This window comes from Constrictibacter sp. MBR-5, from assembly GCF_040549485.1.
Taxonomy (GTDB): domain Bacteria; phylum Pseudomonadota; class Alphaproteobacteria; order JAJUGE01; family JAJUGE01; genus Constrictibacter.
In genome coordinates this window covers 1-380,313 of the sequence record NZ_JBEPTK010000005.1, presented here as the reverse complement: position 1 = coordinate 380,313, position 380,313 = coordinate 1, and the positions used below count along the sequence as shown (strand labels likewise).

Genomic DNA, 380,313 nt, shown 5'->3' with positions numbered 1-380,313 from the left:
CCCGCCTGGCCATGTGGGGGGCTCTACCGCGCCCGCCCCACTCCCCCGGCGCCGCCGGGGCGGCCCCCACCTATCTCCGCGCGCGCTCGACCCACCCGGGGGGGGGCCGCCCCCCCCACCACCGGCCGCGCGCGGTCGGCGACTGGTGAGGCGTCCGGGGCCTGCTGCGACGCTGAACGACCATCCGCGCCTGCCGTGCAGGGCGCTGCCGTGAGCAGCGCCGCCGGCCAGGCAGCGGCACGATCCGGCCCGCGCGGGCTTCCGGTCCTGGGGGTCGCCCGGGACCTGCGGCGGGATCCGCTGAAATACTTCGTCGACCTGATGCTGACCTACGGCGACGTCGTCTGGTTCCGCATCGGCCCCGCCGAGGTGGTGATGCTGAACGACCCGGACGCGGTTCGGCACGTCCTGCAGGGCAACCATCGCAACTACCATAAGAGCCGCTTCTACGAGGCCTTCCGGCCGCTCCTCGGCCGCGGGATCTTCCTCGCCGAGGACGATGCGTGGCTGGCGCAGCGCCGGGTCGCGGTGCCCTCGTTCGGCGGCCCCCGCTTCGCCCCGATGGCGACGGCGGTAGCCAGTGCAGCGCGCGACCTGCTCGACCGGTGGACGGCCGCGCCGGACGGCGTAATCGAGGTGATGCCGGAGATGATGCGCGTGACGCTCGATGCCGTGACGCGCGCCTTCTTCCACCTCGACATCGTCGGCGAGCACGACGCGCTGCACGACGCATTCACGGTCATCCTTCGCCATACCGAGCGGCGCGTGTGGTCGCCGCTGCCCCTGCCCGAGCGCCTCGACGCGATCCTCCACCCGGAGTACCGCGCGGCGATGGCGACGCTGGACGGCGTCGTCGACCGCCTCATCGACGACCGGCGGCGGAATCCTCTGGAGAGCGACGACCTTCTCACCGCGCTGATCGCCGCGCACGACGGGCATCCGGACGGGCGCAGGCTGCTGCGCGACGAGGTCGTGTCGATGATCGCGGCCGGGCACGAGAGCACGGCCTGCGCCCTGGCCTGGTGCCTGTGCCTGCTGTCGCGCCACCCGGAGACCGCCGATCGCCTCCGAACGGAGGCCGATGCGCTCGGCGGCGTCGAACCCGGCTTCGGCGACATTGCCCGCCTGCCGTTCGCGCGCATGGTGTTCGACGAATCGATGCGCCTCTTCCCGCCGGTGTGGACGATCTCGCGGCGGGCGATCGCCGAAGACCGGATCGGCGACACCGTGATCCCCGCCGGGACGACCGTGATGCTCTGCCCCTATGCGGTGCACCGCAATCCGAAGCACTGGCGCAATCCGGAGGGCTTCGACCCCACGCGCTTCGCGCCCGGCGGCGAGGCCGAGCGCGCACGCTACGCGTGGTTCCCGTTCGCGGGCGGCCCCCGCGTCTGCCTCGGTCAGCGCTTCGCCGTCATGGAGGCGCAGATCATCCTGACGATGATCGCACAGCGCTTCGACCTGGAGTTGATGCCCGGCGAAAAGATGGCGCCGGAACCGATGATCACGCTCCGGCCGCGCACCGGCACGCGGATGCGGCTCGTCGCGCGCGCCCCGCAGGGCGGGTCATAGCAGGGGATGCCCTCTGTCCCGCGACAGCATCGGCGCGGAGGACGACCGCTCCTTCCGTGCGCTGCGCTTCTCCTGGTAGCGGCGGACGAGGTGCCGCGCCGGCCAGTAGGAGGTGACCCATCCCGCGGCGGCGAGCGGCACGCTCCCGACGAACATCGCGAACCAGACGGGCCATACCTCCGCGCCGAAGAGTTCCATGTCGCCGGCGCGCACCGCATCCGCGACGTCGGCGAGGCGCTTGACCACGGGCTCGTCGTCGAAGCCGTGCAGGCCGACGCCGCCCAGAAGCGCATCGCCGATCTCGAAACTGACGAGCCAGATGACCGGGATGGTCCACGGATTGGCGATGAAGGTCCCGATCAGGGAGACCACCACGCTGCCCCGCATCAGCGCCGCCAGGAGCGCCGCCAGCAGGAACTGCAGGCCGTAGAGCGGCGTGAGGCCGATCGCGACGCCACAGGCGAGGCCGGCCGCCACGCGATGCGGCGAGGCCTTCACGCGTGCGATGCGATGGCCGAGATAGCTTGCGCTCCGGCGCCAACCGCAGCTCGGCCAGACCCATCGGCGCGCACGCTGCAGAAAGCCGGGCCGCTGGCGGGGACTGAACAAGTAGCAGCGCTTCTGCCGTTGAAATGACGCCCGCACGAGCCGGCCGCCCGAGGCCGACTTAGGCCCCGCACCGCCGGCTGTCAACCGTGCGTCGTCGGCGCCCGACGCAAGCCCCTGCCATCGGCGGCCGGGTGCAAGTCGATCGCCGATACGTCAAACTGACGGCCATCACCTGCGAAGGACCGACACATGCTCTTTCTCGCCATCAGCACGCCCGCGCCCACGGAACCTTCCGCCGTTCGGGACCGGCGGCAGCGCTACTGGCAGTGGGTGGCCCCCCTCCGCGAGGACGGCACGGTGCGGTCGATTCACGCCCGTGTCGGCCGGGGGGCCGTGGCGCTGTTCGACGTCGACTCCCTGGAGAGGCTGCACGCGCTGCTGAACCAGTGGGCCGACATCGTGCCCGCGACCTTCGAGATCCTTCCCCTCATCGACGCCGACGCCATCCAGTCCTTCCTGGCGGCGGAACCCACCTGAAGCAAGCAACCGACACACGAAGAGGAGACGCGTACATGTCCGAAACCGAGGCGGTCATCGTCGACATCGCCGACGGCGTCGCCACCGTCACGCTGAATGAGCCGTCCGTCCGCAATGCGCTGACGCCGCGGCTGCGCCCCGCCTTCATCGACGCCATGCACCGGCTGGAGTTCGACGACGGCGTCCGCTGCGTCGTGCTGAAGGGCGCCGGGGATCATTTCATGTCGGGCGGCGACATCCGCTCGATGGTCGAGCGTCAGGAGATGGAGCCCAGGAAGCGCCGGCAACACGTCGTCGAGGGCGTGACCGGCATCCACATGGCGATCCTGGCGATGCGCCGCATGCCGAAGCCCGTGATCGCCAGCATCCAGGGTGCCGTCGCCGGATTCGGCGTCGGTGTCGTGGGTGCCTGCGATCTGGCAATCGCCGCGGACGACGCCTTCTTCACGCTCGCCTACTGCCACATCGGCGCGAGCCCGGACGGCGGCAGCTCCTACTTCGTCGCGCGCAACATGGGACTGAAGCAGCAGATGGAACTGGCGCTGCTCGGCGAGCGGTTCGGTGCCGAGCGCGCGAAGGAGCTCGGAATGATCAACTGGATCGTGCCCCGCGCGTCGCTCGAGGCCGAGACCGACAAGCTCGCCCGCCGGCTCGCGGCGGGTCCGACGCTCGCCTACGACAAGGCGAAGCGCCTCTTCAACGCCGCGCACGCGAACTCCATCGAGAGCCAGCTCCAGATGGAAGGCGAGCTGATCGCCGAATCGATGTGCACCGCGGATCACGCGGAAGGGGTGAAGGCGTTCATGGAGAAGCGTAAGCCGATCTTCAGCGGACGCTGACGATCCGGGGCGGCGCCTCGCGCGTCGCGCTCGCCGCCGGCACCGCCAGCGTCTCGACGCCGGCCGGCGGTGGCCGGTCGGCGGTCGCGACCGCCGGCGCGGGAAATGCGACGACGACGCATGTCCCCTCGCCCGGTGCACTCTCGATGTGCAGCGACGCTCCCTGCGCGGCGGCGAACGATTTCACCAGGGCGAGACCGAGGCCCGTTCCCGCATGGTTGCGCAGGAACGGGTCGTTGCCGCGCCAGAACGGGCGGGTGGCGAGTTCGACCACCTCGGGCGCCATGCCCGCGCCGTCGTCCCGCACGCTGAGCGCCAAGCCGCCCCCCTCCTGCTCGGCGACGACGATCGAAACGGTGCCGTCGGCCGGCGTGAACTTCAGGGCGTTCGACACCAGGTTCACCAGGATCTGGCGCAGAAGGCGCTGGTTGCCGAAGATCGCCACATCCCGTTCCGGCAATTCTGCGGCGAGGTGGATCGACGCCTGCGCCGCCTGGTCCGCCACGAGCCGCTGCACCGATTCGACCACGGCCTTCACGTCGATGCGCTCCTTCGGCTCGGCGGCGAATCGGCCGGCCTCGAAGGCCGACAGGTCCAGCAGGTCCTGCACGATGCTCAGGAGGTAGCGGCCGCTGTCGAGGATATCGGCGGCGTAGCCGCGATAGCGATCGTTTCCGATCGGCCCGAACATCTGCTGCTCGAGGATCTCCGAAAAGCCGATGATTGCGTTGAGCGGCGTGCGCAGTTCGTGGCTGACATTGGCGAGGAACTGGGACTTGAGCCGGTTCGATTCCTCCGCCTTGTCGCGCAGCGCCTCCAACTGGCGCTCGCGCTCCTTGATCTGCGCGATGTCGGTATACAGGAGTGCGGTGCCGCCGTGCGGGAGGTGCTTCTCGATGGCGAGCAGATGATCGCCGCGCGGCGTCTCCACTTCATAGGTCACGCTGTCGGCCGCAGACGCCGGCTCGCCGGTTTCGCCCCGGGCCGCGGTGCGGTCCTGTGCGGCGTCTCCGAAGGCGGTCACGATGTCCCGCCGGCGCAGCCCGAACCGGAGGGCGCTGCGGTCGACGCCGGCGATCTCGGCGGCGCGCCGGTTGGCGAGAAGCAGTCGGTCGTGCTCGTCGAACAGCAGGAAGCCGAGCGGCACGCTCTCGACCGCCTGCACCAAACGCGTCGATGCCACCAGTTCGGCTGACCGCGCCTGGTTGCGCTCCTCCGCCAGCATGACCGCGGCCACCGCGATACTGGCGAGTACCGGAAAGGTCGGATCGACCAGAACGCCGCTCCAGGCGAACGTGGCAGCCGAGATGGCAACGGCGGATCCGCCGGCGCCGAGCACGAGGAACATCCCCGCCGGTGCCGGCTGCCGGGTCAGAGCGGCGGCGACGCAGAGAAGAACGGCGAAACCCAATTCCGCCCAACGTGCCGCCGACGGCCGCATGGCGGGCCGCCCGGCGAACAGATTGTCGATGACCTGGGCCTGCAGCAGCACGCCCGGCACCACACCGACAGGCGTGGCCCAGCGATCGGCGATGCCGGCCGCGCTCACACCGACCACCGCCATTCCACCACGGACGTCTCCGGCGGACCAGGTGCCGTCCAGGATCGAAGTCGCGGAAATGCGGGGAATCGCCCGCACCGAATTCCAGGCGACCCAGAGCCCGCCCTCCCGGTCGAGCGGCACCAGGGAGTCGCCCATGGAAGCCCGCAGATCCCCCGCCAGCGGCGCATCTTCCAGCACATAGGACTTCCCACCGCCCGTGATCCGCACGGCCTCGAAAGCCAGGGCCGGCTCCAGCCGGCCGTCAACGGAGATGGCGATCGGCAGGCGGCGCACGATGCCGTCACGCTCCGCCGTGACATGCAGGTGGCCTATGCCCGCCGCCGCGGCCTCGAACGCGGGCAGATTGCGGGTCATCCCGCCATAGGCCGGCAGCACGAGCATCGAAGCGGGCGTCGCCAGCATGGCCGGTCTCGCCGAGAGCGGCGGCGCCGTCATGTTACCGCCATCGGCCGTGCCCCGGGCGGAAAAGCCCAGTACGACGGGTACTCTGCCCATGGCCTTCGCCAGCATTGTATCCCCCGGGCGCGGCCCGTCGTCGCCCGGTTGAGACCCGCGCTCCGCCTCCGGAAGAACCATGTCCAGCACGACGCAGCCGAATCCCGCGTCCGCCAGCCTGTCCACCAGGGTCGCGATGTCGGATCTCGGCCACGGCCACTGTCCCTGCGCCGCGATGCTCTGCTCGTCGATGTCGATGACGGTCACCGGGCCGGGCGCCGACGCCGAGTTGAACGACCGTTGAAGCACGTCGAAGGCCTGGAGGCGGAGCACGTGGAGCAGGCCCGGATCGCCATAGCGGAGGGCGACGAGCGCCACGGCCAGTATCCCGAAGATCAGGCTGCGGCGTGACGCGGACCCGATGCTGGGTCTCGCCAATCGGCGGCCCCCACGGCTACCGGTCTGCTCCTTCGAAGGCGGCATAGGTCCAGTCTGAGCCGAATGCTCTGGTGACGCCACAGTTTAGCGGACGGTCACTTCCACCCGCCGGTTCAAAGGTTCGTCAACGTCGTCGCCCGTCGGCTGCACCGGATCGGCTTCACCGAAGGACTCGATCGTCAGGATATCCGGCGGCAGGCCCCGGGCGACGAGCAGGGCCGCCACCGCGTCCGCGCGGCGCCGGGCGAGCCGTTCGTTCACCGACGCCGGGCCCTTGGTGTCGGTATGGCCGACGATGCTGAGATCCGGCCCCGGCCGCCCCAGCGCCGCGGCACGAACCGCGTCCAGGTCCGTCTCCGATACCGGCGTCAATCGGTCGGTGCCGGCGATGAAGTAGAGCAAAAACCGCGTCGGCGCCGGCGGCTCGACCCGCAGGGCCTTGCCGAACAGCTGCCGAACGCTCGCCTCGTCGATCACCACCGACCTGTCGGGCCGCTGGCCGGCCGCCGCGGCAGATGCCTCCAATGGCCTCGTGAGGTCCTGCGATCCCGCCGCGGTGGCGAAAGCGACCGCCCCCACCTTGCCCGCCGCATCGGGCAGCAGGACGACGAGGCTCTTGCCCAGCTGCCCCTCAGCCGCGGCGACGCTTTCGGTGAAACCGTCCCGGCAGACGGCGATGTCGGCCGGCTGATGCCCCTCCTCCTGCTCCTCCATCCAGCAGTCGAACATGGCCTGGGCTCGCGCCGCCTCCTTCGGGGCGAGGACGGCCGCCCCCTGCTCCAGCACATCGACCAGCCGGACCCGCGCCGCCGCCAGCGCGCCGACCTCTTCCGCCGGCAAAACCCGGGCCGACAGCGGCTCGGGAGCGACTGTCTCACCCCGGAGACTGGCAGCGGCACGGTCGCGATAACGCCGGGCATCCCCGCGATCGAAGCGCTCGGCCTCGGCGTCGGAGAGCGCCAGATACGCCTCGGCGAGATGGACGTTGAAGCTTTCTGGAGGCACTTGTGTGGCGGGAAGCGCGAGTTCCCGGGCGCAGGCGGGAATCAGCAGCAGCCCGGCGAGGAGGATCGCGCGCCCTGTGCCGCTCATCGCGCTCTCGCCGCAAAGCGTGTGCCGCGCACGCCGACGACACCGCCGGGGACGTGAAACTCGACGCTCTCGGGCGCGAGCCTGCCGATCTCGCCACTCGTGTAGACCGCGTCGCCGCGCAGGAGACGGCCGACGAACCCCAGGAGGCCCCTCTGCGGCTTGAACGCGAACGTCTCCACCACGAACTGCGTGTCCGCGCCCAGGGCGATCAGGGTGCCGTCGCGCAGGGTCACCCCGAGCGCGCCGTCGGCTCCCGTCCGCAGGCGGTCGCCCAATTCGATCCTCAGGCCGGCCAGCGGCGTCAGGGAAGCCCCCCGGCGATCGATGAAGGCCGTTCCGGAAACCGTCTTGACGACCCCGATCGTTGCGTCCGGTTCCCGGCTTCCGGCGGGTGCGGCGGCCCAGCAGCCGACGATGAGACAAGCTGCCAACGCTCTGCCGCCGAGACGACGTAGAGCCCGTTCCGAAACCCGCATCGGCTCCCCCCGACCTACGATTTTCTCGTAGAATGTCGGGACAATTCGGTCGGGGACCAGCCCCCGGTTTTGGGGGCTACTGCGACCTGAGCCGCGGATCGAGGGTGTCGCGCAGCGCGTCGCCGAACAGGTTGAATCCGAAGACCGCGAGCGTGATGGCGAGCCCTGGGAACACCGCGATCCACGGCGCACTCTCGGCATACTCGGACGCGCCGCCCTGCAGCATGAGGCCCCAGGCCGGCGTCGGCTCCTGCACGCCCAGGCCGAGATAGGAGAGCGACGCCTCCAGGAGGATCGCCTGGCCGACGAACGCGGTCACCATGATCAGGAAGGGCGCCATGACGTTCGGTGCCATGTGGCGGAGGATGATGCGCAGGTGCCGGAAGCCGCAGGCGCGTGCCGCGTCGACATAGGGCATCTCGCGCACCGAGAGCGCGCTCGATCGCACCACCCGCGCGCATCGCGGAATGAACGGAATGGTGATGGCCAGGATGACGTTGTGCGTTCCGGTGCCGAAGATGGCCACCACCGCCAGCGCCATGATGATCAGCGGGAAGGCCATGAACACGTCCATGACCCGCTGGAAGACGAGGTCGATCCAGCCGCCGAAATAGGCGCTGCCGACGCCGAGGACCATGCCGATCGAGCCGCCCACGAAAGCCGCCGCGAAGCCGACGAACAGCGCCGTGCGGGCGCCGTAGATGATCCGCGACAGCAGGTCCCGGCCGAATTGGTCGGTGCCGAGCAGGAACTCCCAGGACGGTGCCTGCTCCATCGCCATGAAGTTGTTGGCCACGGGATCGTAAGGGGCGACCGCGTCGGCGAAGATCGCCGCCAGGATCATGACGATCACGATGAGCGCGCCGGCAGTGCCGAGAGGCTTCTTGCGCGCGATGCGGAACAGCGCGGACAGGCTCGAAGGCTTCTGCGGGATGTCCGTGACCGCGGCGTCGACGCGGGCTTCCGAGGTGGTGACCATACCGGCGCTCCTAGCGGTAGCGGATGCGCGGGTCGAGCCATGCGTAGCACATGTCGACCAGGAAATTGATGAAGATGAAGATCGTCACCACGACCATCACGAGCGCCTGCGTCATCGCGTAGTCGTGCTGGGTGACCGACTGCACGAACAGGCGCCCCAAGCCGTTCAGGTTGAACACCTGCTCGGTGACGACCAGCCCGCCCATCAGGAACGCGAACTCGATGCCGACGATCGTGATGACCGGCAGCAGGGCATTCCGCAGCGCATGGCGATTGACGATCAGCTTCTCAACCAGGCCCTTCGCCCGCGCCGTGCGGACATAGTCCTCGCGCAGCACCTCGAGCATCGACGACCGCGTCATCCGCAGCGTCACGGCGGAATAGCGGTACCCGGTCGCCAGGGCTGGCCAGATCAGCATCGAAATATTGTGAAACGGGTCCTCCCAGATCGGGACGTAGCGGATGGGCGGCATCCACGGCGCGCCGAACCAGGCCTGGCTGATGATCAGGATGCCGAGGATCATCAGGATGCCGAGCCAGAAGGACGGCATGGCGATGCCGGCGATCGAGAACAGGCGGACGACGTAGTCGACCCAGGAGTCCTGCTTGACCGCGGCGAGGACGCCCAGCGGGATCGCGATGACGACCGAGATGAACGTTGCCATCAGCGCGACCTGGAGCGAGAGCGGGAAGCGGCTCGCGATCTCGACGTTGATCGGGCGCCCGGTCCACATCGACTTTCCGAAGTCGCCCTGCACGAACCCCCAGATCCAGCTGAGGAACTGCGTGATCGCGGGCTCGTCCAGGCCGAGTTCCAGGCGGCATTGCGCCAGGACGGAGGGATCGACGTTGCTGCCGGTGCCGGCGAGACGCAGCATGCAGACGTCGCCCGGGATGAGGCGCAGCAGGAAGAAGACGAGCACGGCCGCTCCGAGGAGCGTCGGTATCGTCATCAGGATACGCTTGACCGTGTACTGCCACATGGCTGCTCGACCGACTCCATCCAGGGTGACAGGGCCCCTCTCCCGGACCGGGAGAGGGGTGGCTGGTCACGTCACATCTGCGACTTGTCGATCCAGACGTTGTCGAGCTGCTGGTTGAGATAGTGGCTCGGGCTGATGGTCCAGCCCTTCACGTAGGAGCGGTGCGGGATGATCCGGTACCACCACAGCGTGATGAACATCCGGGCCTCCTCGTCGAGCACCCGCTTCTCGAAGGCGCGCATCAGCGAACGCTGCTTCTCCTCGTCGCCCGTCTTGTTCATCTCCTCGAACATCTTGTCGAGTTCGCGATCGACATAGCCGCCGTAGTTCGAGCCGGAGACATCCTCGGAGACGAACTTGGAGACGTCGAGCAGCGGGTTGACGTTGGACTGGCAGTTGAACTCGATCGCCAGATCCCACTCGTGCTTCGTCCGCAGCTGGTCGTAGAACGGCCCCGTCGGCAGCACTTCCTGTTCGGCCGTGATCCCGATCTGGCGGAGCTGGTCGATCACCCAGATGCCGACGATCTTGTAGGGCTGGTCGACCGCGCGGTTGACGATCTTGACCTGCAGCGGCGTCTGGACCCCTGCCTCCTTCAGCAGGCGCTTCGCCTCCTCCTGGGACTTCTTGTGGTCGGGCCAGTAGCCGGCGATCTGCTGCAGCTCTTCCTTGTTCGCCGCCAGTTCGTCGCCGGGAAACACGATGCCGCCGACCGTCTTCACGATCGCGATCTCGGACAGGTATTTCGAGCCGTTCCAGCGGTCGAGGGCCAGCGTGACGGCGCGCCGCACGCGCACGTCATCGAACGGCTTGCGGCGATGGTTCGGCGTCATCAGCAGGACGCAGTTCCAGTCGCTCTCCTGGACCGTGATCTTGTCTCCGAGGGCATCCTTGAGCTCGTCGCGGGTCTTCGGCGGGAAGCCGCGGAACTCGATCGCGGCACGGTCGCCGCGGATCGCCTGGGCACGGACGCTCTGCTGCGGCGCGAAGATCGCCTCGAAGCCGTCGAGATAGGGCTGTCCCTTATGGTGGTAGTTCTCGTTCCGCACGCCGGTCATCGTGGCGCCCGGCTGCCACTCGCCGAACTTGAACGGACCGGAGCCCAGGACGTTCTTCTCGAACCAGTGCGGATCCTGGTCGAGCTTCGCCTTCGGGTAGATGAAGTTGAACGGGTTCGCCACCGCCTTCATGAAGGCGCCGGACGGGTATTTCAGGTCGAACACGACGGTGCGGTCGTCCGGCGCCGACACCTTGTCGACCATGACGAAGTAGGCCTTGCGCGCGCTCTGCACGCCTTCCGGCGGATCGATGATCTTCTGGAAGCTCGCCGCCACGTCGTGCGCCGTCAGCGCGCTGCCGTCGTGGAACTTGACGCCCTCGCGGATCTTGAAGGTGTAGCGCTTGCCGTCGTTCTCGGCCTTCGGCATCTCCGTGCACAGGTCGCACACGATGTCGCTGGTCGACGACATGTTGTCCGGGTTGATACGCGTCAGCACGCTGTAGAACGGCCCGATCGGATGCATCAGCGCGAAGGTCGTCTCGCGGTGGCCGTCGAAGCTCGGCGGCTCGTCCGGAACGACGAAGCGCAGGATCCCGCCGCGCTGCGGCTCTTCCGCCGCCCTCGCCTGGCTCGCCATCATGCCTGCGGCCAGAACGGCCGTTAAGGCGATGCCGGTCGTAAATGCCCCTCTCATGCCCACTCCTCCCTTTGTTGTCTGGTTTTGTCGGGCCCTGCGCGCGGCCTCCCGTCTCCGCGCCGTCGTCCTGTTCGACCTCCTCTAGACCTCCGTACAGGCCACCCAGTGCCCCGGGCGCAGCTCGCGAAGAACCGGCACGTGCGCGCTGCATCCCGCGACCGCGCGGTCGCAGCGCGGATGGAAGACGCATCCCGACGGCGGGTTGATCGGACTGGGGATCTCGCCGCGGATCACCCGGTGGGCGCGCGCCATCTCGATCTCCGGGTCCGGGATCGGCACGGCCTCCAGCAGCGCCTGCGTGTAGGGGTGCAGCGGGTTGTCGAACAGTTCGTCCGTCTCGGCGATCTCGACCATCCGGCCGAGATACATCACCGCCACCCGATGGCAGATGTGGCGCACCACGCTGAGATCGTGGGCGATGAACAGGTAGGTCAGCTGGAACTTCTCGCGCAGATCCTCCAGCAGGTTGATCACCTGCGCCTGGATCGAGACGTCAAGCGCAGACACCGCCTCGTCGCAGATGATGAATTCCGGCTCCAGCGCCAGGGCCCGCGCGATGCCGACGCGCTGGCGCTGCCCGCCCGACATCTCGTGCGGGTAGCGGTCGGCGAAGCGCGGATTGAGCCCGCACACCGAGAGCAGCTCCAGCACCCGCTCGCGGCGCGCCTTGGCGTCCGGGATGATGCCGTGCACCTTCATCGGCTCGGCGAGGATCTCGCCGACCTTCATGCGCGGGTTCAGCGAGCTGTAGGGGTCCTGGAAAATCACCTGCATGCGGCGGCGCCAGGGGATCAGTTCTCCCTGGCTCAGCGTGCCCAGATCGGTGCCCTCGTAGAGGATCTGCCCGGAGGTGGGCCGCTCCAGCTGCAGGATGCAGCGGCCGGTCGTCGTCTTGCCGCAGCCGGATTCGCCGACGACGCCCAGCGTCTCGCCCTTGCGGATGGTGAAGCTGACGTCGTCGACGGCCTTCACGTGGGCGATGGCGCGCTTGACGAAGATGCCCTCGGTGATCGGGAAGTGCTTGCGGAGGTTGCGCACCTCGACCAGCGGCGCACCGAGCGCCCGCCGCACCTGCGGCGCCTCGGCGTTGGCGGTGCCGGCGGTGGCGATCTCGGCGGTGCTCATGACGCCGCCGCGAGCTTCGCGCCGCCCAGGTCTTCCCACCGCCAGCAGGCCGAGGCGTGGATCCCGTCGACCGTCTGAAGCGGCGGGTTCTCCTCGGCGCAGCGTGCGACGGCGAAGCGGCAGCGCGGCCGGAACGGACATCCGACGATGGCCTGCGACAGGTCCGGCGGCTGACCCTCGACCGGGTCGAGCCGGGCACGCCGCGGCTGGTCGAGCCGCGGCACCGAGCGCAGCAGCGCCAGCGTGTAGGGGTGGCGCGGATCGTGATAGATCTCGCGCGCCCGGCCCGTCTCGATGATGTGGCCGGCATACATCACGTTCACGCGGTCGGCGTAGCGCGCGACCACGCCGAGATTGTGGGTGATCACGATCAGTGCGACGCCCAGCTTGCGCGTCAGCTCCTTCATCAGTTCCAGGATCTGCGCCTGGATGGTCACGTCGAGCGCCGTCGTCGGCTCGTCCGCGATGATCAGCTTCGGCTCGCAGGCCAGCGCCATCGCGATCATGACGCGCTGCCGCATGCCGCCCGAGAGGTGATGCGGATACTGGCCGAGCCGGCGCTTGGGCTCGGAGATGCCGACCAGCCCGAGCAGCTCCATGGCCCGCTCGTCGGCCTTCTCGCGGGACATGCCGAAATGGGTTTCGAGCGGCTCGGTCAGCTGCCGGCCGATCGTCAGCACCGGGTTGAGCGACGTCATCGGCTCCTGGAAGACCATGCCGATGTCGCGACCGCGCACCTGCCGGATCTCCACGTCGGACAGCTTCAGCAGGTCGCGACCCATGAAGCGGATCGACCCGCCGACGATCCTGCCCGGCGGCCAGGGGATGAGGCGCAGGATCGACAGCGCACCGACCGACTTGCCGCAGCCGGACTCGCCGACAACCGCGACGGTCTCGCCCTCGTCGACCTTGTAGGAGATCCCGTCCACGGCACGCACCGTGCCGGCGGACGTGAAGAAGTGCGTCCTGAGATCCTCGATCTCGAGCAGACTGCCCACCGAGCCTCCTCAACCTGTCAGTCGCTCTCTTTTTCCGGAGCGTGGAACAACTAAAGCCGATCGGAGGAGGCAGGTAAACCGGATAAATCGTCGGGACGCGGAGCAGTCGCGATTACTGGAGATCGTCGTCCACGGCGATCACCGAGCATTGTCGTTCGTCCGCCTTGCCTGCGTTGCAGAAGTCGAGCGCCTGTCGGGCCGCATCCTCCGGCGAGCGGCGGCCGGTGGCCCAGCCGAAGCTGCCGGCCGACGCGCTGACGGCGAAGGCCTTCGACAGCTCGCCATGGACGAAGTCCGGCCAGCGCGCGGCGGCACGCTCGGAGAGACCCGCCGGCATCGGCAGGTCGGGGTAGACGGGCCCGACCGGCAGCGCGTCCCACGTCGGGAGGGCGTGGGTGCGCAGGAAATCGTCGAGCGGCCCGCGCCACGCGGCGACGCCCTTGCGGTGGATCACGTCGTGGCCGTCGCCGGGGATGTCGCGCAGGAACACGAACGTCGCGTCGCCGCCCGCTCCCGTGAAGGCGCCGTGGAACGACCGCGCCAGGTCCGGCTCGAAATAGGTGTCGCCGTCGGCATAGATCCAGAGCGACGGCACCCTGGACGCGGCGCCGAATGCGGCGAACGCCGCCGTCAGCTGCGGCTGCGCGCAGACCACGTTGGCACTGCGCGAGCCGCGCCCGCCGACGAAGTTCACGACGGCGCGCAGTCCCGGTACGGCGCGCGTCGAGAAGGCCAGGACGCCGAACCCGCCCGCCGACTGCCCGACGCCGAGGATGGTGGACGGGTCGACGAACGCCGCCCGGCTCAGGGCGGCGGCGGCCATCTCGAAGGAATCGGCCGTCGCCTGCCCGGCGCCCACGAAGTCCGCATCCTCGCACCCGCCATAGCCTTCCCGGAACCTGCCGCTGCTGCGGCCGAAGCCGGGCCGCATGACGACGGCCGCCGCCCAGCCGCGGCGCGCGAACTCCGTCGCCACCGCGTCGAACATCTGCGGACGCCAGCTCGCCTCCCGGCCCAGCCGCCGCGGCAGGCCGTGCGAGATGACCGCGAGCGGGAACGGCCCGTCACCCTTCGGGCGGATCCACAGGACCTCCAGGCGGCTCCCGTCGGGACCGGCGACCTCGTCCTCGGCGCGGACCAGATCGGCCGGCGGCACCGGCGGTGCCGCAGCCGCGGACAGGGCTGCGATCGACAGAGCGATCGCGCCCAGGGCGAGCTTCGCAAATCCGCGCATCGTCGTTCCGGCTCCGCTTCAGCCGCCCTTGGGCATGTCGTCGGTCGAGAGATCGTTGGCGATCTCGATCAGGTTCTCGTCCGGGTCGTAGACGTAGACCGACATCAGGCGGCCGCGAGCACCCGACCGCAGTCCCGGGCCGGTGATGACCGGGATGCCCAGCGTGCCGAGATGCGCCACGACCTGGGTGATCGGCGTCGCGGTGATGAAGCAGAGATCGCTCGACCCCGGCGTGGCGTGCCGGACGTTCGGATCGATCGGGTGGTCGACGGCGTGCAGGTTGATCTTTTGGCTGCCGAAATGCAGGGCAACCCTGCCTTCGCCGAAGCTGCGCCGCTCCATTCCCAGCACGGAAGCATAGAAGTCGCATGTCCGGTCGATGTCGCGGACCGTCAGGACGAGGTGGTCGAGATGCGTCGCGGTTATGGTCATGCTCTGGTCCCTCTCTGTCGCACGACGATGGAGGCGGGCGCGCGCCGTCCCGGCATCACGGCGGCGCCGGGCCTTCAGCGGCCAACAATGCACCCGCCCCGGCGTCGCGTCGACGCGCTGCGATGCCGCGTCTCCCATCTCCCTATGGCGTTCCCACGATCGGCCGCGCCCGGTAAGGTCGATGCATCGCGAGACGAGGGCATGAGATGGACGAAAAAGACCTCTGCTACACGCCGGCAGTCGAACTCGCCGGTCTGATCGCCGCCCGCGAGATCTCCCCCGTCGAACTCACCGCCGCGGTGCTCGCCCGGATCGAGGCGCTTCAGCCGCGCCTCAACGCCTTCATAACGGTCGCCGCCGACTCCGCCATGGCCGAGGCGCGCGCCGCCGAACAGGCGGTCATCGACGGCAAGCCGCTCGGCCCGCTGCACGGCGTCCCCTTCTCGGTGAAGGACCTGTGCAACACCGCCGGCGTCAGAACCACCTTCGGCAGCTTCGGTTACGAGGACAACGTCCCCGAAGCCGACATCGTGGCGGTCGCCCGCCTCAGGGCGGCCGGCGGCATCATGGTCGGCAAGACGACCACCCCCGAGTTCGGCCACAAGCCGCTGACCGAGGCGCCGCTGTTCGGCCGGACCGTCAATCCCTGGAATACCGAGCGCACCTGCGGCGGCTCGTCCGGCGGTGCCGGGGCGGCGGTCGCGGCCGGCATGGCGCCGCTGGCGGTCGGCACCGATGGCGGCGGCTCGATCCGCATTCCGGCCGCCTGCTGCGGACTGGTCGGCGTCAAGCAGACGCTTGGCGTCGTCCCGCACGACCAGACGCCGGACGTGTTCGGCCTGCTCGCCTATGTCGGGCCCATGGCCCGCACCGTGGCCGACGCCGCGCTGATGCTGGAGGTCATGGCCGGCCCGCACCGCAGCGACCCGCATTCGCTGGGCCGCGCCCTGTCGGGGCTGGCCGCGGCGGGCCAGCCGCGCGGCGACATGCGCGGCGTGCGCATCGGCTGGCGCCCCTTCCTCGGCAACGACCGGATCGACCGCGAGACGCTCGCTCTGTGCGAGACGGGCGTGAAGGCGCTCGCGGGCATCGGCGCCGAGGTGATCGGCCACGAGGCCGCCTTCACCAACACGCTGCCCGTCTGGGGGCCCCTCACCTTCTCGATCTGGGCCAGCCGCTTCGGCGCGCTGGAGAAGCGGCTCGGCAACCGCATGAGCAGCAGCCTCCGGACATGGATGGCCGAGGGCGGCAAGTACAGCGCGATCGACGTCCAGGATGCGATGGCGCTGCGCACCCGCGTCTTCCGCGAGGTCGAGGCGTGGTTCGAGGACGTCGACCTGCTGGTCACGCCGACCATCTCCCGCCCCGCCATCCGCGCCGACCACGACCCGTTCGAGCCCATCGAGATCGAGGGCACGCCCGCCGGCGGCCTGCGCGACGGCTGGTACCCGTATACGCACCCCTTCAACCTGACCGGCCATCCGGCGGTGACGGTGCCCTGCGGCTGGACCGCCGACGGCCTGCCCGTCGGCCTCCAGATCGTCGGCCCGTGGCTGTCCGACGCGCGCATCCTGCGGGCCGCGGCGCTGTTCGAGGAAGCGATGCCGTGGCAGGATCGCCGCCCACCGGTCTGACCGTAGAGCCGAACGAACATCCCTGAAGGAAACGCCATGCCGATCGTCAAGAACGTCACGAAAGCGAAGCTCAAGGCCGGCGAAGTCGCACTGGGGGTTGGCCTTCGCCAGGCGCGGACGGTCGACACGGCGAAGATCATGAAGGTCTGCGGCTACGACTGGCTGTTCATCGACATGGAGCACAACTCGATGTCGATGGAGACGGCGGCACAGCTCTGCGTGGCGGGCCTCGATGCCGGCGTGACCCCGATCGTTCGGGCGCCGAGCCACGAGCATTTCCACGCCAGCCGCCCGCTCGACGCCGGCGCCCAGGGCATCGTCGTCCCGCACGTCCAGAACGCCGAGGAGGCCCGGCGCGTCGTCAGCCAGTGCCTATATCCGCCGGTCGGCCACCGCTCGGTCGCGGGCGGCATGGCCCAACTGGAATACGAGGCTCTGCCGGTCGGCGAGACGACGAAGCTGATCAACGAGGAGACGCTAACCGTCGTCATGCTGGAGAGCCCGGAGGCGATCGCCAATGCCGACGCGATGGCCGCCGTCCCCGGCATCGACGTGCTGCTGATCGGCACCAACGACCTCTGCGCCGAGATGGGCATTCCCGGAAAGTTCGGCGACGAGCAGGTCGCGAAGGCCTATGATGCGGTGTTCTCCGCCTGCCGGAACAACGGCAAGATCCCCGGCATGGGCGGCATCTACGACCAGGAACTGTCGCAGAAGTACATCAAGCTCGGCATGCGCTTCATCCTCGCCGGCAACGACCTCGCCTTCCTGATGGCCGGTGCGAAAGCCCGCTCGGCCTTCCTCAAAGGGATTGCCGTTTAGCCATATGCGTCCGCCCTCGTCCCGCATCGATCCACCGCCGCTCCGCGTTCCGGGCGGCCAGCAGCCCCCCGCGGTGCGCCGCGGCGGCGGACCTTGGCCAGCCGGCAGCCCGTCGCCGCTCCTCTCGGTCGAGGATCTGCACGTCCGCTTCCGCACCCCGGAGGGGCATGTCGATGCAGTGCGCGGCGTGTCGTTCGACATCGCGAAGGGCGAGACCGTGGCGCTGGTCGGCGAGAGCGGTTCCGGCAAGTCGGTCACCGCCCTCTCGATCCTGCAGATCCTCCCCTACCCTGTCGCGTCGCATCCGCGCGGCAGCATCCGCTTCGACGGCACCGAACTGGTCGGCGCACCCGAGCGGACGCTGCGCACGGTGCGCGGCGACCGGGCGGCGATGATCTTCCAGGAGCCGATGACGTCGCTCAATCCGCTCCACACGATCGACCGGCAGGTCAGCGAGCCGCTGCTCCTGCACAAGGGCATGAGCGGTGCGGCAGCGCGCGAACGGACGCTCGAACTGCTCCACCTCGTCGGCATCCGCGACCCCGAGAAGCGCCTCAAGGCCTATCCGCACCAGCTGTCGGGCGGCCAGCGCCAGCGCGTGATGATCGCGACGGCCCTCGCCAACGAGCCCGACCTGCTGATCGCCGACGAGCCGACGACGGCGCTCGACGTGACGATCCAGGCGCAGATCCTCGAACTGCTGAAGGATCTGCAGAAGCGCTTCGGCATGGCGATGCTGCTGATCACCCACGACCTCGCCATCGTGCGCAAGATGGCGGACCGGGTCTGCGTCATGACCGCCGGCGAGATCGTCGAGCAGGGGCCGACGCGCCCGCTGTTCGAGGCGCCGACGCATCCCTACACCCGCAAGCTGCTGGCCGCCCAGCCGAAGGGCAAGCCGCTGCAGGCGCGGCCCGATGCGCCGGAGATCATGCGCGCCGAGGACGTGCGCGTCTGGTTCCCGATCAAGGCCGGCGTGCTGCGCCGGACGGTCGGCCACGTGAAGGCGGTCGACGGCATCTCGACCAGCATCCGCGCCGGCCACACGGTCGGCGTGGTGGGCGAGAGCGGCTCCGGCAAGACCACGCTCGGCCTGGCGCTGCTGCGCCTGGAGCGCAGCGAAGGCGGCGTCTTCTTCGCCGGCCGGCCGATCCAGGGCATGGACTGGAAGCGGCTGCGTCCGCTGCGCAAGGCGATGCAGATCGTCTTCCAGGATCCCTATGGCAGCCTCAGCCCGCGCATGACCGTCGGCCAGATCATCGAGGAAGGCCTGAAGGTCCACAGTCTTGGCGGCGATGCGTCGGAACGGCGCGACCTCATCGCGCAGACGCTGACCGAGGTCGGCCTGCAGCCGGCGATGGCCGACCGCTACCCGCACGAATTCTCCGGCGGCCAGCGCCAGCGCATCGCCATCGCCCGCGCGATGGTGCTGAAGCCGCGCTTCCTCGTCCTCGACGAGCCGACGTCGGCGCTGGACATGTCGGTCCAGGCCCAGATCGTGGATCTGCTGCGGGACCTGCAGGCGAAGCACGATCTGGCCTACATGTTCATCAGCCACGATCTGAAGGTCGTCCGCGCGCTGGCCGACGACCTCATCGTCATGAAGGACGGCAAGGTCGTCGAGCAGGGTCCGGCGGACGGCATCTTCGCCGATCCGAAGACCGACTACACGAAGGCCCTGCTCGCCGCCGCCTTCGACCTCCAGGTGGCGCGCCAGGGGGGCGCGGCGGGACAAGGGCCCGGCGCCCGCACCTGAACGCCGCGATCAGGCCTTGCCGCCGTCGCTCGGCGGTGTAGCGCCCTTGGGGCGGCCTGCGGTGCGGCCGCCGTCGATCGGCAGGATCACGCCGGTGATCCACCGCGACTCGTCGCTGCCCAGGAACAGGCAGCCATGGGCGATGTCCCAACCGGTCCCCTCGACGCCGAGCAGCGTCTGGTCGACCCGCGCCGCCCGCAATTCCTCGGTCATGCCGCGCGTCGCCACCATCGGGGTGTAAACCGCTCCGGGGGCGATGCAGTTGACCCGAATGCCGTCGCGGCCGTGATGCGCCGCCATCACCCGCGTCAGGTTCACGACGGCGCCCTTCGAGGTCGGATAGAGCAGGCTCGGATGGCCGCCCTGCAGGCCCGCGACCGAGGCGATGTTGACGATCGAGCCGCCGCCGCCGCGCACCATGACGGGAATCGCGTAGCGCGCCATCAGCACCATCGAGGCGACGTTGGTGTGCATCGCCTTCGCCCACTCGTCGATGTCCACCTCCAGCGCGTTCCCGCGCGGCCCCGTGACGCCGACATTGTTGATGAGGATGTCGCAGCGCCCGTAGGCCTCGACCGTCTTGTCGACGATCGCAGCGCAGGATGCCGGATCGCCCACGTCGCCCTGCACGACTAGGCACTCGCCGCCCTCGTCGCGCACCATGCCCGCGGTCACGTCGGCCCACTCGGGCACCGCGTCGACCAGCACCACCCGCGCGCCGTGCCGCGCCAGCACGATGGACGTCGCCCGCCCGTTGCCGATGCCTTCGGCCCGCGATCCCGCTCCGGTGACGATCGCCACCTTACCCGCCAGCCGGTCGTCCCGGCGCGCCGTGTCCATGCCCTCTCCTCCCTTCGCCGGCGCCTTCCGTGCGCCTGTCGGGGACGGAGCCTGATCGGCCGCGAGGGCAGCGTCAACACGGGGTCGGCGCGTGGTCGCCGAGGGAATTACGGTCATCGAACCGTCATGCGCCGCTGGACGCATCCGGATTCTTGCCTGACAATACGTCATCCGAACCGAATGGAAAGCGGACGACCCGCTGATGGCCAAGGTTCTGCGACTGTCCGACATCGCCCGCTCGAAGCGGCCGGTGTACTTCAACCAGCAGGAACTCCGGGAACTCCTCGACGTCTACAGCCGGCGCGTGATGACCGGCGAATGGCGCGACTATGCCATCGACCACGATGCGGGCATGGCGGTGTTCTCGATCTTCCGCAACACGCGCGACGTGCCGATCTTCCGGATCGCGAAGATGGCCGCACGCGGCGATGCGCCGCCCGAATACGTCGTCGTCAGCGGCTACCAGAAACTCAAATCGGCCAGCAATCTGCGAGACGCGCTGAGCGTGCTCGCCAAGCGGAAGACGCTCGAACTCGTGAGCTGAAACGACCGCCTCGGCCGCGCCGACTGCACCGGAGGACCGCCATGCCCCTCGCTCACGAAGCCGCCTTTCCGCTCGATGCCGCCTCGCCGGAGCAGCTCCGCCTCGACCCCGCCTCGATCGGCCGCATGGTGGCGCTGATCGAGAAGCACATCGCCGACGGCCGCTACCCCGGCGCGCAGATCGCCTTCGCCCGCGACGGCAAGCTCGCCCTGCACCGCAGCTTCGGCAGCGCGCGCGTCACACCGACGCCGGTCGACGCCACCGACGACACGCTCTGGCTGCTCTTCTCCAACACCAAGGTCGTCACCGCCTGCGCCGTATGGGCGCTGGTCGACCGCGGCGCCCTGCGCTTCGCCGACGCCGTCGCCGACCACGTCCCGGACTTCGCGCGCAACGGCAAGGCCGACATCACCGTCCATGATGTGCTGACCCACCAGGCCGGCTTCCCCAATGCCGGCATGCCGGAGGCGGCGTGGGACGACCACGAGCTGATGCGCCGCACCGTGTGCGACTACACGCTCGACTGGACGCCGGGCTCGCGCGTGCACTACCACGCATCGGCGGCACACTGGACGGCGGCCGTCCTGATCGAGGCGCTGACCGGCCGCGACTTCCGCGACTTCATCCGCACCGAGGTGATCGAGCCGCTCGGCCTCGGCGACGAGCTGTTCGTCGGCCTGCCCGATGCGAAGCATGCCCGCGCCGCCGACATCCACGAGCCGGCTGCCGAAGGCGCCCACACGATCCTCGCCGACCGCAACAGTGCGGCCGCGCGCCGCGCCGGCATTCCGGGCGGCGGCGGCTTCGCCACGGCGCGCGCCATGGCCGCCTTCTATCAGATGCTGCTCAACGGCGGCCGGCTGAACGGGGCGCGCATCGTCTCCCCGCGCATGGTCGACTGGGTGACGCGCAACCATACCGGCGACCGGCCGGACGAGAATTTCGACATGCCGATGCACCGCGGCCTCGGCCCGCACGTGCGCGGCACCACGCCGACGATCCGCGGCCTCGGCACCATCGGCGGCGCCCGCACCTATGGCCACGGCGGCGTCGGCTCGTCCTATTGCTGGGCCGACCCGGAGACCGGCGTCTCCTTCGCCTACCTCAGCAACAGCCGGATCCCGGAGCCCTGGCACTCGATCCGCATGGACCTGATCAGCAACCTCGCCCACGCCGCGATCGAGCGGTAGCGCCTCTCGCCATAAGGTATATTATCCCAGAATTGGATGCCCGCTCGGGCTCGCTGTTGGACATCGTCAATCGGAGCCGAAACGAGGGTGCGTGCGCGGCCCCTCCATGAATCGCTATAATTCCCTATCCGCGCACGCGGCTGCGGACGCCGAGGCGCCTGAGGCAGTGGGGCAAAGGAAGGGGGCGTTCGGGCCCCCTCCATAAAACGCCATAAAAACCTATCGGCGCGAACTGCGGCGTTCAGTAGGTGACGACGGAACGGATCGACTTGCCCTCGTGCATCAGGTCGAAGCCTTCGTTGATGCGGTCGAGCGGCAGCGTGTGCGTGATCAGCGAGTCGATGTCGATCTTGCCGTCCATGTACCAGTCGACGATCTGCGGCACGTCGGTGCGGCCGCGCATGCCGCCGAAGGCGGTGCCGCGCCAGGAGCGGCCGGTCACGAGCTGGAACGGCCGGGTGGAGATCTCCGCACCCGCCGGTGCGACGCCGATGATGATCGACTCGCCCCAGCCTTTGTGCGCGCATTCAAGGGCTTGGCGCATGGTCTTCACGTTGCCGATGCACTCGAACGTGTAGTCGGCACCGCCCTTGGTCAGCGCGACGAGATGCGGGACGACCTCGCTCTCCTTCATGTCGCGCGGGTTGACGAAGTGGGTCATGCCGAACTGCTCGGCGAGCGCCTTCTTCGACTCGTTCATGTCGACGCCGACGATCATGTCGGCCCCGACGAGGCGGGCGCCCTGGATGACGTTGAGGCCGATGCCGCCCAGGCCGAAGACGACGACCTTGGACCCCGGCTCGACGGCCGCGGTGCGGACCACGGCGCCGATGCCGGTGGTGACGCCGCAGCCGATGTAGCAGACCTTGTCGAACGGCGCGTCGGGCCGGATCTTCGCCAGCGCGATCTCCGGCAGGACCGTGAAGTTGGCGAAGGTCGAGCAGCCCATGTAGTGCAGGATCGGCTTGCCGCCGATCGAGAAGCGCGAGGTGCCGTCCGGCATGACGCCGCGGCCCTGGGTCTCGCGGATCGCCTGGCAGAGGTTCGTCTTCGGGTGCAGGCAGTACTCGCACTCGCGGCATTCCGGCGTGTAGAGCGGAATGACGTGGTCGCCCTTCTTCAGCGAGCGTACGCCGGGGCCGACGTCGACCACCACGCCGGCGCCTTCGTGGCCGAGGATCGCCGGGAACGCGCCCTCGGGATCGTCGCCGGACAGGGTGAAGGCGTCGGTGTGGCAGATGCCGGTCGCCTTGATCTCGACCAGCACCTCGCCCGCCTTGGGCCCCTCGAGCTGCACCGTCTCGATGCTCAGCGGCTTGCCCGCCTCGAATGCCACCGCCGCGCGCACGTCCATAGCCTGCTCCTGTAGGGCCGGAATTCGGAGCGGGGAGAGTAGCGGCGGCGGCCGGCCGGGTGTAGCCCGGAAATGCGGATGGCGTGCTCGGCCCGCGCCGCTGCCTGCTGGATCGTTTCCGCGGCCCGCGGTGTTCAACGGGCCCGCGCAGCCCGCGCACCCTCTCCCGGCGGACACGAATGACGCTGCACACGCCCGTACGCATCGGCCTCTGGATGATCGTGACTGCCGCCGCCTTCGGCGCCATGGTCGGCACGGTGCGCTACCTGTCGCAGGAGATGGACGTGTTCGTCATCTCCTTCTGGCGCAACGTCTTCGCGGCGCTCGCCCTCGTGCCGTGGATCATGGAGGCGGGCGCCGGGGCGTTGCGGACGCGACGGATCGGCCGCTTCACCGTGCGCTCGGCGATCTTCGTCGCCTCGACGATCTCGCTCTACATGGCGGTCGCGATGCTGCCGCTCGCCGAGGCGACCGCGCTGAGCTTCACCTCGCCGCTGTTCGCGACGATGCTCGCGGTCTGGCTGCTGAAGGAGCACGTGACGGCGGCACGCTGGGCGGCCGTGGCGGTCGGCTTCATCGGCGTGCTGGTGATCCTGCGGCCGGGAATCGCGGCCTTCGATCCGGTATCGCTGATCGTGCTCTTCTCCGCCGCCACCTTCGCCGGCGTGATCGTCACCGGCAAGCAGCTGGCCGACACCGAGAGCCCGGAGCTGATCGTCTTCTACCTCTCGGCGCTGGCCGTGCCGCTGTCGCTGCCGCCGGCGCTGTGGGCGTGGCAGTGGCCGACGATGACCCAGTGGGGCTGGCTCGTCCTGCTCGGCATCCTGGCGGCGATCAACATGTACGGCGTGTCCAGGGCGCTGCGGATCGGCGACGCCTCCCAGACGACGCCGTTCGACTTCATCCGCCTGCCCTGCTCCGCCCTGGTCGGCTATCTGGCCTTTTCCGAGAAGCCGGATGTGTGGACCTGGATCGGCGCCGCGGTGATCCTCGGCAGCTCGGTCTTCATCGCCCGCCGGGAGACGGTGGCCGAGGAAGAAGAAGAGGCTGAAGGCGCGCCTCAGAAGAACGTGCGGATGGCCGACACCACGTCGTAGTCGTCGTTCACGACGCACATGACCTGCCACTTGTCGAAGGTCGTGCAGGGATGCGAGATGCCGAGCGCCACCATGTCGCCGACGTGCAGCGGCGAGCTGGCCGGCACCGTCACATGCGCGTGCTGGTCGTTGAGGCCGGTCACGACGTGGCCCGGCGGCAAGGCCTGGGGCGCCTCGTGCAGACCCGGCCGGAACCAGCGTTCGGGTACCGGCATGTCGGCGTCGAAGGACACGTCCCGCTTGCCGGCGGTGAGGATCAGCTTCTCCGTCTCCGGTCGCGACTGGACCAGCGTCCAGACCTCCAGCGCCGGAACGGGCGTGCCGTTCGGCAGGCCGACGAGGCCGCGTTCGCGCAGCCGCTCGAAGGCGCGCACATAGGAGGCGGAATCGTGCGTCAGGTAGCAGCCGCTGCGCGTCAGCGGCATGATCTCCCGCCCGAGGTCGAGCCGACCGAACGTGTCCACCACCATGTCGTAGAAGGCCGAGCCCCCTGCCGACACGATCACCGGGCCGGGAGCGAACAGGCCTTCGGCGGCACAGGCTGCGGCGATGTCGCCGAGGAAGTCGAGGAAAGCCTGGACCTTCGAATTCACCTCCGCCGCGCCCGGTCCGTGCACCGGTCCGTCGACCAAGCCCTCGAAGCCTTCGACACCGCTGAGCGCCAGATGCGGCCCGGCAGCGCCGATGGCGCGCGCCACGGCCAGCGCGCCATCCAGCGTGCGCGCCCCGGTACGCCCGCCGGGCATGCCGCCCTCGAGCAGCAGCTTGATCGGACGACCGACGTTCCGGCTGCATGCCTCGGCCGCCAGCAGTTCGACCGCCTCGACCGAATCGGCCAGCGCCCAGAACTCGAAAGCCGGGTCGCGCTCGAGTTCGTCGAAGACGTAGCGGATCGCCTGACGGTCGATCAGCTGGTTGGCGAAGACGACGCGGCCGACGCCGTAGCGGCGGCAGACCTGAAGCTGCTGCGCCGTCGCGACCGTGATGCCCCAGGCGCCGTCGGCGAGCTGGCGCGCGAACAACTGCGGGCTCATCGTGGTCTTGCCGTGCGGCGCGATCCGCACGCCGCCGGCCCGCCGCAGGAAGTCCATCATCCAGGCGCCGTTGTGCGCCAGCGCGCTCTCCTTCAGCACCGCGACCGGCAGCGCCAGATCGCCGCGCAGCACGTTCCACCCCTTGGCACCGATGTCGCCCAAGCGGAACGGCGGCGCGCCACCGGGAATGCCTTTCAGGCGATCGTCGATCAGAAAGTCGTCGATCTCGTCCAGCCCGTGCATCGCAGCCCGCTCCTCGTCATGGTCCTCCCGGCGCGCGGAGTGTGCCATGGGACGCGCCATGCGTCGCGCGTAGTGCGAAAAGGCTAGTTGATGACCACGGTCGTCTGGGTGCATCGCAGGATGATGCCCTCGAGCGGCATGATCGGCGCCAGGATCGAATCGTAAGCATAGCGGGCGTCGACCGTCACCTGACTGCTGGGCCGGTTGTCGGGCTCCCAGGTGACATCGACCGAGACCCGCTCAGGCGTCGCCGCGCTCAAGCCCTGTTTCAGAAAGGCCGCTACCTGCTCCTCCGTAGCGGGAGGTATTGCCTCGCCCTGGACGCTGATCGCCGTACGCGAACTCGACTTCAGTGGTCGCCCGGACATCGCCGTGACGGTGGACTATGGCAGAAACTCCGTGCCACCGCCCGAGGGCTTGCAGGCGACGTTCACCTTCCTCGAGTAGCGGGTTCGACGACCATGCGCGGTCGGACATCATCATCCGCCGTCAGGCGAGATTCGCCCCATTGCGCAGCATGTCGCGAGCGATCTGCTGCTGCTGGATCTGCGACGCGCCTTCGAAGATGCGGAACAGCCTGACATCGCGATAGAGGCGGGCCACGGCGTTCTCTTCCATGTAGCCGGCGCCGCCGAAGATCTGCACCGCGCGGTCCGCGACGCGGCAGACCATCTCCGAGGCGAAATACTTCGCGCAGGCGATGTCGGCGTACGGGATCGGTGGCCCGCGATCGAAGGCGCGGGCGCAGTCGAGGACGAGCGCCTTCGCCGCCGCAGTCTCCGCCCGGCTGTCGGCCAGCATGTTCTGGATCGACTGGAACCCCGCGATCGGCTGGCCGAACTGCCGCCGTTCCGCAGCATATCCGAGCGCCTCGTCAATCAGGCGGATCGCTTGGCCGACGCAGGTGGCGGCGACGTGGGTGCGAGCGTGATTGATGCCACGCAAGGCCGCCTTCAAGCCGCTCCCTTCCTTACCGCCGAGCAGGGCATCGGCCGGGACCCGGCAGTCTTCGAAGAAGACCTCCGTCGCGTGGCTGCCCGTCTGCCCCATCATGCGGGGTACCGGTCCGACACGGATGCCGGGCGTATCGGCCGGAACGGCGAAAGCGGACACGCCCGCGGCCCCCGCTATCGAGAGGTCAGTACGCGCCATCAGCACGAAGACGTCGGCTTCAGGCGCGTTGGTGATGTAGCGCTTCGATCCGTTGACGACGTAGGTGTCGCCATCGCGTATCGCGGCCGTCTGCAGGTTGCCGGCGTCCGACCCCGCCTCGGGCTCTGTCAGCGCGAAAGCGCCGGTGATCGTTCCGGCCGCCATGCCGGGCAGCCAGCGTCGGCGCTGCTCCTCCGTGCCGAAGTCCAGGATCGCCTGGCTGCACAGGCCGATCGTGGTGGAGAAGCGGGAGCGGTAGACGGCCGACGCCTGAGTAAACGCGATCGTCAGCAGGACCTGCTGCTCCATGCCGAAGCCGAGGCCGCCATAGCTCTCGGGAATGGAGATCCCGAAAAGGCCGATCTCGCGAATCTCCTGCAGCACATCCTCGGGGATGCCGCCGAACTCCTCCAGCAGCGGCTCGTTCGGGATCAGGCGCTCTCGGGTGAAGCGGCCGATCCGCTCCAGGTAAGTCGCGAAGCCGTCACGGGCTACCGATCCATCCATTTTTGTTCCTTTTCCGACGACCGCACCGCCACTCGCACCGCATACGGCAAGCGGCCGACGCAGCGTATCGCCGCCGGAGGCGATGGTGCCACTCGATTCGCGGTCGAAACGTGGCGCGCCGACAGCCCATCCCGCAGAAAGATGGTGGCCCGACCCGCTCCGATGAAGGCGACGATCAGCGCAGAACGAACTGCACCGGCACCGTGATCTCCATCCGGTCGCGCCCGCCGGCCAGTGGCGGCGCCGGCAGCGGCTGGGCGCGGACGATCATCTCCTCGACGGCTTCGTCGAGAAGGTCATAGCCGGAACCCCGGTCGATGCTGTGCGACAGGACGCGCCCCCTGCCATCGACGACGAAGCGAAGGGTGGCGGTGCCCTCCTGCCGGCGAAGCCGTGCCCGCCGCGGATACTCCTTATGGCGTTCCAACCAGGCGCGCAGACGTGACGTGTAGTCGGTTGCGGTGCCGCCGAGGCCTACCGGGGCCGGCGTCCCGGCCTGACCGTGCTGCGAGCCGGCGGCACCGGGCGTCAGCGCCGGTGCAGCCACCGATGGAGCGGCAGCCGAAGCGACATTCTCCGACGGGGGGCCCTCGGCCGCCGCGGGCGGCACGGAGGCCCATGCGGGGGTCTGCGGGACCGGTTCGCGTCGCGGTTCGGGCTTCGGCCGCGGTGGCGGCTCGCGCTTCACCACTTCGCGCGGCGGCGGACGCTTGACCTGCGGCCGGGGCGGCGGCGTTGGCCGCGCCGTCGGGATCGGCGGTGTGGGCGGCGGTTCGGCCACCACGACGTCCGGCTCCACGGTGCTGGCGATTTCGACCGTTTCCGGCTCGGGTGCATCCTGGGGCGCTTCGGGCGGCACGATCTCGGGTGCGGCCTCGACCACGGGCGCGATGTCCGGCGGCGGCGCGTCGTCCGGCGGCGGCACTTCGGCCACCTGGATGTCGGGCGGAGGCTCCGTCGCGTCCGGAGGCGTCACCTCCGCCTGGTCGGGCGGCGGCGGCTCCGCCTGCTCCGGTGCCATCCGCTCGGCCGTCGCCGGCTCGATCTGCTCGGCCGTCTCGGCGGCCACCTGCTCGGCGCCGCCGTCGGGTCCGGAACCGGCCACGAGGCTGACGCCGACCGCCAGCATGCCGCGCGCCTCCTCCGGTGGCTTGGGATCGGGCAGCAAAAGCCACATCGCACCGGCGTGGATGATGCCGGACACCAAGACCGCACCGACCCCGAGACCGCGCGATATTCTCATTGCAGCCGTGCCGCGGTCAGCAGGGTCAGTTTCGCGATTCCGGCCGACCGCAGCGTCTCCATCACCGACACAACCTCGCCCGCGTCGGCACCGCCGTCAGCCTTCAGATGCAGTCGCAGACCGGGCGTCGCTTTCAGTTTCTCGACAATCGCGGCCGACAGGCCCGCCACATCGATCTCCTCGCCGTCGAGCGCCACCCGCCCATTCTCCGACACCAGCACCATCGCCGTCCGGTCGCCGGAATCGCTTTCGGCCGCGCTCTCCGGCGGATCGATGTCGAAGGGCTCCGGGGCAGCCAGATGACCGGTCAGCATGAAGAAGATCAGAAGCAGGAAGACGATGTTGATCAGCGGGACGATGTTCTCCTCGCCCTCCTGACGCTGCCGCTTGACCTTGAGGCCGCTCCGCATCGCCATTCCCTCAGCGCCGCATCAGGCCGAGGCCGGTGACGCCCGCGGCAGCCGCGGTGTCGAGCACCGTCACGACGCGCTGCAACGGCACGCCGGCCATCGGCTGCACCAGCACACGCAGGTCGGGACGCGCGGCGACGCGCTCGCGCAGCAGCGTATCCAATCCCTCGATGTCGATCGGCGCGCCCGCCAGATCGAGCCGGTCCTGACCGACGCGGACGAGGAGCGCCCCTTCCGACGATCCCGACCGCGTCGCCGCCGGCGGCGTATCGAGCGTAATCGCCCGCCAGTCGGTGAAGCTGGACGCCAGCATGAAGAAAACCAGCAGGATGAAGACGACATCGATCAGCGGCGTAAGGCTGATCATCCGCCGGCCTCCGCTCCGCCTACTCCGCAGGCTGGGCCTGGAGGACGCCGTACTGCCGGCCATGCTCCGCTTCTCCTACGACGATCGGGGCGGTGAACACCCGCGTGACGGCGTTCTCCATGTCGCTGCCGAGACGCTCGATCATGCGCTCGAGCCAGTGAAGCGCGACCACGGCCGGGATCGCGACGGCCAGACCGATGGCCGTGGTCAGCAATGCCTCCCAGATACCACCCGACAGGATCGAGGGATCCACCCTGCTGCCGGCGGTTTCCAGCTGCTGGAACGCCGAGATCATGCCGAGCACCGTGCCGAACAGGCCGAGCAGCGGGCTGAGGCTTGCGATCACTTCGAGGCCGCGCAGATGCGACCGCAGCCCCTCGAGATGTTCGTTGCCCACGCGCCACGCCTCCTCGCGCAGGAGTTCCGGATCGGCACGACCGCTGCCGCCGATCGCGACCTCCAGCACCCGCGCGATGGGGTTGCGCGACTTCGCCAACTCGGCGAGCGCCGCGTCGCGCCGGCCCATGCGGAAATGCCGCAGTGCCGGGTCGACGAAGCTGCGCTGACCGATGCGCACCGAGGCGAACTGCCAGAGCTTCAGGAGGACGATTGCGAGCCCCGCGACCGAGAACAGCCCCAGGACCATGCCGGCAGGGCCGCTGACCTGGGCCATGTCGAGAAGCATGGCCCAGGCGCTCTCCGGCGCCGGCGGCGCGCTTGCCAGAGCCGCAGCGGCATCCGTGAGCGGGGGCGACTGAGCGGCTCCGAGCGGAGCGTCCACGGGTGGGACTCCGGCTGCAAGGGGCGCCTGCCCGCCTTGCGCCCCAAGGGTCTGTGCCTGCTGGTCCATGAAAAGCCGATCTCTAGATGTGCCGGTGCACCGCAGCGTCGCGGCGCACCATATTGCGAGCGCGAACGAATCTCAACTCCCACGCCATCAGCGGACGAATTCCGCCTGTGCGCGGGACGAAATGGCCATGTCGGCGAGACATCCGTCACGATCGCCCGCCTCGTCGCGACAGGAGAGAACGTCGTTGAGGAGGATCCGTGCGATTCCGTCGCACGCCGTACCCTCGACATCGAAGAGCCGCACCGCCGTCTTTCCTGCCGCCAATGGCGCCGTTTCGACGGCCAGCCGACGTGCGATCACACCGTCCGCACCGAACATCACCAGATCGAGCCGAAGAGACGCGAGCGCAGCCTTCGTTTGATTGCGGACGACCAGCCACGCCCTGCACGCGTTCTTCACCGGCTCCAGCTTGTTCAGTTCGACGGAAAGCCCCGGCTCCCCGTTCTGCGCCGGTGCCTGAGCCTGCCCGGTCATCGGCATCGATACGAGCGTGACGGCCATCGCGGTCACCAATGCTGCCCAACGCATCGCCCAAACCCCCTGGCTCGTGCGCGGCCCCCGAGGGGCGCGCTTCAAGAATGACAATCGCTCTCAATTGCGAACAGCCTTAGTCGACGATGGCTGCCGCTCATGTCAATACAGCGTCTCATCGTGCGGCCGGAAGAGGGGACCGGAATTGATAACGTTACGGCGATCTCGCCATACCGGAACCGCGCCGGCGCCAGATCCGCCCAGGCCGGGCCGGCTATGCCCGGCCCGCGGCAGTCCACTCCGGTCGGACGCGATCTCCTAGACAGACAGCCCAGTGACTCACAGCCAGCCTTCACCCCCATTCGCGCTCTGGTGGCACCATCCGACGGCGGACAGGTCAGCTGCCGATCTCGCCGGTGCGGCGCTGAGCGTTCAACGACGCTACGCGTTCGACCTGGTGAAGCTGTCACCGGCCGGAACCTGGCAGACGATGGATCTCGGTGTCGTCGAGGCGTGGGCGGGTGCAGCGCGCGGCTACGGCCAGATCATCCATCATCCCCTGCAGACGACGGCCGATTGGGAAAGGCTGGCGGCGACCGCCGCTTCCGGCCCGCTGGTCGACGAGGGCCTTGCGGCAATCCCGCGGGTGCTCGCTGCCCTGGAGCCCCCGCGACCGGTACTGCAGACGATCATCTCGCCGGTTTCGATGGCGGCGCAGCTCGCCGGATGGCCGGAGCTGCGCAGACGGCTGACCGATGATCCAGATGTCGCGCACGCGCTCCTTCGGCGACTGACGGACCTCGTCAGGCAAACCATCTCCGCCGCAGAGGCCGCCGGTGCATCGGGCGTGTTCTACGCGATCCAGCAGATGCGCTGGGGCGCATTCACGGCAGCCGAGTATCGCGACCTGTATGCCGTCTATGACGGCCCCTGCATCGAGGCAGCGGCCCGAATGCCGCTCAATCTGGTGCATCTCCACGGGACCGGCATTCACCTGCCGCCCCATCCACTGCCGCAGAACTGCTGGCTGCATTGGGAGCTCGCGGCACACAATCCAGATCTGGAAGACGTATGCGCCGCTCTCGCGGCGCCGCTGGCCGTGGGCCTGTCCGGCGGCGCACTGGTGCGGCTGGCCGACACCAACCGCATCCGGGAATTCGTCGACGGTCTGCTCGCCCGGTCGAATGGCCGCCCCCTCATGCTGACGCCGGGCTGCACGCTGCCCCTCGGCCTGCCGCAGACGATCGTCGACAAGTGGCTGGCCGTCCTGGGCGACCGGATCGAACTCACCGCCGCAGCCTGCCCACGCACCTACGCGCCGGCCGGGCCACCGTGCCGCAGGACGCTCGACGGGATCATCACCGGGGCCTGGTCGGACATCGTCCGACCTCGGCCCGAGCAAGTATCACGGCAGAGGCTCACGCTGCAGCTGCGCCTGGAGCAGGATCTCCAACGTCGGCTGCCACTCGGCGTGGTCGAGCTGGCGAAGGGCCCGGCCGCCCTCGCCGCCCGTGTGGCCGCATTGCCGCGATCACCGCCCGGCGCAACCGCGTCGCGTCGATGGAAGCTGTTCATGCTGATCGAGCCGGAACGTCCGCTCTCCGATGCGGCAGGCATCGTGCGCGCGCTCCGCGACATCGCGGATGTCCGGGCACTGGTTCTCGAGCCCGGCGTGTGGTGCGCGCCGCCTACCGCGGCTCGAAGGGGCTTTGCGGCGCACATCCTGCGGCAGCTGCCGCGTGGCGAGCCCGATCTCGCGCTGCTGGGATGGGGCAGATACGGGAATGTCCCGACGTGGTTGGCGGACGCCGTTCCGGGAAGCATCGCCGTCGCCGCCGAACTGCGGGTGGAGCCGCCGGTGGCGTCATCGCCCGAATCGTCGCCGATTGACGAGGCCCAGGACGCCGGACTGGCAGAACTCCGAGCCCCGCGTCCGCCATGGACCTTCCCCGGATACCACCGGCAAATGGCCACCCGCGCGGATTTGTGGGACCCGAACTGGCTCGCAGGATTTGCGGCGGCGCTGCGCAAGGCATTAGAGGCTGGCTGCCAGAACCCGTAGCACGGGACTGCATTGCGACGCGGCGGTCGGCCGCTACTATCGGACCCTGTCAGGCCACGGGAGGGGACTATGGCGAGCGGCGAGCGGATCTTCGCGACGGAGTTCAAGGCCGCCCCCTACTGGTGGGAGGCCGCCGCGCCGACCGACGAGGGATCGGCCCCCCTGCCCGCCGAGACCGAGGTGGCCGTCATCGGCAGCGGCTATGGCGGCCTGTCGTCGGCGCTCGAACTGGCACGGCACGGTGTCGACGTCACGGTGCTGGAAGCCGGACTCTTCGGTCAGGGTGCCAGCACCCGCAACGGCGGCCATGTCAGCGGCGGCGTCAATCTCGGGAAAGGTGCTGGCAACACACAGGGCGGCGTGACAGCGGACGACATCTTCGCCGAGTCGGTCGATTCCCTGGCGCATATCGCCGGGATCATCGAGCGCGAGAACATCGACTGCCATTGGCGCGAGACGGGGCGCTTCGTCGGCGCGGCCACGCGGCGGCACTACGACACGTTCCGCGCCAAGGCGGACCTGTACAACCGGCACGGCCTGCAGGCGGCGCTGATCCCCCGCGAGCGACAGCGCGAGGTGATCGGCTCGGACCGCTTCTTCGGCGGAATCGCGATCGACCGGGCGGCACAACTGCATCCGGCACTCTACCATCGCGGCCTGCTCGACACGGCGCGACGCCACGGGGCGCGTCTGTGCGCCAACACCAATGTCGAGGCGATCGAGCGCCGGGGCGACTCCTTCCTCGTGAACACCTCGGCCGGCCCGCTCCGGGCGCGGCACGTGGTGGCGACGACGAACGGCTACACCGGCAAGGCGACGCCGTGGCTGCAGCGTCGGGTGGTACCGATCAACAGCTACATCATCGTCACGGAGGAACTGCCGGAAGACGTGGCGCACGCACTGAGCCCGCAGGGCCGTACGCTGTCCGACAGCAAGCGTCTGCTCAACTATTTCCGCCTCACGCCCGACCGGCGACGATTGCTGTTCGGCGGCCGCGGAAGCTTCTCGGGCGCCCCCGCGGAAGAGGTGGCGCAGATGCTCTACGGCATGATGCTGGACGTCTTTCCGCACCTGGACGGGGTCAGGATCACCCACGGCTGGACTGGGAACATCGCCTTCACTTTCGACGGCATGCCGCACTTCGGCACGCACGAGGGCGTGCATTACGCGATGGGCTGCAACGGCAGCGGCGTCGCCACCATGACATGGCTCGGCCACCAGACCGCGCTGAAAATCGTCGGTGGCAACCGGCCGAGCGCATTCGACGGACAACCCTTCCCTACCCGTCCGCTCTACACTGGCCGGCCCTGGTTCCTGCCCTATGTCGGGCGCTGGTACCAATTGCTCGACAAGATCGACCGCATGCGGACGTGACGCACGCGCCTAGGAATGGAACGCTGCGCTATCGTCCGGTGCCTGCTCCCGCTCGCTCATGCCGTAGTCTCGGATGACGGCGGCGACACGCAGCCGGTAGTCGCGGAAGACGCCTGCGCGCCCCTTCGCCTGCGTCGCTCGGTGGTCGGACCGATTGCGCCAGGCTCGCACCGCTTCCTCGTCGCGCCAGAACGATAGCGAGAGCAGTTTTCCGGGCTCGGTCAGGCTTTCGAATCGCTCCACCGAAATGAAGCCGTCCATCCGCTCCAGATCGGCCCGCAACGCTGCCGCGAGAGAGAGATAGGCTTCCCTCCGCCCCTCTGCCGGCCAGACTTCGAAGATGACTGCGATCATCGTCCGGCAGCCTCCGAAGGCAGCCTGCGGGCGGAATACGACAGGCGCGTGTTCATGGCTGCAACTCCATCATGGGGCGCCGCCAGACATACCGCGAGGCTTCGCCGCAATGCTTCGACCGACGTCGAAACATCGCGGCGAATTCGCTCACCGCGTTATGCCGCCATCTTGAAGCCGGTACCGTCCAGTGCGGCGAACAGGGCGGCTGTGTCGGCTTCCGACAAGGGCACGTTCGGCGGCCGCACGCCATTCCAGGCGGCATCGCCCGTGGCACGCGCCATGATGCGCTTGAGCGCCGGGATGAGCGTCTTGGACTGGATCGCCAGCCGCTGGCCCGTCAGCGCCTCCTGCCGTGCATCGACGTCCGCGGCCTGCGCGTTGCGATAGACGTCGACACAACCCGCGATCGTCACGTTTGCCGTCGCGGAGATGCATCCGGCACCGCCTGCTCGCAGCACCGGAAGCAGGAACTGCTCCGAGCCGGCGAAGACGCCGAAGCCAGGGAAGCGGCGGCACATCTCCAGCATGTTGTCGAGATTGCCGGAACTGTCCTTGATGCCGGCGATGGTGTCCGGATAGGCCTTCAGCAGGCGCTCGATCAGGTCGTGGCTGATCGGCACGTTCGACATCTGGGGAAAGTGATAGAAATAGACCTTCAGGCGGCTGTCGCCGACGCGCTGGATGACCTGGTCGTAGGCCGCGTAGAGGCCGTCGTCGCTGACGTTCTTGTAATAGAAGGGCGGCAGCATCACCACGCCGGCGGAACCGACCTCCAGCGCCTTGCGCGTGAGGGCGACGGTGTCGGGGATGGCGCAGTTGCCGGTGCCCGGCAACAGCGTGTTGCCCGGAATCCCACCATCAGCCAGCGCATCCAGCAGCGCCAGACGTTCGGAGACGCTGAACGAGTTCGCCTCACCGGTCGTGCCGAGGACCGCGAGCCCGTCGGCGCCCTGGTCGAGCAGCCAGCGGCAGTGGGCGACGAAGGCGGCTGTATCGGGTGCGAGGTCCGGCTTGACCGGCGTCAGCGCGGCGACATAGACGCCACGCGGCTTGCTGTCGGACATGAGGTCGTCTCCTTGGATGGGCCGGCGGGCAATCAAACGCTTCTTATGGCCGAAAATCGTGCTTAGCAACCGGTTCGCCGGCCTACCGGATGCTGGCGACGGGGCCGCGCCTCGCCGACCCGGTGGGTAGCGGCCGGGGAACGGATCCGTTGCGGCCGCGTACACTTGAACGATCCCACTCACGACCCGCGAGGGAATCGACATGACGCGAGCAGGACTTGCGCTGATCTGCCTGCTTACCCTCTGCGCCTGCCAGGGTTCCGGCGATGGCTTCTACGTCGGCGGCGCGGCAGGTGTCGACAAGGCGGAACGCGCTCGGTGAGGGTTGGGCGCGTGCCCGCCGCCTGCACGAGGCAGGCGGCGGAGCACTCGCGCTACCGGTGATGGTTGCGGCAACCCGGTCGCGCGCGCAGCCAGTCTTGCAGGTCACCCCGACAAGGGAAAGCGCCTGTGCACCCTTAAGCCGAAAGAACCGGGACTGGTCTCGTTGGACTGGTTACCTGCCGTCGACACGCAGCCGGTCCTGAAGGGACGGCTTCAGCGGTTGGTCAGTCGATGAGCGTCGCGTTCATCGTGATCTCGGCGTTCAGGACTTTGGAGACGGGGCACCCTGCCTTGGCTTTGCCTGCCGCATCCTGGAAGGCCGCATCCGTCGCGCCGGGAGACCTGACGCGCACGTCGAGGTGCGAGCGCGTGATGGCGAAGCCGCCGTCCTTCTGCTCCAGCGTAACCGTCGCCTGGGTTTCGATCTGCTCGGGAACCATCCCGGAATCCGCCAGGATCTTGGACAGCGCCATCGAAAAGCAGCCGGCATGCGCCGCGGCGATGAGTTCCTCGGGATTCGTGCCGGCTTCGCCTTCGAACCGCGTCTTGAACGAGTAGGCGAGATCCGCCAGCGCACCGCTGCCACTGGAAAACCGCCCGCCCCCGTCTTTCAGGCCGCCGCGCCAGACAGCCGATGCCTTGCTCTTCATGCCGGTTCCTCCACGCAGAGAGGTACCGCGACGCGCGGCACCTTTGCGGCAGAACGTCGCGCTTGTCATTGCGTTCCGTTAAGCAACCATTCAATGGTCCGCACCCATGGTCGACACTCCGTTCATCAGTGGCCACAGCGCCCTATGCTCTGCCTGAACGAGCCGCTCCTAGCCGCACAGATCACCGATCCACGGCTCCGTTCCCTCTATCTTCATTGGAACGACATACGCGGTGCGCGCGACATGCCGGCGCGGCAAGCGATCGATCCCGTGCGGATACCGACAGTCCTGTCGATCATCTTCCTCTGCGACTACGACGCGGACACCGAGAGACTCCGCTATCGTCTCGCCGGCGAAGAAATTCGCGGCGCCTACGCCCGCGAGATTACGGGCCGGTATCAAGACGAACTCTTCGAAGGTGCCGAACGCGAACGGCACATCCTCCGCACGCGTCGCGTCATGAGGGGGCCCGCCATCCTCCACGCGAGCGGCGAGGTCTACGGCTTCGCGGGGCGACGGGGCATGGGGGAGCGGATCGGCCTGCCGTTGTCGACGGACGGAAAGACTGCCGACGCCGTGATCGGAGCGACCGCATACCGTTGGACCGACGTCGCTCCGCCCGCGGTCATGCCGGAGCAGCGCATGTGCTTCTCGTACTGGAGGCTCGACGGAACCGCGCTACTGGACCCGTCGTGATCTTCTACGATCACCGAGGCGGTCTCAGCGTGGATGATGTCGCGTGCGCCCGGGTCGGATCCGCTTCGCGCATCATGTCACGGGCGAGCTCTTCGTACGTACCTACGAATGCGCTTGAATCGAAGAGCGACGAACGCCCCCGCTCCATGACCAATCGGCCTTCGACGATGACGGCTTCGATCTGATCGCGGTTGTAGAAACGCACGAGCTCCCACTCGAAATCCCAGGACGGCACCACTTCCGGAACGTTCATGCGCAGCACGAGCAGGTCCGCGGCGAGGCCGGGCCGGATTTCGCCGGTCACCTTGCCCAGGCCGGCAGCATCCGCGCTGCCACGGGTGCCGGCATCGACCCAGGACCAGCCCTCGCCGCACGAGAAATCGAGCACCGGCAGGCCGAAGGCAAGACGCTGGCAGTTCTCGGCGGCGTCAAGATTGCGGAAGGCGTCCATGCGGGTGTTGTCGGTGCCGAGGCCGACACGGGCGCCCTGCTGCAGATACTGCAATGCGGGCGCCACTGCGTTCCCTTTCCACTGACTGGCCACCGGATTGTAGCTGATGGCGGCTCCATTTTCGGCGACGAGCGCCACCTCGCGGGCGGAGACCAGCGCCGCATGATGAAGCAATGTACATTCGTTGAGGATGCCGAGTTCGCTCCACAGTTCGATCGGTCTCTTCCCGAATCGGGTAATGCAGTCGTGCACATCCGGGAAGTGCTCGTTCGAATGCATCTGCAACAGAATGCCCTCGTCACGGCAGTATCGACCGACCCGGCTAAGGTCCTCCAGCGACAGCCCTGAAAGATCGTCACCGTAGAAGCCGAAGCACAGTGAGGGGTAGATCATTGCCACCGCCTCGCACTGGCGCCGGTGTTCTTCGATCCAGCCGATCACGGCATCGGCACCGGGCGAGGTCGTGGATGCGGCGACACCGGATACGAGGCGTATGCCGGTGTCACGCGCCGCGTGATGCACCGCCTCGTTGCAGGCCGGATCGTTGCGATTGAAGTTCACCAGCGTGGTGAAGCCGCCGCGCAGCGCCTCCAGGAATATCCATTTGGCGGAGACATAGCTGCGCTCGGGCGTAAGGGCGTTCTCCAGCGGGATCCACAGTCGCCGCCAGATCTGCATCGGCTCGCCGCAGATCAGGGCCTTTCCGAAGGTCTGCCCCGCATGGGCATGCGCGTCGACGAAACCGGGGATGACGGCCATGTCGGGCAGGTCGATCACCGGCATGGCCCGAACCGACGGTTCCGCCCCGTCCAGTTCCGCGCGCGGCACTACCGCGGACACCTTCCCCTCGCGTACGACGATCACCGCGTCGTTCTGCGGCCCCTCCGGCGTGAGCACGAGCCGGGGCGCGAGGACATACTCGCGGGCGGAGATGTCGATCATCTTTTTCCCTTTAGGGCTTGCCGCTTCACGGGCCGCTGCACCAGCCATGACAGTGCGGAGTAGACGCCGGTCTGCGAACGGGGGCTGCGCGCATTTTCGCGGTTTCCCGAAGACCCCGGATGTCAATTAATTGCCGCGTCCAGGCGCAACCTGGGCCTCGCGCGGACGGCATGCTTCTTGCTGATCTGATGTCGAGTTCATCGAGGGCGGACGGAACCGTTGGACAGCGCGATCGCCTTCACGCCGGAGCCGGATGTTCGCGCCGAGCGGGCCTCGGGGCTGCTTCTGACGGAGAGCCGGAGCTTGGCCCTGCGCCAGCCTGACCTGCTGTCGGTGCTCTCCCCGTCGCAGCGCGAGGCGATCATCAGCCGTTCGCGCCGCCGCCACTATCCTGTCGGCACCCCGATCTTCGCCCAGGGCGAAAATCACGATGGCATATTCCTCATCGAGAGCGGCCGCGTCCAAGTCTATTACACCTCGCCGTCAGGCCGGGAGATCACCCTTGCCTATTGGAACGCGGGCAATTTCGTCGGTGGACCCGACATTTTCGGCGGTGGCGCGCATATGTGGTCGGGAACGGCGGTGATGCCGACCGGCGTCCTCGTGCTGCACGGCCCGACGCTGAAGCAGTTCGCCGTCGACATACCCGCCCTCGCGCTGAGCATCATCGAGGCGCTGTCCTTCAAGGGACGTTGCTATTCGACCCTTGCCCAGATTCTCGGCACCCGGTCCATCAGCGAGCGCATGCTGCAACTCGTGTTGCAGCTCACGGAGCTCTACGGCGTCGGAACCGCGGAGGGCACCCGCATCGACTATCCGCTATCGCACTCGGAGCTGGCGCAGATGGTAGGGGCGACCCGCCAATGGGTGACGACGACGCTCAACCGGCTCAAGGCGGCCGGCGTGCTCGTCCATGCCGCCGGCATCATCACCGTGCTCGATGCCGCGAAATTGAGGCGTGCGGTCTTCCGTGAATGACAAGACGGCGTACCCAGCCGGAGCCAAGCCATGATTCGGATCGCCCTCGCAGGTGACGTCGTTCCGATGCGCACGGGCGCTGCGACCGACCCCGACGCAACCGCCGCCATCGGCATCCTGAAATCCGCCGATCTGGCGATCGGCAATCTCGACATGGCCCTGACCAAGCATACCGCTCCGCTCGACAAGCATGTCGTGCGGCGCGCCGATCCCGCGGTCGCGGCGGACGTCGCGCAGATGGGTTTTCACGTTCTGTCGGTCGCCAACAACCACGCGGTCGATTTCGGTTGGCCGGGCCTCGACGAGACGATGCACGCGGTGTGCGCCGCCGGCATGGAGCCGGTGGGAGCCGGTGACGATGAGGAAACGGCTTGGCGCGGGTCGGTGCGAGACGTGGGAGGGCAGCGGATCGGCCTCCTCGCCTTCTCATGCCTGAACCCGCCGGGCGGCGCGGCGCGGGCATTCCGGCCGGGCATCGCACATCTGCCTGTCGCCGTGCATTACGCGATCGACCAGCTACACGCCATGGAGGAGCCTGGTGATCCGGCAGCCCTGCACATCGCGACGACGATCGGCCAGGCCGAAATGGCCGCACTGTGCGCCCGCGTGCGTCGGATCGCGAGCGCGTGCGACTTTCTCATCGCCAGCGTGCATTGGGGCTACGGCTCGGGCGGCGTGCTGGCCGATTACCAGCGTCCATTGGCCCACGCCTTGATCGAGAGCGGCGCCGGTATGATCCACGGCCATCACCCGCATGGCGTACACGGTTTTGAGATCCACCGTGGCGCGCCGATCTTCTACAGCATGGGGACCTTCCTGGCCCAGCAACTGCTCGAAGACGCCGGACCGCGGGCGCGCGCGATCCGTGCGGGGATGTCGCGGGCCGGTCTTCTTGCGGTGGTCGATATCGCTGACCGGCGCGTCCGCGCGGGCACGATCCACCACACCACGCTCGGCGCAAGCCATACGCCGCTGCTGACCGGGCAGGAACCGCTCATCCTGGATGCCCCCGGGGAACCGACCGAGGACTGACCGTGCCCGTCGCGTGCATGCGGGGCGCGCCGATCGGTCCCTGGAGTGACCGCTCAGCCCCAGTAACGGCCGGACGCGCCGATGGCGACGGTGACGAGGCCGAGGACGAGGTTGATGCCGACGATCATGCGGATCTGATCGATCTGCGCGGCGGCGGTCTTGAGATCGGATGCGGCGAGCGCCTTGCGCAGGCGGCCGAAGGGCGCGAACCAGAGGTGCAGGAACAGCGCGATCATCAGCAGGCCGACCGCCTGCATGATGTGGATGTGCGCGCCGGCCCCGCCGAAACCGCCGAGTTCGCCGAAGACGATCCAGTAGCCCGTGACGAGCAGCACGGCGATCGACGCCCAGACCCAGAGGAAGAAGCGGTCGAAGGTGCGGCGCCACAGCGCCAGCCGCTCGGCCGGCGCCAACGGCCCGACCGCCGGACGCATCGCCATGTAGGCGAAGAACATCCCGCCGACCCAGACAACGGCGGCGAGAGCGTGCAGCGCGGTGGCGATTGAGATCATGGACGGGCCTCGCATTCTCGGCTGGGATGTCGTGTCAGCGGAAGGATTTAGCACGATAGGGCCGGGAGATCGCCCTCAGGCGAACAGGCCATGCAGGTACCAGACGGGTATCGCAGCGGCCTCTGGTCGGTACAGGCCCCGGCGGAAGACCCAGAAGCGGCGTCCCCCCTCCACCTCAAGGCGATAATAGTCGCGCACCGCTTCTGCCTCCGTGACGGAATCGTCGCACCACCATTCGGCCGCGATCCGCTCCGGCCCGTCGGCATGGCGCACCCGGTGCGGGAGGCGGCGCCAATAGAACATCGCCGGCGGCGAATCGGGCAGCAGGGACATCGCCTCGATCGGCTCGGGCCGCGGCAGCAGACGCAGCGGCCGTGCGGGCAGCCTCCGGAAACGCGGCCATTCGGCCAAGCGCGCCGCTGGCCGCTCCACCGGAGGCGCGGCCACACGTGCCAGCGGCGGAAGGTTGGCGACGGCCCGCTCCGGCACGTGGCTCTCGCGCAGGACGGGACGCACCACGGACTGCGGTCCGAGCCGGTGCGTCAGTCGGTCGACCAGTTCCGCCATGGCTTCCGCGCCGGAATCCGTGGTTTCCGCAGTGAGACCGAGTTGACGCGCCGAGAGTGGCTCGACCCTGGAGGCGGACAGGACAGCCGCCTCGGCGCCGTGGCCGGGCACCGAGCCGAGATCCAGCCCTGCCAGCGGCTCGCGCAGCAGGCCGAGCAGGTGGCCGGGATCGCGCGACGGCCGTCCGGTGCCGAGCGTGGCGCGCACAACGCCGCCGTCCGCCCGGTAGAAGGCGAGCGTCAGGTCGCGCACACCGAGTCGCTCGCGCTCAAGCCGCTCGCACAGCGCCCGAACGAGGCGCCGGGCCACTGCCGCCGCGTCCTCGGGTCGGACCAGGGGTTCCGGAAAAGCCATGCGCAGGCGCCAGGGCGGCACCGGCAAGCGGGGCGATACCGGCTCGAAGGCAATGCCCAGGGCGAGGTCGAGCCGCCGTCCGACGTCCGCGCCGAACCGCCGGGCCAGCGGCGCGCGCGGCAGCGGCAGAAGGTCGCCGATCCGCCGCAGCCCGATCTGCGTCAACGCTTCGACCACAGGCTGCATGAGACGCAGAGCGGAAACCGGCAGCGGCTCCAGCGCCGTCCGCGCCGTTCCCGGTGCCACCACCGTCGCCTCCCCGTGCGCCATTCCCGCGCCGTAGCGCGCCACCGCCCAGGCCGCGCCCGGCGTGTCGGCGAGAGCGGCGCGCACGGTAAGGCCGAATTCCGCGATACGACCGGTAAGATCGCGACAAAGCCCGGCCTCTCCGCCGAACAGATGATCGCAGCCGCTGGTGTCGATCAGCAGGCCGTCGGCACCATCGAGCGCGACGATGGGACTGTAGCGCCCGCACCAGTCGGCGAGACGCTCCAGGTCGCGTGCGGTCCCCGCCGGATCGGCATCGACCGCCCGCAGTTCGGGCAGCAGGGCGCGCGCATCGCCGAGCGGCATGCCGGGCACCACGCCGCCGGCCGCTGCCACCGTGTCCGCCGCGGAGATCACGGGACGGCCGTTGACCGGCATCGTCAGCACGATCGGACGGACGTCGTCCTTTCCGGCGCCCTGCCGCAGCCGGTCGATCTCCAGCAGAGGCAGCCAGACGGACAGGATGCGGCGGGAGGGGCGTTTCTTGAGTGGCATGGCCGGATCAGACGGTTCAATGTTCCCTTTATGTTCTAATTCACGCCGGCTTCTCGAACAAGGTCCGCGGCTGCAACGACCCACGTACCGACCGTCCTGCCACAACCCGAATCACATCCCGGGCCTGCTTCTAAGGCTGCGGCGCCAGCAGGGCCGCGTGCGCGGCGTCCCAGACACCGGGGTTGCGCGCCACGAGCAGCCCCTGCCCGTCGACCGCCGGACGATAGGGCGATCCGTCCCAGCGGGTGACGCGGCCGCCGGCCTCGGCGACGATCAGGGCGCCCGGCGCATGGTCCCAGGGCAGCGAGCGCCAGAACAGGGCGAAGTGCCGGTCGCCGGTCAGGATGGAGGGATATTCGGCGCCGGCGCAGTAGAAGGCCGGCGTGACGGCGCCCAGCCCGCAGAGGCGCCGGTCGATCGCGCCGCCGACATCGGGCGGCATGTAGCGGGTGAGCACCGAGCCGCGCAGCGCGTCCGGTGCCGGAACGGCGCGGTCGGCGACGAGGCGCCGGCCGTCGATGGCGGTCCCCGCCCCCTTCTCGGCCACGCAGAGCCGGCCGGAGATCGGCTCGAGGATCCAGGCGGCCACCGTCTCGCCCGCCTGCAGCAGTGCCACCATGACGGCGAAGGGCTCCCGCCCGGCGGCGAAGTTGGCGGTGCCGTCGACCGGGTCGACGACCCAGACCGTGCCGTCGCCGACGGTCTTCAGCAGCGCCGGCTCGGCCGCGCAGGCCTCCTCGCCGACGACGCGGCTGCCCGCGCGCAGGCCGGGCAGCCGCGCGGTCAGCAGCCGCTCGGACTCGCGGTCGGCGACGGTGACGAGGTCGCCGGGCGCCTTCTCCTCGATATCGCCCTGCGCCAGCGTGCGGAAGCGCGGCAGGATCGCCTCGTCCGCCACCTCGCGCAGGATCGCGGCGACGTCTTCGATCAGGTGGGTTCCGGTCATGTCGGGCTCTCCCCGCGGCTCGCCGCGATGCGCCAGAGGGCGTCGATGTCGAGGTGGCGTTCCAGGTGGTCGGCGAGCGCGTCGAGCGCCGCCTCCACGGCGTGGTCGAAGGCAAGCCCGGTCTCGGCCCGCGGGCGCAGGCCGGCCAGGAAGGCGTGGCGGAAAGGATCGCTGCGGAACAGGCCGTGCAGATAGCAGCCGGCGACGCGGCCGTCGGCCGACACCGCGCCGTCGGCACGGCCGCCGAGGTCGAGGAACGGCGCGGCCGCCGCCGGCCCCTCGGTCAGGCCGATATGCATTTCATAGCCGTGGACGGCCGTGCCGGTGGCGCGGTGCCGGCCGGCCGCCTCGGTCAGGCGCTTGTCAGGGCGCATCACCGTCTCGACGTCCAGCAGGCCGAGACCGTCGACGCTGCCGGGCGGCCCTTCGATGCCGTCGGGATCGTGCAGGCGCCGGCCGAGCATCTGGTAGCCGCCGCAGATGCCGAGGATGCGACCGCCGCGGCGCAGATGGGCGGCGAGGTCGACGTCCCAGCCCTGCGCACGCAGGAAGGCGAGGTCGCCGGCGGTCGATTTCGTGCCGGGGATGACGACGAGGTCGACGTCGCCGGGCAGCGCATGGCCCGGCCGGATCATCGTCAGTGCCACGTCCGGCTCCAGGCGCAGCGGGTCGAAGTCGTCGTGGTTGGCGATGCGCGACAGCTGCAGCACGGCGATGCGGATCGGTGCCGCATCGGCCTCGGCCGAGCGGTCGAGCGCCACCGCGTCCTCGGCCGGCAGCTTCGCCGCGTCGGGCAGGAAGGGCACGACGCCGAGCGACGGCCAGCCGGTGCGGTCGGTGACGATCCGCAGGCCGTCGTCGAACAGCGACGGGTCCCCACGGAACTTGTTGATGACGTAGCCGCGGATCCGGTCGCGCTCCGCCTGCGGCAGGACCGCATGCGTGCCGACCAGGGCGGCGATGACGCCGCCGCGGTCGATGTCGGCGACCAGGACGACCGGCAGGTCGGCCGCCTCGGCGAAGCCCATGTTGGCGATGTCACCGGCGCGCAGGTTCACCTCGGCCGGGCTGCCGGCCCCCTCGATCAGCACGAGGTCGGCCTCGGCGGCGATGCGCGCATAGCTGTCGAGCACCGCGCCGAGCAGCGTGGGCTTGCGGCCGATATAGTCGCGCGCGCGCCAGGTGCCGACGCGGCGGCCCTGGACGATCACCTGGGCGCCCGTGTCCGTCTCCGGCTTCAGCAGGACCGGGTTCATGTGGACCGTTGGCCGCACCCCGCAGGCGCGCGCCTGGAGCGCCTGGGCGCGGCCGATCTCGCCGCCGTCGTCGGTCACCGCGGCGTTGTTCGACATGTTCTGCGGCTTGAACGGCCGCACGCGCTGCCCGCGCCGCGCGAAGACGCGGCACAGGCCGGCGGTGGTCAGGGACTTGCCGACATCCGAGCCTGTGCCCTGGAGCATCAGGGCGGGTGTACGGGACATCGCCGGCGTCAGCCCCGCTTCGGCGCGGCCTCGGTGAAGATCCGCAGCGATTCCTCCAGGCTGCGGCTGCGGTCGGCGGTCTCGCGCTTCTCGGCGGCGAGCGGCGTCGATGCCAGCAGCGCGTAGACGTCGCGCGCGCCCTCGTGGAAGTGCGGCGAGGCGCCGGCGGCGGCGAACGTCGCGGAGATCTCCTCCATCTCGCCCGTCCAGCGCGCCGCGTCGGTGGCGAGCCAGCCGACGGTGGCGCGGATGCGGTCATGGATCCCCTTCTGGCTGTAGTCGAGTTCCTCCAGCAGGTCGGCCGAGACGCCCATCCGCTCGGCCGCCATCAGCGTCGCCGTATAGAGCGCCAGGGCGCCCTTGTTGGCGGCCGAGTAGACCATCTTCATTGCCGACGCCCGGCCGATCTCCGGCCCCATCTGGCGGATCCAGATGCCGTTGCCGTCGAGTTCGGCCAGCGTCTCGGCGTGCGGGCCGGACACGTAGAGGCGCGTCGGCTGCGCCTTGACCTGGGACGAGCCGCTGCCGCCGCGGCCCGGCGGCGGACCGACGATGCCGCAGTCGCTGAACGCGGCGCCCGCCGCCTCGACGACCCCCTGGATCTCGCGCACGGTCATCGGCGACACGGCGTTGCAGTCGACGAAATGCGGCGTCCGCCCCGCCTGGCCCATCGCCGTAGCGGCGTCCCGCGCGAAACCAAGCGCCGAGGCGGGCGGCATGATCGACAGGACGAGGTCAGCCGCTTCCATCACGCCCGCGAGGTCGCCGGCATCCTCCAGCCCGGCCCCTTCGGCGAAGGCGCGGCTGCGCGCCGACCGGCCGGCGAGGCTGGTCACGACCCTGTGCCCGCCGGCGCGCAACGAGCGCCCGACCGCATGTCCCATGTCGCCCGGACTGACCACGGCGATCGTCGAATACTGCATGGAGGCCTCCGTCCTGTGTTGCCGCAATGCTCGCACGACCGTCCGCGCGATGACAGGCGGCGCGGCGCAGCCACGCACGCTTGAACAAGCATGAGTGTTCGGCTCATATCCGGCCCATGCGACTGCGGATAGACACGCAGCCGACTGTCAAGCATGGAGTTCCCAGAGTGGATCGTCGTTCGTTCATCAAGTCGGCCGGTATTTCGGCGGGTGCGGCCGTGGCCGCGGTGCCCCTCGCCGCGCCGGCCATCGCCCAGAGCACGCCCAGCATCAAGTGGCGCCTGACGTCCAGCTTCCCCAAGTCGCTCGACACCATCTACGGCGGCGCCGAAGTGATGGCGAAGTCGGTGCGCGAGATGACCGACGGCAAGTTCGACATCCAGGTCTTCGCCGGCGGCGAGATCGTGCCGGGCCTGCAGGCGCTGGACGCGGTGCAGAACGACACCGTCGAGGCCGCCCATACGGTCTGCTACTACTATGTCGGCAAGGATCCGACCTTCGCGATCCCGTCTTCCATTCCCTTCGGCCTGAACGCGCGCCAGCAGAACGCCTGGCTGTATCATGGCGGCGGCAACGAGCTCGTCGACGCGTTCCTGTCGAAGTACAACGCCGTCGGCCGGCCGGGCGGCAACACCGGCACGCAGATGGGCGGCTGGTTCCGCAAGGAGATCAACTCCCTCGCCGACCTGAACGGCCTGAAGATGCGCATCGCCGGCCTCGCCGGACGCGTTGTCGAGAAGCTGGGCGTGGTGCCGCAGCAGCTCGCCGGCGGCGACATTTATCCGGCCCTGGAGCGCGGCACGATCGACGCGACCGAATGGGTCGGCCCGTACGACGACGAGAAGCTCGGCTTCTACCAGGTGGCCAAGTTCTACTACTACCCGGCCTTCTGGGAGGGCGGACCGAGCGTCCACTTCCTGTTCAACAAGGCGAAGTACGAGGGCCTGCCGGCGGCCTATCGCACGGCGCTCGACACCGCCTGCCAGGCGGCGAACATGGACATGATCGCGCGCTACGACGTGAAGAACATGCAGGCGATCCGCCGCCTCGCCGGCAAGGGCGTGCAGCTGCGCCCGCTGCCGCGCGACGTGCTGGACGCGTCCTACGACGTCGCCTTCAAGCTCTATGCGGAACTGTCCAGCAGCAACCCCGCCTGGAAGACCATGTACGAGCCCTGGAAGCAGTTCCGCACCGAGACCTACCAGTGGTTCCGGGTGGCCGAGTACAATTACGACAGCTACGTCTACGCCCAGCAGGCCGCCGGCAAGTAACTTCGCCAAAGGCACGACGAAAGAAGCCCCGCTTCCGGAAGGAGGCGGGGCTTTTTGCTGTGCGGTCGGAGAAGCGCTACTTCGCCGGGCCGAAATCGGGGGGCGGAAGCGGCGTGCCGGCCGGTGCTGCCGGTGCCGCGGGCGCGCCGGGCGTGGCGAAGGGATTGGCCGCGCCGCCGCCGTAGGGATTGGCGCCATAGGGATTGGACCCGTAAGGGTTGCCGCCATAGGGGTTGGCCGTGTCGGGCGTCGGAATGTTCAGCTCGATCTTCGCGGGATCGACGACCCGCTCCTCCTTCAGCCAGTAGGTCACCGATTCCGGCCAGAAGATGACGATCGCCACCAGGCAGAGCTGCAGGCAGAGGAAGGGGATCGAGCCGAGATAGATGTCGGACGTCTTCACCGCTGCCGGGGCGACGCCGCGCAGGTAGAACAGCGCGAAGCCGAACGGCGGGTGCATGAACGACGTCTGCAGGTTGATGCAGAGCAGCACGCCGAACCAGACGAGATCGATGCCGAGCGCCTGGGCGACGGGAGCCAGCAGCGGCACGATGATGAAGGCGATCTCGAAGAAGTCGAGGAAGAAGGCCAGGAAGAAGACGAAGATGTTGACGAAGATCAGGAAGCCGATCGCACCGCCCGGCAGGCCGGTCAGCAGATGCTCGATCCAGCGCGCGCCGTCCATGCCCTGGAAGATCAGGCTGAACACGGTGGCACCGATCAGGATGAACACGACCATGGCGGTGATGCGCATGGTCGACGCCATCGCCTGACGCACCAGCGACCGGGAGAGCCGCCCGTGCGCGATCGCCAGCAGCATGGCGCCGACGGCGCCCATGGCGCCCGCCTCGGTCGGCGTCGCGAGGCCGAGGAAGATGGTGCCGAGCACCAGGAAGATCAGCACCAGCGACGGCAGCATGCCCTTCGCGACACGCAGCAGCAGGCGCAGGCTGCGGTCGGTGCGCGCCTCCGGCGGCAGCGGCGGCATCAGGTGCGGCTTCACCAGCGACACGACGAAGATGAAGATCAGGAAGATCGCGATCTGCATCAGCGACGGGCCGATGGCGCCCAGATACATGTCGCCAACCGAGCGGCCGAGCTGGTCGGCCAGGATGATCAGCACCAGCGAGGGCGGGATCAGCTGCGCCGTCGTGCCGGCGGCGGCGATCACGCCGGTCGCGAGGCGCATATTGTAGCCGTAGCGCATCATCACCGGCAGCGACACCATGGCCATCGCGATGACCGAGGCGGCCACCGTGCCGGTGATCGCCGCCATGACGGCGCCGACCAGGACGACCGCGTAGGCGATGCCGCCGGGCAGCGGCCCGAACAGCTGTCCCGCCCCCTCCAGCATGTCCTCGGCGAGGCCGCTGCGTTCCAGGATGGCGCCCATGAAGGTGAAGAAGGGGATCGCCAGCAGGAGTTCGTTCGACAGGATGCCGAAGAAGCGCAGCGGCAGCGCCTGCAGGAACACCGGGTCGAAATGGCCGGTCAGGATGCCGATCAGCCCGAAGCCGAGGCCGGCGGCCATCAGCGAGAATGCCACCGGAAAGCCCAGGACGAGGAATACGATCATGCCCATGAACATGAGCGGGGGCATCGGACCGTAAGCGAACATCGTGGAAGCGTCTCACCCTGAGGGGATCCCGGCGGCGCGCCGGACGGATCGGAGGGAGCGTCGGCCCGCGGCAGCGGGCCGCGGCTACTGCACCGGCTTCTCGTAGGAGGTATCGAGGTCGAGCCTGCCCTGGAGTGCCGCGAACCGCTTCACCAGTTCCGACAGGCCCTGGAGCAGCAGCAGGGTGAACCCCAGCGGCAGCAGCGACTTCACCGGCCACAGGATCAGGCCGCCGGCGTTCATCGACATCTCACCCTGGTTCCACGACTGCAGGAAGAAGGGCCAGGCGAGGTAGAGCATGAACAGGATGGCCGGCATGAAGAAGAAGAGCAGGCCGAAGATGTCGATCAGGAGCCGGCTGCGATGGCTGACGTTGCCGTAGAGCAGGTCGACCCGGACGTGCCCGTTCATCCGCAGCGTGTAGGCCGCACCCAGCAGCACCATGCCCGCGAACATCTGCCACTGGATCTCAAGCAGCGCGTTCGAGCTCCAGCTGAAGAGATAGCGGACGACGGCGTTGCCGGCGCTGATCAGCACCGCCAGCAGCACGAGATATTCCGCGACCACCGCGACGGCGGCATTGATCCGGTCCACGACCCGGCCGACGAGGAGCAGTCGCTCCATGGGCGATTCGTCCTCCGCGACGTGGACCCCGCAAAAGCCACGTTTCGCTCTGCGATTTCGAAAGCGCGATGCCTAGCAGTTTTTGCGACGCACGCAAGCCGAATGCGCAACGGGCGGCTATACGAGCCGTCCCCGCCGCCGATCACTGTTGCGCGGGGCGCAAAAGATCAATCTATTCGGACCGTCTTATTTGCATTCGGATCAATCGCGTGGTCGCTCGCGTCAGCACGGTGGCATTCCAGGGTATCGAGGTGGTGCCGGTCGACGTGCAGGTGCATGTCGGCGCGGGTCTTCCAAATTTCCTGATGGTGGGATTGCCGGACAAGGCGGTCGGCGAGAGCCGCGAACGCGTCCGCTCGGCCCTCGAGGCGCTGGGTCTGGCGCAGCCGCCGCAGCGGGTGACGGCCAACCTCGCCCCCGCCGACCTCCTGAAGGAGGGCAGCCATTTCGACCTGCCGGTGGCGCTGGCACTGCTGGTGGCGATGGAGGTGCTGTCGCCCGAGGATGTCGCCGACTACATCGTCCTCGGCGAACTCGGTCTGGACGGCAGCCTCGCACCGGTGGCGGGCGTCCTGCCCGCGGCAATGGGCGCGGTCGCCATGGGGCGCGGCATCGTCTGCCCGGCCGGCAACGGCGGCGAGGCCGCGTGGGCAGGCGACCTGGAGGTGCTGGCGGCGCCGAACCTCCTGTCGCTGATCAACCACTTCAAGGGCCGGCAGGTCCTATCGCCGCCCGCGCCGGCGCCGGTCGAGGACGTCGGCTGGCGCTACGACCTGCGCGACGTGAAAGGCCAGGAGAGCGGCAAGCGGGCACTGGAGGTCGCGGCGAGCGGCGGCCACAACTTGCTGTTCTGCGGACCGCCGGGCGCCGGCAAGTCGATGCTGGCGGCCCGCCTGCCCGGCATCCTGCCGCCGCTGGCCGCCGCGGAGGCGCTGGAGGTCAGTATGGTGCACAGCGTCGCCGGACTGCTGCGCGACGGCGTGCTGCTGCGCCGGCGGCCGTTCCGCGATCCGCACCATTCGGCATCCGTCCCGGCGCTGGTTGGCGGCGGGTTGCGGGCTAAGCCGGGCGAGGTCTCGCTCGCGCATCGCGGCGTGCTGTTCCTGGACGAACTGCCGGAGTTCCCGCGCGCCGTGCTGGAGGCACTCCGCCAGCCGCTCGAATCCGGCCACGCGACGGTGTCGCGCGCCAACGGCCACGTGACCTATCCGGCGCGGGTGCAGCTGGTCGCGGCGATGAACCCCTGCCGCTGCGGCCACCTCGACGATCCGGTGATGGGCTGCGGGCGCGCCCCGCGCTGCGCCGTCGACTATCAGGCGCGGCTGTCCGGGCCGCTGCTCGACCGCATCGACCTGCATGTGGACATGCCGCGGGTCGACCCGGCCGACCTCGCCCTCCCGCCACCGGCCGAAGGCACGGCCGAGGTCGCGGCGCGGGTCGCCCGGGTGCGGGAAATTCAGGCCGAGCGCTATGCCCGCCTCGCCCCCGACAGCGGCGTCCACGTCAACGCCGCAGCCGACGGCGAACTGCTGGAGGCCGCCGCGCCGCTCGATCCGGCCGGCCGGCGCCTGCTGACCGACGCTGCCGAGCGGCTGCGCCTGTCGGCGCGCGGCTGGCACCGTGTGCTGCGCGTCTCGCGCACGCTCGCCGACATGGAAGGGGCGGACAGTATCGCCCGCATCCACGTCGCCGAAGCGCTGAGCTACCGCCGGCACCCGCCGGCGCGGATACGGCCGTAACCGACTACGGTGCCGTCGCCAGGGACAGGCGGGCGCCGAAGGCGATCAGGAGGGTACCGAAGGTCCATTGCTGGATCGTCTGCGCCAGCCGGTGCCGGGCGAGCCAGCGGCCGAGGGCGGCACCGGCCAGGGCGAGCGTCGCGTCGAAGGCGGCACCGACGCCGACGAGCACGAGGCCCAGCAGCAGGAACTGAAACAGCACGCCCTGCCCCGGCTGGACGAACTGCGGCAGCAGGACGGAGCAGAACAGCAGGGCCTTCGGGTTCAGCAGGTTGGTCAGCAGGCCTCTGCGGAACGCGGCGACGTAGCCTGCCCCACCGTGCCGCCGCGACGGCGGCCGATCGTCCGGCACAAGCGACGGCGCGCGCAGGATGCCGACGCCGAGCCAGATCAGGTAGGCGGCACCGGCGAAGCGGACGATCTCGAACGCCGTAGGCGCCGTGCGCAGCAGGGTCGCGAGGCCCAGCCCGGCCAGCGCCACGTGCGCCGCCCGCGCCACGGCCAGCCCGGCGGCGGCGGCGAGCGCCTGGGCCCGGCCCTGCGCCGCGCCGGTCCTGAGCAGCAGCACCATGTCGGGCCCCGGCACGAGATAGGCGACCGCGAGCGCCCCGACGAACATCCAGATCCCGGCCATCGCCCCTTCCCCGCGTCCACGTCGAACAGAAGCGGACGCTACGGCGTGGCGCGATGGCGTGTCCTTGCGTATTGCCCCGTGCGCCGGGGCAGGGTTAGCGTGATGTGCCAAGAACGGCGAGGAATGAGGCGTCTCATGCCACGGACCCGGTTCGACGCCATCGACCGCCGCATCCTGGCGGCGTTGCAGCGCGATGCGCGGCTGACCAACGTACAGCTGGCGGACGAGGTCGGCCTGTCGCCCTCGCCCTGCCTGCGCCGGGTGCGGCTGCTGGAGGAGGCGGGCGCCATCCGCGGCTACCACGCCGCCCTCGACCGCCAGACGGTCGGACTCGGGCTGACCGTGTTCGTCGGCGTGAAGGTCGAGCGGCACCGGGACGCCGATGCCGACGCCCTGCGGCAGGCCGTCGTCGCGGTGCCCGAGGTCGTCTCGTGCCACCTGGTGTCCGGCGACGTCGACTTCCTGCTGCAGATCGTCGTGCCGGACCTCGCCGGCTACGAGCGTCTGCTCCTCGACACGCTGCTGCGGCTGCCGGGGGTCGCCGACATCCGCAGCAGCTTCGCCATACAGACCGTCAAGGCGGACGGGCCCCTGCCCCTCGACCACCTGCCCAACTAGGCCTGAACCGGCAGGGCGCCATCGGTCCCGCAGATCCGGGCAGCGCGGGCATCGCGATTCCGCGCGCGATGCTTCATGCTGCGCGGAGATTCCCGGAGGAGAGCCGACGAATGGCGGAACACGGACAGTCGGCGCGGCTGGCGATCCTGATCGACGCGGACAACACCAGCGCCACCTATGCGCACGCGATCTTCGAGGAGGTGGCGAAGCTCGGCGAAGCGAACGTCAGGCGGATCTACGGCGACTTCTCCAGCGACCGGCTGCGGTCGTGGCGCGGGGTGATGCATCCGCTCGCGATCCTGCCGCAGCAGCAGTTCAACTACACGGTGGGCAAGAACGCCGCGGACATCGCGCTGGTCATCGACGCGATGGACCTGATGCACCGCAGCCGCCTGGACGGCTTCTGCCTGGTCAGTTCGGACAGCGACTTCACCCGCCTCGCCCAGCGCCTGCGCGAGGACGGCGCCCTGGTCTACGGCTTCGGTGCGCGCAAGACGCCCGAGGCGTTCCGCAACGCCTGCTCGCGCTTCATCTATATCGAGAACCTGCTGGAGCCGACCGGAGACGCGGCGGTCGCCGAAGCGGCCGCCGCGCCGAAGACGAAAGCCAAGTCCGACAAGAAGACGAAGGCGGCGGACGCGGCCAAAGCCGAGAAGCGGCCCGACAAGCAGCCCGATCCGGTCGCCGTGGCGCCCGAGAAGGAGCCGCCGTCGAAGGCGGTGCCGCTGATCCGCAAGGCCATGGAGCAGGCCTGGGACGACGAGGAGTGGATCAACCTCGGCACGGTCGGCCAGCGCCTCAACCACCTCGCACCCGACTTCGACCCGCGCACCTACGGCTGTTCGACGCTGCTCCAGGTCGTCGAACAGGCCGGCAAGTTCGTGGTCGAGCGCCCGCCCGGCGGCGGGGTGCGCATCAAACGGCGGTGATCCGCACCGGAGGCTCCGGGGGCCGCCGCGCTAACGGTGCGCCTGGAGGAAGCCGAGCAGCGCCGCGTTGAACGGTTCGACCGCCTCGATGTTCGAGAGGTGCCGCGCGTCGGGGATGATCACCATCTGCGACCCGGCGATCCGCTCCTTGATGGTGACGTGCATCGCCACCGGCGTGCCGGGATCGTCCTCGCCGACAATGATCAGCGTCGGCACGCGGATGGCCGAAATCTTCTCCGTCAGCGCCAGTTTCGAGATGGCGTGGCAGCAGCCGACGAAGCCCTTCACGGCCGTGCCGCGGATCATCTCGCGCACCGGCGCCAGGGCGGCATCGTTGGCCGCGGCGAAGGACGGCGAGAACCAGCGGTCGATCGTGCCGGCGACCGCTTGCTCCATGCCGTTCTGCTCCGCCCCCTTGATGCGGTCGCCCCACATCGCCGCCGCCTCGGGCGGATAGCCGCTCGACGTGTCGCACAGGGTCAGCGTCTTCAGCAGGTCCGGGCGCGCGAGGGCCAGGGTCTGGCCGATCATGCCGCCCATCGACAGGCCGACGAAATGCGTCTGGTGGATGCCGAGCGCCTCGAGCATCGCCGCCGCGTCGGCCGCCAGGGTGTCGAGGGTATAGGGCGGCTCGGCGACGCTGCTGCCGCCGTGGCCGCGGGTGTCGTAGCGCAGCACGCGGAAGCCCCTGTCGACCAGCGGCTTCACCTGCGGATCCCACATCTCCAGCGTCGTCATGAGCGAATGGCTCATCGTGACGACCGGGCCGTTGGCCGGCCCCTCCATGACGTAGTGGACGTCGATGCCGTTCGCCTTGACCGTCGCCATGCTGGCCTCCCCTCGTTATCGTCGGGCAGCCTAAGCAAGCGGGGGCCCGGCGACAATGACCGGTCGCCGCCTCGCGGCAGGCGCAGGATGGAGAACGGCATGAAGGTCGTCGTGGCGGGCGGCGGGATCGGCGGGCTGACGACGGCCCTCTCTCTGCACACTGCCGGCATCGAGGTCACGCTGTTCGAGGCGGTGCCGGAGATCCGGCCGCTCGGCGTCGGCATCAACCTGCTGCCGCATGCGGTGCGCGAACTGACGGAACTGGGCCTCGCCGACCGGCTCGCCGCGACGGCGATCGAGACGAAGGAGCTGATCTACGCCAACCGGCACGGCCAGGAGATCTGGCGCGAGCCGCGCGGCCGGGCCGCCGGCTATCGCTGGCCGCAATATTCGATCCACCGCGGCCGGCTGCAGATGATTCTCTACGAGGCGGCGTGCGAGCGGCTCGGGCGGGCGCGCATCCGCGCCGACCGGCGGCTGGCGGAGTTCGGACAGGACGGGCAGCGCGTGTCGGCGCGCTTCGTCGACCGGAGCGGACGGGGCGAGACCGTCGAGGCGGACCTGCTGGTCGCCGCCGACGGCATCCACTCGGCCGTACGCGCCGCCTTCCACCCCGACGAGGGGCCGCCGAAGTGGAACCGCCGCATCCTCTGGCGCGCGGTCAGCGAGGCCGCCCCCTTCCTCTCCGGCCGCTCGATGGTCATGGCCGGCCATCAGAGCCAGAAGTTCGTCTGCTATCCGATCTGCCGCGAGACGGCGGCGCGCAGCCGCTCGCTGGTCAACTGGATCGCCGAACTGACCGTGCCGGAGCGGCGCTTCGCCAGCCGCGAGGACTGGAACCGGCCCGGCGACCCGGCGGACTTCCTGCCGCAGTTCGAGAGCTGGGACTTCGGCTGGCTGCGCGCGCCCGACCTGATCCGCTCGGCGGCGGCGGTGTGGGAGTTCCCGATGGTCGACCGCGACCCGCTGGAGCGCTGGACGCACGGCCGCGTCACCCTGCTGGGCGATGCGGCGCACCCGATGTATCCGATCGGCTCGAACGGCGCCTCCCAGGCGATCCTCGACGCGCGCGTGCTGGCCTGGCACCTGGCGACGGTGGGCGACCCCGATGCCGCACTGGCCGCCTACGAGGCCGACCGGCGGCCGGCGACGTCGCGCATCGTCCTCGCCAACCGCGGCAACGGCCCGGAACAGTCGATGCAGCTGGTCGAAGAGCGCGCGCCGGACGGCTTCACCGACATCCACGACGTGGTGAGCCGGGCGGAACTGGAGGCGATCGCCGCCGGCTACAAGCGGGTCGCCGGCTTCGATGTCGAGCAGCTGAACGCCAGGGCCTCCTTCAACGTCGGAGGCCACGACCACATCTAGCGGCGGCCGGCCCAAGGACACCAAGCGCTGGCCCAACTGCTCGCTTCGTCCGCCCCCGCCTTTGCCCTATAGTCCGCCGCCATGTCAGATCTGTTCGAGAACGCCGCCCCCGCCGGGGGCTATACCGCCAGCGACATCGAGGTCCTGGAGGGACTGGAGCCCGTCCGGCGCCGGCCGGGCATGTATATCGGCAGCACCGACGAGGCGGGGCTGCACCACCTCGTCGCCGAGATCCTGGACAATGCGATGGACGAGGCCGTCGCCGGCCACGCCAACCTGATCGAACTCGAGATCGGCGGCGACATGTCGGTGACGGTGCGCGACAACGGCCGCGGCATCCCGATCGACGAGCACCCGAAGTTCAAGGGCAAGTCGGCGCTGGAGATCATCCTCACCACGCTGCACTCGGGCGGCAAGTTCAGCGGCAAGGTCTACGAGACCTCGGGCGGCCTGCACGGCGTCGGCATCTCGGTGGTGAACGCGCTGTCGGAGAGCCTCGTCGTCGAGGTGGCGCGCGACCGCGAGGTCTGGCGCCAGAGCTTCCGCCGCGGCGCGCCCGAAGGGCCGCTCGCCAAGGTCGGCGTGTCGCAGAACCGGCGCGGCACGATGGTCCGCTTCCGCCCCGACCCGGAGATCTTCGGCGAGAATCCGCGCTTCCAGCCGGCGCGCCTGTTCCGCATGGCGCGCTCGAAGGCCTATCTCTATCGCGGCGTGAAGATCCGCTGGCGCTGCGATCCGTCGCTGCTGAAGCCGGGTGCCGAGACGCCGGCCGAGGCCGACCTGCACTTTCCCGGTGGGCTCGCGGACTTCCTGGCTGCGGCGGTCGCGGAACGCGAGACCGTGGTGGCCGAGCCCTTCGTCGGCGAGGCCACCTTCCCCGCCGGCGCCGGCCGCGTCGAATGGGCGATCACCTGGGCGCTCGACGGCGAGGGCTTCTCCGGCTCCTACTGCAACACCATCCCGACGCCGCTCGGCGGCAGCCACGAGGCGGGATTTCGCGCCGGCCTGCTGCGCGCGCTGAAGGCCTATGGCGAGTTGATCGGCAGCCGGCGCGCGCCGCAGGTGACGGGCGACGACCTGCTCGGCGGCGCCTGCCAGATGCTGTCGGTGTTCATCCGCGAGCCGCGCTTCCAGGGCCAGACCAAGGAGAAGCTGGATTCGCCGGAGACGGTGCGCCTGGTCGACACGGCGGTGAAGGATCATTTCGACCACTGGCTGGCCGCCGCCCCCGAGCGGGCCCGCGCCCTCCTCGACTTCGCCATCGAGCGGGCGGAGGAACGGCAGCGCAAGCGCCAGGAGAAGGACCTCGACCGCAAGAGTGCGACGCGCAAGCTGCGCCTGCCGGGCAAGCTGACCGACTGCACGCGCTCGGCGGCGGCCGGCACCGAGATCTTCCTGGTCGAGGGCGACAGCGCCGGCGGATCGGCCAAGCAGGCGCGCGAGCGTGCCACCCAGGCGGTCCTGCCGCTGCGCGGCAAGATCCTGAACGTCGCCAGCGCCTCGTCCGACAAGCTGCGCCAGAACCAGGAGCTGAACGACCTGATCCAGGCGCTCGGCTGCGGCAGCGGCAGCCGTTTCGACCTGGAGAAGCTGCGCTACGAGCGCATCGTCATCATGACCGACGCCGACGTCGACGGCGCGCACATCGCCTCGCTGCTGATGACCTTCTTCTTCCTGGAGACGCCGCAGCTGATCGAGAAGGGCCACCTGTTCCTGGCGATGCCGCCGCTCTACCGGCTCTCCTCCGGCGGCACGACGCACTATGCCCGCGACGACGCCCACAAGGAGGAGCTGCTGGCCAGCGCCTTCAAGGGCAGGAAGAAGGTCGACATCAGCCGCTTCAAGGGCCTGGGCGAGATGCCGTCGGCGCAGCTGCGCGAGACGACGATGAACCCGAAGACCCGCACCCTGCTGCGCGTCGCCTTCGACGCCTCCGGCGAGGCCCTCACCCTGGAGCCGGCCGCCGCACCGTCGGCGGGGCGCTCCGACGCCAAGGACCTGGTCGAACGTCTGATGGGCCGCAAGCCGGAACATCGCCTGGCTTTCATCCAGGAGAACGCGCGGTTCGCGGAGGCGCTGGACGTGTAAGCGTTGATCGAGGTCAATGCGTAACCGCGGCATGCGGCGGACGTTGGCATCGGAAGGAGATGCTCATGTCACAAGTCAGCACGCGTGAAGCCGTCGGCGTCTTTCACGATCGACCCTCCCTGCAGACGGCCATCGACGAACTCCTCAGTTCCGGATTCGACAGGGCGGACCTGAGCTTCCTCGCGAACCGGGAGACGGTGGAACGGCGCCTCGGGCACCACTACCGGTCGACCGCTGAACTGGAGGACGACGCGGCCGTACCGACCGTGGCCTATGTCTCGACCGAATCGGTCGGCGATGCGGAGGGCGCGATCGCCGGCGCGCTGATCTATGTCGGCGCCGTGGCGACCGCCGGCGCGATCGTCGCCTCGGGTGGAACCTTCGCCGCCGCCATCGCGGCAGCCGCTGCCGCCGGCGGCGCCGGTGCGGCCCTGGGGGCCCTGCTCGACCAGTTCCTCGACCGCCGGCTTGCCGAACGCTTCGAGGACCAGCTCGCGCAGGGCGGCATACTGCTCTGGGTGCGCACGCCCAATACCGGCCGCGAGGAGTTGGCGACGGCCGTCCTGAAGAAGAACGGCGCGACGGACGTCCATGTGCACGATCTCGCCGCCACCGAGGCCGCCGACGACATGCGCCGCCGGCTGTCCGCGTTGGTCGACGAGGCCGGCCGCGACTCCTTCCCGGCGAGCGATCCGCCGGCGTTCACGCCGACGCGGGCCGGCGGGCCGCGCTGAAGCCGGCGACCGCTATAGGACCTGCACCGCCGCCATCAGCGGCACCGACTCGTCGCTGAGGAGCAGATCCTTCGCCGTCTCCTGCCAGCTGTCGTCGCGGATGGTCATCGGGTCGCGGGCGACGAGGCGGTGTTCGGCGACCATCTTGGCCAGGATCAGGCGGCGGGCGTCGCCGCCGGCGGCGGCCGAACGGGCGCCTTCCCAGGTGAGCAGCGCCGCCGTCGTCGCGTTGTAGAGGGCGGTCGCGGCGAGCCGGGCGAGTTTCTCGTGGCGCGGCCTGGCGGCGACCTCTTCGGCATAGTCCACGGCGCGGTCGACGAAGCCGGCGATGCGGGCGCGGAATTCGCCGGGCACGCCGTCTGCCTCGTCCAGCTTGCGGTGCAGGGCCGTCTGAAGGTTGAGGTCGGCATGGTCCTTGGCGACCGCACGGCCGATCACGTCGAGGGCATTGATATTGCTGGTGCCCTCCCACAGCACGCCGATATGGGCGTCGCGGACGAGGCGCGGATTGACCCACTCCTCAATGTAGCCGGTGCCGCCGCGCATCTCCATGGCGCCGGTCGCCACCAGGATGTTGTCGCGCGCGGTGCGGAACTTCAGCAGCGGCGTCAGGATGCGCAGCAGCTTGGCCGCCCCCGGGTCGCCCGTCTGCGCCGCATCCATCGTGGCGGCGGTGAACAGGTACATGGACAGCGCCTGCTCGGTCGGCGTCATCAGCTTGGCGAGCTGGCGGCGGACCATCGGCATGTCGATCAGGCGGCGGCCGAAGGCGGTGCGGTTGCGCGCGACGGCCAGCGCCTCGTTCAGGCAGCGGCGCATCATGGCGGCGGCGCGCACGCCGTGCGACAGGCGCGACAGGTTCACCTGGTCCAGCATCTGCTTCAGGCCGTTCCCGGCCTCGCCGACGAGGAAGGCCTCGGCGCCGTCGAAGACGATCTCGCCCGACGCCATCGAGCGGGTGCCCAGCTTGTCCTTCAGGCGGACGATCCGGTAGGCGTTGCGGCGGCCGTCGTCGAGGGTTCGCGGCATGGCGAAGAGCGCGAGGCCCCTGGTGCCGCCCGGCGCCCCCTCGGGCCGCGCCAGCAGCAGCGCCACGTCGGCATCGGCGTGGCTGCAGAACCACTTTTCGCCCCAGAGCCGCCAGCGATCGCCGTCCGGACGGGCGGTCAGCTCGATGTTGCCGACGTCGGAGCCGCCGGTCTTCTCCGTCATGAACTGCGTGCCGGTCAGCATGCGGTCGGTGTCGGGATCCGTCATCGGCTCGAAGAAGCGCCGGCGCAGCGCCGCATCGCCGTAGCGGCCGAGCAGGTAGGCCGACGTGTCGGTGACCGAGATCGGGCACATCAGTCCGAACTCGGCCTGCACGAAGAGATATTGCAGCGTGTACTTGACGGCCGGCGGCGCCGTCTCCGGCCAGCCGAGGATGCCGGGCCGGTGGCTCATCGCATGGAGGCCGAAGTCGCCGAAGGCGATGCGCTCCATCTCGCGATAGGCGGGATGGTATTCGATCCGATCCTCGTCGCGGCCGAAGCGGTCGCGCGGGTGCAGGACCGGCGGGTGCTTGTCCGCGGCGTCCGCCAGTTCGTCGAGGCGTCCCCCGGCCAGTTCGCCCATTCGGTCGAAATGCGGGGCGAAATGCGCCAGCGGCGCCGCGTCGAGATAGAGCGGCAGCAGGGTGCGCAGGCCGTGGTCGACCCGATAGAAATTCTGGCCGCGACAGTCGGGGGCGACGAGGTTCGAGGCGACGAGGCTGGCGGCCGCGACCTCCCCCGCCTTCTGCACGTGCGGCACCCGCTCGGCTGCGTCCGCATCGGGCGCAGCACCTGGGCCGCTCTGCTGCGCCATGGCGGCGGTCGGCCGGGCTGCGCTCATCGCTTCGTTCTCCGGTGGTTGGCGGGAGGGTCCCAGGGTCGCCTGCAATCTGGCGGAAGGCTGCCGCATGGGCAAGGCGCCGCCCCTTCGGGTATGGTCGGGCCGGCCGTGCTTTCGGTATTGCGTATGAGAATAGTTCTCATTATTGTCGCCCTTGCCTCACGGCAGAACCGAAGGATGAAGCCATGCAGATGATCCACGAGCACACCGCGGAGCCGCGTCGCCTGGAGGCGCACGCATCCCCGGCGCAGGTGATCGAGAGCAACCAGCTGCTGTCCAGCGGCCCGGAGATCCTGATCCGGCACAAGGGCGAGTTCTACCGCCTGCGCCGCACCCGCAACGACAAGCTCATCCTGACGAAATGACAGGCATCGCCGGCGGAACGGCGGCCGGCGACCAGGAAGTGAGCCTCCGGCCGCCGCCGTGCGCCCCCGGCTATGTGCCCAAGGCGGCACGGAGCCTCCAGTTGTAACCGGAGAGGCAGGTTCGGATCACAGCAGCGTAAACATTCGTTAACGCTGCGGTCCTTAGAGACGAGCGCCGGCGCGTCGAGGCCGATCGCGAGCGGCTTCTGGACGAACTGAAGATGCTGGCGGACCGCGATCCCCTGACGGGTTGCGTCAACCGGCGCGGCTTCGAAAAGCTGGCGGTCCGCGAAGTGGCGCGCTCCGACCGATTCGGGCAGCCGCTCGCGGTACGTTTTCTGGACATCGACCGCTTCAGGCAGGTCAACGACAGCTATGGCCATGCGGCAGGCGATCTGGTGCTGGCTATGATCGGCGCGTGCGCCCGCAACGTCCTGCGCGAGACGGATGTTGTCGCGCATTTCGGCGGCGAGGGGTTCGTCGTGCTGCTGACGGATGCCGACGAGTCGACGGCCATGGCCGCGGCCGAACGCCTGCGCCTCGCCATCGCCGCCGCAGCGGTTTCCACGATCAAGGGGGACTGCGGGTAACGGCCAGCATCGGCGCCGCCCAAGTCGATCCAGCGGCGCTCGACGTCGGTGCGGCCCTCCGCCTCGCCGACGAGCGGCTCTACGCCGCCAAGCGCGCGGGTCGCAACCGGTCGATGCGAAGCGCCTGAGGTTCGGCGGCCACGGCGCGCGGGCAGCCGCACGCCCGGGCAGAGCGAGATGCGTGAATCCGATTGATCGGCGACCCGGTTTGCCGTTAGCTCCCGCACATAGGCATCCTCCGGAGGAGTGAAGGCGGGCCACGACCCGCCCGTCGCGCGCAGATACAGCCGCCAAGAGCCCGTTCCGGGCCGGCGCGTGCGACCGCCTTTCGTATTTCATTGGGAGCGAAACGCAGATGACGCAGCAAAGCGGCGCGTCCTCGGCTGTCCTCGAGGTGCTCGGCGCCTCGGAGGTCGGGCCGGCCGACGCCGGCAGGGTGAAGGGCTTCGTACTGGCGATCGTGCTGGTGCTCGGCGGCAGCGGCGTGCTGCTGACGGTCAACCAGACGTTCAACCTGCAGCTCTTCGGGATCCTGATCCTCGACACGTCCTTCTATTACATCCTGCTGGCACTGTTCCTGTCTCTGACGTTCATCCTCTATCCGGCGCGCAAGGCCGATGCCACGCACGTGCCGTGGTACGACTGGCTGCTGTTCGCCGCGACGGCCGGGACCGCACTATGGCTCGCCTGGCATGGCGGCCGGATCGTCGCCGAGGGCTGGGACATCAACGCCCCCGACGACGCGACGATCCTGGCGGGCGCCGTCTGCCTGCTCGCCCTGGAGGCGCTGCGCCGGGCTGGCGGCATCGTCCTGTTCGGGCTCTGCGCCCTGTTCATGACATATCCGCTGTTCGCCGACGTCATGCCCGGCTTCCTCTGGGGCCCGGCGATGTCGGTGGAGGAGACGGTCCGCTCGCACGTCATGGGCGTCGAGAGCATCATCGGCGTGCCGATGCGCACGGTCGCCAACCTGCTGGTCGGCTTCCTGCTGTTCGGCTCGGCCCTCGTCGTTACCGGCGGCGGCGAGTTCTTCATGTCGCTCGCCATGGCGCTGATGGGCCGATCGCGCGGCGGCCCGGCGAAAGTCGCCGTGCTGTCGAGCGGCTTCTTCGGCTCGCTCTCCGGCAGCGTCATCTCTAACGTCGTCACGACCGGCCAGATCACCATCCCGACGATGAAGCGGATCGGCTATCCGGCGAGCTATGCAGGCGCGGTGGAGGCGTGCGCTTCGACCGGCGGCGCGCTGATGCCGCCGGTGATGGGCGCGGTCGCCTTCATCATGGCCGAGTTCCTGAACGTGCCCTACAGCACGATCATGCTCGCCGCTCTGGTCCCCGCCCTGCTCTACTATCTGGCGCTCATCCTTCAGGCCGATCACTACGCCGCGGTGCACGGCCTGAAGGGTCAGCCGGCGAGCGAGATCCCGCGCATCGGCCCGGTCGTGAAGGAGGGCTGGTACTATCTCTTCTCGATCGCGCTGCTGACCTACCTGCTGCTCGAACTGCGCGCCGAGGCGGTGGCACCCTACATCGCCACCGTGGCACTGGTCCTGACGGCATCGCTGCGGCGGAAGAACCGGTTCAACATCGCGGCGGCACGGGAACTGCTGCTCGACACGACGCGCAACGTCGTGAACATCGTCGCCATCCTGGCGGGCGTCGGCTTCATCGTCGGCTCGCTGTCCTATACCGGCGTGGGCGGCGCCTTCTCCCGCGAACTGCTGCAGTTCGCCGGCGGCAACGTGCACCTGCTGCTGATCTTCGGCGCCATTACCAGCTTCGTGCTCGGCATGGGGATGACCTCCAGCGCCTGCTACATCTTCCTGGCCATCGTGCTGGGTCCGGCACTGATCGACGGCGGCCTGAACGCCATCGCCAGCCACCTGTTCATCCTCTACTGGGGCCTGATCAGCTTCATCACGCCGCCGGTGGCGCTGGCCGCCATCGCCGCGGCGAGCATCGCGAAGTCGAACCCATTCACGACGGGCATGCAGTCGATGCGGCTGGGCCTGATCAATTTCTTCCTGCCCTTCCTGTTCGTGCTGAACCCGACGCTGATCCTGATCGGCGAGCCCGGCGCCATCGTCCACGACGTGACCACCGCCGTCATCGCGGTCTGGCTGCTGGCGTCGTCGACCGAGGGCTGGCTCTACGGCGTCGGCCGGATCGGCATCGTGTCGCGGGCGGCACTCTTCGTCGGTGCCTTCGGCCTCCTCGATCCGGGCTGGGAGACCGACGCGGTCGGCGCCGTGCTGCTGGCCGGCGTCTATGCCTGGGCGCTGCTGGCGCGCCGACGGCGGGACGGGCGCCTGGGCACCGCGTGACCTGACGGCCCTGTCGCGCGGAGGCCGCCAGGCTCCGCGCGACGGTGGTCCTACCGCTTCAGCCAGAGGTCTTCGAACCGCCAGCCGTTGTAGATGCTGTTGATCTGGACCGTGTAGTTCTGCACCTGCGGGTGCCAGCAACCGATGCCGACGGGGTGGTAGAGCGTCGGGCGGGCGACCTCCTCCTGGAGCTTGCGGTCGATCTGCCAGACGATCTCACGCCGCTTCTGCTGGTCCGGCTCCATCGACTGCCTGTCGAACAGCGTCTCGAGTTCCTTGTTGCAGTAGCCGTTGTAGTTGCGGATCGAGTTGCAGGCATAGTTCTCGTAGAAATGCTGGTCCGGATCGTCGACCGCCGAGCCGGTCATGTTCATCGCGACCGTGAATCGCTTGGCGGTGATCGTGCTGTAGTAGACGGCAGAATCGATGATCTCGAGTTCGGCCTGAATGTTGATCTTCGACAACTGGTCGATGAAGATCACCGCGGGGTCGCGATAGCTCGCGATGTTGCGGGTTATGACCTTGATCTTCAGCGGGCTGTTCTCGGTGTAGCCGAGCTTCTCCATGATCGCCCGGGCGTCGTCGCGATTCTTCTCGACGTCGCCGCCATAGCCGGGAATCTGCTTCAGGATCTCGTCGGGCAGGCCCCACTGGCCGGACGGCGGCGGCAGCATGGCACCGCCGATGCCGCCCTGCCCTTCGTTGATGATCTCGTTGAAGGCGTCGCGGTCGAGCGTAAGCGCCAGGGCGCGCCGCAGGTCGGGATTGTCGAAGGGCGGCGCTTCCTGGTTAACCAGGATGTTGGACGCGTTGTTGTTCAGGCGCTGGGTGCATTGCGCGTTCGGCGCCTGCGCCTTCAGGTCCTTCAGCGTCGGCACCGTCACGTCCGTCGGAAACGTGATGTCGTGCTCGCCCGCGATGAACGCGAGGTGGCGTGTCGAACGGCTGGAGATGATCTGGTAGGCGATGCCGTCGAGGTAGGGCAGGCCCTTCTTGAAGTAGTCGGGATTCTTCTCCAGCACGAGCCGTTCGTTCTGCCGGTACGTGACCAGTTTGAACGGGCCGGTGCCGATGGGCTTGGTGCGCATGTCGGCGGGCGGGACGTGGCATGCGTAGACCGGCGACTGGCCCGAGGCGAGCAGCGCCAGGAACGCCGGCTGCGGGCGGCCCAGTTCGAAGGTGACCGTGAAGTCGTCCTCGACCTTCACCTCCTTCAGATTGTGGTACCAGATCTCGCGCGGGTTGCGGCGAAGCTTGCGGGCCTCCGACTTGCCCTGGAGCATGTCCCACGTGCACTTGACGTCCGCGGCGGTGAACGGCGCGCCGTCGTGCCATTTCACCCCCTGCCGCAGCTTGAAGGTGACGGCGGTGTTGTCGTCGTTCCAGGACCAGCTCTCGGCGAGGTCGGGGCGGATCGTCTCCAGGCTGTTCTGCGGCTCGTGCTGGTCGTAGACGACCAGGTTCGACATCACCGGCATCATCGGGAAGATCGTCGCGACCGTCGATTCCTCGTGGATCGAGAGCGACGGCGGATTGCCGAAGAGCTGCGCCCTCAGCGTGCCTCCCGCCTGCTGTGCCAGTGCGGGCGCCCCAGCCATGCAGACCGCGGCGGCGACGGCCCCCATCAGGCACGCCATCCCATTAAGAGTGCGCATCATCCATCCCTCCCGGATTGTTCTGTTGCTTGTTCCGGCAGGGTCCGCACTATGTCCGTACAAGTCAACCCGGCGGGAGGCCCGGCGGCGGCGGCGGCTCCCGCCGACTGCTTGCCGCGCGAACGGCAACGCGTTACATGCGCAGGCAGGAAAATGGATCATTCCAGCCAGAAAGCGCACGCGCATGGACGCTCCCGCACCGCTTCCCGACCGCCTGATCGCCGGCCTGCGCGCGGTCGTGGGCGAGCGTGGCATCGTCACGGACGCGGCCGAGATGGCGCCGCACCTGGTCGAGATGCGCGGCCTCTACAAGGGCGCCTCCCCGCTGCTGGTGCGGCCCGGATCGACCGAAGAGGTGGCGAAGGTCGTGAAGCTCTGCGCCGAGGCCGGGGTGCCGATCGTGCCGCAGGGCGGCAACACCAGCCTGTGCGGCGGCTCCATCCCGTTCGAGCAGGGCCGCGAGATCATCCTCAGCCTGTCGCGCATGAACAAGGTGCGCGAGGTCGACACGCTCGACTACACGATCACGGTCGAGGCGGGCTGCATCCTGCAGAACATCCAGCAGGCCGCGGCCGATGCCGACCGCCTGTTCCCGCTCAGCCTGGGGGCGGAGGGCAGCTGCCAGATCGGCGGCAACATCGCGACGAACGCCGGCGGCATCAACACGCTGCGCTACGGCAACATGCGCGACCTCGTTCTGGGCGTCGAAGTGGTGCTGTCGGACGGTCGGATCTGGGACGGGCTGCGCCGGCTGCGCAAGGACAATACCGGCTATGACCTGAAGCAGCTGTTCATCGGCGGCGAAGGCACGCTGGGCATCGTGACGGCCGCCGTGCTGAAGCTGTTCCCGCGCCCGAAGGAGGAGGTGACCGCGATGTGCGCCGTCTCCTCCCTGCCCGGCGTCGTCGACCTGCTGTCGCGCGTGCGGTCCGGCACGGGCGACCAAGTCAGCGCCTTCGAGTACATGGCGCGCTTCTGCATCGATCTCGCGGCCAAGCACATCCCGGGCGTGCGGGACCCGTTCGAGCAGCGCTACGAGCACTACGCGCTGATGCGCGCCGGCGCCGGCCGCGCCGACAGCGGCCTGCGCGAGATCATGGAAGAGGTGCTGGCGACCGCGATGGAGGAAGGGCTGGTGCTCGACGCGGTGCTGGCCGAGAGCGAGCAGCAGGTGAAGGACCTGTGGCGGATCCGCGAGGCGGTGGTCGAAGGCCAGATCCCCGAGGGCGGCAGCATCAAGCACGACGTGTCCGTGCCCGTGTCGCGCATCGCCGCCTTCATCGAGGAAGCGGGCAAGGCAGTCGAGAAGACCATCCCCGGCGCCCGCCCCTGCCCCTTCGGCCACATCGGCGACGGCAACATCCACTACAACGTCACCCAGCCGGTGGGCGCGGACAAGCAGGCCTATCTGGCACGCTGGTACGAGTTGAACGAGGCGGTGCACGACATCGTCGTCGCGATGGGCGGCAGCATCAGCGCCGAACACGGCATCGGCCGCCTGAAGAGGGGCGAACTGGCGCACTACAAGAGCCCGGTGGCGCTCGACCTGATGCGGCGGATCAAGGACGCGTTCGACCCCAACGACATCATGAACCCAGGCAAGGTGGTGCCGGACGCGGAGCATTGATGCCCCCGCGGAGCCGCCTACGGCAGGGGCATGGGCGACCGGGCCGCGGCGGTAACCTGCGATGAGCGACGTCGCCAGCCGGACCACGGAGCGGCTCCACCTGCGCCCGATCCGGCCGGACGACCTGTCGGACCTGACCGCGCTGTTCGCGCTGCCGGAGACGGTGGCGCACCGGCCGCAGCCCGCCGTGGATCCGCCGGACGTCAGTCGCGCGCGGCTCGATCGGGCGCTCGATCATTGGCGGGAGCACCGGTTCGGCACCTGGACGATCGCCGCGGACGGACGAACGATCGGTTTCGGCGGCCTCACCCGCAGGACCGGATACGAAGGCCTGAACATCTCCTACCACCTGTTCCCGCACAGCTGGCGGCGAGACTATGCGACAGCGTTCGTGAACGAAGCGGTCGCCGTCGCCTTCGGGCCGCTGGAGGCGACGCGCGTCGTGGGCCTGGTGCGGCCCGCTAACCCGGCATCGCGGCGGGTGCTGGAACGGGCTGGATTCGTCGCCGAGGGCGAAGTCGACTACGGCGGCGCGCCGATCACCCTGCTCGCCCGCTACCGGCCGGCACCCGCGCCTTCGCCTTTTGCTGCCGGCGCCGAAGCGGCGCGAGGCTGATGCCGATGCGGCCCGAAACGCCGACCGCCACGGCCGATCCGGCATCCTCCACGGCACTCAGCGCCATCCAGGATCGCGACCGCTACAGGGCCCTCGGCCGGACGGTCAGCTACCTGATGACGAAGCCGGCGTTCGCGCGGCTGTCGTTCGGTCACTGGTCGCGGATCCTGACCGGCCAGGTCAATCGAGGTCATTATTTCTTTGTCGTCCGCGGCGGCACGATCGTCGGCTTCCTGGGCTGGGCGGTGACCACCGAGGACAAGGCAGACCGCTGGCTGGCCGGGACGCATCCGCTGAAGGCGGAGGATTCCAATGCCGGCGACTGCATCCTGATCAATGCGTGGGCGGCGAACGACGGGGCGGTGCATCGCTTCGTCATAGAGAACCTGCGCCGCGTGGGACAGGGCAAGCGGCTGCTCTACGGAAAGCGCGTCTATGCGGACGGGCGGGTGCGCAACCTGAAGGTCCCCGTGAGCCGCTTCGTGCCGAACCATATCCGCACCACGTCCCCGGCGGCGGTGAGTCCGACAAACGATCCGCCGGCGCCCGGGGGCGGACTGAACCGGCGCTAGAGGTAGATGATCCCGTTCAGGAGCGTATCGACGGACATCCCGTTCTCCGACAGCGGCAGCATGACGCACTCGTACATCACTGGTCGCTTGTCGATGATCCGCTCGTCCCGGACGTGGAGCGGCGCCGCGGTCGTCGCAACCTGGGCGAAATGCACCGCGGCACGGTCGCGGAAATCCTCCGATGTCAGATCCGACAGCAGAAGACCCGTGAGCTCGCGGCCCGATCGGCGTGCCAGCTCGGTTCCATGAAGCCTGATGCGGAAGTCACCGCTGTCGGCGAGTACGTCTATGAGTGACAGATTTCCCAGAATGAACTGAAGCTGGAGAGGGTCCACCTCCCGACGGGAGGGGCAGATGCGCGCACCGCGCAACCCATCCCAATAGTTGTACAGGCGCCGCAACCTGTCGTCCGCAATACACTGCGGTAGCTCGGCAGACGTGCCGCTCGTGACCCCCTCCCCCAATACCCCGCCCCCGGGGAACGCAAATCTGTCAATGATTAACGACAGATATTGCACCAGCATGATCCACCGCCCAAGGGCCGAGGGGTGTGATCCAGCGCACACATGCGTGATCACGTTGACGAAGCGCGGCTGCCACGGCACTTGATGGGGAAACGCTCGCCAGGAGAAGAACGGCATGTCCGACTATCGCGCGCCCATCGACGAGATGCGCTTCGTGCTGCGCGAGATCGCGGGACTGGATTCCGTGGCCGCGCTGCCCGGCTGCGAGGAAGCGACGCCGGAGCTCGTGGACGCGGCCCTTGCGGAGGCCGGCAAGCTGGCCGGCGAGGTGCTCGGTCCGCTCAACCATTCGGGCGACCAGGACGGCGCGCGCCTGGAGAACGGCGTCGTCCGCACCCCGAGCGGGTTCAAGGAAGCGTATGACGCCTATGTCGCGGGCGGCTGGAACGGCGTTCCGTTCGAGCCCGGCTTCGGCGGCCAGGGCCTGCCTTGGCTGGTCTCGACGGCGCTGAACGAGATGTGGTCGTCGGCCAATCTGTCCTTCTCGCTCTGCCCGCTGCTCACCCAGGGGGCCGTCGACCTGCTGACGGCGCACGGTTCCGACGCGCAGAAGGCGACCTATCTGCCGAAGATGATCTCCGGCGAATGGACCGGCACCATGAACTTGACCGAGCCGCAGGCGGGTTCGGACGTCGGCGCGCTGCGCACGCGCGCCGTCCGGGAGGGCGACCACTACCGGATCACCGGCCAGAAGATCTACATCACCTACGGCGAGCACGATCTGACGGACAACATTGTCCACATGGTGCTGGCGCGCACGCCGGACGCACCGCCCGGCGTGAAGGGCATCTCGCTCTTCATCGTGCCGAAATACCTGCCGAAGCCCGACGGCTCGCCCGGCGAGCGCAACGACCTGCGTGTCGCGTCGATCGAACACAAGCTCGGGATTCATGCGAGCCCAACCTGCGTCATGGCCTATGGCGACGGTGGCGGGGCAATCGGCTATCTGGTCGGCGAAGAGTGCCGCGGCATCGAGTACATGTTCACGATGATGAACAATGCGCGGCTGGGCGTGGGCCTGCAGGGCGTCGCGATCGCCGAGCGGGCGCTGCAGCAGGCGCGCGCCTACGCGCACGAGCGGACCCAGGGGCGCGACCCCTCGGGCAAGGGCGGCGACGCCCCCGCCGCGATCATCCGCCATCCCGACGTTCGCCGCATGCTGATGACGATGCGCGCGCAGACGGAAGCGGTGCGGGCCCTCGCCTACTACGCCGCCGCCGGGCTGGACGGTGCGCGCCGCGACCCCGACGCGGATCGCCGCCGCGCCATCCAGGCACGGGTCGACCTTCTCATCCCGGTGGTCAAGGCTTGGTCGACCGATGTCGGCGTCGAGGTCGCCTCGATCGGCGTGCAGATCCACGGCGGCATGGGCTTCATCGAGGAGACGGGTGCGGCACAGCATTATCGCGACGCACGGATCGCGCCGATCTACGAAGGCACCAACGGCATCCAGGCGCTCGACCTGTTCGGCCGCAAGCTGATGCGCGACCGGGGCGAGGCGATGCGCAGCCTCATCGCGGAGATGCGGAGCCTCGATGCCGACCTCGCCGCCGGACGCGGTGACGACATCGAGGTGATACGGCTGGCCCTCGACACCGCGATCGGCACGCTCGAACGCGCGACGGAAGCCCTGATCGAGATCGCGCGCGACGACATGGCCGCCGCCGCAGCCGGGGCGTCCTACTATCTCCGCCTGACCGGGACCGTCGTCGGCGGCTGGCTGCTCGCGAAGGGCGCACTGGCGGCGCTGCGCCAGATGGAAGCGGGCGAAGGCGATCCGGGATTCCTGGAGGCGAAGCTGGTGACCGCACGATTCTATGCGGAACACATCGTGCCGACGGGGACCGCGCTGCTGGCCCCAATCGAACGCGGCGGCCGCTCCGTGATGGCATTGGCGGACGACCAGATCTGAGTCCGGCGGAACCGCAGCGGCGGTCATCCATTGAGAGGATGGACCGGCCGCGACGGGCGGCCGGCGCGCCGCCGAAGGGTTCATGGACGGAATTCCGCGCGACCGCGCCTTCGATGCGACGCCTGCGCTCCTGTCGGAGGGCTACCGCTTCATCTCCAACCGCTGCCGCCGCTACGGCAGCGACACGGTGCGGACGCGCCTGATGCTCCGACCGGTCACCTGCATGATCGGCGAGGAGGCGGCCGCGCTCTTCTACGAAGGCGACCGGATGACCCGCCGGGGCGCCACGCCGAAGTCGGCTTTGTGGCTGCTTCAGGACGAGGGCAGCGTCCAGGGACTCGACGGCCCCGCCCACCGCCGTCGCAAGCGCATGTTCATGGCGCTGATGACGCCGGCCAGCACGGAGGGCCTCGTCGCGGCGGTGGCCGACGCGTGGCGTGCACGCACGGGGCAGTGGCAGGCCGGCGAAACGGTCGTACTGCTCGACGAGGCCGAGCAGGTCCTCTGCCGGGCAGTCTGCCGCTGGGCGGGCGTGCCGCTGGACGCGAACCGCGCCAGCCGCCTCACGCGGGAGCTGAGCGCCATGATCGACGGCGCCGGATCCGTCGGGCCGCGTAACTGGCGCGCCCAGCTGCTGCGGGCCCGCACGGAGCGGTGGGCGCGAGCCCTCGTCCGCACTGTACGGGCCGAGCCCGACATCGCCCGCGAGGACAGCCCGCTCCGGGCCTTCGCGCTGCATCGCGACGACGACGGGTCGCTGCTGCCGGAACGCGTGGCGGCGGTCGAACTGTTGAACCTCCTGCGCCCGACCGTGGCCATCGGCCGCTACATCGTCTTTGCGGCGCTCGCACTGCACCGCGATCCGCGGCAGAGGGAACGGGTGGCGCACGGGACGGACGCCGAGGTCGCCGCCTTCGTCCTGGAGACCCGTCGCTTCTACCCGTTCTTCCCGTTCGTCGGCGGCCTCGTACGCGAGCCCGTCACGTGGCGTGGCGAAACCCTGCAGCCAGGGACGTGGGCGCTTCTGGACCTCTACGGCACCAATCGAGACCCGCGCCTGTGGGACGAGCCGGAAACCTTCCGGCCGGAGCGTTTCGACGGCGTGCAGCCGCGCGCCAACGCACTCGTCCCGCAAGGTGGCGGCGACCATTTCGCCGGCCATCGCTGTGCCGGGGAATGGGTGACGAACGCCGTCCTGGAGCGGACGGTGCGCCTCCTCTGCACCGAGACGAGCTACGCCGTGCCGGAGCAGGATCTGCACATCGACCTCGCGCGGATGCCGGCCCGCCCGGCGAGCGGCCTGATCGTTCGGGCCGGAAGATAAGGAGCGCGATACTTGAGCGGACGATGGACGCGGGCCCACGCGCTGCCCATCTTTGGTGCCGCGGAAGCTCCATGCTATACAGCAGCCCGGTGACGACGGGCGGTGGTGGGGCCCGTTCGAGCCACGCCTATCGGAACGGCGCGGCCGCCGCTTCGCAGTCGGAGAGACGTTCAGACTCATGCACCCGTCCCAGCCCACCCGTCGCGTCGTCCGTCTCGCCGCGGCTGTCGCCGTCTCGCTCCTGATCGCCGGGTGCGGCAGCACCAGCAACGAGCCGAAGTATGTGGAGCGCCCGGTCGAGGAGCTCTACAACGAGGGAATGGATGCGCTCGACCAGAGCAACTACGCCACGGCAGCGCGCCTGTTCGACGAGGTGGAGCGGCAGCATCCCTATTCGGTCTGGGCGACGAAGGCTCAGCTCATGGCGGCGCATGCGCACTATGAGAACGATTCCTTCGACGACGCGATCGTGGCGCTCGACCGCTTCATCCAGCTCCATCCCGGCAGCCCGGACATCGCCTTCGCCTACTATCTGAAGGCGCTGACCTACTACAAGCAGATCACCGACGTGGGCCGCGACCAGCGCTCGACCGAACTGGCGCTCAACGCCCTCGACGAGGTGATTCGCCGCTTCCCGAACACGGACTATGCGCGCGACGCGAAGCTGAAGCTGGACCTGACGCGCGACCATCTCGCCGGCAAGGAGATGGAGATCGGCCGCTTCTATCTGAAGCGCGGGCATTGGCTGGCGGCGATCAACCGGTTCAAGAAGGTCGTGGAGCAGTATCAGACGACGACCCACGTGCCGGAGGCGCTGCACCGGATGACCGAGGCCTACCTGGCGCTCGGCCTGAAGGATCAGGCCTATCGCGTGGCGGCCGTGCTGGGGCACAACTATCCTGGCAGCGAGTGGTACATGGACAGCTACGCGCTGCTGGAAGGCAAGGACGTACGGCCACCGTCCGAACAGCCCGGCCTGCTGGGCCGCGCCTGGAACAGCGTCTTCTGATCGGAGCATGCTGACGACGCTGTCCATACGGGATGTCGTCCTCATCGAGCGCCTCGATCTCACTTTCGCGCGCGGATTGTGCGCGCTCACCGGCGAGACCGGTGCCGGCAAGTCGATTCTCCTGGACGCACTGGGACTGGCGCTGGGTGCCCGTGCGGACGCGGGGCTGGTTCGGGCCGGAGCCGAGCGCGCGGTCGTCACCGCCGGTTTCGACCTCGCCGCCGACCACCCGGTCTTCGCGCTTCTCGCCGAACAGGACCTTCCCGCCGACGAGATGATCGTGCGCCGGATCGTGACGCCGGACGGTCGGAGCCGCGCCTTCATCAACGACGAGCCGGTATCCGTCGGCCTGCTGCGGCAGGTCGGCGAGGCGCTGGTCGAGATCCAGGGCCAGTTCGACACGCGCGGCCTGATGGATCCGGCGAGCCACCGCGGACTGCTCGACGCCTTCGGCGCCCACGAGCCGGCGCTGGCAGCGGCCGATACGGCGTGGCGGAACTGGCGCGGGGCGGTCGACGCCTGGGAACGGACGCGCAGCGAGGCGGATGCCGCACGTCGCGACGAGGAGCTGTTGCGGGCGGCGCTGGAAGAGCTGGACAGCCTGGCACCGCGCGTTGGCGAGGAAACCGAACTGGCCGACCTGCGCAGCACGCTGGTCAACCGGGAGCGCATCGTCGAGGCGCTCAACGCCGCCGGTGCGGCCCTCGGCGAGGACAATCGGGTGGCGGCGGCGATCGGTGCGGCGCAGCGCGCGCTGGAGCGGGTCGCGGAGATGACCGGCGGCCTGCTCGACGAGCCGCTGTCCGCCCTGGAACGCGCCTCCATCGAACTCGCCGAGGCGACCGCCGGCATCGAGGCGGCGAGCAGCCGCATCGAAACGGACGGCGGGCGAGCCGAGGACGTGGAGGAACGGCTGTTCGCCCTGCGCGGCGTGGCGCGCAAGCACGGGGTCGAGCCCGATGCCCTGCCCGCACTGCATGCGGCGCTGCGCGAGCGGCTCGAGGCACTCGAAGGCGGCGACATCGCGCTCGACCGGCTGCGCGCCGCCGCCGACGCGGCGCGTACACGCTACCGGGACGCAGCCGCAGCACTCTCCGTCGCGCGCGTCAAGGCAGGGAAGCGCCTGGACAAGGCGGTGACGGCGGAACTGTCGCCGCTGAAGCTGGACAAGGCCGCCTTTCGCACCCGCATCGAGGAACTGCCGGAGACGGGCTGGGGTCCGACGGGGGCCGACCGCGTCGCCTTCGAGGTCGCGACGAATCCCGGCGCGCCGCACGGGCCGCTGGCGCGGATCGCGTCGGGCGGCGAACTCGCCCGGTTCATGCTGGCGCTGAAGGTGGTGCTCTCGCGCTCCGGCAGCGCCGACACGCTGGTCTTCGACGAGGTCGACGCGGGCATCGGCGGCGCCGTCGCCGCCGCGGTGGGCGAACGGCTGGCGCGGCTGGCGGAGACCGTCCAGGTACTGGTGGTGACGCATTCGCCCCAGGTAGCGGCGCGTGCCGGGCGGCACTGGCACGTGGCGAAGCGGGTCGGAGCGACCACGGTCACCGACGTCGAGGAGCTGGATCCCCTCGCCCGCCGCGAGGAGATCGCCCGCATGCTGTCCGGCGCCCGGATCACCGACGCGGCCCGCGCCGCGGCGGACAGCCTGCTCGCCGCGGAAAACGCCTGAATCATTCGGGGAAGTCGACGATGTCATGCAGTGCGGGGCGGCGGTGAAGACGTTCGATCGGATTGCCGTCGAGGATCTGACCGACGAGCAGGCGGCGGCCGAGCTGGAGCGGCTGGCGGCGGAGATCGCCGCGCATGACAGGCGCTACTATGTCGAGTCGGCGCCGACCGTGGAGGATGCGGAATACGACGCGCTGCGGCTGCGCAACGAGGCGATCGAGGCGCGCTTTCCTGGCCTCATCCGCGACGACAGCCCGTCGCAGCGGGTGGGGGCGCCGGTGGCCGAGGGCTTCCGGACCGTCAGGCATGCCCGACCGATGCTGTCGCTGCAGAACGCGTTCGACCCCGATGCGGTGCACGAGTTCGTCGCGCGGGTGCGGCGCTTCCTCAGCCTCGGCGAGGACGAGCCCGTCGAGATGGTAGCCGAGCCGAAGATCGACGGCCTGTCGATCTCGCTGCGCTACGAGAAGGGCCGGCTCGTGCTCGGTGCCACGCGCGGCGACGGCACCCAGGGCGAGGACGTCACCGCCAACATCCGCACGATCGGCGACATACCGAGCAGGCTGAAGGGCGACGCGCCGGACGTTCTGGAGGTGCGCGGCGAGATCTACATGCGCCGCCATGACTTCCGCGACATGAACGAGGCGCGCGAGGCGGCGGGCGAGCCGCTCTACGCCAATCCGCGCAACTCGGCCTCCGGATCGCTGCGCCAGCTCGACCCGTCGGTCACCGCGAGGCGGAAGTTGCGCTTCTTCGGCTATTCCTGGGGCGAGATCAGCGAGCCCGCCGGCGACAGCCAGTGGGCGTTCCTGGAGCGGCTGAAGGCCTGGGGATTTCCGGTCAACCCACTGGTCCGGCGCTGCACGTCGGCCGACGAGGCGCTGGCCTTTTATCGGGAGATCGGCGAGGCCCGCGCCGGGCTGGACTACGAGATCGACGGCGTCGTCTACAAGATCAGCCGCTTCGACTGGCAGGAGCGGCTCGGCATGGTCAGCCGCGCACCACGCTGGGCGATCGCGCACAAGTTCGCCGCCGAGCAGGCGGAGACCGTGCTGGAGCGGATCGAGATCCAGGTCGGCCGTACCGGCGCCCTCACCCCGGTGGCCTATCTGGCGCCGGTGACGGTGGGCGGCGTCGTGGTGCGGCGCGCGACCCTGCACAACGAGGACGAGATCGCGCGCAAGGACGTGCGCGTCGGCGACACCGTCGTCATCCAGCGCGCCGGCGACGTCATCCCGCAGGTCGTCTCCGCAGTCCCGGCGAAACGGCCGAAGGACAGCGTGCCCTTCGTCTTTCCCGACCGTTGCCCCGCCTGCGGCAGCCTCGCCGTGCGGCAGACCGATCCCGAAACCGGGACGCAGGACGTCGTGCGGCGCTGTACCGGCGGCCTGATCTGCCCGGCGCAGGCGGTGGAGCGGCTGAAGCATTTCGTCTCGCGCGCCGCGTTCGACATCGAGGGCCTGGGCCGGAAGCACATCCTCGCCTTTTGGGAAGACGAGCTGATCAAGTCGCCGGCCGACATCTTCCGCCTGAAGAACAGGACGGACGCGCTGGAGTCGCGCGAAGGCTGGGGCCGGCAGTCGGTGACGAAGCTGGTCGACGCGATAGAGCAGCGGCGGACGATCGGACTCGACCGGTTCATCTATGCCCTGGGCATCCGACAGGTCGGCGAGGCGACGGCGCGCCTGCTGGCGCGGCACTACGGCACCGTCGGCGCCTGGATGGAGGCGATGATGGGCGCGCTCGACCCCGAAAGCCCGGCGCGGCGGGACCTGATCGCCATCGACCAGATCGGACCGAGCGTCGCTGAGGACCTGACGGCCTTTTTCGCAGAGGAGCACAATCGGCGGCTGCTCGACGACCTGCTGTCCGAGATCACCGTCACGGCGGTGGAGGCACCGCAGGCGACCTCGCCCATCTCCGGCAAGACGGTGGTCTTCACCGGCACGCTGGAGAGCATGGGCCGGAGCGAGGCCAAGGCGCGGGCCGAGAGTCTCGGCGCCAAGGTCGCCGGGTCGGTGTCCGGCAGCACCGACTATCTGGTCGTCGGCGGCAAGCCGGGATCGAAGGCCACGAAGGCGCGCGAGCTGGGGGTGACGGTGGTGTCGGAGGAGGAGTGGCGCGAGCTGATCGGCGGCTGAGGCGCTGACCGCCCGATTGCTTCCGATCTGGAACGGATCTGCTTCCCGCAGGGTCGATTGTTGACGATCCGGGCCTGACCATCTTCTGGAGCAACCGAGCATCAGGAGACGACGATGATCAGGATTCGACGCAGCGAGGAACGGGGCAAGGCCAATTTCGGCTGGCTGGACAGCCGCCACAGCTTCTCCTTCGGCCATTACCGCGACCCCGCGCACATGGGATTCAGCGACCTGCGCGTGATCAACGAGGACTGGGTGGCGCCGGGAGCGGGCTTCGACACCCACCCGCACCGCGACATGGAGATCGTGACCTGGGTGCTGGAGGGCGCCCTCGCCCACCGCGACAGCCTGGGCAACGGCTCCGTGATCGGACCCGGCGACGTGCAGCGCATGACGGCCGGGACCGGGATCCTGCACAGCGAGTTCAACGCCTCGAAGGATGAGCCGGTGCACCTGCTGCAGATCTGGATCCTGCCGGAGCGCGCCGGCCTTACCCCCGGCTACGAGGAGAAGCGGTTCGCGCCCGAAGAGCTGAGCGGCCGGCTGCGCCTCGTCGCCGCTCGCGACGGCCGCGATGGTGCGGTGACGATCCACCAGGACGCCGAACTTCACATCGGACGCCTGGCAGCGGGCGACAGCGTGACGCATGCCATCGCCGAGGGCCGCCACGCCTGGGTGCAGGTGGCGCGGGGCAGCGTGACGGTGCAGGGGACCGAACTGGCGCAGGGCGACGCGGCGGCGGTCTCGGAGGAGCGCGACCTTCGGATCGAGGCGAGCGCCGACGCCGAGATCCTGCTCTTCGATCTGGCGGCCTAGGCGACGGTCGCTCTGAGGAGGCGGGGGCAGATCATCTGCCTCCGCCTCCCTTGGCGGCGATGTTCATCGCGATACCGATCGCGATGCCGAGGCCGATGCCGAGCCCGACATCGCCGAGCGCCAATCCGATCCCTGCCCCCACCGCGATACCGATGGCGAGATTCAGTGCGGCGCCGGTTCCGTGCATCACGCTTACTCAGCCTGCCTGTCGCGTTGCAGCGTTCGCGAGGCGGCATCGGGCCGATCCGGCCCCCGGTACCACCCCGGCCCCCGCCTTGTACGCTTTGGGAGCGTGCATATATACCCGGCATCGCTCAGGGCCGTTGCCCAATCGCCAACAGGGGTTTTCGGCAGCGCCTGTTCAGGGCTCCGCAAACCTGCTTCTAGAAATGAGGTAGTCGAGAATGGCCAAAGTCATCGGCATCGACCTCGGCACGACGAATTCGTGTGTCGCGGTCATGGAAGGCAAGGACGTCCGCGTCATCGAGAACAGTGAGGGCGCACGGACGACGCCGTCGATGGTGGCTTTCACGTCGGACGACGAACGTCTCGTCGGTCAGTCTGCCAAGCGCCAGGCGGTCACCAATCCGGAGCGCACGCTCTTCGCGATCAAGCGGCTGATCGGTCGCCGGTTCGACGATCCGGTGACGCAGAAGGACGCGGGCATGGTGCCCTACAAGATCGTCAAGTCGGACGGCGGCGACGCCTGGGTCGACGTGGGCGGCACCAAGTATGCGCCGAGCCAGATCAGCGCCTTCATCCTGCAGAAGATGAAGGAGACCGCGGAAGCGCATCTCGGCGAGACGGTGACGGACGCCGTCATTACCGTTCCGGCCTACTTCAACGACTCCCAGCGCCAGGCGACCAAGGACGCGGGCAAGATCGCGGGCCTGAACGTCCTGCGCATCATCAACGAGCCGACGGCGGCCGCCCTTGCCTATGGCCTCGACAAGAAGAATGCCGGCACGATCGCGGTCTACGACCTCGGCGGCGGCACCTTCGACATCTCCGTGCTGGAGATCGGTGACGGCGTGTTCGAGGTGAAGTCGACGAACGGCGACACCTTCCTCGGCGGTGAGGACTTCGACAAGAAGATCATCGACTACCTCGCCGACGAGTTCAAAAAGGAGCAGGGCATCGACCTGCGCGGCGACAAGCTCGCCCTTCAGCGCCTGAAGGAAGGTGCGGAGAAGGCGAAGATCGAGCTGTCTTCGACGACGCAGACCGAGATCAACCTGCCGTTCATCACGGCGGACCAGTCCGGCCCGAAGCACCTGAACATCAAGCTGACCCGCGCCAAGCTCGAGGCGCTGGTCGACGACCTGATCCAGCGGACGATCGGCCCCTGTAAGGCGGCCCTGAAGGACGCGGGCCTGTCCGCCGGCCAGATCGACGAGGTGGTTCTCGTCGGCGGCATGACGCGCATGCCGAAGGTCATCGAGGCGGTGAAGCAGTTCTTCGGCCGTGAGCCGCACCGCGGCGTCAACCCGGACGAGGTCGTCGCCATCGGCGCCGCGATCCAGGGCGGCGTGCTGAAGGGCGAGGTCAAGGACGTCCTGCTGCTCGACGTGACCCCGCTGTCGCTGGGCATCGAGACGCTGGGCGGCGTGTTCACCCGCCTGATCGAGCGCAACACGACGATCCCGACGCGCAAGAGCCAGACCTTCTCGACCGCCGAGGACAACCAGACGGCCGTGACCATCCGCGTCTTCCAGGGCGAGCGGGAGATGGCGGCGGACAACAAGATGCTCGGCCAGTTCGACCTGGTCGGACTGCCGTCGGCGCCGCGCGGCGTGCCGCAGATCGAGGTCACCTTCGACATCGACGCGAACGGCATCGTCAATGTGTCGGCCAAGGACAAGGCGACCGGCAAGGAGCAGGCGATCCGCATCCAGGCCTCGGGTGGCCTGAGCGACGCCGAGATCGAGAAGATGGTCAAGGACGCCGAGGCGCACGCCGAGGAGGACAAGACTAGGCGCGAACTGGCGGAGGCCCGCAACCAGGCGGAAGCCCTCTACCACTCGACCGAGCGCAACCTCGCCGAGTATGGCGACAAGGTTCCGCCGGCCGAGAAGAGCGCCATCGAGGATGCGATGAACGCCCTGAAGGCCGTGAAGGAAGGCGACGACCTCGCCGAGATCAAGGCCAAGACCGATGCGCTCGCGCAGGCGTCCATGAAGCTCGGCGAGGCCATGTACAAGGCCCAGCAGGAGCAGGCGGGCGGTGACGGCGGTGCCGGTCCCGACGCGGGCGGCCCGGCCGGCGGTACCTCGGGCGACGATCGGGTGGTCGACGCCGAGTTCGAGGAAGTCGACGACGACAAGAAGAAGCGCTCCGCCTGAGCGGCGCGCATGTCGACCGACCCCTCGGGGTCATCCTAGCCCGCTTTGACCCCGGCCGGCGCTCCAGCGCCAGCCGGGGTCGTTGCGAGCGGGTCGAGACAGCTTGGTGACACGGCGCATGGCGAAGCGTGACTATTACGAGATTCTCGGCGTACCGCGGAGCGCTGACGCCGAGACGCTCAAGAAGAGCTACCGCAAGCTCGCGATGAAGTGGCACCCGGACCGCAATCCGGGCGACGAGAAGGCGGAGCAGACCTTCAAGGACATCAGCGAAGCCTACGAGGTCCTGAAGGATCCCGAGAAGCGGGCGCTATACGACCGCATGGGACCCGAGGCCTTCGCGCAGGCCGCCTCCGGCGGCGGCGGACCGCGCGGCGGCTTCGACTTCGGTTTCGGCTCCAGCTTCGCCGACATCTTCGACGAGATGTTCGGCGAGATGCGTGGCGGGCGTCGGGCTCAGGGCGTCCAGCGTGGCGCCGACCTGCGCTACAACATGACGATCACGCTGGAGGACACGTTCAAGGGCCGGCAGGCGACCATCAAGGTCCCGACCTCGGTCAGCTGCGACGCGTGCGACGGCAGCGGTGCCGAAGGCGGTGCCGCCCCCGTCACCTGCCCGACCTGCAACGGCCAGGGCCGGGTGCGCGCCCAGCAGGGCTTCTTCACGATCGAGCGCACCTGCTCCACCTGCCACGGTACCGGCCAGATCATCCAGAATCCCTGCAGCGTCTGCAGCGGCACCGGCCGCGCGCGGCGCGAAAAGACCCTGCAGGTCAACATCCCGGCAGGCGTCGAGGACGGCACGCGCATCCGCCTGTCCGGCGAGGGCGAGGCCGGCTTGCGCGGCGGTCCGCCGGGCGACCTCTACATCTTCCTGACCATCGCGGCGCACCGGGTGTTCCAGCGCGACGGCGCCAACATCTACTGCCGCGTGCCGATCCCCATGGTCACCGCCGCACTGGGCGGCTCGATCGAGGTGCCGACACTCGAGGGATCGCGCGCCAAGGTCTCCATCTCGCCCGGGACGCAGACCGGTCAGCAGTTCCGCCTGCGCGGCAAGGGCATGCCTATTCTGAACAGCCGCTCCGTCGGGGACATGTATGTCGAGGCGATCGTCGAGACGCCCCGCAACCTGACGAAGAAGCAGCAGGAACTTCTCCGCGAGTTCGATGCGGTCGGCAGCGGCAACGGGAACAGTCCCGAGTCGGAGGGGTTCTTCGCAAAGGTCAAGGAATTGTGGGACGACCTGCGCGAGTAGCATGCCGGTGACGCGACATCGTCATCCGGTGTGAAGCCCGTCACAGCCCCCTTTCCCTGACCGGACTACTGCTGGTTCGGTTGCGCAGCCGGCTGTCGGCTGCGGCCGCCTCGGGAGGGATCAAGATGGCGCTGTATCAAATCAGGATGGGCAATGCGGCGAAGCCGGTCGGCCTCGTCTGCACGATGCTGGTCGGGCTCGCACTGTCGGGCGCAGCGTCGGCGCAGAGCCGCTCGGCGCAAGAAGTCGTCGAACACGGGGCCAAGGTATCCCGGCCGATCGGTGGCGACACCAACCCCCTGGCGACCATGGTGACGGGCAAACCGACGCCCCCGGCGGCCGGCATGTCGTCGAGCGGCCAGCACCGCAGCGGAATGGGCGCTTCGATGAGCCGCGCCGATGTCCGCGATCTGCAGCGGGCCCTGAACAAGGACGGCGCGGGATTGAAGGTCGACGGCGCGATGGGCCCGCGAACCCGCGAGGCCCTGATGGCCTTCCAGTCGCGCAACGACCTGCCGGTGAGCGGTCACCTCGACAGCGACACGCGCATGAAGCTCGGCATGTAGACGCGAAAGGCCCCCGCCGCGGCAGCGACGGGGGCCTCTTGCATTTCGCGAGCCGTCTACCCGCGCAGCTGCTGCTGCCAGGCGACCACCTGCTCGTGGGCACGCTCGTTCGACAGATTGTAGCGATCCTGAAGCACGGTCAGGAGCATCGACCGCTCGCCCCGGATCCGCTCCACGTCGTAGCCCGTCAGCTGCGGCCAGCGCCGCCGGATCTCCTCGCTCAGCCGCGGCCAGTCGCTACTCGCCATGCGGTCCCAGCTCGTCGCCCACCAGGGCTCCTGAGCACCGATGGGTGCACCGTCATACCGGGGGCCGTCGGCGCGGGGTCCATCGTACCGCTCCGACATCCGCGTATAGGTGTGCTGCGGGCCGGACGGCGCGGGCGCCAGCGTGATCGGCGACTGGGAATCGCGGTCGTTGGCCATGCTGCTCCGCATATGCTCCATCGCATCGCGGCGCCCGGCCTCGTATCCGCGGTCGTATTCGTATTGGCCGTGTTTCTGCCACTGTGCCCAGAGCGCGGGATCGCGCACTGCGTCGGGCGGCGCCGTCTCGCCGCGCATCAGTCCGCCGACGGTCTGCCGCTCGATCATACCGTCCGCCGAACCCGTCCGGCCGCCGGAGGACGACAGCGAGGCCGCCGGAGCTTCGTAGGCCGGCGCGCCGTAGCGAGAAGAACTGTAGGGCGCTGTGGGTGCCGGCATCGTGCCCGACGTTCCGGCGGAATAGGTGCCGGAATCGTACGGCGCGGCCCCGTAGCCGCCGCCGTAACCGGTCGTCGACTGCGCAGCAGCGGGTGCCGCGAAACCCAGTGCTGCGGCGAGTACCGTACCGACGAGTAGATTGCCACGACCTGTCCTGACGTTCATCGCCAAACCTCCATCACTGGGCGCGACAACGCACGCCCATGTCGACGGAGCAAACTCCTTTGGCAGATCGAAGTTCCGGGCATCCTGCAGCGAGGTGACGGGCGTCACGAGTACTGAAATGACGACCGGGACGGCCCGGGCGTCAGGCGACCTGCTCTTCCCAGCGCGACAATTTCCGGTAGATGGTCGAGGGGCTGACTTCGAGCAGCGCGGCGGCGCGAGGAATGTTGCCGCCGGCCGCCTGGACAGCGGCCTCGATCGCCTCGCGCTCGACGACGGCGAGGGGCCGGATGCCGCCGGGGGTGTCCGTGTGCGGCTGGCCGGCCGGCTGGCGATGGACCGTGACGGTTGGCGCGCTCCTGAGCAGCAGGTCGGGCAGCATGTCGCGCTCGACGACCGCGCCCTCGTTGAGCACGACGATGTTGCGCAGCACGTTCTGCAACTGCCGGACGTTGCCCGGCCAGTCGTAGGTCATCAGCAGAGCCTCCACGTCGGGAGCGAAGCCCTGGAACGCTTTGCCCTCCTCGGCGGCAAACGACGCGAGGAAATGGTTGGCGAGGTCGAGCACGTCCCGCTCGCGGTCGCGCAGCGGCGGCATGTGCAGCGGGATGACGTGCAGCCGGTAATAGAGATCCTCACGGAAGTGGCCCGCTTCGACCTCGTGCAGCGGATCGCGGTTCGTCGCGCAGATGAAGCGCACGTCGACCTGGCGCATCTCGGTGCCGCCAACCTTCATGAAGCTGCCGAGCTGGACGAAACGCAGCAGCTTGACCTGCAGGTCGAGCGGCATCTCGCAGACTTCGTCCAGGAAGAGCGTGCCGCCGTCGGCGCGCGCCGCGGCACCCTCGCGATCGCCGATGGCGCCGGTGAAGGCGCCCTTCACATGGCCGAAGATCTCGCTTTCCATCAGCTCCTTCGGGATCGCCGCGCAGTTGATGGCCACAAACGGCGCATCCCGGCGCGGGCTCTTCTGATGGATCGCCTCGGCACAGACCTCCTTGCCGGTGCCACTCTCGCCGGTGATGAAGATCGTCGCCTTGCTCGCCGACGCGGCATCGATGGTGCGGTAGACCGCCTGCATCGACAGGGACGATCCGACGAAGCCGGCGTAGGAGCGGCGGTCGATCTCCGTGCGGTAGGTCTCGACGATCCGGGTGAGATGCTGGCGCTCCAGTACATTGCGGAGCGTGTAGATCAAACGCTCGGCTGTGAACGGCTTCACGAGGAAGTCGACCGCGCCCTCGCGCATCGCCTCCACGGCCGTGTTGACCGAGCCGTTGGCCGTGATGACGACGACCCCGGGAGCGCCAGGCTTGCCATGGAGCTGCTTCAGGATCTCCAGCCCGTTCATGTCCGGAAGCTGCAGGTCGAGCACCAGCGCGTCGGGGTAGCCACGCTCGAGACTCGCCATCGCGGCCTTGCCGGTCTCGACATGCTCGACGTGATAGGGCTCTCCCTGCAGGTAGGCGCGATAGGCGCGCGCCAGCGGCGGGGTGTCCTCGACCAGCAGGATGCTCGGCTTTTTGCGTGACATCGGTCAGAAAAACCGCAGTGCGCTACGGGTTCAGCGGCTTAAGCTATACGGACAAAGGGGACCAAATCGTTAACGCTCTCGCCGCGCGCCACCCGGGCGCATGGCCGGCGGGCGCGATCGGCGCTAGATTCGGGCCAACGACGCGCGGAGACGCCGATGCTGCCGAACGCCCTGCCCTCCCTCGACTTCGCACTCGGCGAGACCGCCGACATGCTGCGCGAGAGCGTCGCCGCCTTCGCCGCCGACGAACTGTCGCCGCGGGCCGCGGACATCGATCGCGAGAACGAGTTTCCGGCCGACCTGTGGCGCAAGCTCGGCGCGCTTGGCGTGCTCGGCGTGACGGTGGAGGAGGAGTTCGGCGGCGCCGGCATGGGCTACACCGAGCATCTGGTGGCCATGGAAGAGATCAGCCGCGCCTCGGCATCGGTCGGCCTGTCCTACGGCGCGCACTCCAACCTCTGCGTCAACCAGATCCGCCGCACCGGCACGGTCGAGCAGAAGCGCCGCTACCTGCCGAAGCTGATCGCCGGCGAGCATGTCGGTGCCCTGGCCATGTCCGAGCCCGGCGCGGGGTCGGACGTGGTCGGCATGCGCCTGCGCGCCGACCGCCGCGGCGACAGCTATGTGCTGAACGGCAACAAGATGTGGATCACCAACGGGCCGAACGCGGACGTCCTGGTCGTCTACGCCAAGACCACGCCCGATGCCGCCGCACGCGGCATCACCGCCTTCATCGTCGAGAAGGGCTTCAAGGGGTTCTCCACGGCCCAGAAGCTCGACAAGCTCGGCATGCGCGGCTCGAACACCTGCGAACTGATCTTCCAGGACTGCGAGATCCCAGCGGAGAACGTGCTCGGCAGCGTCGACCAGGGCGTACGTGTGCTGATGAGCGGCCTCGACTATGAGCGGCTGGTCCTGTCAGGCGGACCGCTGGGCATCATGCAGGCGTGCATGGACGTGGTGGTCCCCTACCTGCACGAGCGGCGGCAGTTCGGCCAGGCGATCGGTGAATTCCAGATCATGCAAGCGAAGCTCGCCGACATGTACGTCACGCTGAACGCCGCCAAGGCATACGCCTATGCGGTGGCAAAGGCTTGCGACCGGGGCGACACGACCCGCAAGGACGCCGCCGGCGTGATCCTCTACACGGCCGAGAGGGCGACGTGGATGGCGCTGGAGGCGATCCAGTGCCTGGGCGGCAACGGCTACATCAACGACTATCCCACCGGCCGCCTGCTCCGAGACGCCAAGCTCTACGAGATCGGCGCCGGCACGTCGGAGATCCGCCGCTGGCTGATCGGGCGGGAGCTGTTCGAACAGACCGGCTAAGGGCCACCTCCCCGCCGCACTGCACATTCTGCGGGCATTCGGGCTGCACATCCCGATTCCAGTCCCGCCGTCTCTGCCGCAACCGCAGGCAATCTGCTCCTGGCACGTCGTTTGCTGCGATGCACCGAGTTCGGATGACACGAACACGGGAGCTGGATCTGGTGGACGAAACGCGGCCCGACGTGGGCGGACCGAAGCAGCCGCTGCTGCTGGTGCAGGATCTGCGAAAATACTTCGTGGTGAAGGGGCGAAACGCCGGCTTCAAGAAGTCGCCGCCCGTGCGCGCCGTGGACGGCATCTCCTTCTCGGTCGCCAAGGGCGAGACCCTGGGCGTGGTCGGCGAATCCGGCTGCGGCAAGTCGACGATGGCACGGCTGCTCATCCGTCTGATCGAACCGGACGAAGGCGACGTCATCATCGACGGCCAGAAGGTGGCCAGCGAGGACGGCATCTCGGTGCGCGAAATGCGCAGCCAGGTGCAGATGGTCTTCCAGGACAGTTATGCGTCGCTGAACCCGCGCCTGCCGATCGAGGAATCGGTGGCGTTTGGTGCGATCAGCGACGGCGTGCCGCGCAAGGAGGCGATGGCCCGCGCGATCTCGCTGCTCGACAAGGTCGGCCTCGACCCGCGCCTGTTCGTCCACCGCTACCCGCACGAACTCTCCGGCGGGCAGCGCCAGCGCGTGAACATCGCGCGGGCGCTGGCACTGCAGCCGCGCCTGCTGATCCTCGACGAGGCGGTGTCGGCGCTCGACAAGTCGGTCGAGGCGCAGGTGATGAACCTGCTGAGCGACCTGAAGAGTCAGTTCGACCTGACCTATGTCTTCATCAGCCACGACCTGAACGTCGTCCGCTTCATCAGCGACAAGGTCATGGTGATGTATCTGGGCGAGATCGTGGAAATCGGCGAAGCCGACGAGGTCTACGAGAACCCGAAGCATCCCTATACCCAGGCTCTGCTGCTGGCGCAGCCGGCGATGGACCCCGCCGAGCGGCGCAAGAAGGCGCCGCTGACCGGCGACCCGCCGAATCCGATCGCGCCGCCGCCCGGCTGCCGCTTCCACACGCGCTGCGTCTTCGCCGAGGGCGTATGCAGCCAAGTCGTGCCGAAGCTGACCACCACGGGCGGCCCCGGCTTCCATGAAGCCGCCTGCCACATGGTCATTCCCGGTTCCGGCCACTCCCAAGCCGCCGCTGCCGCCGCCTGAAACGAAGGTCAGCCATGACAGCCGCCGCCATCAAAGCCACCGCACCGGTCGACGCAGCCGCCCAGGCACCCGTCCCGGCACCGGCGACCGACCCGATCCTCTCGGTCCGCGACCTGCACGTTAAGTTCGTCACCCGCGACCGGACCGTCCACGCCGTGAACGGGGTGTCGTTCGACCTCGCCCGCGGCGAGGTGCTCGGCATCCTGGGCGAGTCGGGATCGGGCAAGAGCGTCACCCTGCGCTCGATCCAACGCCTGCTGCCCGAGCGGCGCACGGTGATGTCGGGCTCGATCATGCTGGAGGGCGAAGACGTCCTGCAGATGTCGTCGCGGCAGGTGACGGGCATCCGCGGCTCCAAGGTCTCCATGATCTTCCAGGAGCCGGCGACGGCGTTCGACCCCGTCTACACGGTCGGCCACCAGATCTGCGAGACGATCGTCCATCACGAGGGCATCTCGTGGAAGCAGGCGGAGGCGCGCGCGCTCGAGCTGCTCGAACTGGTGCGCATCCCCTCCGCACAGACGCGCCTGCGCGCCTATCCGCACGAGATGTCGGGCGGCATGCGCCAGCGCGCCATGATCGCGCTGGCCCTCGCCTGCCGGCCGAAGCTGCTGCTCGCCGACGAACCGACCACGGCGCTGGACGCCACCGTGCAGATCCAGGTCCTGCTGCTCCTGGCGCAGCTCCAGGAGGAGCTGGGCCTGAGCATCATCTTCGTGACGCACGACGTGGGCGTCGCAGTCGAGGTGTCCTCGCGCCTAGCGGTGATGTATGGCGGTCAGGTGGTCGAGACCGGGCTGCTGGAGGATGTCGTCCGCAAACCGGCGCACCCCTACACGCGCGGCCTGCTCGCCTCGACGATCCACGGCTCGATGCGGGGAACGCGGCTGGAAGCCATTCCCGGGTCGCCGCCGAACCTGACCAACGCCCCGACCGCCTGCACCTTCGCGCCGCGCTGCCCGCTCGTCATCGACGGCTGCCTGCAGGGGGTGCCGGCGCTGCGGGAGGTCGGCGGCTCGCGGCTCGCGCGGTGCATCCGGACGGAGACCGTCGTCGACCTTCCGCCACCGGGGATGGCGGCCAAGGAGGCCACCCCCGCCTAGCAGGTTCGCGGCGGATGCCGCGGGTCAGGCTGGGCTGGCGGCGACGCCGACGGGGCAGCTGACGCCCGTGCCGCCGAGGCCGCAGTAGCCGCCCGGAACCTTCGCCAGATACTGCTGGTGATAGTCCTCGGCGTAGTAGAACTCGGGTGCGTCGACGATCTCGGTGGTGATCTTGCCGTAGCCGGCCTTGGTCAGCGCCTGCTGGAACCGGTCGCGGCTCGCCTCGGCCGCCCGGCGCTGCTCCGGCGACGTCGCATAGATTCCCGAGCGATACTGCGTACCGACGTCGTTGCCCTGGCGCATGCCCTGGGTCGGATTGTGCGATTCCCAGAAGACGGCGAGCAGCTGGTCGTAGCTGATCTTGCCGGGGTCGAACACGACCCGCACGACCTCGTTGTGGCCGGTCATGCCGCTGCAGACCTCCTCATAGGTCGGGTTCGGGGTGATGCCGCCGGCGTAGCCGACCGACGTCGAATGGACGCCCGGCGCCTCCCAGAACTTGCGCTCCGCGCCCCAGAAGCAGCCGAGGCCGAAAAGCGCCAGTTCCATGCCTTCGGGAAACGGCGGCTCCAGTCGCGTGCCGAGAACGAAGTGCGCGGGCGGCACCGGCATGCGGGTGCTGCGTCCCGGCAGGGCCGTCTCCGGCGTCGGCATCTCGATGTTCTTGCGCTTGAGCATCCACATGACCATGCCTCCTTGGCTCGTCGTGGACCACATATGCGCCCGGACCGCCGTCCAGGCAAACATCGGCCGAAAAATCGGGCGAAACGGCGTTGACGCACGCGCCTTCGCGAGGGATTGTGCGCCTCCTTTTCAGGTACCGGGCCAGCATGCGTGCATACCCGGACAACAGAGGCCCAGCATACGCGATGGATGTCGCCAAGCGCCCCGCAGCCGGCACCCCCGGCTCCGTCACGCAGCGCGACATGGCAAATGCCATCCGCGCTCTCGCCATGGATGCGGTCGAGAAGGCCAAGTCCGGCCACCCCGGCATGCCGATGGGAATGGCGGACGTCGCCACGGTTCTGTTCACCCAGTTCCTGAAGTACGACCCGACCGATCCGCACTGGCCCGACCGCGACCGCTTCGTGCTGTCGGCCGGCCACGGCTCGATGCTGCTCTATGCCCTGCTCTACCTGACGGGCTACGGCTCGGTCGGCATCGACGACATCAAGAATTTCCGGCAGCTGAAGAGCCGCACGCCCGGCCATCCGGAGATCGGTCACACCGACGGCGTCGAGACCACCACTGGGCCGCTGGGCCAGGGCTTCGCCAACGCGGTCGGCATGGCGCTCGCCGAGCGCATGCTGGCGGCCCGCTTCGGCGCCGAGATCGTCGACCACTTCACCTACGTGATCGCGGGCGACGGCTGCCTGATGGAGGGCATCAGCCAGGAGGCGGCTGCACTGGCCGGCCATCTGCGCCTGTCGCGCCTGGTCGTGCTGTGGGACGACAACGCCATCTCGATCGACGGCCCGACGTCGCTGACCATGAGCGACGACCAGCCGGCGCGCTTCCGGGCGCTCGGCTGGCACGTCCAGGAGGTCGACGGCCATGATCCCGACGCGGTTGCGGCCGCCATCCGTGCGGCACAGGCATCCCCCCTGCCCTCGCTGATCGGCTGCAAGACGACCATCGCCTACGGCGCGCCGAAGAAGGCTGGCACGGCCGCCTCGCATGGCTCGCCACTGGGCGCCGAGGAGATCGCCGGCGCCCGCGAGAAGCTCGGCTGGCCGCACGGCCCGTTCGAGGTGCCGGAGGCCATCCTGTCGGCATGGCGCGACGCCGGCCGACGCGGCAGCGCCGAGCGCGCCGCATGGGCGGAGCGCCGGGCCGTCCTGCCGGCCGACGTGCGCGAGACGCTCGACCGCACGATGGCGGGCAAGCTGCCCGCGAGCTTCGACGCGGCCTTCGGCGACCTGAAGCGCAAGCTCGTCGAGGAGGCACCGAAGCTCGCGACGCGCCAGTCCTCGCAGAAGGTGCTGGAGGCGCTGGTCCCGGCCATCCCGGAACTGATCGGCGGGTCGGCCGACCTGACCGGGTCCAACCTGACCCAGACCAAGGCGATGCAGCCGGTCACGGCGGACGACTATTCCGGCCGCTACATCTATTACGGCGTGCGCGAGCACGGCATGGGTGCGGCGATGAACGGCATCGCACTGCACGGCGGCCTGATCCCCTACGGCGGCACCTTCCTGGTGTTCAGCGATTATTGCCGGCCGGCGATCCGCCTGTCGGCGCTGATGAAGGCGCGCGTCATCTGGGTCATGACGCACGATTCGATCGGCCTGGGTGAGGACGGCCCGACGCACCAGCCGATCGAGCACCTGGCCAGCTTGCGCGCCATCCCGAACCTGCTGGTGATGCGTCCGGCCGATGCGGTGGAGACGGCCGAATGCTGGGCGCTGGCGCTGCAGTCGGCCGACCGGCCGTCGCTCCTGGCGCTCACCCGCCAGGGCCTGCCGGCGCTGCGCAAGACCTACGAAGACGAGAACCGCTGCGCCCGCGGTGCCTATCGGATGGCGGAAGCCGAAGGCGGCGCGGCGCAGGTGACGCTGTTCGCCACCGGCTCCGAGGTCGCCATCGCGATGGCGGCGCGCGACGCGCTGCAGGCCGACGGCATCGCCACCACGGTGGTCTCCGTGCCGTGCTGGAAGCTGTTCGACACGCAGCCCCAGGACTATCGCGACGAGATCCTGGCGAAGGGCACCACCCGCATCGCCGTCGAGGCCGGCAGCCCCTTCGGCTGGGAGCGCTTCGTCGGGTCCGATGGAACGATCGTCGGCATCGAGACGTTCGGCGAGTCCGGTCCGGGTGATGAACTCTACGAGCATTTCGGCCTGACGCCCGAGGCGGTGGCGAAAACCGCCCGGGCGCGCCTAAATAAGAGCTAACGCCTGCATCGGGGCGGACGCATCCCGCGCGTCCGCCCGGTCAATGGATCTGCATATCGGAGGACGGAAATGGCGGTACGGGTTGCGATCAACGGCTTCGGACGCATCGGGCGGCTCGTGCTGCGCGCGGCACTGGAATCCGGCCGCAGCGATGTGGAGTTCGTGGCGATCAACGATCTCGGCTCGACCGAGGACAACGCGCACCTGTTCAAGTACGATTCGGTGCACGGTCGCTATCCGAACGACGTGACGGTTTCGGACGGCGCCATCGACTTCGGCAGGGGCAAGGTGAAGATCCTCGCCGAACGCGATCCGTCGAAGCTCCCCTGGAAGAGCCTCGACGTCGACATGGTGTTCGAGTGCACCGGCCGCTTCACCGAAAAGCCGGAGGCCAAGGTCCATCTCGATGCCGGCGCGAAGCGCGTTCTCGTCTCCGCCCCGTCCAAGGGTGCCGACCTGACCGTCGTCTACGGCGTCAACCACGACAAGCTCTCCAAGGAGCATCTCGTCGTCTCCAACGCGTCCTGCACGACCAACTGCCTGGCGCCGGTCGCGCACGTGCTCAACGAGGCCTTCGGCATCGAGCGCGGCTACATGACGACGATCCACGCCTATACCGGCGACCAGCGCCTGCAGGACACGCTGCACTCCGACCGTCGCCGGGCACGCGCCGCGGCGCTGTCGCTGATCCCGACCTCCACCGGTGCGGCGCGTGCCGTCGGCGAGGTCCTGCCCGACCTGAAGGGCAAGATCGACGGAACGTCGGTGCGGGTGCCCGTGGCCAACGTCTCCCTGATCGACTTCAAGTTCGTGCCGAAGAAGGACGTCAGCGTCGCGGCGATCAACGAGGCCATGAAGAAGGCCTCGGAGAACGGCAGCCTGCGCGGCATCCTCGGCTACAACGAGGAGGAACTCGTCTCCTGCGACTTCAACCACTCGCCGTTCAGCTCGACCTTCGACGCCACCCAGACCCAGGTGATCGACGGCAAGCTCGTGCGCGTGCTGTCCTGGTATGACAACGAGTGGGGCTTCTCGAGCCGCATGTGCGATACCGCCGTGGCCTTCGCCAAGACCATCTGACTCCGACCGGGCCGGCCATAGCCGGCCCGACCGAGATCGGGGAGCCCATGGGCCGCCCGACGATCATCGTCCAGAACCGGATCGAAGCCTGCGCCGCCGCGGCAGCCGCCTCGGCGGCGCAGCTGCGTCTGGACATCCGGAGTGCCGCGTGGGTCGCCGATGCCTACGGGCCGATGGTTTTCGCCGCGATGATGGAGGCCGCGCGCCGGGCCTACCCGGACGCGGAGGTCCGCGGAATACTCGACTGCGGCGACAGCGCGGGAATGGCGATGGCTGCATTCAGGCACGGGCTCGACGTCCGGGTCGCCGTAGCCGATCCGGTGCGTACGAAGCTGAGGCAGATGGCCGAACGCTCGGGACGGGAGGTGGTGACAGGCGAAGGTCCCCTTCTCGACCTCCGCGGCGAGCCGGACCCCGTCGCCGCCTGCAGCCGCTGGGTCGCCACCCTCGCCAGCGGCCGCGCGCAGCATCGGCGCTGACGCCAACCGCGAACGGCAGCCCCGCCTACCTGCAGGCCTCGAACAGGTCTGGATCCGGCCCCTGCAAGGAGCAGAGAATACCGCCCCACTGGTAGCCCTCGCGCTCGCCGCGATAGCGGATGCGCAGCCAGGGATAGCCGTCCTCGGCGACGGCGGTCCTCTCCAGCAGCACGATCCGCTCGTCCTCCGACAGCGAATCCACCCGCTCGTACTGCCGGCCCGGGCCGCTGCGCACGATGCCGCCCCATGAGCCGGCTGCGCGGGGAAACGCGCCCGCCGTCTCGCCCGGTTCGGCTTCGCTCCGCTTTCCAACGGCTCCGGCGCCGCCCGTGTCCGGCTTGCAGGCGGCTTCGGCGCGCATCGACTTTTCCATCCAGGCGTCGCCGCTGGTGTACTCCTGGAGGAAGGTCGTCACGTCGCCGGTGTAGGTGCGCGCCAGGAAGTCGAGGGCGTCGCGGCGCAGGCCGTTGCGTACGTGCTGCTCGGCGAGGCAGGCGCAGAAGGTTGGTGCGCCGGCGGGATCAACTTCCGGGTCGTTGCCCTCCATGTAGTAGCCGACGCAGGCGCGATCGAAGTCGGCGCTGGCGGACGGTGCCGCGAGGGCGTCCGCTCCGGCGGCGAAACCGGCGGCAAGGCTGGTGGCGACCGCCACCGTGCGAAGCATGGTCGTCACGATGATCCTCCGGTGGAGCGCGGAGAAGAACAGAGCGGACGACCGATGTCGAGCGGCCGGCCGACGCCGCGTCGGCGGCCGATTCATGTTGCCAATCAACAGGGAACCGCTCATGTCGCTCCGGAGCCTTGGCGCCCCTCCCCCTCTGCGATGGTCCGACCGACATGGATTCCGTCACCCAGATGCTCTTCGGCGCCACGGTCGCCCAGGCCGGCTTTCGGCGCACCCTCGGCCGCAAGGCGCTCGTCGCCGGTGCCGCGATCGGCATCGTCCCCGACCTCGACGTGGTCGTGGGCTGGGTCGCCGGACCGTTTGCCAGTTGGGAGCACCATCGTGGCCTCACCCATTCGATCTTCTTCGGGCCGCTGGCGGGGCCGCTGATCGGCTGGGGACTGTGGCGCCTGCATCGCCGGCTCACCCGCGACAGGGCGGATGTCCTGGACGGCGAGACGCTGCGTGCGTGGATCTGGCTATCCGTCCTGGCATTGATCACGCACCCTCTGATCGACCTCTTCACCAGCTACGGCACCCAGCTTCTGTGGCCGCTGACGACGACGCGCTTCGCGGTGGATGCACTGCCCATCATCGATCCGGTCTATTCGGCGGCGCTATTGGCGGCGCTCATCTTCGGCGCCCTGGCGCGGTCGAAGGCGAGGCTGGCGCAGGACGCCGCGGCGGCCGTCCTGATCGCCATTGCCGGCTACACGCTCGCCGGCTGGGCGATCAACGAGAGGGTCGAGCGGGTCGCAGCGGCCGATTTCGGAAGACCGGCAGCCGTGAACGCCTATCCGCTGCTCTTCCAGCCCTACTATCGGCGCGTCGTCGCCGTAACGCCGGAGGCGACGCACGTCGGCTACTATTCGATCCTGAACCCCAAGCGCGTCGCGTGGCACGCGTATCCGCGCGAGGACGAGCCGTCGATCGCGCTGGTGCGGGACACGCCAGAAGCCGCGCTGTTCGACTGGTTCTCCATGGGGCACGTGCTGTGGCGCGCCGTGCCGACACCGGACGGCGGCATGCGCGTCGAGGCCACCGATCTGCGCTACGGCCTGCCGGGCGAGACCGATCGTGGCTTTTGGGGGATCACCGCCGGGGTCGGTGCCGACAACCGCCTGTCGGGGCAGGTGGAGGTGTTTCGCCTGCCGCGGAACGCCACGGGGGCGGCCCTACGACGGTTCTGGGCCGACATGACCGGCTGGTAGTCGACCGTCCGGGGGCGCCGGACGCGCATTCCCGGAGGCTACGCCGGCCTGTGGATTTCGATCGCCGTATCGATAAGTTGTCGACGCGAGACATTATGTCTCTCCGGCACCGATCCGGAAGCGACCTGTATTTACGGTTGATTAGACGCGGCTGACCTAGAAGAGCGGTCAGAGCATGGTGCCGCTGCACACGAACGGCACGCCGGCTCGCCGAACCATACTGCAGAGAGATCGCCGCCGTGATCAGGCTCTCCGATTATCGAATCGCTACGAAGATGCTGGCCATCGTATCCCTTTCGGGGCTGGCGACGATCACCGTCGCCGGCGTCGGCATCAGCGCCATGAGCAAGATGAACGAAATCGACCACGCGATGGAGCGCGCGGGGATCGACATGGAAAACGCCATGGGCCTCTCCGTGAACATGCTGGCGATCAACGGGGCCAAGTACCGTGTCGCGGCGACGGCGTCGGCCGCGGAACTCGCGGACGTCGAGAAGGCGGTGGCGGCGGAGCGCGCGCTCTTCGATCGGCGGCTCAAGCTGATTGCCGGCGATGCCGACGACGAGCAGCGGAAGATCATCGATCGCGTCGCGGATTACTGGGGAAAATACTCCCAGGAGATCGACGAGACGCTGGCGGTTGCCCGAAAGCTCGGCGGCGACGTCACCATCGGCGAGACGCAGCGCAAGATCATCGACGCCATGAAGGTGAGCGACGTCGAAGCCAAGGCGCTGCGGCAGGCCGTGAATGACTATGTCGGCCTGACCGAACACGCGGCCAAGACGCTCGCCGAGGAGGCGGATCGCACCTACGAGCGGATCCGGCTCGTGCTTCTGCTGGTTTCGGGCATCGGGGTCGCCCTCGGCATCGTTCTCGGCTTCCTCATTTCGCGCTACGGTGTGGTGGCGCCGCTGCAGCGTATCGTGGCCTGTTTGCGCAGCCTCGCCGAGGGCAACCTCCAGACGGAGATCTACGGGACCGGCCGCCGGGACGAGATCGGGTCGGTCGCGGCGACCATGGAGGTCTTCAAGACCAACATGATCCGCAACCGGGAGATGGAGGCCGAGGCCGCCGCACAGCAGGTGCGCGCGCGCCAGGAGCAGCGCCAAGCCCTCAACCACATGGCCGATACCCTGGAGCAGAATGTCGGCGCCGTGGTGGCGACCATCCGCTCGGCCGCGACGGAACTGGAGGCCGCGGCGCACACGCTCTCGCGTTCGCTGGAGGAAGCGACGGTCCAGTCGGAGACGGTCGCCAACGCATCGACGGAAGCCTCCTCGAACGTGGAGGCCGTGGCCGCCGCATGCGAGGAACTGGCCGCATCGGTCCACGAGATCGGACAACAGGTCGCGGCCTCCGCCCAGTTCGCCGACTGCGCCGTGGCGAGTGCGACGCGCACCGGCGAGACGGTTTCCGAACTGAGCAAGGCGGCCGAACGCATCGGCGAGGTGGTGGGTCTCATCAATGCCATCGCCAGCCAGACGAACCTGCTCGCGCTCAACGCCACGATCGAGGCGGCACGCGCCGGCGAGGCCGGCCGCGGCTTCGCGGTCGTCGCCACCGAGGTGAAGGCGCTTGCGACGCAGACCGCCAAGGCGACCGAGGACATTACCGCCCAGATCCAGTCGGTGCAGCGCGGCACCGCCGACACCTCGGTCGCGATCACGGAGATCACCCGGATCATCGCCGACAACCGCGAAGCCTCGACGGGGATCGCCTCCGCGGTCGAGCAGCAGAACGTCGCCACCCAGGAGATCGCGCGCAATGTCCAGCACGCGAGCACCGGCACCAGCGCCGTCTCCCACGCGATCGTCCAGGTGTCGCAGGCAGCCGCCGAGGGTGGCAGTGCATCGGTGCAGGTCCTGTCGAGCGCACAGGAACTCGCGCGGACCGCGGTCATCCTGAGCGACGAGGTGGACCGCTTCCTCGGGCACGTCCGCTCGGCGGCCTGACGGCGGCCGAGCGACACCCTGGCTTTAGAGCGGCTCGCCGCGCGCGAGCCGCGGCAGGATGCCGACCGTGCCCATGGCGTGCCGCATGAACAGGCGGCGCAGGGGCGGCAGCCGGTTCACCGCCCCGAGCCCCAGGTCGCGCGCCCAGCGCAGGGGCGCGACATCGTTGGAGAACAACCGGTTGAGGCCGTCGGTGACGGCGACGAGGGTCAGCGAATCGAACCGGCGCCAGCGCTCGTAACGCTGGAGCACCGCTTCGCTGCCGATGTCGAGGCCGAGCCGGCGCGCCTCCACCACCACCTCGGCCAGGGCGGCAACATCGCGCACACCGAGGTTCAGCCCCTGCCCGGCGATCGGATGGATGGCGTGCGCGGCATCGCCCGCCAGTGCCAGGCGCGGCGCCACGTATCGGGCGGCGTTGAGGACGGACAGCGGGTAGGACCAGCGCGGTCCGACGGCCCGGACCGCCCCGTAGAAGTCGCCGAAGCGCCGGCGCAGTTCGGCATCGAACGCCGCCTGATCCAGACCGAGCAGGCGGGGCGCGAGGTCGGCACGCTCGCTCCAGACGATGGACGACCGATGCAGCCCGCCGTCCGGTCCCGCCTCACCGGGCTCGGCATCCCGCATCGGCAGGATGGCAAAGGGCCCCGACGGCAGGAACCGCTCGTGCGCGACGCCGCGGTGCGGCCGCTCGTGCTGTGCCACGCAGACGATCGCCGTCTGCCGATAGGACCATTCTGACACGACGATGCCGGCGTCGCGCCGGAGCCTGGAATTCCGGCCGTCCGCCGCGACGACCAGCGGCGCCGTGAGCGTACGCCCACCGGCGAGGTAGACACGCGCCGCGGCGCCGTCCCGCTCGACCGAGGCGACCGCCGCCGGCGCCAGCAGCGCGACGCCGTCCGCCGCGCCGAGATGATCGAACACCGCCTGCCGCAGACGCCGGTTCTCGACGATGTAGCCCAGCGGCAGGTCCCCGACCTCGGTATGGTCGTAGTGCAGGAACAGCGGCGACCCTCCGTCGGACACCCGGATGTCCAGGATCGGCTCGGCATGCTCGACGAGCGCCGGCCAGATGCCCGACCCTTCGAGGATGCGCATCGACCCGTGCGCGATCGCCGAGGTCCGGCCGTCGAAGGCCGCATCGGTGAGTGTCGCCGGCGCCTCGCGGTCGACCACCGCCACCCGCAGCCCTGCCCTGCCGAGGGCAGCGGCCAGGCACCCGCCGACCATTCCCGCACCGACCACGATGACGTCGAACCGGTCGCGATCACCATGCACTGACATGTTACTGCCCACATTTTCCGTCCGGCACAGCGGCCGTCGCGAAGTCTAGGGCTTCACGACCCCGTGTCGAGCCCGCCGAGGCGCATGCCCAAACAGGCATCATCTGATTATTTTTCGGTCTTCTGCCGTCTTTTCACGCATCAGCCCTGCCGCATCGGCCGACAATGGGATGATCGCGCGCCTGCCGTGGCTCCGGCATGGTTCTTGAGTGACCGATGGCGGACCGTCGCCGGGCGGCACGACCGAAAGGAAGGAGCCCATGAAGTTCGTCGTAGCGATCATAAAGCCGTTCAAACTCGACGAGGTGCGCGAAGCGCTGACCTCGATCGGGGTTCAGGGTCTCACCGCCACGGAGGTCAAGGGGTTCGGCCGCCAGAAGGGCCAGACCGAGATCTACCGCGGTGCGGAATACACCGTCAGCTTCCTGCCCAAGGTCAAGATCGAGGTCGCCGTCGCCGACGATCAGGTCGAGAAGGTGGTGGAAGCCGTCCAACGGACCGCCCACACGGGCCGGATCGGCGATGGAAAGATCTTCGTCCTGGATCTGATCCAGGCGGTGCGGATCCGCACCGGCGAGACCGACGCCGAAGCTCTCTGAACCCGAGACATACTCAACAAAGACCTACCGGATAAGGGGGATCGGACGATCATGCGTGCGTTGAAGTTCATGCTGCCCGCTGCCTTCGCGGCCTGCGCCTTCGCGGCGCCGGCGCTGGCGCAGGATGCGACAGCCGATGCGGGATCCACGGCGTGGATGCTGACTGCGACGGCTCTGGTGCTGATGATGACGATTCCGGGGGTGGCGCTGTTCTACGGCGGCATGGTCCGGAAGATGAACGTGCTCTCCACGATCATGCAGAGTTTCGCCATCTGCTGTCTGGTCAGCATCATCTGGATGGTGATCGGCTATTCGCTGGCCTTCGCCGAGGGATCCGACTGGGTCGGCGGCCTGAGCAAGATGTTCATGGCCGGGATCGAAGTCGGCACGCTGAGCGGCACCATTCCGGAGAGCGTCTTCGCCATCTTCCAGATGACATTCGCGATCATCACCTGCGCCCTCATCACCGGCGCCATCGCCGACCGGATGAAGTTCTCGTCGCTGCTGGTGTTCATCACGATCTGGTCGATCGTCGTGTATGCGCCGATCGCCCACTGGGTGTGGGGAGGCGGCTTCCTGATGAACGACGGCGTCCTCGACTATGCCGGCGGCACCGTGGTGCACATCAACTCGGGCATCGCCGGCCTCGTCGCCTGCCTGGTGCTGGGCAAGCGCAAGGGCTACGGCACCGAGATGTTCGCGCCGCACAACCTCGTGCTGAGCGTCATCGGCGCGGGCCTCCTGTGGGTGGGCTGGTTCGGCTTCAACGCCGGTTCCGCCGTGGCCGCCGACGGCCGTGCCGGCATGGCGATGGCCGTGACGCAGATCGCCGCAGCCGCAGCCGCCCTGTCCTGGATGTTCGCCGAGTGGGGTACGAAGGGTAAGCCCAGCGTTCTCGGCATCATCTCGGGCGCCGTCGCGGGCCTCGTGGCGATCACCCCGGCCTCCGGCTTCGTCGGCCCGACCGGCGCGCTGTTCATCGGCATCATCGCGGGCATCATCTGCTTCTGGGCGTCCACCAGCCTGAAGAACAAGCTCGGCTACGACGACAGCCTGGACGTCTTCGGCATCCATGGCGTCGGCGGGATCGTCGGCGCGGTGCTGACGGGCGTCTTCGCGGTCGAGGCCATCGGCGGCACCGCCGGCCTGCTCGAAGGCAATGGCGGCCAGGTCGTGACGCAGATCTACGGCATCGTCGCGACGCTGATCTATACGGCGGTCGCCACCTTCATCATCCTCAAGATCATCGACGCGATCATGGGACTGCGGGTCGACCCGGAGACCGAGCGCGAGGGACTCGACCTTCGCCTGCACGGCGAGGTCGTGCACTAAGCACGCACCGACCTGCCGGTCGCCTTCGAGAGGCGGCGCCGTCCCCGACGGCGCCGCCTTTCTCGTTTCGTTCCTATGTTGCGGAAATTGCTCACTATTGGGGTGAAAAGCACCGGCTAGTCAGCGGGAATCGTTCCGAGATCCTGTTGCCGCGCAAAAAGGAATGCTATGAGGACCCCTCGTGCGCCCCGCTGGGAAGAAGCGATGATCAACAACCGGATCGGCACTTTCCGGCTCTATCCGTTCGAACGGCTCGGCCAGATGCTGGAGGGGATCCGGCCGCCTGCGGGCCTGCGCGAGATCAACATGGGCATCGGCGAGCCGCAGCATCCGGCACCGCCGATCGTGCGCGAGGTGCTGGACCGCAACGCGGAGCTCTGGGGCAAGTATCCGCCCATGCTCGGCACGCCGGAGTTCCGGAAGGCGGCGGCGGATTGGCTTGGCCGACGGTTCGACCTGCCGGACGGGATGATCGACCCCGGCCGCCACATCGTTCCGGTCTCTGGAACGCGCGAGGCGCTGTTCATGGTCGGCCTCGCGGCCATTCCGGAGATGAAGAACGGCAAGCGGCCCGTCGTGCTCATTCCCGACCCGTTTTATCAGGTCTATGTCGGCGCGGGCGTGTTCGCGGGCGCGGAGCCCTACTACCTGCCCTGTACGGCGGACACCGGCTACCTCCCCGATTTCGCCACCGTGCCCGACGAGATCCTGGAGCGCACCGCCCTGGCCTTCCTGTGCTCGCCGGCCAACCCGCAGGGTTCGGCCGCCGATGCCGGCTACCTGAAGAACCTCATTCGCCTGGCGCGCCGGCACGACTTCGTCCTGGCGCTCGACGAGTGCTACTGCGAACTCTACTATACGCCGGCCCCGGTCGCCGGGGGCCTCCAGGCCTGTGCCGAGATGGGCGGCGACATGGCCAATGTCCTCACCTTCCACTCCCTGTCGAAGCGGTCGAGCGTTCCCGGCCTGCGATCCGGCTTCGTGGCGGGTGCCGCCGACCTGACCGACGCTTTCTGGCGGGTGCGGCTGTATGGCGGGGCGGCCCCGCCGCTGGCCATCCTGGCCGCATCCACGGCCCTGTGGAACGACGATACCTACGCCGCGCAGAATCGCGCGCTCTACGCCCGGAAATACGACATTGCGGAGGCCGTGCTCGGCGACCGCCTCGGCTTCTACCGCCCGGACGGCGGCTTCTACCTCTGGCTCGACGTCGGGGACGGCGAAGCCGCCGCGAAGCGCCTCTGGGCCGAGGCCGCGATCCGAGTCCAGCCGGGCGCGTTCTTCGCGCACGACCATCCGGACGGCACCAACGTCGGGCACCGCTACATCCGCGTGGCCCTCGTGCACGACCTCGCCACGATCGAGGAGGCACTTCACCGCATGAACCAGGTCCTGTGACGCGCCAAGGGACGGAGTAGATGGCACGCGCCTCCACGCAAACCGAACGAAGCCAGTTCCTGCCGCCTGCGGCGGTGGAATTCCTGCGCCGCCGCGCGATCGAACTCGGCGGTCTCGTTCTCGTCGCGGCGGGCGTCGCCCTGCTGGTCACCTTCGCGAGCTACGCCCCGACCGATCCGTCGCCGAACGTGGCGAGCGGCGGCACGGTTCGGAACCTGCTCGGCGTACCGGGCGCCTATATCGCGGACGTCATGCTGCGGACGCTGGGACTGGCGGCGGTGACCTTCGGCGGCATGCTGGCCGTCTGGGGCTGGCGCATCGCCAGCCATCGCGGCCTGACGCGGACATGGGTGCGGGTGGCACTGCTGCCCTTCGGCACGCTGCTGGTGGCGACGGCGCTCGCCTCGCTGCCGACCGCCGAGGCGTGGCCGCTGCGCGAGGGACTGGGCGGCGTGCTGGGGGTCGTGCTGCTACACTGGGCCGCCGGGCTGCCGCAGCTGATCGGATTGCCGCTCGCCTACGAGCAGGTGGGACTGGTGACGGGAATCGCGGGCGGCATCGTCGTCGCCTTCGTCCTGGGCTTCAGCTTCCGCGAGATCGCCATGCTGACGCGGGCCTGCTTTCGCGGGGTGCGCTTCCTCGCGGCCAGCGCCATCGGCGGCGTCCTGTTCCTGCGCCGCACCTGGGATGCGCGGCGCGCGGCGGCACCGCAGCTTCCCCGGCGCCGCGACACCTCCGGCGACGATGCCGACGACGTGACGCCCCGCGAGCCCCGCTTCCGCCGCCCCGCCGTGTCGGCCGAGCCGCCGCCCGAGGTGACGGTGCGCACCGCCGAGCCTGCGAGCATCGTCGAGCCGCGCGCGCCGAAAAAGCAGGGCACGCCGGTGCGGACGAAGACCAGCCAGCCGGACCTGCCCCTCGGCGACGGCTACCGCCTGCCGCCGCGCGAGCTGCTGGCGATGGCGCCCGATGCGGGCAAGTCGCTGCAGATCGACGATTCGGCGCTGGAGCAGAATGCGCGCCTGCTCGAATCGGTCCTGGACGATTTCGGCGTGCGCGGCGAGATCGTGAAGGTCCGGCCGGGACCGGTCGTCACGCTCTATGAACTGGAACCGGCACCGGGCACCAAGGCGTCGCGCGTCATCGGCCTCGCCGACGACATCGCCCGCTACATGAGCGCCGTGTCGGTCCGCGTCGCGGTCGTGCCCGGCCGCAACGTGATCGGAATCGAGCTGCCGAACGTGCGGCGCGAGACGGTCTATCTGCGCGAGCTGCTGGAGACGCCGGCCTACGAGAACTCCCAGAGCGGGCTGACGCTCGTGCTGGGCAAGGACATCGGCGGCGGGCCCGTCGCGGTGGCGCTCGAGCGGATGCCGCACCTGCTGATCGCCGGCACCACCGGCTCGGGCAAGTCGGTGGCCATCAACACGATGATCCTGTCGCTGCTCTACCGCCTCACGCCGGAGCAGTGCCGCTTCATCATGATCGACCCGAAGATGCTGGAACTGTCGGTCTACGACGACATCCCGCATCTCCTCGCGCCGGTCGTCACCGACCCGCGCAAGGCGGTCGTCGCGCTGAAATGGGTCGTGCGCGAGATGGAGAACCGCTATCGCGCCATGTCGACCTTCGGCGTGCGCAACATCGGCGGCTTCAACGCGCGGCTGGAAGAAGCCCGCAAGAAAGGCGAGATCCTCAGCCGCCGCGTCCAGACCGGCTTCGATCCCGATACCGGCAAGCCGGTGTTCGAGGAGCAGACCCTCGACATGACCCCCCTGCCCTTCATCGTCGTCGTCGTCGACGAGATGGCCGACCTGATGCTGGTCGCGGGCAAGGACGTGGAGATGGCGATCCAGCGCCTGGCGCAGATGGCGCGGGCCGCCGGCATCCACATCATCATGGCGACGCAGCGTCCGTCTGTGGACGTCATCACCGGCACGATCAAGGCGAACTTCCCGACGCGCGTCAGCTTCCAGGTCACCTCCAAGATCGACAGTCGCACCATCCTGGGCGAAGGCGGCGCCGAACAGCTGCTCGGCCAGGGCGACATGCTCTACATGGCCGGCGGCGGACGCATCAGCCGCGTCCACGGCCCCTTCGTCACGGACAACGAGGTCGAGGAGGTCGTCGGCTACCTGAAGCAGCAGGGCCAGCCCTCCTACATCGAGGCCGTGACCGAGGACGACGAGGCCGCGGCCGGCATCCCCGGCTTCGAGGGCGACGGCGGCATCGACGAAGGCAGCGACCTGTACCAGCAGGCGGTCGCCCTGGTCGCACGCGAGAAGAAGGCGTCGACCAGCTTCATCCAGCGTCACCTGCAGATCGGCTACAACCGCGCTGCCCGGATCATCGAGCAGATGGAGACCGAGGGGATCGTCAGCGCCGCCAACCATGTCGGCAAGCGCGAAGTGCTGATCGGTGGCGGCGGCGACTGAGCACCCCCATCTAGCGCCGGAGCGACGATCGACCGTTGTTTCGGAGTGCCGATGTTTCCGAGGGTTCGCCTGCCCGCCGTCTTCCAGACCCGCAGCGCCGCGGCAGCCCTGCTGCTCGGTGCTGGTCTTTGCCTGACCGCCGCTCCCGGCGGCGCCCTGGCCCAGGCCGCCACTCCCCAGGCTGCTGCCCCGTCGGGAAACCCGACTCGCGGCATGGGGCCGCTGTCGGCCGACGATCGGGCGATCGTCAAGCGTGCCGAAGAGTATCTGAACGGCATCCAGACCATGGAAGCACGGTTCACGCAGGTCGACAGCGCAAACAAACGGGCGACCGGCAAGATCTATCTGTCGCGGCCCGGCCGGATGCGCTTCGAGTACGACCCGCCGGTACCCGTGCTGATCGTGGCCAACGGACGTCACCTGATCCACTACGATCGCGACCTGAAGACCGCCTCCTACATCAATCAGCGCGACACGCCGGCCTGGTTCCTGCTGTCGCCGAAGATCGAGATGCAGGGCGACGTCACCGTCACCGAGGTGGCGCGGCGGGAGGACCGCATCCTGATCACGCTGATCAAGACGAGCGAGCCGAACCAGGGCGCGGTGACGCTGGTGTTCAGCGAAAACCCCATGCGCCTGGAGCAGTGGGCCGTCTCCGACGCGCAGGGCGTCGTGACCTACGTGACGCTGCGCGACGCCACGTTCGGCACACCGATCGCAAACGAGCGCTTCGTGTTCGACGAGCCGGTCTGGACGGACCGGCCGCGCTGATGCCCACCGTCGGCGGCCGGGTCTTGCGCAGAAGCGTCGTGCGCCCCCACAATGCTGCAGACATGTCAGCATTTCCGGCACGATGACCCCCGTCGAAACCATCCCCGAACCCGCGCCCATCGTCGGGATCTCCGCCTGTGTCCGCGACGTGAACGGCTTCCCGTTCCACGCGGTCAACCAGCGCTATCTGGTCGCACTCACCGAGGCGTCGCGCGTCGTCCCGATGATCGTGCCGGCGCTGGGCGAACGGTTGGACCTTGAACGCATGGCCGAACGGCTCGACGGCCTGCTGGTGACCGGCAGCCCGTCGAACGTCGAACCGTTCCACTATGGCGCCGAACCCGCGGCACCCGACATCCTGCACGATCCCGCCCGGGACTCCACCACGCTGCCCCTGCTCCGCGCGGCGCTGCGCCAGGGCGTCCCGGTGTTCGCGATCTGCCGGGGAATCCAGGAACTCAACGTCGCGATGGGCGGCACGTTGCACCAGTTCCTGCACACGGTCGAAGGCAAGCGCGACCACCGCTCCGACAAGACCAAGCCGCCGGGCGAGCGCTCGGGTCCGGTCCATACGGTCAGCCTGACGCCGGGTGGCCACCTCCACCGGCTGGCGGAGGTGCCGGAGGTAATGGTGAACTCGCTGCACGCACAGGCGATCGACCGGCTGGCCGAGGGGCTGAGCGTCGAGGCCGTCTCGCCCGACGGCGTGGTCGAGGCCGTCTGCGTCACCGGATCGGCGACGTTCGCTGTCGGCGTGCAGTGGCATCCCGAAGCCCTTTGGCAGGGCGATACGCTGTCGCGGCGACTGTTCGAAGCGTTCGGCGACGCCTGCCGGACGCACGTGGCCGCACGGCAGCGACGGGCGGCGGCGTGAGCCGGGCTGCGACGCTTCCACCGCCGTCCATTCCGGCGACCGCCGCCGAGCTGCTGACCGTGACGGCACGCGACGGGCTCGGCCTCCGCCTGTACCGCCTGCGTCGCGGGTGCGCCGACGCACCGGTCCTGCTCTGGGGCCATGCGAACGGCTTCTCCGCTGGCAGCTACCTGCCGCTGCTCGAGGAGCTGTGCGACGACTTCCAGGTCTTCGCCTTCGATGCGCGCGGCCATGGCGGCTCGCAGCAGCCGCCGCTTCCGTTCGACGAAACCCTTCACATCGACCGCTACACCAGCGACCTCGGCCTGCACGTCGCGCGCGTCCGGGAGATCGTCGGCGACAGGCCAATGTTCTTTTCGGCCCACTCCTTCTCGGGAGTCGCCGCACTTCGTCTCGGTGCGATCGAAGGCGTGGCGCCTTGGCGGGCGGTGGTGCTGTTCGAGCCGCCGCTCGTCCCGACCGCCGACCACCCCGAATATGCCATAGCCGCATCAACCGGCCGCGACCTGATCGCCGGTGCGGCAAGGCGCCGGCGACGCTGGGTCGACCCTGCGACATACGCCGCCTCGCTCGGAAAGCGCATCCCTTACTCCCAGTTCAGGCCGGACATGCTGCAGGCCCACTGCAGCGCCACGCTTCGTCCGACGGCGGACGGCGACTTCGAACTGGCGTGCGCGCCGGAGGTCGAGATGGCGACCTATCAGGCCGTCGACAACGTCACCACGTTCGAAGCCCTGCCGCGCTTCCCCAGCCCGGTCCACTTCGTGGCATCGGAGCCCGCGGTCCCCCCGGCACCGCCGAGTTGGGCAGCGCTCGTCCAGGAGATCGCCGCCGCCCGCGTCACGGGCGCGCAGCTGACCAGGCTCGATGGCACGGGGCACATGATGCCCTTCGAGAAGCCGGCCGCATGCCGGCAGATACTCTTGGAAACACTCATCAATTTTTCTTGACAAAGAACGGCGGAGATGCACTTGCATTCGTCCGCCGCCGCCATATCTGGTGACGCATAAGCCGGGGACGGCATTGATCGCCGCCCTCACGGACGATCCCCCCCTCGTCCATTGGCTTAGACGCCCCCAGCGCCCGGCCGGTCCCCCCTGGCCGGGCGCTTCTACGTCCCGCCGCCCAACCGATCCCTCCTAGCCACCCGTGCGGCCGCGAGGGAGTGGTTGACAGTGAGTGCGTCCGGTCGCCAGTCTCGGCTTTCCGACAGGACGTGGCCCGCCGTGACCGTCTCCCATTCAGCCTCCGACGAAGCCCTGCTCGATCTGGTACAGCGGCAGACCTTTCGCTGCTTCTGGGACCTGGCGCATCCGGTGAGCGGGCTCGTGCGCGACAGGAGCGATGTCCATCCGCTCTACGGGCCGGACGCCGTCACCACGGGCGGATCGGGCTTCGGCATCATGTCGATCGTCACCGCCTGCTCTCGCGGCTGGATCGGCCGAAGCGAGGCCGTGGAGAGGCTCGGCCTCGTCGTGCACTTCCTCGAGCGGGCCGAGAGCTACCACGGCATCTTTCCGCATTTTCTGGACGGTCGCACCGGCCGCACCATCCCCTTCAGCCGCAAGGACGATGGCGGCGACATCGTCGAGACGGCCTTCCTGTTCGTCGGGCTTCTCTGCGCCCGCCAATACTTCCGGAGCGATGCCCCGGCCGAACGCGACCTGCGCGGCCGCATCGACCGTCTGTGGCGCGAGGCGAAGTGGAACTGGCATACGCGCGACGGGCGCCATGTCCTCTACTGGCACTGGAGCCCCCGGCACGGCTGGGACATGGACATGGAAATCCTGGGCTGGAACGAATGCCTGATCGCCTATGTCATGGCCGCGTCCTCGCCGACCCATGACATCGATGCGGCGGCCTATCATCGCGGCTGGGCCGAGAGCCGGCGCTTCCGCAACGACCGGCGCTACTACGGCATCGACCTGCCCCTGGGACCGGACTTCGGCGGGCCGCTCTTCTTCGCGCACTATTCGTTTCTGGGACTCGATCCGCGCGGGCTGCGCGATGCCTATGCCGACTACTGGCAGCAGAATGTCCGTCACACCCAGATCAACCGGGCACACTGCATCGCCAACCCGAACGGGCATGCGGGCTATGGCGCCGACTGCTGGGGCCTGACCTCGAGCGACGGGCCGGACGGCTATGCGGCGCACGCGCCCGACAACGACACGGGCGTCATCGCGCCGACGGCGGCCCTCTCGAGCCTGCCCTATATGCCGGCAGAGTCACTCCGGGTCCTGCGCCACCTGATGGGTCCAATGCGCGAGCGCGTGTGGCGCGAGCACGGCTTCGTCGACGCCTTCTGCGAGACGCGCGACTGGTACGCCGACACATGGCTGTCGATCGACCAGGGGCCGATCGTCGTGATGATCGAGAACTACCGGAGCGGGCTGCTCTGGGATCTCTTCATGAGTTGCCCCGAGGTGCATGTCGGACTCGGCCGGCTGGGCTTCGCCAGCCCGCACCTCGCCCGACCGAACACCCTGGAAGCCTAACGCCCGACCCGGACGACGTGCACCTCTACGATCGGCCGCTTGTCGTAGCGGTTCCGCAGCGTTCGGCGCAGCGCGCTGCGCGCGGCGTCGCGGATCGCCTCGTCGTCCTGGCGCCGACCGCCGGACAACGCCGTCACGGCGCGCTCGACCGCGTCGGCCATCGCGTCCTGAAGGCGCCCCTCCTCGATCTCCTCCGAGAGGCCGCGCACCGATATCTGCGGATCGGCGAGCAGCGCGCCGTCGCGTCCGACGACCAGCGAGACCATCGCCGATCCGTTGACGGCCATGCGCCGGCGCGCGCGCAGCGCTTCGCCATCGAGACGCGAGAGGTTGCGGCCGTCCGGCGTCAGTCGCCCAGTGGGCACCTTTCCGAGCCGCTGGCGTCCCTTCTGCGAGAACGACAGGAGCACCCCGTTCTCGACCAGCAGGGCCTCCTCCACACCGCAGTCGCGTGCCAGTTCGGCATGGGCGTGCAGATGGCGCAACTCGCCGTGCACCGGCACCGCGAAGCGCGGTCGCACCCAGCCGTACATCTGTTTCAGTTCCGGCCGCGACGGATGGCCGGAGACGTGCACGAGGCGCTCGCGGTTCGTGATGATGTCGAGGCCGAGCTGGACGAGCTTGTCCTGTACCCGGTCCACCGACCGCTCGTTCCCAGGGATCGTGCGCGACGAGTAGACGACCGTGTCGCCCGGATCGAGCACGACGTTAGGATGGGTACCGAACGCGATCCGGCTGAGGGCGGCCTTCGGCTCGCCCTGGCTGCCGGTGCACATCAGCACGACCTCCTCGCGCGGCAGGAAGCCCACATGCTCCTCGGAGAGGAAGGGGGGCGTGTTCTTCAGGTACCCGGTCTCCCGGGCGACATCGTTCATGCGCAGCAGCGACCGCCCGACCAGTGCGACCCGCCGGCGGTTCGCCGCGGCCGCCGCGGCGATGGTCTGCATCCGCGCGATGTTGCTGGCGAAGCAGGTGAACACCACCCGGCCGGTACACTCACCGATCAGCGCCTCGAGGCTCTCGCGCAGCTCGGCCTCCGAGCGCGTCGGCGTCTCGATCAACGCGTTGGTCGAATCGCAGATCATGGCCAACACACCGGCATCGCCGATCGCCGCCAGCTTCTCGGTGTCCGGCGGGGCGCCGACGCCCGGCTCGGGGTCGATCTTCCAGTCGCCGGTATGCAGCAGCGTCCCGACGGCGGTGCGGATGACCAAGCCGTTCGGCTCGGGAATCGAATGGGTCATCGTGACCAGTTCAAGGTCGAACGGTCCGACCCTGAACGAACCGCCGAGCGGGACTTCGACGATCTTCATCTGGCCCGCCGCGCCGTTCTCGGCGAGCTTTCGCCGCAGGAAGGCCGCCGTGAACGGCGTGGTATAGACCGGGCAGCCGAAGGTCTTTGAGAAGAAGGGAACCGCGCCGACATGGTCTTCGTGCGCGTGGGTGATGACGATCCCGACGAGCCGTCCGCCCTGCGCCTCGATGAAGCGCAGGTCCGGCAGGATCAGATCGACGCCCGGCGTCGTATCGTCGCCGAAGGTGACCCCCAGGTCGACCATCAGCCATTTACCGGCATGTCCGTAGAGAGCGACGTTCATGCCGATCTCGCCGACGCCCCCCAGCGTCACGAACAGGACCTCGTCCTCGGGCGGGACGACCTCCGTGGCGGCAATCTCGGGCAACGCGGTCATGCCGCGTTCCGCCGGTAGACTTCGAGCAGTCCGCGCAATGTGAGATCCTTGTCGACATGGTCGATGACGTCGGTTGCGTCCGCGAAGAGCGAGGACAGGCCGCCGGTGGCGACGGTCTTCATGTCCTCCTTGTGCTCCTCCCTCAGACGGCGAATCAGCCCCTCGACGAGACTGACATACCCCCAGTAGACCCCAGACTGCATCGCCTGGATGGTCGACCGGCCCAGAACCTTGTTGTCGGCGCGCGGTCGCTCCACCCCGACCATCGGCAGCTTCGCCGCCGCCCTGTGCAGCGCCTCGATGGACAGGTTGACCCCCGGCGCGATCACACCGCCGAGATAGTCGCCCTCGCGGTTCACGACGTCGAACGTCGTCGCGGTACCGAAATCGACGACGATGAGGGGCCCGCCGTAAGTCTCGTGCGCGGCGACTGCCGCCATGATGCGGTCGGCGCCGACCTCGGCCGGGTTCAGCGTCAGGACCCGCATTCCCAGCTTCACCTGCGGATCCCCCACGACGAGCGGCTCGCAGTGGAAGTACCGGCGCGCCAGCGTCATCAGGTTGAACAACGACGCCGGCACGACGGTGCCGACGATGACCGCGTCGATCGTATCCCGGGCCAGCCCCTGGAGCTGCATCAGTTGCAGCAGCCACACGGCATATTCGTCGGCCGTCCGGTTGGGCTCGTTCGACGTGCGCCAGATGCCTTTCTGCTCGTCGCCGTCATAGACCGCGAACTTGGTATTCGTATTACCGGCGTCCACCGCCAGCAGCATCGCCTTCTCCTGGGCCGCCCACGGGGAACACCTCTCCGGCCGCAACGTACCGTTTTAGCCCGGATGACAATTCCAGGACAAGGACACCATCCCTGTCCAACCCGGCGAACCGGCCCTCCATCGTCTCTCGCTCCAGCCTGACGCGGATCGTCTCGCCGAGCCGCCATGCGCGTTCCAGCCACGCTTCGCGCAACGACTCGAAGCCGCCGGCCTGCCATGGAACGAGCCAACGCTCGAAGCGGTCGATGAGCAGCGACAGCGCCCGCCCCGGCGAAACGACACCGGCGCCCGCGGTGGCAAGATCGGTCGCCGGCGTTTCGGTGTCGACGGGATGCCCGACCAGATTGACCCCGATGCCAACCGCGACCCACTCGATCCGTCCGCCGACTCCGGCCATCGACTCGATCAGGATACCGGAAACCTTGCGCTCATCGACCAGAACGTCGTTCGGCCACTTTACCCGGACCATCGCCTCGGGAAGAAGCGCGACAGCCATGTCGGCGATCGCCAGAGCCGCGACGAAACCGAGCTGTGCGGCGACGTTGGGGGCAACGTCGGGTCGAAGCAGAAGCGTGCAGGCGAGATTGCCCGGCCCGGTCTTCCAGGCCCTGCCGCGCCGGCCGCGCCCGCCCGTCTGCTCCAGCGCCCAGACGACCGTCCGGTCCGCTTCACCGGCGCGCGCCCGCCGGATCGCCTCGGCGTTGGTGCTGTCGACCTCGGGAAGCGAGATCAGGCCGTAGCCGGCGGGCAGCGCCGGCATGCCGGTCATCCGCCGACGAGCGCCGCCGCCGCCGCCGCGGCGCCGCTGGTGATCGGCGTGGGATAGAGAATGAAGAGGATCGTCACGATACTGCTGATCGCGAGCGGAACCCCGAGACCACGACCCAGCGGATGGTCGAAGGGTTCGACGACCTCGTCGAAATACATCAGCTTCACGATCCGCAGATAGTAGTAGCAGCTCACGACGCTGGTCAGCACGCCGATCACGGCAAGGACGATCAGCCCCGCCTCGATCGCGGCGAGAAACACGTAGAGCTTGCCGAAGAAGCCGGCGAGCGGCGGGATGCCCGCCATCGAGAACATCAATGCCGCAAAGGCCGCCGCCACCATGGGATGGGTACGGGACAGGCCGGCGAGGTCGCCGATCTCCTCGACCATCCGGCCCTTCTGCCGCATGGCCAGGATGCAGGCGAAGGCACCGATGTTCATGAACAGGTAGAGCGCCATGTAGATCAGCACACCGCGCACGCCGATCTCGGTGCCCGCCGCGAGGCCGACGAAGGCATAGCCGACATGGCCGATCGAGCTGTAGGCCATCAGCCGCTTGATGTTGGTCTGGGCGATGGCGGCGAAGGAGCCGATGAGCATCGAGCCCACCGAGATCACCCAGACGATCTGCTGCCACTGATCGACAAGATCGGCGAACGGCCCCATCAGCACCCGGACGAACAGTGCCACGGCGGCGATCTTCGGGGCGACCGCGAAGAAGGCCGTCACAGGGGTCGGCGCGCCTTCGTAGACGTCGGGCGTCCACATGTGGAACGGCACGGCCGAAACCTTGAATGCGAGGCCGGCGGCGACGAACACGATGCCGACGATCACGCCGATGGAAGGCTGGGCGTTGGACGCGAAGACCTGGGCCAGGCCGTCGAAGCTGGTCGTCCCGGAAAAGCCGTAAACCAGGGAGGCGCCGTAGAGCAGCATGCCCGACGAGAGCGCACCGAGAACGAAATACTTGAGCCCGGCCTCGGTCGACTTCAGCGAGTCGCGGCGGAAGGCGGCGAGGATGTAGAGTGACAGACTCTGCAGTTCGAGGCCGATATAGAGCGACATGAGGTCGTTGGCCGAGACCATCATCATCATGCCGAGCGTCGCGATGACCGCGATGATCGGGTACTCGAAGCGCGCCGTGCCTTCACGCTCGTTGAAATCGACCGCCATCAGGATCGCAAGCGCCGAGCCGAGAAGAATCAGCAGCTTGGCGAACACGGCATACTGGTCGATGACGAAGAGGCCGGCGAAGGCGACCTCGCGATTGCCGCCCTTGATGAGCAGGAGGCCGGCGGTGACCGCCAGGACCGCGACGGCGATCCAGGAGACGGAGCGGGCCGCCCCCTCGCCCTTGAAGACGCCGTACATCAGCATCCCCATGGCGGCGATGGCCATGAAGATTTCCGGGACCGCGGCTGCGACGTTGATGAACTCGGACATGGCGGCGCGGACCCCCTAGCGGCCGAACAGACTGGCGAAGGTCGGCGCGACCGACGCCTGACCGTCGACGGCGGTCCGCGTCGTCGACTCCACGAGCGCCTCGACCGTCGTGTGCATCGGTCCGAGGAACGAGTTGGGATAGATGCCCATCCACAGCACCATGATCACCAGCGGGACCATGATGACGATCTCACGCCGGTTCAGGTCCATGATGTTCTTCAGGTCTTCGCGAACCAGCGGGCCGAAGACGACGCGGCGATAGAGATAGAGCATGTAGGCGGCACCCAGGATGACGCCGGTGGCCGCAAGGAAGGCCACCCAGGTATTCGCCTGGAACGCCCCGACGAGGACCAGGAATTCACCGACGAAGCCGCTCGTGCCGGGAAGCCCGACGGACCCCATCATGAAGACCATGAACACCAGGGCGTAGATCGGCATGCGGTGCACGAGACCGCCGTAGCGCGCGATCTCGCGGGTGTGCATGCGGTCGTAGACGACGCCCACGCAGAGGAACAACGCACCCGACACGATGCCGTGCGAGAGCATCTGGAAGATCGCGCCCTCGATGCCTTGCTGGTTGCCGCTGAAGATGCCGATCGTCACGAAGCCCATGTGCGCCACCGACGAATAGGCGATGAGCTTCTTCATGTCCTCCTGAACGAGCGCCACCAGCGACGTGTAGATCACGGCCACGACGCTGAGCGCGAAGACCATCGGCGCGAAATATTCCGACGCGTCCGGGAACATCGGCAGGGAGAACCGCAGGAACCCGTAGCCGCCCATCTTCAGTAGCACGCCAGCGAGGATCACGGAGCCTGCGGTCGGCGCCTCGACGTGCGCGTCGGGCAGCCAGGTGTGCACCGGCCACATCGGGATCTTCACGGCGAAGGAGGCAAAGAACGCCAGCCAGAGCCAGGTCTGCATCTCGACCGGGAAACGGTGGCCGAGAGCCACGATCATGTCCGTCGACCCGATCTCGAAGTAGATCGCCAGGATGGCGAGTAGCATCAGGACGGAGCCGAGGAGCGTATAGAGGAAGAACTTGAACGCCGCGTAGACGCGCCGGTACCCGCCCCAGATCCCGATGATGAGAAACATCGGAATGAGAACGGCCTCGAAGAAGATATAGAAGGTGATGAAGTCGAGCGCGCAGAACATGCCGACCATCAGCGTCTCGAGGACGAGGAAGGACACCATGTATTCCTTGACGCGCGTCTCGACCGCGCCCCAGCTCGACAGGATGCAGAGCGGCGTCAGGAAGGTCGACAGCAGCACGAAGAAGACGGAGATGCCGTCGACGCCCATCCGGTAGCCGATGCCGAACTCCGGGAACCACTCGGCCTGTTCGATGAACTGGAAGCCGCGCAGCTCCGGATCGAAGCCGAACCAGATGAAGAGCGACATGACGAAGGTGACCAGCGACGTCCACAGCGCGACGTAGCGCGCATTGCGGGTGACGGTCTCCTCGTCACTGCGTATCAGGAGGATGAACGCCGCTCCCACCAGGGGCAGGAAGGTCGTCAGCGAAAGGATCGGCCAGTCCACCGCCGTCAGCCCCCCACGCGGTAGAGATACCAGGTAACCAAGACGACCACCCCGATGAGCATCACGAATGCATAGTGATAGACGTAGCCGGTCTGCAGCCGGCTCGCCTGACGCGCCAGTCCGCGCGTCGCCGCCGCGAGCCCGTTCGGACCGAGCCCGTCGATGACGGCACCGTCACCCCCCTTCCAGAAGCCGACGCCGAGCCAGGCGGCGGGCCGCACGAAGATGCGGTCGTAGAGCTCGTCGAAGTACCACTTGTTCAGCAGGAAGCGATACAGCCCCTGCGCCTTGGCGGCGATGCGTCCCGGCATGGCCGGGTCGCGGATGTAGAGCAGGAACGCGACGGCGATGCCGACTACGCCGACGACCAGCGGCGCGATCTTCACCCAGAACGGCGCATGATGCGCGTTCTCCATCGCGTGATGCTCGGGCAGGATCAGGATGGCCCCGTTCCAGAAGTCGGCCATGCCGTCGCCGACGAAGGCGCCGTAGCCGACGATGCCGGCCAGGACCGCACCGACCGCCAGCACGAAGAGCGGCGCGAGCATGACCGGCGGCGACTCGTGGACGTGCGCCATGACGTGCTCGTCGGCGCGCGGCTTGCCGTGGAAGGTCATGAAGATCAGGCGCCACGAATAGAAGGCGGTCATCGCCGCGGCGAGGATGCCGAGCCAGAAGGCGTAGTCGCCGACCGCCGAGTGCGCGCCCCAGGCGGATTCCAGGATCATGTCCTTGGAATAGTAGCCGGCGAAGATCGGTACGCCCGCCAATGCGAGACTGCCGATCCACATCATCGCGTAGGTGATCGGGATCTCGCGCCAGATGCCGCCCATGCGGCGCATGTCCTGCTCGTCGGACATGGCGTGGATCACCGAACCGGCGCCGAGGAACAGCAGCGCCTTGAAGAAGGCGTGCGTCATCAGGTGGAAGATCGCCGCCGGATAGGCCGAAACGCCGATGGCGAAGAACATGTAGCCGAGCTGGCTGCAGGTCGAATAGGCGATGACCCGCTTGATGTCGTTCTGCACGAGGCCGACGGAGGCGGCGAAGATCGCCGTGGTGGCGCCGATCACCGTGATGATGCCGAGCGTCGTCGGCGCGTACTCGAACACCGGCGACAGGCGCGCCACCATGAACACGCCGGCCGTCACCATCGTCGCCGCATGGATGAGCGCGGAGACCGGGGTCGGACCCTCCATGGCGTCGGGCAGCCACGTGTGCAGGGGCACCTGCGCCGACTTGCCCATGGCGCCGACGAACAGCAGGAAGCAGATGATCTCCAGCGTCGGGAACTGCATCCCGAGGAATTCGAGGCTGGATCCCGCCTGCCCGGGCGCCGCGGCGAAGATCGTGTCGAACTGAATGGTGTCGAACACGAGATAGACGCCGAGGATGCCCATGATGAAGCCGAAGTCGCCGACGCGGTTGACGACAAAGGCCTTGATCGCGGCGGCGTTGGCGGAATGCCTGTCGAACCAGAAGCCGATCAGCAGGTAGGAGCAGAGCCCCACGCCCTCCCAACCGAAGAACATCTGCAGCAGGTTGTCCGCCGTCACCAGCATCAGCATGGCGAAGGTGAACAGGCACAGATAGGCCATGAACCGCGGGATATGCGGGTCGTGGCTCATATAGCCGACCGAATAGACGTGCACGGCCGCCGACACGATGGTCACGACGATCAGCATGACCGCGGTCAGCGTGTCGAAACGCAGCGCCCAGGTCGCTTCGAAGGTGCCGGACCGGATCCAGTCGAACAGCACGACCGTCTGCGGCGAGCCGCCGACGGCCACGTCGAAGAAGGCGACGACGGAGAGCAGCGCGGCGAGCAGCATCGCGCCGCACGTCGCGACCTGGGCTCCCCGGTCGCCGATGAAGCGGCCGCCGAACCCGGCGACGAGGGCGCCGACGAGCGGCAGAAAGACGATTGCGGCGTACATCCGGCCGTCAGCCCTTCATCATGTTGATGTCGGTGACCGCGATCGAGCCGCGGTTGCGGAAATAGACGACCAGGATGGCGAGGCCGATCGCCGCCTCGGCGGCGGCGACGGTCAGGACGAACATCGCGAACACCTGTCCGACGAGGTCGCCGAGGTGGGTCGAGAAGGCGACGAGGTTGATGTTGACCGCCAGGAGCATGAGCTCGACGGACATCAGGATGACGATCACGTTCTTCCTGTTCAGGAAGATCCCGAAGATGCCGAGCGTGAACAGGATCGCCGCGACGGTGAGATAGTGCGCGAGGCCGATGGTCATCACACGCCCCCCCGGGTCGTGACCTTCACCAGTTCGATCGTGTCCGCCTTGCGCCGCGCGAGCTGGTCGGAGATGCGCTGGCGCCGCACGCCCTCCCGCTCGCGCAGGGTCAGCACGATTGCGCCGATCATGGCGACGAGCAGCACCATGCCGGCAGCCTGGAAGAGGTAGATGTATTTCGTATAGAGCACGTGGCCGAGCGCATGGGTGTTGGTCATCGTCCCCGGCAGCGGGGTCGGCGATCCGAACACGGCCTGCGCCTCGGGTGCGACCACCCACACGGCGAAGACGAAGGCCAGTTCGACCAGCAGGACGATACCGATCAGCGCGCCGATCGGCAGGTACTGCAGCACGCCGGACCGCAATTCGGCCATGTTGATGTCGAGCATCATGACGACGAACAGGAACAGCACCGCGACCGCGCCGACATAGACGACCACCAGAACCATGGCGAGGAACTCGGCGCCCATCAGCACAAACAGGCCCGCACCGTTGAAGAAGGCGAGGATCAGGTAGAGCACCGAGTGGACGGGGTTCCGGGCGGAGACGACCATGACGCCCGACGCCACCGCCACAAAGGCGAAGAGATAGAAGACGAGGGCCTGGACGATCACGCCGTTCTCCCGATGGCGCGACGCGGGCAATGCCGCCCGCGCCACTGACGCGGCATGCTCGCCGCGCGCTCTGGTGTTGCGTTCTTAACGGTACGGCGCGTCGAGCGCCAGATTGTGAGCGATCTCCGCTTCCCAACGGTCGCCGTTCGCCAGCAGCCTGTCCTTGTCATACATCAGCTCTTCGCGCGTCTCGGTCGCGAACTCGAAGTTCGGACCCTCGACGATCGCATCGACCGGGCAGGCCTCCTGGCACAGGCCGCAATAGATGCACTTCGTCATGTCGATGTCGTAGCGCGTCGTGCGCCGGCTGCCGTCGGCGCGCGGCTCGGCCTCGATGGTGATCGCCAGCGCCGGGCAGACCGCCTCGCACAGCTTGCAGGCGATGCAGCGCTCTTCGCCGTTCGGATAGCGGCGCAACGCGTGCTCGCCGCGAAAACGCGGGCTGAGCGGCCCCTTCTCGTAAGGGTAGTTCAGGGTGACCTTCGGCTTGAACATGACCTTGAAGGTCATGGCCATGCCGGACAGCAACTCCCAGAGGAAGAAGCTGCGAGCCTGCCTGTCGATATACGACATCGGTGGGATCCCTCTTTCTCGGCTCAGAGTGCCGGCCGGATGACCGGATCGGGGATCCAGCCGGTGGCCACGAGCACGCCCGCCGTGAGGATCACCCACAGCAGGGACAGCGGCAGGAACACCTTCCAGCCGAGACGCATGAGCTGGTCGTAGCGGTAGCGCGGGAACGTGGCGCGCACCCACAGGAAGACGAAGAGGCAGAACGCGACCTTCAGCGCGAACCAGACGACGCCGGGGATCCAGGTGAACGGCGCAAAGCCGAATGGCGGCAGCCAACCGCCGAGGAACAGCACCGTGGTGATGCCGCTCATCAGGATCATGTTCGCGTATTCGCCGAGGAAGAACAGCGCGAACGCCATCGACGAATATTCGACGTTGTAGCCGGACACGAGTTCGGCCTCGGCCTCGGGCAGGTCGAAGGGCGCGCGGTTCGTCTCCGCCAGTGCAGACACGAAGAACACGACGAACATCGGCAGCAGCGGGATGGCGAACCACACCGTCTGCTGCGCCATGACGATGTCGGTCAGGTTCAGCGAGCCGACGCAGAGCAGCACGGTGATGATCACGAGGCCGATCGACACCTCGTAGGAAACCATCTGCGCGGCGGACCGCAGCGCACCGAGGAAGGCGTAGCGCGAGTTGCTGGCCCAGCCGGCCATCACGATGCCGTAGACGCCGAGCGAAGAGATCGCGAACAGATAGAGCACGCCGACATTGATGTCCGACAGCACCCAGCCGTAGCTCACCGGGATCACCGCCCAGGCGACCATCGCGAGGATGAAGGTCAGCATCGGCGCCAGGATGAAGACGACGCGGTTGGCGCCCGCCGGGATGATCGTCTCCTTCAGCAGCAGCTTCAGGCCGTCGGCCAGCGGCTGGAGCAGACCGAAGGGGCCGACGACGTTCGGCCCGACGCGCATCTGCATCGCGGCGATGACCTTGCGCTCGGCGAGCGTCAGATAGGCTACGGCGACCAGCAGCGGCAGCACGATCGCGAGGATCTGCGCGACGATCAGACCCGTCGGCCAGACGTATCCGTTCCAGAAATCAGCCATCGGTGCCCGTCAGCTCCCGGTTCTGGAACTCGGCCGTACAGCGCGCCATCGTTTCCGAAGCGCGCGAGATCGGGTCGGTCATGTAGAAATTCGTCACCGGCGAGGCGAAGGCGGAAGACTGCATGGCACCTGCGGTACCGAAGTCGCCCCAGGGATTGCGCAGCAGTTCGTCGCGATGGGCGAACACGTCGTTCACCTCCACCAGCCGCTGCCGCACCTGGTCGAGATTGTCGTAGGGCAGCGGCGCGCCGAGAACCCCCGACAGGGCCCGGACGATCGTCCAGTCCTCGCGCGCCTCGCCCGGCGGGAAGATGGCGCGGTTCGCATACTGCACGCGACCCTCGGTGTTCACGTAGATGCCGTTCTTCTCGGTATAGGCGGCGCCGGGCAGGACGACGTCGGCGCGATGCGCACCGGCGTCGCCATGATGACCCTGGTAGATCACGAAGGCGTTGCCCAGGCGCGACGTGTCGAACTCGTCGGCGCCGAGCAGATAGACAACCTCGACCTCGCCCGACTCGCAGCCCTGAAGGATGCCCTCGACGTCGCGGCCACCGTCGCGCGGCACGAAGCCCAGATCGAGGCCGCCGACCCGCGCCGCGGCCGTATGCAGCACCGCGAAACCGTTCCACTCGTCGCCGACGGCACCGACCGACTCGGCCAGGGCACGGCATGCCGCGAGCACCGCCGCGCCGTCGGGACGGGCGAGCGCCCCCTGTCCCACGACGATCAGCGGCCGCTCGGCGTTCTTCAGGACGTCGAGGAAGGCATGGCCACTCTCGCCCACGTCGGCCAGCGTCTGCGCGCCGGCGCCGAGATAGTCGTAGCGGTAGGTCAGATCCGCCTGCGGGCCGAGCACGCCGACTTTCAGCGCTCCAGCCTTCCAGCGCTTGCGGATGCGGGCGTTGAGCACCGGCGCCTCGAAGCGCGGATTGGTACCGACCAGCAGGATGGCATCGGCCGCCTCGATACCCGCGAGACCGGCATTGAAGACGTAACCGGCGCGCACGCCCGGATCGAGCTTCGCACCGTCCTGGCGGCAGTCGATATTCGTCGAGCCGAGGCCGGTCGCCAGATCCTTCAGTGCGACCATCGACTCGCAGTCGGCGAGGTCGCCGGCGATGGCGGCGAAGCGGTCGCCGGCGAGACCCTTCAATCGGGTGGCGATGGCGGCGAACGCCTCGTCCCAGGTCGCCGGGCGCAACTTGCCGTCGCGCCGGACATAGGGCCGGTCGAGCCGCTGACGCTTCAGGCCGTCATAGGCGAAGCGCGTCTTGTCGGAGATCCACTCCTCGTTGATCTCTTCGTTGATTCGCGGCAGGACGCGCAGCACCTCCATGCCGCGCGAATCGACGCGGATGCTGGAGCCGAGTGCGTCGAGGACGTCGACCGTCTCCGTCTTGCGCAGTTCCCACGGGCGCGCGGCGAAGGCGTAAGGCTTCGACGTCAGGGCGCCGACGGGGCAGAGGTCGATGACGTTGCCCGACAGTTCGGACGTCACCGCGCGCTCCAGCGAGCTGATCTCCATGTGCTCGCCACGGAACAGGCCGCCGATCGCCGGCATGCCCGCGACCTCGTCGACGAAGCGTACGCAACGCGTGCAGTGGATGCAGCGCGTCATGATCGTCTTGATCAGCGGGCCCATATACTTGTCGGGCACCGCACGCTTGTTCTCGGCGAACCGGCTGTGGTCCATGCCATAGCCCATCGCCTGGTCCTGCAGGTCGCACTCGCCGCCCTGATCGCAGATCGGGCAGTCGAGCGGATGGTTGATCAGCAGGAACTCCATAACGCCCTTGCGGGCCTTCAGGACCATCGCCGATTCGGTGAACACTTCCATGTTCTCGCCGGCCGGCATCGCGCAGGACGCGGCGGGCTTCGGCGGGCCGGGCTTGATCTCGACCAGACACATCCGGCAGTTGCCGGCGATGGACAGGCGCTCGTGATAGCAGAAGCGCGGGATTTCCTTGCCCGCGGCTTCGCACGCCTGAAGGACCGTGCTGCCGGGCGGGACCTCGACCTCTATACCGTCGACCTTGAGCTTGGGCATGATCGCTCCTCAGGCCGCCTTCGCCCGGCCACGGTATTCAAGTATGCGCCGCTCGACTTCCGGCCGGAAGTGGCGGAACAGGCCCTGAACGGGCCAGGCGGCCGCGTCGCCGAGCGCACAGATCGTGTGTCCTTCGATCTCCGAGCAGACGTCGAGCAGCAGGTCGATCTCCGCGACGGTCGCATTGCCGACGACCATGCGCTCCATCACCCGCCAGACCCAGCCGGTGCCCTCGCGACACGGCGTGCACTGGCCGCAGCTCTCGTGCATGTAGAACTTCGACAGGCGCGAGATCGCCCGGACGATGTCGGTCGACTTGTCCATGACGATGACCGCCGCCGTGCCGAGACCGGAACGCGCGGCACGCAGGCTGTCGAAATCCATCAGGATCGTGTCGCAGACGTCCTTCGGCAGCATCGGCGTCGACGAACCGCCGGGGATGACGGCGAGCAGGTTGTCCCAGCCGCCGCGCACGCCGCCGCAGTGCCGATCGATCAGCTCCCGCAGCGGGATGCCCATCACCTCCTCGACGTTGCACGGCTTCTCGACGTGCCCGGAGATGCAGAAGAGCTTGGTGCCGGTATTGTTCTCGCGGCCGAGACCCGCGAACCAGGCGCCGCCGCGGCGCAGGATCTCCGGCGCCGCGGCGATCGTCTCCACATTGTTCACCGTCGTCGGACAGCCGTAGAGGCCCGACATGGCCGGGAAAGGCGGCTTCAGCCGGGGCTGGCCCTTCTTGCCCTCCAGGCTCTCGATCAGCGCGGTCTCTTCGCCGCAGATGTAGGCGCCGGCGCCGCGATGGACGAAGAGGTCGAAGTCCCAGCCGCTGCCGCAGGCGTCCTTGCCGATCAGGCCAGCCTCGTAGGCCTCGTCGACCGCCGCCTGGAGGTTCAGCGCCTCCTGGTAGAACTCGCCGCGGATATAGATGTAGGCGGTATGCGCGCCCATGGCGAAGCTGGCGAGCAGGCAGCCCTCGACCAGCTTGTGCGGGTCCCAGCGCATGATGTCCCGGTCCTTGCAGGTCCCGGGCTCGCCCTCGTCGGCGTTGACGACCAGATAATGCGGCCGGCCGTCCGACTGCTTGGGCATGAACGACCATTTCAGGCCGGACGGGAAGCCGGCGCCGCCGCGGCCGCGCATGCCGGACTTCTTCATCTCGTCGATGATCCAGTCACGGCCCTTGAGCAGGATGTCCTTCGTGCCGTTCCAGTCGCCACGCGCCTTGGCGCCCTCGAGGCGCCAGTCGTGCCGGCCGTAGAGATTCGTGAAGATCCTGTCGGCATCCGCCAGCATCAATCGTCTCCCGCCTCGAGCAGGGTCGTGAGGCCGCCGGCAGGCTCGCTGCCGGATCGACCGGTCTGCGAGCCGGGCTGCGGGGTCTCGCCGCGCCGCAAGGCCTCGATCAGCCGCTCCATGGCGGCCCCGTCGAGGTCCTCGTAATAATGGTCGCCGATCTGAATCATCGGCGCGTTGACGCACGCTCCCAGGCACTCGGCCTCGGCCAGCGTGAACATGCCGTCCGCCGTCGTCTCGCCGACCTTGACGCCCAGCACCCGCTCGCAGGTCGCGACGATCTCGTCCGAGCCGCGCAGCCAGCAGGGTGTGGTCGTGCAGACCTCGACAAGATGCCGGCCGACCGGGTGCAGCTTGAACATCGTGTAGAAGGTGGCGACCTCCCACACGCGGATCTCGGCCATGCCGAGCATGTCGGCGACGTAGGGCACCGCGACGCGCGGCAGCCACCCGCCGTTCTGCCGCTGCGCCAGGTCGAGGAGCGGGATCACCGCGCTGGCCTGGCGGCCCGCGGGATACTTGGCGATGAACGTGCGCGCCTGCGCCATGTGGGCGTCGTCGAAGGCGAAGCTCGCCGGCTGGCGCGGATCGTCCGCATCGGGAAGGCCAGCTGCACTCACCGGTCGATCTCCCCGAACACGATGTCCATGGCACCCAGGATCGCGACGCTGTCGGCGAGCATGTGGCCCTTGCTGCAGAAATCCATGCTCTGCAGATGGGTGAAGCCCGGCGCGCGGATGTAGCAGCGATAGGGCTTGTTCGTGCCGTCGGCGACCAGATAGACGCCGAATTCGCCCTTCGGCGCCTCGACCGCCGTATAGGTCTCGCCCTCGGGCACGTGATAGCCCTCGGTATAGAGCTTGAAGTGATGGATGAGCGCTTCCATCGAGCGCTTCATGTCGGCACGCCGCGGCGGCGACATCTTGTGGTTCTCGACGAGCACGGGGCCGCCCGGCATCTGGTCGAGGCACTGGTCGATGATCCGCAGGCTCTGACGCATCTCCTCGACGCGGATCAGGAAGCGGTCGTAGCAGTCGCCGTTCTTGCCGATCGGGATGTCGAAATCCATCCGGTCGTACACATCGTAGGGCTGCGCCTTGCGCAGATCCCAAGCCATGCCGGAGGCGCGCAGCATCGGTCCGGAGAAGCCCCAGTCGAGCGCGTCGCGCTGCGAGACGATCCCGATGTCGACGGTGCGCTGCTTGAAGATGCGGTTCTCGTTGAGCAGCGCCTCGAGGTCGTCGATGAACTTCGGGAACTGCTCGGCCCAGCGCCGGATGTCCTCGGTCAGGCCGGCCGGCAGGTCTTGGTGGACGCCGCCCGGGCGGAAATAGGCGGCATGCAGCCGCGCGCCGCTCGCACGTTCGTAGAATTCCATCAGGAACTCGCGCTGCTCGAAGCCCCAGAGCAGCGGGGTCATGGCGCCGACGTCGAGCGCGAAGGCGGTCAGGTTCAGGAGATGGTTCAGGATCCGGCTGATCTCGGAGAAGAGGACCCGGATGTACTGGCCGCGCTCCGGTACCGTCACGCCGAGGAGCTTCTCCACCGCCAGCGCGAAGGCGTGCTCCTGGTTCATCGGCGCGACATAGTCGAGCCGGTCGAAATAGGGCAGCGCCTGCAGGTACGTCTTGTACTCGATCAGCTTCTCGGTGCCGCGATGCAGCAGCCCGATATGCGGGTCGATTCGCTCGACCACCTCGCCGTCCATCTCCATGACCATGCGCAGCACGCCATGGGCGGCTGGGTGCTGCGGGCCGAAGTTGAGCGTGTAGTGCCGGATCAGAGCTTCGGGCATCAGGTCTGCTTTCCTTCCGGAAGCGTGACCGTCGCCTTCTCGTCGCCGGCCAGCATCTGGCGCGAGCCTTCCCACGGGCTCAGGAAGTCGAAGGAGCGGAATTCCTGGGTCAGGGTGACGGGTTCGTAGACGACGCGCTTCTGATCGGGGTCGTAGCGGACCTCGACATAGCCGGTCAACGGGAAGTCCTTGCGCAGCGGATGGCCCTCGAAACCGTAGTCCGTCAGCAGCCGACGCAGGTCCGGGTGATCGGAGAAGAACACGCCATAGAGGTCCCACGTCTCGCGTTCATACCAGGCGGCCGAACTGAACACGCCCGTCACGGAAGGGACCGGCGTCTCCTCGTCGGTCGCGACCTTGACGCGGACGCGATGGTTGTGACGGTGGCTCAGCAGATTGTAGACGACCTCGAAGCGATTCTCGCGTTCGGGATAGTCGGCGCCGCACACCGACATCAACTGCTTGAAGTGGCAGTTCGAGTCGTCGCGCAGGAAGGTCAGCACCTTCACGATGGCGCTGCGGCGCGCCCAGACGACCAACTCGCCCCGCTGTCCCTCGGTCCGCTCGACCTCGTCGGGCAGCGTCGCGGTGATGTGCTCCGCGAGTTCGGTCAGCGCCTCGTCCATTGCCGCCCTCGCCTATCGCCGGATCGTGCCGGTGCGCTGAATCTTCTTCTGCAGGAGCATGACGCCGTACAGCAGCGCTTCCGCCGTCGGCGGGCAGCCGGGCACGTACACGTCGACCGGGACGATCCGGTCGCACCCGCGCACCACAGAATAAGAATAGTGGTAGTAGCCGCCGCCGTTGGCACAGGACCCCATCGAGATCACCCAACGCGGCTCCGCCATCTGGTCGTAGACCTTGCGCAGGGCGGGAGCCATCTTGTTGCACAGCGTGCCGGCGACGATCATCACGTCCGACTGCCGCGGGCTCGGCCGGAACACGATGCCGAACCGGTCCAGATCGTAGCGCGACGCTGCGGTGTGCATCATCTCGACCGCGCAGCAGGCGAGACCGAAGGTCATCGGCCACAGCGACCCGCTGCGCGCCCAGTTCACCAGCTTATCGGCGCTGGCGACGATGAAGCCCTTGTCCTGGAGTTCGTCCGTCACGCCGCGCAACAGCGCGTTCTGCTCCTGACCCGGCGGCAGCACCCCGCGCTGCATCGGGCCGGAGACGTCCGTCCGCTCTACTCCCATTCCAGCGCACCCTTCTTCCACTCGTACACGAAGCCTACGGTGAGGATTCCGAGGAAGATCATCATCGACCAGAATCCGAGAACCCCGATTCCGCCGAGCGACACCGCCCAGGGGAAGAGGAACGCCACTTCCAGATCGAAAATGATGAACAGGATCGCGACCAGGTAGAAGCGAACGTCGAACTTCGATCGGGAGTCCGAGAAGGCTTCGAACCCGCACTCGTACGCTGAGACTTTTTCGGGGTCGGGATTCTGCGGCGCGATGACCAGCGACGCGGCGATCGCCGCTCCGGCCACGACGACGGCGATCCCGAGGAAGATCAGGATCGGCAGATACTGCAGAAGGAGGTCTTCCATTGGGACGGGCACCGGCGGACGCTGCGCTCCTGGCTCCCGGGCCCGCGCATGGGCCCGGTGTGGCGATGGATTTCGATCCGCGACCACCCGCAATCGCGAACAGTCACGAAGGAGCGACGGCGATTTCGGGCGCTGCCGAACGATGCTTTCGAGGAATGGCGGGAGTGACGGGACTCGAACCCGCGGCCTCCGGCGTGACAGGCCGGCGCTCTAACCGACTGAGCTACACCCCCGCGACCGTCGAAAGACGGAGCGTGTAAGTACTGTCCCCGTAGCCGAGTGTCAACCGCTTGCGCTGCTTTCCTTCGGCTCACCGGTCGTTGCGAAACCTGGGCATGTCGTTGACATCCACCAAGCCGCCGCCGACCATGAGTGGCTTATGGCACCGCCCGGCCTTTGCCGCAAGAGCGAAGGCCGCTGGGATGGAAATGATGCGCGACGACGTTTTCCTGGTCGGCGACGGTGCCGGTTTCTCCGGCGACCGCCTCGATGCCCCCGGCCCCGTGGTCGACACGCTCATCGCTTCGGGAAAGCCCGCCGCGATGATGTTCGAGGTACTGGCGGAGCGGACCCTGGCCCTGGCGCAGCTGGCGCGCCGCAAGGACCCGGACGCCGGCTACGAACCCATGCTGGCGGAGCTGATCCGTCCCATTCTCAGGCGCTGCGTCGAGCACGGAATTCCGATCGTCGGCAATTTCGGCGCGGCGAATCCGATGGGTGCCGCGCGGCTGATCCACGCGATCGCGCGCGACGAAGGCATCCCGGCGCTGAAGGTCGGCGTCGTCGGCGGCGACGACGTGCGCGGAACGGTCGCACCCGGCGAGATGGCCCATTGGGAGGCGGACAAGCCGATCGACCTGGCGCGGACCGAGGTCATCGCCGCCAACGTCTATATGGGGGCCTTCCCCATCGCCGAGGCGCTGCGCCACGGGGCGCAGGTGGTGGCCACGGGCCGAGTCGCCGACCCGGCGCTGGCGCTGGGACCGCTGATCCACCACTACGGCTGGGCAGAAGACGACTGGGACCGGCTCGCCGCCGGAACGCTGGTCGGCCACCTCCTGGAGTGCGGCGCGCAGGTGACGGGCGGCTACTTCGGCGATCCCGGCTGGAAGGATGTGCCGAATCCGGCCGACATCGGCTTTCCCATCGCCGAGGTCGCCTCCGACGGCACAGCCGTCATCACGAAGGCCGCCGGAACAGGCGGCTTGGTCACCGCGCGCACCGTGAAGGAGCAGATCCTCTACGAGATGCACGATCCCGCGGCCTATCTCACACCCGACGTGGTGCTGGACATCACCGGTGTGGAAGTGACCCAGATCGGCCTGGACCGCGTGCGAATCGCCGGCGCGCGTGGGCGCGAACGGCCGCCGACACTCAAGGTCACCGCCAGCGTCGACGGCGGCTGGCTCGGCGAAGGCGAGATCACCTATGCCGGAATCAATGCCCTCGCCCGCGCCCGCATGGCCGGCGACACTGTCCTGGAGCGGATCCGGCGACTCGGCCTGGACTGCGAAGCCCGATACGATCTGATCGGATACGCCTCGGTCTTCGATGGCGACTCGGGCGCCATGCGCCGCGGCACCGCCGCCGCGCCGGCCGAGGTTCGACTCCGCGTCGCGGCGCGCAGCGTCGACCGTGCCGTCGCGGAACGGGTCGGTCGCGAAGTTCTGGCCCTCTACTGCTGCGGCCCGGCGGGCGGCGGCGGTGTCCGATGGGGCGTCACGTCGCGCGTCAACACCGGCTCGTTTCTGGTTGCACGCGACCGCGTCCGGCCGACCGTCACCATGGTGGGCAACAATGACGTCTGACCTGTCCGCAAGGACCGACGAGATGGTCGAGTGCCTGCTGCACGACCTCGCCCACGGCAGGACCGGTGACAAAGGCAACCGCATCAACGTCAGTGTCGTCGCCTACGACCCCGGCGCGTGGCCGCTCCTGTGCGAACAGGTGACGGCAGAACGGGTGCAGGCGCTGTTCGCGCATCGCGACGCCGGCCGAGCCGTCCGCTACGAGCTGCCGCTGCTGCACGCCCTCAACTTCGTCGTCGACGACGTGCTGCAGGGCGGCGTCAACGACAGCCTGAACCTCGACGGCCATGGCAAGACGCTGGCGTCCCTGGTGCTGTCCATGCCGATTCGCGCACCGCGCAGCATGATCGATGCGGCGCGGCGGGCGATCGAAGCAGACCGCCGCGCCTGATCCGGCGTCGGCGCTCCGGGGGTCAGGGCATCCAGGCGCCCCCGTTCAGATGAATCGTCTGGCCGGTGATGAAGCCGCCGTCGGGCAGGCAGAGGTGCCGGACCATCGCCGCGATCTCCTCCGGCCGGCCGAATCGACCGATCGGAACGCCGGATGCCCCCATGTTCCCGGGCCGGGCGCCCGCCGTCGAGCCGCGCACCGTATCGATCGAACCGGGCGCGATGCAGTTGGCCGTGATGCCGTGTTCCGCCAGTTCCATCGCGAGCCCGCGGGTAAATCCCTCCAAACCGGCCTTGGCGGCGCAGACGTGGATGCGGTTCTTCGTGCCGACATGGGTCGATATGCCGCCGATCGTCACGATCGACCCACCCCCGGCCGCGATCATGTGCGGCACGCACGCCTTCGACAGGATGAAAGCGCCGTCGAGTGCGACGGACAGAATTTCGCGCCACTCCTCGAAGCCCATGTCGAGGAAGGGCGTCTGGCGCCGCAGCGCCGCATTGCTGACCAGGAAGTCGATTCGTCCGAAGGCCGCCACGGCCGCATCGACCATGCCCTGCACGGCGGCAGCGTCGGTGACGTCGGCGACGTGCGCGAGGCCCCTGCCCCCGGCGGCCTCGGCCTCCGCGGCGACCGCTTCGGCGGCGGCTGCGTCACCCCGCGCGTTCACGACGACGGAAGCGCCCTCTCCCGCCAACGCCAAGACGATCGCGCGGCCGATGTTGCGTGCGCCTCCGGTGACGACCGCCACCCGACCGGCCAGCGCTCCACTCTTGTTCATGCCCCTGCCCTCCCAGTTCGGGGAGAACCCTGTCCCGGACCGGGACCGATGGCAACACAAGCTTCATCGTCACGGACGGCGAGACGACTCGGAACCGTCGGATGGCGCTGCTATAGTGACGCCTATCGGTATGCAGCCTCTGCACCCGATGTCACCAGGAGGGCACGGACCATGAGGATGAGAATCGTGCCGAAGCCGCCTGCAAACAGCCGGCTGGTGTTTTTCGCGGATCGCGCGCCGATCGCACGGGGCTTCGGGATCGCCCGCTTCGAATGCGGGGCATGCGGCGACCTGCTGCTCGCGGACTTCAGGGCGAGCGACATTCGCTGCGCAGTATTTCGCTGCCCGACCTGCGGCGCCTATAACGAGCCCGCGGCCGAAGTCGATTCCGGGGCGCCGGTCGCCTCGCCCGTCTGACGAGGGCGGCAAGGACGTTCGCGGTAGGACGTGGTGGGCGGTGCTGGGATCGAACCAGCGACAGCCTGCGTGTAAGGCAGGTGCTCTACCGCTGAGCTAACCGCCCGTCTGGGCCCGGGGAACGCCGGAACGGAAAAGAAATAAGCCGGCCGTCGCCGGCCGGCCTTACCGGCACTGAATGTCCGGCGATCGGCGATATTACTGGATGGCGTCCTTCAGGCCCTTGCCGGCCTTGAACTTTGGCTGCTTCGACGCAGCGATTTCAATCGTCTCGCCAGTGCGCGGGTTGCGCCCGGTAGAAGCCGCACGCTCGCTGACCGAGAACGTGCCGAAACCAACAAGACGAACCTCGGTTCCCGACTTCAGGGCCCCGGTGATCGCGTCGAAGACGGCATCGACAGCTTTGGTTGCATCGGCCTTAGACAGATCCGCGTCGCTTGCAACTGCAGCGATCAGTTCGTTCTTGTTCACGGAGCTTCCCCTGTCAATCAAAAGTAACAAACGCCCTGATGGCTACAACAGCCCCCATGCAAAGCAGGCGGAGTCTAGATCGGGCCGTTCTACAGCGTCAACGCGAAGCAAGGGCCGGGCTGCGGTTTCCTGGGGGAATCCGCAACCCGGCGACGCTCGCCTGCATTGAAGGTCAGTGAGTGACGACGCCCGATGAAGACTGGTCGTCGCCCTTGGCGACCGGCGGCACCTTCGCCGGTTCGGACCACTCGACGGGATTGGGCATCCTCACGAGAGCCTGTCGCAGGACATCGTCCACGGTCTCGGCGCAGATGATGTTCAGAGACTTGCGGACATTGTCGGGGATGTCTGCCAGGTCCTTCTCGTTGTCCTTCGGGATAATCACCGTCCGGAGGCCACCACGCAGGGCGGCGAGCAGCTTCTCCTTCAGGCCCCCGATCGGCAGGACACGACCTCTCAGCGTGATCTCGCCGGTCATCGCGACGTCCTTGCGGACGGGAATCCCGCTGAGCGCCGATGCCATCGAGGTGATCATCGCGACGCCGGCCGACGGACCATCCTTCGGCGTCGCACCTTCCGGCACGTGCACATGGATGTCCTTCTTGTCGAATTCCGGCGGCGTCACGCCGAACTGGAGCATCCTGGAGCGGATGAACGAGCGTGCGGCCTGAACGGACTCCTGCATCACGTCGCCAAGCTTGCCGGTGTGGGACACGGCGCCCTTGCCCGGCATGATCACCGCCTCGATCGACAGCAGTTCGCCGCCAACCTCGGTCCAGGCGAGACCGGTCGTCACGCCCACGAGATCCTCGAGCTCCGCCTCGCCGTAGCGATACTTGCGGATCCCGGCATACTTGCCGAGGTTCCGCGGCGTGATCTTGATCTCCTTCTTGCCCTTGCTGCTGACCAGCTCCTTGACCGACTTCCGCGAGAGGTTGGCGATCTCACGCTCGAGGTTCCGAACGCCGGCCTCCCGCGTGTAGTAGCGGATCAGGTCGCGCAGGGCCTCGTCGCTGATCGAGAGCTCGCCCTTGCGAAGGCCGTGCTCACCGGTCTGCTTGCCGATCAGGTGCCGCTTGGCGATCTCGACCTTCTCGTCCTCGGTGTAGCCCGGGATCCGGATGATCTCCATCCGGTCGAGCAGCGGCTGCGGCATGCGCAGCGTGTTCGCCGTCGTCACGAACATCACGTCCGACAGGTCGTAATCGACCTCCAGGTAATGGTCGTTGAACGTGCTGTTCTGCTCCGGATCCAGGACCTCGAGCAGGGCCGAAGACGGATCGCCGCGCCAGTCGGCACCGAGCTTGTCGATCTCGTCCAGAAGAAAGAGCGGGTTGGACGTCTTCGCCTTCTTCATCCCCTGGATGACCTTGCCCGGCATCGAGCCGATGTAGGTCCGGCGATGGCCGCGCACCTCGGCCTCGTCGCGCACGCCGCCGAGCGACATGCGTACGAAGTTTCGCCCGGTAGCCCGCGCGATCGACTTGCCCAGCGAGGTCTTGCCAACGCCCGGAGGCCCGACGAGGCAGAGGATCGGCCCCTTGACCTTCTTCATCCGCTGCTGCACGGCGAGGTACTCGAGGATCCGCTCCTTGACCTTCTCGAGACCGTAATGGTCCGCGTTGAGCGTCTTCTCGGCGTGGTGGATGTCGCGCTTGACCTTGGAGCGCTTGCTCCAGGGGATCGACAGCATCCAGTCGAGATAGTTGCGGACGACGGTCGCCTCGGCCGACATCGGGCTCATCGAACGGAGCTTCTTGAGCTCCGCCATGGCCTTGTCGCGCGCTTCCTTTGTCAGCCGCGTCGCGTTGATGCGCTCTTCCAGCTCGGATGCATCGTCGCGGCCGTCTTCGCCCTCGCCGAGTTCCTTCTGGATCGCCTTCATCTGCTCGTTGAGGTAGTACTCGCGCTGCGTCTTCTCCATCTGCCGCTTCACGCGGTTCCGGATGCGCTTCTCCACCTCGAGAACGTCGATCTCGCCTTCCATGTAGGCGTAGACCCGCTCGAGCCGCTGCTTCACGCCGGCGATCTCGAGAAGCTCCTGCTTCTCGGGGATTTTCAGCGTCAGATGGGCAGCGACGGTATCACCGAGCTTCGCCGCCTCGTCGATCTGGTTGATCGACACGAGCACTTCGGGCGGGATCTTCTTGTTGAGCTTCACATACTGCTCGAACTGCGCAACGACCGTGCGCACCAGCGCCTCTTCCTCGCTGGGATCGCCGGCAGGCTCTTCCTCGAGGATATCGGCCTCGACTTCGAAGAAGTTCTCATGGCCGGTGAAAGCGCCGACGCGCGCGCGCTGCACGCCTTCGACCAGCACCTTCACGGTGCCGTCGGGCAACTTCAGCAGCTGAAGCACCGTGCCGATCGTGCCGACTTCGTAGAGATCTGCCGCGGCAGGGTCGTCCTGTGTCGCGTTCTTCTGGGTGAGCAGGAGGATCTGCTTATCGTCCTTCATCACCTCTTCGAGGGCGCGAACGGATTTCTCGCGCCCGACGAAGAGCGGCACGATCATGTGGGGAAACACCACGATGTCGCGCAGGGGCAGGACCGGATAAGTGTTGCCGCTCGGCTTTTGCTGCATCGCACCACTTTGCGTTGGGGAGCCGCACCCGCCGAACCGAAACGGTCCGGAGCGGCGGGTGCCTCTTTAACTAAATGGCCGGCGACGAGTGCGCTTCAAGGCGCGTTCAGGCGCTGGAGCCCACGTCGCCCCGCCGCTCGGAGTAGATGTAGAGTGGCCGGGCCCGCCCTTCGACGACCTCGCGGTTCACGACCAGTTCCTCGACGGCTTCGAGGCCGGGAAGGTCGTACATCGGCTCGAGGAGGATGCCCTCCATGATCGAGCGCAGGCCGCGCGCACCGGTCTTGCGGGCGATGGCCTTCTTGGCGATGCCCGTCAGCGCGTCATCCGTGAAGGTGAGACGCACGTCCTCCATGTCGAACAGCCGCTGGTACTGCTTGACCAGCGCGTTCTTCGGCTTGGTCAGGATCTCGATCAGCGCCGGCTCGTCCAGGTCGCCCAGGGTCGCAATCACCGGCAGACGGCCGACGAACTCGGGAATGAGGCCGAACTTGAGCAGGTCTTCCGGCTCCACCTCGCGCAGGATCTCGCCCGTGGTGCGCTCATCCGGCGAACGGACCTGGGCGCCGAAGCCCATCGCCGACCCCTTGCCGCGCATCGAGATGATGCGGTCGAGCCCGGCGAACGCGCCGCCGCAGATGAACAGGATGTTCGTGGTGTCGACCTGGAGGAACTCCTGCTGGGGGTGCTTGCGCCCGCCCTGCGGGGGAACGGAGGCGATCGTCCCCTCCATGATCTTCAGGAGCGCCTGCTGGACGCCCTCGCCCGACACGTCGCGGGTAATCGAGGGATTGTCCGACTTGCGCGAGATCTTATCGACCTCGTCGATGTAGACGATCCCGCGCTGCGCACGCTCGACATTGTAGTCGGCCGCCTGGAGGAGGCGGAGGATGATGTTCTCCACGTCCTCGCCGACATAGCCCGCCTCGGTGAGGGTCGTGGCGTCCGCCATCGTGAACGGCACGTCGAGGGTGCGCGCCAGGGTCTGGGCGAGCAGCGTCTTGCCGCAGCCGGTCGGGCCGACGAGCAGGATGTTCGACTTCGCGATCTCGACCTCGCTGGCCTTACCGCCGCCGCCGAGGCGCTTGTAGTGGTTGTGCACCGCGACTGAGAGGACCTTCTTCGCATGGTCCTGCCCGATCACGTAGTCGTCGAGAATCTTACGGATTTCCGACGGGGTCGGAACCCCGTCGCGGGATTTGACGAGGGTGCTCTTGTGCTCCTCACGGATAATATCCATGCAGAGCTCGACGCATTCGTCGCAGATGAATACCGTCGGGCCCGCGATGAGCTTACGCACCTCGTGCTGGCTCTTGCCGCAGAAGGAGCAGTAGAGCGTGTTCTTCGAGTCGCCGCCGCTGGCCTTGGTCATCGCTGGTCCATCACGAAACGGAACTGTAGCCGAAGCATGTTAGCCAGACGGCCGACGGCCGCACAACGCCTAATGCGCCACATCACCGCCTGGCCGTCCGCCGGCGCTTCAGCACCTGATTTGAGCGGCCTCCGCTCAACAGGGGGTTAATTTCTGCCGAGATCAGCGTTTTGCTTCGGGTTCGGCAGGGGGTCGCTGCTTTACGACCTCGTCGATGAGGCCGAATTCCCGCGCATCTTCCGGGGTCAGGAAGCGGTCACGTTCGAGTGCTTCCTCGATCGCCTCGATCGGCTGTCCGGTGTGATGCACGTAGATTTCGTTCAGCCGGCGACGAATCGAGAGAATTTCACGAGCGTGAATCTCGATGTCGCTGGCTTGGCCCTGAAAGCCGCCAGAGGGCTGGTGCACCATGATCCGCGCGTTCGGCAGGGCATAGCGCTTGCCCTTTTCACCGGACGTGAGGAGAAGCGACCCCATCGACGCCGCCTGACCGATGCAGACGGTCGACACGGGGCAGCGGATGTACTGCATGGTGTCGTAGATCGCGAGCCCCGACGTCACCACTCCACCGGGGGAGTTGATGTAGAAGGAGATGTCCTTCGTCGGATGCTCGGCTTCGAGAAAGAGCAACTGCGCGCAGATGAGGGCGGCCGCACCGTCGTGGACCGGCCCCGTCAGGAAGATGATCCGCTCCTTTAGCAGGCGCGAGTAGATGTCGTAGGCGCGCTCGCCGCGGTTGGTCGTCTCCACGACCATCGGCACGAGCATGTTCGAATAGACGTCGATCGGATCTCTATCGCGCATGTTCAGCTCGGCGGGTGCAATGGTCGGTAGGAGGCCGGGGTCAGGTCCCGCTGTCTTCGTCCTCAGCCTCCTTGACGAGCTCTTCCGGAGTGACCGTCTTGTTGGTCACCTGGGCGAGCTCAAGAATATAGTCGACCACCTTCTCTTCCAGGATCGGCGCCTGAAGCCGCGCCATCGCTCCGGGAGTCTGACGGTAGAAGTCGAGTACCCTCTCCTCTTGCCCGGGGTACCGGGACGCCTCGGCACGCAACGCACGGCCGAGATCGTCCTGCGAGACCGAGATATTGTTCAGCCGGCCCACTTCTGCAAGGAGGAGCCCGAGACGCACGCGGCGATCGGCGACGCGGCGGTACTCAGCCTCCAGATCCTCGTCGCTCTTACCCTCCCGGATCTGTTCGCCGTTCGGCCCGTCGAGCTGCTGCTTGAGTTCGGTCCAGATCGCCTCGAACTCCTGCGAGACGAGACTTTCCGGAACGTCGAACTTGTGCGCTTCATCGAGCTTGTCGAAGAGGACGCGCTTCACGCGGGCGCGCGACAGCGCTCCATACTCGCTCTCGATGCGCCCCTTCACCGCCTCGCGAAGCTCGGCCAGCGTCTCAAAGCCGAAATTCTTCGCGGTTTCCTCGTCGACGGTGACGGGCTCCCGCTCCTTCAGTTCCTTGACCTCGACGTCGAACACGACCTCCTTGCCCGCCAGGTGCTCCGCACCGTAATCGGCCGGCATCGTGATCCGCACTTCGCGCTTCTCGCCGACCTCGGCGCCGATCACCTGATCCTCGAAACCGGGGACGAAGTTGCCGGCGCCCAGCTCGAGTTCGTATCCCTCGGCCGAACCACCCGCGAACGCCTCGCCGTCGAGCTTGCCGACGAAATCGATCACGGCAATGTCACCGGACTGCGCCGGCCGCGGCTCGGCGAGCGGCCGCGTCTTCCGCAGGTTCGAGGCCAGACGCTCGACGGCTTCGTCGATCGACTTCTCCTCCACCTCGGCCGTCGGCCGTTCCAGTTCGATCGACGAGAAATCCATGGGCGCGATCTCGGGCATCACCTCGACGGCGAGCTTGAACTCGAGATCGGCGCCCTCCTCGAACTTGAGGTCCTCGACCTTCGGCGGAACCGCCGGACGCAGCCCGCGATCGTCCATCGCCTTCTGGCTGCTCTCGTTCACCTGCGCCTCGAGCACCTCGCCGGTGATCGATTTCGCATAACGCTGCCGCAGCACGCCGATCGGCGCCTTGCCCGGGCGGAAGCCCGGCAGCCGGATGGTGCGGGCGATCTCTTCCAGCTTGGCCGTCACCTGGGCCTGGATGTCGGCAGCGGGGACCATGATCGCGAACTCGCGCTTCAGGCCTTCGGCGTTGGTCTCGGTTACCTGCATGGGGGCTTCGTCCGGGTTTCTGCGTTTGTCCTGCGGGACGGATCGTCGCCATCGGGCGGCAGATTGGTGCGGGCGGAGGGACTTGAACCCCCACGACCAAGGCCACCAGATCCTAAGTCTGGCGCGTCTACCAGTTCCGCCACGCCCGCACGGCCCGACCCGACCGAGAGCCGGCGCCGGAATCTCCGGCGCCAACCGAATGGGGGTGTCTACAGCATTGCCAGCCGCGGGCCAATAGAAAGGATGACGCCGCGGAATCCATCGTCAGACGCAACGGGGGCCAGTCGAACGACCGGCCCCCGCAGCTTCGTCCCAGGACGAACGGATCAGCGCATCGCGCCCTTCAGCTCGTCCACCAGATCGGTCTTCTCCCAGGAGAAGCCACCGTCCGCATCGGGGTTCCGACCGAAGTGACCGTAAGCCGCCGTCCGCGCATAAATCGGGCGGTTCAGCTGCAGGTGGGTACGGATACCGCGCGGCGACAGGTCCATCGCCTTGCGGGCTGCAGAAGCGATCGCGGCCTCGTCGGCCTTACCGGTGCCGTGCGTGTCGACATACACCGACAGCGGCTTGGAGATGCCGATCGCGTAGGCGACCTGGATGGTGCACTTATCCGCCAGATCCGCCGCGACGATGTTCTTCGCCAGATAGCGGCAGGCGTAGGCCGCCGAACGGTCGACCTTGGACGGGTCCTTGCCGGAGAAGGCGCCGCCGCCGTGCGGCGCCGCGCCGCCATAGGTGTCGACGATGATCTTGCGGCCGGTCAAGCCGGCATCGCCGTCCGGGCCGCCGATGACGAACCGGCCGGTCGGATTGGTGTAGAATTCGTCCTCGGAGCACATCCAGCCGGACGGCAGCACGTTCTCGACGTGCGGACGGATGAGCTTGCGGACGGTGGCCTGATCGACCCCTTCGGAATGCTGCGCCGACACAACCACCGAAGTCGCCCGCACCGGTTGACCGTTGCGGTATTCGAGGGTGACCTGGCTCTTCATGTCGGGGCCGAGATCCGGCACCTCACCGGCATGACGCGCCTTGGAGAGCGACTTCAGGATCTCGTGCGCATAATAGATCGGCGCAGGCATCAGAAGCGGCGTCTCGCGGCACGCATACCCGAACATCAGGCCCTGGTCGCCGGCGCCCTCGTCCTTCTCGTTGCCGGCCGAATCGACGCCGACGGCGATGTCGGCGGACTGGCTGTGAACGTAGACCATGACCTTGGACTTCTCCCAGTGGAAGTTGTCCTGGTCGTATCCGATTTCGCGGACCGTCCGGCGGGCGATTTCCTCGATGCGCTCGTGGGAAACGTTCCCGGCGCTCCGGGTCTCACCCGCGACCACGATCAGGTTCGTCGTCACGAGCGTCTCGACACCGCAACGCGACATGGGGTCTTCGTGCAGATAGGCGTCGACGATCGCATCGGAAACGGCATCGCAGATCTTGTCCGGATGTCCTTCGGATACGGATTCGCTCGTGAAGAGATAGTTGCCCTGGGCCACGTACACTCCTTGTGCCGGCCCGCGGGCCGGCGCCTTCGGTCGTTCGTAACGAGGGCGCCCGACCAGCGGACGCACAGCGAACCGCCGGAACCGCGTGGTGCCGGCGGCGGCCGCCGTCTGCCCTCAGCGACAGACGACGGGCCGCCTTGATGCAAGAAATGCCTGGAAACGTCAAGTCCCCACCGTCCTGACGACGATTTCACACGGTCGTCACACCTCTTCCGGCGCGGCTTCCGCCCCCAGTGACTTCATCAGATCGAGCACGCGACGGCGAACTGCCTGTTCTCCGATCCCGTAATACGCACGCACCAGTAGAAGCGTCTCGCGACGCGCCATCGGATCCTCTCCGTAGGCCGCCGCCTCTTCACGCAGCCCCGTCTGTCCGTCGCTCAGTTCTTCGAAAAAGTAGGAGACCGGGACGTCGAGAGCCTTGCTCAATTCGTAGAGCCGCCCGGCGCCGATCCGGTTGGCACCGCGCTCGTACTTCTGAACCTGCTGGAAGGTCAGTCCGAGAGCATCGGCGAGCTTCTCCTGACTCATGCCGAGCAGGGTACGCCGCTGCCGGACACGGCTGCCGACATGAATGTCGACGTGGTTGGGCTTTCCGCGCGTACGCCGCGGCTTGCTGCGGGGCTTCTTTGGCGGCGGTGCGGTAGCCTCTGCTGCGCTCACTTCGATCGACTCCTATGGACAAACGCAACCATCGCGCCGGAACCTACCATCGTATGCGCAGCTTGTCTCGCCCGAAGGTTGAGCGCGGGACGCGTTTGATTCAGCCTCCTCCGACAACGCGCCTTTGCCAGCCATGGCGCAACTTGTAGCTGCCGCCGAATACGAAGAGGAGCATCGCTGCGAAGATGGTGTCGCCCAACCGCGCATATACGGTGCCGGTAGCGATCGGCGCCGGCAGCGCAGCGTCGATGACCCCGGTTTCGCCGAGCGGCAGGCGCTCCACCACACGGCCGTGAGGGTCGATGATGGCCGAGATCCCGGTGTTTGCCGCGCGGACGAGCGGCAGACCCTGTTCCACCGCCCGGACCCGGGCAATCTGCAGATGCTGATAGGGCCCGGCGCTACGGCCGTACCACGCGTCGTTGGTGACGTTGAGCAGCCAAGCGGGCGGCGGCTCAGGCTCGGTCACCCTGCCCGGAAAGATGGCCTCGTAACATACCAGTGGGCTGACCGGTGGGGCCCCGGGAATGTCGAGCGTCCGTGGCCCGGGACCGGCGGAGAAATCGACTGTCCCAGGCGTTATCTTCGCCAACCCCAGGACCGATCGGAACGGCACGTATTCGCCGAACGGCACGAGGTGGAACTTGTCGTATGTCGCGACGATGGCACCCGTCGAATCGATCGAGATGACGCTGTTCCAGATCCGCGTGCCGCCATGCTCGCCGGAAGCGACGCCGCGCTCTATGCGTGGCGCGCCGGTAATCAACGCCCCGCCCGGCGGCGCAACCTGTGCGAGCGCCGCAATTACCTGCGGTTCGGCATTGAGAAAGAACGGCACGGCCGTCTCCGGCCAGACGATGTGCGTCGGTGGCGGCGTCCCCGGCGCAGCCGGTGCAGCGCTCATATCCAGGTAGCGGCGCACATTGGCGACACGTTGCGAATCGTCCCACTTCAGGCTCTGCGGAATGTTGGCCTGAACGATGCGGAGTCGTACGCCGTCGACGCTCCCGACTGCCGGTTCCGACAGCCGCGCCATCCCGCCGGCCCAGAGCACCGCGAGCATCGCGAGTGCGGCCGCCGGCAGAATCCAGGCGCGCCGCGCGTCGGAGTCGCCGTGCGGATCGGCGAGGGCCGCGGGCGCCGCCGCGGCGAGCACGGTCAGCAGGCTGAGGCCATAGATGCCTACTACCGAGGTCACCTGGAGCATCGCCGCCGAGTCCGCCCACGCATAGCCTAGGAGATTCCAAGGGAATCCCGTGAAGGCGTGGCCGCGCAGCCATTCCATCGCGCTCCACGAGGCGGCCAGCAGCAGCACCCGTCCCGGCCCCCTGCCCCGCCACAGCGCGGAGGTCAGCGTCGCGAGGCCGGTGAAGATGGCCAGGAGAGCCGGCAGACCGCACACGGCAAACGGAATCAGCCAGGCGAACTGCTCCGGATCGACGAGCAGAGCGTTGGAAATCCAGTAGAGTCCGACGACGAAGTAGCCGAAGCCGAACCACCACCCGACGGCGAAGGCAGCCCTCCGCCGTTGGGCGCCGTCCACGAGCCAGACCAGGACCGGGAAGGCGAAGAACAGGACCGGCACCAGCCCGATGGGCGGCATGGCCAGAGCGGCAGCCGCGCCGGCGCCCCATGCCACGAGCCAGCGGCGCCAGCCTTCGAGGCCGGCGCAACGGCGCGCAAGCCTGGTCAGAGTGCCGTGCAGCCGCGCGTCCCAGGGCGCTGCCGACCGCCGGTCTCCCGGGATCACTCGGCGGCCGCGGTGAGGCGGGGAATGTTTCTGATCCGCAGCTTCTTCAGCCGCCGCGGATCCCCTTCCAAGACCTCGAACTCGATACCGGAGGTGTGGGTGACGAGTTCACCGCGTGTCGGCACCCTGCCGATCAGCGTGAAGACGAGCCCGCCGAGCGTGTCGATGTCTTCGCGCTCTTCGTCCGTCAGGACCGGGCCGACCACCTCCTCGAAATCCTCGAGCGACACGCGCGCATCGGCGATCATCGTGCCGTCGGGCCTGGACGTGATCTGCGGGCTTTCCGCGATCTCGTGCTCGTCGCGGATCTCGCCGACGATCTCCTCGACGATGTTCTCGATCGTGACCAGGCCGTCGATGCCGCCATACTCGTCGACGACGAGGGCCATGTGGATTCGCGACAGGCGCATCTGCAGCAGCAGGTCGAGGACCCGCATCGACGGCGAGATGAAGAGCACCTGCTTGATCAGCGCGGAGAGCGGCGCCGGCGCCTCCTGCCGCGCCTGGACCAGAACGTCCTTCACGTGAACCATGCCGACGACATCGTCGAGGTTCTTGCGATAGACGGGCAGCCGCGAATGGAGGCTGGTCCCCATCACCGCGATGACGTCGTCGAGGCTGGTGTCTATCTCCACCGCGACGATGTCGGCCCGCGGCACCGAGATGTCCTCGGCCGTGACGTTCCGCAGCCGCAGCGTGTTCTCCAGAAGAACCCGCTCCGCCGGATCGATGGGATGCTCGTCCTCCTCGTGCCGCTCGATCAGCTCCTCGAGCGTGTCGCGCAAGGAGCCGTCGCCGTTCCGGCGCCGCGTCATGCGCCAGAAGTCCTTCCACCAGGGGCGCCGCCCGCTTTCGCCGGCGGCCCGCCTACTGTCCGAGCCTTCGCTGTCCTGAGTGCCGTTCATCGCTCCACGGCCTCGTGCCGTATCACGGCCGCCTCCTGATAGGGATCGGGAATGCCGAGCTGGGCCAGGATCCGCACTTCCAGGCCCTCCATCTCCGCCGCCTCGTCGTCCTCCTCATGGTCGAACCCAAGCAGGTGGAGCACGCCGTGGACGACGAGGTGCGTCACGTGGTCCGCCAGCGGCTTGCCTTGCGCCTCCGCCTCGCCAGAGACGGTCCCGTAGGCCAGAACGACGTCGCCCAGCATCCGCGGGTGCCCGGCCGGCGTCGCATCGGCATCTCCGGGAAACGAAAGCACGTTTGTCGCCTTGTCCATGTGACGATATGTGCGGTTGAGGTCGCGAACCGCAGCGTCGCCGGTCAGCATCAGCGCGATCTCCGCGGCTTCCTGCGGCTCGGAACGCACGGCGGCCGCCGCGACCGCCGCCCGCCGGCAGATGCTCTCATAGTCGGGAAGAGCCGCCGACCAGGCGGGATCGTCGATGCCGACGTCTATGTCGGGATCACGCGCCATCGGGGTCGCCACTCTGGGCGGTCCCGGCATCGCGGCGGTCGTAGGCCCGGACGATCCGGGTGACCAGCGGATGACGGACGACGTCGTTGTGCGTGAAGTTCACGAAGCCGACGCCATCTACGCCGGCAAGAACTTCCAGTGCGTCGCGCAGCCCCGACCGCTGGCCGCGCGGCAGATCCACCTGGCTGAGGTCGCCGGTGACGACCATCCGCGAGCGCTCGCCGAACCGCGTCAGGAACATCTTCATCTGCACGGGCGTCGTGTTCTGTGCCTCGTCCAGGATGACGAAGGCGTGCGCCAGCGTGCGCCCCCGCATGAAGGCAAGCGGCGCGACCTCGATGTCGCCGTCGTCGAGCCGCCGCACCACCTGGTCGCCCGGCAGCATGTCGTGCAGGGCGTCATAGAGCGGGCGCAGATAGGGGTCGACCTTTTCGCGCAGGTCGCCCGGGAGAAAGCCCAGCCGCTCCCCCGCCTCGACGGCGGGGCGCGAGAGTATGATCCGCTCGACCTCGCCCGCCGCCATCAGTTCGACGGCCGCGGCAACGGCGAGGTACGTCTTGCCGGTCCCGGCCGGGCCCAGTCCGAAGGTCAGATCGTGGCTGCGCAGCGCGCGGATATAGTCGGCCTGTACCGGCGAACGCGGCGTGATCGCGCGTTTGCGCGTCCGGATGGTGATGGCATCGTCGCCGCCCCCGGCATCGGTCGGCCGGGCGGATGCGGAAAGGGCGAGGCGTACGGCGCCGTCGACGTCGGCCGGACCGACATCCAGCCCGCGCTTAAGGCGGTCGTACAGCAGGGTCAGGGCCGACCGTGCCGCTTCCACGGAAGAGACCGGGCCGCTGATGGCGAGGCGGTTGCCCCGGGACGCCGCAGCGACCTGCAGCGACTGCTCGATCCGCGCCAGATTGCGGTCGTGCTCGCCGTACAGGGCCGGCAACAGCTTGTTGTCGTCGAACTCGAGGTGGATCAGTTCGGAAGAGTGCGAGGTGGGACTCACCCGGCCAAGGCCTCCCTGGCGTGCACCCGCCCGGCTGGGAGGGCTGTTCCGGTTGCCGCGGCCACTTCGCCGGTCAACCCGTGGGTCGTGCGGCCGGTGACGGCGACGTCGACGACGGTGCCAAGCCATGCGTCCGGCGCATCGACATGGACGGCCTGCATGAAGGGACTGCGGCCGACCAGCTGTCCATCCCGGCGGCCGCGGCGATCCAGCAGCACGGGCAGGACGCGTCCCTCGCAGGCACGGTTGAATGCATCCTGCTGCTGGTCGAGCAGCGCCTGGAGTTCCGCCAGACGCTCCGCCTTCACCGCCTCGTCGACATGGCCGTAGCGCTTGGAGGCGGCGGGCGTGCCGGGACGTGCGCTGTACTTGAACGAATAGGCCGACGCGAACCCGATGTCGCGCACCAGGCGCATCGTCTCGGCGAAGTCGGCGTCGCTCTCCTCGGGGAATCCCACGATGAAGTCAGATGCCATCGCGATGTCCGGCCGCACCGCGCGCAGCCGGTCGACGATGCGCCGATAATCGTCGGCGGTGTGCTTCCTGTTCATTGCGGCCAGGATGCGGTCCGATCCCGACTGCACCGGGAGATGCAGGAACGGCATCAGCGCCGGCAGGTCGCCGTGCGCGGCGATGAGCGCGTCGTCCATGTCGCGCGGATGCGAAGTCGTATAGCGGATGCCGACCAGACCGTCGATCTCCGCGAGGCGCCATGCCAGCCGGGCGAGACCCCAGGGGCGCCCGTCGGGCCCCTCCCCGCTATACGCGTTCACGTTCTGCCCGAGCAGCGTGATCTCCCGCGTGCCCTGGGCCACAAGCTGGCGTGCCTCGGCCTCGACGGCCGCCACTGGCCGCGAAAACTCGGCACCGCGCGTATAGGGGACGACGCAGAAGGAGCAGAACTTGTCGCATCCTTCCTGGATAGTGAGGAAAGCGCCGATGCCGCGCGGCGCATGCATCTCGGGCAGGTGGTCGAACTTCGGCTCCACCGGGAAGTCGGTGTCGAGGACGCCCCCGCCGGCCCGCGCCGCGCGCGCGACCATCTCCGGCAGCCGGTGATAGGTCTGCGGGCCGAGCACGATGTCGACGCTCGGCGCCCGGCGCAGGATCTCCTCGCCCTCGGCCTGGGCGACGCAACCGGCGACGGCGATGATCATCCCGCCGTCGGCCTGCTTGAGTTCCTTCAGCGACCGCAACCGGCCGAGTTCCGAGAACACCTTCTCGGCAGCCTTCTCGCGAATGTGGCAGGTGTTGAGGATGACCATGTCGGCCCCATCGGGCGCATCGACGGGCTCATAGCCGAGAGGCGCCAGGACATCCGCCATGCGCGCGGAGTCGTAGACGTTCATCTGGCAGCCGTAGGTCTTTATAAAAAGCTTCTTCGCCAATCCTGCTTCCGGGTCCCTCGCGCAGCACGCTCTCCGCGCTCAGCTCCCCAGCCTCTCCTTCAGCGTATCATCCGAACGTCGGCCACTGTCAAGCGAACGAGCCCCGCGCAGCGCGGCCGATACGCCGTCGGAGACCATGCGACCGCACGCCGCCGCCATCTCCCGCCGCGTCGCCCAGTCACCGGAACTGACGGTCGGGTGGAACTCGACCGTCACGGTCAGGCGGCCGCAGCCCGCCATCGTCCATAGATGGGGTGCCAGATCCATGTCGCCATACCAGGCGAAGAGCGGGCGCAGCACGTATCCGACGGGCATGCCGTCGATCCGCGTATAGGCAACCGACACCGGCTGAACCGCCAGCGGCGCGCCGTCGACGCGCCGCTCCGCGACACTGAACAGCGCGCTCTTGAACGGCAGGACACGGTTGCCGTTGCTGCTGGTGCCCTCCGGGAACAGGATCAGGTTTCCGCCGGCATCGAGCCGTGCCTGGAGGGCGTCCCGCTGCGACGCCACGCGCCGTGCCTGTCGCTCGATGAAGACCGTCCGCTGCAGCTTCGCCAGCTGCCCGAACAGCGGCCACGATGCGACCTCGGCCTTCGAGACGAAGCTCCCCGGAATCAGGCCGCCCAGGACCATGATGTCGAGATAGGAACTGTGGTTCACCACGAAGAGCGTGGGCCGCACTGCGGACATCTCGCCGCGCACCTCGACCGAGATGCCCAGGATGCGCCAGCACAGCCTGTGGTAGAAAACCGGAAGGCGCACCGCCCACGGGGACCCGATCGCCACCAGAGCGGCCTGAATCGGCATCAACGCCAGAGTCAGCAGAAGGTAGACGCATAGCCGGCCGGCCGACCGAACGCGGGAGGTCACGGGGAAAGGCTCTGCTGCTGCGGCTGCGTCGCGCGCGAGGTCAGGCGTCGGGTTCCGCAACGCGGGTCGCGTCGTCGCGGTTGTAGCGGCGGACGTACTTGCTCGTCACTAGGTCGGTTTTGACCAGCACGCACACGTCCGTCGTGTTGAACTGCTCGTCGATGACGGCACCGTCGCCGACAAATCCGCCCAGACGCAGATACCCCTTGATCAGCGGCGGCAGCGCGGCGATTGCCGCCTTCTGATCCACCGCCTCCCGCTCCATCAGGCGCATCGAGACGTACCGGTCGCGCACCGCTTCCGGCCGCAATGCGAGCGGCGCCATCCGTTCGTAATATAGGAAGCTCAGGGGCAACGCGTGCTCGGCCGGATCGGTGCCGTGGAAACTGGCACAGCCGAACATCAAGGTGACGTCATGATGCTGAACGTACTGCGCGATGCCGCGCCAGAGCAGCTGCATCGTCTGGTGTCGTCGGTAGCGTATGTCCACGCAGGACCGGCCGACCTCCATGATCTCGTCGTCGCCGTGCAGCAGCCGGTGGATGTCGTACTCGTCCTCCGAGTAGAACCGTCCGATCCGCGCCGTGCGAGAGCGCCGCAGGAACCTGTAGGTGCCCACCACGGCTTCCGCCCCGCCGCCGAGCGAATGGTCGATGACCAGCAGATGCTCGCAATGCTCGTCGAACCGATCCGCATCGAGCCGCAGACGCGCCGTTTCGCCAGTCGGCTGTGCCGCCATCTCCTCGTAGAAGATCCGGTACCGGAGGGCCTGCGCGGCCTCGATCTCGGCCCTGCTCTCGGCCAGCCGGACCTCCATGGTCCCAACCCGGATGGCGACGGCAGGACCGGAACGGTCGCCGGCAGGCTCCCCGTCCTTTTGCGGCAACATCGGCCGAAACAGCGGCGCCGTCATCATCGCTCCTGCCGGTCCGAACCGCGGGCCTGAACCCGGCCACGCTGCAGTACCCGTCTCAGTGGAAAAGCCATTACGCGCCAGACGCTCCCAGCGAGCTGTTTGCGGAGGTCGCGACGGTGCGCTACTGCGGTTGCCTGTTTTTACTTCTCGTGCGTGCGACGTTGGCAAATCGACCGCCCGCCGCATTCACGGCCTCAGCCGTCCACCGTATCCTCCAGGACCATTATAACCGAAACGGCGCCGCAACCCAAAAGGGATCGCGGCGCCGTTGCGGAACGGTCGCGAAATCAGCGGCGGCGGCGCGCCTTCGTCCCGAGGCCGATCTTCTTCGCGAGACTGCTGCGCTGCGCGGCATAGTTCGGGGCGACCATGGGATAGTCCGAGCCGAGGCCCCAGCGCTCGCGGTACTCTTCGGGCGACATGTTGTAAGCAGTCTTCAGATGCCGCTTCAGCATCTTCAGCTTCTTGCCGTCCTCGAGGCAGATGATGTACTCGGGGGTGACCGACTTGCGGATCGGAACTGCCGGCTGCGGGCGCTCCGGCACCGCGACGCCGTTGCCGCCGACGGTGGAGAGGCTACGGTAGATCTGCTGAATCAGGTCCGGCAGGTCGTTGACGGCCACTGTATTGTTCGAAACGTGGGCGGCGACGATCTCAGTCGTCAGCTCGAGTAGTTCCCTCGTGTCACGCTGCTGTTCGCTCATCCTGCGATCCGACTCCGACGGTACGATGTGATATAGACAATCGTCCGCCATATAGTCCAGCAGTCTCGGGAGATCAATGAGTAACTTGCGGAGTAGTCAACGGCCCGAAGCATTCGAGGTACGGAGTTGACCGACTATTATCTGGATATCACTGCTGACCGCTGTCCGATCACGTTCGTCAAGGCCAAATTGCTCGTCGAGCGTATGCAGAAAGGCGAGTCGGCCGAGATCAGACTGCATGCGGGGGAGCCCCTGGACAATGTGCCGCGGTCATTGCGCGAACTCGGTCACGACGTGACCGACACCGGGGCGGAGACGGGCGACACCGCCGTCCATCGTCTGACCGTTGTGAAGCGATGACCCGAAGAGCACGTCAACCACCGAGACAGCATTCGAGCGTGAGCGCGTCAGCCGTACGGCCGTCGGCGCGGCTGTAGTATCCCCGCCGTCGGCCGACCGCGCGAAAGCCGGCGGATTCATAGAGCGCACGGGCGGCGGTGTTGTCGACCGCGACTTCCAGGAGCATGCGGCGCAGGCCCGCGCCGCGCGCCCGTTCCAGTGCCGCATCGAGAAGCATTCGCCCCACGCCCCGGCGCCAGAGCTCCGGCAGGACCGCGAGAACCAGCACCTCTCCCTCACCGGCAACGCTGCGGCAGAAGACCAAGCCGCAGGGCTCGTCCAACGGTGCGACCGCAAGAAACCCGAACGAGCCGGGCAGCAGCAGCATCTCGGCGATCGCTTCCGGCGTCCACGCCCGATCACCCGTTCCCGCCGCCATCGCCCCGGACTGCAGTGCCGCCGCCACCGCGGCATGCACCGGCAGCAACGGCATCAATGCCGGTGTCGCTTCGATCCGACGCGACGCGGGCTCGCGCGTCGGCCGGTTCTCCGCGGAGGCCCCTTCCCTGGCCCCCCTCACGACGGCGCCCCGACCGGCGGAGGCGGGAGCGAGACCTCCGGCGCACGGAGATAGAGCGGGACCGCCGCCGGCCAGTCTCGATCGCCGAGCTCCCGCCCGCCCGTTTCTCGGGCAGCCCATTTTCGGGCGGCGAGCGCTCCGACGGCCACCGCATCCGGCGCAAAGATGGGAAGACGCTCGACCGATTCGGCCAGGGCCTCCGTCACGATCGAGGTCCCGTCGCCGGCAATGCCGGCAACGGGGTCACCACACTGCGCGGCGATCGTCGCCGCATCGGCGACGAACGGCGCTCCGGCGGCTGCACCGGCATCGAAAACCTGCCCGTAGACGTCGCCGCGGCGGGTGTCGAGAGCGACGAGCAATCGGCCCGGATGGGCGGCCGCGGCGGCGATGGCCTCCAGCGACGTCACCCCGATGCACGGGCAACCGACGGCAAGGGCGATGCCGCGTGCCGCGGCGAGCGCCACCCGAACGCCCGTGAAGGAGCCCGGCCCGACCGTCGCCGCCACGATCCGCAGCGACGAAAACCGGCACCCCGCCTCATCAATAACCTGCCGGATCATCGGAGGCAGGACGGCGGCATGGCCATGCGTCATGCACCGCCGCAGGTAGCCCAGCGTCGCACCGCCGCTCAGCAGCGCAACGGAACAGGCACCGGCCGAGGCGTCCATTGCGAGAACGAGTGCATCCGGGCCGGCCTGCGCTGCAGTGCGGCGCTCCGGCGCGGGCCCGTTCGCCATCAGGCGATTCGGCATGCCTCCTCGAACGACAGTCGTGGCAGGCGGCCGAACAGGGCGGCGGGGTCGCCATAGCCGAGATTGCAGAGGAAGTTGGAGCGCCACGTCGTGCCGGCGAAGAAGGCCACGTCGACCTTGGCGTGGTCGAACCCGGACATCGGGCCGCAGTCGAGCCCGAACGCGCGTGCGGCGAGCATCAGATAGGCACCCTGGAGGGTGCCGTTCCGCATGGCCGTGGCCTGGATGTGCGCCTCGCTGCCCGTGAACCAGTTCCGCGCGTCGGGCTCGTGCGGAAACAGCTTCGGCAGCGCGTCGTAGAAGGCCAAGTCGTACGCCACGATGGCAGTGACCGGGGCCGCGGCGGTCTTCCTCTTGTTGCCGTCGCTGAGCGCCGGCTCGAGCTTCCGCTTACCAGCCTCGGTGGTCACGAACACGACCCGCATGGGACTGCAGTTCGCGCTGGTCGGCCCCATGCGGGCGAGGTCGTAGACCTCTTTCAGCAGCGTCTCGGGCACCGGCTCGGGCCGCCACCCGTTCTGGCTGCGCGCCTCGCGAAACAGGAGGTCCAGCGCATCGTCGTCCAGTCTCTTCAAGACAGCAGCCTCCGCCGGTTCGGCGCGCGACCGGCCCGGCCGCGTGCCGACCGCATCATCCGAATACGGAAAGGGCGGTCAGGGAACCGGCCTGACGCCCAGCACTTCGGGGACATAGTGCCTCAGCATGTTCTCGATGCCCATCCTCAACGTCGCCGTCGAACTGGGACAGCCGGCGCAGGCGCCCTGCATGTGCAGGTAGACGATGCCCTCGTCGAAGCCACGGAAGACGATGTCGCCACCGTCCTGGGCCACGGCCGGACGTACCCGTGTGTCGAGCAGTTCCTTGATCTGGGCGACGACCTCGGCATCCGCCGGATCGAAGGACCCTTCCAGGTCCTCGCCGTCCGCGGGATCGAGCAGGATCGGCCGCCGCGCGGTAAAATGCTCCATGATCGCGCCCAGGATCGACGGCTTGAGCACCTGCCAGCTCTGCTCATCGGTCTTGCTGACGCTGATGAAGTCGCCGCCGAGAAACACGCGCGTGACCCCGTCGATGTCGAACAAGGCCCGCGCGAGCGGCGAGCGCGCCGCCTGCTCGGCATCTGCGAAGTCGGCCGACCCCTCGGGCAGCACGGCCTCGCCCGGGAGAAACTTGAGCGTCGCCGGGTTCGGCGTCTGCTCCGTCTGAATGAACATGCGAACTCCGCTGGCTGGTTCGTTCCCGTGGAAAACATGGCGCGCGCGGAGATCCGTATCAAGGCGGTACGGAATGCGGCGACCGCGGTCGGGCCGAACAGGCGTCGGCAGTGCGGATCTACTGCGACGTCGGCCGGTGCCGTGCGGCGGCGATCTCGTCCAGCGTGAACTGCTCGCGCCGCGCCGCGCCGGCACGCTCACGGGCCCGCCGCGACTCCTGGACCAGTTCGAACTTCTTCAACTCCTGGAAGGCCTCCGCCACAAGATCGCGAGCCTGGGCGAGTTCGGCGCCCAGGGTCTCGAGCGTCTCGGCCAGCTTCCGACGGCGCTCGCGGACGCCCGCGGCATAGGCGGCGAAACCGTTGCCGGGCCCGGCCTGATCGGCGAGCTTGCCTTCGGTCTCGATGTTGCCGTCCAGGCTCCGGATCCGGGCCTGAGTCCGCTCGATCGAGGCCTCCAGCTCCGCCACATGGCGGCGGCTCTCGTCGAGCTGCCATTGGCGGACGCGGATGAGCGAATCGAGCCGCTTCATGATACCGCCATGCCGAGGATCCGGGCGAGTTCGGCGTACCCGCCTTCGAGGTCGGTGCGCTCCCTCGGTGCCTGCTTCAGGAAGGCTTCCAGTGCCGGCTGGTAGCGGATCGCCTCGTCGGTAGCGGGATCGCTGCCGTGCCGGTACGCGCCGAGGCGGATCATCTCCGACATGTTCTCGTAGGCCGACATCAGGGCGCGGGCCCGCTGGACCAGGGCGTTCTCGGCGTCGCTGTTGCAGCCCGGCATGACCCGCGAGACGCTGCGCAGGATGTTGATCGCCGGGTAACGGCCGCGCTCGGCGATGCCGCGTTCGAGCACAATGTGACCGTCGAGGATGCCGCGCACCGCATCGGCGATCGGCTCGTTGTGATCGTCGCCCTCGACGAGGACGGTGAAGAGCCCGGTGATGCTGCCCCTGCCCGTCCCGGGCCCGGCACGCTCCAGCAGGCGCGGCAGTTCGGCGAAGACACTGGGCGTATAGCCCTTGGTCGCGGGCGGCTCGCCGACGGCGAGGCCGATCTCGCGCTGCGCCATGGCGAAGCGGGTGACGCTGTCCATCATGCAGAGCACGTCCTGACCGGCGTCGCGGAAATACTCGGCGATCGTCAGGGTGGTCTGCGCCGCCTGGCGGCGCATCAGCGGCACCTCGTCGCCCGTGGCGACCACCACCACACTGCGCGCCAGCCCCTCGGGGCCCAGGTTCTCGGTGACGAACTCCTGCACCTCGCGGCCGCGCTCGCCGATCAGGCCGATGACGTTGACGTCGGCGCTGGTGTAGCGCGCGAGCATCGACATCAGCATCGACTTGCCGACGCCCGAGCCGGCGAAGATGCCCATCCGCTGGCCGCGGCAGCAGGTGAGGAAGGTGTTCAGCGCACGCACGCCGAGATCGACCTTGCCGGCGACGCGCTGGCGCTCGTGCGCCGGCGGTGCGCTGCCCCGCAGACTGTAGGAGCGCGGACCGGCCAGAAGTGGCGGACCGCCGTCGAGCGGCCGGCCCATCGGGTCGATCACGCGCCCGAGCCAGGAGCTATCGGGATAGATGGCCGGCACGCCGGCGACCAATTCCGCCTTGGACCCGAGGCCGATGCCTTCGAGCGGGCCGAAGGGCATGACCAGCGCGCGGCCGTTGCGGAATCCGACGGCCTCGCAGGTGACCGTGCGGCGGTCGCGGGTGTGAATGTCGCAGCGTCCGCCGACGGACAGCGCGGATCCGAGGCCGCCGACCTCGACCATCATCCCGAGAATGCCGGTGACGCGGCCATAGAGATACTGTTCCGGCAGAAGGTCGATGTCGTGAAGGAGCCCGTCGAGCACGGCCGCGCTGGTTCCCTGCACCGATCAATTCCTCCGGGGGCGTTCGCCGATGGCATTTGGATAGGCCAACGCCGTTAACAGCGCGTAAAGGGCCGGGGACGGTGTGCAGCGAGGGAAAGGGTGGCCGCGTGCGAATTGCGGCGTCAATGTGGCGAACAGGTCTGGACATCCCGGCCCGCCGCATTAACCTTTCCTTAGGTGATCTCGGGGACCATCGTTAACGCAACGTAATCAGACGTCGGCACAGGGGCAGATATCGATGCGCGTTCTGATCGTCGAGGACGACACGGCCACCGCCAAGAGCATCGAGACGATTCTCAAGGCCGAAGGTTTCATAGCGGACACGACCGACCTCGGCGAAGACGGACTCGAGATCGGGAAGCTGTACGACTACGACCTGATCATCCTCGACCTGATGCTGCCGGACATCGACGGCTTCGAGGTTCTCCGGCGCCTGCGCTCGGCGCGCGTCGACACGCCGATCCTCATCCTCTCGGGCCTCGCGGAGCCGGACAGCAAGATCCGCGGCTTCGGCATCGGCGCGGACGATTATCTGACCAAGCCCTTCGACCGACGCGAACTCGTGGCGCGGACGCACGCCATCATCCGGCGCGCCCGCGGCCACTCGGAATCGGTTATTCGCACCGGCCGCCTGACGGTGAACCTCGACAGCCGCACGTCCCAGGTCGACGACCAGACCCTGCATCTGACCGGCAAGGAGTACGCGATCCTTGAGCTCCTCTCCCTGCGCAAGGGCACGACCCTGACCAAGGAGATGTTCCTGAACCACCTTTACGGTGGCATGGACGAGCCCGAGGTGAAGATCATCGACGTGTTCATCTGCAAGCTCCGCAAGAAGCTGATGGCCGCCACGAGCGGCGAGAACTACATCGAGACCGTCTGGGGCCGCGGCTACGTGCTGCGCGACCCGCAGCAGGCGGTCACCGGCGAACGCCCCACGGGCGGCCGGACGAAGCGCTCGGCGGCGGCCGCCTGAGCGCCGAGGCGACAACAGCCTCTACCATATAGCTTTGTCTGCAGCGGCGGCCGGGTTCCTTCGGCTGCCCGTTTAGCGCTGACTGCATCCGATCCGGCGACCCGACATCGCGCACGGGCCGGTGTGAAACTGGCGCGTTTTTGATCATACGTGCCGTCTGTGCGCATTTCCCCCTCCACCACCTCCACCTCCGGCAGCCAGCTTGGACCAGGAATCCCGCCGTTTCCTGCGCTTTGCCGCGCTCTGCCATGTTGGCACGCGAATTGTATACATGATTGTGTACAGACCGAGCCGGAGGCGGGGATATGGACATCAAGCGGCGGGATCTCTTCAAATTCGCGGGGACGGCGGCCATGGGTGCCGGGGTCCTGCCCTTTCTGAAAGTGCTGCCGGCTTCGGCGAAGGCGGGCGATACGATCGTCGTGGCCGTCGGGGGGTCGATCAACAGTCTGGACCTGCACCGGCCGGGCACCAACCGCCCCGGCTACTCCGCGAGTTGGATCATCTACGACCGCCTGCTGACCTTCGGCACGAAGACCCTGCCGGACGGCAGCCTGTCCTATGACTACGACACGCTGAAGGGCGAACTCGCCGAGAGCTGGACGGTCGCGCCCGACGGCATGAGCATCGACTTCAAGCTGAAGCCGAACGCGAAGTTCTGGGACGGCACGAAGGTGACCGCCGCCGACGTGAAGTGGTCGTTCGATCGCGCGCTGGCGCTGGGCGGCTTCCCGAAGACGCAGATGGGCGCCGGCGGCCTGCTCGATCCCGAACAGTTCGTCGCGGTCGACGACGCGACCTTCCGGGTGAACCTGAAATTCCCGTCGAAGCTGACCCTGCCCGACATCGCGGTCCCGATCCCGCTGATCATCAACAGCAAGCTGGCCCTGAAGCACGCGACCGAAAAGGACCCGTGGGCGGCCGAGTATCTGCACCGCAATCCGGCCGGCTCCGGCGCCTTCAAGGTCGACCGCTGGGACCAGGGGCAGCAGATCATCTATGTCCGCAACGACGACTGGGTCGGCGGCACCCTGCCCGGCGTGAAGCGCGTCGTCGTCCGGGAGATCCCGTCGCTGGCGACCCGGCGCGCGCTGATCGAGAAGGGCGACATCCACCTCGCCTTCGACATCCCGGCCAAGGACGCCAAGGAACTGTCGGGCAGCAAGTCCGTCGCCGTCACCGGCACGCCCATCGAGAACTGCCTGCACGTCCTGAACTGCAACCTGAACTTCGAGCCGTTCAAGGACAAGCGGGTCCGGCAGGCGGTTGCATGGGCCGTCCCCTATGCGGCGATCTTCGAGAACGCCGCCTATGGTCGTGGCAATCCGATGTGGGGCGGCAAGGAGGCTTCGCCGTCGACCATCGCCTGGCCGCAGCCCTTCCCCTACTCCACCGACTACGACAAGGCGAAGGACCTGCTGGCGCAGACCGACTTCAAGGACGGCTTCGAGGTGCCGCTCTCCTTCGACATCGGCACGGCGCAGTGGGGCGAGCCGACGGCCCTGCTGATCCAGGAGGGGCTGGCGAAAATCGGCATCAAGGCGACGATCGACAAGGTCCCCGGCGCCAACTGGCGGACGATCGCCCTGATCGAGAAGAAGCTGCCGCTGCACCTCGACAACTTCGGCGGCTGGCTGAACACGCCCGACTATTACTTCTACTGGGCGTACGTGAAGGGCAACCTGTTCAACTCGTCGAACTACGACGACGCCGAGATGAAGCAGCTGGTCGAGGACACGCTGCACGCCCAGGCGACCAATCCGGACTACGCGCCGAAGATCAAGCGCATGATCGAGAAGGCGTTCGAGGACGTGCCGCGCATCCCGCTGTGGCAGCCGTCGCTCGACGCGGCGATGAGCAGGCAGCTCACCGGCTACCAGTACTGGTTCCACCGGCAGCTGGACGTCCGCCAGCTCGGCCTCGGTTCCGCCTGAGGCCGGCGGCATGGCGAAACCGTCGAAGCTGGGCGTGGCGGGGCGCCGCCTGCTGCAGGCCGTGCCCGCCGTGTTCGGCATCATCGTCGTCACCTTCCTGCTGACCCGCGCCCTGCCCGGCGACCCGGCGGTCTATTTCGCCGGTCCGGCGGCGGACGCGGCGTCGATCCAGCAGGTGCGCGAGTCGCTCGGCCTGGACCGCAGCCTGCCGGTCCAGTTCATGGCCTATGTCGGCGACCTCGCCACGGGCGACCTCGGCCGCTCGCTGTCGACGGGACAGCCGGTGACGACCGACCTCGCCGCCAGGCTGCCCGCCTCGCTCGAACTCTCGCTCACAGCGCTGCTGCTGGCGCTGGTGGTGGCGGTGCCGCTGGGGATCCTCGCGGCGACGCGGCCGGACTCCTGGGTCGACCATGTCTGCCGCTTCGTGGTCACCGCGGGCGTGTCGCTGCCGACCTTCTTCACGGGCCTCGTACTGGTCTACGTCTTCTACTACCTGCTCGACTGGGCGCCTGCGCCGCTCGGGCGGCTCGATTTCATGTACGTGCCGCCGCCGCAGATCACCGGATTCTACGTCTTCGACGCCCTGGCCGACCTGGATCCCGAGACGGCGCTCGCGGCCTTCGGGCAGCTCGCCCTGCCCGCCATCACGCTGGCCCTCTTCACCCTGGCGCCGATCGCCCGCATGACCCGCGGCGCCATGATCCAGGCACTGGGCAGCGAGTTCGTGCGCACGGCCCGCGCCGCCGGCCTGTCCAGGCGGACGGTGCTGCTGACCTATGCCCTCCGCAACGCCCTGCTGCCGCTGGTGACGACGCTGGGCATGGTCTTCTCCTTCATGCTCGGCGCCAACGTGCTGGTCGAGAAGGTCTTCGCCTGGCCCGGCATCGGCTCCTACGCGATCGAGGCCCTGGTCGTGTCCGACTATGCCGCCGTCCAGGGCTTCGTGCTGACGATGGCGATCCTGTTCGTGGCGCTGAACCTGATCATCGACATCGCCTACACCCTCATCGACCCGCGCATGGGGATCGAAGCATGACGCTCGCCACGGACGAGACGCCGGTCCCGCCGGCCGGCATCGGCGCGCCCGCCGCCGCAGCCGCAGCCGCCGGCCCCGCCGCCATGGCGCGGCCCGTGGGCGGCGCGGGACGCTTCCTGCGGCACGCCCGGCACGTGCTCGTCTCCAATCCCGTCACGCTCTTCGCCTTCTCGCTGCTGCTGCTGTTCCTGCTGACGGCGCTGCTGGGGCCGGCGCTGGTGCCCTACGACCCGCTGGCGACGAACACCTCCAACGCCATGCGGCCGCCGTCCCTGGCGCATTGGTTCGGGACCGACCAGCTGGGCCGGGACGTGTTCAGCCGCGTGGTGGTGGCGACGCGGCTCGACCTGACGATCTCGGTCGCGGCGGTGCTGCTGTCCTTCGCCTTCGGTTCGACGCTGGGGGCGCTCGCCGGCTATTTCGGCGGCTGGATCGACAGAATCGTCGGCCGGGTGCTCGACACGATCATGGCCTTCCCGCTGTTCGTGCTGGCCATGGGCATCGTGGCCGCCGCCGGAAACACCATCGAGAACGTCGTCTACGCCACCGCGGTCATCAACCTGCCCTTCTACGCCCGCATGGCCAGAGCCGAGACGAACGTCCGGCGGAATGCCGGCTTCGTCCTGGCGGCGCGCCTCGGCGGCAACTCGGCGCTGCGCACGCTGGCGGTCCACATCTTCCCCAACTGCCTGCCGCCGATGATGGTCCAGGCGTCGCTGAACCTCGGCTGGGCGATCCTCAACGCCGCCGGCCTCTCCTTCATCGGCCTGGGCGTGCAGCCGCCGACGCCGGAGTGGGGGATCATGGTGGCCGAGGGCGCCAACTACATCGTCTCCGGCGAGTGGTGGCTGGCGATGTTCCCGGGCCTCGCCCTGATGCTGGCCGTCTTCACCTTCAACCTGCTCGGCGACGGCATGCGCGACCTCGTCGACCCGCAGCGGAGGACCTGAGCCATGGACGGCGACACGATCGCATCCCGGCCCCTCCTCGACATCCGCGACCTCACCGTCGAGTTCGCCACCCGCAACGGCACCGTCCAAGCTGTCCGCAAGGTCGACCTGACCGTCGCCAGAGGCGAGACCGTCGGCATCGTCGGCGAGTCGGGCTCGGGCAAGTCCGTCACCTCCTACGCCGTCATGCGCATCCTCGATCGCGCCGGCCGGATCGCCGCCGGCAGCGTCAGCTTCAGTGGCATCGACCTGCGTGCGGCGCGTGAGAAGGAGATGGCGGAGCTGCGCGGCCGGGAGATCTCGATGATCTTCCAGAACCCGCGCGCCGCGCTGAACCCCATCCGCGCCGTGGGACGGCAGATCGAGGACGTGCTGCTGGAGCATCTCCTCGCCACCCGGCGGAACGTGAAGGAAAAGGCGATCGAGGCGCTGCGCCTCGTGCGGATCGCCAATCCGGAGGAGCGCTATCACGCCTATCCGTTCGAACTGTCGGGCGGCATGTGCCAGCGCGTCGTCATCGCCATCGCGCTCGCCTGCCAGCCACGCCTGCTGATCGCCGACGAGCCGACCACGGGCCTGGACGTCACGACGCAGAAGGCGGTGATGGACCTGGTGGTCGAGCTGACGCGGGCGCGCGGCATGTCGACCATCCTGATCACCCACGACCTCGGCCTCGCCGCCGCCTATTGCGACCGCGTCACCGTCATGCAGCGCGGCGAGGTGATCGAGACGGCAGGGTCGCGCCAGATCTTTTCCGCCCCCGCCCACCCCTATACGCGCCAGCTGATGCGCGCCACGCCGCGGCCGGGCGCCACGGTGCGCGACCTGCTGCCGGAGGGGACGGCGGCACCCATGCCGCCCGCCATGCCGGCGGATGCCGCGGCACCGCTGCTGACCGTGCGCGACCTGGTGAAGGAATATGGCGGCGGCGAGACGGCCGGCTGGCTCGCCCGCTTCCGCAAGCCGGCGGAGGCGGAGAAGCCCTTCCGTGCCGTCGACGGGATCGGCTTCAGCGTCGGCCACGGCGAGAACGTCGCGCTGGTCGGCGAATCCGGCTGCGGCAAGTCGACGACCTCCAGCATGGTCATGCGCCTGCTGCAGCAGACCGCCGGCAGCATCGTCTTCGACGGCGTCGACATCGGCGCGGTTCCGGTCGGCGGCTTCGCGCGCCACCCCGCCCGCGCCAAGCTGCAGATGGTCTTCCAGGACCCGACGGACAGCCTGAACCCCGGCTTCAGCGCCTTCCGCTGCATCGCCGACCCGCTCCACCGCCTGGGCGGCGTGAAGAGCGCCGACGAGGCGCGGACCAAGGTCGAGGAACTGGCGCGCCTCGTCGGCCTGCCCGGCGACCTGCTCGACCGTTTCCCGCACCAGCTGTCGGGCGGCCAGAAGGCGCGGGTCGGCATCGCCCGCGCCGTGGCACTGCGCCCGAAACTGGTGGTGCTCGACGAGCCGACCGCCGCCCTGGACGTGTCGGTCCAGGCGCTCGTGCTCAACCTCCTCGTCGACCTGAAGGCCGAGCTCGGGATGAGCTACCTCTTCGTCAGCCACGACCTCCACGTCGTCCGCCTGCTCTGCGACCGGGTGGTCGTGATGCGCGGCGGCCGGATCGTCGAAGAGGGCCCGACCGAGCAGGTCATGCAGGCCCCTGCCCACGCCTACACGCGCGAGCTCCTCGCCGCCGTGCCGCATCCCCCCGTCTGACCCGATCCCGACCGACAGATCCCGTCCGACCAACCCGGTCCGAGCCATGAAACCGATCGACATGACCATCGCCGGCCTGCGCGCCGCCTATGCTGCCGGAACGACGCCGGATGCGGTGATCGACGCCGTCTTCCGGCGCCTCGCCGAGATCGACGATCCGGGGATCTTCATCGCGATGCTCTCGCGCGAGGCCGTGGCGGCATATGTCGCGCGGCTGGGACCGGCGGATTTCGAGGCGAAGCCGCTCTGGGGCGTGCCGTTCGCGATCAAGGACAATATCGACCTCGCCGGCCTCCCGACGACGGCCGCCTGCCCCGCCTTCGCCTACGCGCCGGCCGAGAGCGCCCACGCCGTGCGGCGGCTGATCGACGCCGGCGCCATTCCGATCGGCAAGACCAATCTCGACCAGTTCGCCACCGGCCTGGTCGGCGTCCGCACGCCCTGGTCGATCCCGCGCAACGCGGCCGACCCGGCGCTGGTACCGGGCGGCTCGTCCTCCGGATCGGCAGTGGCCGTGGCACACGGCATCGTCGCCTTCGCGCTGGGCACGGACACGGCCGGGTCCGGCCGCGTGCCGGCGGCGCTGAACGGCATCGTCGGACTGAAGCCGACCCTGGGCGCCGTCTCGACCCGCGGCGTCGTGCCCGCCTGCCGGACGCTCGACTGCGTCTCGGTCTTCGCGACGAGCGTCTCCGACGCGTGGACGGTCTACGAGGCCATGGCCGGCTTCGACGCGGCCGATCCCTATTCCCGGCGGATCACCGTGGGCCAGCCGGGCGCGCTGCCGCCCGTGCTGCGGGTCGGCGTGCCGATGCCGGGACAGCGCGAGTTCTTCGGCGACACCGCAGCCGCTGCGGTCTATGCCGCGCATCTGGAGGCGCTGTCGACGCACGCCACGCTGGTCGAGATCGACCTCGAGCCGTTCCTGCGCGCGGCGCGGCTTCTGTACGAGGGGCCCTGGGTGGCGGAGCGGTTCGTCGGGCTGCGGGGCTTCATGGCGGAGCATGCGGACGACATGCACCCGGTGACGCGCGCCATCACGCGAGGGGGCGAGGCTCCCTCCGCCGCCGACGCTTTCGCCGCGATGTACGAGCTGGCGGCGCTGCGGCGCGCGACCGAACGGACATGGGCCGCGGTCGATGCCCTGTGCGTGCCGTCCATCCCAGCCGTCTACACGGTCGAGGAGGTGCTGGCCGACCCCGTGGTGCTGAACAGCCGCCTCGGCATCTACACCAACTTCGTCAACCTGCTCGACCTCTGCGCCCTCGCCGTCCCCGGAACACCACGGAGCGACGGCCGCCCCGCCGGCGTCACCCTGATCGCGCCGGCCGGCCGGGACGGCCTGATCGCCGGCCTCGGTGCCGCGTTCACCGGGGCGGTGCTGCCGACCGCCGCTCCGGCCGACATGATCCCGCTGGTCGTCGTGGGCGCACACATGTCGGGGCTGCCGCTGAACAGCGAGCTCACCGACGCTGGCGGGGTCTTCCTGCGTGCCACGGAGACGGCGCCGCTCTATCGCCTGCACGCCCTGCCCGACTGCGCGCCGCCGCGGCCCGGCCTGCTGCGGGTCGGGGAGGCGACGGGGCGCGCCGTGCCGGTCGAGGTCTGGGCCCTGCCGGCGGAGAGCTTCGGCCGGCTGGTGGCGCGGATCCCGGCCCCGCTGTCGATCGGCACGATCCAGCTCGCCGACGGCAGCTGCGCCAAGGGCTTCCTGGCCGAGTCCGCCGGGTTGGCGGGTGCACAGGACATCACCGCGCTCGGTGGCTGGCGTGCCTTCGTCGCCGCGGAAACGGCGGCATAGCGGCCGCTCCGCACCCGCGGAACGATTTCTCCGGGACGCCTGTTGCGTGCCCATGCGGCGCCGCCCGGACCCGGGCACGCCGACCTCACATGGAGAAGCACGCATGCTGAAGCTCGGCTATAAGCTGATGTCGGAGGAACACGGGCCGGCGGAACTGGTCCGCAACGGCCGGCGCGCCGAGGCCGCCGGTTTCGATTTTGCGGCGATTTCGGATCATTTCTCGCCGTGGATCGAGGAACAGGGCCACGCGCCGATGGTCTGGCCGGTCCTCGGCGCGCTGGCACAGGCGACGGAGCGGCTGGGCCTGATGACGGCGGTGACCTGCCCGACCATGCGCTACCGTCCCGCCATCGTCGCTCAGTTCGCGGAGACCATGGCCCTGCTCAGCAAGGACCGCTTCACTCTGGGCCTAGGTGCCGGCGAACGCCTCAACGAGCACGTCACCGGCGAGGGCTGGCCCGGCCGGCGCGAGCGACAGGAACGCTTCGCCGAGGCGCTCGACATCATCCAGGGCCTGCTGGACGGAAGCCTGGAGAACTATCGCGGCGAACACTTCCGGCTCGATCACGCCCGCCTGTTCGACCGGCCGGAGCGGAAGCCGCCGGTGGCGGTCGCCGCGGGCGGCCCGCTGGCGGCGAAGCTGGCGGGCGAGAAGGGCGACGGGCTGGTGGCGACCGAGCCGTCCGCCGAACTGGTCGAGGCCTTCGGGGCCGCCGGCGGCAAGGGCCCTCGCTACGCCGAGGTGCCGCTGTGCTGTGCCGAACGCGAGGAGGATGCCCGCAAGACGGCGCACCGCTACTTCCGCTGGGCGCTCGGCGGCTGGGCGGTCCAGGCGGAGCTGCCGGACGTCGACGGCTTCGCGGCCGCCAGCGCCCAGGCGACCCCCGAAGCGGTGGCCGAGGTGGTGAGTTGCGGCCCGTCGGTGGAGCAGCACATCAAGTCGATCGACCGGTACATGAAGGCCGGGTTCGATCACATCGTCCTCGTCCAGGTCGGCCCCGATCAGGACTACTTCCTGGACCTGTTCGAGCGCGAACTGGCGCCGGCGCTGCGAAGCCGGAGCACCTAGGCGAAGGCCGCGTTTTTGCATCGCCGCGAAGTCGCGTAAGCTTGGGTATGACGGCCGCCGCAACGGCGGCCGTCGACGTGTTTTACGGGGGAAGGCCTTGAGCATCCACGTCGCTCTGCACCACAAGACGGAATACCGCTACGACCGCCTCGTGACGCTCGGCCCGCAGATCGTGCGGCTCCGGCCCGCTCCGCACGCGCGCACGCCGATCCAGAGCTATTCGCTGAAGATCGAGCCCGAGAACCACTTCATCAATTGGCAGCAGGATCCCCAGGGCAACTACCTGGCCCGGCTGGTCTTCCCCGAGCAGACCGACCGCTTCTCGGTCACCGTCGACCTGATCGCCGACATGGCGGTGATCAACCCGTTCGACTTCTTCCTGGAGCCGGAGGCCGAGCACTGGCCGTTCGCCTACGACCCGAGCCTGGACGAGGAGCTGGCGCCGTTCCGCAAGTGCCAGCCGGCCGGGCCGCTTCTCACGGAATTCCTGAAGACGGTGCCGCGCGAGCCGACGCCGACCGGCAACTTCCTGGTCGCGATCAACCAGCGCCTGCAGCAGGAGATCGGCTACGTCATCCGCATGGAGCCGGGCGTCCAGACGGTCGAGGAGACGCTGGAGAAGCGCCTCGGATCCTGCCGCGACACGGGCTGGGTGCTGGTGCAGATGCTGCGCCACCTGGGCTTCGCCGCACGCTTCGTCTCCGGCTACCTGATCCAGCTCGTCGCCGACCAGAAGCCGCTCGACGGCCCCGAGGGCACGACGGTGGACTTCACCGACCTGCACGCCTGGTGCGAGGTCTACCTGCCGGGCGCCGGCTGGATCGGGCTCGACCCGACCTCCGGCCTGCTGACGGGCGAAGGCCACATCCCGCTCGCCTGCACGCCCGAACCGCAGAGTGCCGCGCCGATCAGCGGCCTCGTCTCCAAGGCGGAAGCGACGTTCGGCTTCGACATGACCGTGACGCGCGTCGCCGAGACGCCGCGGGTCACCTGGCCCTACAGCGACGAGAAATGGGACGCGCTGGTCGAATTCGGCCGCAAGGTCGACGCCGACCTCGCGGGTTCCGGCATCCGCCTCACGATGGGCGGCGAGCCCACCTTCGTCGCCGCGGACGACCCCGACGGGGCGGAGTGGAACACCGACGCCCTCGGCCCGACCAAGCGCAGGATCGCCGGCCAGCTGCTGCGCCGGCTCGCGAACCGTTTCGGCTCCGGCTACATGCTCCATTACGGCCAGGGCAAGTGGTATCCGGGCGAACAGCTGCCCCGCTGGGCGCTGCGCTGCCTCTGGCGCCGCGACGGCGAACCGGTCTGGCAGAACCCCGACCTGCTCGCCGCCGACGAGGACGCCGATCCCGGCCTGGGGATCGAACAGGCCGAGGCCTTCGTCACGCGGCTCGCCGAACGGCTGCAGCTCGACCCGAGCTTCCGCATCGCCGGCTATGAGGACGCCTTCTACTATATGTGGAAGGAGCGCCGCCTGCCGGCCAACGTCGACCCGCTGAAGAGCGAACTGTCCGACCCGCTGGAGCGCGAACGGCTGGCCAAGGTGTTCGAGCGCGGCCTCGACCAGGTGGTGGGATACGCGCTGCCGATCCGCCGGGCCGGCGAGGACGGCGCGCGCTATTGGGAGACGGGGCGCTGGTTCCTGCGCGCCGAGCGGCTGTTCCTGCTGCCGGGCGATTCGCCGATGGGCCTGCGCCTGCCGCTCGATGCGCTGCCCTGGGTAGCGCCCGAGGACTACCCCTATCTGATCGAACCGGACCCGATGGCGCCGCGCGCCCCCCTGCCCTCACGCGCGGCCCTGGCGCAGCCGTCGGTGATGCCGGCGGTAACGGGGAGGGCGGCGGTTTCCGCCCGCGGCAGCGTCGGCCAGGCACGGCGCGAGCAGTCCTCCGACGGCTTCCCCGTTCCGGGCAAATCGGCCCCCGAGGTCGTCCGCACCGCGATGTGCGTTGAGCCGCGCAACGGCCTGCTGCACGTCTTCATGCCGCCGCTGGAGACGGCCGAGGACTATCTGGCGCTGGTCGCCGCGATCGAGGACGTCGCCGCCGAGCGCGGTCAGAAGGTGATGATCGAGGGCTACGGCATGCCCGACGATCCGCGCATCGCCGATTTCTCCGTGACACCCGATCCCGGCGTGATCGAGGTGAACATCCATCCGTCCGAGACCTGGGACGAGCTGGTCGACAAGACGGTCGCCGTCTACGAGGACGCCCGCGCGACGCGCCTCGTCACCGAGAAGTTCATGGTGGACGGCCGCCATGTCGGCACGGGCGGCGGCAACCACATGGTGCTCGGCGGCCCGACGCCGGAGGAATCGCCGTTCCTGACGCGGCCGGACCTGCTGCGCAGCCTCGTCGGCTACTGGCACAACCACCCCTCCCTCTCCTACCTCTTCTCCGGCCTGTTCATCGGCCCGACCAGCCAGCATCCGCGCGCCGACGAGGGCCGCGACGACGCGACCTATGAGCTGGAAATCGCCTTCAAGGCGCTCGACCGCGCCGAGACGACGCCGCCCTGGCTGGTCGACCGGATCTTCCGCGACGTGCTGATCGACGTGACCGGCAACACCCACCGGGCGGAGTTCTGCATCGACAAACTGTTCACGCCGGATTCGGCGAGCGGCCGGCGCGGTCTGGTCGAACTGCGCGCCTTCGAAATGCCGCCGCACGCGCGGATGAGCCTGGCGCAGCAGGTGCTGCTCCGGGCGCTCGTCTCCTGGTTCTGGCGCGAGCCCTATACCAAGCCGCTCGCCCGGTTCGGCACGCGCCTGCACGACGAGTTCATGCTGCCCTTCTTCGCCGGGCAGGATTTCGCCGACGTGCTCGACGACCTGAAACGGGCCGGCTACGGCTTCGATCCGGAATGGTTCGCCGCACATCACGAGTTCCGTTTCCCGAAGATCGGCGAGGTTGCCTATCGCGGGATCGAGATGGAACTGCGCACCGCGCTGGAGCCCTGGCACGTGCTCGGCGAGGACGGCGCGGCCGGCGGCACGGTCCGCTTCGTCGACAGCTCCGTGGAGCGGATGCAGGTGCGCCTCGACGGTTTCACCGACAGCCGGCACCGCCTCGTCTGCAACGGCCGGGTCGTCCCGCTGCGCTCGACCGGCACGCGCGGCGCTTATGTGGCCGGCGTACGCTACCGCGCGTGGCAGCCGCCGCGGTGCCTGCATCCGACCATCCCGGTCGACGCGCCGTTGGTGTTCGACATCTACGACACCTGGAACGAGCGCTCGATCGGCGGCTGCACCTATCAGGTGGCACACCCCGGCGGACGCAACTACGATGCGTTCCCGGTAAACGCGAACGAGGCGGAGGCGCGCCGCCGGGCCCGCTTCTTCGCCATCGGCCATACGCCCGGAACGACCGTCCCGCAGGAGCCGGGCGGTTCGGCGGAGCATCCGGTCACCTTCGATCTGCGCCGCTCCGCACCCTGAGCGGACAGCCGTCGCGCGTGAACTCGTTGCGGGCGGCAGCGTACATGACGGAGATGCGCGGCCGGCTGCGCATCTTCGTCGCCCGGGTCGCAGCGGCCCCGGCGTTCACGCGGCTGATCAGGATTCCCGCATGCAGTTCCAACGCGCCATCCTTCCTCTGACGCTCGCGGTCGCACTCGGCGTCGTCACGGCTCCGGGAGACCCGGCCGCGGCACAGGAACTCTGCAGTCGGCCCGTCCAGCCGCTCTGTTCGACGGACATGGTGACGGCCACCAGCGAGGCCGACCGGATGCGTTGCATCGAGGACGCCCGTCGGTTCCACGAGACGCTCGTCGAGTACCGCGACTGCCTGAAGAAGTCGGTGGCCGAAGCCGACGAGCTCGTGGATCAGGCCGCCGGGATCGTGGCGTGCATGGACGAGGGCCGGAAAGACTGCGGCGCCGAAACCGGCCGGTGATCCGGCGCCAGAGTCGACCCGCAGAGGTGCTATCAGAGCCCACTCCGGCGTCCACCCGGCGGTTGACTCCACCATTCGGCCCGGACATCCGGGGGCAACCGGCGGGCGGCATCCAGCAGTACCTCATGCAAGACGGCCTGGAGTTCGGCCGTCGCGGCGCGGAGGTCGGACATCGCTTCGGCGGTCGCTGCATCGTCCACCTGCGGCGCCGCGAGCAGGTCCGTCATCCTGCGGCGCGCCGACACGAGATCGCCGAACCGCGCGCGCAGATCCTCACGGTGATCGAGAAAGACGGCGCGCAGGACCGGCCGGGCCTCGGTCGGCACGGTGCGCAGGAAGCGCGTGATCGGCGCTTCGGGCGCTTCCCCTCCCCTGGCGAAGAGGCCGTGACCGAGAAGGGTCCCGGCCATGAACAGATTGCCGGCGAGCAGCAGGACGATCGCCGCCACGCCACCGACGACCCAGAAGCGGGCGATCCTCATCGGACGCGCTCCGAAGACAGCGCCAGCGCGAGGGACGGCTGGCCGTAGGCGAGCGCCGCGAGGTCGAGCGCACCGGGTGCGCCGGCATCCCGGCCAATCACCGCACCCAGGACCACCCCGCCGGCGAGGGAAACGACGGCGACGGCGGATCCGACGTACCAGACCGGGCGGCGCAGCGACCCCGCCTCGCGCGCAGGCGCGGAGCGACGTGGAAAGTCGCCGGGAATGGCGTGGAGCCGCACGTGCAGCGATGCGCTGTAGTCCAACGGCGCGAGCGCTTGCGCCAATCGCGCATCGAAGACCGCCGCCTCTTCCAAACGCGCTTGCGCCTCCGGGCTCCGCGCCAGAAGCCGGCGCGCCCGGAGCCGCGCCACGATGGGCCACCCGGCGAGACTCGGCCCGCGCGCGTCCAGCTGCTGCTCGAATTCGTCGATCCGCATGTTCAGAGCCCCTCCCCGGGCGCCAGTCCAGCCTTCGCCAATGCCTCGCGCAGCGACCGGCGCGCCCGCACGAGCAGCGATTCGACCGCCTTCACCGACAGGTCCATCGCGGCGGCCACCTCCGCGTTCGTCAATCCGCCGGAGTAGGTCAGCAGGATCGCGGTGCGCTGTGCGTCCGGCAGGCGGCACACCGCATCCCCGACGCGGACCCGGCGCTGCCGTGCCTCGGCATGCTCCGTCGGGGACGGTGCCTCGTCCGCGACTTCCGCGGCGTCGTCCAGCGGAACCCGGCTTGCGGCGCGGCGGTCGCGCATGTCGATCGCCCGGTTCACCGCCACGCGGTGCAGCCAGGTCCCGAAGCGTGCGCGGCCAGAGCGCCATCCGGCAGCCTTCCGCCACACGGTCAGGAACACCTCCTGCGTGACGTCCTCCGCCAGCGCCCGCGATCCGACGATGCCCGCGGCGACGGCCAGCACGCGCGACGCATGCCGGTCGACCAGCGCCCGGTACGCGTCCGCGTCGCCATCGCCGATTCTCGCGACGAGATCGTCGTCGGACGGAGACAGGTGCATCGCGCGGCCGCGCGGCTCGCCGAGGTCAGTCCGGCCACCAGGATCGCGTCACCGACCGGCTTCGGCCCCCGGGGCCGGTGATGTCCTTCCGACGGGTGACGCCGTCGGCCTCGTCGGCCGCCGTGCTGCGCGATACCGACGACGTCGCGCCGCCCGGACCGGTGCGGGTGACCGTGTTGTTCCCCAGCGTTCCCGTGCGGTCGTAGCTGCGGTCGTAGGTCCGGCCGGCCGGCGACGTGTAGGAGCGTGTCCGGTTCGCCGTATGCGCCGTAGGATCGCGGTCGACGCTGCGGCCGAACATGCCGCCGTTCGTCCCGGTGCGCGTCACCTGACGGCTTCCGGCTTCGGCGGCTGCGGCGAACGACATCGCCCCCACCAGGACGAGGGCTGCGGCGAGTATGCGATCGGCTTTCATGTCATGTCCTCGAGCTTGTCCGTTTTGGGGCTCAGCGCCGGCGAGCGGTTTCCGCGACCTGCCTGATCTCATCCGCCGTTAGGCGCCCGTCGCCGTTCCGGTCGGCGCGCTCGAACAGCGGCATCTCGCCGGAAAGAAACTCCGCCCGGGTCACCCGCCCATCCCTGTCGCCGTCCGCACGGTCGAAGGCGGCCCCGTCGCCGCCGGCGAGGCGCCGGCGCATCCGTTCGCGGCGCTGCTCGACCTCGGCGCGGGTCAGGACGCCGTCGCGGTCGGCATCGAGCCGGTCGAAGAGCTTGCCGCGTTGGGCCTGCATCTCCGCCCGGTCCACGATCCCATCGCCGTTCGCGTCGGCCCGCTCGAGCATCGCCGCACCCCGGCCCTGGGCCGGTGCCTGCGCCTGGGCGGCGAGGGGGATCGTCAAGCTTGCCACGATCGCGACAGAGGCCGTCCAGATGCGGCCGCGGGATCCGACATACATGGTCTCACTCCTTCGTCGGGACGGCGCCCCGCCGTCCACACGAAGCTTCAACGGCCGGACGGCCGGTTTCCCTGCGGCCGAAACGATTCGGAGGCGAAACGGAAACGATCCACCGTTCGAAGGAATGGCCATGTTCCCCGCGTGCGAATCTTGCGTAACATTCGCGCCCCCGCACGGGACGGTCCGGATCCAGATTTGAGCATCGGTTACGACGAGATGGCGGCTGGCAAGGGCGTTCTCAGAACGCACTGGCGGAGCCTGATCGGCACGATGGCGTCGCTGCCGCAGGGGGTGATGGCCGAGCGCGCGGCACGCGCACGCGCCCTGTTCGCCGAGGCGGACGAGTTCCTCTCCATCTACGGCCACGATGAGCAGCGGCCGTCCTGGAGCTTCGACCTGCTGCCGTTGATCATTCCGGAGCAGGAATGGGCCTCAATAGAGGCGGGCCTGACCCAGCGCGCCCGGCTGCTCGACCTCATTCTGCGCGATCTCTACGGTCCGCAGCGGCTGATCGCCGACGGGACGGTGCCGCCCGGGCTGGTGTTCAACAATCCGGAGTTCCTGCGGCCGGCGCGCCACCTGCTGCCGGAGGATCGGCCGCACTTGCACGTCTACGCGGCGGATCTCGTGCGCCTAGCCGACGGCCGCTGGCGCGTCTTCGCCGACCGCACCCAGACGCCGGGCGGCATCGGCTATGCGCTCCGTAACCGCTCGATCATGGCCCGCACCTTTCCCGAGGCCTTCCGTGCGGCACCCGTGCGCCGGCTACGGCCGTTCATCGACCTGTGGAAGGCGACGCTGCAGGGGCTCGGACAAGGCGACGCCGATCCCAGGATCGTCCTGCTGACCCCCGGCCCCTACAACCACGCCTATTTCGAGCACGTGCACCTGGCGCGGGAGATGGGCATCACGCTGGTGCAGGGTTCGGATCTGACCGTCCGCAGCGACGGCGTGTACCTGAAGACGCTCGACGGCCTCCTGCCGGTCCACGTGATCTATCGCCGGGTCGACGGCGGCTATTGCGATCCGCTGGAGTTGAAGGCCGATTCGGCGCTCGGGGTGGCCGGACTGCTCGGCGCGCTGCGCGCCGGCCATGCGGCGATGGTGAACCTGCCGGGCACGGCGCTGGTCGAGACGCCCGCCTTCGCGCCGTTCCTGCCGCAGCTGTCGCGGCTGCTGCTCGACCAGGAACTGGCCATGGCCTCCGTCCGGACATGGTGGTGCGGACAGGCCGTCGGGCGGGCGGCCTTCGACGCCGCGCCGGCGGATTTCGTCCTGCGGCCCACCTTCGGCACGGACCCCGAACCGCACACCGTCGCGGACATGAGCCAGCGCGACCGCACGGCGCTGCGTGCCAAGGTCGAGGCGGATCCCGAAGGCTGGGTCGCCCTCGAGCGCGTCCAACACAGCACCGTCCCGACCCTCGGACCCGACGGCATGGAGCCGCGTCCGCTGCTGCTGCGGGTCACGCTCATACGGCACGGCGAGCACTGGGCGGTCTTGCCGGGCGGTGCGGCGCGGACGGTGGACGGCGATGCCCTTCACCGCGGCTCGCTCCGACACGGCGGCGTCGCGAAGGACGTATGGGTGCTCACCGCCGAGGACGAGTATGCCTTCATCCCGGCACTGGCCCGGTCGGGAACGGCGTTCACGCGGCCGCCTGGCATCGTGCAGAGCCGCAGCGCCGACGACCTGTTCTGGCTGGGCCGGCAGGTCGAGCGCATCGACATCGGCGCCCGGCAGCTCCGCGCCGCGATCAATCGGCTGTCTGCGGGAACGCTTGGCCCGCGCGACATGGTCGAGTTGCACCAGCTGGCACGGGCGCTTCACACCGCCGGCTGGCTAAGCGCCACCGACGCCGCCTTCCCCGTCGACGGCCGGGGCTTCGCCGATGCCGTTCTGGCCGCGGCGGCGGGAAGCGCGATGCGCCACCGTGTCGACGCGACCCGCCAGATCGCCTTCGGCGTCCGCGACCGGCTTTCCGCGGACATGTGGCGCAGCCTGAACCACCTCAACACCGCGGTCCTCGGTAACCTCGAGTCCGCCGACGGGGACATGGATCGCCTCCTGGCGGGGCTCGACGACCTGATCCGGACGCTCGCCGCCTTCTCTGGACTGGCCGCGGAGAACATGACGCGCGGCGCGGCATGGCGCTTCCTCGACATCGGCCGGCGCATCGAGCGCGGGATCGGCATCGCCAGCGCCATCGAGGCCGTCCTCACCGGCACGCCGGCGCAGTCGGTCGTCGGGCTGCGCCTGGCGCTGGAACTCTGCGACTCGGTCATCACCTACCAGACCCGCTATCCGGCGGAGCCGCGGGCCGCCCCCGTGATCGATCTGGTCGTGACCGACGGTGCCAATCCGCGCGCGCTGATCTATCAGCTCGACCGGATCGTGGAGCACATCGCCGTCGTGACCGCCGAAGGGGCCACCGAGCACGTTGCAGCGACCGCCGTCCGCGACGCCGTCGGCACCTTTCCCATCGCCGGCATCGAAGCCGAGGACGACCGGGTGGAACTCGAACCGGTCATCGACATGCTGGACAAGGCGGCGGGCGGTCTCATGGAACTTTCGGACCTGCTGACGCGCACCTTCTTCTCGCATGTCGCGGCGACAGCCGATCGCGCGGCGACCCGGCAGAAGGTCGCGGCGCGATGACCGGCTACAGGATCCGTCATCGTACCCACTACGACTACGGCGCGACCGTCGACCTCAGCTACCACCTGCTGCGCCTCACCCCGCCGGATACGGATCGTCAGTCGCTGCTTGGCCGGCGGCTGGACATATCGCCCGCCCCGGCCGCCATCCGGACGATGCGCGACCATTTCGGCAACCGCGTCGAATGGATCACGCTGGAAGCCACCCACGAGGCGCTGACCGTCGAACAGGAAGTGACGGTCGAGGTGCGCGGCCACGGGATCGAGCCGAATGTCTCCACCCCCGCCTGGGAGGAGATACGCGCCTCGGTTTCCGGCGACGGTTTCCCGGCACAGCCGATCGAGGCCGAATATGCCTACACCTCCCCATACGCCGTGCCGGTGCCCTCGGTCGTCGCCTATGCGTCGATGTCGTTCCCCGCGGGCCGCACCATGCTGGAGGGCGTGCGCGACCTGACGGCGCGGATCCGACGGGATTTCACCTATGTTCCCGGTTCCACCGAACTGACCACACCCGTTGCTGCCGTGATGAAGGGGCGGCGCGGGGTCTGCCAGGATTTCGCGCATGTCATGATCGCCGGCCTTCGGGCGATCGGCCTGCCGGCGCGCTACGTCTCGGGCTATCTGCGGACCTATCCGCCTGCCGGTGGCGCAGAACTCCGCGGTGCCGATGCGACCCACGCGTGGGTTTCGGTTTGGTGCGGGCCCGACCTCGGCTGGGTCGAGACGGACCCGACGAACGACATGCTGGTCGAGGACGAGCACATCGTCCTGGCCTACGGGCGTGACTTCGGCGACATCAGCCCGTTGCGCGGCGTCATCCTCGGCGGCGGCGAGCACGAGCCGCGGGTCGAGGTGACCGTGACGCCGCTGCCGGAACCTTAACCGGCAGCGCGCATCTTGCCGGCCTCTTCCTGCAGGCGGGTCTGCAGGAAGGCGAGCACCGCCGCCTCCTCCCCCGAGAGCCCTTCGAGGCCTTCGGACAGGTCGCTCTCGACCTGGCGCTGGACCGATTCGAGCAGAGTCCCGTCCAGGTAGGCGTTCACGACCTCGGGATGGACGTAGCACTTCCGGCAGATCGCAACGGTGTTGCCCAGGCGCGCCGCGACGGTCTCGATGGCGCGGGTGACGTTGCGCTTGGCGGCGGCCTCGGTGTCGAAGGTCTCGAAGGCCTGCAGCGCCAGCGCGGCGAGCACCGTCCCGGCCCAGGTCCGGAAATCCTTCGCGGTGAAGTCCACGCCGCTGATCTCGCGCAGATAGGCGTTGACCTCGGCCGAACCGACCGAATGCCGGGATCCGTCGGCATCGAGATACTGGAAGAGCTCCTGCCCCGGCACGTCCTGGCAGGCCTTGACGATGCGCGCCAGGCGCCGGTCGCGCAGGGTCAGTTCCCGATGAATCCCGGACTTCGCGCGGAACCGGAACTGGATCTCCGAACCTTCGATCCGGGCGTGCCGGTCGCGCAGCGTCGTCAGGCCGAAACTCTTGTTGTCACGGGCATACTCGCGGTTGCCGACGCGGATCAGCGAGGTTTCGAGCAGGCGCACGACCGTCGCCAGGACCTTCTCGCGCGGCAGGCCGCGCCGCGACAAGTCGGCTGACACGCGTTCGCGGATGCCCGGCAGCGCCCGCGCGAACGCGACCATCCGATGATACTTCGTCTCGTCGCGCACCTCGCGCCAGCGCGGGTGATAGCGGTACTGCTTGCGGCCGCGCGCATCGCGGCCGGTCGCCTGAATGTGGCCGCGTGGGCTCGCGCACATCCAGACGTCGGTCCATGCGGGCGGCACGGCCAGCGCACGCAAGCGCTGCAGTAACGTCGCGTCGCGAATCGGCTTGCCGTCCGGATCGCGATAGCTGAAGCCCTTTCCGGCACGGCGGCGCGTGATGCCGGGCTGATCGTCGGCGACATAGACGAGCCCGGCATCGCGCGCCGCGGCAGGACCGTCCGTGGACGAGAGATCTATGGCTGTGGCGTTCATCGTGATCCCGGCCTGAGGGTGCGGCGGGAACACCCGGAGCCACCGCCGCGTTCCCTCCACGCTCCGCGTTCCCGCGGATCGAAGTCGAGGAGCGGCGAGTGGATCGGGACCCTTACGGCCAGAGCAGCGGCGGGCGGAGCCGCGCCGAGATCGCAGCGGAAGTCCGGCGCCTGGAACAGCTCGCCCGCGCGATGGATTCCCTGTTCGCCCTGCCCGGGACGTCGTTTCGCATCGGCCTGGACGGGATCATGGGGCTGATCCCGGGCATAGGCGACACGGCCGGTGCCGCCATCGCCCTCTATCTGGTCTATGCGGCGCACCGCCTCGGCGCACCGAAGTCTCTCATCGCCCGCATGCTCTGGAACGTCGGCATCGACACTGTCGCCGGCGCGGTGCCGGTGATCGGCGACGTATTCGACTTCGCCTGGAAAGCGAACCGCCGGAACATGGACCTGCTCCGGCGGCATCTTCGCGATCGGGGCCTGACAGACTAGCGGCCCTGGGGCCGCGGGGCGGCGACCCTCAGGACGAGCGCCCGCGGGTGCGCGCATCCAGCAAGTCGGCCAGCTTACGGTCGAGGCCGTAAACGTCGTTGCGGAACTGCACCGGACCATCTTCCGCCCAGGCCGTGATGTAGACCATGTGCACCGGCACCGGCGGGCGCACGTTCTGGAACCGCTCGCGCGAGCCGTTCATCTCGGCGCGGATGCGCTGCGCGTCCCATCCGCCCTGCGGGGCGAGCAGGAACTCGGCGAGCGCCACGGGGTCGCCCACCCGCACGCAGCCGTGGCTGAGGGCGCGCGCCGCCCGGCCGAAGTAGCGCTTGGACGGCGTGTCGTGCAGATAGATGCTGAAATCGTTGGTGAGCGAGAAGCGTACGCCGCCGAGTGCGCTCGACGGACCGGAATCCTGCCGGAAGGTGAAGTCGCCAGGACCGGCACTGTGCCAGTCGACCGTCCAGGGATCGACCTCCTCGCCGCGCCACAGCACGCGGATCTTATTGGCCGTCAGGTAGCCCGGGTCGCGGCGGACATGGGCAAGGGTCTCGTCGCGCACGATGTTGTAGGGGATCGTCCAGGTCGGCGCGAACTTCAGATTGACGATCTCGTCGCTGAAGACCGGGGTCTCCCAGTCGGCCTGACCCGTGACCACGGGCATGCGCAACCGTTCGACGCCATTCTCGAAGGCCGTCAGTTCCGCCGCCGGAATGTTGACGATTACGTGCCGCGCGCCACGCTGCGCCGGAAGCCAGCGGAGGCGTTCCAGCCCCAGGTCGATCTGGCGCAGACGGTCTGCCGGCGTCTTGTCCAGGGCACGCCGGGTGGCCGGCCCGACGACGCCGTCCACTGCGAGGCCATGGCGCCGCTGGAAGGCCTGAACACCCTGCTCCAGGGATTCGCCGAAATAGAGGAGATCCTCGTCCCCGCTGACGGAGGCGCCCGTCTCGGCAGAGGCCAGCAGGAACTGGGGCTGGCGCCACTGGCCGCCGTCACGCGGCGCGTGTCCGACCATCGACGGCGCCGACGGGAGATCGCCGAAGATCGCGAGTTGGCGTCGTACCACCCCGACGGCCGGATCGGTATCGCCCGGCCGAAGCGTCGGGCCATCCCCCAGCAACGGATAGGACGCGTCGGCCGCCAGTTCGGCGTATCGCGCCCGTTCGCGGCGAAGTGCCGCATAACGCGCGTCGGGCGGCCCCGCCCGATCGAGATAGTCGGCGATGCGACCACCTGCGACCGCGGTAGCAGCCTCGACGGCGAACGCCGAGCGCGGATGGAACCATACTTTCCAACCGGCGAGGCTCGGCTTGATCCGTCCGTTCGACGCGTGGTCGAGGAAGCGCAGCATGGCGACAGTCAGCGCGATGTCGTCCCGCGCAGCACCCGCACGTGACGGCGCCGCCGCCAACATGTTGTTCAGCGCGTCGGACGCATAGTCCGCTGCGTCCAGCCCGTGCGTGCCGGCGTCGCGCAGGCGACGCACCACGCGGTGGGCGTCCTCCGTCCAGCCGGACTGGCCCTGCCAAGCGGGGCGATATCCGAGCGCACGATAGAACGCGTCGAGCAATCGTACGTCCCGCAAGCCGGTGCCGACGCCCGGCTCGCGGAGAAGAGTGCCGATCGCCGTCGTCGCCGCGCCGCCGATCGTCGCCGGAGCCGCAAACGTCTCCGCCGCCGTGGCGGCAGCGGGGCCGGGCACCCATGCCGCACCGGGCGCCGCCAGCGCGCACATCAGGACCGCTCGTCCCAGGAAACGCATGATACCCTCGTAACTCCGGAGTCATTGTCTCAAAACCCAACGCGCCCATCCTATCAGGGTTCCCAGACGGATGGGTGAAGCCCGGCGCGCGTCGCGGCGCCTCACACGGAGTTGATGCCTGCACGATGCCGGACAGCAACAGGATTTACGCCCTCAACGACCGACCGTCGCGTGACGGCCGTTACATCCTCTACTGGATGCAGCGGGCGCAGCGCGCGCGGTTCAACCATGCGTTGGAGCATGCGATCCGACGGGCGAACGACGCGTCGCTGCCGTTGCTGGCCTGCTTCGGGCTGTACGAGGCCTATCCCGAGGCGAACGAGCGACACTTCGCCTTCATGCTGGACGGACTGAAGGAAACCCGCGACGCCCTCGCCGAAAGAGGCATACGGCTGGTCGTGCGCCGCGGCGCGCCGGATGCGGTGGCGATCGAACTGGCGCGGGATGCGGCGGCCGTCGTCACGGATGCCGGGCATCTTCGTCACGAACGCGCCTGGCGCACCCGGGTCGCCGATGCCTTTGCCGGCCCGGTCGAGGAAGTCGACGGCGACGCCGTCGTACCGGTCGCCCTCGCCTCGCAAAAGCCCGAGCACGCCGCGCGCACCATCCGCCCGAAGATCCTCCGGCTGCGGGACGACATGATTGCCGGCATGCGGCACGGCCGCCCGAACCATGGATCGCTTGACCTGAAGGTCGCGGACGGCGTCTCGCTCGACGATCCCGCGGCGCTTCTCGCGTCGCTCGACCTCGACCGCTCGGTGAAGCCGAACCGGCGCTTCGCCGCAGGCACCGCCGAAGCGGTGCGCCGCCTGAAGCGCTTCATCGACGACCGAATCACCGGCTATGCCGACGAACGCAACGATCCCGCCCACGTCCAGGGATCGACCCTCAGCCCCTATCTCCATTTCGGGCAGATCTCGCCGGTCGAGATCGCCTGGCGGGTCGTCGAAGCCGGCGAGGGCCGCGCGGCGGATCGGGATGTGCTGCTGGAGGAACTGATCGTTCGCCGCGAACTCGCGCTGAACCACGTCCGCTACCGCAACGACTACGACCGCTACGAGGTGCTGCCCGACTGGGCCAAGGCGACGCTCGCCGAACATGCCGCCGATCGGCGCGAGCACACCTACGGCCGCGAGCAGCTCGAGGCCGGTGAGACGCACGACCCCTACTGGAACGCGGCGATGCGCGAGATGCGCGTCACCGGCTTCATGCACAACTACATGCGCATGTACTGGGGCAAGAAGATCCTGGAATGGACGCCGAGCCCGCAGGACGCCTTCACCACGGCCCTTGCCATCAACAACCGCTACTTCCTCGACGGCCGCGACGCGGCGTCCTTCGCCAACGTCGCGTGGTGCTTCGGCCTGCACGACCGCGCGTGGCCGGAACGACCCATCTTCGGCAAGGTCCGCTACATGAACGACGCCGGCCTGCGCCGGAAGTTCGACATCGACCGCTACGTGGCCTGGACGAAGACGCTGGAGGAATAGGCCGGCGTCAGCTCCGCTTCGGATCGTCCTTCGCGGGCGGGTCGCGGCGGAGGGCTTCGTCGATGCGCTCCTGGGGGACCTCGATGTGGACGCCGGCGCGCTCCTGCTGGAGGAGCATGGCGACGCGCGAATCGCGCTCGCCCCAGCCGCGGTTCATCGCCTCGGTCATCTCCTCCAGGGCGAGGTTGGCCATGCGCATCGGCACCCCGAGTTCGCGGCCGAGGGTGGTGGCGAGGGTGACGTCCTTGTGGGCGAGCCGCAGCGCGAAGGCCGGCGGATCGTACTTGTTGGGCAGGAACTGGTCGACCAGGCCGTCGAAGCTGCGCCGGCGGCCGCCGGCGCCGCTGCGCACGGCCTCCCACAGCGCGAGCGGCTCAACGCCGCCCTTCACGCCCATGGTGAAGACCTCGGCATAGACCGCCTGCACGGCATAGCCGGCGCAATTGTGCACGAGCTTGGCAACCGAACCGGCGCCGATCGGTCCGACATAGCGGGCCTGGTCGCCGATCGCGTCGAGCACCGCCTTGTGGCGGTCGAACACGGCCTGGTCGCCGCCGACCCACAGCGCCAGCTTGCCCGACGCCGCACCGCGCGGGCCGCCGCTGACCGGGGCGTCCATCATGTGCGCCCCCTTCTCGGCCAGCAGGCCGTGCAGCTTGCGCACCATCGTCGGCGAATTGGTGGTGAGGTCAAACCAGGCGGCATCCGGCCGGATGCCGGCGAGCACGCCGTCTGCGCGGGTCGCCACGTCCTCGACCTCCTTCGGGCCGGGCAGCGAGGAGAAGAGCACGTCGACCGCCGCCGCGACTTCCTGCGGCGAGCCCGCCCAGGTGGCACCCGCCGCCACGTGGCGATCGGCCGAAGCGCGCCGCAGATCGTGCACGACCAGATCGTATCCGCCCTTCTGGAGGTTGGCCGCCATGCTGGCGCCCATGGTGCCCAGTCCGATGAAGCCTATGCGCATGCGTTCCTCCTGTTGGCGGGTCTGCGCCCGCTACTGTCTTCCAGCAATCCGAAACGCAATCAGCGCAGCCCGAGGCCGCGCGCGATGATGCCGCGCAGCACTTCGCGCGTTCCGCCCTGGATGGTCAGCTTCGGCGCGATCATCGTCGTGTAGCGCATGATGTGGTCGAAATCGGTGGAATTGTCGCCCGCCACCGCACCCTGCGTCGGCGCCAGCAGCCGCACCTTCTGCGGCAGCGCCTGCTCCCAGTTGGTGCCGACGTCCTTCACGACCGCCGCCTCCACGACCGGCGACTTGCCGGCGTGCAGCATGCCCGCGACCGAGACGGACATGCGCCGCAGCGTCTTCAGGTGCGCGACCTCCCTGCCGATGCCCGCGGCGACGCGATCGTCCGGCGCATTGCCGGCAGCCGCGACGAGGCCGCGCAGGGCACCGATCGTCTCCAGGAACCGCTCCGGCCCGCTGCGCTCGTAGGCGAGTTCGTCGGTGGCCTGCTTCCACGCCATGTCGACCTCGCCGACCAGATGATCGTCCGGCACGAACACGTCGTCGAACACGACCTCGTTGAAGTCGTGCAGGCCGGCGAGGTTGACGATCGGCCGGACCATGATGCCCGGCGATTTCAGGTCGATGACGAACTGCGTCAGGCCGTGCCGGCGGTTCTCCCCGGTCGGCGGCGACGTGCGCAGCAGCGCGATCATGTAATGGGCGCGGTGCGCGTTGCTGGTCCAGATCTTGCGGCCGTTCACCAGCCAGCCGCCGTCGGTCTTCGTCGCCTTGGTCGACGCGGCGAACAGGTCGGAGCCGGAGTTGGGCTCCGACAGGCCGATACAGAAGAAGCACTCGCCGCGCAGGATCTGCGGGATCAGCGTCCGCTTCACCGCCTCGCTGCCGTATTTCAGCAGCACCGGGCCGCTCTGCCGGTCGACCGTCCAGTGCGCGCGGACCGGTGCGTCGGCGGCCAGCATCTCCTCGGTCATCACGTAGCGTTCGAGGAAGCTGCGCCCGCCGCCGCCATACTCCTTCGGCCAGGTCATGCCGATCCAGCCCTTGGCCGCGACCTTGCGGCTGAAGGCCGGATTGTACTTGCTGTCCATGTCGCCGCTGCCGGGGACGAAGCTGCCGGCCTCGATCTCGTCGCGCAAAAAGGCCCGCACCTCCTGGCGCAGCCGCTCGGCTTCGGGGGGCAGCGTGATCGAATCGAACTGGAAGCTGTGGCCCATCGGCGCGCGTCTCCACGAAAAGGCGGTCCATCCTTGATCGCGCGGCCCGTGCCGCGCGTCAAGCGGCCCACCGTGATTTGACCGGACAGATTGGCGACCGCTTCCGAGCCGCAGTTCGGACACCGCCCTGCCGGCTGTACAAGTTTCGCGGCGGCGCCCTACAGTGCCTGCCGTAGTCGCCGGAGGCCCGGCGCCGAACACCGAAAAGATGATCTGAGGGGAAAGCGATGAAACTCCTGCGCTACGGCCCGGCCGGGGCCGAAAAGCCCGGCATGCTCGACAGTGCGGGAACGATCCGCGATCTCTCCGCGATCATCGCCGACCTCACGCCCGCGGCGATCGGGTCGGACGGGCTGGATCGCCTGCGCGAGATCGATCCGGCGACGCTGCCGAAGGTGGACGGTGCGCCACGGATGGGCGTACCGCTCGCCGGCATCGGGAAGATCGTGGCGATCGGGCTGAACTACAGCGACCACGCGGCCGAGACGGGCAACCCGATCCCGAAGGAGCCGATCGTCTTCATGAAGGCTACCAGTTCTCTGACCGGCCCCTCCGGCCCGGTCGTCATCCCGAAAAAATCGCAGAAGCTGGACTGGGAGGTCGAGCTCGGCGTGGTGATCGGGCGGACGACCCAGTACGTCACAGAGGCCGACGCCCTGAGCTACGTCGCCGGCTATGTCCTCGCCAACGACATTTCCGAACGCGAATGGCAGATCGAGCGCGGCGGCCAGTGGACCAAGGGCAAGAGCGGCGACACCTTTTGTCCGCTCGGCCCCTGGCTCGTCACCGCGGACGAGGTGAAAGATCCGCAGAAGCTCTCGCTGTTCCTCGACGTCAACGGCGAGCGCCGCCAGACCGGCACGACCGACAAGATGATCTTCGGGGTGGCGCACATCATCAGCTACCTGAGCCAAATGATGACGCTGCAGCCCGGCGACGTGATCGTCACGGGAACGCCGCCGGGCGTCGGCGCAGGGCACAAGCCGCCGATCTTCCTGAAGCCCGGCGACGAGATGCATCTGGGGATCGAGGGCCTGGGCGAGCAGCGCTGCCCCGTGGTCGCCTGGGAAGACCGCCCGCGGTAGAGCCAGCGGAAAGTCAGGCCGCGATCACCCGGTCGCGGCCTGAACGTTTCGCCTCCAGGAGCGCTTCGTCGGCCTTTTTCACCAGCGCCTGTGGATCGCCCTCGGCCTGAGGCACGACGGTAGCCGTGCCGATGGAGATCGTCACAGGCAGGCCGGCGGCTGCATCACCGGCGAACTGGGCCTCCAGGACGCACGATCGCATCAGTTCGGCGACCCGAGCCGCCTGATCGCCGTTCGCTTCCGGCAACAGCACGACGAACTCGTCGCCGCCGAACCGCGCGACCAGGTCGCCCGCCCGCCGCGCCGAAGCCTGGAGACAGCCGGCGATGCGCTTCAGGACATCGTCTCCGGCGATGTGGCCCAGCGTGTCGTTGATCCGTTTGAAGCGGTCGACATCGACCATCAGGATGGACAGGGAGCGGCCGGTTCGCGCCGCGCGCCGCCACTCCTCGGCGAGCCGCCGGTCGAATACCCGGCGGTTGCCGAGTTCCGTCAGCGGGTCGACTCCGGCCGCGTGCTCGAGCGTATCCACAAGACCCGACATGCGCGCTGCCGTGTGCACGTCGTCCGCGACCAGCGCCGGAACCAGCGCCGCGGATCCCAGGAGCCCGAAAGCCACGACCGCGATGCTGTAACCTTCCGTCACCTCCAGCGTGAGCCCGCACAACCCGGCCACCAGCGCGACACAGAGCCAGCGCTGTTCGCCACGTCGGCCGCGGGTGGCGATCGCGACCATGGCGAGTGCCGACGCCACGGCCAGCCAAGTGCCCACACTCCCGGGCGCGATGCCGAAGTTGGCCGTCACCCAGATCGCCGCGGCACCGAGCACCACCGCGAGTGCGGCAACGAGGAGGAGAAGGGAACGGCCGATTGTCCGATCCGCCGCATCCGACAGCGGCAGGAGCGCCGCGGAGGCGGCGAAAGCGGCGAAGCCGACATGCCGCCACATCAGGAGACCCCGGTGGCTATCGAGCGCTGCGACACCGTCGCTGGAGAGCGATACGCCCACCGCCGCCGCCGTCGACAGTACGCCCGCAAAGAGGAAAGCGCCGCCGACGAGCGCCAGGGACGCCCCCTCGGCGCGCGACGCGCGCGCGATCAGCAGCACGGCGGTCAACAACTCGAAACCGGCACCGACGCCGGTGACCGTCGCCGCGACGCCCATCGTCCCGAACAATCCATGGCCACCGGCAGCGAGGCTGATCGCCAGTGCCGCGAGCAGGGCGGCGACGGTCCATGCCGCGGCACGGACATCGTGCGTATCGGACGGAAAGTGGGACGGAGCGGTCACCGGAGAAGATCCAGGATCATGTCCGCCGCCTCGCCCGCTCCGGTCGCGTCGACCGGCGTGGGCGACGGCACCGCGAGAAGCCCTTGGAGCGCCCCGACGAAACGGCCGTCGCGCAGCGATTCCAGATCGATCCCGGCAGACGCCGCATGGCGTTCCATCCAAGCGGAGACATAGGGAGTCTCCGGCCAGTCCGGCCGCGGCACGTAGAGCATGGGCTTGCCGTGGCACGCTGCCTCCACCGGCAGGCTGTAGCCCAGCTTGCCGACGACGGCGTCGACGCTCGCCATGACGTCGATCGCCGGCATCCCGGCATCGGCGAGGCGCATCATGTCGCGACGTCCGGGCGCGTCGCCCCCCTGCACGACCCAGCGAAAGCCGGGGGTAACCGGCCAGTCGCCATAGCCCGCCTGCCACGGGAGGCCACCCACGGCGACCATCACCAGGCGATCACCGGGGGCCGCGCCGCACCTGCTCGCCAGTTCCGCCCGGCGGTCGACGCCACGCGCGGCGCAGGGGCCGACAGGTCGTACCGTCTCCAGCCACGGCATCGGCATGCCCGGCGCAGGCACGATGAAGATGCTCGCGGACGCATATGCCTCTCGGATCTGCGCGATTACGCTACCGGCCTCCGGCCGCCCGCCGAGATAGTGTGCGTAAATGTCCGCCCAGTTGAGGGAGCAGAAGCCCACGGCCGGGATTCCGTGCCGGGCCGCCGCGGCCAGCGGCAGGTATGGAACGTCGGACAGCACGAGGCGCGGCGAGATCGCCCGTAGCGAATCGGCGGCAGCCGCCACGCGTTCGTCCCAGTCCGCGTGGAACGCGCGGTAAGCGGCGGCACTCGCTTCCACATCGACCTCGAACGCGGAACGGTTGACCAGTCCGATGTCGGACGCGGCCGGCACGAGGTCGAATGGCCCGCGGATCACATCGTCCAGGAATTCCCGCGGCAGCGTCGTCTGAACGGTCAGCCCAAGGTTGGGACGGCGTTCGCGCAGGGCGCGAACGACCGCCCCCGCCTGTGTGGCGTGGCCGTATCCGTGCGCCGTGATCGCGAGAAACACATCGCAGACCATCAGGAACGACCGTTCCCAGGCCTCCTCGCCTCCGGTCGGTAATGCCTCGTCACGATCCCTTTGCGGCAGCGGCGCGCGATGCCGCTTCCATCTTGCTCAGCGTCGTCGTGGTGCTGATGACGTCCGGGTCCATCCGGAGTTCGATGATCGCCGGCCGGCCGGAGGCGATGGCCCGGTCGAGCGCCGGGGCGAACTCCTCGGTCTTCGACACCGTCTCGCCGTGGCCGCCATAGGCACGGATCAGCGCCGCGAAGTCGGGGTTGACCAGTTCAATGGCGATCGGGCGTCCGGGATGGTGCCGCGCCTGATGTGCGCGGATGGTGCCGTACATGCCGTTGTTGAAGACCAGCATGATCGGCTTCGCGCCGTACTGGCCGGCGGTCGCCAGCTCCGACGGTGCCATCATGAAGCCGCCGTCGCCGACGAAGCCCAGGACGAGCTTGTCCTTGAAGGTGAGTGCGGCCGAACAGGCGGCGGGGACCGAGTAACCCATCGCCCCACTCGTCGGACCGGCGAAGCGCACCTTGCGGTCGTATCTCAGGAAGCGCATCGGCCAGCCGGAAAAGTTGCCGGCATCGACGGTGACGACGCCGCCATCGGCCGCGAGGCGCTTGCGCACCTCCTTCATGCAGACGCCGAGATCCAGAGTGCCGCCATATTCCGGAATGGTCGTCCACGCCTCGTAGTCGGCGCGGCGGGCCTCGGTCCAGGCGCTGCGCCGCGCCGCATCGACGGGCGCCAGCGCCTTCGCCGCGGCCGCGAACTGCGCCATCCCGGACTGGATGGCCAGCGTCGGCTGGAACACCCGGCCGAGTTCGTCCGAGTCGGCGTGAACGTGGACCAGCCGGCGCCCGGTGTCCGGAATCGACATCAGGGTGTAGCCCTGGGTGGTGATCTCACCCAGCCGCGCGCCGACGACCACCAGCAGGTCGGAGGACTTGAACGCCTCGATGATCTTCGGATTGGATCCGGTGCTGAGGTCGCCGCAGAAGTTCTTGTGGTTGTTGTCAAAGATGTCGAGGCGGCGGAACGAGCACAGGGTCGGAATGTCGTTCGCCTCGGCAAACGCCACGATGTCGGCCGCGGCCGCATCGCTCCAGCCGCCACCGCCGACGAGCATCAGCGGTCGCTCGGCCTCCGCCAGCATGCCGCGCAGGGTTTCGAGGTCCGCCGGGCCCGGATTGGCGCGCACCGTCTGATAGCGCGCCGCATCGGCGACGGCGACGTGATCGCGCAGCATGTCCTCCGGCAGCGCCAGGACGACGGGGCCCGGGCGGCCCGACGTGGCGGTGTGGAAGGCGCGGGCGAGATATTCCGGGATCCGGTCCGCCGTCTCGATCTGCGCCACCCACTTCGCGACCTGCCCGAACATCCGCCGGTAGTCGATCTCCTGGAAGGCCTCGCGGTCCATCTGGTCGCGCGCCACCTGGCCGACGAGCATGACCATCGGCGTCGAATCCTGGAACGCGGTGTGGCAGCCGATCGCCGCATGGCAGGCGCCGGGACCGCGGGTGACCATGACGACGCCCGGCTTGCCGGTCAGCTTGCCGTAGGCCTCGGCCATATTGGCGGCACCGCCTTCCTGCCGGCAGGTCACGAGACGGATGCGGTCACGATAGTCGTAGAGCGCGTCGAGCAGTTCGAGATAGCTCTCCCCCGCCACGCAATAGGCCAGTTCGACGCCGTGGGCGTAGAGTGCATCGGCGAGAACCTGTCCGCCGCTTCGGGTATTGGGCGTCTGGGGCATGTTCGCTCTCCGTGAGGCCGCAGCCGGGTGGGGCAGTTAAGTCGCGGCCTCAACGGGTGTCAACGACGCAGCCCGCGGATATATGAGCCCTTCCGCCGGGCCGGCGGAACCAAGATCCGTCCTCGGCATTCCAATGGCTGCGCACCGCGCAGGCGAGGGCCCGACGGGGACGGTTAATCCTTCGTCCATCCGCACGCGTCATGCTGATGGCAGGAGAGGATCAGACCATGTCGCAGGCCCGGCCGGAACCTCCCGCCGCAAATGCTCCCGCTTCAGAACTCGATCTCGAGTTCCTCGACCTCGTCCGGTTCCGCACGGGCCGCATCGAGCCACTCGGCCATGGCGGGCATGGCGATGATCCGGTCGCGGTAGCCGGCGCACACCTGGTCGAGCTTCACGTCGTAGGTCACGAACCGGCTGCACACCGGGGCATACATGGCGTCGGCCATTGTCGGCGCGTCGCCGAACAGGAAGGGCCCACGATACGCCGAGAGGCATTCCTTCCAGATGGTCACGACCCGCTCGATATCCGCCTGCGCGCCCGCCCAGACCCTGAAGCCCGGATGATGGGCCTTGATGTTCATGGACAGTGCCGAGCGGAGGTTGCTGAACCCGCCAGCCATCTCGCCGCTGATCGAGCGGCAGTGCGCGCGCGCCGCCTTCTCGGCGGGAAGCAGGCCGGCCTTCGGGAACGTCTCGTGCAGATATTCGGCGATGGCCAGCGCACCCCAGACCGAAACCCCGTCGTGCGTCAGCTTCGGCACCAGGAAGGACGGCGACAGATGCAGGAGTTCGGCACGGGTGCTCGGGTCGCTGATGGGCATCACCTGTTCGGCCACGTCCAGGCCCGCCATCCTGCACAGCAGCCAGCCGCGGAGGGACCAGGAAGAGTAGTTCTTGCTGCTGATCGTCAGCGTGGGCTTCGCCATCGGCCTCTTTTCCTCGTATCGGTCGCTGGAACGGTTTCGCGTGAACATCTCGCACTGCAGCAAGAAATGCTCTAGCCTTTCATGTCACACGCTCAGTCTTCTGCTCCGCCCACCCTCCTTGCATCCCCCTCTGCAATAAACAGGCCGGCCGGAAACATGCTCTACTCAGCCTATCAGGCGCACGCCGATGTCATGGACCCCGTTCGCGCGTTGGCGGGCGTCACGAGTTCGGCGCTGCGGCGCACGGCGGACCTGATGCCCTGCAACCCGTTCCTGCGCAGCTTCGTCGCACTGAACGATATGGTGGCGCGTTCGCGCCTGACCCACCACAGGCCGTCGTTCGGGATCAGCAGCGTCAAGGTCGGCAACCGCGAGGTGGCGGTGAAGGAGCGGGCGGCGTTCGCGACACCTTTCGGCACACTGCTGCACTTCCAGAAGGATATCGATGCGACACAACCACGCGTTCTGCTGGTCGCCCCGATGTCCGGGCACTTCGCGACGCTGCTGCGCGCAACCGTAGAGACGCTGCTGCCGGAGCACGACGTCTACATCACCGACTGGCACAACGCGCGGGACGTACCCCTCTCCGCCGGACGGTTCGGCCTGGACGAGTATGTCGACCATGTCGTCCGCTTCCTGGAAGAGATCGGCCCCGGCGGGCACATCATCGCGGTCTGCCAGCCGTGCGTGCAGGCGCTGGCAGCCGTCTCCGTCATGTCGGAGGACAAGAACCCCGCGACGCCGCGCAGCATGACGCTCATGGCCGGGCCGATCGACACGCGCGTTTCGCCGACCAAGGTGAACGAACTGTCGACGTCGCATCCGATCGAGTGGTTCGAACGCAACCTCATCACCCGCGTCCCGCCGCGCTATCGCGGCGGCGGCCGGAGGGTCTACCCGGGCTTTCTGCAGGTCAGCGCGTTCCTGGGGATGAACCTGAGCCGCCACGTGCGCGCGCACCTCGACCTCTTCGACAGCCTGGCGACCGGCGACAGCGCCAAGGCGAACGTCACGAAGACCTTCTACGACGAATACTTCGCCGTGCTCGACCTGCCCGCCGAGTTCTACCTGGAGACCGTGAAGGACGTGTTTCAGCGTCATCTCCTGCCGAAGGGCGAACTGACGTGGCACGGCCGCAAGGTCGATCCCTCGGCCATTCGCAGGACCGCCATGCTGACTGTGGAAGGCGAGCGCGACGACATCTGCGCGCCCGGCCAGACCCTCGCCGCCCACGATCTCTGCTCGCGCCTGCCGCCCTTCAAGAAGGGACATCACCTGCAGCCGAGCGTCGGTCACTACGGCGTCTTCAGCGGCCGGCGCTGGAACAACGAGGTCTATCCCCTCGTGCGCAACCTGATCCTCTCCAACGACTGAGGCCGTTTTCGGGCGGCCGTTGCGCCCCCCGGCTGGGCGGGCCTTAATCCCACGCAACAGAGAACGCGAGGGAGAAGCAGGCTCATGCCGGGACCGTTCGCAGGATTGCGTGTCGTCGACCTCACCGCGGTGATCGTCGGCCCCTATGCCAGCCAGTTCCTCGGCGACATGGGCGCCGACGTCGTCAAGGTCGAGCCACCCGAGGGGGACCTGGCGCGGATGGCCGGGCCCAGCCGCAACCCCGGCATGGCGTCGCACTGGATCCAGACCAACCGCAACAAGCGGGACATGGTGCTGGACCTGAAGACCGCGGCAGGCGCCGAGGCGCTGCGCCGCCTGATCCGCACCGCAGATGTCTTCGTCCACAACATGCGCGAAGAACCGCTGAAGCGTCTGGGCTTCGACTACGACAATGTCCGGGCGCTGAAGCCCGACATCGTCTACTGCAACATCCTGGGCTTCGGCCGGAAGGGCCGCTACGCCGGCCAGGCGGCCTATGACGACGTGATCCAGGGCGCGTCCGGTCTGGTCGCTCTGGAGGCATTCGGCGGGCGGCCGGCCAGATACGTGCCGATGCTGATCGCCGACAAGACGGCAGCCCTGTTCGCCGCCTACGGCATCGCGGCGGCGCTCTACCACAAGCTCGCCACCGGCGAAGGCCAGGAGGTCGAGGTGCCGATGTTCGAGAGCATGGTGTCCTTCACCATGCTGGAACATCTCTGGGGCAGCAGTTTCGAGCCGCCCCTCACCCCGCCCGGCTCCGACCGGCACGCCAAGCCGGAGCGCTGGCCGTTCGCCACCGAGGACGGCCACATCTGCGTCCTGCCGACCAGCAACCGGCACTGGGACGGCGTCTTCGCCGCGGCGGGCCGCGAGGACCTGAAAGCCGATGCGCGCTTCGTCGACCGCAAGACCCGTATGGCGAACCGGCCCTTCGTGAATGCCGAGCTGGAACGGATCATGGCCACCCGCACCACCGCCTACTGGGCCAAGGCCCTCGCCGAGGCGGGCGTGCCCTGCATGCCGATCTCCAGCCTCGACGAGGTGATGACGGACGGGCATCTCGACGATGTCGGCTTCTGGCATCTCGCCGACCATCCGACCGAGGGGCAGATCCGCCTGATGAACCCGCCGGTCCGGCTGAGCCGGACTCCCGCCGAGATCCGCACCCTGCCCGCCCGCTTCGGCGAACATACGCGCGCCATGCTGGCCGAGTTGGGCTACGGCGAGGCGGAAATCGATGCGATGATCGCAACGGGCGCAGCCAAGGCGGAGACTCCCTGAGCGGCGCCGCGCGCGTACCGTAGCGGAGGAGACGAACGGTGAGTTGGCAGCCTTGCGAACAGCCGACCGAGCACGACGTACCGCCGGATCCTGCCGTCGAGACCGTCGTCGTACCGCGCACCAGCGATCTGGGCGGCTTCACCGTCCGGCGCGCCCTGCCCTCCGTGCGGCGGCGGACGGTGGGCGGCTTCGTGTTCCTCGACCAGATGGGCCCGACGATCTTCGATTCGGGCAAGGGCATCGACGTGCGGCCGCACCCGCATATCGGGCTCGCCACCTTCACCTATCTGCTCGACGGCGCCATCCTGCACCGCGACAGCGTCGGCAGCATCCAGCCGATCACGCCGGGCGCGGTGAACTGGATGACCGCCGGGCGCGGCATCGTGCATTCCGAGCGGACGGCGCCGGAACTGCGGACCGCGCCGCAGCCGCTGTACGGGCTGCAGCTCTGGGTCGCGCTGCCGGCGGCGCAGGAGGAGAGCGATCCGGGCTTCGCCCACTATGCGGCCGACGCGATTCCCTCGGTCGAAGGCGACGGCGTGACGGCACGCGTCGTCGTCGGCGACGGGTTCGGCCTACGCTCGCCGGTCGCGACGATGTCCGACCTGTTCTTTTACGATCTGAGGCTGGCGCCGGGGGCGACTGCGTCGATACCGGCGGAGCATCTCGAGCGGGCGCTCTACCTGATCGAGGGCCGGGTCGAACTGGACGGGATCGAATACGATCCGGGCCAGCTGCTGGTGCTGGCGCCGGGGCGGCCCGTGGAGGTTCGCGCCCTCACCCCGGCACGGCTGGCAGCGCTGGGCGGCGAGCCGCTCGACGGTCCGCGCAACATCTGGTGGAACTTCGTCTCCAGCCGCAAGGACCGGATCGAACAGGCGAAAGCCGACTGGAAACGCGACCGCTTCGGCCTGCCGGTACCCGAGGAGACGGAGTTCATCCCGCTACCGGAATAAACCCCGGACGCGGTTCGGGCCGGAGCATCGCCCCGGCCCGTCCCCTGCGTTACTTGCCCTGGAAGTTGGGCAGGCGGCGCTCGGCGTAGGCCTTCACGCCTTCCTTCATGTCGGCGGTCTGGGTGAGCCAGCTCTGCTCGGTCAGCTCGCGCTCCGTCGCCGCCTCGGCCGCATCGGCGTAGCCGCGACGCATGGTCTCGCGCACCGAGATCACCGCGAGCGGCGCCGACTCGGCCAGTTCCTTGGCGAGTTCCTGCGCGGCGGAGCGGACCTGGTCCTGCGCCACCAGCACGTCGGCGAGGCCGATGCGCACCGCCTCGTCGCCGGAGATGCGGCGGCCGGTGTAGAAGAGCAGGTTCGCCTGCTGCTGGCCGACGAGACGCGGCAGGGTGTAGGTCAGCGCGAAACCGGGGTGGAACCCGAGGCGCGTGAAGTTGGCGCTGAAGCGGGCTTCCGAGCAGGTGACGCGGAAGTCCGCCATCACCGCGAGGCCGAGGCCGCCGCCGATGGCCGCACCGTGCACCGCCGCCACGACCGGGGTCTTCGACCGGAACAGGCGCGTCGCCTCCTTGTAGAGGTGCTTGCCGCCGCCGCCCGTGGCAGTCGCGTTCAGGTCGCGCTTTGAGAAGTCCGCGCCGGCGCAGAAGGTCTTGCCCTGGGAGCAGAGGACGATCGCGCGCAGGTTGGGGTCGGCGTCGACGTCCTCGAAGGCGTCGGCGATGGCGTTGATCAGGGCGTTGTCGAAGAAGTTGTTCGGCGGACGCTGGATCTCGACGGTCGCGACCATGCCGTCGTGGGTAACGGCGACATCGGTATACTGCTTGGCCATTCTGGTCTCCTCGATGGAATTCGTGTCGTTGTCGCGGTTGCGTCGGCGTCTCAGCCGAACTGGGCGAGCGTGCGGCGGGCGATCACCATGCGGTGCACCTCGGACGGGCCCTCGTAGACGCGCATGACGCGGACCTTCTGCGCCATCAGCTGCAAAGGCAACTCCTTGGTGACGCCCATGGCGCCGAAGGTCTGCATCGCGTGGTCGATCACTTCGGCCGCCATCTCCGTGCCCCAGACCTTGATCATCGACGCCTCGGTGCGGACGTCCTGGCCGGCGTCCTGCTTTGCGGCGGCGTCCATGACCATCAGCCGGCAGGCGTGGATCTTAGTCGCGGCGTCGGCGATCCACCACTGGACGGCCTGCCGGTCGGCGAGCTTGGCGCCGAAGGTGACGCGCTGCTTGGCGTGCTCGCACATCATCTGCAGCGCGCGGCGCGCCATGCCGACGCACCAGGCGCCCATCTGCAGGCGCCGGATGGTGAGGCGCAGCTGCATCGGCGCGAAGCCCTGCCCGACCGGACCCAGCACCTGGCTCTCCGGCACGCGGCAGTCCTCGAACACCACCTCATAGGTGCGATGGCCGCCGAGCATCGGGATCTCGCGCTCGATGATCAGGCCGGGTGTGTCCTTCTCGACGATGAAGGCGGTGATGCCGCCGCGGGCGCGCTTCTCCGGGTCGGTCAGCGCCATGACGATGGTGAAGTCGGCATGCGGAATGCGGCTGATCCAGATCTTGCGGCCGTTGATGACCCAATCGCCACCGTCCTTGACCGCGCGCGTCATCATGCCGGCCGGGTCGCCGCCGGCGCCGGGCTCGGAGATCGCGATCGCCGACTTGGCCTCGCCCTTGGCGTAGGGTTCCAGGTATTTCCGCTTCTGCTCGTCGGTCGCGACCTGCATCAGCATGTGCAGGTTCGGCGAGTCCGGCGGAAAGGTGAAGGGCGTCACCGTGCGGCCGAGTTCCTCGTTGACCGGCATCAGCGCCACCGCCGGCAGGTCGGCGCCGCCGAACGCTTCCGGCGCGTCGAGCGCCCAGAGGCCGAGTTCCCTGCATTTGGCGAGGAGCGGTCCCTCCTCCTCGGGCGTCAGCCCGATGGACTGGCCGCTGCGCTCGCGCGCGAGCACCGCCGTCTCCAGCGGCATCAGTTCGCGGTCGACGAATTTGGCGACCAGATCGCGCAGCATCGCGTGCTCTTCGGACAGCTCCACCGTCATCCTCGGTCTCCTCGTTCGCCTCTCGGCCGGCCCGCACTGCCGGAAGGGGTTGCCGTACGGTCTTTGTCCGGTCATGTACACCACCGGCCGCCGACGGCCAATCCCACCCGCGATACCGCGCGCGCCAACAGCACCGGGGAGACACGATGCGCCAGATGACCCTGATCGGATTCCTGCAGGCCCAGAACTGCACGAACTTCGCGGCGTCGTGGCGGCATCCCGACTCGCGCACCGACTTCCTGTCGGTCGACTACTACCAGCACATCGCCCGCGTGCTGGAGGCGGGCAAGTTCGACCTCGCCTTCTTCGACGACCGGCTCGCCATGCCGGACATCCTGGGCGGAGACCACGGCCACACGGTGGAGCACGGCATCCGCTGCGTGAAGATGGACCCGGTCACGATCCTGACGGCGATGGGCATGGCGACCGAGCGGCTGGGGCTCGGCTCGACCTACTCGACGACCTATTACGAGCCGTTTCACGTCGCGCGCGTCTTCGCCACCCTCGACCTGATGACCGGCGGGCGCGCCGCCTGGAACGTCGTCACCTCGCTGAACTCCAGCGAGGCGCGGAACATGGGCCGCACCGAGGTCGTCGAGCACGACCTGCGCTACGACCAGGCGGACGAGTTCATGGAGATCGTGCACGGCCACTGGGACACGTGGGAGGACGACGCCATCGTCCTCGACAAGCAGCGCTCCGTGTTCGCGAACCGGGAGAAGGTCCACCGGCTGGACTATGAAGGGCGGTTCTACAGCTCGCGCGGTCCGTTCACGGTGCCGCGCTCGCCGCAGGGTTATCCGGTCGTCATCCAGGCCGGGCAGAGCGGCCGCGGCCGCCGCTTCGCCGCACGCTGGGGCGAACTGATGTTCGTCATGTATCCGAACATGCAGGTCGGCGCCCGCGCCACGGCCGAACTGAAGCAGGAGGCCGAGCGCATCGGCCGCGATCCGGCGACCATGAAGGTCGCCACCCTGATTCATCCGGTCGTCGCGGCGACCCAGGCGGAGGCCGAGGACAAGTGCGCCGCCATCGCGGCCCTGCCGACCGAAGACGATTCGCTGTCACTGCTCTCCGAGGCGCTGAACTTCGACTTCGGATCCAAGGGGATGGACGAGCCCTTCACCGACGCGGAGCTGGCGAGCATCTCGGGCCTGCAGGCGATCCGCGACCGGGTGCTGCAGGACAGCGGCAAGACCAACCCGACCGTGCGCGACTTCATCCACTACAGCGGCCGCGGCCAGCTGCACGACCCCTGGGTCGGCGGCCCGAAGGAGGTCGCGGACCGGATGGAACAGTGGTTCGAGGAAGGCGGCTGCGACGGCTTCGTCGTGGCCGCGACCTACGTGCCGGGCGCCTACGAGGACTTCGTGAAATTCGTCGTGCCGGAACTCCAGCGCCGCGGCCTGTTTCGCAAGGAATACGAGGGCCGCACCCTGCGCGACCATCTCGGCCTGAAACGCGCCGAACGCGGCGACTGGCGCCGCGGCGGCTGAGGCGAAAGCGGCATCCGGCCGCCCCGGCACCGTCATCTCCGAGGCCGACCACGGCTCGCGCGCGACACTGATTCTGTGGGCGTGCCGGCGCCGGTCGGTTCGGGAGGCGGCTGAGCGGGTCGCTCCACCTCTGCAAGCAGGCGTCGATGCTCCCTCAGAACGTCGGCGAGAACGCCGAAGACCACCCTTGCACGCAGCGTGTCTTCCCTTTGACGCCTCAGCAGACGAACAAGCTCCCGTGCCTTTGCGACATTCTCCTCGTCGATGACGATTTGACGGCGAAGAAGGTCTCGCGCTTCCGTGTCCTGCATGTCCCCCCACACGCGGCTGACGCACAGAGATGCTAGCATGTGCGGGTACGGCAATGACCTTTGGCACCACCGCTTACCTCTTTTTTGGTATTGGTTGCTGGCCTTCGTTGAGAGCCCTCGACGCGGTGGGCTTGCCTGCGGTTGAACGCCGACCACGTCCATCATCCCGGAAGCTGTAAAAGTCGGCGGCGACTGACGATCCACCAGGCCGGCCGATCCCGGTTAGACTGACGCCGGTCTCTTCCGGGTCTGCGGTGCCGTCTTCAGAGGGAAGGCGACCGATCCCTGCCCGGGATCGCATGGAGGGTCGGCGTGCAAGACGAGACGAAACAGGGGGCGCTGGCGCGCCTGGGCGAATTCTTCCGGCTCGAAGCGACCGGAGGCATCCTGCTCATGTTCGCCGCCGTCGCGGCGCTGGTCCTGGCCAATTCGCCGGCCGGGAACGTCTACCTCTGGTTCCAGCAGATCCGCGGGACGGTGCAGATCGACGCGCTCGTCGTGTCGAAGCCGCTGCTGCTCTGGGTGAACGACCTGTGGATGGCCGTCTTCTTTTTCCTGGTCGGCCTCGAGATCAAGCGGGAGTTCCTCGAGGGGCAACTATCCAGCCGGAGCGACATTCTCCTGCCGGCACTCGCCGCGATCGGGGGCATGGCGGTTCCGGCCGGGATCTACGCCCTGCTGAACTGGAACCAGCCCGAAACGCTCAGCGGATGGGCGATACCCGCGGCCACCGACATCGCTTTCGCGCTAGGTATTCTCGCGCTGCTCGGCAGCCGGGCACCGCTCTCGCTGAAGGTGCTGCTGACCGCGGTCGCGATCATCGACGATCTCGGCGCCATCGTCATCATCGCCGCTTTCTATACCGACCAGCTCTCCCTCACCGCGCTCTCCATGGCCGGCGGCGCCGTCATCCTGCTCGTCGCGCTCAATCTGCTGGGGGTCGCGCGGATCGCGGCCTACGTGCTCGTGGGCACCGTATTGTGGCTCTGTATCCTGAAGTCGGGCGTCCATGCCACGCTCGCGGGCGTCATCACGGCGCTCGCGATACCCCTGACGGTGCAGGACGAGGACGGACACTCGCTGCTGCATCACCTCGAACACGCCCTTCACCCCTGGGTCGCGTTCCTGATCCTGCCGACGTTCGCCTTCGCCAACGCCGGCGTCATCTTCAGCGGCATCGGCTTCGGAGATGTCTTCCAGCCCATCACGCTCGGGATCGCGCTCGGGCTGTTCGTCGGAAAGCAGATCGGCGTCTTCGGCCCGATTTGGCTCGCGGTGCGCTTCGGACTGGCGCCGATGCCGGCGGGCACCACGTGGATGCATCTGTACGGGGTGGCGCTGCTGTGCGGCGTGGGCTTCACGATGAGCCTGTTCATCGGCGGGCTCGCCTTCGAAACCCCCGGCTTCGAAGCCCCCGTCCGGATCGGCGTCTTGGGCGGGTCCGTGCTCGCGGCGCTCTCGGGCTATCTCGTCCTGCGCCTCGCGCGGCCGGCAGCCGAGGAGCGTGGTGCATCGGAAACCGCAAGCGGCTAGTCCGACGGATCGGCCGTGGCGGCAAGCGAAGGCCGCGTCTCCATCACACCACTCTCGCAAGAGTGGTCGGAGCGGCGGGATTTGAACCCGCGACCCCCAGACCCCCAGTCTGGTGCGCTACCAAGCTGCGCTACGCTCCGTCCGTGGGCGCGGACAATAGCGACGGCCTCGACGCGAAGCAACCGCGCAAAGACGTGTCGGAGACGCCCCCCGTGATCCGGGCGGCCCGGGCGGCTCGCGGGCCGCCCAGGTCACGGGACGCCTGCTACCAGGTCCGCCAGATCGGCTTCAGGCCCGCACCTTCCAGTGCCGCCACACGCGCCTTCTGCCAGCCGGCGACGAAATCGTCGGCGGGTGCGGCGGTGTAGGCCTTCCAGGCGTCCTGGAGGAGCTGGTTGCGGGCGCGCAGGGCGTCGTTGTGCGCCTGCACCTCCGGCGTCCACTTGCCCGCCTCCTTGTAGTAGCGCACCGCACCGTCATGGAACGGCATCGACCACTGCATCACCTGCCGGTCGAGCGCCCAGCCCGACACGCCGGGCGCGCTGTCCTTGTAGGCCGGGTAGGTGTCGAACATCGCCTTGGTCATGGCATAGACTAGGTCGTCGCCCTGGTCGGCATAGGCGATCAGCACGGGATAGGGATAGGCCACGGCCTCGAACGGCTTCTCGATGCCCGCCCCCTCCTTGCAGATCTGCTTGAAATAGTAGGGCGATGCGTCGAGCATCCGCTTCCAGCCCGCCTCGTCGGCATGCGGGAAGGTGAGCCAGGTGCCGCCGCGCGGACTGCTGAACACCTTGAGGGCCGCACCCGAGGTCGACACGGTGAAGACGGCGTCGACCTGACCGTCGATCAATCCGTCGAACGAGCCGCCATAACCGCCGAACTCGACCTTCTGCACGTCGTCCCAGCCGAGGCCGGCGAACTGCAGGATGCTGTAGGCATTGTAGTTGAGGCCGGGCGCGCCCTTGACCCAGGCGACGCGCTTGCCGCGCAGGTCGGCCACCGTCTTGACGCCGATGTCGCCGGCGACCAGCAGCTGCGAGCAGGAATCCGGATTGGACATCATCAGGATCTCGATGGCCTGCGGCCCCCACTCCTTCGAGCCGAAGGTGTCCGTGCCCTCCATCGCCTGCACGGCGCCGACGCCGAAGGCCGAGAAGTGGACCTTCTTTTCGCGCAGCGGCACGAGCCGCGACACGTCATTCTTGCCCGGCAGCACACGCAGCGTCACGCCGCGCTCGTTCTTCAGCGCCGCACCGATGCCGACCGCCTGGGAATAGCCGGACGAGCCGACGTCGTAGGCCGTCCACGCGATGTTGGACGGTAGTTCCTGCGCCTGCGCCGAAGCGCCGAGCGCGAGCGTACAACCGGCGACGAAGGCCGCAGCGACGCGGCCCGTCCGACTTAGCGACATTTCAAATACCTCTGAGACCCGTTCCGGACTGTCCGGACATCATGTCCGGCGGGTACCGCCCGGACAAGGCCGCCGCCTTGCCGGTCCTCGCGAAACCGCCGCGACACTTGCCTCTGCGCCGTCGCCATGGGATTGCCATCGGCGTAAGAACCGAAACGAAGGCCGCCGGGGTGGCCTGCGGAGGGAATGCGATGACGGCGAACGGTACCGAGCAGCAGATCCTGTCCTGGCTCGACGGACAGCGCGAGGCGATGACGAACCTTCTGCGCGAGGTCGTGAACATCGATTCGGGCAGCTACAACAAGGCCGGCGTCGATGCGGTCGGAGCGGTGTTCGAGCGTCATCTGGCCGAGCGCGGCATCCAGACCGAACGCGTGCCGCACGGCACCTACGGCGACTGCATCCGTGCCGTCATTCCGGCGACGGGCGCGGGTGCGGGCAACCGGCACGTCGTCCTGATGGGCCATCGCGACACGGTCTTCCCGGACGGCACCGTCGCCGACCGCTCGTTCCGCATCGAGGGCGACATGGCCTACGGCCCCGGCGTCGCCGACATGAAGGCGGGCCTCGTGATGAACACCTTCATCGCCGAGGCCTTCAAGAAGTTCGGGGGCGCGCGCAACCCGATCGTCCTGCTCTACACGTCGGACGAGGAGATCGCCTCCCCCGGCTCGCGCCCGGTCATCGAGCGCGAGGCGCAGAACGCCCGGGCCGTGTTCAACGCCGAGCCGGGACGTCCGAGCGGCAACGTCGTGACCGGCCGCAAGGGCGCCTGGTTCTTCAAGTTCGAGGTGACGGGCAAGGCCGCCCATTCCGGCGGACGGCCACAGGACGGCGTCAGCGCCATCGAGGAACTGGCGCGCAAGATCCAGAAGCTGCACGCCCTGACCGACTTCGAAACCGGTACGACGGTGAACGTCGGCCTGATCGAGGGCGGCTCGTCGGTCAACACGGTGGCACCCTGGGCGAAGGCGCAGGTCGACGTGCGGTTCGTCACCGAAGAGCGGCGCCTGGAGATCGTCGAGAAGATTGAGGCGATCCTGGCCGAGACGCACCTGCCCGGCACGACGACGGCGATCACCGAGGGCCGCCAGTTCCTGCCGCTGAACCAGACGCCCGAAAGCAGGAACGTCTTCGACCTCTACACCGCCTGCGCCGCAGAGGCCGCCGGCCTGAAGATCGAGGGCGAGTTCACCGGCGGTTCGGCCGATTCGGGGTTCACGTCCGCCGTCGGCGCGCCGACGGTCTGCGCCACAGGCCCGATCGGCGGCGAGGCCCATTCGCCGACCGAGTGGCTGCGCCTCGACACGATGGTGCCCCGGGCGAAGGCCGTGGCGCTGTCGATCCTGCGCCTGGAAGGCTGAGAGCGGTACGGCCGCCGCCGGGAAGCGACGGCCGAACCTCTCCGGATCAGCCGCCGCGGGCTTCGACCAGCGGCAGCTTCACGGCGACGCCGTGGCGCAGCGACTGCGCCACGGCGTCCGTCCATTCCATGTACTTCACGCCGGTCACGAAGTCGGTGTGCGTCACCGCCTCTGTGCCGCGGACGGCGTTGATGAACTCTTCCTCGACGCGCCAGCCGCCGCGCTTGGCCGGGTCGACCTGAACCTCCGAGAGACCGCTGCCGCCGCGCTTGCCGGCCTCCAGCCCCATCTTGCCCGCCTTGTCGATGCTGAGCCGCAGGGTGCCTTCGGTGCCGAAGATGAAGACCTCGGCACCCATCGGCGCATGACCGACAACGGTGGAGATGGCGAAGCGCATCTGGCCGCCCGTCTCCAGCCGGCCGACGATGTCGACATGGTCGGGGATGGTCATCGGCACGCGGCGGCCGTGCTCGTCGACGCGGTGGCGAACAACGCTCTGGCCGACGGCGAAGACCGACGATGCCGGCCCGACCCAGCGCATCATCGCCTCGTACCAGATGCCCATCGCCATGACGTTGTTGCCGGACAGGTCGCGGTCCTGGCGCCAGTGCAGCGGGGACTTCGGATCCGGGAAGTCGCTGCCGACGGTGACCCGCGCGTCGAGGGCGATGACCTCGCCGATCTCGCCCGCGGCGATCATGTCCATGATCGTCCGGTCGAAGGCGAGCGTGTGCGGCGCCGGCACGATCTGGGCGACCAGGCTCGGGTTGCGGCGCGAGGCGGCGAGCATGTCCTTCGCCTCGAGCGAATCCATCGCCATGCGCGCCTCGCACAGCACGTGCTTGCCGGCGTCGAGCGCCTCGATCGTGATCGGCGCGTGCATGTAGGGCCAGGTGCCGATGCAGACCGCGTCGACGTCGTCCATGTCGAGGATCTCGGTCCAGTCGCCGGCCGGCCGCACGTGCGGGCCGAGCGCCTGGGCCGCCTTCGTGCTCGACTCCAGCGAACGGTTGGCGACGGCGACGATCTCGACGCCCTTCTGGGCCAGCAGGCCGGGGACGTGGCGGTCGCGGGTGTTGCGCCCGGCGCCGATGAGGCCGATGCGGATGGTCTGGTCGGTCATGTTCGCTCCCCTCGAAGCCGGCACCGCGAAACCGCGCCGGCGGTTGGAGCGCATAGTGGCGGCTGTCGGCTTCGATGAGCAAGGAACGATCGAGAGCGCCACGACGACGCCGGGGGGATGCGGGCCGGCGCGGACCGGGCTATTCATGCGGTGGGAAGAAGGAGACGCCCGGTGAGACAAACGATCCTCGTCGACCGCGACGGTGCGATTGCGACCGTCCTGCTCAACCGTCCCGACGTGCTGAACGCCGTCGACCGGACGATGCGGCATGAACTCATCGCCGCGATGGGCGAACTGAACGCCGATGCGTCGGTCAGGGCGATCGTCCTGACCGGGAGCGGCAACCGCGCCTTCACCGCAGGGCAGGACCTGGGCGAACTGGCGCCGCTCGACGCCGCGGGCGGCGCGGCCTGGGTGCGCGACCTGGGACGCCTCTACCAGGCGATCCGCGACCTGGACAAGCCGATCGTCGTGGCGATGAACGGCCTTGCGACGGGAGCGGGCCTGCAGATGGCGCTGCATTCGGACGTGCGCGTCGCGCACCCGGGTGTCCGGATGGCGCAGCCGGAGATCAATGCCGGCCTGCCGAGCGTGCTGGGCTCGTGGATCATGCTGATGTCGATCGGCCTGTCCCGCACGCAGGAATTGGCACTGTCGGGGAAACTGGTCGATGCGGAAACCTGCCTGAAGTTCGGACTGATTGACTTCCTGGTGCCGGAGGACCTGCTGCTGACCGATGCGAAGCGGATCGCTCAGTCGCTCGCCGAAAAGCCGCCGAACGCCGTGCGGCTGACCAAGCAGCGGGCGCGCGAGGTCACCCAGGCGGCGTGGGACGCCACCGTCGAGGCCGGCGCACGCATGGCGGCCGAGGCCTTCGGCACGGGAGAGCCGCAGGCCACGGCGAAGGCCTTCCTCGAGCGGCGCCGCGACCGCCGGCGCGACTTCCACGGCGGCGGGAACTGAGCGCCCGACTGGCGAAGCCGACTCACGAAGCCGAACCACACGACCGGACCGAACGACCGGAACGAGAAGAAGACCGATGCCAGTGATCAAATCCGCGGTCATGCCGCGCTCGGCCGAGTTCAAGAAGAATGCGGAAGCGATGCGGGCGGTGGTCGCCGACCTCCGCGCGCACGTGGCGCGGGTCGAACTAGGCGGCGGCGAGCGGGCGCGCCAGCGTCACCTCTCGCGCGGCAAGCTGCTGCCGCGCGACCGGGTGCAGGCGTTGCTCGACCCGGGATCGCCATTCCTGGAGTTCTCCCAGTTGGCGGCGCACGGCATGTATGGCGACGAAGTGCCGGGGGCCGGCATCGTCACCGGCATCGGGCGCGTCGCGGGCCGGGAGTGCGTGATCGTCGCCAACGACGCCACGGTGAAGGGCGGCACCTACTACGGCGTCACGGTGAAGAAGCATCTGCGCGCCCAGGAGATCGCCCAGCAGAACCGCCTGCCCTGCATCTATCTGGTCGATTCCGGTGGTGCCAACCTGCCGGAACAGGACGGCGTCTTCCCCGACCGCGAACATTTCGGTCGGATATTCTTCAACCAGGCGAACATGTCTGCGGCGGGCATCCCGCAGATCGCCGTGGTGATGGGCTCGTGCACGGCCGGCGGCGCCTATGTCCCGGCGATGTCGGACGAGGCGATCATCGTGAAGGGCAACGGCACGATCTTCCTCGGCGGCCCGCCCCTGGTGAAGGCGGCGACCGGCGAAGTGGTCAGCGCCGAGGACCTGGGCGGCGCCGACGTGCATTCGCGCATCTCCGGCGTCACCGACCATTATGCGGCGGACGACCACCATGCCGTGGCCATCGCGCGGCGGATCGTAGCCAACCTGAACGGCGTGAAGCGGCCGGACATCGCGATCGACGAGCCGCGGGATCCACTTTACCCGACGGATGAAGTCTACGGTGTAGTGCCCTCGGACACAAAGAAACCCTATGACGTGCGGGAGATCATCGCGCGCACCGTCGACGGCAGCGAACTCGACGAGTTCAAGGCGCTCTACGGCCAGACGCTGGTCTGCGGCTTCGCCCGCATCTGGGGCTATCCCGTCGGCATCATCGGCAACAACGGTATCCTCTTTTCGGAGTCGGCCCAGAAGGGCGCGCACTTCATCGAACTGTGCGCACAGCGCGGCATTCCGTTGATATTCCTGCAGAACATCACGGGATTCATGGTCGGTCGCAAATACGAGGCCGGCGGCATCGCCAAGGACGGCGCCAAGATGGTGATGGCGGTCGCCAACGCGCGCGTGCCGAAGCTGACGGTGATCGTCGGCGGCAGCTTCGGCGCCGGCAACTACGCCATGTGCGGCCGTGCCTACGGGCCCCGCTTCCTCTACATGTGGCCGAACGCGCGCATCTCGGTCATGGGCGGGGAACAGGCGGCGCACGTGCTGGCGCAAGTGCGCCGCGACGGCATCGAGGCGCGCGGCGAGACCTGGCCGGCCGAGGAGGAAGCCGCGTTTCGCGCGCCGATCCTCGAACAGTACGAGACCCAGGGCCACCCCTACTATGCCAGCGCGCGCCTCTGGGACGACGGCATCATCGACCCGGCCGACACGCGGACGGTTCTCGGCCTGTCGCTCTCGGCGGCGTTGAATGCGCCGGTCGAACGGACGACTTTTGGCGTTTTCAGGATGTAGTCACTCCCTGCAACGCCGGATGACCGCAAGGGCGCGCCGGCGATAGCCCTCGAGCTCATCGAGTTCCAGCGGATTGCCCTGCCCGGCGACGATCTCGCGTGTCTGGCCGAGCATGCCCACGGCCACCTCCGCCAGCTTGATCGCGTCGTGCCGCTCGGCGACGGCGGTCAGCATCGCCGCCTGGCAGTTCCAATTCCGCGCCCACCCCGCCGGGTCGGCCTCATAGGTCTCGACGGTGAGCGCCGCGCGGGAGGCATCGAGCGTCGGCTGGATGTAGCGATCGTCCCGCCGCGCAAGCCTGCCGTAGGCCGCACCCATGGCGCTCTGCAGGGCCGCCCAACGCTCGGGGATCGCCTCTCGGACATAGACCTCCAGCGCCGCCGCGTGCGCCTCGACGGCGGCGAGGAGCGAGGCGTCGTCCGTCTCGATCGCGCCGAGGTGATAATGCGTCCGGCCGATATCGGACATGACTTCGGCCCAGTCGCGCGGCCGTTCCCGGCGCGGCAGGAGCGGCAGGAGCTGCCGGCGGTAGAGCCGCAGCGCCTCATGCAGCGCGCCGACGTCGGTGAAGACGGCGCCCCGCCGCATCAGGGCTTTCCCTTGACGGAAGAGCCAGCCCTGCCGCTCGTCTTCGTCGACCCGCGCGAGGACCACCGCCGCCGCGCCGTAGAACAGCGCCTCCTCGCGATAATCCTCGCGCGCCCACGCCGCTTCCGCATTCGCGGCCAGACTGCGGGCGAGCGCTACCCGCGCATCGCGCGCCGGCCCCGTCACCCATGGCGGCCTCGGGCCGTTCCGTTCCGGATCGAGCGCCTCCAGGATGTCGTCGTGCGCCAGCGCGGGCCGATCGTGCCCCTCGGGTAGCGGCGGCGGCGATACCAGCGGCGGCTCGATCCGCCGGACCAAACCGAGATCGATGCGCAGCGGCTCCGCGGCGGCGAGCATGTCCTCCAGACGGCTGTATATCTTGCCCTCCGGGTCGGACAGCACGGCCGCCTCGGCGAGCCCGAGGAAGGCGGCACCCTCGGCCCATCGGTCGTCGCCCTCCTCCAGCCCAGCGATCTCCGTCAGCAGGTGCGTGAGGTCGGCCACCGCCGCATCCGCGTGCGCGTCGGACCCGTCGGCGACCGCCTGTTTCAGCGACAGGAACAGCAGTGCAGCCGCCTCGCGGCACCGTGCCCTGTCATAGACGGCGAGGCGCCGGTGGACGTCCGCGGCGTGGCGCAGCACGGACGCCCGCGGCAGCAGCGTGGAATAGGCCTCGGCGGCCGAGAGTGCTTCCCGGTAGGCGGCGGCCGCCTCCTCCAGCGTGGGACGATCCGGCTCGAAGGCGGCGAGGCTTCGGAGCGCCGCCGCGAGACCGGCCCGGCTGCGCAGATGGGCTTCCGGCCACCGCTCCAGCGAACGGACCTCCAATGCCTCCCGATGCGCGGCCAGGGCGTCCCTGATCGGTGAAGCGTCCTTCCCCAGCTTGCCCAGACCCTGGAGCGCGCCGGCGAGTGCCGCGGTGGCCGTACCCCAGGTCCATTCGTCCTCGCTACGGGAAAGGCGCGGCAGGAGGACATCGCGAAAGAGCGCGACGGACTCGCCAAGAAGCCGGGCATCGCCGGTCTCCGTGCCGAGATCCTCCAGGCACCGGCCATGGCCGAAGACGCACTCCGACCAGAGCTCCGGATCCACCCCGTCGGCGAGGGCGGCACCGGCAGCGTAGTGGGCGACGGCGCGCTGCAGCGCACCTCGCTCGCTAGCCGCGCGGGCGGCGGCGGCCCGTCTCGCCGCCCGGCTTCGGCGGCGTTCCCGAAGCCGGCATTGGGTATCAATGTCGGCGTCGTCGTCGCGCCGCTCCGCCTCATCCACGCAGGGCATCGCGGGTCGCCTCCACTTCACGGATATACCCTTCGAGCGACCGCGTCGTCGCGAGCTTCTGCTCGGGCAGGACGGCGGTCGCGTCCTTCAGCGCGGCGAGCGCCGCCTCCGCCATGCCCAAATCACGGCATCGCTCCGACCAGCTGCCCAGCAGCAGGCCGATGCTCAATCGGACCAGCGCCCAGTCGGTCGGCGAGTCCGCCTTCGTATGCACCTCCAGCGCCGCATCGTACGCAGCCTGCGCCTCGCGTTCGCAACCGCCGCCGATGTCCGCCAGCATCCGGTAGGCGTCACCCAGTTCGTTCTGGATGGACGCCCATCGCTGCGGCATCGCCTCGCGGCGCACGACCTGCAGCGCCTTCTCGAAGGCGATCACCGCCTCCTTTAGTTCGGCGGCGCTGTCCTCCTCATAACCGATATGACCGAGCGCCTTGCCGAGTTCGCGCTGTACCGTCGACCAGTCGACCGGCACCTCGGCGCGCGACGAGATGGGCAGGAGCTGCCGCCGGTAGACATGAACCGCCTCGCGCAACGCACCGACATCCGGTTTCCCCGCGCCGAGCCGGACGAGCACGCGCACGCAGCCGAACAGATAGGCCTGCTGAATGTCGGCATCGACGGGTGCCGCGGCGGCCGCGGCGGCGCCCTGGAACACCGCCTGCTCCAGCAGGTCGCCCCGCTCCGCGGACGCCTCGGCACGCGCCGCGAGCTTCTCGGCGGTCTCGATCTGATCGTCGTGCACCTCCCCCGTGACCTTGGGCGGACGCCCCTCGTTGCGTGCCGGATCGAGCGCTTCCAGGACACCGTCGGGCGACGCGACCGGGCGGTCGTACGTGTCCAGACAGTCCGACGGAACAAGCTGTGGCGCGGGACCGATGTCGATACTGAGGCGCAGCTGCGCCGTCCCCTCGACCGCCGCCGCCATGTACGGCGCCGCCATCAGCGTCGGGCCGTTCTCGCTCAAGGCGATCATGTCGAGGAAAGCGAAAAGGTCGGCGAAGTCGTCGAGGATCTGCTTCGTGTCGCCGGGCTCGGTGAGGAACCCGAGCACCCGCATGAACGTCTCGGCTGCCTTGCCCACATCCTCCGAATCGGCGGATCGGCCGGCCTCCAGGACGCCCGTCGCAAAAGCGGCGATCGCCTCGCACAGGACCTGTCGCTCGTAACTGCCGGCGATCAGCAGCAGCATCTGGCCGATGCGGCCGCGGATCCGCCACGGCGGCTGTTGCGTGTCGGCCAGTTCGTTCGCGAGCAGGGCAGCCCGGAACGTGAGAAGCGCCGCATCGAGATGCGCACGCTCCGGCTCCAGGTCCCAGAGCGCTCCATAACTGTCGCCCAGGTTCATGAGGGTCCGAAGACGGCCGTCCGGATCGTCCGAGCGCTCTTCGAGAGCGGCCCGGTGGGCGGCGATCGCCCGTTTCAGGGCGTCGGCGTCGCCACTGCCCTCGCCGATGTGCACCAGGCAATCGCCGAGTGACGCCTGGACCAGCGCCCACATCGCCGGTTCCTCCGCCCGCGACGTCCCCGGCAGCAGAACATTCTCCAGTAGCTCCGCGGCTTCCTTCACCGCAGCGGGCTTCTTCGTTTGCTCCCCGAGTTCGCGCAGTGAGAATGCGCGATTGAGGACGCACTGCCGCCACAGGGCCGCATCGTGACCGTCCGCGATGGCCGCCGCCGTGGCATAGAAGTCGGCTGCCCGTCGCCAGTCTCCACGGTCGATTGCGGCCGAACCCGCAGCCGCCTTGCCCCGCGCGAGTTCGAGCCGTCGTTCGGCCCCGCCCTCGCCCATGATCTCGCGCAGACTCTCCTTCATCATCTTCCCCCGCACCTGCCCAAGCGCGTTCGCATTATGTTCTTTTTGCGTTTATTCCTGTCAATAGACTTCTTCTATTGCACGCACCGGAAGCGTCGCATCGCGCGGCCCGGACTTGACCCGCACCCGGCGTGGCGGCCTGATACGGCGCGACGGTCGGCACCCCTGTCGCCGGTAAGCGATGGAAGCCTTCGATGACGCCTCACGACGCCCTGCGCCGCATCTGGACCGATGCCGATCTCGATGCCGGGGCGCTGGATCGGATCAGCCTGGAGGGTGACGACCCGGTGCTGCCGTCCACCTATCGCGTCGGTGCCGCCGCACTCGCGTCGATCGGCGCGACGGCCCTGGCGGCGACGGAGATCTGGCGAGAGCGCGCGGGCCGGGCGCAGCAGGCTGCGCTCGACGTGCGGGGCGCCGCGGCGGCGTTCAGGAGCGAACGCTACATGCGCGTGGACGACGCCGTGCCGCCCGACCCGTGGAGCCCGATCGCCGGCTTCTACCGTGCCGGCGACGGCCGCTGGATCCAGCTCCACACCAACTTCCCGCACCATCGCGACGGCGTGCTGCGCGTGCTGGGCTGCGCCGACGACAAGGCGGCGGTGGCGAAGGCGATCGAGGGCTGGGACGCAGCCACGCTGGAGGACGCGCTGGCCGAGGCCGGGATGTGCGCCGGCATGGTCCGGTCGCCCGACGAGTGGCGCGCCCATCCGCAGGGACAGGCGGTCGCGCGCCAGCCGCTGTTCGACATCGAGCGCATCGGCGACGCGCCCGCGGAACCGATGGGCGACGGCGGCCGGCCGCTCGACGGCGTGCGCGTGCTCGACCTGACGCGGGTCATCGCGGGCCCGGTCTGCGGCAGGACCTTGGCCGAGCACGGCGCGCAGGTGATGCGAATCGCCGGCCCGGGCCTGCCGTTCGTCCCGACGCTGGTCATGGATACCGGGCGCGGCAAGCTGTCCGCCCATGTCGACCTGTCGTCGGACGCCGGTCGCGACACGCTGCGCGACCTGACGCGCGGCGCCCACGTGTTCGTCCAGGGCTATCGGCCCGGGGCCATTGCGGCGCGCGGTTTCGCGCCGGATCGAGTCGCCGCCCTGCGGCCCGGCATCGTCTATGTCAGCCTCTGTGCCTATGGCTACGACGGCCCGTGGCGGGACCGCCGCGGCTTCGACAGCCTGCTGCAATCGGTGAGCGGCATCGCGCACGAGGAGGGCCGCGCCGCCGGCCACGAGGGCCCGAAGCACCTGCCCTGCCAAGCGCTGGATCACGCCACTGGCTACCTCGCGGCCTTCGGCGCCATGGTCGGCCTGCTGCGCCGCAGCCGCGAGGGCGGCAGCTGGCACGTGCGCGTGTCGCTGGCCCGCACGGGCCATTGGATCGAGAAGCTGGGCCGGATCGACGGCATCTCGCACCCGGACCTGAAGCGCGAGACGATCGGCGACCTGATCCAGGTGTCCGATACGCCGTTCGGGCGCCTGTCGCACGTGGCCCCGGCGGCGCGGCTCGCCGAGACGCCGCCCTACTGGCAGCTGCCGTCGGTGCCGCTGGGAACGCATCCTGCGGCATGGCCGGTCTGAGCGCGCCCGAGCGAGTGCGCCCACAACGAAACCGCCTCCGACGAAAACGCCCGAGAACGGACAGAACCCGATGATCGAATCGCTCCTGATCGCCAACCGCGGCGAGATCGCCTGCCGCATCGTCCGCACGGCGCGGCGGATGGGCGTGCGCACCGTGGCCGTCTGCTCCGAGGTCGACCGCAACGCCCTGCACGCGCGGCTCGCCGACGAGGCGGTGGTCATCGGCCCGGCGTCGGCGCGCGAGAGCTACCTGAACATCGGCGCGATCCTGAAGGCGGCGCGCGAGACGGGCGCTGCGGCGGTGCATCCGGGCTACGGCTTCCTGTCGGAGAACGCCGACTTCGCCCAGGCCTGCCGCGACGACGGGCTGGTCTTCGTCGGGCCGTCGCCGGACGCGATCCGCGCCATGGGGTCGAAGAGCGCCAGCAAGGAGATCATGCGCACGGCCGGCGTGCCCCTGGTCCCCGGCTATCACGGCGCCGACCAGGATCCGGCCGTCCTGCAGCGGGCGGCCGACGGGATCGGCTATCCCGTCCTCGTGAAGGCCTCGGCCGGCGGCGGCGGGCGCGGCATGCGGGTCGTCGAACGCGCCGATCAGTTCGAGGCGGCGGTGGCCGCCGCGAAGCGCGAGGCGAAGGCCGCCTTCGGCGACGACACCGTGCTGATCGAGAAGTACCTGCAGCGCCCGCGCCATGTGGAGGTGCAGGTCTTCGGCGACAGCCACGGCAACGCCATCCACCTGTTCGAGCGCGACTGCTCCATCCAGCGCCGGCACCAGAAGGTCTTCGAGGAGTCGCCGGCGCCCGGCCTGCCCGACGCGACGCGACGGGCGATGGGCGCGGCGGCCGTGGCGGCCGCCAAGGCGATCGACTATTCCGGGGCCGGCACCGTCGAATTCCTGCTCGGCCAGGACGGCGGCTTCTACTTCATCGAGATGAACACCCGGCTCCAGGTGGAGCACCCGGTGACCGAACTGGTGACCGGCCTCGACCTCGTCGAGTGGCAGCTGCGGGTCGCCTCGGGCGAGCCGCTGCCGCTGCGTCAGGACGATGTGCGCCAGGACGGCCACGCCATCGAGGTCCGGCTCTATGCCGAGGATCCCGGCCGCGGCTTCCTGCCCCAGACCGGCACCCTGAACAGGCTGACCATGCCGGCCGAAGGCCCGCATGTGCGCGTCGATACCGGCGTGCGCGAGGGCGACGCGATCAGCGTCCATTACGACCCGATGATCGCCAAGCTCATCGTCTGGGACCATGACCGGCCGGCCGCGGTGCGCCGCCTGACGAAGGCGCTGGCGGCGACCGTCATCGGCGGCGTCAACACCAACCGGCAGTATCTGCTGGAGATCGCCGCCCACCCGGCGTTCGCGGCGGGCGAGGTCGACACGGGCTTCATCGACCGCCATGCCGGCGACCTGCTGCCGTCGAGCCAGCCCGCGAGCGACCGCGTCCTGGCCCTGGCGGCCTGTCAGGTCCTGATCGAGCGGCGCGCCGCAGTCGCCGCGGCGGCGGCGCGCAGCGCCGACCCCTGGTCGCCCTGGAATCTGACCAACGGCTGGCGGCTGAACGGCGAGGCGGTCGAGACCGTGCGCTTCCGGGACGGCGATGCGCCGGTCGAAATCGCCGTGCGCCATCGCGGCGCCGGCTGGCGACTGACGCTGCCGGGCGGCGAGATGGATGCGTCGGCGGAGGCGGAGGCGGACGGCACGCTTGCCGCCGACCTCGGCGGACGGCGCATCCGCGCGGCCGTCATCGCCGACGGCGACACGGTCATCGTCATGGATGGCGGCCGCGCGCACCGGCTGCTGCGCCACGACCCCGCCGCAGCCGCGGCGCAGGACACCGGCGGCGGCAAGCTGACGTCGCCGATGCCGGGCAAGATCGTGCGCGTCCTGGCCAAGGCCGGGGACACCGTACGGCGCGGCACTCCGCTGATCGTGCTGGAGGCGATGAAGATGGAACACACGATCGCGGCGCCGGGCGACGGCACGGTGGAGCGGATCGCGTTCCAGGTCGGCGACATGGTCGAAGAAGGTGTGGAGTTGGTGGCGATCAGCGCCACCTGACAGAGGCGGCAGATGCCAGCCTTGCGAAAGGCATCGGACAAGAGCGACGGTTTCGGCTGAAGAACAAAATACAACCTCTGGTATGTTATCGATGCAGCCTCAGCTTGTTCGGTGGAATTCGGCAAAAGGATCGGGCGCGTCCATAGTCAGCAGGCATACCGCCTTGCCATAGGCTGGGCCGGCGATCCTGCGCCTGGCTGGACGACGCTCCACGTCCGCCGCCGGCTACTTGCGCGCATCTCCGCCGGGGGCGAGACTGCGCCCTCCCGCCGAAGCGAGAAAAGACAGGACATGCCCGACAGTAGCCCGACCAACCGGATCAGCGGCCGCAACGCCTTCATCGAACTCCTGCGCAGCGAGGGCGTGACGGAGATGTTCGGCAATCCCGGCACTACCGAACTGCCGGTGATGCATGCGCTCACCGACTATCCGGACATGGGCTACACGCTCGGCCTGCAGGAATCGGTCGTGATCGCGATGGCGGACGGCTATGTCCGCGCGTCGGGCAAGCTGGCGGCGTGCAACGTCCATGTGGCGCCTGGCTTGGGCAACGCCATGGGCACGCTCTACACCGCCTACGTTTCCGGCACGCCGCTGATCGTCACGGCCGGTCAGCAGGAACAGGGCCACGGCCTCACCGAACCGCTGCTCTATGCGCCGCTGGTGCCGATCGCGAGCCCTGTCGTGAAGTGGGCGACCGAGGTGACGCGGCTCGCCGACCTTCCTCGCACCATGCACCGCGCCGCGAAGGTGGCGATGACCGAGCCGACCGGGCCCGTCTTCATCTCGCTGCCCGGCGACATCCTGAACGATTTCGGCGCGATCGAGATCGGCGAGGCGACGCGCGTCGACACGAAGGCACGGCCCTCCGACGAGACGCTGCGGGCGCTCGCCGAAATGCTGCTGGCGGCGGAGAAGCCGCTGATCATTGCCGGCCACGAGATCGTCACCAGCGACGCCTTCGACGAGGCCGGCGCCTTCGCCGACGCCCTGGGCGCGCCGGTCTATCAGCAGACCGTGGTGACGGGCGCGCATTTCCCGTCCGAGCATCCGCTGTTCCTCGGCCAGCCGTCGCGCGACCAGAAGCAGGTCCGCGCCCTGCTCGAACCGTACGACACCCTGATCTGCGTCGGCTCGGACGTTCTGCGCATGTCGATCTACAGCGAGGTCGACCCGCTGCCGCCGCACATGAAGGTCATCCAGATCGGCCAGCGCGACTGGGAGATGGGGAAGAACTACGCCGCCGCCATGGCGGTGCGCGCCGACGTGAAGGAGACACTGAAGGTCCTGACGCCGCTGCTGGCCGAGATGGGCGGCGAGGCGCGCGCGAAGCGCAACGCCGCGACCGTGGCCGCACTCGCCGACCGCAACTGGACCGCGACGAAGGCGAAGCGCATCGAGGCGGCGAAGGCCAAGGCCGGCCAGACGCCGATGAGCGCCGACTGGCTGATGATGTCGCTCTGCGCGATGCTGCCGGACGACGTGGTGGTCGTCGACGAGGGCATCACCACGGCGGCGGCGCTCAACACATACCTGCCGTACAAGGACCGCTACTCCTACCTCGGCAACGTCAGCGGCGGCATCGGCTGGGGCATCGCGGCGGCGGTCGGCGCGCAGATCGCCCAGCCGGAGCGGCGGGTCGTCGCCGTGATCGGCGACGGCAGCGCCATGTACAGCATCCAGGCGCTGTGGAGTGCGGCCAGCCGGAAGCTGCCGGTCGTCTTCGTGCTCTGCAACAATGGCGGCTACCGCATCATCAAGCAGCGCCTGAAGGCGTGGCACGGCAACGACACCTTCATCGGCATGGACTTCAAGGACCCCCCGATCGACGCGACCCGCCTCGCCGAAGGCTTCGGCCTGAAGGCGCACCGGGTCGACAACGGCGCCGACTTCGAGACGCGCTTCGCCGAGGCGATGGCGGGCAGCGAGCCCGTGCTGATCGAGGTGATGGTGGAAGGCCAGGTCTGACGGCCGGCGCGGAAGACGGGCGCGCTGCGGGCGCCGTGTCGGGATTGCGGACGGCTCAGGTCGCGCTGATCGGCCTCGGCACCATGACCGTGCCGCTCGATTCGTCCGTCAACATCGCCTTCCCCGACATCGTCGCCAGCTTCGCCCTGCCGATCCCGACGATCCAGTGGATCGTCATCTGCTACGTGCTGACCCATGCGGCGCTGATGCTGGCCTTCGGCCGGATCGGCGACCTGTTCGCCTATGCGCTGGTCTTCAGGGTCGGGCTGGCCTGCAGCACCCTCGCCTTTGCGGCCTGCGCCGCGGCGCCGGACTTCGGCCTGCTGCTCGGCGCGCGCGTGCTGCAGGGCATCGGAGCGGCGCTGATCCTGAGCTGCGGGCCGGCGCTGATGACCAGCCTCTATCCGGAGAGCCGGCGCAGCGCCGTCCTCGGCCTCTATGCGATGATCTTCGCGCTGGGCTCGGCGCTGGGGCCGCTGCTCGGCGGCGTGCTGGTCGACGAATGGGGCTGGCGCGCCGTTTACTGGTTCCGAGCCCCGCTCGCCGCCCTCGCCCTCCTGTGCCTGCACGGCCTGCCGGTGCGTGCGCCGCGGGCGGGCACGCACGGGTTCGACGCGTTGGGCGCCGGCCTGCTCGCCTTCACGCTGGCGACGCTCGTCCTGGCGCTGACGCGGATCGGCGCCGGAGGTGCATCCTCGGCTGTGGCCCTGGCGCTCGCGGCCGCTGCGGGCCTCGCCGGGTTCCTCGCCTGGGAGCGCCGCTGCGCGTCGCCGCTGATCGACCTGTCGCTGTTCCGGCGCGGCGGCTTCCTGCTGGTCAACGCCGCGAACGCGTTGATCAACATCGCCATCTTCTCGGTCATGCTGCTGGTGCCGTTCTATCTGACGGCGGTCGCCGGGCTCTCCACCATCCTCGGCGGCATCGTCCTCGCCTCCGGGCCAATCGGCATGGTCGTGGCCTCGCCGATCGCCGGGCGCGCCGTCGCGCGGTTCTCGCCGCAGGTCGTGGCGATCGGCGCGGCCGCACTCGTCGCGGCCGGCCTGTTCGCCGTCTCGCGCTGGGACGGCGCGCCGGTCGTGGCGTTGCTGGCGCCCGCGCTGTTCGTCCAGGGCTTCGGTGCCGGCCTGTTCCAGGTCGCCAATCTCGACATGGTGACCGGCGCCATGCCGGCCGCCGACCGCGGCGTCGCCGGCAGCCTCGCGATGCTGACCCGCACGGTCGGCGTCGTCGGCGGTGCCGCGCTGCTGTCGCTGCTGTTCGGCGAGCTCCAGGCGTCGTCGCTCGCCGAGGGGCGGGATGCGGCCGCGAGCTTCCTGGGTGCGTTCCGCGGCACGCTGCTCGCCGCCTCGCTGCTCGCAGCCGCGATCACCGCGATGCTGATCGCCCGTCGGCACCGGACCGGAGCCGCGCGCGTTTGACCCTCGCGGCGGTCGACCCAATGTCATCGGGACCATGACGAAGAAACGCCTGCTCATCGTCGCCCACGCGCCCTCGCCCAACACGCGGCTGCTGCGCGACGCCGTGATTCGCGGGGCCGAACAGCTGGAGCTCGACGAGGTCGAGATCGTCGCCCGCGCCGCCCTCGACGCCGGCCCGGACGACGTGATGGCGGCCCAGGCGGTGATCCTCTTCACCACCGAGAATCTCGGCTACATGAGCGGCGGGATGAAGGACTTCTTCGACCGCACCTACTATCCCTGCCTGGAACACACCCAGGGGCTGCCCTACGCCCTGCTCATCCGCGCCGGCCACGACGGCACGGGCACCCGCCGCGCCGTGGAGACGATCGTCACCGGCCTGCGCTGGCGCGCCGTCCGCGATCCGCTCGTCTGCCGCGGCGATTTCCAGCAGGCCTTCGTCGAACTGTGCGAAGAGTTCGGCGCCACGATCGCCGCCAGCCTGGACGCGGGGATCATCTGAGTCCCAGGAGTGAAGCTCGGCGGCAAGGTGATTGGGATTGGTGGCGCGCCGGAGAGGATGAAACTGGGAACTCCTATGTTATTGTTTTATCTATGTAACTTCGGCTGAAGGACCTATCGCATTCGGAGCACTCCGGCTCCGATCCCAGATCAAGGTCTCGAACGACTCACCAACGAACGGGTGCGGCTGTAGTCAACACCAGCCTCAAAGGCTCGGGTGAGGGTTGCCACCGTGGCGCAGAGTTGATCCTCGACAGGTGCGTTTGCTTCGATGGCCTGCGCAAGCAGTTGGGGATGAATGAAGGCCGTGACCGCGTCGCGCACTACGCTTGCCGCCTGGGCCACGTCGCTGACGTGCCACTCTCCCCGGTCAACAGCCTGAGCGATCAGCGTCTGGATCAACCGTGTCATGCGCTGCGAGTAAGCGACGATCATGTCCTGCCGCTCGACCAGGATACGCCGATACAGATCATGGATCTCCCTGTCGCCTGTGAATCGCGCACGTTTGCGATGGTGGATGTCGAGAACCATAAGCAGCAGGCGTTCGGCAGCCGTTCCCTCCGCGTCCAACCACTTCCCGGCAAGTTCCTCCTCTTCGTCCATGGCCTCTTGAACGATGGCGTCCATAACCGCGGCCTTGGAGGGAAAGAACCGATAGAGCGCAGCGTGGCTGACCCCGAGCGCTCTGCCGATATCCACCATATTCGTCTTGCCTTCGCCCAGTCGACGGACGAGCGCCGTCGCAGCATCGAGGATTGCCGTAGGCGAGATGACGTTCTGCTTTTCTGACATGGCGAAAAAATAAGCGCACACCGATCCCTTGTCGACAAATTACAAATTACCTAATATGTAATTTGTAAGGACGGCGCATGCACAGAGGTGGCGAAATGACCAAGGCCTTCGTGACAGGTGGCACCGGCTTTCTCGGTGGCCGACTGATTAAGATGCTCGTGAACAGAGGCTGGCAGGTCCGTGCCCTATACCGGTCGCCCGGTGATGCGGCAAAGCTGATAGCACTGGGTGCCGTGCCGGTGCCGGGCGACCTCGACAGCGTCGAGGCGCTGTCACGTGGGATCGGTGACGCCGAGGTGGTGTTCCACGCCGCAGCCATGTTCAAGCTTTGGGGATCGGCAGAAGCGTTCGAGGGGGCGAATGTCGACGGAACCCGCAATGTGCTGGCGTCGGCAAAGGCGCAGGGGGTCAAGCGTTTCGTTCAGATCGGCGCGGGTGCCGTCGTCATGGGCGAAGGCAAACCAATGCTCGGTGTTACTGAAGACGCCCCGCAGACATTCCCGAAATGGGCACCCTACACCGCCTCCAAGGGACGCGCGCAGCAACTGGTACTCGCGGCTGACGATCCTAGAGGCATGCGCACGGCGATCATCCTTCCTCCGATGATCTGGGGCGCAGGTATGCCCATGATCCGGGAGACAATCCAGAATGTGAATGCTGGGAGGTTCAGGTGGCCGGGCGGCGGCAAGAGCCTGATGTCCACCGCGCATGTCGAGAACGTGTGCCATGCCGCCGTGCTCGCGGCCGAAAGCTCGGCCGGCGGTCGCGCCTATTTCGTGACCGACGGCAGGGACCGAAGCCTGCGGGAGGTCATGGGGACCTTGCTTGCCACACAGGGCGTTGATCCAGGCAACAGGTCTGCCCCCCTCGGCGTCGCCTGGTTCCTGGCGACCGTCATGGAAGCGGCATGGCGCAGCTTCCGCCTAAAGGGGGAGCCGCCGCTGACGCGCCAGATGCTGCGACTGGTCGGCTACGACTTCACCATGTCCGATCGCCGTGCCCGCGATGAACTGGGATATGCTCCAGTCGTCACCTGGGAGCAAGGCGTCGAGGAAATGCGCGCGAGAGCTCACTGACCATGAATTCCAGATGCGCATCCAAAGCCGCTTCGCGTCGCTTGATTGTACCGTCCGGGCATTCTCTTGGACGATTGATCACGCAAGAAACTTGACGGAACTTCGGCTCCGTCATCGAAACCGGTCCGGGTACTGGCGTCTTTACCTTGAACCGCGCCGGATTTGCCGGAGGCCGATCTTCGTTAGTTACGCGGCCACGGTTTCAGTTTCCAGAGCGGCATGAAACACACCCGGGTCGGACCGCCGATCGGTGCCCAGCTTCATTCGGGAGTGGCAGGAGTTTGGCGCGCCCGATAGGATTCGAACCTATGACCTTCGGCTCCGGAGGCCGACGCTCTATCCACTGAGCTACGGGCGCAGCGCGTGGGAGGCGGAACTTAGCGCAAGGCGGCGGACGGTGCAAAGGGTTCCACCGGTTCTCCGTGAAGACGCCGCATCGACTGCCAGTCGGCACCGGACGGAAGCGGCGCATCGCGATCCCTGGTCCAGGCGAGGATGTCGTCGATGACGCGGTTCGCCTGGAGATCGCGCAGCAGCAGGTGATAGCCCTCGGGATAAATCGCGAGCCGCCACTTGCCCTCCGGCGGCTTCGGCAGGCTGTCGAGCGTGGCGCGCATCGGGTCGGGCCGGATGATCTCGTCGCGCAGGCCATAGGCGATGAGGGCCGGCACGTCGAAGGCCGGCGCGTCGCGCACGCCGACGCCCATGGCGCCGACGAGGCCGCCGATGAGGTCGACGCGCGGCTGCTTGATCACCTGCGGATCGTCGCGCAGCCGGCGCAGGGCCTCGGGATTGTCGGTCGGGATGATCTTCAGCCCCTGTCCGCTCAACGGATACCAGGGGATCGTGTGCGCCGCGAACCACAGCGTCGCACGGTAGAGCCAGGGCATCCGGTCGGCGCTCCACACCGCCGCGGCGAGCAGGATGGCGCCGTCCACCTCCGGTGCCCCCTCGCCGGTCAGCGCGACGAGCAGGATCGTCGCGCCCATGCTCTCGCCCATCACGTAGAGCGGCGTGCCGGGATGGCGCGCCCGGAGCAGGCGGACGGCGTCGCGTGCATCGCCGATCAGCCGGTCCACGCCGGGCCAGCGGCCGTGGTGCGGCGCGCCGCCGAACCCGCGCTGGTCGTAGGCGTAGAGTGCCACGCCGTCGGCGGTGAAGCGTGGCGCAGGCATGGCGAAGGCGTTGCTCGTGTCGCCGAAGCCGTGCAGGGCGAGGACGACCGCGCGCGGCGGCCCGTCCGGCAGCCAGCGGCGCAGCGGCAGGTGGATGCCGTCGCCGGTGACGAAGACCTCGGTCGGGGCGGTTCCGGCGACGATCGCCGGTGCCGCGGCGGCGCCGAGACCGGGCCCCGGCGGCTGCACCACCGGCGCGCAGGCGGCCAGGCCGAGCGCGACGGCGAGGACGGCGAGCGGCGACTTCAGGCTCACGGGGAAACGCACGCCGGCCGCTATCCCGCCGCCGGAGGAGACGGCGTCCAGGCGGGCAGGCCGGCGACGTCGCGCCAGTGCCTGGCGATGTCCTCGCGGCAGGCGAACCAGGCGCCGCCCTTGCCGCGCACATGGTTCAGGAAGGTCTCCAGGCCGGAGATCCGGCCTGGCCGGCCGATGATGCGCAGATGCAGCCCGACGGTCATCATCCGTGGCCGGTCGGCACCCTCGCGCCACAGCCAGTCGTAGGCGTCGATGCAGTAGTCGGCGAAGTCGCGGGCATGGACGAAGCCGCCCTGGGCGGTGAAGCGCATGTCGTTGGTGTCGAAGCTGTAGGGCAGCACCACGTGCGGCCGGCCGAGCACCGGCACGACATAGGGCAGGTCGTCGTTGTAGGCGTTCGAATCGTAGAGAAATCCGCCCTCCTCGACCAGCAGGCGGCGCGTCGCCAGGGACGTCGCCGACTTGGTGTGCCAGCCGACAGGGCGGCGGCCCATGGTCGCCGCGATGGTGTCGACGGCGCGGCGGATGACGGCGCGTTCCCGGGCCTCGTCCATGTGGGACTGCGGCTCCCAACGCCAGCCGTGGCACATCGGCTCCCAGCCGCGGCGGGCGGCGTCCCGGGCGAGCCAGGGCGACTCGGCGAAGCTGCGTGCCGATACGTTGAGCGTGCAGGGGATCCCGTAGGATTCGATCAGGTTCGCGACACGCCACCAGCCGGCGCGCGTGCCGTATTCGAAATGCGACTCCATGCAGGTGTCGGGCACGTCGCGCACGGTCGAGACGATCTCGTGCACCGGCTCGTTGGCCTCGTCGCCGGCGCGCAGGTTGAGTTCGGCCCCCTCCTCCACGTTGACGACCAGCGACACGCAGACCCGCGCGCCGCCCGGCCAGCGCGCGTCCGGCAGGTCGCCGCCATAGCCGCGGAAATCCCGCCTCATCCCGTCCCGACCGTCCTGCGCAACCGTCATCGCCCTACTCCAGCGTCTCGAAGAGGCGATAGAGCAGTCGGGTGCGCGGCTCGATATGCGAGAACAGGATGTGCTCGTGCTCGGTGTGCGGCCCGCTGCCGACCATGCCGAGGCCGTCGAGCGTCGGCACGCCGAGCGCGCCGGTGAAGTTGCCGTCGCTGCCGCCGCCGGCGGTGAAATGGTCGGGATCGAAGCCGATCTCCCGCGCCAGCATCACGGCGTGGTCGTAGAGCTTGCGGCCTTCGGCGGACATCTCGAAGGACGGCCGGAACAGGAAACGCTCGACCTCGACCTTCACGTCGGGATTGACCGGCTTGAGGTTCATCAGGCGCTCCAGCACCTCCTGCTCGTCCGCCGGACCGGGAACCAGCGCCAGGATCTGCGCCTCGCAGTGTACGGGCACGACGTTGACGTGCTTGCCGCCGGCGATGTTGCCGACGTTGAGGGTGATGTTGCGCTCGTAGTCGGTCATGCCCTCGATGGCGAGGATCTGGTGGGCCATCTCGCGAATGGCGCTGCGGCCGTCGGCATGGCGCGCGCCGGCATGTGCAGGTATGCCCTCGGTGCGGATGCGGTAGCGGGCGATGCCGTAGCGGCCGGTCTTCAGCGCGCCGTCGTCGCGCGCCGGCTCGACCACCAGGGTGAGCTTGTGCTTCTTCGCCTCGGCCTCGATCTCGTCGCGCGACGTCGGGCTGCCGACCTCCTCGTCCGGGATCAGCATGAAGGTGACGGGCAGCTTCGGCCGCGAGCCGGTCGCGTAGAGCTGGCGGAGCGCCCAATAGGCGGCGTAGTTGCCGCCCTTCATGTCGAGGATGCCGGGGCCGTAGACCCTGTCGCCCTCGCGCCGGAAGCGCAGCGGCCCGGCCAGCGCGCCGATCTCGTGGACCGTGTCGAGATGGCCGAGGACGAGGATGCCCGGGCCGTTCTTCTCGCCCGGCAGGCGGACCTTGACGATGTCGCCGATGCCGTCGCGGCCCGGAATGCGCTCGGTCGAGCCGCCGATGCCTTCCAGGGCCGCCTGGGCCGCGTCCATGCAGCGATTGACCGCCGCGGGGGTGTAGGTCGGGCTCTCGATCTCGACCCATTGCCGCATGCCGGCGAGAATCGTCTCGGGGTCGAAGTTCGGATCTGACATGCGGCCTCCGGTCTGGCATGCGGCTCGGACGGGCCGCAGATGGCGGCGCCGATAGAAGCAGCCGGGCGGCTCAGGGTAAAGCCGCCCGGGAGTGCCATCGATGCTGCGAGGCCTTAGCAGGAAGCATGCCGGGCAGGCACTATGCCGCGCGGACCTCTTCGAGGAAGGTGTCGATGGTGCGACGCAGGCCATCGGACTTCTCCGCCAGGCCGCCGACGGCCGCATGGGCACCGGCCGCGGCCTCTCCCGTCTCGTTTGCAGAGCGGCTCACCATGTCCATGCTCCGCGTGACGCTGGCGGTGCCGCTTGCCGCCTGCTGTACGTTCCGCGCGATCTCCTGGACCGCAGCCACCTGCTGCTCCACCGCTGCGGCTATGCCGGCCGCAAAGGTGCGCATGTCGGTAACCGCCTCGATGATGCCGCCGAAGGCGGCGCTCGCATCGCCCGCCTGCGCCTGGATCGCCGCGATGTGCCCGCCGATCTGCTCGGTGGCGCGCGCGGTCTGTCCCGCCAGGCTCTTCACCTCGGATGCGACGACGGCGAAGCCCTTACCCGCCTCGCCCGCACGCGCCGCCTCGATGGTGGCGTTGAGGGCGAGCAGATTGGTCTGGGCCGCGATGCCGTTGATCAGTTCGACAATCTCGCCGATGCCCGCCGCGGCGGCGACCAGCGCCCGCATGGTGTCGCCGCTCTTGTCGGCACGCTCGGCCGCCCTGTTGCCGACCTCGGAGGACTGCGCGGCCTGACGACCGATCTCCTGCACGGAAGACGAGAGTTCCTCGACGGCGGCGGCCACCGTCTGGACGTTGCCGGCCACCTGTTCGGCCGCGGCGGCCACGTGCATGGCCTGCTCGCGGCTCTCCGTGGCGTTGCGCGCCACCGCCCCGCTCGAACGGTCGACGGTCGTGGTCGCCTCGCCGACGGCCGCCAGCATGGCTGCCGCACCGGTCTCGAAGCGCGACACCGCGACGTCGAGCGCCCGCTGGCGGGCCCCCCGGCGGGCGTTCACGTCCTCCTCCTCGTAGACCGCGAGGGCGAGATTCATGTCCATGAAGAGCGCCTTGTCCACCGCGTCGACGACGGCTGCACGCCGACGGCCGTTCCAGCGATACGTTTCGGCGGCAATCCGATGCAGTTGCTGCAGGACGAGACCGTAGGCGCTGACATACGGCGCGGGCGCCAGACCGATCCGCTGATGGGCATTTCCGATGCGCTTCACCTGCTCGACATAGCTTTCGTCGAACTTGGCCTCGAACAGACGCTTCCAATGCGCAGACTGCGCACCCTTCAGCCGCTCGCTCTGTTCGCCCAGTATGGCGGCGAGACTGGGGATCGTCACGATCTTGGCATAGAACGCCGACAGTAGTTCCGGAAGATTCTTTTCGACGGCCGGCCAGAAGTCGCGCAGAGCCTTGCGCGTGTTCTCGTCGATACCGACGAAGTCCAGATCTTTTCCGATTTTACTGTTCTCGGCCATCATTGGGCATCCGCATAGGGGTCAATTTCGCGGAGGATCGGGCCGTACCGTAAATTGCACGTTAAGCGTGAATCGAATTCCTCGGCCGTCAACGTGCGGCGAGCAGACAGAATGTCTCAAGAAGCCCCTTTTCCCTCGGCAGGCTTTTCCAAGGCCTCGCGGTAAGCCTTCAGTTGCGACTTGAAATCATCCGCGCCGGCCAGCGCGGCTGCGATCTTGTCTATGCCCGGCTGCGCCTCGGTGCCGGACACCACCAGCGCGAACGCCGGACCGTGCTGCGTGGCGGCGATCGCCCGGCCGTACTTGGCGGCCAGTTCCCGCGCGCCGGCCTTGTTCCCCGCGAGCGTTTCGGACACCGCCAGCCGCAGAACGAGCCGTGCGTCGTCGTCCTCCAGCGCCGCCGAAGCCTCGACGCCGGACAGAAGCTGCCGATAGGCCGCCGCGGCGCGCGGCCAATCGGTCGCCCGCCAATGCATATCGGCCGCCAGGGTATAGGCCTCCCGGCTCGAATCGCCCGACAGCAGACGGATCGCCTCCGCCGGCCTGCCGAGATCGGCCAGGGCTCTGGCTCGCAGGTGGCGCCGCCGGATCGTCGCGCCGGAATCGTCGGCCCGGACCAGATCCAGCGCCGCGATCGCCGTCTGCGGCTTGTTGTCGAGCAGATGGACGAGTGCGAGGTCGGCCGCGGCGCGACCACGTGCCGCGCCCGTGAGGCGATTGCGCACGAGGTCGTCGAGAATCGTCGCGGCCGGCTCGAACAGGTCCAGCGCGACCAGCCGTCCCGCGAGGCTGCGCAGGATCTTCTCGCCGTCGGCGCCGGACGGCGTCAGCTCCCGGAACTCCTCGTAGAGGGCCATGGCCTTCAGCGGCGACAGGTCGGTCGCGGTGCCCTCGCTGAAGATCGCCCGGAACGCGTTCGTCATCCGCTCGGTGAGGGCCGCCGTCTTGTCGCCCTCCGGGAAGACCGACAATGCGTTGCGCAAGACCGTCAGCCCCTCCCAGTGCTTGCCGGCGTCCAGGTATGCCTGCCCAAGCCGTGCCAGCACTTCATATTCCAGCGTGTCGCCCCGCCAGGCGAAACGCAGCCGCTCCAGCTCCGCGATCGCCTGATCGTGCGTCATCGTGCCGTCGGCCAGACCGAGTTCGACCAGCGCCAGACCGGCGCGCGCCCGCGTGAGACGGTCCCCCCCGGCAGCCGCACGCGTCATGGCTTCGCGCCCGGCGTCCAGGGAGCCGTCCGCCAGCAGCATTCGCGCGCGGAGATAGTCGGCGCGCGACCGGGTCGGTTCCTCCAACCGGGCGTCGACGAGCAGGTTCAACCAGTCGTCGGCCATCCGAGCGTCGCCCGTCTCGACTGCCGCTTCCGTGCCAGCGAGCGCGAATTTGCCGCGCAGCCAATCCGGATACGTGTCGACGAACCGCCTGCCGGCACGGAAGCGCTGCGCGGCTTCGCTCCAGCGCTGCTCGTGCGCCAGAAGCAACCCGCGCCACAGGGCGGCTTCCGCCTCGCCCGCCAGCACGGGATCGCCGAAGTCGGCCCGCGCCTCCTCGTCCCGTCCGCTCAAGGTCTGTGCCGCCGCGCGCATGCCGAGGAACTGCGGCCGCGTCGCGATGGCCGGCGCGTCGTCGCTAACCAGACGAAGCAGGCCGAGCGCTTCCGCCGCGAAGCCCCGTGCCAGAAGGAATCGGGCCAGTTCCAGCCGCACCGGATTGCGATCGAGGGGTGGCGCGGTCGTAATGGCGCGCTGCAGTTCAGCCCGGACATCGTTGAAGGGCCGCCCGGCGCGGGACCAGCGCGCGAACTCGAACAGCGGCGGACCGGTGTCGACCTCCGTTCGCCGTTCCGGGGGGGCCGGCGCCGCCGGCGTTCCCAGCGGCGAAACGACGGCATTCTCGAGCAGCAGCCCGCGACCGGTCGTGATCTCCACCGCACTCGGACCGGCGTTGACCCGCAGCCGCTCGGTGCGGGCGCCGATGGCGATCCCCTGCGGCGAAGGCAGCAAGGAGAACTCCGGATAGTTCCTCGCCCCCGCGACGCCGAGGTGGACGGGCCCGACGGGCACGATCAGCAGGCGATCACCGGCATCGGGGTCCGTGACTTCGACGACCGGCCCGGCGGAATCGACAGGAATGACGACGCGACTGCCGCCTTGCGGCGCCGCCTCGACCCGTACGTCGAAGGTGCGTTCCGGCCCCGTCTGCTGCGGCGACAGCGTCACCGCCCAGCCGGCGGCATCGCGATCGACGGCAGGCTCCAGCCCGGGCGACGGGACGATGCGGATGACGGTCGCGTCGCGCTTGGGCTGCTGCTCGATCGTCGGCACGAGATCCACGGCACCCGCCCTCACCGGTGCGAGGTCGAGACGCAGGGCCCGGTCGAACACCACCCATACCTGCCCGGCACGGCGGAACACGGCGGCGCGGGCACCTGCCGTTCCGGGAAAGGCCATGCGCAGCCTGCTCTCGCCGCGGCTGACCTGGACCGGTGCTCCGCCTTCCGCCGGGACGGGCGTCGCTGGGGCGGGCGTCGCCTGGGCGGGGGGACGGGCCGGCGAGGGGCGGACGGGTTCCGGGGCAACCGGCGTCGCCGGTGCCGCCGCAACGGCGGGCGGCGGCGCCGGACGCGCCGGTTTCGGCGGCTCGGGAGCCGGCTCTGCCTTCGGTGCGGGAGCGGGTGTCGGGATAGGCGCAGGCGTGGTTGGGGCGGGCCGAGGTGGAGTGGACGGTGCTCGAACAATGGCGACCGGCGGCGCCGGCGCTGCCGCCGGAGGCGCTGCCACGGGAGCCGCTGCAGCGGGAGGCACTGCCGGGACGTTCCTCCCATCGGGTCGCGCACGCGGCAGCGGCGGTGTCGGTTCGTTTGCCGAGGACCTGGCGGGCGCCGGCGTCCGCGGCGGCGGCGCAGGCGCGGCGGACGGCTCGGCACGAGCGACGGCGGCCGGACCGTCGCCGCGCCGCGCGATGTCGACGACGACCCGGTTGCCCAACCGGAAGTGGGTCGCCTCGGAACCGCCGGGCACCGTCACGACGACGGCCGACTTGCCGTCGGTCGGCGGCAGGACGCGCAAGGCCTGCGCAGGTCCACCGGCCTGACCGAGATCGAAGCGGGCGGCAGCGTCGAACGAGAGCCGAAGGCCGTCGGGCGTCTGGCTGGCCTCGTACGCGACGAGGTCCGGCCAGTCGAACACGATCCGCGAATATCCCGGATGAACGCCCGTCCGCACCCGCACGGTCTGCTCCGCAACCGCGGGGCCGTCGGCCTCGGGTGCCAGTTGAAGGAGCACCACGCCGCCGTTCGTACTCTCCCGCAACCTGACCGGCTGCTTCAGCCTGAACGTGAAAGTACGGCCGTCGGCCCCTGCCTCCGCCCAGCGCACATAGTCCGGCAGCCCCTTCATCACGGCGACCAGATCCGTCCGCACCGGCTGCGCGAAACGGAGCGTGATCCGGTCGCCCGCCATCCGGGTCTCGTGCATGATGGCTTCGGGCAGTTCGAGGCGGATGTTGCCGCCCCCGTCTGCCGTCCAGACCCTGACCGGCAACTCCGGTCCCCGTGCGTCGGAGGGCGTCTGGGCGGAAGCCGGACCTGCCAGCAGTGCCGCCGCGAACGCCAGGCCGATCACTCGCATGCGTCAGCGTACCCCGTCTTCCCGGACCAGAATGTCGACCCGCGTGGCGGCAAGGCCGACACCGTCGGCGCGGCCGGGGGCCGCCGCCATCCCGAGAACTCTCATCCCCGCGCGGACCCCGCCTTCACCGAGCAGCCCCGCCACGGCGGACCCCGCCGCGATGCCGTGTGCCCAGCCATCCTGATCGGCCGAGCGGGTTGCATGTCCGACCACCGCGATCTCGTTGCGAACGTTCGCCAGAAGCCCCGCCAGTCGACGGACGGCGCGGGCACCTTCAGGGCGGAGCATGGCGTCAGCACCCGAGAACAGCAAGTCCCCCGGCAGCGTGACGACCAGGGAGCCGTCGCGGCCGGAGACGACGGCCCTGGAGAGCGACCCGTCCTGCGCGATGCGCTCCGACAGGAGGGCGCCGAGATAGCCGAGATCCAGTCCTTCGTCGGTCGGCAGCGGCTTGGCCGCAGTGTCGGCCTCCGGCCTCGGCGCCTTCGTCTCGTCGCGCGCCGGGAGCGCGTGCCGCATTCCCTCCGCGACCGCATTCCATCGTCCCGTATCGAGGGAGGACATCGCGAACATCATTACGAAGAAGCAGAGCATGAGCGCGATCAGGTCGGCGAGCGTGATCAGCCAGCCGCCTGCGGCGGCGCCTGTCGGCTTCGGCAGCAGATAGACGCGCATGTCAGCCGCCTTCGGCGGCAGGCTCGGCCAGTATCCGGAACACGAACCGGATCTCAGGACGCTCGCCCGCCTCCGCTCCGGCCAGGATCTCCGATTCGGCCAACCCCGCGGCTCGAAGGCTCCGGGCCAGGAGATCCGCCCGACGTACGCTCAGCGAGTGCGGTGTCAGTGGCGGCTGGATGCCGTCGCGCACCACGATCTCGACCTTGCAGCGGACCGCGGGCACCGCGGCATTCACCGCGCGTGCGACACGGCCCATCAGCAAGCCGATCCCGCCTTTCGCCAGCCCCCTCGCGACGGCGGTGCCTTCGTCGAAGATCATGTGCGTGGGCATGGTCGCTTCGAGGATCCGGCCCGACTGCCTGACGCCGAAGCGAACGCCGGGCACCTCGGCATCGAAGGCCTCACGCAGTTCGCGGCGCAAATCCCCGGCCGACCGCAGTGCAGCCGCATTCCCGGCCCCGGTGTCCGGCACTGCGGGCATCCAGCCGGGGCCTGGCCCCAACCGGGACGTCACGCTCTGCAGGACACGTTCGCTCTTCTGCCCGTCGAACGTCGAGATGACGGCGAGGAGAATGAAGAAAGCCAGCAGGACAAGGTAGAGGCTGACGAGGAACATCGCCGTAGCGTCGGCCGTCGTCGCGGCGCGCGCGCCGGCGGGTTCCATTCATCCCTCCTCGCCGGCCGCCCGGCGTCAGTCGAAGCTCGCCAGGAGCTTGTCGATGTCTTCCTGGCTGGTACCGCCGCCCGGAAGTGCCGGCCCCTCCAGCAGGTTGGGACCCGTGTCGGCCTTCGGCTTCGGCACCGCGGACCCGCTGCCGAAGGTCTGGACGAGGGACTCGATCTTGCTTTCGATATGCTTGAGCGCGCGGACGATCTTACCGATACGCTGGCCGGTAATGTCCTGGAAGTTGCACGCCTCGAAGATCTTCGTGGTGGCGTCCCTGAGCTTGGCCTGGTCCTCGCCCTGCAGGCCGTCCGCGACCCCCTCGATCAGTTCCGCGGAGTCGAGGATCGCGCCCGTGGCCTCCTCGGTGGCGGCCACGATCGCATCGAGTTCGTCGGTCGCTGCCGGAATGTGCTGGCGACGGATCTCGTCGGTATCCAGTTCCGCGATTTCGCGACGGGCATCGCGGATATACTCCGCGAGCTGCGTGATCTCCTCATGCAGCTTCATGTCCGCGGCGATCAGGTCGCCGTCGAGGCTCGTCATGATCTCGCGAACGATCATCGAGACCTCTCCATGTTCGATCGTGCCCGTAGTCATCGCGGGCTCCTCAGAGCGCCGTGCCGAGCACCGAAGACAGCTTGGTCTTCAGCGTGTCGGCGTTGAACGGCTTGACAATGTAATTGTTGACCCCGGCCTTCTTCGCCTCGATCACGTTCTCGGGCTTGCTTTCGGCCGTGATCATCAGGAACGGGAGCGACTTGAGCTTCGCATCGGCGCGCACCTCCTTGAGGAGCTGCAGGCCGGTCATCGGCTCCATGTTCCAGTCCGAGATGACCATGTCGTAGGGACGATCGCGCAGCTTCTGAAGTGCCGTGCCGCCGTCCGTCGCTTCGTCGACGTTCTCGAAGCCCAGCTGCTTCAGCAGATTGCGGACGATCCGCAGCATCGTCTTGTAGTCGTCCACGATCAGGATGTTCATGCTGTAATCGACCGACATCGCTTCTTCGTCCTCTGCTCGCGGCCACCGCCACACGTTACTGAAGCGAGACTAGCGGCCGTGCGTTAAGTTGCGGTAAAATCGACGGGATCCGATGAGGACAGAATGTCAGCCGCCGGCCTGCAACGGCTGTTCGCGCTCGGCGAGCTTGGCGGTGACTTCGCGCGCCTTGGCGGGATCCATCGACGCCAGAATCGGTGAGCTGCGCAGCACCTTCATTCGGCTGAGCACGTCGATCAGGATGTCCATTTCCAGACCTTCGAGGATGCGGGCCGCATCCGCCGGCTTCATCTTCTCGTAGATGGAAACGAGGCTGTCGAGCTTCTCCGCCTGCTTCTCGTCGTGCTGCTTCATCAGGTCTTCGATGCGCTTCTGAACCTGGTCGAGTTCGGCGGCCTTCGCCACGAGGCGCGCTTCGGCGGCCTTGGCCAGCGTCTCGCGCATGTCGAGTTCGCGCTCGCGCTTCTCGATGGCCTCGCGCCGCGCCGACAGCTTCTGCAGCAGGTCGATTTCAGTCTGCGTCAGCAAAGCCGGGTCCTTGGGAGGCGCCGGTTCGGCATCCGCCTTCGGTGCGGCGGGCGCCTGCGGCTTCTCCGCTTGCGGCTCCGCGGCGACGGCCGCAGCCACCTGGACCGGTGCGCGCAGGTCCGACATTCCCTGCCAGACGTCCGACACCTTCAGGCTGAACACCGAGGCGGCGACCAGCAGGGTCACGGGAAGCAGTCCCACGCGCGGCAGAAAGCTCTTCGCGTTCATTGCATGCCCTCGATCGCCTTCAGAAGGGAACGTGCATCCGTCGCGGCGGCCGGAGCCGGGGCCGCCGCAGGCGCGGTGGCGCTGGCCGCCAGCGGGGACGCCGGACGCGCGACCGGACGCGCGACCGGACGCGAGCCCGCCTCGAGCCGCTCGGCGGCGCGCTCGCCGCGCTCGACCAGGAACTCGAGATCGCGAATGGCGGCCCTGCCGGAATCGATCCGTTCCTGGAGCGTCCGGCCCGTACTGTCCGCAGCGACCCGAATGCCGTCGAGCCCGGCCACCGCCTGACCGGTCGCAACCTGAAAATCGCGAACGACGGCAGCGAGCTCGTCGCGGTCGTTGCGCAGCTGCGACAGCCGCCGGTTGAGCAGCACACCGTGAACGATCATCGCCACCAGCAGGCCGGCGAGCACCAGGTCCATGAGGAAGGGAATATTCATCGCATGAACTTGTGGCCGTTGGCGCGCTGGTCGATCTGGACGGCGATGTTGCGCCCCTTGCGACCCATGCGGCCGTCGAACATCGGCACGCCGCCGCAGCGGACCTTCACCTGGGACTCGGGCGTCGCATTCAGCAGGATCTGGGTGCCCACCTTCAACTCCAGGATGCTGCGCAGCGGCATCGTCACCTCGTCGAGCACCGCCTCGACCGCGACCTCCGTCTGCCACAGCTCGCTGGCGAGGTGGTTCTCCCAGATCGAGTCGCGGCCGAACTTCTCGCCCATGAACATCTGCAGGAGCAGTTCGCGCACCGGCTCCAGGGTCGCGTAGGGCAGCAGGAGTTCGAGCTTGCCGCCGCGGTCTTCCATGTCGATCCGCAGTTCGACCAGGATCGCGGCGTTCGCCGGCCGCGCGATCGTGGCGAAGCGCGGATTGGTCTCCAGCCGCTCGAAACGGAAGATGACCGGCGACAGGGGATCGAAGGCGGCGGAGATGTCCGCCAGGACCACATGCGCCATGCGCGTGATCAGGTTGCGCTCGATCGTGGTGTAGGGCCGCCCCTCGATACGCATCGCGGTCGTGCCGCGGCGACCGCCCAACAGGACGTCGACGACCGAGTAGATCAGCGAACTGTCGATCGTCATGATCCCGTAATTGTCCCACTCCTCCGCCTTGAAGACGGTGAGCATGGCCGGCAGCGGGATCGAGTTGAGATAGTCGCCGAATCGCACCGAACGCATGTTGTCGAGCGAGACTTCGACATTGTCGGACGTCAGGTTGCGCAGGCTGGTCGACATCATCCGGACGAGGCGGTCGAACACCACCTCGAGCATCGGCAGGCGCTCGTACGAGACGAGCGCGCTGTTGACGATGGCGTGGACGCCGGAGAGTTCCTTCTCGCCCTCGCCCTCGTTGGAGAAGCCGAGGAGAGAGTCGATCTCGTCCTGGTTGAGGGCGCGGTCCGTTCCGGCCGCGAAGGCCGGCTCCTCGCTGTTCTCTTCGCTGTCGGCGGTGGCCATCGCCTCCCACTCGGCAGCGAGCTTGTCCTCGTCCGTCATCGCACCTTCTTCGGCCATGATGGACTCCTACTGGACCAGCATCTCGCGAAAGAGCACGTCGTGGATCTTGATCGGTTCCACGGCGACGCTGACCCGGCGCAACAGTTCCTCGCGCAGCCGCGCCATGCCCGCCGACCCCTGCAGATCGGTGACCCGCAGCTCGCGCAGATAGACCTGGAAATTGTCGATGATGCGCGGCGACAGCGCCTGGAGCTTCGCCACGTCCTCCTGGCTGCCGGCCTCGAGGCTGACGCGGATCTTCAGGTAGTTCGTACGCCGGCCGGTCGAGGTGAGGTTCACGAGCATGTCCGGCACGTCGTAGAAGACGAGTTCCTTCGGTGCCTCCGGCTCGTGCTTCGTCTCGCCGTGCGGCGCCTCGGCATGCTCGGCCCCCGCCTCGCCGCCGCCGCCGAGGTCGATGATGCCGGTGGCGATGAGGCCGCCCGCGCCGCCGCCCAGCAGCAGCAGAGGCAGCAGGATGAAGAGAACCAGCTTCTTCCCTGACTTCCGCTTGGGCGGCAGCCCATCGGCGCCGTCCAGTGCTGCATCGACGGTAGTGGCGTTGGCGGCCATGGGGGCGCGTCCTTGTACTCACGATTTGTCGCTCGGGAGGAACCTAGGGCGGGCTGGTTAACGCGGGGTTTAAGGGTGCCGCCCCGGCACGCTCTGCCCGGCAGAATTTGCCCGCCTGCACCCTCGGCGTCGCGAGAAACGGCGGTTTTCCGCCGATCCGCCGGGTGGCATGGCCAGTGCTATCGGAATGGCACGACCATGTCGGCGAGAGAGACCCGGAAGGCACCATGGACAATGTCGGCTACATAGCCCTGTCGCGGCAAATGACGCTGATGCGGCAGATGGAGGTGGTGGCGAACAATATCGCCAACGCCAACAGCACCGCGTTCAAGGGCGAGCACGTCCTGTTCTCGGAGTATGTGACGCACCCCGCCGCGAACACCAAGGTCTCCTACGTCGAGGACGTCGCGGTCGTCCGCGACCAGCAGCAGGGTCCGCTCTCCCACACCGGCGGAAGCCTGGACCTCGCCATCAACGGCGAAGGCTATTTCGTCGTCGGCACGCCGACGGGCGACCGCTACACGCGGGCCGGCAACTTCCAGCTCAGTCCGGAAGGTGCCGTCGTGACGGGCGACCAGTATCCGCTGCTGGACGATCGGGGCCGCGAGGTCGTGGTACCGCCCGGCACCAACAACGTCGTCGTGACGCCGGACGGCGTCGTCTCGGCAGACGGCAACCGTATCGCGCGGATCCAGCTGGTGGAGTTCGAGAATGGCTACGAACTGCGCAAGTCGCGCAGCGGACTCTACACCACCGACGCGGCGCCGCAGCCGTCGCAGGACAGCCGGATCACCCAGGGAATGCTCGAGCAGTCGAACGTGCAGGCGATCGTCGAGATGACCCGGATGATGGAAATCCTCCGGTCGTTCCAGGGGACCGACAACATGGTCCAGCAGGAACACGAGCGGCTGCGCGACATGATCCGCCGCCTGCCCGACACCCAGCAGAGCTGACGCCACGCCGTCCCCGCGACCCGCAGATTACCAGGATCAGGCTACGATGAGATCATTGAGCATCGCTTCTACCGGCATGCTGGCGCAGCAGCTGAACGTCGAGGTGATTTCCAACAACATCGCCAACGTCAACACGACCGGCTTCAAGCGGCAGCGGGCGGAGTTCCAGGATCTTCTCTACCAGAACCTGCGCCGGGTCGGGTCGAACTCGTCGGACGCCGGCACCGTGGTGCCGTCCGGCATCCAGATCGGCGTCGGCGTGAAGACCGCCTCGGTCTATCGCATCACCGAACAGGGCGACCTGACGGTGACCGAGAACGCGCTCGACATCTCGATCCAGGGCAAGGGCTATTTCCGCGTGGAACTGCCCGACGGCCAGACCGGCTACACCCGGTCGGGTTCGTTCCAGCTCAGCGCCACGGGCGAGATCGTGACCGCCGACGGCTACCGTCTCCTGCCCGGCATCGTCATCGACCCGCAGGCCGTCTCGGTGACGGTCAACGCCAGCGGCGAGGTGATTCAGAAGCTCGACGGCCAGGTCGACGCCACCATCGCCGGCCAGATCGACCTCGCCACCTTCGCCAACGAGGCCGGCCTCGAGGCGACGGGCGACAACATCTACAAGGAGACGACGGCCTCCGGCGCGGCCACCACGGCGACACCCGGCAACGCCGGCTACGGCACGCTCCGCCAGGGCTTCCTGGAAACCTCCAACGTCAACGTGGTCGCCGAGCTGACCAACCTCATCACGGCGCAACGCGCCTACGAGATGAACTCCAAGGTCATCCAGACCTCCGACCAGATGTTGCAGACCCTGACGCAGCTGCGCTGAGGATCCATTTCATGAACCGCCGCACTCTCACCCTGGGCGCCGCGCTCGTCGCGATGCTCTGCACCGCAGCGCTCCCGGCCGCAGCAGAGACCATTCCGCTGCTGCGCGACCAAGCGATCGTCGCCGAGGGCAACGTGCATCTCGGCGACGTCTTCGCCAACGTCGATCAGCAGGCGTCGCGCGTCATCGCGGCCGCTCCCGCGCCGGGCGCACGCATGATCCTCGATGCCGAGCAGCTGATGGCGATCGCCGCGGCGAACGGCATCTCCTGGCAGCCCCGCAGCCGCTTCGACCGAATCACGATCGAACGGGAAAGCCGGGTCGTCGACGCCCGGGAGATCGAACGGCAGCTGGCCGACGCGATCGCCGCGGCAAGCGGCCGTGTCGAGTTCGAGGTCGACGTCGAGAACCGTCAGCAGATCGTCCATCTGCCGGTCGGCGGCGAGGTGCGGATCGAGATCGAGAACCTGCGCGTCGACGCGCGCGGCCGTCGCGCGACGGCGACGCTGCTGGCGCCGAACGGCGACGGCGGCATGAACCGCGTTCCGGTCACCGCCCGTCTGTTCCCGGTGGTCGATGTGCCGGTTCTGCGCGGCCCGGTCATGCCGGGCCAGGCGATCGGCGAGAGCGACCTGGATTGGGCTTCGGTCCGCGCCGACCGCCTGCGGCGCGACATGATCACCGATGCGCGCTGGATGATCGGGATGACGCCGCGCCGGGCGATCACGCCGGGCCTGCCCGTGGCCGTGCGCGACCTCCAGGAGCGCATCGTCGTCCAGAAGAACAGCATGGTGACCATCGTGCTGCGCTCCGGATCCCTCACCCTCACGGCCCGCGGCAAGGCGCTCGAGGACGGCGCTCTCGGCGCTGCGATCCGGGTGCTGAATCCGCGCAGCGATCGGGTGGTCGAGGCCACCGTAATCTCGCCGGACACCGTCGAGATCCAGTCCCTTCAAATGATCGGCGCCGCCCAGGTGCAGGCAGCCAGCAACGTCGCCCTCAAGGCCGGGAGCTATCGATGAACGCCACCAACCGCTTATCGCTTCGCATCCCGGTCCGCCTGGGGGCCGCCTTCTGCCTCGTGCTGGCGCTCGCCGCCTGCGGTAACACGCAGCGCCGCCTCGCCGAGGTCGGCCAGGAGCCGAAACTGACGCGGGTCGTCGACCCCACCGCGGTCCCCGGCTACCAGCCGGTCGTCATGCCGATGCCGGCCCCGCAGCCGATGGAACGCTCGGCGAACTCGCTGTGGCGCAGCGGCTCGCGCGCCTTCCTGAAGGACCAGCGCGCCGGCCGCGTCGGCGACATCCTGACCGTCCTGATCCGCATCGACGACAAGGCGCAGCTCCAGAACAAGACCACCCGCACCCGCAACAACACCGAGTCCGCCGGCATCCCCTCCTTCCTCGGCCTGGAGTCGAAGCTCGGCAAGATCCTGCCGAAGGCGGTCGATCCGAGCAGCCTGATCGACATGTCGAGTGACACGTCGAACTCCGGCAGCGGCGCCGTTACCCGCGGCGAGGCGATCAACCTGAAGGTCGCGGCCCTCGTCACCCAGGTCCTGCCGAACGGCAACATGGCGCTCCAGGGCCGCCAGGAGGTCCGGGTGAACTTCGAGGTCCGCGAACTGCTGATCGCCGGCGTCGTCCGGCCCGAGGACATCACCTCGGAGAACACGATCAGCTATGAGAAGATCGCCGAAGCGCGCATCGCCTACGGCGGACGCGGCCAGCTCTCCGACGTCCAGCAGCCGCGATACGGCCAGCAGATCTACGACATCGTCTTCCCCTTCTGAGCGCGCAGCGCATCGTGTTCTCGGGCCGGCCGCAACACTGCGGTCGGCCCGATCGCCGTCGCGGGCCCGCACATGTGCCGATGCTGTCGCTACTCCACGCGGCACAGGTCTCCCAGCAGCATGTTCTCCAGGCTGCGCCGGTCTCGCCGAGAGCGGATCTGGCGCGTGCCGATGGATGTCGGCCTGAGCTGGATGACCTCGCCGTCCGCACGGCACTCGAAACGGCGCTCCGCGCCTGCCAGAAGCTCATCGGGGCCGTAGACGGCGACCACGGTAATCTCGATAGCCTGCAACTTGCGCCGCCAGGCCTGCGGATCATCGGAAGCGACGCGCCCGATCGTCTCGCGCACCACGTCATCGAAGGTCCCGATGTCGATGAAGCATCCGGCACCCAGAGGCCCCTGCTTCAGGGTACGCATCGGATCGCCGGGTCCCGCGTCCTCGTCCAGATTCTCCAGGTCCGTCAGTTGGCAGAGCGCCGACGCATCGGCGGTTTGCAGCCGCGCGACGATGCTCTGGATGTAGATGGGCTCCGCGCTCATGTTGCTCAGCAGGCAGCGCGCCCGCAGGTCTGTCCCGCCTCCCCGGTTCACGAGGATCTTGGCTCGGCGCTCGCGCCGGTAGCCCGCGAGGAACACCTGCAGATATGTCACCCAGACGATCAGCATGCCGGCGTTCGCCAGCACGTTGAGCGTATCGGAATTGTCGCTCAGCCACTGCCACATCGGCCGGTCCATCTCTGTGTTCCGGCCAAACCTTCGGCGGCGCCCATGGTTCCAAACGACGCCCGCGCCGACCGATCGGTGCGATAGGCCGCGAGCGGACCGCCGGGTGCCGGCGATGGGACACGGCGAGGAAACTCCCCTTGCGATCTTCGCACGTGCGGCGCAACCTCCCTCGCACCGCAACATGAGAGGCAGCCATGGCCGGAGCCGTCGCCCCCTCCCCGGGACCGAAAGCATCGCCGCCGGCCGCGCCCGACGCAGATCGTGCCGGAGCGCCGGCCGCCCCCGCTGTCCTGCATGAACGCCTGCTCGCCATGATGGCCGAGTTCCGCGAGAGCGGTCACGTCGATCCGTTCGGCAATCCGATCTCGCGGATGGCCCTGGAACTGACCCGGATGGTCGACCGCGAGGAGATTCGGGCCAGCGACCTGGACGGGTTGGTGCAGCACATGAGTGCGGCGGCTTTCTCTGGACGTGCGACGCGGATGGCCGCCTATCTCGGCACGACCGATCCGACAGAGAACGAGGCCCGCCTGCGCACCGTCATCGACCGGCTCGCTAAGCCGAAGGCCGACGCGGCACCGGTCGACTTCGCCGCCTTCCGCGACACGATCGAGAGCCTGCATTTCGGCGTGGTGTTCACCGCGCACCCGACCTTCGCGCTACCGCTGGACCTATCCCGCGCCCTCGCGCGGCTGGCGGCCGGCCATGCGGGCGGCGCCCCCCTTTCCCCCGACGAACGCGAGGCGGTCGCCGACGCCGCGCGCAAGCGGCATCACCGGCCGCCGACGCGTCTCACGCTCGACGACGAGTTCGCCTGGGCGATGGAGGCGATCGGTCATGCCCAGTCGGCGCTGGCGCGCGTGCATGCCGTGGCGCTCGACGTGGCGCGCACGCATTATCCCGACCAGTGGCGCAGCCTGGTCCCGAGGCTCGTCTCCGTCGCCTCCTGGGTGGGCTACGATCACGACGGCCGCTCCGACATCGGTTGGACCGACACGCTCGGGATGCGCCTCAAGGTCAAGCATGCCCAACTGTCGCAGTTGCGTGACTCCTGCGCGACGCTGCGCTCGGAGCGGCCCGGATCGCCGACGGCACCGACGATCGAGCTGATCGAATCGCTGCTCGCCCTGGCCGCGAACCAGGTCGAGTACCAGATCGAGGCTTCCATACCCGCGGGAGAGAACGCCTCCGACGAGGGTAAGGGGGCGCGCCATGCGGCGGCGTTCGCGCGCCGTCTCGTCGAGGGGCGCGAGCATGCCCTGACCGACGGTGCGCGCCTGACGGAACTGCTCGACCGCGCCATCGCCGCAGCCGAGGACGACGATCGTGCCGCACGCCTCTGCGGGATCCGCAGCGCGCTCGCGACGAATGGACTGGGCGTCGCGCACACGCATTTTCGCCTGAACGCCACCCAGCTGCACAACGCGATCCGTCGGCAGATCGGCCTCGAGGGCGCGCCCGACGACCCGAGCCAGCGGCGCAGCTACGTCAACGCCATCAACGACCTGCTGAACAAGGCCGAGCCGGCGAGCGTGAACATCGGCTCGTTGCTGGCGGAGCGCGCTTCGGCGAAGCGGATGTTCATGATGATCGCCGAACTGGCCAAGCACATCGATTCGGCCACGCCGGTCCGCTTCCTCATCGCCGAGACGGAAACGGCGTTCACCCTCCTGGTCGCCCTCTATTTCGCACGCGTCTTCGGCGTGGAACATCTGGTCGAGATCTCGCCGCTGTTCGAGACCGAAGAGGCCATGGAGCATGGCGACCGGATCATCGAAGACGCGCTGCGCTCGCCGCACTTCCGCAGCTATGTCGAACGGACCGGACGCCTCTGCCTGCAGTTCGGCTTTTCCGATTCCGGTCGCTATGTCGGCCAGATGGCGGCCACCTTCTGGATCGAGCGGCTGCGGCTGAAGATTGCCTCGGCGCTCGCGAAGCACGGCCTGACCGGCGTCCAGGTGGTGCTGTTCAGCACGCACGGCGAATCGATCGGCCGCGGCGGACATCCGGGCAGCATGGCGGACCGGCTGCGCTACGTGGCGCCGCCCGTCAGCCGGGCCGCCTTCCGCGCCGCGGGTGTGGCGGTGAAGGAGGAGACGAGCTTCCAGGGCGGCGACGGCTACCTCTGGTTCCTGTCGCCCGAGACCGCCTTCGCCACCCTCTGCCGCATCGCCGAGTTCGCGCTGACGCCCGACGAGGAGGAAGCCGGCGATCCGATCTACGAGGATCCGGACTTCGCGGCGGAGTTCTTCGCCGTCGTGCACCAGGAGTTCGCGCACATCGTCGACGATCCGGACTATGCCGCGCTGCTCGGCGTGTTCGGCACGAACATGCTGGATCGCACCGGGTCGCGCCCGGTGCGGCGCCAGCACGAGACGATGGCCGGGCCGAAGGAGTTCCAGCATCCCTCGCAGATGCGCGCCATCCCGAACAACGCCGTGCTTCAGCAACTCGGCCTGCTCGCGAACACGGTGAGCGGGTTGGGACGGGCCGCCTCGAAGGACCTGGAACGTTTCCGGGTGATGCTGAGCCAGTCGCCACGCTTCCGGCGCGCCATGGCGATCGTCGCCTACGGCATGTCGGCGAGCGACCTCGACGTCCTGCGTGCCTATGTCGACACCCTCGATCCCGGCGTCTGGCTGAGCCGCTCGGCACGGACGCGCAACCCCGCCCGCCGCGAGGAACTGCGCTTCATCGCCGGGCACCTGGAACGCGGTAACGTTCTGGCGCGGCTACTGAAAATCTTTCGAAGGCTACAGGCAGACCAGCTCCTGCTGCGCGACCTGATGGCGGATGTCGAGGCGGACGGCGAACTGCCGGACACCGCCCTGGCCCCCGAAGCCCGCGCCGACCTGGCCCTCCTGCACGCGATCCGGGTCGCGCTCGTACACCGGATCTACCTGCTCGGCAGCCACATTCCCGAGTTCTCGCCGTTCGAGAACATGACCCGGGCGGACATCGTGCAACTCCTCGTACACCTCGACGTCGACAATGCGATCGAAGTGCTGAAGCAGGTGTTCCCGCGACGGGACGCGGCGGCCGTGAGGGACATCGATTTCGCAGAGCCCGCGAACTACGTCGCAGACGCCGGCCAGACCTACGAGCAGGAGCACCTGACGGTGTTCGAGCCGATCGCCGCACATCTCGAACTGATCCGGCGAGTCAGCGGTGCCATCACCCACCGCATCGGCGCTCTGGGATAACTCCCCGTCAGTTCGTCCCCGGCGCCCGGCTCCACGCCTCTCGCAGGTCCTCCATGGCGTAGTCGAAATGGGTCTTCGAAGTCTCCCAGTCGCCACCTGCCGTCTGGTTCATCCGCTGCCAGCTCTCCTTGGCGACGATCCACTTCTCGTTCAGCGCGGCACCCTGCTCCATCGCGTCGTTGTCGCCGCGAAGATTGGCCGTCTGCCGATATTCCGCGATGCGACTTTCCCATGCCCGGAGCCGCTGCTCCGATTGCTGGTTGAACCTTTCGCGCGGCAGGGTCGCCTCGCGCTGATCGGGCGTCGCGGCGAGCGGACGCGTGTTGCCGGGATTGCCCGGCTGCATCGTCGCCGCCTCGGGGTCGTACCCGGGAGCGGTCTGAGGCACCTGCTGGGCGACCGCAGCCGCGGAACAGACTGCGACTGCGAGTGCGATCACGGACGGCTTGAACACGACATGACCCTTCCTGGCATTGAGAGGTTCGGCCGGTAGCGACATTGGAAGAACCCAAGCGTGCACCGGCCGGTTCCGGCGACCCGCGCCGCCACGGGAGCGGCGCGCGTCGCCGGGAGCAGCCCGGGCTGCCGCATCAACGGGCCGAGAGTTCCCCGAGAGTCGTGACGGCTCGCTCCGAAAGGCGAACCGAACCGCTGCCGGGGTCCGCGACCAGGGCTTCCATCGGAAGCGCGATCACGGATCCGCCGATGATGACGGGAGCTTCGTTGCCGGGGACACGCCGGTCGACGAACGGCCCCAGGACCAAGCCCATCTGACGGTGCTGCCGATCGAGCCTGACGAGCACGTCGTTCGGCGTTCCAGCGTCGGTGATCGTATCGACGATCTCGCCGATTCGCTTACCGTGCATCGTCACCGATCGTCCGACCAGCGCCGCGGGATCTGCCGCTGCCTGCTGGGCGGGGCGCTTCGCGGTATCGGCGGCTGCAGCTAGGCGCGCGCTCGCCTCGGCCCCGCTCCAGGGTGCGGCTGCGACCACGACCGCCGCGACCGCCACGGCCGGCAGGCATAGCCCGCCATACACCGATTCCGATGACTTCAAGTGCAATGGCTTTGCGAGAATCTTGTTCATGATGGTCTCCGTCTGTGCGATCTCCGTTTGTGGCGCGGGAGCCCCAGCCCGCATGCGGCCGAGCCGGCCGCACACGGGGCGCCGCCCGGCGATCACTGCCGCGGCGCAAACTCGTTGAGGGTCGTGACGGCGCTATCTGAAAGACGCAGGTTGCCGCCTTCCAGGCCCTGGCTGAACGCCTCCATCGGGACGGCGATGACGGTACCGCCAACGATCACCGGGGACTCGTTGCCGGTCATCTTGCCGGCGCCACGGGAGCCGAGCACGACTCCCATCTGGTAGTGCTGCTCGTCCAGCTCGATCAGCACGTCGTTCTTGGTGTTGTCGCGCTTCACCGTGTCGACGACCTCACCAATCCGGTCGCCGTTCATCATCACAGAGCGACCGGTAAGGGTCTCGCCAGCGGTCGCCGCCGCGTCCCGCGCCTGCACCGCCGGTGCCGCCGCAGCCGCGACCGCCAGCCCGGTGCCGGCCGCCAGCGCCGCCGCACGGATGGTCTTCGGGACAATGCTCAGCATCGTCGGGGTTGCTGCATTCATGTCAGCCTCCTTGTTGCCAGACTTGTATGGCTTCGATGCCACCCCTGCACCGTATCTGTCGGTCCGACGAGATCCTGGGGCGGCGACCGTCGTGACGCGCGGTGCGCTGCACCCGTCGGGCGTCACGATCGACTCGGCCAACAAGGCGAAGCCGAGCGGGTTCCATCGGTCGCTGCGGAAACCCGCTGATCACATTGGTTGTGCGCCCTCGGAACAGGACGGCACCGCCGGCGTTGCGCAATCAGGGGCCCGTCGCCGGCCGCAGTGGCGCCACCGGCGCCACGTGGCCGTCTGCTGAGCAGCCACGGCGTCAGGTACCGGCAACCGAAACCAGCGGGGCACGACGATGAAGAAGCTCGAATGCGCGGTCGCAGCAGCGGCGCTCGCGGTCTCTGCAATAGCTCCGGCGGGCCATCTTCAGGCACAGCCACGCTCGATGACGGTCGAAGAGGTCACCCTGCCCCTCGCCAGTTGTGCAACGCGCGAGACGCTTTGGCTCGACCTCTACCAGGTGGCCTTGTACCTGCCCGACGGAACGCCTCTCGACCCGTCCGCTATTCTCCGGCCGGAGACGCCGAAGATCGTCAGACTGCACGTGACATATGACGGCGAGGTGCCCGAGGACATTCCCGAGGCATGGCAACAACGAGTCCGGGCAGAGACTGAGCGCGAACTCCAGAACATTTACAGCGGGTTGAGTACCGGCGACGTCGTCCTCCTGGCCCACCGGCCGGGCGACGGAACGACGGTGATGGTCAACGGCAGCGTGGCGAAGGCGGACCAGAGCGGCCGCCTGGTAGCCGACCTCCTCGGCGCACTGATCGGGGACGATCCGACCTCGAACAACATGAAGCGCCTGCTGCTCGCGCGAGGCTCCTGCTGATCGCCGTCCCTTTCGGTGAGACGCAGGCGCGGTTCACGGCGCGGCGGCGCTTGACGGGCGCCTGCGACGCGATCTCCCAGCGGATCGGCGCGCCGGGAAAGACAAGGCGACGACGATCGCGCCGGGTTCGCGGGCTTCGCACGGCCCGCCTGGGCAGGAGTGTCTGAATGGCCTGCATCAGCTCCTCCAGCTTCACCGGCTTGTTCAGCCTCGCGCAGTTCTCGAGCGCGATATCGCGCAGCGTCGCAGTGGACATATCGCCGGTCAGCATGATCGCAGCGCGAAATGGAACAGCGATATGACCCGGGCCGGGGGTTTGGGCCGGAGGTAGATGAGGAGGTTCCGGGACGACTTCAGATCGAGCCGGGAGAACGGCGGATCGGCCTAGACGTCCTGCGATCCGGAACCGGTGCCGGCGCGGTGGCGACGATCCTGTCGAGAGGCTTCCTCCACTGCGTCCACATGAGCGGCTCGGAGCGTCGGGCCGGCAGGCTGGGGCCGGACGCCGTGTTCGTGCAGAAGCCCTTCACGGATATGGAGTTTGCCCGCGCTATCGACGACGCGATGGCAATCAGCGCCGCCGCCTGATCCGGCGCCGGCGCCGCTCGCCCGCGGGCTACGCCGGAGCCGCGATCCGGCGCTGCAGATGGAGCCAGATCAGGGCGACCGCGACGATCGCCAGCAACGGCACCACGGCGAGGTTGACCGTCTCCCAGCCGAGCAGGTTGAGCAGGCCGCCCGAGGAGAAGGCCGCGGTCGCAGTGGTGGCGAACATCGCGAAATCGTTCAGTCCCTGCACCTTCGCGCGTTCGGCCGGGCTGTGGACCGTGGTGAGCAGCGTCGTGGCGCCGATGAACATGAAGTTCCAGCCGACGCCCAGCAGGGCGAGCGCTATGGCGAAGTTGAAGAATGCGACCCCGGCCAGGTTGAGCGCCACGCAGGCGAGATTCACCAGGACGCCGACGGCGATGATATTGGTCGCGCCGTATCGGCGGATGAGGCTGCCCGTGAAAAAGGACGGCGCGAACATCGCGAAGATGTGCAGCTGGATCACCGTCGCCGAATCGGTGAATCCGAAACCGCAGCCGTACATCGCGAGCGGCGTCGACGTCATCACCAGCGACATCGTTGCATAGCCGAAGATGCCGGAGAGCAAGGCGACGACGCATGCCGGCTGGCGGAGGATCTCACCCAACGACCGGCCCGCCGGCGCGGCTCTGTCGACGACGGGTCGCGGTATCCGCACCTGCGACACGACGACCGCCGTCACGGCGTAGAAGCAGGCGAGACCGGCGTAGGCACCGGCATAGAGCACGGGCGAAAACAGGCCGACGGTCGCCTTCGCCACCTCGGGCCCGATGAAGGCGGCGAACAGTCCACCCGCCATGACCCAGGAGATGGCCTTGGCGCGGAAGGCCTCGCCGGCCGTGTCGGCCGCCGCGAACCGATAGAAGACGGCAAATCCGTTGGCGAACCCGGCCATCAGGATGGCGAAGGTGAAGAGCACGAAGTCGGCCGCGAATACCGCATATATCGCCGTCAGGGCGCCGAGAAAGCCGATCGTCGCACCGATGAGAAACCCGTTCCGCCGCCCCAGGCGCTGCATGATGAACGACGCCGGCAGCGTCGCGCACATGATCCCGACATGGTGGAACGCGATGGGCAGCGTCGCCAACGTCTTGTCGGACGCGAGCAGATGCCCCACGAGCGGCGAGGTCGAGATCATCAGCGATGTGCCGCTCATATAGAGCGCCTGGCACATCGCAAGCAGAAGCGCATTGCGCTTGGCGGGATCGGCGAAGAGCACTGCGGGATATCCAGTCGGCGCCAGAGGAAGCCGGACCTTACGCCCCCGCCCTGACCGCGTGCAATGTCATGCCGGCATGACTGAGATGTCAGGAACGCCGGTCCTGGACCCACTGGAAGAACAGGCCGGCCACGACCTCCCGTCCGGCGATGCGCCTCGCACGTTCGAGAAGCCGCCCGCGCGCCACTTCGAGATCGACCGTTGCATCGTTCGGCCACTTCTGCGCGAGGAGGCCGTGCAGTTCGACGTTGAACGCGTCCTCGATCCGCCGCATCGACACCATGACGGGGCTGTGATCCTCGCCCGGCGTCACCTCGATCACGATGTTCAGCGACAGCCGCCCCTTGATCCGGCCGTCCCGGATGACCGGGACGGTCATCGTGCGCATCGGCACGAATACGCCGGGAGCGCCTTCCTGGGGTGGCTGTGCCGGCTCGCCGCCTCCGCCCTGTGACGCACGCGCATGCGCGGTGCCGCTGTCCAGGCAGAAGGAGACGCCGCCGAAGGCCAGCAGCAGGAGGACGGAGAGGATGAAACGGATGCTTTGCATGACGGGCAGAAGGACCCGGGGCCGGTGAAAGCGGCCTTAATGGCTCACACGTGCGAGAAGCCGCGGCGGGTCAAAGTGACCGGCCGGCCGGCGGAATCGCGGAGGTCGACCCCCCTGCCCGCCACGATGCGTCCGATTGCCGCAACCCCGGCGCCGCAGGCGCGTCCCGCGGCGGCGATCGCGGCGGCGTGGGCGGCCGGCGCCGTGAAGACGAGTTCGTAGTCGTCGCCGCCGGCCAGCGCCTCCAGCAGAAGGTCGGGCCGTGCGGCCACGATCCGCCGGGCGGCATCGGATAGCGGCACCGCCGCCATGTCGACGACCGCCCCGACGGCCGACGCCTCGCACACGTGCCCGAGGTCCGCCAGCAGCCCGTCGGAGACGTCCGCGCAGCCGTGCGCCAGACGAGGTCCACCGCCCTCGCCCGCCAGCGCCATGCCCAGCGCCAGACGCGGCTCGGGAAACCGGAAGGCTTCGGCCAGGAACGCGCGGTCGCCCGGCCCGGCACCCGGAAGATCGCGGTCCTGCACCGCCCAGAGACCGAAGAGGCCATCGCCGATGGGCCCGGACACGAAGACCGTGTCGCCTGCCGCCGCGTCGCTGCGCAGCAGGGCGCGGCCGTGCGGGACCGAGCCGAACGCGGTCAGCGTCAGGGTCAGCGGCCCGGGCGTCGACACGGTGTCGCCGCCGGCGAGGGCGATGCCGTAGCGGGCCTGCTCTCCGGCCAGTGCGTCGGCGAACGTCTCGATCCAGCCGTCGTCGATGGCTGCGGTCCAGGCGGTGTTCAGCAGGTAGCCTTCGGGCCGTGCCCCCTTGGCCGCGAGATCCGAAAGGTTCACCCGCATCAGCCGCCGCGCGACGTGGTCGGGGGCCTCGCCCTCGGGAAAATGGATGCCTTCGACGATCGTGTCGGTCGTCACGATGAGGTCGCGTCCCGCTTCCGGCACGATCCTCGCGGCATCGTCCACGAGACCGAGGGCGGCCGGGCTCGACGCGGCGAGCGGCGCGAAATAGCGCCGGATCAGCTCGAACTCACTGCTCCGGCGCACTCGGTCCACGGTCGCCGCCCCCATACTCGGCGGTGCGCGCCCCGCGCGCGACCCTGTCCAGGATGCCGTTCGCCAGCGACGCCTCGCGCTCGGAGAAGAAGTCGCCGGTGATATCGACATATTCCGCCAGCACGACCCGCGGCGGCACGTCGGGCATGGCGATCAGTTCGTAGGCCGCGGCACGCAGGATGGCCCGCAGCACGACCTCGATCCGCGGCACCTGATGACCGGGGGCCATGGCCTCGGTCAGCAGGGCGTCGATCTCCGTCTGGCGCTCGACGACCCCGCGCAGCAGCACAGTGAAGAACTTCGGGTCGGCGTTGAGGTGCATGCCCTCGTCGGTCTGACCGAGGCGGTGCTGCTCGAACTGGCGCAGCACGGCCTCGGGCTTCTCGCCGTTCAGGTCGATCTGGTAGAGCGCCTGGACCACGGCCAGCCGTGCCATGCGCCGCCGCGACGGCTTCGTCCCGCCCTCGCCCCGCCTGCTACCCGTCGTCTGCGTCATCAAGATGCCCCGGCGGCGAAGCGGCGTTTCAAGGCGATCATGCCGAGACATGCGCGTACGGCCTCGCGTCCCTTGTCCTTGCCTTCCGGCGACGCCCGCACCCGCGCCTGCGCGCCGTTCTCGGTCGTCAGCAGGCCGAATCCGACGGGAACGAGGCGCTCCACCGCCATGGTCTGCAGCGCGCGGGCGACCTCGTTGCAGATGAGGTCATAATGGCTCGTCTCGCCACGGATGACGCAGCCGAGGCCGAGATAGCCGTCGAACCGCCGCCCGCCGCGCGTCCCGGCGTCCAGCGCGAGCGCGATCGCGCCCGGGATCTCGAACGCACCGGCCACGTCGATCCGCTCCCACGTCGCGCCCTGTTCCTCGAGAGCGGCGACGGCTCCCCGGCAGAGATCCTCGACGATCTCGGTATAGTACGGCGCCACCACGAGCAGGACGTGCGGCGCGGCTCCTTCGGACATGGTCGGTATCCTCGATCAGACGATTTCGCGCGACGACATCCCGTGGATACCGTCGCCGGGCCGGAATATCTCCGCCGGACCTAGTGCGGGATCGGTCGCTGCTCGATCACGCGCAGTCCGTAGCCGTCCAGTCCCACGATCGTCCGCGGCGTGTTCGACAGCAGCACCATGTCCCGGACGCCGAGATCGAGGAGGATCTGGGCCCCCATGCCGTAGTCGCGCAGCTCGCGGCTGTCGGGCTGGAAACCGTCCTTCTGATCCTTCTTGATCCGGTCGGAGACCGAACTGAGACGCGATTCGCGGATGATGACGATGACGCCCCGCCCGGCGGCGCCGATCGCGCGCATGGCACGGTGCAGTTCGCCGCCGCGATCGTGCGCGCGGTCACCCAGCACGTCCTCGATGATGTTGACCGCGTGCATGCGCACCAGCACAGGCTCCGGCCCGTCGAGATTGCCCTTCACCAGTGCGATGTGTTCAGCCTGGTTGACCTTGCTGCGGTAGACGATCAGCCGGAAATCGCCGCCATACTGGCTGTCCAGGTGCGATTCGACCATCTTCTCGACCAGCCGGTCGTAGCGGCGGCGATAGGCGATGAGGTCGGCGATCGAACCGATCTTGAGCCCGTGATGGCGCGCGAACTTCACCAGGTCCGGCAGCCGCGCCATGGTGCCGTCGTCGTTCATGATCTCGCAGATCACGGCGGACGCGTTAAGGCCGGCGAGCCGGGCGATGTCGACCGACGCCTCGGTGTGGCCGGTGCGGACCAGCACGCCGCCGTCCCGGGCCTCCAGCGGGAAGATGTGGCCGGGCGTGACGATGTCCTCGGGCCCCTTGGACGTGTCGATCGCCACCGCGATGGTGCGGGCGCGGTCGGGTGCCGAGATGCCCGTGGTGATCCCTTCCCGCGCCTCGATCGACACGGTGAACGCCGTCGTCTGCCGGCTGCGCGACGCGCGCGGCATCATCGGGATGCCGAGCTGCTTGATGCGCTCGCCCGTAAGTGCGAGGCAGATCAGGCCGCGGCCGAAACGGGCCATGAAGTTGATCGCCTCGGGGGTCGCCATCTGCGCCGGGATGCAGAGATCGCCTTCGTTCTCGCGGTCCTCGTCGTCGACCAGGATGAACATCCGGCCGTTGCGCGCCTCCTCGATGATGTCCTCGCTGGGGCAGAGGGCTTCGAGGTCTTCGGGCCGGCGCTCGGAAGCAGCCGGGTCGAAGCGCGCGAGATTGTCTAGTTCTTTCGCCACGTCGGTCCGTTCTCCATCAGCCGGGCGACGTACCGCGCCAGCATGTCGATTTCCATGTTGACCCGATCGCCCGGCGCCAGCTCCCCGAGGGTCGTTTCGGTCTGCGTATGCGGGATGAGGTTCACCCCGAAGCAGCCGTCCTCGACTTCGTTTACCGTCAGCGAGACCCCCTCGATGGTCGCCGACCCCTTTTCCGCGATGAAGGCGAACAGCTCCGCCGGCGGCCGGAACGAAAGCCGCAGGCTGTCCCCCTCGGGACGCCGCGCCACGACCTCGGCCACGCCGTCGACGTGCCCCGACACGAGGTGTCCGCCCAGTTCGTCGCCCAGTTTCAGCGCGCGTTCCAGGTTGATCCGTGTCCCCTCGTGCCATCCGCCCAGGGTCGTACGGCTCAAGGTCTCGGCCGACGCCTCGACGGCAAACCAGCCCGGCCCCTTTTCGACGACCGTCAGGCAGGGGCCGGAACATGCGATCGACGCGCCGATCGCGATGCCCGCGGTGTCGTAGGCGGTGGCGATTTCGAACCGCGTATCGCCTCCGGCAACCACGGTCCGCACGTGCCCGACATCGGTAATGATCCCCGTGAACATGTCGCAAACCTAGCCTTGCCGCGCGAAGGTTTCCAGGGCGTCATCGCCGACGGTCTCGACGGCGAGGCGCCGGAACCGCGGCGCCGCGGCGAGCGATCCCAAACCCAATGGTCCCGATACGGGGCGACCGTCGCCACCGATCACCATGGCTGCGCGAAACCAGTATAGCCGGTCGACGAGTCCTGCGGAAAGAAGGGCGGCACCGATGATGCCGCCTCCCTCGACGAGGACGCGGGTCAGACCGAGCGCACCGAGTGCGCCGAGTGCGGCGGCGAGATCGGGCCGTCCGCCCGCACCGACTTCGGCGACCCGCACGAGCCGCACACCGGCGGATTCCAGTGCAGCGGCGCGCGCCGGATCCGCATCTGCGCGGCAGACGATCCAGGTCGGCACGTCCGTCGCGGTCCGCACGACCCTGGCCGTGAGCGGAATGCGGAGCCCGCTGTCGAGGACCACCCGCACGGGCGACCGGTCCTCGAGCCCCGGAAGGCGGCATGTCAGGTCGGGATCGTCGACGACCGCGGTCTCGCTGCCGACCAGGACGGCGTCATAGGTGGCGCGCAGCGCATGCGCGCGGGCACGCGCCGCCTCGCCGGTGATCCAGCGGCTTTCGCCCGAAGCGGTGGCGATGCGGCCGTCGAGGGTCGTGGCCGTCTTCAGCGCGACCAGTGGCCGGCCCTCCCGGATGCGCAGGAAGAAACCCGCGTTGGTCTCGGCAGCCACCGAAGCGCCGACCCCGGTCACCACGTCGATGCCGGCCGCACGCAGGCGCGCGAGTCCCCCGCCGCTGACGCGGGGATCGGGATCCTCCAGGGCGACGACGGCGCGGGACACGCCGGCGCCGATCAGCGCCTCGGTACAGGGCGGCGTCTTGCCCCAGTGATTGCATGGCTCGAGCGAGACATAGGCGGTGGCGCCGCGCGCCGCCTCGCCCGCACGGCGGAGGGCCTCGGTCTCGCCGTGCGGTCGCCCGCCCGGCTGCGTCCAGCCGCGCCCGACGACCCGGCCGCCGGCCACCAGCACGCAGCCGACGGACGGATTGGGCCAGACCCTGCCGAGCCCGCGCTGGGCCAGCCCCAGCGCCGCGTCCATGAAACGGGCGTCCATGTCCGCTGCGCCGGCCCGGTCAGTCGCCCGGGGCACCGATCGTGCCGACGAAATCCTCGAAATCCTTCGCTTCGCGGAAATTCCGGTAGACCGACGCGAACCGCACATAGGCTACCGGATCGAGAGTGGACAGCGCCGCCATCACCCCCTCGCCGATCTTCTTCGCCGGTATCTCCGTCTCGCCCGACGTCTCGAGTTGGCGGACGAGGCTGCTGATGACCCGTTCGACGCGTTCGTCCTCGACCGGCCGCTTGCGCAACGCCACCCGCATCGACCGCTCCAGCTTGTCGCGGTTGAAGGGTTCGCGCTGGCCGTTCGACTTCACGACCATCAACTCGCGCAGATAGACGCGCTCGAAGGTGGTGAAGCGCGCGCCGCAACCCGGACAGAAGCGACGGCGTCTGATGGCCGTGTTGTCCTCGGTCGGACGCGAGTCCTTCACCTGGGTGTCGTCGTGCTGGCAGAACGGACAGCGCATCCTTCAGCCTCCCCTGCGGCCGGCCGCGCTCACAATCCGGCGTAGATCGGGAAGCGCCCGCAGAGCGCCAGAACCTTGTCCCCGACCTCGCGCTCGACCGCACTGTTGTCGTCGGGATTGGCCCGGACGCCGTCGAAGACGTCGGCGATCAGTTCGCCGACCTCGCGAAACTCGGCGGTGCCGAAGCCGCGCGTCGTCGCCGCCGGCGTGCCGAGGCGGAGCCCGGAGGTGATCGCCGGCTTCTCGGGGTCGAAGGGGATCGCATTCTTGTTGCAGGTGATGCGCGCCCGCTCCAGCGCCGCCTCGGCCACCTTGCCGGTCAGCTTCATCGGCCGCAGGTCGACGAGCATCAGGTGCGAATCGGTGCCACCGGACACGATGTCGAGCCCGCGCCCCATCAGCGTCTCGGCGAGCGCGTTGGCGTTCGCCACCACCTGCTTGGCATAGTCGACGAACTCCGGGCGCAGCGCCTCGCCGAAGGCGACCGCCTTCGCGGCGATGACGTGCATCAGCGGGCCGCCCTGCAGGCCCGGGAACATCGCCGAGTTGATCTTCTTGCCGATCTCCTCGTCGTTGGAGAGGATCATGCCGCCGCGCGGCCCGCGCAGCGTCTTGTGCGTCGTCGTCGTCACCACATGCGCGTGCGGCAGCGGGCTAGGGTAGACGCCTGCGGCGACGAGGCCGGCGAAGTGCGCCATGTCCACCATGAAGAAGGCGCCGACCTCGTCCGCGATCGCGCGGAAACGGGCGAAGTCGATGATGCGCGGATAGGCGGAACCACCGGCGATGATGAGCTTCGGCTTGTTCTCGCGGGCGAGGCGCTCGACCTCCTCGTAGTCGATCAGCCCGTCCTGGCGGCGCACGCCGTACTGGACCGGCTTGAACCACTTGCCCGAGAGGTTCGGGGCCGCGCCGTGCGTGAGGTGGCCGCCGGCGGCGAGCGACATGCCCAGGATGGTGTCGCCGGGCTGCACGAGCGCGAGCATCACGCCCTGGTTCGCCTGCGCGCCCGAATGGGGCTGCACGTTGGCGAAGGCGCAGCCGAAGAGCTGGCGCGCCCGCTCGATGGCGAGACGCTCCGCGACGTCGACGAACTCGCAGCCGCCGTAGTAGCGCCGTCCCGGATAGCCCTCGGCGTATTTGTTCGTCAGGACCGATCCCTGGGCGTCCAGCACCGCGCGAGACACGATGTTCTCGGAGGCGATCAGCTCGATCTGCTCCTGCTGGCGACGGAGTTCGTCGCGGACGGAGCCGAACAGCTCGGGGTCGCTGTCGGAGAGGCGGTCGTCGAAGAAACCGTTCCGCTGCTGCGGGGCGGCCTTGCTGGCGAGCGACATGGGGAGAAGAGCTCCTGCGTCGGCAAACGGAAGTGGCGCCGGACGGAACTGCCCGCCCAGCGTCGGCACACCCTACCAAGTCTCGTCGTCGGGTGCCAGTCGGGCACCAATGGCGGTTCCGAAGCGGCGGTATCAGGCCTGCTTGGCGTCGATCAGCCTGCGCCGAATCTCGCGCGTGCGGCGGATCCGCTGCTCGATCTCCTCGCCCTCGCCCCAGCGAATGGCGCGCTGGAGACGGGCCAGATCCTCCTGCATGCGCTGGCTCACTTCGAGCAGCGCGTCGCGATTGTTCAGGAAGATGTCGCGCCACATGATCGGGTCCGACGCCGCGATCCGCGTGAAGTCGCGAAAGCCGCTCGCCGCGAACTGCACCACTTCCTGCTGCAGGTGCTCGCCCAGGTCGGAGGCCGTTCCGACGATCGTGAAGGCGATCAGGTGCGGCAGGTGCGAGGTGACGGCCAGGACCTGGTCGTGATGGCCGGGATCCATCACCTCGATCATCGCGCCGCAGGCACGCCACAGCTCCGACAGCCGGTCGACCGCAGCCCTATCCGTGCCCGGCGGCGGCGTCAGGATGCACCAGCGGCCGTCGAACAGTTCGGCGAAGCCCGCTTCCGGGCCCGAATGCTCGGTGCCGGCGATCGGATGGCCGGGGACGAAGTGCACGCCCTCCGGGATGCACGGTCCCAGGTCGCGCACGACGCACTGCTTGACCGACCCAGTGTCGCTGACGATGGCACCGGGCGAAAGGGCCGGCCGCATCGCAGCGCCGATGTCGGCGAAGGTGCCGACCGGCGTGCAGACGACGACCAGATCGGCGCCGCGTACCGCCTCGGGCACCGACGACGTCGTGCTGTCGGCGAAGCCCAGCCGTTCCACCGACGCGAGGACCTCCTCGCTGCTGTCGCAGGCGACCACGTGACCGGCCAGGCCGCCGCGCCGGATCGCCCGCGCCAGCGAGGAGCCGATCAGGCCGATGCCGATCAGTGCGATACGGTCGAAAACTGGTTTGTCCGCCATCTCTGCCCGAATGGGTGCGCGCCGGCCCGTGGGCCGGCGCATGAAGCTAGGATCAGCGCAGGAAATCCGCGACCGCCGCCACGACGGCGCGCATGTCGTCCTCGCTGCCGATCGTGATGCGCAGGCAATCCGGCAGCCCGTAGCCCGCGACGCGACGCGGAATGATACCCCGTCCGTTGAGGAAGGCGAGCGCCGCCTCTGCCCGCTCCGACGACGGGAAGCGCACGAGGACGAAGTTGCCCACGGCGGGCGTCGTCTTCAGGCCGAGCGCCTCGAGTTCGGCGGCCGTCCAGGCCAGCCAGCGCTCGTTGTGCGCGCGCGCGGCATCGACATGGGCCACGTCGGCCATCGCCGCCGCACCCGCCGCCAGCGCGGCCGCGTTGACGTTGAACGGTCCGCGAATCCGGTTCAGGACGTCGGCGACCCCGGGCGGGCAGTAGGCCCAGCCGAGGCGTAGCGCCGCGAGGCCGTAGATCTTGGAGAAGGTCCGCGTCATCACGACGTTGTCGTTCGCCTCGACCAGCCGCACGCCGGGCTCGTAGTCGTTGCGCGTGACGTACTCGGCATAGGCGGCGTCGATGACCAGCAGGACGCCCGCCGGGAGCGAGGCGCGTAGCCGCTCCACCTCCTCTGCCGGAACGTAGGTTCCGGTCGGGTTGTTCGGGTTGGCCAGGAACACGATGCGCGTCCGCGGCGTCACCGCCTCGAGGATCGCATCGATGTCGGCGGTCAGGTTGGTTTCCTTGACCACCACGGGCGTCGCCCCGACCGACTTGGTGACGATCGGGTACATCAGGAAGCCGTGCTCGGTGTAGATCACCTCGTCGCCCGGACCGGCATAGCCGCGGGCCAGAAGCGACAGCAGTTCGTCCGACCCGCCGCCGCAGACGATGCGGGCGGCATCGAGGCCGTAACGATGCGCGATCGCCTCGCGGAGCTTGGTGGAGCCGCCGTCGGGATACTCGTGCAGCTTGTCGGCGAGCGCCTTGAAGGCTTCGATCGCCCGCGGGCTGGGGCCGAGCGGATTCTCGTTCGACGAGAGCTTGATGACGCGGGCATGACCCGCGATCGAGGATTCGCCGCCGACATAGGCGGCGATGTCCATGATGCCAGGACGGGGCTTCAGTTCGGACATGATCAGGCGACCGCCGTTTCGCGGGACATCGTGGAGCCGATCGGCATCGCATAACCGCCGAGCGAGAAGGCCCGGGTAATCGGCAGACGCCCGCGATCCGTGACGCGCGCCAGACGCGGGTCGTCGCGCAGGACCATCTCCTCGGCCTCGAACAGATGCAGGTTTCCGCCGGGTCCCTTCACCGCCTCGGCCACGAGCGGACGCACCGTCAGGCCGACAGCCCGCAGCTCGGCGACCAGGCTGCCGACGCTCGCCTCACCGGCGGATTCGACCGCGAGATAGGCCCGATCGTCGCCGGTGCGCTCGGGATCGACGTTCGCCAGAAGGAGCGCGCCGCCGGGCTGGCCGGTGACGTCCAGGATGGGGATGCGCGCAACGATGCTGGGGGCGTTGGTGTCGTCGGTGGCCACGGCGGCCCACCACGGCTCGCCGTCGTCGTCCTGCGGCATAGGCAGCACGCCGATGCCGGCGGTGCCGCCGCGGACGGCCGCGACGACCTGCTGCGCGCGGTGATACGGCGTATAGGTAGCGCCCGCACCGTAATGATCGCGCGCCATGTCCCAGTAATCGCCGCGGCCCGGCGGCGCATAGACGGCGACGGCGATCTCCGTCTGGACGCGCAGCTGGCCCGTCATGATCTCGCGCCAGATGCGCACGAGGGAGGCCACAGGGAAGCGGCCGGTGTGGCGCTCGATAAGGCTGCGCAGCACGAGAGCCTCTCGGCCCGGACGGAAGAACTGCGGCCGCGAACCGGCACCGGCGGGATTCTCCCGCGCCTTCGCGCGGCCGACTTCCTCGACCACGGCGGTGCGCTGCATCAGCAGGTCGTGCATGGCCGCGTCGATCCTGTCGATCTCGCGTCGGAGTTCGTCGAGCGTCGGTTCGGATGGCGGCATCGGGGGTGAATCCCAGGAAACGCGGGCAGCGCGAGGGTCGACAGTAGTAGTAGCGCGCCCCCCGGAAATCAAAGAAAACATTGACAGGCGAGGCCACACCCGTACCTATCGTGCGCCGGTCTCGGGGCAATGCCCCAAGCGTCGAACCAAGGCCCGGAAAGCCGGGCAGAGGGAGCAGCCTGCCAGTGTCCGAAACCGCGCCGGCGGCCCGTGCCGACTGGCCCGCCTTCGAGAACCTGCCGGGACGGCAGCTTGTATGCGACTCGCCGCTCCTGCTGGAGTGCGGCCGCGAGCTTCCACGCCCGGTGCTGGCCTACCAGACGTATGGCGAGCTGAACGGGGACAAGTCCAACGCCATCCTCGTCTGCCATGCGCTGACCGGCGACCAGTTCCCGGTGGAGCGGCATCCGATCACCGGCAAGCCCGGCTGGTGGGAAATGCTGATCGGCCCCGGCCGGCCGATCGACACCGACCGCTACTTCATCCTGTGCGTGAACGTGATCGGCGGCTGCATGGGCTCGACCGGTCCGCAGCACGTGAACCCGGAGACCGGCAAGGTCTACGGGCTCGACTTCCCGGTCGTCACGATCAAGGACATGGTCAACGCCGCCTTCCGCGTCGTCGACCATCTCGGCATCGACCAGCTGTTCAGCGTGATCGGCGGCTCGATGGGCGGCATGCAGGTGCTGCAGGCGGCGGCGAGCTACCCCGATCGGGTCTTCTCCGCCCTGCCCGTCGCAACGGCCGCACGCCACACCGCGCAGAACATCGCCTTCCACGAGGTCGGCCGCCAGGCGATCATGGCCGACCCGGACTGGCGCAACGGCGAATACATGCTCTACGGCGTGAAGCCCGAGCGCGGCCTCGCCGTCGCCCGGATGGCGGCGCACATCACCTACCTGTCCGAGCCGGCGCTGCACCGCAAGTTCGGGCGCAACCTGCAGAACCGCACGCACCTGATCTACGACTTCCGCGAGGCGGAATTCCAGATCGAGAGCTATCTGCGCCACCAGGGCCGCGCCTTCGTCGAACGCTTCGACGCCAACTCCTACCTCTACATCACCCGGGCGATGGATTATTTCGATCTCGCCGCGGACCATGACGGCGAACTGGCCAACGCCTTTCGCGGCGTGAAGACCCGCTTCTGCCTGGCGTCGTTCACCAGCGACTGGCTCTTCCCGACCTCCGAAAGCCGCACTCTGGTCCATGCCCTGAACGCGGTCGCGGCGCCGGTCAGCTTCGTCGAAATCGAGAGCGACAAGGGCCACGACGCCTTCCTGCTGGACGAGCCCGAATTCATCGACATCGTCCGCGGCTTCCTCAACGGCGCGGCATCGGTCCGCGGCCTGAGGCAGCGATGAACGCCGCGGCAGCGCGCGTCGAAGGCCGGACCTTCCTGACGCGGCCACCGGCGGGCGCCACACGGTCGGTGCGCGACGACCTGCAGATCGTCACCGACATGGTCACCGCCGGCAGCCGCGTGCTCGATATCGGCTGCGGCGACGGCACGCTGCTCGGGCAACTGGCGCGCACCAAGGACGTCGACGGCCGGGGCATCGAGATCGACCGCGCCGGCGTCAACGCCAGCGTCGCCAACGGCCTGCCGGTCATCCAGGGCGACGCCGACACCGACCTCGGCTTCTATCCCGCCGACAGCTTCGACTATGTGATCCTCAGCCGCACCCTCCAGGCGACCCGCGACCCGCGGGGCGTGCTCCTGCAGCTGGTGCGGATCGGACGGCGCGCGATCGTCTCGTTCCCGAACTTCGGCTACTGGCGGATTCGCCTCGCGCTGCTGACCAGGGGGCGCATGCCTGTTACGGGCCTGCTCGACGATCCCTGGCACGCCACGCCGAACATCCATCTCTGCACCATCGCCGACTTCCTCGATCTCTGTCGCAGGCTCGACATCGAGATCGAACGGGCGGTCGTGCTGGACGGCTATTCCCGGCCGTTGAAGGCGTCCGTCCATTCACGCCGGGCGAACCTGTTCGGCGAGCAGGCGATCTTCATGTTGAGTCGCAAAGGCGCCTGAACAGCGTCTTCTCCTGCAAGTAGGCATCCGTTCCCGGTAAATGGCGGCAGCGCGCTCCCGACAGCGTGATAGTCTTCGCACGCTAAAAGACAAAAAACCGGGAGGAAACGATGAAGCGCATCCGGACCAGTGTCTTTGGTATCGCATGCATAGCCGCGGCCGTCCTTGCCATCGCCCCGCTCTCGGGGACGGTCTTCGGAGCGAGCGCCCTGGCCGCCGACAAGGTCCAGTGGAACCATTCCGTGTGGGGTGGCCCGCGTGCGGTGACGCGCGGCATCGAACATATCGCCGAGCAGGTCGACAAGGCATCCGGCGGCAATTTCACGATCCGCGTCCACTATGGCGACGCGATCTCCCCCGCCAAGGAGAACCTCGACGGCATAAAGCTCGGCGCCTTCGAGTCCGCCCATTTCTGCGCCTCATACCACCCCGGCAAGAACCCGGCGATGAACGGGCTGGATCTGCCCTTCCTGCCGATCGACGGCTTCGATGCCATGGAGAGCGTCTTCGACGCCTACTACAACCATCCCGTCGTCGTCGCCGAGATGGGGCGCTGGGGCGCCATCCCCTACATGTCGAACATCCTGCCGCAATACGAATTCATGGGCGTCGGCACGCCGCCAAAGGATCTCGAAGGCTGGAAGAACAAGCGCGTCCGCGCGCTCGGCGGCATCGGCGAGGCGATGCGCCGCCTCGGCTCGGTGCCGACGACGGTTCCGGCGCCGGAGGTCTATACCGCCCTGGAGCGCGGCATGGTGGAGGCCGCCTCGTTCCCGTTCACCTACTCCCACGTCGCCTTCAAGCTGAACGAGATCAGCAGCTGGTACACCGGCAACATGGCGCCGGGCACGCTCGGCGGCTGCGGGATGGTGGTGAACAAGGCCGCCTTCGAGCGCCTGCCCCCCGAATGGCAGAAGGCGCTCATGGACGCGAAGGCGGGCGCCTACGACGCGCTCGCGAACGGGTCGATCGAGGCCGACAAGGCGAACCTGCCCTTGTTCAAGAAGCAGGGTCTGATCGAGGTGCGGTACACGGAGGAGCAGCTGGAACGCTTCCGCGAGATTGGCGGGCGCCCGGTTTGGGACGCCTGGGTCAAGGAGACCGAGGCGAAAGGGCTGCCGGGGCAGGAACTGCTCGACTTCATCCTCGCGGAGACCCGCAAGGCGAAGAAGTCGTGAGCCGCGGCGGGGGCGCCGTCCCCCGCCTTTCCGCCCCTGCCCTCTCGTCCCCTAGGCCTTGGGGCCGGCCGAGGGCCTGCCCGGCGTCTTGTCGAGAATGGAGTCGCACAGCCCCCCGTCGGTCAGGATGTTCTGGCCAGTGACGTAGCGCGCGTCCGGTCCGGCAAGAAACGACACGACCGCCGCGATGTCGTCGGGCTGCGCGATCCGTCCGAGCGGCACGAAGGCCTCGCGCGATGCCCGAACCGCCGGGTTGGCATAAAGATCTGCCGTCATGGGCGATTCGACGAAACCCGGCGACACGCTGTTCGCCCGGATGCCGTCGGCCGCCCATTCCTGCGCGATCTGCTTGGTGAGGATGATCAGCGCCGCCTTTGAGGCACTGTAGGCGCCGAGGCCCGTATGCGGCTGCATGCCCGACATCGACGCGATCGAGACGATCGCGCCGCGCGCCGCCTTCAGATGCGGATAGGCGGCCTTGGCCAACAGCCAGGTCGGCCGCGTATTGACGGCGAAGACGCGATCCCAGTCCTCCAGCGCCAGATCCTTCAGGAGGCCCGGAGCGTTCACGCCGGCGTTGCTGATCAGAACGTCGAGGCCGCCCATCGCTTCGACAGCCTGCTCGACCATCCGGCCGGGGATTGCCGGATCCGCGAGGTTGCCGGCGAATGCGAAGACGCTCGCCCCCTCCGCCTTTACGGCCGCGGCGGTCTCGTCGAGCGCACTGCCTGCGTGGAGGTCGATCAAGGCGAACGATGCCGCCTCGCCGCGCGTCCGCGCATCCTGTGCGAGCCTGATACTGATCGCCCGCCCGATCCCGCCGCCGGCTCCCGTCACCATCACGCGCATGGCCTGTCCTCCTCCCACGGTTCTTCCGCCGGCCCGGGCGATCGGCAGGTCTGGTCGCCGACCGGTCGCCGAGCCCGCCTCATGGTGGAACGCGGGGCGGTCACACGCCAGTCCCCGGCGCCGCTCCGTTCGCACGCGACCACTCACGGGCGCCGGGTAAAGGCGGCGGCCCGCCGAATCCGGGATCGAGCGGTCCGGGCAGGCCTCGGGCGCCTTCGGTTTCGGCGGCGCGGGCGAACCGGGCCGCATAGGCGTAGAGCAGCAGGAACAGCGGCATGCCGAAGTTCGAATAGTGTCCCTGCCGCAGCAGGGCGACGACGAAGAGCACCATCGCAGCGTTCGACACGATCCACAGACCGTCCGCCGCTGTGCCCGTCCCGGCGTCGGGCCGCCGTCCGACATAGCCGAACCAGAGAAACGCGCAGAGCGCGATCAGGCCCGGCAGGCCGAGTTCGGACAGGATGCGCAGCAACAGCGAGTTGGCATCCTCCGCATTGAGGTAGGCCACTTGGAACGGCAGCCCCGCCAGCCCGTACAGCACCGAATCCCGCTCGAATGCCCCCAGATGGGACCCCAGGCCGCCGCCCCAGAAGCCGGTGTCGACGAGGTGCGTGATCGCGACACGCAGGTTGTTGTAGAGCGTCAGCGTGGAAAAGTTGGCGCTGACCAGGTCGTTGTACATCAGGGCGCCGAACGTATCGTCGGCGCGCAGCTTGAAGCCGGGAACGTAGAAGTAGAGTGCCACGATCATCGTCAGACCGCACACCATCACCCAGGCGGCCGCTCCTCGCCGGACGTTCAGGGCGACCAGGCAGACGGCGGCGAAGATCGCCGCGTAGCTGACGGTGGAGAAGGACAGGAGCGTGATGGCGATGATGACGGCGGAGGCACGCCGGCCGATGAAGACCGGCACGCGGCTCGAGAGGTTCAGTACGGCGACAAACACCGCCGGCGCCAGGATGTGACCCAGGTGGGAGGGCTCCTTGAGAATGGATTGGGCACGCAACACGCCGAACTCGTTGATGTGCATGCTGAACTCGGGGACGAGCCAGCCGAGATCGTAGCCGGGACGGATGTCGAGGAAGAACGCGGCCACCTGCACCAGCCCGATGGCGGACACTGCGACCGCCAGATGCATGTAGGCGCGCATCACCCTGTAGATGTCGTACCCGACGATCGCCACGACCTGCTGAAACATCAGCAAGGTGGCGCCGATCAGCGCGAGCTGCATGGCAGGTCGCGCGAGGCCGCCGCCGAACATGCCCGTCGCGAGCAGGGTATGCAGCAGAAGTGCCGCCAGGACGGCCACCAGCGAGCCGCTGATCACGGTACCGGAGACCGCCATCGCCGCGAGGATGACGAGCGGCATGTAGGCGTAGTGGACGTAAAGATCGATCGATCCCAGCGGGAATTTGAATCCGGTCAGAAAGAGGCTCGCGACGGCCATGTACAGCAGGAAGCTTCTCATCCCGACGGCGCCCAACCTCGAAGATCGTCCCGCCACGGCAGCGGCCAGCACAGACTGTAAGCCGAGCCCCTTCTGCCATCCAGGTTGAATTCCGCCGACGGGCACACATTGCGCCGCCTGCGCCCATGCGGCCGATGACCCGAAGCCGGCGCCACCCCATGTTCAGGCGATGCCGACCTCGCCTGAAGACGCCACCCCGGACACGCCGGCCGATCCCGGAGCCGAACTCCGCGACCGCGCCCTGGCGATGGGATACGACGCGGTGGGCTTTGCGCCGGCCTCGTCGTCGCCGGAACTGCGCGAGCGCCTCTCCGCCTTCCTCGCGGAGGGCATGCACGGCGACATGGGGTGGCTGGCAGCGCACGAGACGCGCCGCGGCGACGCCGCCGCCCTCTGGCCCGGCGCGCGCTCGGTCGTCGTCGTCGCAGCGAGCTACAGACCGGCCGTGGACCCGCTCGACGTGCTCTCGCGGCCGGACCGGGGCGGGATATCCGTCTATGCCCGCACGGGGCGCGACTATCACGACGCGCTGAAGAAGCGTCTCAAGGAACTGGGCCGCTGGCTGGTGGCGGCGCATGGCGGCGACGCGCGGGTTTTCGTCGATACGGCGCCGGTCATGGAAAAGCCGCTGGCGCAGGCGGCCGGCATCGGCTGGCAGGGCAAGCACACCAACCTGGTGTCGCGCGCCCACGGATCCTGGCTCTTCCTGGGAGAGTTGTTCACCACGCTCGAACTGGAACCGGCGGCACCGGAGACGGACCATTGCGGCTCGTGCCAGCGCTGCCTCGACGCCTGCCCGACGGCGGCCTTCCCGGCCCCCTACAGGCTCGACGCCCGGCGCTGCATCTCCTACCTGACCATCGAGCACAAGGGACACATCCCGCGCGAGTTCCGCGCGCCGATCGGGAACCGCATCTACGGCTGCGACGACTGCCTCGCCGTGTGCCCATGGAACAAGTTCGCCCAGGCCGCCCCACGCATGGACGAACTTCTGCCGCGGGTCGAACTCACCGCACCCCGCCTCGCCGAACTCGCCCGGCTCGACGACGCCAGCTTCCGCACCCTGTTCTCCGGCTCACCGATCAAACGCACCGGCCGCGACCGCTTCGTCCGCAACGTGCTCATCGCCATCGGCAACAGCGGCACCCCCGCCTTGGCCGCAGAAGCGGAACGCCTCCTCGAAGACCCCTCCCCCCTGGTCCGCGCGATGGCCGTCTGGGCGCTGGCGAGACTGCTGCCAGCGCCAAAGCTGGCCGCGCTGCGCCGAGAGCGTGTTCCCTTGGAGGCCGATCCGGATGTGATCGAGGAGTGGCGGTTGCTGGGAACGCTTGGGTGCGGCCCCTCCGCCTGTTAGTTGGTGGCGGATGCTCAGATCCCATCGGATGCGAAGAACAGAACCGCGGATGTCCAATCAGCCCCACCGTGAAATGCCGGCGGAGGCCGCCTCCGAACCTTCCCGTCGCCGCATCGAGGCCGCGCCAGCCTCCGCGAGGGGCTGAGGCCTCGCGACCGCAATGGCATTGAGGCCACAGCACCCGGCTCCGCGCCCCGTCCCCGAACTCACCGTCCGTGCCGTCGTCACGGGCATGCTCATCGGCGCCCTGCTGACGCCTTGCAATGTCTATAGCGGGCTGAAGATCGGCTGGGCGTTCAACATGTCGATCGCCGCCGGGCTGATCGGGTTCGGGCTTTGGCGCGCGCTGGGGCGGCGCTGGGGGCTGTTGGAGAACAACATCAACCAGACGGCCGCATCGTCCGCGGCGTCGATCATCTCCGGCGGGCTGGTGGCGCCGATTCCGGCCTGGCAGCTGATCACGGGCGGCAGCCTGCCCTTCCCGCTGCTCGCCTTCTGGGTGTTCGTGGTGAGCGCCCTCGGCATCGTCGTGGCGGCGGGCATCCGCAACCAGATGCTGGTGCGCGAACAGCTGCAGTTCCCGGCCGGCGTCGCGACGGCGGCGACGATGCGCCAGATCCACGGCGACGGACCGGAGGCGGCACGCGGGCTGCGGCTGCTGCTGGGCGGCGGCGCGGTGTCGGCGCTGCTGAAGCTGGTCGACGGCGCGACGGGTTCCCTGCCCCGGCTGGCGCTGCCGGCCGTCGGCGCCGCACCGCCGACGGCGGCCAACCTGGGATTCGTGCTGGATCCGTCGCTGCTGATGGTGGGGTTCGGCGCGATCGTCGGGCTGCGGATCGGCCTTTCGCTGCTGATCGGGGCGGTGCTGGCCTGGGCGCTGCTCGGGCCGCTCGCCGTCGCGCAGGGCTGGGCCGAAGCGGGGCCGGCGGATGCCGCCGCCCCCTGGTTCGGCGCCCTGGTCGAATGGCTGCTGTGGCCGGGGGTGACCCTGATGGTCGTCGCGACGCTGACCTCGCTCGCGATCACGCTGGTCCGCATCGCCCGCCGGCGCCGGCGGGGCAGGGCGGCCACCGCCTCGCTCCCGCCGACACTGCCGCTGCCCGTCTTCGTCGCCGCCTTCGGCGTCTGCCTGCTGCTGGCGGCGACCGCGCAGGTGATGATCTTCGGCATCGGCGCGTGGCAGGCGGCGCTCGCCGTCGTGCTGAGCTTCGTGCTCGCCGCCGTGGCGGCGCGGGTCGCCGGCGAGACTGGCATCGCGCCGATCGGCGCGGTCGGCAAGGTCACGCAGCTGAGCTTCGGCGCCATCACGCCCGGCGACGCCACCGCCAACCTGATGGCCGCCAACGTCACCGGCGGGGCGGCGGGACAGGCGGCGGACCTGCTGCAGGACCTGCGAACGGGCATGATCGTCGGTGCCTCGCCCGCCTTCCAGGCGGTGGCACAGGTGTTCGGCGTGCTGACGGGCAGCCTCGTCGGGAGCCTCGTCTATCTGGTGCTGATCCCGGACCCGGCCGGCATGCTGCTGACCGCGGAATGGCCGGCGCCGGCGGTGGCGACCTGGAAGGCGGTCGCCGAGGTGATGGCGCAGGGACCGGGTGCGCTGCCGCCGGCCGCGATGCCGGCGATGGCCGTGGCCGGCGTGGCCGGCCTGCTGCTGGCGCTCGCCGAGAGCTTCCTGCCGGCGCGGCTGGCACGCATGGTACCGAGCGGCGCCGCGGTCGGCCTCGCCTTCGTCATCCCGGCCTGGAATGCACTCTCGTTCTTCCTGGGTGCCGTCGCCGCGGCGCTGCTGCGGCGGGCGGCGCCGGACTGGGCCGACCGCTACACCACCGTCCTGGCCGCCGGACTGGTCGCCGGCGAGAGCATCGCCGGGGTGGTCATGGCGGGGATGCAGATCGCCGGCTGACGCCGGTCGGAACAGATCGCCGGCTGACGCCGGTCAGGCGGCGCGGTCGGCCTCCTGCACCAGGTGCCACGGCTCGCCGCCCTCGAGCACCCGCCGGCAGTTCGCCGTGGCGCGGCGCAGGGACACGTCGCGCCAGCCCCGCACGGAGGCGGAATTGTGCGGCGAGCCGATGACGTTCGGCAGGTCGAGCAGCGGCTTCGCCATCTCGAACCGTCCGTGCCGGATCGGCTCGATCCACCACGCGTCGATGCAGGCGACGAATTTCGGGTTCGCGACGAGATGGTCGTAGAGCGCCGCCTCGTCGACGATCTCGCCGCGCGCGAGGTTCACGAGGATCGCGTCCGGCTTCATCAGGCCGAGGGCGCGCGCATCGATCATGTCGCGCGTCGCGGGCGTCAGCGGCAGGCTGAGCACCAGCACGTCCGACGCGGCCAGCAGTTCGTCCGTCCGGTCCGGCGTGCCCATCCAGTCGACATGTTCGTGACCGCCGCCGCGGCGGTTGATCGCGTGCACCTTCATGCCGACGGCGCGCATCAGTTTCGCCGTCGCCACGCCGATGCCGCCGAATCCGAGGATCCCGCAGACGCCGCCGGCGAGCATCCGAACCGAATTGAACTGGTTGAACCGGCCCTCCTTCAGCTCGGCATGCTCGTGCACCAGCCGCTTGGCCGCGGCGAAGGCCATGGCGAGGCCGTGCTCGGCCATCGGCTCGGCATAGGCCCCGGCATTGCAGGCGACCGGCAGGGTCTCGGGCAGCCCGTCGAGCCGGATGAAGTCGATCCCCGCCGACATGAACTGGATGAGACGAGCCCTGCGCGGCAGGCCGCGCTCGTCGCCCTTCAGATCGGTCGTGTTGCGCGACAGGAGGACGGCGGCATCGGCGAGCGCCGCCTTGCGGGCGCTCCCCTCCAGGTCGGTCAGCCATATGGCGGTGCCCGCACCGCCCAGGGCGTCCTCGATGGCGGTGCGACCGCGCTGGTCAACGTCGAAGGTCACGACGAGAGTATCTGCCATGCGGAAAATCCGGCCGGCTGCGGAAAGGGAAGTAAAGCGAAGGAGCGCCGCCGGGCTCAGCCGTGCAGCATGTCCTTCTTGAGAACGCAGTGGACGCCGTTCTGCTGGTTCACGAACTGGGTGATGCGCAGGTCGGCGGCGAGACTGCAGAGGGTGTAGGCCTGCTCGCGCGACAGGTTCGTGCGCTCCTGGATCAGGTCGAGCATGCGGCGCAGCGCGGTGCGGGCCGCCTCGTCCAGGTCGACGTCGAAGGCCATGGTGATGTAGGCCTCGGGCGTCTCGGCGCGCGGCAGGGTCAGCGACCGGTCCTTGTGCAGCACGAATTCGAAGGTGCCGGTCAGGCCGGTTTCGATGGCGCTGACACAGACCTCGCCGTCGCCCTGGCAGCCGTGCCCGTCGCCGACCGAGAACAGGGCGCCCTCGGCCCAGACCGGCAGGAACAGGGTAGCGCCAGCGACGAGTTCCTTGTTGTCGAGGTTGCCGCCGTGGGCACGCGGCTGGATGGTCGAGATCGTCCCCCAGGCCGGCGGCGGCGCCACCCCCATCACGCCGAAGAACGGCTTCAGCGGCAGTTCCTTGCCCCAGGGCATGGTGGCGACGTTGCGCTCGATGTCGATGCCGATGTGGATCAGCGTCGTCTCGGTGAAGTCGTAGGGCAGCGCGCCGGAGAGCGGCCGGATGATGTTGTAGCCCCAGTCCATGCGCGGCTTGACGTCGAGGATGCGCACCTCGAGCACGTCGCCCGGCTTGGCACCACGGACGGCGATGGGGCCGGTCAGGATATGGCCGCCGCCGACGGTCGGGCGCGGCACCTCGCGCTGCACGGCGGTCAGTTCGGGGGGAATGGTGTAGCCGCTGTCGGGGCCGGGCGTGACGTCGGGGCCGCCGCTGATCGTGTGGATCGTCACCCGGTCGCCGGACGATATCTCCATGACGGGCGGGAGCTTGGCGTCGAAGACGCCCCAGTGGCAGGTCTTCGGCGAAGGATGCAGTTCGAGTGCGCTTGCGGACATGAATTTCCTCCCGCGGCGCATGGGCGCCCGTACGATGTCTCAGGATGTGCACCGCCCCGCGGCCGGTCTGCCCGCGGGGCGGTCGTCTCATCCGGTCGAATGCAAGCTCCGGTCCAGAGTCGCCGGTACCGGCGCGTTGCGGATCACGACTTGAGGTCGGCGCAGGCCTCCTTGGACCCGGCGATCTCGCACTGCATGCGCTTGAGTTCGCTCAGCACCGGCTGCAGCTGCTGTGTCGAACGGGCGTCGCATGCCTGTTCCTTGGTCAGCTTACCGCTCTTGAAGGCACCCTCGACCTGTTCGGTGACGCGGCTCCGGATCTGCTTGACCTGATCCGCCGCACCCTGCTTCGACAGGCTCGCCCCCACCTCGTCCAGGGCGGAATAGACGCGACCGCGCGTCGGCTCGGGGATGCGATCGCAGCGCTGCTCGACGGTCAGCGCCATCGTGACCGCGCCGAACTTGTTGAGCGACAGCTGGAGGTCGCTCTCCTTGCCCTTGTAGGTGGCGCCGGTGACCGACTGGTTCATACGCTGAGCGGCGGTGAAGGCCTCGCCGACGAGTTGCTTGCTCTTGTCGCCGCAGTCCTTGAACTGCTCGCCGACGTTCTGGCGCGTGACGCTGCGCGCCTTTTCCAGAACGTCCGGACGCACCTGACGCGACAGCGCGGCGGTCAGCACCGACAGATGCCATTCGTACTCGCGCTTCTGCGCCGCATTTAGGACGCTGCACTTCTCGTTGAGGTAGTACCCGCCGGATACGCCGGCGTAGGCCTGGACCGCACGTTGCAACTGCTCCTCGCTCGGACCGGCCTCGCCGGCAGGGCGCTGCTGGCCCTGGGGGGCGCTGTTGCGCTGCGGCTGTGCCTGCGCCAGCTGCTGGCCCGAGGGCCGCTGCGGTGCGGCCGGCTGCGGCGGCGCGGCGGGCGGCGCGGCGACGGCTCGCTGCGGCGCCGGCTGGGCGGGCGGCGGCGTAGCGGCAGCGACATCCTGGGTCGGTGGCACGGGTCGCGCCGGCGGCGTCTCGGTCTGGCTCCCGGTGAGCGAGAGCTGCGGCTGCGGCGCCGGCGTGGCGGCCATCGCTTCGGCCGACAGCGCCGCCGTGCGCGAACTGCTCGTCCGATAGTCCGGAAGGTCCCGCCCGGCCCAGGTCTGGTCGGTGGCGGGTGCGGCAGCAGGCGTGGCCGGCGCCGAGGCGGTCTGCGCCGGCGACGGTCCCTGCTTGGCATCGGCGGCGTCGGACCCGCCGCCCAACATCGACGTGACGCAGCCGCCGACCAACAGCGACACCGCGATGACCGAACCGCGTGTGAGAAGACTCATGCCTGTTCCCGAGTGATTGCTTCGACCATAGGACGTTACGCCGGGCTCAGCCCGGCACGTGCGTCGTGGTCACCTCGACGAGGGGCTTGCCTTCGGCCCCCATGACGACCGTCCGGACCACCGTCACGCGGCTGCCGGCACGCACGATGCGTGCCTCGGCAAGGATCTCGCCGCCCTTCTGGTTCCTTAACATAACGGCATGAAGGTCGATCGCCACCATGAATCGGCCCGCGTTCGGCCCTTTCGCATTGGCGATGTTGGCCATGCGCGTCGCCGCATTGTCGGCCAGGGCTATCAAGGTACCGCCATGGACCGCGCCGGTGGGATTGTTGTGCTCGGGGCGGACGACGCAGCGGCTGACCACCCGGTCGTCGGTCGCCTCCAGGAGTTCGAAACCCAGATGTCGCGCCAGCGGGCTCTGCGGCTTCGGCGTCTCGGCGGTCATGCAGCTCTCCTGATCTCGCGCTGGAATAAGCGTGGCAGTCGCTCGAAATACCGCGCTATCTGCGGCAGGTCGATTGACAGGCGTCGCACCCGCTTGCATTTCACCCTCCACCGCGCACCGGAGCCCCGCCATGCCCTCATCCTCGCCCGCCGCCACTTCAGCCACTGGCGGCGTCCTGCTTCCCGACCTTCGGCGCACCTGCGCGGAGGCCCTGGAGGCTGCCGAAGCGTTCGCCGGCAAGGCCCGCCGCAGCGTTGCGGCGATGGTCGACAAGGGCGGCCGGGCCGATGCCGCGCTGCTGGAGCGCGAGCAGTTCGCCGCGCACGGCTTCGCCTGGCTGACGACCTACGTGTCTGCGCTGCGCCAACTCGCCGGCTGGGCGGGCAGGCTGGCCGAGGACGGGCAGTTCGGCGAGTTGGAAAGCCTCATCCTGCAGGCGGGGTTCGGCGAATACCTGCAGCAGATGCGCGGCGGCATCCTGCTCTCCCAGGGCGAGATCGTCCGGCCGGGCGACATGGGCATTCCCGACGAGGCCGTGCGCGACTTCGCCGTGCCGGCGGTCGAGACGCTGGCGCGGGCCGGCAACGGCAACGCGGTGCGCATGCGCATCGCCGAACTGGCGGAGCACGGCGACTTCGGCCGGCTCGGCCTGGGCGACGAGACGCTGGACATGATCCGCGACCAGTTCCGCCGCTTCGCCGAGGAGAAGGTCCTGCCGGACGCGCACGGCTGGCACGTGCGCGACGAGTTGATCCCGATGACAGTCGTCGACGAGATGAGCCGGCTCGGCGTCTTCGGCCTGACCATTCCCGAGGAGAATGGCGGGCTCGGCATGGGCAAGGTGGCGATGTGCGTCGTCACCGAGGAACTGTCGCGCGGCTATATCGGCGTCGGCTCGCTCGGCACGCGCTCCGAGATCGCCGCCGAACTGATCCGGCTCGGCGGGACCGAGGACCAGAAGGCGGAATGGCTGCCGAAGATCGCCTCGGGCGAGATCCTGCCGACGGCGGTCTTCACCGAGCCGAACACCGGCTCCGACCTCGCCTCGCTGCGGACGCGCGCCGTGCGCGACGGCGACGTCTACAGGATCTCGGGCAACAAGACCTGGATCACCCACGCGGCCCGCGCCGACGTGATGACCCTGCTGGTGCGCACCAACCCCGACGAGCCCGGCTACAAGGGCCTGTCGATGTTCATCGCGCCGAAGCCGCGCGGCACCGACGCCGACCCCTTCCCCGCCGCCGGCATGTCGGGCGGCGAGATCCGCGTGCTGGGCTATCGCGGCATGAAGGAATACGAGATCGGCTTCGACGGCTTCGCTGTCCCGGCGGCGAACGTGCTGGGCGGCGTCGAGGGCCAGGGCTTCAAGCAACTGATGACGACCTTCGAGTCAGCGCGCATCCAGACGGCCGCGCGCTCGGTCGGCGTGGCGCAGCGCGCCCTCGAACTGGCGCTTTCCTACGCCACCCAGCGCCAGCAGTTCGGCAAGCCGATCTACGCCTTCCCGCGCGTCGCCGGCAAGATCGCCTGGATGGTCGTCGAGACGATGATGGCCCGCCAGCTCTCCTATTTCGCCGCCCGCGAGAAGGACGGCGACCGCCGCTGCGACATCGAGGCGGGCATGGCCAAGCTGCTGGCGGCGCGCGTCGCCTGGTCGAACGCGGACAACGCCGTCCAGGTGCACGGCGGCAACGGCTATGCCGAGGAATACGAGATCAGCCGCGTCCTCTGCGACGCCCGCATTCTCAACATCTTCGAGGGCGCCGCCGAGATCCAGGCCCACGTCATCGCGCGGGGGCTGCTGGAGCGGCGCAACTGACGGCGGATCCGTCGGCTCGGCGCGCGACGCCCGCCATCTGGGCAGGTGGGCGGGCGCCCGCCCGCCCAACCTACGGTTACGGTGTTGCGATCAGCGCGTCTCTGCCTGGAACACCTTCTGGGCGACCTGCCAGCGGCCGTCGATCTTCAGCAATGACAGCTGGTCCGTGAAGTACCGCGGCGGGATCGCGCAGCGCAGTTTCACGAAGGCCATGGTCGGTCCGGCGACCTCGATCGTCAGGATCTCGTCCGAGCGCGGGAGGCCGCTGGCTTTCGGCGAGGGGCGGTTGCGGACGGCCTCCAGCCATGCGTCGCGTGGGGTCACGTCTAGCTGGCCGTCCCGGACCTGGGCCAACGCGCTGGTCGGATGGAAGGCCGCCGCGAGCTTGTCGGCGTCGCCCTCGTAGAGACCGTCGAGATAGGTCGCGACGACGGCTTCGATCGCGGCGCGCTCGACGTCTCCGCCGGCCGCCACTTCGGGATGTGCGTTCATTTCAGGCTCCTTCCGGACGAACCTCGCAAGCAAAGCAGATGTGGGCGCGTCTGGGTCAGAAATTCCATCGCATCAGCCCGCATCCGCCGCCGTCCAGCCGCCGCCGAGGGCGGTGTAGAGCGCCACCGCGGCGCTCAGGCGGGCGAGACGGGTGCGGATCAGGGTGTCCTCGGCGTTGAGGACGCTGCGCTGGGTGTCGAGCACGGTCAGCAGGTCGATCGCACCGGCGCGATATTGGATCTCGGCGAGCCGGTAGGCCTCCCGCGCTTCCTCGGCGGCGCGCGTCTGGGCCGCCTCGACGGTCTGCAGGAACGTCGCCGCCGCGAGCGCGTCCTCGACGTCGGTGAAGGCGTCGATCACCGCCGCTTGGTAGTTCGCGGTCAGTTCGGCGTACTGCGCGCGGCTCCGTTCCAGGTCCGCCTCCAGTCGCCCGCCCTGGAAGATCGGTGCGGTCAGACCGGCGGCGAGGTTGGCGAAGAAGGCTTCCGGCCGGAACAGCGAGGCGAGTTCGTCGCTCGACGTGCCGCCGCCGGCGGTCAGGCGGATGCTGGGGTAGAAGGCGGCGCGGGCGGCGACGATGTCGGCATCGGCGGCGACCAGCTGGGCCTCGGCACGGGCGATGTCGGGGCGGCGCGCCAGCAGTTCCGACGGAAGCCCCGGTGCCGGCACGGGCAGCGCGATCTCGGACAGGCTCGGCGCCGTGGTGTCGAAGGCCGACGGCGGCTCCCCGGCGAGGCGCGCGAGGCCGTTGAGGGTGATCGCGCGCTGGCGCTCCAGGTCGGGAATGGCCGCCTCGATGCTGGCGACGGCACCGCGCTGCTGCGCCAGCTCAAGCGGCGAGATGGCGCCGAACCGGCCGCGCGCCTCGACCACCTCCAGGATGCGCCGGGCGATCTCCAGCGTGCTGCGCGCGCTGCGGATCTGGTCGCCGAGCGCGGCATACTGCAGCCAGGCGTCGGCCGTGTCGGCGGCGAGGGTCAGCGCCACGGCGTCGCGGTCGAACCGGCTCGCGGCGACGCGGGCGCGGGCGGCAGCCACCGCGGTGCGGTTCACGCCCCAGAGGTCGACCTCGTAGCTGGCATCGAGGGCGAGCTGAAAGTTGTTGCCCCAGGAGGAGAGGAAGCTGCCCGAGCCGCCGCCGCCCCCGCCGCTGCGCGAGGCGGAGCCGATGCCGTCGACGGTGGGCAGCAGGCTCGCACCAGCGGCGCGGACGTCCGCGGTCGCCTGGGCAATCCGCTGGACCGCCGCCTCCAGGTCGGGATTGTTGCGGCGCGCCGCCTCGACCACCCGGACGAGTTCAGGGCTGCCGAAGGCGCGCCACCAGTCGGCCGCGACGGCCGCCGCCGGTTCGGATGCCGCCACCGGTGCGGCGACTATCCGCCACGCCGCAGGCGCCGGCGCCCGGGGCGGCCGCGCATCCGGCGCGATGCTGCAGGCGGCCGCGGTGAGCAGGAGCGTCGCCGACGCCAGGATACGGTAGGGGATCATCGGGGATCTCAGTCCGTCGACAGCGCGACGACAGGGTCGAGATGGGCGGCCTTGCGCGCCGGCATGAAGCCGAACAGCAGGCCGGTGAGGAAGGCGGAGGCGAAGGCGAAGACCACCGGCGCCAGCGAATACTCGATCGACTGGCCGAAATAGGCGAGCACCCACGCCGTCCCGAGCCCACCGACGACGCCGAGCAGGCCGCCGATGCCGCACACGACCAGCGCCTCGGTCAGGAACTGCAGCAGGATGTGGATGGTGCGCGCGCCGGTCGCCATGCGGATGCCGATCTCGCGCGTCCGTTCGGTCACGGTGACCAGCATGATGTTCATCACGCCGATGCCGCCGACCAGCAACGAGATGGCGGCGATGGAGCCGAGCAGTACCGTCAGCGTGTTCTGCGTCTCCGATATCGTATCGATCAGCGACGCCATGTTGCGGATCTGGAAGTCCACCGTGCGATGCCGCGCCAGCAGCAGCGCCTGAATCGCCTTCTCCGTCTCGCCGATCCGGGTGCCGTCCTCCACCTGGACGGTGATGGTGCGCAGGTGGCGCTGGCCGAAGATGCGCAGACTGCCGGTCGTCAGCGGCACGAAGGCGACATCGTCCATGTCGGTGCCCCAGCTCGTGGCGCCCTTGGCCGTCATCGTGCCGACCACGAGAAAGGGGATGTTGTTGACCAGGACATACTTGCCGACGGGGTCGCCGCCCTCGGGCATGAGCGCCTTAACGACCGTCTGCCCGAGCGCAACGACGGGCGCATAGGTCCGCATGTCTTCGTCGGAGAAGAACACGCCGGTCGCCGCTCGCCAGTCGCGCGCCTCGGCATAGTCGGGCGACGTGGCCGTGGCCGTCGTCTGGTAGTCCCGCCCGCCGTAGCGCAGGGTGACCGAACCGCCGATCTCAGGCGCCGCCGACGCCACGTTGGGCAGGTTGCGGATCTCGGCGGCATCGTCGGGCACCAGCGTCGCCACGCCGCCGGAGCCGCGCACGTTCGGCGCGCCGGGCCGCACGATCAGCAGGTCGCTGCCCATCGCCTGGATGCTGCTCAGCACCTCGCGCTTCGCACCGTTGCCGATGGCGAGCATGGCGATCACCGCACCCACGCCGATGACGATGCCGAGCAGCGTCAGCAGCGTGCGGTAGAGGTTGGCGCGCAGGGAGCGGAACGCCATGCGAACCGCCTCGCCCAGTTCGGACAGCAGCAGCGCCGGCCGCGCCGCTCCCCTGGCCGTCGGCATCTGGGCCCGCTCGCCGATCGTCTTGGTGCCCTTGTCCTCGACGATGCGCCCGTCGGTGATGCGGATCTGGCGGTGCGCCTCCGCGGCGACGGCGGGATCGTGCGTGATCAGGATGATCGTGTGGCCGTCGGCGTTGAGCTGCTTCAGGAGATCGAGCACCTCCCGGCCGCTGCGCGTGTCGAGGGCGCCGGTCGGCTCGTCGGCCAGGATGACCTTGCCGCCGTTCATCAATGCGCGGGCGATCGACACCCGCTGCTGCTGGCCGCCCGACAGCTGGCTCGGCCGGTGGTCCAGGCGCTCTCCGAGCCCCAGCTGGCCCAGCAGTGCCGACGCACGCGCGCGCCGTGCCGCCGGCGCCGTGCCCGCATAGATCGACGGTACCTCGACATTCTCGACGGCCGTCGCATTGGCGAGCAGGTTGTATTGCTGGAAGACGAAGCCGAAGGACCGGCTGCGCAGGTCGGCGAGCCGGTCGCGGTCGAACCCGGCGACGTCTTCGCCCGCGAACAGATACTGGCCGCTGGTAGGGCGATCGAGGCAGCCGAGGATGTTCATCAGGGTCGTCTTGCCCGACCCCGACGTCCCCATGATCGCGACGAACTCGCCCGCATCGATGCGCAGCGACACGCCGTGCAGCACGTCGACCGACAGGGCGCCGCGGCTGAAGCTCTTGCGGACCTCGCGCAGTTCGATGACGGCAGTGCCGAGGGGCGCGTTCACAGGCGCGGGCCCGGTGGCCGGCGCTGCGGCCGCTGCGGTCCTGCCGGCTCGCTCAGCACCACGACCCGTTCGCCCTCTTCCAGGCCGGACTTCACTTCCGCCGCGATCCGCGTCCTGACGCCGACCGTGACGCGGCGCTCCTCGATCGATCCGTCGGCACGGACGACCTGGACGCGCGCCGGTGTACCGCCTCCTGCCCCCGCCGAACCGTCTCCGGAGCCGCCACGCTGTCCGCCGGGCTGACCTTCGGCCCGCGAACCTTGCGCGTCACCGCCGCCTTCGCGGCGGCCGCCGCGGCGCCCGCCCGACTGCAGTGCCGCCACCGGCACGGTCAGCACGTCCTGCGCCGATGCGCGGACGAAGAAGACCTGCGCCGTCATCTGCGGCTTCAGCACCTGGCCGGGATTGGCGACGTCGAACAGCGCGTTGTAGAGCACGACGTTGTTGACCACCTCGGGCGTCGGCAGGACCTGGCGCAGCTTGCCGCCCCAGCGCCGGTCGCCATAGCCGAGCGTCGTGAAATAGGCCGGCATGCCGATCTCCAGGCGGCCGATGTCGGCCTCCGACACCTGCGTCCAGACGGTCATCGTGTCGAGGTCCGCGATGCGCAGGACGATCGGCGCCGACTGGTTGGCGTTCAGCGTCTGCCCCTGGCGCGCGCTGACCGAGACGACCGTTCCGGTCATCGGGGCATAGATCTTCGTGTAGCCGAGGTTCGCCTCGTTGCCGCGCAGGTTGGATTCGGTCTGGGCGATCTGGGCGGTGATCGCCGCGATCTGCGCGTCGGCCACCTTCAGCGCCGCCTCGGCGCTCTGATACGCCTCCTCGCTGGTCGCCTTCGCCTTCATCAGGCCGGACTGGCGGCGGAACTGCTGGTCGGCGAGGCGCCGCTGGGCGATTCGCTCCTCGCGCTGCGCCCGGAGGTTGTCGAGGGACGCGCGGTCCGCCTCGACGCGCGAGACGTAGACGGCCGGATCGAGTTCGGCGAGCAGGTCCCCCTGCTTCACTTCGTCGCCGATGTCGACGTGGATCTTCCGCAGTTGTCCCGACACCTGCGTGCCGACGTCGACATAGTCACGCGGCTGCAGCGCGCCGAGCGCGGTCACCGCATCCTCCAGATCGCCGCGGGAAACCGCCACGGTCGCCAGCTGGGTGGTCGCATCCTCCGCCTTGGAGAACCACCAGAACCCCGCTCCGGCGGCTGCCGCGCCGGCCACCAAGATGAGAAGGAGAAGCTTTTTCAACTCGAGCCGCTTCCAGTACCAGGACGCATCCGTGCCGGCCGACGGGCCGGCGAGTGGAACGAGTATGCGCGGCGCTATATATACCGGGCATGAACACGCTTCTCCCCATTCTCGTGATCGTCTTCGCGGTCGCCACCCTCGGGGTTCTTGCCGTCGGAATGGTGGCGATGATCCGCGGCGGCGACTTCAATCGCCGCCACAGCAACAAGCTGATGCAGTGGCGCGTGATGCTCCAGGCAGCCGCCATTCTGTTGCTCGGATTCCTGATGTTCGTGGTGGGCCGCTGATGGTCCAGCTGACCCGCATCTACACGCGCGGCGGCGACAAGGGCGACACGTCGCTCGGCACCGGCCGCCGCGTCCCGAAGCACGACCTGCGCGTCGCCTCGTACGGCACCGTCGACGAGGCGAACTGCATCATCGGGCTGGCCCGGCTGCACACGACCGACGACGCCGACGCCATGCTGGATCGCATCCAGAACGACATGTTCGACCTGGGTGCCGACCTGTGCACTCCGGAGCAGGAGGAACGGAAGGCGACGGCCCTGCGGATCGTCGACAGCCAGGTCGACCGGCTGGAGCAGGAAATCGACGCGATGAACGCCGACCTGGCGCCGCTCAAATCGTTCATCCTGCCGGGCGGTACAGCCGCAGCGGCGCATCTGCACATGGCGCGGGCCGTGGCGCGCCGCGCCGAGCGCCTGATGACGAAGCTCGCGACGCACGAGCCGATCAACCCGGCGGCACTGCGTTACATCAACCGCCTGTCCGATCACCTGTTCGTGCTCGCGCGGCGGGTGAACGGAAACGGTGCCGGTGACGTTCTTTGGAAGCCGGGGGCGAACCGCTGACCCCGACCCGCCCCGGCATTCGCCGCGAGACCGCCCGGCGTGGCCACAGGCACGGACATTTCCGGTCCATCGCCTTGACACGCTAGTGTCTCGCAACTAAGACCGGGCTCCCGATGAAGCCTTAAATACCGCAGCAGCAGGCAGGTCGCTCATGAAGGTCCTGGTGCCCGTCAAGCGGGTGATCGACTACAACGTCAAGGTCCGCGTAAAGCCTGACGGCAGCGGCGTCGAGACGCAGAACGTCAAGATGTCCATGAATCCCTTCGACGAAATCGCCGTCGAAGAGGCCGTGCGGATGAAAGAAAAAGGCACGGCGAGCGAAGTCATCGCCGTGTCGATCGGCGTGCAGCAGTGCCAGGAGACGATCCGCACCGCGCTCGCCATGGGTGCCGACCGCGGCATCCTGGTGAAGACCGATCAGCCGACCGAGCCGCTCGGCGTGGCGAAGGCCTTGAAGGCCATCGCCGAGAAGGAACAGCCGCAGCTCATCATCCTGGGCAAGCAGGCGATCGACGACGACTGCAACCAGACCGGCCAGATGCTCGCGGGCCTGCTCGGCTGGAGCCAGGCCACCTTCGCCTCGATCGTCGAGGTGTCGGGCGAGGAAGCGACCGTCACGCGTGAGGTCGACGGCGGCCTGGAGACGGTGAAGATCAAGCTTCCGGCGATCGTCACCACCGACCTGCGCCTGAACGAGCCGCGCTACGCGTCGCTGCCGAACATCATGAAGGCGAAGAAGAAGCCGATCGAGGAGATGTCGCCCGAGGATCTCGGCGCCGACATCACGCCCCGCCTCAAGGTGATCAAGGTGGCCGAGCCGCCGAAGCGCCAGGGCGGCGGCAAGGTGAAGACTGTCCAGGAGCTCGTCGAGAAGCTCGTGAACGAAGCGAAGGTGATCTGATGAGCGTCCTCGTCGTCGCTGAGCACACACAGGGCCAGCTGAAGGCCGTCACGCGCAACGTCGTGACCGCCGCCACGCAGATCGACAAGGACGTCCACGTCCTGATCGCCGGCAAGGACTGCAGCGGGGCCGGCGAAGCTGCCGCGAAGGTCGCCGGCGTGACCAAGGTCCTCGTCGCGGACGATGCCGCGTTCGAGAACATGCTGGCCGAGAACGTGGCCAAGCTGCTGGTGGATCTTGCACCCGGCTACACGCACATCCTCGCGCCTGCGACCACCAACGGCAAGAACTACACCCCGCGCGCCGCGGCGCTGCTGGATGTGTCGATGCTGTCGGAGATCTCCGGCGTCGAGTCGCCCGACACCTTCGTCCGGCCGATCTATGCCGGCAACGCGCTGGCGACCGTCCAGTCGTCGGACGAGAAGAAGGTCATCACCGTGCGCGGCACGGCCTTCGAGCCGGCGGCGGCCGAAGGCGGCTCCGCCACCGTCGAGAGCGTCTCCGGCGGCGGCGATGCCGGCCTGTCCTCCTTCGTCAGCCGCGAGCTGAGCAAGTCGGCGCGTCCCGAACTCGCCGGTGCCCAGCGCATCGTCTCGGGCGGCCGCGGCATGGGCAGCGGAGAGAACTTCAAGATCCTGGAAGAGCTGGCCGACACCCTGGGTGCGGCGGTCGGTGCGTCGCGCGCCGCGGTCGACGCGGGCTACGTGCCGAACGACTATCAGGTCGGCCAGACCGGCAAGGTCGTGGCGCCGCAGCTGTACGTCGCGGTCGGCATCTCCGGTGCGATCCAGCATCTCGCCGGGATGAAGGACTCCAAGGTCATCGTCGCGATCAACAAGGACGAAGAGGCGCCGATCTTCCAGGTCGCCGACTACGGCCTCGTCGGCGACCTGTTCCAGGTCGTGCCGGAACTGACCGCCGAGATCGGCAAGCACGTCAAAGCCAGTTCGTAAGGAACCACCAGCAGATGATCGAACGTATCGGAGTCGTCGGCGCCGGGCAGATGGGACACGGCATCGCCCACGTCGCGGCCCTCGCGGGGTGCGAGGTCCGGATGGCCGACGTTTCCGAGGATCGGCTGCGCGCCGCGCTGGAGAAGATCGGTCATAATCTGGACCGCCAGCTCCGGCGTGGCGTGATCGACGAATACACCAAGGCCAAGACCGTCGATCAGATCAAGATCACGACGAACTTTGCCGACTTCGGCGACTGCGACCTCGTGATCGAGGCGGCGACGGAGAAGGAAGCGGTCAAGCGGGACATCTTCAAGTCCCTGATCCCGCATTTGCGCGACGACGCCCTGCTGGCGACCAATACCTCCTCGATCTCGATCACCCGTCTCGCGGCGGCGACCGATCGGCCGAGCCGGTTCATGGGCATGCACTTCATGAACCCGGTTCCGGTGATGCTCCTGGTCGAGCTGATCCGGGGCATCGCCACCGACGACGCCACCTTCGAAGAGGTGCGCGAACTGTCGCTGCGGATGGGTAAGCATCCGGTGGCGGCGGAGGATTTCCCCGCCTTCATCGTGAACCGCATCCTGCTGCCGATGGTCAACGAAGCCGTCTACACCCTGTACGAGGGCGTCGGCTCGGTCGATTCGATCGACATGGCGATGAAGCTGGGCGCGAACCATCCGATGGGCCCGCTCGAGCTGGCGGACTTCATCGGCCTGGACGTCTGTCTGTCGGTCATGCAGGTGCTGTACGAGGGCCTCGCCGACAGCAAGTACCGCCCCTGCCCGCTCCTGGTGAAATATGTCGAGGCCGGCTGGCTCGGCCGAAAGACCAACCGCGGCTTCTACGACTACAACGGCCCGGACCCGATCCCGACGCGGTAGGCCGTACCAGCTGGACGAATGAAAAAGGGGCCGTGTGATCGGCCCCTTTTTTGTGCCTATAGCAACCTGAAGACCGCCCGCCCTACGACCGCCGCCACGTCGTTCCCTGCGGCGAATCCTCCAGCAGCACGCCCTGCGCCGCCAGGCTGTCGCGGATGCGGTCGGCCTCGGCGAAGTCCTTCGCCTTGCGGGCGTCGCGGCGGCGGACGATCAGGTCCTCGATCTCCTCGGGGGTCGGGCCGCCTGCGGTGGCGGTTCCCTCCCCGCGCAGCCAGCGCTCCGGATCGGCGTCGAGCAGGCCGAGCAGACCGCCGGCGGCCCGTAGTGCTGCGGCGAGACCCGGCTTCTCGTGGTCGCGCGCCTTGTTGAGGCGGGTGGTCAGGTCGTGCAGTGCGGCGATCGCGGCCGGCGTATTCAGATCGTCGTCGAGCGCCGCCTCGATCGGCGCCAGCAGCGCCGGATCCGCCTCCGCTTCCGGCTGGTCGCGCAGCGCCAGGTAGAAGCGGTCGAGCGCCTGCTTCGACTGGGCGAGCAGGTCCTTGGTGAAGTCGAGCGGCTGGCGATAGTGCGCGGAGAGCAACGTCAGGCGGATCGCCTCGCCCGGATGCTCGCCCAGCAGGTCGCGCACGGTGAAGAAGTTGCCGAGCGACTTCGACATCTTCTCGCCCTCGACCATCACCCAGCCATTGTGCACCCAGTAGCGCACGAAGGGCTTTCCGCCGTGCGCGCAGACGCTCTGCGCCACCTCGTTCTCGTGGTGCGGGAAGATCAGGTCGGCACCGCCCCCGTGGATGTCGAACGTCTCGCCCAGGTAGGCCTCGCTCATCGCCGAGCATTCGATGTGCCAGCCGGGGCGTCCCCTGCCCCACGGGCTGTCCCAGCCGGGCGTCTCGGCGTCGGACGGCTTCCACAGGATGAAGTCCGCCGGATCGCGCTTGTAGGGCGCCACCTCGACCCGCGCGCCGGCGACCATGTCGTCGCGGTTGCGCCGCGACAGGCGGCCGTAGTCCGGCATGGACGGCACGTTGAACAGGACGTGCCCCTCGGCGGCATAGGCGTGGCCGCCCTCGATCAGCTTGCCGATCATCGCGACCATCTGCGCGATATGCTCGGTCGCGCGCGGCTCGACGTCCGGCTCGAGTGCGCCGAGCGCCGCCATGTCCTCGTGGAAGGCCTTGGCGGTGCCCTCCGTGATCTCGCGGATGGTGCGGCCGCTCTCGCGCGCCGCCGCGTTGATCTTGTCGTCGACGTCGGTGATGTTGCGGACGTAGGTGACCCGGGGGTAGCGCCGCTGCAACAGCCGGTAGAGGACGTCGAAGACGACCACGGGCCGCGCGTTTCCGATATGGGCGAAGTCGTAGACGGTGGGCCCGCAGACATACATGCGGACATGCTGCGGGTCGATCGGCTCGAATGTTTCCTTCACCCGGGTCAGGGTGTTGTGCAGAACCAGCGCCACGAGGCTTCCCTTCAGCTCTTCTTGCGTCCCAGCGGCACGACGACGCCGCCGCCCGCCACCGCCGATTCCCGGCCGACGAGGCGGTACAGGGCGCGCGTGCGCCCGATCTCCGGCAGCAGGGCACTCATCTCCGGCCCGTGCTCGCGGCCGGTCAGGGCCAGCCGGAGCGGACGAAACAGGTTGCGGCCCCGCCGCTCGGTGGCATCCCGTACCCGCGCGGTCCACGCCGCCCACGTCTCGCCGTCCCACGGCTCATCCGGCAGGAGCTTGGCGGCCTCGGCCAGAAACCCCTCCTCCTGCCGCTCTATCTCGAGGTCGCCGCGGCAGATGCGGTACCAGTCGCCCGCCTCGGCGAGGGTCGAGATGTTCGCGCGGACGGCGAGCCAGAGTCTCGCGCCGAAATCGTCCATGCCGAGCGCTGTCAGGCGGTCCTCGACCGCCTCGTAGGGCATCCGCTGCAACAGCGCCGCATTGAGGCGCCCGAGTTCGTCCCGGTCGAACCGCGGGGTCGCACGGCCGAAGCGGGCAAGGTCGAAGCCGGGCAGCAGGTCTTCGAGCCGGTCGACCGCCTCCACCGGATCCGGCGTGCCGATCCGCGCGAGCAGTCCGGCGAGCGCCATCGGCTCGATCCCCTCGTCGCGCAGCTGGCGCAGCGACAGGCTGCCCAGGCGTTTCGACAAGGGCGCGCCGGACACGTCGGCCAGCAGCGGCATGTGCGCGAAGGCGAAGGCACCGGGGTCGGCGCCGAGTGCGGCCGCCAGCTGCAGCTGTACCGCGGTGTTGGCGACATGGTCCTCGCCGCGGATCACATGGGTGATCCCCAGGTCGATATCGTCCACCACCGAGCAGAGCGTGTAGAGCGGGCGCCCGTCGGCGCGGAACAGGACGGGGTCGCTGAGGTGCCGGCCCTCGAAATGGACGGGCCCGCGGATCAGGTCCGTCCAGGCGATGTCGCCGTCCTCGAGCAGGAACCGCCAGTAGGGCTCGTGCCCGGCGGCGCGATAGCGCTCGCGCTCCGCCTCGGTCATCGAGAGGCCGGCGCGGTCGTAGCGCGGCGGCTCGCCGCGCGCCATCTGCCGCCGACGCTTGAACTCCAGCTCCTCCGGCGTCTCGTAGCAGGCGTAGAGGCGGCCGGCGGCGCGCAGGCGCTCGAAGGCGTCGCGATAGCGGTCGGTCCTGTCGGACTGCCGGGCGAACGCATCCCAGCCGATGCCGAGCCAGTGGAGGTCGTCCTCGATCGCCTGCGCGAAGGCGTCGGTGCCGCGCTCGGTGTCGGTGTCGTCGAGGCGCAGCAGGAACGCGCCGCCGCGGGCGTGCGCGAACAGCCAGTTGACGAGCGCCACCCGCGCGTTGCCGACGTGCAGCAGCCCGGTCGGGCTGGGTGCGAAGCGGACGCGGACGGTCACCCCGAACCTCCGTCGGTGAGCGGCATCCGTCTCACACGCTGCCCCGGTAGCCGTTGGTGATGGGATAGCGCCGGTCGCGGCCGAAGGCGCGGCGGGTGATCTTCACGCCCGGAGGCGCCTGGCGCCGCTTGTATTCGGCGATGTCGACCATGCGCCAGATGCGCTGCACCGTCGCCGCCTCGTGGCCGCGCGCCGCGATCTGCTCGATAGACTGCTCGCCCTCGATCAGGCCCTGCAGGATGTCGTCCAGCGCGTCGTAGGGCGGCAGCGTATCCTGGTCCTTCTGGTCCGGCTTCAGCTCGGCGCTCGGCGGCTTGTCGATGATGTTCTGCGGGATGACCCGCCCCTTCGGCCCGAGGAAGCCGTCGCGCCAGCTGCGGTTGCGCCAGTCCGACAACGCGAAGACGGTCGTCTTGTAGACGTCCTTCAGCACGTTGTAGCCGCCGCACATGTCGCCGTAGAGCGTCGCGTAGCCGACCGACATCTCCGACTTGTTCCCGGTGCTCAGCACCATGGCGCCGAACTTGTTCGACATCGCCATCAGCGTGAGGCCACGGGACCGGGCCTGGATGTTCTCCTCCGTCGTATCTTCCGCACGGCCCTCGAACACGCCGCCGAGCATCGTGCGGAATGCTTCCATCGCCGGACCGATGTTGATCGTGTCGTACATAACCCCGAGCGCTTCCGCGGCGGCGGCGGCGTCGTCCAGGCTGGACTGCGACGTATAGGGCGACGGCATCATGACGCAGCGCACGCGGTCGCTGCCCAAGGCGTCGACCGCCACGGCCGCCGTGATGGCGGAGTCGATGCCGCCGGAAAGGCCGATCAGGACGCCCGGGAAGCGGTTCTTGTTCACATAGTCGCGCAGGCCGAGGACCATCGTCTCGTAGATCGCCTCCAGCCCTTCCGGCGTCTCGACGATGGGCGCATCGTAGCAGCGCCAGCCCTCGCCCTGGCGCCGCCAGCGCGTCAGCACCACGCATTCGCGGAAGGCGGGCAGCTGCGCCGCAAGGCTGCGGTCGGCATTGACGACGAAGGACGCGCCGTCGAACACCAACTCGTCCTGGCCGCCGACCTGGTTGACATAGGCGAGCGGCAGCCCCGTCTCGGTCACCCTCGCCACCGCGAGGTTGATCCGCACGTCGGTCTTGTCGGCCTCGAACGGCGACCCGTTCGGGACCAGCAGGATCTCCGCGCCCGTCTCCTCCAGGCACTCGACGACCGCGGACGTCCAGATGTCCTCGCAGATCGGCACGCCCAGCCGCACGCCGCGGAAGGCGATCGGCCCGGGCATCGGGCCCGGCACGAACACGCGCTTCTCGTCGAAGACACCATAGTTCGGCAGGTCGACCTTGAACCGGGTGGACGCGATGGAGCCGCCGTCGAGCAGCAGCACCGCATTGTGCAGCGTCCCGTTCTCGACCCAGGGCGAGCCGACCAGCAGTGCCGGTCCACCGTCAGCCGTCTCGGCCGCCAGCGTCCGCACCGCGGCCATGCAGGCTTCCTGGAAGGACGGCTTCAGGACCAGGTCCTCCGGCGGATAGCCGGAGATGCAGAGCTCGGTGCAGAGCACCAGGTCGGCGCCGAGTTCGGCGGCACGACGCCGCGCCGCCCGGACACGGTCGGCGTTGCCCGGAACGTCGCCGACGGTCGGGTTGATCTGTGCGAGCGCTATCGCGAGTTGGTCGGTCATCGTCGTTCCGAATTCGCCGGGCGGCCGGTTACGGCCACTGTCACAAGATAGGGTGAACAATGCCCCAGCGCGAAGGCTACGTCATCGTCGCGACGGAATGCCGGGCGGCGGGGAGGACGCGGAGCATGATACTGTGGTTGCGGGGTCGGGACGGAGCCGACGGCCGGCCGGTTGACCCACCTCAATCCGACTTCGTTCATCCTTTCCATCCTGCAGGCACCCGTTGAAGGAAGCGGCATGAAGTCCATCGTCCGTCCGGTCGTCCTGCTGTGCGTCGTCGCGCTCGTCGCGGCGGGCGGATGGTCTCTATGGCAGGCACGGCAGGACGAGCTTCCCCCTTACCTCGCGTTCGCCAACGGGCGGATCGAAGCCGAAGAGGCGCACGTCGCCGCCAAGTATGGCGGTCGCGTGATGGAGGTCCTCGTCCGGGAGGGCGAAATGGTGGCGGCGGGCCAGATCGTGGCACGGATGGACACGGCGGAGGTCGAGGCGCGGCTCGCCGCCCTGCAGGCCGAACTCGCCCGCGCCAACGAGGCACGCGCCGAGGCACAGGCCGGGGTGGTGAAGGCGGAAGCCGACCTGCGCCTCGCAGGACAGGAACTCGCACGCACCGAGAGCCTGATCGCCAAGGGCTATGCGACGCGCGAACGGCTGGATCAGCAGCGGGCGCAGCAGGAGTCCGGCCGCGCCGCGCTCCAGGCGGCGCGTGCCAGGGTCGCCACGGCGGAACGGAGTATCGAGGCTGCCGAGGCGAACGTCCGCCAGATCAAGGCCGAACTGGCCGAGGCGGTCGTCCGGTCGCCGCGTGCCGGACGGGTTCTCTACCGTCTGACCGAGCCGGGCGAGGTGTTGGCCGCCGGCGGCAAGGTGGTCTCCATCCTGGATCTCACCGACGTGCACATGATCATTTTCCTGCCGACGGGAGAGGTCGGCCGGATCGCCGTGGGGGCCGAGGCGCGCATCGTCCTGGACGCGGCCCCGGACTACGTCATACCGGGCGAAGTCTCGTTCGTTTCGCCCGAGGCGCAGTTCACGCCGAAGCAGGTGGAGACCCGGTCCGAGCGGGAGAAGCTGATGTTCAGGGTGAAGGTCCGGATCCCGCCGGACCTCCTCCGCCGCTACGAGGATCAGGTGAAGACGGGGTTGCCCGGCACGGCCTATGTCGAACTCGGGCAAGGCGGCCCCTGGCCCGAACGGCTCGCGATCCGGCTGCCGCCGCAGGGCTGAGCGGCATGACCGATATCGCCGTCGACCTGCAGGGCGTCGGCCAGCGCTACGGCCGCACCGTGGCGCTGGAGGACGTGTCCCTGTCCGTGCGGACGGGCGAGGCGATGGCGCTGGTCGGGCCCGACGGCGTCGGCAAGTCGACGCTGATGGCCCTGATCGCCGGCGCGCGGCGACGCCAGACCGGGCGGATCGGCGTGCTCGGCGGCGACATGGCGGACACCGGCCACCGGACCGCCGTCTGCGAGCGGATCGCCTACATGCCGCAAGGCCTCGGCCGCAACCTCTACATGGAACTGAGCGTCGCCGAGAACCTGCACTTCTTCGGCCGCCTGTTCGGACAGGGCCGGCCGGAGCGGCGGGCGCGCGTCGCCGAACTGCTCCAGGCGACGGGCCTCGCCTCATTCGCCGATCGGCCCGCGGGCAAGCTGTCGGGCGGCATGAAGCAGAAGCTCGGCCTGTGCTGCGCGCTGATCCACGATCCCGACCTGCTGCTCCTCGACGAACCGACCACGGGTGTCGACCCACTCTCCCGCCGCCAGTTCTGGGAGCTGATCGAGGGCATCCGGCGGGAGCGGCCGGGCATGACGGTCATCGTCACCACCGCCTACATGGACGAGGCACAGCGATTCGGCCGGATCGTCGCGATGAACGGCGGGCGCATCCTCGCCGACGGATCGCCGACCGACCTGCTCGAGCGGACCGGTGCCGCGGATATCGAAGCAGCCTTCGTCGCGCTGCTGCCGGCGGAACAGCGGGACGGTCACCGCGCCGTCGTCCTGCCGCCGCGGCCGGAGACCGACTCGCCGCCGGCGATCGTCGCCGACCATCTGACCCTTCGCTTCGGCAGCTTCACCGCCGTCGACGATGTCAGCTTCGAGATCCCGCGGGGCGAGATCTTCGGGTTCCTCGGATCGAACGGCTGCGGCAAGACGACGACGATGAAGATGCTGACCGGGCTCCTGCCGCCGACGAAGGGATCGGTCCAGCTGTTCGGACGCGACGCCAGCCCGAACGACATGACCGCACGCCGGCGCGTCGGCTACATGTCCCAATCCTTCTCGCTCTACGGCGAGCTCTCCGTCCTGCAGAATCTCGACCTGCACGGCCGGCTGTTCTCGGTTCCGGATGACCGGCTGCGGGCGCGGATCGACGAACTGCTCGATCGCTTCGGGCTGCGGCCCTATCGGGACCAGGGCGCCGGCGACCTGCCGCTCGGCGTGCGGCAGCGGCTGTCGCTGGCGGTCGCGGTGATCCACGAGCCCGAACTGCTCATCCTCGACGAACCGACCTCTGGCGTGGACCCCGTCGCGCGAGATCGCTTCTGGGAGCTGCTGATAGAACTGTCGCGCGAGCACGGTGTCACGATCTTCATCTCCACGCATTTCATGAACGAGGCCGGCCGCTGCGACCGCATCTCGCTGATGCATGCGGGCCGCGTGCTGGCGAGCGGCACCCCCGAGCAGATCCGGAGCCGGTCGCGAGCGCACTCCCTCGAGGAGGCCTTCATCGAAGCCCTGGAGGACGCCGCCGAAGCAGCCCCGTCCGAAGAGCCGACGCCCGCGCCCGCCGCGGCGCCCGCGGCGGAACGGGTCGTTTCCAATCAATCCCCCGGCGCCTTCAGTCCGGGGCGCCTCTGGGCCTACACGCTGCGCGAGTCGATGGAGATCCTGCGCGATCCCATCCGCCTCTCCTTCGCCTTCCTCGGCACGGCATTGCTGCTGCTGGTGCTCGGCTTCGGCATCAGCTTCGATGTCGAGGATCTGCGCTTCGCGGCACTCGACCGCGACCGCACGCCCGAAAGCCGCACCTACCTCGAAGCCTACTCCGCCTCGCGCTATTTCACCCGGCAGCCGCCGCTCGACAGTCACGCCGAGATGGACCGCCGGATGCAGGCGGGCGACATCACGCTGGCGGTCGAGATCCCGCCGGGATTCGGTCGGGACCTGACACGCGGTGCGAACCCGGAGGTCTCGGTCTGGGTCGACGGCGCCATGCCCTTCCGGGCGGAAACGGTCCGCGGCTACGTCGAAGGCCTGCACCAGGCTTACCTGACGGACCTGGCGCGGCGCACGCGCGGCGAGGTTCCCGCCACGGGCGCCGTCACGGTCGAGGCGCGCTACCGCTACAACCAGGCCTTCCTGAGCACCAACGCCATGGTGCCGGCCTCGATCGCCATCCTGCTGGTGTTCATCCCGGCGATCCTGACGGCGCTGGGCGTCGTGCGCGAGCGCGAGCTGGGGTCGATCACCAACCTCTACGTCACGCCGACGACCCGCCTGGAGTTCCTGCTCGGCAAGCAGCTGCCCTACATCGCCATCGGCATGGCGAACTTCGCGGCGATGACGCTGATGGCGCTGTTCGTGTTCGACGTGCCCGTGAAGGGCAGCCTGATCGCCCTGTCGCTGGGCGCGCTGCTCTACGTTGCCGCGACCACGGGTATCGGCCTCGTCATCTCGACCTTCACGCGCAGCCAGCTCGCCGCCCTGTTCGGCACGGCGATCGGCACGATGCTGCCGGCGACCCAGTTCTCCGGAATGACGCAGCCGGTCTCGACCCTGGAGGGGTCGGCGGCACTGATCGGCCAGGTGTTCCCGACCAGCTACTTCATGTCGGTGAGCGTCGGCGCCTTCACCAAGGCGCTCGGCCTCGTCGATCTCATCCCCGAACTGCTGGCGCTGGCCGTGTTCTTCCCGGTGCTGGCGATCGCCAGCGCCCTGCTGCTGCCGAAACAGGAGCGCTGAATGCCGCGCCTCGCGACGATCTGGCGGCTCGGGGTGAAGGAGCTCTACAGCCTGCGCGCCGACCCGGTGCTGCTGGTCCTGATCCTGTGGGCCTTCTCCTTCGGCGTGTATGGCGCCGGCTCCGGCATCTCGCACGAACTGCACAACGCCTCGATCGCGATCGTCGACGAGGATCGCTCGCAGCTGTCGGCGCGCATCCGCGACGCGCTGCTCCCGCCGCAGTTCCAGCCGCCGGAGCTGATCTCCTTCGCCGAGATCGACCCCAGCCTCGACAAGGGCCGCCACACCTTCGTCATGGTCATCCCCTCCCGCTTCCAGGCCGACGCGCTCGCCGGGCGGCAGCCGGCGATCCAGCTGAACATCGACGCCACCGCGATGATGCAGGCCGGCATCGGCAGCGGCTACATCCAGAGCATCGTTGCGCAGGAGGCCGCCCGCTTCCTCGGCACCGGCAGCGCGGCGGCACCCGTCGGGCTGGAGACGCGCATCGCGTTCAACCCGAACCTGGAAAGCGGCTGGTTCACCGGCGTGATGGAGATCATCAACAACGTGACCATGCTCTCGATCATCCTGACCGGTGCGGCGCTGATCCGCGAGCGCGAGCACGGCACGATCGAGCATCTGCTGGTCATGCCGGTGACGCCGTCCGAGATCATGCTGGCCAAGGTCTGGGCGAATGCGGGCGTCATCCTGGTCGCCGTCGCCCTGTCGCTCTGGCTGGTGGTCGAACGCGCCCTGGCCGTCCCGATCGCCGGCTCGATCCCGCTCTTCCTGTCCGGCGTGGCGCTCTACCTCTTCTCCTCGTCGGCCATCGGCATATTCCTCGCGACCATCGCCCGGTCGATGCCGCAGTTCGGCCTGCTGCTCATGCTGATCGTGCTCCCGATGAACCTGCTGTCGGGCGGCATGACGCCGATCGAGAGCCAGCCGGCACTGCTGCAGCACCTGATGCAGGCGGTCGCCTCCACCCACTTCGTCAGCTTCTCCCAGGCGATCCTCTACCGCGGCGCCGGGTTCGACCTCGTCTGGCCGGAATTCCTCGCGGTCGCCGTGATCGGCATGGCCTTCCTCACCGTCGCCGGCCTGCGCTTCCGGCGCAGCATCGCGGCGATGCGCTGACCGACGGCCCGGTGCCTAAGGCGCCACCGCCCCCTCAGGCGCCTCAGGCGCCGGTGCTCACATAGGGCATGGGGTCGATGGCGCGGGAGCCCTGGCGCAGCTCGAAATGCAGCTGCGGCTCGGTAACGTTGCCGGTGCTGCCGACCGTCCCGATCGTCTGGCCGCGCTTGACCGAATCGCCGCGCTTCACCAGCACCGTCTCGTTGTGGCCGTAGGCGGTGACCCATCCCTGGTCGTGCTTCACCAGGACGAGGTTGCCGAAGCCCGGGAGTTCGTTGCCGGCATAGACGACGGTGCCGTCCCGTGCCGCCTTCACCGGGGATCCGCGCGCCGCGGCGATGTTCAGGCCGTCGTTCCGCAGGCCGCCGGCCTTGGGCCCGTATCCCGACAGCAGCCTGCCCTGGACGGGCATCATGAACGGCGCCGTGTCGCGCGCCGCGGCCTTCGCGGCCGGCTTCGCCGGTTCCGGCTCGGCGGCGGCGGGCGGGCTGACGGACGATGCCGGCGCCGGCGGCTCGGCGGCCGGCTGCGAGGGCGACGGCAGCGCCGCGATCTCGGCCGCCGACGGTGCCGTGGACGTCGATGTGGACGGCGGCAGCGGCTCGCCTTCGACGGCGCGTTCGGTCGTCACTGCGACGGCGGTCGTCTGCTCGGGCGGCACCGCCAGCCGCTCCTGCAGTTCGACGCCCGGAATCACCAGCTGCTGTCCCAGCAGGATGCGCCCCGGCGGGTCCAGGGCGTTCAGCTCCGCCAGTTCGGCCACGCTGACGCCATAGCGCCGGGCGATGGAATAGCTGGTGTCGCCCTGCACCACCGTGTGCAGCCGCGCCTGCGACGGCAGGATCAGCTGCTGGCCCGGCGACAGGCGATAGGGCGGCTCGAGCTTGTTCAGGACGATCAGTCCGCGCATCGGCACGCGGTTGGCCAGCGCAATGCCGTAGAGCGTGTCGCCGCGCTGCACCGTCACGGTCGGCACGTCGAGCGGCTGGCCCGCGGCGGGCGGCGGCGCGACCGGCGCCGTCCCGCGCGAGGGAGCCGGCACGTAGATGTTGCCGCAGCCGGCGAGCAGAGCCGCCGGAACGACCGCCACGGCCAGCAGCCGCAGGCCCGCCCGGATCGCGCGCACCGTCATTGCGCCCCTCCCTCGGACCGGCTGGGCGGCGCGGTGCCCGGCACCGCACTTTCGGGCCCGCTCTCGGGCCTGTGCTCGGATCCGTTGTCCGCTTCGCCGACCGACGGCACCAGCGGCACGAAATGCACCCGCACCATCTCCTCGGTCTTGAAGCCGCTCGCGTCGCGCGTGACGCGCACCAGGCGCTGGTCGTCGCGGCGGGTGCCGACCGGCGTGATCATGACGCCGCCCTCGGCGAGTTGGTCGGCGAGATTGGCCGGCACCTCGGCGGCCGCCGCAGCGGCGAGGATACGGTCGAACGGCGCCACCGGTCGCCAGCCCTCGGACCCGTCGCCGTAGCGCGTCGTCACGTTGCGCAGGCCGAGCTGCTCCAGTCGCGCCTCGGCGTCGCGCAGCAGCGGCCGGTGCCGCTCCACCGTGTAGACGCGCCGGCAGAGCTTCGACAGGATCGCCGTCTGGTAGCCGGAGCCGGTGCCGATCTCCAGCACCTTCATGCGCTCGCCGATCTGCAGCGCCTGGGTCATCAGGCCGACCACGACGGGCTGGCTGATGGTCTGGCCGTGGCCGATCGGCAATGCCACGTTCTCGTAGGCTTGGTCGCGGAAGATTTCCGGCACGAAGATCTCGCGCGGCACCAGCTCGATCGCGGACAGCACGCGGGGGTCGGTGATGCCCGCCTGCCGGAGCATGATGATCAGCCGGATCTTCCGCGCGGCAAGCGTCACCCGATCACCTTCCGCAGCGCGTCGACGGTGGTCCGGTGGGTCAGGTCCATGTAGAGCGGCGTCACCGAGATGCCGCCGCCATAGACCGTCTCCAGGTCGGTACCCTCGGCATGGTCGGCGAAGGCGCGCGCCGTACCGATCCAGAAGTACGGCCGGCCAGCCGGGTCCTTGCCCTCCTGGATCAGCCCGCCGGGCTTGCGCCGGCCCTGGGTCGTGACGCGCACGCCGGTCACGTCGTCGGCGGCGACGTCGGGGAAGTTGATGTTGATCAGCACGCCGTCGGGCCAGCGTGCGTCGGCCACCCGGCGGATGACGTCGGCCGCATGCGCCTCCGCCGTCGCCCAGCGCGGATTGCCGCCGGGCGGGATGTGCTGGCTCAGAGCGATCGCCGGTATGCCCAGCAGCGTCGCCTCCATCGCGGCCGCGACCGTGCCCGAATAGATGACGTCTCCGCCCATGTTCCCGCCGCGGTTGATCCCCGACAGGACGATGTCCGGCGGATGATCCTTCATCACCTGGGTGACGGCAAGCAGGACGGAATCGGTCGGCGTGCCGTCGACGGCGTAGCGGCGGCGCGAGAGCTTGCGGATGCGCAGCGGCCGGCGCAGGGTCAGCGAATGGCTGGCCGCACTCTGCTCGTCCTCCGGCGCGACCACCCACACGTCCTTCGACAGGCTGCGGGCGATCTTCTCGAGATGCTTCAGGCCCGGCGCGTGGATGCCGTCGTCGTTCGAGATCAGGATCCGCGCCTTGGAGAGGTCGAGCGGCTCCTTAAGCATCCGCACCGCCGATCACGGCATCGCCGCCGAGATAGGGCCGCAGCGCCTCGGGCACGACGACCGAGCCGTCCGCCTGCTGGTAGTTCTCCAGGATCGCCACCATCGTGCGGCCGACGGCGAGGCCGGAGCCGTTCAGCGTATGGACGAAGCGGGTGCCTTTCTCGCCCTTGCGGCGCGCCCGCGCGTTCATGCGCCGCGCCTGGAAGTCCCCGCAGGTCGAGCAGCTGGATATTTCGCGATAGGCCCCCTGCCCCGGCAGCCACACCTCGATGTCGAAGGTGCGGCGCGCGGCGAAACCCATGTCGCCCGTGCAGAGCGTCACCACGCGATAGGGCAGGCCCAACCGCTGCAGCACGGTTTCGGCCGCGCCGGTCATGCGCTCCTGCTCGGCGTCGGACTGCTCGGGCGCCGTCACGCTGATCAGCTCGACCTTGGTGAACTGATGCTGGCGGATCATGCCGCGTGTGTCGCGCCCGGCGGAGCCCGCCTCGGAGCGGAAACAGGGCGTCGCCGCCGTGAAGCGCAGCGGCAGCGCCTCCTCGTCCAGGATCTCCCCGGCGACGAGATTGGCCAGCGGCACCTCGGCCGTCGGGATCAGCCAGAAGCCTTCCTCGGTGCGGAACAGGTCGTCGGCGAACTTCGGCAGCTGGCCGGACCCGAACAGCGCGTCGTCGCGCACCAGCAGCGGCGGCGCCACCTCGGTATAGCCGAACTCGCGCGTGTGGATGTCGAGCATGAAGGCGGCCAGCGCCCGCTCCATCCGCGCCAGCGGTCCGCTGAGCACGACGAACCGCGCGCCGGACAGCTTGGAGGCGCGCTCGAAATCCATCAGGCCGAGCTTCTCACCGACCGCGACATGGTCGAGCGGCGTGAAGTCGAACGCGCGCGGCTCGCCGACGCGGCGGATCTCGACATTGGCGCTCTCATCCGGGCCGACGGGCACGTCGTCTGCGGGCGCGTTCGGAAACGCCGCCAACATCTCGTCGAGCCGCTTCCCGAGGGCGCGTTCCTCTTCCTCGACCGCCTGCACGTCGTCCTTGAGGCGACCGACTTCGGCGATCAGCGGTGCGGCATCCTCGCCCTTGGATTTCGCCTGGCCGACCCGCTTCGACACGTCGTTGCGGCGCTGCTGCAGTTCCTGGAAGCGCGTCTGCGCCGCGCGCCGGTCGCGGTCGAGCGACAGCACCGACTCCGAGGCGGCATCCATGCCGCGCCTGGCGAGCGCCTGATCGAACGCAGCGGGGTCGTCCCGGATCCATCGGATGTCGAGCATGGAACCTGTTTCGCAGAGCTACGGGACTGGCCCTTATACCGGCGCCACCCCCGACCGTCCACCGCCGCAGCCCGACTTCCGACGCGCCTCAGCGCGCCTTGCCGCCCAGTTCCGTCTCCAGCTCGGCGATCTTCTTTTCCATCGACTGGCGCAGGGCCGGGCTCTCGTGCGACTTCATGGTCGCGAGCCGCTGCTTGAGCATGTCGAGCTGGGCACGCTTCTCGCGCGCGTCCCGCTTGATCGGGCGGTTGTCGGACTTCTGTCCCTCGAAGGCGCGCATCGGCTGCTCTCTGGTTTCGCGAGGCGCGGACCTTACGGAGACGGTCGCCGGCGTTCAAGCGCCGCCTGAGCGGGCGCTCCGAAGCTGTCCACAGCTGCCCCCTCAGCGGCCGAGCAGCACCCGCGCCACGGCATCGACGATGCCGTCCGTGTCGATGCCGTTGATGCGGTGCAGGTCGGAGACCGAACCCGACTGGCCGAATTCTGTGACTCCGAGCGGCCGGATGCGATGCCCGCAGACGGAGCCGAGCCAGCCCAGCGTCGCCGGGTGGCCGTCGATGACGCTGACCAGCTTCGCGTCCGGCGCCAGGACATCGAGCAGGCCGGCGGCGTGCGAGTCGGCACCGTCGGCGCGCCACCCCTCGTAGAGCCGGTCCGGCGACGTCACGGCCAGCAGGCCGGCGCCCGGTACGTCGTCCAGCACGGCGGCGTGCGCCGCGACCGCATCGGGGGCCATTGCGCCGGTGTAGACCAGCGCCAGTTCGGCACCCGGTGCCGGCGGCACGGCCCAGTAGGCGCCCTCGATGATCTCATCCGCGAGGGCTTCGTCGATCGACCGCTCCGGCTGCGCCAGCGGCCGGGTCGACAGGCGCAGATAGAGCGAGCCACCGTCCGGCGCCTGCATGTGGGCGAAGCCCCAGCGCATGATCGCCGCCAGTTCGTCCACATAGGACGGCTCGAAATAGGACAGGCCCGGCAGGCCGATGCCGACCAGCGGCGTGTTGATCGACTGATGCGCCCCACCCTCCGGCGCCAGGGTCACGCCGGACGGCGTGGCCACCACCATGAAGCGCGCGTCCTGGTAGAGCGCGTAGTTCAGCGCGTCGAGGCCGCGATTGATGAACGGGTCGTACAGGGTCCCGACCGGCAGCATCCGCTCGCCGAACAGGGCGTGCGATAGGCCGGCGGCGCCCAGCATCAGGAACAGATTGTGCTCGGCGATGCCCAGTTCGAAATGCTGGCCGCGCGGCGACTGGCCCCAGCGCTGGGCGGAGACGACCTGCACCTCGCGGAACGTGTCCTGGCGTTCGCTGCGCGAGAAGATGCCGCGCTGGTTCACCCAGCCGCCGAGATTGGTCGACACCGTCACGTCCGGCGACGTGGTCACCACCTTCTGCGAGAGAGGATTATCGGATTTTCCCAACGCGTTGAGAATCTTGCCGAAACCCTCCTGCGTCGACATCCGCGCGCCCGTCGGCGTCTCGATCTCCACGGGCACCGTCGAGGCCATGTGCCGGCGCGGCCGCTCGGTGCGGAACGGCACCCGGTCGAGGTAGGCGCGCAGCGTCTCCTCCGGCAGGTCGAGGCCGGCGAAGGCGTCCCACTCCTGCCCGTCGCCGATCTTCATGCTCTGCTTGAAGGCGGCCATCTGGTCGGGGTTCATCAGGCCGGCATGGTTGTCCTTGTGGCCCGCGAACGGCAGGCCCATGCCCTTGATGGTGTAGGCGAGGAAGCAGGTCGGGCGGTCGTCGGTCACCGACCGGAAGGCCTCCAGCACGCTCTCCATGTCGTGGCCGGCGAGGTTGGTCATCAGGACCGCGAGGGCGTCGTCGTCGTGACTGTCGAGGATCTGCCGGATCCCGGGCACGTCGCCCAGGTCCTTCTCCAGTTCCGTGCGCCAGGCCGCGCCGCCCTTGAAGACCAGCGCCGAGTAGAGGCTGTTGGGGCACTCGTCGATCCAGTCGCGCAACCGCTCGCCGTCGGGGCCGGCGAAGGCCGCCTCCAGCCGCTTGCCGTACTTCAGAACGATGACGTTCCAGCCCATGCTGCGGAACAGCCCGTCGAAGCGCCCGAACAGCCGGTCGTTCACAACGGAATCAAGACTCTGGCGGTTATAGTCGATGATCCACCAGAGGTTCCGCACGTCGTGCTTCCAGCCCTCCAGCAGGGCCTCGAACACGTTGCCTTCGTCCAGTTCGGCATCGCCGACGATCGCCACCATGCGGCCGGCCGGTGCCGCGTTCTCGGCGCGGCGAGCGCGGACATAGTCCTGCACCATCGAGGCGAACACGGTCATTGCGACACCGAGGCCGACCGAACCGGTCGAGAAGTCGACGTCGTCCACGTCCTTGGTGCGCGACGGGTAGGACTGGGCGCCGCCGAGCGCGCGGAAATTCTCCAGCTTGTCGCGGGTCTGGCGGCCGAGCAGGTACTGGATCGCGTGGAAGATCGGGCTGGCGTGCGGCTTCACCGCGACCCGGTCCTCCGGCTTCAGCACCGACATGTAGAGGGCCGTCATCAGCGTCGACACCGAGGCGCTCGACGCCTGATGGCCGCCGACCTTCACCCCGTCCGGATTGGGGCGCAGGTGGTTGGCGTTGTGGATCATCCACGACGACAGCCAGAGGATCTTGCGCTGCAGCGCCCGCAGGCAGGCGATCTCATCCCGGTCGGTACCGCTGTCCGCGGCCGCTTCGGCATCGTGATCGATCGTCTTCAGCGCGGTCGAGCGGGCGGGCGACATGGCGGATCCCTCGGCAGGTGCTTGGGTTGCCTCCAAATATAGTGCGTCTCGGCCAGGCCTGCGTTGCGAAGTCGGTCCCGGCAGCGCTAGTTTGCGCAATCTTCCTCCACCGGACGCCGCACGGACGACAGATTATGCCCACCGCGCCGCTCGACGCGATCGATCGCCGAATTCTCCGGGTGCTCCAGGAGAACGCCCGGATCCCCAACGTCGAGTTGGCCCAGGCGGTCGGGCTGTCGCCGTCGCCCTGCCTGCGCCGGGTGCGCGACCTGGAGGAGCGCGGGATCGTGCGGCGCTATGTCGGCCTGGTCGATCCGGGTGCGGTCGGCCTGCCGGTCAGCGTCTTCGTTCAAGTGACGCTCGAACGTCAGGTGGAACGTGCCCTGGAAACCTTCGAAACCGCCGTGCAGGAGCGGCCGGAGGTCATGGAATGCTACCTGATGACCGGCGACGCCGACTATCTGCTGCGGGTCGTCGTGCCGGACCTGGAGGCGTTCCAGCGTTTCCTCATGGATCACCTCACCCGCGTGCCGGGCGTCGCCAGCATCAAGTCCAGCTTCGCGCTCAAGCAGGTGAAGTACCTGACCGCCCTGCCGCTGGATTGACGACCCACGAGAGACGACCCCGGTCTAAGGGCGCTCCCATCCGTCGCGCTTGCCTCGCCCGGTCCTCACGCCCATTCTTCAGCCCCGCCCGAGAAGAACGGGGCCAGCGCGCCGCAGCCATGCCCAGCCAGCCGAAAAACGTCGCATTGTTCGTCACTTGCCTCGTCGACCTGTTCCGGCCCAGCGTCGGAATGGCGGCGGTGAAGCTGTTGGAGGATGCCGGCTGCACGGTCGCCGTCCCGGCCGCGCAGACCTGCTGCGGCCAGCCGCCGTACAATTCCGGCGACCGCGCCGACGCCAAGCGCATCGCCCGTGGCGTGCTGGAGGCCTTCAAGGGCTTCGACTACGTCGTGGCGCCGTCCGGCTCCTGCGCCGGGATGATCAGCCACCATTACCCCGACCTATTCGCCGATGAGCCGGTACTCGCCGAGCAGGCGCGCGACCTCGCCCGCCGCACCTACGAGCTGATCTCGTTCCTCACCGACGTCTGCGGCGTCGATACGGTCGCGGCACGCTTCGACGGCTCGGTCACCTACCACGATTCCTGCTCCGGCCTGCGCGAACTCGGCATCAAGGCCCAGCCGCGCAAGCTGCTCGCCGGGGTGGAGGGTCTGACCCTGACCGAAATGGCGGAGCCGGAGGTCTGCTGCGGCTTCGGCGGTACCTTCTGCGTGAAGTATCCGGAGATTTCCGACGCCATGGTCCGCCGCAAGTCCGCCGACATCGGCGCCAGCGGCGCCGGCACCCTGCTGGCGGGCGACCTCGGCTGCCTGCTCAACATGGCCGGCAAGCTGACGCGCGAGGGATCGCCGGTGAAGTCGCGGCACGTCGCCGAGGTGCTGGCCGGCATGGCCGACGGCCCCGCTATCGGCGAAGGCACTGCCGGAGGGCGCAAGCCGTGACGCTGATGGGTGCGGCCAACTTCAAGGAGAACGCCCACAAGGCGATGCACGACTCCGACCTGCAGTCGGAGCTGCGCAAGCTGGCGGGCGGCTTTTCCCAGGCGCGCGTCCGTGCCGCCGCCGACGTGCCGGAGTTCGACGCGCTGCGCGACGCGGCGCGCGACATCAAGAACCACACGCTGGAGCACATCGACTACTACCTCGAGCGCTTCGAGCGGAAGGTGATCGAGAACGGCGGCAAGGTGCACTGGTGCCGCACGGCCGAAGAGGCGCGCGAGACGATCCTCGGTCTCTGCCGCGACCTGGGGGCCAAGACGGTCACCAAGGGCAAGAGCATGATCGCCGAGGAGATCATGCTGAACGACCATCTGGAGAAGAACGGCATCGAGCCGGTCGAGACCGACCTCGGCGAGTACATCATCCAGCTGCGCCACGAGACGCCGAGCCACATCATCGCGCCGGCGATCCACGTCACGACCGAAGGCGTCGCCAAGGCGTTCCGCGAGCATCACAAGGATCTCGACGCCGACCGCCCGCTGACCGAGCCGCGCGCGATGCTGGCCGAGGCGCGCACCATCCTGCGCCGCCGCTTCCTGGAGGCCGACGTCGGCATCACCGGCGCCAACTTCCTGATCGCCGAAACCGGCTCCTCGGTCATCGTGACCAACGAGGGCAACGGCGACCTGACCCAGACGCTGCCCAAGGCGCACATCGTCCTCGCCAGCCTGGAAAAGGTCGTCCCCACCCTGGAAGACCTGTCGACCATGCTGCGCGTGCTTGCGCGCTCGGCCACGGGCCAGGAGATGTCGGTCTACACCACGGTCTCGACCGGGCCGCGCCGCGCCGAGGACCTTGACGGCCCGGGCGAGTACCACGTCGTGCTGCTCGACAACGGCCGCAGCGCCATGATCGGCGGCGAGTTCCAGGACATGCTGCGCTGCATCCGCTGCGGCGCCTGCATGAACAACTGCCCCGTCTATCACCAGATCGGCGGCCACGCCTACGGCTGGGTCTATCCGGGTCCGATGGGCGTCGTGCTGACCCCGGCGCTGATCGGCATCGACGAGGCGAAGCTGCTGCCGAACGCCTCCACCCTCTGCGGCAAGTGCGAGGAGGTGTGCCCGGTGCGCATCCCGCTGCCGAAGATGATGCGGCACTGGCGGGAGCGCGAGTTCGAGCGGCACCTGGAGCCGAACACCGCCCGCTACGGCCTGAAGGCCTGGACGTGGCTCGCGACGCGGCCCCGGCTCTACCGCATGGCGACGGCCGTGGCGGTGGGCTTCCTCGGCGGCCTCGGCCGTCGTGCGGGGCGCTTCCGCACCCTGCCCTTCGCCGGCGGCTGGACGTCGGTGCGCGACATGCCCGCCCCGGAGGGCGGCACCTTCCAGCAGCAATGGGCGGCGCGGCAACGCAAGGCGCGGGCGCGATGAGGCGTGACGAGGCGCTGCACGAGCGGATCCGGGTCGCGGAAGCTGAACGGCGGGTGGATGTGGGGGTGGACCTGCGCCCGCTGAACCGTCCCGGCTCGCCGGTCTATGTGATGTGGGAGAATGCGGCGCCGACCTTCGGCCTCGCGGCGATCGTGGTGGTCGTCTGGCTGGCCGCGGACTGGATCTGGGCGATGGCGGCATTGGCGAGCGGCGTGATCCTGCTGCTCACCGTGGTGAACATGATGGTGATGACCCGCGTGCGCCGGCGCGCCCTCGCCCTGGCGCTGAACGACGTGGCGGGCTGGTCTTCGCTCTGGGACCAGGGCGTCCTGAGCCTGCGTCTCCCGGCCGAGAAGGGATCGGAGTGCCTTTCGCCGCACGGCGACTGGCGCGGCTTCGCCATTCGGAATCTGCCGGCGCGGCGGCGGATGGAGGTGGAATGAGCGCACGCGACGACATCCTGGGCGCCCTGCGCCGCTCGCACGGGCGCGGGGTGCTCGACCGCGACGCCCAGTCGGGCATAGAGGAGCGGATGGGCCGCCATCCGCGCGGCCCGCAGCTCGCCCGCGTGGCGCTCGACGCCGGTGCGCTGGTCGACCTGTTTGCCGCCAAGGTGACGGCAGCGGCAGCGACCCTCGACCGCGTCGCCACCGTCGATGCGATTCCGGCCGCGATCGCCGGCTATCTGGCGCGCGAGAACCTGCCGGCGCAGCTGGCGGTCGCACCCGACCCGCAGCTCGACGACGTGCCATGGCGGAACCGGCCGCTGCTCGTCCTGCGCCGCGGTGTGGCGCGCGAGACGGACACGGCCAGCGTCACCGGCGCGTTCGCCGCCATCGCGGAGACCGGCACGCTGATGCTCACCTCCGGCCCGCAGTCGCCGACGACGCTCAACTTCCTGCCCGAGTCGCACATCGTCGTGCTGCGCCGCGGCCAGGTGGTGGGCGCCCTGGAGGACGCCTGGGACCGGCTGCGTGGCCGCCAGGGCCACGCGATGCCGCGCACCGTCAACTTCATCACCGGCCCGTCGCGCAGTGCCGACATCGGCCAGCAGCTGCAGATGGGCGCGCACGGCCCGCGGCGCCTGCACATCATCCTGGTGGACGGTCGTGCGGCGGCAGGCGGGTGAGCGCCGTCGCCGCGGTCAGGCGACCGAGGACGAGATCCGCCTGTGGCGCGAGGCGACCCGTGACGTCCGCCCGCTGATCGAGACGGCGCGGATCCCCGACCCTCCACCTGCCGCCCCCCCGGCTCCGGCGCCCGCGTCGCCCGCTTCCGCCCGCCCCCTGGCGCAGCTGCCGGCGCACGTTCCCGCACAGCCTCTGCCCGTCGTGCAGGGGCGCGGCGGCGTCGCCGGTCTCGACCGTCGCAGTGCGATGCGCCTGCGCCGCGGCACGCTCGCGGTGGAAGCGCGACTCGATCTGCACGGCATGACGCAGGAGGAAGCGCACCACGCGCTCAACGGCTTCCTGTCGGCGCAGATCAGGGCCGAGCGGCGCGTGGTGCTGGTCATCACCGGCCGCGGCTTCTCGGCCGGGACGAGAGAGGCGGGCGAGACCGGCGGCATCCTCCGCCGCTCCCTGCCCCGCTGGCTGCACGAGGGCGCCAACCGCGAGCGCGTCCTCGCCTACTCGCCCGCCCAGCCGCGCCACGGCGGCAACGGCGCGTTCTACGTCCTGCTGCGCCGGCGGCGGGACTAGCCGACCGGCCGCCCCCGAAATTTCGCCATAACCTTCTGTAATCAAAACTTAAATAGTGGGCCTTAGTCATCCCCCAACGGCACGACCGCACGTGACCAAGGGGGAAGCAGTGTCCTTTCAGAGGCTCCGAATATCGTACAAGCTGGCCTTGCTCGTCGCGATCGTCGTCGTGACGACGCTGACGATCAGCGCGCTCAATCTGCTTTCCTATCGCTCCGATCTCGTTGAGAGCCGGCGACTGAAAACGAAGAACCTGGTCGAGGCGGCGCACAGTGTCGTCGCTCATTTCTACCAGCGCGAGCAGGACGGGAACATGACGCGGGAGGCCGCGCAGGCGGCGGCGCTCGCCGCCCTCGAAGCCATGCGCTACGAGGGGAAGGAGTATTTCTGGGTCAATGATCACCGCCCCGTGATGCTGATGCATCCCTACGCAAAGAAGCTGCAGGGCAAGGACGTCTCGGACTTCGCCGATCCCACCGGCAAAAAGCTGTTTCTCGCGTTCGTCGAACTGGCACGCCGGGATGGCGCCGGCTTCGTCGACTATAGCTGGCCGCCGCCCGGCAAGGCCGACGGGACGCCCGAGCCGAAGATATCCTACGTGCAGGCCTTCGCGCCCTGGGGCTGGATCATCGGCAGCGGCATCTATGTCAGCGACGTCGAAGCGGCGTTCGTACAGAAGGCGACCCGTACGCTCATAGAGGAGGGCCTGATCCTCATCGTCATTCTCGGATGCGCGACGATGATCAGCCGGGGAATCAAGCGCTCGCTCAACGACGTCACGCAGGTGACGCGGCGGCTCGCCGAAGGCGATACCCGCGTCGCACTGCCGGCGGCCCATCCCGCCACCGAGGTCGGGCAACTCGTCGGGGCCCTGGAGATCTTTCGCCAGAACGCCATTCAGAGGGAGGCGCTCGAAGCCGAGAAGCAGGACCAAACGCGTTTGCAGGAGGCACGAGCGGAGCGCATAGCCGCGCTTCTCGCAGGCTTCGACACCGACGCCCGCGCCGTTGTCGACCTGGTTGCGACCGCCGCCAAGGACATGGCCGAGACGGCGGAGCGGATGTCCGGCATGGCCGCCGACAGCCGGCAGTCCAGCGACGGGGCGACCGACGCGGCCGACCGCGCCGCGGCGAACGTCCAGCAGGTCGCTGCCGCTGCCGAACAGCTCACCTCTTCGATCGGAGAGATCGGCCGGCAGGTCGTCGCCTCGCAATCGATCGCGGAGCAGGCGGAGAGCGAGGCGGAGCGGACAAACGACACCGTCGGCGGCCTGGTTGCCGCCGCGCGAAAGATCGGCGAGGTCGTCGACTTGATCAGCGGCATCGCCGCCCAGACGAACCTCCTCGCCCTGAATGCCACGATCGAGGCGGCTCGGGCAGGCGAGGCCGGCAAGGGCTTCGCCGTCGTGGCCTCGGAAGTGAAGTCGCTGGCGACCCAGACGGCGCGTGCGACCGAGGAGATCGCCGAGCAGATCGCACAGATCCAGTCGGTCAGCACCGCTTCGGCCGAGGCCATCAGGGGCATTGCCGGCACCATCGTCCGGATCCGGGAGATCGCCAGCGGCATCGCCGCCGCCGTCGAGGAACAGTCCGCCGCGACCAGCGATATCTCGCGCAATGTCCGCGAGGCAGCGGGCGGGACCGATCTGGTGACGGAGCGGATCGGCACCGTCAGCCGGGCCATTCGTGCAACCGGTCTGGAAGCGGAGCGGGTGTCACGGGCCGCGAACAGCCTCGGCCGCGAGGCCCAGACGCTTCGCGGGAAGGTGGAAGTGTTCCTGGCTGATGTCGCCGGCGCGTGACATAGCTTGACGCATGGCATCGGCTGCGGCTAAGCCGCAGCCGATGATCAATGAAATCGCTGCTCGATGACCCCCGGCGCCCGCCTCGCAGCCGCGATCGACGTGCTGGAGGAGTATGAGCGTGCGCCGGCACCCGCCGACGCCATCGTCGCCTCCTACCTGCGCACCCGCCGCTACATCGGCGCCAAGGACCGCGCCGCGATCCAGGCCCTGATCTTCGGCCACTTCCGCCAGTGGGCGCGCATCGGCTGGCTGATCGAGCGCGCCGGCATGGTGCCCACGCCCCGCCTGCGCGTCCTCGCCTACTCGCCCGCCCAGCCGCGCCGCTGCGGCAACGGCGCCTTCTACGTCCTGCTGCGCCGGCGGCGCGACTGAACGTGCGCGCCGACGGACGGCAGGGAACGCGTGGGAATTTTCTCGACACGCTCCCGACACCGGTGCGCCTTCGCGCCGCCGGCCTGACGATCGAGAGCGAGATCGCCCTCCCGGGTCTTCCAGAAACGGCCGACAGCAACGTCGACGTCCGGTTCGGTCCGGGCGACCTGGAGCACCGTGATGGGCTGACGCTGCGGGCGCAGCGCTTCGGCTGCACCGCCATCGGCGGAACGCGGGTGGCCGTGTCGGTCTGGATCGAGCCGGAGGGTGATGTCGTCCCACGCACCGTGCTGCCAGCCGGGCTGACCGGAATCGCCTATCAGCGGGGCCTCCTGCCGCTGCACGCCGCCGCCGTCCAGGTAGCCGGCTCCTGCATCGCCTTCTGCGGAAGCTCGGGTGCCGGCAAGTCGACCCTGGCCTCGGCATTCGGCCAGACGGGATATGCGATCCTCAGCGACGACCTTCTCGTCGTCCACCCATCGCCCCACGAGCGCTTGCCCCCCGTCGCATGGCCGGGACCGAGCCGGTCGCGGCTCGACGCGGACAGCGTGTCGTTGCTGGGGGAAGGCGTGGTACCGCTGACGCCGTTTTCGTCCTGGGACGGCAAGACCCTGGCGGCCATCGGGCCGGCCCCGGTGGACGCGCCGTATCCGGTCGCGGCCCTCTATTTGCTGCGCTGGGGCGAACTCGGCGTGTCGCGGCTGTCGCCGCTCGAGGCCGCCGCCATGCTGCCTCATTGCCTCCGCAAGCCGGGATGGCTCGAGGACTCCGGGCGGGCTACCGCGATCCGGCGGTTGTGGCTGGATCTTGTGGCGCGGGTTCCGGTCCTTCTGCTATCCCGACCGCGCGGCGCTCCCTTCCCCCTGCTCCTGTCCGCGGTGCTGGAAGCATGCGGACAGGGACGCGAAGAGCGCCCGTTCTCTTAGCGGCGACCGGAGCCATCAGTGAACGCGTTCACGCTCGACGACCGGGTGGCACGCAACCCGTCCATTCTCGGGGTGGAGACCGACGAGCGTGAAATCCTGCTGATGGACGAGGACTCCGGCAACTGCTTCGCCCTCGGCGGCAGCGGCCTCCTCGTATGGCGCGCAACCGAGCAGCCCATCCGCGTGCGCGACATCTGTGCGGCACTCCGGACACACTATCGGATCGACGAAGAGACCTGCGCCACCCAGACGCTGGCTTACGTGGCTCATCTGGCGGCGGAGAACCTCCTCTGCCGCCTCCCCGATCCCGAATAGCCGGCGCTGCCCGTCGAGATGGCCGCCGCCTCGCCGCTCGTGTCCGTGGTCATGCCCGTCCGCAACGGCGCCGCATTCGTGGACGATGCCGTCGCCTCGGTTCTGGCCCAGACACACCAGAGGCTGGAACTGATCGTCGTCGACGACGGCTCGACCGACGACACCGCCGCGATCGTCGAACGATGGGCCGCCCGCGACGGCCGCGTCCGCTTGTTGCAGCAGCCGCACCGGGGGCAGCCCGAGGCGCTGAACACCGGCATCGGAGCAGCGCAGGGCGCATTCATCGGCCGGATAGACCATGACGACCTGTGCCACCCTGAACGGTTCGAAGTGCAGCTCGCCTGGATGGAAAGGCATGGGGTCGACGTCTGCGGATGCTGGATGCAGCGCTTCGGTGCGGCGCGCGGCATCATCCGTTTCGCTCGCGGGCATGAGGCGATCCGTCACGAGGCGCTCTTCTCCTCACCCGTAGCCGATGGCGCCCTGCTGTACCGCGGCGATGTCATTCGGGAGAATCGCTATCCGCCCGAAGTGCAGATCCGCGAGGGTCTTGCGCAGTGCATCAGGCTCTCGCCGAGCTATCGCTTCGGCAACGTGCCGCGCGTTCTCGGTCACTATCGTTTTCATGCGAACCAGTTGACGAAGCGCTTCGCCACGGCGATCCGGTATCGCCAGGGCCAGATTCGCGCCCGGCATTTCTCCGCCATGTTTCCCGACGCATCGTCGTCGGACCGCGCCGCGTTTACCCTGGTCGTCGAGGGAACGCCGCTGGATCGGGACGGGTTGGCCTCGCTCGGGGATCTGTTCCTCCGACGCCTTCGGCCCGACGACAGGGAGACGCGCCATCGCATGCAGCGCCGGTGGCGACGTCTTTGCCGGTCCTGCATAGCAGACGACGTCGCCACCGCCGAAATCCGCGACACGATACTTGCCGCGCTTCGCGGGTCTCGGCGCGGATCCTCCTCATCGATCCCTTGACAGGCAAGGGCGTGGACGATGCAATTGTCGAACTGCCCAGCTCTTTGCTATAATTGACGCATTGATCAATGCGCGTCGGTGAGGGCCGAATGGGCGTGCAGAATCGAGAAATTCTGGATCGCGCGGCAGCGTCCGCCTCAGATGAATCGCCGATGCGAGAATGGGAAATTCCCACGATCAAGAAGCTTGAGGCGGTCAAAGCGCAGGCCGGGCCCTCCGGGTTCACCCCCGACGGCACGGGTTTCTATTCATAAAATCGCCGAGACTGCCTGCCGCTTCCAGCCGCTTTTCACTTCAGCTTCTCGGAGTCCGTGGTAAGGCTTGACGACCGTAGCGGCATTGCGGTCAAACACGCTGATGACCCTCCAGAATCACTGCGGATGACCCCCGGCGCCCGCCTCGCGGCCGCGATCGACGTGCTGGAGGAGTATGAGCGTGCGCCGGCGCCGGCCGACGCCATCGTCGCCTCCTATCTGCGCACCCGCCGCTACATCGGCGCCAAGGACCGCGCCGCGATCCAGGCCCTGGTATTCGGCCACTTCCGCCAGTGGGCGCGCATCGGCTGGCTGATCGAGCGCGGCGGCATGGCGCCCACGCCCCGACTGCGCGTCATCGCCGGCCAGGCGCTGGCCGCGCAGCGCGCGCTGGTCGGGCCGGGCGGCCTCTTCACCGGCAACGGCCACGACCCTGCGCCGCTCACCCGCGCCGAGGAGAAGCTGTTCCACACCCTGGCCGGCAAGCCGCTGGACGATCCCGACATGCCCGAGGCGGTACGCCTCGAATGCCCGGACTGGGCCGAGGCCGGCCTGCGCGAGGCGCTGGGTGAGCGCTTCGCCGAAGAGATGGCGGCGCTCATCGAACCGGCGCCGCTGGATTTCCGCGCGAATGCCGTCAAGGCGACACGCGCCCAGGCCATCGCCGCCCTCGCCGCCGACGGCGTCGAGGTCGAGGCGACGCCCTGGTCGCCCTGGGGCATGCGGCGCCAGGGCCGCATCGCGCTGGGCGCCCTGCCCTCATTCCGCGAAGGCCTGTTCGAGGTGCAGGACGAAGGCTCGCAGCTCATCGCGGTAATCGCCGAGGCCCGGCCCGGCATGCAGGTCGTCGACTTCTGCGCCGGTGCGGGCGGCAAGACGCTGGCGCTCGCGGCGACCATGCAGAACAAGGGCCGCGTCGTCGCCTGCGACATCTCCGCCGATCGGCTGGAACGGGCCGGCGAGCGGCTGCGCCGCGCCGGCATCCACAATGTCGAGCGCCGGCCGCTGAAGACGGAGCGCGACCCCTGGGTGAAGCGCCACAAGGGCAAGTTCGACCGCGTGGTCGTCGACGCGCCGTGCAGCGGCACCGGCACCTGGCGCCGCAATCCGGACGCGCGCTGGCGCCCGGCGGGCCCCGGCCTGGAGTCGCTGATCGCCCTGCAGGCGAGCATCCTGGAGAGCGCCGCGCGGCTGGTGCGTCCGGGCGGGCGCCTCGTCTACGCGACCTGCTCGTTCATGCGGGCCGAGAACGAGGACCGGATCGAGGCTTTCCTCGCCGGCCACCCCGACTTCACCGTCGTGCCCGTCGCCGACCTGCAGCCGGGCCTGGGCGAAACCTTCATGCGCCTGACGCCGGCACGTCACGGAACGGACGGCTTCTTCGCCGCCGTCATGGAGAGAAAGAGCCCGGAGGCGGCTTAGGCGGCCGCCATCACTCGCCTTGCCGGCTGCCCCATAGTAAAGTTGTCCCACGACGCCGAAACGAGGCCTCCGCGCACAATGCATCTCCGCCTGATTCCGCTAGCGTTGGCATGCGCCGTCACGGCCGGATGCACGACCCCCCAGTCCTCCCTGCGCGTCGATGGATCGGAGACGGATGCCGGCTTCGTCTTCGTCGCCGAGGACTACGACCTCTATCCGGTTCGCCGTCCGGAAGGCGAGGCATGGCGGCTGCAGGACCTGCGCGGCCGCCTGAACGCGGCCGGGATCTGCACCGAAGGCTACGAGGTCGCCGAGCGCGAGGAGTCGCTGACCGACGGGCGGTTCTTCAACGGCGACATCTACCGGGTGACGTATCGCGGCCGCTGCGCGGCGCAGTCGATGGCGCCGGCGCCCCAGGCGGAACCCATGTATACGCCGATGCCGATGGAGGATCCCGTGGAGCGGCTGCCGCTGCCCCCGGCGGAGAACCTGCCGCAGCGCTCCGGCTGACGCGGCGGATCAGCCCCGGCTTCGCGGTGGGCGTCCGAACGGCCCGCGCCGTCCCTTGAGCGGGCGCTTCTCGCGCTCGCCGCCGCCCATGACGTGCAGCAGGAGACCGCCGGTGACCGGATCGGCCGCCGCCAGCCGCACGTCCAGCGACATCCCCAGGCGGAACGCCTTGCCGCTGCGCCGCCCGACCAGTTCGTGCCGCTTTTCGTCGTGGTCGTAGAAGTCGGCCGGAAGCGTCGACACGGGCACCAGCCCGTCGGCTCCGACATCCTGCAGGCGGACGAACAGGCCGAAGCGCGTCACGCCGGTGACGCGCCCCGGGAAGGTCTCGCCGACCCGTCCCGCCAGGAAGGCCGCGGTATAGCGCTCGATCGCCTCGCGCTCGGCCGCCGCCGCCCGCCGCTCGGTCATCGAGATGTGCTCGCCCGCCGCCGGGAAGGTGGCGTCGGCATCCGCGGGCAGTCCGCCCTCGCCCAGCTTCAGCCCCGACACGAGCGCGCGATGGACGAGCAGGTCCGAGTACCGCCGGATCGGTGAGGTGAAGTGGGCATAGCGCTTCAGGCCCAGGCCGAAATGCCCGATATTCTCGGGGCTGTAGACGGCCTGTGCCTGCGCCCGCAGCACCAGTTCGTTGACGATCGGCGCGAACGGGCCGTCGGCGACGCGGCCGAGCAACTGGGTGAACTGCTTCGGGCGGTTCAGCTGGCCCGCCGACAGCGGGATGTCGAGGTCGGCGAGATAGTCGATCAGCGATTCGACCTTGGCCTCGTCCGGCTTGTCGTGGATGCGGTACATGCAGGGCCAGCCCGCCCGCTCCAGCGCTTCCGCCGCGGCGACGTTCGCGGCCACCATGAACTCCTCGATCAGCCGGTGGCTGTCGAGGCGGGCGCGCGGGATGATCGCCTTGATCCGGCCGTCGGCGCCCATCAGCACCTGCCGTTCCGGCAGGTCGATCTCCAGCGTGCCGCGCTTGCGCCGCGCCGTCAGCAGCGCATCGAAAGCGCCGTAGAGCGGCTTGATGACCGGATCGAGCAGCGGACCCGTCTGGTCGTTCGGCGCCCCGTCGCGCGCCGTCTGGACGGCCTCGTAGGTCAGCCGCGCCGCGGAGCGCATCAGCCCGCGCTCGAAGCGATGGCGGACGAGTTCGCCCTCGGAATCGAGCCACATGTGCACCGCGAGGCAGCCGCGGTTCTCGTTCGGGCGCAGCGAGCAGAGGCCGTTCGACAGCGCCTCCGGCAGCATCGGCACCACGCGGTCCGGGAAATAGACCGAGTTGCCGCGCTCGTAGGCCGCCTGGTCCAGGGCGTCGCCCGGCCGGACGTACCAGCTGACGTCGGCGATCGCGACGATGACGTGCCAGCCCCCCGGATTGCCGGGCGCCGTGTCGGCCTCCGCCCAGACGGCATCGTCGAAGTCGCGGGCGTCGGGGCCGTCGATCGTGACCAGGGGAATGTCGCGAAGGTCGACCCGCCCGGCCAGCGTCGGCTCGGTCGCCGCCTCGGCCTGGGCCACCGCCTCGTCCGGAAATTCGTGCGGAATGCCGTGGGTATGGACCGAGATGAGGCTGATCGTGCTCGGGTCGCCGCTCGCCCCGATGCGCTCGACGATGCGGACGTGCCGCTCGCCCAGATGCCGGCCGGCGCGCAGCTCCGCCATGACGAGGTCGCCGACCACGGCATCGCTCTCCGAACCCGGCGCCACGGCGAACGGATTGCGCTCGCGCCGTTCGGTTGCCCGGACCCACCCGTTCCCATGTTCGTCGCGCTCGAACACGCCCAGCAGGCGCGTCGGCGCCTCGGTCAGGACCCGGATCGGATGGCCTTCGTAGGTGTTCGCCGACATGCGACGCAGCCGCGCCAGCACCTTCACGCCGGGTGCCAGGGTCGGCGTTCCCGGCCGTTCCGGCGCCATGAAGATCCGCGGCGCCTCCGCCTCGCCGCGCCAGGCTGCCAGCCTGCCGATGATCTCGCCGTCGGCGTCCGTGCCGACGATGTCGACCACGGCCACTTCCGGTGCCGCACCCGGCTCCGCCATCTTGCGACCTCGCCCGCGCACCACGGCGCCTTCTTCTTGGAGTTCGCGCAACGTCGCGCTCAGGTCGCGCCGCGCCGCGCCCGTTATGCCGAAGGCCTTCGCGACCTCGCGCTTGTCGACGGGCCGCCCGCTGTCCTCGACGAACTGCAGGATCTCCGATCGCGTCGGAACGACCTTCGCCTGGTCGAACCGCGTCTTGCCGGGGCGCGGCGTACCGTGCGGCCGTCCGGCAGGCCGCTTGCCCGCTTTGCCGATGCGGCGCGCCACCCTATCTTCCCGCCGCCCGGCGCGCCGCGCCGGGTGTTGCGGCCGTCTCGACCGCCGGCGCGCCTGATTTCGCCGCCGCGCTCTTCTTGGCCGCCGGCTTCTTCGCTGCGGCCTTCTTTGGCGGTGCTTTTTTCGCCGGGGCCTTCTTCGCGGCGGGCTTCTTCGCCGTCGCCGCCTCGGCCGGGGCCTTCTCCGCTGCGGATTTCGATGCCTTCGCGCTTCCCTTGCCGACGGCCTTTCCGCCCTTGGCCGGCGCCTTGCCGGCCTTGGCCGCCAGCAGCGCCACGGCCTCTTCCATGGTCAGCGTCTCGACCTCGGCGTTCTTCGGTAGCGACGCCATCACCCGGCCGTGCTTCAGGTAGGGACCAAAGCGCCCCTTGTTGATCGTGATGGTGCCGCCGCCCGCCGGATGCGGCCCCATGTCCCGCAGCGACCCGGACTTCTCCTTGGCCTGGGCGAGCAGGTCCACGGCCCGGTTGAGGCCGATGGTCAGGACGTCCTCGTCCGCTGGGATCGATTTGTAGACGCTCCCGTGCTTCACATACGGCCCGAACCGCCCGATCCCCGCGGTGACCGTCGCCCGGTCGTCGGGGTGCAGCCCGATCTCGCGCGGCAGCGCCAGGAGCGACAGCGCCCGCTCCAGCGTCACGCTGTCAGGCGTCATGCCGCGCGGCAGCGATGCCCGCTTCGGCTTCTCCTTGCCTTCGCCCTCGCCCAGCTGCGCATAGACGCCGTAGGGGCCCTTGCGCAGCGAGACCGGCAGCCCGGTGTCCGGATCGTTGCCGAGGACGCGCGGGAAGTCGCCGCCGGCGCCGCCCTCCTCGCCCTCGCCCGGCATCGCCAGCGGACGGGTGAAGCGGCATTCCGGGTAGTTGGAGCAGCCGATGAACGCCCCGTGCTTGCCCAGCCGCAGGCCCAGGCGGCCCGCGGAGCAGGCCGGGCAGAGCCGCGGGTCGGTCCCGTCCTCCTTCGCGGGGAAGAAGTGGGAGCCCAGCTCCTCGTCCAGCGTGTCGATCACCTGGGTGATCGTCAGGTCCTTGATGTCGGTGACCTTGGCGATGAAGTCGCGCCAGAAGTCACGCAGCAACGCCCGCCACTCGAGGCGCCCGTTCGAGACGTCGTCGAGCTTCTGCTCGAGTTCGGCCGTGAAGCCGTACTCGATGTAGCGCTCGAAGAAGCTCGACAGGAACGCGGTGACGACGCGGCCGCGGTCCTCGGGGACGAAGCGTCGCGCCTCCAGGCGCACATAGTCGCGATCCTGGAGCACCTGGATGATGGACGCATAGGTGGAGGGCCGGCCGATGCCGAGTTCCTCCATCTTCTTGACCAGGCTGGCCTCGGTGAAGCGCGGCGGCGGCTGGGTGAAGTGCTGGTCAGCCTTGATGTCGCGATGCGCCATCGCATCGTCCTTGGCCACCGCCGGCAGGATGCGGCCCTCGCCCTCGTCGTCCTCGGGCGCGTCGTCGGTGTCCTCGCGATAGAGCTTGAGGAAGCCGTCGAACGTGATGACCGAACCGACCGCGCGGAAGACGCCGCGACCGTTCCTGTCCGCGATGTCGACGGCGACCTGGTCGAGGCGCGCGCTCTCCATCTGGGAGGCGACGGTCCGCTTCCAGATCAGTTCGTAGACGCCCGCCTCTTCCGGGGCGAGGTAGCGCTTCACGTCCTGCGGACGGCGCATCAGGTCGGTCGGCCGCACCGCCTCGTGGGCCTCCTGGGCGTTGCGCGCCGCACTGCGATAGGTGCGCGGCGCGTTCGGCAGATAGGCCGGGCCGTAGTCGCGGGCGATCAGGTCGCGCGACCCGGAGATCGCCTCGTTCGACAGGTTGACCGAGTCCGTCCGCATATAGGTGATGAGACCCACCGTCTCGCCGCCGATGTCGACGCCCTCGTACAGCCGCTGCGCGATGCGCATGGTCCGGCTGGCGGACAGGCGCAGCTTGCGCGACGCCTCCTGCTGCAGCGTCGAGGTCGTGAACGGCGGCTGCGGGTTGCGCCGCGTCTCGCGCTTCTCGACCAATGCGACGGCGTAGGAACCCTGGCGCAGCGACTCGACCGCGGCCGCGGCACTCTGCTCCTGCGGCAGGTCGAACTTGCCGAGCTTCTTGCCATCGAGATGGGTCAGGCGCGCGGTCATCTTCTCGCCGCGCGGCGTCGTGAAGACCCCGTCGATCGTCCAGAATTCCTGCGGACGGAAGGATTCGATCTCGCCTTCGCGCTCGCAGATCAGCCGCAGTGCGACCGATTGCACCCGGCCGGCCGAGCGCGAGCCCGGCACCTTGCGCCACAGCACCGGCGACAGCGTGAAGCCGACGAGATAATCCAGGGCGCGACGCGCCAGATAGGCGTCGACCAGTTCGCGGTTGAGATCGCGGGGGTTGGCCACCGCGTCGAGCACGGCGCTGCGCGTCACCTCGTAGAAGACGACGCGGCGCACATCCATGGTCTTCAGGACGTTGCGTTCCGCCAGGACCTGATGCACGTGCCACGAGATCGCCTCGCCCTCGCGATCCGGGTCGGTGGCGAGATAGAGGCCGTCGGCACCCTTCAGCGCCTTCGCGATGTCGTCGATCCGCCGCTTGGAATCGGCCTCGACCTCCCAGTCCATCTCGAAGTCCTGGTCCGGCCGGACGGAGCCGTCCTTGCGCGGCAGGTCGCGGACGTGACCGTAGCTGGCGAGGACGTGATAGTCCGAGCCGAGATACTTGTTGATGGTCTTTGCCTTGGCAGGCGATTCGACGACGACGACCTTCACGCTGCGATACTTCCTGTCGGTCCGTGTTCAGAGCCGTTCGATAGAGGGCCTACCGCCCATTCCGTCATCGGAGGTCCGCCATCAAAGGAGCGAGACGCGCTGACCCGGATGCCGCTCGACACGGCCGGAAAGCTCCAACTCCAGCAACACCGAGGTCACGGACGCCGCGGACAGTTGGCACCGTCGCACCAGTTCGTCAACGGTAACCGGCGTGGGACCCAAAGCCTCGACCACCCGCCCGACCGGGTCCCGGTCGCCCGCCTCGGCACCTGTACCGGTCTGCACAGGCGTCGGGACCGGCCGCTGAGGAGCCGCCGGGAGAGGCGTTCGGCGCGTGGCCGGCCGGCTCGGCGGCCGCAGGTCGAGCTGGCCCCGCAGCACCTCCATCACGTCGTCCACACCCTCGGTCAGGTGCGCGCGCTGGCGCAGCAGGTCGTTGCTGCCGCGGCACCGCGGGTCGAGCGGCGAGCCCGGGACGGCGAAGACCTCGCGGTTCTCGTCGAACGCCATGCGAGCGGTCAGCAGCGAGCCCGAGCGCAGCGCCGCCTCCACCACGACGACCCCGGCGGACAGGCCGGCGATGATGCGGTTGCGGCGCGGGAAATGCCGGGCCTTGGGCTCGGTCCCCGGCGGCAGTTCGGCGACGACGGCGCCGCGTTCGGCGATCGCCTCGTAGAGCGCGCGGTTCTCCGGCGGAAAGACGACGTCGACGCCGCCGGCCACGACCGCGACCGTACCGGCATCCATCGCGCCGGTATGCGCCGCGGCGTCGATGCCGCGCGCCAGGCCCGACACGACGACGAACCCCTGCCCGCCCAGGTCGGCCGCCATGCGCTGGGCGAAGCGCTGCCCGGCCACCGAGGCGTTCCGCGCGCCGACCATCGCGATGCAGGACCGTTGCAGCAGTGCCGGGTCGCCGAGGACGGCCAGGAAGGGCGGCGGGTCGGCGATGGCGGCGAGCGGCGTCGGATAGTCGGCGTCACCGAAGGCGAGCAACCGCGCGCCGAGGCGCTCGACCGCCTTCAATTCGCGCTCGGCGTCCGTCCGGTCGGGGATGCGCGCCGGCCGCCCGTTGCCGGTGAGGCCGGGGAGTGCCGACAGCGCCGCCGCGGCGCTGCCATAGCGTTCGAGCAGGCGATGGAACGTGACGGGGCCGACCTGATCGGCGCGCGCCAGCCGCAGCCGGTCGAGCCGTTCCGCATCATCCAGCCGCTGCGCCCCCGTGCCGTCCATCCCACGATCCTAACGGGATTTTCGCTGGCCGGAAGCGACCATCCGTTGCGTCCTCAGTGCGGGCCGCCGGGCGCGTCGCCGCCGCTGCCTCCCTTCGCGCCGATCTTGGTCTCCGTCCCGGCGGCGAGGCGCTTGATGTTCTCGCGGTGGCAGACGACCACCAGGATCGCGATGATGCCGGCGATCTCGGCGTGCAGGCCGCCCTCCAGCCAGAGCAGGTAGATCGGCGACAGGACGATGGCGACGAGCGCCGCCAGCGAGGAATAGCGGAAGATCGCGGCGACGATCAGCCACGTCGCGCAGATCAGCAGGCCGACCGGCCATGCCAGCGCCAGATGCACGCCGATGGCGGTCGCCACGCCCTTGCCGCCCTTGAACTTCAGCCAGACCGGAAAGACGTGGCCCACGACGGCGCCCAGCGCCGCGATACCGGCGGCGGCCGCGCCAAACTGCGACGCGACCAGCACCGCCACGGCACCCTTTCCGCCGTCCAGCAGCAGCGTCGCCAGCGCCAAGCCTTTGCGTCCGGTGCGCAGCACGTTGGTGGCGCCGATGTTGCCGGAGCCGATCTTGCGGATGTCGCCGGCGCCCGACAGGGTCGCCAGCACCAGTCCGAACGGGATCGATCCCAGCAGGTAGGCGCCGGCGAACGCCGCCAGCAGCACCCAGAGTTCCGTGCCGGCCTCGGGCATGGCTCAGGCCTCCGCGACGTAGACGGGCCGGCCGTCGACGACGGTGCGCAGCACGCTGCCCTGCACCGGCCGGCGGTCGAATATCGAGTTCTTGGACTTGCTGCGGAGCGCGTCGGCGTCGATCCGCCACGGCCGCTCCACGTCGAACAGCACCAGGTCAGCCGGCGCGCCCTTGCGCAGCCGCCCGAGCGGCAGGCCCAGGATGTCCGCCGGCCGACAGGTCAGCCGCGCCAGGACGTCGAGCAGGCTCATCCGGCCCTGGTGGTGCAGTTCCAGCGACACCGGCAGCAGCGTCTCCAGCCCCACCGTGCCCGGCTCCGCCTGGGTGAACGGCAGGCGCTTGGCGTCCTGGTCCTGCGGTGCGTGATCGCTGGCGATGGCGTCGATCGTGCCGTCGACGATCGCCTCCTCCACGGCGCGGCGGTCGTCATCGCTGCGCAGCGGCGGCGACAGCCGGCCGAACGTCCGGTACTCGCCGATTGCCGTCTCGTTCAGCGCGAAATAGGGGGGCGCCGTATCGCAGGTGACCTTCAGGCCGCGCTTCTTCGCCCGGCGCACCGCGTCGAGCGCCGCGCGGGTCGACAGGTGGGCGGCGTGATAGCGCGCGCCCGTCAGTTCGACGAGGCGCAGGTCGCGCTCGACCATCATCACCTCGGCCGCCGCCGGTATCGCCGGGATGCCCAGGCGCGTCGCCAGTTCGCCCTCGGTCATCGCCCCGCCGCGGGCGAGCGCCGGGTCTTCCGGATGCTGCAGGATGAGCGCCCCCAGGCCGCCCGCATAGCTGAGCGCACGGCGCATCACCCGCGAATCGGCGACGGCACGCAGCCCGTCGGTGAAGCCGAGCGCCCCCGCCTCCCGGAGCAGCCCCATCTCCGTCAGGTTCTCGCCGCGGCAGCCGCGCGTCACCGAGCCGTAGGCGAAGATCTTGACCAGCTTCACCTCGCGCGCCCGCCGCGCGATGAACTCCACCACCGCGACGTCGTCGATGACCGGGTCGGTGTTCGGCAGGCAGACCAGGGCGGTGATGCCGCCGGCGGCCGCCGCACGGCTGCCGCTCTCGACCGTCTCCTTGTGCTCCTCGCCGGGCTCGCGCAGCTGCACGCGCATGTCGACGAGGCCCGGAGCCAGGCAGCGCCCGCCGCAGTCGACCGTCTCCACACCCTCCGGCGCGCCGCCGGCGAACAGTCCCGCGCCGACATCGGCGATCCGCTCGCCTTCGACGAGCAGTCCCCCCGGCGCGTCGAGCCCCGAGTCGGGGTCGAGCAGCCGTGCGTTCACATAGGCGACGCGGCGCCCCTCGTTGCGGTTCTGACCGCCCATCACGCGCCCTCTGGCGTGTAGTTGTCGGCGCCGACGCGGCTCAGGATGTCGAGGCACGCCATCCGCACGGCCACCCCCATCTCGACCTGTTCGTGGATCACGCTGCGTGAGATGTCGTCGGCGACCAGGCTGTCGATCTCCACGCCACGGTTCATCGGCCCCGGATGCATGATCAGCGCGTCCGGCCGTGCCACCTTCAGCTTCTCCTGGTCGAGGCCGTAGAGGCGGAAATATTCGCGGATCGACGGCACGAAGCTGCCCTGCATCCGCTCCAGTTGCAGGCGCAGCATCATCACGATGTCGACGTCGCGCAGGCCTTCGCGCATGTCGTGGAAGACCTCGACACCCATACGCTCGATCGCCGACGGCAGCAGGGTCGGCGGCGCCACCAGCCGCACCCGCGCGCCCATCGTGTTGAGCAGCAGGATGTTCGAGCGCGCCACCCGGCTGTGCAGGATGTCGCCGCAGATCGCGACCGTCAGCCCGGCGAGGCGGCCGCGCCGCCGGCGGATTGTCAGCGCGTCGAGCAGCGCCTGGGTCGGGTGCTCGTGGCTGCCGTCGCCGGCATTGATCACCGAACAGCCGACCTTCTGCGCCAGCAGGTGGGTGGCGCCGCTGTCGGCGTGGCGCACGACCAGCACGTCCGGCCGCATCGCGTTCAGGGTCATCGCGGTGTCGATCAGGGTCTCGCCCTTCTTCACCGCCGACGACTCGATCGAGATGTTGATCACGTCGCCGCCGAGCCGCTTGCCGGCCAGCTCGAACGAGGTGCGGGTGCGGGTCGAACTCTCGAAGAAAACGTTGATCAGCGTGCGGCCGCGAAGGACCGCCCGCTTCTTCTCGAACTGCCGGTTGAGCCCGACATAGTCTTCGGAAAGGTCCAGGAGGAGGGAAATCTCCTCCGCGGAAAGCCCTTCGATGCCGAGCAGGTGCCGGTGCGGGAAGAGCGTCTGTGCGGGCGCTGTCATCAAGATCGCGTTATAGGCGCGGTCCGGCGCCCGTTGCAATGCCGCCGCCGGGGGTCGGTGATCGCGCACCGCCACCTATCCACAGCGTGCCGCCGCCGATAGAGTCCCGCCCGCTCCGTCGCAGAGGCCGCCTCGATGATCGCCGTCCAGAGCACACCCGCCGGATGGCAGCGGGGCATCGTCTACAGCCTCGTGATGAGCGCGATCTTCGCGACCATCGACGCCTCGGCGAAACTGCTCGGCCAGGACACGCCGATCGTCCAGGTCGTCTGGGGCCGCTACCTGTTCCACTTCCTGTTCCTCGCCGCCTTCGTCTTCGGGCGGACCGGCTTCAAGCGCCTGACGCAGACGCGCCGGCTGGGCCTCCAGCTGGCACGCTCGACCCTGCTCGTGGGCTCGACCGCCTCCTTCTGGCTGGCGCTCGTCTACCTGCCGCTGGCCCAGGCGATCACCATCGGCTTCGCCTCGCCGCTGATCCTCACCGCCCTGTCGGTGCCGCTGCTGGGCGAGCGCGTCGGCCCCTATCGCTGGTCGGCGGTCGTGGTCGGGCTGGTCGGCGTCGCGATCGTCGTGCGGCCGGGCGTGGGCGAGATGCACTGGGCCGTGGCGCTGCCGCTGGTCACCGCCGTCCTCTACGCCGTCTACCAGATCGCGACGCGCGTCCTCAGCCAGACCGACGACCCGATGGCGACCCTCTTCTACACGGGCCTCGGCGGCCTCCTGGTGAGCAGTGCCGCCGTCCCCTTCTTCTGGCAACCGCTCACCCTGGAACAGTGGCTCGCCTTCGCCTGGCTCGGCCTGCTGGGCGGCATCGGCCACACCCTGCTGATCAAGGCTTTCACCCTCGCTCCGGCCTCGCTGCTGGCCCCGTTCGCCTACACCAGCCTGATCTGGGCGACCCTGCTCGGCTTCTTCGTCTTCGGCGAGATTCCCGACCTGTGGACGGTGGTGGGCGCCTGCGTGATCATCGCCAGCGGCGTCTTCATCGTCTGGCGCGAGCACCGCCTGCGTGCCGCCGCGGCGCAGCCCGAATCGGCATAGATTCGTGTGGGCTCGCGGCTCCCCTCCCCCTACATGAATCCGACACACTTTCAGGGGAGCCGACGACCGACGATGATGGCCTCGACCTTCGCCAGCCGCTTTGCGGAACGGGTGCTCTGGCGCCCCGGCCTCGACGATGCCGTCACTGCAGGCCTCTGCCGGTTCTTCTTCCCCCTCTCGCGTGCCTGGGCGGCCGCCCTCGCCGCCCCCGATGCAGCGCATGCCGCCGCGACGCTCGGGCTCGAGAAGGTTCCGGGCTCCCTCACCCGCGGCCTGCCCCTCCTCCATCGCCGCCTGAGGGACTATCGCGCCGCCACCGACACGTTCCGTGGCGCCCTCTTCGCGGGCGGCGCCGGGGGCGACATCGTGAACGCCGCGACGCTATGGGACCGGGCAGCGTTCAGCCTGATCCGCGGCCATTCGGCACTGACGACGGTGCCCCTGCTCAACCGCTACCCGGCCATCCGCTGGGAGATCGCGTCGGTCGAGAACGTCGAAGCCCGGCACGCCGGCCGCCGCGCCGACCCGGCCGGCGCCTTCGTCCTGCCCCAGCCGCGCCCGCAGATCGAGGTTTCCGCCGCGATCACCCGCAACGGCCGCACCGAACGCTGGATGCGCACGACCTCGCCGGTGCTCGGCGACGAGATCTGGGCGCACGTCTACGAGCCGGCGAAGCCGGGCATCCGCCCGACGATCGTCTACTGCGACGGCCTGTTCATCGAATCGGAGTTGCGCGCCGACCCGCGCGACTGCCTGGCGCTGCTGGTCGCCTCCGGCTTCCGCGTCGTCCGCTTCGAAGCGCCCTGGCACGGTCGCCGCCGTCCCGACGGCTGGTTCGGCGGCGAGCCGGTGCTCGGCCGCGCGCCGCTCAGCCTGCTCGACTTCTTCCATGCCGCGCCGATCGAGGCCGGCCTCTGGATCGCCAAGACGCGCGAGATCTTCGGCGGCCCGGTCGCGCTGGGCGGCGTCAGCCTGGGCGCCCTGGTCGCCGAGACCGCCGCGGCGGCCGCCTCCTCCTGGCCGGCGGAGAACGTGCCCGACGGCCTCTTCCTGGTGACGCCGGCCGGCGACCTGCCGCGGGTGGCGCTGGAGGGATCGCTGACCACGCGCCTCGGCTTCGACCGCGCCCTCGCCGCTGCCGGCTGGGACGAGGCGCGGCTACGCGACTGGCTGTCGCTGGTCGCACCCGAAATGCCGTGCGCCGTGCCGGGCGAGCGGATCGTCGCCGTCCTCGGCGAGGCGGATAGGCTCACCCACTATGACGACGCCACCGCCCTGCTGCACCGCTGGGGCGCGCCCGAGGAAAACCTGTTCCACGGCCCGCAGGGCCACTTCACCGCCAACCTGCGCCTGATCACCGACCGCCGCCCCTTCCACCGCCTGTGGGAGGTGCTGGAGGCGCGACGCGCCGTCTGCGCGAAGGCCGACGCCGCCTAGGAGGCGCGGGCCGTTGTCGCCATCGCATCGAGAAAGCCCTGGAGGATGTAGGCCGCGGCCAGCTTGTCGACGAGTTCGGCGCGCCGCCGCCGCGACAGGTCGGCGTCCAGCATGGTGCGCGTCACGGCCGCCGTCGACAGGCGCTCGTCCCAGAAGGCGATGTCGATGTCGGCATGGTTCAGCACGTTCTGGGCGAACTGACGCATGGACTGGCAGCGCGGTCCCTCGCTGCCGTCCATGTTGATCGGCAGGCCGATGACCAAGGCACCGATGCCGCGCCTCTCGATCACCTCCTTCAGCAGCGCCGCGTCGTCGCGGAAGCGCTTGCCGCGGCGGATCGTCTGCTCCGGGGAGGCGATGGTCAGCGACGGATCGGACACGGCGAGGCCGATCGTCTTCTCGCCGACGTCGAGGCCGAGGAGCCGCTGGCCGCGCGGCAGGTCGCGCTTTATGTCGGCAGGGTTGCGAATGGGCATGCCGGACTGTAAGTGAAGCCGACCCTCTGACAGAGTCTTCTTTCATGTCCATGGACAAGGCCACCGTCCGCAAGATCGCGACGCTCGCGCGTCTGCGCGTCCCCGAGGAAGACCTGGATCGCCTCGCCGGCGAACTGGGCCACATCCTGCACTGGGTCGAGCAGCTCGACGAGGTCGACACCGGCAACGTCGCCCCGATGACCGGCATGCGGGACGCCAAGCTGCCGCAGCGGCCCGACGTCGTGACCGACGGCGGCTATCCGGAAAAGGTCCTGGCGAACGCGCCCGAGGCCCAGCACGGCTTCTTCGCCGTCCCGAAGGTGGTGGAATAGACGTGGCGAAATTGACTGATCTGACCGTGGCCGGGGCCGTCGAGGGTCTCGCGGCCAAGGACTTCACCGCCCGCGAGCTGACCGAGGCGCATCTCGCCGCCATCGAGGCCGCGCGCCCGCTCAACGCCTTCATCACCGAGACGCCCGACCTGGCCCTGAAGCAGGCGGACGAAGCGGACGCGCGCCGGGCGAAGGGCGAGGCGCTGCCGCTAGACGGCGTCCCCGTCGCGGTGAAGGACCTGTTCTGCACCGAGGGCGTGCTCACCACCGCCGCCTCGCACATCCTCGACGGCTTCAAGCCGCCCTACGAGTCCACGGTCACCGCCAACCTGCGGGCGGCCGGCGCGGTCATGGTCGGCAAGACCAACCTGGACGAGTTCGCCATGGGCTCGGCCAACGTGACCAGCTACCACGGCAATGTCGTCAACCCGTGGAAGGCCACGGGCGACGACCGCGACCGCGTTCCCGGCGGCTCGTCCGGCGGCTCCGCCGCGGCCGTGGCCGCCCGCTGCGCGCTCGCGGCGACCGGCACCGACACCGGCGGCTCGATCCGCCAGCCCGCAGCCTTCTGCGGCCTCGTCGGGCTGAAGCCGACCTACGGCCGCTGCTCGCGCTGGGGCATCGTCGCCTTCGCCTCCTCGCTCGACCAGGCCGGCCCGATGACGCGCACCGTGCGCGACGCCGCGATCATGCTGCAGCACATGGCGGGGCACGACCCGAAGGACTCGACGTCGAGCCCCCGCGCCCTTCCCGACTTCGCCGCCGCGCTCACCGGCGACGTGAAGGGCCTGCGCATCGGCGTGCCGAAGGAATATCGCGCCGACGGCATGTCGCCGGAGCTGGAGACCCTCTGGCAGCAGGGCATCGACTGGCTGAAGGACGCCGGCGCCGAGGTGCGCGAGGTCTCCCTGCCGCACACGAAATACGCGCTGCCGACCTACTACATCATCGCGCCGGCCGAGGCCTCGTCGAACCTCGCGCGCTATGACGGCGTGCGCTACGGCCTCCGCGTGCCCGGCAACTCGATCCAGGAGATGTACGAGAACACCCGCGCCGAGGGTTTCGGCGCCGAGGTGCAGCGCCGCATCCTGATCGGCACCTACGTTCTCTCCGCCGGCTATTACGACGCCTACTACCTGAAGGCGCAGCGGGTGCGCGCACTCATCGCCCGCGACTTCGAGCAGGCGTTCGCCGACGTCGACGCCATCCTGACGCCCACGGCGCCGACCCCGGCCTTCCCGATCGGCGAGCGGATGGACGATCCCATCGCCATGTATCTGAACGACATCTTCACCGTGCCGGTGAACCTCGCCGGCCTGCCCGGCATCTCGGTGCCGGCCGGCCTGTCGACGGACGGCCTGCCGCTCGGCCTGCAGGTCATCGGCCGGCCCTTCGACGAGGAAACGGTCCTGCGCACCGCCGGCGTCATCGAGGACGCGGCGCGCTTCACGGCGCAGCCGGCCTTCGTTGGAGGGCAAGGTTAACCGACTGACGCAATCACCTTCCCGGCCAAGCGCGTAGCGCGCCGAGCCGGGACCCAGAGCCGGCGCACAGGCGGCGACCCGGGTGCCGGTCGTGAGATGTCCCAGGATGCCGGCGCGCCGGCTCTGGGTCCCGGATCTGCGCCGCCTTCGGCGGCTTGTCCGGGAAGGTAGCATTACGAGACCAATGAACGGCCACATCCGGCCGCAGCGGAGTTGAGGCATGGCCACCATCCAGGGCCGCACCGGCGAGTGGGAATACGTCATCGGGCTCGAGGTCCATGCCCAGGTGACCTCGAACGCCAAGCTCTTCTCCGGTGCCGCGACCGAGTTCGGCGCCGAACCGAATACGCAGGTGAGCCTGGTCGACGCGGCCATGCCCGGCATGCTGCCGGTGATCAACCGCGTCTGCGTCGAACAGGCCGTCAAGACCGGCATCGGGCTGAACGCCCAGGTGAACCTCTACTCGGTCTTCGACCGGAAGAACTATTTCTACCCCGACCTGCCCCAGGGCTATCAGATCTCGCAGTTCTCGCAGCCGATCATCGGCAAGGGCGCGGTCGAGATCGACCTGCCCGACGGCACGGTGAAGACCGTCGGCGTCACGCGGCTGCACTTGGAGCAGGACGCCGGCAAGAGCCTGCACGACCAGCATCCGCGCATGACCTTCGTCGACCTGAACCGGTCCGGGGTTGCGCTGATGGAGATCGTCTCGGAGCCCGACCTGCGCTCGCCCGAGGAGGCCGCCGCGTATCTCACCAAGCTGCGGGCCATCCTGCGCTATCTCGGCACCTGCGACGGCAACATGGAGCAGGGCTCGCTGCGCTGCGACGCGAATGTCTCCGTGCGCCGTCCCGGCGACCCGTTCGGCACGCGCTGCGAGATCAAGAACGTCAACTCGATCCGCTATGTCCGTCAGGCGATCGAGTACGAGGCGCGCCGCCAGATCGAGATCCTCGAGGACGGCGGCAGCATCGACCAGGAGACCCGCCTGTTCGATCCCGGCCGCGGCGAGACCCGCGCCATGCGGTCGAAGGAGGAGGCGCACGACTACCGCTACTTCCCCGACCCCGACCTGCTGCCGCTCGAACTGGACAAGGGCTGGGTCGCGCATGTCCGCGCGACGATGCCGGAACTGCCGGACGAGAAGAAGAAGCGCTTCGTCGCCGAATACGGCCTGCCGGTCTACGACGCCGGCGTGCTGGTCGCCGACCGCGACACGGCCGCCTTCTACGAGACGGTCGCCGAGGGGCGCGACGGCAAGCTCGCCGCCAACTGGGTGATCGGCGACTATTTCGCGCTGCTGAACAAGTCCGGCGCCACGCTGGCGACCGCCCCGGTCGACGCCGCCGGCCTCGGCGGTCTGCTCGACCTCATCGCCGACGGCACCGTCTCCGGCCGCCTCGCCAAGGAGGTGTTCGAGGCGATGTGGGAGACCGGCAAGCCGGCCGCCGTGATCGTCGACGAAAAGGGCCTGCGCCAGATCTCGGACACCGGGGCCATCGAGACCGCCATCGACGAGGTTCTCGCCCGCGAACAGGGCAAGCTCGCCGAGTACCGGTCCGGCAAGGACAAGCTGTTCGGCTTCTTCGTCGGACAGGTGATGAAGGCGACGGGCGGCAAGGCCAACCCGAAGCTGGTCAACGAACTGCTGAAGGCGAAGCTCTAGCCGGACGCCGCCCGGCGAAAGCGGAACGCGCCGTCCTCGCCCGGCCGCAAGTCCGGCGCGAGGACGAGGCCGGCGGGCGGTGGTGGCGGCGCCCCGCCGTCGAGCGCATGTGCGACGAACGTCAGCACATTGCGCAGGCCATGGGCCGTGTGCGGCTTGCCGATCACGCCCATCGCCCCGGCGAAATGGTCGGGGATGCGTTTCACGTTGGCCGTCATGAAGACCACCGCGATGTCGGGCTTGGCGGCGAGCGTCTGCGCCACGTCGACCCCCGTAGGCCCGTCCGCGAGGTGGATGTCGACCAGGGCCAGATCCGGATCCGTCTCCGCCGCGAGCCTCAGGGCGTGGCGCGCCGATGCCGCGCAGCCGACGACGTCGTGCCCGGCCTCGATCAGATCATCCTCTAGCTGGAAGGCGAGCAGCGCCTCGTCCTCGACGATCAGTATCCGCAGGGGCTTGGGCACGCTCATTCCTTCTCGACGAACCGGATCGGCAGAGAAAGCTCGATCCGGGTGCCGGGTTCCGCGTCGGACCAGACGGGCTCCGTCTGGAGCTGGCCGGCCAGGAGCTGGACGATCGTGCGGCCGAGGGTCCCGCGGCCGGTGATATCCCCCCTCGGCAGGCCGACCCCGTCGTCCTCGATGCGGATACGGAAGCATCCGTTGATCCGCCGCACCCCGACCGCGATCCGCCCGCCCCGCCCCCGGAAAGCGTGCTGCACGGCGTTGGTCAGCAGCTCGTTGATCATCAGGGCGATCGGCGCCGCCTTCGCCGCGGGGATCGCCACCGACTCCAGATCGAACGCGACGTCGATGTCCGCGCGGCCGGAGGCGTTCACCAACTCCGTCGCCAGTTCGCGGGCGAACTCGGCGATGTCGAAGGTGCCTACGTCGTCGCCCTGGAAGAGCCGCCGGTGGACCATCGACAGGGCCTCGATCCGCGCCTGAACGGCACCGAGCGCGGCGGCGGTCTGCGGGCTGTCCGCGCGCTTCGCCTGCAGGCGTACCAGCGAGGCCATCGTCTGAAGGTTGTTCTTCACCCGGTGATCGACCTCGTGGAGCAGCAGTGTCTTCGCCTGCGACGTCTCCTTCAGTTCGTCGATCGTCCGCTGCAGTTCCGCCGTTCGCCGTCGGACCTCGCGTTCGAGTTCGTCCCGGCGTTCGCGCAGGGAACGCTCGCACGCCTTCTGCTCGGTGACGTCGTGCTGCGAGGCGAAGAAGTAGAGGACGTTGCCCGCTTCGTCGACCACGGGGCTCATGAACAGGGCGTTCCAGAAGCTGGTGCCGTCCTTGCGATAGTTGAGGATCTCGCCGCGGAAGGTGGGTGCACGCGCCTCGATGGCGCGGCGGATCGCCGCGGCACTCTCCGGCGTGGTATCCGGCCCCTGCAGGAAGCGGCAGTTGCGGCCGATGACCTCCTCGCCGGTATAGCCGGTCAGGTCCAGGAACGCCGGATTGGCGAACACGATCGGATTGTCGTGCTGTGCCGGGTCGGTGATGACCATCGGCATGCGTGTGTTCATGATCGCCGTGGCGAAGGGATCGCCCTTGGCATGCTGCCGTACAAGGCGCTCTCCCGCGCGGCGCGCGTCTTCGTAGCTGTTCATCTCCCCCGGACCCTGCCGAAGCGGTTCTGCCCCGGATCAACGTCGTTCGCCGCATTCGGTGCGGATCAGGGCATCCGGCGCAGCGATCGGCGCAGCGGCGGACGTCCTGCGGGCGCCCCCGCAGGAACCAAGGAAACGCGCCGCCCTGCATCAGGACCGCGGCGGCCAGCACCCTGGAAACCCATCGAACGCGACGGACGCGATGCCTCACCGGAAGTCGCGCGACTCCACGGGCAGCGGCTTGCGGCGTCCGGGGCCGCCGGGCTTGGCTTCGTCGGCGCGCGCCTGCTCGATCGGCACGCCGCCGTCCCAGAGGGCGCGCAGGCGGTCCGACAGGTCGGTCAGGCGCTCGACGACGAGGTGGATGACGTCGCCCTCGCGCTGCACCCGGCCTTCGGCACAGAGCACCCCGGCGGTCAGCACGGTGCGGCGGAACTGCTCGAACACGCCGGGCCAGACGACGAGGTTGGCGATGCCCGTCTCGTCCTCCAGGGTGACGAAGATGACGCCGCTGGCCGTGCCCGGCCGCTGCCGCACCAGGACGAGCCCCGCGGTCGCGAGGCGGCGCCCGTCGCGAACGTCCTTCAGCGCCGCCGTCGGCACCCTGCCCTCCCGCGCCAGCCGCGCCCGCAGGAAGGCCATCGGATGCTCCTTCAGCGACAGGCGCAGCGCCGCATAGTCCCGCATCACCGCTTCGGGCAGCGACATCTCAGGCAGGACGACGGCCGGCTCGGCGCCGAATTCGGCGGGGACCTCTGCCGAGCGCTCCACTAGCCCCTCATGCTGAGGAGCCGTCGAAGACGGCGTCTCGAAGCACGAGGGGCGGTCCGAAGGCGGCCGGATGCCCCTGGCCCGATCATCCCCGCCCTTCGAGACGGCCCTTCGGGCCTCCTCAGGACGAGGATGATCTACGGGTGCCCGCTCGCCGTCCACCGCGGCGAAGAGCGGCAGGGGCGCGTCGCCCAGCTGCCGGACGGCCCAAAGGGCGGCGCGCCGGTCGAGCCCCATCGAACCGTAGGCGTCGGCCCGGGCCAGGCATTCGAGCGCTCCGGGATTGAGTCCGGCACGGCGCCAGATGGCGGCCGGGTCGGCATAGGGCCGCCCGCCACGATGCTTCACCAGTGCCACCCCGTCCTTCTGCGACAGGCCCTTCGCCTGCCGCAGGCCCAGCCGCAGCGCCAGGGCCCCGTCGGGGCGCCGCTCCAGGGTGCAGTCCCAGTCGCTGAAATTGACGTCGACGGGCCGCACCTCCACCCCGTGCTCGGCCGCGTCGCGGACCAGCTGCGCCGGCGCGTAGAAGCCCATCGGCTGGCTGTTGAGCAGCGCCGCGGCGAAGGCGGCGGGATGGTGGTGTTTGATCCAGGCCGAGGCGTAGACCAGGATCGCGAAGCTGGCCGCATGGCTCTCGGGAAAGCCGTAGGTGCCGAAGCCTTCGATCTGCTTGAAGCAGCGCTCGGCGAAATCGGGGTCGTAGCCGTTCCCGATCATCCCGCCGATGAAGCGCTCGCGGAACTGGTGGATGGTGCCGACGTGCTTGAAGGTCGCCATCGAGCGGCGCAGCCGGTCGGCATCGTCCGGCGAGAAGCCGGCGGCGACGATGGCGATCTTCATCGCCTGCTCCTGGAAGAGCGGCACGCCCAGCGTCTTCTCCAGGACCGGGCGCAGCTTGGGCGGGTAGGTCACCTCCTCCCTGCCCTGGCGGCGGCGCAGATAGGGGTGGACCATGTCGCCCTGGATCGGGCCGGGGCGCACGATCGCCACCTCGATGACGAGGTCGTAGAAGCATCTCGGCTGGAGCCGCGGCAGCATCGTCATCTGCGCCCGGCTCTCGATCTGGAAGACGCCGACGGTGTCGGCGCGGCTGATCATCGCATAGACGGCGGCGTCCTCGGGCGGGATGGTGGCGAGTTCCCAGCGCCCGCCGCCGTGCGCCGCGATCAGGTCGAGCGCCCGGCGCACCGCGGTCAGCATGCCGAGCGCCAGGACGTCGACCTTCAGGATGCCGAGCGCGTCGATGTCGTCCTTGTCCCACTCGATGACGGTGCGGTCGTCCATCGCCGCGTTCTCGATCGGCACCAGCTCCGACAGGGGGCCGCGGGTCATGACGAAGCCGCCGACATGCTGGGACAGATGGCGGGGAAAGCCGATCAGCGTCCGCGACAGGTCGAGCGCCAGGCGGATCCGCCGGTCGAGCGGGTCGAGCCCCGCCTCGCGCACCTTGGCCTCGTCGTAGCCGTCGCTGCTCCAGCCCCAGACCGTGGCGGCGATGCTGCCCGCCACGTCCGGCGACAGGCCGAGAACCTTCGCCACGTCGCGGATGGCGGCGCGCGAGCGGTAGTGGATCACCGTGGCGGCGAGCCCCGCCCGGTCGCGGCCGTACTTGGCGTAGATGTACTGGATCACCTCCTCGCGCCGCTCGTGCTCGAAGTCGACGTCGATGTCCGGCGGCTCGTTGCGCGCCGCGGAGATGAAGCGTTCGAACAGGAAGCCCGCGCGGACCGGATCGATCGCCGTGATGTCCAGGCAGTAGCAGACGGTCGAATTCGCCGCCGATCCCCTGCCCTGGCAGAGGATGCCCTCGCCGCGGGCGAAGCGCACGATATCGGCGACGGTGAGGAAGTAGCGCGGATAGTCGAGGCGGCGGATCAGGTCGAGTTCGTGCCGGATCTGCTTCGCGACCTCGGCCGGCACGCCCTCGGGATAGCGCCGGTGCGCCCCGGCCGCGACCTGCGCCTCCAGTTCGACCATCGGGTCGCGGCCGCCGGAGGTCTCCTCCGGATATTCGTAGCGCAGTTCGTCGAGGCTGAACCGGCAGCGCTCGGCGATCTCCACCGTGCGTGCCAGGGCCTCCTCGTGCCCTTCGAACAGGCGGGCCATCTCGGCCGGCGGCTTCATGTGCCGTTCCGCATGGGCCGAGAGACGGAAGCCGGCCTCGTCGACGGTGCAGCCTTCGCGGATGCAGGTCAGCACGTCCTGCAGCGGCCGGCGTGCCGGCACGTGATAATGGACGTCGTTGGTCGCCACCAGCGGCGTGCCGCAGGCCTCCGCCAGGGCCGCCAGCTCGGCGATCCGGGTCCGATCGTCGCCGCCATAGCGGAAGCTCGCGGCCAGATAGGCCCGTCCCGGAAAGGCTGCGCCCAGCCGGCGCAGGAAGGCCGGCAGGGCCGCATCGTCCGCCTGCCAGTCGTCGGGGGCCAGAGCGACGAAGATCTGACCTTCGCCGTGAGTGACCACATCGAGCCAGCCCAGGTGGCACTGCCCCTTCTTCGCCCGCCGCTTTCCCGCTGTCAGCATCTGCGTCATGCGCCCATAGGCGGCGCGGTCAACCGGGAAGCAGAGCAGGCTGTGCTCCTCGCCCTCCGTCAGGTCGAGCCGGCAGCCGACGACGAGGCGCACGCCGACACGCTTCGCCGCCACATGGGCGCGCACGATGCCGGCGACGGAGTTGCGATCGGTCACCGCCACCGCCGCCAGGCCGAGGGCACCCGCCGCGACCATCAGCTCGTCCGGGTGTGACGCCCCGCGCAGAAAGCTGAAATTGCTGGTGACCTGGAGTTCGGCATAGGCGGGAGAGGACATCGGAGAGCCAGAATGTTCTTTATTTGTTCCTTATACGCCGCCGCGGCACTGTCGTGGAGTCGGAAAGCCACAGATCGTTGTCCTGCCCGCCGCCCGCCGCCATCCTCGTCCCAGGCCGCCGCGACGGAACGAACGGCCGAATCGAGAGGCAGACATGCATCGCAACAGCAGATTCGCGCGTTTCGCCAGCGCCGTGGCGCACCTTGCGGGACGGCCGGTCACCTTCGCCGTCGCCGCCGGGCTGATGGTCGTCTGGGCCGCCCTGGGGCCCCTCGCGGGCTTCTCGGAAGTCTGGCAGCTGACCGTCAACACCGGCACGACGATCGTCACCTTCCTGATGGTCTTCGTCATCCAGAACACCCAGAACCGCGACAGCATGGCGGTGCAGATCAAGCTCGACGAACTGATCCGCGCCACGCGCAGCGCCCACAACGCCCTGCTCGATCTCGAGGAACTGTCCGAAGAGGAACTTATCGCGTTCCGGCAGCGCTACATGGAACTGGCGGAGCGGGCCCGGGTCGAAGCCATTCGCGGCGGTGACGGCGACGCGGACGTCGAGATCATCCTGCCCGAGCCCGCCCGCTGACGCGGCGCCCTCAAGCCGTATGCAGCACCGACCGGTCCACGTCGGCCAGCGTGCGGCATCCGGTCAGGGCCATCGCCACCTCCAGTTCCGTCCGCAGGATGTGCAGCACGTGCGCGACCCCGGCCGGCCCGGCGGCCGCCAGGGCGTGGACGTAGGGCCGGCCGACCAGGACCGCGGCGGCACCGAGCGCCAGGGCCTTGAGCACGTCCGTGCCCCGCCGCACCCCGCCGTCGAGCAGCAGCGGCACACGCCCGCCGACGGCCTCGGCGATCGGCGGCAGCAGGTCGATGGTGGCGGGCAGCGTGTCCAGCGTCCGGCCCCCATGGTTGGACACGACGATGCCGTCGATCCCGACGCCGATCGCCCGGACCGCATCCTCCAGCGCCGTCACGCCCTTCGCCAGAAGCGGCAGCCGCGTCAGGCCGCGCAGCCATTCCAGATCCTTCCACGTCGGCGCCAGCGCGGCGAGCGGCGTACCGAAGAACGGGCTGTCGCCGGCCCTGGCGGCATGTCCCGCCGGAGCCCGCATCCCCTGCAGATTGACGGCCGAGACGCCGGGCGGCAGGGCGAAGCCGGCGCGCTGTTCCACGTTCCGCACGCCGTTCACCGGCGCGTCGACGGTCACGACCAGCGCCCGGTAGCCCGCCGCCTCCGCCCGCCGCACCAATGCCTCGGTGAAGGCCCGGTCGGGCTGGATGTAGAGCTGGAACCAGAGCGGCCCCCGCCCCGCCCGGGCGATCTCCTCCAGGGTCGTGCTCGACTGGGTGCTGACGACCATGCCGGCCCGCATCGCGGCGGCCGCGACCGCGGTCGCCGGTTCGCCGTCCGCATGGGCGAGCGTCTGGAAGGCCACCGGCGCCAGCATGATCGGATAGTCGAACCGCTGACCGAAGAGCTCGACCGCCGTATGACCGTCCTTCAGGTCGGCCAGCACGCGCCCCCGCAGGCGGAGGCGCCCGAAGGCCGCGACGTTCTCCGCGACGGTGATCTCGTCCGCGGCGCCGCCGTTCAGATAGGCCCAGGCCTGCGGCACCATGCGCTCGCGCGCGAACGCCGCATAGTCGTCGAGGCAGGCGATCTCCGGCGGGATCTCGCGCAATGGCGGCAGAGGCACGGTTCGTCACTCCCGCCGACGGACATCGATCTTCGGACCGCGGCTGTCAGCCCCCGCACTGCGCGCGATGGCGCAGCAGGTGATCGGCCAGGACCACGGCCATCATCGCCTCGCCCACCGGCACCGCGCGAATGCCGACGCAGGGGTCGTGCCGGCCCTTCGTCACGACGTCGATCTCCTCGCCCGTCGCACTGACGCTGCGCCGCGACACCAGGATCGAACTCGTCGGCTTCACCGCAAACCGCGCCACGAGATCCTGCCCGGTCGAGATGCCGCCCAGGACGCCGCCGGCGTGGTTCGACAGGAAGCGCACCCCCTGCCCGCCATTGCCTGCGCCCGCGTTGCCGGCCCGCATCTCGTCGTGCGCATCCTCGCCGCGCATGCCCGCCGCCGCGAAGCCGTCGCCGATCTCGACGCCCTTCACGGCATTGATGCTCATCAGCGCCGCGGCGAGGTCCGAGTCGAGCTTGCCGTAGATCGGCTCGCCGAGGCCCGCCGGCAGGCCGGAGGCCACGACCTCGATCACCGCGCCGACCGACGAACCCGCCTTGCGGATCCCGTCGAGATAGTCGGTCCAGAGTGCCGCCGCCTTGCGGTCGGGGGAGAAGAACGGGTTCTGGTCGACGGCGGCCCAGTCCCAGAGGTCCCGGTCGATCCGGTGCTCGCCGACCTGCACCAGGACGCCGCGGATCGTGACGCCGTCGCCCAGCAGGTGCCGCAGCACGTTGCGGGCGAGCCCCCCGGCGGCCACGCGCATCGCCGTCTCGCGCGCCGACGACCGGCCGCCGCCGCGATAGTCGCGGATGCCGTACTTCGCCTGATAGGTGAAGTCGGCATGTCCCGGCCGGAACCGGTCCTTGATCTCGGAATAGTCCTTGGAGCGCTGGTCGACATTCTCGATGACCATGGCCACGGGAGTACCGGTAGTCAGGCCGTCGAACACGCCGGACACGATGCGCACCTCGTCCGGCTCACGCCGCTGGGTCGTGAAGCGCGACGTGCCCGGCCGGCGCCGGTCGAGCCACTTCTGGATGTCCGCCTCGCAGACCGGCACGCGCGGCGGGACGCCGTCGACGACGCAGCCGATCGCCGGCCCGTGGCTCTCGCCCCAGGTCGTGAAGCGGAACAGCCGGCCGAAGCTGTTCCCGTCCATGCGGGCTACGCCTCGTCGTCGAAATCGGCGAGCAGCGCCGCGGTGTCACCGGCGCGCCGCGGATTCATCATGCCGACGACATGGTAGCCGGAGTCGACGTGAAGCACCTCGCCGGTCACGCCCTGGCCGAGGTCGCTCAGCAGATACAGCGCCGAACCGCCGACCTCGTCGATCGTCGTGTTCCGTTCCAGCGGCGCGTTGAACTCGTTCCATTTCAGGATGTGGCGGAAGTCCCCGATGCCGGAAGCGGCCAGCGTCTTGATCGGCCCGGCGGAGATCGCGTTCACCCGGATCCCGCGGCTTCCGAAATCCACCGCGAGGTAGCGCACGCTGGCTTCCAGCGCCGCCTTGGCGACGCCCATCACGTTGTAGTGCGGGATGACCCGTTCGGCGCCGGCATAGGTCAGCGTGACCATGGAGCCGCCGTCGGGCATCATCGCGGCGGCGCGCCGCGCCGCATCGGTGAACGAGAAGCACGAGATGTCCATGGTGCGACGGAAATTCTCGCGGGTCGTGTCCGAGTACCGGCCCTTCAGCTGCTCCTTGTCCGAGAAGGCGATGCCGTGAACCAGGAAATCAAGCCGGCCCCAGCGTTCGCGGATCGAATCGAAAAGTGCGGTCAGGCTGGCGTCGTCCGTCACGTCGCAAGGAATGAGGAAATCGGAATTCACCGAGGCCGCGAGCGGGCGGACGCGCCGCTCCAATGCCTCGCCCTGATAGCTGAAGGCGAGGTCGGCGCCGTGTTGCGCAACGCTGCGCGCGATGCCCCAGGCGAGCGAACGATCGTTCGCGACGCCCATGATGAGGCCCTTTTTCCCGGCCAGCAGGCCGGTGCTGCTCGTCATACTGTCGACTGGCTCCCCGGGCGGATAGGGCGGGCATCCTACACCATCGCTACCCCTGGGCAACACTCGGAACATATTAACTTCGGGGCCGTTCGATGATCATGGCGCTGCGGCGACCACGGCCCCTCTCCTGAGCGAACGAGCGGCACCGCCATGGCGTCGATCTTATGGAAAAGGCGATTTCTGCGAGCTTGGCATCAGCGGCCCAAGCCGGTGAGCGACGCCATCTCGTTCGTCTGGTACGTGCTGCGGCGCTTCAACAACGACGACAGCCTGATGGTTGCGTCGTCCCTGACCTACACCTCGCTGCTCGGTCTGGTCCCGATCCTCGCGATCTTCCTGGCAGTGCTCGGCGCCTTCCCGGCCTTCGACGAGATACGGGACCAGGCGAAGGAGTTCCTGCTGGCGCCGCTCGTGCCCGAGGCCGGTGCCGCGGCGCGCGAGCAGATCACGATCTTTCTCAGCAACACCCGTGAACTGACGGCCGTCGGCGTCCTCGGTCTCGCCGTGACGGCTTTCATCCTGCTCTGGACGATCGAGTCGGCGTTCAACACGATCTGGCGCGTCGTGGAGCCGCGATCCTGGGGCACGCGCCTCCTGGCGTTCTGGACGATCCTGACCCTGACGCCGATCCTCATGGGGACCAGCGTGTCGCTCGGCGACTGGTTCGAGCAGAAGGCCGACGACGAGATCGTCGGCGTCTTCTGGCGTCTCGTCCACGGGGTGCCGGCGCTGATCCCCCTCGTCATGGAAGTGGTCGTCTTCTCGCTGCTGTTCTGGATCATTCCGCACAGGCGGATCAGGCTTCGGCACAGCATCGCCGGCGGCACCGTCGCCGCGGTCCTGTTCGAGATCCTGAAGCACGGTTTCAGCTTCTACCTGGGCCTGACCGATCCGTACCGGATCGTCTACGGCGCCATGGCGACGATCCCGATCTTCCTCCTGTGGATCTACCTGTCCTGGTGCATGATCCTGTTCGGTGCGGAGTTCGCCGCGGCGATCCCCGACTGGCGTCTCGACCGCGATGCCCGCCGGCGCACCCCGCCCGGCCCCGGCGAACGGCTGGCCATGGCCATAGCGGTGCTGCGGGCGATCTGGAGCGCCACCGGGGACGACGCACGGCCGCACCGCGAGGTGCTGGAACACCGTATTCCCGGCGGCGCGGAGGCCTACAGCCGCGTCCTGGGCGAACTGATCCACACCGGCTACGTCGTGGTGACCGAGGACGAGCGCTTGGCCGTCGCACGGGATCTCGGCGACACGACGATCTACAAGCTGATGCGCGATCTCCGCCTCGATCTCGGCACCAGCGTCGGGCCGCACTTCAGTGCGGGGCGCACCGATGCCGGCGCAATGCCGCCCTGGGTCGCCGAACTTCGCAGCCTCCTGATGGCCGTCGACAAGGCGAAGCACGAACTGCTCGATCGTCCGGTCAAGGACCTGATGCGGGAGCGGCCGAAGCCGCGCCTGGACGAGGCGGCCGAATAGCCCCGTCAGTCGTCGGGGACGGTACCCTCGCGCGGGTCGATCGGCAGCTGCCGGTCGAAGCCCGCGAGCCTTTCGTAGAGGGCCGCCGAGCGCAGCACCCCCGCCTCGTCCTGCGGCGCGCCGATGATCTGGAGGCCGACGGGCCGGCCGAAGCCGTCGAAGCCGCAGGGCACGCTGATGGCGGGACAGGCGGTCATCGAGATGCCGGAGGTGATGACGGACCCCGCGATGTAGTTCTCGAGCTTGACCCCGTCGATCGCCGTCCGGTGGCGGAGGTTGACGTCGAAGGCCGGCGCCACCGACGTCGGGCAGACCAGCACGTCGTAGGTCTTGAAGAACGTGACCATGCGCCGGTAGAGCGCCGCGCGTTCGCGTTCCGCCCACGCGATCTCGGTGGGCTTCAGGGCCATTCCCTTCTCGGTGTTCCAGATGATGTCCGGCTTCAGCTGGTCGCGATGCGTCTCCATCAGCGGCCCGCGGTCGACCAGGAAGATCATCGCGCGGATGATCTGGAAGGCCTCGCCGATCCGGCCCATGTCCGGCGACGCCTCTTCCACGACGCTGCCGAGATCTTCGAAGCGACGCGCCGCGGCGGCGCAGATCGCCTGGGTCTCGCGCGCCACCGGCACCGCGCCGCCCAGGTCCGGCGTCCACGCGACCCGTTTCGGCGCGCCGTCCTTCCCCTTTTTCAGCGCATCCAGGACCTCGTCGAGGAAGCTCGTCGCGGGTGGCGCGATGGACAGCGGGTCCGCCCGGTCGCGGCCGCACAGGGCATCGAGGAACAGCGCGATGTCCGGCACGTTGCGGGCCATCGGGCCCTGGACCGAACTCGCGCTGAAGAGGTTGTTCACGGTGCCGCGCGTCACGCGGCCCGGACTGGGCCGCAGGCCGACGACCGAGCAGAAGCTCGCCGGCCCGCGCAGCGAGCCGCCGTGATCGGAGCCGTGCGCCAGCCAGATTTCCCCCGTGGCCAGCGCGACGGCGGCGCCGCCGGAAGAGCCGCCGCAGGTTAGCGAGGTGTTCCAAGGATTGCGCGTGCGCCCGAACACCTCGTTGAAAGTGCTGCCGCCGGCGCCGAACTCCGGCGTGTTGGACTTGGCCAGCACGACGCCGCCGTTGCGCTCCAGCCCCTCGACCAGCGGATGAGACGTCTCGGGCACATGATCGGCATAGATCGGCGAACCGTAGGTCGTCCGGACGCCGGCGACGTCGGTCAGGTCCTTGATCGCGACGGGCAGACCGCCGAGCCATCCGCGCGCGCCACCGGCGAGCGGGTCGCGGCGCGCCATGAGGCGCTTGGCGTGATCGCGCGCCCGCTCGACGCAGAGCGTCGGCAGCGCATTGACCGCCGGCTCGACCGCCTCGATCCGCGCCAGCGCCGCGTCGATCAGTTCGAGCGGCGTCACCTCCCCCTTGGCCAGCAGGGTGACCGCCTCGCGCGCCGTCAGTCGGATCAGTTCGTCGCCGCTCGGCATGGTCGCTCCTCCTCCGTCGAAGCACCCACGAAAGCAGCGCCATGCCTCCCGGTCAAGTCCGGGACCCGGACGCGGCACAAGAACATAATGCGAACATTGCGCTTGTGTTCCTAGGATCATTTGCCGCATGATCGCGCTTCCCTTGGATGGAGGCCGATCATGCCGTTTGGTGTCAAAACCACGCCCCTCACCGACCGTCAGGAGATTTTCTGCCGCCACGTCGCCCGCGGGGCGAGCGGGGCCGCCGCGGCGCGGTCCGCCGGCTACTCGCCGCACAGTGCCGCGCGCTACGCCGGCGACCTGCTGACCAAGCCGCAGATCCGGCACCGGATCGAGGACCTGCGGGTCCGGCGCGAGGCGGCGCGGCAGACCGGGATCGCCGAGATCGTCGACAGGCTGCGCGCCCTCGCCACCCTCGCCGCCGAGAAGAGCGACCTGCGCACCGCCGTCCGCTGCCTGGAGACCGAGGCGCGGCTCTGCGGCCTCTATCCCGACCGCCTCGCCGCCGGCTTCGCCGGCGCCGACCCGCTGCTCGACGGCATCGACCCGCGCCACCCGGACCTGGCCGCGGCCGACGCCGAGGCCTGGGCCGCCGCGTGGCGCCAGGGGATCAACGTCCCGGAGCCGGAGCCCGAGCCGCGCACCGTGCCGCACGTCTACGAGGGCTTCGAGCCCCGTCCGGTCGACGAGTTCACGCCGTTCACCGATTTCCACCCCACCCCCAGAAAACGCTATGAACCTCTATCCGACGTGCCGCCGGAGATTCTCGAAGAGGAGATGCCGGAAGAGGAACCTCTGGACGAGGACGTCCCGCCCGAGGTCCTCGCCGACGACGGTGAGGACGACGGTGAGGACGAAGCCGCCGCTGCCGGCCTGGGCTTCATCGCCGGCCGGGCCGACCGTCAGCGCGAGATCGGCGACGCCGAGATGGAGCATCTGTACCGCCAGGCGCCGCCCGTCGCGGTCAATCCCGCCGCACCGGCCTGGGCCCGCCACCCCGACCCGCTCCTGCGCGGCCTCGAAGCCGAGCGCCACGGCTGGGACCCCGCCTGGGAGCGGCCGTAGGACCCGTGCCGACGCGCCGACCGCTGCCGCCGGTTGCCCTCGATCACGCCCTCCGTTAGAAGGGCGCGCCGACGCTGCACGTACTGCGGCAACAGCCCGTACCGATTAACGAACGGTAACTTTTCTCGCCTCCGGCGCGGCCATATACCCGCGGCTCGATCGAAGAGCATGGCCGGAGAACCACGAAAGGGATGCACGGATCGATGGACGAGATGATCGTCACGCGGGAGCTGACGAAGTCGTTCGGCTCCATCAAGGCGGTCGACCGGGTTTCGCTCACGGTCGCTCGCGGTGAAGTGCTCGGCTTCCTCGGGCCGAACGGCGCCGGCAAGTCGACCAGCATGAAGATGATCACGGGCTTCCTGCGCCCCACGGCCGGCGCGGCGAGCATCTGTGGCTTCGACGTCCAGGACAAGCCGATCGAGGCGCGCCGCCGGCTGGGTTACCTGCCGGAGGGGGCGCCGCTCTACGGCGATATGACGGCGCGCGCCTTCCTGAACTTCGTCGCCGGCGCCCGTGGCCTTTCCGGCAGCGAGAAGCGCCGCGGCGTCGGCCTGGCGGTCGAGCGCACGAACCTGTCGGCGATCCTGGAACAGCCCATCGAGACGCTGTCGAAGGGCTTCAAGCGCCGTGTCGGGCTGGCCCAGGCGCTCCTGCACGATCCCGACGTCCTGGTCCTGGACGAGCCGACCGACGGCCTCGATCCCAATCAGAAGCACGAGGTCCGGGCACTGATCCGCGAACTGGCGCCGGAGAAGGCGATCATCATCTCGACCCACATCCTGGAAGAAGTGGACGCGGTGTGCAGCCGGGCGGTCATCATCGCCGGCGGCCGCGTCGTGGCGGACGGCACGCCGGCAGCCCTGGCGCATCAGTCGCGCCACCACAACGCGGTGACCGTGGTCGTGCCCGTCGCCAACGCCGATACGGTACGCGCCGGCCTGCTCAGCCTGGAGAGCGTCGAGGCGGTCGAAACCGACATGCGGGCCGGAACGGTGCGCCTTATCGCGATCCCCCACGACCGCCGCCCGATCTTCTCGAACGTGAACCAGCTCCTGCAGGCGCACGCCTGGCCGGTATCGGACATCCGGACCCAGTCCGGCGACCTGGAGGAGGTCTTCCGCACGATCACGACGGCGCCCGCCGCGCGGCCGGACCAGGCACGAGCGGAGAAGGAGGCGGCCCATGCGTAACGTCGGCGTCGTTTGCACACGGGAGCTGGCGAGCTACTTCGCCACGCCGGTTGCCTACATCTTCATCGTGATCTTCCTGGCCCTGGCGAACGCGCTGACCTTCTACGTCGGCTACTTCTTTGAGCGCGGGCAGGCGGACCTGCAGACCTTCTTCAACTTCCACCCCTGGCTGTACCTGTTCCTGATGCCCGCGATCTCGATGCGGCTCTGGGCGGAGGAGCGCAAGACCGGCACGATCGAACTGCTTCTGACCCTGCCGATCCGGACCTGGGAGGCGGCCGTCGGCAAGTTCCTTGCGGCCTGGGCCTTCGCCGCGGTGGCGCTCGCCCTCACCTTCCCGATCTGGATCACCGTGAACTGGCTGGGCGAGCCCGATAACGGCGTGATCGTCGCGAGCTATATCGGCAGCCTTCTCATGGCCGGCGGCTACCTTGCCATCGGCACCTGCCTGTCGGCGCTCAGCAAGAACCAGGTGATCGCCTTCGTCGTGACCATCGCGGTCTGCTTCCTGTTCACGGTCAGCGGCTCCTCGTTCCTGGTCTCGATGCTCGGCGACCTCATGTCGCGCAGCGCGGTCGAGGCAGTGGCTTCGTTCAGCTTCCTCACGCACTTCAACCAGATCATCAAGGGCGTCATCGACGCGCGCGATCTGGTCTTCTTCGCCGCCGTCATCATCACCTGGCTGCTGGCATCGGTGATCCTCATCGACATGAAGAAAGCGGATTGAGCCGCATGGATACCGCACGCACACGTCAGCGGACGCTGTTCTCGGGGCTGGGTCTCGCGATCCTCGCGGTCCTGTTCGTCGCCGCCGTGATCCTGTCGAACACCTTGCTCCGCTCCACGCGGATCGACCTCACCGACGACAAGCTCTACACGCTGTCGGAGGGGACGCGGTCGGTACTGCAGAAGATCGACGAGCCGATCACGCTGCGCTTCTATTTCTCCGACCGGCTGGCACGGGAGATCCCGGCGATCGGGATCTATGCGCAACGCGTGCGCGACCTGCTGGAGGAGTATGCCGCGGTCTCCGACGGCAAGGTTCGACTGGAGGTGTACGATCCCGAGCCGTTCTCGCCCGCCGAGGACCGCGCCGTCGGCTTCGGCCTTCAGGGCGTGCCGGTCGATCAGTCCGGCGAACTCGTCTATTTCGGCCTCGCCGGCACGAATGCGGTCGACGAGCGCGAGGTGCTGCCGTTCTTCGACCAGTCGCGCGAATCGCTTCTCGAATACGACCTGACGAAGGTGGTCTATAATCTGGCCACGCTGGAGAAGCCGAAGATCGGCCTGATCAGCGGCCTGCCCATCGCCGGCACCCCTTACGCGGCACGTGCCGGACAGGACGATTCCTGGGTGATCTACGGCCAGCTCCGACAGTTCTTCGATGTCCAGATGCTCTCGGCGAACGTTTCCGAGATTCCGAGCGACATCAAACTGCTCGTCCTCGTCCACCCGAAGATCAACGCCGAGGCGACGCTGTACGCGATCGACCAGTTCGTGCTCGGCGGCGGCGAGGTTCTGGCCTTCGTCGACCCCTTCAGCGAGGCGGAAGCGACGACGCCGCAGCCCGGCGGCCAGCCGCCCAGCGACACCTCGTCGAACCTGCCCAAACTGTTCAAGGCCTGGGGCATCGAGATGCCCGCCGACACGATCGTCGGCGATCTCGCCGCCGCCCGGCGCGTCCAGGTCCCGACGAAGAACGCCCAGACGCGCGTCGCGGCGATCGACTACCCCTTCTGGCTGTCGCTCGGTAAGCGCAACTTCGCCGAGGAGAGCCCTGTCGTGGCGCAACTCGAGACGATGAACATCGCCTCGCCCGGCCACATCGTGAAGCTTCCCGAAACCACGGTCGCGGTCGAGCCGCTCGTCACCACGAGCCGGCAATCCGGCACCGTCGCGACATCCGTCATGCAGGGTCCGGGCCCGATGGACCCGCTGCGCATCACCAACGCCTTCAAGCCGACCGGGGAAGAGTATGTCCTGGCCGCCCGCCTTCACGGCAAGCTGAAGACGGCTTTCCCCGACGGTCCGCCGAAGCCGGCCGCGACCGAGGGACAGACCGAAGACGAGAAGAAGACCGCAGAGGCGGCGGCCGCGGCGGCGAAGGCAAAGCAGCTCACCGAGTCCGCCGACGAGACGAACGTCGTGGTCGTGGCCGACGCGGACATGCTCGCCGACGGTCTCTGGGTCAGGGTGCAGGACTTCTTCGGCCAGCGCGTCGCCATGCCGGTCGCCAACAACGGCGCCTTCTTCATCAACGCGGTCGACAACCTGTCGGGCAGCAGCGATCTGATCGGCCTGCGCAGCCGCGGCGTCGCGCAACGGCCCTTCACGGAAGTGCAGGCGCTGCAGCGTCAGGCGGAACAGCGGTTCCGTGCCAAGGAGCAGGAGCTGACGGCGAAGCTCCAGGCCACCGAGGAGCAGCTCCGCAAGATCCAGGGCCGCAACGGTGCCGGAGAGGCCGGATCGGTGCTGACCGACGAGCAGCGTAAGGCGATCGACGACTTCCGCGAAGAGGCCGTGCGCATCCGTCGCGAACTGCGGGACGTGCAGCATGCGCTGCGCCGCGATGTCGAGTCGCTGACCAACTGGATCCAGGCCGTGAACATCGTCGGGATGCCGCTGCTGGTGGCCTTCGCCGCGATCGGTGTGGGCTTCGCCCGGCGGCGCTACCGCCGCGGCCCCGGCTGAGCCAGTGCGAACGCTAGGACGAGGAAAGCCGAAGCATGCGTAAGCAAAGCTTCATCATGCTCGCCGCCGCGACGGCGGTCGTCGTGATCGGCGCAACGGCGGCGGTCGTGACCCGCGATCGCGGCACGAAGGTGGCTGCGGAAGGCGAGCGGATGTTCCCGGCGCTCTTCCAACGCGCGAACGACATCGACCAGCTGGTCGTCCGCTCCGCCGAAGGCGGCACGATCAGCATGACGCGCAGCGGGGAACGGTGGGTCGTCACCGAGAAGAGCGGCTACCCCGCCAACTTCGAGAAGGTGCGCGAGACGCTCCTGTCGCTCTCGCAGATGCGGACCGTAGAGCCTCGGACGGCAAAGCCTGAGCTTCTGCCGCGGCTGGAACTGGACGATGTGGAGGCCGAGGCTTCCAAGTCGGTGCGGGTCACCGCCAAGGACGGGGATGAAACCGTCGCGGACGTGCTCGTCGGCCGCTGGCAGGACACCGGCCAGGACCAGGGCATGTTCGTCCGCCGGGCCGGCGAGGACCAGTCGTGGCTGGTCAAGGGAGGCAACACGCGACCGGACAAGCGGATCACCCAGTGGCTCGACCGCGACATCGTCAACGTCGACCAGCGCCGCGTTAAGTCCGTTACGATCACGCACGCTGGAGGCGACTCGGTAAAGGTCGTCCGGCCGGCTCCCGGCGCCGACGCCTTCACGCTCGCCTCGAAGATCCCGTCCGGACGCGAGGCGAAGGCACCGCACGAACTGGAAGCCCTCGCAAGCATCACGGACTTCCTGATCCTCGACGATGTGAGGGCTGCAAAGGAACTCGACTTCGCCACGCCGGCCGTGACGCTCGAGAGCGTCACGTTCGACGGCCTGACGCTGCGGCTCGAAGGTGTGGAGAAGGACGGGACGTTCTGGGTCCGCGTCGCCGCGACCGAAAGCGCGCGCGATCCCGCCCTCGCTGCCTTCGTAGAGGCAAACAAGGGTCAGGATTCCGCCGCCGGCCGGACCGCCGACCAGTTCAAACCCGAGGCGGAGGTGAAGGCCCAGGTCGCCGCCATCCAGTCGAAGACCGACGGATGGGCCTATCGCCTGACCGACTACAAGACGGACAAGGTCCGCACGGACGCGCAGGCGATCACGGCCGCAATTTCTGCGGATGCAGCCAAGCCGAAGAACTGACGAGGGCGTGCGTCGGGTCTCGGCTGCGTCCATCGCCTCAGAAGACGACGCCGCCCTGATCGAGGCACGCCTGCCGGGGCATCGACGTCCCGCCCGCCCCCGTGACGGTGCATTCGACCCTGTCGAGATACTGCTCCTGGGTGTAGGGCGGCTGTTCGCCGCAGGCCGCCACGCCGGCCGCACCCAGAAGGATGATCAGAACGCGCAGCCCGCATTCGACGCCGACCATGCTCTTCCTCCGTCCACGCAGGTGAGCCGCAGCGCGATCTGGGTACCGGACGGCTCGTCACGCGGCCTTCATGTCGATCACGAGTTTGCCCCAGCTGTCGCGCCGGGAAAGCGCCTCCAGCGCATCGGGCACCTCGTGGAGACCGTAGGTTCGCATGATCGCCGGGCGGATCTTCCCCTGCGCATAGAGATCGAAGCAATCGGCGACGACGGCCCGCGCGCGCTGCGGGTCACGCGCCAGATAGCCGCCCCAGACGGCCCCCACGGCCGACGCGTTCTTCAGCAGCAGCCGATTGGCGGCGATCTTCTGGATGGTGCCGCCGGCGAAGCCGATGATGACCGCCCTTCCCTCCCAGGCGAGCACCTTCAGCGCCTGGTCGTAGACCTCGCCCCCGACGGGATCGACGATCACGTCGATGCCATGGCCATTGGTGTGGGTCCGGATGAGATCGACCCAGCCGTCCTGCGTATAGTCGAGCGCAAGGTCGGCACCCTGCTCGCGACAGACGGCACATTTTGCCTCGCCTCCGGCGAGGCCGATGACGCGCGCGCCCCACGCCTTCGCGAGCTGGATGGCGGCGATGCCGACGCCGCCGGCACCCGCGGTCACCAGCACCCACTCCCCGGGCTGAAGGTTGCCGCGACGCTGCAGGGCGACATGGGCGGTCGGGTAGACTACCGGCATGACCGCCGCATCGTGCATCGGCACGCCGTCCGGAACGATATCGGTCCGGTCGTTCTCGACCAGAACATACTCGCCGAAAGCGCCCCAACCGGGTTGGCCGCAGACGCGATCGCCGGGCCTGAACACCGACCCGGGACCTGCGGCGACCACCTCGCCCGCCATCTCGCAGCCCGGCGTGAACGGCAATGGCGGCTTCACCTGGTACTTGCCGGAAATCATCAGCACGTCGAAGAAGTTGAGGGCGGCGGCGTGCACCCGGACGAGCGCCTGCCCCTGGCCCGGTTCAGGGACCGGCAGGTCCGTCAGCGTCATCTCGCGCGGGGTGCACCAATCCTCGACCTTCCATGCCTTCATGCCGTCCTCACATCCCTCGGTACCGCATTGAGCCGCTGCACGCGGCGCACAACTGCGCTATTTTGCGCCCGATCATAACGAAGGGATGTCCGATGACGATACTGCGCCGCCTCGGCACGGTCGCTCTCCTCGCACTGATGCCGACGCTCGCCGGCTGCAATACCGTCGAGGGCGTCGGCCGCGACGTCCAGGCCACCGGGAAGGCCATAGAACGTACGGCACGTTGAGGAGCGACCACCGGTATGCCGGCAAGCGATCAGGATCTTTTCGACCGCCTCGGCGCGATCGGCATCGAAACCACCACACACGAGCATCCGCCCCTCTTCACCGTCGACGATAGCCGCGCCCTGCGCGGCGAACTGCCGGGCGGACACTGCAAGAACCTCTTCCTGAAGGCGAAGAACGGTTCGCTGTGGCTCGTGGTCGCGCTGGAAGACACGGCTGTCGATCTGAAGGCGTTGGCCCGGCAACTCGGCGTCGGCACGCTCTCCTTCGGAAAGCCGGACCTGCTCGGCGAAGTCCTGGGAGTCGTCCCCGGCGCAGTTACGCCGTTCGCCCTGATCAACGACCGGGAGCACCGGGTCACGCCGGTGCTCGAGAAGCGGATGATGGCGATGCCGCTGCTGAACTATCATCCGCTCCGCAACGACCGGACCACCGCCCTGGCCTCCTCGGATCTGCTGCGCTTCGTTGCGGACTGCGGCCATGAGCCGTTGGTCGTGGATCTTCCGACGCGATGATGGCTCATCTGCGGGTCTTGTCACGTCGGCGGGCAGCGGCCATTTTCTGAACATCTTCGGTTCGACCGAACTCATCATTTGAAGAAAGTCGACATGCAGCAGACCATTTCCGGGGGGCCCTTGGCCGGAACCAATGGGGCCGCCGCGTCGATCATCGACGGTTCCGACCAGACGTTCATGGCCGACGTCATCGAGGCGTCACGCACGACGCCGGTGATCGTCGACTTCTGGGCGACATGGTGCGGACCCTGCAAGCAGCTCGGCCCGGCACTCGAGAAGGTGGTGCGCGAGGCGAACGGAGCGGTCCGGCTCGTCAAGATCGACGTCGACAAGAACCCGATGATCGCCGGACAGCTGCGCGTCCAGTCGATCCCGACGGTCTATGCCTTCGTCGACGGCCGCCCGGTCGACGGCTTCCAGGGAGCCTTGCCCGAGAGCCAGATCAAGGCGTTCGTCCAGAAGCTCGCCGGCAGTGCCGCAAACTCGCCGGTCGACGACGCGCTCGCCGAAGGCAAGGCCGCCTTCGAAGCCGGCGACGCGGAAGGCGCGGCCGCGATCTTCGCCGAGGTTCTTCAGCACGAGCCTCAGAACGCCGTCGCCCTCGCCGGGATCGCCCAGTACCATCTCTCCGTCGGCAGCCTGGACGATGCGAAGGCGGCAGTCGCCGACATTCCGGCCGGGGAGCGCAAGGATCCGTTCGTCGCCGCGGCGATCACTGCCGTGGAGCTGGCCGAGCAGACCGGCGACGGCGGCGATCTTCAGGAACTCTCGCTCAAGGTCGCGCACGACCCTGACGATCACCAGGCGCGCTTCGATCTGGCCATGGCCCTGTTCGGCGCCAAGCGGCATCAGGAGGCAGCGGACCACATGCTGGAACTCGTCCGGCGCGACCGGACGTGGAATGACGACGCGGCCCGGAAGCAGCTCGTGAAGTTCTTCGAGGCGTGGGGTCCTACCCACGAACTCACACGCGCCACGCGCCGGCAGCTGTCGTCGATCATGTTCTCCTGATGGGGGCCGCTGCAGTGTCCACGCTGCGGCTCCCGGAGGTCGTGCCGATCTTCCCCTTGCCGGGGGTGTTGCTGCTGCCACGCACCCAGCTGCCCCTGCACATCTTCGAGCCGCGCTATCGGGCGATGATCCGGGATGCTCTCGATGGCGATTCCATGCTCGCGATGGTCCAGCCGACGGAAGATGCCGCGGCGGACCCGGCCAATCCGCCCGTCTATCCGATCGCCTGCCTCGGATCGATCACGGCGGCGCGGACATCGGATGATGGGCGCTACTACATCAATGTGTCAGGCATCATCCGCTTCCGCATCGTCCGAGAGCTGCCGCTGAAAGACGGGTATCGACGCGCTGTCGCGGACTTCACGCCGTTCGCGGCCGATCTCAACGAAGATCAGGTCGCCATCGACCGCGACCGGCTGATCGCAGCCCTGACGACCTACCTCTCAGCCAACGGTCTCGGCGCCGACTGGAGTTCCGTCTCCGCGCTACGGCCCGAGCCGCTGGTGAACACGCTCGCAATGGCGTGCCCGTTCAATCCCAGCGAGAAGCAGGCGATCCTGGAGAGTGCCGATCTTCCGGAACGGGCCCATGTCCTGACGACCCTGCTCGAGATGGCCTCCCTCCACGCCGGCGGCGACGGTGCCGCCCGCCACTGAGGACACACGTCGATGAGCGATACACCCCAGCCGGCCGACGTCGACCCCCGTCTGCTGGAACTGCTCGTCTGCCCGCTGACGAAGGGCCCCTTGCGCTACGATCGCACGGCGCAGGAACTCGTCAGTGAACGCGCCCGACTGGCCTACCCGATCCGGGACGGCATTCCGATCATGCTGATCGACGAAGCGCGCCACCTCGACGATCCGACGCACGAGGCAACCGGTTGAGCGAGGCTCCGGAGAGCTGGCCCGTCGAGATCCGCCTGAAACGCGCGGAGAAGCGACTGGAAATCGACTACGACGACGGGCGGACGTTCAGCTATCCGGCCGAACTTCTGCGGGTGGAGAGTCCCTCGGCAGAAGTGATGGGACATGCGCCGGGGCAGAAGCGGATCGTCTCGGGGCGTCGCCACGTTGGCATCATCGAACTCGTGCCGGAGGGCAATTATGCCATCCGTATCGTCTTCGACGACCTGCACGATACCGGCATCTACACGTGGCGCTATCTCCGTGAACTCGGCGAGGCGCAGGACGAAACTTGGGCGACATACCTGCGTGCGCTCGAGCAAGAAGGGTTGAGCCGCGACCCATGACGAGCCACGCCGATCTCGTTTACTTTGCAATCGAGCGCATCTAGAACCGGCGCTCGCGATCGGAGCGGAGGCGCACAATGAACCTCGCCGAATTGGAACGCATCGCCCGCAGCCTCGTTGCGCCGGGGAAAGGCATCCTCGCCGCCGACGAGAGTTCGGGAACCATCAAGCGCCGATTCGACGGGATCGGCGTCGCGAGCAACGAGCAGAACCGTCGGGACTATCGCGAGCTGCTGCTCGCCGCACCCGGCGCCGAAGCACACATATCCGGCGTCATCCTGTTCGACGAAACGCTTCGCCAGAGCGCGTCGGACGGACGGCCATTCGTCGATGTCCTGAACGCCTCGGGCATCATCCCGGGCATCAAGGTGGACAAGGGAGCGAAGCCCCTGCCCTTCGCGCCCGAAGAGACGATCACCGAAGGACTGGACGACCTGCGCGAACGATGCGCGGAGTACCGGACGATCGGTGCGCGCTTCACGAAATGGCGCGCGGTGATCAAGATCGACGACCGTCTCCCGACGACCGACTGCATCAACACGAATGCCCATGCGCTGGCGCGCTACGCCGCCATCGCCCAGGAACAGGGGCTGGTCCCGATCGTCGAGCCGGAAGTGCTGATGGACGGCGGGCACGATATCGAGCGTTGCCGGATCGTCACGGAGGCCGTGCTCGTCCGCGTCTTCTACGAGTTGCACCGTCAGCGCGTCGCCCCCGAAGGGATGCTGCTAAAGCCCAACATGGTCATCGACGGTAACGACTGCCTCAACAGGTCCTCCGCCGAGGATGTCGCCGCCGCAACGGTGCGGACGCTGCGTCGATGCGTGCCGTCGGCAGTACCGGGCATCGTCTTCCTCTCCGGCGGCCAGTCCGAGGAAGAGGCTACCGCCAATCTCGCGGCGATGGCGACGATGGGCCCCCACCCCTGGCGGCTCAGCTTCTCCTACGGCCGGGCATTGCAGCAGTCGGCCCTGGCGACCTGGGCCGGGCGGCGGGAGAATGTTGCGGCGGCGCGGCGCACTTACCTGCACCGCGCCCGCATGAACGGTCTCGCGAGCGAAGGCCGCTGGCGGCCGCAAGTCGAGAAGGAGGACGTCGCCTGACCCCGGAAGACGATTCACCGACCTGTCGCCTGTATCTGCTGACGCCGGGCTCCCTGGTCACTGGCGGCCTTGACCTGGACGATTTCCTCGCGCATCTCGACGCCGCCCTCGGGGCGGGCGACGTCGCGGCCCTGCAACTACGCCTGAAGGACGTACCCGACCACACGATCCGCGCCGCGGTCCGCGCGATCATGCCGCGCGTCCAGGATGCCGGTGCCGCCTTCATCCTCAACGATCGGCCGGACCTCGCCGCCGAACTCGGCTGCGACGGCGTTCATGTCGGACAGGAAGACGCCCCCTACGAGGAGGCGCGAAGGCACGTTGGCCCCGATGCCATCGTCGGCGTCACGTGCAAGGATTCGCGCCATCTGGCGATGGAAGCCGCCGAGGCCGGCGCCGACTACGTCGCTTTCGGTGCGTTCTTTCCATCCACCACGAAGGCGGTGACGCGACGGACCGATCCGGACCTCCTGTCGTGGTGGAACGAGGTCGCGACGGTACCCTCCGTGGCGATCGGCGGCATCACGGCCGACAACTGCGGTCCCCTCGTGCAGGCGGGGACCGACTTCCTCTGCATCGCGTCCGGCGTCTGGGACCACAGGGGCGGCGCTGCCGCAGGGGTCCGTGCGGTCAACGACGCCATCGCACGCGCGTTGGAAGCGAGAGACGGCACATGAGCGAACAGGATCCCGCGGACATCCGCCACTGGCACGCGCACATCTATTACGACGGATCGACCAGGCCGCAGGCGGCCGACCTGCGCGACCGGTTGGGCGCGCTCTTTCCGGTGACCGTGGGTCGCATGCACGACGTACTGGTCGGCCCGCATCCCCAAGCCATGTTCCAGGTTGCATTCGCGCCCGAGGCGCTGGCGTCGATCCTCCCCTGGCTGGCGCTCAATCGGAACGGGCTGACCGTCCTGATCCACCCGGAATCCACGGATGCCGTCGCCGATCATCGCGATCACGCGCTCTGGATGGGCGCGATCCTGCCGCTCAAGCTTTCGGTCCTGTCGAAGTCGGAGTGACCCAATGACATATTTTCCGCCCGGCCCGTCGCAGTGGGCGCAGGCCGAACCGAGCGATGCCGGCTTCGATCCGGCCGCCCTGCGTGCCGCCGTCGACCATGCCGTCGGCAACGAGACCAAGTGGCCGGAGGACCTCCACGATGCCACGGCGCGGGGTGTGTTCGAGCCGCCGCCTTGGAACGAGCCGCTCGGCCCTTTCAAGAACCGCGGACACGTCAACGGCCTGATCGCCAAAGGCGGCAAGATCGTAGCGGAATGGGGCACGACCGACCGCGTCGATATGACCTTCAGCATCACCAAGAGCTATGTTTCGACCTGCGCCGGCCTCGCCTATGACGACGGCCTGCTCCCCGACCTCGACGAGCCGGTCCGCGAGCGCGTACCTGACCCCGCCTTCGATACGGCGCACAATGCCGCGATCACCTGGCGCCACCTCCTGCAGCAGACCAGCGAGTGGGAGGGCGAGCTCTGGGGCAAGCCCGACATGGTCGACCGCAACCGCGACCTGACCACGGAGGGTGCCAATCCGAACAAGGGCCAAGCCCGCCCACTGGAGGCGCCGGGCAGCCACTGGGAATACAACGACGTTCGCGTCAATCTTGCGAGCTACGCCATCATGCGGCTCGTGGGCCGTCCGCTGCCCGAACTGCTGAAAGAACGGATCATGGATCCGATCGGCGCCTCGGGCAGCTGGGAATGGAACGGTTACCGCAACTCCTGGGTGGAGCTGAACGGCCGGCGGATGCAGTCGGTGTCCGGTGGTGGCCACTGGGGCGGCGGCCTGTTCATCTCCAGCCGCGACCATGCCCGCTTCGGCCTTCTGATGCTCAATCGGGGACGGTGGAACGGCAAGCAGTTGCTGTCCGAAAGCTGGATCGAGCAGGCTGTGACGCCGTGCGACATCTGTCCGGAATACGGCTTCATGTGGTGGCTGAACACCCCCGGACAGCGCTTTCACGCCGGGACCGAACGCAGCTTCTTCGGCAGCGGTGCGGGCGGCAACGTCCTCTGGGTCTGCCCGGAGTACGACCTCGTCGCGGTCTGCCGCTGGCTGGACAAGCCGGCAGTGAACCCGTGGATCGAGATGGTCCGCAAGGCCGTGGTCTAACCCCCGCGACCGTCCCGGTCGCGCAGCGCATATCCGGGCCACTTCTGCCTTATTTTTGCGCATTGCCTCCGGGCGTGCCATGCTCCACTGCGCCGCGCCACCAATGGCGCGGCGCTTGCACTGCCGCGCTCTGGAGCATGTGCGCATGGGAGGCGCGATAAAATGAGGGTAATTTCCAAACTGCTGGGTGCGACGCTCGCACTGGCGGCGCTCGCCGGTCCTGCCGCTGCCGCGACCGAATGGGTCATGGCGACGGGCTATCCGGACAGCAACTTCTTCACGAAGAACATCAAGATGTTCATCGACGACGTTGAGAAGAAGTCCCGCGGCGACCTGAAGATCACGCTGCATTCCAACGACACGCTGATCAAGCACGACAACATCAAGCGCGCCGTTCAGGCCGGTCAAATCCAGATCGGCGAGGTGCGCCTCGGCGTCTACGGCAACGAAGACCCGATGTACATCCTGTCTGGCGTCCCCTTCGTTGCCTCCACCTACGACGAAGCCTGGACGCTCAAGAACGAGCAGAAACCCTATTTCGACAAGCTGTTCTCGAAGAACGGCATGCGCGTTCTCTACTACGGCCCCTGGCCGGGTCAGGGCTTCTATACGAAAACGCCGGTCGCGACGGTCGACGACTTCAAGGGCAAGAAGCTCCGCATCTACTCGACCGCCACGCAGAAGATGGGTGAGATGCTGGGCTTCCAGGCCACCATTCTGCCCTTCGCCGAGGTGCCGCAGGCCTTCTCGACCGGCCTGATCGAGGCCCTGTTCACCAGCCCGCAGACCGGCATCGACGTGCAGGCGTGGGACAACACCAAGTACTTCACCATGGCAGGCGCGATCTACTCGAAGAACGCCGTCATCGTGAACGAGCGTGCGTGGCGACAGCTGCCGGCGCCGGTACAGGAAGCCGTCGGCGCCGCCGCCACGGCCGCCGAGAAGCGCGCCTGGGAGATGAGCGCGGCCACCACCGACGAGCAGATGAAGATCCTCGCCGGCAACGGTATGACCGTGCAGAACGCCCCGGCCCCGATCATCGCGAAGATGAAGGAAATCGGGAAGGTCATGGTCGAGGACTGGAAGAAGACCGCCAGTCCGGAAGCCATCGCCGTGCTCGACGCGTACTACGCGAAGCAGAAGTAGTCCCGTTGCCGCCGGCCGCCGATGTGCGGCCGGCGTTCCGGAGGGCGCATGATCCGCCGCTTCCTCGACACACTCTATCTCGCCTCCGGCGTGCTCGCCGGCGTCTTCCTCGCCGGGATCGCGGTCACCATCATCCTGCAGATCGCGGGACGGTTCGCCGGCCTGACGATCGATTCGACCGAGAGCGCCGGGTTCTGCATGGCCGCCTCGTCGTTCCTAGGGCTTGCCTATGCCCTGAAGTCCGGCGAGCACATCAGGGTCAACCTGCTGATCCGCTACCTGTCGCCCGGGCCCCGGCGTCTGATCGAACTCTGGTGCTGCGCGTTCGGTGCGGTCGGGATGGCGATCTTCGCCTGGTGGGCCTTCGACCTCGTCTGGCAGTCCTACACGTTCGGCGACCTCAGTCCGGGACTTCTCGCGATGCCGTTCTGGATTCCGCAGCTCGGCATGGCGATCGGAGCGTCCCTGATGGTCGTCGCGTTCGTCGACGAGTTCGTCTGCATCCTGGCCGGCCTCATTCCCGCCTATGAGCGCAACGATCCGACCGCCGCCGCGATGGCGGCCGCCGAAGCCGACGGCGCACAGATGCGCCTCGCCGCAGAGTAGAAGAGCATGGATCAGACGATCATCGGCATCGTCCTCGCCGTGGGGATGTTCGGCTTCCTGGCAAGCGGCATCTGGGTCGCGCTGTCGCTGCTCGGGGTCGGCTTCATCGCACTGGCAGCCTTCACGCCGGCACCGGCCGGTTCCCTGCTGGCGAGCACGGTGTGGGATTCGAGTTGGAGTTGGGCGCTGACGGCGCTGCCGCTCTTCATCTGGATGGGCGAGATCCTGTTCAGGACCCGGCTCTCCGAGGACATGTTCAAGGGCTTGGCGCCCTGGCTCGCCTGGTTGCCGGGCCGCCTCCTCCACGTGAACATCGTCGGCTGCGGCGTCATGGCCGCCGTCGCGGGCTCGTCCGCGGTGACCTGCGCGACAGTCGGTCGGATGAGCATCCCGGAGTTGCGCAAGCGCGGCTACGACGAACGGATGGCGATAGGAACCCTCGCAGGATCCGGCACCCTGGGCCTCCTGATCCCGCCGTCGATCATGCTGATCGTCTACGGGATCGTCGCACAGCAGTCGATCTCGCGACTCTTCATCGCCGGCATCCTGCCCGGCCTGCTGCTCATCAGCCTGTTCATGGGCTTCGTGATCGTGTGGTCGATCCTGCGACCGGACCGGACCCCGCCGAACGACATGCGCATGAGCTTCGGCGAGAAGGTCTGGGCCTCGCGCCGACTCATTCCGGTGGTCTGCCTGATCGTCGCGATCATCGGCTCGATATACGGCGGCTTCGCCACGCCGACCGAGGCCGCCACCGTAGGCGTGCTCGGCGCGCTCACGCTGGCGGCCGTGACGCGGACCCTCAACTGGGAGAGCTTTTCCGCCAGCGTCCTAGGTGCGGTACGCACCAGCTGCATGATCACCTTCATCCTCGCGGGAGCGGCGTTCCTGTCGATGGCGATGGGCTTCACGGGACTGCCGCGGGCGCTGGCGAACTGGGTCGACACCCTCGCCCTCTCCCCGACGATGCTGCTCGTCGCGCTCACGCTGGTCTATATCGTTCTCGGATGCTTCCTCGACGGCGTGTCCATGATCGTGCTGACGTCGTCGATCGTGCTGCCGATGATCATCCAGGCGGGGATCGACCCCCTCTGGTTCGGCATCTACGTTGTCATCGTCGTCGAGATGGCGCAGATTACGCCGCCGGTTGGCTTCAACCTGTTCGTTCTGCAGGGGATGACCGGTCGCGACATCCTGCAGGTGACGGCGGCTTCGATGCCGTTCTTCTTCCTGATGATCCTGGGCATCGCCATCATCACGGCCTTCCCGCAGATCGTCACCTTCCTGCCCGGCGTGATGGTGGGCAATTGAGGTTGCCGCGGCAAACGCCCTCGTTGCCGGGGCCACCGCACTGCCGTTAGATGACGCACGGCTAGGCCGTCCCAGGAACTCGCATGGATTGCGGATCATGATGCAGCAGATCGTCTTCGACATCCCCGGTCATGGTCCTGCCACGCTGGACGTGAAACGCGTCCTCGCTGCCGGGTATACGGGCCGCGACCGCCATCTGGTCGACGAACACATTCGGGAGCTGGAGGCGATCGGCATCGCCCCACCCAAGAACGTGCCGATGCTCTTCCCCCTCGCGCCGACACTGGTCACCACCGCCGACGAGATTGCCCCCTTCGGCTACGACAGCACGCCGGAGATCGAGTTCGTGCTCTTCCGCACGCTCGGGTTCGACTATGTCACCGTCGGCAGCGACCACACCGATCGCAAGGTCGAGGCGCAGTCGATCGTCATCTCGAAGAACCTCTGTCCCAAGCCCATCGCGAAGACCGCATGGCCACTGACGGCGGTGCTGCCGCATTGGGACAAACTCATCCTGAAGGCAACCTGCGGCGACGACATCCTGCAGGAAGGCCCGCTCTCGATGATCATGAGCCCGCAGGCGCTGCAGGACTTTGTCGCCGAGCACGACGGCGACGAAGCGGAGGGGCGGATGATCTTCAGCGGCACCGTGCCGACGAAGCGCCAGCCGCCGCGCGACGGCGGCACGATCGAGATTTCCCTCTCCGATCCGGTCCTGAACCGGCGGCTGATGCACCGCTATACCGTCTCCCCGATGCGGGAGATCTTCCCGGAGTAGAACCGACATGCCTGGAAAGCTCGACGGACGTCCCGCAATCGTTACCGGCGCGGGCGCCGGAATCGGCCGCGCCACCGCGATCGCGCTCGCCCGCGAGGGAGCCGCCGTGCTGTGCGCCGACGTGGACGAGGCGACGGCGGCGTCCGTCGCTTCCGAGATCGCGGCGGAGGGCGGCAGGTCGGAGGCCTGCCGCTGCGACGTGTCCGACAGCGGATCCGCCAAGGCCGCGGTCGAAGCTGCTGTGGCCGCGTTCGGCGGCGTGCAGATCCTGGTCAGCGGGGCAGCTGTCTTCACCGAGAATGGCTCGGTCGACGCCATCGACGAAGGCGAGTGGCACAAGGCGATCGCGGTGAATCTGACCGGGTCGTTCCTGATGTCCCGGCATGCCGTACCCCACATTCGCAAGGCCGGACGCGGCAGCATCATCCTGATAGCCTCGCAGATGGCGCGCGTCGCCAACGCGGGACAGGCGGCCTACTGCACGACGAAGGGCGGACTGCTGCAACTGGCGAAAGCCATGTCTCTGGACCATGCTTCCGAAGGGATAAGGGTGAACACGCTGTCGCCGGGCGGGATCGCCACGCAGCGCATGACGCGCCGCTTCGGCGACATGGAGACCGCACAGCGCATCTGGGGCGCCAAGCATCCGGTCGGCCGGTTGGGGGAACCGGAGGAGATCGCCGCGGCGGCCGTCTTCCTCGCCAGCGACGACGCCTCGTTCATGACCGGGGCGGATCTGCTGGTCGACGGAGGTTATACGGCATGGTGACGGCGTGAGTTCGCAGGTCGTCGTCCGTTATCCCTGGGAGGCGCCACCCGATCCGGCAACGCCGACCGAAGTGGCACCGGGGATCTGGTGGCTGCGGCTGCCCCTGCCCTTCGTGCTCGACCATGTGAACGTCTTCGTTATGGAAGACGGCGACGGCTGGACCCTGATCGACTGTGGCCTGAACAAGGATTCCGTGCGCGACATCTGGGAGCGCGTGGCAGGCACATTGTTCGGCGGCCGGCCGGTGCGGCGCGTGATCGTCACGCACTTCCACCCGGACCATATGGGCCTCTGCCGTTGGCTGATCGACCGGTTCGGCGGCGACCTCTGGATGAGCGAAACGGAATGGCTCTGGTCGCAGTTTGCGTACGAGTCCCACGAGCGCAACATGGAGGCGATGCTGGCCTTCTGGCGCACGCACGGCATGGCGACGGAAACGATCGACGCGATGCGGGGTCGCGGCAACTTCTATGCGCAGAACGTCGCCCGGCCGCCGATCGTCTACCGTCGGATCGCGGAGGGCGATGCGATCGAAATCGGCGGACGGGTCTGGCACGCCATCGTCGGACGCGGACATGCGCCGGAACACATCTGTCTCGCGTGTTCCGACGATGGCCTGCTACTCGGCGGCGATCAGGTGCTGCCGCGAATTACGACGAACATCTCCGTGCATTACCAGGAGCCGCTGGCAGACCCGCTGCGCCTCTTCATGGAATCGACGCACAAGTTCGGCCATCTCGCGCCCGACACGTTGACGCTGTGCGCCCACGACCGCCCTTTCTTCGGCCTGCATCAGCGGTTGGTGCAGTTGCGGGAGCACCACGAGGAACGCCTGGAGGCTACATGGGAGGCCTGCGCCACGCCGAAACACGCCATCGACATGCTGCCTGTGCTGTTCCGCCGTAAACTCGACCTGCATCAACAGTCGTTCGCAATCGGTGAGGCTCTCGCCCACCTGCACTATCTCTTCCACCAGGGACGCCTGGAACGCGTCACCGGAGACGACGGCGTCCACCGCTTCATCCGCGCCGACTGACACAAGACGGGCGCCGATCAGCTCGACGCCCGCCGTGCGACTCGCTGGATGTGGTCAGCGCTGCTGCTGAAGCATGGCCACGATCCGCGACTTGAGCTGCGGATCCCTCTCCGCCGCCTTTGAGATCGTGTTGAACTGCTCGACCGTCATTCCCTTGTCCCGGACTGCGCCCACCATCTCGTCGGTGGCCTTCTGCCGGACTTCCTCGACCTCCTCCGAAGATTCCGACGAAGCAGCCTTCGCCTGCCACTTCTCGCTGATCGTCTGCACCTCGGTCGCGGCGTCGATGAAGGTGCGAAGCTGCTGGTCGGTCACCGTCACTGATGCGGCGCCGGCATCGGGCTGGGCGGTCGTCGCTCCACCGGGGGCCATGTTCTGAGGGGCGCCCTGCGCCTGAGCCGCAGCCGGCCCGGCAAGGCCGAGCATGAATGCTGCCGCTGCGGCTAGGCCGAGGGGCGCACGAGACGAAACACGCATAACCATCTCCTTGCTGTGTGCTGAAGCACGTCCATCGGACGCTCGGCGCCGCCATTGGTTCCGCGGTTCCGCGGGAAACCTTTGAATCGCCACATAAAGGGCGGGAGAGAGGCGGCGCGGAGGCCCGCGACGAAGTGGCGGTCGGCGGGCTCCAGGTGATCTCTTGTGTGGCGCAACGGCCACACCACATCTCTCCATGACGAACGGGTTCTTGCAGGCCATGCCCATCAGGGGTGGCCGGCACCGATGAACGCCGAAGGAGTGACGCGATGGACTTGGAAAAGTACACGGAGCGCGCACGGGGCTTCCTGCAGGCTGCACAGCAGCTTGCTCTCGGCCGCGGGCATCAGCGCTTCACCCCCGACCATGTGCTCAAGGCTCTGCTCGACGACGATCAGGGGCTGTCCGCCAACCTGATTCGAACTGCCGGGGGCGACCCGGCTCTGGCGAAGCAGACGGTGGAAGCCGAGCTGGCGAAACTGCCGCGCGTCGAAGGCAGCGGCGCCGGACAGCTCTACATGGCGCCGGAGACCGCGCGCCTGTTCGAGCAGGCACAGGAGGTCGCGAAGAAGGCGGGTGACAGCTTCGTCACGGTTGAGCGGCTGCTCCAGGCCATCAGCCTGTCGTCGGGTACGACGGCGGCGAAGGCACTCTCCCAGGCAGGCGTGACGCCGCAGAAGCTGAACGTTGCCATCGACGAACTCCGCAAGGGCCGCACCGCCGACAGTGCCTCGGCCGAGCAGAGCTACGACGCGCTGAAGAAGTACGCGCGCGACCTCACCGAGGCTGCGCGCGATGGTAAGCTTGACCCGGTCATCGGCCGCGACGAGGAGATCCGCCGCTGCATGCAGGTCCTCTCCCGCCGGACCAAGAACAACCCGGTGCTGATCGGCGAGCCCGGTGTCGGCAAGACCGCCATCGCCGAGGGTCTCGCCCTGCGCATCGTCAACGGCGACGTGCCGGAAACGCTCAAGAACAAGCGCCTGCTGGCTCTAGACCTCGGCTCTCTCGTGGCCGGCGCCAAGTATCGCGGCGAGTTTGAGGAGCGGCTGAAGGCCGTCCTGGAGGAGATCGAGAGCGCTGCCGGCGAGATCATCGTTTTCATCGATGAGTTGCATACGCTGGTCGGTGCCGGCAAGGCGGAAGGCGCGATGGACGCCTCCAACATGCTGAAGCCCAAGCTGGCGCGCGGTGAATTGCACTGCATCGGCGCCACGACGCTCGACGAGTATCGCAAGTATATCGAGAAGGATGCGGCACTGGCGCGGCGCTTCCAGCCGGTGTTCGTCGACGAGCCGTCGGTGGAGGAGACCATCTCCATCCTGCGCGGCCTGAAGGAGAAGTACGAGTTGCACCACAAGGTGCGGATCGCCGACAGCGCGATCGTTGCCGCAGCCACTCTCTCCAACCGCTACATCACCGACCGTTTCCTGCCCGACAAGGCCATCGACCTCGTCGACGAGGCGGCGAGCCGGTTGCGCATGCAGGTCGACTCGAAGCCGGAGGAGATCGACGAACTCGACCGGCGCGTCATCCAGCTGAAGATCGAACGCGAGGCGTTGAAGAAGGAGCCCGACCAGGCATCGCGAGATCGACTCGCCACCCTAGAGGGCGAGTTGGCCGATCTCGAGCAGAAGTCGGCCGAACTGACCGCACGCTGGCAGGCGGAGAAGGACAAGCTCTCCTCGGCGAACGACGTCAAGGAACAGCTCGAACAGGCGCGCCTCGAGGTCGAGCAGGCGCAGCGCTCGGGGAACTGGGCGCGGGCCGGCGAGCTGACCTACGGCATCATCCCTGAGCTGGAGCGGAAACTCGCCTCGGCGGCAGATGCCGCCCAGAGCCATCTGCTGAAAGAGGACGTCACCGACGAGGAGATCGCATCGGTCGTCTCGCGCTGGACCGGCGTACCCGTCGACCGGATGCTGGAGGGCGAGCGCGACAAGCTGCTCCGCATGGAGGAGCAGATCGGCAGCCGCGTCGTCGGCCAGACTGAGGCGGTGAAGGCGGTGTCGGAGGCGGTCCGCCGGGCGCGCGCGGGACTGCAGGACCCGAACCGGCCGCTCGGCTCGTTCCTGTTCCTCGGCCCGACCGGCGTCGGCAAAACCGAGCTCACCAAGGCGCTCGCCGAGTTCCTGTTCGACGACGAGACCGCGATGACACGGGTCGACATGTCGGAGTTCATGGAGAAGCACTCCGTCGCCCGGCTGATCGGCGCGCCTCCCGGCTATGTCGGCTATGACGAGGGCGGCGCGCTGACCGAAGCGGTCCGCCGCAGGCCATACCAGGTCGTGCTGTTCGACGAGGTCGAGAAGGCGCATCCGGACGTGTTCAACGTCCTTCTGCAGGTTCTCGACGAGGGCCGGCTGACGGATGGCCAAGGCCGTACGATCGACTTCCGGAACACACTGATCGTGCTGACGTCGAACCTGGGCAGCGAGTATCTGGCGCACGCGCCGGAGGGCACGCCGGATGCCAAGCTCCGCGATCAGGTGATGGAGGTGGTACGGAGTCACTTCCGGCCGGAATTCCTGAACCGGCTGGACGAGATGCTCGTCTTCCACCGTCTGGGCCGCGACAACATGAAGGGCATCGTCGAAATCCAGCTGCGCCGGCTGCGGAAGCTGCTGGCGGACCGCAAGATCGCGCTGGAACTGGACGACGCGGCGCTGGCTTGGCTGGCGGAGGCCGGCTACGACCCGGTCTACGGCGCCCGCCCGCTGAAGCGGGTGATCCAGCGCGAGTTGCAGAACCAGATGGCCACCCTCATCCTGCGCGGTGAGGTGAAGGACGGCGAAACCGTCCGGGTCACCGTCGGCGAAGGTGGCCTCGCTCTGGCCGGTGCCACCGCCGAAGCCGCTTAACGGGGAGTACCGCGCTGGCCTTCGCAGGCAGCGCGGCACTGGCTGAAGCAGGCCGCGCGCCGGGAGACCGGCACGCGGCCTGTTCCTTGCTTGGCCGGGGCTCCGGTGCTCTATCCAGGGACCGGCTGCCGTGGACAGCCGGAACCGGCACCGGCGGAGCTCAAACTGCATTGAACGGCATTCTATGGCTCGTCCTCGGGGCGATGCTCATCCAGCAGACATTCACGACCTGGGGAAAGGTGATCGTCTCGGTCATCGGGCCCGCGATCACCGCCGATCTGGGGGTGGCGCCGGAGCTGGTCGGCGTTTTCGTCGCAATCTCGGGGATCGCCGGGACCTTCGCGGCCGCCGGCTGCGGCTCCTGGATTCAGCGGCTCGGCGCCATGCGCATGAGCCAGATGGCCCTGCTGCTGACGGCGGCCGGCCTCTGCCTCGCCCTCACCGGATGGTTGCCGCTGATAGGCCTGGCGGCGGTGATCGTCGGCGTCGGCACCGTGATTTCGACCCCCGCCAGTTCGGAGATTCTGATTCGGTACGCGCCGGCGAAACGGGCGCCGCTCGTCTTCTCGATCAAGCAGGCTGGCGTTCCTGCCGGGACGATGCTGGCCGGGCTGGTCGGACCGTTCTGCGTGGCCCTGTTCGGCTGGCGTGCGGGGCTGATCGCGACCGCCGGCAGCATAATCCTGCTCGCTGCCTGCATGCTTCCGCTGGTCGCGCGCCTGAACCGCGACGGCGCTTCGGCGGGGACGTCCCGTCCCAGCATGCTGACCACCATGCGCGGCATCGTGCGCGACCCGGCGATGCGGGCGCTGGCGGGTGCACAGGCCGCCTATGTCGGTCTGCAGAGCACGTTCTTCACCTTCTTCGTGACGTTTCTGGTGGTTCAGCTCGACTACGACCTAGTTGTCGCGGGTCAGATCTTCGCCGCCTCGCAGGTCGTGGCGATCTTCTCGCGCATCTTCTGGGGATGGCTCGGAGGGGTGATCGGCGGGCCGCGCCGGCTTCTCGGTATCCTGGGCGTCGGGATGGCGGCTGTGTCCGCCCTGCTCGGCTTCGTCACGCCAGACTGGCCGCTCTGGGGCGTCGTGGCGGTGGCGCTCGCTTTGTCCGCCACAGCCGTCAGCTGGCAGGGCGTGACGCTGTCGGAGGTGGCCCGCGCTTCGGGACCCGGAATGGTCGGCGCGAACACCGGGGGGATCATCGCCTTCGGCAGTGCCGCGGGCATCGTCTACCCGCTGACGATGACTGCGGCGCTGAGCGTCAGCGGAAACTACGGCGTCTGCTTCTGGATCGCGGCGCTGCCACCGCTGTTCGCGGCGCTGCCGCTGTTCAGGCGGTCCTGACTGCCCCTTTTGCAGGCCGTGGCGTCCGGCTATTCGTGTCGGCCAGGATAAGGGAGGCGAGAGCGTGGGTTTGATGAGTGCGACGATCGGAGCCGACGATACGCCGGCGGACGTGCTGGCGCGCATCGAAGCGCAGGCGCTGAAGATCGAGACGCCGACGGGTGGCGGCCGGATGGTCTGGCGGCTCTGGGGCGAAGGCGAGCCTCTCGTGCTGCTGCATGGCAGCTTCGGCTCCTGGACCCATTGGGTGCGCAACGTCCAGGCACTCGCCGAACGGCATCTAGTGATCGCAGGCGACATTCCCGGCATGGGGGATTCGGATCAGCCGTCCCTCCCATTCACCATCGATAGCCTCGCCGACGAGGTATCCGCCGGGCTCGACATGGTCCTGCCGCCGACCGCGCGCTTTCACTTCGCCGGATTCTCGTTCGGCGGCATCGTCGGCGGCCATGTCTGTGTCCGGCAGGCGCAGCGTGTGCAGACCTATACGGCACTCGGCTCGAACGCCCTCGGCCTGCACATGGGCGAGCGGACCAACATGGCCAAGGCGTCGAGCAGGATGACCGAGGCGGAACTGCTGGAGGTACACCGGCACAATCTCGGCATCACCATGATCGCGGACCCCGCGAACATCGATGCGCTGGCGCTGCACATCCAGAACACGAACACGCGCCGAGCCCGGCTGCGCAGCGGCGAGATTCCGCGCGGCGACTCGCTGGCACGTCGACTGTCGGAGCTTCCCTGCCCCATTCAGGGGATATGGGGCAGCGCCGATCAGACCGCCGGGCGGCACGTCCCGGATCGGCGCGACCTCTTCCAGCGCATCCGGCCCGGTTGTCCGTTCCACATCGTCACCGGTGCAGGACACTGGGTTCAGTTCGAAGCGCCGGACACGGCGAACCGCCACATCCTCGGCTTCACCGCGGCTCACCCGATATGCGCCTGACGCGATGAACTCGCTCGTCATTCCGGCGCGCTTCTGCGGCCCGCCCGGCATGGGCAACGGCGGCTATGTCTGCGGCAGGCTGGCCGCTTATCTCGATGGCCCGGCGGAAGTGACGCTCAGGCGCCCGACGCCGCTGGACCGCCCGCTGAGCGTCGTGGATGCCCAAGACCGCGTCCTTCTGATGGACGGCGATTCGGTCCTGGCCGAGGCCCGGCCCGCCTCTCCTGCCGTCGAAGAAGCGCAGCGGGCGAGCCGCCACCAGGCCGTGACGGCGGCTGGCGTGCCATCGATCCCGAATGCCCGCCACCCGCTTCCGCAGTGCTTCGTCTGCGGTCCTGGCCGTGGCCCCGCGGACGGGATGCACATCAGGCCCGGTCGGCTTGGCATTGGCGGAGCGCCGGTGCTGGCCGCCCCCTGGACCCCTGCATCCGACCTTGCAGTCTCCGATGGGCTCGTGGCCCCGGAATTCGTGTGGGCCGCCCTCGACTGCCCCGGCGGCTACGCGGTCGTCGCCGACGACGATGCGGCCGCCGTCCTGCTTGGCAAGCTGACCGCGACCATCCTGAGGCGACCGGAAGCCGGCGAGCCGTGTGCCGTTACGGCATGGCCGAGCGGACGGGACGGTCGGAAGCTCTTCGCCGGATCCGCTGTCTTCGGCGCAAACGGTGCTCTGATCGCCCAGGCATGGGCGACATGGATCCTGGTGCCGCCCGAAGCCCTGCAGGCCTCGCCGTCCGCCACCTAACGGTCGGCGCGGATCTTTGAATCCACCACCCGGAGTTCCGCCAACAGACGCTCGTCAATCACGCCGGTGACGGGAAAGCCCGCGTCACGCTGGAAGGCGCGGACCGCCGCCTTGGTGCCGGGGCCGCTCAGCCCGTCGAGGGCCGACCTGTAGTAGCCGCGCACCGAAAGCTCCCGCTGCACGTCTAGCACAAGACCCCGCCCTCCCTCCGGCGGTGATGGCGCACGGTCGGCCCGCGGCGGCGGCGGAGCCGGTGCTTCGGTGCGCGTCGCGAAGTTGAGATGGTCCAGCAGTTCCTTCGTTGGAACGCCGTCGACGCGAAGCCTGGCCTTCCGCTGATAGGAGCGGATCGCCTGGCGGGTCTTGCCGCCATAGACGCCGTCCGCCGGCCCGGGGTCGAAGCCCTGCTGCTGGAGCTGTTCCTGGATCGCGCGCACCAAGGCCGCCTCCTGGCGTGGCGGCAGTTCGCGCGCGTCCTGAACCAGAACCACTCCGTACGGCGCGATCGGCGCCTGATGACGAACGGCGAAAGGCGCCGCCACCACCGGTCCGGCGAGGAGCAGCACCGCTGCTCCCGTCGCCAGCCCCCTGGCAGTCGCTGTCCGTGTCACGACACGATCTGCCAGGTACCGTCGGGATTGCGGCAAGCCGTGCCGACGCCCTGCTCGTATTTGCCGCCGACATAGATGCTCGACTGGTATTCGCGGCAATAGCGGCCGTCGTTAGTCCGACCCTCACGCGAGGGCGTAACGGTGCCATAGTTGCCGCTCTCCGGATTGCGCCAGTTGATCGTCTCGCCGATCGGTGCGGTCGTCGCCTGGTTGTACGCCTGCGTCGCATAGGCTTCGTCCGCCTTGTCCAGCGACCGGCCGACCTCGCTGCCGACCAGCGCGCCGATCAGGGTACCGGCGCCGACGGCCCAAAGACGCCCCGAGCCCTTGCCGACCGTCGATCCGAGCAGACCGCCGCCCAGCGCGCCCAGTACGGCGCCGCCCGTCTGCTTCTGCCCCATGCCGCCGACGCCACCGCGGCTGGTATCGCATCCCGCGACCGCCAGAGCCGCCACTACCGAGAGAATCGCAATGCTGCGCAACTTTGCCTCCAAGAACTGCAGAACGCCGGTTGCCTGCTGGCCGGCCACGGGCCGACAGCCGGGCAGAAGCCGAGCAACCGAGGCCAAGCTGATATAGTCAGCCTGAATGCATGCTGAACGGAAGAATCTGCCCGAATCATGGCAATTCGTCACAGTGCCGCATGAGTCGCCGTCATCGATCGGGACCATGTTCTCGCGGCGGCCGCCGGCGCGAGTCGTACGCATTCCGGAACAAGCCGGTGCGTTGCCGCGTTTGATGAACCGAACTCCATCATCCATCGGGAGGCAGCGCTTGCCGGAAGCGACATGTATCTACAATCTGTTCCCGCTTCTGGCTGGGCCGATCGAGCGCTGGGCGGACCATCTCCCGCGAATCAGGGAGATGAACTTCGACTGGGTGTACGTGAACCCGTTCCACTATCCGGGCTTCTCGGGCAGCCTCTACGCCATCAAGGATTTCGACGAACTCCACCCGATCGTGCGGGGCGGTTCCGCTCGCTCCACTGTGGATCTTGTGTCGGATTTTGCCACCTCGGCCGGCGCGAGCGGCCTGAAGGTGATGATGGACCTCGTGGTCAATCACACCTCCAAGGACGCCCTGCTCGTCAAGGCTCACCCTGAATGGTATCTGCGCGAAGACGACGGCAGTCTCCGCTCGCCGCGGGCGGTCGATCCGGTCGATCCGCGTAAATCGACCGTGTGGGGCGATCTGGCGGAGATCGACTACGGCAATGCCGACACGAGGAGCGCCCAGCTGGACCATTGGGCCGCGTATGCGATCCGCTACGCCGAAGCCGGCATCGGCGGCTTCAGGTGCGACGCCGCCTATCAGGTTCCCGCCGACTTCTGGCGTGCGCTGATCGAGCGGGTGCGCGGCGCGGTGCCCGGGACGCTGTTCGCAGCCGAGACGTTGGGCTGCACGACAGATCAGGCGCTGGCACTCGCGGATGCCGGCTTCGACATGCTGTTCAACAGCGCCAAGTGGTGGGATTTCTCTTCGCCTTGGCTGCTGGACCAGTACGATCAGTATCGCTACATCGCGCCGACCATCGCTTTTCCGGAAAGTCACGACACCGATCGCCTGGCGCATGAACTCCAGGGTATGGGGGTCGAGGAACTCGAGGCCGCATACCGGCTGCGCTATCGCTTCGCCGCCTGTTTCTCCAGCGCCGTCATGATGCCGATGGGGTTCGAATACGGGTTCGTCAAGCGCCTTCACGTGGTGGAGTCCCGGCCGGCCGACTGGGAATGGGAAACAGCGAAGCCTCGGCTCGACCTTACCGGCTTCATAGCGGCGACCAACGCGATGAAGCGCGATATCCCGGCGCTGACCACCGAGGGTTTGCAGCTGAGAGTGAGCGCTCCGCACGCCCCGGTGCTCGCTCTGGCGCGGTTCGATGCTCCGGACGCGCGCATCGCCACGAACGCGACCCTGCTCCTGCTGAACGCCGATCCGGGACGCGAGCACGGCATCGAGATCGGGCCGCTTATCACCGCGACAGGCGGCCGTTTCGGCGCGTTCGTCGAAGCTGAGCCGGACTTTATCGGCGACATCGTTCCGCCAGGATCCACGGTGACGCTGCGGCCGCTCCAGGCACGCCTCTTCCATGCACAGGCCAGTACGGCCGCCTCCGGCGGAAAGGTGGACGATGCCGAAGCGGCGAAAGCACTTCTCGCGCTCGCCGCCGATCGCATCGCCATCGAGAAGGTAACGCCGGAACTCGACGGTGGCCGCTTCCCTGTAAAGCGGGTCGTGGGCGATACGCTGGTGGTCGAGGCGGACATCTTCGGCGACGGTCACGACAAGATCGCCGCCAGCGTCCGCTATCGCGTCGCCGGTTCGGATGATTGGTCCGAGGCGCCGATGACGCATGTCGACAACGATCGGTGGCGCGGCGCGATTCCGCTCACCTGCAACGGCCGCTACGAGTATGTGGTGCAGGCATGGCGCGATCTCTTCGCCTCTTGGCGGGACGAGGTCAGCAAGAAGCACGGCGCCGGCCAGAACATCTCGCTGGAGCTCACCGAGGGCCAAGGACTGGTCGATAGTGCCGTCAAGGCTTCCGGCGGCAACGGTGCCTTCGATCTGCCGCTCGACCTCCTGAAGCGCGCCGGCACCGATGAGGGTCGCCTCCTTTCGGCACTGATGTCCGATGAACTCGCCGCAGCCATGACCGCCGCCGGCCCCCGGACGAACCTGTCGCGCCATCCGGTGACGCACGGCGTCATCGTCGACCGCACGGCAGCCCGCTTCTCGGCGTGGTACGAAATGTTTCCGCGCTCACAGAGCGACGACGCCAACCGGCACGGCACGTTCGACGACGTCATCCGCAAACTTCCCTATGTCCGAGACATGGGCTTCGACGTCCTCTACTTCACACCCATCCATCCGATCGGCCGCAAGAACCGTAAGGGCCGCAACAACAGCCTGAAGGCGGGACCGAGCGATCCCGGCAGCCCTTACGCCATCGGCTCCGAGGAGGGCGGGCACGACGCCCTCCATCCCGAACTGGGGACGATGGAGGACTTCCACCGGCTGATTGCCGCCGCGCATGCACACGGGCTGGAGATCGCGATGGACTTCGCGATCCAGTGCGCGCCCGACCATCCCTGGCTCAAGGAACACCCGGAATGGTTCGACTGGCGGCCGGATGGGTCCATCAAGTTCGCCGAGAATCCGCCGAAGAAGTACGAGGACATCGTCAATGTCCACTTCTACCGCGGCGCACTGCCGTCGATCTGGTACGCGCTACGCGACGTGGTGCTGTTCTGGGCCGAGCAGGGCGTGCGGATATTCCGCGTGGACAACCCGCACACGAAGCCGCTGCCGTTCTGGGAGTGGATGATCGCCGACGTGCAGGCACGGTTCCCGGACACGATATTCTTGGCCGAAGCGTTCACTCGGCCGAAGATGATGAAGCGACTGGCGAAGCTCGGCTACACCCAGTCCTACACCTACTTCACGTGGCGCAACACGAAGTCGGAGATCATCGAGTATCTCACCGAGCTCACGCAGACCGAGGCGCGCGAGTATTACCGGCCGAACTTCTTCGCCAATACCCCGGACATCAACCCACCCTACTTGCAGACCGGCCGGCCGGCGGCCTTCAAGGTGCGCGGGCTGCTCGCGGCGACGCTCTCGGGCGTCTACGGGCTCTATAACGGCTTCGAACTTTGCGAGGGGCGTCCTGTCCCGGGCAAGGAGGAGTATCTCGACTCCGAGAAATACGAGATCAGGGCGTGGGACTATGATCGGCCGGGCAACATTCGGGGCTTCATCACGCGCCTGAACCATATCCGGCGCGAGAACCCGGCGCTGCACGACCACGTGAACGTCCGGTTCTACAACGCCTGGAACGACAACATTCTCGTCTACGGCAAGTCCACGCCGGCGATGGACAACTTCCTACTCTTTGCCGTCAACCTCGACCAGGAGCATCCCCAGGGCGCCAGCTTCGAGGTGCCTCTCTGGGAGTTCAACCTGCCCGACAACGGCCGGGTGGAAGTCGAGGATCTTCTCACCGGCCACCGTTTCACCTGGGATGGCAAGGTACAGCAGGTCTGGCTCGATCCCGCCGTCAATCCGTGCGCCGTCTGGCGTATCAGGCCGCCGGGGCTCTAAGCGAACATGGAACTTCCGAAGATGAAAGCGACACCGGCGATGCTCGATCGCAGCGACCCACTATGGTTCAAGGACGCCATTATCTACCAGCTGCACGTCAAGGCGTTCTTCGACGGGACGAACGACGGCATCGGCGATATCTCGGGGCTGATCCAGAAGCTGGACTATGTGCGCGACCTGGGCGTGACGGCGATCTGGCTGCTGCCCTTCTACCCGTCCCCGCTACGCGACGACGGTTACGACATCGCCGACTATCGCGACGTCAACCCGCGCTACGGCACGATGCGGGACCTGCGGCGCCTGATCCGCGAAGCCCACGTACGCGGCCTGCGAGTCATCACCGAACTGGTGGTGAACCACACGTCGGACCAGCATCCGTGGTTCCAGCGAGCGCGTAATGCGGCGCCCGGATCCAATCACCGCAACTTCTACGTCTGGAGCGACACGGATCAGAAGTACCCCGAGACGCGCATTATTTTCCTGGACACGGAGTCGTCCAACTGGACGTGGGATCCGGTGGCCAAGGCCTACTATTGGCACCGCTTCTATTCGCACCAGCCCGACCTGAACTTCGACAATCCGGCCGTGCTTCGCGCGATCATCAACGTGATGCACTTCTGGTTCGACATGGGCGTCGACGGCATGCGCCTCGACGCCGTGCCCTACCTCGTCGAGCGCGAGGGAACGAACAATGAGAATCTGCGCGAGACGCACGCGATCCTGAAGACCTTCCGAGCCGAGCTTGACGCCAAGCATCCGGATCGGATGTTGCTCGCCGAAGCGAACCAGTGGCCCGAGGACACGCAGGAGTACTTCGGCCAGGGAGACGAATGCCACATGGCGTTCCATTTCCCGCTGATGCCGCGCATGTACATGGCGATCGCGCAGGAAGACCGGCATCCGGTCACCGACATCATGCGCCAGACGCCCGAGATTCCCGAGAACTGCCAGTGGGCGATCTTTCTCCGCAACCATGACGAGCTGACGCTCGAAATGGTCACGGACGAAGAGCGCGACTATCTCTGGAACTTCTATGCTGTGGACCGGCGAGCCCGCATCAACCTGGGAATCCGTCGCCGGCTGGCACCGCTGCTGGAAAACGACCGCGCCAAGATCGAGCTGATGAACAGCCTGCTGCTGTCCATGCCGGGCACGCCGATCATCTATTACGGCGACGAGATCGGCATGGGCGACAACATCTTCCTTGGCGATCGGGACGGCGTCCGCACGCCTATGCAGTGGTCCCCGGACCGGAACGGCGGCTTTTCGCGCGCGGACCCGGCGAGCCTCTACCTCCCCGCGATCATGGACCCGATCTACGGCTTCGGATCTGTCAACGTCGAGGCCCAGCAGCGCAGCCCTTCATCGCTGCTGAACTGGATGCGCCGCATGATCGCCGCGCGGCGCATGCACCAGGCCTTCGGCCGCGGCGCGCTCAACTTCCTCTATCCCGGCAACCGCAAGATTCTCGCCTACCTCCGGGAATATGAGGGCGAGGCGATCCTGTGCGTCGTCAACCTGTCGCGTGCCGCGCAAGCCGTCGAACTTGATCTCTCGCGCTTCAGGGGCCGCGTCCCGATCGAGTTGCTCGGCCGCTCGCACTTTCCGCCGGTCGGCGACCTGACCTACCTGCTGACGCTCGACGGATACGGCTTCTACTGGTTCCTTCTGGCGGATGAGGAGGTAGTGCCGCATTGGCACCAACCCGTGCCCGAACCGCTGCCCGAGTTCGTGACGCTCGTCATGCGCGATGGGATGCGGTCGATTGCCGAAGGCCGCGAGGCGGCGGCCCTGTTCCGCGACGTCTATCCCAACTATCTGCCGAAGCAGCGCTGGTTCGCGGCGAAGGAAGTCGGGATCGCGGGTGTCGAGCGCGCCAATGCGGCAGTGTTCGAAACCAAGCACGGCGATTATCTCCTGGTCGAGGCCGACGTCACGACCAAGAAGGGCGACAGGCAGCGCTATTTCGTCCCGCTTGCGTCGTCGCCCGACGAACAGGCCCTGTCCCCGTCATCGCCGCTGTTCCCCTATACAGTCGCCAAGGGACGACGCGGCCGTGTGACCGGGCCCATCTATGATGCGCTCGCCGATGACCGCTTCGCCCTTTCGCTGGTCGAAGCCATGCGCGAGGGTCGCGAGATACCCGCATCGTCTGGCGTCATTCGCTTCTCGGCAACGGATGCTCTCCGCGCGATGGATCTGCCCGCCGACGTTTCCACGCGGCGGATCGGTGCCGAGCAGAGCAACTCCTCCGTCATCATCGGCGAGAAGGGCGTCATCAAGGTCTACCGGCGACTGTCGCCCGGTATCCACCCGGAACTCGAGGTCAGCCGGTTCCTCACCGAGGTCGCAGGCTTCCAGAACACCCCCGCCTATCTCGGATCGATCGAGCACGTTCCCGATAACGGAGAGACATCCGCGCTCGGGATCATGCAGGGGTTCCTCTACAACCAGGGCGATGGCTGGACCTACACCGTCGACTATCTCGTGCGTTTCCTCGAGGAACGCTCTCTGCCGGGCGACGCGATGGAGAATCTGCCGATCGAGGAACTCCACGGTGTCTACCTCACCCAGGCGGCGACCCTCGGCCTGCGCACGGGGCAGCTTCACCGCGCACTGGCCATAGACACCGACGATCCCGCTTTCGCGCGGGAGCCGCTGACGCGAGACGATCTGCATCGCCTCCGCGACGCGATCAGGGACGAAGCCGGCGGCGTTTTCGACGCACTGGCAAGGGCCGGAGCCAACGCGGATGAGGCGGACAGGGTCCAGATCGAAGCTGTCACGGCGCGGCGCGAGGAGTGCTTGGCGCTCATCGACCGGCTCGTCCACGACCTTCCCGACTGTGCGAAGACCCGGGTGCACGGCGATTACCATCTGGGTCAGGTATTGGTCGTGAAGGACGACTTCCACATCCTCGACTTCGAGGGGGAGCCGGCACGCTCGCTGGAAGAACGTCGGGCGAAGGGTTCCCCGGCGAAGGACGTCGCGGGGATGCTTCGATCCTTCGACTACGCCGCATGGGCGGCGACGATGCGCCTCGGCGAACTGGAGAAGGAGTCCGCCGCACGTGCCCTGCCGGAAGCGGTGGCGTGGCGGAATGCGGCCTGTGCCGCATTCCTGGATGCCTACAAGGCGGAGATGGAAGGCGTTCCAAGCTGGCCAGCCGACGAAGAAGCGGCGCAGCGGCTCATGCACCTCTTCCTTCTGGAGAAGGCCCTCTACGAAATTCGGTACGAGGCAGCGAACCGGCCCGGGTGGCTCGGCATTCCCGTACGAGGGCTCGCCTCCGTCCTGGACGATGCCGCCGCAAGGAGCGGAAATGGATAAGACAGAAGCCGACATCGACGCGATCATCGCCGCCACGCATGGCGACCCCTTCAGCGTGCTCGGGATGCACGGCAGCGGGAAGAGTGTCGTAGTCCGGACCTTTCAGCCGTCGGCGGATCGCGTCTGGGTAACGGACAGAAAGAACGGCAAGGCCCTGGCCGAACTGCCGCGGGTCCGCGACGAGGGCTTCTTCGCTGGTCCGACCGGCCAGCGTGGCCGCTTCAGTCACGCCTTCCGCATCGAGAAGGGTGGGGTAACGGAGGACGTCGAAGATCCCTACCGCTTCCCGGCCCTGCTCGGCGACACGGACGTCTATCTGATCGCCGAAGGCAACCATCAGCATCTGCATGACCGGCTCGGCGCCCACCCCATGACGCTGGACGGCGCCGAGGGCACCGGCTTCGCCGTCTGGGCGCCGAGCGCCGAACGCGTCAGCGTCGTCGGGGCGTTTAACGGTTGGGACGGGCGCATGCACCCGATGCGTCGCCGCGTCGAATGTGGCGTCTGGGAACTGTTCGTCCCGGGGGTGGGGCGCGGCGAACCATACAAATTCGAGATCCGCGGTGCGGGAGGGCACATGCTGCCCTTGAAAGCGGACCCCCTCGCCTTCCTGATGGAGCAGTCGCCGGGAACTGCGTCGGTCACTCACGGGATGCCGAGGCACGAGTGGGCGGACGCGGAGTGGATGAGGCACCGGCAGGCACGGACCGGCACCGACGCGCCAATCTCTATCTACGAGTGCCATCTCGGTTCCTGGATGCGCTCGCCGGACGACGGGAATCGCTACCTCACCTATCGGGAACTCGCTGACCGGCTGATCCCCTACGTGAAGCACATGGGCTTCACGCACATCGAGGTTCTGCCGATCTCCGAGTACCCGTTCGACGGATCCTGGGGTTACCAGCCCGTCGGTCTTTACGCACCCACCAGCCGGTTCGGCACCCCCGAAGAGTTTGCCGCCTTCGTCGACCGATGCCATGCCGAGGACATCGGGCTGCTGCTGGACTGGGTCCCGGGTCACTTCCCGACGGACGCCCACGGGCTGGCCCGCTTCGACGGAACGCATCTCTACGAGCATTCCGACCCCCGCCAGGGATTTCACCAGGACTGGAACACCCTAATCTTCAATTACGGGCGCAACGAGGTGCGGAACTATCTGCATGCCAACGCGCTCTTCTGGCTCGACCGCTACCACCTCGACGGGCTTCGGGTCGATGCCGTGGCATCGATGCTCTACCTCGACTACAGCCGGTCGCACGACCAGTGGGTACCGAACCGGTATGGCGGACGGGAAAATCTGGAGGCGATCGACTTCCTCAAGCGGATGAATGAACTCGCCTACGGCTCCCACCCCGGTGCAATGACCGTTGCCGAGGAATCGACCGCCTGGCCCGGCGTGTCCCGCCCGACCTATCTCGGCGGGCTCGGTTTCGGCTTCAAATGGAACATGGGGTGGATGCACGACACGCTCCGCTACATGAGCAAGGAGCCCGTCTACCGGCGCTACCATCATCACGACATGACCTTCGGGCTGCTGTACGCCTTCAGCGAGAACTTCATGCTGCCCCTCAGTCACGACGAGGTCGTGCACGGTAAGGGGTCCCTGATCAACAAGATGCCGGGAGACGATTGGCAGAAGGCGGCCAATCTCCGTGCCTATTACGGCTTCATGTGGGGCCATCCAGGGAAGAAGCTGCTGTTCATGGGCGGCGAATTCGGGCAGGAGCGCGAGTGGAACCACAATGCCAGCCTGGACTGGCACCTGCTCGACGACCCGCGCCACAAGGGTATCCAGTCGCTGGTGCGCGACCTCAATCTCACCTACTGCGCCACGCCGGCGATGCACAAACTGGACTGCAGCCCGGACGGCTTCGAGTGGATCGAGGCGAACGACAGCGACAACAGCGTGATCGCCTTCATCCGGCGGGGCGAAGACCCTGAAGCGACGGTGGTCGTGGTCTCCAACTTCACGCCGGTTCCCCGGCATGGCTTTCGCATCGGCGTGTCGCAGCCAGGTTGGTATCGCGAGGCGATCAACACCGATTTCGGCGGATATGCCGGCAGCGGCGTCGGCAACGGCGATGGCGTGATGGCGGAGTCCGTACCGGCTCATGGACGGCCGTTTTCGCTCAATCTGACGCTCCCGCCACTCGCCACGCTCTGGCTTGAGCGTCAGCCGGGATAACCTGTCCTCGACCAGCCTCCCGGAGGGGAGGGCTGCCGCATGCCGCGGCGGGCCAATGCTCCCTCCAGCCGCATGCACGAGACCATATGCCCCGCCACCGCCGTCGAATCCTACCCGGATCTCCCAACCAGCTCGGCGCCGTCTGGGACGGCGCCGGCACTAATTTCGCCCTGTTCTCCGGCCGTGCGACGAAGGTCGAACTCTGCCTGTTCGACCCCGGCGGCCGGCGGCAGACCGAATGCATCGCGCTGCCCGAATATACCGACGAGGTATGGCACGGCTATCTGCCGGAAGTCGGCCCGGGGCAGCTCTACGGCTATCGCGTCCACGGGCCGTATCGGCCCGCGGAAGGGCTGCGGTTCAATCCGCGCAAGCTGCTGATCGACCCCTATGCCCGCGAACTGCACGGCTCGGTGCGCTGGAGCGACGCGCACTTCGGCTACCATGTCGGCAGCCAACGCCGCGACCTGTCGCTCGATCGTCGCGACAGCGCGTCGGGCATGCCGAAATGCCGCGTGGTCGACCCCGCCTTCAGTTGGGGCGACGACCGGCGTCCCCGGACCCCCTGGTCCGAGACCGTGATCTACGAGGTCCACGTGCGCGGCTTCACGCAGCTGCACACGATGATCCCGGAGCGGTTGCGCGGAACGTTCACCGGCTTCGCGACCGACCCGGTGATCGACTACCTGGTCGACCTGGGCGTGACGGCGGTACAGCTCATGCCCGTCCACGCATTCGTCGACGACCGGCATCTCGTGGGGAACGGCCTGCGGAACTATTGGGGCTACAACACCATAGGCTTCTTCGCCCCGGAGCCGTCCTATCTGAGCAATGGCGATTCCCGCGAATTCAAGACGATGGTCCGGCGGTTTCACGATGCCGGCATCGAGGTGCTGCTGGACGTCGTCTACAACCACACGGCCGAGGGAAACGAGCAGGGTCCGACCCTCAGCTTCCGCGGCATCGACAACGGTGCGTACTACCGTCTGCTCCCGGACAATCCCCGCTATCACATCAACGACACCGGCTGTGGCAACACCCTCAACCTGAGCCATCCCAGGGTGCTTCAGATGGTCCTCGATTCTCTGAGGTATTGGGTGGAGGTGATGCACGTGGACGGCTTCCGTTTCGACCTCGCCGCGACCCTCGGGCGGGAACCGCACGGCTTCGACCAAGGCAGCGGCTTCCTAGACGCCGTGCGACAGGATCCGGTGCTCAGCCAAGTCAAGCTGATCGCGGAGCCCTGGGACATCGGTCCCGGCGGCTACCAGCTGGGCCAGTTTCCACCCGGGTGGGTCGAGCTGAACGACAAGTTCCGCGATGCGGTCCGCCGCTACTGGAAGGGCGACGACGGAATGCTGCCGGAGGTGGCGGCGCGTCTGGCCGGCTCGGCCGACATCTTCGACCATCGTGGTCGCCGTCCGTGGACCAGCGTCAACAAGATCACCTCGCACGACGGCTTCACGCTGAACGACTGGGCCTCCTACAACGACAAGCACAATCAGGCCAACGGCGAGAACAACCAGGACGGCCACAACGCCAACTACAGCTGGAATCACGGGGTCGAGGGTCCGACGAAGGACCCGGCCATCGTCGAACTCCGCGAGCGGCAGAAGCGCAACATGCTCGCCACCCTGATGTTCGCGCATGGCACGCCGTTCCTGCTCGCCGGCGACGAGTTCGGCCGCACGCAGCACGGCAACAACAATGCCTACTGCCAGGACAACGAGATCAGCTGGGTTCACTGGAAGGCGCTCGGTGAAAAGGACAGCAGCCTTCTCGATTTCGCCAAGCGGCTGATCGCGTTTCGACGGATGCATCCGGCTCTGCGCCACCCGCGCTTCCGCCACGGCAACCTGATGCCCGGCAACGGCATCAAGGACATCGCCTGGTACGCGCCTAGCGGCAAGGAGATGACCGACGAGCAGTGGCGCGATTCGCACGCCCGCTGCATAGGGGTCCTCCTCAACGGCGAGGTCGACGAGAAGACGCGCCAGGAGGCGGGCGAAGACCTGCCCGAGATTCTCCTGCTGGTGATGAACTCCCATCACGAGGCGGTGCCGTTCAGACTTCCGCGCCTGGGAACGGCCGGGGCATGGCGACGGTTGTTCGATACGGACCGCCCGGACGTCGATGCCGACGCTGGGCAGGACGAGGCCGCGTACGACGTACCCGGTCGGTCGCTTCAAGTATTCGCCTGGATGGACGTGTCCTGACCGAAGAGCGAGCGTGACGGAGCCACAGATGCAGAACCGGTTCATCCACGACATGAGGTTCGGCGCGCATGTCGGCGCCGACGGCGGCACCCGCTTTCGGCTATGGGCACCCTCCGTCGAGAAGATCGGCATCGAGATCGACGGGAGAGCGCCGATCGCGATGACACAACTCGCCGACGGCTGGTTCGAGGCCAAGAGCGACGCCGCCCCAACCGGAAGCCGCTATTCCTTCGTTCTCCCGGACGGCCTGCGCGTACCCGACCCGGCATCCCGCCGGCAAGCCGAGGATGTCCATGGCCCAAGCATGGTCGTCGACCCCGGATCCTATGTCTGGTCCACCCGCGACTGGCAGGGGCGGCCCTGGGAAGAGACGGTCCTATACGAACTGCACGTGGGCACCTTCTCCGCGGAAGGAACCTTCGAAGGCGTTCGACAGCGTCTCGACCACCTAGTGGACCTCGGCGTCACGGCCGTTGAACTGATGCCGATCTCCGATTTTCCCGGGACGCGCAACTGGGGCTACGACGGCGTGCTTCACTTCGCGCCCGACGCCGTCTACGGCACGCCGGACGATCTGAAGCGGCTCGTAGACGAAGCCCACGCCCGCGGCCTGACGATCTTTCTCGACGTCGTCTACAATCACTTCGGACCTGACGGAAACTACCTCAACGCCTATGCGGCGGGCTTCTTCGACCCCGACGTCCACACCCCCTGGGGGAGCGCCGTCAACTACGCCGCGCGGCCGGTCCGCGATTTCGTCATCGAGAACGCCCTGTACTGGTTGCGGGAGTATCGCTTCGACGGTCTGCGCTTCGACGCCGTCGATCAGATCCGCGATGCCAGCGCCGAACACCTTCTCGAAGAACTCGCCGCCACCGTCCGCTCCAGGCTGACGGCCGAGGAGCCGGGGCGTCACGTGCATCTGGTCCTGGAAAACGACCGCAATCAGGCGGCTCTTCTGGAGAGGTCTGCGGGCCGGCCGAAATATTACGATGCGCAGTGGGACGACGACATCCACCACGTCTACCAGCACCTCGCGAGCGGCGAAGCCGGCGGATACTACGCCGACTATGCGGATCATGCGGTCGAGCGCCTGGGAAAGGCGCTGGCGACCGGTTTCGTCTATCAGGGCGATCCGTCCGCATACCGGCACGGCGAGATCCGCGGCGAGCCGAGCGGCCACCTTCCGCCGACGTCGTTCGTCGCCTTCATCCAGAATCACGATCAGGTCGGCAACCGCGCCTTCGGCGAGCGCATCGACATGCTGGCCGGCACCGCAGAACTGCATGCACTGACGTCGATCTACCTGCTGGCGCCGCAGATACCGCTGATCTTCATGGGCGAGGAGTGGGGCTCGCGCCGACCGTTCCTCTTCTTCACGGATTTCCATGACGAACTCGCCGACGCCGTGCGCGAAGGACGTCGCCGGGAATTCGCACGCTTTCCACAGTTCGCCGATCCGGTTGCTCGGGCCCATATTCCCGACCCGAACGATCCGAGCACGTTCGCGACTTCGAAGCTCGACTGGGACGAGCGAGCCACCGATCCGCACGATGGTCGGCTCGCCCACGTCAAGGAACTCCTGCGGCTGCGGCGGGATCGCATCGTTCCCCTGCTGCGAGGCGCAAACGCCGACGGTCAAGGCGGCGGCAGCTTTTCGGTCGAGGGAATGAACGGACTGCAGGTGTCGTGGCGGCTGCCGGGCGGCGCGCTGACGCTCACGGCGAACCTGAGTCCTGATGAATGGAGCCGGAGCAGTCCGGCGGACGATCCCGGTGAGCTCCTATACGAGAGCAGGCCGGGCACAGCGGACGCCTTATCCGGCGGACGACCGGTCGCCCCATGGAGCGTGGCGTGGATGGTGCGGCGATGAGCGGTGCCGACGCACTCGACCGCCTGGCGGAGCGCTACGGCATCGTCGCCTCCTATCACGACATCTGGGGTGCCGCGCACGCCGCGTCGGCCGGGACTAAGCGCGCCCTCCTGCGCACCATGGGAGTCGTAGCGGACAACGAGGAGGCGGCCGAAGCGAGTCTCCGTGCGCTGGAGGAGGCCGAGTGCGCCCGGATGCTGCCGCCGGTCATCGTCTGCAGTACCAGCGGCCGCTGTTCGGTGCCCGTGTGGTGCGCTGAGCGCGACGGCGGTGAGCTGCGCTGGACCATGGTTGCCGAGACCGGAGAGAGATGGGAGGGCACGACTGCGCCGCAGGTGACGGACCGTCGCACTTCCCCGACCGGCCCGAGGGCTCTGCGGGCTCTGGAACTCGACGCCGGCCCCTTCCCGATCGGCTACCATTCCCTGGACGTCACCGGCCCGGATGGCGAGCGAGACACGTCCACACTCATCGTCACGCCGGACACCTGCTACGGGATCGAGGATGCTGTCGGCGATGCACGCGTGTGGGGTATAGCCGCCCAACTCTACGGCCTCCGCAGCGACCGCAACTGGGGCATCGGCGACTATGGCGATCTCGGTGACCTGGCTGCAGAGGGCGCGGGAAAGGGTGCGGCCGCGATCGGCATCAACCCCGTGCACGCAGGCTTCGCCGCCGATCCACACCATTTCAGCCCCTACTCTCCCTCCTCCCGGATCTTCCTGAACCATCTGAACATCGACGTCACTGCGGTACCCGAGTTCGCGGACTGCCCGCTGGCCAGGGAATTGATGGCGAGTGAACAGGTGTGCCGGGCACTCGAGACGGCGCGCGCCGCGGACCTCGTCGACTACGCATCGGTCTCCGCAGCGAAGCTGCCTGTACTCGAAGCGCTCCACAGGCGGTTCGTCGAAGCAGCATCGCCCGACAGGAAACGCGCATTCGCCACTTTTCGTGAGGGCTGGGGGGACAGCCTCGAGCGCCATGCGATCTTCGAGGCGCTCCATGCGCACTTCTTCGGGACCGATATGCATCTATGGTCCTGGCGGACCTGGCCGGAACCCTATCGCGACTGCGAGAGCGCGGAAGTGGCGGCCTTCGCCGCGGAACACGCCGAGCGCGTCGACTTCTTCGCTTGGCTGCAGTGGATCGCCGACCTGCAGCTCTGCGTTTCCCATCGACGTGCGCGCGAGGCGGGCATGCCGATCGGGGTCTATCGCGACCTCGCCGTCGCCTCGGACGGCGGCGGCAGCATGGCCTGGAGTTGGCCGCAGGTCGTGCTGGCGGGAGCGAGCGTCGGGGCGCCGCCCGACGATCTCGGCCCAATGGGTCAGAACTGGGGTCTTAGTCCGCTCTCTCCACAGGGATTGCGAAAGACGGCGTACGTTCCGTTCATCCATGCACTCCGCGCGAACATGCGGCATGCGGGCGCGCTGCGCATCGACCATGTTATGGCACTGACTCGTCTCTTTTGGATCCCGCCCGGCAAGACCGGACGCGACGGCGCCTACGTCCAGTATCCGTTCGAAGACCTGATCCGGATCGTGGCGCTCGAGTCGCGCCGGCACAGCTGCATCGTGATCGGCGAGGACCTCGGTACGCTGCCCGCCGGTTTCCCCGAAACGCTCCAGCGGTTCGGCGTGCTGTCCTACCGGATCATGAGCTTCGAGCGGAACGATGACGGTGGCTTGAAGCAACCCTCACAGTATCCCGAGCGTGCGTTGGTGGCGGTCGCGACCCACGATATGCCGACAGTGCGCGGGCAATGGGTCGGTCGCGACATCGACTGGCGCGGCCGCGTGGTCGAAGGGATCACGCCGGAATGGGTCGACAGCAGCCACGCCGATCGCAGGCGGACGCGGCAATCGACGATCGCGGCGCTGCGCGATGCCGGACTCGACCCGGGGGACGATGCGGCGGACCAGCCGACACCCGGACTGGCCGAGGCCGTCCACCGCTTCATCGCGCGCACCCCGTCTCGTCTGCTGATGGTGCAGCTGGAGGATCTCCTGGATCTCGATGAGCAGGCGAACCTGCCCGGGACGAGCAGCGAGCATCCGAACTGGCAGCGCCGCCTCCCCTGCACCGTCGGCGAGCTGTTCAGCCATCCGCATGCCGGGCGGATCATCGCGGCACTCAACGAAGAGCGACGTCGCTGACCGCCGGAGGGAGAGACATAGTGGCCGAGGAGAAGACGCCGCCGGGCCCGCCGCCGCTGCCACGGGCCACCTATCGGCTCCAGTTTCGCAAGGAGTTCGGCTTCGACGACGCCACGGCACTCGTGCCCTACCTTGCCAGTCTCGGGATCAGCCATGTCTATGCTTCACCCTTCCTGGCGGCACGACCTGGATCGAGCCACGGCTACGACATCGTCGACCACAACCGCTTCAACCCGGAGGTCGGCGATGCTGCGGGGTTCGAACGGATGGTGGCGGCGCTCCACGCCCATCGGATGGGGCTCATCCTCGACTTCGTTCCGAACCACATGGGCATCGGCAGTTCGGACAATCCCTGGTGGCTCGACGTTCTCGAATGGGGCCAGTCGAGCCCCTATGCCGGCTTCTTCGACATAAACTGGTCGCCCACGGTCGAACATCTCCGCGGCAAGGTGCTGCTGCCCCTGCTCGGGGATCACTATGGCAACGTGCTCGAACGCGGCGAACTGGTGCTGCGCTTCGACCGCGACAACGGCTCGTTCAGCGTCTGGTATTTCGAACACCGCTTCCCCATCGCCGTCCGCGACTATCCCCGCATCCTGCGCGCCGTCCAGGCCGAAACGGAGGGCGCCGGCAAGGCGCTCGCTCCGCTGGTGGCCGGTTTCGCTCGACTGACGGCGAAGCCGCGCGGTGCCCGGCAGGCGGCCATGCTCCGCCGCGAAGCTGATGCGCTGCGCTATGGCTTGGCGGCCCTGGCGAAATCCGATGGTGACATCGCGGCGGCGATCGACCGCGTGGTCGACCGGCTGGACGGCACGCCCGGAGATCCGGCCAGCTTCCGCGACCTGCATGCCCTGCTGGAGCGACAGGCCTATCACATAGCCTATTGGCGCGTGGCGTCGAACGACATCAACTACCGGCGCTTCTTCGACATCAACGATCTCGCCGGACTTGCGATTGAAAACCCGGAACTGTTCGAGATCAGCCACCGGCTCATCTTCCAGCTCATCGCCGAGGGCAAGCTCCAGGGCATCCGTCTCGACCATATCGACGGACTGTACGACCCGCTGGAGTACTGCCGCCGCCTGCAGGATCGGGCCGCCTATCTCGTGCCGCCGCGCGAGGCCACCGCCGCGGGCCAGGGGCAGCAGCCGCGACACCCGATCTACCTCCTTGTCGAGAAGATCCTGGCGCCGCACGAGCACCTCCGGCCCGAATGGCCGGTCGACGGCACCACCGGCTACGAGTTCATGAACCTGGTCAACGGCGTCTTCGTCGACCAGTCCGCCATGGAGCCGCTGACCGAGATCTACGAGCGGTTCCTGGGCCGCCCGTCCGACTTCCCCGAGATGGTGATTGCCGCAAAGCGGCAGATCCTGCGCAACAACCTGTCCAGCGAACTGAACGTCCTGACCGATATGGTCTACCGCATCGCCCGGCAGAGCCTGACGACGCGCGACTTCACGCGGCAGGGAGTGCGCGATGCGCTGACCGAACTGATCGCGCATTTTCCGGTCTACCGCACCTACGTGACAGGCGACGGCGTCGACGAACGCGACCGGCACTATCTCAACTGGGCGATGACCCAGGCGCGCCGCGATTCGACAGCCGACGACCTGTCGATCTTCGATTTCGTCGCCGCCCTGGTCGCGACCGACCTCAAGCGCGAGCCCGGCCGTCCCTATCGCCGAGCGGACGTCATCCATGCCGCGATGAAGTTCCAGCAGCTCACCGGCCCGGTGATGGCGAAGGCCTTCGAGGACACGGCGCTCTACCGGTTCAACCGGTTCATTTCGCTCAACGAGGTCGGCGGCGAACCTGAGCGTTTTGGCGTGTCCCCCTCGGCATTTCACTATCTCAACGCCGACCGCCTGAAGAACCACCCCTTCTCGATGCTGGCGACCGCCACGCATGACCATAAGCGCGGCGAGGACGTGCGGGCGCGACTGAACGTCCTCAGCGAGATGCCGGAGGCTTGGGGCCGCGCAGTCCGGCGCTGGCACCGGCTCAACCGGCTCAAGGTCCGCGATGTCGACGGCCGACCGGCCCCCGGCCGCAACGACGAGTACCTGTTCTATCAGGCGCTCGTCGGTGTCTGGCCGCTGGCCGAGCAAGACATGGCCGATCTGCCTGATCGCGTGGTTGCCTACATGATCAAGGCCGTGCGAGAGGCGAAGGCACGCACGAACTGGACGGCTCCCAAGGTCGACTATGAGGACGGCCTGGAGAATTTCGTGCGTGCCGCGCTCGACCGGGAGCGCAGCGGCACCTTCCTGGCGGACTTTGCAGCCTTTCACCAGGGGATCGCAGCGGCGGGGGCGCTGAACGGGCTGAGTCAGACCGTCCTGAAGCTGACCGCTCCGGGCGTCCCGGACGTCTACCAAGGCACCGAATACTGGGATCTCAGTCTCGTCGACCCGGACAATCGGCGCCCGGTCGACTATGTCGCACGTTTCGACGCCCTGAAGGCGGCGGCGCGTGTGCGGGACCCTGCGCCGCTTCTTCGGGAATGGCGCGACGGCCGCATCAAGCAGTTCGTCATCGCCCGGATCCTGCAGCTGCGGGCAACCTCACCGCAGCTGTTCGCCGCCGGCGACTATTCGGGCGTCGAGGCCGAAGGCGGCGAAAGCGCGAGGATCGTCGCGTTCCGGCGAAACCTCGCCGACGGCAGCGGGATGCTCGTGCTGGTGCCGCGTCTGTGCAGTACGTTCATGAGCGACGAGGGATCGATGACCGTCTCTGCCGCCGCCTTCGAAGGGATGCGGCTTCCCCTGCAAGGCCTCCCGGACGGTGCAGTGGTGACGGACGCCTTCTCCACCAAAAAGGTGCCGATCGAACGGGACGGCTTCATCAAGCTCGACACGCTGCTCGACACCTTACCGGTGGCACTCCTCAGTTGGCAGGTACCCGGGCAACCGTGAGTGCGGCAGCCAAGACCACAGTATGCGGCGCGGCTAAGCCGCCGCGCCGCATAACGGTCAGCTGGCGTACTTGATCGTGCAGCCGTAGGCACGGGTCAGGGACGGATCGGGCGTCTCGCCCTTGGTGACGGCCGTATAGGCTTCCTTGAGGTACGGCCGCGCGGTCTTGACGTCGGCCACTTTGGTCGACGGCTTGTCGTCGATCGCGCCAGCGTAGGCGAGGTTGCCCTGTGCGTCGACGACGTACATGTGCGGCGTCACCTGAGCACCGTAGGCGCGGCCGATGTCGCCCTTCGGATCGAGGATTTTGGCGGTCGGTGCGGCCTTTTCCTCGTCGATGATCTTGTTCGCCTCGACCGGTGTCACGTAACCCTGCTCACCTTCCGCGGACGACACGATCGTCAGCCAGACGGCACCGTCGCCGGTCGTCGTCTTCTGCAGGCCCTGCATGTTGTCGGCATTGTAGTGCTTCCGGACGAACGGGCACTCGTGGTTGGTCCACTCCAGCACGACGGTCTTGCCCCGATAGTCGGAGAGCTTCACCGGCTTGCCGTTAGTGTCGACCGCCTGGAAGTCCGGTGCCGGCTCGCCGACGGCGGCAGTGCCGGCCGCGGCGGTACCCGCGAGCGCGAACTGCGCAGCGAGCCCGGCGGCACACATAAACCCAAGGAAATGACTCTGTCGCTTCATGTCCGTGCGTCCCCATCGGTGGTGGCGGTGAGACCGACGATCGCGTCCAGGACGATCGCCTCAGTCAGAAGCTGCGGCAGGACCATCGGGGTTCCGCCGCGATCGGCCGGGTAGAGGACGTACAAGGGCACGCCATTCCGACCGAATTCCGCGAGATAGCGCGTGATGACCGGGTCGCCGTTCGTCCAGTCGCCCTTGAGGGGGACGATCCCGCCATCGGCGAGCGCCGCACCGACGGCGGCGGAGGACAAGGCTAAGCGTTCGTTGACCTGGCAGGTGATGCACCAGGCCGCGGTCAGGTTTACCAGTACGGCCTTGCCGTCGGCGCGCAGGCTGCCGATCCGCGCGGGGTCGAACCGCTCCCAGGCGACCGCCCCGTCCGAACGGATGACGGCATCCGCCTGTGCCGGAGCCTCGGCGGGAAACCGCACGAGGAGCAGCGCCAGCACGAAGGCGACGACGCCGACGGCGCGCGAGACGATCCGGCCTGCTCCGCGCGGCGCGAGATTCCACAACCAGGCGCCGAAGGCGATGAGGATCATACCACCCAGTGCCGCGATGACGCCGGTCGGGCCCGCCTGTTGGGCCAATACCCACACGAGCCAAGCGGCCGTGGCGAACATCGGGAAGGCGAGGAACTGCTTGAACGCTTCCATCCAGGCACCCGGCTTGGGCAGGAACCGGGCGACACCAGGGAACAGGCTGAGCAGCAGGAAGGGCAATGCCATGCCCAGCCCGAGCGCCAGGAAGATCCCGATCGCCACGGGCGGCGGCTGCGTCACGGCGAACCCGAGCGCCACGCTCATGAAGGGTGCGGTGCACGGCGTCGCGACGATCACCGCCAGGGCCCCGGTGAAGAAGGCACCGGCATGCCCCTGCCGCGCGGCGAGACCCGCGCCGAGATTCGCTCCGCCGGCGACACTGAACACACCGGCCAGATTCAGGCCGATCACCACCATCAGATACGCGAGCAGTAGGATCACGGCCGGATGCTGGAGTTGGAAGCCCCATCCGATCACTGCGCCGCTCTGCTGCAGTGCGACGAGCCCGCCAGCCAGGAGACCGAAGGTAGCCAGCACGCCCGCCGTGTAGGCCAGTCCGTGCAGCCGCACCTCACGACGATGCCCTGCACCGAGACGGGCGACCCCCAGCGCCTTGATGAACAGCACGGGAAAGACGCACGGCATCAGGTTAAGCAGCAGGCCTCCGGCCAACGCCAGCAGTCCCGCCTGAGCCAATCCGATCGATCCGGACGTCAGGCCCCCGATTACTGCGCCAGCAACGGATGCCGGCGGCGGCGCGACGGTTCCAACCGACGCCTCGACCAGGAAGGCCTGCCGAACGGTATTCGAGCCCAGCCTCTCCTCAACCACCAGCACGCCATCGATGGGCGCTATCGGCTTGCCCTTGTCGATGCCCCTCGGGATCGAAAGGGTCAGCCCGTCGGCGTCGATCGAAACCCGTTGCTCGCCCGCGTGCTCCACCGCGTCGGGGTCGTACGGAAAGAAGGCGATGTCGCCGAGGCGGTCACGATCGAGACCGGCGGCGTCGATGCGGAGCAGCAGCGTGTCGGCACTGCCATCCACTACGGCCGACCAGGGGCTCGGTTTCGGCGCGTGCTGGCGCGCCTCGACAAAGCGACCGGCCCAGGCGCCATCGGTGGCTGCTGGCGGACCGGAGACGGTCACGTCCAGCGCGAGCTTCGCTTCTTCAGGGATGCAGATGTCGGCGCAGACGAGCCACTGGGCGGAGGCCTCGACCCGCGCCGTGCTTCCGGGCACGGCGTCGGCCGGCACGCGAAGCGGCACCGGAAGCAGGACCTCGCCGTCGAACCCGTAGTTGACGAACGGCCCCGTCGGAATGCGGTGCGGCGCTGGCCAGACGATCTCCCCTGCCGACCATCCCTGCGGCAGCGTCCATTCGATCGTGGTGGGAAGCCCCGAATCGCCCGGGTTGCGCCAGTAGGAATGCCACTTCGGGGCATGGTCGAGCAGCAGGGCGGCCCAAACGGTTCCGCCGGGAACGGCAGTGCCCTCGGTAATCAGACGGGCTTCGGTCAGGTCGGTGATGCTCGGCGGCGATTCCGCCGCCTGGGCGCCTGCTGCACCCACTGCCGCGAGACATGCGAGGGCCGCGATGCCGCGGCGGATCGAGCGCAGGATCATCATCCGGATCACCTGGGAGCACCGTGCTGCAGGGTCAACGACGATCACCTAACTGTCACCGTCCGCGCGCGACATGCGCAGCTTGAAGATGGTGGAACCGGTCAGTCGTAGGTCCGGCAGGAAATTCTCATGCCGTAGGAAGCGCACGTCCGCCCGCGTCACCGGCCCGACGAACAACAGCCGGTGAGGCACGCTGTAACGCGCGAGCTTCGGTCCGAACACCTTCTGCAGGACGTAGAAGGTCAAATAGTGGTTGTCGACGAGCGCCCGCACCGGCCGGTCGCTGCGCCGCACCACGTGGATCAGGTCCAGGTCGAACAGCTTGTCGCCGTTTACCGGCGAGTGGCGCTCCGGCCCGTCGGAAAAGACGAAATCGTAAGGGCGATCAGGAATGCTCTCGTACTGAACGCCGCGGAAGCATTTGTAGAAGCCGTCGACCTTCGGGCTGTGCAGGATCTCCACATAAGGCCGCATCTCCTGGGGCAGCCGTTCCACGGCCACGCCATGCCAATAGGCATCCTCCTCCATCGAGGTGATCCGCCCGCGCGGCGCGCCTTCGGCCTCGTTCTCGCGCAGTGCCTGCGCCATCGCGACGGTCGATATGCCCGTTCCCATCTCGAGGATCTCGACCGGTTTCTGCTCCCGCACCTGCTCGTAGAGGGTCCAGTAGTCCGAATAGGAAGCGCCGGTCACCTCGGTGCCGTGCGCCACCCGGGTCAACAGGTCCCACAGCACCGGGTTGGCGCGCAGCCGCCTCTCGGCCCAGCGGCTGCGCCGGCCGACGATGAAGTTCACGACATGCCCGCGCAGCCGCTGCAGCGGGTCGAGCCTGTCTGAGAGCGCACTGCCGGGCGGCGCGCCGGGCAGCCCATCCGACCGTGCACTGGTCGGGTCCCCCGGATCAATCGGCATGGGCGCTTCGTCCTTGGGTCGCGACGGCATGGGGCGATCTGGTCATCGGCAGGTCCCGTTTGCGAGGAGGCCCTTCCCCTTCAAGGGAGGGACGACGCGTGCGATGCTGCCCGCACCGAAGCAGAATCCCAAGGGAGAAGACGCGTGACCCTGCCGCTCGCCTCGAAGCTCAAGACCGGCATCATGACGCTGCACCGCCGCAGCGAGCCGGCGACGGGACCGTGGGAGCCAAGCATCGACGAACTGCGCCACCTCGTCGAACTTGTTGACGGCCTTGGCTACGACTCGCTCTTCACCGGCGACCACATCGCCTTCGCAATCCCGATCCTGGATCCGCTGCTGCAGATCGCCCAGGCGGCGGCGTTCAGCCGGCGGCTCACCTTCGGCACCTGCGTCTACCTCCTCGCGCTGCGACACCCGACGCCGGTTGCCAAGCAGATCGCCACCCTCGATCACCTTACCGAAGGCAGGTTCGTTTTCGGCGTCGGTGTCGGCGGCGAATTCCCGGGAGAGTTCGCCGCAAGCGGCATCCCCCACAAGGAACGCGGCGCCCGGGTCAACGAAGGCATCGAGGTGGTACGCAAGCTCTGGCGCGGCGAGAAGGTTGCGCACCAGGGCCGCTTCTTCCAGTTCCCGGAGACGCTGATGCTGCCGCCGCCGCGCCAGGCCGGCGGCCCGCCCATCTGGGTCGGGGGACGCACCGACGCGGCCCTCAAGCGCGCAGCCCTGCTCTGCGACGGTTACGTATCCTATGTTATCACTCCCGACATGTTCGCCGAAGCCCTCGCCAAGATCGAGACCTTCGCCGGCGAGGCGGGCCGCAGCATCGACCGGTTCGACACCGCGCACCTGCTCTTCGCGCGCATCGACGATAGCTACGAGGCCGCCTTCGAGGCCGCCAACAAGACGCTCAGCACGCGGTACGCCATGGACTTCAGCAAGGCCACCAAACGCTACGCCGCGATCGGCCGGCCGGAAGACGTGGCCGAGAGGCTGCACGCCTTCTACGATGCCGGGGTGCGTCACATCGTGATGGATCTGGTCGGCCCCTACGAGGAACGCGACCGGCAGATCGAACGGTTCGCGCGCGAGGTGAAGCCTCTCCTGGCCGACATCCTTTAGGCTCGGCGATGCCGCAGCCGTCGCCCCGACAGAACCGCGTCGACCCGTTCGGCGAGATCCGCGCCGTTTCGGTGCGCGGCACGTTCATGGGCAATCGCGGCATCCTGCACGACGCCGACGGACGTGTCGGTACGGCACGTTGGCGGCTGAAGGCATGGCTGGTCTGCAGGACGGACTTCCGCGGTCGCCATCGGCAGGTGATGGCGCCCAACCGCTACACCGAGCTGTTCTTCCTGGACGAGGCGACGGCCCTGGCCGCCGGGCATCGTCCCTGCTTCGAATGCCGCCGCCGCGCCTTCCTCGCCTTTCGTGACGCGTGGGCAGCGGGCAACGGCTGGGCGGCCGAGGCTCCGCCGCGCGTCGCGGACATCGACTCCCGCCTCCACACCGAACGGGTCGTCCCCCGCACCCGCCGTAAGCTCACCTGGACCGGCAACATCGACGCCCTGCCCGACGGCACGGTCGTTGCTGGCGCTGACGGCGCTGGCACCGCCTTTCTCCTTCTGGGCGAGCACCTGCTACCCTGGCGTTTCGAGGGCTACGGCCGGCCGGAGCGCCGCCCTGCGAATGCAGATGTCACCGTCCTGACGCCGCCGTCGACCGTCGCCGCGCTGGCCGCGGGCTACGCGCCTGTCCTGCATCCATCCGTGTACGAGGATTCCAGATGAGCCGCCACATCGCCTGTCTGACATTCGACTTCGACGCCATGACCGGCTTCACGGCGCGCGGCCAGATGTCGCCGACGCCCGTGTCGCGCGGCGAGTTCGGTGCGGTCGGAGCGCAGCGGCTGGTCGACCTGCTGGCGAAATACGGACTGAGGGCCTCGTTCTTCGTGCCCGGCATCGTCCTGCGAACATATCCGGAGGTCAGCGGCCGGATCGCCGAGGCCGGCCATGAGATCGGCCATCACGGCTGGAGCCACATCCCACCGGCCAACCTCAGCCGCGAAGAGGAAGAGGAAGGCCTCGTCCGCGGCAACGAGGCGATCGAGGCACTCACCGGGCGCAAGGCCCGCGGCTACCGTTCGCCGTCCTGGGACCTGTCGCCGCACACCATCGGCCTGCTGCTCGCGCACGATTTCGTCTACGACAGCAGCATGATGGGCCACGACCACCTGCCCTACCGCGCACGCACCGGCGATATCGTCACCGTCGACGAGCCCATGGTGTTCGGCCGTGAGACGCGGCTGATCGAGATGCCGATCAGCTGGTCGCTCGACGACTATCCGCACTTCGAATATGTGCGGATCGGCAACAGCGTCGCCCCCGGCCTGCGCGACACGGGCAGCGTGCTGACCAACTGGATCGACGACTTCCTCTATATGAAGGAGACGTGCGACTGGGGCGTGCTGACCTACACCTGCCACCCCTACGTCATCGGCCGCGGTCACCGGATCATGATGCTGGAACGGCTGATCCGCCGCCTGCTCGACGAGGGTGCGGTCTTCATGACAATGGAGGAGGCCGCGGACGAGTACGCTGCCCGCGGCTGACCGCCCGCCTTCTACTTCCCCGGCACCGCCCACCGCTTCTCGAAGTCCCACACGTCCGGGAAGCCCATCAGTTCGTGCATCGGGCCGGCTAGCGACAGGGTGGGAACGTCCATCCCCTGGGTCGTGCCGTGCGCCAGCAGGTGCCCATAGGCGCGGCGCATCGCCTCGGCCGCGGCGGTGAACCCGGCTTCCGGCCAGATCGCCATGGCGAAGCCCCAGGATTTCAACGTGTCTGCGTCGATCGCCGGTCCGCGACCACCGGGCACCATGTTGGCCAGCAGCGGCGCGTCGACCTCGCGCCCGATGCGCCGCATCTCCTCTTCGCTCTCCGGCGACTCGACGAAGATGATGTCGGCACCCGCCGCCTGGAACGCCGCGGCGCGCCGCAGCGCCTCGTCCAGGCCCAGGCTGGTGCGCGCGTCGGTGCGCGCCACGATCAGGGTGTCCGCGCTGCTGCGGCTCTCGACCGCGACACGGATCTTCAGCACCATCTCGTCCAGCGGGATCACGCGGCGGCCCGGCGTGTGGCCGCACTTCTTCGGCATCTCCTGGTCTTCGATCTGGATCGCCGCGACGCCGGCATCCTCGTAGCCGCGGACCGTATGCCGCACGTTCAACAGACCGCCATAACCCGTGTCCGCGTCGGCGATCACCGGCTTCTCCGTCAGCCCCGCAATCACCCGCGCCCGCCCGACCATGTCCGTGTAGGTCGCGAGCCCCGCATCGGGCAGCCCCAGATGCGAGGCGGTCACGCCATACCCCGTCATGTAGAGCGCCCGGAACGGCATCCCATCCGCCAGCCGTGCGGAGATCCCGTCGAACACCCCCGGCGCCAGCACGAACTCACCGCCCGCCAGCATACCCCGCAGGGCCTCCCCTCGAACGTTGGTCATCGTCTTGAGCTCCTTTCTTATGGCCCGCATCCACGAGATGCCGGCCTTCCACCTCTGATTTTGATCTTGATTCATATCAAGGTGTCCCGCCCTGCGAACCGCCATTCTGTACGGGCAATGAAGCAATGGAGCGTTGCGATGACCGGTTCGGAGATTGCTTTCCTCTCGATGGTGGTGGCTGGAATGACGGCCTTCGCCATCACCCTTGCGTGGGCAACGAACGCGACGTCGCGTCGTCGCTAGAGACCGTACCAAGGAGGCGACGATGGCGGTTATCCTGGCGGTCGTGACAGGGAGCGACGCGGACACGACGTTACTCGATCATGCGGCCGCAGCCTTCGATGGAGGTCACGTCGAAGTCCTCCACGTCCGACGCGATCCGCGGGAGGCGATACCTCTGGTGGGCGAAGGCCTGTCCCCCGATCTCGTGCAGCGGATGCTGGACGAAGCGGCCCAGGACACGGACCGGCGCGCCCAGCATGCGCGGGCGACCTTCGACGCCTGGAGAGTCCGATCGGGAGCAGACATCTCGGCCGAGCCCTGCGCTTCGGAGACGCTTACGACGCGCTGGACAGAGACCGTCGGCCGGCTCGAAACCATCGTTCCGACCACCGGACGGCTGGCGGATCTGATCGTGCTGGGCCGCCCGGGGACGAGCGGCGTCGACGGACAGGCGGCTGTCGAGGCGGCGCTGTTCGGTAGCGGGCGCCCGGTTCTGCTGGTACCTCACGGCGCGCCGGTACGCCGTGATGCCGCCGCGATCTTCTGGAATGGAAGCGCCGAGGCCTCGCGTGCAGTGGGTGCTGCGCTCCCGGCCCTTCGGCGGTGCGCCAAAGTGCACGTTATTCAACTCCACGAGCATCCCGACACTCCGCCTGCGAAGTCGGAGCTGGCAGATTATCTTGCCTGGCATGGCATTTCCGCTTCCATAGCCACGCTCGCTGCCGACTATCGCGACCCCGGCGAGGCGCTCCTGCAGGAGGCCGCGCGGCTGGGGGCGAACCTGATCGTAATGGGCGCCTATACACACAGCCGGATGCGGCAGATGATTCTCGGGGGCGTGACCAGCCACGTCATGACCGCCGCGGATGTGCCGATCCTGCTCAGCCACTGACGTTTTGGGCGAGTTGGAGGGCACCAGCCGTGGATGAACGGCATCTCCCTTCTCCCGGATCGGCCGGGCCCCACGCCAGCGACGGTGACGCCGTACACATTGAGCTGCTGACCGTGGCACGCGTCGCGCAAGCCTATCCCCTCGCGCGATTCTGCAACCCCGCGCTGACTTATGACGACTGGGCGGCGCTGTGTCACGACGCATCGCCGACTGCCGGGACGCTGCTGGTGGTGTGTGGCCGCGGCTATATCCGGGCCATCTGCCGCTTTACCGCCCAGCGCACCCTGCAGCACGGCTATGCCCTGTTCTTGGACGACCTCGCATCGGGCCATCCACTGGACCCGGCGCGTTTCGCACCATTGCTGATCAGGCAGGCGGAGGAACACGCGCGTAGTCTCGGTTGCACCACGCTGCTCACGCGGGTGCCGCACGAATCTGCGTGGTTGCGACATGTGCTTGAGACGGAGGGCCATAAGGTTGCCGGCACCTGCTTCGCCAAGGCCATCGCTCACCGGTAGCGCCGCCCGCCCGCTTCCGACGAGGCAGATAGCTTTTGTTGTTTGCGCTACCTCAGGGCACGCGTAGCGATGTAGGATCAACTTCGCGTGAGGTGGGACACGCCCCGCGCTGGGCTGGAAACATTCAGGGCGTGGGAGGGCGTGTAGGTGTCGATGCTCGTGACACACAATGTGACGATCCAAGACAGGCGCACCAGCATTCGGCTCGAGCCAGAACTTTGGAATTGTCTGGTCGACATCGCGAATACCCAATCGCTAACGATTCAAGAATTGTGCACGGGAATCTATCTCGGCCACGGATCATCTAGTTATACCGCAGCTGTGCGCGTTTTCATCCTTCTCTACTACTGGCAGCAGGCGAGCGAACGGCGCGTTCACAGCATCATCGGTCCGCTGCCGTCGGATGAAGCCGTACATCGCGACCCGCGCTACCGCAGCAGCTATACCCGCGATAAGGAAGACTTTGATCGCCGGACGATCTGGAACCGCGATCGGCTCGATCTCACCCCTCAATCGGGAATGTTCCTCGCCTATTGGCAGTGGGTTATGCGGCGTCGGGCGCTCGGTCGCCTGCCGCGCTACGATGAACTGTTGACCGGTCCATTCGCGGATGAGTTGGCACGCGGTACCGTCAACATCATCGACACCACACCGGACACCCCCGAAGGCTTCCTGCTCTCACATCTCTCCTCAACTTCCATGCAGTTCAAGGCGTTCGCAGGCCAGAAGGCGATCGGCGATTTGAGCTTCAAGCTTCACGCCCAGTCTCTCGCGCAAGAGACGCAGGAGGTGAAACAGTCCGCCGAGCCGCATGTGGCGTCGATCTCGCAGCGCCACGCCGGGGTAAACCGCGCATATGTGCGCTTGGCCTTGCCGCTCGGCGATCAAACGGGACGCGTCGTTCGGATTGCGACGATCGTGCGCGGTCTCCGCACCACGCCCAGCATCTTCAACGACAAGCTTCTCGGCCTGCAGATCCCCGTGGAGACACGAGGTCAGGCGGCGCGTTCCGCGCCGCCTGCACCGATCCCGATATCATCACCGACATCGGCGCGGATCACGGACAGCAGATCGCCTCGGTCGGCGTAGAAGACCGCATACTTACCGTCCTCGCCACGGCCGGGAAAGTAGCCATCGAAACACGAGAACCGGTTGGGCATTGCCAGATCCTCCCGCGCGACGCGCGCCCATCTCTCGGTGTCGCGCCCAAGCGAGAAGAGCCAGTCGAGATCGAAGTGTCGTAGCGCCAGCGCCCGGTTGATCCGCGGCAACAGGCGCGAGAGGCCGCGGCCGCGCCACTCGGGGTGGAGCCAGTAGCCACCGGTATAGCCGACACGGCCCGACATGATCGGTACATCGTCCGGCGCCACCAGCCGCAAGGGCCGCAGGTCGAGAACGGGCTTACGATCGAAGAAAAGACGATAGCTACGGATGATCTGCATCATGTCGTCGGTGTGTTTCGGCGTGCAAGTTTGACCCCCTTGGCGGGGGTATCGGCGTTCAAAAATGACCCCCTGCTGGTGACGTTGATCAGACTGCCCACCGGC

The 380,313-nt window shown here is 68.6% G+C and carries 338 protein-coding genes, 5 tRNA genes and 1 pseudogene; 164 read left to right on the top strand and 180 right to left on the bottom strand.

Annotation, left to right across the window (positions count from 1 at the left end; all coding sequences use genetic code 11):
• The first annotated feature begins 210 nt into the window (after positions 1-210).
• Positions 211-1,572 carry a cytochrome P450 gene (locus ABIE65_RS14005; RefSeq protein ID WP_354078452.1) on the top strand — a complete coding sequence of 454 codons (1,362 nt, stop codon included), beginning with the start codon at positions 211-213 and terminating at the stop codon, positions 1,570-1,572.
• On the opposite strand, the gene ABIE65_RS14000 is transcribed toward ABIE65_RS14005, so the two are convergent.
• Complete coding sequence (locus tag ABIE65_RS14000; protein ID WP_354078450.1) at positions 1,567-2,217, bottom strand: DUF2062 domain-containing protein; 651 nt, start codon at positions 2,215-2,217, stop codon at positions 1,567-1,569. The two genes, ABIE65_RS14005 and ABIE65_RS14000, sit on opposite strands and share 6 nt — an antisense overlap.
• Before the next feature lie 153 nt (positions 2,218-2,370).
• On the opposite strand from ABIE65_RS14000, the gene ABIE65_RS13995 reads away from it, so the two are divergent.
• Together ABIE65_RS13995 and ABIE65_RS13990 are read left to right on the top strand one after the other, a co-directional pair.
• On the top strand, positions 2,371-2,658 hold the full coding sequence (locus tag ABIE65_RS13995) for a DUF3303 family protein (protein WP_354078448.1): 288 nt from the start codon (positions 2,371-2,373) through the stop codon (positions 2,656-2,658).
• Between the two features lie 35 nt (positions 2,659-2,693).
• Positions 2,694-3,497, top strand: a complete 804-nt coding sequence (locus ABIE65_RS13990) for an enoyl-CoA hydratase-related protein (RefSeq protein WP_354078446.1) — start codon at positions 2,694-2,696, stop codon at positions 3,495-3,497.
• On the opposite strand, the gene ABIE65_RS13985 is transcribed toward ABIE65_RS13990, so the two are convergent.
• The 10 genes from ABIE65_RS13985 to ABIE65_RS13940 all read right to left on the bottom strand — a co-directional run bounded on the left by ABIE65_RS13985 (position 3,484) and on the right by ABIE65_RS13940 (position 14,949).
• The gene (locus ABIE65_RS13985; RefSeq protein ID WP_354078444.1) at positions 3,484-5,874 is read right to left on the bottom strand and encodes a CHASE2 domain-containing protein; all 2,391 of its coding nucleotides are present in this window, start codon (positions 5,872-5,874) and stop codon (positions 3,484-3,486) included. The genes ABIE65_RS13990 and ABIE65_RS13985 overlap by 14 nt on opposite strands.
• Positions 5,875-6,018: 144 nt before the next feature.
• Entirely contained in the window at positions 6,019-7,026 is a 1,008-nt protein-coding gene (locus ABIE65_RS13980; protein ID WP_354078442.1) for an OmpA family protein, read from the bottom strand.
• Positions 7,023-7,457, bottom strand: coding sequence for a FecR domain-containing protein (locus tag ABIE65_RS13975; protein WP_354078440.1), 435 nt, complete (start codon positions 7,455-7,457; stop codon positions 7,023-7,025). The genes ABIE65_RS13980 and ABIE65_RS13975 overlap by 4 nt, the downstream gene beginning before the upstream one ends.
• A gap of 121 nt (positions 7,458-7,578) precedes the next feature.
• Complete coding sequence (locus ABIE65_RS13970; protein ID WP_354078438.1) at positions 7,579-8,481, bottom strand: ABC transporter permease; 903 nt, start codon at positions 8,479-8,481, stop codon at positions 7,579-7,581.
• Between the two features lie 10 nt (positions 8,482-8,491).
• Entirely contained in the window at positions 8,492-9,463 is a 972-nt protein-coding gene (locus ABIE65_RS13965) for an ABC transporter permease (RefSeq protein ID WP_354078436.1), read from the bottom strand.
• A gap of 71 nt (positions 9,464-9,534) precedes the next feature.
• Positions 9,535-11,157, bottom strand: a complete 1,623-nt coding sequence (locus ABIE65_RS13960; protein WP_354078434.1) for an ABC transporter substrate-binding protein — start codon at positions 11,155-11,157, stop codon at positions 9,535-9,537.
• A gap of 84 nt (positions 11,158-11,241) precedes the next feature.
• A complete protein-coding gene (locus ABIE65_RS13955; RefSeq protein ID WP_354078432.1) occupies positions 11,242-12,285 on the bottom strand; it encodes an ABC transporter ATP-binding protein in 1,044 nt (347 codons plus the stop codon).
• Positions 12,282-13,283 carry an ABC transporter ATP-binding protein gene (locus ABIE65_RS13950; protein WP_354078430.1) on the bottom strand — a complete coding sequence of 334 codons (1,002 nt, stop codon included), beginning with the start codon at positions 13,281-13,283 and terminating at the stop codon, positions 12,282-12,284. The genes ABIE65_RS13955 and ABIE65_RS13950 overlap by 4 nt, the downstream gene beginning before the upstream one ends.
• 112 nt (positions 13,284-13,395) lie before the next feature.
• Complete coding sequence (locus ABIE65_RS13945) at positions 13,396-14,517, bottom strand: alpha/beta hydrolase family protein (RefSeq protein WP_354078428.1); 1,122 nt, start codon at positions 14,515-14,517, stop codon at positions 13,396-13,398.
• An 18-nt stretch (positions 14,518-14,535) separates the two neighbouring features.
• Positions 14,536-14,949 (bottom strand): VOC family protein, encoded by a 414-nt coding sequence (locus tag ABIE65_RS13940; protein WP_354078426.1) that lies wholly within the window; start codon positions 14,947-14,949, stop codon positions 14,536-14,538.
• Positions 14,950-15,155: 206 nt separating this feature from the next.
• Here ABIE65_RS13940 and ABIE65_RS13935 point away from each other — a divergent pair, with 206 nt between their 5' ends.
• Genes ABIE65_RS13935 through ABIE65_RS13925 form a run of 3 tightly spaced genes read left to right on the top strand, consistent with a single transcriptional unit; the run spans position 15,156 to position 19,161 of the window.
• Positions 15,156-16,583, top strand: a complete 1,428-nt coding sequence (locus ABIE65_RS13935; protein WP_354078424.1) for an amidase — start codon at positions 15,156-15,158, stop codon at positions 16,581-16,583.
• Between the two features lie 36 nt (positions 16,584-16,619).
• Positions 16,620-17,405 carry an HpcH/HpaI aldolase family protein gene (locus tag ABIE65_RS13930; RefSeq protein ID WP_354078422.1) on the top strand — a complete coding sequence of 262 codons (786 nt, stop codon included), beginning with the start codon at positions 16,620-16,622 and terminating at the stop codon, positions 17,403-17,405.
• Positions 17,406-17,409: 4 nt separating this feature from the next.
• The gene (locus tag ABIE65_RS13925) at positions 17,410-19,161 is read left to right on the top strand and encodes an ABC transporter ATP-binding protein (RefSeq protein WP_502918532.1); all 1,752 of its coding nucleotides are present in this window, start codon (positions 17,410-17,412) and stop codon (positions 19,159-19,161) included.
• Positions 19,162-19,170: 9 nt separating this feature from the next.
• Here the strand turns inward: ABIE65_RS13925 and ABIE65_RS13920 are convergent, their stop codons facing one another.
• Positions 19,171-20,001 (bottom strand): SDR family NAD(P)-dependent oxidoreductase, encoded by an 831-nt coding sequence (locus ABIE65_RS13920; protein ID WP_354078418.1) that lies wholly within the window; start codon positions 19,999-20,001, stop codon positions 19,171-19,173.
• A gap of 202 nt (positions 20,002-20,203) precedes the next feature.
• On the opposite strand from ABIE65_RS13920, the gene ABIE65_RS13915 reads away from it, so the two are divergent.
• Together ABIE65_RS13915 and ABIE65_RS13910 are read left to right on the top strand one after the other, a co-directional pair.
• Complete coding sequence (locus ABIE65_RS13915) at positions 20,204-20,545, top strand: DUF2794 domain-containing protein (RefSeq protein WP_354078416.1); 342 nt, start codon at positions 20,204-20,206, stop codon at positions 20,543-20,545.
• Positions 20,546-20,586: 41 nt separating this feature from the next.
• Positions 20,587-21,735 carry a serine hydrolase domain-containing protein gene (locus tag ABIE65_RS13910; RefSeq protein WP_354078414.1) on the top strand — a complete coding sequence of 383 codons (1,149 nt, stop codon included), beginning with the start codon at positions 20,587-20,589 and terminating at the stop codon, positions 21,733-21,735.
• Positions 21,736-21,976: 241 nt separating this feature from the next.
• Here ABIE65_RS13910 and ABIE65_RS13905 read toward each other — a convergent pair whose 3' ends face one another.
• Entirely contained in the window at positions 21,977-23,089 is a 1,113-nt protein-coding gene (locus ABIE65_RS13905) for an S-(hydroxymethyl)glutathione dehydrogenase/class III alcohol dehydrogenase (protein ID WP_354078412.1), read from the bottom strand.
• A 179-nt stretch (positions 23,090-23,268) separates the two neighbouring features.
• On the opposite strand from ABIE65_RS13905, the gene ABIE65_RS13900 reads away from it, so the two are divergent.
• Positions 23,269-24,186 (top strand): DMT family transporter, encoded by a 918-nt coding sequence (locus ABIE65_RS13900; RefSeq protein WP_354078410.1) that lies wholly within the window; start codon positions 23,269-23,271, stop codon positions 24,184-24,186.
• Here the strand turns inward: ABIE65_RS13900 and ABIE65_RS13895 are convergent.
• The 8 genes from ABIE65_RS13895 to ABIE65_RS13860 form a co-directional block, all read right to left on the bottom strand.
• Complete coding sequence (locus tag ABIE65_RS13895; protein ID WP_354078408.1) at positions 24,150-25,511, bottom strand: amino acid deaminase; 1,362 nt, start codon at positions 25,509-25,511, stop codon at positions 24,150-24,152. The genes ABIE65_RS13900 and ABIE65_RS13895 overlap by 37 nt on opposite strands.
• Before the next feature lie 35 nt (positions 25,512-25,546).
• Entirely contained in the window at positions 25,547-25,723 is a 177-nt protein-coding gene (locus ABIE65_RS13890; protein WP_354078406.1) for a hypothetical protein, read from the bottom strand.
• A gap of 229 nt (positions 25,724-25,952) precedes the next feature.
• On the bottom strand, positions 25,953-27,122 hold the full coding sequence (locus ABIE65_RS13885; RefSeq protein ID WP_354078404.1) for an acyl-CoA dehydrogenase family protein: 1,170 nt from the start codon (positions 27,120-27,122) through the stop codon (positions 25,953-25,955).
• 175 nt (positions 27,123-27,297) lie between these two features.
• Positions 27,298-28,326, bottom strand: coding sequence for an energy transducer TonB (locus tag ABIE65_RS13880; RefSeq protein WP_354078402.1), 1,029 nt, complete (start codon positions 28,324-28,326; stop codon positions 27,298-27,300).
• A 35-nt stretch (positions 28,327-28,361) separates the two neighbouring features.
• Entirely contained in the window at positions 28,362-28,781 is a 420-nt protein-coding gene (locus ABIE65_RS13875) for an ExbD/TolR family protein (RefSeq protein WP_354078400.1), read from the bottom strand.
• Positions 28,782-28,785: 4 nt separating this feature from the next.
• Positions 28,786-29,142, bottom strand: a complete 357-nt coding sequence (locus tag ABIE65_RS13870; protein ID WP_354078398.1) for an ExbD/TolR family protein — start codon at positions 29,140-29,142, stop codon at positions 28,786-28,788.
• A gap of 19 nt (positions 29,143-29,161) precedes the next feature.
• Positions 29,162-29,827, bottom strand: coding sequence for a MotA/TolQ/ExbB proton channel family protein (locus ABIE65_RS13865; protein WP_354078396.1), 666 nt, complete (start codon positions 29,825-29,827; stop codon positions 29,162-29,164).
• Positions 29,828-30,079: 252 nt separating this feature from the next.
• On the bottom strand, positions 30,080-30,520 hold the full coding sequence (locus ABIE65_RS13860; RefSeq protein WP_354078394.1) for a hypothetical protein: 441 nt from the start codon (positions 30,518-30,520) through the stop codon (positions 30,080-30,082).
• A gap of 277 nt (positions 30,521-30,797) precedes the next feature.
• Here ABIE65_RS13860 and ABIE65_RS13855 point away from each other — a divergent pair, with 277 nt between their 5' ends.
• Both ABIE65_RS13855 and ABIE65_RS13850 read left to right on the top strand, forming a co-directional pair.
• Entirely contained in the window at positions 30,798-32,525 is a 1,728-nt protein-coding gene (locus ABIE65_RS13855; RefSeq protein WP_354078392.1) for a uroporphyrinogen decarboxylase family protein, read from the top strand.
• Positions 32,526-32,594: 69 nt separating this feature from the next.
• Positions 32,595-33,899, top strand: a complete 1,305-nt coding sequence (locus ABIE65_RS13850; RefSeq protein ID WP_354078390.1) for an NAD(P)/FAD-dependent oxidoreductase — start codon at positions 32,595-32,597, stop codon at positions 33,897-33,899.
• A gap of 9 nt (positions 33,900-33,908) precedes the next feature.
• Here ABIE65_RS13850 and ABIE65_RS13845 read toward each other — a convergent pair whose 3' ends face one another.
• From ABIE65_RS13845 to ABIE65_RS13835, 3 genes are all read right to left on the bottom strand, one after another.
• Positions 33,909-34,253, bottom strand: a complete 345-nt coding sequence (locus ABIE65_RS13845) for an antibiotic biosynthesis monooxygenase family protein (protein ID WP_354078388.1) — start codon at positions 34,251-34,253, stop codon at positions 33,909-33,911.
• Between the two features lie 155 nt (positions 34,254-34,408).
• On the bottom strand, positions 34,409-35,317 hold the full coding sequence (locus ABIE65_RS13840) for a dihydrodipicolinate synthase family protein (protein ID WP_354078387.1): 909 nt from the start codon (positions 35,315-35,317) through the stop codon (positions 34,409-34,411).
• A 548-nt stretch (positions 35,318-35,865) separates the two neighbouring features.
• A complete protein-coding gene (locus ABIE65_RS13835; RefSeq protein WP_354078386.1) occupies positions 35,866-36,291 on the bottom strand; it encodes an OsmC family protein in 426 nt (141 codons plus the stop codon).
• A gap of 93 nt (positions 36,292-36,384) precedes the next feature.
• Here ABIE65_RS13835 and ABIE65_RS13830 point away from each other — a divergent pair, with 93 nt between their 5' ends.
• Positions 36,385-36,987: a PAS domain-containing protein gene (locus ABIE65_RS13830; RefSeq protein ID WP_354078385.1), complete on the top strand. Its 603-nt coding sequence runs from the start codon at positions 36,385-36,387 to the stop codon at positions 36,985-36,987.
• Between the two features lie 10 nt (positions 36,988-36,997).
• Here the strand turns inward: ABIE65_RS13830 and ABIE65_RS13825 are convergent, their stop codons facing one another.
• Positions 36,998-38,380 carry an amidohydrolase family protein gene (locus tag ABIE65_RS13825; RefSeq protein WP_354078383.1) on the bottom strand — a complete coding sequence of 461 codons (1,383 nt, stop codon included), beginning with the start codon at positions 38,378-38,380 and terminating at the stop codon, positions 36,998-37,000.
• Positions 38,381-38,683: 303 nt separating this feature from the next.
• Between ABIE65_RS13825 and ABIE65_RS13820 the strand changes: the two genes are divergently transcribed.
• Both ABIE65_RS13820 and ABIE65_RS13815 read left to right on the top strand, forming a co-directional pair.
• Complete coding sequence (locus tag ABIE65_RS13820; RefSeq protein ID WP_354078382.1) at positions 38,684-39,358, top strand: Crp/Fnr family transcriptional regulator; 675 nt, start codon at positions 38,684-38,686, stop codon at positions 39,356-39,358.
• Positions 39,359-39,388: 30 nt separating this feature from the next.
• Positions 39,389-40,390, top strand: a complete 1,002-nt coding sequence (locus tag ABIE65_RS13815; RefSeq protein WP_354078381.1) for a CapA family protein — start codon at positions 39,389-39,391, stop codon at positions 40,388-40,390.
• Between the two features lie 53 nt (positions 40,391-40,443).
• Here ABIE65_RS13815 and ABIE65_RS13810 read toward each other — a convergent pair whose 3' ends face one another.
• The 5 genes from ABIE65_RS13810 to ABIE65_RS13790 all read right to left on the bottom strand — a co-directional run bounded on the left by ABIE65_RS13810 (position 40,444) and on the right by ABIE65_RS13790 (position 45,935).
• On the bottom strand, positions 40,444-40,902 hold the full coding sequence (locus ABIE65_RS13810) for a CopD family protein (protein WP_354078380.1): 459 nt from the start codon (positions 40,900-40,902) through the stop codon (positions 40,444-40,446).
• Between the two features lie 75 nt (positions 40,903-40,977).
• Positions 40,978-42,585 carry a Y-family DNA polymerase gene (locus tag ABIE65_RS13805; RefSeq protein WP_354078379.1) on the bottom strand — a complete coding sequence of 536 codons (1,608 nt, stop codon included), beginning with the start codon at positions 42,583-42,585 and terminating at the stop codon, positions 40,978-40,980.
• Between the two features lie 130 nt (positions 42,586-42,715).
• Complete coding sequence (locus ABIE65_RS13800) at positions 42,716-43,531, bottom strand: inositol monophosphatase family protein (RefSeq protein WP_354078377.1); 816 nt, start codon at positions 43,529-43,531, stop codon at positions 42,716-42,718.
• The gene (locus ABIE65_RS13795; RefSeq protein ID WP_354078376.1) at positions 43,528-45,012 is read right to left on the bottom strand and encodes a cobyric acid synthase; all 1,485 of its coding nucleotides are present in this window, start codon (positions 45,010-45,012) and stop codon (positions 43,528-43,530) included. The genes ABIE65_RS13800 and ABIE65_RS13795 overlap by 4 nt, the downstream gene beginning before the upstream one ends.
• An 8-nt stretch (positions 45,013-45,020) precedes the next feature.
• Entirely contained in the window at positions 45,021-45,935 is a 915-nt protein-coding gene (locus ABIE65_RS13790; protein ID WP_354078374.1) for an NAD(P)-dependent oxidoreductase, read from the bottom strand.
• 167 nt (positions 45,936-46,102) lie between these two features.
• Between ABIE65_RS13790 and ABIE65_RS13785 the strand changes: the two genes are divergently transcribed.
• Positions 46,103-47,206: a TRAP transporter substrate-binding protein gene (locus ABIE65_RS13785; RefSeq protein ID WP_354078373.1), complete on the top strand. Its 1,104-nt coding sequence runs from the start codon at positions 46,103-46,105 to the stop codon at positions 47,204-47,206.
• Positions 47,207-47,282: 76 nt separating this feature from the next.
• Here ABIE65_RS13785 and ABIE65_RS13780 read toward each other — a convergent pair whose 3' ends face one another.
• Both ABIE65_RS13780 and ABIE65_RS13775 read right to left on the bottom strand, forming a co-directional pair.
• Positions 47,283-48,824 carry a TRAP transporter large permease gene (locus ABIE65_RS13780; RefSeq protein WP_354078372.1) on the bottom strand — a complete coding sequence of 514 codons (1,542 nt, stop codon included), beginning with the start codon at positions 48,822-48,824 and terminating at the stop codon, positions 47,283-47,285.
• An 84-nt stretch (positions 48,825-48,908) separates the two neighbouring features.
• Positions 48,909-49,448, bottom strand: coding sequence for a TRAP transporter small permease subunit (locus tag ABIE65_RS13775; protein ID WP_354078371.1), 540 nt, complete (start codon positions 49,446-49,448; stop codon positions 48,909-48,911).
• A gap of 209 nt (positions 49,449-49,657) precedes the next feature.
• On the opposite strand from ABIE65_RS13775, the gene ABIE65_RS13770 reads away from it, so the two are divergent.
• A complete protein-coding gene (locus ABIE65_RS13770; RefSeq protein ID WP_354078369.1) occupies positions 49,658-51,187 on the top strand; it encodes a YifB family Mg chelatase-like AAA ATPase in 1,530 nt (509 codons plus the stop codon).
• A 4-nt stretch (positions 51,188-51,191) separates the two neighbouring features.
• Here the strand turns inward: ABIE65_RS13770 and ABIE65_RS13765 are convergent, their stop codons facing one another.
• Positions 51,192-51,821 (bottom strand): LysE family translocator, encoded by a 630-nt coding sequence (locus tag ABIE65_RS13765; RefSeq protein ID WP_354078368.1) that lies wholly within the window; start codon positions 51,819-51,821, stop codon positions 51,192-51,194.
• 135 nt (positions 51,822-51,956) lie between these two features.
• Between ABIE65_RS13765 and ABIE65_RS13760 the strand changes: the two genes are divergently transcribed.
• Both ABIE65_RS13760 and ABIE65_RS13755 read left to right on the top strand, forming a co-directional pair.
• A complete protein-coding gene (locus tag ABIE65_RS13760) occupies positions 51,957-52,439 on the top strand; it encodes an Lrp/AsnC family transcriptional regulator (RefSeq protein WP_354078366.1) in 483 nt (160 codons plus the stop codon).
• 110 nt (positions 52,440-52,549) lie between these two features.
• The gene (locus tag ABIE65_RS13755; protein WP_354078365.1) at positions 52,550-53,368 is read left to right on the top strand and encodes an NYN domain-containing protein; all 819 of its coding nucleotides are present in this window, start codon (positions 52,550-52,552) and stop codon (positions 53,366-53,368) included.
• 30 nt (positions 53,369-53,398) lie between these two features.
• Here ABIE65_RS13755 and ABIE65_RS13750 read toward each other — a convergent pair whose 3' ends face one another.
• A complete protein-coding gene (locus ABIE65_RS13750) occupies positions 53,399-54,196 on the bottom strand; it encodes an alpha/beta fold hydrolase (RefSeq protein ID WP_354078364.1) in 798 nt (265 codons plus the stop codon).
• A gap of 99 nt (positions 54,197-54,295) precedes the next feature.
• On the opposite strand from ABIE65_RS13750, the gene ABIE65_RS13745 reads away from it, so the two are divergent.
• The 3 genes from ABIE65_RS13745 to ABIE65_RS13735 all read left to right on the top strand — a co-directional run bounded on the left by ABIE65_RS13745 (position 54,296) and on the right by ABIE65_RS13735 (position 58,386).
• The gene (locus ABIE65_RS13745) at positions 54,296-55,564 is read left to right on the top strand and encodes a flavin-dependent oxidoreductase (protein ID WP_354078363.1); all 1,269 of its coding nucleotides are present in this window, start codon (positions 54,296-54,298) and stop codon (positions 55,562-55,564) included.
• Positions 55,565-55,645: 81 nt separating this feature from the next.
• A complete protein-coding gene (gene parE / locus ABIE65_RS13740) occupies positions 55,646-57,652 on the top strand; it encodes a DNA topoisomerase IV subunit B (RefSeq protein WP_354078362.1) in 2,007 nt (668 codons plus the stop codon).
• Positions 57,653-57,717: 65 nt separating this feature from the next.
• The gene (locus ABIE65_RS13735) at positions 57,718-58,386 is read left to right on the top strand and encodes a hypothetical protein (protein ID WP_354078361.1); all 669 of its coding nucleotides are present in this window, start codon (positions 57,718-57,720) and stop codon (positions 58,384-58,386) included.
• Between the two features lie 12 nt (positions 58,387-58,398).
• On the opposite strand, the gene ABIE65_RS13730 is transcribed toward ABIE65_RS13735, so the two are convergent.
• Positions 58,399-60,258, bottom strand: coding sequence for an acyl-CoA dehydrogenase family protein (locus tag ABIE65_RS13730; RefSeq protein ID WP_354078360.1), 1,860 nt, complete (start codon positions 60,256-60,258; stop codon positions 58,399-58,401).
• Positions 60,259-60,443: 185 nt separating this feature from the next.
• On the opposite strand from ABIE65_RS13730, the gene hemP reads away from it, so the two are divergent.
• From hemP to ABIE65_RS13715, 3 genes are all read left to right on the top strand, one after another.
• The gene (hemP, locus tag ABIE65_RS13725) at positions 60,444-60,623 is read left to right on the top strand and encodes a hemin uptake protein HemP (RefSeq protein WP_354078358.1); all 180 of its coding nucleotides are present in this window, start codon (positions 60,444-60,446) and stop codon (positions 60,621-60,623) included.
• Between the two features lie 221 nt (positions 60,624-60,844).
• A complete protein-coding gene (locus ABIE65_RS13720; protein WP_354078357.1) occupies positions 60,845-61,213 on the top strand; it encodes a GGDEF domain-containing protein in 369 nt (122 codons plus the stop codon).
• A 355-nt stretch (positions 61,214-61,568) separates the two neighbouring features.
• Positions 61,569-63,536, top strand: a complete 1,968-nt coding sequence (locus ABIE65_RS13715) for a TRAP transporter permease (protein ID WP_354078356.1) — start codon at positions 61,569-61,571, stop codon at positions 63,534-63,536.
• A gap of 50 nt (positions 63,537-63,586) precedes the next feature.
• On the opposite strand, the gene ABIE65_RS13710 is transcribed toward ABIE65_RS13715, so the two are convergent.
• The gene (locus ABIE65_RS13710; RefSeq protein ID WP_354078355.1) at positions 63,587-65,194 is read right to left on the bottom strand and encodes an ABC transporter substrate-binding protein; all 1,608 of its coding nucleotides are present in this window, start codon (positions 65,192-65,194) and stop codon (positions 63,587-63,589) included.
• Between the two features lie 181 nt (positions 65,195-65,375).
• Between ABIE65_RS13710 and ABIE65_RS13705 the strand changes: the two genes are divergently transcribed.
• The 3 genes from ABIE65_RS13705 to ABIE65_RS13695 all read left to right on the top strand — a co-directional run bounded on the left by ABIE65_RS13705 (position 65,376) and on the right by ABIE65_RS13695 (position 68,006).
• A complete protein-coding gene (locus tag ABIE65_RS13705) occupies positions 65,376-66,818 on the top strand; it encodes an FAD-binding oxidoreductase (RefSeq protein ID WP_354078354.1) in 1,443 nt (480 codons plus the stop codon).
• A gap of 61 nt (positions 66,819-66,879) precedes the next feature.
• A complete protein-coding gene (locus ABIE65_RS13700; protein WP_354078353.1) occupies positions 66,880-67,434 on the top strand; it encodes a GNAT family N-acetyltransferase in 555 nt (184 codons plus the stop codon).
• Between the two features lie 5 nt (positions 67,435-67,439).
• Positions 67,440-68,006: a toxin-activating lysine-acyltransferase gene (locus tag ABIE65_RS13695; RefSeq protein ID WP_354078352.1), complete on the top strand. Its 567-nt coding sequence runs from the start codon at positions 67,440-67,442 to the stop codon at positions 68,004-68,006.
• Here the strand turns inward: ABIE65_RS13695 and ABIE65_RS13690 are convergent.
• Positions 68,003-68,647 (bottom strand): PAS domain-containing protein, encoded by a 645-nt coding sequence (locus ABIE65_RS13690; protein ID WP_354078351.1) that lies wholly within the window; start codon positions 68,645-68,647, stop codon positions 68,003-68,005. The genes ABIE65_RS13695 and ABIE65_RS13690 overlap by 4 nt on opposite strands.
• On the opposite strand from ABIE65_RS13690, the gene ABIE65_RS13685 reads away from it, so the two are divergent.
• The 6 genes from ABIE65_RS13685 (at position 68,646) to ABIE65_RS13660 (ending at position 77,403) form a co-directional block, all read left to right on the top strand.
• Positions 68,646-70,442: an acyl-CoA dehydrogenase gene (locus tag ABIE65_RS13685; protein WP_354078350.1), complete on the top strand. Its 1,797-nt coding sequence runs from the start codon at positions 68,646-68,648 to the stop codon at positions 70,440-70,442. The two genes, ABIE65_RS13690 and ABIE65_RS13685, sit on opposite strands and share 2 nt — an antisense overlap.
• Before the next feature lie 82 nt (positions 70,443-70,524).
• Positions 70,525-71,766 (top strand): cytochrome P450, encoded by a 1,242-nt coding sequence (locus ABIE65_RS13680; RefSeq protein ID WP_354078348.1) that lies wholly within the window; start codon positions 70,525-70,527, stop codon positions 71,764-71,766.
• A gap of 178 nt (positions 71,767-71,944) precedes the next feature.
• Complete coding sequence (locus ABIE65_RS13675; RefSeq protein ID WP_354078347.1) at positions 71,945-72,775, top strand: outer membrane protein assembly factor BamD; 831 nt, start codon at positions 71,945-71,947, stop codon at positions 72,773-72,775.
• A gap of 7 nt (positions 72,776-72,782) precedes the next feature.
• Complete coding sequence (recN, locus tag ABIE65_RS13670) at positions 72,783-74,447, top strand: DNA repair protein RecN (protein ID WP_354078346.1); 1,665 nt, start codon at positions 72,783-72,785, stop codon at positions 74,445-74,447.
• 25 nt (positions 74,448-74,472) lie between these two features.
• A complete protein-coding gene (ligA, locus tag ABIE65_RS13665; protein WP_354078345.1) occupies positions 74,473-76,587 on the top strand; it encodes an NAD-dependent DNA ligase LigA in 2,115 nt (704 codons plus the stop codon).
• Positions 76,588-76,701: 114 nt separating this feature from the next.
• On the top strand, positions 76,702-77,403 hold the full coding sequence (locus ABIE65_RS13660) for a pirin family protein (protein WP_354078344.1): 702 nt from the start codon (positions 76,702-76,704) through the stop codon (positions 77,401-77,403).
• A gap of 31 nt (positions 77,404-77,434) precedes the next feature.
• Here ABIE65_RS13660 and ABIE65_RS13655 read toward each other — a convergent pair whose 3' ends face one another.
• Positions 77,435-77,590, bottom strand: a complete 156-nt coding sequence (locus tag ABIE65_RS13655) for a hypothetical protein (RefSeq protein WP_354078343.1) — start codon at positions 77,588-77,590, stop codon at positions 77,435-77,437.
• Between the two features lie 217 nt (positions 77,591-77,807).
• Between ABIE65_RS13655 and dnaK the strand changes: the two genes are divergently transcribed.
• The 3 genes from dnaK to ABIE65_RS13640 all read left to right on the top strand — a co-directional run bounded on the left by dnaK (position 77,808) and on the right by ABIE65_RS13640 (position 81,569).
• Positions 77,808-79,745, top strand: coding sequence for a molecular chaperone DnaK (gene dnaK, locus ABIE65_RS13650; protein WP_354078342.1), 1,938 nt, complete (start codon positions 77,808-77,810; stop codon positions 79,743-79,745).
• A 118-nt stretch (positions 79,746-79,863) separates the two neighbouring features.
• On the top strand, positions 79,864-81,003 hold the full coding sequence (gene dnaJ / locus ABIE65_RS13645) for a molecular chaperone DnaJ (protein ID WP_354078340.1): 1,140 nt from the start codon (positions 79,864-79,866) through the stop codon (positions 81,001-81,003).
• Positions 81,004-81,083: 80 nt separating this feature from the next.
• Positions 81,084-81,569 carry a peptidoglycan-binding domain-containing protein gene (locus ABIE65_RS13640; RefSeq protein WP_354078339.1) on the top strand — a complete coding sequence of 162 codons (486 nt, stop codon included), beginning with the start codon at positions 81,084-81,086 and terminating at the stop codon, positions 81,567-81,569.
• A 56-nt stretch (positions 81,570-81,625) separates the two neighbouring features.
• Here ABIE65_RS13640 and ABIE65_RS13635 read toward each other — a convergent pair whose 3' ends face one another.
• Together ABIE65_RS13635 and ABIE65_RS13630 are read right to left on the bottom strand one after the other, a co-directional pair.
• Complete coding sequence (locus ABIE65_RS13635) at positions 81,626-82,438, bottom strand: CsbD family protein (RefSeq protein ID WP_354078338.1); 813 nt, start codon at positions 82,436-82,438, stop codon at positions 81,626-81,628.
• A 142-nt stretch (positions 82,439-82,580) separates the two neighbouring features.
• Complete coding sequence (locus ABIE65_RS13630; protein WP_354078337.1) at positions 82,581-83,972, bottom strand: sigma-54-dependent transcriptional regulator; 1,392 nt, start codon at positions 83,970-83,972, stop codon at positions 82,581-82,583.
• Between the two features lie 156 nt (positions 83,973-84,128).
• Here ABIE65_RS13630 and ABIE65_RS13625 point away from each other — a divergent pair, with 156 nt between their 5' ends.
• The 3 genes from ABIE65_RS13625 to ABIE65_RS13615 all read left to right on the top strand — a co-directional run bounded on the left by ABIE65_RS13625 (position 84,129) and on the right by ABIE65_RS13615 (position 87,612).
• Positions 84,129-85,301, top strand: a complete 1,173-nt coding sequence (locus ABIE65_RS13625; RefSeq protein WP_354078336.1) for an isovaleryl-CoA dehydrogenase — start codon at positions 84,129-84,131, stop codon at positions 85,299-85,301.
• A gap of 134 nt (positions 85,302-85,435) precedes the next feature.
• Positions 85,436-86,509 carry an ABC transporter ATP-binding protein gene (locus tag ABIE65_RS13620; RefSeq protein WP_354078335.1) on the top strand — a complete coding sequence of 358 codons (1,074 nt, stop codon included), beginning with the start codon at positions 85,436-85,438 and terminating at the stop codon, positions 86,507-86,509.
• A gap of 14 nt (positions 86,510-86,523) precedes the next feature.
• Positions 86,524-87,612 (top strand): ABC transporter ATP-binding protein, encoded by a 1,089-nt coding sequence (locus ABIE65_RS13615; RefSeq protein WP_354078334.1) that lies wholly within the window; start codon positions 86,524-86,526, stop codon positions 87,610-87,612.
• A 24-nt stretch (positions 87,613-87,636) separates the two neighbouring features.
• Here ABIE65_RS13615 and msrA read toward each other — a convergent pair whose 3' ends face one another.
• A complete protein-coding gene (gene msrA, locus ABIE65_RS13610) occupies positions 87,637-88,296 on the bottom strand; it encodes a peptide-methionine (S)-S-oxide reductase MsrA (RefSeq protein ID WP_354078333.1) in 660 nt (219 codons plus the stop codon).
• Positions 88,297-88,538: 242 nt separating this feature from the next.
• On the opposite strand from msrA, the gene tkt reads away from it, so the two are divergent.
• From tkt to ABIE65_RS13595, 3 genes are all read left to right on the top strand, one after another.
• The gene (gene tkt, locus ABIE65_RS13605; protein ID WP_354078332.1) at positions 88,539-90,506 is read left to right on the top strand and encodes a transketolase; all 1,968 of its coding nucleotides are present in this window, start codon (positions 88,539-88,541) and stop codon (positions 90,504-90,506) included.
• A gap of 69 nt (positions 90,507-90,575) precedes the next feature.
• Positions 90,576-91,586: a type I glyceraldehyde-3-phosphate dehydrogenase gene (gene gap / locus ABIE65_RS13600; RefSeq protein ID WP_354078330.1), complete on the top strand. Its 1,011-nt coding sequence runs from the start codon at positions 90,576-90,578 to the stop codon at positions 91,584-91,586.
• A gap of 47 nt (positions 91,587-91,633) precedes the next feature.
• Positions 91,634-92,065 (top strand): hypothetical protein, encoded by a 432-nt coding sequence (locus tag ABIE65_RS13595; protein WP_354078329.1) that lies wholly within the window; start codon positions 91,634-91,636, stop codon positions 92,063-92,065.
• A gap of 25 nt (positions 92,066-92,090) precedes the next feature.
• On the opposite strand, the gene ABIE65_RS13590 is transcribed toward ABIE65_RS13595, so the two are convergent.
• Positions 92,091-92,738: an SH3 domain-containing protein gene (locus ABIE65_RS13590; RefSeq protein WP_354078328.1), complete on the bottom strand. Its 648-nt coding sequence runs from the start codon at positions 92,736-92,738 to the stop codon at positions 92,091-92,093.
• Positions 92,739-92,902: 164 nt separating this feature from the next.
• Here ABIE65_RS13590 and ABIE65_RS13585 point away from each other — a divergent pair, with 164 nt between their 5' ends.
• Positions 92,903-93,940, top strand: a complete 1,038-nt coding sequence (locus ABIE65_RS13585) for a metal-dependent hydrolase (RefSeq protein ID WP_354078327.1) — start codon at positions 92,903-92,905, stop codon at positions 93,938-93,940.
• Positions 93,941-94,179: 239 nt separating this feature from the next.
• Complete coding sequence (locus ABIE65_RS13580) at positions 94,180-95,892, top strand: methyl-accepting chemotaxis protein (protein ID WP_354078326.1); 1,713 nt, start codon at positions 94,180-94,182, stop codon at positions 95,890-95,892.
• 24 nt (positions 95,893-95,916) lie between these two features.
• On the opposite strand, the gene ABIE65_RS13575 is transcribed toward ABIE65_RS13580, so the two are convergent.
• Positions 95,917-97,179, bottom strand: a complete 1,263-nt coding sequence (locus ABIE65_RS13575; protein WP_354078325.1) for a UbiH/UbiF/VisC/COQ6 family ubiquinone biosynthesis hydroxylase — start codon at positions 97,177-97,179, stop codon at positions 95,917-95,919.
• A 259-nt stretch (positions 97,180-97,438) separates the two neighbouring features.
• Between ABIE65_RS13575 and glnK the strand changes: the two genes are divergently transcribed.
• The 8 genes from glnK to ABIE65_RS13535 all read left to right on the top strand — a co-directional run bounded on the left by glnK (position 97,439) and on the right by ABIE65_RS13535 (position 107,085).
• Entirely contained in the window at positions 97,439-97,777 is a 339-nt protein-coding gene (gene glnK, locus ABIE65_RS13570; protein ID WP_354078323.1) for a P-II family nitrogen regulator, read from the top strand.
• A 51-nt stretch (positions 97,778-97,828) separates the two neighbouring features.
• Positions 97,829-99,109, top strand: coding sequence for an ammonium transporter (locus ABIE65_RS13565; protein WP_354078322.1), 1,281 nt, complete (start codon positions 97,829-97,831; stop codon positions 99,107-99,109).
• Between the two features lie 204 nt (positions 99,110-99,313).
• Entirely contained in the window at positions 99,314-100,507 is a 1,194-nt protein-coding gene (locus tag ABIE65_RS13560) for an aminotransferase class I/II-fold pyridoxal phosphate-dependent enzyme (RefSeq protein WP_354078321.1), read from the top strand.
• A 20-nt stretch (positions 100,508-100,527) separates the two neighbouring features.
• Positions 100,528-102,942 (top strand): DNA translocase FtsK, encoded by a 2,415-nt coding sequence (locus tag ABIE65_RS13555; RefSeq protein ID WP_354078319.1) that lies wholly within the window; start codon positions 100,528-100,530, stop codon positions 102,940-102,942.
• A gap of 51 nt (positions 102,943-102,993) precedes the next feature.
• The gene (locus tag ABIE65_RS13550) at positions 102,994-103,713 is read left to right on the top strand and encodes a LolA family protein (protein ID WP_354078317.1); all 720 of its coding nucleotides are present in this window, start codon (positions 102,994-102,996) and stop codon (positions 103,711-103,713) included.
• Between the two features lie 82 nt (positions 103,714-103,795).
• A complete protein-coding gene (locus ABIE65_RS13545; RefSeq protein ID WP_354078316.1) occupies positions 103,796-104,587 on the top strand; it encodes a gamma-glutamyl-gamma-aminobutyrate hydrolase family protein in 792 nt (263 codons plus the stop codon).
• Positions 104,584-105,537, top strand: coding sequence for an alpha/beta fold hydrolase (locus ABIE65_RS13540; protein ID WP_354078315.1), 954 nt, complete (start codon positions 104,584-104,586; stop codon positions 105,535-105,537). The genes ABIE65_RS13545 and ABIE65_RS13540 overlap by 4 nt, the downstream gene beginning before the upstream one ends.
• A gap of 276 nt (positions 105,538-105,813) precedes the next feature.
• Positions 105,814-107,085 (top strand): glucoamylase family protein, encoded by a 1,272-nt coding sequence (locus ABIE65_RS13535; RefSeq protein WP_354078313.1) that lies wholly within the window; start codon positions 105,814-105,816, stop codon positions 107,083-107,085.
• Here the strand turns inward: ABIE65_RS13535 and ABIE65_RS13530 are convergent.
• The 18 genes from ABIE65_RS13530 to ABIE65_RS13445 all read right to left on the bottom strand — a co-directional run bounded on the left by ABIE65_RS13530 (position 107,082) and on the right by ABIE65_RS13445 (position 124,729).
• Positions 107,082-108,776, bottom strand: a complete 1,695-nt coding sequence (locus tag ABIE65_RS13530) for a ribonuclease J (protein ID WP_354078312.1) — start codon at positions 108,774-108,776, stop codon at positions 107,082-107,084. The genes ABIE65_RS13535 and ABIE65_RS13530 overlap by 4 nt on opposite strands.
• Positions 108,773-109,552, bottom strand: coding sequence for a type III pantothenate kinase (locus tag ABIE65_RS13525; protein ID WP_354078311.1), 780 nt, complete (start codon positions 109,550-109,552; stop codon positions 108,773-108,775). Before ABIE65_RS13525 ends, ABIE65_RS13530 begins: the two co-directional genes overlap by 4 nt.
• Positions 109,527-110,312, bottom strand: coding sequence for a biotin--[acetyl-CoA-carboxylase] ligase (locus tag ABIE65_RS13520; RefSeq protein ID WP_354078309.1), 786 nt, complete (start codon positions 110,310-110,312; stop codon positions 109,527-109,529). Before ABIE65_RS13520 ends, ABIE65_RS13525 begins: the two co-directional genes overlap by 26 nt.
• A gap of 5 nt (positions 110,313-110,317) precedes the next feature.
• Entirely contained in the window at positions 110,318-111,763 is a 1,446-nt protein-coding gene (gene nuoN / locus ABIE65_RS13515) for an NADH-quinone oxidoreductase subunit NuoN (protein ID WP_354078308.1), read from the bottom strand.
• A gap of 15 nt (positions 111,764-111,778) precedes the next feature.
• A complete protein-coding gene (locus ABIE65_RS13510) occupies positions 111,779-113,308 on the bottom strand; it encodes an NADH-quinone oxidoreductase subunit M (protein WP_502918531.1) in 1,530 nt (509 codons plus the stop codon).
• Between the two features lie 5 nt (positions 113,309-113,313).
• Positions 113,314-115,245 (bottom strand): NADH-quinone oxidoreductase subunit L, encoded by a 1,932-nt coding sequence (gene nuoL, locus ABIE65_RS13505; RefSeq protein ID WP_354078307.1) that lies wholly within the window; start codon positions 115,243-115,245, stop codon positions 113,314-113,316.
• Positions 115,246-115,252: 7 nt separating this feature from the next.
• Positions 115,253-115,561 carry an NADH-quinone oxidoreductase subunit NuoK gene (nuoK, locus tag ABIE65_RS13500; RefSeq protein ID WP_354078306.1) on the bottom strand — a complete coding sequence of 103 codons (309 nt, stop codon included), beginning with the start codon at positions 115,559-115,561 and terminating at the stop codon, positions 115,253-115,255.
• Positions 115,561-116,175, bottom strand: coding sequence for an NADH-quinone oxidoreductase subunit J (locus tag ABIE65_RS13495; RefSeq protein WP_354078305.1), 615 nt, complete (start codon positions 116,173-116,175; stop codon positions 115,561-115,563). The genes nuoK and ABIE65_RS13495 overlap by 1 nt, the downstream gene beginning before the upstream one ends.
• 84 nt (positions 116,176-116,259) lie before the next feature.
• A complete protein-coding gene (nuoI, locus tag ABIE65_RS13490; protein ID WP_354078303.1) occupies positions 116,260-116,748 on the bottom strand; it encodes an NADH-quinone oxidoreductase subunit NuoI in 489 nt (162 codons plus the stop codon).
• Between the two features lie 23 nt (positions 116,749-116,771).
• Positions 116,772-117,803, bottom strand: coding sequence for an NADH-quinone oxidoreductase subunit NuoH (nuoH, locus tag ABIE65_RS13485; RefSeq protein WP_354078302.1), 1,032 nt, complete (start codon positions 117,801-117,803; stop codon positions 116,772-116,774).
• Complete coding sequence (gene nuoG / locus ABIE65_RS13480; RefSeq protein WP_354078301.1) at positions 117,796-119,853, bottom strand: NADH-quinone oxidoreductase subunit NuoG; 2,058 nt, start codon at positions 119,851-119,853, stop codon at positions 117,796-117,798. Before nuoG ends, nuoH begins: the two co-directional genes overlap by 8 nt.
• A 9-nt stretch (positions 119,854-119,862) precedes the next feature.
• On the bottom strand, positions 119,863-121,146 hold the full coding sequence (gene nuoF, locus ABIE65_RS13475) for an NADH-quinone oxidoreductase subunit NuoF (protein ID WP_354078300.1): 1,284 nt from the start codon (positions 121,144-121,146) through the stop codon (positions 119,863-119,865).
• Positions 121,146-121,766, bottom strand: a complete 621-nt coding sequence (nuoE, locus tag ABIE65_RS13470) for an NADH-quinone oxidoreductase subunit NuoE (protein ID WP_354078299.1) — start codon at positions 121,764-121,766, stop codon at positions 121,146-121,148. Before nuoE ends, nuoF begins: the two co-directional genes overlap by 1 nt.
• Complete coding sequence (locus tag ABIE65_RS13465) at positions 121,763-122,941, bottom strand: NADH-quinone oxidoreductase subunit D (RefSeq protein WP_354078298.1); 1,179 nt, start codon at positions 122,939-122,941, stop codon at positions 121,763-121,765. The genes nuoE and ABIE65_RS13465 overlap by 4 nt, the downstream gene beginning before the upstream one ends.
• Positions 122,941-123,567 (bottom strand): NADH-quinone oxidoreductase subunit C, encoded by a 627-nt coding sequence (locus tag ABIE65_RS13460; RefSeq protein ID WP_354078297.1) that lies wholly within the window; start codon positions 123,565-123,567, stop codon positions 122,941-122,943. The genes ABIE65_RS13465 and ABIE65_RS13460 overlap by 1 nt, the downstream gene beginning before the upstream one ends.
• Positions 123,568-123,579: 12 nt before the next feature.
• Positions 123,580-124,140: a NuoB/complex I 20 kDa subunit family protein gene (locus ABIE65_RS13455; protein WP_354078296.1), complete on the bottom strand. Its 561-nt coding sequence runs from the start codon at positions 124,138-124,140 to the stop codon at positions 123,580-123,582.
• On the bottom strand, positions 124,131-124,496 hold the full coding sequence (locus tag ABIE65_RS13450; RefSeq protein WP_354078295.1) for an NADH-quinone oxidoreductase subunit A: 366 nt from the start codon (positions 124,494-124,496) through the stop codon (positions 124,131-124,133). The genes ABIE65_RS13455 and ABIE65_RS13450 overlap by 10 nt, the downstream gene beginning before the upstream one ends.
• Positions 124,497-124,652: 156 nt before the next feature.
• Positions 124,653-124,729 (bottom strand) — tRNA-Asp (locus ABIE65_RS13445).
• Between the two features lie 198 nt (positions 124,730-124,927).
• On the opposite strand from ABIE65_RS13445, the gene ABIE65_RS13440 reads away from it, so the two are divergent.
• Positions 124,928-126,304, top strand: a complete 1,377-nt coding sequence (locus ABIE65_RS13440; RefSeq protein ID WP_354078294.1) for an acyclic terpene utilization AtuA family protein — start codon at positions 124,928-124,930, stop codon at positions 126,302-126,304.
• A 22-nt stretch (positions 126,305-126,326) separates the two neighbouring features.
• Positions 126,327-126,695 carry an AtuA-related protein gene (locus ABIE65_RS13435; protein WP_354078293.1) on the top strand — a complete coding sequence of 123 codons (369 nt, stop codon included), beginning with the start codon at positions 126,327-126,329 and terminating at the stop codon, positions 126,693-126,695.
• Positions 126,696-126,717: 22 nt separating this feature from the next.
• Here ABIE65_RS13435 and ABIE65_RS13430 read toward each other — a convergent pair whose 3' ends face one another.
• Positions 126,718-127,476: an SDR family NAD(P)-dependent oxidoreductase gene (locus tag ABIE65_RS13430; RefSeq protein ID WP_354078292.1), complete on the bottom strand. Its 759-nt coding sequence runs from the start codon at positions 127,474-127,476 to the stop codon at positions 126,718-126,720.
• A gap of 186 nt (positions 127,477-127,662) precedes the next feature.
• Here ABIE65_RS13430 and ABIE65_RS13425 point away from each other — a divergent pair, with 186 nt between their 5' ends.
• A complete protein-coding gene (locus ABIE65_RS13425) occupies positions 127,663-127,893 on the top strand; it encodes a hypothetical protein (protein ID WP_354078291.1) in 231 nt (76 codons plus the stop codon).
• A gap of 31 nt (positions 127,894-127,924) precedes the next feature.
• Here ABIE65_RS13425 and ABIE65_RS13420 read toward each other — a convergent pair.
• From ABIE65_RS13420 to ABIE65_RS13340, 17 genes are all read right to left on the bottom strand, one after another.
• Positions 127,925-127,999: transfer RNA gene (locus tag ABIE65_RS13420), tRNA-Val, on the bottom strand.
• Positions 128,000-128,091: 92 nt separating this feature from the next.
• Positions 128,092-128,382 (bottom strand): non-specific DNA-binding protein Hbs, encoded by a 291-nt coding sequence (hbs, locus tag ABIE65_RS13415; RefSeq protein WP_502918535.1) that lies wholly within the window; start codon positions 128,380-128,382, stop codon positions 128,092-128,094.
• A gap of 154 nt (positions 128,383-128,536) precedes the next feature.
• Positions 128,537-130,948, bottom strand: coding sequence for an endopeptidase La (gene lon, locus ABIE65_RS13410; RefSeq protein ID WP_354078289.1), 2,412 nt, complete (start codon positions 130,946-130,948; stop codon positions 128,537-128,539).
• Positions 130,949-131,054: 106 nt separating this feature from the next.
• A complete protein-coding gene (clpX, locus tag ABIE65_RS13405; RefSeq protein ID WP_354078288.1) occupies positions 131,055-132,320 on the bottom strand; it encodes an ATP-dependent Clp protease ATP-binding subunit ClpX in 1,266 nt (421 codons plus the stop codon).
• A gap of 162 nt (positions 132,321-132,482) precedes the next feature.
• Positions 132,483-133,124, bottom strand: coding sequence for an ATP-dependent Clp endopeptidase proteolytic subunit ClpP (clpP, locus tag ABIE65_RS13400; protein WP_354078287.1), 642 nt, complete (start codon positions 133,122-133,124; stop codon positions 132,483-132,485).
• A gap of 40 nt (positions 133,125-133,164) precedes the next feature.
• The gene (gene tig / locus ABIE65_RS13395; protein ID WP_354078285.1) at positions 133,165-134,502 is read right to left on the bottom strand and encodes a trigger factor; all 1,338 of its coding nucleotides are present in this window, start codon (positions 134,500-134,502) and stop codon (positions 133,165-133,167) included.
• A gap of 64 nt (positions 134,503-134,566) precedes the next feature.
• Positions 134,567-134,651, bottom strand: a tRNA-Leu gene (locus tag ABIE65_RS13390).
• A 177-nt stretch (positions 134,652-134,828) separates the two neighbouring features.
• Entirely contained in the window at positions 134,829-136,001 is a 1,173-nt protein-coding gene (metK, locus tag ABIE65_RS13385) for a methionine adenosyltransferase (protein ID WP_354078284.1), read from the bottom strand.
• A gap of 210 nt (positions 136,002-136,211) precedes the next feature.
• Positions 136,212-136,673 carry a helix-turn-helix domain-containing protein gene (locus tag ABIE65_RS13380; protein WP_502918530.1) on the bottom strand — a complete coding sequence of 154 codons (462 nt, stop codon included), beginning with the start codon at positions 136,671-136,673 and terminating at the stop codon, positions 136,212-136,214.
• Between the two features lie 100 nt (positions 136,674-136,773).
• Entirely contained in the window at positions 136,774-138,312 is a 1,539-nt protein-coding gene (gene lnt / locus ABIE65_RS13375; protein ID WP_354078469.1) for an apolipoprotein N-acyltransferase, read from the bottom strand.
• Positions 138,313-138,419: 107 nt separating this feature from the next.
• Entirely contained in the window at positions 138,420-139,328 is a 909-nt protein-coding gene (locus ABIE65_RS13370) for a hemolysin family protein (protein WP_354078283.1), read from the bottom strand.
• The gene (ybeY, locus tag ABIE65_RS13365) at positions 139,325-139,840 is read right to left on the bottom strand and encodes an rRNA maturation RNase YbeY (RefSeq protein WP_354078281.1); all 516 of its coding nucleotides are present in this window, start codon (positions 139,838-139,840) and stop codon (positions 139,325-139,327) included. The genes ABIE65_RS13370 and ybeY overlap by 4 nt, the downstream gene beginning before the upstream one ends.
• Positions 139,830-140,837: a PhoH family protein gene (locus ABIE65_RS13360; RefSeq protein WP_354078280.1), complete on the bottom strand. Its 1,008-nt coding sequence runs from the start codon at positions 140,835-140,837 to the stop codon at positions 139,830-139,832. The genes ybeY and ABIE65_RS13360 overlap by 11 nt, the downstream gene beginning before the upstream one ends.
• Complete coding sequence (miaB, locus tag ABIE65_RS13355) at positions 140,834-142,225, bottom strand: tRNA (N6-isopentenyl adenosine(37)-C2)-methylthiotransferase MiaB (RefSeq protein ID WP_354078279.1); 1,392 nt, start codon at positions 142,223-142,225, stop codon at positions 140,834-140,836. Before miaB ends, ABIE65_RS13360 begins: the two co-directional genes overlap by 4 nt.
• A 39-nt stretch (positions 142,226-142,264) precedes the next feature.
• Positions 142,265-143,098, bottom strand: a complete 834-nt coding sequence (locus tag ABIE65_RS13350) for a lysophospholipid acyltransferase family protein (RefSeq protein ID WP_354078278.1) — start codon at positions 143,096-143,098, stop codon at positions 142,265-142,267.
• A gap of 40 nt (positions 143,099-143,138) precedes the next feature.
• The gene (locus ABIE65_RS13345; RefSeq protein ID WP_354078277.1) at positions 143,139-144,200 is read right to left on the bottom strand and encodes a GNAT family N-acetyltransferase; all 1,062 of its coding nucleotides are present in this window, start codon (positions 144,198-144,200) and stop codon (positions 143,139-143,141) included.
• Positions 144,201-144,301: 101 nt separating this feature from the next.
• Positions 144,302-144,718 carry a Ros/MucR family transcriptional regulator gene (locus ABIE65_RS13340; protein WP_354078276.1) on the bottom strand — a complete coding sequence of 139 codons (417 nt, stop codon included), beginning with the start codon at positions 144,716-144,718 and terminating at the stop codon, positions 144,302-144,304.
• A 126-nt stretch (positions 144,719-144,844) separates the two neighbouring features.
• Between ABIE65_RS13340 and ABIE65_RS13335 the strand changes: the two genes are divergently transcribed.
• On the top strand, positions 144,845-145,078 hold the full coding sequence (locus ABIE65_RS13335) for a sulfurtransferase TusA family protein (RefSeq protein WP_354078275.1): 234 nt from the start codon (positions 144,845-144,847) through the stop codon (positions 145,076-145,078).
• Between the two features lie 13 nt (positions 145,079-145,091).
• Here the strand turns inward: ABIE65_RS13335 and ABIE65_RS13330 are convergent, their stop codons facing one another.
• The 6 genes from ABIE65_RS13330 to fliI form a co-directional block, all read right to left on the bottom strand.
• Positions 145,092-145,550, bottom strand: coding sequence for a GNAT family N-acetyltransferase (locus ABIE65_RS13330; RefSeq protein ID WP_354078273.1), 459 nt, complete (start codon positions 145,548-145,550; stop codon positions 145,092-145,094).
• Positions 145,551-145,633: 83 nt separating this feature from the next.
• Complete coding sequence (tsaB, locus tag ABIE65_RS13325; RefSeq protein WP_354078272.1) at positions 145,634-146,308, bottom strand: tRNA (adenosine(37)-N6)-threonylcarbamoyltransferase complex dimerization subunit type 1 TsaB; 675 nt, start codon at positions 146,306-146,308, stop codon at positions 145,634-145,636.
• A gap of 68 nt (positions 146,309-146,376) precedes the next feature.
• Positions 146,377-146,967: a malonic semialdehyde reductase gene (locus tag ABIE65_RS13320; RefSeq protein ID WP_354078271.1), complete on the bottom strand. Its 591-nt coding sequence runs from the start codon at positions 146,965-146,967 to the stop codon at positions 146,377-146,379.
• Between the two features lie 78 nt (positions 146,968-147,045).
• A complete protein-coding gene (locus tag ABIE65_RS13315; RefSeq protein ID WP_354078269.1) occupies positions 147,046-147,606 on the bottom strand; it encodes a NifU family protein in 561 nt (186 codons plus the stop codon).
• 118 nt (positions 147,607-147,724) lie between these two features.
• Positions 147,725-148,138 (bottom strand): flagellar export protein FliJ, encoded by a 414-nt coding sequence (fliJ, locus tag ABIE65_RS13310; RefSeq protein ID WP_354078268.1) that lies wholly within the window; start codon positions 148,136-148,138, stop codon positions 147,725-147,727.
• Positions 148,135-149,478 (bottom strand): flagellar protein export ATPase FliI, encoded by a 1,344-nt coding sequence (gene fliI, locus ABIE65_RS13305; protein ID WP_354078267.1) that lies wholly within the window; start codon positions 149,476-149,478, stop codon positions 148,135-148,137. Before fliI ends, fliJ begins: the two co-directional genes overlap by 4 nt.
• 238 nt (positions 149,479-149,716) lie before the next feature.
• Here fliI and ctrA point away from each other — a divergent pair, with 238 nt between their 5' ends.
• From ctrA to ABIE65_RS13260, 9 genes are all read left to right on the top strand, one after another.
• Entirely contained in the window at positions 149,717-150,454 is a 738-nt protein-coding gene (gene ctrA, locus ABIE65_RS13300) for a response regulator transcription factor CtrA (protein WP_354078266.1), read from the top strand.
• A 305-nt stretch (positions 150,455-150,759) separates the two neighbouring features.
• Positions 150,760-152,388 carry an ABC transporter substrate-binding protein gene (locus tag ABIE65_RS13295; protein WP_354078265.1) on the top strand — a complete coding sequence of 543 codons (1,629 nt, stop codon included), beginning with the start codon at positions 150,760-150,762 and terminating at the stop codon, positions 152,386-152,388.
• Positions 152,389-152,398: 10 nt separating this feature from the next.
• Positions 152,399-153,427: an ABC transporter permease gene (locus ABIE65_RS13290; protein ID WP_354078264.1), complete on the top strand. Its 1,029-nt coding sequence runs from the start codon at positions 152,399-152,401 to the stop codon at positions 153,425-153,427.
• Positions 153,424-154,377: an ABC transporter permease gene (locus ABIE65_RS13285; RefSeq protein ID WP_354078263.1), complete on the top strand. Its 954-nt coding sequence runs from the start codon at positions 153,424-153,426 to the stop codon at positions 154,375-154,377. The genes ABIE65_RS13290 and ABIE65_RS13285 overlap by 4 nt, the downstream gene beginning before the upstream one ends.
• A 3-nt stretch (positions 154,378-154,380) precedes the next feature.
• A complete protein-coding gene (locus ABIE65_RS13280; protein ID WP_354078262.1) occupies positions 154,381-156,081 on the top strand; it encodes a dipeptide ABC transporter ATP-binding protein in 1,701 nt (566 codons plus the stop codon).
• 46 nt (positions 156,082-156,127) lie between these two features.
• Positions 156,128-157,882, top strand: a complete 1,755-nt coding sequence (gene atzF / locus ABIE65_RS13275) for an allophanate hydrolase (RefSeq protein ID WP_354078260.1) — start codon at positions 156,128-156,130, stop codon at positions 157,880-157,882.
• A 103-nt stretch (positions 157,883-157,985) separates the two neighbouring features.
• Positions 157,986-158,951 carry a TIGR03557 family F420-dependent LLM class oxidoreductase gene (locus ABIE65_RS13270; protein ID WP_354078259.1) on the top strand — a complete coding sequence of 322 codons (966 nt, stop codon included), beginning with the start codon at positions 157,986-157,988 and terminating at the stop codon, positions 158,949-158,951.
• Positions 158,952-159,048: 97 nt separating this feature from the next.
• On the top strand, positions 159,049-162,393 hold the full coding sequence (locus ABIE65_RS13265) for a transglutaminase family protein (RefSeq protein WP_354078258.1): 3,345 nt from the start codon (positions 159,049-159,051) through the stop codon (positions 162,391-162,393).
• 130 nt (positions 162,394-162,523) lie between these two features.
• The gene (locus ABIE65_RS13260) at positions 162,524-162,850 is read left to right on the top strand and encodes a hypothetical protein (protein ID WP_354078256.1); all 327 of its coding nucleotides are present in this window, start codon (positions 162,524-162,526) and stop codon (positions 162,848-162,850) included.
• 32 nt (positions 162,851-162,882) lie between these two features.
• Here the strand turns inward: ABIE65_RS13260 and ABIE65_RS13255 are convergent, their stop codons facing one another.
• Genes ABIE65_RS13255 through ABIE65_RS13235 form a run of 5 tightly spaced genes read right to left on the bottom strand, consistent with a single transcriptional unit; the run spans position 162,883 to position 165,240 of the window.
• Positions 162,883-163,332 carry a periplasmic heavy metal sensor gene (locus tag ABIE65_RS13255; protein ID WP_354078255.1) on the bottom strand — a complete coding sequence of 150 codons (450 nt, stop codon included), beginning with the start codon at positions 163,330-163,332 and terminating at the stop codon, positions 162,883-162,885.
• Positions 163,329-163,772, bottom strand: coding sequence for a hypothetical protein (locus tag ABIE65_RS13250; protein WP_354078254.1), 444 nt, complete (start codon positions 163,770-163,772; stop codon positions 163,329-163,331). The genes ABIE65_RS13255 and ABIE65_RS13250 overlap by 4 nt, the downstream gene beginning before the upstream one ends.
• 2 nt (positions 163,773-163,774) lie before the next feature.
• Positions 163,775-164,344 (bottom strand): RNA polymerase sigma factor, encoded by a 570-nt coding sequence (locus tag ABIE65_RS13245; RefSeq protein ID WP_354078252.1) that lies wholly within the window; start codon positions 164,342-164,344, stop codon positions 163,775-163,777.
• 25 nt (positions 164,345-164,369) lie between these two features.
• Positions 164,370-164,759 carry a hypothetical protein gene (locus tag ABIE65_RS13240; protein WP_354078251.1) on the bottom strand — a complete coding sequence of 130 codons (390 nt, stop codon included), beginning with the start codon at positions 164,757-164,759 and terminating at the stop codon, positions 164,370-164,372.
• A 31-nt stretch (positions 164,760-164,790) separates the two neighbouring features.
• Positions 164,791-165,240 carry an EF-hand domain-containing protein gene (locus ABIE65_RS13235; protein WP_354078249.1) on the bottom strand — a complete coding sequence of 150 codons (450 nt, stop codon included), beginning with the start codon at positions 165,238-165,240 and terminating at the stop codon, positions 164,791-164,793.
• A 195-nt stretch (positions 165,241-165,435) separates the two neighbouring features.
• On the opposite strand from ABIE65_RS13235, the gene ABIE65_RS13230 reads away from it, so the two are divergent.
• Together ABIE65_RS13230 and ABIE65_RS13225 are read left to right on the top strand one after the other, a co-directional pair.
• Entirely contained in the window at positions 165,436-167,898 is a 2,463-nt protein-coding gene (locus tag ABIE65_RS13230; RefSeq protein WP_354078248.1) for a circularly permuted type 2 ATP-grasp protein, read from the top strand.
• A complete protein-coding gene (locus ABIE65_RS13225; protein WP_354078246.1) occupies positions 167,895-168,782 on the top strand; it encodes a transglutaminase family protein in 888 nt (295 codons plus the stop codon). The genes ABIE65_RS13230 and ABIE65_RS13225 overlap by 4 nt, the downstream gene beginning before the upstream one ends.
• Here the strand turns inward: ABIE65_RS13225 and ABIE65_RS13220 are convergent.
• Positions 168,779-169,879 (bottom strand): DNA topoisomerase IB, encoded by a 1,101-nt coding sequence (locus ABIE65_RS13220; protein WP_354078245.1) that lies wholly within the window; start codon positions 169,877-169,879, stop codon positions 168,779-168,781. The two genes, ABIE65_RS13225 and ABIE65_RS13220, sit on opposite strands and share 4 nt — an antisense overlap.
• A 98-nt stretch (positions 169,880-169,977) precedes the next feature.
• On the opposite strand from ABIE65_RS13220, the gene ABIE65_RS13215 reads away from it, so the two are divergent.
• Positions 169,978-170,373: a DUF4112 domain-containing protein gene (locus ABIE65_RS13215; protein WP_354078243.1), complete on the top strand. Its 396-nt coding sequence runs from the start codon at positions 169,978-169,980 to the stop codon at positions 170,371-170,373.
• 28 nt (positions 170,374-170,401) lie between these two features.
• Here the strand turns inward: ABIE65_RS13215 and ABIE65_RS13210 are convergent, their stop codons facing one another.
• Positions 170,402-172,138, bottom strand: coding sequence for a L,D-transpeptidase family protein (locus ABIE65_RS13210; protein ID WP_354078242.1), 1,737 nt, complete (start codon positions 172,136-172,138; stop codon positions 170,402-170,404).
• Positions 172,139-172,263: 125 nt separating this feature from the next.
• Here ABIE65_RS13210 and ABIE65_RS13205 point away from each other — a divergent pair, with 125 nt between their 5' ends.
• Positions 172,264-173,628 carry a deoxyribodipyrimidine photo-lyase gene (locus ABIE65_RS13205; protein WP_354078241.1) on the top strand — a complete coding sequence of 455 codons (1,365 nt, stop codon included), beginning with the start codon at positions 172,264-172,266 and terminating at the stop codon, positions 173,626-173,628.
• A gap of 7 nt (positions 173,629-173,635) precedes the next feature.
• On the opposite strand, the gene ABIE65_RS13200 is transcribed toward ABIE65_RS13205, so the two are convergent.
• Together ABIE65_RS13200 and ABIE65_RS13195 are read right to left on the bottom strand one after the other, a co-directional pair.
• The gene (locus ABIE65_RS13200) at positions 173,636-174,592 is read right to left on the bottom strand and encodes an NAD(P)-dependent oxidoreductase (RefSeq protein ID WP_354078239.1); all 957 of its coding nucleotides are present in this window, start codon (positions 174,590-174,592) and stop codon (positions 173,636-173,638) included.
• Positions 174,593-174,651: 59 nt separating this feature from the next.
• Positions 174,652-175,815 (bottom strand): acyl-CoA dehydrogenase family protein, encoded by a 1,164-nt coding sequence (locus ABIE65_RS13195; protein WP_354078237.1) that lies wholly within the window; start codon positions 175,813-175,815, stop codon positions 174,652-174,654.
• A 227-nt stretch (positions 175,816-176,042) separates the two neighbouring features.
• Between ABIE65_RS13195 and ABIE65_RS13190 the strand changes: the two genes are divergently transcribed.
• Positions 176,043-176,900: a fumarylacetoacetate hydrolase family protein gene (locus ABIE65_RS13190; RefSeq protein ID WP_354078236.1), complete on the top strand. Its 858-nt coding sequence runs from the start codon at positions 176,043-176,045 to the stop codon at positions 176,898-176,900.
• A gap of 13 nt (positions 176,901-176,913) precedes the next feature.
• Here ABIE65_RS13190 and ABIE65_RS13185 read toward each other — a convergent pair whose 3' ends face one another.
• From ABIE65_RS13185 to ABIE65_RS13170, 4 genes are all read right to left on the bottom strand, one after another.
• Positions 176,914-178,191: a GGDEF domain-containing protein gene (locus ABIE65_RS13185; RefSeq protein ID WP_354078234.1), complete on the bottom strand. Its 1,278-nt coding sequence runs from the start codon at positions 178,189-178,191 to the stop codon at positions 176,914-176,916.
• Positions 178,188-179,264, bottom strand: a complete 1,077-nt coding sequence (locus ABIE65_RS13180) for a hypothetical protein (RefSeq protein ID WP_354078233.1) — start codon at positions 179,262-179,264, stop codon at positions 178,188-178,190. The genes ABIE65_RS13185 and ABIE65_RS13180 overlap by 4 nt, the downstream gene beginning before the upstream one ends.
• A 49-nt stretch (positions 179,265-179,313) precedes the next feature.
• On the bottom strand, positions 179,314-181,011 hold the full coding sequence (locus tag ABIE65_RS13175) for a thiamine pyrophosphate-binding protein (RefSeq protein WP_354078231.1): 1,698 nt from the start codon (positions 181,009-181,011) through the stop codon (positions 179,314-179,316).
• A gap of 272 nt (positions 181,012-181,283) precedes the next feature.
• Positions 181,284-181,940, bottom strand: coding sequence for a glutathione S-transferase family protein (locus ABIE65_RS13170; protein ID WP_354078229.1), 657 nt, complete (start codon positions 181,938-181,940; stop codon positions 181,284-181,286).
• A 156-nt stretch (positions 181,941-182,096) separates the two neighbouring features.
• On the opposite strand from ABIE65_RS13170, the gene ABIE65_RS13165 reads away from it, so the two are divergent.
• From ABIE65_RS13165 to ABIE65_RS13155, 3 genes are all read left to right on the top strand, one after another.
• On the top strand, positions 182,097-183,314 hold the full coding sequence (locus tag ABIE65_RS13165) for a polyhydroxyalkanoate depolymerase (RefSeq protein ID WP_354078227.1): 1,218 nt from the start codon (positions 182,097-182,099) through the stop codon (positions 183,312-183,314).
• 84 nt (positions 183,315-183,398) lie between these two features.
• Complete coding sequence (locus tag ABIE65_RS13160) at positions 183,399-184,598, top strand: CaiB/BaiF CoA transferase family protein (protein WP_354078225.1); 1,200 nt, start codon at positions 183,399-183,401, stop codon at positions 184,596-184,598.
• A 38-nt stretch (positions 184,599-184,636) separates the two neighbouring features.
• Complete coding sequence (locus tag ABIE65_RS13155) at positions 184,637-185,554, top strand: pirin family protein (RefSeq protein ID WP_354078223.1); 918 nt, start codon at positions 184,637-184,639, stop codon at positions 185,552-185,554.
• 49 nt (positions 185,555-185,603) lie between these two features.
• Here the strand turns inward: ABIE65_RS13155 and ABIE65_RS13150 are convergent, their stop codons facing one another.
• The gene (locus ABIE65_RS13150; protein ID WP_354078222.1) at positions 185,604-186,383 is read right to left on the bottom strand and encodes an enoyl-CoA hydratase/isomerase family protein; all 780 of its coding nucleotides are present in this window, start codon (positions 186,381-186,383) and stop codon (positions 185,604-185,606) included.
• A 50-nt stretch (positions 186,384-186,433) separates the two neighbouring features.
• Complete coding sequence (locus tag ABIE65_RS13145) at positions 186,434-187,600, bottom strand: acyl-CoA dehydrogenase family protein (RefSeq protein WP_354078220.1); 1,167 nt, start codon at positions 187,598-187,600, stop codon at positions 186,434-186,436.
• 146 nt (positions 187,601-187,746) lie between these two features.
• On the opposite strand from ABIE65_RS13145, the gene ABIE65_RS13140 reads away from it, so the two are divergent.
• Positions 187,747-189,096: an LLM class flavin-dependent oxidoreductase gene (locus ABIE65_RS13140; RefSeq protein ID WP_354078218.1), complete on the top strand. Its 1,350-nt coding sequence runs from the start codon at positions 187,747-187,749 to the stop codon at positions 189,094-189,096.
• Positions 189,097-189,719: 623 nt separating this feature from the next.
• A complete protein-coding gene (gene nhaA / locus ABIE65_RS13135; RefSeq protein ID WP_502918529.1) occupies positions 189,720-190,940 on the top strand; it encodes a Na+/H+ antiporter NhaA in 1,221 nt (406 codons plus the stop codon).
• Positions 190,941-191,003: 63 nt separating this feature from the next.
• On the opposite strand, the gene ABIE65_RS13130 is transcribed toward nhaA, so the two are convergent.
• Both ABIE65_RS13130 and ABIE65_RS13125 read right to left on the bottom strand, forming a co-directional pair.
• Positions 191,004-191,080, bottom strand: a tRNA-Pro gene (locus tag ABIE65_RS13130).
• Between the two features lie 125 nt (positions 191,081-191,205).
• The gene (locus ABIE65_RS13125) at positions 191,206-192,354 is read right to left on the bottom strand and encodes a TAXI family TRAP transporter solute-binding subunit (protein WP_354078217.1); all 1,149 of its coding nucleotides are present in this window, start codon (positions 192,352-192,354) and stop codon (positions 191,206-191,208) included.
• Positions 192,355-192,545: 191 nt separating this feature from the next.
• Here ABIE65_RS13125 and ABIE65_RS13120 point away from each other — a divergent pair, with 191 nt between their 5' ends.
• On the top strand, positions 192,546-193,718 hold the full coding sequence (locus ABIE65_RS13120) for a M20 family metallopeptidase (RefSeq protein ID WP_354078215.1): 1,173 nt from the start codon (positions 192,546-192,548) through the stop codon (positions 193,716-193,718).
• A gap of 46 nt (positions 193,719-193,764) precedes the next feature.
• On the opposite strand, the gene ABIE65_RS13115 is transcribed toward ABIE65_RS13120, so the two are convergent.
• The gene (locus ABIE65_RS13115) at positions 193,765-194,841 is read right to left on the bottom strand and encodes a Gfo/Idh/MocA family protein (RefSeq protein ID WP_354078214.1); all 1,077 of its coding nucleotides are present in this window, start codon (positions 194,839-194,841) and stop codon (positions 193,765-193,767) included.
• 171 nt (positions 194,842-195,012) lie between these two features.
• Here ABIE65_RS13115 and ABIE65_RS13110 point away from each other — a divergent pair, with 171 nt between their 5' ends.
• Both ABIE65_RS13110 and ABIE65_RS13105 read left to right on the top strand, forming a co-directional pair.
• Positions 195,013-195,804 carry an enoyl-CoA hydratase/isomerase family protein gene (locus ABIE65_RS13110; protein ID WP_354078212.1) on the top strand — a complete coding sequence of 264 codons (792 nt, stop codon included), beginning with the start codon at positions 195,013-195,015 and terminating at the stop codon, positions 195,802-195,804.
• A 76-nt stretch (positions 195,805-195,880) separates the two neighbouring features.
• Positions 195,881-197,488: a carboxyl transferase domain-containing protein gene (locus tag ABIE65_RS13105; protein ID WP_354078210.1), complete on the top strand. Its 1,608-nt coding sequence runs from the start codon at positions 195,881-195,883 to the stop codon at positions 197,486-197,488.
• Here the strand turns inward: ABIE65_RS13105 and ABIE65_RS13100 are convergent, their stop codons facing one another.
• Together ABIE65_RS13100 and ABIE65_RS13095 are read right to left on the bottom strand one after the other, a co-directional pair.
• Positions 197,489-199,354, bottom strand: coding sequence for a hypothetical protein (locus tag ABIE65_RS13100; RefSeq protein WP_354078208.1), 1,866 nt, complete (start codon positions 199,352-199,354; stop codon positions 197,489-197,491).
• On the bottom strand, positions 199,338-201,170 hold the full coding sequence (locus ABIE65_RS13095; RefSeq protein WP_354078206.1) for a hypothetical protein: 1,833 nt from the start codon (positions 201,168-201,170) through the stop codon (positions 199,338-199,340). Before ABIE65_RS13095 ends, ABIE65_RS13100 begins: the two co-directional genes overlap by 17 nt.
• 191 nt (positions 201,171-201,361) lie before the next feature.
• Here ABIE65_RS13095 and ABIE65_RS13090 point away from each other — a divergent pair, with 191 nt between their 5' ends.
• The 5 genes from ABIE65_RS13090 to ABIE65_RS13070 all read left to right on the top strand — a co-directional run bounded on the left by ABIE65_RS13090 (position 201,362) and on the right by ABIE65_RS13070 (position 208,700).
• Complete coding sequence (locus tag ABIE65_RS13090; protein ID WP_354078205.1) at positions 201,362-202,747, top strand: CoA transferase; 1,386 nt, start codon at positions 201,362-201,364, stop codon at positions 202,745-202,747.
• 70 nt (positions 202,748-202,817) lie between these two features.
• Positions 202,818-204,812: an acetyl-CoA carboxylase biotin carboxylase subunit gene (locus ABIE65_RS13085; protein WP_354078203.1), complete on the top strand. Its 1,995-nt coding sequence runs from the start codon at positions 202,818-202,820 to the stop codon at positions 204,810-204,812.
• 291 nt (positions 204,813-205,103) lie between these two features.
• The gene (locus ABIE65_RS13080) at positions 205,104-206,780 is read left to right on the top strand and encodes a thiamine pyrophosphate-binding protein (protein ID WP_354078201.1); all 1,677 of its coding nucleotides are present in this window, start codon (positions 205,104-205,106) and stop codon (positions 206,778-206,780) included.
• Between the two features lie 44 nt (positions 206,781-206,824).
• Positions 206,825-208,198, top strand: coding sequence for an MFS transporter (locus ABIE65_RS13075; RefSeq protein ID WP_354078199.1), 1,374 nt, complete (start codon positions 206,825-206,827; stop codon positions 208,196-208,198).
• Between the two features lie 34 nt (positions 208,199-208,232).
• Positions 208,233-208,700: a flavodoxin family protein gene (locus tag ABIE65_RS13070; protein WP_354078197.1), complete on the top strand. Its 468-nt coding sequence runs from the start codon at positions 208,233-208,235 to the stop codon at positions 208,698-208,700.
• A 149-nt stretch (positions 208,701-208,849) separates the two neighbouring features.
• Here the strand turns inward: ABIE65_RS13070 and ABIE65_RS13065 are convergent, their stop codons facing one another.
• Positions 208,850-209,491 (bottom strand): TetR/AcrR family transcriptional regulator, encoded by a 642-nt coding sequence (locus ABIE65_RS13065; protein WP_354078195.1) that lies wholly within the window; start codon positions 209,489-209,491, stop codon positions 208,850-208,852.
• Between the two features lie 95 nt (positions 209,492-209,586).
• Between ABIE65_RS13065 and ABIE65_RS13060 the strand changes: the two genes are divergently transcribed.
• Positions 209,587-210,567 carry an NAD-dependent epimerase/dehydratase family protein gene (locus tag ABIE65_RS13060; protein WP_354078194.1) on the top strand — a complete coding sequence of 327 codons (981 nt, stop codon included), beginning with the start codon at positions 209,587-209,589 and terminating at the stop codon, positions 210,565-210,567.
• Between the two features lie 282 nt (positions 210,568-210,849).
• On the opposite strand, the gene ABIE65_RS13055 is transcribed toward ABIE65_RS13060, so the two are convergent.
• The 14 genes from ABIE65_RS13055 to ABIE65_RS12990 form a co-directional block, all read right to left on the bottom strand.
• Positions 210,850-210,925: transfer RNA gene (locus tag ABIE65_RS13055), tRNA-Arg, on the bottom strand.
• Positions 210,926-210,944: 19 nt separating this feature from the next.
• On the bottom strand, positions 210,945-212,009 hold the full coding sequence (locus ABIE65_RS13050) for an alpha/beta hydrolase (protein WP_354078192.1): 1,065 nt from the start codon (positions 212,007-212,009) through the stop codon (positions 210,945-210,947).
• Between the two features lie 8 nt (positions 212,010-212,017).
• Positions 212,018-212,968: a polysaccharide deacetylase family protein gene (locus ABIE65_RS13045; RefSeq protein ID WP_354078190.1), complete on the bottom strand. Its 951-nt coding sequence runs from the start codon at positions 212,966-212,968 to the stop codon at positions 212,018-212,020.
• Positions 212,969-212,972: 4 nt separating this feature from the next.
• Positions 212,973-214,103: a M20/M25/M40 family metallo-hydrolase gene (locus tag ABIE65_RS13040; protein WP_354078189.1), complete on the bottom strand. Its 1,131-nt coding sequence runs from the start codon at positions 214,101-214,103 to the stop codon at positions 212,973-212,975.
• Positions 214,104-214,242: 139 nt separating this feature from the next.
• Entirely contained in the window at positions 214,243-215,580 is a 1,338-nt protein-coding gene (locus ABIE65_RS13035; RefSeq protein ID WP_354078187.1) for a protoglobin domain-containing protein, read from the bottom strand.
• Between the two features lie 116 nt (positions 215,581-215,696).
• Positions 215,697-219,209, bottom strand: coding sequence for a tetratricopeptide repeat protein (locus ABIE65_RS13030; RefSeq protein ID WP_354078186.1), 3,513 nt, complete (start codon positions 219,207-219,209; stop codon positions 215,697-215,699).
• A 3-nt stretch (positions 219,210-219,212) separates the two neighbouring features.
• Positions 219,213-219,884 (bottom strand): OmpA/MotB family protein, encoded by a 672-nt coding sequence (locus ABIE65_RS13025; protein WP_354078184.1) that lies wholly within the window; start codon positions 219,882-219,884, stop codon positions 219,213-219,215.
• A gap of 1 nt (position 219,885) precedes the next feature.
• A complete protein-coding gene (locus ABIE65_RS13020; RefSeq protein ID WP_354078183.1) occupies positions 219,886-220,551 on the bottom strand; it encodes a hypothetical protein in 666 nt (221 codons plus the stop codon).
• A 27-nt stretch (positions 220,552-220,578) separates the two neighbouring features.
• On the bottom strand, positions 220,579-221,151 hold the full coding sequence (locus ABIE65_RS13015; protein WP_354078181.1) for a protein phosphatase CheZ: 573 nt from the start codon (positions 221,149-221,151) through the stop codon (positions 220,579-220,581).
• 10 nt (positions 221,152-221,161) lie between these two features.
• Positions 221,162-221,551 (bottom strand): response regulator, encoded by a 390-nt coding sequence (locus tag ABIE65_RS13010; protein WP_354078180.1) that lies wholly within the window; start codon positions 221,549-221,551, stop codon positions 221,162-221,164.
• Positions 221,552-221,659: 108 nt separating this feature from the next.
• Positions 221,660-222,307: a MotE family protein gene (locus ABIE65_RS13005; protein WP_354078179.1), complete on the bottom strand. Its 648-nt coding sequence runs from the start codon at positions 222,305-222,307 to the stop codon at positions 221,660-221,662.
• Positions 222,304-222,729 (bottom strand): DUF6468 domain-containing protein, encoded by a 426-nt coding sequence (locus ABIE65_RS13000; RefSeq protein WP_354078178.1) that lies wholly within the window; start codon positions 222,727-222,729, stop codon positions 222,304-222,306. Before ABIE65_RS13000 ends, ABIE65_RS13005 begins: the two co-directional genes overlap by 4 nt.
• Before the next feature lie 14 nt (positions 222,730-222,743).
• The gene (gene fliM, locus ABIE65_RS12995) at positions 222,744-223,823 is read right to left on the bottom strand and encodes a flagellar motor switch protein FliM (RefSeq protein ID WP_354078177.1); all 1,080 of its coding nucleotides are present in this window, start codon (positions 223,821-223,823) and stop codon (positions 222,744-222,746) included.
• A gap of 9 nt (positions 223,824-223,832) precedes the next feature.
• Positions 223,833-224,378: a flagellar basal body-associated FliL family protein gene (locus tag ABIE65_RS12990; RefSeq protein ID WP_354078176.1), complete on the bottom strand. Its 546-nt coding sequence runs from the start codon at positions 224,376-224,378 to the stop codon at positions 223,833-223,835.
• Between the two features lie 227 nt (positions 224,379-224,605).
• Here ABIE65_RS12990 and flgF point away from each other — a divergent pair, with 227 nt between their 5' ends.
• Genes flgF through flgH form a run of 4 tightly spaced genes read left to right on the top strand, consistent with a single transcriptional unit; the run spans position 224,606 to position 227,955 of the window.
• Positions 224,606-225,331 carry a flagellar basal-body rod protein FlgF gene (gene flgF, locus ABIE65_RS12985; RefSeq protein ID WP_354078175.1) on the top strand — a complete coding sequence of 242 codons (726 nt, stop codon included), beginning with the start codon at positions 224,606-224,608 and terminating at the stop codon, positions 225,329-225,331.
• 46 nt (positions 225,332-225,377) lie between these two features.
• Entirely contained in the window at positions 225,378-226,163 is a 786-nt protein-coding gene (flgG, locus tag ABIE65_RS12980) for a flagellar basal-body rod protein FlgG (RefSeq protein WP_354078174.1), read from the top strand.
• A gap of 11 nt (positions 226,164-226,174) precedes the next feature.
• Complete coding sequence (flgA, locus tag ABIE65_RS12975; RefSeq protein ID WP_354078172.1) at positions 226,175-227,185, top strand: flagellar basal body P-ring formation chaperone FlgA; 1,011 nt, start codon at positions 226,175-226,177, stop codon at positions 227,183-227,185.
• Positions 227,182-227,955 carry a flagellar basal body L-ring protein FlgH gene (flgH, locus tag ABIE65_RS12970; protein WP_354078171.1) on the top strand — a complete coding sequence of 258 codons (774 nt, stop codon included), beginning with the start codon at positions 227,182-227,184 and terminating at the stop codon, positions 227,953-227,955. Before flgA ends, flgH begins: the two co-directional genes overlap by 4 nt.
• Before the next feature lie 89 nt (positions 227,956-228,044).
• Here flgH and ABIE65_RS12965 read toward each other — a convergent pair whose 3' ends face one another.
• Positions 228,045-228,641 (bottom strand): hypothetical protein, encoded by a 597-nt coding sequence (locus tag ABIE65_RS12965; protein WP_354078169.1) that lies wholly within the window; start codon positions 228,639-228,641, stop codon positions 228,045-228,047.
• A 236-nt stretch (positions 228,642-228,877) separates the two neighbouring features.
• Here ABIE65_RS12965 and ABIE65_RS12960 point away from each other — a divergent pair, with 236 nt between their 5' ends.
• Complete coding sequence (locus ABIE65_RS12960; RefSeq protein ID WP_354078167.1) at positions 228,878-231,886, top strand: phosphoenolpyruvate carboxylase; 3,009 nt, start codon at positions 228,878-228,880, stop codon at positions 231,884-231,886.
• 7 nt (positions 231,887-231,893) lie between these two features.
• Here ABIE65_RS12960 and ABIE65_RS12955 read toward each other — a convergent pair whose 3' ends face one another.
• The 3 genes from ABIE65_RS12955 to ABIE65_RS12945 form a co-directional block, all read right to left on the bottom strand.
• Positions 231,894-232,340 (bottom strand): hypothetical protein, encoded by a 447-nt coding sequence (locus ABIE65_RS12955; RefSeq protein WP_354078166.1) that lies wholly within the window; start codon positions 232,338-232,340, stop codon positions 231,894-231,896.
• 136 nt (positions 232,341-232,476) lie between these two features.
• Positions 232,477-232,974: a hypothetical protein gene (locus ABIE65_RS12950; protein WP_354078164.1), complete on the bottom strand. Its 498-nt coding sequence runs from the start codon at positions 232,972-232,974 to the stop codon at positions 232,477-232,479.
• Between the two features lie 92 nt (positions 232,975-233,066).
• Positions 233,067-233,513, bottom strand: coding sequence for a hypothetical protein (locus tag ABIE65_RS12945; protein ID WP_354078163.1), 447 nt, complete (start codon positions 233,511-233,513; stop codon positions 233,067-233,069).
• A 346-nt stretch (positions 233,514-233,859) separates the two neighbouring features.
• Here ABIE65_RS12945 and ABIE65_RS12940 point away from each other — a divergent pair, with 346 nt between their 5' ends.
• Positions 233,860-234,396, top strand: a complete 537-nt coding sequence (locus ABIE65_RS12940; protein WP_354078162.1) for a chalcone isomerase family protein — start codon at positions 233,860-233,862, stop codon at positions 234,394-234,396.
• A 420-nt stretch (positions 234,397-234,816) separates the two neighbouring features.
• Positions 234,817-234,984 carry a hypothetical protein gene (locus ABIE65_RS12935; protein WP_354078161.1) on the top strand — a complete coding sequence of 56 codons (168 nt, stop codon included), beginning with the start codon at positions 234,817-234,819 and terminating at the stop codon, positions 234,982-234,984.
• 28 nt (positions 234,985-235,012) lie between these two features.
• On the opposite strand, the gene ABIE65_RS12930 is transcribed toward ABIE65_RS12935, so the two are convergent.
• The 13 genes from ABIE65_RS12930 to ABIE65_RS12870 all read right to left on the bottom strand — a co-directional run bounded on the left by ABIE65_RS12930 (position 235,013) and on the right by ABIE65_RS12870 (position 246,581).
• On the bottom strand, positions 235,013-236,203 hold the full coding sequence (locus tag ABIE65_RS12930; protein ID WP_354078160.1) for an MFS transporter: 1,191 nt from the start codon (positions 236,201-236,203) through the stop codon (positions 235,013-235,015).
• Between the two features lie 88 nt (positions 236,204-236,291).
• A complete protein-coding gene (locus ABIE65_RS12925; protein ID WP_354078159.1) occupies positions 236,292-236,753 on the bottom strand; it encodes a hypothetical protein in 462 nt (153 codons plus the stop codon).
• Between the two features lie 44 nt (positions 236,754-236,797).
• Positions 236,798-237,799: a thiamine-phosphate kinase gene (gene thiL, locus ABIE65_RS12920; protein WP_354078158.1), complete on the bottom strand. Its 1,002-nt coding sequence runs from the start codon at positions 237,797-237,799 to the stop codon at positions 236,798-236,800.
• On the bottom strand, positions 237,783-238,304 hold the full coding sequence (gene nusB / locus ABIE65_RS12915; protein ID WP_354078157.1) for a transcription antitermination factor NusB: 522 nt from the start codon (positions 238,302-238,304) through the stop codon (positions 237,783-237,785). Before nusB ends, thiL begins: the two co-directional genes overlap by 17 nt.
• A complete protein-coding gene (ribH, locus tag ABIE65_RS12910) occupies positions 238,304-238,768 on the bottom strand; it encodes a 6,7-dimethyl-8-ribityllumazine synthase (protein WP_354078156.1) in 465 nt (154 codons plus the stop codon). Before ribH ends, nusB begins: the two co-directional genes overlap by 1 nt.
• Before the next feature lie 80 nt (positions 238,769-238,848).
• Positions 238,849-239,925, bottom strand: a complete 1,077-nt coding sequence (gene ribB, locus ABIE65_RS12905) for a 3,4-dihydroxy-2-butanone-4-phosphate synthase (protein ID WP_354078465.1) — start codon at positions 239,923-239,925, stop codon at positions 238,849-238,851.
• 77 nt (positions 239,926-240,002) lie between these two features.
• Positions 240,003-240,608 (bottom strand): riboflavin synthase, encoded by a 606-nt coding sequence (locus ABIE65_RS12900; RefSeq protein ID WP_354078155.1) that lies wholly within the window; start codon positions 240,606-240,608, stop codon positions 240,003-240,005.
• 9 nt (positions 240,609-240,617) lie between these two features.
• Positions 240,618-241,715, bottom strand: a complete 1,098-nt coding sequence (gene ribD, locus ABIE65_RS12895) for a bifunctional diaminohydroxyphosphoribosylaminopyrimidine deaminase/5-amino-6-(5-phosphoribosylamino)uracil reductase RibD (protein ID WP_354078154.1) — start codon at positions 241,713-241,715, stop codon at positions 240,618-240,620.
• A 19-nt stretch (positions 241,716-241,734) separates the two neighbouring features.
• The gene (gene nrdR, locus ABIE65_RS12890; protein WP_354078152.1) at positions 241,735-242,193 is read right to left on the bottom strand and encodes a transcriptional regulator NrdR; all 459 of its coding nucleotides are present in this window, start codon (positions 242,191-242,193) and stop codon (positions 241,735-241,737) included.
• A gap of 29 nt (positions 242,194-242,222) precedes the next feature.
• Positions 242,223-243,530: a serine hydroxymethyltransferase gene (gene glyA / locus ABIE65_RS12885; RefSeq protein ID WP_354078151.1), complete on the bottom strand. Its 1,308-nt coding sequence runs from the start codon at positions 243,528-243,530 to the stop codon at positions 242,223-242,225.
• A 132-nt stretch (positions 243,531-243,662) separates the two neighbouring features.
• A complete protein-coding gene (locus ABIE65_RS12880; protein ID WP_354078150.1) occupies positions 243,663-244,550 on the bottom strand; it encodes a prephenate/arogenate dehydrogenase family protein in 888 nt (295 codons plus the stop codon).
• Positions 244,551-244,602: 52 nt separating this feature from the next.
• Complete coding sequence (gene hisC / locus ABIE65_RS12875) at positions 244,603-245,685, bottom strand: histidinol-phosphate transaminase (protein WP_354078149.1); 1,083 nt, start codon at positions 245,683-245,685, stop codon at positions 244,603-244,605.
• Between the two features lie 2 nt (positions 245,686-245,687).
• On the bottom strand, positions 245,688-246,581 hold the full coding sequence (locus tag ABIE65_RS12870) for a chorismate mutase (RefSeq protein WP_354078148.1): 894 nt from the start codon (positions 246,579-246,581) through the stop codon (positions 245,688-245,690).
• Between the two features lie 179 nt (positions 246,582-246,760).
• On the opposite strand from ABIE65_RS12870, the gene metX reads away from it, so the two are divergent.
• From metX to ABIE65_RS12855, 3 genes are all read left to right on the top strand, one after another.
• The gene (metX, locus tag ABIE65_RS12865) at positions 246,761-247,942 is read left to right on the top strand and encodes a homoserine O-acetyltransferase MetX (protein ID WP_502918534.1); all 1,182 of its coding nucleotides are present in this window, start codon (positions 246,761-246,763) and stop codon (positions 247,940-247,942) included.
• On the top strand, positions 247,939-248,616 hold the full coding sequence (gene metW, locus ABIE65_RS12860) for a methionine biosynthesis protein MetW (RefSeq protein ID WP_354078147.1): 678 nt from the start codon (positions 247,939-247,941) through the stop codon (positions 248,614-248,616). Before metX ends, metW begins: the two co-directional genes overlap by 4 nt.
• A 110-nt stretch (positions 248,617-248,726) precedes the next feature.
• A complete protein-coding gene (locus tag ABIE65_RS12855; RefSeq protein ID WP_354078146.1) occupies positions 248,727-249,794 on the top strand; it encodes a type 2 periplasmic-binding domain-containing protein in 1,068 nt (355 codons plus the stop codon).
• A 51-nt stretch (positions 249,795-249,845) separates the two neighbouring features.
• Here the strand turns inward: ABIE65_RS12855 and ABIE65_RS12850 are convergent, their stop codons facing one another.
• Together ABIE65_RS12850 and ABIE65_RS12845 are read right to left on the bottom strand one after the other, a co-directional pair.
• On the bottom strand, positions 249,846-250,643 hold the full coding sequence (locus ABIE65_RS12850; RefSeq protein ID WP_354078144.1) for an SDR family NAD(P)-dependent oxidoreductase: 798 nt from the start codon (positions 250,641-250,643) through the stop codon (positions 249,846-249,848).
• A 100-nt stretch (positions 250,644-250,743) separates the two neighbouring features.
• Complete coding sequence (locus ABIE65_RS12845) at positions 250,744-252,111, bottom strand: hypothetical protein (protein WP_354078142.1); 1,368 nt, start codon at positions 252,109-252,111, stop codon at positions 250,744-250,746.
• A gap of 169 nt (positions 252,112-252,280) precedes the next feature.
• Here ABIE65_RS12845 and queG point away from each other — a divergent pair, with 169 nt between their 5' ends.
• Together queG and ABIE65_RS12835 are read left to right on the top strand one after the other, a co-directional pair.
• The gene (gene queG, locus ABIE65_RS12840) at positions 252,281-253,465 is read left to right on the top strand and encodes a tRNA epoxyqueuosine(34) reductase QueG (protein WP_354078140.1); all 1,185 of its coding nucleotides are present in this window, start codon (positions 252,281-252,283) and stop codon (positions 253,463-253,465) included.
• A gap of 160 nt (positions 253,466-253,625) precedes the next feature.
• On the top strand, positions 253,626-255,371 hold the full coding sequence (locus tag ABIE65_RS12835; protein ID WP_354078139.1) for an OPT/YSL family transporter: 1,746 nt from the start codon (positions 253,626-253,628) through the stop codon (positions 255,369-255,371).
• Between the two features lie 33 nt (positions 255,372-255,404).
• Here ABIE65_RS12835 and ABIE65_RS12830 read toward each other — a convergent pair whose 3' ends face one another.
• The 4 genes from ABIE65_RS12830 to ABIE65_RS12815 form a co-directional block, all read right to left on the bottom strand.
• Positions 255,405-256,385, bottom strand: coding sequence for a 2-hydroxyacid dehydrogenase (locus ABIE65_RS12830; RefSeq protein WP_354078137.1), 981 nt, complete (start codon positions 256,383-256,385; stop codon positions 255,405-255,407).
• Between the two features lie 56 nt (positions 256,386-256,441).
• On the bottom strand, positions 256,442-257,398 hold the full coding sequence (locus tag ABIE65_RS12825) for an acetamidase/formamidase family protein (RefSeq protein WP_354078136.1): 957 nt from the start codon (positions 257,396-257,398) through the stop codon (positions 256,442-256,444).
• 143 nt (positions 257,399-257,541) lie between these two features.
• The gene (locus ABIE65_RS12820; RefSeq protein ID WP_354078135.1) at positions 257,542-258,720 is read right to left on the bottom strand and encodes a hypothetical protein; all 1,179 of its coding nucleotides are present in this window, start codon (positions 258,718-258,720) and stop codon (positions 257,542-257,544) included.
• A gap of 46 nt (positions 258,721-258,766) precedes the next feature.
• On the bottom strand, positions 258,767-259,165 hold the full coding sequence (locus ABIE65_RS12815) for a PaaI family thioesterase (protein WP_354078134.1): 399 nt from the start codon (positions 259,163-259,165) through the stop codon (positions 258,767-258,769).
• Positions 259,166-259,295: 130 nt separating this feature from the next.
• Here ABIE65_RS12815 and ABIE65_RS12810 point away from each other — a divergent pair, with 130 nt between their 5' ends.
• Positions 259,296-260,984 (top strand): acyl-CoA dehydrogenase family protein, encoded by a 1,689-nt coding sequence (locus tag ABIE65_RS12810; RefSeq protein WP_354078133.1) that lies wholly within the window; start codon positions 259,296-259,298, stop codon positions 260,982-260,984.
• A gap of 90 nt (positions 260,985-261,074) precedes the next feature.
• On the opposite strand, the gene ABIE65_RS12805 is transcribed toward ABIE65_RS12810, so the two are convergent.
• From ABIE65_RS12805 to ABIE65_RS12790, 4 genes are all read right to left on the bottom strand, one after another.
• A complete protein-coding gene (locus ABIE65_RS12805; RefSeq protein ID WP_354078131.1) occupies positions 261,075-261,476 on the bottom strand; it encodes a nuclear transport factor 2 family protein in 402 nt (133 codons plus the stop codon).
• Between the two features lie 72 nt (positions 261,477-261,548).
• Positions 261,549-262,964, bottom strand: coding sequence for an efflux transporter outer membrane subunit (locus ABIE65_RS12800; RefSeq protein ID WP_354078129.1), 1,416 nt, complete (start codon positions 262,962-262,964; stop codon positions 261,549-261,551).
• 8 nt (positions 262,965-262,972) lie between these two features.
• Positions 262,973-264,922 (bottom strand): MacB family efflux pump subunit, encoded by a 1,950-nt coding sequence (locus ABIE65_RS12795; RefSeq protein ID WP_354078127.1) that lies wholly within the window; start codon positions 264,920-264,922, stop codon positions 262,973-262,975.
• Positions 264,919-266,166, bottom strand: a complete 1,248-nt coding sequence (locus ABIE65_RS12790; protein WP_354078125.1) for an efflux RND transporter periplasmic adaptor subunit — start codon at positions 266,164-266,166, stop codon at positions 264,919-264,921. Before ABIE65_RS12790 ends, ABIE65_RS12795 begins: the two co-directional genes overlap by 4 nt.
• A gap of 89 nt (positions 266,167-266,255) precedes the next feature.
• Here ABIE65_RS12790 and ABIE65_RS12785 point away from each other — a divergent pair, with 89 nt between their 5' ends.
• The 5 genes from ABIE65_RS12785 (at position 266,256) to ABIE65_RS12765 (ending at position 269,757) form a co-directional block, all read left to right on the top strand.
• Positions 266,256-266,453, top strand: coding sequence for a twin transmembrane helix small protein (locus ABIE65_RS12785; protein ID WP_354078124.1), 198 nt, complete (start codon positions 266,256-266,258; stop codon positions 266,451-266,453).
• Positions 266,453-267,016 carry a cob(I)yrinic acid a,c-diamide adenosyltransferase gene (locus ABIE65_RS12780; RefSeq protein ID WP_354078122.1) on the top strand — a complete coding sequence of 188 codons (564 nt, stop codon included), beginning with the start codon at positions 266,453-266,455 and terminating at the stop codon, positions 267,014-267,016. The genes ABIE65_RS12785 and ABIE65_RS12780 overlap by 1 nt, the downstream gene beginning before the upstream one ends.
• A gap of 151 nt (positions 267,017-267,167) precedes the next feature.
• The gene (locus ABIE65_RS12775) at positions 267,168-267,917 is read left to right on the top strand and encodes an electron transfer flavoprotein subunit beta/FixA family protein (RefSeq protein WP_354078121.1); all 750 of its coding nucleotides are present in this window, start codon (positions 267,168-267,170) and stop codon (positions 267,915-267,917) included.
• The gene (locus ABIE65_RS12770) at positions 267,917-268,870 is read left to right on the top strand and encodes an electron transfer flavoprotein subunit alpha/FixB family protein (RefSeq protein ID WP_354078120.1); all 954 of its coding nucleotides are present in this window, start codon (positions 267,917-267,919) and stop codon (positions 268,868-268,870) included. The genes ABIE65_RS12775 and ABIE65_RS12770 overlap by 1 nt, the downstream gene beginning before the upstream one ends.
• Before the next feature lie 14 nt (positions 268,871-268,884).
• Entirely contained in the window at positions 268,885-269,757 is an 873-nt protein-coding gene (locus ABIE65_RS12765; protein WP_354078119.1) for a 3-hydroxybutyryl-CoA dehydrogenase, read from the top strand.
• An 82-nt stretch (positions 269,758-269,839) separates the two neighbouring features.
• On the opposite strand, the gene cysS is transcribed toward ABIE65_RS12765, so the two are convergent.
• The 3 genes from cysS to ABIE65_RS12750 are packed head-to-tail and all read right to left on the bottom strand — an operon-like array spanning position 269,840 to position 274,315.
• Entirely contained in the window at positions 269,840-271,216 is a 1,377-nt protein-coding gene (gene cysS, locus ABIE65_RS12760) for a cysteine--tRNA ligase (protein ID WP_354078118.1), read from the bottom strand.
• Between the two features lie 11 nt (positions 271,217-271,227).
• Positions 271,228-272,622, bottom strand: coding sequence for a glutamate--tRNA ligase (gltX, locus tag ABIE65_RS12755; RefSeq protein ID WP_354078116.1), 1,395 nt, complete (start codon positions 272,620-272,622; stop codon positions 271,228-271,230).
• Positions 272,623-272,653: 31 nt separating this feature from the next.
• The gene (locus ABIE65_RS12750; RefSeq protein WP_354078115.1) at positions 272,654-274,315 is read right to left on the bottom strand and encodes an NAD+ synthase; all 1,662 of its coding nucleotides are present in this window, start codon (positions 274,313-274,315) and stop codon (positions 272,654-272,656) included.
• A gap of 237 nt (positions 274,316-274,552) precedes the next feature.
• On the opposite strand from ABIE65_RS12750, the gene ABIE65_RS12745 reads away from it, so the two are divergent.
• From ABIE65_RS12745 to ABIE65_RS12735, 3 genes are read left to right on the top strand one after another with little or no spacing between them, the layout of a single operon-like run.
• The gene (locus tag ABIE65_RS12745; RefSeq protein ID WP_354078114.1) at positions 274,553-275,542 is read left to right on the top strand and encodes an HlyD family secretion protein; all 990 of its coding nucleotides are present in this window, start codon (positions 274,553-274,555) and stop codon (positions 275,540-275,542) included.
• A gap of 5 nt (positions 275,543-275,547) precedes the next feature.
• Positions 275,548-278,283 carry a ribosome-associated ATPase/putative transporter RbbA gene (gene rbbA / locus ABIE65_RS12740; RefSeq protein WP_354078112.1) on the top strand — a complete coding sequence of 912 codons (2,736 nt, stop codon included), beginning with the start codon at positions 275,548-275,550 and terminating at the stop codon, positions 278,281-278,283.
• Positions 278,284-279,402 (top strand): ABC transporter permease, encoded by a 1,119-nt coding sequence (locus ABIE65_RS12735; RefSeq protein WP_354078111.1) that lies wholly within the window; start codon positions 278,284-278,286, stop codon positions 279,400-279,402. It abuts the gene before it with no gap.
• A gap of 43 nt (positions 279,403-279,445) precedes the next feature.
• On the opposite strand, the gene ABIE65_RS12730 is transcribed toward ABIE65_RS12735, so the two are convergent.
• From ABIE65_RS12730 to ABIE65_RS12705, 6 genes and pseudogenes are all read right to left on the bottom strand, one after another.
• Positions 279,446-280,534, bottom strand: a complete 1,089-nt coding sequence (locus ABIE65_RS12730) for a peptidoglycan DD-metalloendopeptidase family protein (protein WP_354078110.1) — start codon at positions 280,532-280,534, stop codon at positions 279,446-279,448.
• 86 nt (positions 280,535-280,620) lie between these two features.
• A pseudogene (locus ABIE65_RS12725) lies at positions 280,621-281,259 on the bottom strand (protein-L-isoaspartate(D-aspartate) O-methyltransferase); the annotation flags it as partial.
• Positions 281,256-282,038 (bottom strand): 5'/3'-nucleotidase SurE, encoded by a 783-nt coding sequence (gene surE / locus ABIE65_RS12720; RefSeq protein WP_354078461.1) that lies wholly within the window; start codon positions 282,036-282,038, stop codon positions 281,256-281,258. The gene surE and the pseudogene ABIE65_RS12725, both read right to left, overlap by 4 nt.
• On the bottom strand, positions 282,031-283,311 hold the full coding sequence (serS, locus tag ABIE65_RS12715) for a serine--tRNA ligase (protein WP_354078109.1): 1,281 nt from the start codon (positions 283,309-283,311) through the stop codon (positions 282,031-282,033). The genes surE and serS overlap by 8 nt, the downstream gene beginning before the upstream one ends.
• A gap of 88 nt (positions 283,312-283,399) precedes the next feature.
• Positions 283,400-283,591: a hypothetical protein gene (locus tag ABIE65_RS12710; protein ID WP_354078108.1), complete on the bottom strand. Its 192-nt coding sequence runs from the start codon at positions 283,589-283,591 to the stop codon at positions 283,400-283,402.
• 102 nt (positions 283,592-283,693) lie between these two features.
• Complete coding sequence (locus tag ABIE65_RS12705) at positions 283,694-286,054, bottom strand: thiamine pyrophosphate-binding protein (RefSeq protein WP_354078107.1); 2,361 nt, start codon at positions 286,052-286,054, stop codon at positions 283,694-283,696.
• Positions 286,055-286,188: 134 nt separating this feature from the next.
• Between ABIE65_RS12705 and ABIE65_RS12700 the strand changes: the two genes are divergently transcribed.
• The 14 genes from ABIE65_RS12700 to ABIE65_RS12635 all read left to right on the top strand — a co-directional run bounded on the left by ABIE65_RS12700 (position 286,189) and on the right by ABIE65_RS12635 (position 297,272).
• On the top strand, positions 286,189-286,659 hold the full coding sequence (locus ABIE65_RS12700) for an Lrp/AsnC family transcriptional regulator (RefSeq protein ID WP_354078106.1): 471 nt from the start codon (positions 286,189-286,191) through the stop codon (positions 286,657-286,659).
• Positions 286,660-286,778: 119 nt separating this feature from the next.
• The gene (locus tag ABIE65_RS12695; RefSeq protein WP_354078105.1) at positions 286,779-287,561 is read left to right on the top strand and encodes a (Fe-S)-binding protein; all 783 of its coding nucleotides are present in this window, start codon (positions 286,779-286,781) and stop codon (positions 287,559-287,561) included.
• A gap of 5 nt (positions 287,562-287,566) precedes the next feature.
• Positions 287,567-288,991 carry a LutB/LldF family L-lactate oxidation iron-sulfur protein gene (locus ABIE65_RS12690; protein WP_354078459.1) on the top strand — a complete coding sequence of 475 codons (1,425 nt, stop codon included), beginning with the start codon at positions 287,567-287,569 and terminating at the stop codon, positions 288,989-288,991.
• Positions 288,988-289,434 carry a hypothetical protein gene (locus ABIE65_RS12685; RefSeq protein WP_354078104.1) on the top strand — a complete coding sequence of 149 codons (447 nt, stop codon included), beginning with the start codon at positions 288,988-288,990 and terminating at the stop codon, positions 289,432-289,434. The genes ABIE65_RS12690 and ABIE65_RS12685 overlap by 4 nt, the downstream gene beginning before the upstream one ends.
• On the top strand, positions 289,431-290,120 hold the full coding sequence (locus ABIE65_RS12680) for a LutC/YkgG family protein (protein WP_354078103.1): 690 nt from the start codon (positions 289,431-289,433) through the stop codon (positions 290,118-290,120). The genes ABIE65_RS12685 and ABIE65_RS12680 overlap by 4 nt, the downstream gene beginning before the upstream one ends.
• Entirely contained in the window at positions 290,101-290,691 is a 591-nt protein-coding gene (locus ABIE65_RS12675; protein WP_354078102.1) for a Smr/MutS family protein, read from the top strand. Before ABIE65_RS12680 ends, ABIE65_RS12675 begins: the two co-directional genes overlap by 20 nt.
• A 148-nt stretch (positions 290,692-290,839) precedes the next feature.
• Positions 290,840-292,492, top strand: a complete 1,653-nt coding sequence (locus tag ABIE65_RS12670; RefSeq protein ID WP_354078100.1) for a methyl-accepting chemotaxis protein — start codon at positions 290,840-290,842, stop codon at positions 292,490-292,492.
• 66 nt (positions 292,493-292,558) lie between these two features.
• Positions 292,559-292,867: a hypothetical protein gene (locus ABIE65_RS12665; protein ID WP_354078099.1), complete on the top strand. Its 309-nt coding sequence runs from the start codon at positions 292,559-292,561 to the stop codon at positions 292,865-292,867.
• Positions 292,868-292,869: 2 nt separating this feature from the next.
• The gene (locus ABIE65_RS12660; protein WP_354078097.1) at positions 292,870-293,793 is read left to right on the top strand and encodes a hypothetical protein; all 924 of its coding nucleotides are present in this window, start codon (positions 292,870-292,872) and stop codon (positions 293,791-293,793) included.
• A gap of 18 nt (positions 293,794-293,811) precedes the next feature.
• A complete protein-coding gene (locus ABIE65_RS12655; RefSeq protein WP_354078095.1) occupies positions 293,812-294,108 on the top strand; it encodes a PqqD family protein in 297 nt (98 codons plus the stop codon).
• A gap of 18 nt (positions 294,109-294,126) precedes the next feature.
• Positions 294,127-295,086 carry a glycosyltransferase family 2 protein gene (locus tag ABIE65_RS12650; protein ID WP_354078094.1) on the top strand — a complete coding sequence of 320 codons (960 nt, stop codon included), beginning with the start codon at positions 294,127-294,129 and terminating at the stop codon, positions 295,084-295,086.
• 89 nt (positions 295,087-295,175) lie between these two features.
• Positions 295,176-295,340: a hypothetical protein gene (locus ABIE65_RS12645; RefSeq protein ID WP_354078092.1), complete on the top strand. Its 165-nt coding sequence runs from the start codon at positions 295,176-295,178 to the stop codon at positions 295,338-295,340.
• A gap of 126 nt (positions 295,341-295,466) precedes the next feature.
• The gene (locus ABIE65_RS12640) at positions 295,467-296,762 is read left to right on the top strand and encodes an RsmB/NOP family class I SAM-dependent RNA methyltransferase (protein ID WP_354078090.1); all 1,296 of its coding nucleotides are present in this window, start codon (positions 295,467-295,469) and stop codon (positions 296,760-296,762) included.
• A gap of 78 nt (positions 296,763-296,840) precedes the next feature.
• Positions 296,841-297,272: a hypothetical protein gene (locus tag ABIE65_RS12635; RefSeq protein ID WP_354078089.1), complete on the top strand. Its 432-nt coding sequence runs from the start codon at positions 296,841-296,843 to the stop codon at positions 297,270-297,272.
• Positions 297,273-297,281: 9 nt separating this feature from the next.
• On the opposite strand, the gene rnr is transcribed toward ABIE65_RS12635, so the two are convergent.
• The 6 genes from rnr to ABIE65_RS12605 form a co-directional block, all read right to left on the bottom strand.
• Positions 297,282-299,573: a ribonuclease R gene (gene rnr / locus ABIE65_RS12630; protein ID WP_354078088.1), complete on the bottom strand. Its 2,292-nt coding sequence runs from the start codon at positions 299,571-299,573 to the stop codon at positions 297,282-297,284.
• Position 299,574: 1 nt separating this feature from the next.
• Entirely contained in the window at positions 299,575-302,328 is a 2,754-nt protein-coding gene (gene topA / locus ABIE65_RS12625) for a type I DNA topoisomerase (protein ID WP_354078086.1), read from the bottom strand.
• 81 nt (positions 302,329-302,409) lie between these two features.
• Positions 302,410-303,561, bottom strand: coding sequence for a DNA-processing protein DprA (gene dprA, locus ABIE65_RS12620; RefSeq protein WP_354078085.1), 1,152 nt, complete (start codon positions 303,559-303,561; stop codon positions 302,410-302,412).
• A 53-nt stretch (positions 303,562-303,614) separates the two neighbouring features.
• A complete protein-coding gene (plsY, locus tag ABIE65_RS12615) occupies positions 303,615-304,253 on the bottom strand; it encodes a glycerol-3-phosphate 1-O-acyltransferase PlsY (protein WP_354078084.1) in 639 nt (212 codons plus the stop codon).
• A gap of 3 nt (positions 304,254-304,256) precedes the next feature.
• A complete protein-coding gene (locus ABIE65_RS12610; protein WP_354078082.1) occupies positions 304,257-305,573 on the bottom strand; it encodes a dihydroorotase in 1,317 nt (438 codons plus the stop codon).
• Positions 305,573-306,541: an aspartate carbamoyltransferase catalytic subunit gene (locus tag ABIE65_RS12605; protein WP_354078081.1), complete on the bottom strand. Its 969-nt coding sequence runs from the start codon at positions 306,539-306,541 to the stop codon at positions 305,573-305,575. Before ABIE65_RS12605 ends, ABIE65_RS12610 begins: the two co-directional genes overlap by 1 nt.
• A gap of 135 nt (positions 306,542-306,676) precedes the next feature.
• Here ABIE65_RS12605 and ABIE65_RS12600 point away from each other — a divergent pair, with 135 nt between their 5' ends.
• Both ABIE65_RS12600 and ABIE65_RS12595 read left to right on the top strand, forming a co-directional pair.
• Positions 306,677-307,582, top strand: a complete 906-nt coding sequence (locus ABIE65_RS12600; protein WP_354078080.1) for a DMT family transporter — start codon at positions 306,677-306,679, stop codon at positions 307,580-307,582.
• A 72-nt stretch (positions 307,583-307,654) separates the two neighbouring features.
• A complete protein-coding gene (locus ABIE65_RS12595; protein WP_354078079.1) occupies positions 307,655-309,019 on the top strand; it encodes an alpha/beta hydrolase in 1,365 nt (454 codons plus the stop codon).
• On the opposite strand, the gene ruvX is transcribed toward ABIE65_RS12595, so the two are convergent.
• Positions 309,016-309,495, bottom strand: coding sequence for a Holliday junction resolvase RuvX (ruvX, locus tag ABIE65_RS12590; protein WP_354078078.1), 480 nt, complete (start codon positions 309,493-309,495; stop codon positions 309,016-309,018). The two genes, ABIE65_RS12595 and ruvX, sit on opposite strands and share 4 nt — an antisense overlap.
• 44 nt (positions 309,496-309,539) lie before the next feature.
• Here ruvX and gatC point away from each other — a divergent pair, with 44 nt between their 5' ends.
• The 3 genes from gatC to gatB all read left to right on the top strand — a co-directional run bounded on the left by gatC (position 309,540) and on the right by gatB (position 312,977).
• Positions 309,540-309,827, top strand: a complete 288-nt coding sequence (gene gatC / locus ABIE65_RS12585; RefSeq protein WP_354078076.1) for an Asp-tRNA(Asn)/Glu-tRNA(Gln) amidotransferase subunit GatC — start codon at positions 309,540-309,542, stop codon at positions 309,825-309,827.
• A 2-nt stretch (positions 309,828-309,829) separates the two neighbouring features.
• A complete protein-coding gene (gene gatA, locus ABIE65_RS12580) occupies positions 309,830-311,311 on the top strand; it encodes an Asp-tRNA(Asn)/Glu-tRNA(Gln) amidotransferase subunit GatA (RefSeq protein ID WP_354078074.1) in 1,482 nt (493 codons plus the stop codon).
• A gap of 220 nt (positions 311,312-311,531) precedes the next feature.
• Complete coding sequence (gene gatB / locus ABIE65_RS12575; protein ID WP_354078072.1) at positions 311,532-312,977, top strand: Asp-tRNA(Asn)/Glu-tRNA(Gln) amidotransferase subunit GatB; 1,446 nt, start codon at positions 311,532-311,534, stop codon at positions 312,975-312,977.
• Here gatB and ABIE65_RS12570 read toward each other — a convergent pair.
• From ABIE65_RS12570 to ABIE65_RS12560, 3 genes are all read right to left on the bottom strand, one after another.
• Positions 312,974-313,447 carry a response regulator gene (locus tag ABIE65_RS12570; RefSeq protein ID WP_354078070.1) on the bottom strand — a complete coding sequence of 158 codons (474 nt, stop codon included), beginning with the start codon at positions 313,445-313,447 and terminating at the stop codon, positions 312,974-312,976. The two genes, gatB and ABIE65_RS12570, sit on opposite strands and share 4 nt — an antisense overlap.
• A complete protein-coding gene (locus ABIE65_RS12565) occupies positions 313,444-314,583 on the bottom strand; it encodes a PAS domain-containing protein (RefSeq protein WP_354078069.1) in 1,140 nt (379 codons plus the stop codon). The genes ABIE65_RS12570 and ABIE65_RS12565 overlap by 4 nt, the downstream gene beginning before the upstream one ends.
• Before the next feature lie 207 nt (positions 314,584-314,790).
• Positions 314,791-318,162, bottom strand: coding sequence for an error-prone DNA polymerase (locus tag ABIE65_RS12560; protein ID WP_354078068.1), 3,372 nt, complete (start codon positions 318,160-318,162; stop codon positions 314,791-314,793).
• Between the two features lie 154 nt (positions 318,163-318,316).
• Between ABIE65_RS12560 and ABIE65_RS12555 the strand changes: the two genes are divergently transcribed.
• A complete protein-coding gene (locus ABIE65_RS12555; RefSeq protein WP_354078067.1) occupies positions 318,317-318,748 on the top strand; it encodes a low affinity iron permease family protein in 432 nt (143 codons plus the stop codon).
• A gap of 10 nt (positions 318,749-318,758) precedes the next feature.
• Here ABIE65_RS12555 and ABIE65_RS12550 read toward each other — a convergent pair whose 3' ends face one another.
• From ABIE65_RS12550 to fabI, 3 genes are read right to left on the bottom strand one after another with little or no spacing between them, the layout of a single operon-like run.
• The gene (locus ABIE65_RS12550) at positions 318,759-319,862 is read right to left on the bottom strand and encodes an alpha-hydroxy acid oxidase (RefSeq protein ID WP_354078066.1); all 1,104 of its coding nucleotides are present in this window, start codon (positions 319,860-319,862) and stop codon (positions 318,759-318,761) included.
• Between the two features lie 46 nt (positions 319,863-319,908).
• The gene (gene aroC, locus ABIE65_RS12545) at positions 319,909-321,015 is read right to left on the bottom strand and encodes a chorismate synthase (RefSeq protein ID WP_354078065.1); all 1,107 of its coding nucleotides are present in this window, start codon (positions 321,013-321,015) and stop codon (positions 319,909-319,911) included.
• A gap of 5 nt (positions 321,016-321,020) precedes the next feature.
• Positions 321,021-321,860 (bottom strand): enoyl-ACP reductase FabI, encoded by an 840-nt coding sequence (fabI, locus tag ABIE65_RS12540; RefSeq protein ID WP_354078064.1) that lies wholly within the window; start codon positions 321,858-321,860, stop codon positions 321,021-321,023.
• A 213-nt stretch (positions 321,861-322,073) separates the two neighbouring features.
• Here fabI and ABIE65_RS12535 point away from each other — a divergent pair, with 213 nt between their 5' ends.
• Complete coding sequence (locus ABIE65_RS12535; protein ID WP_354078063.1) at positions 322,074-323,348, top strand: YihY family inner membrane protein; 1,275 nt, start codon at positions 322,074-322,076, stop codon at positions 323,346-323,348.
• Positions 323,349-323,353: 5 nt separating this feature from the next.
• Here ABIE65_RS12535 and ABIE65_RS12530 read toward each other — a convergent pair whose 3' ends face one another.
• Positions 323,354-324,823, bottom strand: coding sequence for an amidase (locus tag ABIE65_RS12530; protein ID WP_354078062.1), 1,470 nt, complete (start codon positions 324,821-324,823; stop codon positions 323,354-323,356).
• 159 nt (positions 324,824-324,982) lie between these two features.
• Here ABIE65_RS12530 and ABIE65_RS12525 point away from each other — a divergent pair, with 159 nt between their 5' ends.
• The 5 genes from ABIE65_RS12525 to ABIE65_RS12505 all read left to right on the top strand — a co-directional run bounded on the left by ABIE65_RS12525 (position 324,983) and on the right by ABIE65_RS12505 (position 330,941).
• Positions 324,983-325,888: a terminase small subunit gene (locus ABIE65_RS12525; RefSeq protein ID WP_354078061.1), complete on the top strand. Its 906-nt coding sequence runs from the start codon at positions 324,983-324,985 to the stop codon at positions 325,886-325,888.
• 203 nt (positions 325,889-326,091) lie between these two features.
• Positions 326,092-327,081 (top strand): ABC transporter ATP-binding protein, encoded by a 990-nt coding sequence (locus tag ABIE65_RS12520; RefSeq protein WP_354078060.1) that lies wholly within the window; start codon positions 326,092-326,094, stop codon positions 327,079-327,081.
• Positions 327,074-327,808 (top strand): ABC transporter permease, encoded by a 735-nt coding sequence (locus tag ABIE65_RS12515; protein WP_354078059.1) that lies wholly within the window; start codon positions 327,074-327,076, stop codon positions 327,806-327,808. The genes ABIE65_RS12520 and ABIE65_RS12515 overlap by 8 nt, the downstream gene beginning before the upstream one ends.
• 5 nt (positions 327,809-327,813) lie before the next feature.
• Entirely contained in the window at positions 327,814-329,772 is a 1,959-nt protein-coding gene (locus tag ABIE65_RS12510; RefSeq protein WP_354078058.1) for a Gldg family protein, read from the top strand.
• A gap of 35 nt (positions 329,773-329,807) precedes the next feature.
• Positions 329,808-330,941: a DUF4340 domain-containing protein gene (locus tag ABIE65_RS12505; RefSeq protein ID WP_354078057.1), complete on the top strand. Its 1,134-nt coding sequence runs from the start codon at positions 329,808-329,810 to the stop codon at positions 330,939-330,941.
• A gap of 37 nt (positions 330,942-330,978) precedes the next feature.
• Here ABIE65_RS12505 and ABIE65_RS12500 read toward each other — a convergent pair whose 3' ends face one another.
• Together ABIE65_RS12500 and ABIE65_RS12495 are read right to left on the bottom strand one after the other, a co-directional pair.
• Positions 330,979-331,170, bottom strand: coding sequence for a hypothetical protein (locus ABIE65_RS12500; protein WP_354078056.1), 192 nt, complete (start codon positions 331,168-331,170; stop codon positions 330,979-330,981).
• Positions 331,171-331,227: 57 nt separating this feature from the next.
• Entirely contained in the window at positions 331,228-332,208 is a 981-nt protein-coding gene (locus tag ABIE65_RS12495) for an NADPH:quinone oxidoreductase family protein (protein ID WP_354078055.1), read from the bottom strand.
• 92 nt (positions 332,209-332,300) lie between these two features.
• Here ABIE65_RS12495 and ABIE65_RS12490 point away from each other — a divergent pair, with 92 nt between their 5' ends.
• The 16 genes from ABIE65_RS12490 to ABIE65_RS12415 all read left to right on the top strand — a co-directional run bounded on the left by ABIE65_RS12490 (position 332,301) and on the right by ABIE65_RS12415 (position 344,092).
• Complete coding sequence (locus ABIE65_RS12490; protein WP_354078054.1) at positions 332,301-332,435, top strand: entericidin A/B family lipoprotein; 135 nt, start codon at positions 332,301-332,303, stop codon at positions 332,433-332,435.
• Between the two features lie 15 nt (positions 332,436-332,450).
• Positions 332,451-332,948: a prolyl-tRNA synthetase associated domain-containing protein gene (locus tag ABIE65_RS12485; RefSeq protein WP_354078053.1), complete on the top strand. Its 498-nt coding sequence runs from the start codon at positions 332,451-332,453 to the stop codon at positions 332,946-332,948.
• A 93-nt stretch (positions 332,949-333,041) separates the two neighbouring features.
• A complete protein-coding gene (gene trxA / locus ABIE65_RS12480; protein WP_354078052.1) occupies positions 333,042-333,959 on the top strand; it encodes a thioredoxin in 918 nt (305 codons plus the stop codon).
• A gap of 14 nt (positions 333,960-333,973) precedes the next feature.
• Entirely contained in the window at positions 333,974-334,615 is a 642-nt protein-coding gene (locus ABIE65_RS12475) for an LON peptidase substrate-binding domain-containing protein (protein ID WP_354078051.1), read from the top strand.
• A gap of 12 nt (positions 334,616-334,627) precedes the next feature.
• A complete protein-coding gene (locus ABIE65_RS12470) occupies positions 334,628-334,843 on the top strand; it encodes a Trm112 family protein (RefSeq protein ID WP_354078050.1) in 216 nt (71 codons plus the stop codon).
• Positions 334,840-335,208 (top strand): gamma-butyrobetaine hydroxylase family protein, encoded by a 369-nt coding sequence (locus ABIE65_RS12465; protein WP_354078049.1) that lies wholly within the window; start codon positions 334,840-334,842, stop codon positions 335,206-335,208. The genes ABIE65_RS12470 and ABIE65_RS12465 overlap by 4 nt, the downstream gene beginning before the upstream one ends.
• A gap of 77 nt (positions 335,209-335,285) precedes the next feature.
• Positions 335,286-336,311, top strand: coding sequence for a class I fructose-bisphosphate aldolase (locus ABIE65_RS12460; protein WP_354078048.1), 1,026 nt, complete (start codon positions 335,286-335,288; stop codon positions 336,309-336,311).
• On the top strand, positions 336,275-336,988 hold the full coding sequence (thiE, locus tag ABIE65_RS12455) for a thiamine phosphate synthase (protein WP_502918533.1): 714 nt from the start codon (positions 336,275-336,277) through the stop codon (positions 336,986-336,988). Before ABIE65_RS12460 ends, thiE begins: the two co-directional genes overlap by 37 nt.
• Complete coding sequence (locus tag ABIE65_RS12450) at positions 336,985-337,338, top strand: DOPA 4,5-dioxygenase family protein (protein ID WP_354078047.1); 354 nt, start codon at positions 336,985-336,987, stop codon at positions 337,336-337,338. The genes thiE and ABIE65_RS12450 overlap by 4 nt, the downstream gene beginning before the upstream one ends.
• A 4-nt stretch (positions 337,339-337,342) precedes the next feature.
• The gene (locus ABIE65_RS12445; protein WP_354078046.1) at positions 337,343-338,446 is read left to right on the top strand and encodes a serine hydrolase domain-containing protein; all 1,104 of its coding nucleotides are present in this window, start codon (positions 337,343-337,345) and stop codon (positions 338,444-338,446) included.
• Between the two features lie 162 nt (positions 338,447-338,608).
• Positions 338,609-339,592: a TRAP transporter substrate-binding protein gene (locus ABIE65_RS12440; RefSeq protein WP_354078045.1), complete on the top strand. Its 984-nt coding sequence runs from the start codon at positions 338,609-338,611 to the stop codon at positions 339,590-339,592.
• Positions 339,593-339,640: 48 nt separating this feature from the next.
• A complete protein-coding gene (locus tag ABIE65_RS12435; protein ID WP_354078043.1) occupies positions 339,641-340,198 on the top strand; it encodes a TRAP transporter small permease in 558 nt (185 codons plus the stop codon).
• A 6-nt stretch (positions 340,199-340,204) separates the two neighbouring features.
• The gene (locus tag ABIE65_RS12430; RefSeq protein ID WP_354078042.1) at positions 340,205-341,509 is read left to right on the top strand and encodes a TRAP transporter large permease; all 1,305 of its coding nucleotides are present in this window, start codon (positions 340,205-340,207) and stop codon (positions 341,507-341,509) included.
• Positions 341,510-341,606: 97 nt separating this feature from the next.
• The gene (locus ABIE65_RS12425; RefSeq protein WP_354078041.1) at positions 341,607-342,287 is read left to right on the top strand and encodes a DUF2848 family protein; all 681 of its coding nucleotides are present in this window, start codon (positions 341,607-341,609) and stop codon (positions 342,285-342,287) included.
• A gap of 7 nt (positions 342,288-342,294) precedes the next feature.
• Complete coding sequence (locus tag ABIE65_RS12420; RefSeq protein ID WP_354078039.1) at positions 342,295-343,056, top strand: SDR family NAD(P)-dependent oxidoreductase; 762 nt, start codon at positions 342,295-342,297, stop codon at positions 343,054-343,056.
• Between the two features lie 4 nt (positions 343,057-343,060).
• Complete coding sequence (locus ABIE65_RS12415) at positions 343,061-344,092, top strand: MBL fold metallo-hydrolase (protein ID WP_354078038.1); 1,032 nt, start codon at positions 343,061-343,063, stop codon at positions 344,090-344,092.
• Between the two features lie 54 nt (positions 344,093-344,146).
• On the opposite strand, the gene ABIE65_RS12410 is transcribed toward ABIE65_RS12415, so the two are convergent.
• The gene (locus tag ABIE65_RS12410; RefSeq protein ID WP_354078037.1) at positions 344,147-344,569 is read right to left on the bottom strand and encodes a DUF4168 domain-containing protein; all 423 of its coding nucleotides are present in this window, start codon (positions 344,567-344,569) and stop codon (positions 344,147-344,149) included.
• A gap of 269 nt (positions 344,570-344,838) precedes the next feature.
• Here ABIE65_RS12410 and clpB point away from each other — a divergent pair, with 269 nt between their 5' ends.
• From clpB to ABIE65_RS12390, 4 genes are all read left to right on the top strand, one after another.
• Entirely contained in the window at positions 344,839-347,430 is a 2,592-nt protein-coding gene (gene clpB, locus ABIE65_RS12405; protein WP_354078036.1) for an ATP-dependent chaperone ClpB, read from the top strand.
• Between the two features lie 170 nt (positions 347,431-347,600).
• Complete coding sequence (locus ABIE65_RS12400) at positions 347,601-348,773, top strand: MFS transporter (protein ID WP_354078034.1); 1,173 nt, start codon at positions 347,601-347,603, stop codon at positions 348,771-348,773.
• A 73-nt stretch (positions 348,774-348,846) separates the two neighbouring features.
• Complete coding sequence (locus ABIE65_RS12395) at positions 348,847-349,719, top strand: alpha/beta fold hydrolase (protein WP_354078033.1); 873 nt, start codon at positions 348,847-348,849, stop codon at positions 349,717-349,719.
• A 4-nt stretch (positions 349,720-349,723) separates the two neighbouring features.
• On the top strand, positions 349,724-350,464 hold the full coding sequence (locus ABIE65_RS12390; protein ID WP_354078032.1) for a hypothetical protein: 741 nt from the start codon (positions 349,724-349,726) through the stop codon (positions 350,462-350,464).
• On the opposite strand, the gene ABIE65_RS12385 is transcribed toward ABIE65_RS12390, so the two are convergent.
• Both ABIE65_RS12385 and ABIE65_RS12380 read right to left on the bottom strand, forming a co-directional pair.
• Entirely contained in the window at positions 350,461-351,030 is a 570-nt protein-coding gene (locus tag ABIE65_RS12385; RefSeq protein ID WP_354078031.1) for a peptidoglycan-binding domain-containing protein, read from the bottom strand. The two genes, ABIE65_RS12390 and ABIE65_RS12385, sit on opposite strands and share 4 nt — an antisense overlap.
• 41 nt (positions 351,031-351,071) lie before the next feature.
• The gene (locus ABIE65_RS12380; protein ID WP_354078030.1) at positions 351,072-351,557 is read right to left on the bottom strand and encodes an RT0821/Lpp0805 family surface protein; all 486 of its coding nucleotides are present in this window, start codon (positions 351,555-351,557) and stop codon (positions 351,072-351,074) included.
• A gap of 292 nt (positions 351,558-351,849) precedes the next feature.
• Here ABIE65_RS12380 and ABIE65_RS12375 point away from each other — a divergent pair, with 292 nt between their 5' ends.
• The 7 genes from ABIE65_RS12375 to treY all read left to right on the top strand — a co-directional run bounded on the left by ABIE65_RS12375 (position 351,850) and on the right by treY (position 369,860).
• Positions 351,850-355,179 (top strand): maltotransferase domain-containing protein, encoded by a 3,330-nt coding sequence (locus tag ABIE65_RS12375; RefSeq protein WP_354078029.1) that lies wholly within the window; start codon positions 351,850-351,852, stop codon positions 355,177-355,179.
• Positions 355,180-355,200: 21 nt separating this feature from the next.
• A complete protein-coding gene (gene treS / locus ABIE65_RS12370; RefSeq protein WP_354078027.1) occupies positions 355,201-358,509 on the top strand; it encodes a maltose alpha-D-glucosyltransferase in 3,309 nt (1,102 codons plus the stop codon).
• The gene (glgB, locus tag ABIE65_RS12365; RefSeq protein WP_354078026.1) at positions 358,502-360,694 is read left to right on the top strand and encodes a 1,4-alpha-glucan branching protein GlgB; all 2,193 of its coding nucleotides are present in this window, start codon (positions 358,502-358,504) and stop codon (positions 360,692-360,694) included. The genes treS and glgB overlap by 8 nt, the downstream gene beginning before the upstream one ends.
• Before the next feature lie 86 nt (positions 360,695-360,780).
• Entirely contained in the window at positions 360,781-362,910 is a 2,130-nt protein-coding gene (gene glgX, locus ABIE65_RS12360; protein WP_354078025.1) for a glycogen debranching protein GlgX, read from the top strand.
• Between the two features lie 28 nt (positions 362,911-362,938).
• Entirely contained in the window at positions 362,939-364,783 is a 1,845-nt protein-coding gene (gene treZ, locus ABIE65_RS12355) for a malto-oligosyltrehalose trehalohydrolase (RefSeq protein WP_354078024.1), read from the top strand.
• On the top strand, positions 364,780-366,942 hold the full coding sequence (gene malQ / locus ABIE65_RS12350) for a 4-alpha-glucanotransferase (protein WP_354078023.1): 2,163 nt from the start codon (positions 364,780-364,782) through the stop codon (positions 366,940-366,942). Before treZ ends, malQ begins: the two co-directional genes overlap by 4 nt.
• A 20-nt stretch (positions 366,943-366,962) precedes the next feature.
• On the top strand, positions 366,963-369,860 hold the full coding sequence (gene treY, locus ABIE65_RS12345) for a malto-oligosyltrehalose synthase (RefSeq protein WP_354078022.1): 2,898 nt from the start codon (positions 366,963-366,965) through the stop codon (positions 369,858-369,860).
• A gap of 57 nt (positions 369,861-369,917) precedes the next feature.
• Here the strand turns inward: treY and ABIE65_RS12340 are convergent, their stop codons facing one another.
• Genes ABIE65_RS12340 through ABIE65_RS12330 form a run of 3 tightly spaced genes read right to left on the bottom strand, consistent with a single transcriptional unit; the run spans position 369,918 to position 373,627 of the window.
• Entirely contained in the window at positions 369,918-370,550 is a 633-nt protein-coding gene (locus tag ABIE65_RS12340; RefSeq protein ID WP_354078021.1) for a redoxin domain-containing protein, read from the bottom strand.
• Entirely contained in the window at positions 370,547-372,715 is a 2,169-nt protein-coding gene (locus ABIE65_RS12335) for a protein-disulfide reductase DsbD family protein (protein ID WP_354078455.1), read from the bottom strand. The genes ABIE65_RS12340 and ABIE65_RS12335 overlap by 4 nt, the downstream gene beginning before the upstream one ends.
• Positions 372,716-372,763: 48 nt before the next feature.
• On the bottom strand, positions 372,764-373,627 hold the full coding sequence (locus tag ABIE65_RS12330) for an O-methyltransferase (RefSeq protein ID WP_354078019.1): 864 nt from the start codon (positions 373,625-373,627) through the stop codon (positions 372,764-372,766).
• Positions 373,628-373,771: 144 nt separating this feature from the next.
• Here ABIE65_RS12330 and ABIE65_RS12325 point away from each other — a divergent pair, with 144 nt between their 5' ends.
• The 3 genes from ABIE65_RS12325 to ABIE65_RS12315 are packed head-to-tail and all read left to right on the top strand — an operon-like array spanning position 373,772 to position 376,241.
• The gene (locus tag ABIE65_RS12325; protein WP_354078018.1) at positions 373,772-374,749 is read left to right on the top strand and encodes an LLM class flavin-dependent oxidoreductase; all 978 of its coding nucleotides are present in this window, start codon (positions 373,772-373,774) and stop codon (positions 374,747-374,749) included.
• Between the two features lie 8 nt (positions 374,750-374,757).
• Entirely contained in the window at positions 374,758-375,417 is a 660-nt protein-coding gene (locus ABIE65_RS12320; RefSeq protein WP_354078017.1) for a hypothetical protein, read from the top strand.
• Positions 375,414-376,241 (top strand): polysaccharide deacetylase family protein, encoded by an 828-nt coding sequence (locus ABIE65_RS12315; RefSeq protein WP_354078015.1) that lies wholly within the window; start codon positions 375,414-375,416, stop codon positions 376,239-376,241. Before ABIE65_RS12320 ends, ABIE65_RS12315 begins: the two co-directional genes overlap by 4 nt.
• A gap of 11 nt (positions 376,242-376,252) precedes the next feature.
• Here the strand turns inward: ABIE65_RS12315 and ABIE65_RS12310 are convergent, their stop codons facing one another.
• A complete protein-coding gene (locus tag ABIE65_RS12310; protein WP_354078014.1) occupies positions 376,253-377,134 on the bottom strand; it encodes an isocitrate lyase/PEP mutase family protein in 882 nt (293 codons plus the stop codon).
• 400 nt (positions 377,135-377,534) lie between these two features.
• Here ABIE65_RS12310 and ABIE65_RS12305 point away from each other — a divergent pair, with 400 nt between their 5' ends.
• The 3 genes from ABIE65_RS12305 (at position 377,535) to ABIE65_RS12295 (ending at position 379,855) form a co-directional block, all read left to right on the top strand.
• The gene (locus ABIE65_RS12305; protein ID WP_354078013.1) at positions 377,535-378,248 is read left to right on the top strand and encodes a universal stress protein; all 714 of its coding nucleotides are present in this window, start codon (positions 377,535-377,537) and stop codon (positions 378,246-378,248) included.
• Positions 378,249-378,277: 29 nt separating this feature from the next.
• On the top strand, positions 378,278-378,766 hold the full coding sequence (locus tag ABIE65_RS12300; RefSeq protein WP_354078012.1) for a hypothetical protein: 489 nt from the start codon (positions 378,278-378,280) through the stop codon (positions 378,764-378,766).
• A 153-nt stretch (positions 378,767-378,919) separates the two neighbouring features.
• Entirely contained in the window at positions 378,920-379,855 is a 936-nt protein-coding gene (locus tag ABIE65_RS12295; protein ID WP_354078453.1) for a ribbon-helix-helix domain-containing protein, read from the top strand.
• On the opposite strand, the gene ABIE65_RS12290 is transcribed toward ABIE65_RS12295, so the two are convergent.
• On the bottom strand, positions 379,762-380,313 hold a 552-nt coding region (locus ABIE65_RS12290; protein ID WP_354078011.1), incomplete at its 5' end, for a hypothetical protein. The two genes, ABIE65_RS12295 and ABIE65_RS12290, sit on opposite strands and share 94 nt — an antisense overlap.

What these genes read in the sequence shown, in the direction of transcription:
- ABIE65_RS13465 (WP_354078298.1), bottom strand. Translation starts at nt 122,941, where the DNA reads ATGCCCGAAGCTCTGATCCGGCACTACACGCTCAACTTCGGCCCGCAG.
- glnK (WP_354078323.1), top strand. Translation starts at nt 97,439, where the DNA reads ATGAAGTTCGTCGTAGCGATCATAAAGCCGTTCAAACTCGACGAGGTG.
- ABIE65_RS12810 (WP_354078133.1), top strand. Translation starts at nt 259,296, where the DNA reads ATGCCCTCATCCTCGCCCGCCGCCACTTCAGCCACTGGCGGCGTCCTG.
- ABIE65_RS13105 (WP_354078210.1), top strand. Translation starts at nt 195,881, where the DNA reads ATGCCAGTGATCAAATCCGCGGTCATGCCGCGCTCGGCCGAGTTCAAG.
- ABIE65_RS13440 (WP_354078294.1), top strand. Translation starts at nt 124,928, where the DNA reads ATGCGCGACGACGTTTTCCTGGTCGGCGACGGTGCCGGTTTCTCCGGC.
- ABIE65_RS13920 (WP_354078418.1), bottom strand. Translation starts at nt 20,001, where the DNA reads ATGGACACGGCGCGCCGGGACGACCGGCTGGCGGGTAAGGTGGCGATC.
- queG (WP_354078140.1), top strand. Translation starts at nt 252,281, where the DNA reads ATGCCGACCTCGCCTGAAGACGCCACCCCGGACACGCCGGCCGATCCC.
- ABIE65_RS13565 (WP_354078322.1), top strand. Translation starts at nt 97,829, where the DNA reads ATGCGTGCGTTGAAGTTCATGCTGCCCGCTGCCTTCGCGGCCTGCGCC.
- ABIE65_RS13270 (WP_354078259.1), top strand. Translation starts at nt 157,986, where the DNA reads ATGCTGAAGCTCGGCTATAAGCTGATGTCGGAGGAACACGGGCCGGCG.
- ABIE65_RS13840 (WP_354078387.1), bottom strand. Translation starts at nt 35,317, where the DNA reads ATGTCCGACAGCAAGCCGCGTGGCGTCTATGTCGCCGCGCTGACGCCG.
- ABIE65_RS13825 (WP_354078383.1), bottom strand. Translation starts at nt 38,380, where the DNA reads ATGATCGACATCTCCGCCCGCGAGTATGTCCTCGCGCCCCGGCTCGTG.
- trxA (WP_354078052.1), top strand. Translation starts at nt 333,042, where the DNA reads ATGCAGCAGACCATTTCCGGGGGGCCCTTGGCCGGAACCAATGGGGCC.
- ABIE65_RS13550 (WP_354078317.1), top strand. Translation starts at nt 102,994, where the DNA reads ATGTTTCCGAGGGTTCGCCTGCCCGCCGTCTTCCAGACCCGCAGCGCC.
- ABIE65_RS12870 (WP_354078148.1), bottom strand. Translation starts at nt 246,581, where the DNA reads ATGCCGCCATCCGAACCGACGCTCGACGAACTCCGACGCGAGATCGAC.
- ABIE65_RS12490 (WP_354078054.1), top strand. Translation starts at nt 332,301, where the DNA reads ATGACGATACTGCGCCGCCTCGGCACGGTCGCTCTCCTCGCACTGATG.
- ABIE65_RS13995 (WP_354078448.1), top strand. Translation starts at nt 2,371, where the DNA reads ATGCTCTTTCTCGCCATCAGCACGCCCGCGCCCACGGAACCTTCCGCC.
- recN (WP_354078346.1), top strand. Translation starts at nt 72,783, where the DNA reads ATGCTGACGACGCTGTCCATACGGGATGTCGTCCTCATCGAGCGCCTC.
- ribH (WP_354078156.1), bottom strand. Translation starts at nt 238,768, where the DNA reads ATGTCCGAAGGAGCCGCGCCGCACGTCCTGCTCGTGGTGGCGCCGTAC.
- nuoG (WP_354078301.1), bottom strand. Translation starts at nt 119,853, where the DNA reads ATGCCCAAGCTCAAGGTCGACGGTATAGAGGTCGAGGTCCCGCCCGGC.
- ABIE65_RS13685 (WP_354078350.1), top strand. Translation starts at nt 68,646, where the DNA reads ATGTCCGACTATCGCGCGCCCATCGACGAGATGCGCTTCGTGCTGCGC.
- dprA (WP_354078085.1), bottom strand. Translation starts at nt 303,561, where the DNA reads ATGGACGGCACGGGGGCGCAGCGGCTGGATGATGCGGAACGGCTCGAC.
- ABIE65_RS13900 (WP_354078410.1), top strand. Translation starts at nt 23,269, where the DNA reads ATGACGCTGCACACGCCCGTACGCATCGGCCTCTGGATGATCGTGACT.
- ABIE65_RS12450 (WP_354078047.1), top strand. Translation starts at nt 336,985, where the DNA reads ATGAGCGAACAGGATCCCGCGGACATCCGCCACTGGCACGCGCACATC.
- ABIE65_RS12485 (WP_354078053.1), top strand. Translation starts at nt 332,451, where the DNA reads ATGCCGGCAAGCGATCAGGATCTTTTCGACCGCCTCGGCGCGATCGGC.
- ABIE65_RS13030 (WP_354078186.1), bottom strand. Translation starts at nt 219,209, where the DNA reads ATGCGAGTGATCGGCCTGGCGTTCGCGGCGGCACTGCTGGCAGGTCCG.
- ABIE65_RS13790 (WP_354078374.1), bottom strand. Translation starts at nt 45,935, where the DNA reads ATGCAGTATTCGACGATCGCCGTGGTCAGTCCGGGCGACATGGGACAT.
- ABIE65_RS13805 (WP_354078379.1), bottom strand. Translation starts at nt 42,585, where the DNA reads ATGCCACTCAAGAAACGCCCCTCCCGCCGCATCCTGTCCGTCTGGCTG.
- ABIE65_RS12595 (WP_354078079.1), top strand. Translation starts at nt 307,655, where the DNA reads ATGATGGCCTCGACCTTCGCCAGCCGCTTTGCGGAACGGGTGCTCTGG.
- ABIE65_RS12730 (WP_354078110.1), bottom strand. Translation starts at nt 280,534, where the DNA reads ATGACGGTGCGCGCGATCCGGGCGGGCCTGCGGCTGCTGGCCGTGGCG.
- ABIE65_RS12880 (WP_354078150.1), bottom strand. Translation starts at nt 244,550, where the DNA reads ATGGCGGACAAACCAGTTTTCGACCGTATCGCACTGATCGGCATCGGC.
- ABIE65_RS13370 (WP_354078283.1), bottom strand. Translation starts at nt 139,328, where the DNA reads ATGAACGGCACTCAGGACAGCGAAGGCTCGGACAGTAGGCGGGCCGCC.
- ABIE65_RS13895 (WP_354078408.1), bottom strand. Translation starts at nt 25,511, where the DNA reads ATGGCACACTCCGCGCGCCGGGAGGACCATGACGAGGAGCGGGCTGCG.
- ABIE65_RS12515 (WP_354078059.1), top strand. Translation starts at nt 327,074, where the DNA reads ATGCGTAACGTCGGCGTCGTTTGCACACGGGAGCTGGCGAGCTACTTC.
- ABIE65_RS13240 (WP_354078251.1), bottom strand. Translation starts at nt 164,759, where the DNA reads ATGAAAGCCGATCGCATACTCGCCGCAGCCCTCGTCCTGGTGGGGGCG.
- ABIE65_RS12805 (WP_354078131.1), bottom strand. Translation starts at nt 261,476, where the DNA reads ATGAACGCACATCCCGAAGTGGCGGCCGGCGGAGACGTCGAGCGCGCC.
- ABIE65_RS13115 (WP_354078214.1), bottom strand. Translation starts at nt 194,841, where the DNA reads ATGACCGACCAGACCATCCGCATCGGCCTCATCGGCGCCGGGCGCAAC.
- glgX (WP_354078025.1), top strand. Translation starts at nt 360,781, where the DNA reads ATGCCCCGCCACCGCCGTCGAATCCTACCCGGATCTCCCAACCAGCTC.
- ABIE65_RS13865 (WP_354078396.1), bottom strand. Translation starts at nt 29,827, where the DNA reads ATGCTTCTCGACATGGCCCAGGTCAGCGGCCCTGCCGGCATGGTCCTG.
- ABIE65_RS13345 (WP_354078277.1), bottom strand. Translation starts at nt 144,200, where the DNA reads ATGCGGCGGGCGGTCGATTTGCCAACGTCGCACGCACGAGAAGTAAAA.
- nuoH (WP_354078302.1), bottom strand. Translation starts at nt 117,803, where the DNA reads ATGGCTGATTTCTGGAACGGATACGTCTGGCCGACGGGTCTGATCGTC.
- ABIE65_RS13720 (WP_354078357.1), top strand. Translation starts at nt 60,845, where the DNA reads ATGCTGGCGGACCGCGATCCCCTGACGGGTTGCGTCAACCGGCGCGGC.
- ABIE65_RS13150 (WP_354078222.1), bottom strand. Translation starts at nt 186,383, where the DNA reads ATGGCCAAGCAGTATACCGATGTCGCCGTTACCCACGACGGCATGGTC.
- ABIE65_RS13885 (WP_354078404.1), bottom strand. Translation starts at nt 27,122, where the DNA reads ATGGATGGATCGGTAGCCCGTGACGGCTTCGCGACTTACCTGGAGCGG.
- ABIE65_RS13010 (WP_354078180.1), bottom strand. Translation starts at nt 221,551, where the DNA reads ATGTCGGTCGATTACAGCATGAACATCCTGATCGTGGACGACTACAAG.
- glgB (WP_354078026.1), top strand. Translation starts at nt 358,502, where the DNA reads ATGGATAAGACAGAAGCCGACATCGACGCGATCATCGCCGCCACGCAT.
- ABIE65_RS13680 (WP_354078348.1), top strand. Translation starts at nt 70,525, where the DNA reads ATGGACGGAATTCCGCGCGACCGCGCCTTCGATGCGACGCCTGCGCTC.
- ABIE65_RS13945 (WP_354078428.1), bottom strand. Translation starts at nt 14,517, where the DNA reads ATGCGCGGATTTGCGAAGCTCGCCCTGGGCGCGATCGCTCTGTCGATC.
- ABIE65_RS13170 (WP_354078229.1), bottom strand. Translation starts at nt 181,940, where the DNA reads ATGGCGAAGCCCACGCTGACGATCAGCAGCAAGAACTACTCTTCCTGG.
- ABIE65_RS13575 (WP_354078325.1), bottom strand. Translation starts at nt 97,179, where the DNA reads ATGTCAGTGCATGGTGATCGCGACCGGTTCGACGTCATCGTGGTCGGT.
- ABIE65_RS13850 (WP_354078390.1), top strand. Translation starts at nt 32,595, where the DNA reads ATGGCGAGCGGCGAGCGGATCTTCGCGACGGAGTTCAAGGCCGCCCCC.
- ABIE65_RS13280 (WP_354078262.1), top strand. Translation starts at nt 154,381, where the DNA reads ATGGACGGCGACACGATCGCATCCCGGCCCCTCCTCGACATCCGCGAC.
- ABIE65_RS12395 (WP_354078033.1), top strand. Translation starts at nt 348,847, where the DNA reads ATGAGTGCGACGATCGGAGCCGACGATACGCCGGCGGACGTGCTGGCG.
- ABIE65_RS12695 (WP_354078105.1), top strand. Translation starts at nt 286,779, where the DNA reads ATGCCCAGCCAGCCGAAAAACGTCGCATTGTTCGTCACTTGCCTCGTC.
- ABIE65_RS13040 (WP_354078189.1), bottom strand. Translation starts at nt 214,103, where the DNA reads ATGTCAGATCCGAACTTCGACCCCGAGACGATTCTCGCCGGCATGCGG.
- ABIE65_RS13620 (WP_354078335.1), top strand. Translation starts at nt 85,436, where the DNA reads ATGACACGAACACGGGAGCTGGATCTGGTGGACGAAACGCGGCCCGAC.
- ABIE65_RS13930 (WP_354078422.1), top strand. Translation starts at nt 16,620, where the DNA reads ATGCCGATCGTCAAGAACGTCACGAAAGCGAAGCTCAAGGCCGGCGAA.
- treS (WP_354078027.1), top strand. Translation starts at nt 355,201, where the DNA reads ATGAAAGCGACACCGGCGATGCTCGATCGCAGCGACCCACTATGGTTC.
- ABIE65_RS12665 (WP_354078099.1), top strand. Translation starts at nt 292,559, where the DNA reads ATGACCCCCGGCGCCCGCCTCGCAGCCGCGATCGACGTGCTGGAGGAG.
- ABIE65_RS12425 (WP_354078041.1), top strand. Translation starts at nt 341,607, where the DNA reads ATGATGCAGCAGATCGTCTTCGACATCCCCGGTCATGGTCCTGCCACG.
- ABIE65_RS13965 (WP_354078436.1), bottom strand. Translation starts at nt 9,463, where the DNA reads ATGTGGCAGTACACGGTCAAGCGTATCCTGATGACGATACCGACGCTC.
- fliJ (WP_354078268.1), bottom strand. Translation starts at nt 148,138, where the DNA reads ATGAAGCGGCTCGATTCGCTCATCCGCGTCCGCCAATGGCAGCTCGAC.
- ABIE65_RS12330 (WP_354078019.1), bottom strand. Translation starts at nt 373,627, where the DNA reads ATGCCGATTGATCCGGGGGACCCGACCAGTGCACGGTCGGATGGGCTG.
- ABIE65_RS13705 (WP_354078354.1), top strand. Translation starts at nt 65,376, where the DNA reads ATGGACGCTCCCGCACCGCTTCCCGACCGCCTGATCGCCGGCCTGCGC.
- ABIE65_RS13905 (WP_354078412.1), bottom strand. Translation starts at nt 23,089, where the DNA reads ATGGACGTGCGCGCGGCGGTGGCATTCGAGGCGGGCAAGCCGCTGAGC.
- fliM (WP_354078177.1), bottom strand. Translation starts at nt 223,823, where the DNA reads ATGGCCGAAGAAGGTGCGATGACGGACGAGGACAAGCTCGCTGCCGAG.
- ABIE65_RS12605 (WP_354078081.1), bottom strand. Translation starts at nt 306,541, where the DNA reads ATGACAGCGCCCGCACAGACGCTCTTCCCGCACCGGCACCTGCTCGGC.
- ABIE65_RS12635 (WP_354078089.1), top strand. Translation starts at nt 296,841, where the DNA reads ATGCATCTCCGCCTGATTCCGCTAGCGTTGGCATGCGCCGTCACGGCC.
- ABIE65_RS13595 (WP_354078329.1), top strand. Translation starts at nt 91,634, where the DNA reads ATGGGCCGCCCGACGATCATCGTCCAGAACCGGATCGAAGCCTGCGCC.
- ABIE65_RS12745 (WP_354078114.1), top strand. Translation starts at nt 274,553, where the DNA reads ATGAAGTCCATCGTCCGTCCGGTCGTCCTGCTGTGCGTCGTCGCGCTC.
- ABIE65_RS12685 (WP_354078104.1), top strand. Translation starts at nt 288,988, where the DNA reads ATGAGGCGTGACGAGGCGCTGCACGAGCGGATCCGGGTCGCGGAAGCT.
- ABIE65_RS13120 (WP_354078215.1), top strand. Translation starts at nt 192,546, where the DNA reads ATGACGGCGAACGGTACCGAGCAGCAGATCCTGTCCTGGCTCGACGGA.
- ABIE65_RS12990 (WP_354078176.1), bottom strand. Translation starts at nt 224,378, where the DNA reads ATGGCCGCCAACGCCACTACCGTCGATGCAGCACTGGACGGCGCCGAT.
- gatB (WP_354078072.1), top strand. Translation starts at nt 311,532, where the DNA reads ATGGCCACCATCCAGGGCCGCACCGGCGAGTGGGAATACGTCATCGGG.
- ABIE65_RS12640 (WP_354078090.1), top strand. Translation starts at nt 295,467, where the DNA reads ATGACCCCCGGCGCCCGCCTCGCGGCCGCGATCGACGTGCTGGAGGAG.
- ABIE65_RS12900 (WP_354078155.1), bottom strand. Translation starts at nt 240,608, where the DNA reads ATGTTCACGGGGATCATTACCGATGTCGGGCACGTGCGGACCGTGGTT.
- ABIE65_RS12940 (WP_354078162.1), top strand. Translation starts at nt 233,860, where the DNA reads ATGAAGAAGCTCGAATGCGCGGTCGCAGCAGCGGCGCTCGCGGTCTCT.
- ABIE65_RS12825 (WP_354078136.1), bottom strand. Translation starts at nt 257,398, where the DNA reads ATGTCCGCAAGCGCACTCGAACTGCATCCTTCGCCGAAGACCTGCCAC.
- ABIE65_RS12700 (WP_354078106.1), top strand. Translation starts at nt 286,189, where the DNA reads ATGCCCACCGCGCCGCTCGACGCGATCGATCGCCGAATTCTCCGGGTG.
- ABIE65_RS13545 (WP_354078316.1), top strand. Translation starts at nt 103,796, where the DNA reads ATGACCCCCGTCGAAACCATCCCCGAACCCGCGCCCATCGTCGGGATC.
- ABIE65_RS13560 (WP_354078321.1), top strand. Translation starts at nt 99,314, where the DNA reads ATGATCAACAACCGGATCGGCACTTTCCGGCTCTATCCGTTCGAACGG.
- ABIE65_RS12420 (WP_354078039.1), top strand. Translation starts at nt 342,295, where the DNA reads ATGCCTGGAAAGCTCGACGGACGTCCCGCAATCGTTACCGGCGCGGGC.
- ABIE65_RS13245 (WP_354078252.1), bottom strand. Translation starts at nt 164,344, where the DNA reads ATGCACCTGTCTCCGTCCGACGACGATCTCGTCGCGAGAATCGGCGAT.
- hisC (WP_354078149.1), bottom strand. Translation starts at nt 245,685, where the DNA reads ATGTCCGAACTGAAGCCCCGTCCTGGCATCATGGACATCGCCGCCTAT.
- ABIE65_RS13090 (WP_354078205.1), top strand. Translation starts at nt 201,362, where the DNA reads ATGACGCCTCACGACGCCCTGCGCCGCATCTGGACCGATGCCGATCTC.
- ABIE65_RS13940 (WP_354078426.1), bottom strand. Translation starts at nt 14,949, where the DNA reads ATGACCATAACCGCGACGCATCTCGACCACCTCGTCCTGACGGTCCGC.
- ABIE65_RS13955 (WP_354078432.1), bottom strand. Translation starts at nt 12,285, where the DNA reads ATGAGCACCGCCGAGATCGCCACCGCCGGCACCGCCAACGCCGAGGCG.
- ABIE65_RS13290 (WP_354078264.1), top strand. Translation starts at nt 152,399, where the DNA reads ATGGCGAAACCGTCGAAGCTGGGCGTGGCGGGGCGCCGCCTGCTGCAG.
- ABIE65_RS13065 (WP_354078195.1), bottom strand. Translation starts at nt 209,491, where the DNA reads ATGTCAGAAAAGCAGAACGTCATCTCGCCTACGGCAATCCTCGATGCT.
- clpB (WP_354078036.1), top strand. Translation starts at nt 344,839, where the DNA reads ATGGACTTGGAAAAGTACACGGAGCGCGCACGGGGCTTCCTGCAGGCT.
- flgA (WP_354078172.1), top strand. Translation starts at nt 226,175, where the DNA reads ATGAACCGCCGCACTCTCACCCTGGGCGCCGCGCTCGTCGCGATGCTC.
- ABIE65_RS13070 (WP_354078197.1), top strand. Translation starts at nt 208,233, where the DNA reads ATGACGAAGAAACGCCTGCTCATCGTCGCCCACGCGCCCTCGCCCAAC.
- ABIE65_RS13750 (WP_354078364.1), bottom strand. Translation starts at nt 54,196, where the DNA reads ATGGCGACGGTCAAGGCGAACGGCATCGACGTCCACTACGTCATGGAG.
- ABIE65_RS13455 (WP_354078296.1), bottom strand. Translation starts at nt 124,140, where the DNA reads ATGGGAGTAGAGCGGACGGACGTCTCCGGCCCGATGCAGCGCGGGGTG.
- ABIE65_RS13585 (WP_354078327.1), top strand. Translation starts at nt 92,903, where the DNA reads ATGGATTCCGTCACCCAGATGCTCTTCGGCGCCACGGTCGCCCAGGCC.
- ABIE65_RS12770 (WP_354078120.1), top strand. Translation starts at nt 267,917, where the DNA reads ATGAGCGTCCTCGTCGTCGCTGAGCACACACAGGGCCAGCTGAAGGCC.
- ABIE65_RS13800 (WP_354078377.1), bottom strand. Translation starts at nt 43,531, where the DNA reads ATGACCGGAACCCACCTGATCGAAGACGTCGCCGCGATCCTGCGCGAG.
- ABIE65_RS12785 (WP_354078124.1), top strand. Translation starts at nt 266,256, where the DNA reads ATGAACACGCTTCTCCCCATTCTCGTGATCGTCTTCGCGGTCGCCACC.
- clpX (WP_354078288.1), bottom strand. Translation starts at nt 132,320, where the DNA reads ATGACCAAGGCCAGCGGCGGCGACTCGAAGAACACGCTCTACTGCTCC.
- ABIE65_RS12525 (WP_354078061.1), top strand. Translation starts at nt 324,983, where the DNA reads ATGCCGTTTGGTGTCAAAACCACGCCCCTCACCGACCGTCAGGAGATT.
- ABIE65_RS13695 (WP_354078352.1), top strand. Translation starts at nt 67,440, where the DNA reads ATGCGGCCCGAAACGCCGACCGCCACGGCCGATCCGGCATCCTCCACG.
- ABIE65_RS13830 (WP_354078385.1), top strand. Translation starts at nt 36,385, where the DNA reads ATGGTCCGCACCCATGGTCGACACTCCGTTCATCAGTGGCCACAGCGC.
- ABIE65_RS13775 (WP_354078371.1), bottom strand. Translation starts at nt 49,448, where the DNA reads ATGGAGCGACTGCTCCTCGTCGGCCGGGTCGTGGACCGGATCAATGCC.
- ABIE65_RS12600 (WP_354078080.1), top strand. Translation starts at nt 306,677, where the DNA reads ATGATCGCCGTCCAGAGCACACCCGCCGGATGGCAGCGGGGCATCGTC.
- ABIE65_RS13205 (WP_354078241.1), top strand. Translation starts at nt 172,264, where the DNA reads ATGCCGGACAGCAACAGGATTTACGCCCTCAACGACCGACCGTCGCGT.
- nuoI (WP_354078303.1), bottom strand. Translation starts at nt 116,748, where the DNA reads ATGTCGTATATCGACAGGCAGGCTCGCAGCTTCTTCCTCTGGGAGTTG.
- msrA (WP_354078333.1), bottom strand. Translation starts at nt 88,296, where the DNA reads ATGTGGATGCTCAAGCGCAAGAACATCGAGATGCCGACGCCGGAGACG.
- ABIE65_RS12765 (WP_354078119.1), top strand. Translation starts at nt 268,885, where the DNA reads ATGATCGAACGTATCGGAGTCGTCGGCGCCGGGCAGATGGGACACGGC.
- ABIE65_RS13175 (WP_354078231.1), bottom strand. Translation starts at nt 181,011, where the DNA reads ATGCCCCAGACGCCCAATACCCGAAGCGGCGGACAGGTTCTCGCCGAT.
- ABIE65_RS13690 (WP_354078351.1), bottom strand. Translation starts at nt 68,647, where the DNA reads ATGCCGTTCTTCTCCTGGCGAGCGTTTCCCCATCAAGTGCCGTGGCAG.
- ABIE65_RS12430 (WP_354078042.1), top strand. Translation starts at nt 340,205, where the DNA reads ATGGATCAGACGATCATCGGCATCGTCCTCGCCGTGGGGATGTTCGGC.
- ABIE65_RS12320 (WP_354078017.1), top strand. Translation starts at nt 374,758, where the DNA reads ATGCCGCAGCCGTCGCCCCGACAGAACCGCGTCGACCCGTTCGGCGAG.
- ABIE65_RS13250 (WP_354078254.1), bottom strand. Translation starts at nt 163,772, where the DNA reads ATGCGGATCGACGAATTCGAGCAGCAGCTGGACGCGCGCGGGCCGAGT.
- ABIE65_RS12945 (WP_354078163.1), bottom strand. Translation starts at nt 233,513, where the DNA reads ATGAATGCAGCAACCCCGACGATGCTGAGCATTGTCCCGAAGACCATC.
- nrdR (WP_354078152.1), bottom strand. Translation starts at nt 242,193, where the DNA reads ATGCGCTGTCCGTTCTGCCAGCACGACGACACCCAGGTGAAGGACTCG.
- ABIE65_RS12850 (WP_354078144.1), bottom strand. Translation starts at nt 250,643, where the DNA reads ATGCGCGTGATGGTGACGGGAGCCGGCGGCGGGATCGGGCGGGCGATC.
- ABIE65_RS13045 (WP_354078190.1), bottom strand. Translation starts at nt 212,968, where the DNA reads ATGACGGTTGCGCAGGACGGTCGGGACGGGATGAGGCGGGATTTCCGC.
- ABIE65_RS13730 (WP_354078360.1), bottom strand. Translation starts at nt 60,258, where the DNA reads ATGAGCGCAGCCCGGCCGACCGCCGCCATGGCGCAGCAGAGCGGCCCA.
- ABIE65_RS13835 (WP_354078386.1), bottom strand. Translation starts at nt 36,291, where the DNA reads ATGAAGAGCAAGGCATCGGCTGTCTGGCGCGGCGGCCTGAAAGACGGG.
- ABIE65_RS13925 (WP_502918532.1), top strand. Translation starts at nt 17,410, where the DNA reads ATGCGTCCGCCCTCGTCCCGCATCGATCCACCGCCGCTCCGCGTTCCG.
- ABIE65_RS12780 (WP_354078122.1), top strand. Translation starts at nt 266,453, where the DNA reads ATGGTCCAGCTGACCCGCATCTACACGCGCGGCGGCGACAAGGGCGAC.
- ABIE65_RS12445 (WP_354078046.1), top strand. Translation starts at nt 337,343, where the DNA reads ATGACATATTTTCCGCCCGGCCCGTCGCAGTGGGCGCAGGCCGAACCG.
- ABIE65_RS13735 (WP_354078361.1), top strand. Translation starts at nt 57,718, where the DNA reads ATGTCACAAGTCAGCACGCGTGAAGCCGTCGGCGTCTTTCACGATCGA.
- ABIE65_RS13220 (WP_354078245.1), bottom strand. Translation starts at nt 169,879, where the DNA reads ATGAACGCCACAGCCATAGATCTCTCGTCCACGGACGGTCCTGCCGCG.
- ABIE65_RS13525 (WP_354078311.1), bottom strand. Translation starts at nt 109,552, where the DNA reads ATGCTGCTGGCGGTGGACGCCGGTAATACGAATACCAAGTTCGCGGTC.
- parE (WP_354078362.1), top strand. Translation starts at nt 55,646, where the DNA reads ATGTCAGATCTGTTCGAGAACGCCGCCCCCGCCGGGGGCTATACCGCC.
- hemP (WP_354078358.1), top strand. Translation starts at nt 60,444, where the DNA reads ATGCAGATGATCCACGAGCACACCGCGGAGCCGCGTCGCCTGGAGGCG.
- ABIE65_RS12315 (WP_354078015.1), top strand. Translation starts at nt 375,414, where the DNA reads ATGAGCCGCCACATCGCCTGTCTGACATTCGACTTCGACGCCATGACC.
- ABIE65_RS12610 (WP_354078082.1), bottom strand. Translation starts at nt 305,573, where the DNA reads ATGGGCGGTCAGAACCGCAACGAGGGGCGCCGCGTCGCCTATGTGAAC.
- ABIE65_RS13330 (WP_354078273.1), bottom strand. Translation starts at nt 145,550, where the DNA reads ATGCCGTTGCTGCCGGTGCATGCCGCGGTGGCGGCGGCACTGCAGTCC.
- ABIE65_RS13990 (WP_354078446.1), top strand. Translation starts at nt 2,694, where the DNA reads ATGTCCGAAACCGAGGCGGTCATCGTCGACATCGCCGACGGCGTCGCC.
- ABIE65_RS12750 (WP_354078115.1), bottom strand. Translation starts at nt 274,315, where the DNA reads ATGACCGACCAACTCGCGATAGCGCTCGCACAGATCAACCCGACCGTC.
- ABIE65_RS12440 (WP_354078045.1), top strand. Translation starts at nt 338,609, where the DNA reads ATGAGGGTAATTTCCAAACTGCTGGGTGCGACGCTCGCACTGGCGGCG.
- fabI (WP_354078064.1), bottom strand. Translation starts at nt 321,860, where the DNA reads ATGACGAGCAGCACCGGCCTGCTGGCCGGGAAAAAGGGCCTCATCATG.
- ABIE65_RS12835 (WP_354078139.1), top strand. Translation starts at nt 253,626, where the DNA reads ATGGCATTGAGGCCACAGCACCCGGCTCCGCGCCCCGTCCCCGAACTC.
- ABIE65_RS13255 (WP_354078255.1), bottom strand. Translation starts at nt 163,332, where the DNA reads ATGAGGATCGCCCGCTTCTGGGTCGTCGGTGGCGTGGCGGCGATCGTC.
- ABIE65_RS13845 (WP_354078388.1), bottom strand. Translation starts at nt 34,253, where the DNA reads ATGATCGCAGTCATCTTCGAAGTCTGGCCGGCAGAGGGGCGGAGGGAA.
- ABIE65_RS12310 (WP_354078014.1), bottom strand. Translation starts at nt 377,134, where the DNA reads ATGACCAACGTTCGAGGGGAGGCCCTGCGGGGTATGCTGGCGGGCGGT.
- ABIE65_RS13980 (WP_354078442.1), bottom strand. Translation starts at nt 7,026, where the DNA reads ATGAGCGGCACAGGGCGCGCGATCCTCCTCGCCGGGCTGCTGCTGATT.
- nuoL (WP_354078307.1), bottom strand. Translation starts at nt 115,245, where the DNA reads ATGTACGCCGCAATCGTCTTTCTGCCGCTCGTCGGCGCCCTCGTCGCC.
- tig (WP_354078285.1), bottom strand. Translation starts at nt 134,502, where the DNA reads ATGCAGGTAACCGAGACCAACGCCGAAGGCCTGAAGCGCGAGTTCGCG.
- ABIE65_RS13145 (WP_354078220.1), bottom strand. Translation starts at nt 187,600, where the DNA reads ATGACGGTGGAGCTGTCCGAAGAGCACGCGATGCTGCGCGATCTGGTC.
- ABIE65_RS13195 (WP_354078237.1), bottom strand. Translation starts at nt 175,815, where the DNA reads ATGGGCCACAGCTTCCAGTTCGATTCGATCACGCTGCCCCCCGAAGCC.
- ABIE65_RS12510 (WP_354078058.1), top strand. Translation starts at nt 327,814, where the DNA reads ATGGATACCGCACGCACACGTCAGCGGACGCTGTTCTCGGGGCTGGGT.
- flgG (WP_354078174.1), top strand. Translation starts at nt 225,378, where the DNA reads ATGAGATCATTGAGCATCGCTTCTACCGGCATGCTGGCGCAGCAGCTG.
- ABIE65_RS13125 (WP_354078217.1), bottom strand. Translation starts at nt 192,354, where the DNA reads ATGTCGCTAAGTCGGACGGGCCGCGTCGCTGCGGCCTTCGTCGCCGGT.
- ABIE65_RS12560 (WP_354078068.1), bottom strand. Translation starts at nt 318,162, where the DNA reads ATGTCCTCTCCCGCCTATGCCGAACTCCAGGTCACCAGCAATTTCAGC.
- plsY (WP_354078084.1), bottom strand. Translation starts at nt 304,253, where the DNA reads ATGCCCGAGGCCGGCACGGAACTCTGGGTGCTGCTGGCGGCGTTCGCC.
- ABIE65_RS13530 (WP_354078312.1), bottom strand. Translation starts at nt 108,776, where the DNA reads ATGACCGCGTTGCCCGAGATTGCCGCCACGGAGGTCGTCCCGCCCGAG.
- ABIE65_RS13810 (WP_354078380.1), bottom strand. Translation starts at nt 40,902, where the DNA reads ATGATCTCAATCGCCACCGCGCTGCACGCTCTCGCCGCCGTTGTCTGG.
- lon (WP_354078289.1), bottom strand. Translation starts at nt 130,948, where the DNA reads ATGCAGCAAAAGCCGAGCGGCAACACTTATCCGGTCCTGCCCCTGCGC.
- ABIE65_RS13340 (WP_354078276.1), bottom strand. Translation starts at nt 144,718, where the DNA reads ATGAGCGAACAGCAGCGTGACACGAGGGAACTACTCGAGCTGACGACT.
- ABIE65_RS12705 (WP_354078107.1), bottom strand. Translation starts at nt 286,054, where the DNA reads ATGTCGCCCGCCCGCTCGACCGCGCTGAAGACGATCGATCACGATGCC.
- ABIE65_RS12410 (WP_354078037.1), bottom strand. Translation starts at nt 344,569, where the DNA reads ATGCGTGTTTCGTCTCGTGCGCCCCTCGGCCTAGCCGCAGCGGCAGCA.
- ABIE65_RS13660 (WP_354078344.1), top strand. Translation starts at nt 76,702, where the DNA reads ATGATCAGGATTCGACGCAGCGAGGAACGGGGCAAGGCCAATTTCGGC.
- ABIE65_RS13755 (WP_354078365.1), top strand. Translation starts at nt 52,550, where the DNA reads ATGGCGGAACACGGACAGTCGGCGCGGCTGGCGATCCTGATCGACGCG.
- ABIE65_RS13005 (WP_354078179.1), bottom strand. Translation starts at nt 222,307, where the DNA reads ATGAACGCGAAGAGCTTTCTGCCGCGCGTGGGACTGCTTCCCGTGACC.
- ABIE65_RS13655 (WP_354078343.1), bottom strand. Translation starts at nt 77,590, where the DNA reads ATGCACGGAACCGGCGCCGCACTGAATCTCGCCATCGGTATCGCGGTG.
- ABIE65_RS12555 (WP_354078067.1), top strand. Translation starts at nt 318,317, where the DNA reads ATGCATCGCAACAGCAGATTCGCGCGTTTCGCCAGCGCCGTGGCGCAC.
- ABIE65_RS13870 (WP_354078398.1), bottom strand. Translation starts at nt 29,142, where the DNA reads ATGATCAGCCTTACGCCGCTGATCGATGTCGTCTTCATCCTGCTGGTT.
- ABIE65_RS13780 (WP_354078372.1), bottom strand. Translation starts at nt 48,824, where the DNA reads ATGTTCGCTTACGGTCCGATGCCCCCGCTCATGTTCATGGGCATGATC.
- ABIE65_RS13020 (WP_354078183.1), bottom strand. Translation starts at nt 220,551, where the DNA reads ATGGAACCCGCCGGCGCGCGCGCCGCGACGACGGCCGACGCTACGGCG.
- atzF (WP_354078260.1), top strand. Translation starts at nt 156,128, where the DNA reads ATGAAACCGATCGACATGACCATCGCCGGCCTGCGCGCCGCCTATGCT.
- ABIE65_RS13460 (WP_354078297.1), bottom strand. Translation starts at nt 123,567, where the DNA reads ATGGACGAGGCGCTGACCGAACTCGCGGAGCACATCACCGCGACGCTG.
- nuoF (WP_354078300.1), bottom strand. Translation starts at nt 121,146, where the DNA reads ATGCTGGCGGATGCCGACAGGATCTTCACGAATCTCTACGGCCGGCAC.
- ABIE65_RS13625 (WP_354078336.1), top strand. Translation starts at nt 84,129, where the DNA reads ATGCTGCCGAACGCCCTGCCCTCCCTCGACTTCGCACTCGGCGAGACC.
- ABIE65_RS13765 (WP_354078368.1), bottom strand. Translation starts at nt 51,821, where the DNA reads ATGGCCGGGATCTGGATGTTCGTCGGGGCGCTCGCGGTCGCCTATCTC.
- ABIE65_RS13295 (WP_354078265.1), top strand. Translation starts at nt 150,760, where the DNA reads ATGGACATCAAGCGGCGGGATCTCTTCAAATTCGCGGGGACGGCGGCC.
- ABIE65_RS12650 (WP_354078094.1), top strand. Translation starts at nt 294,127, where the DNA reads ATGGCCGCCGCCTCGCCGCTCGTGTCCGTGGTCATGCCCGTCCGCAAC.
- nusB (WP_354078157.1), bottom strand. Translation starts at nt 238,304, where the DNA reads ATGACGCAGACGACGGGTAGCAGGCGGGGCGAGGGCGGGACGAAGCCG.
- ABIE65_RS13180 (WP_354078233.1), bottom strand. Translation starts at nt 179,264, where the DNA reads ATGGTCTGCGATGTGTTTCTCGCGATCACGGCGCACGGATACGGCCAC.
- ABIE65_RS13160 (WP_354078225.1), top strand. Translation starts at nt 183,399, where the DNA reads ATGCCGGGACCGTTCGCAGGATTGCGTGTCGTCGACCTCACCGCGGTG.
- metW (WP_354078147.1), top strand. Translation starts at nt 247,939, where the DNA reads ATGAACGCCGCGGCAGCGCGCGTCGAAGGCCGGACCTTCCTGACGCGG.
- ABIE65_RS13200 (WP_354078239.1), bottom strand. Translation starts at nt 174,592, where the DNA reads ATGCGCATAGGCTTCATCGGACTGGGCACCATGGGCGCCAGCATGGCG.
- ABIE65_RS13315 (WP_354078269.1), bottom strand. Translation starts at nt 147,606, where the DNA reads ATGTTCATTCAGACGGAGCAGACGCCGAACCCGGCGACGCTCAAGTTT.
- aroC (WP_354078065.1), bottom strand. Translation starts at nt 321,015, where the DNA reads ATGGACGGGAACAGCTTCGGCCGGCTGTTCCGCTTCACGACCTGGGGC.
- ABIE65_RS13435 (WP_354078293.1), top strand. Translation starts at nt 126,327, where the DNA reads ATGGTCGAGTGCCTGCTGCACGACCTCGCCCACGGCAGGACCGGTGAC.
- ABIE65_RS12295 (WP_354078453.1), top strand. Translation starts at nt 378,920, where the DNA reads ATGCTCGTGACACACAATGTGACGATCCAAGACAGGCGCACCAGCATT.
- clpP (WP_354078287.1), bottom strand. Translation starts at nt 133,124, where the DNA reads ATGCGCGATAGAGATCCGATCGACGTCTATTCGAACATGCTCGTGCCG.
- ligA (WP_354078345.1), top strand. Translation starts at nt 74,473, where the DNA reads ATGCAGTGCGGGGCGGCGGTGAAGACGTTCGATCGGATTGCCGTCGAG.
- ABIE65_RS13745 (WP_354078363.1), top strand. Translation starts at nt 54,296, where the DNA reads ATGAAGGTCGTCGTGGCGGGCGGCGGGATCGGCGGGCTGACGACGGCC.
- ABIE65_RS13615 (WP_354078334.1), top strand. Translation starts at nt 86,524, where the DNA reads ATGACAGCCGCCGCCATCAAAGCCACCGCACCGGTCGACGCAGCCGCC.
- ABIE65_RS13080 (WP_354078201.1), top strand. Translation starts at nt 205,104, where the DNA reads ATGCCCGACAGTAGCCCGACCAACCGGATCAGCGGCCGCAACGCCTTC.
- ribD (WP_354078154.1), bottom strand. Translation starts at nt 241,715, where the DNA reads ATGGACGCCCGTTTCATGGACGCGGCGCTGGGGCTGGCCCAGCGCGGG.
- ABIE65_RS13795 (WP_354078376.1), bottom strand. Translation starts at nt 45,012, where the DNA reads ATGTCCCGTACACCCGCCCTGATGCTCCAGGGCACAGGCTCGGATGTC.
- ABIE65_RS12435 (WP_354078043.1), top strand. Translation starts at nt 339,641, where the DNA reads ATGATCCGCCGCTTCCTCGACACACTCTATCTCGCCTCCGGCGTGCTC.
- ABIE65_RS13430 (WP_354078292.1), bottom strand. Translation starts at nt 127,476, where the DNA reads ATGAACAAGAGTGGAGCGCTGGCCGGTCGGGTGGCGGTCGTCACCGGA.
- ABIE65_RS12570 (WP_354078070.1), bottom strand. Translation starts at nt 313,447, where the DNA reads ATGAGCGTGCCCAAGCCCCTGCGGATACTGATCGTCGAGGACGAGGCG.
- ABIE65_RS13915 (WP_354078416.1), top strand. Translation starts at nt 20,204, where the DNA reads ATGGCCAAGGTTCTGCGACTGTCCGACATCGCCCGCTCGAAGCGGCCG.
- ABIE65_RS13000 (WP_354078178.1), bottom strand. Translation starts at nt 222,729, where the DNA reads ATGGACCTGGTGCTCGCCGGCCTGCTGGTGGCGATGATCGTTCACGGT.
- ABIE65_RS12820 (WP_354078135.1), bottom strand. Translation starts at nt 258,720, where the DNA reads ATGAGTCTTCTCACACGCGGTTCGGTCATCGCGGTGTCGCTGTTGGTC.
- ABIE65_RS12565 (WP_354078069.1), bottom strand. Translation starts at nt 314,583, where the DNA reads ATGAACAGCTACGAAGACGCGCGCCGCGCGGGAGAGCGCCTTGTACGG.
- ABIE65_RS12690 (WP_354078459.1), top strand. Translation starts at nt 287,567, where the DNA reads ATGGGTGCGGCCAACTTCAAGGAGAACGCCCACAAGGCGATGCACGAC.
- ABIE65_RS13760 (WP_354078366.1), top strand. Translation starts at nt 51,957, where the DNA reads ATGCCACGGACCCGGTTCGACGCCATCGACCGCCGCATCCTGGCGGCG.
- ABIE65_RS13025 (WP_354078184.1), bottom strand. Translation starts at nt 219,884, where the DNA reads ATGCGCGTCTATCTGCTGCCGAAGCCGACAGGCGCCGCCGCAGGCGGC.
- ABIE65_RS12495 (WP_354078055.1), bottom strand. Translation starts at nt 332,208, where the DNA reads ATGAAGGCATGGAAGGTCGAGGATTGGTGCACCCCGCGCGAGATGACG.
- ruvX (WP_354078078.1), bottom strand. Translation starts at nt 309,495, where the DNA reads ATGCCCATTCGCAACCCTGCCGACATAAAGCGCGACCTGCCGCGCGGC.
- treZ (WP_354078024.1), top strand. Translation starts at nt 362,939, where the DNA reads ATGCAGAACCGGTTCATCCACGACATGAGGTTCGGCGCGCATGTCGGC.
- gap (WP_354078330.1), top strand. Translation starts at nt 90,576, where the DNA reads ATGGCGGTACGGGTTGCGATCAACGGCTTCGGACGCATCGGGCGGCTC.
- ABIE65_RS12950 (WP_354078164.1), bottom strand. Translation starts at nt 232,974, where the DNA reads ATGAACAAGATTCTCGCAAAGCCATTGCACTTGAAGTCATCGGAATCG.
- ABIE65_RS12470 (WP_354078050.1), top strand. Translation starts at nt 334,628, where the DNA reads ATGAGCGATACACCCCAGCCGGCCGACGTCGACCCCCGTCTGCTGGAA.
- serS (WP_354078109.1), bottom strand. Translation starts at nt 283,311, where the DNA reads ATGCTCGACATCCGATGGATCCGGGACGACCCCGCTGCGTTCGATCAG.
- ABIE65_RS12925 (WP_354078159.1), bottom strand. Translation starts at nt 236,753, where the DNA reads ATGCAAAGCATCCGTTTCATCCTCTCCGTCCTCCTGCTGCTGGCCTTC.
- flgF (WP_354078175.1), top strand. Translation starts at nt 224,606, where the DNA reads ATGGACAATGTCGGCTACATAGCCCTGTCGCGGCAAATGACGCTGATG.
- ABIE65_RS12680 (WP_354078103.1), top strand. Translation starts at nt 289,431, where the DNA reads ATGAGCGCACGCGACGACATCCTGGGCGCCCTGCGCCGCTCGCACGGG.
- ABIE65_RS12520 (WP_354078060.1), top strand. Translation starts at nt 326,092, where the DNA reads ATGGACGAGATGATCGTCACGCGGGAGCTGACGAAGTCGTTCGGCTCC.
- gatC (WP_354078076.1), top strand. Translation starts at nt 309,540, where the DNA reads ATGTCCATGGACAAGGCCACCGTCCGCAAGATCGCGACGCTCGCGCGT.
- ybeY (WP_354078281.1), bottom strand. Translation starts at nt 139,840, where the DNA reads ATGGCGCGTGATCCCGACATAGACGTCGGCATCGACGATCCCGCCTGG.
- surE (WP_354078461.1), bottom strand. Translation starts at nt 282,038, where the DNA reads ATGCTTAAGGAGCCGCTCGACCTCTCCAAGGCGCGGATCCTGATCTCG.
- ABIE65_RS12500 (WP_354078056.1), bottom strand. Translation starts at nt 331,170, where the DNA reads ATGGTCGGCGTCGAATGCGGGCTGCGCGTTCTGATCATCCTTCTGGGT.
- ABIE65_RS13285 (WP_354078263.1), top strand. Translation starts at nt 153,424, where the DNA reads ATGACGCTCGCCACGGACGAGACGCCGGTCCCGCCGGCCGGCATCGGC.
- tkt (WP_354078332.1), top strand. Translation starts at nt 88,539, where the DNA reads ATGGCAAATGCCATCCGCGCTCTCGCCATGGATGCGGTCGAGAAGGCC.
- ABIE65_RS13140 (WP_354078218.1), top strand. Translation starts at nt 187,747, where the DNA reads ATGCGCCAGATGACCCTGATCGGATTCCTGCAGGCCCAGAACTGCACG.
- ABIE65_RS13875 (WP_354078400.1), bottom strand. Translation starts at nt 28,781, where the DNA reads ATGGCGATGCGGAGCGGCCTCAAGGTCAAGCGGCAGCGTCAGGAGGGC.
- ABIE65_RS12645 (WP_354078092.1), top strand. Translation starts at nt 295,176, where the DNA reads ATGGGCGTGCAGAATCGAGAAATTCTGGATCGCGCGGCAGCGTCCGCC.
- ABIE65_RS12390 (WP_354078032.1), top strand. Translation starts at nt 349,724, where the DNA reads ATGAACTCGCTCGTCATTCCGGCGCGCTTCTGCGGCCCGCCCGGCATG.
- ABIE65_RS13100 (WP_354078208.1), bottom strand. Translation starts at nt 199,354, where the DNA reads ATGCCCTGCGTGGATGAGGCGGAGCGGCGCGACGACGACGCCGACATT.
- dnaJ (WP_354078340.1), top strand. Translation starts at nt 79,864, where the DNA reads ATGGCGAAGCGTGACTATTACGAGATTCTCGGCGTACCGCGGAGCGCT.
- ABIE65_RS12460 (WP_354078048.1), top strand. Translation starts at nt 335,286, where the DNA reads ATGAACCTCGCCGAATTGGAACGCATCGCCCGCAGCCTCGTTGCGCCG.
- ABIE65_RS13910 (WP_354078414.1), top strand. Translation starts at nt 20,587, where the DNA reads ATGCCCCTCGCTCACGAAGCCGCCTTTCCGCTCGATGCCGCCTCGCCG.
- glyA (WP_354078151.1), bottom strand. Translation starts at nt 243,530, where the DNA reads ATGTCGCTCGCCAGCAAGGCCGCCCCGCAGCAGCGGAACGGTTTCTTC.
- ABIE65_RS13015 (WP_354078181.1), bottom strand. Translation starts at nt 221,151, where the DNA reads ATGACTACGGGCACGATCGAACATGGAGAGGTCTCGATGATCGTTCGC.
- rbbA (WP_354078112.1), top strand. Translation starts at nt 275,548, where the DNA reads ATGACCGATATCGCCGTCGACCTGCAGGGCGTCGGCCAGCGCTACGGC.
- ABIE65_RS13630 (WP_354078337.1), bottom strand. Translation starts at nt 83,972, where the DNA reads ATGTCACGCAAAAAGCCGAGCATCCTGCTGGTCGAGGACACCCCGCCG.
- ABIE65_RS13815 (WP_354078381.1), top strand. Translation starts at nt 39,389, where the DNA reads ATGATTCGGATCGCCCTCGCAGGTGACGTCGTTCCGATGCGCACGGGC.
- ABIE65_RS13060 (WP_354078194.1), top strand. Translation starts at nt 209,587, where the DNA reads ATGACCAAGGCCTTCGTGACAGGTGGCACCGGCTTTCTCGGTGGCCGA.
- ABIE65_RS13165 (WP_354078227.1), top strand. Translation starts at nt 182,097, where the DNA reads ATGCTCTACTCAGCCTATCAGGCGCACGCCGATGTCATGGACCCCGTT.
- ABIE65_RS12505 (WP_354078057.1), top strand. Translation starts at nt 329,808, where the DNA reads ATGCGTAAGCAAAGCTTCATCATGCTCGCCGCCGCGACGGCGGTCGTC.
- ABIE65_RS13085 (WP_354078203.1), top strand. Translation starts at nt 202,818, where the DNA reads ATGATCGAATCGCTCCTGATCGCCAACCGCGGCGAGATCGCCTGCCGC.
- dnaK (WP_354078342.1), top strand. Translation starts at nt 77,808, where the DNA reads ATGGCCAAAGTCATCGGCATCGACCTCGGCACGACGAATTCGTGTGTC.
- ABIE65_RS12340 (WP_354078021.1), bottom strand. Translation starts at nt 370,550, where the DNA reads ATGAAGCGACAGAGTCATTTCCTTGGGTTTATGTGTGCCGCCGGGCTC.
- nuoK (WP_354078306.1), bottom strand. Translation starts at nt 115,561, where the DNA reads ATGACCATCGGCCTCGCGCACTATCTCACCGTCGCGGCGATCCTGTTC.
- ABIE65_RS13520 (WP_354078309.1), bottom strand. Translation starts at nt 110,312, where the DNA reads ATGCCGGCGCTGCCCGCCGGCTACGGCCTGATCTCGCTTCCCGAGGTC.
- ABIE65_RS13710 (WP_354078355.1), bottom strand. Translation starts at nt 65,194, where the DNA reads ATGATGCGCACTCTTAATGGGATGGCGTGCCTGATGGGGGCCGTCGCC.
- ABIE65_RS12735 (WP_354078111.1), top strand. Translation starts at nt 278,284, where the DNA reads ATGCCGCGCCTCGCGACGATCTGGCGGCTCGGGGTGAAGGAGCTCTAC.
- ABIE65_RS12845 (WP_354078142.1), bottom strand. Translation starts at nt 252,111, where the DNA reads ATGAGAAGCTTCCTGCTGTACATGGCCGTCGCGAGCCTCTTTCTGACC.
- ABIE65_RS12960 (WP_354078167.1), top strand. Translation starts at nt 228,878, where the DNA reads ATGGCCGGAGCCGTCGCCCCCTCCCCGGGACCGAAAGCATCGCCGCCG.
- ABIE65_RS13675 (WP_354078347.1), top strand. Translation starts at nt 71,945, where the DNA reads ATGCACCCGTCCCAGCCCACCCGTCGCGTCGTCCGTCTCGCCGCGGCT.
- ABIE65_RS12530 (WP_354078062.1), bottom strand. Translation starts at nt 324,823, where the DNA reads ATGCCGAGCGGCGACGAACTGATCCGACTGACGGCGCGCGAGGCGGTC.
- ABIE65_RS13715 (WP_354078356.1), top strand. Translation starts at nt 61,569, where the DNA reads ATGACGCAGCAAAGCGGCGCGTCCTCGGCTGTCCTCGAGGTGCTCGGC.
- nuoN (WP_354078308.1), bottom strand. Translation starts at nt 111,763, where the DNA reads ATGTCCGAGTTCATCAACGTCGCAGCCGCGGTCCCGGAAATCTTCATG.
- ABIE65_RS13555 (WP_354078319.1), top strand. Translation starts at nt 100,528, where the DNA reads ATGGCACGCGCCTCCACGCAAACCGAACGAAGCCAGTTCCTGCCGCCT.
- ABIE65_RS12800 (WP_354078129.1), bottom strand. Translation starts at nt 262,964, where the DNA reads ATGATCCCCTACCGTATCCTGGCGTCGGCGACGCTCCTGCTCACCGCG.
- ABIE65_RS13235 (WP_354078249.1), bottom strand. Translation starts at nt 165,240, where the DNA reads ATGTATGTCGGATCCCGCGGCCGCATCTGGACGGCCTCTGTCGCGATC.
- ctrA (WP_354078266.1), top strand. Translation starts at nt 149,717, where the DNA reads ATGCGCGTTCTGATCGTCGAGGACGACACGGCCACCGCCAAGAGCATC.
- tsaB (WP_354078272.1), bottom strand. Translation starts at nt 146,308, where the DNA reads ATGGACGCCTCGGCCGGTGCCTGTTCCGTTGCGCTGCTGAGCGGCGGT.
- ABIE65_RS13035 (WP_354078187.1), bottom strand. Translation starts at nt 215,580, where the DNA reads ATGGCCGAGAACAGTAAAATCGGAAAAGATCTGGACTTCGTCGGTATC.
- ABIE65_RS13190 (WP_354078236.1), top strand. Translation starts at nt 176,043, where the DNA reads ATGAAACTCCTGCGCTACGGCCCGGCCGGGGCCGAAAAGCCCGGCATG.
- ABIE65_RS13700 (WP_354078353.1), top strand. Translation starts at nt 66,880, where the DNA reads ATGAGCGACGTCGCCAGCCGGACCACGGAGCGGCTCCACCTGCGCCCG.
- ABIE65_RS13935 (WP_354078424.1), top strand. Translation starts at nt 15,156, where the DNA reads ATGGACGAAAAAGACCTCTGCTACACGCCGGCAGTCGAACTCGCCGGT.
- ABIE65_RS13960 (WP_354078434.1), bottom strand. Translation starts at nt 11,157, where the DNA reads ATGAGAGGGGCATTTACGACCGGCATCGCCTTAACGGCCGTTCTGGCC.
- ABIE65_RS12830 (WP_354078137.1), bottom strand. Translation starts at nt 256,385, where the DNA reads ATGGCAGATACTCTCGTCGTGACCTTCGACGTTGACCAGCGCGGTCGC.
- ABIE65_RS12710 (WP_354078108.1), bottom strand. Translation starts at nt 283,591, where the DNA reads ATGCGCGCCTTCGAGGGACAGAAGTCCGACAACCGCCCGATCAAGCGG.
- ABIE65_RS13095 (WP_354078206.1), bottom strand. Translation starts at nt 201,170, where the DNA reads ATGATGAAGGAGAGTCTGCGCGAGATCATGGGCGAGGGCGGGGCCGAA.
- ABIE65_RS13970 (WP_354078438.1), bottom strand. Translation starts at nt 8,481, where the DNA reads ATGGTCACCACCTCGGAAGCCCGCGTCGACGCCGCGGTCACGGACATC.
- ABIE65_RS12855 (WP_354078146.1), top strand. Translation starts at nt 248,727, where the DNA reads ATGAAGCGCATCCGGACCAGTGTCTTTGGTATCGCATGCATAGCCGCG.
- ABIE65_RS13450 (WP_354078295.1), bottom strand. Translation starts at nt 124,496, where the DNA reads ATGGAAGACCTCCTTCTGCAGTATCTGCCGATCCTGATCTTCCTCGGG.
- ABIE65_RS12775 (WP_354078121.1), top strand. Translation starts at nt 267,168, where the DNA reads ATGAAGGTCCTGGTGCCCGTCAAGCGGGTGATCGACTACAACGTCAAG.
- ABIE65_RS12335 (WP_354078455.1), bottom strand. Translation starts at nt 372,715, where the DNA reads ATGATCCTGCGCTCGATCCGCCGCGGCATCGCGGCCCTCGCATGTCTC.
- ABIE65_RS13860 (WP_354078394.1), bottom strand. Translation starts at nt 30,520, where the DNA reads ATGCGTTGGGCAGCATTGGTGACCGCGATGGCCGTCACGCTCGTATCG.
- ABIE65_RS13225 (WP_354078246.1), top strand. Translation starts at nt 167,895, where the DNA reads ATGACCGGCTACAGGATCCGTCATCGTACCCACTACGACTACGGCGCG.
- ABIE65_RS12815 (WP_354078134.1), bottom strand. Translation starts at nt 259,165, where the DNA reads ATGACCGCCGAGACGCCGAAGCCGCAGAGCCCGCTGGCGCGACATCTG.
- flgH (WP_354078171.1), top strand. Translation starts at nt 227,182, where the DNA reads ATGAACGCCACCAACCGCTTATCGCTTCGCATCCCGGTCCGCCTGGGG.
- ABIE65_RS13210 (WP_354078242.1), bottom strand. Translation starts at nt 172,138, where the DNA reads ATGCGTTTCCTGGGACGAGCGGTCCTGATGTGCGCGCTGGCGGCGCCC.
- malQ (WP_354078023.1), top strand. Translation starts at nt 364,780, where the DNA reads ATGAGCGGTGCCGACGCACTCGACCGCCTGGCGGAGCGCTACGGCATC.
- ABIE65_RS13260 (WP_354078256.1), top strand. Translation starts at nt 162,524, where the DNA reads ATGCAGTTCCAACGCGCCATCCTTCCTCTGACGCTCGCGGTCGCACTC.
- ABIE65_RS13635 (WP_354078338.1), bottom strand. Translation starts at nt 82,438, where the DNA reads ATGAACGTCAGGACAGGTCGTGGCAATCTACTCGTCGGTACGGTACTC.